The sequence below is a fragment of the Streptomyces sp. FIT100 genome (assembly GCF_024584805.1).
Taxonomy (GTDB): domain Bacteria; phylum Actinomycetota; class Actinomycetes; order Streptomycetales; family Streptomycetaceae; genus Streptomyces.
Map to the genome: position 1 here is coordinate 1,435,945 of NZ_CP075715.1, position 461,373 is coordinate 1,897,317.

Sequence of the window (461,373 nt, forward strand, 5' to 3'; positions counted from 1 at the left end):
CTCGCCGGGCGGGCGAGGCCGAGGTGCTCGCGGAGCGTGCCGCCCGGGTGGAAGGTGCGGAAGAGGCTGCGGTGCTGGAGCAGGGCGACCGTGCCGTTGACGATCCGCTCCAGGTCCCGGTGGGGGGCGATCGGGGCGAGCCGGAAGCCGTCCACGGCACCGCACGAGTGCCACTCGGCGATCAGCTGGGCGAGCTCCACCGGGCCGCCGCTGAAGTGGGGGCCGCCACCCGCCAGGGGCGGTCCGGCGGCCAGTCCGGGTTCCGGCGCCGCCTCGCCCACGCCGAGGTCGACGGCGAGGGCGACGAGGACCCGTAGCGTGTCGGGGTCCCGGCCGTGCGCCGCGGCCCTGCGGCGTATGTCCTCGCGCAGGGCCGCGGCCTGCTCCGGCGCCCCTGCCCGCACGAGGACGACGTCGGCGTACCGGGCGGCGGGCTCGCGGCAGACCCCGGCCGTGCCGTCGACCACGACGACGGGCCTGCCCTGCGGCGGCCTCGGGACGGTCGACGGCCCGCGCACGCTGAACGTGCCGCCCCGGAAGTCGACATGGTGCAGCTTGCCGCGGTCGATGAAGCGCCCTGTCGATGTGTCGCGGATCTCGGCGTCGTCCTCCCAGCTGTCCCACAGCCGGGCGACGACATCGGCGACTTCGCCCGCCTCCCGCCACAGCGCGTCCGCGGGCGCGGCCGGCCGCCGCCCGAAGAGCGATGCCTCGGCCTCGGTGGTGGAGATCCCGATCGCCCAGCCGGCCCGGCCGCGGCTCACCCAGTCGAGCGTGGCCACGGCGGTGGACACATGGAACGGCTCGGTGTGGGTGGTGGTGACGGTCGGCACGAGGCCGATCCGCTCGGTGGCCGGCGCGACCCTCGCCAGCACGGCGAGGGCGTCGAGCCCGGGCCGGGCGAAGCAGTCGCCGAGGGTGACGAAATCGAGGGCGCCCCGTTCGGCGAGGCGGGCGAGTGCGACGTAGTACGCCGGGTCGTACTGCGCCGGGCCGTCGAGGGCGACGGCCAGGTGCAGCGGACGGGTGGCAGGCATGGAACCTCTCCGAGGTGGTCAGGGTCGGGCGGGCCCTTACGGAACGGGTGGACGGGTGGACGGTCGGGGTCGGGCGCCGAAGCCGGTCGGTCGGGCGGGCGGTCGGTCGGTCGGTCGAGGTCGGGATCGGGCGCCGAAGCCGGTCGGTCGGTCGGGCGGGCGGTCGGTCGGTCGGTCGGTCGGTCGAGGTCGGGATCGGGCGCCGAAGCCGGTCGGTCGGGGTCAAGCCCCGAAGCGGTCAGGCACTGGGGCGGTCAGGCTCCGAGGCAGTCAGGCACTGAGGCGGTCCCGGCAGGAGGGCTCGCGGAGGAAACCGAGTACGGCACGTGCGACGGCGTCGTTCTGCGCGAAGGCGGGCCCGCCCGTGCCCGGGCGGGTGAAGGCGCCACCGGCCCGTGCCGTCGTGTGCGGGCCGAGCGCGAAGCGCCGTGGATGTGGCCGCCCGTCGCGCTCCAGGACCCGGCCGTCCGCCGGGTCGACGCGGAGCAGGCCGCCCGGGGTGGCGCCGGCACCGTCCGCGTGCAGCGCCCTCAGCAGCGGGCTGCGGGTGCGGACCAGCGTCGGATCGGGCAGCCGCGCCTCGACGAGGGCGCGGGCCTCGGTCCACTCCCCCGGTACGGCGGCGCCGGCGGCCCGGAAGAGCCCGCGCCGCTCGTCGGCCTCGACGGTGATGCCCGGGCCGAGGAAGCGCACGACGCCCGCGCGGGAGAGCGCGAGCAGTTGGCGCAGCCGCGGCCCCGGCGGGCCGGAGGCCAGATAGGAGAAGAAGCCGTGCCAGCGACCGCCGTCGCCGAGGTCTCCGAGCCGGACGAGCTGCCCGTAGACGGAGAGGAGCGCGAGGAAGACCGCGAGGTCCTGGCTCCGTGCCGGGTCGTGGCGGCGGGTGAGATCGGCGGTGATGTAGCCGCGCAGGCCGTCCTGGAGGGCGTCGGCCGTCGGATGGCGCACCCCGGCGAGGGGGCGGTCGAGCGCGTGGAGGTCGAGCCGGTCGGCGGGGTCGGGCACGGCCGCGGCCACGAGCGCGGCGAGTTCGGCGCTGCCGGGTGCGGCGGCGGCGTACGCCTTCTCGAAGGCGGGCCATGCGGCGGCCGTCCGCTCGCGGTGGGCGGTGAAGAGGCGGTGGTAGTGGGCGTGGCCGAGTTCTTTGTCGATGAGTGGCCAAATGTCCTGCCGGAAGTCGAGCGGTCCCGGCCGGACCAGCAGTTCGTCGGTCTGCGCGGGCCTGAAGAAGCGGGGCAGCGGGGGCCGTTCGCCCTGCCAGACGTAACCGATCTTGGAGTGGTACGGGACTCCCCGCCGCGAGCCGACGTACAGGACGGGCTCCCTGCCGGACGGACGATAGGTGTCGCCGTCGTACCGCCCGCCGCGGCCCTCGGTCAGCAGCACCATCAGGTCGATGAAGGCGAGCCCGAAGCCGCGGACGATGACGGGCTCCCCGGCGGGGAGCGCGGACAGATCGCTGTCGGCCGTGAAGTCGGGCGGCAGGTGGACGAGTCCGTGACGCGCCGCGGATCGGCTCAACCCACGCTGCTCGGCGTCCGGTTCGGCATCGAGGTGGCCGAGGGTGAGGACGACGAGATCGGCGAGGAGGGGCTGTTCCCGTCCTTCGAGCCGGACGCGCTGGCGGCCTTCGCGCGGGCCGCTGATCCGCAGGGCCCGCGTCCGGTGCTCATGGACCCTGACCCCCAGCGGCAGGGCCGCCACGGCCTGTTCGTACACCCAGCGCAGATAGGTGCCCTGTTGGCGGCGGCTGGGGAAGTTCCGGCCGTCGATGCCTGCCCATTCGGCCAGGGTCGGCCCTGCGCGCACGGGACCCGCCAGCCGCACCGAGTCGTCGGTGAACATGGTGACGTCCTCGGCCGTGGAGTTCATCCAGAGCAGCGGCGACTGCTCCTGCCGCCAGATCCGCCCGCCGCCCGCCGGGAACGGGTCCACGAGATGGACGTCGATTTCCGGATCCTGGTACAGGGCGGGGATGTTGGCGGCCAGCCGCTCCAGAAAGCCGGTGCCGCGGGGGCCTGCGCCGACGATGACGACGGACGGTCTCGGGGTGCGGGACATACGAAGGCGCTCCGTGGATACAGGGATCGAACACGGGAAACGCCTTCACACGAACGGGCCGGTCCGAGCCCCTCAGCACGGGCGGCCCTTTGAGGCTAGGGGTTCCTGACGGGCCGTTGTCAAGCTTGTCCGAACTGTGAGCCGTGCGTCTCACGCCAGTTGACGCGGAACCGGATGCCTGTTCCACTTGGCCGATGCATTCGCAGCAGTGGCTGGTCAAGCGCTCCCACATCGACTTCGGTCGTGTGTGGTCGTCGTCCTGTTGAGCCGACCTCCTGCCCCCTGCTTCCGCCTTCCCCCTGCGCGCGGTCAGCCCTGTTCCGCACCGTGCGCGCCGCCTTCACACACACGGTCGAAGCCCCTCTCCCCTCCCCTAGCCCCTCAGACCGCTCCCCCGGCCCGGGGGCCCGGGCGGCGAGCCCTTCAGCTGGTCAACAGCCGTCGCAGGGGCAGCAGCAATCCGGACAGTCGCAGTTGCAGTCGCACTTGTGGCAGCAGCCCTCGCGCTTCTTGCGGGACCACGGGCCCTCGTACTCGCTCGCGCAGCAGATCTTGCAGGTGCAGAAGAGGCCGGTGAAGACGGCACAGCCCGCCCAGAAGCCGCGCGGTTTGGGGCGCTGCGGGCTGCCGTCGCCGAACTGCGGGGGCAGCCCGCCAGGACCACCGGGACCTCCGGGACCACCGCCGGACGGACCACCGCCGCCGTACGGATCGCCGCCGCCCCCGTACGGATTGCCGCCGGCAGAGGAGCCGTACGGGCCGGGCGCGCCGCCGTTCCGGCCTCCGTACGGGGTGCCCTGCGGCGGCTGTGCGCCGTGTCCCTGGTGGCCGCAGGTCGTCGTGGAGAAGGCACGGTTCACCGACTGCCGCAGCTCGTGGACGAGCAGCACGTGCAGCAGTCCGTCGTCCACGAACTCCGCGTCGCGCAGCGCGAGCCTGATGCCGTGCACCGCGTCGTCCGCGAGCCGCCGCGCCTCCTCCAGGGAGGTGCCGGTCGCGGTCAGCGGGTTCCACGCGCCCGCCGCGGTGTCGGCTTCCCTGTCCTCCACGGCGTCCAGCAGATGGGCGAGGCGCCCGAAGAGGCGGCCGGCCTCGGTGAGCGGGGCCGCGTTCCCGGGACGCCCGGCCAGCACGGCGGTGTGGGCGAAGGCGGCCGCGGTCGCCGTCTCCGTCGGCTCGGTCACCGCCAGCAGCGGAGTGCCCCGGTCGGCCAGCGCCTCGACGCCGGGCTGCCGGTCGACGGCGTCGACGAGCACCGCCGTGTCGAAGCCCAGTTCTCGTCCGGTCCGCGCACCCGCCCGGTCCCAGCTCAGCGCGACCCTGCGGGCCGCTGCCGCCACCGGCCTGCGCGCCAGCAGCCCGTCCCGGTCGGCCACATGGTCCCGCACCTTCGCCGACGCCAGCACCAGCGAGACGACGGCGGCCAGCCGGGCGCCTTCGCCGCGCGCGACGGGGGCGGTGCGCATGGCGCGCAGGGGGCAGGGACCCGCCGTGCGCCGCCCGTCGGACGTTCGCTCGGTCTGAGCCTCCGTCAGAACCGAGACGATGAGCCCGTCGTAGTTGGTCACGACCCTGGCGAACTGCCCGTGGTCCGAGCGCAGCGCCAGACACAGTCCGCAGAGATGGGCCATCCACTCCGCCTTGAGGCCGTCCGTGAGCCGATGCGTGCAGGGCCTGACGATTCCGAACACGGCATTCCCCCCGAGTTTCGCTCTCCCGCGCGGGCGGCATCGTACCGGCCGGTGCGTTCACCCGTACGCCACCACCGTCACCCGTCCGGCCCGACCTTCATATTTTGAGTTGATATGCACCTTCTGAGTACCCCTCAGGTGCGCTACGCAGGAAGAACCTTGACGAATCGCCACATCTTCTGCACCAGTACCGTCACGAATCCTCTGCGCGGCGGCTATCTACTTGGCGTGCGATCCGCATCATGGACGACCATAGGGATGCGGAACCACAAGTGACCGCGGTGAAAGGAGGCGTCCATGGCATCGGTGCGCAAGGCGAGTGCATGGCTGGGACTCGTCGAGGACAGCGACGAGCGGTACTACGACGACGAGTACACCGAGGGTGCGGGGTCGGCCGAGCAGTGGGTGACCGACCCACGGGTCCGAGTGGCCTCCGAGTCCGCCCAGGAGCAGGGTCGCCGGATCGCCACGATCTCGCCGGACGGGTTCCGTGACGCCCGGGGCATCGGGGAGCTCTTCCGCGAGGGCGTTCCGGTCATCGTCAACCTCACGGCCATGGAGCCGGCGGACGCCAAGCGCGTGGTGGACTTCGCGGCCGGACTGACCTTCGGTCTGCGCGGCTCGATCGAGCGCGTGGCGACGCGGGTCTTCCTGCTGACCCCCGCCGACACGGAGATCGTCAGCGGGGAGTCCTCGGGCCGGACCGCAGGCGGCTTCTACAACCAGAGCTGAGCAGGGCGCTCGCCGGCCGGGCCGGGAGGTCGGGGACCAGAGCCGGGGCCAGGAGTCCGGGGACCAGGACCGGGGCCAGGAGTCCGGAGACTGGGGCCGGGGCCAAGAGTCCGGGGACCAGAGCCGGGGCCAGGAGTCCGGGGACCAGGAGGTCCGGCCTACCTGAAGGCATCCAGACCGGTGAGCGCCTTGCCCAGCACGAGCTGGTGCATCTCGACGGTGCCCTCGTAGGTGAGCACCGACTCGAGGTTGGTCACATGCCGCATCACGGGGTACTCCAGCGAAATCCCGTTCGCACCGAGGATCGTGCGCGAGGTGCGGCAGATCTCGATCGCTTCCCGTACGTTGTTGAGCTTCCCGAAGCTGACCTGCTCCGGACGGAGCGTCCCGGCGTCCATCCGCCGCCCGAGGTGGTGGGCGAGCAGGATCCCCTTGTGCAGTTCGAGCGCCATGTCGGCGAGCTTGGCCTGGGTGAGCTGGAAACCACCGATGGGCTTTCCGAACTGCTCGCGCGTCCGCGCGTAGTCGAGCGCCGACTCGAAGCTGGCGCGTGCCGCGCCCATCGCGCCCCAGACGATTCCGTACCGCGCGTGGCTCAGACAGCTGAGCGGTCCGCGGAGTCCGGTCCCCCCGGGGAGCACGGCGTCGGCGGGCAGACGCACCTCGTCGAGGACGAGCTCGCTCGTGACCGAAGCCCGCAGGGACCACTTGTGCTTGATCTCGGGCGCCGAGAAGCCGGGCGCGTCCGCCGGCACGACGAAGCCGCGGATGCCGTCGTCGGTCTGCGCCCAGACGACGGCGACCCCGGCGACCGAGCCGTTGGTGATCCACATCTTGCGGCCGGTCAGCACCCAGTCGGTGCCGTCTCGCTTGGCGTACGTACGCATCCCGGCCGGGTCCGAGCCGTGGTCCGGCTCGGTGAGGCCGAAGCAGCCGATGGTCGAGCCCTCGGCCATGGACGGCAGCCAGCGCTGCTTCTGCGCCTCGGAGCCGAACTTCCAGATCGCGTACATGGCGAGCGAGCCCTGGACGGAGACGAGGGAGCGGATGCCGGAGTCGGCGGCCTCCAGCTCCAGACAGGCGAGCCCGTACTGGACGGCGGTGGCGCCGGCGCAGCCGTAGCCGGTCAGGGACATGCCGAGCGCACCGATCGAGCCGAGTTCGCGGGCGAGTTCGCGGATGCCGGGGAGTTCGCCGCGCTCGTACCAGTCGGCGATGTGCGGCAGGACGCGGTCGGCGGCCCAGGAGCGGACCGTGTCGCGGATCGCGAGGTCCTCGGGGTCCAGGAGGGCGTCGATGCCGAGGGGGTCGGCGGGGTCGAAGGGCGGCAGCTTCGAGGGTGCGGACATGAGGGTGCCTCCGGCGGCTCGCACGGCTCTGTGAAAACCTAACAGCGTTAGTTAATACTCGGCGCTGACGTTACGGCTCAGTGTGCCGTGCGTCCAGGGCCGGCTGCGCCCGCCGCCGCGGGCCGTACGTGCCTCCGCGGCTCGGGCGCGGACGCGGTCTCCTGGTGCGGTCCGTGCGGTCCGTGCGGCTCGTGCGCGCTCTGCCCGGGCAGTCGCGGTACCGCGGACGTCCGGTCGGCCGGCAGCTCCGCGGACACGTCCGGGCACGCGTCGGCGGACGGCACCTGGCACTCCATCGCCTTCGGCAGCCGCAGCGCCGCCAGCGCCCCGGCCAGCAGCAGCCCCGCGCTGACGAAGAGCGTGACGTGCAGGCCGTGCACGAACGAGGTACGCGCGGCGATCCGCAGCGCGTCCCCTGCCGGTCCGCCCAGCGCGTCCGCCACCTGGTACGCCTCGCCCAGCGAATGGGTCGCGGCGGCGCGGGCGGCGCCGGGGACGCCGGACGCACCGTTCAGCCCGGGGGCGTACGCGGCGTTCATGACGCTGCCGAGGAGCGCGATGCCCATGCCGGCGCCCAGCTGGTACGAGGTCTCGCCGATCGCGGCCGCCCCGCCCGCCTGAGCGGCGGGGGCCTCGCTGAGCATCGACTCGTACGCGGCGAAGAGCGTGGTCTGGAGACCGAAGCCGAGCAGCACGAAGCCGGCGGTGAGCAGCAGCGGCCGGTCGTGGTGGCCCATGGACGTGAGCAGCAGGACGGCGGCGGCGGTCGCGACGAAGCCCCAGCCGACCATCCGGCGCGGGCCGACGCGGCGCAGGGTGTACGAACCGGTCGCGCCCGCGGCCATCGCGGCGAAGGTGAGCGGCAGCAGCCGCAGACCGGTCTCCAGCGGGCTCAGCCCGAGCACGAGCTGGAGGTACTGGACGGCGATCAGCTCCAGGCCGACCAGGGCCAGCATGGCGAGCACGATGCAGCCGACCGAGGTGGAGAAGGTCGCCCTGGAGAACATCCGCATGTCGATGAGGGGATGCTCACGGCGTCGCTGACGGCGTACGAAGAGGGTGAGGAGCAGGGCTCCGGCGAACAGCGGTCCGATGGTGCGCGGCTCCAGCAGCCCGTGGCCGACGCCGAGCCGCTTCACACCGAGGACCACGGTGAGGACACCGGCCGCGGCCATCAGCGCGCCGACGACGTCCCAGGGCCCGTCGCCGCTGCCCCGGGACTCGGGCAGCAGCCAGCGGCCTATGGGCAGGATCAGGACCATCAGCGGGATGTTGACGAGGAAGACCGAGCCCCACCAGAAGTGCTGGACCAGGAAGCCGCCGAGCACCGGTCCGGTGGCGGCTCCGACAGCGGCGACCGCGGTCCAGATGCCGATGGCGGTGGCCCGCTCGCGCCGGTCGGGGAAGACCGCGCGGAGGATCGAGAGCGTCGCGGGCATGATCATCGCGCCGCCGACGCCGAGCAGGGCGCGGGCCGCGATGAGCACCTCGGGTTCGGAGGCGAACGCCGCGACCGCGGAGGCCACGCCGAAGAGGGCGTAGCCGAGCAGCAGCACGCGGCGGCGGCCGACGCGGTCGCCGAGCGTGCCGAAGAGGATCAGCAGCGCCGCGCAGACCAGGGGGTACGCGTCGACGATCCAGAGGAGCTCGACGCCGCTGGGGCGCAGGTCCTCGGTGACGGCGGGGACGGCGACGTGGAGCACGGTCGCGTCGAGCGCGACCAGCAGCAGGCTGACGCAGAGGACGAGGAGGACGACCCAGCGGTTGGCACCGCCGCCGACGGCACGCAGGCGTGCTGCGGCCATGGCCGTCCCGGTCATACACGTACCTCCCAGTACCGCGAACCTCGCGCTCGGTGGGCCGGCCGGGGGCGGGCCCGGCGGGGAGCGGCCCGGCATCGACGGGCGAGTGATCAGTCAGCGTACGCGAGTCCCGACAGCCGGCGCGTGGCGCACCTCTCACCTCGACGTGCCCGCAGGTGTGGCGTGTGCCACGCCCGGCCGGACACCGGGATCGTGCCCTGCGCGCGCCGAACGGCCCTCGAATTCCGGGCGCCAATCGCGTGAACTGCTTTCCTCGCGTACAAACACACTTACGCGGAAGGGTCGTTCCGCAATAGGGCACAAGGTCACTTCCATTTACGGAAGACACCCACGAAAGAATGTGCGGCTGAGACCCACCCCACATCACATCGTCATCACGAAGAGCCTGGATCGGCCTGGGCCGACACTCACTCGCTGTAACGTCGATTGGGTGCGTACCGACATCTTTGCCCGTCTGGACCGGGAGCCGGAGCCGCCGAAGATAGAGATCCCGCGGATGAGCCGCACCCGTCTCGCCCTCTTCGGCGGGACTTTGGCGTTCTACGCGGCCATCGTCGTCGCCGTGCTCATCTCGTCCTGGCTGGTGCTCCTCGACTGGAAGGTCATGCTCTTCCGGCCGTATCAGCAGTGGCCGGACCTGCACGCGTTCCTCGACTACTACGTGGTGCTCGGCCAGCGCGGCCCCACGGCCGTGATGGTGGCGGCGTGGCTTGGCTGGCGCTCTTGGCGGCAGCACACGCTGCGGCCGCTGCTCGCGCTCGGCGCCGCGCTGCTGCTGCTGAACGCGACGGTGGGCTCCGTCAAGCTCGGCCTCGGGCGGCTCGGGCCGCACTACGCGACGCAGATCGGCTCGCCCGAGCTCTTCGCCGGCGGCGATATATTTCCTTCCGGCCACACCGCCAACGCCGTCGTGACCTGGGGAATTCTGGCCTATCTGGCCACCACCCCGCGGGCCAGGCGCTATCTGTCGGCGCTCTCGGCCGTGGTCGCCCTCGGGGTGGGGCTGACCACCGTCTACATCGGAACGCACTGGCTGAGCGATGTGCTGCTCGGCTGGGCGGCGGGACTGCTGGTCCTGCTGGCGCTGCCGTGGTGCGAGCCGCTGATCGGACGCACCGAGGCGTTCATCCTGTCGCTGCGCGACCAGCTGCGGGCACGCAGTCTTCCGGTGCCGTCGCTGCCGGTCGCCTCGGGCGGGCCGCGGCCTGCCGTATACCCGCAGCGGGTGCGCTCGGAGGAGGACGAGCCGGTGCGCAGACCGCTGGGCGCGAGTGCCGGCGCGGGCGCGGGCGGGGCCACGGCCACGGCGACCGCGCAGCTCACACAGGCGCGCCCGCACGCGGTGACGCGCTCGGGGCACGGGTCGCACGGCGCGCACGCTACCCACGGCGCGCACTCCACCCCCTCCCCCGTCGCCCCTCCGGGAAGCCGCCGCCCGCCGCGTTCGCGGCCGGCGTCGGGAAGCTGACGGCTTCCACTTCGTACGGCTACGGCGAAGGCCCCGGCCCCGCGGTTCACCACCGCGGGGCCGGGGCCTTCGCCTTGTCCAGGTCTCCGAGAGACGCGGCCGTCAGCCTTTCCAGCAGCGGACGACCGAGCCGTGGTCGACCTCGAAGTTCAGCCGGCCTTCCAGATACTCCATGGTGATGATCGCGCCGGGCGGCAGCGCTCTGACGGTGGTCCAGCCCCGGCTGCGGGCCAGGCGCTCCGCGTCACCGGCGTCGAGGCCGAGGTACGCGTCGGGGGCGTCGTCGGGCTGGGCGGAAGGGGTCGGTATCGGTGCCATGAGTCCTCACCGTAAGCGGCTGCGGACGGTGATGGAAGTCCCGGAAGTCCCCGGTGCACCTCGGCGGTCACACTTGTGTCACAGGATCACGACACACGTTTGATGCCGATACGCTCATTCGTACGGAAAAGCGGTACGGCGCGCACAGGAAATTCACGGAACTCCCCGAACCCCACCGCACCGCACCCACCTTGCCCCGGGAATTTCCCTGCCCGAAGCCTTTTGGTCGGCCCGCGCGGAACCTGGAATTCAACATTGCACCCTGGGCCCTTATGCAATCCCTACTTGAGGATGAATCAGGCATCACCCGTACGCGTATCGCACCGTGTCCGGATCCGTGTCCGCGCCCTGTCGCACGGCGCCGGGTGCCTAGCATCATGGCTCCGGCCCGAGACCGAACCGGTTGCCGAACCGGTTGCCGAACCGGTCACCGGGCCCGCAGCGTGGACCGCGAGGGGGCAGCGATGGGGACGGACACCGCAGGGGCGACCGCCACCGGGACGCCCCCGCGGAAGCGGGGCAGGATCGTCGTGGACTGGCTCACGACCACCGATCACAAGAAGATCGGGCACCTCTACCTGATCACCTCGTTCGGCTTCTTCCTGGCGGCCGGGCTGCTGGCGATGCTGATGCGGGCCGAGCTGGCCCGCCCCGGGCTCCAGCTGATGTCGAACCAGGAGTTCAACCAGGCGTTCACGCTGCACGGCACGATCATGCTGCTGCTCTTCGCGACGCCGACCTTCGCCGGCTTCGCCAACGAGATCGTGCCGCTCCAGATCGGCGCGCCGGACGTCGCCTTCCCGCGGCTCAACATGTTCTCGTACTGGCTGTTCCTCTTCGGCGGGCTGATGGTGCTGGGCTCGCTCCTGGTGCCGACGGGCCCCGCCGCCTTCGGCTGGACCGCATACGCCCCGCTCAACAGCCTGGAACGGTCACCCGGCGTCGGCGTCGACCTATGGATCATGGGGCTCGCCTTCTCGGGCTTCGGCACGATCCTCACGTCCGTCAACTTCCTGGCGACGATCATCGGGATGCGGGCCCCGGGGATGACGATGTTCCGGATGCCGATCTTCACCTGGAACGTCCTCTTCACCACGATCCTGGTGCTCGTGGCGTTCCCGGTGCTGGCGGCGGCGCTGCTGGTGCTGGAGTCCGACCGCAGATTCGGCTCGGTGGTCTTCCAGGCCGAGAACGGCGGTGCGCTGCTGTGGCAGCACCTCTTCTGGTTCTTCGGCCATCCGGAGGTCTACATCATCGCGCTGCCGTTCTTCGGCATCATCACGGAGATCATCCCGGTCTTCTCGCGGAAGCCGATCTTCGGTTACGTCACGCTCGTGGGCGCCACGATGGCCATCACCGGGCTCTCGGTGGTCGTGTGGGCGCACCACATGTTCGCCACGGGCGCGGTCCTGCTGCCCTTCTTCTCGCTGCTGTCGTTCCTGATCGCCGTGCCCACCGGGGTGAAGTTCTTCAACTGGAGCGGGACGATGCTCCGCGGGTCGCTGTCGTTCGAGACGCCGATGCTGTGGGCGGTCGGCTTCCTGGTGTCGTTCCTGCTCGGCGGGTTGACCGGAGTGATCATCGCCTCGCCGCCGATGGACTTCCCTGTGACCGACTCGTACTTCATCGTCGCCCACTTCCACTACACGGTCTTCGGAACGGTCGTCTTCGCGATGTTCGCGGGCTTCTACTTCTGGTGGCCCAAGTTCACCGGCAAGATGCTCGACGAGCGGCTCGGGAAGATCCACTTCTGGTCGCTCTTCATCGGTTTCCAGACCACCTTCCTGGTGCAGCACTGGCTGGGGGCGGAGGGCATGCCCCGGCGGTACGCGGACTACCTGGCGGCCGACGGCTTCACGGCGCTCAACACGGTCTCCACCATCGGCGCGTTCCTGCTCGGCATCTCCACGCTGCCGTTCCTCCACAACATCTGGAAGACCGCGAAGTACGGGAAGAAGGTGGCGGTCGACGACCCGTGGGGGTTCGGCAGATCGCTGGAGTGGGCGACCTCCTGCCCGCCGCCCCGGCACAACTTCACCGCCATTCCACGGATCCGCTCGGAGTCCCCCGCCTTCGATCTGCACCACCCCGGATTCGCGGCGGGCGAGCTCACTGCGCCGGGGCGGCGGGGCGTTCCCCGAGCGCCCGGGACAGCCGGTCCCGGAGCGTCCTGATGTGCCCGGCCAGCTCCGCCGGCTCGACCACCTCGAAGTCGACGCCGAGCAGCATCACGTGAATGGCCATCACGTCGAGGTTCCGCGCGCCCGTCCGCAGCAGACAGCTGTCGGGGCCCTCGGGCTCCAGGACGCCCGCCGTCGGTGACACGGCCTCGGCCGCCCGCTCGGCGGGCACGTGCAGCCTGATCACCGCTTCGGCGGCGTACACGGCCCTCGACACGCCCCTGGACACATAGGCGGCGAGATCCTCGGCGGGCGGGGTCCGCGGGGCGAAGCGCGGGCCGTGCGGCGGCTTCGGCGTGATCCGGTCGCCCCGGAACGTACGCCAGTCGGCACGGTCCAGGTCCCAGGCGACGAGGTACCAGCGGCGCTCGGTGCAGACGAGGCGGTGCGGTTCCACGGTGCGCCGCGTCGCCGAGCCGTTGTGGTCCTCGTAGGCGAAGCGCAGCCGTTCGCTGTCCCGGCAGGCGTTCGCCAGCTCGGTCAGCACCGCCGGATCGACCAGGCTCCGCGGTGCGTCGCGCAGCATCGGGACGGTGAAGGCGTTCAGCGCGCCCACCCGGCGGCGCAGCCGGTTCGGCAGCACCTGCTCCAGCTTCGCCAGGGCGCGTACGGAGGACTCGCCGATGCCCTCGATGCCGTTGCCCGCGGCGGTGCGCAGGCCGGCCGCGACGGCGACGGCCTCCTCGTCGTCGAGCAGCAGCGGCGGCAGCTCGGCCCCCGCCCCGAGCTGATAACCGCCGCCCGTGCCCGGGCTGGCGTGCACCGGGTACCCGAGCTCGCGCAGCCGGTCCACGTCACGCCGTACGGTGCGCGGGGTGACGCCGAGCCGCTCGGCAAGCTCGGCACCGGACCATTCGCGGTGGGCCTGCAGCAGCGAGAGCAGGCGCAGCAGTCGTGCGGAGGTGTCCAGCATGGTGGCGAGTCTGCCAGGACTTGCGGACAGGCCTCGTCCGCAAGCACGGCCGTCCGGCGGGGCGGCGTCCGGGACTCGTTCGCCGGGCGACGGCCAAGGGGCGGCGTCCGAGGAACCACGTCCAGGCGGCGCGGCCGGGGGACGGCGTCCGACGGACAACCTCCACGTGGCGACGGCCAGGGGCGGCCAGGGGCGGCAAACGTCCGAGAGGCGGCGGCCGAGGGGCTCAGGCCGGTGTCAGACGCACGCAGAGGTCGTTGGCTGCGGTGTAGCAGGGGGTCGCCCGGTACTCCTCCGTCTCGTGGACCGGGTAGACGAAGACGCTGCTCCGATCCCAGACGTCGTCGAGGATGCGCGAGACCCGCACCGGGTCCGCCGCCTCGGCGGGACGCACCCACAGGGTCCACAGCCGCGGCTGCCCGGCCGGGGCATCGCCGGACGCCTCGGCGAGCTCCGCATAGGCGACGGTGAAGGCGAAACCGGCGCCGTCCGCCGTCAGCGGCATCCGGTGGACCGTGTTCCCGAACCGGGCCTCCGCCACCGCGCCCTCGCCGGGCCGCGCCCCGTACAGCACGCCCTCGACCGTGCAGGAGCCCTGCTCGAAGCCGAGGTCGCCCGCCTCCGCGTGCGGCTCGCGCAGCCAGCAGCGCACGGCGAGGTGTCCGTCCGCCGTCGGGTAGGGCACGCGTACGGCGACCCGTCCGACCGAGGGGACCCGGTCGATGAGCGCCCGCAGATCGCGGATGCCGGGCTCGACGGCGACGCCGTCGTCGGTGTAGGCGTCCCAGTGCCCCTCGGCCAGCACGACCGTGCTGGGCAGCGCGGCCCGCGAGTGGTCCCCTCCGGCCGGGGTGAGCGGCAGCCGTACGGTGCCGGCGTCCTCCGCGTCGCCCGCGCCACCGCCACCGCCACCGCCACCGGCATCACCGCTGGCGCCGGGACCGGCACCGGCATCACCGCTGGCACCGGCGTCCTCCGCGTCGCCCGCACCACCGCCACCGCCACCGCCACCGCCACCGCCACCGGCATCACCGGTGGCACCGGGACCGCCACCGGCATCACCGGCTCCGCCTCCGGCGCCCTCGCGCCTGCGCAGCACGAGCACCGCGTCCGGCGCCGCCACCCCGGCTATGTCGAAGGTGACGCCGCCCGCGGCGTCGGCGATGCAGTCGGCACGCGGCGTCCGCCGCTCGGTCGGCACGATCATGGAGTTCTGCCCTTCAGGAACACATCGGCAGCCTTGTAGCGCAGCGCGTACGCCCCGTCCAGCGCCGCGCTGCGCGAGCGGTGGACCGCGTCCCGCCAGAGGCTGCGGGAGCGGCGACCGGCCCCATGGGCGGCCACCAGCTCGGTGAACAGCGCCTCGTGGCGTTCGGCGATCCGCACGGGGTCGAAGCGCTCGGCGGCCCGGCGGGCGGCCTCGCCGGTGCGCCGCCGCAGCTCGTCGTCGTTGATGAGGGCGAGGAGCGCGTCGGCGACCGCGTCCTCGTCGCCGACCGGCACCAGCCGTCCGTCGACCCCGTCCTCGATGATCTCGCCGGGCCCGTGCGGGCAGTCCGTGGAGACCACCGGCAGCCCGCAGCGCATCGCCTCGACGATCGTCATCCCGAACGACTCGAGGTTCGAAGTGACGGCGGCCAGCGAGCCCTTGACCCACTCCGGCTCCAGCGGGTGCGCGGCGCCCATGAGGTAGACGTGGTTGTGCAGCCCGCCCTGTTCGATCAGGGTGAGCAGCGCACCGCGCTCGTTGCCGGTCGCGTCACCGGTGCCGTAGATCCGCAGCCGCCAGTCGGGGCGGGCGGCGACGACCTTCGAGAACGCCTTGATCAGCAGGTCGTACCGCTTGACCTTGGTGAGCCGGCCGGCGGCGATCACCCACTTGCTGCCGGGGTCGGCGGACGGGACGGTCGGCGCGGGCACGCTGTTCGGCACGGACTCGATCCGGACGCCGGGCAGCCTGAAGCGCGCCCGGTAGGACTCGGCGTCCGCCTCGGTGACGGTCGTGACCGCGTCCAGCAGCGTGTACCGGTAGCCGATCTCACGGCGCAGCCGGTAGCCGTGGCTGTCCAGGGTGAGGTGCTCCTGGCCGACGCGGACCGGGCCGCGGGGCGCCTGGCGGGCGATGTGGACGTTCAGCCCCGGCCGGGTGCCGACGACGACATCGGCCTCAAGGGATCTCAGGTGCGCGGCGATCCGGGCGTCGGTGAGGCGGCTGTACTGCTTCCAGCGGCCGTCGCCGCGCGGGAACACCTTCGCGGGCCGCCGGTAGTCGGGGTCCGCGGTGTCGTTGGTGCGGCTGCCCTTGCGCAGGTCGACGAGATGGCGCAGGTCGACGCCCGCGGGGGCACCCATCATGGGCTCCTCACGGTGCCGGAAGACGGACACGATCTCGACGTCGTGCCGCTCGGCCAGGGCCTGGGCGAGGTTGAACGACGTACGGATCGTCCCACCGATTCCGTATGCATTGTGAAGCAGGAAAGAAATACGCATGCGCTTCCGCATCCCCCGGTTTTTTCATGGTCGTCAGGTTTGGACTGTACTTGCCCGCTAGCTGCGGTATGCGAGTTCGGGAACGGTGCGGCGGTTCTGCGTGCTCTGTCGGTCACGGAGACCCGGGCCGGCACCGGCCCCGCCATGCACTGCCAACAGGGCGTTACCTGAAGGGCTTTGGGCCCGGACGGGACGGATCCGGGCGAACGGGCGGGCTTTTCCGGGGCGTCCGGCAGGAGCACCTCGCGGGCGATGCGCCGCGGTGTCCGGTTGACGCGGCGTCGACGGGGCGGGACGGGTGGTGAACACCGCCTGGCACATCGATCTGTCGACTTGGCGATCTGTCGCCTGCATTGCGCCTCCCGCGTGACCCCTGCCGCGGATTGCCCGTTGTGCTCGGTATGAGCCGGGAGCCCCCGGCACACGCCCCCATAGCACCGAGTCCCGAGGAGCCACCCGTGCCGCGCATGCTCGACGTCAGCGAGGACGTACGCGCCGAGATCGGCGACGAAGAAGCCGACCGGCTGCTCGCCGGCGAGAACGCACCGGGCAGCTACGACTGCACCTCCTGCCGCACGCCGGGCGACTCCGAGCAGGAGCGCACGAGCACCGTGCTGTTCGTCGGCGAGGAGACCGCCGTCCTCGCGTTCGCCCACGCCAGCTGCATCCCGTCCCAGGTGGTCCAGGTCGCCGAGGAGCAGCTCAGGGGCGCGGTCCGGTCGATCACCGGTGAGAGCCAGGTCCCGCCCCCCGCCCACCCCCAGGCGCAGGCCCCGATGCACGGCTCGGCGCACGGCTCGGTGCCGGATACGGCGCATGCCTACGCGGGCCAGCCGGCCCCCGCCCCGGCTCCTGCCGCCGAGCACACGGCGACCGCTCCCCGCAGCCAGGCGGTGCTCGGCGTCACCAGCGGCCTCGTCCTGATCGAGGACGAGCTCCATCCCGCCCTCGTCGTCGAGCCCACGGCACCGATCGCCCGCCCCGGCTCGTTCGGCGGCGGCGACGACTTCCTGCCGCTCCTGATCGAGCAGGGCTTCCTGCCGGTCTCCGCGATCAACGAGGTGCCCCGGTCGCTGCCCGGCTGGTCCGTACTGCTCGCCATGGGCCAGCTGCACGCCGTGCTCCAGCCGGGCACGGGCGGCGGCAGCCCGGTCGCCTGGTGGCAGGCCCACCAGCCGCTCCAGGTCACCGACGGCTGGCGCACGGCCGCCAACAGGTCCCACACCGTGCTGGTCTTCGCCGCCCCGGTCGGCTCCATCGGCCAGCAGCCGCGCGAGGACCTGCTGCGCGACGCGCTGGACAAGGCGGCGGCGAACGGACGGCTGGTGGCCGCGGCGATGCCGCTGGCGGGCACCTGACCCGCCCGCGGGCCCGGTCCGCCAGCGGGCCGTGCGCCGCCCTCGTACCCCCGCCGAACTGCGTTTTCCCCGGACAGGCCCGCATCCCACGGGCATGAAGGTCGTTGGCTCATACGTGCACACATACGACCCCAGCCGCCAGCCGTACCCGAGCCGGATCCCCTCGGCCACGCCCATCTACGACGCCCTCTGCTCCGAGTACCGCAGGGCGTTCCGGGCGCTGCCCGGGGACCGGAGCGGCGAGGAGGATCTGGGCTTCAAGGGCTTCGGAGCCCTCCTGCTGAGCGCCGGCGGGCGCTCCGGCCCCAGCAGGCATCTCTTCCCCGTGGCACTTCCGCCCGCACCCCGCAGGGGCCTCTGAAAGGACGAGGCAGCGACATGACGAAGTGGCCGGGGCGTTCGCCGCCCCGGCCACTTCGTCATGTACGCACGCCGCCCGCTGTGCCGCGGACCGGCGGACTACTTCTTCCTGCCGCGCTTCTCGCGCACCCGCACCGAGATGTGGATCGGCGTCCCCTCGAAGCCGAACTCCTCGCGCAGCCGGCGCTCGACGAACCGCCGGTAGCCGTGCTCCAGGAAGCCGGACGCGAAGAGCACGAAGCGCGGGGGCTTGGTGCCCGCCTGCGTACCGAACAGGATGCGCGGCTGCTTGCCGCCGCGGATCGGGTGCGGGTGGGCGGCGACCAGCTCGCCGAGGAAGGCGTTGAGCCGGCCGGTCGGCACCCGGGTCTCCCAGCCCGCCAGCGCCGTCTCGATCGCCGGGACGAGCTTCTCCATGTGCCGACCGGTCGTCGCCGAGACGTTGACCCGGGGCGCCCAGGAGACCTGCTGCATCTCGGTCTCGATCTCGCGCTCCAGGTAGTAGCGGCGCTCCTCGTCGAGGGTGTCCCACTTGTTGTACGCGATGACGAGCGCGCGGCCCGCCTCGACGGCCATCGTGATGATCCGCTGGTCCTGGACCGAGATGGACTCGCTGGTGTCGATCAGTACGACGGCGACCTCGGCCTTCTCGACGGCGGCCGCGGTGCGCAGCGAGGCGTAGTAGTCCGCGCCCTCCTGGAGGTGGACCTTCTTGCGGATACCCGCGGTGTCCACGAACTTCCAGGTGGTGCCGCCGAGTTGGATGAGCTCGTCGACGGGGTCGCGGGTGGTGCCGGCCATCTCGTTGACGACGACCCGCTCCTCGCCCGCCACCTTGTTCAGCAGGGACGACTTGCCGACGTTCGGACGGCCGATCAGGGCGATGCGGCGCGGGCCGCCGACGGCGGAGCCGAAGGTCTGGGCGGGGGCGTCGGGCAGCGCCTTGAGGACCTCGTCGAGCAGGTCGCCGGTGCCGCGGCCGTGCAGCGCGGAGACCGGGAACGGCTCGCCGAGCCCGAGCGACCAGAGCATGGCGGCGTCGGCCTCGGCGGAGGGGCCGTCGACCTTGTTGGCGGCGAGGACGACGGGCTTTCCGGCGCGGCGGAGCAGCTTGACGACGGCCTCGTCGGTGTCGGTGGCGCCCACGGTGGCGTCCACGACGAAGACGACCGCGTCGGCGGCCTCGATGGCGAACTCGGCCTGGGCGGCGACGGAGGCGTCGATGCCGAGGACGTCCTGCTCCCAGCCGCCGGTGTCGACGACCTTGAAGCGGCGGCCGGCCCACTCGGCCTCGTACGTGACGCGGTCGCGGGTGACGCCGGGCTTGTCCTCGACGACGGCCTCGCGGCGGCCGATGAAGCGGTTCACCAGGGTCGACTTGCCGACGTTCGGGCGGCCGACGACGGCGAGGACGGGCAGGGGACCGTGACCGGCCTCCTCGATCGCGCCCTCGACCTCTTCGAGGTCGAAGCCCTCCCCCGCGGCGAGCTCCATGAACTCCGCGTACTCGGTGTCGCCGAGTGCCCCGTGGTCGTGCTGGTCGTTCATGAAGTCCGTTCCTCGTTCATTGGTGGTCGGTGAGCCGGGTCGGACCCGCGGGCCCGGGGCTCACTACTGAAGTCTCGCTCAGCGCCCGGTGAGGCGCCTGGCGTTTCCCAGGTGGGCGGTGAGCCGCCCCTGGATGCGTTCGGTCGCCTCGTCGAGCGCCTTGCGCGTGCGCCGGCCGCTGCCGTCGCCCGCCGTGAAGGGATCGCCGAAGACGACGTCGACACGGCTGCGCAGCGGAGGCAGCGCCCGCACCAGCCGTCCGCCCCTGTCGCTGCTCCCCAGCACCGCGACCGGGACGATCGGGGCGCCCGAGCGGACGGCGAAGTAGGCGAGGCCGGCGCGGATCGAGGCGAAGTCGCCCTCGCCGCGGGTGCCCTCGGGGAAGATACCGAGGACGCCGCCGTCGCGGAGCACCTGGAGGGCGTTGGTGACGGCGGTGCGGTCGGGGTTCGCCCGGTCCACCTTGAGCTGCCCGATCCCGGTCAGGAACGGGTCCAGCGGCCCGGTGAACGCCTCCTTCTTGATCAGGAAGTGCACCGGCCTGGGGGAGGTCCCCATCAGCATCGGTCCGTCGATGTTGTGCGCGTGGTTGACGGCGAGGATGACCGGGCCGCCGGCGGGGACCCGCCAGGCGCCCAGCACGCGCGGCTTCCACAGCGCGCGCATGATGCCGATCCCCAGCCGCCGGCCGACGGCGGCGCCCTTCGCGGACGGTGCGGTCACTTCGCTGCCCGCTTCTCCTCAACGAGCGTGACGACGCACTCGATGACCTGGGCCAGCGTGAGGTCGGTGGTGTCGACCTCGACGGCGTCGTCCGCCTTGGCGAGCGGGGAGGTCTTCCGGCTGGAGTCGGCGGCGTCCCGCTTGACCAGCGCCTCGCGGGTGGTGGCGAGGTCGGCCGCCTCCGTGCCCTTCAGCTCGCCGCTGCGGCGGGCGGCGCGGGCCTCCGGGGAGGCGGTGAGGAAGATCTTCAGGTCGGCGTCGGGCAGGACGGTGGTGCCGATGTCCCGGCCCTCGACGACGATGCCCTTCTCGGCGGCCGTGGCGATGGAACGCTGGAGCTCGGTGATCCGGGCGCGCACCTCGGGCACCGCGCTGACGGCGCTGACCTTGGCGGTGACCTCCTGCGTACGGATCGGGCCGGACGCGTCCGCCCCGTCGACGGTGATCGTCGGCGCGGCGGGGTCCGTTCCTGACTCGATGGAGGGCTTCCCGGAGGCGCTCGCGATCGCCGCGGCATCCGTGGTGTCGATGCCGTTGCTGATCATCCACCAGGTGATCGCCCGGTACTGCGCGCCGGTGTCCAGATAGCTCAGACCCAGCTCTGCGGCGACCGCCTTTGAGGTGCTCGACTTGCCCGTGCCGGAGGGGCCGTCAATGGCGACGATCACGGATTCCACGGTGTCGGAGACCTTCCTGATACGTGTCTACGGGCAGGCCGGAATGCCAAGGTGCCCTGCACAAGGTTACCGAGTGCCGCACCCTGCCCGTGCACGCGTTCGCCGGGCCCGACGCGGGGGCAGCGCCGGGTCCGCCGCAGTCGCGTCGGCGGGCCCCCCGGCGCGGGCCCTTCGCCGCTACTGCCGCAGCGCCCAGCCGCGCTCGCGCAGGGACGCGCTCAGGCCGGGCGCCGCGGAGGGCTCGACCATGAGCTGGACCAGGCCCGCCTGCTGGCCGGTGGCGTGCTCGATGCGGACGTCCTCGATGTTGACGCCCGCGCGGCCCGCGTCCGCGAAGATGCGGGCCAGCTCGCCGGGACGGTCGCTGATGAGGACCGCGACGGTTTCGTACACCGCCGGGGCCGCGCCGTGCTTGCCGGGGACGCGCTCGCGGCCCGCGTTGCCGCGGCGCAGGACGTCCTCGACGCCGCTCACGCCCTCGCGGCGCTTGTCGTCGTCGGACGACTGGAGCGCCCGCAGGGCGCGCACGGTCTCGTCCAGGTCCGCCGCGACGCCCGCCAGCACGTCGGCGACGGGACCGGGGTTCGCGGAGAGGATGTCGACCCACATCCGCGGGTCGGAGGCCGCGATGCGCGTGACGTCCCGGATGCCCTGCCCGCACAGCCGTACCGCCGTCTCGTCCGCGTCCGCCAGCCGCGCCGCGACCATCGACGAGATCAGCTGCGGGGTGTGCGAGACGAGCGCGACGGCCCGGTCGTGCGCGTCGGCGTCCATGACGACGGGCACGGCGCGGCACAGCGCGACGAGCTCCAGCGCCAGGTTCAGCACCTCGGTGTCGGTGTCCCGGGTCGGCGTGAGCACCCACGGCCGGCCCTCGAAGAGGTCCGCGGTCGCGGCCAGCGGGCCCGAGCGCTCCTTGCCGGACATGGGGTGCGTACCGATGTACGCGGTCATGTCCACGCCGAGCGCCTCCAGCTCGCGCCGCGGCCCTCCCTTCACGCTCGCCACGTCGAGGTAGCCGCGCGCGGTCCCGGCGCGCATCGCCTCCGCGAGCGCGGCGGGCACGAGCGCCGGCGGCACGGCGATGATCGCCAGGTCGACCGGGCCCTCGGGCACCTCGTCCGTACCGGCGCCGAGCGCGGCAGCCGTCCTGGCCTGCGCCGGGTCGTGGTCCCGGAGGTGGACCGTGACGCCCCGCCCGGCCAGCGCCAGCGCCGCCGACGTGCCGATCAGTCCGGTCCCGATGACGACGGCGGTTCTCACTGGGCGATGTCCTTGCGCAGGGAGGCCGCGGCCCCCAGGTAGACATGGGCGATCTCGGCCTTCGGCAGGTCGGACTCGATGTGCGCGAGGATGCGCACGACCCGCGGCATCGCGCCCGCGATGTCCAGCTCCTGCGCGCAGATCAGCGGTACGTCGACGATGCCGAGCCCCCGCGCCGCCGCGGCCGGGAAGTCGCTGTGCAGATCGGGCGTGGCCGTGAACCAGACGCTGATCAGATCGTCCGCGGTGAGTCCGTTCCGCTCCAGGATGGCGGTGAGCAGTCCGCCGACCTGCTCGTCCATGTGCCCGGCCTCGTCCCGTTCCAGCTGGACGGCTCCCCGGACGGCTCGTACCGCCACGACGTACTCCCTACGTTCCGCAACTGCGTGCATGCTCCGGTCAGCCTAGTCAGCCGCCCGGACGCACCGCCGCGGCGACCGTCCTCCGAGACAACGGGGGACGGCCGCCGCGGTTCGGGGGCGGGCGGTCCGGGGTCAGGCGGACTGCTGCCGGATGATGTCCGCCAGCGAGCCGCCCTGCGGGAGCTGCCCGTTCGGGGTGAGCTTGTCGACGGCCTTCGGCAGGGACTGCGCGATCTCGTCCGCTGCCTGCTGCGGCGTGACACCGCTCTGCTGCGCGACCTTGTCCAGCGTCTCGGTCGGCAGCGCTTCCTTGACCTGTTCGCCGCTGACCGGCTGGTTGTCACCGGTGCCGATCCACGACTGGACCTGGTCGACCAGGCCGGACTTGTCGAGCATGTCCATCAGCCCGCTGAGGGGGCTGGCCTGGGCACCGGCCTGAGCACCGGCCTGTGCCCCGCCGCTCTGGCCGCCGCCGGTGAAGGCGTCGAAGAGCGCACCGAGGATGTTGCCCGCGCCGCCCTGACCGCCGCCCTGAGCGCCGCCCTGACCGCCGCCGAGCAGACCGCCCAGAAGACTTCCGAGATCGCTTCCCGCCATGATCCTGCCTCTCGTGTGTAGGTGGGGGATTACGCCAAATGTCACCCACGCCCGACCCTGCCGCCACTCGGACCACTACGGATCGTCGACCATCGAACACGTGCCGTAGCGTCGGGGGCATGGAGGCTCCCACTCCCCGCCGTCTCCGCGGGAGGCGCCGATGAAGCGCTCAGGACCGCTGATCACGTTGGCCGCCGGGCTGGTGCTCGGCCTGTTCATGCTGGCGCTCAACTCGATGACCGGGAAGCCGGTGCCCACGTCGGCCGACAGGACCCCGAGCCCGAGCCCCAGTCCCCGCACCCCCGCTCCCCCGCCGCCCCCTGCCGCCAGCCCGTCGCCGACCGCACCGCCGAACGCGGCGGCGCAGACCGAGTTCGCGGGCCGCACGACCGACAACACCGCGTCCGTCGCCATCTCGCTCCGCGGCGACAAGGCCATCGCGTACTTCTGCGACGGGCGCACCCGGGAGGCGTGGATGCGCGGACCGGTGGAGGACGACGGCGACATGCACCTGACCAGCAGCGAGAGCGGCGCGAAACTGGACGCCGTCCTGACCGGGGGCAAGGCGACGGGGACGGTCGAGATCGGTGACCGAAACTGGCCCTTCAGCGCCGACAAGGCGGTCAAGCCGTCCGGCCTCTACCGGGCCACCGCCCAGGTGCGCGGCGCCGAGCTCAGGGGCGGCTGGATCGTCCTCCAGGACGGGAGCCAGGTCGGGATCGTCAGCCGCGACGGGAAGCCCGCCGCCGCTCCCCCGATCGACACCGCCACCGGCGCCGTCGTCGTGGACGGCACCCCGATGACCGCCCGCCCCGTCGTCCCCTGAGCCGCCCCGAGGTGCGTCATGAGCGAGGACCCGCGTACGCAGAACCAGTCCTTCCCGCCTCCGCCGCCACCGCCGCCACCGCCCCTCGCGTCGTCGGAGGCCGGCCCCGGCGCGGTCCGCCTGCTCGTGCCCGCCCTCGTCGGGGCGGCCGTCGCGGTCGCCCTCGGGGTGTACGGGAAGGTGCACGACCCGGCCGCCACCGCCTTCAACCTGGCCGGCTTCAGCAGCCCCAAGGCGGTGAAGTCCTGGCTGACCTCGGTGGCCTTCGCCTTCGGCCTCGTCCAGCTCTTCTCCGCGCTCACGATGTACGGGCAGATGCCGGGCGTACGGGCCGGGTCCTGGACTCCGGTGCTGCACCGCTGGTCGGGCCGGGCGGCGTTCCTGGTGGCCGTGCCGGTGGCCGTGCACTGCCTGTACGCCCTGGGCTTCCAGACGTACGACACACGGGTGACGCTGCATTCGTTCTTCGGCTGCTTCTTCTTCGGGGCGTTCAGCGCAAAGATGTTGCTGTTGCGTATGGAGCGGCTACCGGGGTGGCTGCTGCCGATCGCCGGAGGGCTCGTCTTCGCCGCGCTGATGATGCTCTGGCTGACCTCGGTTCTCTGGTTCTTCCGCGTGTTCGGAGTGACGACATGAGTGACCACACGGGCAGGGCGGGCGCCACGCGCCGCAGCGTCCTGCTGACAGGTGCGGCCGTCGTGGTGGCGGGCTGCACCGAGTACAAGGAGGAGACCGAAGGCGGCGAGTCGTTCGTCCCGGAGGCGCCCTCCTCGCCCACCGCCCAGGAACAGACCGGCAGCCCGCCCCCGCCCGGGGGCGAGGTGCTGGGCACGACCGCCGAGATCCCGGAGGGCGGCGGGAAGGTCTTCGCGGCGCAGAAGGTGGTGGTGACCCAGCCCGCGGCGGGTGACTTCAAGGCGTTCACGGCGATCTGCACCCATCAGGGCTGCACGGTCGACAAGGTCGAGGACGGCACCATCGACTGCCCCTGCCACGGCAGCAGGTTCCGCATCGAGGACGGCTCGGTCGAGAGGGGCCCGGCGCAGCGGCCGCTGGAGGCGAAGCGGATCACCGTCTCCGGGGACGAGATCCGCCTCGCGTAGCCGCGGACGGGCACCCGTAGCCTGTCCGCCATGACTCCCGAGGCGCTCGTCCGTGACCACACGGTCTACTCCTGTGTGATGGGCTCCCGGGCCTTCGGCCTGGCGACGGACGACAGCGACACGGACCGCCGCGGGGTCCTCCTGGCACCCACCGCGCTGTACTGGCGTTTCTAACCGCTCTCCTGTTCCTCGATCGAGACGTCGTGACCGACATCGGCAAACCACGACGGCGTCGCACCGTGACCCTGCCCCCGTGACGGGACGCAGTACGGCCGGGGCCGCCCCGCCCGCCGGTCTCACGTTCAAGGGGCCCAGAGGCGCCTTGTGGGCTTCCCGCTCCGGTGGCAGTGGGGGTAGTGACGAAGTGCACGAGCGCGGGTGACGAAAAGCAGCACGCGTGAGGGCGGCCGTTGACCCGGCCAGTCGGACCGAGCGCCACCACCGCCTCAAGGGCGAACTCGCCCGGGGAACCGGCTCAAGATCGAGTGGGGATCCGGGGCTGAGGACCTGGCGCCTTCCCGCCAAAGAAGCGATGCCAGATACTTCCACCTTCCCAGCGAATCACCTCCATCTGCCTTGAATTGACAGGAAAGTTACGAACGATCCCTTTGAATCGAAGAGGATGTCTGAGTGGCGTGAAGTAGCTCAGCTCCCTGTGAACCCCTGGTTCCCGTTGATAGAGATGGGCGACGACCACCGAAGAACTGGAAGGTGCTGTAGATGCTGTCATCGTCCACCCAGCCCGTCACCCGCGGCCTGCCGCCTCCCTCGTGGGAGGTACGGGCCCTTGCGGCTGACCGCTGGCCGTCCTTCTACGCTGCGGTGCTTGGCGCGTTCCGCGAAACCGAACCTCAAGAGGCCACCGACCTGTGGCGGTCCCTAGCCGAGCCGCACCGCTGCGTGGTCGTCGAAGACTGCGGCGCCATCGCCGGCACGGCAGGTGTCTTCTCCTTCCGGATGACCGTCCCCGGCGGGCGGCTCGTGGACACCGCCGGCGTAAGCATGGTCAGCGTCCAGCCTGACTGCCGCCGACGCGGTGTCCTCAGCACTCTGATGCGCCATCAGCTGGAATCGCTCCAGCGCCTGGGCGAGCCGCTCGCCGTGCTCACAGCCTCCGAGGCACCCATCTACGGGCGGTTCGGCTACGGGGTCGCGGCCCGTCAGCTCTCCCTGGACATCGCCTCGCGCCGGGTCCGGCTCACCGCCCCGCCCAGCGGCGAGACTGAGGTGGAGCTGACCGTGGAGGACCCGCACAAGGCCCTCGCCGCCTGCGAGGAGTTCTACGCACGCCAGGTCCCACTGCGCCCCGCAATGCTGGCCCGCTCCGACGGCTGGGAACTGCTGCCGCTGCTCGACCCGCCCGCCTGGCGACAGGGCGCCTCCCCACTCGAATGCGTCGTCGCCCGGATGGCCGGCGAGGTGGTCGGCTACGCCCGGTATACGGTTGCCGTCGACTGGTCCCGGACCAATACGGCCGAAGGCACCGTCCGGGTCCGCGACATCGAGGCCCGGGACCCGCGCGCCTACGCCGCACTGTGGCGCTTCCTGCTGGAGACCGACCTCACCTCGCGGGTGATCGCTGTGAACCGGCCGGTGGACGATCCGTTCCTGCATCTGGTGTCGGACGTACGCCACTGCACGCCCACCGTGCTGGACAGCTTGTACGTACGCGTCGTGGACGCCCCCGTCGCGCTGAGCGCACGCACCTACGCGACCGGACTCGACCTGGTCGTGGAAATCGAGGACGCCCTGGCCTCCTGGAACCAGGGCCGCTGGCGCCTGAGCGCAGACGGCACCGGGGCGGTGTGCACCCGTACCCAACGCGCCCCTGACCTCTCCTTGGACGCCACCGCACTCGGTTCGGCCTACCTGGGCGGGACCACCCTCACCGAACTGGCCGGAGCCGGCCGTGTCCGTGAGCACCGGCCCGGCGCGCTCACCGCCGCGACCGCAGCCTTCGCCTCGCCCATGGCCCCCTGGCTGCCGCACGCCTTCTGCCGCTCACTGCTGCCCCGCTTGTGACCCCCCTCAGGCGGCCATGAGCACTCGCCACTCTCTGCCCTCGGGCCCGACTCCTCCCAACAGGGGCCGGGCCCGGGGCAGAGATGTGCTCAGCGCCGCAGCAAGTGCCCTGACCGGCACGGTCGGGCGATCCAGGGCCGGCCGGCATGACCTGCGCGGAGACGCGCAAGAGAGCGCGGCGAACTCTGGCTGTACCTGCGCGTGGAGGACCTTGAGCAGTGCAAGGCGCACTGATGACCAGGACGCCACCGCTCGATAAGCGGGGGCTGGGCTGGGGAGGATCTGCCCCGAACCGACTCGGGCGGTGGCGTCCTGGTGGTCACGCAGGATCGACGGTGATCGCGTCGTCCGGGTCAGTGGTGTTGTGCACCGCGTACCGCGCAGTGATGGTGGCGGTGGTGACGGATGTGGGGCAGAAGAACGAGCCCTCGATCTTCACAGGGATTTGGGCACGCTCCATGGTGAGCGCGGAGCCGCTGCCCTCTTCCCAGTGGCCTTGCGCGGTGGCAACCGCGTCTGGTGCGGCAGTGGCTGTGCAGGAGAGGAGCCCGCTGGTCTTCAAAACGAAGCCGCCTGCAGGGATGGACAGACGGGCAGTGCTCGGCTTGCCATATTGCAGGGAGATCTGCCAGGGGCCGTTGTTCTCGTTGGTCTCTACGGCTACCCGCAGCCCTGGTACATCCGTGCTGCAGTCCTTGAAGACCGGAGCCTTGATACGGACGGCGACCGGCCCCTGGGGGTTGGCGTTGCCGGGCGCTGGGGGAATCGTGTTGTACGCCACGGCGCCAGTCTGTGCGCGTGACTCGGAGACCACGCAGGTGACGGTGATTGGTCCGGCTTCGAAGACGATGGGCCCCGAGGCGACCGCGTCGAAGCGATGACCGGCGGGGGACATGGATGTGCCAGCCGGCGCCGCCGGGGCGGCATGTGCGTCTGCCGGTGGGAGAACAGCTGCACCAGCGAGAGCCAGGCAGACGCCTGAAGAGCGCAACCTGGACTGTAACCGGTATGTATTCGTCAAGATCATGAACTCATGATGAGACGTGTCGATCATGACCAATAGGGTCGAACGACCCTTTTGCGCCTGTGGATTGGCGCTGCACGGGAGCGGCAGTGCTGCCATACCCCGGCCGCACTTCACGCGGCACCCTGCTCAGGGATGTGCCGCCCTCCTTTTGACTCAGGACAGAAGGGCACCGGACACGGCCACCCAGGCTGTGAGGATCGGCGAGACGCCCGCACCAGCGACGTCTCCACGTCACACCGCTACCGCCCGCCATGTAGCCACCGCACTCTCCCTCCTGCGCACACACCCACGCGTCAGCACCGTCGCCACCGAAGGGAGCCGAGAGGCCGCCCGCTTCCTGGTTTCAGCCGATTGGTGACCACGACGACCAGGGCCATCGCGGTCACCAATCTCTGCTGCCGGTGTCGGAGCGGTGCCCCAGAGTTCCGCTCTTGGGAGCCCGGTCAGGCAGTGCGGTTCAGGGCGTGGGGTCGGTGGGTTCGATGGTCCATTTCTGCCAGGTGTGTCCAGCGGGGTTGTTGGGCTGGAAGGTGAGGGCTGCGCCGTCCTGTGTGTGATTGTCGTTGCCGATAACGAGGCCGCTTGTCACTTCTGTGAGCGTGAAGGCATCGCTCTTGTCATCGAGTTCAATCCGCCACCGCTGGGGCCGCCCGTCGCTGCGATCCCACTGTTCTACGGCCATCCCGGCACCGGGCGCGTTCCCGGCGTCGAGTACCTTTCCGGTGGCCACACTGGTGATCACGTAGGTTCCGTCACCGGCTGCGGCCAGTGTCCATTCCTGCCAGGGACGCCCGTTCGGTTCCCACTGGACCACGCGCTCGCCGTCTGCCCGCACGTCGCGTCCGTCTATTACCTTGCCGCTCGCCTTGTTGGTAAGCAGCAGAGGTACTCCGGTAAGCCGGTTGAACGGGTCGGTCATGCGCAGCCGCCAGGTCTGGGTCCCGGACGCGGACACCGGCCGCTGGATCACGGCCGCGCCTTCGTCGTCGCCGGTGAGGTCGAGTGCCATGCCGGTGGCCGCGTTCACCAGGCGGAAGAGGTCATCGTCGGCGGGCTGGAGGAGCCAGCGCTGCCACGGCTGGTTGTCGCGTTCCCACTGCACCACCGCCTCGCCGTCCTTGGTGCTGTTCTTGCCGTCCAGGACTTTCCCACTGGCGAGGTTCACCACCAGGTAGGTGTCGTGCTCCGCTCGTTCCAGCCGCCACTGCTGCCACGTGCCGCGATGCGCGTCCCACATCGTGATCCCCGCCCCGTTGGCCGCAGCGTCCTCGTTCTCCGCGACCCGTCCGCTCGCGGCATTCACCAGTTGCAGTGCCGTGCCGTTGCCGGTGAACCACCGGTCGGGCACATGGCCGGCCTGTTTGACGGAGTGCCAGAAAGCCAGCCCCTCATCGTACGGGCGGTGTACCGGTGCGCACTGCTCAGCCGGTGCATCCGCCGTGCGTTCGATGCGTGCATGGGAGGTGGCCGAGTTGCAGGAGGCGTACTGCCGCCACGGCTCTTGGGACCAGGCCGCGTGCCCGGACGGGAACCCAGCCAACTGCGGCTGCCCCCCGCTCGCACGCAGGCCACGGTAGCGGTCCGCGTCGTAGGCAGCGTTGCTCTCACCGGGCTGGGACTGCCCGAAAGAGATCTCCTCCCAGTCGATGATCTGGTCAAACCGGAAACCGCCCATGGCCGCATACTCGTGCTCGGAAGCCCGGTTGTAGAAGCCTCGCAAGGAGCCCGCCACGTCCACGAAGTTCGGCGTCGCACGCACCCGGTACAGGAAGCCGTTACCACCGAACCGCTCGGTGATCCGACGCAGCGCGTAGTCCCGGTCGGTCGTCGTGCCCACATAGCCGGAGTCGTACCGGCTCGCCCCCGAAAGCGTGCCCTGAACATGCAGATAGAGGCTCAGGTTCGGCGGCGGCTGATCCGGCCGCGTCCCATCCAACCCCTTCGGGAAAACAGCCCCGTCTTTCTCAATCTCACCTGGGGCCAGCGAAGACGCATGCCACACCCACTGAGGAGGATCCCCCGGACCATCATCCGCGACCGCACGCGCCCCACCACCCGCGGTAGTACTGACGACAGTGACAAGCACACCCAGCGCACCCAGAAAGCGCCACAACCACACCCCCCGACCAACAGCAGCACCAAGCCAACGATCTTTATCTCTCGGTGTATGTGACATGGCATCAGGATCCAGCGGAGCACGGTCTGAACCCAGAGAAGAAGGTCGCAAGGGCTCGGGGCCGAAAGTCCCCACCCCCGGACCTGACCAGAACGGCGAAAGATGCGGTCGGTCAGCGGCTGGCCCCCGTAATGCACACGCACCTCCTTCCGGACCTCGAGCGCGTTACCCAGGGCTGTCCCTTCGGGAGTTTGAGGTCATCCGCGTCTGGGGGGAGGTTTAAGCTTGATTCCGGCCTGCGCCGGTATGGAGTGCGTGGGAGATGCCCCGTCCCCGGTAAAGCGGGACGCAGTACGGCCGGGGCCGTCTCACCTCGGCAGCCCACTGGAAGCCGTACTGAGCACCTTCGGCTTGGTGCGCCTGATTGGTGGCGCCTCCATTTGAGCCTGACGCCATCCACGTCAGGTCACCTCGGCAGCTCAGTCGGCGGTGATGTTCCGGTGTACGCCTCTCGCCATCGCTGTCGCGGCAGAACACGACGAGGGACCCCGGACTCCGTTGTAGTTGTTGGAGAGCGGGTAGCAGTACGTGCCGGTCACCAGTACGGCGACGATATCTCCGACGATGGGGCTCCGCAGGGCGATGCCGCGGGCGCGCCGAGGCCGGCATGGACCGATGCCGTCGGCAGACTGAGCCAAGGCTCGGTCAGACCGTGCCCGACACTCCGCCTGAGAGCGAGCGACTGAAGCGGCCCAGGCGACTCAAGTCCTGGATCATCGGGGCCGATGGGCACCGTGGTCCAGCGAAGGGGCAGCCGGGTCGCTTCAGTCGCTGTTGCCGTCAGTCTTCTCCACGGCTGCCGCGTCGTCGTCTGCTCCGAGAGCAAACCAGGCGACGGGTTCGACGGTGCCCGCATCAAACTCCTCACCGGCGGCGGCTGATTCAAGGCCTGCCGCATTCGCCAGGGCTTCTTCAGCATCGACCCCACCCACGAGCTCTGGCTGCTCGGCAACCACCGCCCCGAAGTAGGAACCGGCGGCTTCGCCTTCTGGCACCGCATGCGCCTGATTCCCTTCGAACGCGTCGTTCCCGACGACCGTAAGATCGACAACCTCGCCGACGTCCTCGTCGCCGAGGAAGGCCTCGGCATCCTCAACCGGCTCGTCGACGGAGCCCACCGCTACCTCGCAGGCGACGAATACCTCGCCGGTCCCGCCCGCGTCCGCATCGCTACCACTGCCTACGCCGAAACCGAGGATCACACCGGCCGGTTCCTCGACGAACGATGCGCCCCTGAACCCCGACCACCGGGCCGAGCAGACCAGCCTCTACGCCGCCTACAAGCTGGACGCCGCCCCAAGCGAACCAGCGAGGCCTGGCTATGCCGATGGTTGGGAAAGATCGAGTTCGCCCTTGAGCTCGAGGACGATGATGTTGGGTGTGGCGGGTGGCTCGATGTGGATGACGTGGGGGATGCCCCAGGCGGGCAGGCCGTTGGTCACCTGGTAGGAGAGGGCCGCGCCGGTGCTGAGTATGTATGCGCGTCGGACGGTGTTGCGGAGCCCTCGTACGGTGATCGGGCCGGGGGGTGTGCGGGTGCAGATGAGGAAGAGGGTGCGGCGGTCTTGGGAGAGGGTGGAGGGGCCGTCGTAGTGCCCGTAAGGCAGGCTCGGGGTGGTCGTGTGGAAGGCGTCGTAGTTGCGGCGGATCCAATTCCCCAGGGCTGTGAGTTGCATGAAGTGGCCTGGTGGGATGGTACCGTCTTCGTGTGGGCTGGTTTTGAGGAGTAGGTTGCCGCCGGCGGAGATGGTGTCGGCGAAGACGCCTATGAGCTCGTTGAGAGCCAGCTGGTGAGTGCCCGTCCATTGGCTGGCGTTGGTGGTATCGAGGGGGTAACACAGTTGCCAGGCCCCGTCGGCGGGGACGATCGAAGTGGCCACAGTGGGAGTGTCGTGATCGCCATGGTCCTCAAGCTGCTCGGTGATGGTGGTCTGCGCATTCAGGGCCGCGAACGTGTCAGGTAGTTCAGTTGGCCATGAGCGACCCTGGCCATCGGTCGGTGAGCTGTTGAGCCACAGCAGGTCGGGCCTGTAATTTTCGACAAGCTCGTGAGCCTGTCGGCGAGCGGCAACGCTCGCCGACAGGCCACTATCGTGCGGGGGATCGGCCGGTTCGCTCTCACGCACCGGGATACTGGGGTGCGAGGGGCGACTCGTCGTAAGGGCGTGATCGCTCCAGTCGCTAGGTGATAAATAGAACCCGACGCGAAGCCCGTGCCGACGCATTGATTGGACGAACGGACGGACCAGGTCGGTGCGCGCTGCGGTGGCCGTGACAACGGACCGTTTCGTGGTCGTGGTGTCCCACAGGGCGATTCCGTCGCGGTCTTTCACGGTCAGCACTGCATACCTGGCGCCAGCACGTGCAAACAGTTCGGCCCAGGTGTCGGGGTTGTAGCGAGCAGCGGTGAATCCGTGCAGCTGTTCCATGTACTCCTGGTACGAGATCCGGCCAGGCTCATAAGCCCGAGGCGGGGCAATGCCCCGGACCGCCGATATCCCCCAGTGGACAAAAATGCCGAGCTTGGCCTCGGCGAACCAGGACTGCGTAGACACGTCCGTGTGCTCCATATAGTGAAAAGCCAGTGCGGAAGAACGCTTGGGATGCCAGACAAACGTCTGGGCAGATGAGAAGGCGGCGCCGGGTCGTGTGAGTCAGGGAGGGGCACTTTCTGCGGTACGGGGCGCGCGTGTACCTTGCCACACGGTCCTTTCCTGCCGCGGTCCAAGTGGAAGCTGGTGAGCGTTGTCACGGGGACGCCGCCTCCGGACAGTCCCAGTACATCCGGGTGGTGTGCTGCCCCTGTATCGAGTTCGACTGCCGGCGACCGTTCACGAACAGCTCGTCGAAGTCGAGCCCCCTGCCGATCCCGGCGACCAGGACACCGCGCTCGTACGGCCGCCACTCCGGAGCGAGCACCCGGCCGCCGCTCTGCACGACCCTCGCGCCGGACGCGGCCTCGTACAAGACCGGGGCCTGCAATGTGCCGGAGTCCTCGGGGCCGAAGGTGAGGGTCCTTGTCAGGTGGTAGGTGCCCTCGTGCACCACGACCCTGACCGGCCCGGCCTCGGCGCGGGCGGCGCGGGCCCTGCGCTGCGCGGCCTCCAGGGTCAGCAGCGGCCGTGCGGCCGTGCCCGAAGCGTCGTCGTCGCCCTGGGGCGATACGTGGATGGCCATGGAACTCCTCGAACGACACTCGCTAGACATGGGATCTATCAACGCACCATACCCGCAAGAACGGCCTCTTTGAGGGAAATGAAAAGCAATACCTCCGATGAATCCACCTGGCTGAACCGTGATGGGCCGGGCCGCGACGTACGTGAAGCCCTCAGTCCCCGCGCGGGCCTGCGGGCTTCGGACCGGTGCGCTACTGGACGACGACCGCCCATCGGGTGTCGCTCAGCCCGGTGCGGATGTGCAGCAGGGCGGTGCTCGCGTCATAGCTCGACGCCACGGTCATCGGCAGCTCGGTCGACCAGCTCGCGCCCGGTGCCAGCGACGGGACGTTCCAGTACTTCCAGCTGCCGGAGAAGCCCGCCGTGCCGCTGAAGCTCTGCATCTGGGTGGCGGGCGTGGTCGAGCCGGAGGTGTTGGTGATGGTGACCGGGACCGTTGTGGTGGCGGAATTGGTCCGACGCGGTCTATGAGCAGCCCGCTGACCGGCAGTCGCCGTCGGCTCTACGACTCACGCACGGCTGGCGTTGTTGCGTGGAGCCGACACCGATCAGCTGCTGGTTGATTGGCGTGCCGGCTCGACTTCCGCACCGACTGGTGAGTGTGGACTCGCTGACGGGTAGGGCTTTCCGGCGCGGCTGGTGCTCCGAGGCCCAGGCCCCGGAGCACCGCGTTGTAGAGGTGGTCGGCACGCTCCGGTGACAGTCAGTTTGCCGAGTCGAAGCGGTTCGGGGCTGTGGCCCTGCGGCGCCGTCGCCTCATCCGGAGCGGACTGCCATTCCGGCCGGCGGTCTTCATGTCTGACCGGCGGGTGTGAGTGTGAGGGTTTGCTCGGTGGTGGTGCGGCCGTTGCCGATGGGGTTGCCGGTGGTGTCGGTCCAGGCGCGGGTGGGTGTGGTTTCGGCCAGTCGGTGCGTGTGGCCTGACATGCCGATTACGAGTCCGCTGTAGCGGTTGACGATGCGGAATGTGCCGGTGGATGTGCCGTTGGTGTTCTTGCCGGGGATGATGAACCACTGCTGGCCGACGGCCGGGCCGCCCGCCGGGGCTTTGGCCATGGTCGGCTTGGCGGCCCAGGCGCGGCCGCTGTTGCGGTGGGAGTCGACACCGAGGAGTTCCCCGCCGGCGGTGTTGGCTATGCGGTACGAGCCGTCGCCGTTGGAGGTGAAGGTCCACTTGCTGCGGCTGGAGCCGCTTCCCGCGGGGAGCGAGGTGGTGGCCCGGCCGCTTTCGGCCTGTGCGAGGACGCGGCCGTTGCCGCTGCTGATGGTGTAGGCCGTTTGGGAGCGGACGGGGGCGGCGGGGTGGCTGGTTGCGATGGTGGTGTTGTAGTACTCGCCGGAGGTCCTGTCGGAGCATTCCCAGGAGCAGTAGCTGCGGAAGTTCTTGCCGAGGATGGTGGAGCCGGTCTTGTTGACCGAGTCGAGCATCCAGCGGTACCAGGAGCCTGACAGGTAGTCGCCGGAGTCGCCGATGAGCTTCCATTTCTGGGTGGCGAGGTTGTCGGTGGCGTAGAAGCGCTGCGGTTGGGTGGCGTCCTGCGTGATGGCTTCGGGCTGGCCTATGTACAGCCCGAGGTGGGCGTTGTAGGCGATGTTCATGGTCAGCAGGTCCGACTTGGCGGGCAGTTCCCCTGCGGCCTGCTGTTCGGCGACGGTGCCGGGGTTGGCCGGGTCGTAGTCGTTCTCGACGGGGGTGTAGCCGGTCTGGTTGTCGGCGTCGACCGGCTCCATGTTGCTCTCCAGCCCGCCGATGCCGGGCTGGGACCAGGAGCCGTCGTACCACTTCTTCCAGGAGCCGGCCGCCATCTTGGCGGACATCGGCGCGCGGGCGACGTGCCCCCTGCTGCCGTCCGTCCATCCGCCGGGGACGCCGCCCTTGGGGATGGCGCGGGAGTTGTAATAGACGTAGAAGTAGCCGGAGGCGGTGTCCACGAACAGTCGGGGGTCGCCGTTGCCGTAGTGGTACAGGTCGTTGGGGAACGCTTCGTTGTCGCCGCGCTCGGTGCTGTAGTGCGAGGTGAGGACGTGGTCCTTGATGTCCCAGGTCCTGCCCTGGTCACGGGAGACGGCGTAGTCGATCGCGTCGTAGTGGAGGCCGTCGCCGAACGGGTCCGGGGTGAACTCGTTGTGGACGAGGCCGTACCAGTCGCCGGTGTCCGGGTCCACCCACACGCCCATCAGGTCGCAGTAGTTGCGCTGCGAGTAGTGCGAGGTGCCCGGGGCGTACGTGGACTCACGGCCGGTGGGGCTGTTGTTGCAGCGCCAGGTGGTGTCGTCGTTGCGGTCCAGCGCGTTGGCGGGGTTCACCGCGTCGCTCAGGGCGGCGTCGCGCTGGGCGGTGTCGAAGTCCTTGCCGCGGTGGAACGTCCACTTGCGGGGGGCGTCCTCCTCGTACAGGGCGTGGGCGGACTGGTAGTAGAAGGCGCCGTTCTTGTCGATGTAGGTACCGGCGGGAGTGTCGTCGGGATTGGTCCACGGGCCCTTGGCGCCGATGGTGACGCTGTACGTGGGCGAATCAGCGGGCGCGGCCGCGGACTCGCCCGCGGTTCCGGATACGGACGCGGATGCGGCCACCGGTGCCGCCGACAGCGTGCCGGCCAGCGCCGCGGCCACCGTGACGAGCGCGACAGGGACCGTCGTTCTCCAACGAGCTGACACAGAGAGCTCTCCTTCTCCAACTGAGGCCTTGTTTGCGAGAGTTGCCGAAGCCCTGATGGATAGTTTGACTAGAGTCCGAATCAATGAACGCGTTGTCAATGATTCGTAACGCTCGGTGCCGGAGACCTGTCATGATGCGCATCTGCATCTCCCCGACCAGAGACCGAGGAACGAGTGAAGACTGACCTGCGAACGGCGGTGACGGTGGACAATTCCCTCTCCGGGCCCTTCCGGCCGCGCGACCGACCGTCCATCCGGCGCACCAACCTCGGTGTGGTAATGCGCATCCTGCGCGATGCCGGACCTCGTTCGCGTGCCCAGCTCGCCCAAGACACGGGGCTGCCGAAGCCGACCATCACCAACCTGGTGGCCGAACTCATCTCCCTCCGCCTGGTCCGCGAGGGACCAGTGCAACGCGATGGAGCCGTAGGCCGTCCCGGCACGCTCGTCCAACTCGACGGCCGGGACATCTGCGGCATCGGCGTCGAGATCAGTACCCACTACGTGCACGTTCTCGCACTCGCCCTCACCGGCGACACCGCCTACGAGCACCGCAGCACGATCGCCGCCGCCCGCGCCGGAACCGACGCCCTCCTCGACCACACGGCGCAATCCGTCCAGGACTGCATGTCCGCCCTGCAACAGGACGGCAAGCGCCCCATCGGCCTCACCCTCGCCGTGCCCGGCGTCATCAACCAAACCCCGGGCACGCTCCAGTACGCCCCCGCCCTCGGCTGGCGCAACGTCCCCGTGACCCGCGAACTGCGCACCCGCCTCGCGCCATCCCCGCCCCGACTCACCCTCGAGAACGACGCCAAAGCCAGCGCCATCGCCGAATACGTACACGTGCAGGACACGGACATGCACGACATGATCTGCATCACCGGCGAACGCGGCATCGGCGCCGGCATCATCAGCGACGGACGCCTGTTGCGCGGCCGCACCGGCTTCGCCGGCGAGGTGGGCCACATGCCGCTCAGCCCGGAGCGCCGCGCCTGCGTGTGCGGACGCTTCGGCTGCTGGGAAACGATGGTCGGCCTCGACACCATGTTCCGCCTCGCGGCCGACGAGGACGACGCCATCCACGACCCAGCCGTCGAACTGGAGACCCGCCTCGCGGAACTCCGCCGCCGCGCGGAGGCCGGCGACTCCCGCACCCTTGCCGCGCTCGACCGCGTTGCGGACGACCTCGCAATCGGGATCGCCCTGCTCGCCGACGTCTTCAACCCCGGTGCTGTGGTACTCGGCGGGTACTTCACCCACATCGGCTGCCTGATGCTCGACCGCGTCCAGCACGTGGTCCGGGACCGGGTCATGGCCCCGAACGCCGGAGGCTGCCAAGTCCAGCTCTCCACACTGGGCTTCACCGCCGCCGCCCGCGGGGGCGCCTACCTGGCCCTCGACGCGGTGTACCAGGACCCCAGCGGACACCACGAGCGCCGTGACCTGCCCCAGCCATGCCGCCAGTCAGAGGTCTATTGACTCGAACGGCAATGCACCCGGTCGAGCGGGGGATCCAAAGGCAAGGATCTCGTTGGCAACGGCCATGATGGGCAGAGGCCCCGCTCAGCACGCACCCGATGGCAGCGGCCGGCAGCTTCTGTGGCCCGCCACCGGCATCCAAGGCACGCGAGCCTACCTCCAGTCTGAGCTGCAGTAGCGATCCGTGAGGCCCGACTGTCCGCAGCGGCCACGCGTGTGCCGTGGCAAGCGCCACGTACCGGACACCGTACAGCCGCAGGAAAAGCTGAACGCTATCCCACAGGCGATGAGCATGACTGCCCTATCGGGGCGGACTGCGCCTCGGTGCCAACTGGCTGCGTTGGAACCCAGACCACCGCCGACTCTGTCGCATGCGCCCCCGAGCGTTGCTGTCTTCCGAATCCCGACTGTCTGCTGCAGCCCGACGGTCAGCTGCTCTGCTCTGCATACACTGCACCCCCTTGTACGCACCAATGGCCAGACGGCCCAACCGGAGGATTCAATCACAAGACTTGAACGGACTTTAAGCGACTGCGTTCAATCACGCAGTGGGCCTACTCGTGATCGAAAAAATTCGATCATTGAATTTACCAAATCCACCGTCAGGTATTCGGTTGAATGTCCTGGTTGACTCTTGTTTTTCAGGAATCCACATGTCTTCATGCGTAGTGTCCGGATGATGAAAGACAGTGGGTTGCGCCGTGCAAGAGAGTGTAGAAGAACGTCACGAGCGGATTCTTCAGATCGTGCAGGAGAGGGAAGTCGTACGAGTAACCGAGTTGGCCGCGGAACTCGGTGTCTCGACGGCAACCATGCGGCGAGACCTAGCGGCGCTGGACCAGCTGGGCCAGGTCCGATGGCTCCATGGCTCCGTTGCCCGGCAGACGGCTTCTCTCAACGCACACGACACGCAGCCGGATCGCCACAGTCAATCAGGCCGTTCTCAACATCAAGCGCTGGGCATGGTGGTCCCCACCCTGGAACGTCACTTCCGACCCATTGTCCGCGGGGCCCAGACGGCCGCTTCCGCATCCGGGATTCGCTTGATCGTCGCCGTCTCCGGGTACAGCTTCGCTTGTGAAATCATTCAGATGCGGGAAATGGCGCAAGCTGGCGTGAAAGGTCTACTACTGTCCCCCAGTTGGGATGTCAATGGCCCTGCTGCGGCGGAAGCGGAACGGATTCTGACACCAGGAATCCCGACCGTGCTGGTCGAGCGCAGACTTCCCGCGGACCTGCACAATGAGGGAATAGACCATGTTTGTGCTGCTCATGCCGAGGGCGCCGGTCTTGCTGTGCGACATCTCGCGCGGCTTGGACACCAGCGGATCGCGCTGCTGTCCAAGAACACCCACACTCGGCCGTTCATTCGCTGCGGATATCTGACAGCTACCAGAGCACTGGGGATCGCCGACGATTACCTGTCGGCGGAGGAACGTCCAAGCTTCGGGGACTCTGACACGTTCGAGCGTGATGTTGATCAATTGCTCGGGCTCAGAGAATCCGACGGCGTGCGAGCAGCGATCGTGCACACAGACCAGGACGCCATCAACCTGTTCCAGCGACTAGCTCTGCGCAACATCCGCGTTCCGGAAGACTTCGCCATCGTGTCCTACGGCGATGAGCACGCATGCCTTCCTGACGTACCCCTCAGCGCCGTCGCCACCCCCGGCGAAGCCATCGGCGAAGCCGCCATGCAACTGCTGCTACGCCGTCTAGGCAATCCGAACACGCAGCGATGGGGCCTGGAGCTCATGCCCGCACTTCAAGTACGAGCGTCGTGCGGAAGCCAGCACGCGCGGCACCACACATCCCCTCACGATGCAACCGCAGCCGATTGCCGATGAGGGACCCGATGTGTCAATTCCCGCATGATGAATGGTCAGACCACTGGGCAATGCTACGCAACTCTGCCTGCCGGGAACACTCTTCGGCCCAACCACGGCCGTAGGCGCCGGTGGGCCTCAACCGGCCCTCGCCCCTGCCGAGGCCGTCACCCGACACACTGCAGCACGTACGCTGTGCCCGACCTGTGGTCTCCTCACCGTCGCCAGAGGCTTCTGAGGCATCATCTGATCACTGCTCTGAGCGAGACTCTGAGCACCAGCGGGAACAGATCTACCGTTGCCGCCCGACTACGAGAGTTGCAGCCGGCGCGATCACCAGCGAGAGGCATTGGACGATTGCGTTCAGGCACCGCTCCGGCGCACCCGGACGGCCGTGCCCGCGGGCACGGTTCCTGCAGCGGCTCCTGCCTGCGCAAGTGCGAGGTGGCCATACCAGGGAGAAGACCTCCGCCGCTCTGCTAGCCAGAGGAGCGGGGCGTATCCCCACGATAGAGCGCTCTGTCCGCGTTGGAGTGGCGGTTAGTAGGCCGAGCATTGCCGGAGCTCGACTCCTTTGGGTCACCCTCCAATACCAACCCGCCGCGACCCGTACCGTCATACCTCCGTCTGGGGCATGCCCGGGCATACCCCAACGTATCTGACGACAGCGACGACCCGATGTGTGCACGAAAAGGGGCATGTTGACGATTTTCGTACATCATGTCACTCTTCATGTCGAGGCTCGCATCTTGTGCGTGTGGGTCAGGGGTTTCGGCCACACTCTTGATCTTCAGACAGTTGCACCCCTCGTGTGTGGAACTCCTCCTTGGTCCTCAGGGGCGAGGCGCAGAGTGCGGAAGCCTCGGTGCCAGCCAGCTTGTGACGACGCAACAGGTCCGGGACCGAGGCGAGCGCGTTTTCGCCCGCTTGAAGATCTACAAGTTCCTTACGGTTGCAGTCCGAGGGCGACGAGTCCCGCACGCGCCGCCTTCGCATCGCGCACCCGCACGACTTGGCCACCACTATCAATTCGACCCCGATCACACACGTCTGCGAACGCCCGGCGAACGGGCTTTCGCCCGGCAGAAATCAACTGCTCGTCATTACCCCGGGCCCCGCAGAGATTTCTTTGTAAAATTCCATGCTCGCACGATTCCTTCGCCTGCATGCGCCGCCGTTCCAGTGCACACGATTTTAAAGATCAACCTGTCTCTGAAAGGAGTCGAGCATGCCGTACCGTCGGACATGCGGAATCGTGACGGATTACGGAACATCCAATCCAGGTTTTGAAGCCGATGTCATCATGACCGCCGCGGTCCTGGGGCTCGCGGTCTCGTATATCAAGAATCTGGTCCCGATCCGGTTCGATATGGACCCTCGGGACAAGGACAAGGAATGGGAGTTATTCACGGAGGTCGTCCAACGCCTCAACTCCGCCGCCGTCGGCTACCTTAGCCGGAACAATCAGCTGCCGTCCGGCACAGTCGAAGCGGGTTTTGCCCCACTACATACCAAGGGTGCGGTCGTCGTCGGCGTTTACCACCTCGCCGGTCAGAAAACACCTGACTCGGTCAACGAGCCTGAGCTGTCACCGAAGGGCAAGGTGCTGTACGAGAAGATCCGGAACGAGCAACTTCCACAGTACGTAGGTCGTGGCGCCTACACCGGCTTCGTCGACAACTGGAATACCGTTGGCGACACGGACCCGGTCGGACCGATGTCCACGATCCGCTTCCTGGCTCCGAAGCCGGACGTCCCGCACGAGACGCCGATGCCGCACCCGCGGTGGCTGCCACCTACCTCAAGCGAGCTGTGGCGTCTGCGCCTGCGGCGGAACACACAGGACTTGTATGTTCCCTGGGGCATGATCGGGGGCGACAAGGCGCAGAACTCACCGAATACATGGATGTCGAATCCGACGAACGCGCTGAACGAATCCGACCAGATCACGGGCCTGATGAAGACACAAGGAATGGTTTTCGAGGGCGAACCGACCCTGTCGGACATCGCGGGCTACACACATGGCATGATCCAGGCGATATACAAGGCATATGGTCTTGGCCCTAGCGCCACTCCGTACGAAATCACGGTGGGGACTGAGACGACCAAGCTGGCCTCGTGTGTGCCGTGCAGCCTGTTCATGATCGCACTTGGATACCCGCCGACCTCGATCCACCTGGGCAGAGGAGAGTCGTGGGTGCCCTTGCCGGAGCCGTACACCCCCGGACGAAGCAGTGAGTCAGTCGAGCGAGCCGTGATCAGAGACCTCAACAACTCCTGGCAGGATGAGTGCGCCGAGTGGCTTACTCTCGGACTGAAAGTGCTGGATCAGGCGGCGGTAACCGACGATCACCAGGCATCGGTTACCGCAGTGCGGCAGTACCTCGATACCAACTCACGGGACAAGTCAGTAGCCTCGGTACTCATCCTCGACGCGGTAAGCATCCATGACAGCGAGATGAGCCGGATTTCCCGCACACTGAACCCTGCCGACTCAGTGGAAGATGACTTCGCGATGTGCGAGCTTCTTCCGAATGGCTGATTGCGAGTTTGTCCCTCACGACTAACCGGGCCTAGCGGCATATATGGAGCGTGTACTGGGTACCGGTTCGTGCCGAGAAGGGAGGATGAATAGGAAGATCAGGCAGGCATCATGGCTGATCACTATACGCCTGTAGAGGTGCCGATGAATAATTGCGCACAGATCCTCGGTGTGAAAACAGGCGCTACGCATTTCTGCTCATCTGTCGCACAGAGGGTACAAGGATGATCCGTGCGCCTCCAGGGGGCGATACCAGCCAGTCTGCGTGATGGCTAGCCCGCGCCGGCCACCGCTCGCGAGCGCCTGGGGTGCAACTGCTGCCGAGATCAGATTGGTCGGCAGCCGTTCCGGCACATTTTCAGCAATCACTGGACGCGGCCCGCCTGATGGTGGTGGAGAAAAATGACCCAACTCGCACTTACCCCAACTCGTGCCTGTACCAAGGACCATGACACACGATCATGGCGCAAGGCCACGAGACTCACAATATGTCACGCTTCTAGTAAGCGTTTAGCATGGAGTAAAAAATGACAGAAGATGCGAATAAGAAACTGGCCGACTGGGAACAAAAACAAGTCAAATTGTATCATGACACTACAAAAGCCGCCTTCGGGATTGGGAAGAAGGGCTTGAATGTCAAATGGGATGATCCTTATCAGGTCATCGATTTCAGCTCCTCGGTTGTATCCGCGATTGTCGGAATGATCCCCGTATTTGGCCCTGCGTGTTCTAGCATACTCGACTTCTTTTCCGCGGTTTTTACGATGACGGATCGGAAGAACACGGACGTCTGGCCTAAGATCGCCGAAAGGGTGAAAGCGCTAGTCAAAGGCGAATTAGACAAATACCATCTCGAATCAATTGAGGCTGGCCGAAATGGTGTTCTGACTGCGCTAACGAACTTTCAGACGGCAGTGGACGCGAGGAATTCTGATCAGATCAAAATCTATTTGCCGCTCGCGGACCAGCAACTCGTGAACCTTATAAACAAGACTACGCAGGGCACGGCAGCTGTTCAGGCCCTCCCTGCTTTTGCCGCATTGGCTGATGTTCGCCTAGCGCTTCTGGTTTCTGCGATCAAGAACGAAAGCGAGTGGGGGATCGGAGGTCCTATTGCAGATAACTGCAGGCGCGCATATGACCGTGCTACCAAAGTTGGGACTTCCGTCGCTCGCGGCTCGCAAGATGACGATGCTTTGCGGCAAGCAGTCATCGATGAACTCCAGGGTATCGTCGAAAATGGCGATGTGTCGCGGAGTGCGCTTGAGGCGGCGGTGAATTTTATTTCCGATCTCCAGAATCCGAAACCGCAACCTGACGATGTCGATGGTCATGGCGAGTATTCCTATGTCGAGTATGCAAGGAAGGTGTATTGGAAGGGTTATATAGATACGCTTGAAAATGGAACTCCTAAAAATGGACCCGATCAATACGGTTGGTGGCGTGAGCCATCAGGGTCGGGCGGCAAGGAATGGGAAATGGATTATTACGGATTCCAGTGTACCATGATTTCGCAATATGAATCTCTCATGAGGGTTGCTGTCGTTCAAAAGGCGCTCATGTGGCCGTATATGCTGAGTGGCAAGATTCCCTCCGATGTACGGGCGGAGCTCAATCGGCCTCTCCGTTACCACTTCGGACGGATGCGGAAAGAGGATACGACTTTTCAACTTGAACGCCCTACGCCTGCGCAAATAGCCTCCGAGTGGACTTTAGCCTACCGATGGCCACGGCCTGCCCCCATTGCGTGGCTCATGGTCTGGTGGACTGGAGAGGTCAATGGATTGGTTTACTGGCGCACTCAGGGAAGTAGATGGGAAGGGGGAGGGAGGGACGATGAGTACACCGCGAGGGAGTCGGTACTATCTGCGATAGACGAAAGTGACTATTTTACGTCTGTAGGAGTCGTCCGCAACGCCTCTTATCCAAAACTCGGAAGCATTTGTTTCCAGAGGGCATCGGACGAGTTAAAGAATCTTGAGAGTGACGGGAATCCGGACTCGGCCGGGTGGGCCAAGGATAATGATGGCAGGGACTCGTTCGGGACCAATACATACCAAGGGCAATGGTCCTATGTGAAGCTGGGGACTGGGTGGCAGCTTTCCGATATCACGGTTCCTGTCGTGAGCGGCCACCTACCGAAGGGCGCGGAAGGGATCACATTGTGGTTCCAGCCGGTTATCAATTATGAGAAGGATCCGGATTAGTTGGCACACTCGGATACAGGGGCCCTCCTGGGCTTGCCATTTGAGTTCCGTTGTGGATAGCCTCCGAATGTGTTCGGTGTTTCCCGAGTTCACCGAACGTCCGGGGAGCCGCCATCGATCCTGTGATCAGCCATGACCCGGCTGATGATAAATCGGGCGAGGAGTGGTGGGTAGAACAGGCGGAGCCCCAGGACTGTTGAGCGAGGCGTATAGCTCCGGCTCTTCGGCACTGGGGCTCCGTGTGGATGGGGCTCGGCCCTGACCGCGCTCCACCAACCTGCCTCCCGAGCAGCTGCCCCGACTGCGGACCCGGCGCGCCGACTTGCGAGAATTGCCAGGCAGGCCGGGTTCCTGTCAGCCTCTCACCCGGCATGGAGTGGCCTTCTTCCCGGGCGCGAACGACCAGCTGGCGGTGGGCTGCGGACGCATTGCGCTTGCCAGCACGCCAGCAGTACTCGCGCCTCGGCATCGACTTCGAACCGGTCCCCCCGACCTGGCAGCCGAGCCGGTTGCCGCGCTGGTGTCTGCTTCGGCTTGTGAGAGTCTCCGCCACACCGTCCGCTCCGATACCCCAGGCGATGACCGCGAAAGCCCGGAATACTCGGGGAGGATCGGCAATCAGGCCATAGACGCTCGCGGTGAACACTCCATGTACCGCACTCGTACCAACGACGCAGTCTAAGGTATCGACGCAATGCGGCAAATTGCAGAATACTGATAAGTGAGACATTTCCCGCCTGAGGCGGGATGCTAATACCAGCACGTCCTATCCGATGGACTGGAAGCTGCGAGCATTTTAGCAGAAATGGAGATCGAAATGTCGAAGAGCGAGAAGCAGAATCCTGCCTTTCCAGGCCTTCCTGTAATTACGGGTCGGTACGGGGTAGGTATCGAAATATATGATGCCAATACTGGGAAATTGATCTGGAATTGGACTGGCCAGGATGCATCCGATGCACTGCAGGGGGAGCTGTATGTACAGCTTCGCAATGCAATTTTAGACAAGAATGGGAACATCAAGGGAGAAGTCACGGATGCAAAATTTGCAGACGGAGGCAGCAAGATTGTGGCGATCATCGCCGATGCGGCCGTGGTCATCAACTGTAAGGATAAATCTATTCATTTTGGAATCTATAGGGAATGGGCAAAGGGGTCACTTCTTGGAGCGATGCATTCGCTTGAAATGCTGCCCGACAACAATTTGGCCATAGCGACTGACCTCAAAGAGTGGGACGATTCGAGGAAGAGTGAACCGAGGAAGCCTGGTGTCGCTGTTTATGACATGGGCCCCGCGGTTCTGCCGGATTCAGCACCGAGGAGAATGGAAGGCTATAATCTCTCGTCGTGCCATGCCCTCGTATGGGACGAGTCACAACAGATCCTTTGGGCCGCTGGAACGAGTAAATGGCCAGCAAACCCTTCGGACAAGGTCTATACGCGCTTGGTGGGTTACCATTATTCTCGGGATGCGCTCACCCAGACAGATACTGACGTGCATGAGTTTCCCAGTGCGAGCCTTGGAAAGAGTGATCCCGCGTATTCGAATTGGGTGGAAGGCGGGCACGATCTCGTCCCTGTTCCAAATGAAAGAAGGCTGATCGTAACCACTGATATCGATCTATACGAGTATGACCTGGAAGCAGGGAGTTTCTATAAATTTGAAGATTTCACGGCGAGCGTGAAGGCTTACTTCAGCAATTATGAGTGTCCGGTGGAGGCGCGAAAGATTAGCGGTTTTCCTAGATCTGCCATGAAAAGCCTACGCCTCTCGAAAAATGGGCTAGGTGTGCATACTCAGTCAAACTGGAGAGGTACAGACAGCTATCTGGATGAAGGAGACCATACTCAGCAAGTTTATTTCTTCGGTGTAGATGCTCCGGACAATTTGGACTTTCGCAAATTTGGGGCTAATGGATGGATTTACAAGGCGCGATGGTTTGATGAAGTACCCGGATGGCTATCTGCTGGCATGAAGGAGTAACGGGTCGGTTTCGTTGCCGTTCTCTTCTTCCTTTCGCTGGCGCAAAGAGGGTGCGGCGCATGACCGCCGGGGCCCGCGACACGTCTCCAGCGGTCAGAAGTGATAGTTTTAGGGTTACGGAATTTTTCCTCGCCCATTTTTCATCCGGAGCCAGACTCTGGATTCTTTCCTGGGAAAGCTCACGCCGAGGTGCGATGCTCTCCCCTCCAGGCCCCGCTCGACGAGCGGGGCCTTTCTTTCGTCTGCCCGCTTCTCATGAAAGGTAGTGTTCCCTTATGCCCGAGTTCAGCAACGACCCCGAAGGAGCCGCCATCTACGGCTATTTGCGGTCTGGGGTGCCGTCCCGGTCCCACATCCGGGACCGGGTCTCCTCGGGCTCACGGAGCCCCAGGAACTCCTCGACGGGCAGTACGTGGGCCCCCGCAGGTCCACATCGGAGTCCCGGGAGGGGAGGCCGTACAGATGCGCGCCCGAGACCGTGGCGAACACCAGAGGGTGGGGCTGCTCGGCGACGACAGGGGTGAGGTCCGTGCTCAGCGCGTCCAGCATGGCCTCAGTGTCCCAGAGCGATCACGCGTCCCAGAGCGCCCCCAGCGTCAGCAGCTCGCTGCGGTACTCGACGCGCTCCGCCCATTCCTTCGGCCAGGCCGCCGCCCCCAGGTGCGCCCCCGCGAACGCGCCCGCCAGGCAGGCGATCGAGTCCGAGTCGCCGCGGGTGCACGCCGCCCGCCGCAGTGCGAGCAAGGGCTCCTCCGGGAAGAGCAGGAAGCAGAGCAGACCGGTGGCCAGGGCCTCCTCGGCGATCCAGCCGTCGCCCGTGGCGAGGCACGGGTCGGTCTCCGGGTTCGCGTCGCGCCCCACCGCGGAGGCGAGCCGTTCCAGGACGGCGAGGCACTCGTCCCAGCCGCGCTCGATGAACGCCTCGGGCGTCGCGTCGTGCGCGTACGTCCACAGGTCGCCGAGCCAGCGGTGGTGGTAGCGGGAGCGGTTCTCGTACGCGTACGAGCGCAGCCGGCCGACGAGGCCGAGCGGCTCCGTGCCCCGGGCGAGCAGGAAGACGGCGCGGGCCGTGAGGTCGGAGGCCGCGAGGGCCGTCGGGTGGCCGTGGGTGAGCGCGGCCTGGAGCTGGGCCGCGCCCGCGCGCTGGCCCTCGCTGAGACCGGGCACGAGTCCGACCGGCGCGACGCGCATATTGGCACCGCAGCCCTTGGAGGCGATCTGACTGGCCTCCTGCCAGGGCATGTCGCTGTCGAGCTTGCGGCAGGCGACCAGGCAGGTGCGTCCGGGCGCGCGGTTGTTCTCCGGGGAGTGGTACCAGTCCACGAACTCGTGCCGCACCGGCCGCGCGAGCCGCATCGGGGTGAGGAGTCCGCGGCCCATCGCGGTCCGTATCCCGCGGGCGAGGGCGAGCGTCATCTGGGTGTCGTCGGTGACGATCGCGGGCTTGGGCAAGGCCATCTCGCGCCAGGGGCCGAACGTCGCAAGGATGGACGGCACATCGTTGAACTCGGTCGGGAAGCCCAGCGCGTCACCGAGCGCCAGTCCGATCAGGGTGCCGGTGGCGGCCTGCTTGGTGACGGTCCTGGTGGGGGTCATGTCGGACGCGGTCATGGTGTGTGTCGTCCTTCCGGTCGCAGCAGTGGAGGATGCAGGGCGTTCGCCGGCCCCGCCCGGTAGAGCGCGGCCGGTTTCCCCCGGCCGCCGGTCAGGCGCGCGCCCCCTTCCACGGCCTCGACGAAGCCGGGTGTGGTGAGGACCTTGCGCCGGAAGTTGGGGCGGTCGAGCTCGACACCCCAGACGGTCTCGTACACCTGCCGCAGCTCGCCGAGGGTGAACTCGGCGGGACAGAAGGCGGTGGCGAGGCATGTGTACTCGAGCTTGGCGCCGATGCGCTCGTGCGCGTCGGCGAGGATGCGGTCGTGGTCGAAGGCGAGCGAAGCGCGATGGGGGTCCCCCCGGCCGAGGGCTGGGGGAGGGCCGTGGTCGGCGTACGGCACCCACTGGGCGTGCGCGGCGTCGCCGCCGCCGCGCGGCTCCGGCACGTCCGGTACGAGCGCGGTGTACGCGACGGACACGACCCGCATCCGGGGATCGCGGTCCGGGTCGCTGTACGTGCGCAGCTGCTCCAGGTGGAGCGCGGCGGTGGTGCGCGGTGAGAGCCCGGTCTCCTCGGCGAGTTCACGGCGGGCGGCGCGGCCCGCGGACTCGTCGGGCAGCACGAAGCCGCCGGGCAGCGCCCGGGCGCCCTTGTACGGCTCCTGGCCGCGCTCGATGACCAGCACCTGCAACGCGCCGTCGCGGACCGTGAAGACGGCGAGGTCGACGGTGACGGCGAAGGGCGGGAAGGACCTCGGGTCGTAACCGCTCACGCCGTCCGCGCCGTTCACGTCGCTCGGGTCGCTCGGGTCCATGGTCACCGCCTCTCCGGCAGGGGGTCGGCGAAGGCCCAGCCCTCGGCGAGCAGCGCGTCGACGGCGCCCAAGGCCGCGGCGAGGCGCCCCTCGTGCGGGCCGGTCAGCGTGAGGAACCTGCGCCCGGTGCGAGCGAGCTGTGCGGCGAAACGCGCGGTCATCCAAGGCCGCAACTGCTCGCCGTCGCGCAGCCCGTCGTCCTCGAACGGCACGTCCCGGTGGTCGGTGAGCAGCCACAGGTCGCCGCGGCCGCGCGCCGCGATCTCGGCGACCTCCGCGCTGGACCGCCCGGCCATGTACCGCTCGTGCCAGATCGTCGTCGCGAAGGCGTCGGTGTCGCAGATCAGCACGGGCGAGCCGATACGGGCGGCGGCGTCCTCGTGCTCGGCCTGCCGCCGGGCGATCAGTGGGAAGTCGTCGGAGTCGAAGGTGACGTCGGACCAGGTCGCACCGGGCCGCTCGGCGCGCAGCGCGTCGAGCTTCCGCTCGCTGAACTCCCTGCCGTACTCGGGTACGCAGCCGGTGCGCGCCCAGACCCCGCCGCGCGCCCGGTAGTGCGCGGCGAGCGCAGTGGCCAGGGTGGTGGTGCCGGTGGACTCGGCGCCGAGCACGACGACGCGGCGCGCGAGTGCGGCGCGCACCGGCGGCTCAAGGAAGTCCCAGCAGCCGACGGGGTCCTTGCGGACGGCCGTGCCGGAGACGGGGAAGACCGTGCGGTCGGGGTCGACGCAGACGGAGTCGGCGCCTCCGAAGCGGCGGGCGAGCTCGTCGCCGTACGACTCCGAGGTGAAGACGGCGTCGACCCGCCCGGGGACGGCGGCGCGGAACACCGCCATGTGCGCGTCCCAGACCGCCGGGTCGGTGACGTCGACGGGGATGTCGTCGACGGCGCCCACGACGCGTACGTCCGGGTGCACTTCGCGCATCCAGGCGACGCGTTCCGCCAGCGGTATCGACTCGACGGAGGCGGCGCAGACGAGGACGGTCAGGCGCTCGCAGCGGTCGCGTGCGGTGCGGACGAGATGGTGGTGACCGGCGTGCGGCGGATAGAACTTGCCGAGGACGAGCCCGTGCCGGTAGCGCTTCATGCCGCCACCTCCGCGGCCTCGTCCGCCGACTGCCGCTGCCGGGCGTGCAGTACGGCCAGGTCTCGGGTCCAGTTGCGCAGGCCGTGCACGCACAGGGCCATGAAGCCCACATACAGCAGCGCCGTGAGATAGAGCCCCTTGTACGCGTACAGGGGCACGTAGACGAGGTCGGCGGCGATCCACAGCCACCAGGACTCCCGCCGCTTGCGGCACTGCCCGTAGGTCGCCATGAGGGAGAGCGCGGTGGTCAGCGCGTCCCAGAAGGGGACGGTGGAGTCGGTGGCGCGGTGCAGGAGCAGCGTCAGCGCGAGGGTCCCCACCGCCCCCGCCGCGAGCAGCCACGCCCACTCGGTGCGCGTCGTGCGGCGCACCGGGAGGGCGTCGGAATCTGGTCCACCCCCGTGGGTCCAGGTCCACCAGCCGTACGCGGCAAGGGCGATGAAGACGACCTGCAGCCCCGCGTCGGCGTACAGGCCGGCCTGGGTGAACAGCAGGATGAAGAGGACGTTGTTGGCGATGCCGAGGGGCCAGTTGGCGAGGTGCTGGCGGGCGACGAGCCAGACGCAGAGCGCTCCGCTGCCGAAGCCGAGGACCTCGGTCCAGCTGACCGGGGTGTCGAGCAGGGTGAACAGCGGTTGCTGCAGTGGTGCGACCACGGGTCCGAGTACGTCAGCGAGGCTCACACCCGCCCCCTTCTTTAAGAGTCACTCTGACTATAAAGCGGGGAAGGGTGGCCCGACAAGCACGAAAAAACCCGCGGCCGTCGTGACGACGGCCGCGGGCTCTTCCAGAGGGTCCGGTCCGAGGGGCTCGCCTAAGGAGTGTCTTCAAAGTGGCGAAGTCCGCCCGAAGGGCGGGCCCGACGGCGTCTCATGCGTGCGATCGCAAGGCGGAGGACGGAGCCCCTGCGGTGGGGGCACCTCCCGAGCGTGCCGGGCGCCGCCGGGCAGACGGGACCTTGCAGGACCTTGAGGACACGGCCTAGAGGCCGACTTCCTTCATCAGCATGCCGACCTCGGTGTTGGTCAGACGGCGCAGCCAGCCCGACTTCTGGTCGCCGAGCGCGATCGGCCCGAAGGCCGTGCGGACCAGCTTGTCGACCGGGAAGCCCGCCTCGGCGAGCATGCGGCGCACGATGTGCTTGCGGCCCTCGTGGAGGGTGACCTCGACCAGGTAGTTCTTGCCGGTCTGCTCGACGACGCGGAAGTGGTCGGCGCGTGCGTACCCGTCCTCCAGCTGGATGCCGTCCTTGAGGCGCTTGCCGACCTCGCGCGGGAGGGGGCCCTGGATGGCGGCCACATAGGTCTTCTTGACGCCGTACTTGGGGTGGGTGAGGCGGTGGGCCAGCTCGCCGTGGTTGGTGAGCAGGATGATGCCCTCGGTCTCGGTGTCGAGCCGGCCGACGTGGAAGAGACGGGTCTCACGGTTGGTGACGTAGTCGCCGAGGCACTGGCGGCCGTCGGGGTCCTCCATGGTGGAGACGACACCGGCGGGCTTGTTCAGCGCGAAGAACAGGTACGACTGGGTGGCGACGGTAAGGCCGTCGACCTTGATCTCGTCCCTCTCCGGGTCGACGCGCACGCCCTGCTCGATCACGATCTCACCGTTGACCTCGACGCGGCCCGCGTCGATCAGCTCCTCGCAGGAGCGGCGCGAGCCCATGCCGGCGCGGGCGAGCACCTTCTGCAGCCGCTCGCCCTCCTCCTCGCCGAAGGTCTTCGGGGTCTTGATCTCGGGCTTGTTGGCGTAGCGCTCCCGGTTGCGCTCCTCGGCGCGGGCCTCGTACTCACGGGAGCGGGCCGGGGCGGTGCGGCCCCCGCCGCGCTGCGGGGACTGCTTCGGACCGCCCTTGGCGCCGCCGCGGGCGGCCGCGCCGCGCCCCTTCTTCGGCTCTTCGGACGTGCCACCGACGTCGTAGCGGCGCTCCTCGGGACGGGGCTTGCGCGCGCGCTTCTGCTGGTCGTCGCGCTGCCCCCCGGTCTTCGACCGGGAGGTGCCCCCATCCGGCCCCCGGTAGTTACCGCGTCCGCTGCTGTTCCTGCCGCTGCTTCGCATCAAAGTTCCGTCGTCGTCGTGGCGTCATCGTCTGTGTCCGGAGCGTCCGGATCGAACGACGGAACGCCTTCCTGGGTCTCGGCCTCGATCGCGTCCGCCTCCGGGAGGAAGGGCGCGAGCTCCGGGAGCTCGTCCAGGCCGCGCAGGCCCATCCGCTCCAGGAAGTAGTTCGTCGTCCTGTACAGGATCGCACCTGTTTCGGGTTCCGTGCCCGCCTCGTCGACGAGACCGCGCTGGAGGAGGGTGCGCATGACGCCGTCGCAGTTCACTCCGCGCACGGCGGAGACGCGGGAACGGCTGACCGGCTGGCGGTACGCGACCACCGCCAGGGTCTCCAGCGCCGCCTGGGTGAGCCGGGCCTGCTGGCCGTCGAGAACGAAGCGCTCGACGGCGGCTGCGTGCTCGGGGCGGGTGTAGAAGCGCCAGCCGCCGGCGACGAGCCGCAGCTCGAAGCCGCGGCCCTGGACGGTGTACTCGTCGGCGAGCTCGCGCAGGGCGTCGGCGACCGCGCGGCGGGGCTGTTCGAGCACCTTGGCGAGGTGCTCCTCGGTGGCCGGCTCGTCGACGACCATGAGGACGGCTTCGAGGGCGGGCTTGAGCGCAGGCTTGAGGTCGTCGCTCACGCCTTCTCCTCCGTGCTTTCGGGGGTGCGATCGAATTCGTCGGTGACGTGCGCGTCGGCCTCGCCGGCGGCCCAGGTGACCACGAGCTCCCCCAGGGCGTCCTCCTGGTCCAGGACGACGGCCTTCTCACGATAGAGCTCGAGCAGGGCGAGGAACCGGGCGACGACGGTGAGGGTGTCCTCGACGCCGTCGACGAGGTCGCGGAAGGTGACCCTTCCGCGCTCGCGCAGCATGCCCACCACCACCTCGGCCTGCTCGCGCACGCTGACCAGGGGCGCGTGGATGTGGTCCACGTACACCTGGGGCTTCGGCTTGGGCTGCATGGCCTTGACGGCGAGTCTGGCGAAGCCCTCGGGGCCGATGCTGATGACGACCTCGGGGAGCAGCTCGGCGTGGTGGTCCTCAAGGCCGACGGTGCGCGGGTGGCGCCGGGCCTCCTCGTCGAGCCTGTTGCTGAAGATCTCCGCGATCTGCTTGTACGCGCGGTACTGGAGCAGCCGCGCGAAGAGCAGGTCCCGCGCCTCCAGCAGCGCGAGGTCCGCCTCGTCCTCCACCTCGGCGGCGGGCAGCAGCCGGGCGGCCTTCAGGTCGAGCAGGGTCGCGGCGACGACGAGGAACTCGGTGGTCTGGTCGAGATCCCAGTCGGGTCCCATGGCCCGGATGTGCGCCATGAACTCGTCGGTCACCTTGGAGAGGGCGACTTCGGTCACATCGAGCTTGTGCTTCGAGATGAGCTGCAACAGCAGGTCAAAGGGGCCTTCGAAGTTCGCCAGCCGCACGGTGAACCGCGACTCGTCCGCGACGGCCGCACCGAGTGCGCATTCGGTGCTCTCGACGTTCTCCGTGGCGTCCTGGGCGGCAGGAATGGGGACGGGGGTGGAAGCGGGGGCGTCCTCAGTCCTGTCCTCGACGGCAGCCCCGTCCAGCAGGTTCTCGACGGCAGCGCTGTCCGGTGCCTGCGCGGGGTCCGCGTTCTCGCGCGGCGTGGTGTCCAGGGCCTCGGGCTCGCCCACGGGGGCGTCCGGCTCGGGCGAGGTGTCCGGTACCGACGGCGTGTGGTCCGCGGGGCCGGGTGAGGGGGCCGCAGGGGCGGACGTGGTGCCCGGGCCGCGGCCCAGGGCGCGGCGGGGCGCGCGCGAGGTCGGGGTGGGGGCGTCGTCGGTCGGGGGCATCGTGGTCCAGGGTGCGAAATGAGGGGGCGCGCGCAGGCTACCCCGTCAGCGGCCGCGCAGCCGTCGCACCAGGATGCTCGCGTCGCCCCGGGACTCCAGGTCCGCAAGAACGACGGCGACCGCCTCGCGCACGATGCGCCCGCGGTCGACGGCGAGGCCGTGCTCGCCGCGGAGCACCAGGCGGGCGTGCTCCAGGTCCATCAGTTCCTCGGCGGAGACATAGACCGTGATCTTCTCGTCGTGGCGCTCGCGTCCGCTCGGGCGCCGGTTCGCCGCACGCCCCCGGCGCCGCGGCGCCGCCCCCGCCTCGGGGGCGGCGGCTGCGGATGGCGCCGAGGACCCGGCCGCCGGCCGCCCCTTCTCGGGGGCCGGGGCGGCAGTGGACGCCGCCTCCCCTTCAGCGGCCGCCGTCCGGCTCCGGGGCTCGGCCGGCTCGGCCTCCTCCTTCGCCGGGGAGTGCTCCTCCGGCGCGGGCTCGTCCGCCTGCGCGGGCACCCGGGCCTCGCCGTTGGCGGAGGCCACGGCACCGTTCGCCGCCCGCCTCGGGGACGACGACGTGAGTCCCGTGCCCCCGGTCGTACGGAACAGCTCGTCGGCCCCGGGCAGACTCACTCGGCGTGACACCGGGCGAGCACCTCCCTGGCGAGCTGGCGATAGGCGGCTGCGCCGACCGAGTTGGACGCGTACGTCGTGATCGGCTCACCCGCGACCGTGGTCTCCGGGAAGCGCACCGTGCGCCCGATGACCGTGTGGTAGACGTGGTCGTCGAACGCCTCGACCACCCGCGCCAGGACCTCACGGCTGTGCACCGTGCGCGAGTCGTACATCGTGGCGAGGATGCCGTCGAGCTCCAGCTCGGGGTTGAGCCGCTCCTGCACCTTCTCGATCGTCTCCGTCAGCAGCGCGACACCGCGCAGCGCGAAGAACTCGCACTCCAGCGGAACGATCACCTTGTGCGCCGCCGTGAGCGCGTTCACCGTCAGCAGACCGAGCGACGGCTGGCAGTCGATCACGATGTAGTCGTAGTCCTGCATCAGCGGCTTCAGCGCCCGCTGCAGCGTCGACTCGCGGGCGACCTCGCTCACCAGCTGCACTTCCGCAGCGGACAGGTCGATATTGCTCGGCAGCAGGTCCATGTTGGGCACGGCGGTCTTCAGGAGGACCTCGTCCGCGGACATGCCCCGCTCCATGAGCAGGTTGTAGACCGTGAGGTCGAGCTCCATCGGGTTGACGCCCAGGCCCACCGACAGCGCCCCCTGCGGGTCGAAGTCGACGAGCAGGACACGGCGTCCGTACTCCGCGAGCGCCGCACCCAGGTTGATGGTGGACGTCGTCTTGCCGACGCCGCCCTTCTGGTTGCACATCGCGATGATCTTCGCGGGGCCGTGGTCGGTCAGCGGGCCCGGGATCGGGAAGTACGGCAGCGGCCGTCCGGTGGGGCCGATCCGCTCACGGCGCTGACGGGCCGCGTCGGGCGCGAGCGTGGCCGCGTACTCCGGGTCGGGCTCGTACTCGGCGTCTGGGTCGTAGAAGTGCCCCTCGGGCACCTCGTCGTAGTCGGCGAAGTGGGTGGACTCTCGGCCACTCTCGTTGCCGGCCATGGCGTTCACGTGTTGGCCGTCCATCATCTTCATCGTGTGGGCTGTCGTCGGCAGGTGCGGGCTGGGCGCGAAGGTACGGACAGCGACGGAGCCGACAGCTTCGAGCGCGGACGCAGGACCCTGGCCCCGCGCCGGGGGCACCTCCCTCACGCCGCCAAGGCGTAGAGGGGGAATTCCCGCATGACCACCCCCGGGAGAAAATGTCGACTCATTCACAAGTCGTCTTACCTCCTTGGACGTGACCAGGAAACTTATCGATAGGTCAGCGTGGCACCATGCCGACGGTTGGCGACTCTATGGCGTGTCACCGGTCCGCAGCAACACAATCCGCCGGACCCGGCCTGATGTGTCGGCAACCGAACACCCCTCTGTCAAGGGTGCACAGGGGTCGGTCGGCGTATTTCACGGGTGTGCGAAACGGTTAAAGGGTTACGTTCGAGGCGAGTTGAACGGGCACCATACCGCGCCCGGACACGCGACCGGCCGGACCTTGCTCCACAAGGTCCGGCCGGTTGCGTGAGGTTGACGTCCCGTATTGACAGCGGGGCCGCCGGGGTCCCGGGTCAGCCGAGGAGCGAGCTCAGCTCGACGGAGTCGAGGCCGTGCGCCTCGGCGACCTCCTTGTAGACGACCTTGCCGTCATGGGTGTTGAGGCCCTTGGCCAGGGCGGGGTCACGGCGCAGCGCATCGACCCAGCCGTTGTTGGCCAGCGACACGATGTACGGCAGCGTGGCGTTGGTCAGCGCGTACGTGGAGGTGTTGGGCACCGCGCCGGGCATGTTGGCGACGCAGTAGAAGACCGAGTCGTGCACCGTGAAGGTCGGCTCGGCGTGGGTGGTCGCGTGCGAGTCCTCGAAGCAGCCGCCCTGGTCGATCGCAATGTCGACAAGGACACTTCCGGGCTTCATCTTGGCGACGAGCTCGTTGGTGACCAGTTTCGGGGCCTTGGCGCCCGGGATGAGGACGGCACCGACGACGAGGTCGGCCTGGACGACGGCCTTCTCCAGCTCGAAGGCGTTGGAGACGACGGTCTTGACCTTGGAGCCGAAGATCTTGTCGGCCTCGCGCAGCTTGTTGATGTCACGGTCGAGCAGGGTCACGTGGAAGCCCAGGCCGACGGCGATCTGCGTGGCGTTCCAGCCGGAGACGCCACCGCCGATGACGACGCACTCACCGGCGGCGGTGCCGGGGACACCGCCCGGCAGCACGCCACGGCCGCCGGCGGAGGCCATCAGGTGGTACGCGCCGACCTGCGGGGCGAGCCGGCCCGCGACCTCGGACATCGGGGCCAGCAGCGGCAGGGCGCGGTTCGGCAGCTCGACCGTCTCGTAGGCGATGGCGGTGGTGCCGGACTCCAGGAGGGCGTCCGTGCACTCGCGGGAGGCGGCAAGGTGCAGATACGTGAAGAGGGTCTGGTCCTTGCGGAGGCGGTGGTACTCCTCCGCGATGGGCTCCTTGACCTTCAGCAGCAGGTCGGCGGTGGCCCAGACCTCATCGGCCGTGGGCAGGATCTGCGCACCGGCGGCGACGTACTCCGCGTCCGTGATCGAGGAGCCGACACCGGCGTTGGCCTCGATGAAGACCTGGTGGCCGTTGCGCACGAGCTCGTGCACTCCGGCAGGGGTGATCGCCACCCGGAACTCGTTGTTCTTGACCTCGCGGGGGATGCCGACCTTCACGTCGATCACGGTCCTTGACTCAGGGGGATTTCTGGTGCAATTCCATAGTTACCCGGATACGCAGGGCGCAACGGGAGGGACCGGGGCGACACCCGGCAGAGCCAGTCTAATGAAGGACTTCGCGCTGTCTAGCCTTGCAAAGCAAAATCTCTCGCCGGAACCACTACGGATTTCGCAGGCCGGAACGATCAGTTCCCAGTAGTTGCTCAGCCGCGGCCCGATGCAGTCGGGCCGCCGCCGGGTCGCCGAGGCGCTCCAGCGTGTCGGCGAGCCTGAGCTGCAGCGCGGCGTGCAGCCGCACGTCCCCGGCCTTGCGCGCCCAGGCCACCGCCTCCTCGCAGGTGCGCAGCGACTCCTGCGGCCGGCCCGCGTACTCCTGCACCCGGGCCGCCTCGCTCAACGCACGTGCGTGACCGGGCAGATCATCGAGCCTGCGGTAGCCGGCCGCGGCCGCCCGCCAGTTGCGCAGCGCCTCGCCGTAGCGGCCCGCATAGCTGTGCACGGCGCCGAGGCGGCCGTACAGCCGCGCCTCGTCCGCGCGCTCCCCGCGGGCGAGGCGCTGTGAGAGCGCGCGTCCGTACCAGTCGGCGGCGCGCTGCCAGTCGCCGAGCTCCTGATAGGCACCGCCTACGGATTCCATCGCACGACCGGTCGCGTACGGATCATTTGCTCTGCGCCCTGCGTCCAGAGCCTCCCGGTATCGCACCAATGCGTCCTCGGTACGGCCGGTGGACGCGTCCAGATCGGCGAGGTTGAGGAGCGCCGCGGCCCGCTCCCGGTGGAGCTCGCGGCGCTCGGCGACATCGAGGACGAGCCGGTGCAGCCCGTACAGATCGGGCGCGGCGGCCTCGGTGCCGCGATGGGCGACCAGGGCCCGTACGAGCGCGGCGATCAGTCGGCGGGCGAGGGTGTCCAGCTCGCCGTCCGCGACGGCGAGCCTCGTCGAGGCGAGCAGCGCCGGGCGACGGGCCTCCAGCCAGGCCCCGGCCGCCGCCGGGGTCGGGAACCGCAGCGCCCGCGGCAGCCCCGCCAGCTTGCGGCGGGGCGCGGAGCCGTCGGGCTCGGTGACGGCCCAGCAGGACTGGAGCAGCCGTACGGTCCGCTCCAGCATCCGGGCGCGGGCGAGCTGGACCTCCGCGGGCCGGTCCTCCGTCGTCATCAGCTCGTGCAGGAACGGGGCGAGGCAGCCGGGCACCTCGTACGCCTCGGGGTCGCCGCCCGGCCGCAGCAGCCCGAGCGCGGCGAAGTCCTCCAGCACCGGCCGGACGCCCGAGATCGACGTACCGGCCAGCGCGGACGCCGTGTGCACATCGACGAGCCCGGCGGGCGCGAGGGTGAGCAGCCGCAGGGTCCTGGCGGCGGGCTGCGGCAGGGACGCGTACACGAGTCGGAAGGCGCGGGCCAGCGGGCGGGCCCCGGCGGGCTGCTCGGGATCGTCGGGCAGCGCGCGCAGCTGCTTGGCGGCGTCGGCGACCGAGGCGTTGGGCCGGGCCGCGAGCCAGCCGCCGACCAGCACCATCGCGGCGGGCTGCCCGCCGCACTGCTCGACGAGGGCCTCCGCGGCCTGCGGGTCGACGGTGATCCGCACCTCGCCGGCGAACCGGCCGAGCAGCTCGATCGCGGACTTCGGGTCCATGCCGCCGACGGTGCAGGGGCGCACGTCGGGGATTCCGGTGAGCGGCCCCTGGGCGACGGCGACCACGAGGCAGTCGGGGTTGTCGGGGACGAGCGGGTCGACCTGCTCGGTTTCCGCGGCGTCGTCGAGGAGCAGCAGACAGCGGCGGTCCGCGAGCGCCTCGCGGACCAGGCCGGTGAGCTCGTCCTCGTCCGCGCCGGGCGGGGCGTCGGTGCCGAGGGCGTCGAGCAGTTCGCGGGCGGTGCGGTCGGTGGGGACGGGGGCGCCGCCCGGGTCGGTGAGCCGGGCCCGCAGCACGCCGTCGGGGTATGTGCCGGCGAGCCGCCGCGCCAGTTCCCCGGCGAGCGCGCTCCGCCCGGATCCGGGGCGGCCCGCGACGAGCAGCACCCTGGCGCTGGGCGCCTTGCGCCCCGAGAGCGTGTCGAGACCGGCCCGGTCGATGTCGGACCGCAGCGACTTCAACTCGCGCTGGCGCCCGATGAATTGCCCACCCACATCGCTTACGGTGCCATGGCCGGGGGGTGGGGGGATGTCCGGGGACGGGTCTCCCTGGGACGAGGGGCCGTTTCCGTCCACCGCCTGCTCCCTCACGGGCCACGCTCCCAGTCCGCCGCCGCACGAGCCGAACCCGTCGGGGGTTCCCGGGCGGGCGCTCAGAGCGTAATTCAGGCATCACGCAGGATCGCCCGGAGCGCGACCGGGCGTGCCGCGGCTTCCCTCGATCGGATCAACCGATGTTCGCACCGCGGCTGCCTGCGGCCGGGGTTTTTGTCCTCAAGCGCCGGACGGGCTGGGTGTGTCGGGGTCACCCGGCGGCGGGTGGTTGCCGTCCGGGTGGCGCTGCGGGGCTCGTGTTCGGGACGGCATGCTGTGCTTTTCCGGGGGACACCCCCGGACCCCCGTACGGCACGCCGCCCGGGGTTGTGTTCGTGCCGTGCGTGTTGCGTGCCACAAATCACGCTTGAGTGTCCCGACCACGACCCCTCCGCGCCCCCCGGGTCAGGTCACCGGCCGTGGCCGACCCCGGCGGTCGGGTTGTGCCCACCCGTCCCGCCCCAGCGGGACGACTGCCCACAAACCGTGAGGTGGCCACCTGGTTTGTGGGCAGGCGTTCCGCTGGGGGTCCCCCCAGGACGAAGTCCTAGGGGGAGGGACAGGTGGCCACAAACCACCCACCGGCCCGCACCCGGCGGACGACCCGCGGGCGCGACAACCACCCACCCACCCGCGCCCGGCGGACGACCCCGGGGGCGGGGCCGTGCAGGGGCGGCAGCCCCGGACGGGCTACGCCCCGAACGGCCGGGCGGGCCAGGGCGCCTCTGCCGGGCGCAGCGCGGCGATGCCGTCGCCCGAGAGCGCGGCGGTCAGCGCGAGCACGCCCACCACCAGGCAGTTGTTGTGCAGCTCACCCGCCAGCGCGCCCCGCACGAGATCCTTCAGGGGCACCCGTGCCAGCTCCATGTCGGCCTCCTCCTCGGAGACCTGGAAGCGCTCGCCCTCCGCCTCGGACAGATCGCGGGCGAGGAAGATCCGTACGGCCTCGTCGCAGCCGCCCGGCGTCGTGTAGACGTCCGTCAGCACGCGCCAGTCGACGGCCTTGACGTGCGCCTCCTCGTACAGCTCGCGCTGGGCCGCCGTCAGGGGGTTCTCGCCGGGGATGTCGAGCAGGCCCGCCGGGATCTCCCAGAGCTTCTGGCGCACGGGGTGGCGGTACTGGCGCAGTACGAGGACGCGGTCGTCCTCGTCGAGCGCGAGCACCGCCACCGAGCCGGGGTGGACCTGGTAGTCGCGGCGCGCGACCGTGCCGTCGGGCATGACCACGTCGTCGGTGCGGACACTCGTCTTGTTTCCCCTGAAGGGGGTCGAGGTCGCCGTGACCTGCCACTCCTCAGGGGTGTCCTTGATGGTCATGAACGCTGTCCTCCCGCAGTCCGTACCCCGGTCCACCGTAGTGCCTGTGCGTCAGTTGCCCGACTTGCGCTCCACCGCGGCCTTGATCAGGCCCGCGAAGAGCGGGTGCGGGCGGGTCGGGCGGGAGCGCAGCTCCGGGTGGGCCTGGGTGGCGACCAGGTACGGGTGCACCTCGCGCGGGTACTCGACGTACTCGACGAGCTTGTTGTCCGGGGACGTGCCCGAGAAGACGATGCCGGCCTTCTTCTCCAGCTCCGCGCGGTAGGCGTTGTTCACCTCGTAGCGGTGGCGGTGGCGCTCCTCGACGTACGGCTCGTTGGCGTAGACCTCGCGGACGATCGAGCCCTCGGCGAGCTTCGCAGGGTAGAGCCCGAGGCGCATCGTTCCGCCGAGGTCGCCCGCACCCTCCACGTACGCCAGCTGCTCCTCCATGGTGGAGATGACGGGGTGGACGGTGGCGGAGTCGAACTCGGTCGAGTTGGCCTCGGGGATCTCGGCCAGATTGCGCGCGGCCTCGATCACGATGCACTGGAGGCCCAGGCACAGGCCCAGCAGCGGCACCTTGTTCTCGCGGGCGAACTGGATCGCGCCGACCTTGCCGCTGACGCCGCGGTCGCCGAAGCCGCCGGGGATGCAGATCGCGTCCACGTCGCCGAGCTGCCTGGCCGCGTCCGCCGGGGTCTTGCAGTCGTCCGAGGTGACCCACTTGATCTTGACCCGGGCGCGGTTGGCGAAGCCGCCGGCGCGCAGGGCCTCCGTCACCGAGAGGTAGGCGTCGGGCAGGTCGATGTACTTGCCGACGAGCGCGACACTGACCTCGTGGTCGGGGTTGTGGACGCGGTCCAGCAGATCGTCCCAGGTCGTCCAGTCGACGTCGCGGAACGGCAGGTCCAGCTTGCGCACGACGTACGCGTCCAGGCCCTCGGTGTGCAGCACCTTCGGGATGTCGTAGATCGACTTGGCGTCGATCGCGGCGACCACGGCGGCCTCGTCGACGTCGCACATCAGCGAGATCTTGCGCTTGATCGCGGTCGGTACGTCACGGTCGGCGCGCAGCACGATCGCGTCCGGCTGGATACCGATGCTGCGCAGCGCGGCGACCGAGTGCTGCGTCGGCTTGGTCTTCAGCTCGCCCGAGGGGCCGATGTACGGCAGCAGCGAGATGTGCACCACAAAGACGTTGTCCCGGCCGACCTCGTGGCGGACCTGGCGGACGGTCTCCAGGAACGGCTGGGACTCGATGTCGCCGACCGTGCCGCCGACCTCGGTGATCACGACGTCCACGTCGTCCGTGGCCATACGCCGGATGCGGTGCTTGATCTCGTTGGTGATGTGCGGGATGACCTGCACCGTGTCGCCGAGGTACTCGCCGCGCCGCTCCTTGGCGATGACGGTCGAGTAGACCTGGCCGGTGGTGACGTTGGCCGAGCCGTCGAGGTCGACGTCGAGGAAGCGCTCGTAGTGGCCGATGTCCAGGTCGGTCTCGGCTCCGTCGTTGGTGACGAACACCTCGCCGTGCTGGAACGGGTTCATGGTGCCGGGGTCGACGTTCAGGTACGGGTCGAGCTTCTGCATCGTGACCCGCAGACCCCGCGCCTTGAGCAGCGCACCCAGGCTCGAGGCGGTCAGGCCCTTGCCGAGGGAGGAGGCGACACCCCCGGTGACGAAGATGTGCTTGGTCGTCGTGGCTGTGCTGTTTCGAAAAGCAGCGGGCGGCATGGCCAAGAGGGGGCTCCCGTGGTCGCGAGGTGGTCGTGCGTACCGGCGACCCCGCCGATGGAGATCTCTGGTGAAGATTCCGGAGACTTCCCGGGGGTGCCGTCGCTGCGGTTCGGGGGTCTGCGCCCACCGGTCCACGGGCTACCAGGGTATCAGCGCCGCAGGGCGACTGCTTCCGGCCACACGGGGCATCATGGCCTGCACGGGCTTGTCCGGGTTCACCCGCCGCCCACCCGTTCGGCGGCGCCGCATTGCCAGGGGCGGCGCGCTTCTCCGCCGGGTGCGTCGTATCCTGCTCGGACACTTGATTCGGAAGCTCGCTGCCGAGGCAGGCCGGCGACAGGCATCACCCCCGCCCTCAAACCGGAACAAGAGCTCGTCAATGACCGATTGACCGATTGACACCCTTGACCGCAGTAAGTGCCACGCAGGGCGGCGTGGCCGTTCGACTGGAGATCCACGTGGCCGGGCGCATCGAGGACTACGCACTCATCGGAGACATGCAGACCGCAGCCCTGGTCTGCCGGGACGGCACGGTCGACTGGCTGTGCCTGCCCCGCTTCGACTCACATGCGATCTTCGCCGGACTGCTCGGCACCGAGGAACACGGTTTCTGGCGGCTGGGGCCCGCCTTCCCGGGCCATGCCGAGCCCCCCACCGCCAGCCGCCGCCGCTACCGGGGCGACTCGCTGATCCTGGAGTCCGAGTGGGACACCCCGCGGGGCACGGTCAGAGTGACCGATTTCATGCCGCCGCGTGACGGGGCTCCGCAGCTGATCCGGATCGTGGAGGGCGTCAGCGGCCGGGTGCCGATGCGGTCCGCGCTGCGGATGCGCTTCTCCTACGGCCGGGTCGTGCCGTGGGTGCACAAGATCGACAACCGGACGGTCGCGGTCGCCGGCCCCGACTCCGTGTGGCTGGACACGCCGACGGACACGTACGGCAAGGACCTCACGACGTACTCGGACTTCACCGTCTCCCCCGGCGACCGGCTCGCGTTCACGATCAGCTGGCAGCCCTCCCACCACCAGCCGCCCGCGCTGCCCGACCCCGAGGGGTCGCTGGAGGCGACGGAGGACTTCTGGCGCGAGTGGGTCGAGCACTGCACGTACCACGGCCCGTACCGCGAGTCGGTCGTCCGCTCGCTGATCACGCTCAAGGCCCTGACGTACGCACCGACCGGCGGGATCGTCGCGGCGCCGACGACCTCGCTGCCGGAGGAGATCGGCGGCGTACGGAACTGGGACTACCGCTACACCTGGCTGCGGGACGCGGCGATCACCCTCTCCTCGCTGCTGCGCACCGGCTACCGGGAAGAGGCCCGGGCCTGGCGCGAGTGGCTGCTGCGCGCCGTCGCGGGCGACCCGGAGAACCTGCAGATCATGTACGGCATCGCGGGCGAGCGCGAGCTCGGCGAGGCGGAGCTGGACTGGCTGCCCGGGTACGAGGGCTCCGCCCCGGTCCGGGTCGGCAACGGCGCGGCCAACCAGCTCCAGCTCGATGTGTACGGCGAGGTCACCGAGGCCCTGCACCTCGCGCACATGACCGGGCTCTCCCGCAACGACTACGCGTCCGTCCTCCAGTTGAAGCTGATCCGCTACCTGGAGGACCACTGGGACCAGCCCGACGAGGGCATCTGGGAGGTCCGCGGGCCGCGCCGGCACTTCGTGCACTCCAAGGTCATGGCCTGGGTCGCCGTCGACCGCACGATCAAGCTGATCGAGTCGGGCGACGCGGACGGCCCGCTGGAGCGCTGGCGCGAGCTGCGCGACGACATCCACCGTGATGTCTGCGAGAAGGGCTACGACAAGGAGCGGAACACCTTCACGCAGTCCTACGGCTCCAAGGAGCTGGACGCGTCTCTGCTGCTGATCCCGCAGATGGGCTTCCTGCCGCCGGACGACAAGCGCGTCATCGGCACGATCGAGGCGATCCAGCGGGAGCTCTCCACGCCCGACGGCTTCGTCCTGCGCTACCCGACGGCGGGCGACGAGGCCGGCGTCGACGGCCTCGAAGGCGACGAGGGCGCGTTCCTGGCGTGCTCGTTCTGGCTCGCGGACGACCTGGCGATGATCGGCCGCGTGGACGAGGCCCGCCGGCTCTTCGAGAAGCTGCTCTCGCTGCGGAACGATCTCGGTCTGCTCGCCGAGGAGTGGGACCCGCGCCTCCAGCGCCAGGTGGGCAACTTCCCCCAGGCGTTCAGCCACGTCCCGCTGATCGACACGGCCCTGCGGCTGACCGCCTCCGGCGCGTACGGGGGCTGAGCGGCGCGTACAAGGCTTCCCCCCGGGGCTTCCCCCCGGGGGTCGGCTCCCGGGGCGCGCGGGGGCAGGGGCGTTCCTAGGATGGGAGTGTCCCCTGTAGCGCCCTCGGAAGGGGGCATCATGGCGCCCCAAGGCATATCGGGACCGGCCCTGGACGGGCTCCGCGAAGCCCTGGCCGGCGAGGCCGTCACCCCGGCCGACGCGGGCTACGACGAAGCCCGCACCGTGTTCAACGGGATGATCGACCGGCGGCCCTCGGTGATCGTCCAGTGCGAGTCGGCCGCCGACGTGGCGACCGCCATCCGCTTCGGCCGGGAGCACGGGCTGGAGCTGGCCGTCCGCGGCGGCGGCCACAGCGTCGCCGGCCTGGCGGCCACCGACGGCGGGCTCGTCGTCGATCTGCGCCGGATGCACGCGGTCACCGTCGACCCGCAGGCCCGCACGGCGCGGGTCGGGGGCGGCGCGACGATGAGCCATCTGGACCGCGCCACCCAGCCGTTCGCGCTGGCGACCACCGGCGGCCGCGCCTCGACGACCGGTGTCGGCGGCTTCACCCTTGGCGGCGGATCGGGCTGGCTGGAGCGGAAGTTCGGGCTGGCCTGCGACAATCTGATCGCCGTCGATCTGGTGACGGCCGACGGGGCCGAGGTCCGCGCGAGCGAGGACGAGAACCCGGAGCTGTTCTGGGCGCTGCACGGCGGCGGCGGCAACTTCGGCGTGGCGACGTCGATCACGCTGAAGCTGCATCCGCTGCCCGCGATGTCCGTCGCCTTCCTGTTCTTCCCGGCCGCGCGGGGCGGCGACGTACTCCCCGTCTACCGCGAGGTGCTGGAGTCCGCGCCGGACGAGCTCGGCGGCGGGTTCATCTATCTGACCGGCCCGCCCGAGGAGTTCATGCCCGAGGACCTGATGGGGCGGGCCGTGTGCCTGGTGCTGGTCACGTACGCGGGAACCGAGCCCGCGCTGCGGAAGGCGGCCGCGCCGCTGCTCGGCCTCGGCCACGCGGCCGAGGTCGTCACGGAGCTGCCGTACGCCGAGCTCCAGTGCATGATCGACGACCCGCCGGGCCTGCGGAACTACTGGTCCGCGGAGTATCTGCGGGCGCTTCCCGACGACGCCGTGGACGCCTTCTGCGCCCGCGCGGACAGCATGATCGTGCCGTCGAACTCGCAGCACATCCTGTTCCCGATGGGCGGCGCGCTGGCCCGCGGGGACTCCCGCTACCCGGTGCCCTGGCGGACCGCCGAATGGGTCTCGCACCCGTTCGCGATCTGGGACCGCGCCGACGACGACGAACGCGGCAGGCAGTGGGTCCGTGACGCACGGCAGGACGTCAGACCGTGGTCGATCGGCCTGGTCTACCTGAACTTCATCGGCAACGAGGGCGCCGAGCGGGTCGTGGCCGGTTTCGGCGCCGAGAACTACCGGCGGCTCGCCTCGGTGAAGACGCAGTACGACCCCGGCAATGTGTTCAGGCTGAACCACAACATCAAGCCGGGCTGACAGTTGTCCTTCGAAGATTCGCCCAGGTAGCGTCCCGGCAATGGAAACACAGGGCGGGATCACCGTGCAGCGGGCGCTGGAGCTGCCAGGGCTCCGCGGCGGGCTCCCGGAGGTCGTCGCCGGTGCCGACGGGCTGAACCGGACCGTGCGCTGGGTGCACGCCGGTGAGGTGCCGAACATCGCCTCGCTGCTCAAGGGCGGCGAACTCCTGCTCACCACCGGCCTCGGCCTCGGCACCCGGCCCGCCGAACAGCGCGCCTTCGTACGGCGGCTCGCGGACCGCGGCATCGCGGCCCTGGTCGTCGAGCTCGGCCCGCGCTTCACCCGGCTGCCCGCCAGCATCGTCGACGCGGCGCGCGCCGCGGGCCTGCCGCTGATCCAGCTGCACCGCGAGGTGCCGTTCGTCTCGGTGACGGAAGAGGTCCACACCGAGATCGTCAACCACCACTACGCGCTGCTCCAGCGCGCCGAGGAGGTGCACCGGCGGTGCACCGAGGCGCTCCTCGGCGGCGGCGGGATCCCCCAGGTGCTGCGGATCCTCGCGGACTTCACGGCCAACCCGGTGTTCCTGGAGACCGCGGACGGGCAGCTGCTGTACGCCGCGGGCAGCGAGTCCGGCCCGGCCGCCGCCGATCCGCTCCAGGTGTGGGAGGGCCTGCGCGGCCAGCGGGCAGCGCGCGAGGCCGGCCCGCCGGCCGGCGCCGTACTGGTCGATGTGCCCGGCGGCGGGCACGGGACCGCCGCGGTGCGCGCCCGTCTGGTCCTCCTCGCCGTCTCGGGGCCGCTCCAGCCGGTGCACCGCATGGCGGCGGAGCGTACGGCCGGTGTGCTCGCCGTGGTGCTCATGCAGGCCCGCCAGGAGGAGGAGCTGGCGGCGCGCGGGCGCGGCGACTTCCTCACCGACCTCGCCGAGGGCCGCATCTCGGCGGAGGACGCGCCGGAACAGGCCAGGGTGCTCGGCTTCAAGCCGGGCGGAGGGCCGCTGCTGCCGGTGGTGATGCGACTGGCCCCTGAGCCCGTGCCCTCGGGGAGCTGGTCGCTGCTCGCCCGCGCGGTACTCGAAGAGCTGTCGTCCGTCGGCGTCCCGGTCCTGCTGGGCGTACGTCCCGTCGAGGGCCGGGTGCCGCTGCTGCTCGGCCTGCGCTCCGAGCCGGAGCGCACGGCGGTGGCGGACCGGGTCGCCGCGGCCCTGCGCGCCGGTCTCGAACGCGCGGGCATGGAGCGGGCCGGCGCCCGTCCGCCGGTCGTCGTGGTGGGCGTCGCGGGCGGCTGGGCGGCGGCGTCCGCGGGCCTGCGGCACGCCGCCGAGACGGCCACGGCGGCCCAGGGCCTCGCCGACCGGCCCTGGTACGACGCGCGCCGCCTCGACATCGACCTGCTGCTGTGGCGGCTGCGGGACCAACCGGACCTGGCGGCCTTCGTGGACCGTGCGATCGGCCCTCTGCGGGACCACGACCGCACGTCGCGCCCGCCGCTGCTGCCCACCCTGGAGACGTATCTGGCGCACACGGGCCGCAAGGCGGAGACGGCCCGCGAACTCCACCTCAACCGCCAGACCCTCTACAACCGGCTGGCCCGCATCTCGGAGCTGCTGGGCACGGACCTGGACGATCCGCAGACGGTGCTTGCACTGTCCCTGGCCCTGCGGGCCCGGCGACACACGTCGTAGCCCCCGTCTGCAGGGCGCCCGCCGGGCTGGTGTGATCCGGGCAGGTCCTGGGCCGTGCCCGGCGCCATGTCCGGCACCCACGTAGGGGGCACATGCCGGTCCGCAGGGCCCAGGGGGAGCAGCAGATGCGTGGGCCGGGGCACGTGAGCCCGACAGGATCCGAACGACATGGCCTAGGGCGTGTTGCGAAAGTAGCGTCGTCCGCCCGTAGGGCGGGCGCGGCGGCGTCTGGTGCGTGCGATCGCAAGGCGGAGGAAGGAGAGCGCAGCGGGCTGCGCCGACGACCGACAACGCCGCGAGCGTGCGTGCCAGACGCCGCCGCGCAGACGGGACTTTCGCAACACGCCCTAGGCCACCGTGCCGGGCCGGGTGAGTTCGTCGTAGATGCTCAGCACCTGCGCGATCGTCTCGTCCTCCGTCGGCCATGTGGCCGCCTGCGCGAGGCCCGCCGCCGCCAGGCGCCCGCGGCGGTCCGGGTCGGCGAGGAGGCCGGTGACCGCCCCGGCGAGTGCGGCGGAGTCTCCGTACGGGACCAGTTCCGCGGCGTCGCCGACGAGTTCGGGGACGCCGCCGACGCGGGTCGCGACCAGGGGCACGCCGAGGCTCAGCGCCTCCTGGGCGAGGAGGGAGCGGGCCTCCCAGCGGCTGGGGAGCAGCGCCAGGTCGGCCGCCGCCAGCAGCTCGCTGACGTCGTCGCGGCGGCCGATGAGCCGCACGGGCAGTCCTTCGGCGTCGATACGCCTCTGGAGCGGGCCCCGTTCGTGCCCCTCCCCCGCGATGACGACCAGCGGCACCGGATCGAGCCGGAGCCAGTCGCGGGCCGCGTCGAGGAGCGTCTCGTACCCCCGGCCCGGTTCCAGCCGGCCGACGGCCATCAGCAAGGGCCTGTCGACGGCGCCGAGTTCGGCGCGAGCCTTGCTCTCGTACGCCCCGTACGACTCGTACGAGCCCGCAGGACGTCGGAGTCCCGGCACCGACACCGGTGAGAGCCGGGCGTCCCGCGCGCCCCGGTCGCGTGCCCGGTCGACGAGCTCGGACGAGGTGCCGAGCACCACCGCGGCCGCGCGCACGGCCCTGCGCTCCAGCAGCCCCAGCAGCCGACCCCGCGCTCCCGCGGCGTGCGCGCGGGTGTGCCAGGTGACGACCAGCGGCACCCTGCGCTGCCCGGCGAGCGCGAGCCCCACGCGCAAGGCGGCGTGCAGCCCGTGCGCGTGTACGACATCGGCGCCGCTGCACACGGCACGCAGGGCGCCGACCGCCGCGGGGTCGCTGCGCCGCGGCACGGGCGCGAAGTGCGCCCCCGCGCCGAGAAAGTCGTAGTCGTGCTCCACATGCGCGGGGGCGCACACGGTCACCCGCACACCCCGCGCCACCAGCCCCGCGGCCAGTGACCTGACATGAGCGCTGCTGCCCGCACTGCCGCCGCCCAGCACCTGGACCGTACGCAGCTGTGTCACGCGCCAAGGATGCCAGTCCGTACGCACGTTCCGGCACCGCCGGGACGTCCTGGCCGTGTCCGGCGCCTCAACTGCACGGTTCGGATCACTCACATGGGTGAGCGCGCGAACTCCGTGGTCCGGCCGGACCGGTGCCCAGGGGGCGGGCGTCGGCCCCCTCAGACCTCCGCCCGGGCCGTCGCCAGGAGCTCCTCCGCGTGGGCCCGGGCCGTCTGGGAGTCCTCCTGACCGGCCAGCATGCGTGACAGCTCCCGCACACGGTCCTCGCCCTCCAGGACGGTGACGCCGGAGCGGGTGACGGAGCCGTCGTCGGTCTTCTCGACGAGCAGTTGGCGATCGGCGAAGGCCGCCACCTGGGGCAGGTGAGTGACGACGACGACCTGCGCGGACTTCGCGAGCTTCGCCAGCCGCCGGCCGATCTCGACCGCCGCCTTGCCGCCGACGCCCGCGTCGACCTCGTCGAAGAGGTAGGTCGGCACGGGGTCGGTCCCCGCGAAGACGACCTCCACCGCGAGCATGACGCGCGACAGCTCACCGCCGGATGCGCCCTTGGCGATCGGGCGGGGCTGGGCGCCGGGGTGCGGGGCGAGGAGCAGTTCGACCTCGTCGGCGCCGGACGACGCGTACGCGACGGTGCGGCCGTTGACCTCGATCCCGTCGGGGTCGTCGGACTGCCGGATGTCGATGGTCACCCGCGCGTGCGGCATCGCGAGATGCGCCAGCTCCGCCGTGACCGCCTCCGCGAACCGCGCCGCCGCCTCCGTACGGGCGTCGGTCAACGCCTGGGCCAGCCCGGACAGTTCGGCTCGCAGCGCGTCGCGCTCCGCGGTCAGCTCGTCGATCCGGTCGTCGTCGCCCTCAAGCTCGGTGAGGCGCCCGGCGCCTTCCTCGGCCCAGGCGAGCACGGCGTTGATGTCCTCGCCGTACTTGCGGGTGAGTCCGGTGAGCGCGGCCCGCCGCTCCTCCACGGCCGCCAGCCGCAGCGGGTCGGCGTCGAGGTCGTCGGCGTATCCGGCGAGCTCCCCCGCCACATCGGCGAGCAGGATGGAGATCTCGCCCATCCGGTCGGCGAGCGCAGCGAGCGCCGGGTCGTGGGAGCGTACGGAGTCCAGGGCGCGCCCGGCGCCCGCGACGAGGGTCGTGGCGTCGACGCCCTCGGGGTCCTCGGGATTGCCGACGAGCGCGCCGTGGGCGAGCGACGCGGCGGAGGCGAGGGCCTCGGCGTGGCCCAGCCGCTCGGCCTCGGCGGCCAGCTCCAGGTCCTCCCCGGCGCGCGGTTCGACACCGGCGACCTCGTTCAGCCCGAACCGCAGCAGATCGGCTTCCTGAGCGCGCTCACGGGCGCGCGTGGTCAGCTCGGCCAGCTCAGTGGAGACGGCCTTGAGCCGACGGTACGCCGCCAGGTACTTGGCGTGCGGCCCGGCGACCGCGTCGCCCGCGTACCGGTCCAGGGCCCCCCGCTGCCGGGCCGGCTTGAGCAGGCCCTGCTGGTCGGTCTGCCCGTGGACGGCGACGAGCTCGTCGGCCAGCTCGGTGAGCATGCCGACGGGCACGGAACGCCCGCCGATATGGGCGCGGGAGCGCCCCTCGGCCGAGACGGTCCGGCTGATCAGCAGAGCGCCGTCGTCCAGCTCGGCCCCGGCCTCCTCGGCCCGTACGGCCGCGGGCGCGTCCGGGGGCATGGTGACCCGCCCCTCCACGACCGCCGACTTGGCGCCGATCCGCACGAGCGCAGGGTCGGCTCGCCCGCCGAGCAGCAGCCCCAGGCTGGTGACGACCATGGTCTTGCCCGCGCCGGTCTCACCGGTCACCGCGGTGAATCCGGGGGACAGCTCGACGACTGCGTCGTCGATGACCCCGAGCGACCGTATCCGCATCTCCTCCAACACGAGGAAGACCTTACGAGGTCGGGACCCGGCTGTGCGACGACCCCCGGGCATTCCGCCCTCAGGGGGCACCCCTCACCTCGGTGCGGCTCACCTCGGTGCGGCTCACCTCGGTGCGGCTCACCTCAGTGCGGCGCGCCGCGCCACCCCGACACCGGCAGCGCGAATTTCGCGACCAGCCGGTTCGTGAAGGACGCGTGGTGCAGCCGCGCCAGCCGCACCGGCACCGCGCCCCGCCGGACCTCCACACGCGCCGCCGGCGGCAGCTCCACCATGCGGCGGCCGTCGCACCACAGCACCCCGTGCGGCGTCCCCGGCTGGACCTCGACCGCGAGGACGGACGTCACCGACGTCACCAGCGGCTTCGCGAAGAGGGCGTGCGCGCTGATCGGCACCATCAGCAGCGCCTCGACCTCCGGCCACACCACGGGCCCGCCGGCCGAGAAGGCGTACGCGGTCGACCCGGTGGGAGTCGCGCAGACGATGCCGTCGCAGCCGAAGCCGGTCACCGGCCGGCCGTCGATCTCCAGGACGACCTCCAGCATCCGCTCGGCCGAGACCTTCTGCACGGCTGCCTCGTTCAGCGCCCAGTCCCGGTGCACGACGTCACCGTTGGTGCGGACGACGACGTCGATGGTCATCCGCTCCTCGACCTCGTACGACCGCGTCACCACCCGGTCGACGACCTTGTCGAGGTCGTCCCGCTCCGCCTCCGCCAGGAAGCCGACCCGACCCAGGTTGACGCCGAGCATCGGCACACCGGAGGCCCGGGCGAACTCCGCGCCCCGCAGCAGCGTCCCGTCGCCGCCGAGCACGATCAGCAGTTCGCAGCCGTCGAGCACCTCGGGCGTGGCCTCGGGCACCGTCTCCACGTCCGGGGGCAGCGGCAGGTCGGCCGCCTCGAAGGCGAGCACCCGCACCCCGAGGCCCGCCCGCAGCAGGCCCTGCACGACCAGCTCGGCACTGCGGATCGCCGCAGGCCGTCCCGTGTGCGCCAGCAGGAAGACGGTCCGTGTCCCGCCCGTCCCCCCGCCCGTCCTCGTACCGCTCGTATCGGTCACCGCGGCCCCTCCGCCACTGCACGATCGACATCCGCCGGGTCCAGCTCGGGCGCCCCGGCCCGGAGCCACAGAAAGTACTCGACATTGCCGGAGGGTCCGGGCAGCGGGCTGGCGGTCACGCCCTGCACTCCGAGGCCGAGCCCCGCGGCCTGCCGCGCCACGGTCCGCACCGCCTCCGCGCGCAGCTCGGGGCTGCGCACCACTCCGCCGCTGCCGAGCCGCTCCTTGCCCACCTCGAACTGCGGCTTGACCATCAGGACGAGATCCGCGCCGGGCGCCGTGCACCGTACGAGCGCGGGCAGCACGAGGCCGAGCGGGATGAAGGACAGGTCCCCCACGATCAGGTCCACCGCCTCCCCGTCGATCGCCTCCAGGGTCAACTCACGCACATTCGTACGGTCCTTGACGGTGACGCGTTCATCGCTCTGGAGGGACCAGGCGAGCTGGCCGTACCCGACGTCCACGGCGACGACCTGCGCCGCACCCGCTCTGAGCAGCACGTCCGTGAAGCCGCCGGTGGACGCGCCCGCGTCCAGCGCCCGCCGTCCCTCGACCTTCAGCCCCTGGGGTACGAAGGCGGCGAGGGCGCCCGCGAGCTTGTGGCCGCCGCGCGAGACGTACTCGGGGTCGCCGTCGTCCTGGGCGACGACGATGGCGGCGGCCGTCTCGACCTGGGTGGCGGACTTCGTCGCGGTGTTGCCGCCGACGGTCACCCGCCCCGCCGCGATCAGCTGGCTCGCGTGCTCGCGCGAGCGGGCGAGCTTGCGGCGTACCAGCTCGGCGTCGAGACGGCGGCGTGCCACTCCTGCCACGTTCGGTTCAGCTCCTGTCGTTGTACGGGGGTGCGGAAGGCGAGGGCTGGGGGCGCGCGTCGAGCGCGGTCAGCGTGTCGCGCAACCCCCTGTGTACATCCTCGTACACCTCCAGGTGTCCGTCCGCCGGGAGGTGGTCGGCATCGGCCAGCCGCTCCAGCCGGGCGTCGACGTCGGCGTTGCCGGTGGGGGTGCGCTCGACGCCGAGGGGGGCGGGCGCGGCGGGGTCGTACGCCTCGGCCGCCGGCGCGGCCTCCTCGGAGGCTTCCGTGGCGGGGCCCGTCATCGAGTCGCTCATGCCAAGACGCTATCGCGAAGCCCTGGGGTACCGTCGATCACGATGGCGACGACGGAGGAGTGCCGCAGCGCACTCGACAGACTTTCGGACAACCTGGCGAAGGCGAACGGCGAGGTGCGCAGCGCGGCCGTGCTCGACCGTTCCCTGAGCTGCCACATCAAGGACCTGGACATCACGTTCACCGGGCGCCTCGCGGCGGGCCGGATCGAGGTGATGGACACCCACGACGGCCCGCCGGGGCAGAAGGCGGAGATCCGGCTGGCGATGACCGGTGACGATCTGGTGTCGATGGTCGACGGAGAACTGAACTTCGCCCGGGCCTGGGCCTCGGGCCGGGTCAGGCTCGAAGCCGGCCTCCGCGATCTGCTGCGCCTCAGGGCGCTGCTGTAGTCGCCCCCGTGGCCGCCGTCGCCGTCCTTGCGGGGGCGGCCCCCTCAGATGGCTTCGCCTCGGCGTCAGCGTGGGCTTCGGCGTCAGCGTGCGGTGCGGCGTCAGCGTGGGCTTTGGCATTGGCGTTACGGCGCCGGGCCAGCGGCACCACCAGCGGCGTGCCCGTCTCCGGGTCGTCGATGACCTGCGCGCGCACCCCGAAGACCTGCTCGACCAGCTCGGCGGTGACCACGTCGCCCGGCGCGCCCTCGGCCTCGATCCGCCCGCCGCGCATCGCGATCAGGTGCGTGGCGTAGCGGGCGGCCTGGTTGAGGTCGTGCAGGACGGCCACCAGGGTGCGGCCCTGGTTCTCGTGCAGCTCGGCGCAGAGGTCGAGCACCTCCAGCTGGTGCTGGATGTCGAGGAAGGTCGTCGGCTCGTCGAGGAGCAGCAGCGGGGTCTGCTGGGCGAGGGCCATCGCGATCCAGACGCGCTGGCGCTGGCCGCCGGAGAGCTCGTCGACGTACCGGTCGGCCAGCTCGGCAACGCCCGTCGCGGCCATCGACTCCTGGACGACGCGCTCGTCCTCCGTGGACCACTGGCGCAGCAGGCCCTGGTGCGGGTAGCGGCCGCGGGCGACGAGATCGCCGACGGTGATGCCGTCGGGGGCGATCGACGACTGGGGCAGCAGGCCGAGGGTCCTCGCGACCTTCTTCGCCGGCATCGAGTGGATCGTCTGCCCGTCGAGCAGCACCCGGCCCCCGCTGGGCTTCAGCATCCGTGACAGGGCGCGCAGCAGGGTGGACTTTCCGCAGGCGTTGGGGCCGACGATCACGGTGAAGGAGTTGTCGGGTATCTCGACCGAGAGGTCCTCGGCGATGACCCACTGGTCGTAGGCGAGGGTGACCGACTCCGCGGTGAGGCGCTGCATGGACGTACTCCTGGGGTTCTTCTCGGTCGGACGCGGGTCGGTCGGTTGCGGGTCGGTCGGACGCGGGTCGGTCGGTTGCGCGCCGGTCGGTTGCGGGCCAGGCAACTGCGAGCCGGGCGGCTGCGGGACAGCCGGACGCGGGACGGCGTTCACACGCGCCCCGCCTTGCGCTCGGTGACGAGCAGCCAGAGCAGGTAGACACCGCCGAGCACACCCGTGACGACACCGACCGGCAGCTCCCGGTCGCCGAACGCCGAGGTGGCGACCCAGTCGGCGCTCACCAGCAGGGCGGCGCCCATCACGGCGGACGCGGCGATGTTCGGGCCGGGCGAGCGGGTGAGCCGGCGCGCCAGCTGCGGCGCGCTCAGCGCCACGAAGGCGACGGGACCGGCCGCGGCCGTCGCGACGGCGGTGAGCAGCACGGCGGAAGCGATGAGGACGGCCCGGGTCCACTCGACGCGGACCCCGAGCGCGTACGCCGCGTCGTCGCCCATCTCCAGCATCCGCAGCGGCCGTCCGAAGGCGAGGCACAGCGGGACCAGCACCGCGCAGACGGCGAGCAGCGGCCAGAACTGCGTCCAGTCGCGGCCGTCGAGCGAGCCGGTCATCCACAGCACGGCACGGGTCGCGTCGACCAGGTTGGCCTTGGTGAGGAGGTAGTGGATGACGCCGGTGAGCATCGCCGCGACGCCGATACCGACCAGCACCAGCCGGTAGCCGTGCACGCCCCGCCGCCACGCGAGCAGATAGACGCCGGCCCCCGTGACCAGACCGCCGACGACCGCACCGCCCGCGACGGCGAACGCGTCGCCCTGGAACAGGACGATCACGGTCAGCGCGCCCACCACCGAGCCATGGCTGAAACCGAGCACGTCCGGGCTGCCCAGCGGGTTGCGCGACAGCGACTGGAAGACGGCGCCGCCCACCGCGAGCGCCGCGCCGACCAGCAGCCCGACCAGGACCCGCGGCAGCCGCACGTCCCGCACGATGAACTCCTGCGCGGGCGTGCCGTCGCCGAGCAGTGTGGCGACGACGTCGCCGGGCGCCATCGGGAAGTCGCCGCTGCCGACGAGCACGACCGCCGTGGCCAGGGCCGCGGCGACGAGCAGCACGACGACGGCCGAGGCCCTCCGGTCCACACGGACGGAGAACCCGCCGGGGGTGCGTATCGCTTTCACGGCTCTCACAGCTGCGCCATCCTCTTGCGGCGTACGAGGTAGATGAAGACCGGACCGCCGATGACCGCGGTGACGATGCCGACCTGGAGTTCGGAGGGGCGGGCGACGACCCGGCCGATGACGTCGGAGCCGAGCAGCAGCACGGGCGACAGCACGGCCGCGTACGGCAGGATCCACCGCATGTCGGGACCGGTGATGGCCCGGACCAGGTGCGGCACCATCAGGCCGATGAAGACGATGGGCCCGCAGGCGGCGGTCGCGGCACCGCAGAGCAGGGTGATGGCGACCATGGCCAGGACGCGGGTACGCGTCAGATGCGCGCCCAGCGCCCGCGCCGTGTCGTCACCCATCTCCATCGCGTTCAGCGGACGGGCGATCAGCAGCGCAAGGACCACGCCCACGCCGATGAAGGGCGCCACCTTGGTGATCGTCCCGGGGTCGGCCGAGGCGAGCGATCCGACGGACCAGAAGCGGAGCCGGTCCAGCGCCGCGGAGTCGAGCAGCTGTACGGCGTTGACGTACCCGAAGAGCACGTACGTGGCGGCGGTGCCGGCGAGCGCGAGCCGCACGGGCGTGGCGCCGCGGGTGCCGCCGAGGACGTACACGACCACCGAGACGGCCCCGGCGCCCAGGAAGGCGAACCACACGTAGCCGGAGAGGGTGGTGACACCGAGGAAGCTGATGGCCGATACGACAGCGGCCGCGGCGCCCGCGTTGACCCCGAGGATCCCGGGCTCGGCGAGCGGATTGCGGGTGAGCGCCTGCATCACCGCGCCCGCGAGGCCGAGCGCCACACCCACGAGCAGCCCGAGCACGGTCCGCGGCACCCGCACGTCGTGCACGATCACGTCGTTGCCGGTACCGGAGTTGTGGAAGAGGCCGTGCCACACATCGCCGACCGGGATCGACTTGGCGCCGATCGCGATGCTCGCGACACAGACCAGCAGCAGAACGCCGACGGCGAGCAGCAGCCCGGCAGCGCGCAGCGCATGGCGCCTGCGCGGCTCGGACTCCGTCTCGGGCGCTGCGGACGTCGGCTCAGCGCTCTGTTCGGGAAGACTGTCGACCAACACGCGGTTAGGTTAGCCTACCCTGCAGTTTCCCCCGGATGGGGGAAACATCCCGAGGCCTCGCCACGCCCCGCCGGGCCTCGCCACGCCCCGCCGGGGCGCCCACCGCTCACAGAGCCGACGCGGCGCCCGCCGCGCGGTCGCTCAGGGACCGAGCCGGCTCACAGACCGAGCCGCGCCAGCACCTTCCCCGCCTCCAGCGTGCCCGCCCCGTCCTCGGCATGCGTCCACGCCGCGGCACACAACGCCCGCAGCCCGTCCATCGCTTCGCCGTCCCCCTCCAGGACGAGGGCGTCACCACGCACGGCCGTCGTCCAGCCCCCGCAGGCGAACGCGTCCGCGGTGCCCGTCACCTCCGGCTGCCCGGTCAGCAGCCCGCGCAGATCCGCGTCCACGTATGTCGGCCGGTACTTCGGCTCCGCGGCCAGCAGCTGCGCCGCGTCCGTCACCCCGGTCAGGACGAGCAGCGAGTCCACACCCCCGTTGAACGCACCCTCGATGTCCGTGTCCAGCCGGTCCCCGACCACCAGCGGCCGCTCGGCGCCCGTCCGCAGAATCGTCTCCCTGTGCATCGGAGGCAGCGGCTTCCCCGCCACCTGCGGCGTGCCGCCCGTCGCGATCCGGACCACCTCGACCGCGGCCCCGTTGCCCGGCGCGATGCCCCGCGCGCTGGGAATCGTCAGATCCGTGTTCGACGCGAACCACGGCACCCCTCGCGCGACCGCGTAGCACGCTTCTGCGAACCGCCCCCACGCCAGCTCGGGACCGCCGTACCCCTGCACCACGGCGGCCGGATCGTCGTCCGCGGAGTCCACCGGCTCCAGGCCGCGTTCACGCAGCGCGACCCGCAGCCCCTCGCCACCCACGACCAACACCCGCGCACCCGCGGGAACCTGCTCGGCGATCAGCCTCGCCACGGCCTGCGCCGAGGTGATGACGTCGGCCGGAGCGGCCGGCACACCCAGCTCGGTCAGATGGCGCGCCACCGCGTCCGGCGTCCGCAGCGCGTTGTTCGTGACGTACGCGAGATGCATCCCGCCGCCGCGCGCCGCCCCGAGCGCCTCGACGGCGTACGCGATCGCCTCCCCGCCCGCGTACACGACCCCGTCCAGGTCGAGCAGGGCCGTGTCATACGCCTGGCTCAGCGCCTGCGCACTACCGCTCGGCCTGGTCCTGCCCCGCTCGTCCATGCTGGTCCGCTCCTCGCTCACACACCTGCGATCCGCCCCGTGGCTTTGCGCCATCGGCACTCCCCCGATCATCGCTCATCCCGTCGGCCACTTACGATGCATCAATGAACACGAGAGGTCATGCGGCCAACGGCGGCCTGCACATGGTCCCGTTCCGCGGACTGCGCTACGTCCCCGAGCGGATCGGCAGCCTCGCCGCCGTGACCTCGCCCCCGTACGACGTCGTCGTGCGCCCCGACGGACTGCACCACCTGGAGTCCGCCGACCCCCACAACATCGTCCGGCTGATCCTCCCCCAGGCCGATACCCCCGCCGCCCGCCACCAGCAGGCCGCCGAAACCCTGGACCGCTGGGTCGCCGAAGGCATCCTCGCCCTCGACCCCGAGCCCGCGCTGTACGTCTACGAGCAGCGCAAGGACGACATCCTGCAACGCGGCATCATCGGCGCGCTCGCCCTGTCCACGCCCGACGAGGGCATCGTGCTCCCGCACGAGGACGTCATGCCGCACGTGGTGGCCGACCGTGCGGCCCTGATGCGCACCACGTCGGCCAATCTGGAGCCGCTGCTGCTGACGTACCGCAGCGACGGCACCGCGACCGGGGCCACCGCCGTCATGGAGCGGATCGTCCTCGGCAGCCCGCTGCTGTCGACGACCACGGAGGACGGCTTCAGCCACCGTCTGTGGGCGGTCACCGACCCGGACGACCTGACCCGGATCTCCGCCGACCTCGCCCGCCACCAGGCACTGATCGCCGACGGCCACCACCGCTGGGCCACCTACCTGCGGCTCCGCGACGAACGGCCCGTCCCCGGCGCGTGGAACTACGGTCTGGTGCTGCTGATCGACACGGCCCGCTATCCGCTCCGCGTACGCGCCATCCACCGCCTGCTCAACCGGCTCCCGGTCAGCGACGCCCTGACCGCCGTCAAGGGCCACTTCCGCGTCCAGGACGTCGAGGGGCCGCTCCCCCGCGCCCTGGAGTCACTGGCCGCGGCGGCGGGCGAGGGCAACGCCTTCCTGCTCGCGGGCGACGGCCGCTTCCATCTCCTGGACCGCCCGGACCCGGCCCTGCTGTCCCGCACGGTCCCGGCCGGACGCCCGGACGCATGGCGGCAGCTCGACGCGACCGTCCTGCACTCCGCGCTCCTGGAGCACGTCTGGCGGATCCCGGACACGCCCGAGGACATCACGTACATCCACGACACCGAGGCCGCCGTGGTGCAGGCCGAACGGCGCGGCGGCACGGCCGTACTGATGCATCCGGTACGGGAGGACGTCGTCCGGGAGCTCGCACGGCAGGGCGTCACCATGCCGAGGAAGTCCACGTCGTTCGGGCCCAAGCCCGCGACGGGACTGGTGCTGCGCAGCCTGCACCTCGGCTGAAGACAGCGAAGGGCCGGCACCCGTGGCGGGTGCCGGCCCTTCTTTGTGCGCGGGGACCCTTCCGGGCCGCCGGGTCAGCTGTTGTCGTCCCGGTCCTGACCGTGGTCGTCGTCCTGGTCCTGGCCCTGGCCCTGGTCGTGCTGCTCGTCCTCGTGCCGCTCCGGGGAGGCAGCTGAGTCGCCGGTGGTCCGGTCAGCGACGGGCTCGGCACCCTCGGAGTCGTCGGTGAGCGCGTCGACGAACTCCACTCCGTCCATCTCGGCGAGCCGGTCGGACGCGTCCGTGGACCCGTCCTTGTCGGCCTCGACGGCCTTGGCGAACCACTCGCGCGCCTCGTCCTCGCGTCCGGCGGCCAGCAGCGCGTCGGCGTAGGCGTACCGCAGGCGCGCGGTCCACGGCTGCACGGAGTTCGACGCCAGCTCCGGGCTCTGCAGCGTGACGATGGCGGCCTCCAACTGATCCATGTCACGCCGCGCACCGGCGGCGACCAGCCGCATCTCGACCTGCCCGGCCTTGTCGAGCTTCTGCACCTCCGGCTCACCGGCCATCGCCAGCGCCCGCTCGGGCCGGCCGAGTCCACGCTCGCAGTCGGCCATCACAGGCCAGAGCTCGACGCTTCCGGTCATCCGGCGAGCAGCCCGGAACTCGGCAAGCGCCTCCGAGTACTTCTGCGTCGCGTACGCGGCGAAGCCCGCGGCCTCGCGGACGGCGGCGACGCGCGAGGCGAGCCGCAGCGCTACCCGCGAGTACCCGTACGCCTGCTCCGGCTCCTCGTCGATCAGCCGCGCGACCATCACGAGGTTCTTGGCGACGTCCTCGGCGAGTCCCTTGGGCAGGCTCTGAAGCTCCTGCCGTACGTCCTTGTCGATCTCCTCGCCCGTGACGTCCTCGGGGATCGGCAGCCGCTTGATGGGCTCACGGTCCCGATCGCGCCCACGGTCGCCGCGGTCCCGGTCGTCGCGGCGCCCGTACCCGCCGCCACGGTCGTCCCGCCCGCGGTAACCGCCCTGGTCCCGATCGTCCCGACGCGGCCCACGCGGCCGGTCGTCCCGACGGGGCCCGCGATCGTCACGACGGAACCCACCACGGTCATCGTCCCGACGGGGCCCACGGTCGTCACGGCGGTAACCACCACGATCGTCATCCCGACGCGGACCACGGTCATCACGACGGTCATCGCGACGGAAGCCACCGCCACGGTTGTCGTCCCTACGGTCGTCACGGCGGAACCCGCCACGATCGTCATCACGGCGAGGCGCGCGGTCGTCACGGCGGAACCCACCACGGTCATCGTCCCGACGCGGACCACGGTCGTCACGGCGGAACCCACCACGGTCATCGTCCCGACGCGGACCACGGTCGTCACGGCGGAACCCACCACGATCGTCGTCCCGACGGGGCCCGCGGTCATCACGACGGAACCCACCACGATCGTCGTCCCGACGCGGACCACGGTCATCACGACGGAACCCACCACGGTCATCGTCCCGACGCGGACCACGGTCATCACGCGGGAAACGGCCACCGCGACTGTCATCGCGCCGGTCGTCACGGCGGCCATAACCACGGTCGTCCCGGGGGAAGGAGCCGGAGCCACCGCGGTCATCACGACGGTCATCGTGACGGAAGCCACCGCCACGGTTGTCGTCCCTACGGTCATCACGGCGATCGTCCCTGCGATCGTCACGACGCCCGTATCCACCACGGCTGTCGTCCCGGCGCGGCCCGCCTCGGTAACCGCTCCGGTCGCCGCCACCGTCCCGGCGGCGCGGCTCGCGCTCCGGACGGTCGTCGGAGGAGTTGGTGGGCATGGGCATTGCTCCTGTCTTCGGGTACCGCAGTCATTCTCGCGCAGCCGGCCATCCGACGCGCTTCGGGAAAATCAAGCAAAACAAAAAGGACCCGTGGTCCCAGCTGAACGCTGGGACCACGGGTCCTGAAAGATTGTTCGGCGGCGTCCTACTCTCCCACAGGGTCCCCCCTGCAGTACCATCGGCGCTGAAAGGCTTAGCTTCCGGGTTCGAAATGTAACCGGGCGTTTCCCTAACGCTATGACCACCGAAACCCTATCGGGTTCGAGCGAACAAGCACACTCTTCAGTTAAGTAAGTGAATCTGGTTCGACCGGTGCGACTGTTCGCAACCCGGGAACCACACAGTGGACGCGAGCAACTGAGGACAAGCCCTCGGCCTATTAGTACCGGTCAACTCCACCAGTTACCTGGCTTCCATATCCGGCCTATCAACCCAGTCGTCTACTGGGAGCCTTACCCTCTCTAGGAGGTGGGAGTCCTCATCTCGAAGCAGGCTTCCCGCTTAGATGCTTTCAGCGGTTATCCCTCCCGAACGTAGCCAACCAGCCATGCCCTTGGCAGAACAACTGGCACACCAGAGGTTCGTCCGTCCCGGTCCTCTCGTACTAGGGACAGCCCTTCTCAAGACTCCTACGCGCACAGCGGATAGGGACCGAACTGTCTCACGACGTTCTAAACCCAGCTCGCGTACCGCTTTAATGGGCGAACAGCCCAACCCTTGGGACCGACTCCAGCCCCAGGATGCGACGAGCCGACATCGAGGTGCCAAACCATCCCGTCGATATGGACTCTTGGGGAAGATCAGCCTGTTATCCCCGGGGTACCTTTTATCCGTTGAGCGACGGCGCTTCCACAAGCCACCGCCGGATCACTAGTCCCGACTTTCGTCCCTGCTCGACCCGTCGGTCTCACAGTCAAGCTCCCTTGTGCACTTACACTCAACACCTGATTGCCAACCAGGCTGAGGGAACCTTTGGGCGCCTCCGTTACTCTTTAGGAGGCAACCGCCCCAGTTAAACTACCCATCAGACACTGTCCCTGATCCGGATCACGGACCCAGGTTAGACATCCAGCACGACCAGAGTGGTATTTCAACGACGACTCCACAACCACTGGCGTGGCCGCTTCACAGTCTCCCACCTATCCTACACAAGCCGAACCGAACACCAATATCAAACTGTAGTAAAGGTCCCGGGGTCTTTCCGTCCTGCTGCGCGAAACGAGCATCTTTACTCGTAGTGCAATTTCACCGGGCCTATGGTTGAGACAGTCGAGAAGTCGTTACGCCATTCGTGCAGGTCGGAACTTACCCGACAAGGAATTTCGCTACCTTAGGATGGTTATAGTTACCACCGCCGTTTACTGGCGCTTAAGTTCTCAGCTTCGCCTGGACGAATCCAAGCTAACCGGTCCCCTTAACGTTCCAGCACCGGGCAGGCGTCAGTCCGTATACATCGCCTTACGGCTTCGCACGGACCTGTGTTTTTAGTAAACAGTCGCTTCTCGCTGGTCTCTGCGGCCACCCCCAGCTCAGGAAGTAAATTCCCTCACCAGACGTGGCCCCCCTTCTCCCGAAGTTACGGGGGCATTTTGCCGAGTTCCTTAACCATAGTTCACCCGAACGCCTCGGTATTCTCTACCTGACCACCTGAGTCGGTTTAGGGTACGGGCCGCCATGAAACTCGCTAGAGGCTTTTCTCGACAGCATAGGATCATCCACTTCACCACAATCGGCTCGGCATCAGGTCTCAGCCTCAATGTGTGACGGATTTACCTACCACACGGCCTACACCCTTACCCCGGGACAACCACCGCCCGGGCTGGACTACCTTCCTGCGTCACCCCATCACTTACCTACTACCACCTTGGACCGGCGGCTCCACCACTCCGAGATTGTCCGAAGACGCACCCGACGGCTTCACGGCCTTAGCATTAATGGGCTCGATATTGGGCGTTTCAAAGCGGGTACCGGAATATCAACCGGTTGTCCATCGACTACGCCTGTCGGCCTCGCCTTAGGTCCCGACTTACCCTGGGCAGATCAGCTTGACCCAGGAACCCTTAGTCAATCGGCGCACACGTTTCCCACGTGTGTATCGCTACTCATGCCTGCATTCTCACTCGTGAACCGTCCACAACTCGCTTCCACGGCTGCTTCACCCGGCACACGACGCTCCCCTACCCATCACAGTCCCCGTTGGGGGTATGTACTGCAATGACACGACTTCGGCGGTACGCTTGAGCCCCGCTACATTGTCGGCGCGGAATCACTTGACCAGTGAGCTATTACGCACTCTTTCAAGGGTGGCTGCTTCTAAGCCAACCTCCTGGTTGTCTCTGCGACTCCACATCCTTTCCCACTTAGCGTACGCTTAGGGGCCTTAGTCGATGCTCTGGGCTGTTTCCCTCTCGACCATGGAGCTTATCCCCCACAGTCTCACTGCCGCGCTCTCACTTACCGGCATTCGGAGTTTGGCTAAGGTCAGTAACCCGGTAGGGCCCATCGCCTATCCAGTGCTCTACCTCCGGCAAGAAACACACGACGCTGCACCTAAATGCATTTCGGGGAGAACCAGCTATCACGGAGTTTGATTGGCCTTTCACCCCTAACCACAGGTCATCCCCCAGGTTTTCAACCCTGGTGGGTTCGGTCCTCCACGAAGTCTTACCTCCGCTTCAACCTGCCCATGGCTAGATCACTCCGCTTCGGGTCTTGAGCGCGCTACTAAACCGCCCTATTCGGACTCGCTTTCGCTACGGCTTCCCCACACGGGTTAACCTCGCAACACACCGCAAACTCGCAGGCTCATTCTTCAAAAGGCACGCAGTCACGAGGATCCAAAAGATCCCGACGCTCCCACGGCTTGTAGGCACACGGTTTCAGGTACTATTTCACTCCGCTCCCGCGGTACTTTTCACCATTCCCTCACGGTACTATCCGCTATCGGTCACCAGGGAATATTTAGGCTTAGCGGGTGGTCCCGCCAGATTCACACGGGATTTCTCGGGCCCCGTGCTACTTGGGAAATACGCAAGAGAGCCGCTGATATTTCGTCTACGGGGGTCTTACCCTCTACGCCGGACCTTTCGCATGTCCTTCGACTACACCAACGGTTTCTGACTCTCCGACCAGCCGGCAGACCGATCAAACACACTCCCACAACCCCCTGCACGCAACCCCTGCCGGGTCTCACACGTACAAGGTTTAGCCTCATCCAGTTTCGCTCGCCACTACTCCCGGAATCACGGTTGTTTTCTCTTCCTGAGGGTACTGAGATGTTTCACTTCCCCTCGTTCCCTCCACACTGCCTATGTGTTCAGCAGCGGGTGACAGCCCATGACGACTGCCGGGTTTCCCCATTCGGAAACCCCCGGATCAAAGCCTGGTTGACGACTCCCCGGGGACTATCGTGGCCTCCCACGTCCTTCATCGGTTCCTGGTGCCAAGGCATCCACCGTGCGCCCTTAAAAACTTGGCCACAGATGCTCGCGTCCACTGTGCAGTTCTCAAGCAACGACCAGCCACCCACCACCCCACCCCTACAAGGGCGAGTTCACCGGGGCCGGCATCGCGAAGGTTCAGACCATAGTCCGTACCCTCAGACACCCAACAGCGCGCCCAGCACGTTCAGTTGAGACTCTGCGTTCCACGCCGAAGCAGTACTAGCAGTCCTCATCCTGACCGTGCCGAATAATCAACGTTCCACCCATGAGCAAACCACCGTCGGACACTCGCCGACGTAGTGGCTCTGGACCCCCGGGCAAGCCCGGCGGCCTAGAAGCTCCTTAGAAAGGAGGTGATCCAGCCGCACCTTCCGGTACGGCTACCTTGTTACGACTTCGTCCCAATCGCCAGTCCCACCTTCGACAGCTCCCTCCCACAAGGGGTTGGGCCACCGGCTTCGGGTGTTACCGACTTTCGTGACGTGACGGGCGGTGTGTACAAGGCCCGGGAACGTATTCACCGCAGCAATGCTGATCTGCGATTACTAGCAACTCCGACTTCATGGGGTCGAGTTGCAGACCCCAATCCGAACTGAGACCGGCTTTTTGAGATTCGCTCCGCCTCACGGCATCGCAGCTCATTGTACCGGCCATTGTAGCACGTGTGCAGCCCAAGACATAAGGGGCATGATGACTTGACGTCGTCCCCACCTTCCTCCGAGTTGACCCCGGCGGTCTCCTGTGAGTCCCCATCACCCCGAAGGGCATGCTGGCAACACAGGACAAGGGTTGCGCTCGTTGCGGGACTTAACCCAACATCTCACGACACGAGCTGACGACAGCCATGCACCACCTGTATACCGACCACAAGGGGGCGACCATCTCTGGCCGTTTCCGGTATATGTCAAGCCTTGGTAAGGTTCTTCGCGTTGCGTCGAATTAAGCCACATGCTCCGCTGCTTGTGCGGGCCCCCGTCAATTCCTTTGAGTTTTAGCCTTGCGGCCGTACTCCCCAGGCGGGGAACTTAATGCGTTAGCTGCGGCACCGACGACGTGGAATGTCGCCAACACCTAGTTCCCAACGTTTACGGCGTGGACTACCAGGGTATCTAATCCTGTTCGCTCCCCACGCTTTCGCTCCTCAGCGTCAGTAATGGCCCAGAGATCCGCCTTCGCCACCGGTGTTCCTCCTGATATCTGCGCATTTCACCGCTACACCAGGAATTCCGATCTCCCCTACCACACTCTAGCCTGCCCGTATCGAATGCAGACCCGGGGTTAAGCCCCGGGCTTTCACATCCGACGCGACAAGCCGCCTACGAGCTCTTTACGCCCAATAATTCCGGACAACGCTTGCGCCCTACGTATTACCGCGGCTGCTGGCACGTAGTTAGCCGGCGCTTCTTCTGCAGGTACCGTCACTTTCGCTTCTTCCCTGCTGAAAGAGGTTTACAACCCGAAGGCCGTCATCCCTCACGCGGCGTCGCTGCATCAGGCTTTCGCCCATTGTGCAATATTCCCCACTGCTGCCTCCCGTAGGAGTCTGGGCCGTGTCTCAGTCCCAGTGTGGCCGGTCGCCCTCTCAGGCCGGCTACCCGTCGTCGCCTTGGTGGGCCATCACCCCACCAACAAGCTGATAGGCCGCGGGCTCATCCTTCACCGCCGGAGCTTTCAACCACAGACCATGCAGTCCGCAGTATTATCCGGTATTAGACCCCGTTTCCAGGGCTTGTCCCAGAGTGAAGGGCAGATTGCCCACGTGTTACTCACCCGTTCGCCACTAATCCACCCCGAAAGGCTTCATCGTTCGACTTGCATGTGTTAAGCACGCCGCCAGCGTTCGTCCTGAGCCAGGATCAAACTCTCCGTGAATGTTTACCGGTCATCCGGTCGACACACACGAGAGCGGTGCAACCAGGAGGAATAATCCCGATCACACACAGCGTCCTCGCTGTGTATACGCCTACCCGCCACACAGGCCGGTAGGACTTCAAAGGAACCACGACCATCCGAAGATGGACGGGGCATCAACTAATCTGGCGTTGATTTTTGGCACGCTGTTGAGTTCTCAAGGAACGGACGCTTCCTTCGTACTCACCCTCTCGGGCTTTCCTCCAGGCGCTTCCCTTCGGTGTTTCCAACCTTACCAGATTCATTTTCCGTTCCGTTCCCGGTTCGGATTCTGTTTCCAGTGGCCGTTGGAGAGCCTTTTGCCTTTCGGCGTGTTCACTACGTTAGCGGATTTCCCCGGTGACTCATAATCGAGCCGATCGGGATGAATTTCGGCATGCCGAAATCGCACCCGGTTTGGGTTTGTCGCAGGTAGTGGGTGGCCGCTTCGGGGGCAGTAGAACAGCAGTCCCTGTTCAAGCGGCTCGGGCTACGTTAGGCGGCGCGATACGCCGAGTCAAGTTGACCGACGGCGTGGCGCGTGGGCCCGATACGGGCTCACTGTGGGGTCGCCGTTGATCCAGTAGCGCCAGGGGTGTGTCGCCCCGTCGCCGCCCACTCCCGTGCGAGGGCCGTTGCGTACCTGGTCAGATGGCACCGGGGTGCCCGTGAGCAGGTGCAGCGGGGCATCGGGGCCGGCGCAGACATCGGTGCCGTCGAGGGTGCGGTCGATGTCGAGGGCCGTGGCCAGGCGGGCCGGACCTTTGGCCAGTTCCTTGTCATTTTGGGCTGAGATTCGACGTTTACGCGCGAGCTCGGCGCCCACATGGATCTCGCCCGCGCGCAGCAGGACGGCGCTCGCCATGCCCTCGGGGCCGCACACCAGGTTGAGGCAGTGCCACATGGCGTAGGTAACGCACCAAGCACGTATGTCGTTGGTCCGGCGGCATCATCGGCAAGGCGACGATAAGCAGGAGACAGGCAGTGCGAGCGATCATCTACGCCAGGCTCAGCCCCACCCCGAGGGACGAGGAGTCCAAAGGCGGGAACCTGGCACAACAGGTCGAGTTAAGTCAGGCGCTGTGCGACCGAAAAGGCTGGTCAGTTGTAGCCGTGATCGTCGAGAAGGACACATCAGCTTCGACCAAGCGGGGAGCCAAGCGCAGCGACGAGTGGGAGCGCGTCAAGGCTCTGGTGGAGGACGGCGAGGCGGACGCCATCGTGTCTCGCCACTTCGACCGCATGTATCGCACCCCCTGGGATCTTGAGGACCTAGTGGACCTGGCCGAGTCGACCGGTGTCACGCTGGCCGCCGCACAAGCTCAGGGAGTACTCGATCTGTCGACTCCGTCCGGCCGCCTCGCTGCTCGCATCGGTGCTGTGGTGGCTCGCAATGAGACCGAGCTACGAGTAGAGCGTCAGGTGCTCGGGCACCAGCGCCGTAGGGAGTCGGGTAGGCCGTTCTGGAGCACTCGCCCCTTCGGCTTCGAGCGGGACGGCAGGCATCGCGAGGCAGAGGCGGAGGCCCTGCGGCACGCGTACCGGGATGTCCTGGCCGGTGTCTCCCTCTGGTCCATCGCGAAAGACTGGAACAGTCGTGGTCTGCTCTCGCCGCACGGCAAGGAGTGGCGCAGCTCGAACCTTCGGGACGTTCTACTGAAGCCGAGGAACGCGGGAATCCAGACGTACTCGCAGTGGATCGAGAAGCCGGACGGGAAGCGCGTGCGGCTGACCGAGGAGACAGGTTCGGGCAACTGGAAGGCGATCCTCTCCGAGGGCATGTTCCGGGCCCTGGTCCGCTACCTGAGCGACCCCGAGCGCAACACGGGCGGCGGCGGCAGGCGCAAGGCTCTGCTGTCCGGTGTGGTCCGCTGCTCGAAGTGCCAAGGCGTCGTCACTCAAGGGTGGAGCAAGAAGAACGCGGCGGGCGAGCGGTACCGCATCTACACCTGTTCAGACGGCCGGTGCATCACCTGCCCGGCGGACCCCCTTGACTCCTTCGTGGTTCGGAAGGTCATCGACAGGGCTGAGGAGTGGAACGCGGCACCGGCCACGGACAACGCAGACGAGGAGCGAGAGGCCGGACTGCTGGCCGAGGAGACTGCCGCATCCGAGAGGCGCACCGCCCTGGCGGAGATGTTCGCCATAGGAGACATCGACGCGTCGACCCTACGGACGGGCGTCGGCAGGTGTGACGCCGACCTGACCAAGATCCGGGCCGAGCTGGCAGACCTGGCAGCGAAGCGGGTGCGCGTCGACTTGGGCGAAATCGAGTATCTGTGGGAGGAATTGGACTACGAGGACCCGGACCGCATCGACTACGTACGGACCATCGTCATGCAGGTCTGCGAGCGAGTCGAGCTGATGCCGCGCGGTCGAGGGGTCCGAAGCTTCAACGCCGGGCACTGCCGGATTACGTTCCGGACCCCCTGAGATCCGATCACGGAGAGCCGGGCCGGCCGTCACCGCTCAGCAGGTGAGGGGTGAACCCTGGTCGCCCTGCTGGGTGGCCCACCGTCACACAGGGAGCGAGAACAGCCGTACTGGCTCTGAGGGCCAGCGGGCGTCGTCGCACAGGGGCCAGGTCAGATCGTGTCCCTTGCCGAGTCGGACAACGAGCCCCTTCTTAGGACGCGGTGAGCTCGACTTTCGCCTGGTGATCTTCGAGGGTGCAGTCGGCCCACCCGGATCCCGCCAGCGTCCAGGTGATGCGCATGACGGATGTCACGGCTGCTCCCCGGTGAGAAAGTTCCGGACGTCGGCCGCCAGGGCAGTCATCTGCTCGCCGGCCTCCAGCCAGGTGATCACCGAGGCGCCCCAGCCGCCAGCGGCCTGTGGCCACGGCCGCAAGGCCCAGGTCAGCCCGACGTAGCCGCCAGATCGGAAGACGGCCGACACCGTCAGGTCTCGGTCGTTGGTCTGCCAGCTCCGTTCGCCGTCCCATCCCCGGTAGTCGGCAGCGAGCCCTTCCAGGAACGTGGTGAGATCGCTGTCCCAGATCCAGGCTACGACCTCGTTGACGCGAGCGATCAGGCCCGGGGCCTGTAGCTCGACGGCGTAGTGCACGGAGTCCGCGTCGAAGCTGAACCGGTCGCAGAACGTCACGCCCACGGAGGGGGTGTCCCGGCAGCGGATGGTCACGCTGGGCTTGTCGTCGAAGTGGCCGTCTGGGGATGTCATGCGCGGAACGCTAGGTCAGGGCTGTCTTGATCGTCATCTGGATTCGGCGCTGACCAGGCTGAGCGACCGTAGGTGGCCGGACGCAGCGGTGGTTCAGGTAGACCGAGACTGGGCGACCTGCAGTGAGGGGCTGCATCACCCGTCCGGCCCGAGTCGGCGCACGTCGGCCGTCACTCGACCGGCAAGAAACACGTCACCCGCCACGCTCGCGAGCGATCCCCCGTCTTCCGGCCCAAGTCCGCGCCGACTCGCCGGCGAGCCGTGAGCAAGGCGCGCAGCGCCTCAGGCTCCGGCGGACGGCTTGGCTCTCGGGCTCAGTCGGTACGCCGAGACCGTTGGATCACCGGCGAGGTAGAACCGGTGCTGCCAGTCGTGGGCCTTGCTCACGCCTACCCGTGGACCAACCTGGATGAGCGCGGTGGGTACCGGCTCACCCTCGGACAGCATGACCGAGGTGCCTGTCAGGAGGTCCGCGCCGTTGTGCTCTGCCGTGATGCCGAGTGCCTGGCAGAAGTTGCCCGGACCTCGGGCAAGACGTGGGGTCTCGACCCTGTCCCCTCTCCGCTTCCGCGCCAGGGCTTCCCCTTCGATGACCCTGCCTCCCCGGATGAGGACAGCTGAGGCGATGCCATCCGTCCCCGTGACGATGTTCGCGCACCAGTGGAGACCGTGGGACCGGTAGACGTAAAGGTGTCCTGCGGGTCCGAACATGACGGTGTTACGGGGTGTCCGGCCTCGGTAGGCATGGGAGGCTGGGTCGGCCGTACCGGAGTACGCCTCGGTCTCCGTGATGGCGATGCTCACGGTTCCCTCGGGGGTCTTGCAGGTGAGGACGCTTCCGAGCAGCTTGGGGGCGACCTCTTCAGCAGGATGGGAGAGGAGATCAACGTTCATGCTGACCGCCTTGACCTGGGTCGACCTCGCCCGCGTATGCCTCTACTTCCGTGAGCCGGAGCTCGATGGTTCCGTCGGCCGCGCTGCGGACCAGGGTGCGGCCGAGGAGGTCGCGGGCGACGTCGAGGACGGGGCGGTCGAAGAAGTCCCGGGGCAGCGGCGTACGGTCGGGGCTCTCGATCATGGCGTACGAGCGTACTCGTACGGGCCGGGGAACCGGCTACGGTCGTGGCGCGTAGATACGCCTGTACAGGGGTCGGCTTTCAAGAAGGAGTGAAGATGGGCTTCAAGCGGCTGCTCGCGAGCTTGGGTGCCGGCGGGGCATCGGTCGAGACGGAGCTGACGGAGGCGAACGTCGTCCCGGGCGGTGTCGTCCAGGGTGAGGTGCGGATCCAGGGCGGTTCGGTCGATCAGCGGATCGAGGGGCTGTCCGTCGGTCTCCAGGCGCGCGTCGAGGTGGAGGGCGGTGACCAGGAGGTCAAGCAGGACATCGAGTTCGCCAGGCAGCGTCTCGGGGGTGCCTTCGAGGTGAAGGCCGGTGCGGTGCACGTGGTGCCGTTCGGTCTGGACATTCCGTGGGAGACCCCGATCACCAGCATCGCGGGTCAGCGTCTGCACGGGATGAACATCGGTGTGACGACCGAGCTGGAGATCGCGCGGGCCGTGGACTCCGGCGACCTGGACCCGATCGACGTGCACCCGCTCCCCGCGCAGCAGGCGATCCTCGACGCGTTCGTGCAGCTGGGCTTCCGCTTCAAGAGCGCGGACATGGAGCGCGGGCACATCCGGGGGAGCCGGCAGAAGCTGCCGTTCTACCAGGAGATCGAGTTCCTGCCGCCGCAGCAGTACCGGGGCCTGAACCAGGTCGAGCTCACGTTCGTCGCCGACGACCGGGAGATGGACGTCGTGCTGGAGATGGACAAGAAGCCGGGGCTGTTCAGCGAGGGCAGTGACTCGTACCGGGCGTTCCAGGTGGATCTGCACCACTTCCAGGGAACTGACTACGTCGCCTACCTCAACCAGTGGCTTGCGGACGTCGGCGGGCGTCGTAACTGGTTCTAGGCCTCTAGGCTCGGTGCCGTAAGCGCGCGAGCGCAATCGCAGGACTCCCGAATTCGGAGGTTCAGACGTGACCGAGGCGAAGAGGGCTCCGCTGCCTCATGACTTCCATCCGCCGGTGCCGTCGTTCACGGTGACGAGCGCCGACATCGAGCCCGGTGGTGTCCTGAAGGACGCTCAGGTGCACTCGGCGGGCAACACGTCGCCGCAGCTGAGCTGGGAGGGCTTCCCGGCGGGGACGAAGAGCTTCGCTGTGACGTGCTTCGACCCGGACGCGCCGACGGGCAGCGGGTTCTGGCACTGGGTGCTGTTCGACATCCCGGCGTCGGTGACGGAGCTGCCTGCGGGTGCGGGCAGTGGGAAGTTCGAGGGGCTGCCCGAGGGCGCCGTTCAGGTCCGCAACGACTACGGGTCGAAGGACTTCGGTGGCGCGGCGCCGCCGCCGGGTGACGGTCCGCACCGCTATGTCTTCACCGTGTACGCGGTGGACAAGGAGAAGCTGGGGCCGGATGACGAGGTGTCGCCGGCGGTCGTGGGCTTCAATCTGAGGTTCCACGCGCTGGCGCGCGCCCAGCTCATCGGCGAGTACGAGAACCGCGGGTAGCTTTCCCAGGGTTCGTCTGTTGTTTGCCCGCTCCTGGTCTTGGAGAGATCAGGAGCGGGCATCTTTCGTTGTGCGCGGATATTGCGTTGTCCATCGCGGCGTGCCCGGCCAGAGTTGATCCAAGCCCAGAGCCCGCCACAAGGGCCGGGCCGGCACACGGGAGGTGGGGCACAATGCGGGACACGCTGGTACTGAACGCGAGCTTCGAGCCGCTGTCGACGGTGACACTGAACCGTGCAGTGGTGCTCGTGCTGCAGGACAAGGCCGTCGTCGAGCAGGCCCATCCCGAGCTGCGTGTGCGTGGTGCCGAGGTGGATCTTCCGGTGCCGAGGGTGATCAGGCTCTGCAGATACGTACGGGTGCCGTTCCGAAGACAGGCACCGTGGTCGAGGCGGGGTGTCCTGGTCCGGGACCAGCACCGGTGCGCGTACTGCGGGAGGCGGGCGACGACCGTGGACCATGTGGTGCCGCGGTCGCAGGGTGGTGCGGACAGCTGGCTGAACACGGTCGCGTCCTGCGCCGAGGACAACCACCGCAAGGCGGACCGGACGCCGGAGCAGGCGGGGATGCCGCTGCTGCACGATCCCTTCGTGCCGACTCCTGCGGACGCGATGCTGCTGGCGTTGCGGGCGGGTGAGCGGTCCGCGCTGCCGGACTGGCTGGCGCAGCACTCGACGCAGCCGGTGGCGCAGTCGGCCGCGTAGGCGGTGGCGTGAGCGGCGGCCGCAGGGCAGGACTGATGCGGGGAGCCCGCCTTCGTACGAGGTGTTCGTACGGAGGCGGGCTTCTGCGCGTCGGCGGCTGTGGTGTCAGCGCAGTGTGAGCTGGACGATGGCGACCGTACCCACGATGACGATCACGGTGCGCAGCACGACGGGTGAGAGCTTGCGGCCGACCTTGGCGCCGATCTGGCCGCCGATGGCGGAGCCGACGGCGATCAGCAGGACGGCGGTCCAGTCGAACTCGGCCACGAAGAGGAAGAACAGGGCCGCGGTGGCGTTGACGATCGCGGCGAGGACGTTCTTGGTGGCGTTGAGGCGCTGAAGGGAGTCGTTGAGCAGCATGCCCATGAGGGAGAGGTAGATGATCCCCTGGGCCGCGGTGAAGTAGCCGCCGTAGACGCTGGCGAGCATCACGGTGGTGAGGAGCAGCGGTCCGCCGTCGGGGTGGGGGTCGGTCGCGCCCTTGCGTTCGCGGCGGCGCTGGACCGCCTTGGAGATCCGGGGCTGGAGGATCACGAGGACGAGGGCGAGGGCCACCAGGACGGGGACGACGGTCTCGAAGGCCGTCGAGGGCAGCAGGAGCAGCAGCATCGCGCCGCTGAGGCCGCCGATGAGGGCGGCGAGGCCGAGGCGGAGGATGCGGCGGCGCTGGCCGGTGAGTTCGTCGCGGTAGCCGATGGCGCCGCTGATCGATCCCGGTATGAGGCCGAGGGCGTTCGAGACGGTCGCGGTGACGGGTGGCAGGCCGGTGGCCAGCAGGACCGGGAAGGTGATGAGGGTCCCCGAGCCGACGATGGTGTTGATCGTGCCGGCCGCCGTGCCTGCCGCGAAGACCGCGAGCGCTTCCCAGATGGACAACGCCATCTCCTCACATGATCAGTGGGTCGCCTCCCCGCCGTGGAGCCATGTGGGTCGAGGGGCCGTACTGATCATGCACGAGTCGTGCCGGGGTCAGTCGATGGGGGGCTGCTCGCGTCGCTCGGTGCCGCCGCCCTGCTGGGGAACGTTTCCGGAGTTTCCGTGGCTGCCGCTGTTGCCGCCGCCCGCGCCGGAGAGCGGGCCGCCGAAGCTGCCGATGGCGCCGGAGAGGCCCTTGAGCGCGTCGCCGATCTCGCTGGGCACGATCCAGAGCTTGTTGGCGTCGCCTTCGGCGATCTTCGGGAGCATCTGGAGGTACTGGTACGAGAGCAGCTTCTGGTCCGGGTCGCCGGCGTGGATGGCCTCGAAGACCGTACGGACGGCCTGCGCCTCGCCCTCGGCGCGCAGGGCGGCGGCCTTGGCCTCGCCCTCGGCGCGCAGGATGGCGGACTGCTTCTCGCCCTCGGCGGTGAGGATCTGCGACTGGCGGATGCCCTCGGCGGTGAGGATGGCGGCGCGCTTGTCGCGGTCGGCTCGCATCTGCTTCTCCATCGAGTCCTGGATGGAGGTGGGGGGCTCGATGGCCTTGAGCTCGACGCGGTTGACGCGGATGCCCCACTTGCCGGTGGCTTCGTCGAGGACGCCGCGCAGGGCGGCGTTGATCTCCTCGCGGGAGGTGAGGGTCCGCTCCAGGTCCATGCCGCCGATGATGTTGCGCAGGGTGGTGACGGTGAGCTGCTCGATGGCCTGGATGTAGCTGGCGACCTCGTATGTCGCGGCGCGGGCGTCGGTGACCTGGTAGTAGATGACGGTGTCGATGTTGACGACGAGGTTGTCCTGGGTGATCACCGGCTGGGGCGGGAACGGAACGACCTGCTCCCGCAGGTCGATCCGGTTGCGGATCGAGTCGATGAACGGCACGACGATGTTGAGCCCCGCGTTGAGTGTGCGGGTGTACCGGCCGAAGCGTTCGACGATGGCGGCGCTGGCCTGCGGGATGACCTGGATCGTCTTGATCAGGGCGATGAAGACAAGCACCACCAGAATGACCAGGACGATGATGATCGATGGCATCGTGCTTCCCGTGCCCTTCGCTGCCGGATGGATCTGATGATCGAGTTTCCCAGACCGGGGACGGTCATGGGTGCGATTCGGTCACATGGTCATGACGACGTGTCAGCTGACGTGTCACATCACCACGGCGGTCGCTCCGTCGATCTCGACCACGTCGACCTGCTCGCCGGGTTCGAATGCCCGACCGGTGTCGAGTGCGCGTGCCGACCAGATCTCCCCCGCGAGCTTGATGCGGCCGCCGCTGCCGTCGACCCGTTCCAGCACGACGGCTTGACGGCCTCTCAGCGCGTCGACTCCCGTTGCCAGTTGGGGCCGCTGGGCGCTGTGCCGGGCCGCGATGGGCCGTACGACCGCGATGAGCGCGACCGAGACCGCGGCGAAGACGACCACTTGGGCCACGATGCCGAAGCCGAGGCCGGCGGTGACGGCTCCGGCGACCGCTCCTGCGGCGAGCATCCCGAATTCGGGCATGGCGGTGAGGACGAGGGGGATACCGAGCCCCACTGCCGCGATCAGCCACCACACCCATGCGTCGATGTCCACACGGGCATGGTAGGACCGGGGAGGCCGCCCCGACAGGGCGCGATCAGGAGAGCCTGGCGCGATCAGGACAGCGGGAGGCCCTGGGCGGTCCAGCGCTCGCCGTTGCGCTCGACGACGAGCGGGAGGCCGAAGCAGAGCGAGAGGTTACGGGACGTCAGCTCGGTCTCCATGGGGCCCGCGGCGAGCACCTTGCCCTGGCGGATCATGAGGACGTGCGTGAAGCCCGGGGCGATCTCCTCGACATGGTGGGTCACCATGATCATGGAGGGGGCGAACGGGTCGCGGGCGAGCCGGCCGAGGCGGCGGACCAGGTCCTCGCGGCCGCCGAGGTCGAGTCCGGCGGCGGGCTCGTCGAGGAGGAGCAGCTCGGGGTCGGTCATCATCGCGCGGGCGATGAGGGTGCGCTTGCGCTCGCCCTCGGAGAGGGTGCCGAACTTGCGGTCCAGGTAGTCGGACATGCCGAGGCGGTCGAGGAAGGCGCGGGCGCGCTCCTCGTCGACGGCGTCGTAGTCCTCGTGCCAGGTGGCGGTCATGCCGTAGGCGGCGGTCAGGACGGTCTGCAGGACGGTCTGGCGCTTGGGCAGCTTCTCGGCCATGGCGATGCCGGCGACGCCGATGCGGGGGCGGAGGTCGAAGACGTCGATGCTGCCGAGCCGGTCGCCGAGGATGGTGGCGGTGCCGGTGGTGGGGAAGAGGTAGCTGGAGGCGATGTTGAGGAGGGTGGTCTTGCCGGCTCCGTTCGGGCCGAGGATCACCCAGCGCTCGCCTTCCTTGACCGACCAGGAGACGTCGTCCACCAGAGCCCGTCCGTCGCGGACCACGGATACGTCCACCAGCTCCAGTACATCGCTCATGAGCGCGTTGTCTCCCCATGCAATCGTCGAGAGGTCTTCGGAGTCCGGTGCGCCTGTGGCGTGGGCCTGTGGGCGTGGCTCCCAGGGAAAACCTACGCCACCGGGCGGGTGGGCCGGTGGGCCGGTCCGGTACCTAGGCTGTGTCCATGCTCTCGGAACCACGCTCAGGACGACTGGCCGCTTGGGGAAATGCCCTGTTGGCCGGATTTGTATCACCCGATGACGCGGTGGTCGCGATTGTCGGGGAGGACGCGGTGCACCGCGTGGAGGGCCTGCCGGGCGAGGCAGGGCCGGTCGGACTCACGCTGGCGCTGGGGCGGCTGCGCGGGCTGGGGGTGAGCGGCTTCCGGGTCGCGCTGCCCGCGCCGGGGCATCCGCTGGGGCTCAGCGGGCCGCCGGAGTTCAACACGCGGGCGCTGGACGCGGAGGAGGCCGTCGTCGGCCACGGGGCCGCGTACGGGCTGGTGCCCGAGGTGTACGAGGCGGGTCCGGCCGGCGATGTGCATGTGGAGGTCGTCTGGCACTGCCTGCCGGTACGGGAGGCCCCGCCGGCCGACGTGCCCTCGCTCGGGGAGGCCGAGCGGGAGCTGGCGGAGGCGCTGCGGGAGGCGACGGCGGTGCTGTCGCGGCTCGACGTGGCGGCGTCCGGCCCGGTGGCGGAGGCCGCGGTGGACGCGTACCGGGCGCGGGCGGAGGCGGGTGCGGGCCGTGAGGTGCTGGCGCCGGGCTATCCGCCGCGCGCGGCACGTGTGCTGGAGCTGGCCCAGCGGATCGGGCTGCTCATCTCGCTGGCGTACGAGAACGGGCACGGCGGCGCGATGAGCGCATCGGAAATGGCGGCTCGGGGGGCGGCGCTGCGGCCGGTGGAGCGGGTGGCGCGTCGGGCCCAGGTGGCGGCGTACAACGCGTACGTGGAAGAGCTGGAACGCCGACAACCCTGACGGCCCTGACGGCCCTGACGCCCCTGACGCCCCTGACGACCCCGATGGCCCGCCCATGCCCAGCGGCCCACCCGCGCCGGGCAGACGACCGGCCCCGGGCGGGTGCCCGGGGCCGGGGGTCCGTGCCGTGCAGGCGGGTGCGCCCGCGGCGGCAGGGTCAGAGGTTGACGGCCTCGTTGCCGAAGACCGGGTTGAGCAGACCGATGACGTTCACGGTGTTGCCGGCCACGTTGACCGGGACGTGGACCGGAGCCTGAACCAGGTTGCCGGATCCGATGCCCGGGGAGTTGAAGGCCGTGCCCTCGGCGTGCGCGGAGGTGGCGGACGCGACACCGGCACCGGCCGCGACGATGCCACCGGCGATCACGGAGACGGCCACGGCCTTCTTCAGGTTCTTCACTTCAGGGTCCTCCTGGTCATCGCTGCGGCGTGTTCGCCGCAGTACGCCATGAAGAACGCGGGCGGGCCGCCCGGGATACGCCATGTGGGCTATATACACACGACGGTATGAATCTCACACCGGAGGACGACGGTCCGCTCGGTCGCCCGCTGACCTGCCGAAACGTTCTGATCAGCCGGTGAGTCCGTGACGCACCGCCCACAGCGCCGCCTGCGTACGGTCCGCGAGGTCGAGCTTCATCAGGATGTTCGACACATGGGTCTTCACCGTCTTCTCGGAGAGGACCAGCGCCCGCGCGATCTCCCGGTTGGAGCGGCCGTCGGCGATCAGGCCGAGCACCTCGCGCTCCCGCTCGGTCAGCGAGCCGCCCCTCCCCTGCCCGGCCGCGGGGTCGTCCTGGGCGAGCAGGGCGCCGGCCACCTCGGGCTGGAGCAGCACATGGCCCGCGTGCACCGAGCGGATCGCACCGGCCAGCGCGTCCGGGTCCACGTCCTTGTACACATATCCGGAGGCGCCCGCGCGCAGCGCCGGGATCACCGTGCGCTGCTCGGTGAAGCTCGTGACGACGAGCACCTTCGCGGGATTGTCGAGGGCGCGCAGCTTGCGCAGGGCCTCGATGCCGTCGGTCCCGGGCATCTTGACGTCCATCAGCACGACGTCCGGCCGGAGCTCCTCGGCGCGGGCCACGCCCTCGTCGCCGTCACCCGCCTCGCCCACGACCTCGATGTCGTCCTGCACCTCGAGGAACGTACGCAGGCCGCGGCGGACGACCTGATGGTCGTCCACCAGCAGCACGCGGATCGCCCGCCCCTCCCCCGCCACGGCCCTTGCGCCGGGGCGCTGCGCGCCACCCCGCTCTTCGTCAGCCACCGGGGACCTCCATCTCGACCGTCGTGCCCTTTCCGGGCGCCGATTCCACCGTGAGGGTGCCGCCGACGCCGCTCGCCCGGTCGCGCATCGAGACGAGGCCGAGGTGGCGGCCGGCGCTGCGGACCGCGTGGGGCTCGAAGCCCTTGCCGTCGTCCGTGACGCTGAGGACCGCGCCCTGGCCGCGACGGGCCAGGCCGACCGCGACCAGCTGCGCGCCCGAGTGCCGCAGCGCGTTGTGCAGGGCCTCCTGGGCCACCCGGAGCAGCGCCTCCTCCTGGGCGGCGGGCAGCGCGCGGACGCCGTGGCTGTCGAAGGTGACGCGTGCGGTGTGGGCACGGTCGAGGACCTGTATCTGCGTCCGCAGGGTGTTGACCAGGCCGTCCTCGTCCAGCGCCGCGGGGCGCAGCTCGACGACGGCGGCCCGCAGCTCGTCGGCGGCCTCGGCGGCGAGTGAGGCGACCTGCTGGAGCTCGCCCTTGGCGCGGACCGGGTCGCGGTCCACGAGCCTGGCGGCGGCCTGGGCGGTGAGCCGGAGCGAGAAGAGCTTCTGGCTGACGGCGTCGTGGAGCTCGTGGGCGAGGCGGGAGCGCTCCTCGGCGATGGTGAGCTCGCGGCTGCGCTCGTACAGCCGGGCGTTGGTGAGGGCGATCGCGGCGTGCTGGGCGAGGACCGAGAGGAGCTCCTCGTCCTCCTCGGTGAAGCCGCAGCCGCCGGCCGGGCGGGGGCAGCGCTTGTTGGCGAGGAAGAGGGCGCCGATCGTCTCGTCGCCGTCCTTGATGGGCAGACCCAGGAAGTCCGACATGTCGGGGTGGGCGGAGGGCCAGCCCTCGAAGCGGGGGTCCTCCCGCACGTCCGCGAGCCGCTCGGGCCTGGCGTCCCTGAGCATCGAGGCGAGGATGCCGTGCTGGCGCGGGAGCGGGCCGATCGCCCGCCACTGCTCGTCGCTGACGCCGTCGACGACGAACTGGGCGAAGCCGCCGTGGTCGTCGGGCACGCCCAGCGCCGCGTACTCCGCGTCGAGCAGCTCACGGGCCGAGGCGACGATCGTCTTGAGGACGTCGCGCACCTCGAGATGCCTGCTCATGGCGAGGAGAGCGGTGCTCACGGCGGCCAGCCCCGAGCTCGGTCGATGGCTCATGGCATCACCGTACCGGCGAGCGTGACCGTGTGTATCGGCCTGTGGACGGCCGCGGCTCACGACCAGCGGACTAGGCCGAAGTGCCCTGGCCGGTACGGGCCCGCGGAGGAGGTGCGGGCCGGGGGCGCGGATCCACGCTGAGGGGCATCGGCAACAGACGGGGACAGAGGGGATGGATGTCATGCCTGTCGCGATCATCACGGGTGCGTCGAAAGGGCTGGGGCGCGCGCTGGGGGCGGCGCTCGCGCGGCGCGGCTGGGATCTGGTGCTGGACGCGCGGACGGCGTACGTGCTGGAGGAGGCCGCCGTCGAGCTGAGGCGGTACGGGACCCGGGTGGTGGCGCTGCCGGGGGATGTCACGGACGCCGGGCACCGCGGGGAGCTGGTCGCGGCGGCCCGTGCCCTCGGCTCGCTCGATCTGCTGGTGAGCAACGCGAGCGCGCTGGGCGCCGAGCCGCTGGTACGGCTCGCGGAGCTGCCGCCCGAGGGGCTGCGGGCGGCTCTGGAGACCAATGTGGTGGCGGCCCTGGGGCTGGTGCAGGAGGCGCTGCCCCTGCTGCGCACCGCACCGTCGGGTGCGGTGATCGCCGTCTCGTCGGACGCGGCGGCGGAGGCGTACGGGACCTGGGGCGGCTACGGGGCGTCGAAGGCGGCGCTCGACCAGCTGGCCGCGGTCCTGGCGGTGGAGGAGCCAGGACTGCGGGTGTGGGCGGTCGACCCGGGCGACATGCGCACGGATCTGTACGCGGCCGCCGTGCCGGGCGACGACGAGCCGAGGCCGGCCCCGGAGTCGGTGGTTCCGGGGTTTCTGCGGCTACTGGACGAGCGGTCGGCGAGTGGGCGGTACACGGCATCGGCGCTGGTGGAGGCGCGATGACGGGTATGGGGGCACAGGGCCCGCTCGGGACGCAGGGGGCGCTGGGGACCCCAGGGACCCCGGGGGCGCTGGGGGCGCTGGGGGCGCTGGGGGCGCTGCGGGTGCCCGACGAGTTGCCGGCGCGGGTTCCGGCGGAGCAGCGCGGGAACGGGCGTGACGACGTACGGCTGCTGATGTCGCGCGGTACGGCGGTGTCGCACCACGCCTTCGGGGAGCTGCCGGGGCTGCTGCGCACCGGTGACGTGCTGGTGGTGAACACCTCGGCGACGCTGCCCGCGGCCGTGAACGCGCGGCTGTGCGGTGAGCGGCTGGTCGTCCACTTCTCCACGCGGGGAGAGGACGGCCGGTGGGCGGTGGAGCTGCGCAGCCCGGACGGGTCGGGCAGCACGCTGCCGCGACCGGGCGGCCCCGTGGGGGCGCAGATCCGGCTGCCCGGGGGCGGGCTGCTCGTGCCGCAGGAGCCCCTGGTGACGGGCGCGGACCGGTTGTGGTGGGCCACGGTGTCCGTCGGTGTGCCGGAGCTGATGCGGCGCTACGGCAGGCCGATCCGGTACCGCTACACGGAGCGGGACCAGCCGCTGTCCGCGTACCAGACGGTGTTCGCCCTTCCGGCGCAGGACGGGGCGGGTTCGGCGGAGATGCCGAGCGCGGGCAGGCCGTTCACGGAGCGGGTGGTCACGGAGCTGGTGCGCCGGGGTGTGCAGTTCGCCCCGGTCACGCTGCACACGGGGGTGGCTTCGGCGGAGGCGCACGAGCCGCCGTACCCGGAGCGCTTCGAGGTCCCCGCGACGACGGCGCGGCTGGTGAACGTGGCGCGGGCCGGTCGTCGTGCCGCGGCGCGGAGCGCCTCGCCGGCGGACGGCGGCCGGGCGGCGGGTGGGCGGATCGTCGCGGTGGGGACGACGGCGGTACGGGCGCTGGAGTCGGCCGCCGACCGCGACGGCGTCGTACGGGCGGCGTCCGGGTGGACCGATCTGGTCGTGACGCCCGGGCGCGGGGTACGGGCGGTCGACGGCCTGCTGACCGGGCTGCACGAACCGGCGGCCTCGCATCTGCTGATGCTGGAGGCGATCGCCGGACGGGAGGCGCTGGGCGCCGGTTATACCGAGGCGCTGCGCCGTCTCTATCTGTGGCACGAGTTCGGCGACCTGCATCTCATCCTGCCGGATGACAACCTTCACACTTTGCTATGAGTAATCCACACTGAGTGAGCCCGCCCCCTGCCGGATGTGAGCCCGCGCATAGGACGTGCATCACGTACGAACGGACTTAGTGGAACCAAAAGGGACGTATAAGCATCACGTGAGCGGGCAGTAGGGGCGATTTGCGCGACTTGCGACAGACCCGTGATCCACTATCGGGGATAGTACGTCACACCTTTGCCACAGGTTTTTGCTGCCGCTAAGAATTGCGTTCGTCGCCGCCGAGAAGGCGCTGAGCCTCCCGGCCGTCGCGACTCCCGCTATTCGAAGAGGTACGTCTCGCATGTTCGCGTCCCGCACTTCCGCCGCCCGTCTGTCCAAGACCCACAAGTTCTCGATCGCTGGTGTGGCCGCCGTCGGCGCCACCGCCCTCGCGTTCTCGCTCGTGCCGGGCAACGCCGCTGCCGAGTCCGAGACGCAGGCTGTCGCCTCCGCCAATGTCGCCTGGACCTCCAGCGTGAACACGGCCAAGGCCGCCGCCCTGCAGGCGAGCATCGCCAACCAGTCCGCCTTCCTCGACGCCAAGGCCCAGCTCGACGCCGCCGCGAAGGCGAAGGCCACCGCCGCGACGAAGGCCAAGGCCGACGCCGCTGCCGCCGTCAAGGCGCAGTCCGCCGCCAAGGTCGAGGCCGCCGCCAAGGCCAAGGCCGAGGCCGCCGCGAAGCAGCGCGCCACGGCTCAGGCCACCGCCAGCCGGACCGCGGTCCGTAAGCCCGTCTACACCAACAACCTGGACGGCTGGATCCGCGAGGCCCTGGACATCATGAAGAAGCACAAGATCCCGGGCACCTACCACGGCATCCACAAGAACGTCATGCGCGAGTCCTCCGGTAACCCGCGTGCGATCAACAACTGGGACATCAACGCCATCAACGGCGTTCCGTCGAAGGGCCTGCTGCAGGTCATCAAGCCGACCTTCGACGCGTACCACATCCCCGGCACCGCCTGGGACCAGTACGACCCGGTCGCCAACATCGTCGCCGCCTGCAACTACGCGGCCGACCGCTACGGCACGATCGACAACGTCAACAGCGCCTACTGACGAGCGCTGTCGTACGCCGAAGGGCGGCACCCCATGCGGGGTGCCGCCCTTCGGCGTCGTACGGCCGGGTCCGCGTGACCGCTCCGCGCGGACTCCGGCCTCTGCCTGTCTCTGACTGTCTCTGACTGCGGTGACTACTTGCGCATGACCTCGGGCTCATGGCGCCGCAGCAGCCGGGCCACCGCGATGCCGCAGACGACGCCGATGAACAGCAGGATGGTGATGTTCATGCCCCACTGGCCGGCCGTGTGCTCCCACAGCGGGTCCAGGTCGTCGGGGTTCTTCGGGTCCCACGGCGGCATCAGATGGGCCAGGTCGAGGGTGGCTCCCGCGGCCGCGATGGCCCAGCGGGACGGCATCAGCCAGGCGAACTGCTCCAGGCCGGGCGAGCCGTACACCTGGAACAGGATGCCGGTGAAGACGACCTGGACGATCGCGAACATGACCAGCAGCGGCATCGTCTTCTCGGCGGTCTTCACCAGCGAGGAGATGACCAGGCCGAACATCATCGACGTGAAGCCGAGCGCGGTGATCGTGACGCAGAGCTCGACGGCCGGCGGCATGATCAGGCCCTCTTCGGGCAGCTCCCGGGTGGCGAAGCCGATGGCGCAGATGATGACGCCCTGCAGGGCCGTGATCATGCCGAGGACGATCACCTTGGACATCAGGTACGCCGAACGGGACAGACCGGTGGCCCGCTCCCGTTCGTAGATCACCCGCTCCTTGATCAGCTCTCGTACGGAGTTGGCCGCGCCGGAGAAGCACATGCCGACCGCGAGGATCAGCATGATCGTGCCGGCGTCGCCGTTGAACCGGGAGGGCGGCGTCGGCGGCGCGAGACCGAAGTCCGCCGGAATGACCACGCTGACGACGCCGAGGACGGCGGGCAGCACGACCATCAGGCCCAGGAAGCCCTTGTCGGAGGCGATGACCGAGACGTAGCGGCGGATGAGGGTCCACAGCTGGGAGCCCCAGCCCTGCGGCTTGGGCGGCTTGGCCATCGCCTGCGCCGGCATCTGCACCGACTGGGCGGCCACGGCGTCGATGTCCGCGGCGTACATCTGGTAGTGCTGCGAGCCCTTCCAGCGGCCCGCCCAGTCGTAGTCGCGGTAGTTCTCGAAGGCGGAGAAGACATCGGCCCAGGTGTCGTAGCCGAAGAAGTTGAGCGCCTCCTCCGGCGGGCCGAAGTACGCCACCGCACCGCCCGGCGCCATCACCAGCAGCTTGTCGCAGAGGGCGAGCTCGGCCACGGAGTGCGTGACGACGAGGACCGTCCGGCCGTCGTCGGCGAGGCCGCGCAGCAGCTGCATGACGTCGCGGTCCATGCCCGGGTCGAGGCCGGAGGTCGGCTCGTCGAGGAAGATCAGCGACGGCTTGGTCAGCAGCTCCAGGGCGACCGAGACGCGCTTGCGCTGGCCGCCGGAGAGGGAGGTGACCTTCTTCTCCTTGTGGATGTCCAGCTTGAGCTCGCGCAGCACCTCGTCGATACGGGCCTCGCGCTCGGCCTCGGCGGTGTCGCCGGGGAAGCGCAGCTTGGCGGCGTATCTGAGCGCCTTCTGGACGGTGAGCTCCTTGTGCAGAATGTCGTCCTGCGGGACCAGACCGATGCGCTGGCGCAGCTCGGCGAACTGCTTGTAGAGGCTGCGGTTGTCGTAGAGGACATCGCCCTGGTCGGCGGGGCGGTAGCCGGTGAGCGCCTTGAGCAGCGTCGACTTCCCGGAGCCGGACGGGCCGATGACGCCGATCAGCGACTTCTCGGGGACGCCGAAGGAGACGTCCTTGAGGATCTGCTTGCCGCCCTCGACCGTCACCGTCAGGTGGCGGGCCGAGAAGGACACCTCACCGGTGTCGACGAACTCCTCGAGCCGGCCGCCGACGATGCGGAAGGTCGAATGGCCGACGCCGACGATGTCGTTGGGGCCGAGAAGCGCCGTGCCGCCCTTGGGCATCGGCTGGCCGTTGACGTACGTGCCGTTGTGGGAGCCGAGGTCGCGGATCTCGAAACGGCCGTCGGGCGTGGCGTGGAACTCGGCGTGGTGGCGGGATACCTGCAGGTCGGAGACGACGAGCTCGTTCTCCAGCGCACGGCCGATGCGCATGACACGGCCGAGCGAGAACTGGTGGAACGTGGTCGGGCTGCGGTCGCCGTACACCGGCGGGGCCCCCGCGGCACCGCCCGCACCTGGCGTGCTCTGGTGGGGGATGTGGGCCTGGTGGGCCCCCTGGTGTCCCTGCTGCGGGGCCTGGTCCTGCTGCTGCCACTGCTGCTGCTGAGGGACCTGGCCCTGCGGTGTCTGCTGCCACGCCTGCTGCGGCGCCGACTGCTGCTGGAGCGGGGCCTGGGGGGCCGCGGCTCCGTGTGCCTGCTGCGCGGCGGCGCCTTGCGCGCTGTAGGCGCCGGCCGCCGCACCGGAGAGATCCAGCCGCGGGCCGTCGGTGGCGTTGCCGAGGTGCACCGCGGCGCCGGGACCGATCTCCACCTGGTGGATCCGCCGGCCCTCCACATAGGTGCCGTTGGTGCTGCCGTGGTCCTCGATGACCCAACTCCGGCCGCCCCAGCTGATCGTGGCGTGCCGCCACGAGACCCTGGCGTCGTCGACGACCAGGTCGCCCTGCGGATCACGTCCGAGGGTGTATGTCCTGGACGGATCGAGCGTCCAGGTCCTTCCGTTCAATTCCAGTACGAGTTCCGGCACTCCATGCCCCACTAGTTGTCCCCCGAGGTACCCCCGTCACAGGGAGTCTAGGGATGGCGAACATCGTGAGGAACTATTTCAGGCGCGGTCCCGTATCCGGAAGTCGGGCCTCGCACGGACGGCGTCGGGCCTTGTGCGGAGGTGGCGTTGACGGCGGCGAAAGCGGCCCGGAGAGTGGTAAGCGCCCATGAGTGCGCATGGATCGGCCACATCGCGCGTGAAGGGGACAAGTCCGTACGGATCGGGGGGGTCCTGATGGCGGCGAGCGAAGGCGGGGACCCGGCGCGCGGGACATCGTGGGGCGATGTGGTGATCTCCTCGGTCGCCGCGGTGAGTTGGGCGGTGGCCGGGATGGCGGGAACGGCCGCGCTCGGGCTGCATCTGCTGGGCGCCGACGCGCACGGTTCGCTCGGGCCGATGACGGCGGCGGTGACGGTGCTCGCGGTGGGCGGATCCCTCACGCCGTCGGGCGAGGTGTCCGCGTTCGGTCTGGAGGGTGCGCAGGCGTCGACTGCCGTCGACTTCACGCCGCTCGGGGTGGGACTGGTCGGGGCGCTGCTGCTGTCGTACGTCTTCCTGCGGTCGCTGCGCGCGGCAGGCGCCCGGCTGCCGGGTACGGAACTGGCCGCGCGGGCCGGAATGTCGGCCGCGCTGTTGGTGGCGGTGGTGGGCGGGCTCGCGTGGGTGGGGCACGACGTCATCACGTTCGACGGGGGTGCGCTGCGGCTGGGGGAACTCCCAGGGGCGGGCGACCAGGTGGAGGTACCGGGGCTCGGGGGCATCGGGGACATCGGCGATATCGGTGGCATCGGTGGTATCGAGGGCCTGTTGCCGGACCGGCTCGGGGACCTGGTGGAGGCGGAGGCTTCGGTCGGCTTCACCGTGAACACCGCGGACTCGCTGGTGGGCGCACTGGTCTGGGTGCTCGGCGTCCTGCTCGTCGCCCTGCTCGCCGGGCGCCCGGTGCCGCTGCCGCACGCCTGGGAGGCGGTGCGGCGGGTGGTACGGCCTGCCGTGTCGGCGCTGGTGGCGGTGGTGCTGGGCGCGGTGGGCGCGGGGCTCGGTGCGGCCGCGTACGCGGCGGCCGGTGACGAGCACCCGGGCAGGATCGCCGGCGCGGCGCTGCTCGGCGCGCCGAACGGGGTGTGGCTCGGTGTCCCGCTGGGGCTCTTCGTGCCGTGGGAGGGGAAGACGACCGGCGAGTCGGTGCAGGTCCTGCCCGATCCGCTGGACGAGCTGCTGCGGATGCCGGCGGACGCGCCGGTGACGGTGGGGCGGCTGGCGGAGCTCGACGGGCGGATGTGGCTGCTGGCGGTGGCGTGCGCGCTGATGATGCTGTCGGCCGGGGTGCTTGCGGCGGTGCGCACACCGCGGCAGGAAGGGGTGGGAGCGGCGGGGTTCGCCGTGCGGTGCGCGGTGCCGCTGGGGGTGGCGACGGCGGTGGCGCTGCCCGTGCTGGTCGTCCTGACGGAGGTGTCGGCAGATGCGTCGCTTGCGGTGCTGGGGGTCGACGCGTTCGGCGCGGGGCTGGAGCTGCACGGGGACGTGGGTATGGCGGCGCTGCTGGGGGCGGCGTGGGGCGCGGCGGCAGGGGCGGTCGGGGCGCTGCTGGTGTACGGGACGGGCGCTGGTACGCGAGTGAGGGCTGGTACGCGAGTGGGCGCCCCTGCCCGGGTGACTCCCGGGGCGGGGGAGCCACCGGCCGCTCCGGTGGCCCCGCCGGTGGGGCCGCCGGTGGGGCCGTACCGGCCGTCGGTGCCGTATCGCCCGCCGAACGCGGATACGAACCCGTATCTGCGCTTGCCTCCCGGCGAGCCACCGCCTCCGGGGATGCCGCCGGAGGCCCGTTGAGCCGCCGCCTCCGGGGATGCCGCCGGAGCCTCGTTGAGTCTCCGTGTCACCGTCGGCGCCTGCCGGCCGGTGCGCACAACCAGGCACAACCAGGGGGACAGCCGCGCGACACCACAGCGCCACCTCCACGACAGGCGGTCGCAAACCGGACGTACCGCCCTCTGTCCAGGTGGCGGGACGGGCGGGCGCGTGGCACTGGGTGCCCGATACGGTGGTAGCACCATGAGCGCATCGCCGTCCTCGCAGACCTCTGACGTCCCCACCCTCCTGGTCAAGATCTTCGGGAAGGACCGTCCCGGGATCACCGCCGGGCTCTTCGACACCCTCGCCGCCTTCTCCGTCGACGTGGTCGACATCGAGCAGGTCGTCACACGTGGCCGCATCACCCTGTGCGTGCTGGTCACGGAGCCGTCCGCCGGGACCGAGGGCGAGCTGCGGGCCACCGTGCACGGCTGGGCCGAGTCACTGAAGCTCCAGGCCGAGATCATCTCCGGCACCGGAGACAACCGGCCCCGTGGCAGTGGCCGTTCCCATGTCACCGTGCTCGGGCACCCGCTGACCGCGGAGTCCACGGCGGCCATAGCTGCCAGGATCACCGGGACCGGCGGCAACATCGACCGCATCTTCCGGCTGGCGAAGTACCCGGTGACCGCCGTGGAGTTCGCGGTGTCCGGCTGCGAGACCGAGCCGCTGCGCACGGCGCTCGCCACCGAGGCCGCGGAGATCGGCGTGGACGTCGCCGTCGTGTCGGCGGGGCTGCACCGCAGGGCGCAGCGCCTCGTGGTGATGGACGTCGACTCCACGCTGATCACCGACGAGGTGATCGAGCTGTTCGCGGCGCACGCCGGCTGCGAGGACAAGGTCGCCGAGGTCACCGCCCAGGCGATGCGCGGTGAGCTGGACTTCGAGCAGTCGCTGCACGCGCGCGTGGCGCTGCTGGCGGGCCTCGACGCGTCGGTGGTGGAAAAGGTGCGTGCCGAGGTGCGGCTCACGCCGGGCGCCCGCACGCTGGTGCGTACGCTCAAGCGGCTCGGTTACCAAGTGGGCGTCGTCTCCGGTGGGTTCACCCAGGTCACGGACGATCTCAGGGAGCGGCTCGGGCTGGACTTCGCCTCCGCCAACACGCTGGAGATCGTGGACGGAAAGCTGACCGGCCGGGTCGTGGGCGAGATCGTGGACCGCGCGGGCAAGGCGCGGTTGCTGCGCCGGTTCGCCGCGGAGGCGGGCGTGCCGCTGGCCCAGACGGTCGCCATCGGTGACGGCGCCAACGACCTGGACATGCTCAACGCGGCGGGCCTCGGCGTCGCCTTCAACGCCAAGCCGGTGGTGCGCAAGGCCGCCGACACGGCGGTGAACGTCCCGTTCCTCGACGCGGTGCTCTATCTGCTCGGGATCACCCGGGAAGAGGTCGAGGCGGCGGACTTCCACGAGTCGTGACGGCGGACGGCAGGAGGCGGCCCCGGTACCCGAAATGGCGTACCGGGGCCGATCCGTCCGTACCCGCCGCGCAAGGCCGTGGCGCAGGCGGCTACTTGTGCGAGGGCGGCTACTTGTGCGGGGCCCAGTAGTCGAGGAGCGTGCCGACGCCGTGCTCGACGGTCTTCCAGGAACCCGTGAACCCGATGACGGCGAAGGCGGCGGTCGGGAAGCCGCCGCGGTTCATCGTGGCCAGGGCATCGCCCTCGGCCCGGCCCGCGAGAGCGTCCGCGAGGGCGTGCATCCCGGGGTTGTGGCCGATGAGGAGTACGTCGTCGACGTCCTCCGGAGTCTCGTTCAGGAGCGCGAGCAGATCACCGAGCGACGCCTCGTACAACCGCTCCTCGTACACCGTCCGCGGGCGCTGCGGCAGCTCCTGCACGGCCAGCTTCCACGTCTCGCGGGTCCTCACCGCGGTCGAGCACAGGGCGAGGTCGAAGGCGATGCCGGTCTCGGCCAGTCTGCGTCCGGCGGCGGGAGCCTCCGTGCGTCCCCGGTCGGCGAGCGGCCGCTCATGGTCGGACACCTGGGGCCAGTCGGCCTTCGCATGGCGGAGGAGGACGATCCTTCGGGGGTCGGGGTGTCCGGGGGCTGCTCCCCCGGAAAGCTCAGCGGTGCTCATGGTCCCCAGCTTCGCATGAAACCGGCCATCAGGCGCAGGGTGTTGGGAGGCAGCACCGGGAAGGACGAAGGACCGCGGGACGGTGCGTGGCCGACAGGTCAGGAGCCCGTCAGGGTCTGTATCCGGTCCAGGAGGAAACCGACCGAGGGGTCGCCGGTGGCGGCCTGCGCGTCACCGGCCGTGCTCATGAGGACGAGCAGCAGGGCGAAGCCGAGCACCGGCAGCACGAGGGCCCACCACGGCAGCCGTATGTCCACGCCGCCCGCGGCCGGGGCGTGGGACCGGGTGTGCGTACGGGCCGACATGGCCGCCTCCGTGGGGTCTGAGGATGCGCGGCTGAGCTGGTCCGCCGAGCTGCTTCAAACCTACGGATCATGGGCCCGGTCGCCCATCCGGTGACCCACCCACTTCACCCTGACCCTGACCCCCTAGGGGACGGTGGTGCCAGCCCCCGTGCCTCTTTCTGCGGCTCGGTTCGCCTCCGGGGCGCTGAAGCGTCCGCCGACGGTCGACCGTGCTCGGTCCCTCGTTCCTCGGAACCTCCGCCCACGCGGCGATAGCCGCAAATCGACCGCGGCCTCCCCATCGGCATCCGCGCGCCCCTTCGGCTCACTCGCCGGGCTCAGGGCTCCGCGGGGCTCACTGGGTCGGCGAGGCGATCGAGGCGATGATGCCGATGACCACTCCAATGGCGATCATCGCGCCGAAGATGAGCAGGAGCTTCTTCTGGCCGTTCGGGGGGTTCGGGTCGAGCACAGGCATGGGGTCAGTGTCGCATCCCCGCCTCGTCCTCGATCGTCCGGTCCCGGCCCGCGAGGCTGCCGACGGCGATCTGCGGCAGCATGAGCCCGGCCATGAGCGCGAGCGGCAGCTCCCAGCCGCCGCTGTGCTGGTAGAGCACGCCGACGAGGAGCGGTCCGGGGATGGAGAGCAGATAGCCGGTGCTCTGCGCGAAGGCGGACAGCCGCACGACGCCCGCGCCGGTCCGGGCGCGCATGCCGATCATGGTGAGGGCGAGCGGGAACGCGCAGTTGGAGATGCCCAGCAGCAGCGCCCACGCCCAGGCGCCCGCGGCGGGCGCGAGATAGAGGCCCGTGTAACCGGTCAGTCCGCACAGGCCGAGGGCGGCGACGATCGGGCCCTGGTGGGTGAAGCGGGTGGCCAGGCGCGGGATGACGAAGGCGAGCGGGACGCCCATGACCATCGTCACCGCGAGCAGGACACCGGCCGTGCCCGCCGGGACACCCGCGTCGCGGAAGATCTGGGGCAGCCAGCCCATGGCGACGTAGGCGCCGGTGGCCTGGAGGCCGAAGAAGCAGGCGAGAGCCCAGGCGGTACGGCTGCGGGTGATGCGCAGCGCGGGCGCCGACCGGTCGCCGCGGGGCCGGGCGGCCGGGGTGTCCGCGGTGTCCGTGGTCCCCGTCCCCTCGCGCTCGCGCAGCAGCAGGAGCCACGGCCCGACGGCGACCGCCGCGACCCCGGCCCAGACCGCGAGGCCGGCCTGCCAACTGCCGCCCAGGGCCTCGGTCATGGGCACCGTCGCCGCCGCGGCGAGCGCGGTGCCGAGGGAGAGCGCCATGGAGTAGAGCCCCGTGACGCTGCCGATGCGCTCGGGGAAGTACCGCTTGACGATCACCGGCATCAGGATGTTGCTGACCGCGATGCCCATGAGGGCGAGTGCGCTCGCGGCAAGGAAGCCGGGGGTGCTGCCGGCGAAGGGCCGTATGAGCAGACCCGTGGCGATGGCGGCCATGCCGGCGCAGACGATCGCCGCGGCGCCGAAGCGGCGGGCGAGCCGTGGCGCAGCCAGGCCGAACACGGCGAAGCAGAGCGGCGGCACGGAGGTGACCACTCCGGCCACGCTGCCGCTCATGTGCAGACCGTTCTGGACCTCTTCGAGGAGCGCGCCGAGGCTGGTGATGGCGGGGCGGAGGTTGAGCGCGGCGAGCACGAGGCCGACGAGGACCAGCCGCAGGAGCCACACCGTGGCTTTCGGGGCGGGAGAATCGGGGTGTGTACGGGCTGCCGCGGCGACGGCGGGGCTGAGGGTCTGGGTCTCGTCCGGCATGAAAGCCATCATAGAATCATGGGATGATTGGTTGTCCAATCCCGAACGTCCCGAACGGAACTCGCGGGCGCATCGCGCCTCACCGCCACGGCGCACCCCGCGGACAAGGAGCACCATGGCGCTGACCTCTCCCCGGCGCTCCGCACTCTCGGACCAGGTGATCGCCGAGCTGCGGAACCAGATCACCTCGGGCGAGTGGCCGGTGGGCTCACGCATCCCGACCGAGCCCGAGCTGGTCGAGCAGCTCGGCGTGGCCCGGAACACCGTCCGCGAGGCCGTCCGCGCGCTCGCGCACAACGGGCTGCTCGACATCCGCCAGGGCTCGGGCACCTATGTGGTGGCGACCAGCGAGCTGGCCGGTGTGATGCACCGCAGGTTCGCCGACGCCGATCCGCGCCATGTCGCCGAGGTGCGCTCCACGCTGGAGTCCTCGGCGGCGCGGCTGGCCGCCGAGCGCCGCACCCGGCGGGACCTCAAGCAGCTCGACGCGCTGCTCGCGCGCCGCGAGGAGGCGTGGGCGACGGGCGATGCCGAGCGCTTCGTCGCCGCCGACACGACGTTCCATCTGGCGGTCGTCGCCGCGTCCCACAACGAGGTGCTGACCGGGCTCTACGCGGACCTGGGCGATGTGCTGCGGGACTGGCTGCGCGAGGACCTGGGCCACGACCTGCGTCCCGAGTACCACATGGACCATGCGCGGCTGGTCGAGGCGATCCGCGCGGGCGACGGGGACACGGCGGCGGCCGAGGCGGCGAGCTACCCGTTCATGTGCCTGCGGCCCCCGGCAAAGACGTAGAACCCGCGCCAACGCCCGGGGCGGCAGGGCGGCGGGGCGGCAGGGCGGCGGGGCGGCAGGGCGGCAGGGCGGCAGGGCGGCAGGGCGGCAGGGCGGCAGGGCGGCAGGGCGGCGGGAGCAGGTCTACGGGACGCGTACGTGGCTCACCCAGGCGGCCTGTATCTCCTTCCAGCACCGCTCGGTGAGCGTGGCGTACGCGGTCGCCGAGACGTCGACGGGACTGCTGTCCGCGTCGACGTCCCACCACCGCGCGCACTCGACGTGCAGCTGGACCCGGTCGGTGTCGAGGTAGGAGTTGCGGCAGTACGCCGTGGCGCGGGAGCCCTCGACGACGACGTCGCAGTCCGCCCCGAAGGGCCGGGGGGCGGGATCGTCACGCGGCAGGGCGGCCGCGGCACCGGCCGGCGGCAGGAACAGGGCCGCCAGCCCGCCCAGCACCGTCACACAGCGCCAGAACGTACGCACACCACGCACAGGGGACCTCCTCGGCCGTACGGCGGCGGATGCCGCTGCTGCACCACAAGGAAGGGGTTGCCACCACTCCAGAGTCCCTCCTCCGGGGACACCGGCGCCCGTTCCGTTACTCCGAACGGGCGACGCCCCGGCCTCCCGCACACAGCGGGTGACCGGGGCACCGTGAAAAGACGCGGCAGGCGTGAAGGCCGGTGACGCTACGCGCCCATCATGTGCACGCCGCCGTCGACGTGGACGATCTCACCGGTGGTCTTCGGGAACCAGTCGGAGAGGAGGGCGACGACACCGCGGCCCGTGGGCTCCGGGTCGGCCATGTCCCACTCGAGCGGGGAGCGGTGGTTCCAGACGTCCGCGAGGTCGCTGAAGCCCGGGATGGACTTGGCGGCCATGGAGCCGAGCGGACCCGCCGAGATCAGGTTGCAGCGCACGTTCTGCTTGCCCAGGTCGCGCGCGAGGTAGCGGGAGGTGGCCTCCAGTGCGGCCTTCGCCGGGCCCATCCAGTCGTACTGCGGCCAGGCGAACTGCGCGTCGAAGGTCAGGCCGACGACCGAGGCGCCCTCGTGCGGGAAGAGCGGCAGGCAGGCCATGGTCAGCGACTTCAGCGAGAACGCCGAGACGTGCATCGCGGTCGAGACCGACTCGAACGGCGTGTTCAGGAAGTTGCCGCCGAGCGCGTCCTGCGGCGCGAAGCCGATGGAGTGCACGACGCCGTCCAGGCCGCCGAGCTCCTCGCGGACCAGGTCGGCGAGGCGGCCGAGGTGCTCGTCGTTGGTGACGTCGAGCTCGAGGACCTTGGTGGGCGCGGGGAGCTTCTTGGCGATCCGCTCGGTCAGGGTGGGCCGCGGGAAGGCCGTCAGGATGATCTCCGCACCCTGCTCCTGGGCCAGCTTCGCGGTGTGGAAGGCGATGGAGGACTCCATCAGCACACCGGTGATGAGGATGCGCTTGCCGGCGAGGATTCCACTCATGTGATCAGTGACCCATGCCCAATCCGCCGTCAACGGGGATGACGGCTCCAGTGATGTACGAGGCGTCGTCGGAGGCGAGGAACTTCACCGTGGCGGCGATCTCCTCCGGCTTCGCGTAACGGCCGAGCGGCACCTGCGAGACGATGCCCGCGCGCTGCTCGTCCGTGAGCACCTTGGTCATGTCGGTGTCGACGAAACCGGGTGCGACGACGTTGAACGTGATGTTCCGCGAGCCGAGCTCGCGGGCGAGGGAACGGGCGAAGCCGACCAGGCCGGCCTTGGAGGCGGCGTAGTTGGCCTGACCCGCGGAGCCGAGCAGGGCGACCACCGAGGAGACGAGCACGACGCGGCCCTTCTTGGCGCGCAGCATGCCGCGGTTGGCGCGCTTCACGATGCGGAACGCGCCCGTCAGGTTGGTGTCGAGCACGGAGACGAAGTCCTCTTCGGACATCCGCATCAGCAGCTGGTCCTTGGTGACGCCGGCGTTGGCCACCAGCACCTCCACGGGACCGTGCTTGTCCTCGATCTCCTTGTAGGCCTGCTCCACCTGCTCCGCGTCGGTGATGTCGCAGCGGACGGGCAGGCAGCCCAGCTTCGTCAGCTCCTCCGGCGGCTCACCCGACCGGTAGGTGATCGCGACCTTGTCGCCGGCCTCGGCGAACGCGCGGGCGATGGCGAGGCCGATGCCCCGGTTTCCTCCGGTGACGAGAACCGAGCGGCTCAACGGATCACCCTTTCGATAGCGATCTGCATACGGATTGCATATGGCTTGTACTGCGAAAACCTATCGCTACCGGCCTGGGTCGGGAGAATCGGCGCCCGACAGTGGCGCCCGGTGTCTGCTGTGGGGACCCTACAGTCGGCGTCCGTCGTCGCCCGCGTCGGCGACGACTGTGGAAACTCCCTCGGAACTGTCCTGGCCACGTGCTTGACTTCGGCGTAGTGATCCCAAGCACGTCGAAGTGATCCGAAGTCCGAAGGAGAGGCCACCTGTGCCCCATGACATCGATCAGACGTTCCTCGCGCTGCCGCTGCGTGCGCTCGCGGACGCGGCGCTGGCCCGGGCCCGTGCGCTGGGTGCCGAGCACGCCGACTTCCGGCTGGAGCGGGTCCGCAGCGCCGCATGGCGGCTGCGGGACGCGAAGCCGGCGGGTTCCTCCGACACGACCGACCTCGGGTATGCGGTGCGGGTGGTGCACGGCGGGGCGTGGGGTTTCGCGTCCGGGGTCGATCTGACCATGGACGCCGCCGCGAAGGTGGCGTCGCAGGCGGTGGCGATGGCGAAGCTGTCGGCCCGGGTGATCGCGGCGTCGGGTCCGACTGGGGGTCCCCCCATCGAAGGTAGGGGGAGGGTGGAGCTGGCAGAGGAGCCGGTGCACACGGAGCGGACGTGGGTGTCGTCGTACGAGATCGATCCGTTCGCGGTCGCCGACGAGGAGAAGTCCGCGCTGCTGGCGGACTGGAGCTCCCGGCTGCTGGGCGCGGAGGGCGTGGCGCATGTGGACGCCTCCCTGCTGACCGTGCACGAGAACAAGTTCTACGCGGACACCGCGGGCACCGTCACCACCCAGCAGCGGGTGCGGCTGCACCCCCAGCTCACCGCCGTCGCCGTCGACGAGACGACCGGCGAGTTCGACTCCATGCGGACGGTCGCGCCGCCGGTGGGCCGCGGCTGGGAGTACCTGACCGGCACGGGCTGGGACTGGGATTCCGAGCTGGAGCAGATCCCGGAGCTGCTCGCCGAGAAGATGCGCGCGCCGAGCGTCGAGGCGGGACGGTACGACCTGGTCGTGGACCCGTCCAATCTGTGGCTGACGATCCACGAGTCGATCGGCCACGCCACCGAGCTCGACCGTGCGCTCGGCTACGAGGCGGCGTACGCGGGGACGTCATTCGCCACCTTCGACCAGCTGGGCACGTTGCGCTACGGCTCGCCGGTGATGAACGTGACCGGCGACCGGACGGCGGAGCACGGCCTCGCAACGGTCGGCTACGACGACGAGGGCGTCGAGGCGCAGAGCTGGGACCTGGTGAAGGACGGCACGCTCGTCGGGTACCAGCTGGACCGGCGCATCGCCCGGCTGACGGGCCTCGGCCGGTCCAACGGCTGCGCCTTCGCGGACTCCCCCGGGCATGTGCCGGTGCAGCGCATGGCGAACGTGTCGCTCCAGCCGGATCCGGGCGGGCTGTCGACGGAGGATCTGGTCGGGGGCGTGGAGCGCGGGATCTATGTGGTCGGCGACCGGTCGTGGTCGATCGACATGCAGCGGTACAACTTCCAGTTCACGGGCCAGCGCTTCTTCCGGATCGAGGGCGGCAGGCTGGCAGGGCAGCTGCGCGACGTGGCGTACCAGGCGACGACGACGGACTTCTGGGGCTCGATGGAGAAGGTCGGCGGCCCGCAGACGTACGTCCTGGGCGGCGCCTTCAACTGCGGCAAGGCCCAGCCGGGCCAGGTGGCGGCGGTCTCCCACGGCTGCCCGTCCGCCCTGTTCCGCGGCGTCAACATCTTGAACACCACGCAGGAGGCGGGGCGATGAGCACGCCGTACACGTTCGCCCGCGCAACGCACCGTCCCCACCCGACGCAGGAGGCCCGTCGATGAGCGCCGTCAGCAAGCCGCACGAGATCGTCGAGCGTGCCCTCGACCTGTCCACCGCCGACGGCTGCGTGGTCATCGCCGACGAGGAGTCGTCGGCCAATCTGCGCTGGGCGGGCAATGCCCTGACCACCAACGGGGTGACCCGTGGCCGCACGCTCACCGTGATCGCGACCGTGGACGGCAAGGAGGGCACGGCTTCGGGTGTGGTGTCCCGCTCGGCCGTGACCGCCGAGGACCTGGAGCCGCTGGTGCGGGCCGCCGAGGCGGCCGCACGGGCGGCCGGGCCCGCGGAGGACGCGCAGCCGCTGGTCACCGGGGTGCCGGTGGCCGGGGACTTCACGGACGCGCCGGCCGAGACGTCGTCCGCCGTCTTCACGGACTTCGCACCCGCGCTCGGCGAGGCGTTCGCCAGGGCCCGCTCCGGCGGCCGTGAGCTGTACGGCTTCGCCCACCACCGGCTGACCTCGACGTATCTCGGTACGTCCACGGGTGTGCGGCTCCGCCACGACCAGCCCACCGGCACGCTGGAGGTCAACGCCAAGTCGCCGGACCGCACGCGCTCCGCCTGGGCGGGCCGCTCGACCCGGGACTTCAAGGACGTGGACCCGGCCGCGCTCGACGCGGAGCTGGCGACGCGGCTGGGCTGGGCCGAGCGGCGCATCGAGCTGCCCGCCGGGCGGTACGAGACGCTGCTGCCGCCCACCGCCGTCGCGGATCTGCTGATCTACCAGCTGTGGTCGGCGGCGGGCCGGGACGCCGCGGAGGGGCGCACGGTCTTCTCGAAGCCCGGTGGCGGCACCCGGGTCGGCGAGACGCTGTCCGAGCTGCCGCTCACACTGCGCAGCGATCCGCACGAGCCGGGTCTGGAGTCCGCGCCGTTCGTCATCGCCCACGCCTCCGGTGACGACGCCTCCGTCTTCGACAACGGTCTGCCGCTCGCCCCGACCGCGTGGGTGCGGGACGGGAAGCTGGACCGGCTGGTCACCACGCGGCACAGCGCGGGCCTGACCGGTCTGCCGGTCGCCCCCGCCATCGGCAACGTCATCCTGGAGGGCGGCGACGAGGAGCGCTCGCTGGAGGAGATGGTCGCGGGCACGGAGCGTGGGCTGCTGCTCACCTGTCTCTGGTACATCCGGGAGGTCGACCCGGCGACGCTGCTGCTGACCGGGCTGACCCGTGACGGGGTCTATCTCGTCGAGAACGGCGAGGTGGCCGGCGAGGTGAACAACTTCCGGTTCAACGAGTCGCCGGTGGACCTGCTGTCCCGGGCGGCCGAGGCGGGCCGGACGGAGAAGACGCTGCCGCGCGAGTGGAGCGACTGGTTCACCAGGGCCGCGATGCCCGCGCTGCGGATCCCGGACTTCAACATGAGCTCGGTCAGCCAGGGTGTATGAGCCCATAGACTGCCCTGGGCAGGTTCTCCGGACAGAATCCCATCCATTCCCCTTGTTCGAGGAGTAAAAGAACCGTGACGGACATCGTCGACGAGCTGAAGTGGCGCGGGCTTTTCGCCCTGTCCACTGACGAGGACGCTTTGCGCAAGGCGCTCGCGGACGGTCCCGTCACGTTCTATTGCGGCTTCGACCCGACCGCGCCCAGCCTGCACGTGGGCCACCTCGTGCAGGCGCTCACCATGCGCCGGCTCCAGCAGGCGGGCCACCGCCCGCTGGCGCTGGTGGGCGGGGCGACCGGGCAGATCGGCGACCCGAAGCCGACCGCCGAGCGCACGCTGAACGATCCGGAGACCGTCGCGGCCTGGGTGGAGCGCGTGCGCGCCCAGATCGAGCCGTTCCTGTCCTTCGAGGGCGAGAACGCGGCGGTCATGGTCAACAACCTGGACTGGACGGCGGGGATGTCCGCCATCGAGTTCCTGCGGGACATCGGCAAGCACTTCCGCGTCAACAAGATGCTGACGAAGGACTCGGTCGCCCGCCGGCTGGAGTCCGACCAGGGGATCAGCTACACCGAGTTCAGCTACCAGCTGCTCCAGGGCATGGACTTCCTGGAGCTGTACCGGCGCTTCGGCTGCACCTTGCAGCAGGGCGGCAGCGACCAGTGGGGCAATCTGACGGCCGGTCTCGACCTGATCCACCGTCTGGAGCCGCACGCCACGGCGCACGCGCTGGCCACGCCGCTGATGACGAAGGCGGACGGCACGAAGTTCGGCAAGACGGAGGGCGGCGCCGTCTGGCTGGACCCGGAGATGACGACGCCGTACGCGTTCTACCAGTTCTGGCTGAACGTGGACGACCGCGATGTCTCGGGCTACATGAGGATCCTCAGCTTCAAGAGCCGTGAGGAACTGGAGGAGCTGGAGAAGCTCACCGAGGAGCGTCCGCAGGCGCGAGCCGCGCAGCGTGCACTCGCCGAGGAGCTGACGACGCTGGTGCACGGCGCCGACCAGTGCGCGGCGGTCATCGCCGCGTCGAAGGCGCTCTTCGGCCAGGGTGAGCTCGCCGAGCTGGACGGGGCGACACTGGCCGCGGCGCTCTCGGAGCTGCCGCACGCACGGGTGACCGAGCTCGGCCCCGTCGCCGATCTCTTCGCGGAGGTCGGTCTCGTGGCGAGCAAGTCGGCTGCCCGCCGCACGATCAAGGAGGGCGGTGCCTACGTGAACAACGCGAAGGTGACCGCCGAGGACGCCGTGGCCTCGCCCGGGGACCTGCTGCACGGCCGGTGGCTGGTGCTGCGCCGCGGCAAGAGGAACCTGGCCGCGGTCGAGGTCGCCGCGGGCTGACCCCGATAGGCCCGGACCGGGCACACGGCATACGCAACGGCGGCGGCCGGGCGGGGCATGATGCCCGCCCGGCCGCTGCCGTGTGTCGTGCTGCCGTGTGTGCGCCGTGCTGCCGTGTGGCGTGCTGCCGTGTGTGCGCCGTGCTGCCGTGTGGCGTGCTGCCGGCGTAAGTACGTCAGGCTCTCTGCTTCTTCTCGCCGCGTACGGCCATGTAGAGCATCTCGCCCAGGCCGACCACGATCAGGGCGGCGACGATCTGGAGGGCGTGCCGGCCCCAGTCGATGCCCCGGGTCTCCGCGATTCCGAGCGCTTCCGCGATCACGTTGCCGAGGATCGCGCCGATCATGCCGAAGATCGTGAGGAGCCACAGGGGGCTGTGCTGCTTGCCCGGCAGGATGGCCTTGGCCAGCAATCCCAGCACGAACCCGACGATGATCGCCCACAACCAGTGCATGTCTGCCTCCCGGTCTGCATCGACGTGAGCATTAGGGACAGTCTCGGTGCATCAGCCGTACGGCGCATGTCGGACGGGGCCGTACGCGGTACGGGGACGGGCGTTCGCCCTGGTGAGCGCGGACCCGGTCTCGTAAGCGGCGGAGCCGAGGCGTACGGTGGACACAGGTCCGGGCCGGGGAGAGCCCGGCGTGGCGCCCTGGCGGTGGACAGTGATGCGGAAGCGGAGTGAGGGCGAGGTCTTCCGGATCACCGGGGCCCGGCAGGGGCTCGCGGACGACGTCCGCGGCCGGCAGCGCCGCTATGTGATCTCGATGTCCGTGCGGACCGTGGCCGTGATCCTGGCCGCCGTGCTCTGGAACGTCGAACGGCATGTGGCGATCGTGGCGCTGGTGCTGGGCGCGCTGCTGCCGTACGTCGCCGTGGTCATCGCCAACGCCGGTCGGGAGAACGCCCCGTCGCTGCCGTCGACCTTCATCCCGCCGCCGGTGCGGCCGATGCTGGACCCGGGCGGATCCCCGGCGCAGGACGACGGTGAGGAACCGGAACGGGCGGGGTCCGCGAACCTCAGGAATAGCTCAGATCAATCGTGAAGTTCCGGTGCACCGCGAGGTGTTCCGCGTGACATACTTCCTGTGCGCTCCGCATCCCCCGTCGGAGCGACGGACCGACGCCGGGCAGCTCCCCCCGTGGCTGCTCGGCGTCGCTTTGTTCTGCTCGCGTCGGGGACAATGACCCGGTGAGTGACGAGACCCCGATCTGTTCCGCCAAGGGCTGCCGTACCGCCGCCGTCTGGGTGCTGGCCTGGAACAACCCGAAGCTGCACACGCCGGAGCGGCGCAAGACCTGGCTCGCGTGCGAGGAGCATCGCGAGCATCTCTCCCAGTTCCTCGGTGTGCGGGGTTTCCTCAAGGACGTCGTGACGCTCGACGCGTGGGAGCGCGAGCGGCGCGACTCAGCCGCCGATGGCTGACATGGGGCGCGTGGGCTGAAGGAAGGTCGGGTCGTCCAGCCCGGATCCGGCCTTCTTCCCCCACATCGCGAGCCGCCAGATCCGGGCGATCTCCTCGTCCGGGGCGCCGGAGCGCAGCGCGCCGCGCAGGTCCGTCTCCTCCTGGGCGAAGAGACAGGTGCGGACCTGTCCGTCGGCGGTGAGGCGGGTGCGGTCGCAGGCGGCGCAGAAGGGGCGGGTGACCGAGGCGATGACGCCGACCCGGTGGGGTCCGCCGTCCACGATCCAGCGCTCGGCGGGCGCGGAGCCCCTGGCCTCGTCGCCCTCGGGGGTGAGGGTGAAGCGCGTACGCAGCGACTGCAGGATGTCACCGGCGGTGATCATGCCCTCCCGCTTCCAGCCGTGCTGGGCGTCGAGCGGCATCTGCTCGATGAAACGCAGCTCGTACTCGTGCTCGACGGCCCAGGCGAGCAGCTCGGGGGCCTCGTCGTCGTTCAGCCCCGGCATCAGGACCGTGTTGACCTTGACGGGGGTCAGTCCGGCGTCGCGGGCGGCCTGGAGTCCCTCCAGCACATCGTGGTGGCGGTCGCGGCGGGTGAGGGTCTTGAAGACGTCGGGGCGCAGGGTGTCGAGGGAGACGTTGACCCGGTCGAGGCCGGCGGCCTCAAGGGCGGTGGCGGTGCGCTTCAGACCTATCCCGTTGGTGGTCAGGGACATCCTGGGGCGCGGCTCCAGGGCGGCGCAGCGCTCGACGATGCCGACGAGACCGGGCCGCAGGAGCGGCTCCCCGCCGGTGAAGCGGACCTCGGTGATCCCCAGGTCGGTGACGGCGATACGGATCAGCCGGACGATCTCGTCGTCGGTGAGCAGCGTGGACTTGGTCAGCCACTGCAGGCCCTCTTCGGGCATGCAGTAGGCACAGCGCAGATTGCACCGGTCCGTGAGCGAGACCCTCAGGTCAGTGGCCACACGGCCGTACGTGTCGATGAGCACTGCAGGCCCCCTCCCCGGTCTCCGGAAGTCGTACGGGAACTCGTGTATCGCGTGTATACAGTCGAGCCTACGCGACACCTGTGACATCGACAGGTGCCGAAACCACGACGTGCGACGCGGCCGCGTCGTAGGACTCTACGACGCGGCCGCGCACCTGCGGATGACGAAGTGCTCCTCAGTGGGCGCCGACGCCCGTGAGGGACTTGACCTCCAGCTCGGCGTACTTGCCCTTGTCCGGCTCCTCCTTGGACAGGAGGGAGCCGAGCCAGCCGAGCAGGAAGCCCAGCGGGATGGAGACGAGGCCCGGGTTCTCCAGCGGGAACCAGGCGAAGTCCGCGGACGGGAACATCGACGTGGGCTTGCCGGAGACGACCGGGGAGAAGAGGACGAGCACCACCGAGGAGACCAGGCCACCGTAGATCGACCAGAGGGCTCCCTGGGTGGTGAACCGCTTCCAGAAGAGGCTGTAGAGGATCGTCGGCAGATTGGCGGACGCGGCGACCGCGAAGGCGAGCGCGACCAGTCCCGCCACGTTCAGGTCGCGGGCCATCGCACCCAGCGCGATGGAGACGATGCCGATGAAGACGGTCGCCCAGCGCGCCGCGCGGACCTCTTCCTTCTCGGTCGCCTGCCCCTTGCGGATGACGTTGGCGTAGATGTCGTGCGCGAACGACGAGGACGAGGCGAGGGTGAGGCCGGCGACGACGGCGAGGATGGTGGCGAAGGCGACCGCGGAGATGACGGCCAGCAGGATCGCGCCGCCCGCCGAGTCCGCTCCGCCGATGTGCAGGGCGAGCAGCGGCGCCGCCGTGTTGCCGGCCTTGTTCGACGCGGTGATCTCCTCGGGTCCGACGAGCGCGGCCGCGCCGAAGCCGAGCGCGATCGTCATCAGGTAGAAGGCGCCGATGATGCCGATGGCCCAGATGACGGACTTACGGGCGGCCTTGGCGGTCGGCACCGTGTAGAAGCGGATGAGGATGTGCGGCAGTCCCGCCGTGCCGAGCACGAGCGCGATGCCGAGCGAGATGAAGTCCAGCTTGGAGGTGCCGGTGGCACCGTACTTGAGGCCGGGCTCCAGGAACGCCGCGCCCTTGCCGCTCTGTTCGGCGGCCGTGCCGAGCAGGTCGGAGATGTTGAAGTCGAACTTCAGCAGCACCAGGAAGGTGATGAGCAGGGTGCCCGCGATGAGCAGGACGGCCTTGACCATCTGCACCCAGGTGGTGCCCTTCATGCCGCCGATCGTGACGTAAAGGATCATCAGAATGCCGACGAGACCGACGATCGCGATCTTCCCGGCGTCGCTGGTGATGCCGAGCAGCAGTGAGACGAGCACACCCGCACCCGCCATCTGCGCAAGCAGATAGAAGATCGAGACGACGATGGTGGAGGTGCCGGCAGCCGTGCGGACCGGGCGCTGGCGCATGCGGTACGCCAGGACGTCGCCCATGGTGTAGCGGCCGGAGTTGCGCAGCGGCTCGGCGACGAGCAGCAGGGCGACCAGCCAGGCGACGAGGAACCCGATGGAGTACAGGAAGCCGTCGTACCCGAAGAGGGCGATGGCGCCGGCGATGCCGAGGAACGAAGCGGCGGACATGTAGTCGCCGGAGATGGCGAGGCCGTTCTGGAAGCCGGTGAACTGGCGGCCGCCCGCGTAGAAGTCGGCGGCGTCCTTGGTCTGCCGGCCGGCCCAGACGGTGATGAACAGCGTCGCGACGACGAAGGCGGCGAAGAGCGTGATGATCAGCGGCCGGTGCTCGCTGGTCGAGTTCGCCGCGCTCGACGCGGCGAGCTGGACGCTCTGGAGGGTGGTGATGCTGCTCATGCGTCGGCCTCCGTTGCCTCCGTGCGCTCCATACGGGACTTGATCGCTTCCGCCTTGGGGTCGAGCTTGTCGGCCGCGTGCCGCGCATAGAACCAGGCGATGAGGAAGGTCGTGGCGAACTGGGCGAGCCCGAAGACGAAGGCCACGTTGATGTTGCCGAAGAGCTTGGTGCCCATGAAGCCGCCGGCGTAGTTGGACAGCAGCACGTAGAGCAGGTACCAGGCGATGAAGGCGACGGTCAGGGGGAAGGCGAAGGAGCGGTACGAGCGGCGCAGTTCGCCGAATTCCGCACTCTCCTGCTCTTCGACGAACTCCTCCGTCGTGGGCTGGGCAGGGCTGGTGTCCCTACCGCCCTCGGGCGGCGGTGCATCGATAGCCACGGAATCTCCTCGCGACGCGGGTGCGGTGGACATGGATATGAACATGAACAACGGGGAAAAAGGGCGCAACTGGGGCAATAGGCGCCCCCGTACGGGGTCTGACGGTGCTTCTCCCCTGACAACGGCACGGAAGGCGCGGCGAAGCGGTTCACTTCCGGCCCTTTCTCGTCGGGGTTTTCCATCGGAAGTCGTTGATGTACCCCGATGATCGGGATAACTTCACTCGTCATGTACCCGCCCATTCGCACCGGGTGTCTGGGCGGCTTTCACGAGTGATGTGGAGAACCCATGGCTCATCCGCGATCCAGACGAACGCGTGCGATAGCCCTGCCCGCAGGTCTGGCGCTCACGGCCTCGCTCGGATTCCTGCCCGCGGGCGCGGCGTCGGCGCTCCCCGCCGACGACGCCGCCACTGCCGCGACGGCGACGGCGACGGCCGACGGGCCGAAGCTGTCGTACGTGGTCAACACGTACGGCGGTCACTACACCGCCGCGTCGGTGAAGCGGGCGATCGAGAAGGCCGGCGGCACGGTGGTGATCGCCTACGACCAGATAGGCGTCATCGTCGTCCACTCGCAGAACCCCGACTTCGCGGAGCAGATACGCAAGGTCAGGGGAGTCTCCTCGGCCGGCGCCACCCGCACCAACCCGATAGCCCCGCAGGCCGACACGGCCATCGACCTGGAGCAGCCGCTCGGTTCGGCCGAGGCGACCAGGGCCGCGGCGCAGGCGACGGACGAGCAGGACCCGTTCGAGCCCCTCCAGTGGGACCTGCCCGCCATCAAAGCGGACAAGGCCCACCAGAAGACGCTCGGCAGCAAGAAGGTCACCGTCGCGGTCATCGACACGGGTGTCGACGACACCCACCCCGATCTCGCGCCGAGCTTCGATGTCGCGGCCTCCGCCAACTGCGTCAGCGGCAAGCCGGACACCACGCCCGGCTCCTGGCGTCCCGCCGCGGGCGAGAGCGACCACGGCACCCATGTGGCGGGCACCATCGCCGCCGCGAAGAACGGTGTGGGCGTCACCGGTGTCGCGCCCGGCGTGAAGGTCTCCGGCATCAAGGTGGCCAACCCGGACGGCTTCTTCTACACCGAGTCGGTCGTCTGCGGCTTCATCTGGGCCGCCGAGCACGGTGTCGACGTCACCAACAACAGCTACTACACGGACCCGTGGCTGTTCGCGTGCAAGAACGACGCGGACCAGAAGGCCCTTCTGGAGTCGGTCACCCGGGCGACCCGGTACGCGGAGCGCAAGGGCGCGGTGAACGTCGCCGCGGCCGGCAACTCCCGGATGGACCTGGCGGCGGACGAGCTGACCGACACGACCAGCCCCAACGACACGACGCCGGTGACGCGCCAGATCAACCCGCGCGAGTGCCTCGACTACCCGACCATGCTGCCGGGTGTCGTCACGGTCTCCGCGACCGGTGCCAAGGGCCTGAAGTCGTCGTACTCGAACTACGGCCACGGCAACATCGACATCGCGGCCCCGGGCGGGGACTCGACGGCCTACCAGGCGCCGGACGCCCCGGCGACCAGCGGGCTGATCCTGTCCACGGTGATGAACGGCGGATACGGCTACAAGGCCGGTACGTCGATGGCCTCCCCGCACGTCGCGGGCGTCGCCGCGCTCATCAAGTCGGCGCACCCGCGCGCCTCGGCGGCCGAGGTCAAGGCGCTGCTGTACGCGCAGGCCGACGACACCGCGTGCGGTGCGCCGTACGACATCAACGGTGACGGCACGATCGACGCGGTCTGCGAGGGCGGCAAGAGCAACAACGGGTTCTACGGGACCGGTATGACGGACGCGCTGGACGCGGTGCGCCGCTAGGCCGCATCTGACGAATCCCGCCTGGCGCGCGACGCCCGGCACGCACCGGACGCCGCGCGCCCCGCCCCGCGGGCGGACGGCGCTGTTCGTCGGACACGGCCCAGGCGGGCCGCCGCTGAGCGAGCCGCCGCTCGGTGATGTGACGCCGGGTGGGGCCACGGAGGGCCCGGACGCGAGGGGATGCGTCCGGGCCCTTCGCGCGCGGTGCGATAGTGCCGGCATGACCACTTCTGCGACCGAGTTGCTGTGGGCGGCCCTCGACGGCGACTCCGGGCTGACCGGCCGAGTCTCGTACGGCGGCCCGTCGGGGCTGCTCGCGGCCCGGCTGCCCGTCATGGAACTGGCCAGGGCCACGGTCGCGGTGTGCGCCCTCGCGGCGGCCGAGTACGCGGCGGCGGCCGGCGGGTGCGGTCCGATCCCCGCGGTACGGGTCGACGACGGGGCCGTCGCGACCGCGTTCGTCAGCGAGCGCCGGCTGCTGGTGGACGGGCGGGCTCCGGTGGCGTTCGCCCCGCTGTCCCGGTTCTGGCGCACCTCCGACGGCTGGGTGCGCACCCACGCCAACTACCCGCACCACCGGGCCGCGTTGCTGGCCGCGCTGGGCACGGACGAGGCGGGGGTGGAGTCCGCGCTGGCGGAGCGCCGGGCGCTCGACGTCGAGGAGGCCGTGTACGCGGCCGGGGGCCTGGCGATCGCCCTGCGCACCCCCGAGGAGTGGGCGGCGCATCCGCAGGGCGCGGCGGTGGCGGATGGACCTCCGCTGACCCGGGAGCGGCTGGACGACGCGCCGCCTCGGCGGCGCGGCTCGGGCCCGCTGAGGGTCCTCGACCTGACCCGTGTCATCGCGGGGCCGGTCGCGACGCGCACGCTCGCACTGCTCGGCGCGGACGTGCTGCGCATCGACCCGCCCCGGCTGCCCGAACTCCCGGACCAGCACGCCGACACCGGCTTCGGCAAGCGGTCCGCCACGCTGGACCTGGACCACCCCGCGGACCGGCGGACGTTCGACGAACTCCTCGACCGGGCGGACGTCCTCGTCACCGGCTACCGCCCGGGCGCGCTGGACCGCTTCGGTCCGGCCACCCGGCCGGGGCTGGTGGTCGCGCGGCTCTCGGCATGGGGTGACGACGGGCCCTGGAGCGGACGGCGCGGCTTCGACAGCCTCGTCCAGGCGGCGACGGGGATCGCGCTGCTGGAGGGCTCCCCTGAGCGTCCCGGAGCGCTGCCCGCGCAGGCGCTCGACCACGGCACGGGGTATCTCCTCGCCGCGGCGGTGCTCCGCTCGCTGACCGAGCAGCGGTCCGACGGCGGCACGCGTCTGGTCCGGCCCGCCCTGGCCCGTACGGCCCGCTTCCTGACCCATGTCCTGCCACGGCCCGCGCCACCGGCCGCGGACGCGGTCCCGTACGCCCCCGGGCCCTGGCTCTCCGAGTCGGCCGGCCCTCTCGGCCGTCTGCGCCACGCCCGCTCTCCCGTGTCGTACGACGGCGGACCTGAGGACTGGGCCCGGCCGCCGGGGGTGTGGGGCGGGGACGCGGCGGCCTGGACATAGTCCGGGGCGGCCTACGGTTTGACCAGGACCTTCAGCGCCGTCCGGTTGTCCATCGCGCGGTAGCCGTCCGGGACGCCGTCCAGCCCGACCGTCACGTCGAAGACCGGCGACGGGTCGACCGTGCCGTCCAGGACGTCCGGCAGCAGCTCGGGGATGTACGCACGGACCGGCGCCACCCCGCCCCGCAGCGCGATGTTCCGGTCGAACATGACCCCGAGGTCGAGACCGGTGCCGCTGCCGTGCGGCACACCCACGTAGCCGATGGCGCCGCCGTCCCGGGTGATCCCGACGGCCGTCCGCATCGACTGCTCGGTGCCGACGGCCTCGATGACGGCGTGCGCGCCCTGCCCGCCGGTCAGGTCCCGCACCGCGGCCACGGCCTCCTCGCCGCGCACCGCGACGACGTCCGTGGCACCGAAGGTCCGCGCCAGATCCGTACGGACCTGGTGGCGGCCGAGCGCGATGATCCGCTCCGCGCCGAGCCGCTTCGCGGCGATCACCCCGCACAGGCCGACCGCGCCGTCGCCGACGACCGCGACGGTGGAGCCCTTGGTGACGCCCGCGCCGAGGGCGGCGTGGTGGCCGGTGCCGAGGACGTCGGAGAGCGCGAGGAGCGCGGTCAGCAGCCGGTCGTCGAAGGCCGCGTCGGCGGGGAGCTTGACGAGGGTGGCGTCGGCGAAGGGCACGCGCACGGCCTCGCCCTGGCCGCCGTCGGAGCCGGGCGAGCCCCAGAAACCGCCCTGCGGGCAGGAGGTCTGGAGCCCTTCCGCGCAGTACTCGCAGGCGCCGTCGGCCCAGACGAACGGCGCGACGACCAGGTCACCGGGCACGAAGCCGGTCACCCGCGCACCGGCCTCCACCACCGTGCCCAGGAACTCATGGCCGATCCGCTGCCCGGGCTGCCGCTGCGACTCGCCGCGGTACGCCCACAGGTCGCTGCCGCAGATACAGGCCCGCAGCACGCGCACGACGACGTCGGTCGGCTCCCGGACCGCCGGATCCGGCACCTCCTCCACGCGCATGTCGAACGGGCCGTGGATGGTGGTGGCACGCATGGCGGACGGGTCCTCGCTCCTCAGACGGCAGTACGCGACTCACGGTACGCCCGGCCCTCGGCGGCCGCGCGGCCCTGTGCGTCCAGGGCGCCCGTCGTCAGCAGGTACTGCGCCGCCACGTACGTGAGCATGATCCAGAAGTCCGGCAGGGCCGGCTGCCGCCACTCGGCGAGTCCGGTCGCGAGGAGCATGTCGGAGAGCAGGAACAACGCCCCGCCCGCGCCCGCCGTGCGCCCGAGCACGCTGGAGCGGTAGGCCACGGCCGTGAGCAGCAGCGAGTATCCGGCGACGGGGATCCGCAGCCCCGCGGGCAGATCGGCCCAGAGCAGCGCGAGCGACGCGGCGAGGACGGTGGCGTAGGCGATGCCGAGCGCCCGGCCCGGGCGCCGGCGGCCGAAGAGCACGAGATAGCAGACGTGCCCGGCGGCGAAGGCCCCCATCCCGGCGAGGAACGCCCAGTCGGCGCCCGTCATCAGGAGCACGTCCCCGGCCCAGCCGCAGAGCAGGGCCGCGATCAGCGGGCGGGGCGCGCCGCGTGTGACCGCGTACGCCGCGAGCAGGGGCATCAGCAGCGGCTTGGCGACCATATGCCCGGTACGCCAGCCGGCGAGCAGGGCGCCGAGGTCGAGGAGTACGGCGGCCGCGAACAGCACGAGGAGGAGCCGTGCGGGACCTCTTGCCGCGCTCATCCGGCCGGCTCCGCCGCGGGCTCCGCCGCCGTACCGCCCGCCGCGCCCTGTGCGGTCCCCGGCGGCTGCCACCCGGGCCCGCGGAACAGCCGCCCGGCCCGCTCGTGCCAGCCGCTCGCCGCGCGCAGGTCGCGGGCGATGGAGACGTACTCGTGCGTGGCGACGCGCAGCGGGTTGTACGTCGCGATGTTCTTGGTGAGCCCGTACACGGGCCGCTCGGTCTCGGCCGCGAACGACCGGAAGAGCCGGTCCCAGACGATGAGGATCCCGCCGTAGTTCCGGTCCAGGTAGCTGCCCTGCGAGGCGTGGTGGACCCGGTGGTGGGAGGGCGTGTTGAACAGGAACTCGACGGGCCGGGGCAGCTTGTCGATCCGCTCGGTGTGGATCCAGAACTGGTAGACGAGATTGACGGACGAGCAGAACGCGAGCGCGGCCGGGTGGACGCCGCAGGCGATGAGGGGCAGGTAGAACGGCCAGCTGGTGAACCCGGTCCACGGCTGCCGCAGCGCGGTGCTGAAGTTGAACTTCCGGCTGGAGTGGTGGACGACGTGGCAGGCCCACAGGATCCGGATGACGTGGTGGCCGCGGTGGGACCAGTAGTAGAAGAAGTCCTGCGCCAGCAGCATCAGCGGGACGGTCCACCACAGGACGGGGACCCGGAGCGGGGTGAGCTCGTACACGGCGGTGTAGACGGCGACGACCGGGATCTTCCACAGGACGTCGAAGAAGAGGCTGCCGAGTCCCATGGAGATGCTCGTGGCGGCGTCCTTCGCCTCGTAGCCGGCGGAGTCCTCGTCCGGATGGAGGCGGTAGCTCACCATCTCCAGGACGGTGAGCAGGATGAAGGCGGGTATGGACCACAGCACGACATCGGGCAGGTTGGGCGGCATGCGGGCACCGTAGAGGGGGGTGTGCTGACCGGGCTAGATGCCGGTACCGACAAGCCTGCGAGACAAAGTGTCAGCTGGTTTTGGTGACTTCCGCCAATGGCGGGATCCGAACGAGGGGCCCTAACGAGGGTCCCTACACCCCCGCCGCCCCCAGCAGCGACCCCGCCGCGTACGTCACGCCCATCGCCAGCGCTCCGCCGCCCACGTTGCGCACCATGGCCCGTCCCGCCGGTGCGGTGCCCAGCCGGGCGCTCCACCAGCCGGTGAAGGTCAGCGCGAGGAGCACCGACACCACCGTGACCCACAGCCGGGCCGAGGGGGGCGGCAGGACGATGGCGAGCAGGGGCAGCAGTGCGCCCGCGGTGAAGGCGAGGAAGCTCGCGCCCGCCGCCTGCCAGGGGTTCGTGAGCTCGTCCGGGTTGATGCCGAGCTCCACCCGGGCGTGGGCGCGCAGGGCGTCGCGTGCGGTGAGCTGGACCGCGGCCTCGCGGGCGACGTCGCGGGAGAGGCCGCGGTCGGCCAGCAGGTCGGTCAGCTCGTCGAGTTCGGCCTCCGGCTGTTCGCGCAGCTCGCGCTTCTCGACGGCCAGGGCCGCCTTCTCCGAGTCGCGCTGGGTGGAGACGGAGACGTACTCGCCGGCGGCCATGGACATGGAGCCGGCGAGCAGTCCGGCGAGGCCGGCGGTGAGCAGCGCCCCGCGGGCGCTGGTGGCGCCCGCGACGCCGACGACGATGCCGGCGGTGGAGACGATGCCGTCGTTGGCGCCGAGTACCGCGGCGCGCAGCCAGTTGAGGCGGATGCCCAGGGAGTCCCCGTGCGGCTCGTGGTGTGTCGGTGCGGTCACGCGGGGAGGGTCTCACCGCCGCCGTCACCAGACGCGCACCGACCCGCCCGGCGCGAAGGCGGGGCTGGTGGCGCCGGCCGGGACCTCCTTCAGCGGTTCGGCGATCTCCTCGACGGACGGACCGTGGACGGCGGCGAGCCCGTCGAGGAGGGCGAGGTCGAAGCCGTAGACCCGGGCCGCGTTGCCGCCCACCATCGCCGCGACCTCCTCGCGCGGCAGCCCCGCGTAGGCGATGCGGAGCCCTTCGCGCGAGTACGGTGCCGTGCCCTCGTCGTGCGGGTAGTCGCTGCCCCACATGATCTTGTCGAGGCCGATCCGGTCGCGCAGCGGCACCTCGTGGGGGCGCATGAAGCTGGCGCCGACGAAGCAGTTGTCGCGCCAGACCTCGCTGGGGCCCTTGCCCATGGCGGCGGCGAGCCCGGCGCCGAACTTGGACTCGGCGGTCGCGGAGCGCGTGGCCGCGGCGACGAGCCTGCCGTGGTAGTAGTCGAGCATCTCGACGACCGCCGGGATCCATCCCGACCCCTGTTCGGTGAGGACCAGTCGCAGCCCCGGGTGGCGGCGGAAGGCTCCGCCGAAGATGAGGTGCCACAGCGCCCGGTGCGAGAACCATGTCGTCTCCACCATGAACACGGCCCGTGCGGCGGGTTCGTCGCCCAGCGGCGGGGAGGCGGAGCCGCCGTGGTGGTTGACGGGGACGCCGAGCTCTTCGCAGACCGCCCACAGCGGGTCGTAGGCGGCCGAGTAGAGCTCCGGGACGCCGGAGCCGGGCGGGGCGCCGGGCAGCAGGATGCCGCCCGTGAGGCCCGCCTCCTTGCTGCGGCGGACCTCCGCGACCGCCTCGTCGACGTCGTTGAGCAAGATCTGCGCGACGCCCGCGCGCCGCCCCGGGGCGAGGGAGCAGAAGTCGGCGAGCCAGCGGTTGTGGGCGCGCAGCCCGGCCCAGCGCTGCTCGTACTCCTCGCGGCCCGGTGCCGGGGCCATCAGGGACGCGGACGGGAAGAAGGGCGGGATGGTGTTGGGGTAGACGACCTCGGCGACGATCCCGTCCGCCTCCAGCTCGGCGAGCCTGCGGTCGGAGTTCCAGTTGCGGTCGGCGGTGTCGGCGACGAGGTCCTCGTACGGGTTGACGTACGTGGCCGCCCACGCGTCGAAGTCGTCGTGGTGGCGCTTCTCCAGGTACGGCTTGTAGTCGAGGAGGTCGGCGCCGGCGTGGCAGTCGGCGGAGACGACCGTGTAGCGCTCCGTCATTCAGCTCGCCCCCAGGGAGGGGAAGTCGTGGTCGGTCAGCCAGTGCCGGCCCACCTCGCGCGACCTGGCCCAGGACGCCTCGACGGCCGCCTGGTCGTCGGGCTGCCCCAGCTCGGCCGGGGTCGGGCCGATGCGGCGGGCGACCGGGGCGAGCTTCGCGGTGTCGAAGCCGAAGACCTCGGCGGCGGCGAGGCCGAGGATGCGGCGGGTCTCGGCGACCGGGATGTCGTGGAAGGTGTTCCTCAGCCAGGCGCGGGTGTTGGGCCAGGTGCCCTCGGGGTGGGGGAAGTCGCTGCCCCAGAGGATGTTGTCGACGCCGATCTCGTAGCGCTGGGCGAGTTCGCGCCGTTTGGTGTTGGTGGCGCAGATGAAGACCTGCCGGTCCAGGTACTGGCTGGGCGGCCGCTTCAGCTCGGCGAAGGGGGAGAGCTTCTTGCCGCCGTGGGCGCCGAGGTAGAGCCGGTCCATGAACCACAGCAGGTTCGGCAGCCACCAGCAGCCGGACTCGGCGACGCCGAACTTCAGGCCCGGATGGCGTTCGAAGACCCCGGACCAGAGCAGGAACCAGAGCGGCCGGGCGGGCCACCAGGTCACCTCGGAGACGTAGATGCCGAGGTGGTCGCCGTACTCGTGGCGGGGGGCCGCGCCGGAGTGGGTGACCAGCGGCATCGCGGTCTCCGCGGCGGCCGCCCAGACCGGGTCGTACCGGCGGTCGTGGTACGGGGCCTTGTCGACCCACATGGAGGGGATCATGAGCGCGCCGAGACCGGACTCCCTGGCCCGGTGGATCTCGGCCACGACCCGGTCCACGTCGCCGGTGACGGGCAGCAGGGCGACCCCGCAGTGCCGTTCGGGATGTTCGGAGACGAACTCGGCGAGCCAGCGGTTGTGCGCCTGCGCGCCCGCCATGCCGAGCTCCGGGTCCTGGTCGCCGGAGAGGCCGAGCCCGACGCCGAAGGGTGCGGCGGTCCGGCTGTCGACGGCGTCCGCGTCGGGGAAGACGACCTCGCCGGCCACCCCGTCGCCGTCGAGCTCCTTGAGCCGCTGCGCGGTGTCCCAGCCGCCGCGCAGCCCTTCCTCGTTGTCGTGGAACCACTTGTCGGCGAACGCCTCGTTGCGTACGCCGAGGCGGGTCATCTCCTCACGGCGGCGGTCGCGTCCGTCGAGAAACTCGTCGAAGTCACGGGGTCCAGGTAGGGCCGGTACTCCTCGGTGGGCAGCCCGGCGTGGCAGTCGGAGGAGATGATCAGGTACGGCTCGTTCGGCTTCGGCTCCGTCATCGCAGGTCTCAGTCCCTCGGTCGCTCAGTCCAGGATGAAGCTCTCGAGATACGACGGGTCGGCGCGGTCGAGCATCGACCGCGCGCGTGCCCGGATCTGGCGGTCGCTGTGCTCGCTCGCCGGGAGCAGCCAGAACCGGCCGGCCCGTATGCCCTCGACGACGTGCTCGGCGACCTCCTCGACCGGTGTGAACGCCACCTCGTGGCCCGCGGCCCGCATCGCCGCCTCCCACTGGTCGAGGCTGCGGTACGGGCTCCGGCGCGGCCGCTCCTTGGCGTACCGCTCGGGCCTGTTGCGGTGCGACTCCCACAGGCCGGTGCGGAGCATGTGCGGGCCGGGGAAGAGCACGGACGCGCCCACGTCCGCGCCCTCGGCCTTCAGATGCGCGTACAGCGACTCGGTCATCGTCACGACGGCCGCCTTGGTGACGGCGTACACGGACGCGGTGGGCAGCGGCGCGATCCCGCCGTCACCGGAGGAGGTGTTGACGACGTGGCCGGGCTCACCGCCCGCGATCATGCGCGGGACGAACGCCTGGACGCCGTGGAAGACGCCCCACACATTGACGGCGAACGCCCATTCCCAGTCGTTGGGTTCGTGCTCCCACATCCGGCCCTCGGCGCCCGAGCCGACGCCGGCGTTGTTGCACAGCACGTGCACGGCGCCGTAGGTCGCGTACGCGGCGTCGGCGAGCCGCCGTACGGAGTCCCGGTCCGACACGTCGACGACGTGTCCGAGGACGTCCGCGCCGTCCGCGGTGAGTTCGTCCGCGGCCTTGCGCAGCGCGGCCTCCTCGACGTCCGCGAGGACGACCTTCAGGCCCTCGGCGGCGAACCGCCGCGCCATCGCGCGTCCGATGCCGCTCGCCGCGCCGGTGACGACGGCGACCTGGCCCCCGGCCAGCCTCACCGGACGCTCCCCTGCGGGGGTCCGTCGAGGATCTGCTGCGGGTCGTCGTAGCGCTGGTGCAGATAGGGCAGCAGGGCCTGCGCGGCGACCCGTTCGACGACCCTGCCCCTCTGGTCCGTCGTCTTCTCGCCGATGGTGAGCTCCACGAGCGCCCGTACGGGCAGGTCGGCGACCGGGTCGTACATCGACTCGCGCAGGACGACGTCGCCGGTGAGCCGTTCGAGCCTGCGGACCTTCTCGTTGCGTACGCAGTGGACGAGGACCGGCTCGGTGTCGAAGCCGGAACCGTCCACGGCCGGGAGGCACTTGAAGTAGAAGTCCACCTTCTCGGCGGGGTCCGGGAGCGGCAGCGGTCCGCTCACCGCGGCCCGGACCTCGACGAACGCGATGCCGTGCCGGGCGAGCGCCGCCCGCACGACGAGGCCGTCGCGTTCGACCGTCACCTCGCCCAGCTTCTTCGGCTCGCCGAAGACCTCACGGCCGCCGATCAGGGCCCGCTCGTGGGTCATGGGCATCACGAGCGGGTACCAGCCCTGCTGGTCGCCGTGGGCGGCGGCGACCGCGACCGAGCCCGCACCGAGCGGATAGCCGGGCAGTTCGACCTTGCTGATGTTCGCCCGTACGAGAGGCAGCTCGGCGGGTTTGAGCGGCGGCGGCAGCACGGCCGCGACCACGTCCGGGTCGGTCTCCCACACTGCGACGACGCCCGTGGACCAGATGTCGGGGAGCCGGGCACCGGCCGCGCGTGCCGCGGTGATCTCGGCCTCGGTGCGGGCGCCGTATCGTACGCGTGCCATGTCGTACCGCCCTTCGCCGTACGTCGGGGGTCGAGTCCTGTAACACAGTTACACCAGGGCCCCTGAAGGGTAAAGGGCCATGCGGACGCGAGAGTCGAGGAGCCGATGCCACGTACCGCGCTGACCCGCGACGAGGTGCTCGACGCCGCCGCGGACCTCGTGAGGCAGCACGGCCCGGACGCCCTCACCATGCGCAAGCTCGCCGCCGGGCTGGGGACGGCCGTCACCTCGATCTACTGGCATGTCGGCAATCGCGAGTCGCTCCTGGACGCGCTGGTCGAGCGCACCGTCCAGGAGATGGGGGCGATCCGGCCCAGGGGGCGCACACCGGCGGCACGCATCGTCTCCGTCGCCCGCCGGCTCCGCCGCGAGCTGCGCTCACGGCCGCATCTCATCGCGATGGTCCACGAACGCGGCCTGACCGAGCGGATGTTCCTGCCCGCCCAACGGGCGCTGGTCCACGAGGTGCACGCCGCCGGACTGCGAGGGGCGCGCGCCGCCGACGCCGTACGGGCGGTGCAGTTCCAGATCGTCGGCTTTGTCCTGGTCGAACGCAATCGTGAACGCGCACCGGTGCAGTCACCGGGCGAGCAGGAGCTGTGGGGTGGGCGCACGGCGGGCGGTCCCGCGGAGGAGGACGCGGCACTCGCCCGCGCGCTGGCACGCCCCGCCGACCCGGAGAAGCTCTTCACCCTCTCCGTGGAGGCCCTCGTGAAGTCGCTGCTCGCCGACCGGGGTTGAACGGGCGGCAGACGACGGGGACCCGCTCGCCGGCGCACAGGCTCCCGCGCTCCGGCCCGGGCCGGAGCGGGAGTGTCAGTGGCGGCCCGTATTCTCTGTGACCATGCTCGACGACCGTACGACCGCAGCAGCGTGGCCGACCGCATACCCGCAGGGGTACGCGGTCGTCGACGTGGAGACCACCGGACTCGCCCGCGACGACCGGATAGTCTCTGCTGCCGTCTACCGGCTGGACGCGCAGGGGAACGTGGAGGACCACTGGTACACACTGGTGAATCCGGAGCGGGATCCGGGACCGGTGTGGATCCACGGGCTGACGAGCGACCTGCTGGAGAGCGCGCCGCTCTTCCCGGACATCGCCCATGAGTTCGCACACCGGCTCGACGGCCGGGTGCTCGTCGCGCACAACGCGATCTTCGACTGGTCCATGATCGCGAGGGAGTACGCCCGGGCGGAGCGCGTCGCTCCGGTGCGGCAGCGGCTGTGCACGATCGCGCTCTCGAAGGAGCTGGCGCTGCCGCTGCCCAACCACAAGCTGGAGTCGCTCGCCGCGCACTTCGGCGTCGTCCAGCGCCGCGCCCACAACGCCCTGGACGATGCGCGGGTCCTGGCGGAGGCGTTCCGGCCGAGTCTGCACACGGCCGCCGAGCGGGGTGTGCGGCTGCCGCTGCTGGAGTGCCGGGCGCTGACCGAGTGGTCCCCGGGCCCGGCCGCTCCCCGTATCGGCCGCCAGGCGTCGGCCTCGTCGTACCGGCCGGGCTGGGGCGGGTGGCGGCCGTCCCGCAAGCGGCCCCCGTGTCCGTACCCCAACCCGGGGCGCTACGAGCCGGACAAACCGCTCAAGCAGGGCATGAGGGTGGCCTTCTCGGGTGACACGTCCGTCGAGCGGGAGCTGCTGGAGGACCGCGCGGTCGAGGCGGGGCTGCATGTGGCGACGAGCGTCTCCCGGCTGACGAGCCTGCTCGTCACCAACGACCCGGAGGCGCCGACCTCGAAGACCCTCAAGGCGAGGTCGTACGGGACACCGGTCGTGGACGAGGCCGCCTTCACCCAGTTGCTGAGGGACGTGGCTCCGGCGGAGGGAAGCGTCCAGGACGTGGCCGCGCCGGCGGAGTGACGGACCCGCCACGGATCCCCGCACCGGACCTCCGCGGCGCCGGACCCCCGCAACGACAGGGCCTGGGCCCCGTCGCCCGACTCGGGCCGACAGTGACGTCAGCGGCTACCGCCGCGCGGCGAGCGGGGTGTCCGCCGGGTCTCGCCGTCCACGTCCACCGGCGGTGCCTGTGTCGGACCTCTGCCCTCCGCGGCGCCGGACCCCGCACCGGACCCCCGCGCCGGACCGGTACGCCTCCGCAGCCGGTCGGCGTGCCGCTGCGCCGGTCGGGTGCAGCCGCGCCGACCCGCCAGCCGGGATCTTGCTCCGGTCGCCCGCGCTCCGGAGCATGCGGCGCATGGCACGTTGCGAGGTCTGCGGAAACGACTACGGCATGTCGTTCGAGGTGCACGCGCAGGGCGCGGTGCATGTCTTCGACTGCTTCTCCTGCGCCATCCACCGGATGGCGCCCGTATGTGAACACTGCCGGGTCCAGATCATCGGCCAGGGCGTCGAGGCCGACGGCCACTGGTACTGCGGCGCCCACTGCGCACGCTCCGAGGGAAAGGCGGGCATCGTCGACCACGTCTGACCCGGACCACCCCCCCGGCGGTCCGGCCCCCCTCCTTCCGAGCACCCCATGGCCGAGTTGTACGGTCATGGGGTGTACCGCTTCCTGTTGTCCCGGCAGTGGGTGATCCTCACCCTCGTCAGCCTCGCCCTCATCCCCACGATGGTCGAACTGGGCTTCTGGCAGCTGCACCGGCACCAGCACCGGGTCGCGCAGAACAAGCTGATCTCGGACAACCTCACCGCCCGGCCCGTCCCGGTCACCGAGCTCACCTCCCCCGGTCACACCGTCCCCCGCGCCGACTACTGGCGGCGGGTCACCGCCACCGGGACGTACGACACCGCCCACGAGGTCGCCGTCCGGCGCCGCACCAACGCCGACGACCGCGTCGGCTTCCATGTGCTCACCCCGCTGGTCCTCGCCGACGGCCGCGCGGTCCTCGTCAACCGCGGCTGGGTGCCCGCCGCCGCCGACCAGGCGGCGTTCCCCGAGGTACCGCCCGCGCCCAAGGGCACGGTGACCGTCACCGGACGGCTCATGGCCGACCAGACGACGAGCGCCAGCGGCATCAGGGACCTGAAGGGCCTGCCGCCCCGTCAGATCATGCTGATCGACAGCGGACAGCAGGCGAAGGCCATCGGACGCGCCGTGCTCGGCGGTTATCTGGAGCAGACCGCGCCCGAGCCCGCCGGCAACTCCCCCGAGCTGATCCCCGATCCGGACCACGACTCGATCGGAGCCCACATGGCGTATGCCGTGCAGTGGTGGCTGTTCGCGGCCGGGGTCCCCGTCGGCTGGGTGATCCTCGTACGCCGCGAGAAGCGGGACCGTGCGGCGGCGGCAGCTGCCGGGACGCAGGAGGCCGAGACCCGGCCGGCCGCGGCCGGCTGAGCGGACGCCACAGGCCGGGTGGTGGTGCCTGCCGCATAGGGACACGGCGCGGCGGGAACACGCGAGAGCGTGACGCTACGCATCGAGGACTATGCGCTCATCGGCGATCTGCAGACCGCCGCCCTGGTGGGCAGGGACGGTTCCGTCGACTGGCTGTGTCTGCCGCGCTTCGACTCGGGCGCCTGCTTCGCCGCACTGCTCGGCGACGAGGACAACGGCCACTGGCGGATCGCCCCCAAGGACGCGGGGCCGGCGGGGCACTGCACACGGCGCGCGTACGTACCCGGCACGCTCGTCCTCGAATCCGTATGGGAGACCAGGACCGGCACGGTCAAGGTCGTCGACCTGATGCCGCAGCGCGACAGGGCACCCGATGTCGTACGCGTCGTGGAGGGTCTCAGCGGCCGGGTCGAGATGTCCGCCGTCCTCCGGCTGCGCTGCGACTACGGCTCGGTGGTGCCGTGGATGCGGCGCTCCCGGGGCCACCGGGTCGCGGTCGCGGGACCCGACTCGTTATGGCTGCGCATCGAGCACGCGGAGTCCGTTCCGGTCAAGACCTGGGGACAGGAGTTCAGCACCCGTACGTCGTTCACGGTCGGCCCGGGCGAGCGGGTGGCGTTCGTCCTCACCTGGCACCCCTCGCACGAGCCGCGTCCGCGGCTCGTCGATCCGTTCGAGGCGCTGGAGCAGAGCGTGGCCGACTGGACGCAGTGGTCCGCCCGGTGCCGGTACGAGGGTCCGTACCGCGATGCCGTACTGCGCTCGCTGATCACCCTCAAGGCGCTCACCTACGCCCCGACGGGCGGGATAGTCGCCGCGCCCACGACCTCCCTGCCGGAGGACCCCGGCGGTGTACGGAACTGGGACTACCGCTACTGCTGGCTGCGCGACTCCACGCTCACGCTCAACGCGCTCCTGAGGACCGGCTACACCGAGGAGGCGGCGGCGTGGCGCGACTGGCTGCTGCGCGCGGTCGCCGGCGACCCGGCGGATCTGCAGATCATGTACGGGCCCGCCGGTGAGCGGCGGCTGACCGAGACGGAGCTGCCGTGGCTGCGCGGCTACGAGGGCTCGGCGCCGGTGCGGATCGGCAACGCCGCCGTCGACCAGCTCCAGCTCGATGTGTACGGCGAGGTCATGGACGTGCTGGAGGCGGCCCGGGAGTCGGGGCTGCCGGACCATCCGCACGCCTGGAACATCGCGCTCAGCCTGCTCGGCTTCCTGGAGTCGAAGTGGCGCGAGCCGGACGAGAGCCTGTGGGAGGTGCGAGGGCCCCGGCGGCACTTCGTCTACTCCAAGGTGATGGCCTGGGTCGCGGCCGACCGCGCCGTACGCGCGCTGGAGAACGACCCGTCGCTGCGCGGCGACGCACGGCGGTGGCGGGCGATGCGGGACGAGGTGCACGAGGAGGTCTGCGAGAAGGGCTTCGACTCCGACCGGAACACCTTCACGCAGTCGTACGGCTCGCGGGAGCTGGACGCGGCGACGCTGCTGATCCCGCGCGTGGGCTTCCTGCCGCCGGACGATCCCCGGGTGATCGGGACGGTCGACGCGGTACGGGCGGAGCTGAGCCACGACGGGCTGATCCGCCGCTACAGCGCGCGCGGCGCCGCCGCCGTGGACGGGCTGCCGGGCCGTGAAGGAACGTTCCTGGCCTGCTCGTTCTGGATGGTGGACGCGCTGCGGATGACGGGACGTGTGAGGGAGGCGACCGAACTCTTCGAACGGCTGCTCGCGCTCCGCAGCGATCTGGGGCTGCTGGCCGAGGAGTACGACCCGGCGGCGGGCCGGCAGCTGGGCAACTTCCCGCAGGCGTTCAGCCATCTCGGCCTGGTGGGCTCCGCCCTCGCCCTGGCCGCACACGAGACGGCAGGATAGGGCCATGGATCTTGGACTGAAGGACCGTGTGTACGTCGTCACCGGAGCGACGCGAGGACTGGGGAACGCGTCGGCGCGCGCGCTGGCCGCGGAGGGCGCGAGGCTCGTCATCACCGGGCGGGAGGAGAAGGCGGTCGCGGCGGTCGCCGCGGAGCTCGGCCCCGACGGACAGGTGATCGGCGTCGCGGCGGACAACGCCGACCCGGCGGCCGCCGAGCGGCTGATCACGGCGGCACGTGAGCACTTCGGCCGCCTCGACGGCGTCCTCGTCAGCGTCGGCGGCCCCGCGCCCGGCTTCGTCGCGGACAACAGCGACGAGCAGTGGCGGGCGGCGTTCGACTCGGTCTTCATGGGGGCGGTACGGCTGGCCCGGAGCGCGGCGGAGGCGCTGGGCGACGGCGGCGTCATCGGCTTCGTCCTGTCCGGCTCGGTCCACGAGCCGATCCCCGGACTGACGATCTCCAACGGCCTGCGTCCCGGTCTCGCGGGCTTCGCCAAGTCACTCGCCGACGAACTGGGTCCGCGCGGCATCCGCGTCGTGGGCCTGCTCCCGGCCCGTATCGACACGGACCGCGTGCGCGAGCTCGACGCCCTCTCGGGCGACGCCGAGGCGGCCCGCGCGGCCAACGAGTCCCGCATCCCGCTGCGCCGCTACGGCACACCGGAGGAGTTCGGCCGTGCGGCGGCGTTCCTGCTGTCACCCGCGGCCTCGTATCTGACGGGCATCATGCTGCCGGTGGACGGCGGGGCACGGCACGGCTTCTGACCTCCGGGGCGACGTGGCTCCTGGGCGTTCCGGCCGCTGTGGCTCCTGGGCGTTCCCCTCCCGAGGGCCGGGCGTTCCGGCCGCTGTGGCTCCTGAGCGTTCCCCTCCCGGAGGCCGGGCGTTCCGGCCCCGATGGCTCCTGGGCGTTCCGGCCCGTCCCGGTGGGTCCCGGCGCACAAGTCGGCCGGTGGCTGCCCGCGTCTGGTTGCCGCGGGCAGCCACCGGCCGCCGTCGAGTGCCGTAGGGCGAGTGCCGCGAGGGCTACTCCTGGGGGAATATGTCCCCCGCCCCCATGGCGCTCTCCTGCTCGCTCTGCTCCTGCAGCCTACGGGCCTTGTCCTGGAGCCGCTGCCGCTCCTCCGGGTCGCCGGCCCGTTCCGCAGCCTGCCTCAATTCCTCTGCCTTCTGACGCATCTGCCGGACGCGCCCACCGGATTCACCTGCAACGCTCATGGTCACTCCTCGGACGTCGGGATGAGCGGGCACTTTCAGCCAACCAGTGCGTCCGCAACGCCGCATCCGGAGCGGTCGCCCAGCGCGATCCCCGCAGGTCGCGCCCGGCCCGCCGCTACGTCACGCGCCTCGCGCGGTGCCGTTCGGCACGAAGGCGGACCTCCGACGGCAGCGCGGCCAGCCCGGCCGAGTCGCGGGCGTGGGTCAGGGCCTCCGTCGAGAGCCGGTGGAGCGTCGCACCCGGCGAGGCGTACGGCTCCAGGAGGAGGCGCACCCGGGCCGAGGGCGCGGTACGGCGGCCGTGCAGCGCGACCCGCGCATGGGCCACGCCCTCCAGGCTCTCCGCCTCGGCCGCCAGCACGGACTCCAGCGCGCGCCCCCGCAGCAGCGCGCCCTCCCCGTCCCCGCTCTCCACGAGGACTTCGGCCAGGCGGGAGCGGCGCAGCTGCGCCAGCAGCCACCACACCGCCAGCAGCAAGAGCACCGCGAGGGCCGCGATGACCGCCGGCCACCACCAGCCCGCGTCCCGCCACCGCTCCCGCGCGCCCTCGCGGAGCAGCACGTCACCGGGCCCGGCCCAGGGCCACCAGGACGGCACGGCCACGCCCAGCCCGGTGACCAGCACCGCTCCCCCGACGGCCAGCAGGACCAGCCCGGCGAGAGCGAGCAGCACGCGATTGACGACCCGGAGCATCCCCGTCATCCCTTCTTCGCCGGGCGGCGCACCCGCACGGACAGCACGGGTGGGCGCGACAGCGCCAGCTCGCGGATCCCCGCGCCGAGCACCGCGTCCAAGTCGGCCCGCACATCGTCGAGTTCGCGGAAGTGGGACACCGCCCGCACACCCACCCGGGCCCGTCCGACGCGGACCCGCACGGACTGCACCCCGGACACCTCCATCGCCCGGTCGCGCAGCACCAGTGCCGCCGCGGCCCGGTCGATACCCGCCCGTACGTCCGTGTCGGCCGGGTCCCGGCGCATCGGCAGCAGACTCCGCAGCCCCGGCGTCACCGCGAGCACGATCAGCCACACACCGAGCGCCGCCGCCACGCCCGCGCCCACCAGCACCCAGGTGTCGTCCAGCGGCCGCCGCTCCAGCTCGTCCGCGAGCGAGCGGCGCCATGCCATGCCGGCCCGACCGGTCCGTACCGCCGCGACGTCGTACAGCAGCAGCGCCGCACCGGCGGTGAGCGCCGCCGCGAGCAGCCCGGCCGGGATACGCCGAGTGGACCAGAACCGGCCGCTCCGGCCGTCCTCGCCGGCCGCCGCCGACGGCCGGTACGCGGCGGCGGACGCGGACTGGTCCAGCTCCGTCACCGGCCCGGCCGTCCGCACCGGTCCGCTCTCCTTCACGGGCCCTGCCCCCGGCACGGATCCGCCGTCCTTCACCGGTCCGCCGTCCTTCACCGGTCCGGTCATCGGAGCCTCCCCTGAGCCGCCCGGCGCGTATGGACGGAGTGCAGCCGCTCCACCTCCACGGCGACCTCGCGCACCACCATCCCCGCCAACGCCTCTACCCGCTCAGCCACGTGGCGACGCACCGCACCGCACTGCGCGCCGATGTCGCAGGGGTAGCCGAGTTCGAGGCTGATCCGGACGCGGGCGTGGTCCTGGTGGACCGTGACCGTGGCGTGCGGGGCCGAACCCCCCTCGGGGGCGCGCCCGACGGCCTCACGCGCCGCCCGCGCCGCGATCTTGGCCACGACCCGGTCCGCGATCACCGTCGATCCGCGCTCGGCCGGCCCGGGCGCGGTCCCCTCCGTCGGCACCGGCGGATCCGTCGGCACGGCTGGATCCGTCGCCACGGGTGGAGTGGAGTCCGCGGCCACGCCGTGTCACCTCCGCCGGTCGCCGTGCTCGCGGCCCCGGAAGAATTCGCCCGGTTCGAGGTCGCCGTCCAGGAAGCGGCCCGCCACGAACCCGACCGCGCCGAGCGCGGCCACCAGAAGAAAGGCCGCGAAGCCACCGAAGTACCCGGCGAAGCCGAGCGCCATGCCGGCCAGCAGGCCGACCGCAGCCATGCTCATCGTGCGCTCCTCTCGTGAGCCCGGTAGCCCGCCGGCTCCGTGCTCCGTAACCCGGGGTCCCGTCACTGGAGGCGCGGCTCCGGTTCTTCCTCTTCCTCATCCGGCAGTTTGACGTCACTGACCGCGATATTGACCTCGACGACCTCAAGACCGGTCATGCGTTCCACAGCGGAGACGACGTTCTCACGGACGGCCCGGGCCACGTCCGAGATCGACACCCCGTAGTCGACGACGATCTCGAGGTCGAGGGCCGTCTGGACCTCGCCGACCTCGGCCTTCACGCCGCGGGAGACACTGGCCCGCGCACCGCCGGGCACGCCGACCCGGTCGCGTACCGCGCCGAACGTGCGCGAGATGCCGCTGCCCATGGCGTGCACGCCGACGACGTCCCGCGCCGCGAGTCCGGCGATCTTCTCCACGACGCCGTCGGCGATGGTCGTACGGCCCCGTGTGCCCGGATCGCCGCCGCCCCGCCTGACGGCCCCCGTGCCTGTGCCCGCCGGTTCCTTCTTCACATTCAGTTCGGTGTCGGTCATCGCCATGCGTCCCTTTCCGGGCGGTGGTGGACTCCTGACCCCGGTGACCACACTATGTGCGCTTGCCCCGTCCCGCGCCGGGGATGCGGCAGGCTGGAGCAATGACGACGGCGGACGGATGGGCCGGGACGGTACGGGCCCGGCTTGGTCTGGGCAGGATCCTCCCGCTCGGTACGGCAGCGGACGGGGCCTGGCTCACGGAGCGTGCGGCGCAGTCCGTGCTGCACGCGGCGGCGGCCGGGGAGGTGCGCGGCGCGGTGGTGGGGCGGCTGCGGATCGGGCTCGCCGACCCGGGACTCGCGGCGGAACCCGTGGTCCCGCCCCCGCCCGGGGCCCTGCCACCGGGCCTCCTGCGTATCGAGGCGGAGTTCGCGGCAGCCCCCGACGAGCCGATCCCCGTCCTCGCGGAGCGGCTCCGCGCGGCGCTCCACACCGCGGCCGTGGAGCGCCTGGACCTGGCCGTGACGGAGATCGATCTGCGGGTGACGGCGCTGCTCGACGCAGCACCGGGACCGGAATCAGGAGCGGGACCCGACCCGGATTCCGGGAAGTCGCCGGCCAAGGTGTCGGCGGCACCGGCGCAGGGCGAGCTGGGCAGGGCGGCCGCCGCGGCGCCGGGGGTCGCCCACCTCACGGACGCGCTGGGCGTACCGGTCCGTGTCGCGGATTCGTCCGTCCGGGTCGAATGCGCGACGTCGCGTGGTCACCGTCCGCTGGCCGTGGCCCTGGCCGTCCGGAAGGCGGTCGCTCCGCTGCTTCCGGAGCCCGTCCCGGTGACGGTGCTGATCACGGACGTACCGGCCTGAGCAGCGCACCCCAGGGCGCGGACGACCGGTGCGCCGTGCCGACGGTGCGCGGTGTCGGTAGTGCGCGGTGCCGGCTGATGCGGCGCCCCAGGGGGTGATGTGCGGGCCTCAGTCGGCCAGGCCCGCGAGGTCGCGCAGGCGCCGGGCCTGGGCGACCCGCTCGGCCGTCCGCTGCTCCTCGTACGTACGCCCCTGGGCACCGCGCAGCAGCGCCTTGGTCTCGATCACGGCGTCGCGGGGCGCGGCGAGCAGCGCGGCCGCCAAGTCGCGCACGGACGCGCCGAGTTCCCCGGCGGGCACGACGAGATTGGCGAGGCCGATGCGCTCGGCCTCCTCCGCCTGGACGAAGCGCCCGGTCGCGCAGATCTCCAGCGCGCGGGCGTAGCCGACGAGCGAGACGAGCGGGTGGGTCCCCGTGAGGTCCGGGACCAGCCCGAGGCTGGTCTCGCGCATGGCGAACTGCACGTCCTGCGCGGCGATCCGCAGATCGCAGGCGAGGGCGAGCTGGAACCCGGCACCGATCGCATGGCCCTGGACCGCCGCGATCGACACGATGTCGTTGCGGCGCCACCAGGTGAACGCCTCCTGGTACTCGGCGATGACCGCGTCCAGCTCCGCGTCCGAACCGCGGGCGAGGTCGAGGAACGACGGCTCACCGTCGAAGCCTTCGGGCGTGAACGCCTGACGGTCGAGCCCCGCGGAGAAGGACTTGCCCTCGCCGCGCAGCACAACGACCCGCACGGTGCCCGGCAGCGACCGTCCGGCCTCCGCCAACGCCCGCCAGAGAGCGGGAGACTGGGCATTGCGCTTGGCCGGATTGCTGAGGGTCACCGTGGCCACCGCGTCCTCGACGCTGAGCCGTACGCCGTCCTTGTCGAGCACAGGGTCCAGCGAGTCGAGCGAAGTCATGAGGTGCCTCCGGTTCCGGTAACGGTGGGGTGCGATCGGTGCAGCGACAACGAAGTGACTGCACAGTAACCACCCGGTCGACCTCAGGATCGACCGGGTGGCCGACACCACCGGAACCGGCTTGCCGGCCTCGGACGCCGCTCGGAGCAGCTGCCGCCGTCGGCCGTCAGGCCGATGCGGCCTTCTTGCCCCGCGTCGCCCCGCCGCGTCCCCGCAGCGTGACTCCGGACTCGCTGAGCATCCGGTGTACGAACCCGTAGGAGCGGCCGGTCTCTTCGGCCAGCGCCCGGATGCTCGCACCGGAGTCGTACTTCTTCTTCAGGTCTGCCGCGAGCTTGTCGCGCGCGGCGCCGGTCACCCGGCTGCCCTTCTTCAGAGTCTCGGCCACCCGTGCCTCCTCATGGGAAGTGCGCTCTGGACTCTCATGATCACCCCTCCGGGGCTTCATGGCCACCCATTCGACAAGGTCCGTGCGAAAGGCTTTGACGGCCACGAAAGCGGCGCCGCCATCGGAATCTCGAATTCCGGTGGCGGCTGCCGAGACGTTTCGGCGTCTCACAGGATGAAATTCCAGGTCAGGGCGCCAGGGCCCGGACGGAGCGGTTCCGTGCGGTGGCGGACCGTTTCAGCGCGCCGCCACGCCGGGGTACGAGACGTACTCACTCAGATGAAGGATCATCCATGAGCCGAATGATCCATACGGAGTGGATCAGTGCGGAGGGATCACCCGCAGCCCGTCCCGCGGAGGCCCCTCAGGCGAGCGCGACGAGATCCGCGTAGTCCGCGCCCCACAGGTCCTCGATGCCGTCCGGCAGCAGGATGATCCGCTCCGGGCTCAGCGCCTCGACCGCGCCCTCGTCGTGGGTGACGAGCACGACCGCGCCCTTGTACGTGCGCAGCGCGCCGAGGATCTCCTCGCGGCTGGCCGGGTCCAGGTTGTTGGTCGGCTCGTCGAGGAGCAGCACGTTCGCCGACGAGACCACCAGCGTGGCCAGGGCGAGCCGGGTCTTCTCACCGCCGGAGAGCACTCCGGCCGGCTTGTCGACGTCGTCACCGGAGAACAGGAAGGAGCCCAGCACCTTGCGCACCTCGACCAGGTCCAGGTCGGGCGCGGCGGAGCGCATGTTCTCCAGGACGGTGCGGTCCGGGTCGAGGGTCTCGTGCTCCTGCGCGTAGTAGCCGAGCTTCAGGCCGTGGCCCTCGACGACCTGGCCGGTGTCGGGCTTCTCCACGCCGCCGAGGAGGCGCAGCAGCGTGGTCTTGCCGGCGCCGTTGAGGCCGAGGATGACGACGCGGGAGCCCTTGTCGATGGCGAGGTCCACGTCGGTGAAGATCTCGAGCGAGCCGTACGACTTGGACAGGCCCTCGGCCATCAGCGGGGTCCTGCCGCAGGGCGCCGGCTCGGGGAAGCGCAGCTTGGCGACCTTGTCGGAGACCCGGACCGCGTCCAGGCCGGCGAGCAGCCGCTCGGCGCGGCGCGCCATGTTCTGCGCGGCGACGGTCTTGGTGGCCTTGGCGCGCATCTTGTCGGCCTGGGCGTTGAGCGCGGCGGCCTTCTTCTCGGCGTTCTGGCGCTCGCGCTTGCGGCGCTTCTCGTCGGCCTCGCGCTGCTGCTGGTAGAGCTTCCAGCCCATGTTGTAGATGTCGATCGTGGAGCGGTTGGCGTCGAGGTAGAAGACCTTGTTGACCACGGTCTCCACGAGGTCGACATCGTGGGAGATGACGATGAAACCGCCCCGGTACGTCTTCAGGTAGTCGCGCAGCCAGACGATCGAGTCGGCGTCGAGGTGGTTGGTCGGCTCGTCGAGGAGCAGGGTGTCGGCGTCCGAGAACAGGATCCGGGCGAGCTCGACACGGCGGCGCTGACCGCCGGAGAGGGTGTGCAGCGGCTGGCCCAGCACCCGGTCGGGCAGGTTGAGCGCGGCGGCGATGGTGGCCGCCTCGGCCTCGGCGGCGTACCCGCCCTTCGTCAGGAACTCGGTCTCCTGGCGCTCGTACTGCTTCATGGCCTTGTCGCGCGTCGTGCCCTTGCCGGTGGCGATGCGGTGCTCGTTCTCGCGCATCTTGCGGATCAGCACGTCGAGGCCGCGGGCGGAGAGGACGCGGTCGCGGGCGAGGATGTCGAGGTCGCCCGTGCGCGGGTCCTGCGGGAGATAGCCGACCTCGCCCGAGCGGGCGATCTGGCCGGCGGCGGGGACGCCCTCGCCGGCGAGGCACTTGGTGAGGGTGGTCTTGCCCGCTCCGTTGCGGCCGACGAGGCCGATGCGGTCGCCCTTGGCGATACGGAAGGTGGCGGACTCGAGGAGGACGCGGGCGCCGGCACGCAGCTCGATGCCGGAAGCGGTGATCACGGAAAGACTCCAGAACGGACGGACGGCGGAAGGACGACGGGGCGTGCGGAAGCTTCGACGCCGTCTAATCCATGAGGAGAATTGCCATACGGGCCAGTCTACCGGGCGGATGCAACCGCTTTTCTGTGGTTCTCCCCACGGTCGCCGGGCCGTGGGGAGAACCTGCTGCGGACGTGCCGCGGGGCACTGGCACGGGGCGGTGAGCGGGGTGCGAGCGGGGTGGAGGGCGAGGCGGCGGGCAAGGCAGCGACAGGCGGACAAAAGGGGCGAGTCGTACGGCACTGTTCGATACTCGGGACATGCAGTTCGACGAAAACGCCGATCTGGACACCTCGGAGGTCCAGGATGTGCGCGGCAGCCGCATTCCGGGTGGCAAGGCCACCGTCGGCGGCGGCATCGTCGGCTTCATCGCGCTGGTCCTCGGCCTGCTGTTCGGGGTGGGGCCGGACCAGCTGGGGCTCACCGAGGGCAGTCAGGAGCCGCGCGACAGCGCGTCGTCCGCCGCGCAGGTCGCGCAGGCCTGCCGCAAGGGCGCGGACGCGAACATCCGGGAGGACTGCCGGGTCGTCGCCGTGGTCAACAGCGTGCAGGACTTCTGGCGCGCGGAGTACGCACGGCGCGGCGGGCGCTACGCGGACGCGCCTACGGTGATGTTCACGGGCCGGGTCGGCACCGCCTGCGGCTCGGCGAGCGCGGCGGTCGGGCCGTTCTACTGCCCCGGGGACGGCAAGGTCTATCTGGACGTCGACTTCTTCAACGACCTGCGGACCAAGTTCGGAGCGAGCGGCGGCCCCTTCGCGCAGGCGTACGTCGTCGCGCACGAGTACGGCCATCACATCCAGGACCTGATGGGCACGCTGGGCCGTGCGCAGGACCGGCGGGTGGGTCCGGGCAGCAACGCGGTCCGCGTGGAGTTGCAGGCCGACTGCTACGCGGGAGTGTGGGCGCACCACGCGACGACCACCCCTGACGAGCGGACCGGCAGGCCCCTGCTGACACGGCTGACGGACGAGGACATCAGGGACGGCCTGAACGCGGCCGCGGCGGTGGGCGACGACCGGATCCAGGAGGCGATCCAGGGCCGGGTCACTCCGGAGTCCTGGACCCACGGCTCGGCGGCGCAGCGCCAGCAGTGGTTCTACCAGGGCTACCGCACCGGCGACATGGCCGCGTGCAACACCTTCCGCTGACCGGGCGAGCCGGGCCGACCGGGCCGACCGGGCCGACCGGGCCGACCGGGAGGTTTTCCACAGGTGCCGGGCGTTGTCGGCGCCCCCTGCCAGACTGAGACCCAGCTCACAGTCCTGTGGTCGAGCGAGCGAGTCCAGCAGAAATAGAGGGGTGATCGGCATGGCGGAGGCACCGGACATCTGTCCGACGCTGGTGTACGCGGACGCGAAGGCGGCGATCAAGCAGCTCACCGAGGCATTCGGCTTCACGGAGCACGCCGTGTACGAGGGCGAGGACGGCAGGGTCGTCCACGCCGAGCTGTCGTACGGGAACGGGATGGTGATGCTGGGCAGCAAGGGGACCGGGAGCCCGTTCGACAAGCTGATGGAGGCCGGCGGTCCGGCGGGCGTCTTCATCCATGTCGACGACGTCGACGCACACCATGCCAGGGCGGTGGAGCACGGCGTGGAGGTCGTGACGCCGCCCACCGACCAGGACTACGGCTCGCGGGACTACATGACGCGCGACCTGGAGGGCAACGTCTGGAGCTTCGGGACGTACAGACCGGGGGCGGAGGGCTGATCTCCCGGGCCCCGCGCCCCGGGGCGCTGTGCGGCCGCGGTTCCGCCGGTACCGGTAGGGCCTAGGCGCCCCCGGTGTGGACCTGGAAGGCCGCCCGGCGGACGGCCTTGGCGAGGGCGGGGTCGGGGTGGGCGGCCGCGAGGGCGACCAGGACCTGCACGGTGCGCGGGTGGCCGACCGCCCTGATCTCGTCCAGCAGCGCGGGGACGGTGCCCTGGACCGCCGAGTCGAGGTGGCGGACCAGGAGCGCGGTCTCGCCGTGGTCGGCGACGGCCGCCGCGGTGTCCACCCAGAGCCAGGTGGCCTCCTCGCGGGTGAGGACCTCGGCGGTGTCCTCGGGGTCCGCCCCCTCGTACTCGGCGAGCCAGAGCAGCGCGTACGGACGCAGGGACGGCTCTTCGGCGGCGGCGCGCACCCCGGCCTCGGCGGGCCCGCCGACGACCCGGAGCGCCTCGAAGGCGAGGCCGCGGAGCAGGGCGTCCTCGCCACGGGCGGCGGCGAGGAGTTCGGCGACGGCGCTGGAGACGGTGCGGGCGGCGAGCCAGGCCCGGTATTCGTCGCGGGCGGGACCGGGGCTGAGCCGGGCGCAGCCGCGGAGCATGTCCTCGGCGGACTGCTCGATATGGCCTGCGGGGCTCTGGGCGGCGACGCAGATCTGTTCGAGCTTGACCCAGACCGCCCAGTTGCCGAGCGGGGTGAGGGTGGCCTGGTCCGGGCCGAGGGTGAGCGCACCGACCGCGGCGAGGCCCTCCAGGGCCCAGTCGAGCAGGGCCGAGAGGGGGACGTCGGACTCGGCGGTCGCGGCCGGATCGGGCTGGGGGCCGTAGGGCACCTCGCAGCGCTCCTCGCGGAGTTCCGCGACGCGCTGCTGGAGCAGGTCGAGCAGGGCGGGCACGAGCACGGGGCCCGCGGAGAGCTGGAGGAGGGAGAGCACCTGGGGGACGGCTTCGACGACCTCCGCGACGGCCGCGGGGGCGACATCGGCGGGGGCGGGGTGGACCAGGGACCAGGCGTCGAAGAGGGCGACCCAGCCGCGCAGCACGGCGGTGTCGTCGCGGTCCCAGACGTTCAGCCGCCAGCCGGGGCGTGCGATGTCGCCGTGGAGCTCGACGAGCCCGGCGAGGCGGGCGCGGTCCCAGCCCGCGCTCACCTGGTCCGGTGTCAGCTCCAGCGCGGCGGCCGCCCGTTCCCGCGCGGCGGGGCCGGCCGCCGTGTCGCGGGCGGCGGCGGCCCAGCGGGCGACGCGGACCGCGTCGGCGAGCAGCTCACGCGCCTGGCGGGCCAGCTCCGAGGGGGGCGGAGTGCCCTCGGGCGGGCGCGGTGCGGGGCGCGTACGCCGGTTCGACACGGCGCGGCGGGCCGTGACCGTGGGGCGAGGGCGGACGAGACGGAGTCTGGAGTCGCGCAGGTTACGGGACGTCACGGGGAGCAGTCTTCCCGCTGACCGCCCGAAAGCCCAAACGGAATCCGCGATCTCGTGGAAGGGGGGTGCCGCAAAGAGGCGGCGGAGGGGCGACAGGGGCAGGTCGAGGCGGCTTCGAAGCGGCCCGGCGGGGCCCCGGACAGGACCTGGGCGGGCCCCGGCGGAACCGGGGCGGCCAGGGAGTCTCTAGATCAGGGGGGTGAGGAAACGGCGGAGTGCTTCCTCGTAGCGGGCGGGGTCGGCGTTCCACATGGCCGCGTGGGGGGCGTCCGGCACGGTCTGGAGGGTGACCAGGTCCGGGCGGCGGGCGGCGAGCTCGCGGGAAGGCGCCCAGGGGGCGAGCCGGTCGTCGGGGCCGTGGAAGATCAGCGTGGGGACGCGCAGCGCGTCCGGGTCGGCGGCCTCCTGGAGCCGGTTGCCGTGCAGCCCGGTGCGGCCCTGGGCGGCGCGTACGGCGAGGGGCAGCAGGACGGACGGGGTGCGGCGGGCGGTCGCCAGAGCGCGCAGGGTCGCCTCCCAGTCCAGCATCGGGGAGTCCAGGACGAGCCCGGCGATCCGGTCCCGGTGCACGGAGTTGGCGGCGGCGTGCAGCGCCATGGAGGCGCCGGTGGACCAGCCGTGCAGGATGACGCGTTCGGCGCCGGCGCCGACGGCGTACCGGACGGCCGCGTCCAGGTCGCGCCATTCGGCGTCGCCGAGATGGCCCAGGCCGTCCGGCGAGCTGGGCGCGCCCGGGTCGCCCCGGTAGGCGAGGGAAAGGACGGGCAGCTGCCGGCCGGCCAGGAACGGCAGCAGGTTCAGGGTGTGCTCGCGGGTGCCGCCCAGGCCGTGCACGGCGATGATCCAGGTGCCGCGCGGGCCGGGGACGAACCAGGCGGGCAGGGTACCGAGTTCGCCAGGGATCTCCACGTCCTGGTGGTCGATCCCGAGGGCGCTGCTCGGCGTGCCGGTGTGCAGCTGCGGGGTGAGCCGCACCTTGGTGCCGATGTCGAGGCTGCCGTGCGCCACGCTCTCCAGCCGCCGCACGACGGTGTCCGCGGCGTGCGGCACGTCCTCCAGGACGGGCCCGACGACCGCGTGCACTCCGGTGCCGGTGAGGCCGTAGATACCGGGTCGGACGGCGACGAGGCTGCGGGTCAGGGTGATGCGGCCCGGTCCCGTCGCGTGCACGGTGAGCCGGGGCTCGCCTGGCAGCGGCCGGCCGGCGGGTGCCTTCAGCGCGGCGTCGCTGGCATAACGGCCGGCCGCGAACGTGGCCGCACCGAGACCGATGAGGGTGGTGACGGCCGCTGCCGTCGCTGTAGCCGGGCGCACTGCTCCAGTGTCAGCACGTCACGGCCGGGCTGCCAGTGGGCGCGGGCGGGGCGGGTGACGCCGTTGGGGACCGGCTGCGGTTCAGCGGCCCGGGTGCTGGCCGTAGCCGCGGAGCTTGTCGCCGACCTCGTCGAGCTGGGCGCGGGAGAGCAGGGACGGCTCCCGCCCTGGCACGGAGCTCGCCGCGAGCCAGAGCCGGCACATCCACTCCAGCTGCGCGGTGCGGTCGTACGCCTGGTCGAGTGAGTCTCCGTAAGCGACGGTCCCGTGGTTCTGGAGCAGACAGCCCGTGCGGTCCGCAAGGGCGCCGAGCATGTTCTCGGCCAACTCTTCGCTGCCGTAGAGGGCGTAGGGGGCGACGCGGACGGGTCCGCCGAGGGCCGCGGCCATGTAGTGGACCAGCGGGAGCTCCGTGACCAGGGTGGAGACGGCGGTGGCGTGCACGGCATGGGTGTGCACGACGGCGGCCGCGTCGGTGGCGCGGTAGATCTCCAGGTGCAGCGGCAGCTCGCTGGTGGGCGTGAGCTCGCCCAGTCGCCGGCGCCCGTCGAGGCCGACGCCGACGGCGTCCCCGGGGCCGAGCCGGTCGTAGGGCACACCGCTGGGCGTGGCGAGGACGAGGTCGCCGTCCTCGGTGGCGACCCGTACGGAGACGTTGCCCGAGGTGCCGACGACGAGCCCGTCCGCCGCGGTCCTGCGGGCCGTGGCCACGAGCTCCGCCCACGCCCGTCCGATCACGTCCTGCCCGTGCCGGCCGTCCTGCCCGTGCGCTGCGCCCTGCCCAAGCCGGCCGTCCTGCTCGGCGCCCCCGTGCCCGGTGCCCTGCCCCTCGCTGCCCTGCCACTCGCTGCCCTGCCGCTCGCTGCTCTGCCGACTGGTCATGCGGTGATCCTTCCAGGTCCGCTCCGCAGGGTGACCAGAATCTCTTCGAGGGGCCGACGGCACGCGCGACGGGGTCCGGCGCGCGAGGGCAAGGGGTGCTCCGGAGCGCCTCGGGACCCCCGTGAAGCCCGCGCTGAAGCCTTTCCGCCGTGCGTCCGGCCTGTCGCACCAGTTGCGCTCCACCGCACCAGTGGAATGGCCATAACCCGTTGCCAGCACCTCAAAGCCCCACTCAGTTCATCTTCTGTTCATCCAGATTGCCTACGTTCGGCGCGCCACTGACATCCAAAAGAAGCCTGGGTAAATGGAAAACATCACGCTTCTCCTCGGGATCGTGATCATCACCGCTCTCGTGTTCGACTTCACGAACGGTTTCCACGACACAGCCAACGCGATGGCGACGACCATCTCGACCGGTGCACTCAGACCGAAGACGGCGGTGGCCATGTCCGCCGTGCTCAACCTCGTCGGCGCCTTCCTCTCCATCGAAGTCGCCAAGACGATCTCCGGCGGCATCATCAACGAAGCGGGCATCCGCACAGAAGTGATCTTCGCGGCCCTCGTCGGCGCGATTCTGTGGAATCTGCTCACCTGGCTGCTGGGCCTGCCGTCCAGTTCCTCGCACGCGCTCTTCGGCGGCCTCATCGGCGCCGCCGTGATGTCCGCGGGCTTCTCCGCGGTCAACGGCGGCACCATCGTCACCAAGGTGCTGATCCCGGCCGTCGCCGCGCCGGTCGTCGCCGGCCTCGCCGCGTTCCTCGCGACCCGGCTGACCTACCGGATCGGCAGCAGGACCGACGACAAGGCCACGTCCAAGGGCTACCGGGCCGGCCAGATCGCCTCCGCCGGCCTCGTCTCCCTCGCGCACGGCACCAACGACGCGCAGAAGACGATGGGTGTCATCACCCTGGCCCTGGTCACCGGCGGGGTCCTCGCCCCGGGCTCGAACCCGCCGATGTGGGTCATCGTCTCCGCGGGTCTCGCGATCGCCCTCGGTACGTACCTGGGCGGCTGGCGCATCATCCGCACCATGGGCAAGGGCCTGACCGACCTCCAGCCGCAGCAGGGCTTCGCCGCCCAGACCAGCGCCGCGACCGTCATCCTGGCCTCCTCGCACCTGGGCTTCTCGCTCTCCACCACCCAGTCCTGCTCCGGCGCCGTGATGGGCGCGGGGCTCGGCCGCAAGGGCGGCGTCGTCCGCTGGTCCACCGCGACCCGGATGTTCGTCGCGTGGGGCCTGACCCTGCCGGCCGCCGCACTCGTCGGTGCCGCCGCCGAGTTCCTCACCGGCCAGGGCACCTGGGGCATCGCCGCCGTGGCGCTGCTGCTGCTCGCAGGCTCGGGCACGATCTGGTCGCTCTCGCGCCGCAAGCCGGTCGACCACACCAACGTCACGGACGACGAGGCCGCCGCGACCGGTGCCCGTGGCGGGTCCGGTGCCGGGTCCGAAACCGGGACCGGGACCGACGGGGCGACGGACGGCCTCAAGGTCACCATCCCCGCCCCGGCCGCGCCCGCGGCCACAGGTGAGCACGCACCCGCACCCGCCGCCACGGTGTAAGGAGAGAAGACCATGAAGATCGACTGGGCAGCTCTCGGCTCCGTCTTCGGCGTGAGCCTCGCCGTCACCGTCGCCCTGGTGGGCCTGTTCACCCTGGGCATCGTGGGCCTCTCCAAGCAGGAAGCCGCCTCCGCACAGGGGGGTTCGGGCGGTTCCGCCGTCCTCGCCCGCACGGGCGCGTACGCCTGCTTCGCGCTGTGCGCGGCGGCCGTGGCGTACGGGATCCATCTGATCGTCGCCTGACACCGGCGCGTCCCCGTCACGGGGGCCCAGGGGCCGGGCACACCTCCGGGTGTGTCCGGCCCCTGGCGCGTACGGCCGCGTGTGGGCCTCGGCACACTCTCCCGTCGCAGGTCAAGGGCGAGTTGACGGGTGTTCGCGGCCCGTGGTGGACTTCCGGAGCCATTTACGGCGGCAGAGAGGAAGCCGGTGCGAATCCGGCGCGGTCCCGCCACTGTCACAGGAGCGCTCCCCTTCGACGGAGCGCTCCCGGAGCCAGGAACTCTCTCCCGCCGGTCAGTCACGTCGAGCCGGGGCGCGGACCCTGAGTGAGGACGCACATGCGTGCCGAGCAGGTGTTTGCCTGCGGCGCCGCTGCCGGACTTGCCGGCGACCTGGTCTTCGGCGATCCGCGCCGCGGGCATCCGGTCGCCGCTTTCGGCCGGGCCGCCACTGTCGTCGAGCGGGCCCTTTGGCGCGACCACCGGGGGTGGGGCGCCCTGCACACCGTTGTATGCGCCGGGGGCGCATGGGCCGCGGGTGCGCTGGCCACCGCTTCCGTGCGCCGCTCCCGCGCCGCGTCCGTCGCCCTGACCGCGGCCGCCACCTGGGCCGTCGTGGGCGGTACGTCACTGGGCCGCGAGGCCCGCGCGATCGGCGGGGCGCTGGCGGCCGGGGACATCGACGCCGCCCGCGAGCGGCTGCCGCATCTGTGCGGGCGCGACCCGCAGTCCCTGGACGGCGCCGGCATCGCCCGCGCGGTCGTCGAGTCCGTCGCCGAGAACACCTCGGACGCGGTCGTCGGCGCGCTCGTCTGGGGCGCGGTCGGCGGGGTGCCGGGCCTCGTCGCCTTCCGTGCCGTCAACACCCTCGACGCGATGGTCGGCCACAAGTCGGCCCGCTACCGGCGGTTCGGCTGGGCCTCGGCGCGGCTCGACGATACGGCCGGCTGGCCGGGCGCCCGTCTGACGGCGGCACTGGCCGCGGTCGCCGGCGGCGATCCGCGCGGTGCGGTACGGGCCTGGCGCGCCGACGCCGCGAAGCACCCGAGCCCCAACGCGGGCCCGGTGGAGGCGTCGTTCGCGGGGGCGCTCGGCGTGCGGCTCGGCGGGACGCTCGCGTACGCGGGACGGGTCGAGCACCGGCCCGTGCTGAACGGGGACCACGGCCGTGACGTCGAGGTCGCCGACATCGAACGGGCGGTGCGGCTGTCGCGCCGCGTCACCGCCCTGACGCTGGCTGCCTGCGTGGGTGCGCGGCTGGTGGCCGGGCGGCTGGGGCGGGCCCTGGAGGGGAGGCGGACATGAGCGGCGGACTGCTGGTCGCCGGGACCACATCGGACGCGGGCAAGAGCGTCGTCACGGCCGGGATCTGCCGGTGGCTGGTGCGCCGGGGGGTGAAGGTCGCGCCGTTCAAGGGGCAGAACATGTCCCTCAATTCCTTTGTGACCCGCGACGGCGCGGAGATCGGCCGGGCGCAGGCCATGCAGGCGCAGGCGGCCCGCGTGGAGCCCTCGGCGCTCATGAACCCCGTGCTGCTCAAGCCCGGAAGCGACCGCTCCAGCCAGGTCGTGCTGATGGGGAAGCCGGTGGGCGAGCTGAGCGCGCGCGGGTACTTCGGGGGGCCTGGGGGGTCGTCCCCCGGGGAAATGCAGCACGGGGCGCGGCAGCAGATGCTGTTCGAACCGGTCGTCGCGTGCCTGGAAGAGCTGCGCGCCACGTACGACGTCGTCGTCTGCGAGGGCGCCGGCAGCCCGGCCGAGATCAATCTGCGCCGCACCGACATCGTCAACATGGGCATCGCGCGGGCGGCGCGCTTCCCGGTGCTTGTGGTCGGGGACATCGACAGGGGTGGGGTCTTCGCCCAGTTCTTCGGTACGACCGCACTGCTCGCCCCGGAGGACCAGGAGCTGGTCGCGGGCTACCTCGTGAACAAGTTCCGCGGCGATGTGACGCTGCTGGAGCCCGGGTTGGACATGCTGCGCGGGCTGACCGGGCGGCGGACCTACGGCGTCCTGCCGTTCGCGCACGGCCTCGGCATCGACGAGGAGGACGGGCTCCGGGTGTCCCTGCGGGGCGCGGTCAGGGAGTCCGTCGTCGCGCCGCCGGTCGGCGAGGACGTGCTGCGGGTGGCGGTCTGCGCCGTACCGCTGATGTCCAACTTCACCGACGTGGACGCGCTGGCGGCCGAACCCGGCGTAGTGGTGCGGTTCGTCGACCGGCCCGAGGAACTGGCCGACGCGGACCTGGTGGTGGTGCCCGGCACGCGCGGGACCGTGCGCGCCCTGGACTGGCTCCGTGCGCGGGGGCTCGCGGACGCGCTCGTACGGCGCGCGGCGGACGGCCGCCCCGTGCTGGGCATCTGCGGCGGCTTCCAACTGCTCGGCGAGCACATCGACGACGAGGTCGAATCACGGGCCGGGACCGTGGCGGGGCTCGGACTGCTGCCCGTACGGGTGCGGTTCGCGCGCGAGAAGACACTGGCGCGGCCGGTCGGCGAGGCGCTCGGCGAGCCGGTCGAGGGCTACGAGATCCACCATGGTGTCGCCGAAGTCCTCGGCGGGGAGAGCTTCCTGGCAGGCTGCCGGGTGGGGGCGGTGTGGGGGACGCACTGGCACGGCGCGCTGGAGAGCGACGGCTTCCGGCGGGCGTTCCTGCGGGTGGTCGCGGCGGCGGCCGGACGGCGGTTCGTGCCGGCGCCGGACACCTCGTTCGGGGCGCTGCGGGAGGAGCAGCTGGACCGGCTCGGCGATCTGATCGAGGAGCACGCGGACACGGACGCGCTGCTGCGGCTGATCGAGCACGGACCGCCCACGGGCCTGCCGTTCGTGGCACCGGGCGCGCCGTGAGGCGGGGTGCGGACGGGGTGGGGCAACGGCGATCGCCCTGCCCCCGGCAGGGCACGGGCGAGCCGCGCAACCGGCGCGGGACCAGCGAAGGAGCGAGCAGACGATGAGCACCCCCTACCCTTTCACCGCCGTCGTCGGGATGGCCGACCTGCGGCTCGCGCTGCTGCTCAACGCGGTCAGCCCGGCGGTCGGTGGTGTGCTCGTGCGCGGGGAGAAGGGCACCGCCAAGTCGACCGCCGTACGGGCCCTCGCGGCGCTGATGCCGGCGGTGGACGTCGTGGCCGGCTGCCGGTTCTCGTGTGCGCCGGGGGCGCCGGATCCGGCGTGCCCTGACGGGCCGCACGAGGCGGGGCCCGGGGTGGCGCGGCCTGCGCGCATGGTCGAGCTGCCCGTCGGGGCGTCGGAGGATCGGCTGGTGGGGGCGCTCGACATCGAGCGGGCGCTCGCGGAGGGCGTGAAGGCCTTCGAGCCAGGGCTGCTCGCGGACGCGCACCGAGGGGTGCTGTACGTCGACGAGGTCAACCTGCTCCACGACCACCTCGTGGATCTGCTGCTGGACGCGGCCGCGATGGGCGCGTCGTACGTCGAGCGCGAAGGCGTCTCCGTACGGCACGCTGCACGGTTCCTGCTCGTCGGGACGATGAACCCGGAAGAGGGCGAACTGCGGCCGCAGTTGCTGGACCGCTTCGGGCTGACGGTCGAGGTGGCCGCCTCGCGGGAGCCCGAGCAGCGGGTGGAGGTCGTACGGCGGCGGCTCGCGTACGACGACGACCCGGCCGCCTTCGCCGCCCGCTGGGCGGGCGACGAGGCGGCGCTGCGCGAGCGGATCGTCGCCGCGCGGGCCCTGCTGCCCGAGGTGGTGCTGGGTGACGCGGCGCTGCGTCAGATCGCCGCGACCTGCGCGGCGTTCGAGGTGGACGGCATGCGCGCCGACATCGTGATGGCGCGGACGGCGACGGCGCTGGCGGCGTGGGCGGGGCGTACGGACGTCACCGCGGACGACGTGCGCCAGGCGGCGCTGCTCGCGCTCCCCCACCGGCGGCGGCGGAACCCGTTCGACGCGCCGGGGCTCGACGAGGACAAGCTGGACGAGACGCTGGAGCGGTTCGGCGGGGACGACGAGCCGGATCGCGACCCGGACCCGGACCCGGAGCCCGACGGCCCGGACAGCGGCCCCGGCGGCGGCCCGGGCGGCGGGATTCCGCCCCAGCCGCAGGGCCCCCAGCCGCAGGGCCCGCAGGCGCAGGAGCACCAGCCGCAGGAGCACCAGCCGCAGGAGCACCGGCCGCAGGGAGACCAGCCGCAGGGCCCCGGCACCGCACCGGCCGCCGACCGGCCGGACGCGGTCCCCGGTGCGAGCGCCGGCGAGCAGGCAGCCGTACGGGCCGCCGAGCCGTTCCGTACGAAGATGCTGAGCGTGCCCGGACTCGGCGAGGGCGCGGCCGGGCGCCGTTCCCGGGCCCGTACCGAGCGCGGCAGGACGACCGGCGCCCGGCGGCCCCAGGGGGCGCTCACCAAGCTGCACCTGGCGGCCACCGTGCACGCCGCCGCACCCCATCAGCGGGCCCGCGGCCGCTCGGGCCCCGGTCTCGTCGTCCGGCGCGACGATCTGCGCCAGGCGACGCGCGAGGGCCGCGAGGGCAACCTCGTGCTCTTCGCCGTCGACGCGTCCGGTTCGATGGCGGCCCGGCAGCGGATGGGGGCCGTCAAGGGCGCGGTCCTGTCCCTGCTGCTCGACGCGTACCAGCGGCGCGACAAGGTCGGCCTCGTCACCTTCCGCGGCACCACGGCCGAGGTGGCGCTGCCGCCGACGTCCTCCGTGGACGCGGCCGCCGCCCGGCTGGAGCGGCTGCCGACCGGCGGGCGGACCCCGCTGGCCGCCGGTCTGCTCAAGGCGCACGACGTGCTGCGCGTGGAGCGGCTGCGCGATCCGTCGCGCCGCCCGCTGCTGGTGGTCGTGACGGACGGCCGGGCGACCGGCGGCGGCCCGGACCCGGTGGCGCTCGCCGGACGGGCGGCACGGCTCCACGCGGCCGACGGCACCGCGTCCGTGGTCGTCGACTGCGAGACCGGACCCGTCCGGCTCGGCCTCGCCGGGGCGCTCGCCGCCGAACTGGGCGGCACCGCCATCTCCCTGGACGAGCTGCGTCCGGACAGCATCGCCGGGCTCGTGAGGAACATCCGCACCATGGGCAGCGATTCGAGGAGGGCCGCGTAGTGCCGCAGGGACAGCCGAGCGTCGTACCGGACGACGGACTCACCACCCGTCAGCGCCGCAACCGCCCGCTGGTGATGGTGCACACGGGCGTCGGCAAGGGGAAGTCGACCGCCGCCTTCGGGATGGCGCTGCGCGCCTGGAACCAGGGCTGGCCGGTCGGGGTGTTCCAGTTCGTCAAGTCGGCGAAGTGGAAGGTCGGCGAGGAGAACGCGCTGAGGGTGCTCGGCGCGAGCGGCGAGGGCGGCGCCGTCGACTGGCACAAGATGGGCGAGGGCTGGTCCTGGATCCAGCGGGCCCCCCAGGACGGGGAGCTGTCCAACGAGGAGAAGGCGCGCGAGGGCTGGGAGCAGGTCAAGCGCGATCTGGCCGCCGAGACGTACAGGTTCTATGTGCTCGACGAGTTCGCGTACCCGCTTCACTGGGGGTGGGTGGACACGGGCGAGGTGCTCGACGTGCTGCGCGAGCGGCCCGGCACCCAGCACGTGGTGATCACCGGCCGCAACGCCCCGCAGGCGCTCCTCGACGTCGCCGATCTCGTCACCGACATGTCGAAGGTCAAACACCCGATGGACGCGGGCCAGAAGGGCCAGCGGGGTATCGAGTGGTAGGCGGCATCGAGTGGTAGCACGCATCGTCATCGCCGCGCCGGCCTCCGGCAGCGGCAAGACCACCGTCGCGACCGGCCTCATGGCGGCCTTCGCGGCCGGCGGCCTGGCCGTCTCCCCGCACAAGGTGGGCCCGGACTACATCGATCCCGGTTACCACGCGCTCGCGACCGGCCGTCCGGGCCGCAACCTCGACGCGTACATGTGCGGTACGGAGCTGATCGCGCCGCTCTTCGCGCACGGCGCGCGCGGCTGCGATCTGGCCGTGGTCGAGGGGGTGATGGGGCTGTTCGACGGTGCGGCCGGACAGGGCGAGCTCGCCTCGACGGCCCAGGTCGCCAAGGTGCTGCGAGCACCGGTCGTGCTCGTCGTGGACGCGTCGTCGCAGTCCCGGTCGGTGGCGGCGCTGGTGCACGGCTTCGCCGCCTGGGACCCGGAGGTGCGGCTCGGCGGCGTCATCCTCAACAAGGTGGCGACCGACCGCCACGAGACGCTGCTGCGGGAGGCGCTGGAGGAGTCCGGGGTGCCGGTGCTGGGCGTGCTGCGGCGCGCGCCGGCCGTGGCGACGCCGTCGCGGCATCTGGGTCTGGTGCCGGTCGCGGAGCGGCACGCGGAGGCGCTGGACGCGGTGGCGGCGCAGGCGGAGCAGGTGCGGCTGGGCTGCGACCTTGAGGGCCTGCTGGCGCTGGCCCGCAGCGCGCCCGAGCTGCGCGCCGATGCGTGGGACCCCGGGGCCGCCCTGCGGCCGCACGCCGGCGGGGCGGTCGTGTCCGGCCTCCCCCGGAGCGGCTCCGCCGGTGCCGGTACCGGAACCGGCGCCTGGGGGTGCCCCCCGGAGGCGCCCCGAGCCGCGGCGGATCCGCGACCGGCCGTCGCCGTCGCCGGCGGGGCCGCGTTCACGTTCTCGTACGCCGAGCACGCCGAGCTGCTGCGTGCCGCCGGCGCGGACGCCGTGCCGTTCGACCCGCTGCGTGACGAGGAACTCCCGGAAGGGACCAGCGGCATCGTCATCGGCGGCGGGTTCCCCGAGGTGTACGCGCCCGAGCTGTCCGCCAACTCGCGCCTCCGCAAGGCGGTTGCCGGACTGGCCGAGGCGGGTGCGCCCGTCGCCGCCGAGTGCGCGGGGCTGCTGTACCTCGCGCGTTCGCTGGACGGGAAGCCGATGTGCGGCGTGCTGGACGCCGACGCCCGCATGTCCGAGCGGCTCACGCTCGGCTACCGGGAGGCGGTGGCCGTGACCGACAGCGCCCTTGCCGCGGCGGGGACCCGGATGCGGGGGCACGAGTTCCACCGCACCGTCATCGAGCCGGGCGCGGGACCGCAGGCGGCCTGGGGGCTGCGGCAGCCCGAGCCGCGGGTCGAGGGCTTCGTACGGCAGGGTGTGCACGCGAGTTACGTCCACACGCACTGGGCGGCCGCGCCGGAGACCGCGCTCCGCTTCGTACGTCACTGCGCGGAATGGACGGAATCGGCGGAACAGTCCGGGCGGTCCGGGCGGGCGTGAGGCACCGCTCGCACGGCCGCCGCGGATCATTCCGCGATGCCCGTCACCAGCCAGACGAACGCCACCCCCGTCACCGTGCACAGCAGCGTCGAGCCGGCCGGGTGCCGGTGGTGCGCCTCGGGCAGGATCTCCGCGGCGGCGAGGTAGAGCAACGCGCCGCCGAAGAAACCGAGGTAGCCGCCGAGCAGCTCCCGCGGCATGGTGAACAGCAGCGTGGAGGCCGCGCCCACCACAGGGGCGAGCGCGGCGGCGAGGAGCATGGCGAGGGCCCTGCGGCGCTCGTTCCCGTAGAGGCTGGTGACCGTGTACGTGTTGAACCCGTCGGCGAAGTCATGGCTGATCACGGCGAGCGCCACGGTGACGCCCATGCCGCCGCCCGCCTGGAACGCGGCGCCGATGGCGATGCCGTCCATGAGGCTGTGCCCGATCATGGCCGCGGCCGCGGCCATGCCGATCTGCGGGGCGTGATGCCGGTGCCCTCCGCCGTCGTAGGCGCCGTGTGCCGCGTGACGGGCCGCCAGCAGCCGCTCCACGAGATGGGCGAGGAGGAAACCGCCCACGAACAGCAGCAGGGCCTGCGGCACGCCCAGCACCTCCTGACCCGCCGCCTCCATCGCCTCCGGGAGCAGATCGAGTCCGGCCACGCCGAGCATCAGCCCGCCCGCGAGGCCCAGCACGAGGTGGCGCCGGTCGGTGACGCGCTGCGCCGTCCACCCGCCGAACAGCGTCATCAGGAACGCGCCGAGCGCGACGATCACCGCCATGCGTTCTTGCTAGCGGATGTGCCCCCGCCGGCGCCGGGTGCCACGCCATGAGCGCCCTCGTCGTCGGAGTGGGCGCCCGCCCCGGTGCGCCCGCCGAGGAGGTGCTCGGGCTGATCCGGGACGTCCTGCGCGAGGCCGGGGCGGCGCCGGAGGCGGTCGTCGCCCTGGCGACGCTGGAGGCCAGGGCCGCCGAGCCGGGGATCGTGGCGGCCGCGGCCGCGCTCGGGGTGCCTCTGCACGGATTCCCCGCGGGCGAGTTGGCCCGGGTGCCGGTGCCGCATCCGTCCGGGGCGGCGGAGGAGGCGGTGGGGACCCCGTCGGTGGCGGAGGCCGCGGCACTCATGGGCGCAGCGCTCATGGGTGCAGCGCTCATGGGCACGGCACTCATGGGCTCGGCGCGGATCGGCCGGGAACTCGCGGGCGGGGCGCCTGTGCAGGGGGAACCCCTGGGTGGGGCGTCCCTGCCGGGGAGCGAGCTGCTCGTGCCGAAGCGGACGTCGGGGTCGCAGGGGCGACCTGGCAGGGTGACCTGTGCGATCGTACGCCTTCCGGATCCTGGCGTTCCGGAACCCGTTGTCCACGGGACGGCGGACTCAGGAAGGATGGCGGAGCCGGAGCACGACCCCGCGCGGAGTGGAGCCGGCCGCGTTGGACATGATCACTACCGGCAGCACCACCGACACGACGGCACCGACAACCCCGCCTCCAAGGAGAACGCGTGACTTCCCCGCCCGCTCTGCTCATCGCCGCCCCCGGCGCCCGGCACGATGCCGCCGCCGCGGCGTTCCAGGACTTCGTGGCGCTGCTGGGCAGCCGCCACCCCGAGGTTCCCGTCGCCGGCGGGCTCATCGGGGCGGAGCGGTGGCCGGTCACCGACGCCGTCGACGAGCTCGTCGCGGCGGGTGCCGCGCGGCTCACCGCGGTCTCGCTGGCGCTGGTGCCCGAAGCGCGCGCCGAGAACGTCATGGCGGAGGCGCTGACGGCCGCCCGCGAGGAGCACCCCGAGCTGTCCGTCGCACAGGGCCGGCCGCTCGGCCCCGACCCGGCGCTGCTCGCCGTGCTGGAGCAGCGTCTCGACGAGGCGATCGGCGCGGACAAGGCGGGCCGTACGCCGCGGGACCGGGCCGAGGTGACCGTACTGCTCGTCGCGCCCGGCTCGACCGAACCGGACGCCAACGCCGAGGTGCACCGGGCGGCGCGGCTGCTCTGGGAGGGCCGCGGGTACGCAGGGGTCGAGACGGCGTTCGTGTCCTCGGCCGCGCCCGATGTGCCGACCGGGCTCGACCGCTGCGTACGGCTCGGGGCACAGCGGATCATCGTGCTGCCGTACGTCCTCTTCGACGGCGGCCCGGTCGAGCGGGCACGGCTGCACGCGGAGGGCTGGGCAGAGGCCCACCCGGAGACGAACGTCCGCTTCGCCGAGACGATCGGCCCCGTCGAGGAGTTGGCCGACCTGGTCGTCGAGCGGTTCCGGGAGGCCGTCGCCGCACCCGTGCCGGCGCAGCCCGAGCACCGGCGGGACGACCATGCACGCGCACACTGACAAGCACGATCTGCGGCACCACGGCGACGCGGAGGTCCGCGACTGCTGGGGGGTGACCGACCTCGCGGTCAACGTCCGCGCCGGGACTCCCCCGGCGTGGCTGCGCGAGCGGATCGCCGAGTCGCTTCTGTCGCTCGCCGCGTACCCCGACGGGCGGGCGGCGCGGGCCGCGGTCGCGGCACGGCACGGGCTGCCGACGGAGCGGGTGCTGCTGACGGCCGGGGCGGCCGAGGCGTTCGTCCTGCTCGCGCGGGCCCTGCCGGCGCTGCGGGGGCGCCGGCCCGTGGTCGTGCACCCGCAGTTCACCGAGCCGGAGGCGGCACTGCGGGACGCGGGGCACACGGTGACGCGGGTCGTGCTGCGGGCGGAGGACGGCTTCCGCCTGGACCCTGCGGCCGTGCCCGAGTCGGCCGACCTCGTCGTGATCGGCAACCCGACGAACCCGACGTCCGTGCTCCACCCGGCCTCCGTGATCGCCGGGCTGGCGCGGCCGGGGCGGATCCTGGTGGTCGACGAGGCGTTCATGGACGCGGTGCCCGGCGAGCCGGAGGCGCTGGCGTCGCGGACCGACGTTCCGGGACTCGTCGTCCTGCGCAGCCTCACCAAGACCTGGGGGCTCGCGGGGTTGCGGATCGGTTACGCGCTGGCCGCGCCGGAGACGATCGCGCAGCTGGAGCGGGCGCAGCCGCTGTGGCCGGTGTCGACACCGGCGCTGGCGGCGGCGGCGGCGTGTGTGTCGCCGCGTGCGCTGGCGGAGGCGGCGACGGCGGCGGAACGCGTCGCCAAGGACCGGGCCCATCTCGTGGCCGGGCTCGCGGAGTTCGACGAGGTGCGGACGGTGGAGGGGGCGGCGGGGCCGTTCGTACTGATCCGCGTGGAGCGCGCGGACGCGGTGCGCGAGCGGCTGCGGGCGCTGGGGTTCGTGGTGCGCCGCGGGGACACGTTTCCGGGGCTGGACCGCGACTGGCTCCGCCTGGCGGTGCGGGACCGCGCGACGACGGGCCGCGTCCTGCAGGCGCTGGACCAGGCGTTGACGTTCACCCACGGGGGCTGACGCGGTGTTGCCGCGTGTTGGGTTGGTGCCCGGAGTTTTTGTCCTCAAGCGCCGGACGGGCTGGGTGTGTTGGGGTTGCCCGGTGGCGGGTGGTTGCCGTCCGGGTGGCGCTGCGGGGCTCGTGTCCGGGACAGCATGCTGTGCTTTTCCGGGGGACACCCCCGGACCCCCGTACGGGACGCCGCCCGGGGTTGTGTAGGTGCCGTGCGTGTTGCGTGCCACAAATCACGCTTGAGTGTCCCGAACCCGACCCCTCCGCGCCCCCCGGGCCAGGTCACCGGCCGTGGCCGACCCCGGCGGTCAGGTTTGTGGGCAGTCGTCCCGCTGAGGGTCCCCCCAGGACGAAGTCCTAGGGGGCGGGACGGGTGGGCACAAACCACCCACCGGCCCGCAGACGAACAACAACCCGCGGGCGCGACAACCACCCACCGGCCCGCACCCGGCGGACGACCCCCGGGGCGGGGCCGTGCAGGGTCGGCCCCGCAGGAGGTGGCGGCAGGCACCGGGTTCCCAACGCGGCAGAGCAGAGCGCCGCCGCCTCCGAGGAGTCGAGCCCGGAGGGGCCCCGGACCGGACCACCCACCGGGCGCACCCCAAGCCCGTCCGGCGTTTGAGGACAAGAACCCCGGGTGCCGACCCGCCACCGGGCAACACCGCCCACCCCCAGCCCGTCCGGCGCTTGAGGACAAGGACCCCGGGTGCCCACCCGGCAAAGGGCAACACCGCACCCCCGAACGCGGCGAACGCCCCCGCCTCAGTCCCGCGCGCGCCTGCGGGCAAGCGCCACGCCCGCCGTGCCCGCGGCCAGGAGGGCGAAGGCGCCCGCCGCGACGTACGGCGTGGCCGAACTGCCGCCCGTCTCCGCGAGGTTCTCCTTCGGGACGGTCTGCGGCTCCACCTCCGGCGGCGCTGAGGGCGTGGCGGAGGGCGTCGCGGCCGGCGGCACCGCGGACGCCGGCTTCGGCGCCTCGCAGGTCGCCGCCGCCAGCGTCACCGACCCCTGCACCTCCGCCACGTTCAGCTTCAACGGGTTGACGGACACCGCCAGTTCGAGCGCCGTGGCCGCCGCCGTCCGCGAGGTCGTCTCCCTACGGGACACGTCGAGCCGGACCTCGCCGACGCCCGGCACCTCGACCCGGGTCGTGCCGCCCGCCGTGAGCGTGACCTTCTTGCCGAGCACCCTGACCGTACCGAGCAGGTTGGACTCGGCCACGGGCTTCTCGCCGGCCGCGCAGACCGCCCGGGAGGTGACTTCCTCGACCTCGATGAGCGAGAGCAGCGGCAGCCCCGGCACGTGCACCTTCGCGTGGGCGAGGGTCACGGATCCCTCGGCCTTCTCACGGTCGGCGGTGGCTTTCGCGCTCGCGACCTCCGCGCGCAGCACGTTCAGCGGCCGCCCCTGGTCGACGCCTTCCACCTGGACGGTGAGCGCGGTCTTCTCGGCGCTCGCGGGTGCCTGGACCTCGTTGAGGGATGCCTTGAGCGGCACGTTGAGGGTCTTGTTGAGCAGGGAGACGTCGAGGCCGGTCCGGAGCACGACCGCGCTCGCCCGCCCGTCTCCGCCGCCCGTGGCCTGGGCGGGCGCGGCGAACGCCACGGGACCGCCGACCGCCAGCGCGGCGGCGGCCGCGGCGGCTGCGGAACGGCGTACGGGCATGCGGAAGGTGTTGCTGTTCAAGGTGGTGGAACCCCCACAAGAGACATGGCGTCGCCGGGCCGCCCGCCACGGGGACTCGTGGGCGGCGGCGGCGACGGAGAACACCCGAATACTTACGCACCGAGAGTGAACCGGCAGACACCTGGGGTGAGTTCACTCGAAAGGTGGGTTTCCGCGCTCGCGTTCGATTGCATGAGGACGAACGTTCCCTCAGGTCCGCCCACACGGCGGACATTCGGGGCGTGCGCCGGTCGACCCGGGCGTGGTGCGCATGAGGAACGGGAACGAGCCGGGCCCGCCCCGCGTCACGCTCCGTCAACCGATGACGCGCCCCCGCAGGACCACCCTCGTCGGCGCTGCCAGCACCCGTACGTCGGCCCGGGGGTCAGCCTCGTACACGACGAGGTCCGCGGGCGCGCCCTCGTCGAGGCCCGGCCGGCCGAGCCAGCTCCTGGCGCCCCAGGCGGTGGCCGAGAGGGCCTCCGTCGCCGGGATGCCCGCCGTGACGAGCTCGGCGACCTCGGCGGCGACGAGCCCGTGCGGCAGGGAGCCGCCCGCGTCGGTGCCGACGTAGACGGGGATGCCCGCGTCGTACGCCGAGCGGACCGTGTCGTAGCGGCGCTCGTGCAGCCGTCGCATATGCGCGGACCAGCGCGGGAACTTCGCCTCGCCGCCGTCGGCGAGCTGCGGGAAGGTGGCGATGTTGACGAGCGTGGGGACGATGGCGACACCGCGTTCGGCGAAGAGCGGGATGGTCTCGTCGGTGAGTCCGGTCGCGTGCTCGATGCAGTCGATGCCCGCCTCGACGAGATCCCGCAGCGAGTCCTCGGCGAAGCAGTGGGCGGTGACGCGTGCGCCCAGCCGGTGCGCCTCGGCGATGGCCGCCTCGACGGCGTCGCGCGGCCAGCAGGCCCCGAGGTCGCCCGCCTCGCGGTCGAGCCAGTCGCCGACGAGCTTGACCCAGCCGTCGCCGCGCCGGGCCTCCTGGGCGACGTAGGCGACGAGGTCGGCGGGTTCGATCTCGTGGGCGTAGTTGCGGATGTAGCGGCGGGTGCGGGCGATGTGCCGGCCGGCCCGGATGATCCTCGGCAGGTCCTCGCGGGCGTCGATCCAGCGGGTGTCGGAGGGTGAGCCGGCGTCCCGCAGGAGCAGGGTGCCCGCGTCCCGGTCGGTGAGCGCCTGCTTCTCGCTGGTCGCCTCGTCGACCGCGCCGTGCCGGTCGAGCCCCACGTGGCAGTGGGCGTCGACGAGGCCCGGCAGGGCCCAGCCCCGGACGGTCCGTACGTCGGCGGCGGACACGGGCCGGTCATAGGTGATCCGGCCGTCGACCACCCACAGCTCGTCCCGGACCTCCTCCGGCCCGACGAGCACCCGCCCCTTCACATGCAGCACCACGTGATCGCTCATGACCAGCACTCTACGAGCCCTGCTCTACCCTCGACGAGGACAGTCGACGACCTCCGTTTCGAAGAGAGCAACGCCGTGACACACCCGTTTCTGGACCTGACACCCCTGACGGCCTCGCATTTCGCTGCGATCGAGCGACGGGTGGCCGCACTGCTCTCCACGGAGCAGGACGTGGTGGTCACCCAGGGCGAGGCGCTGCTGCCGCTGGAGGGCTGCATCCGAAGCGGCGCCCGGCCGGGTTCCACGGCGCTGAACGTCGTGACGGGCCCCTACGGCCAGACCTTCGGGAACTGGCTGCGCGACTGCGGGGCGTCCGTCGTGGACCTGGCGGTGCCCTTCCACACCGCCGTGACGGCCGCGCAGATCGCGCGGGCGCTGGAGGAGCGTCCGGAGATCGACTTCGTCTCGCTGGTGCACGCCGAGGCGGCGACCGGCAACACCAATCCGGTCGCGGAGATCGGTGAGGTGGTCCGGGTCCACGGAGCGCTGTTCATGCTGGACGCGGTCGCGTCGGTGGGCGCCGAGCCGCTGCTGCCGGACGCCTGGGGCGTGGACCTGTGCGTGATCGGCGCGCAGAAGGCGATGGGCGGTCCGGCGGGCGTCTCGGCCGTGTCGGTGAGCGAGCGGGCCTGGGAGCGGTTCGCGGCGAACCCGGCCGCGCCCCGGCGCTCGTACCTCTCGCTCCTCGACTGGAAGGAGCGCTGGATCGACGGCGGCCGCAGGGCGCTGCTGCACGCGCCCGCGCAACTGGAGATGCTGGCGCTCGACGCCTGCCTGGAGCGGATCGAGGCCGAGGGCCTGGAGGCGCTGACGGCGCGGCATGCCTCGGCCGCGGCGGCGGCCCGTGCGGGTGCGCTCGCGCTGGGCGGCGGTCTGGCGCCGTACGTCCACGAGGCGAGGGACGCGGCGCCGGTGGCGACGACGCTCCGCGCGCCCGCCGGGATCGACGCCGCCGCGCTGGTGACCAAGGCGCTGGCCGAGGATCCGTCGCTGCCGCTGGTGGCGGGTGGTGGCGCACTGTCGGCCGAGATGATCCGCGTGAACCACTACGGCGCGGACGCGACGCCCGACGCCGTGCGCGCGTCCCTGGCCGCGCTGGGTGCGGCGCTCCGCGAGTACGGCCGAGAGACGGACGCGGAAGGCGCCCTGAGCGCCGTCGAAGCCGCCTGGCACGGGTAATGACCGGCCTTATGGCAAATAAATATCCCGTGAATTAAAGAATGCGGGGAGCTGCTTTACGGAAAGCAGCTCCCCGCATTCTTCTGCCCGGTTTCCCGGACCCTAAACGCCAAAGTTCCGACAAGATCGAAGACGGCTCGAGCCGCATTCCGGACGCGTTACGAGTTTGTGACCGACTCCACATCAGCACACCCTTTGGCCTGATAACTCCCGGTCAAAAAGGGAGAGTTCGCCGCCACCGTCCCGCCGACTCGCGCAGGTGCGCGCGCCCGCGCGATAACACAGAAGGGCGCTTCACCCAACCCCTCTCCTCGATGCAATTTGCGAATTCGCTGGGTAAATTAAATCCGCATGACCACCGCACTGAGCATCGACAGCCCACGCGTGGAGGACGGAGCCGCGATCTGGAGAATCGCCCGCGACTCCGAGGTACTGGATCTCAACTCCTCGTACAGCTATTTGCTGTGGTGCCGCGACTTCGCCGCGACCTCCGTGGTGGCCCGCGGCACGGACGGCGAGCCGATCGCGTTCGTCACCGGCTACATCCGGCCCGAGCGCCCCCAGACGCTGGTCGTCTGGCAGGTCGCCGTCGACGCGGAGCACCGCGGCCGGGGACTGGCCGGCACGCTCCTCGACGCGCTGACCCACCGGGTCGGCGGCGCGCGCGGAATCCAGTCGGTCGAGACCACCGTCACCCCCGACAACACCGCCTCCGACCGTCTCTTCACCGCCTACGCGGCCCGGCACGGCGCCGCCCTGGAGCGCGAGGTCCTCTTCGACGGCGGACTGTTCCCCGACGGGGCGCATCAGCCCGAAGTGCTGTACCGCATCGACCCGATCACGCACTGAGCTCTGTCCGACCCCCACACCAGGAGAGAACGCTGTGACCATCACCCCGCCTGCCCTGAGTGTCTTCGAGGCCCTGGAGTCGGAGGTGCGCAGCTACTGCCGCGGTTGGCCCGCCGTCTTCGACCGCGCGCAGGGCGCCCGCCTCACCGACGAGGACGGCCACACCTACCTCGATTTCTTCGCCGGTGCCGGCTCACTCAACTACGGCCACAACAACCCCGTACTCAAACGCGCGCTGCTCGACTACCTGGAGCGCGACGGCATCACGCACGGCCTGGACATGGCGACGACGGCGAAGCGCGCCTTCCTCGAGTCCTTCCAGAACATCGTGCTGCGCCCGCGCGACCTGCCGTACAAGGTGATGTTCCCCGGCCCGACCGGCACCAACGCGGTGGAGGCGGCGCTGAAGCTGGCACGCAAGGTGAAGGGCCGCGAGTCGATCGTGTCGTTCACCAACGCCTTCCACGGGATGTCGCTGGGCTCGCTCGCCGTCACGGGCAACGCGTTCAAGCGGGCCGGCGCCGGCATCCCGCTGGTGCACGGCACGCCGATGCCGTTCGACAACTACCTCGACGGCCAGGTCCAGGACTTCCTCTGGTTCGAGCGGCTGCTCGATGACCAGGGCTCGGGCCTCAACAAGCCCGCCGCGGTCATCGTCGAGACCGTGCAGGGCGAGGGCGGCATCAACGTGGCCCGCGGCGAGTGGCTGCGCGCGCTCGCCGACCTGTGCCACCGCCAGGACATGCTGCTGATCGTCGACGACATCCAGATGGGTTGCGGCCGCACCGGTGCCTTCTTCTCCTTCGAGGAGGCGGGCATCGCCCCGGACATCGTGACGCTGTCGAAGTCCATCAGCGGCTACGGACTGCCCATGTCCCTCTGCCTGTTCAACCCGGAGCTGGACGTCTGGGAGCCGGGCGAGCACAACGGCACGTTCCGCGGCAACAACCCGGCCTTCGTCACCGCGGCCGCCGCGCTGGACACCTACTGGTCCGACGGCCAGATGGAGAAGCAGACCCTCGCCCGCGGCGAGCAGGTCGAGCAGGCGCTGCTCGCGATCGCCGACGAGAACTCCGCCGACGGTGCCCACTTCCGGGGCCGCGGGCTGGTCTGGGGCCTGGAGTTCGCCGACAGGAGCCGGGCCGCCGCAGTCTGCGCGCGCGCCTTCGAACTGGGTCTGCTGCTGGAGACGTCGGGTCCGGAGAGCGAGGTCGTGAAGCTGCTGCCGCCGCTCACGGTGACGCCCGACGAGCTGGACGAGGGGCTGCGCACCGTCGCCCGCGCCGTCCGTGAGACCGCCTGACCCGGCACACCGAACAGAGAGAAAGGTTCTGAACCCACCGTGATCGTCCGATCGTTCAAGGACATCGAGAACACCGACCGGCACGTCAGGTCCAAGTCCGGCACCTGGGAGAGCAAGCGCATCGTGCTCGCGAAGGAGAAGGTCGGCTTCTCCCTCCACGAGACCGTGCTGTACACGGGTACGGAGACGTCGATGTGGTACGCGAACCACATCGAGGCCGTGCTCTGCGTGGAGGGCGAGGCCGAGCTGACCGACGACGAGACCGGCGAGACCCACTGGATCGAGCCGGGCACGATGTATCTGCTGGACGGTCACGAGCGCCACACGCTGCGCCCCAAGACCGACTTCCGCTGCGTGTGCGTCTTCAACCCGCCCGTCACCGGACGGGAGGACCACGACGAGAACGGCGTCTACCCCCTGATCACGGAGGAGGACTGACGGATGACCACTGCGATCACCGACCTCTACCCGACCCGCGGCGCCACCGAGACGGCCGTCCCCCGCCAGGACCCGGTGGTCTGGTCCTCGCCAGGGGCGCCGGGCCCGATCGCCCCGTCCGGGATGCAGGCGTACGAGCGCGACGGCTTCCTCGCGATCGAGGAGCTGATCACCCCGGACGAGGTCGCCGTCTACCGCGCCGAGCTGGAGCGGCTCGTCACCGACCCGGCCGTGCGGGCCGACGAGCGTTCGATCGTCGAGCCGAAGTCCCAGGACGTGCGGTCGGTGTTCGAGGTGCACCGGATCAGCGAGGTCTTCGCGGGTCTGGTGCGCGACGAGCGGGTCGTGGGCCGGGCGCGGCAGATCCTCGGCTCGGACGTGTACGTCCACCAGTCGCGGATCAACGTCAAGCCGGGCTTCGGGGCCTCGGGCTTCTACTGGCACTCGGACTTCGAGACCTGGCACGCGGAGGACGGGCTTCCGCGGATGCGGACCGTGTCGGTGTCGATCGCGCTCACCGAGAACTTCGCCACCAACGGCGGCCTGATGATCATGCCGGGCTCGCACCGGACGTTCCTCGGCTGCGCGGGCGAGACGCCGAAGGACAACTACAAGAAGTCGCTGCAGATGCAGGACGCGGGGACGCCGTCGGACGGCGCGCTCACCGCGTTCGCGGACCGGCACGGCATCCGGCTCTTCACCGGCGGCGCGGGGTCGGCGACCTGGTTCGACTGCAACGCGATGCACGGTTCCGGTGACAACATCACGCCGTATCCGCGCAGCAACGTCTTCATCGTGTTCAACAGCGTCGAGAACGCGGCGCAGGCCCCCTTCGCGGCGCCGGTGCCGCGCCCGTCGTTCATCGGCGCGCGGGACTTCACTCCGGTGAGGTGACCACCCCCGGGCCGGGGGTCCGGGGGTCGCCCCCGGAAGATGCAGCACTCCGGTGAGGTGACCACTCCCGGGCCGGGGGTCCGGGGGTCGCCCCCGGAAGATGCAGCACTCCGGTGAGGTGACGCCGGGGATACGTGCGGAGGGCCGGTCGCGGGTGCGCGGCCGGCCCTCCGTGCGTGTGCCCGCGTCAGGCGGTGAGCTCCGGGTAGTCGGTGTAGCCCTTGTCGCCGCCGCCGAAGAACGTGGCGGGGTCCGGGGTGTTGTACGGGCCTGCGGACCTCAGCCGTACCGGCAGGTCGGGGTTGGCCAGGAACAGCGCACCGAAGGCGACGATGTCCGCTGCGCCGTCCTCGATCAGGGCGAGCGCGGCGTGGTCGGTCGGTCCTTCGGTCGACGGGTTGAGGATGAGCGTGCCGCTGAACTGCTTGCGCAGTGCCAGTGTCAGCTCCCGGACCGGGGCGTTCTCGGTGATGTGCAGATAGCCGAGGCCCAGCGGCTCCAGGCCCTCGACCAGTGCGAGGTACGTCGCCTCGGTGTCGGTCTCGGCGATGCCGTTGTACACGTTTCCGGGCGAGAGGCGCAGACCGGTGCGCTCGGCGCCGATCGCCGCCGCCACGGCCTTGGCCGCCTCCACCGCGAAGCGGACGCGGTTCTCGACGGAGCCGCCCCACTCGTCGGTGCGCAGATTGCTGTTGGTGGAGAGGAACTGGTGGATGAGGTAGCCGTTGGCGCCGTGCAGTTCCACGCCGTCGAAGCCGGCCTCGATCGCGTTGCGCGCGGCGTCCGCGAACTCGCCCACGGTGGCGCGCACCTCGTCGCCCGACAGCTCGCGCGGCGGGAGGAAGTCCTTGGGTCCCTCGTGCGTGTAGAGCTGGCCGTCCGCCGCGACGGCGGACGGCCCCACGCTGAGCAGCTCCCGGTCCGGCCAGAGCACCGGGTGGCCGATGCGGCCCGCGTGCATGAGCTGGGCGAAGATCCGGCCGCCCGCGGCGTGCACGGCGTCGGTGACCCTGCGCCAGGCGGCGATCTGCTCGCCGGAGTGCAGGCCCGGGGTGTCGGGGTAGCCCTGGCCGATGACGGAGGGCTGGATGCCCTCGGTGATGATCAGGCCGGCCGATGCGCGCTGGGCGTAGTACTCGACGGTGGAGTCGGTGGGGGTGAGGCCCGGGCCGTAGGCGCGGCTGCGGGTCATCGGCGCCATGGCGATGCGGTTGGCGAGCCGTGTGCCGGAGAGGTCGATCGGGTCGAACGCGGTGGTCATGAGGGCTCCCGTAACAGACAAAATTGGTCGGCCAAGTAAATCGGCCGAGCCCCACTGTAGCGGATTAATTGGCCGACCAAGGTAATCTGGGGGCAGGAGTGTGTGGGAACGTCGGAAGCGCCCGTGGATCCCGGATCCCGCGCACCACGGACCCGCGCACACCATGCCAGAGGAGCCCTGAGGAGACCCGATGAACTCCGGAGCCGACCCCGCCTGTACCGCCGACGAACTGCTGCCCGCCGCCGCGCGCGGCGGCCCCGTCAGCCATGCCGTCTCCCGGGTCGCCAGGCTCCACCGCATCGCCGCCGGCAAGCTGCTCAGGCGGCTCGGGCTCTACCCCGGCCAGGAAATGGTGATGATGCACCTCTGGGAGACCGGGCCCGTGCGGCAGTCGGACCTGATCAAGGCGGTCGCGCTCGACCCGTCGACCGTCACCAAGATGCTCCAGCGGCTTGAGCAGTCCGGGCATGTACGGCGCCGGCCCGACCCCGCGGACCGGCGAGCGGTGCTCGTCGAGGCGACAGACGCGAGCTGCGCGCTCCACGCCGACGTGGCGCGGGCGTGGAGCGAGCTGGAGGACCACACGCTCGCCGGCCTCGACCCGGCCGAGCGGGCCGAGCTGATCCGGCTGCTGGCGAAGGTCGAGGCGAATCTCTGCGTGGAGGCGGCGGAGTGCCAGGGGCAGGATCCGGCGGGCGCCGCGCCGGCAGCGGAGCCGGCCGCGGCCCGTCCCGGGAGCACCTCGGCTCAGCCGGAGAGCACGTCCAGCGCCCTGTCGACGTCCGCGTCCGAGTTGTAGAGATGGAACGAGACCCGCAGATTGCCCGCGCGGGCCGAGACGACGACCCCGGCCCGGGCGAGCTCCGGCTGCCGGCCGCCTAGTCCCGGAACGGCGACGATGCCCGAGTCCCCGGGGACCGGTGCGTGGCCGAGCTCCGTCAGCCCGGCGCGGAAGCGGGCCGCGAGGGCGGTGTTGTGGGCGTGGACCGTCGCGATGCCGATCTGCTCCAGCAGGGCGAGGGACTGCTCGGCACCGTGGTAGGCCAGGAAGGACGGCGGCTCGTCGTAGCGCCGCGCCGAGGTGGCGAACCGCTGCACCGGACCGTAGGTGCTCCCCCAGCGGTCCTCGGCGCCGCACCAGCCGCCGTGCGCCGGGGCCAGTGATTCCTGGGCCTCCTCGGCGCCGCACCAGCCGCCGTGCGCCGGGGCCAGTGATTCCTGGGCCTCCTCGGTGACGGTGAGGAACGACGTGCCGCGCGGGCAGAGCAGGTACTTGAAGGCGCCGGTGACGGTGAAGTCGTACGCCCCCGCGTCCAGCGGGAGCCAGCCCGCGGACTGGCTGGCGTCGACGAGGACCCGCGCGCCGTGCGCGGTCGCGGCGGCCCGGACGGCCGCCAGATCCGCGACGCGGCCGTCGGCCGACTGCACGGCGGACAGCCCGACCAGTGCGGTCCCGGGGCGTACGGCGTCGGCGAGCGCGTCGAGCGGCGCGTACCGCACCTTCAGGTCGCCGCGGACCGTGAAAGGGGTGACGACGGAGCTGAACTCCCTTTCGGGGAAGAGCACTTCGGAGCCGGACGGCAGGGAGCCCGCGATCAGTGCGACATGCACGGCGACGGAACCGCCTGCCGCCACCCGCTCCTCGGCCACGCCGACGAGGCGGGCGAAGGAGGCGCGGGAGGCGTCGATGGTGGCGAAGTCCCCCGCGCCGCCCGGACGCCCGTCCCCGTTCTCCTCGACGAGTCTCCTGACCGCGTCGACCGTGCGGCGCGGCAGGACGCCGCAGCTGGAGGTGTTCAGATATGTCGACCTCGGCGCGAACTCGGCGCCTCCGAGAGAGTCCATGTGTCCAGATCTACCACCCGGGTCCCGCGATCAGGCCTGCGGAACGTCGCACGTACCGTCGGGGCCGCAGGCACCCGCATCCGCGCCGCCGTCCGCGTCCGCCCCCACCGGAACGATCGTCCTCCCCTGCCACGCCTGCTCCAGCGCCTGCGTGAACACCTCGGCGGACTGTCCGCCGGAGACCCCGTAGCGACGGTCGATGACGAAGAACGGCACGGCGTTCGCGCCCAGCTCGGCGGCCTCGCGCTCGTCCGCCCGTACGGCGTCGGCGTAGGCGTCCGGGTCGGTGAGGACCGCGCGGGCCTCCTCCGCGTCCAGGCCCGCCTCGACGGCGAGCTCGACCAGCACCTCGGGGTCGAAGACGGAGCGCTCCTCGGCGAAGTTGGCCCGGTAGGCGAGGCTCAGGAGCTCGTCCTGGCGGCCGTGGGAACGGGCGAGGTGGAGGAGGCGGTGGATGTCGAAGGTGTTGCCGTGGTCGCGGCCCTCGGTCCGGTAGCCGAGGCCCTCGGCGCGTGCGTTGGAGGCGACGTGCTCCTCCATGGCGCGGGCCTCCTCGATCGTGCGGCCGTACTTCCGCGCCAGCATGTCGATCACGGGCGCGGTGTCGCCCTTGGCGCGGCCCGGGTCGAGCTCGAAGGAGCGGTGCACCACCTCGACCTCGTCGCGGTGGGCGAAGGCCGCGAGGCCCTTCTCGAAGCGTGCCTTGCCGATGTAGCACCAGGGGCAGGCGATGTCGCTCCAGATCTCGACGCGCATGTCTCCGCTTTCTCCGCTTTCCGCTTCGTCTCCGGGCTCTCTGCCGGGGACCTCCGTCCAGGGGTGAACGCGCGCGTGGCCTTTGTTCATTCCCCCTGATCAGGAACCGTCCCGCAGCCCTTCAGGCCAGGCCGGCCGGTACTCGATGCGGTCGAAGCCGGCGACGCACCCCTCGCCGACCGGGGACTGCGTCATGAAGCCGACGAGCGCGGCCTCCGCCTGCTCCCGGCTGCCGAGGGCGAAGATGCGGACGAAGGTCCACCGCTCGCCGTCCGACGAGGCGTGGAAGGCGAAGGCGCCGCCCGTGCGGCTGATCCGCAGCCAGGCGCTGTCGCCGTCCACCACGAAGGAGTTGGCGTCGTCGGAGTGGCCCCGGGTGACGACCGTGCAGATCGTCGGCTTGTCCGGGGAGAGCTCCAGACAGAGCTTCGCCCACTCCCTCTCGGTGACGTGGAGATAGAGCACGCCCGCGTCGAAGGCCGCGCCGAAGCCCACCTTCACACGGGCGATCAGCTGGAAATCGCCCTCCGGCGCGCCGAGGAGACGCGGCGCGTCGGAGGCCGGTTCCTCGGCGTCGCCGGTGGGAGGGACGAAACGGTCCTGCCGTGCGCCCGCCCATCCGGTGAGCCTGCCGTTCTCGTAGGACCAGTCGGCGTCGGGGCCGTACGGGCGCAGCGGGAAGGGCAGTTCGGGCAGGGTGATCTCGTCGGTCACGCGGTCAGCCTTCCAGACCCTCCGGGCGGCCGTCGACCCGGCGTGGAAGGCCGAGCGGGTTGTCGTCGCGCAGCTCCGGGGGGAGGAGCGCGGGGGGTGCCGACTGGTAGGTGACGGGGCGCAGCCAGCGTTCGATCGCCGTCGCGCCGACCGAGGTGGAGGTGGAGGTGGTGGCCGGGTAGGGGCCGCCGTGGTGCTGGGCGGGGGCGACGGCGACGCCGGTGGGCCAGCCGTTGACGAGGATCCGGCCGGCGAGGGGGGTGAGGGCGGCGACGAGCCCGGCGGCCGCGGGGTCGTCGGCGGCGGCGGTGTGGAGCGTGGCGGTGAGATTGCCGGGGAGCCGGGACAGTACGGCCCCGATCTCGTCCGGGGTCTCGTAACGGGCGACGACGGTGACCGGCCCGAAGCACTCCTCCAGGAGCAGATCGTGCGGGCCGTCGGCGGCCAGCCGCCCCGCCGGCACGGTCAGGAAGCCCGCGCTCACGGTGTGCTCGCCGCCCGCGCCGGGGGTGACAGGGGCCTCGACGCCGTCGAGCGCGGCCCGCTCGCCGACGCCCGCGACGAAGGCATCGCGCATCCGGTGGTCGAGCATCACGCCGGGCTCGGTCTCGCTCACCGCGGCCGTCAGGGACTTCACCAGCCGGTCGCCGGCGTCGCCCGCCGGGGCGAGGACGAAGCCGGGCTTGGTGCAGAACTGGCCCTCGCCCAGGGTCATCGACCCGGCCAGGCCGGTGCCGATCGCCTCGGCCCGCTCGGCGGCGGCGCCCTCGGTGATCACGACCGGGTTGAGGGAGCCGAGCTCGCCGTGGAAGGGGATGGGGGTGGGCCGGGCGGCGGCGGCGTCGAAGAGGGCGCGCCCGCCGCGTACCGACCCGGTGAAGCCGGCGGCGGCGACCAGCGGGTGGCGTACGAGCTCGACTCCCGCGTCGAAGCCGTGCACCAGCACGACCACGTCCTCCGGGAGGCCCGTCTGCCGGGCGGCCCTGCGCAGCAGCGAGGCGCACAGCTCGGAGGTGGCCGGATGGTCCGGGTGGGCCTTCACGACGACGGGGCAGCCGGCGGCGAGTGCGCTGGCGGTGTCGCCGCCGGGCACGGAGAAGGCGAGCGGGAAGTTGCTCGCGGAGTAGACGGCGACGACGCCGAGGGGGATCTTCCAGCGGCGCAGGTCGGGCCACGGCGGGGTGCGGCCCGCGTCCTCGTGGTCGATGCGGATGTCGAGGAAGGCGCCCTCGTCGACGACGTCGGCGAAGGCCCGCAACTGGGCGGTGGTCCGGGCGAGTTCGCCGGTGAGCCGCACGGGGCCGAGGGCGGTCTCGGCATCGGCCGCCTCGATGACGTGGTCGCGCGCCTCGTCGAGGAGGTCCGCTGCCGTACGGAGGAGTGCGGCGCGGACCGTCCGGTCGGCGAGCGCGGGACGGGCGGCGTCGGCGGCCCGTACGACCCGGTCGACCTCGTCGGCCGTGGCCTCGACGGCAACCTGCTCGCGCGGCTTCCCGGTTCGGGGGTCCACACTCCAGACTGGTGCTGCTCCCACCGCGGCTTCCTTCCCGGAGTTGTTCGGTATTCTGAACGCAGTTCCCGATGCTGAATGCACAGGGATGTGGGGACTCTATTTCCGGGCGTTCTGCGCGGTCAAGAAGGGTGAGGGCCATGGCAGCTGTCGAGCAGGGTGGGGCACAGGTCAAGTCCGCGGTGCGGACGGTCGAATTGCTCGAGTACTTCGCAGGACGCCCCGGTATGCACTCGCTCGCGGCGGTCCAGGAAGCCGTGGGCTACCCCAAGTCCAGCCTCTACATGCTGCTGCGCACCCTCGTCGAGCTGGGCTGGGTGGAGACGGACGCGACGGGCACGCGGTACGGCATCGGCGTGCGGGCCCTGCTCGTCGGCACCTCGTACATCGACGGGGACGAGGTCGTCGCGGCGGCCCGGCCCACCCTCGACCGGCTCTCCGACGACACCACGGAGACCATCCACCTCGCGCGGCTCGACGGTACGAACGTGGTCTATCTGGCCACCCGGCAGTCGCAGCACTATCTGCGGCCCTTCACCCGCGTCGGCCGCCGGCTCCCGGCCCACTCCACCTCGCTCGGCAAGGCGCTGCTCGCCACCCACAGCGACGAGCAGGTGCGCAAGATGCTCCCGGAGACGCTGCCCTCGCTGACCGAGCACACCCTCACCGACCGGGAGCAGCTCATCGAGGAGCTGCACCAGATCCGCGAGCAGGGCTACGCCGTGGACCGCGAGGAGAACACGCTGGGGCTGCGCTGCTTCGGCGTCGCCATCCCCTACCGCACCCCGGCGCGCGACGCGATCAGCTGCTCGGTGCCGGTGGCCCGGCTGACCCCGGCCCATGAGCAGATGATCAAGGACGCGCTGTTCGACGCGCGGGACCGGCTGACGCTGGCGACGCGCCGCCTGTGACCGCCTGTGACCGCCGGCACGGCGACCGGATGAGGATTCCCTGAGAAACCCGGCAGAACGGAACGGACCACTCCGGGCCACTCGTCCCTCCCAGGGATGAACAAGACAATCAGGCGCGCCGCGGTCTTCAGCCTGCTCCTGGTACTCGCCCTGCTGCTGCGGGCCACCTGGGTGCAGGCGTACGAGGCCAAGGCCCTCGCGGACAACCAGCACAACCGGCGGAACACCATCGCACAGTACGCGCAGCCGCTCGGTGACATCGTCGTGGCCGGATCGCCGGTCACCGGCTCGAAGAGAACGAAGGGCAGCGACCTCGCGTACAAGCGCACCTACACCGACGGCGAGCTCTACGCGCCGGTCACCGGCTACAGCTCGCAGGCGTACGGCGCGACCCAGCTCGAAGGCATCTACAGCAAGGTGCTCGACGGCACCGACAACCGTCTGAAGAACCCGCTGGACGTGCTCACCGGCAAGCAGGCCCAGCCCGGTGGCGTGCTCACCACGATCGACCCCGCCGTGCAGCGCGCCGGCTTCAAGGCGCTCGGCGACAAGAAGGGCGCGGCGGTCGCGATCGACCCGGGGACCGGGCGGATCCTGGGCGTGGTCAGCACCCCTTCGTACGACCCGTCGAAGATCACCGGCACGACGGACGGCGCCGCCTGGAAGGCGCTCACCGGCGACAAGGACCAGCCGACGCTCAACAGGGCGCTGCGGCAGCCGCTGCCCCCGGCCTCGACGTTCAAGCTGGTCGTCGCGGCGGCGGCGCTGGAGGAGGGTCTGTACTCCTCGGTGGACGAGCGGACGGACAGCCCGTCCCCGTACACGCTCCCGAACACCCGCACCGTCCTGAAGAACGAGAACCCCTCCGCACCCTGCGAGAACGCGACGATCCGCACGGCGCTCCAGTACTCCTGCAACAACGTCTTCGGGAAGATGGCCGCGGACCTGGGCCAGGAGAAGCTCCGCGCCATGGCGGAGAAGTTCGGCTTCAACGACAAGGAGCGGGACGTGCCGGTGCGCGCCTGGACGAGCGTGTATCCGCACAACATGGACGCGGCGCAGACCGCGCTGACGGGTATCGGCCAGTTCGATGTGACGGCGACTCCGTTGCAGATGGCGATGGTGTCCGCCACCCTGGCCAACGATGGGCTCATGGCGTCCCCGCATATGGTCTCCGAAGTCGTCGACGCGGAGGGCGACACCCTGCAGAGCTACGACGATGCCGGCACCGAGCGGATCGTGTCCTCGTCGACGGCGAAGCAGCTGCGCAGTGCCATGGTCACGGTCGTCGAGGACGGCACGGGCGGCAACGCGCGGATCGACGGCGCCGAGGTGGGCGGCAAGACGGGCACGGCCCAGCACGGCGAGAACAACAGCAAGACGCCGTACGCCTGGTTCACGTCGTACGCGAAGGACACGAGCACCGGGAAGCAGGTGGCCGTCGCGGTGATCATCGAGGACTCGGGCGCGTCCCGCACGGAGGTCAGCGGCAACGGCCTGGCAGCGCCGGTCGCGCAGAAGATGATGAAGGCGGCGCTCGGCTAGGGAGTGTCTTCACAGTGGCGTCGTCCGCCCGGAGGGCGGGCCCGGCGGCGTCTGGTGCGTGCGATCGCAAGGCAGAGGAGGGAGTCCATGCGGTCAGGGCACCTCCCGTGCCCGAAGGCCACGGGGGTGGGGGCACCTCCCAGGCGCGAGCTCAGGGGGAGGAGCGTGCCAGGCGTCACCGGGCAGACGGGACTTTGAAGACACGACCTAGAAGTGTCCGGTGGATCGGGCGCGAGCCCAGCGTGATCCACCGGTCCCCCCTGGTGCTGTGACCGGCAGGTTGTCGGTGCTCGTTCATAGGATCACGCCATGCCTGATGCCTTCACCGTCCTGTGGACCCATGACACCTGCCGTGCCCTGCGCAAGGCGGGTCGCGTGGGCGAGCGGCCGCCGGTCGCCTTCAGCGGCGTTCACTCCTCGCTGCCCGCCTGGACGGGCGCCCGTGCCGGCGCCGAGGTGTTCGCGTTGCACGTCAACCGGCGCGTCGTGTCCGTGGTGAGCCGGATGCGGGTGCTCGACATCGAGCGGCGCGAGTGCTGCGGCACCGCCCCCGCGACGTGGCAGGACCCGGCGTTCCCCGGGCACGCCGACTGGTCGATGCTCGGCGCCGACGGCTGCGGCGCCATGGCGGTGCACGTGGACGCGACGCCCGTGCGCTTCGACGTGGCGATCCCCGGCGATCTTCTGGCGCGGCTCACCTGGCGCAACGCCCGCGGCCGGACCCGCGGTCTCAAGTACGTGGTGGACGGCCGCCTCGAACGTTCCATCAGCCTCCGGGGGTTCTACCGTCTGACCCCCGAGTCGGCCGACGAGCTGGCGGAGGTGGCCGCCGGCGCCCTGGCCTGATGCCGGCGGGCGTGCCCTTTCCGCTCGGAGGCCACCCCGGTGGCGGGCCGGGGCGGCGCGCACGATATGCAGGGGGCGTTCCCGCTTCCTGCATCCTCAACTCCCCCTGCATACGGAGGACTTCGTGCGCCCCCTGCCCCGTTCCCTGTCCGGCTGGACCATGGCGGTGTTCGGCGTCCTCGCCGCCGCCCTCGGTGTGGTGGGGTTGATCGCCCCCGACGCCCTCATCGGCCTCATGGGCTTCGAGCCCATATCCGGCGACGGACGCACGGAGGGCGACTACACCGTCGTTTTCATCACCGCTTCCTCGATGGCCGCGGTGAATATGGGCGTCTACTACATCCTGGCGTCCCTGTCCGACTGGAGAGCCTTCTTCCGCTGGACGGTCCCGTTCCGCCTGCTGACCTTCACGGTCTTCACCGTCGCGGTGATCGCCGGCCGGGCGCCGTCCGGCTTCCTGGGCGTGGCCCTCTGGGAGGCCGCGGGTGCGGTGGCCACGGCGGCGGCGCTGCGGTACGACTCCCGCCGGGCCGCCGTGTGAGCACCCTGGTCCCGGGGACCCCGGGGGGGGGACGTCCCCTGAGCCCGCCGGGATCCGCCGGGGGGACGTCGCACCGTGTTCAACTGGCGTTTATGCGTGGGCGAGAGCGTTGCCCCCGCAGACTCGCACCGCCAGACCTCCACGCACCACGCCACCCAGCAGCACTCAGGAGACCGCGATGCCGCTCAGCCGCAGGGAATTCACCAGACAGTCAGCGTTCACCGGCGCGGGCATCGCCCTCACCGGCAGCGTCGGCGCGCTCGCCACCGCGCCGGGCGCGCTCGCCGCCGAGGACTACACCGGGGAGACGGCGCCGGAGGCCGCCCACGACGGCCAGGGCCACGGGCACGGGCACGAGCCGGGATACGGCCCGCTCCTCCCCGACCCGGAGGGCATCCTCGCGCTTCCCGCCGGCTTCTCCTACCGCATCCTCACCCACGGCGGTGTCACCAAGCTGGAGTCGGGCGAGTTCACCCCCGCCAAGCACGACGGCACGGCCACCTTCGAGGGCCCCCGCGGCGTCACCCTCCTCGTCAACAACCACGAGCTCAAGGGTGCCCGCGCGGGCCACGAGTTCCCCGTCCCGCTCGCCGAGGGACTCGTGTACGACCCGGCCGCGGCCGGCGGCTGCACCGTCGTCGAGGTCCAGCGCGACGGCCGCACGGCCGAGTGGGTCGGCATCGCCGGCACCTCCCAGAACTGCGCGGGCGGCCGCACCCCGTGGGGCACCTGGCTGACCTGCGAGGAGACCGCCGACCGGGCCGGCGAGAACGGCATGACCAAGGACCACGGCTACGTCTTCGAGGTCGACCCCTACGACCGCCGTGCCAACCGCCGCCCCATGCCGATCAAGGCGTTCGGCCGGTACGAGCACGAGGCCGTCGTCATCGACACCAAGCGCGGCCACGCCTACCTCACCGAGGACTCCGCGGGCCCCAACGGCCTCTTCTACCGCTGGGTCCCGCCGGCCGGCTTCCAGCACGGTCGCGGCCGGCTGCGCCACATCCCCGAGAACGCCGGCCTGCTCCAGGCGCCCAAGTGCTACGACGCGGGCGGCCGCTTCGTGGACGACCTGTCCCGCGCCACGAAGACCGGCACGGTGTACGGCGTGGACTGGGTCGACGTCCCGGACCGCGACGCCAGGACCGTGCCGGTGCGCAAGCAGTTCGCCGACACCGAGGTCACCCGGGCCCGCAAGCTGGAGGGCATGTGGTGGGCGGACGGCGGTGCGTACATCGTCTCCTCGTACGCCCGTGACGAGAGCCCGGGCCTGCCGCACGACGGCCAGGTCTGGTTCTACGACCCGCGGCGCCGGACCCTCACGCTCAAGGTGCTGCTCGGCGTCAACGCGGACCCGTCGAAGGACGGCGCCTACGACGGCCCGGACAACATCACGGTCTCGCCGTACGGCGGCCTGATCATCGCCGAGGACGGTGAGGGCATCCAGCACCTCTTCGGTGCCACCGAGCGCGGGCGTACGTACCCCATCGCCCGCAACGAGCTGAACATGGGCACCGAGGAGGAGCCGGAGTACAGCGAATTCGCCGGTGTCGTCTTCTCGCCGGACGGGCGGACGCTGTACGCGAGCATCCAGACCCCGGGCATCATGCTCGCGATCACGGGCCCCTGGCGGCGTTCGCTGGGCTGACCGTCGGCCCCAAGGAGAACTGCCCTCGGGTGGGGGCTTGAATCGGTAGTGGCCCGAGGGCGCATACTTCAGGTAATGACAAAGTCAGCCGGTTCCCGGCGCCACCTGCCGTCCAGTCCCTTCCACCGCAACACCCCGGTCAGTCCCCCGATCGAGCAGTTCGAGGTCGGAGACCGGGTCTCGCATGATCAGTTCGGACTCGGAAGAGTCCTCGCGGTCGAGGGCGACAATGCCGTCCTCGTCGATTTCTCGGGGCGACAGGGAAGAATCCTGAGCCCATTCACCAAACTGGCCAAACTCTGACCGAGCCGGACCTGGGGCCGCCGCACCGCGACGACCCCAGGCTCCGGAACGTCAGAGCGCCTGCGCGGCCGGCTTCACCATGCCGCGGACCGTGCGGGACTTCACGAACTCACCCATCGCGGTCATTTCCCACTCGCCGGAGAACTGCCGGATGAGCTTGGCCATCATCACACCCGTCTGCGGCTCGGCACCGGTGAGGTCGAAGCGCACCAGCTCCTCGCCCGTCGCGGCGTCCATCAGCCGGCAGTACGCCTTCGCGACCTCGGTGAACTTCTGGCCGGAGAAGGAGTTGACCGTGAAGACGAGTCCCGTCGCCTCGGCCGGGAGCCGGCCCAGATCCACGACGATGACCTCGTCGTCGCCCGCGCCCTCGCCGGTCAGGTTGTCGCCCGAGTGCTTGATCGAGCCGCCGAGGATGGAGAGCTTGCCGAAGTAGCAGCTGTCCAGATGGTTGCGCTGAGGGCCGTACGCGATGACGGACGCGTCCAGGTCGATGTCCTTGCCGCGGAACGCGGGCTCCCAGCCGAGGCCCATCTTGACCTGGGAGAGCAGAGGGCGGCCGCCCTTGACGAGGGACACGGTCTGGTTCTTCTGGAGGCTGACCCGGCCCTTGTCGAGGTTGATTTTCCCGGCGCCGGGCGCGGGAGCCGCGGGCGCGGGGGCGGCGGCCGCCGGTGCCGCGGCGGGGGCCGCGGGTGCGGCCGGGGGCGCCGTCGGAGCGGCCGGGGGCGCCGTCGGAGCGGCCGGGGGCGCGATCGGGGCGGGCGTCGGCGCCGCCGCGGGGGCCGCGGCCGGCTCCTCCTCGACCGAGACGCCGAAGTCGGTGGCGATGCCCGCCAGCCCGTTCGCATAGCCCTGGCCGACGGCGCGGGCCTTCCACGCCCCGTTGCGCAGATAGATCTCCACGATCACCAGCGCGGTCTCCGCGCCGAGCTGGGGCGGGGTGAAGGACGCCAGCACCGCGCCGCCGTCGGCGTTGCGGATCGTGGCGGTGGGCTCGATGCCCTGGAAGGTCTGCCCCGCGGCGTCCGGGCTCGCCGTGACGACGATCTTCTCGATTCCGGCCGGCACGGCACCGGTGTCGACGATGATCGCGTCGGGGGCCGTGCCGCCGCCGGACCGGTGGGTCACGCCGGGACCGGCCGGCTGGTTGTAGAAGATGAAGTCGTCGTCCGAACGCACCTTGCCGTCGGCCGTGAGCAGCAGGCCCGATACGTCGAGCCGCACGGGCGCGGCGACGTCCACCGCGACACGGGTGGCGGCCAGGGGGATGTTCGAGCCGGGGGTCATAGCTGTCATGCCTGGGGTAACGAGCGAAGCGGCTTTGCCGTTCCCTTACCTTCGCCCGATCGGCCCGGGCGCCGCGCACCGCCGCCGGCACCCGGGGCGCCCCGTACCCCCCTGCCGGGACGCGAGGGCCTGTCAGCGTCCCGCGCGGTTCCTCGGGTGCTGCCGGGCGGTCCGCTCGTTCCCGAACCGGTACGCGCCGGTCCAGCGGGCCATCACCAGCTGGGCGTCCCCCGACTCCACCTCGGTGAGGAACTTCTCCGCGCGGGCACCGCGCAGGGTGCCCGCGGCGCGGCCGTGGTGGGTGAGGACGACGCTGCCGTCGCGCCGCTGCTCGTAGTGGAAGCCTGAAGGTCTGGGCATGGCCCGCATCATGCCGGTCGCGGCCGCGCGGGGCACCCCGATTACCGCCTCAGTGCGGCCAGCGCGGCGGGTCCGTCACGAAGTGCCCGCCCAGATGGGCATGGGCCGGGTTCTCCGGGTCCAGCTCGCCCTGTTCGGCGACGAGCTTCTCCGCGTACTGCTCCGAGTCGTCCTGCGGCTCGTAACCGAGCGCACGGGCCGTCGACAGGTCCCACCACAGGCGCGTGTTCGCCGACGAGCCGTAGACGACGGTGTGTCCGACGCCCTCCGCGGTGAGCGCGGCGTGGAAGAGGCGCGCGCCGTCGCCCGGGCTCAGCCAGACGGAGAGCATCCGCACGCTGTTCGGCTCCATGAAGCAGGAGCCGATCCTGACGGACACGGTTTCGACGCCGTGCTGGTCCCAGTAGAGCTGGGCGAGGTCCTCGCCGAAGCACTTGGACAGACCGTAGTAGGTGTCGGGGCGGTGGGGCGCGTCGACCGGGATGAGCGGGTCGCCCTCGCGGGGGCGCGGGGTGAAGCCGACGGCGTGGTTGCTGGAGGCGAGGACGATGCGGCCGACGCCCTCCTCGCGGGCGGCCTCGTACAGGTTGTACGTGCCCTCGATGTTGGCGCGGAGGATCTTCTCGAAGGAGGCTTCCAGCGAGATGCCGGCCAGGTGGATGATCGCGTCGGCGCCGCGTACGGCCTCGCGCAGCGCGTCCTTGTCCGCGAGGTCCGCCGTGATGGCCCCGGGCTGCCCGTCGATCGGGTTCATGTCGAGGAGGCGCAGTTCGTAGCCGTACGCGGGCAGCAGCCCCCGCATCAGGGTGCCGAGGCCGCCGGCGGCGCCGGTGAGCAGGACGGTGCGGGGTGCGGGCATGGTGGTGGGTTCCCCTCGACGCGATGGAGAGCTGTTCCTGATCCATAGACGTTTATGGACGCCATTCACAAGCGTGGACACGCTAAGGAGCCGCTCCGGGCGGAGTCAAGTGTCCTGCCGACCGGTCAACTCCGCCTCTGAGTTGCGGTTTTCCACTGCGCGCGGCGTCGTCGGCCGTCTTGACCCCCGCCCGGCGGCTGCCCTAGCGTGGTCATGTTCAGAAACATAGACGTGGATCAGAATGCTGCACGAGCCTGATCGCTCGGTGCACGGCCACAGGGAGCGTCCGTGACCTCAGCCCCGCTCGCCGCCCGGCTCACCAGTGCCCCCGGGCCGCTGTTCTTCCCCGTGACCGCGTACGGGCCGGACGGCGCCCTCGACCTCGATGCCTTCCGCGCCCATGTGCGCTCCGGTGTCGAGGCGGGCGCCGGCGCCGTCTTCGCCTGCTGCGGCACCGGCGAGTTCCATGCGCTGACGCCCGAGGAGTTCCGTGACTGCGTGGCAGCCGCCGTCGAGGAGACCGCGGGCCGCGTCCCGGTCCTCGCCGGCGCCGGATACGGCACGGCCCTCGCCGTCCGGTACGCCCGGCTCGCCGAGGAGGCGGGCGCCGACGGCATCCTCGCCATGCCGCCGTACCTCGTCGTCGCCGACCAGGCGGGACTGCTGCGCCACTACACCGCCCTGGCCTCCGCCACCGCGCTCGACGTCATCGTCTACCAGCGCGACAACGCCGTCTTCACCCCGCAGACCGTCGTCGAACTCGCCGCGACCGACGGCATCATCGGCCTCAAGGACGGCTACGGCGACCTCGACCTGATGCAGCGCATCGTCAGCGCCGTCCGCACCGGCGCTCCCGGCCGGGACTTCCTCTACTTCAACGGGCTGCCCACCGCCGAGCTCACCGGCCTCGCCTACCGCGGCATCGGCATCACCCTCTACTCGTCCGCCGTCTTCTGCTTCGCCCCCGAGATCGCCCTCGCCTTCCACCGTGCGCTGGCCGACGGCGACGACGCCACGGCCGAGCGCCTGCTGGACGGCTTCTACCGGCCGCTCGTCGAACTCCGCGCCAAGGGCCGCGGATACGCCGTCTCACTCGTCAAGGCGGCGGTACGGATGCGCGGACAGGACGTCGGCGAGGTACGGCCGCCGCTGAGCGAGCCGTCCGCGGCCCACGTCAAGGAGCTCGCCGACATCGTCGCGCGCGGCTACGCCCTCCTCGGGGACGGAGCGGCCGCGTGAGGGCCGGCGCCTTCCTCTACCCCTGGGACGTCAACGGCGACCCGGACGCCGCCGGCCGCGTCGCCGCGCTCGGCGTCCGCCAGGTCACCCTCGCCGCCGCCTACCACTCCACCCGCGCCCTGACCCCGCGCCACCCCCGCCACCGCATCGTCACCGCCGAGCACGCGTCGGTGCTCTACCCGCCGGGCGCGCAGCAGTGGGAGGGATGCACCCTCAGGCCGTACCCGGCCGGGTCCTGGGCGCCCGGGGACGCGTACGGACAGGCGGCCGAAGCCCTCGCCGACGCGGGGCTCCCCGTACACACCTGGGTCGTCCTCGCCCACAACTCCCGGCTCGGCGCCGAACACCCCGGCACCTCCGTGGTCAACGCCTTCGGCGACCGCTATCCCTGGGCGCCCTGCATCGCCCAGCCCGCCGTGCGCGCGTATCTGCAGGGCCTCGCGGTCGAGGCGGCGGTACGGCCGGGGGCGCGCGGCACCGAGCTGGAGTCCTGCGGCTGGTACGGGCTCGCGCATCTGCACGCCCATGACAAGATCGCGGGCGTCGCGCTCGGCGACGCCGCCCAGTACGCGATGTCGCTGTGCTTCTGCCCCGCGTGCCGCGACGGGTACGCGGCACTCGGCGTGGACCCCGGCGAGCTGGGCCCGGCCGTGCGCGCCGCGCTGGAGCCGGTGTGGCAGGGGAGCGTGCCCGCGGACACCCCCATCGAGAAGCTGCTCGGCGGCGAGCTGACCGCGCTCACGCTGGAGTTCCGTACGCGGACTGCACGGACCCTCCAGGAGGCCGTCGTCGCGGCCGTACGTGCGGCGGCGCCCGAGGGCTTCCAGGTGCTGCTGCACGCCGACCCGGTCGCGTACCGCTGCGGGGCGAACGCCGGGGTCGATCCGGCGCACATCCTGGGCGTCGCGGACGGGGTGGTCGTGCCGTGCACGGGCGGCGCGCAGTCGGTGCGGCCGTTCGCCCAGCACGCCTCGGCGGCCTCCGTCGTCGCCGCCAACCTCACGGTCGTCTCCGGCATGGGCGGCAGCCCGGGCACGCTCGCCACCGACGCGGCACGGGCCGCCTCGCTCGGGGCGACCGAACTGCGGCTGTACCACGCGGGCCTGGCCTCCGACGCCGATCTGGCGGCCGTCAGGGACGCACTGTCCCGGCTGGACTGAGGGCCGGCCGGTTCGGCAGGGCCATCGACGCCCCGCCGAACCGGACGGACAGCCCGTCGCGGCGAGCGGCGCGATCAACGGCGGTCGGTGCGATCAGCGGCGGCCGGTGCGATCAACGGCGGCCGGTCGACCGCGCCCGCGAGCAGGGCCGTCTCCGCCGCGTCATGGACCACACCCGGTCCGCCGAGTCGAGCAGCAGCAGTGTCGGCGGCAGCAACGCCATGGCGATGTCGACCGCGACGAGGAGCGGGCGTCCGCGGACCCGGTCGGCGACCGCCCCGTGCAGTGGTCGGCCGGCGTCGGCGCCCGCATCGCGAAGACCGTCAGCGCGGCCGGACTGTCCGAGCCGTCCGAGCCGGTGAGCGTCTTCACCCGGATGGCGGAGACCGGCCGCAACGCCGTCGTGCCGAAACCGGAGGCGACGATCCCGGTGAAATACAGCGCCGCGTTGCGGTTCCGGAGGACCATGACCTTGCTCATCCGGGCATGGTGGCAGCGGGAGCGGCCTGGCCGGATGGGGAAGTCGCCCTGCTTTCCGGCGTACGGGCGTACGGGCGTACGGGCGCCTTGTTCCGGCGGCTGCCCGCCTGCCGGCGGCGCAGACCGTGCAGCACACGCAGAAGCACCCCCAGAAGACGCAGCACACGCAGAACACCGGGAGAGCCCATGCCGCAACCGCGGGAACGGAACGCCGTCGACCGCTACTTCAGGATCAGCGAACGCGGATCGACCTTCGCACGTGAGGTACGAGGCGGCTTCGCCACGTTCTTCACGATGGCCTACATCCTCGTGCTCAACCCGATCATCCTCGGCGGTGCCGAGGACAAGTTCGGCACGCAGCTCTCCGGACCGCAGCTCGTCACGGCCACCGCGCTCGTCGCCGCCGTGATGACCGCGATCATGGGCCTCGGCGGCAACCTCCCGCTCGCGATCGCCGCCGGACTGGGCCTGAACGCCGTCGTCGCCTACCAGATCGCGCCGACGATGAGCTGGGCCGACGCCATGGGGCTCGTGGTCCTCGAAGGCATCGTCATCTGCGTGCTGGTCGTCACCGGGCTCCGCGAGGCCGTCATGCACGCCATCCCGCAGCAGCTCAAGCAGGCGATCAGCGTCGGCATCGGGCTCTTCATCGCGTTCATCGGCTTCGTCGACGCGGGCTTCGTGACCCGTATCCCCGGCGAGACCGGTTCCGTTCCGGTGCAGCTGGGCGCGAGCGGGCAGCTCTCCGGCTGGCCCGTGCTCGTCTTCTGCCTCGGCGTGCTGCTCACGATCTCCCTGATGGCCCGCAGGGTGCGCGGCGCGATCCTCATCTCCATCGTCACGACGACCGTCGTCGCGATCGTCGTGAACGAGCTCGCCACCATCGATCCGCTCGCCTGGGGCCTGACCGTGCCGTCCGTGCCCGCCGACGTCGTCGCCTGGCCCGACTTCGGGCTCTTCGGCTCCTTCAGCCTCTTCGGCTCCTTCGCCGAGGTCGGTGCCGTCACCGTCGTCCTGTTCGTCTTCACCCTCGTCCTGAGCGACTTCTTCGACACGATGGGCACGGTCGTCGGCGTCTCCAACGAGGCCGGACTGCTCGACGAGAAGGGCGATGTCCCGAACCTGGGCCGTGTCCTGCTCATCGACGGCGCCTCGGCGGTGGCGGGCGGTGTGGCCTCGTCCTCCTCCAACACCGCCTACATCGAGTCGGCGGCGGGAGTCGGCGAGGGCGCGCGCACCGGCTTCGCCTCGGTCGTCACGGGCGCGCTGTTCGGCCTCGCGCTCTTCCTGACGCCGCTGGCGACGGTGGTGCCGGCGCAGGCGGCGGCGCCGGCACTGATCGTGGTCGGCTTCCTGTTGATGACACAGGTGCGGCACATCGAGTGGGAGAAGTACGAGATCGGGATCCCGGCGTTCCTGACGGTCACGCTGATGCCGTTCACCTACTCGATCACGAACGGCATCGGGGCCGGGTTCATCGCGTACGTCGTCATCAAGACGGTGCTGGGGAAGGCCCGGGAGGTGCACTGGCTGCTGTGGACGACGGCGGCGCTGTTCGCGGTGTACTTCGCGATCGACCCGATCGAGCAGGTTCTGGGCGTGAAGTAGCCCGCCGGGCGGCGGTCCCCGGGCCCCGCTCCCAAGCGCCGGAGGATGTCCGGCGGCGCTTGGGGACGACACCCCGGATCGACGGGGCCCCGGGGCGACCGGGCCCCGGGTTCGGTCGTTGCGAAGCCACGGAGCCACGGGGCTGCGCGGCGCGGGCCTACGGAGTTACGCGGCGCGGACCTACGGGCGGCGGGAGCGGGCTTTGAAGGCGGCCTTGCGGGCCTCCTTGGCCGTTCGCTTGTCGCCGTGGAGGCGCCCCATCTCCTCCAGCACATCCGCCGTCGCGGGGTGGTCGACCCGCCAGGCCGCGTCGAAGAAGCCGCTGTGCCGGCCGACGAGGCCCTCGACGAGGCCCTGGAGCTCTTCCAGATCGCCCTCGGCGTCGAGCTGGGCCGCGATCGTGTCGACGGCGAGCCAGAAGATCATGGGCTCCGGGGGCGGCGGCACGTCCGTCGCGCCCCGCTCGGCGAGCCACACCCGTGCGAGCCCGCCCAGTTCCCGGTCGTCGAGGACGTCGCGCACCGCGGGCTCCGCGTCCGCACCGACGAGGGCGAGGGCCTGCTGGCAGTGGAGGCGGCGCAGCGGCGCGCCGCGGTCCGTGCCGCGGGCGGCGTCGAGCAGGTCGCCGGCAGCCGCCGCCGGGGCGCGCAGGTCCAGCCACTGGAGGGTCTCGGCACGGGCCGACTCCTCCGGGTAGTAGGCCACGCCGTCCAGCAGCGCGTCCGCGCCCTTGTCCGCGAGGTCGCCCACCGCCGGGGCCACGACGCCCGCCTCCAGCAGACGGGCCCGGACGCCGTACAGCCCGAGGGGTGTGAGCTTCACCAGCCCGTAGCGGGAGACGTCCTCGTCGTCCGCCGCGGAAGAGGCGCCCTCGGGTCCCCGGGTCTCGGCGTCCTCCTCGGCCATCAGCGCCTCGTCGACGGGCTGGTACTCCACGAGACCGATCGGTTCCAGCAGCCGGAACTGGTCGTCCAGCCGCATCATCGCCTCGGACACCTGCTCCAGGACGTCGTCGGTGGGCTCGCTCATGTCGTCGGGCACGATCACCGACGCGGCGAGCGCGGGGAGCGGCACCGGGCCCTCGCCGGCGCCGCCCTCGGAGGCCGTGAGCAGGTAGAGGTTGCCGAGCACACCCTCGAGGAACTCGCTCTCCGCCTCGGGGTCCCAGTCGAGCGCGTCGAAGTCGATCTCGCCGTCGGGCCCGAGGACGTCGGACAGCTCGTCGAGCAGGGGGGCGATCGCGTCGGAGACGACGGTCTCCAGGGCGTCCTGCCAGAGTGCGAGGACGTCCTGGGGGCTGCCCCCGGTGATCAGCGGGAGGTTGCCGCCGGCGGTGACGGCACCGCCCTCCTCCCGGTCCTCGTCCCCGGCCTCGCCGGCCTCGCCGTCCTCGCCGGCCTCCCCGTCTTCGCTGTCCTCGCCGGCCTCCTCGATCTCGACCAGCCCCGTGTCGACGGCGATCCGCCACGCCTCGCTCGCGTCGGCCGCCCCGTCCTCGTCGTCCGGGAGGTCCAGCGCCCGGGCCGCCGCCGGAAGTTGCTCCTCCACGAGCTCCCCGCCCGCGCCGACCCTGGTGTCCGGACCGGCCCAGCGCGCCAGGCGCACGGCCCGTGACAGCAGCGGCGTGGCGAGCGCGTCCCGCGCCAGCTCCGCGTCCGAGTGCAGCCGTACCGGCGGCAGGGCGGGTCGTCCGGAGGGGCGGGCTCCTGGCATCTGGCGGTTCTCCTCGGGTGTGCGCGGACCTGATCGGACGGCCCCAGCGTAGACGTATTTCACCCGATGCCAGCCGGTTCATTCACTCGTCAACCTCCGTACATCCGGCGGCTCTTGACAAGTGCAGTGCTCTACCAAGAGATTGACGCGCGTAGATCCACCGCAGAACGCTCCATCGTGCACAGCTCCACCGACCACCCCTCAACCCTCACACCGGAGTTCTCCGATGCCTTCGATACCGAGATCCGCCGCCGTCGCGACCGTCGTGGCCACCGCACTGGCCGCCGGTCTGCTCACCGGCTCCGCCTCGGCCGCCGCCGGCGCCGACACCGCGACGGGCGTCGCCACCGCGGCCGGCGTCCGCATCCACGACATCCAGGGCACCACCCGCACCTCGCCGCTGGTCGGGCAGCAGGTCACGGACGTCGAAGGCATCATCATCGGCGTCCGCACGTACGGCTCTTCGCGCGGCTTCTGGATCCAGGACCCGCAGACCGACGCGAACCCGGCCACCAGCGAGGGCCTCTTCGTCTTCACCAGCTCCACCCCGACCGTGGCCGTGGGCGACGCGGTCAAGGTCTCCGGCACCGTCGGCGAGTACGTCCCGGGCGGTCTGAGCTCGGGCAACCAGTCCCTCACGCAGATCTCCAGGCCGGCCGTCACCGTCGTCTCCTCCGGCAACGCACTTCCCGCGCCGGTGACCGTCTCCGCCTGGTCCGTCCCCTCCGCGTACGCGCCCGAGGGCGACCCGGCCGCCGCGAACAGCATCAACGCGCTGCCGCTGAAGCCCCGTTCGTACGCCCTCGACTACTACGAGTCGCTCGAAGGCAGCAACGTACGCGTCGGCACCTCGCGCGTCGTCGGCGCGACGGACCCGTACGCCGAGCTCTGGGTGACGGTCGAGCCGTGGGAGAACCCGACCTGGCGCGGCGGCACCCGCTACGGCTCCTACGACTCCCAGAACACCGGCCGGCTCCAGATCCAGTCGCTGGTCCCGCTCGCCCAGCAGCCGTTCCCCAAGGCGAACGTCGGCGCCGTGCTGTCCGGTTCGACCGAGGGCCCGCTGGACTTCAACCAGTTCGGCGGCTACACGATCACCGCCCGCACCCTCGGCACGGTCACCGACCGGGAGCTGGAGCGCGAGTCGACGCGTCCGCAGCACCGCGGCGAGCTGGCGGTCGCCACGTACAACGTGGAGAACCTGGACCCGTCCGACCCGCAGGAGAAGTTCGACGCGCTGGCGGAGGCCGTCGTCACCCACCTCGCCTCGCCCGACATCCTCGCCCTGGAGGAGATCCAGGACAACTCCGGCGCGAAGAACGACGGCGCGGTCGCCGCCGACCAGACGGTCAAGAAGTTCACGGACGCGATCGTGGCGGCCGGCGGCCCTGCGTACGAGTGGCGCTCGGTCGACCCGGAGAACCTCACGGACGGCGGCGAGCCCGGCGGCAACATCCGCCAGGTCTTCCTCTTCAACCCGCAGCGGGTCTCCTTCACCGACCGCGGCGCGGGCGACGCCACGACCGCCACCGGTGTCGTACGCGAGGGTGGCCGCGCCGCGCTCACCCACTCCCCCGGCCGGATCGACCCGGCGAACGCCGCCTGGACGGACAGCCGCAAGCCGCTCGCGGGCGAGTTCGTCTTCCGCGGCCGCACGGTCTTCGTGATCGCCAACCACTTCGGCTCGAGGGGGGGCGACGAGGGGCTGACCTCGCACCACCAGCCGCCGGTCCGCTCCTCCGAGGCCAAGCGTCTGGAGCAGGCGCAGTCCGTGAACACCTTCGTCAAGGACATCCTGAAGGCGCAGCGGAACGCCGACGTCCTGGTGCTGGGCGACATCAACGACTTCGAGTTCTCGGCGACGACGAAGGCGCTCACCGACGGCGGGGTGCTGTACCCGGCGATACAGTCGCTGCCGCGCGCCGAGCGCTACTCGTACGTCTACCAGGGCAACAGCCAGGTGCTCGACCAGATCCTGACCAGCCCGTCGGTCGGCGACTTCAGCTACGACAGCGTGCACATCAACGCGGAGTTCGCAGACCAGAACAGCGACCACGACCCGCAGGTGCTGCGCTTCCGGCCGTAAGCGCGACGCGCCCGCCCTGCCTGCACGGCCGACCTGACTAGACCGCCGACCTGGCTACACGGCCGACCTGGCTACACGGCCGACCTGGCTACACGGCCGACCTGGCTACACGCCCGCGCTCATGCTGAGCGCGGGCGTGTAGCGCGTCACGCGGCTGCCGGCGAGCCCCGGGTAGTGCTGTACGCGCTCCCACTGCTCCGTGTGGGAACCGACGCCGTCGCCCGGGGCTTCCAGCGCCGCCTGGTGGGCCTCGGCGCTCTCCCACTCCGCGTAGTTGAGCACGCGCGTGCCGTCCGTGCTCACGTGGAAGTGGGCCGCGATGCCGCCGGGGTGCGGGCGCGGATCGCCTTCGAGCGCGGCGAACACGGCGTCCACCCAGTCGCGCTGCCGCACCGGGTCGGCCCCGTCGAAGTCGACCTCCACGATGACGACGCAGCCCGGGGTCCTGATGGCGTCCGATGCGGGCTCTCCGCTGCGGTAGCGCTCGTACGTCCGCAGTCCGAGCCGCTCGATACCGGGCACGGCGGCGTCGATCTCGTCGTTGCGCTCGCTCCGGAAGGTGCGGAAGAACTCCTGGTAGGCATCCTCGCCCGTCCACTGCGAGTAGTGGAGCAGGGCCGTGCCGTCGTCGCTCGTGAGGACGCTGTACGAGAGCAGGCCCGCCTGGGGCCAGTCGCGGCGCCGCCAGGCCCGTGCGATCGCCTCGACCGCGGCCTGCTGCCGCTCGGGCGTACCGACGTGCCAGGTGCTGACCTTGACGGCGCCGACGCCTGGGCGGGTCAGGTCGGGACGGGTGGACAGCTGCACGGTCATGACGGTCCTCCTCGGCCGGCGCACCCGTGTGGTGCGCCGCTTCGCCGACCATCCTCGGACTTCAACCAAGGTTGAGGTCAATCGCTGCCGACCCCGTCAGCCGCTCGCGCCCACGTCGTTGTTCGGGGCCCCGTCGCCGACGGGCGGGAGGTCGCCGCGCTCGACGGGCGGCGCGTCGGGCACGGCCTCGGGAAGGATCGCGTCGAGTTCGCGGTCGTCCGCGCGGTGGGCGGCCTCCGCGGCGGTGCGCAGCGTGGCGCGGTCCACGGACTTGTCGGCGGCGATGCGGACGATGTGGCCGTCCTCGGCACGGGCGTACTCATGGCGGCCTCCGGCCGTGCGGTACCAGGTCGCGTCCCCCTCCTGTTCGCAGACCACCGCGGCGTCGCCCGCCGAATCCACCTGCACGGCGGGGCACGTGTCCGCGGAGAGCTCGCCGCGGTCGACGACGAGACGGACCTGGGCGCCGCCCGGGATCCGGACGTACGTGCTCTGGAAGCCGTCGTGTCCGGACGGCCCGAGGGACTGCTTCGCCGGCTCGAAGCCGGGCACGTCGGTGACGTAGATCAGCTCCGGGGCGGACTCCAGCGCCCTGACCCGGTCCTCCAGCGCGGCCCGGTCGGGGACGGGCCCCGCGGGGGCGCCGCCGGATTCGCCGGCGCGTTCCGTACCGCAGGCGGAGAGGGCGAGGAGCAGCGGAAGGGCGGCGGCGAGCCGCACGGCACGGATCATGGCCCTCATCCTGCCGCACGACGAACATCCGTACGACAACTCTTCATGAATGGTCGACCCTCACCCCAAGCAGAACTAAGTGGACCTTCACGGTGGAGGCGGCGGACACTGCGTTCCATGACACCGCACCGCCCCTTCGGACAAGCCCTCTGCGCGATGATCACACCGTTCGCCGCCGATGGCGCCCTGGACCTGGACGGCGCCGGGAAGCTCGCCGCGCACCTGGTGGCCGAGGGCTGCGACGGGCTTGTCCTGAACGGCACCACCGGAGAGTCCCCGACGACCACCGACGCCGAGAAGACCGCACTCGTCAGGGCCGTGCGCGAGACCGTCGGGGACGGGGTCGCCGTCGTCGCGGGCGTCGGCAGCGCGAGCACCCGGCACACGGTGGAACTCGCCCGCTCCGCGGAGGCGGCCGGCGCCGACGGGCTCCTCGTCGTCACCCCGTACTACAGCCGCCCGCCGCAGGCCGCCGTCGAGGCGCACTTCCGGCGGGTCGCGGACGCGGTCGGCATTCCGCTGATGCTGTACGACATCCCCGGCCGCACGGGCACCCGGATCGAGCCGGAGACGATGCTGCGACTCGCCGGCCATCCCCGGATCGCGGCCGTGAAGGACTGCGCGTACGACCTGCTCGGCAGCACCAAGGTGATCGCCCGGTCGTCACTCGCGTACTACTCCGGCTGCGAGGAGCTGAACCTGCCCCTGTACGCGGTGGGCGGCGCGGGCTTCGTCAGCACGGTCGCGAACGTCGTCCCGCGCCCGCTGCGAGCGGCGCTCGACGCCCACGACGCGGGCCGCACGGCCGAGGCCGCCGCGCTCAACCACCTCACACTGCCCCTCGCCGAACTGATGATGGCGTCCGGCCTGCCGGGCACGGTGACCACGAAAGCACTGCTCGGCGCGCTCGGCCTCCCCGCCGGCCCGGTCCGGGAACCGCTGCAGCCCGCCGACCGGGCGACGGTCGACGGGCTGCTTGCGGCGTACGAAGAGGTCATTCGGGCGGATCGCTAGGAGACGTGGCCTCGCCGAGGATCGTGGCGTGCTCCAGGACATCCTCCAGCGGATCGTCGACCTCCCCGGTCGAGATCAGCGACACGGTGGACGCGTTGTGCGAGCGCGAGTGGGTCTGCGTGTGCGGCGAGTGCGTGCCCGTCCCGTCGGCGAGCGCGGCACGGACGCCGGTCGGCTGCGCCAGGGCCATGAGGGTCAGCGTTCCGAGCGCGGCCAGCCTGCTGTTCATGGTGCGTCCCCGCCTTGTCCGTGTCCGACTCTGCGTCACATCTCTTCATCCGCTATCCGCTTGGCGGTGCCAGAAGTAACGCAGAGTCACGCGAACGCGTCAGTTGTGGGTGTGCAGCACTTCGTTCAGGCCGCCCCACACCGCGTTGTTCGGGCGGGCCTCGACGGCGCCCGTGACCGAGTTGCGGCGGAAGAGGATGTTCGAAGCGCCGGAGAGGTCGCGGGCCTTGACGACCTGGCCGTCGGGCATCGTGACGCGCGTGCCCGCGGTGACGTAGAGACCGGCCTCGACGACGCACTCGTCGCCGAGTGCGATGCCGACGCCCGCCTCGGCGCCGACCAGGCAGCGCTCGCCGATGGAGATAATGACGTTGCCGCCGCCGGAGAGGGTGCCCATGGTGGAGGCGCCGCCGCCGATGTCGGAGCCGTCACCGACGACGACGCCCGCGGAGATCCGGCCCTCGACCATGGAGGTGCCGAGCGTGCCGGCGTTGAAGTTGACGAAGCCCTCGTGCATCACCGTGGTGCCCTCGGCGAGGTGCGCGCCGAGCCGGACGCGGTCGGCGTCGGCGATCCGGACGCCCTTGGGGGCCACGTAGTCCGTCATCCGCGGGAACTTGTCGATCGAGGTCACCTGGAGGTGCAGGCCCTCGGCGCGGGCGTTGAGCCGCACCCTCTCGACGTTGTCGACGGCGATCGGGCCGAGCGAGGTCCAGGCGACGTTGGTGAGCAGCCCGAAGACACCGTCGAGGTTCTGGCCGTGCGGCCTGACCAGCCGGTGGGAGAGCAGGTGCAGACGCAGGTAGGCGTCGTGCGCGTCCAGCGGCTTGTCGTCGAGCGACGCGATGACCGTGCGGACGGCGACGACCTCGACCTCGCGGCGGGCGTCCACGCCGATGGCCTTGGCGGCGGCGTCGCCGAGGAGGCCGACGGCCTGGTCGGGGGTGAGCCGCTCGGTGCCGGCGGGACCGGGCTCGGCGACGAGCTCGGGGGCGGGGAACCAGGTGTCGAGGACGGAGCCGTCCCCGGCGATGGTGGCGAGGCCGGCGGCGACGGCGCCGGTGGTGCGAGGAGCGGTGGTGCTGTCGGGCGAGTCAGTCATAAGGAGAACCTAACCGCCCGGCCCCGCCGGGTGCGAACCGGTCTCAAGTGCCGGTCGAGGCCCCGCCCGGCCTGGCCCGGCGCGGCCGGGGTCGCGCAGCACCCGCCCCAGCATCTCGCGCGCGTACTCCTCGTCGTAGGGGGTGTCCGTCAGCAGCACCTGCAGGCAGATGCCGTCCATCAGGGCCACGAGCGCCCGCGCCGTGACCGGGTCGGTGCGGCGGGAGAGGATCTCGGCGACGCCGTCGGTCCACTCGGCGGCGACGGGGCGCAGGGCCGGCCGGCGCAGGGCGGCGAGGTAGAGCTCGTACTCCAGCTCCACTCCGGTGCGCTCGCCGCGGAGCCACTCCCCCGTCAGCCGGGCGAGTTCGTCGGGCAGGGGGGCGTCCGGGTCGGCGAGCGCTCCGCTCTCGCGCAGGGCCGCCCCGAAGCCCTCGTTGGCCTGGCGCAGCGCGGCGGTGAGCAGTTCGTCGAGCGAGCCGAAGTGGTACGTCGTCGAGCCGAGCGGCACATCGGCCTCGGCGGCGACGGTGCGGTGGCTCAGCCCGGCGATGCCGCTGCGGCCGACGACCCGGATCGCGGCGTCGATGATGCGCCGGCGCCGGTCGGGGTCGTAGCGGCGTTCGCGTGCCATCAGTGCGCGCCTCCGAGGTTGAGCACGACCACGCCGGCGACGACGAGGGCGAGGCCCAAGAGCTTGACGGGGCTCGTGGACTCGTTCATGAACAGCATCCCGATCGCGGCGACGGCGGCGGTGCCGACCCCGGCCCAGATCGCGTAGGCCGTGCCGACCGAGAGCGTCTTCAGCGTCTGTGCGAGCAGGGTGAAGGCGAGGACATAGCCCGCGACGGTGATCAGTGACGGCCAGAGCCTGGTGAAGCCCTCGCTGTACTTCATGGCCGTGGTGCCGGCCACCTCTGCCGCTATGGCCGCGGCCAGCATCCCGTATCCCATGTGTACGAGTGTACGCAATGATGCGTACAGGCGTACACAGAACCCGCGCTGCTCTTGGCATGTCCCGTGCCGCTACCGTGTCCCGGTCAGGTGGGGACGAGAACAGGACATGTGGGGGCGGGGATGTCGCACACCATGGGGCCCGGACCGGGGCCGGGGCCGTACGGCGGTCCGTACGGCGGAGCACCGGGCGCTCCGTACGGCGGGGCACCGGGCTGGGGCGGCTGGGCACCGCCTCCGCCGCCGAAGCCGGGCGTCATCCCGCTCCAGCCGCTCACCGTCGGCGACCTCCTCAACGGCGCCGTCTCGACCATCGGGCGCTACAAGAAGCCGGTCATCGGTCTGGCGACGGCCGTGTTCGGGACCTCCTCGGTCCTGGTGGTCCTCGCCCTGCTCATCGCCTTCTCCGCCGTCAGCGACACCGTCTACGACCTGATCGACCTGCCCGACGGCCGGGATCCGGAGTGGGCGCAGATCCAGCCGCTCCTCGTCGCCTTCGTGTGCGTCTGGGTCGTCGCCGTGGCGGTGTACCTCCTGTCCATGGCGATCGTGCAGGCGAGCATGCTCGCCGTGCTCCAGCAGGCCGTCCTCGGAGGGCCCGCGACCTTCGGCTCCGTGTGGCGGCAGGCGCTGCCCCGCGTGCCCGCCCTGATCGGCACCGGGCTGCTCAGCGGGCTGATCGCCATGGTCCCGGCCGTGCTGGCGCTGACCGGCTTCGCCGTCGCCCTCATCGGCACGACCCTGCTGGGCACCGGTGAGGAGGACTCGGGGACGGCCGGCGCGCTCATCGCCATCGGCTTCATCGGCGCCCTGGCGACCGTCGTGCCGGCCGTGTGGCTCTGGGTGAAGTTCAGCCTGGCCCCCGCGGCCGTGGTGTTCGAGAAGCAGGGGCCCATCGCGGCGATGCGCCGCTCCTGGGGGCTGGTGCGCGGACGGTGGTGGCCGGTCTTCGGCATCTCACTGCTGGCGTATCTGATCGCCGCGGTGATCGCCGGGGTGATCCAGCAGGTGCTGTCCATGATGGCGATGATCCCCACGATGGCGAGTGCGCCGGGCCTCGGCCCCGAGCCCGACCTGTCGGAGCTCCTGTCGGTCTTCGCCGTCTACATCGTGGTCGCTCTCGTGGCCCAGCTGATCGGGTACGTCATCCAGTCCACCTTCCCGCCCCTGGTGAACGGCCTGCTCTACGTCGACCAGCGCATCCGCAAGGAGAATCTGGCCCCGGTGCTGGCCGAGGCGGCGGGCATGGCCGCTCCCGCGCAGCCGCCCGTCCCGCCCGGTCCCCCGGGCCCGCCGGTTCCCCCGGGCCCGCCCGTCACTCCTTGAGCGTCGCCCTGCCCGGCTCGGGCCCGCCGGGCCCCGAGCCATGCGAACGGCCATGCCCGCCAGTCTTCCTGGCGGGCATGGCCGTTCGTTCACCACTGTTCGGCACTCCGCGGCCTCCGGGCGTCCAGGACGCCGGAGGCACGGGAGACCGGTGGGTCAGACGTTGAAGCCGAGCGCGCGCAGCTGCTCGCGGCCGTCGTCCGTGATCTTGTCCGGGCCCCACGGCGGCATCCAGACCCAGTTGATCTTCAGCTCGTTGACGATGCCGTCGGTCGCGGCCTTCGCCTGGTCCTCGATCACATCGGTCAGCGGACAGGCCGCCGACGTCAGGGTCATGTCCAGGGTCGCGATGTTGGAGTCGTCGACGTGGATGCCGTAGATGAGGCCGAGGTTGACGACGTCGATGCCCAGCTCGGGGTCGACGACGTCGTACAGCGCCTCGCGGATTTCTTCTTCGGAGGCCGGCTTCACGGTGGCCTCGGCGTTCTCGGTCATGCCGTCGTCCTTTCGGCGCTCTCGCCCAGTGCCTGGGCCGTCGCGTCCTTCCATGCCATCCAGCTCAGCAGGGCGCACTTCACCCGCGCCGGATACTTCGAGACACCGGCGAACGCGACCGCGTCCTCCAGCACCTCCTCCATCGCGTCGTCCGGCTCGACCTGGCCCTTGGACTGCATCAGCTCCAGGAACGCGGCCTGGATCTTCTGCGCCTCGGCCAGCTCCTTGCCGACCAGCAGTTCGTTCAGTACGGAGGCGGATGCCTGGCTGATGGAGCAGCCCTGGCCCTCGTACGAGACGTCCGCGATGAGCGTGCTGTCGTACTTCACCCGGAGTGTGATCTCGTCGCCGCAGGTCGGATTGACGTGGTGCACCTCGGCGTCACCGTCCCGCAAGCCCCGCCCGTGGGGGTGCTTGTAGTGGTCCAGGATGACGTCCTGGTACATCGAATCAAGCTTCACAGCGATTGACCTCGCGTCCTCATCCGAAGAAGTTGCGGACGTGCTCCAGGCCCTCGACCAGGGCGTCGACCTCGGCCGGGGTGGAGTACAGATAGAACGACGCCCGCGTGGTCGCAGGAATTCCGTAGCGCAGGCAGACCGGCCGGGCGCAGTGGTGGCCGACCCGGACCGCGATCCCCTGCTCGTCGAGCACCTGGCCCACGTCGTGCGGGTGGATGTCGCCGAGCACGAAGGAGATCGCCGCACCGCGGTCCTCGGCCGTGACAGGGCCGATGATCCGCAGGTCGGGGACTTCCTGGAGCCGCTTGACGGCGTACTCGGTGAGGGCGTGCTCATGCTGCGCGATCTTGTCCATGCCGATCGCGGTGAGGTAGTCCACGGCCGCGCCGAGGCCGACGGCCTGGGCGATCGGGGGCGTACCCGCCTCGAACTTGTGCGGCGCGGGAGCGTAGGTCGACGAGTGCATCGAGACGGTCTCGATCATCTCACCGCCGCCCAGGAACGGCGGGAGGTCCTCCAGCAGCTCCTGACGGCCCCAGAGCACGCCGATGCCGGTCGGGCCGCACATCTTGTGGCCGGTGAAGGCCACGAAGTCGGCGCCCAGGGCCTGCACGTCGAGCGGCATGTGCGGGGCGGCCTGCGAGGCGTCGACGAGGACGAGCGCGCCGACGTCCTGGGCCCGGCGGACGATCTGCTCGACCGGGTTGACCGTGCCCAGGATGTTGGAGACCAGCGTGAAGGAGACGATCTTCGTCTTCTCGGTGATGATCTCGTCGATGTTGGAGAGGTCGAGGCGGCCGTCGTCGGTGAGGCCGAACCACTTCAGCTTCGCGCCGGTGCGCTGCGACAGCAGCTGCCACGGGACGATGTTGGAGTGGTGCTCCATCTCCGTGATGACGATCTCGGTCTCGCGGTCCACGCGGTAGGGCTCGTCGGCCCAGCCGAGCATGTTCGCCACGAGGTTCAGCGACTCCGAGGCGTTCTTGGTGAATATCACCTCGTCGCGGCTCGGCGCGTTGATGAAGGAGGCGATCTTGTCACGGGCGCCTTCGTACAGCGCCGTGGCCTCCTCCGCGAGCACATGCACACCGCGGTGGACGTTGGCGTTGTAGCGCTCGTAGTACTCACTGAGTGCGTCCAGCACCTGGCGCGGCTTCTGCGAGGTCGCCGCATTGTCCAGGTACACGAGCTTCCTGCCGTCGTGGACCATGCGGTCCAGGATGGGGAAGTCCTTGCGGATCGCCTCGGTGTCGAGGAGGCCCGGCAGCTGTGTCACGCGGATACGCCACCCTTCACGTACGACTCGTAGCCCTCGGCCTCCAGCTTGTCGGCGAGCTCGGCGCCGCCGGACTCGGCGATGCGGCCGTTCGCGAACACGTGCACGAAGTCGGGCTTGATGTAGCGGAGGATCCGCGTGTAGTGCGTGATCAGCAGCGTGCCGACCTCGCCGGTCTCGCGGACCCGGTTCACACCCTCGGAGACGACGCGCAGCGCGTCGACGTCGAGGCCGGAGTCGGTCTCGTCGAGGATCGCGATCCTCGGCTTGAGGAGCTCCAGCTGGAGGATCTCGTGGCGCTTCTTCTCACCGCCGGAGAAGCCCTCGTTGACGTTGCGCTCGGCGAAGGAGGGGTCCATGTGGAGACGCTCCATGGCCTCCTTGACCTCCTTCACCCAGGTGCGCAGCTTGGGGGCCTCGCCGCGGATCGCGGTGGCGGAGGTGCGCAGGAAGTTGGAGACCGAGACGCCCGGGACCTCGACCGGGTACTGCATGGCGAGGAACACGCCGGCGCGGGCGCGCTCGTCGACGGACATCTCCAGGACGTCCTCGCCGTCCAGGGTCACGGTGCCACCGGTGATCGTGTACTTGGGGTGGCCCGCGAGGGAGTAGGCGAGGGTCGACTTGCCGGAGCCGTTGGGACCCATGATGGCGTGGGTCTCGCCCTGCTTCACGGTCAGGTCGACGCCCTTGAGGATCTCCTTGGTGGCGTTGTCGGCCTCGACGGAGACGCGCAGGTCGCGGATTTCAAGCGTTGCCATGGGGACTTCAGTTCTCCTGGGTGACGGAGACGAGCACATCGTCCCCTTCGATCTTTACGGGGTACACGGGGACGGGGCGCGTCGCGGGAAGGCCGGACGGCTTGCCGGTACGGAGGTCGAAGCTGGAGCCGTGCAGCCAGCACTCGATCTGGCAGTCCTCGACCTCGCCCTCGGAGAGGGAGACGTTCGCGTGCGAGCAGATGTCATGGATCGCGAACACCTCCCCCTCCGTGTGGACGATGGAGACCGGCGTGCCGTCGAGTTCCACCCGTTTCGGGGTGTCCTCCTCCAGCTCGCTCAGCCCACAGGCTCGGACAAAGGTCATGCGACCGACGCCTCCAGCTCTTCCTCGATCTTGGCGATGAGGCGCTCCTCGACGTCCGGGACGCCGATCTGCTGGACCAGCTCGGCGAAGAAGCCGCGCACGACGAGGCGGCGGGCCTCCTTCTCCGGGATGCCGCGGGCCATCAGGTAGAAGAGCTGCTCGTCGTCGAAGCGGCCGGTGGCGCTCGCGTGGCCGGCGCCGACGATCTCGCCGGTCTCGATCTCCAGGTTGGGCACCGAGTCGACGCGCGCACCGTCCGTGAGGACCAGGTTGCGGTTGAGCTCGTAGGTGTCCGTGCCCTCGGCAGCGGCCTCGATGAGGACGTCGCCGATCCAGACCGCGTGCGCCTCGTCGCCCTGGAGCGCGCCCTTGTAGGCGACGTTGGAGCGGCAGTGCGGGGTGTTGTGGTCGACCAGCAGGCGGTGCTCCTGGTGCTGGCCGGCGTCGGTGAAGTACAGGCCGAACAGCTCGGCCTCGCCGCCGGTGCCCGCGTACTCCACGCGAGGGTGGAGGCGCACGACGTCGCCGCCGAAGGTGACCACGATCGACTTGAAGGAGGCGTCCCGGCCGACCAGCGCGTTGTGCTGGGCGACGTGGACGGCCCTGTCGTCCCAGTCCTGGACGGAGACGACGGTCAGCTTGGCGCCGTCCCCGAGGACGTAGTCGACGTTGGCGGCGAGCACGGCGTCACCGGTGTGGTCGATGACGACGACGGCCTCGGCGAAGGCGCCCAGCTCGATCAGCTGGTGGCCGAAGGCGGTGCCGCCCTGGCCGTGCACGGAGATCCGGACGGGCTCGGTGAGCACGGACTCCTTGGGGACCGAGACGACCGAGGCCTTCTCGAACGACGAGTACGCCTGGGCGGCGATCCGGTCCACGGGCGTGCCGGCCCGGCCGAGCCGCGCGTCGTCCCGGCCGACGGTCTCGACGATGACGCCGTCGGGGGCGCTCACCTCGACGCGCACGCCTTCGCCGGTGGCGACGGCGGTGCCGTCGTGCAGCCCGCGAAGCCGCTCCAGCGGGGTGAACCGCCACTCCTCCTCGCGGCCGTGCGGGACCGGGAAGTCGGCCACGTCGAAGGACGGGGGCGCGCTCATCCGGGTGGCGACGGTGGACTCGGCGGCCACCGCGATCGACCCGGCAGTGGTGGAACCCGCCGGAATGTTCTGAGCCTCAGCCATGGCTGTCGTTGTGCTCTCTTCCTGATTTCCTGATTCAGAAACTCTGCTTGCCGCGTCGGAGGGGGGAGGGCATCAGCCCACCGCGCCCTCCATCTGCAGCTCGATCAGCCGGTTGAGCTCCAGCGCGTACTCCATGGGCAGCTCCTTGGCGATCGGCTCGACGAAGCCGCGCACGATCATCGCCATCGCCTCGTCCTCGGACATACCGCGCTGCATCAGGTAGAAGAGCTGGTCGTCGGAGACCTTGGAGACGGTCGCCTCGTGGCCCATCGTCACGTCGTCCTCGCGGACGTCGACGTAGGGGTAGGTGTCGGAGCGGGAGACCGTGTCCACCAGCAGGGCGTCGCAGAGCACGTTGGACTTGGATCCGGCCGCGCCCTCGCCGATCTCGATCAGACCGCGGTAGGAGGTACGGCCGCCGCCGCGCGCCACCGACTTGGAGGTGATGCTCGACGAGGTGTTCGGCGCCATGTGGACCATCTTGGCGCCGGCGTCCTGGTGCTGGCCCTCGCCGGCGAAGGCGATGGAGAGCGTCTCGCCCTTGGCGTGCTCGCCCATCAGGTAGACGGCCGGGTACTTCATCGTCACCTTGGAGCCGATGTTGCCGTCGACCCACTCCATGGTCGCGCCCTCGTAGGCCACGGCGCGCTTGGTGACCAGGTTGTAGACGTTGTTCGACCAGTTCTGGATGGTCGTGTAGCGGCAGCGGCCGCCCTTCTTGACGATGATCTCGACCACGGCGCTGTGCAGCGAGTCCGAGGAGTAGATCGGGGCGGTGCAGCCCTCGACGTAGTGGACGTAGGCGTCCTCGTCGACGATGATCAGCGTCCGCTCGAACTGGCCCATGTTCTCCGTGTTGATACGGAAGTAGGCCTGCAGCGGGATCTCGACGTGCACGCCCTTCGGCACGTAGATGAACGATCCGCCGGACCACACCGCGGTGTTCAGCGACGCGAACTTGTTGTCGCCGACCGGGATGACGGTGCCGAAGTACTCCTTGAAGAGCTCCGGGTGCTCCTTGAGCGCGGTGTCGGTGTCCAGGAAGATGACGCCCTGCTCCTCCAGGTCCTCACGGATCTGGTGGTAGACGACCTCGGACTCGTACTGGGCCGCGACACCGGCGACGAGGCGCTGCTTCTCCGCCTCGGGGATGCCGAGCTTGTCGTACGTGTTCTTGATGTCCTCGGGCAGGTCCTCCCAGGACTCGGCCTGCTTCTCGGTGGACCGCACGAAGTACTTGATGTTGTCGAAGTCGATGCCCGAGAGGTCGGAGCCCCAGGTCGGCATGGGCTTCTTATCGAAGAGCCGCAGGCCCTTCAGCCGCAGCTTCAGCATCCACTCCGGCTCGGACTTCTTCGCGGAGATGTCGCGGACGACCTCTTCCGACAGGCCGCGCTTGGCAGCGGCGCCTGCGGCGTCGGAGTCGGCCCAGCCGTATTCGTACGTACCCAGACCCTCGAGCTCAGGGTGGGCAGTCTCCGTGGGGAGAGTCATGCGGGGTTCCTCCCGGCCTTGCTGGCAGATGCTGATGTGTCGGTCTTGCTGGTCTTGTCGTCGGCCTGGTGGGCGGCCTTCGGGATGAAGGTCGTGCACACTCCGTCGCCGTGGGCGATGGTGGCCAGGCGCTGCACATGGGTCCCGAGGATTCGGGAGAAGATCTCCGTCTCCGCCTCGCACAGCTGCGGGTACCGCTCGGCGGCGTGGGCAACCGGGCAGTGGTGCTGGCACAGCTGTTCGCCGACCGGGGCGTTACGGGCCGTAGCAGCGTACCCGTCGGCGGTGAGGGCCTTGGCGAGGGCCTCGGTCCGCTCCTCGGGGTCGGCCGCCTCGACGGCCTTGCGGTACGCCTCGGCCTGGGCCTCGAGGCGGGCCCGGGCGAACGCGGCGACCGCGGCCTCTCCGGCCGGCCCTCCGCCCGCGGTCCGCTCGATCCAGCTCAGGGCGTCGACGGCGAGCTTGTCGTAGGACTGCTCGAAGGCGTCGCGGCCGCAGTCGGTCAGGGCGAACACCTTGGCGGGCCTGCCTCGCGTGCGCGCCCCGTACACGCGCTGCTCGCGGGCGGCGACGACGTCGTCGTGCACGAGCGCGTCGAGATGGCGGCGGACGGCGGCCTGGGTGAGGCCGAGCCGCTTGGCGAGGTCGGCGACGGTGGACGGGCCGTGGTCCAGGATGGAGCGCGCGACCCGGTTGCGTGTGGACCGCTCCCCGGTCGCGAGTTCCTCCTGCGGAGCCTCGCCAACGTTTTTCACAACGCCATTGTTGCGTAATTCCTCGGAGACTGACAAGCCGCGTCCCGCCGGGTGGACGGTGCCGTGCATCACTTAGGGAAACCTAACCTGACCTGCGGAAATGATCAGTCATGGGATCAATTGCAGGAGGTCGGAGGGGGTGCGGGGGCACGGCGGCTCAGCCCCTGCGCCCGGCCGCGAGGCGCGCCGTACGCCCCGTTTCCGCCACCGCACGGGTGAACGCGTCCGCGTCACGGACGGCTGCGCCGCCCGGGTCGTTGTTGAAGTACGCGAAGACGTCGGCCCGGTCCGGCCAGGCGTCGGCGATACGCCCGGCCCAGGTGGTGAGCGCCCGGCGCCCGTAGCGCGGCCACGGCTCGGCCCGGCCCGCGTGGAACCGTACGTAACCCCAGTCGGCCGTCCGCCACAGCGGGGTCACCGGCCGCGACCCGCGGTCCGCCCAGCACAGCGCGGCGCCGTGCCCGGTCAGGACGGACTCGATCCCGTCCGTCCACCACGAGTCGTGCCGGGGTTCGACGGCGACCCGCACCCGGGCGGGGAAGCAGGCCAGGACCGCGTCCAGGGCCCCGGGGTCGCAGCGCAGATTCGGCGGCAGCTGGAGCAGTACGGGCCCGAGCCGCTCCCCCAGCCCTTCCGCGTGGCTCATCAGCCGCCGGACGGGCTCTTCGGGGTCGCGCAGGCGTTTGATGTGGGTGAGGTAGCGGCTCGCCTTGACCGCCATGACGAAGCCGGGCGGGGTGCGTTCGCGCCAGTCCGTGAAGGTCCTGCGCTCGGGCAGCCGGTAGAAGGCGTTGTTGTTCTCGACGGTCGCGAAGTGGTCCGCGTATTCCTCCAGCCAGAGCCGCTGGGGCCGCTCCTCGGGGTAGAGCACGCCGCGCCAGTCCTTGTACTGCCACCCGGAGGTGCCGATGAGCACGGGCATGAAGTGCACCTTCCCCGTGTCCCCCGGCTCATCCGGCCATGGCCAGATCCGGACCCGGCAGCCGGGGTGACTTGCCCGGCTCCTTAGACTGCCCCGCATGAAGAACGAGTCCGCCGTCCGGGTACGGAGCCTGGTCAAGCGCTACGGAGCCAGGACCGCCGTGGACGGGCTCGACCTCGACGTCCACGCCGGCACGGTGGCGGCGGTCCTCGGCCCGAACGGGGCCGGCAAGACCACCACCGTCGAGACCTGCGAGGGATACCGCCGCGCCGATTCCGGTTCGGTCCGCGTCCTCGGCCTCGACCCGGTGGCCGACGCCGCCCGGCTGCGCCCCCGGATCGGGGTGATGCTCCAGTCCGGCGGCGTCTACTCGGGCGCCCGCGCCGGCGAGATGCTGCGCCACATGGCGAAGCTGCACGCCCGTCCGCTCGACGTGGACGCTCTCGTCGAGCGCCTCGGCCTCGACTCCTGCGGCCGGACGCCGTACCGGCGGCTCTCCGGCGGCCAGCAGCAGCGGCTCGCGCTCGCCATGGCCGTCGTCGGCCGCCCCGAGCTGGTCTTCCTCGACGAGCCGACGGCGGGGCTCGACCCGCAGGCCCGCCGCGCCACCTGGGATCTCCTGCGCGAGCTGCGGACGGACGGGGTGACCGTCGTCCTCACCACCCACTTCATGGACGAGGCCGAAGAGCTCGCGGACGACATCGCGATCATCGACGCGGGCCGGGTCGTCGCCCAGGGCAGCCCCGAGCAGCTCTGCCGCGGCGGCGCCGAGAACACCCTGCGCTTCACCGGCCGCCCCGGCCTCGACCTGGGCTCCCTGCTGAAGGCGCTGCCGGACGGCACGGCCGCGGCGGAGCTGACACCGGGCGCGTACCGGATCAGCGGTACGGTCGGCCCCCAGCTGCTCGCCACCGTGACGTCCTGGTGCGCGCAGCACGGCGTGATGCCGGACGGCATAGCGGTCGAGCGCCACACCCTGGAGGACGTGTTCCTGGAGCTCACGGGTCGGGAGTTGCGGTGATGATCCAGGGCGGGACCGGCCGCTGCCGGAGGTCCGGGGGCCCTCGGACCAGCACACCTTGGAGCCGATGCGGAAGGAGCTGCGGTCGTGACCGCTGAAGTGACCACGGACGCGGCCGCGCGAACGCCGGAGGGACCAGGGGTCTCCGGGGGCTCGGGGACGTACGTCCCTGCCCCGGGCGGCGCCCCCGTCGTACGGATGATCGCGGCGCAGGCGGCGCTCGAGACGAGAATGCTGCTGCGCAACGGCGAACAGCTGCTGCTGACGGTGATCATCCCGTCGCTGCTGCTCGTGCTCTTCTCGACGGTCGACATCGTCGCCGTGCCCGTTGCGACCGCGGACGGCGGCACCGGCAGGTCCGTGGACTTCCTGGCCCCCGGCGTCCTCGCGCTGGCCGTGCTGTCCACCGCCTTCACCGGCCAGGCCATCGCCACCGGTTTCGAGCGGCGCTACGGCGTGCTGAAGCGACTGGGCGCCTCGCCGCTGCCGCGCTGGGCGCTGATGACCGCCAAGACGCTGTCCGTCCTGGTCACCGAGGTGCTCCAGATCGTTCTGCTGACACTGATCGCCTTCGCCCTGGGGTGGGACCCGCAGGGGAGCCCCGCCTCGGTGGTGCTGCTGCTCGTTCTCGGTACGGCGGCGTTCTCCGGTCTCGGGCTGCTGATGGCGGGCACGCTGAAGGCCGAGGCGACGCTCGCCGCGGCGAATCTGGTGTTCCTGCTGCTGCTGGTGGGCGGCGGCGTGATCGTGCCGCTGGACAAGTTCCCGGACGCCGCGCAGTCGGTGCTGGGGCTGCTGCCGATCTCCGCGCTCTCGGACGGGCTGCGGGACGTCCTCCAGCACGGGGCCGGGCTGCCGTGGGGTGCGCTCGGGATCCTGGCGGCGTGGGCGGTGCTGGGCCTGGGCGCCGCGGCCAGGTTCTTCCGCTGGGAGTGAGCGGTCCGGTCACGGGCCGCCCCGTCGGTGCCGATCCGTCCCCCTCGTGAAAGCACGCACAAGCGGCCCTCTACGATGGTCGCCGTGCAAACCCCCCTCGCCTACATCGCCCAGCGCTGGACTCCGTCCCCCCGGACCCTGCGGCGCGCCGCGCTCTCCGCCGTCGTGATGAGCGTGGTGATCATCGTCACCGGCGGCGCGGTCCGGCTGACCGGCTCCGGCCTCGGCTGCGACACCTGGCCCAAGTGCACGGACGACAGCCTGTTCGCGACGCCGGAGCAGGGCATCCACGGCGCGATCGAGTTCGGCAACCGCATGCTGACGTACGTCCTGTCGGCGGCGGTCGGCTGGACGATCATCGCCGCGCGCTCCACCAAGCCGCTGCGGCGCGGGCTGACCAGGCTCGGCTGGGCCCAGTTCTGGGTCGTCATGAGCAACGCCGTCCTCGGCGGCATCACGGTGTGGGCGGGCCTCAACCCCTGGACGGTGGCCGGGCACTTCCTCGCCGCCAACGCGCTGCTGACCGTCGCCACCGTCACCTGGGTGCGGGCGGGCGAGGGCGACGGCGCCACGCGGCCGCGGGTGCCGCGGCCGGTGCGGAAGCTGTCCTGGGCGCTGCTGACGGTCTCCGCGGTGCTGATCGCGGCGGGAACGATCGTGACGGGCTCGGGCAAGCACGCGGGCGACAGCAGCGATGTGCCCCGGATGCCGTTCGACTGGGTGGACGCGGCGCATGTGCACGCCGCGCTGGCCTGGCTGGTGTGCGGGCTGGCCGTGGCGATGTGGCTGGTGCTGCGGGTGGTCGACGCCCCGGACGACACCCGGGCGCGCGCCCGCGACCTGCTGCTCGTGCTGCTCGCCCAGGGCGCCGTCGGCTATGTGCAGTTCTTCACCGATGTGCCCGAGCTGCTCGTCGGCGCCCATATGCTCGGCTCGTCGCTGATGTGGATCGCGGTGCTCCGGCTGGCGCTGAGCCTGCGGGAGCGGCCGCTCGGCACCACCGAGGCGCCGGCACAGCCGGACGCGGCACTGACCGCCGCCTGAGCCGACCGGCGGCCCGAGCCGGAGACGGCCCGAGGCAGGCATCGGCCCGAGTCGGAGGCGGTCCGAGGCAGGCATCGGCCCGAGTCGGAGGCGGTCCGAGGCAGGCATCGGCCCGAGGCCGAACCGTCAGCGGGCGAGCCCGTACACGCGCCGGGCGTTGCCCGCAGCGATCATCTCGGCCACCCGCTGGGCGTCGCTGCGGCTCCAGGCGCCGTCGACCACCCAGCCGCTGAGCACACGCGCCAGTGCCTCCCGGAAGATGCGCGCCCCGACGACGTGCAGCTCGGGCAGTCCGCGCGCACCGCTGGAGAAGAGCAGCTTCCCGAACGGCGCGAGCTCCAGGGTCTCGGCGAGCACGGACGCGGCGCCCGCCCCGGTGTGGGCGAGGGCCGGCCCCACATCGGCGTACACATGCGGGAAGACGCTCGCCAGATGCGCGGCGTGGCGGTGGTACGGATAGCCGGGCAGCAGTACGAGATCGGTGCCGAGGCCCGCCGTGGCCGCCGCGAAGTCGGTGAGCAGCAATGGGTCGTCGACCCCGACGTGGAGCTGCAGCGGGCGCCCCGAGGCGACGGCGCTCCAGCGGAGATGGCGCAGCAGCACCGGGTCGGTGAGCCGGCCGCCGACCTGCCGCGCCGCCAGCCAGCGCCCGGTCGCGCCCCGCACCTCGCCGGGGCCCGGCGGTTCGGGGGCGAGCGCCAGTCCGTGCCGTGCGCCCCCGACGGAGGTGAAGGCGACGGCCGATGCCGCAGCGCCGTGCACGGCCTCGGCGAGATTGGCGAGGAAGCCGTCGACGGTCCCCGAGGTGTCGGCGACCTGCTCGGCGAGCTGCTCCAGCCGGACGATCTCATGGGCGTCGGCGTCGCCCGTGGCGGCCATCTCCGGCAGCCCGGTCAGGTCCCCGGGCAGCCCGGTATCCACCAGGTATGTGGCGATTCCGGTGGCTCGCAGCAGCCGGCGGCCGGACTCCAGCACGCCGAGCTCCCTGCGGCGGGCGAGGTAGCGGGCCGGCGGGCAGTGCGGCTCCAGACCGAGCAGCGGCGGGCACCAGCGCCGTACGGCGAAGCCGGTCTGCGTGTCGAAGAAGGTGGTACCGGGCGCGGGCGGCCCCGCGGTCCTGCCGAGGTGCGCCTCGAAGGTGCCGAGGCCGAGCTCGGTGCGGAGGACGCCGTGGCAGTACTGATCCACCAAGGTCGGCGTATCGATCATCCGGGGCTCCCAGCCGTGGACGTGCTTCCACACGTCCTAACGGGTGAGCCCCGCGTGAGGTGTTGCCCCGGGGGCGGCGCCCCCGGGAAACGTCCGTCAGGTGTTCGAGGGGCCGCCGAGCTGGATGCCGGCCATGCGCGTCCACTCGTACCGGCCCGTGCGGACCTTCGCCGCGAAGTCGCCGTCGAAGGACTCGTGCATCGTGATGCCGGACTTCTCCGCCGCGCTCTGCGCGATGGCGTGCGTCGGCGCTACGAGGTCGCCCCAGCCGCCGTCCTCGCCGACGAGCACGATGCGTGTGCCCGCCTGCCCGATGTACGCGAGCTGGCCCTCGGCGCCGCCGTGCGCCTTGGCGAAGGCGCCGATCTGCTTGGCGAGCCTCGCCGCCTTGCGCTCGGCCTTCGCGGACTGCTTCGCCTGCTTCTCGTCAACCTGCGTGTCTGCCATGAGCAGCATGCTACTCGCGGGTAGCCCAATGGGGAACGGCAGGCGGCACGGACGGCGACGCGGACGGGCCCATCGCAGAAACGGGCCTAGCGCAGGAACGGGCCTAGCGCAGGAACGGGTCCACCGCGACCGCCACGAACAGCAGCGACACATAGGTGATCGACCAGTGGAAGAGCCGCATCTCCTTGAGCTTGCCGCCCGTCGCCCCGGCGTTCGCCCGGTTCTGCAGCGCGTGCGCCTCCCACAGCCACCAGCCGCCGGTGGCCAGTGCGACCACCGTGTAGAACCAGCCGGTGTAGCCGAGCGGCGTCAGCAGCAGCGAGACGGCGACCATGACCCAGCTGTAGAGGACGATCTGGCGGGCGACGACCTTGTTCGAGGCGACGACCGGGAGCATCGGGACGCCGACGCGCGCGTAGTCCTCCTTCACCTTCATCGACAGCGGCCAGTAGTGCGGCGGCGTCCAGAAGAAGATGACCAGGAAGAGGACGACCGCGGCCCACGACACCGAGTTCGTGACGGCGGACCAGCCGATGAGCACCGGCATGCAGCCGGCGATGCCGCCCCACACGATGTTCTGCGCGGTACGCCGCTTCAGCAGCATCGTGTAGACGACGACGTAGAAGAGGAGCGCGCCCAGCGCGAGCGCCGCCGAGAGCCAGTTGACGAGCAGTCCGAACCACAGCGTGGAGACCACCGCGAGGGTGAGGCCGAAGACCAGGCCCTCGCGCGGCGAGACCATCCCGGTGACCAGGGGACGCTGCGACGTACGGTCCATCAGCGCGTCGATGTCGCGGTCGATGTACATGTTGAGCGCGTTCGCGCCGCCCGCGGACAGGTATCCGCCGATGCAGGTCGCGATGGTGAGCCAGAGGTCCGGCACACCCTGCGCCGCCAGGAACATCACGGGGACCGTGGTGATCAGCAGCAGCTCGATGATCCGCGGCTTGGTGAGCGCCACGAATGCCCTGACGCGGGCCCCGAATGGCCGATGGCCCCCTGGACCGGTAGCCAAGACGGCCCCTGCGGGCCGGGACTCGACGGCCGTCACGCACACCCCTGACAGAGAATTCCCAGCAAGCTCCGGGCATTAACACCCGGTGAAGACTTGCGCGTACCGGGCCACTCTAGACGTTGGCCCCATGCCGATCTTCGCGGGGGTGGGGTCGTGTTGAGCCGTGCCGGGCCCGGCCGCGTATTCACGGTGGGATCGCCGCGAGGAGGCGGCGCCACGACACGGCGAGGGGCGGTGGGGCCGGCGACAAGAGGCGAAGTCGCGCCGCTGAGCGCACTCTGGCAAGTGCCGGCGGTGTCCGAGGGGAGAGACGTGCTCCGAGCAGGACGCCCGTTGCTGCAAGGGTAGGCTCGACAGCGCCCGGTAAACCCCTCAGGCACCGGGACCCGAACATGTGGAGAGGAGCCCTGACCCAGGGTGAGCACCAAGCCGACCACCACAGACCTCGAGTGGACCGCATTGGACCAGCGGGCCGTGGACACCGTCCGCGTCCTCGCCGCTGACGCCGTACAGAAGGTCGGCAACGGCCATCCGGGTACGGCCATGAGCCTGGCCCCCGCCGCATACGTCCTCTTCCAGAAACTGATGCGGCACGACCCCGCCGACGCGGACTGGACCGGCCGCGACCGGTTCGTGCTCTCGGCGGGCCACTCCAGCCTGACGCTCTACATCCAGCTCTACCTGGCCGGTTACGGCCTGGAGCTCGACGACCTCGAAGCCTTCCGCACCTGGGGTTCCAAGACCCCCGGCCACCCGGAGTACGGCCACACCGTCGGCGTCGAGACCACGACCGGCCCGCTCGGCCAGGGTGTCGCCAACTCCGTCGGCATGGCCATGGCCGCCCGCTACGAGCGCGGTCTGTTCGACCCGGACGCCGCGCCCGGCACCTCCCCGTTCGACCACACCATCTGGGCGATCGCCGGCGACGGCTGCCTCCAGGAGGGCATCTCGCACGAGGCGTCCGCGCTGGCCGGCCACCAGAAGCTCGGCAATCTGGTGCTGCTGTGGGACGACAACCACATCTCGATCGAGGGCGACACCGCGACCGCCGTCTCCGAGGACACGCTGGAGCGGTACGAGGCGTACGGCTGGCACGTCCAGCGCGTCCAGCAGCTGCCCAGCGGCGACCTGGACCCGGCCGGTCTCTACCGGGCGCTGAAGGCGGCCCAGGAGGAGACCGAGCGTCCCTCCTTCATCGCGGCCCGCTCGATCATCGCCTGGCCCGCCCCGCACGCGCAGAACACCGAGGCGGCGCACGGATCGGCGCTGGGCGACGAGGAGGTCGCGGCCACCAAGCGCGTCCTCGGCTTCGACCCGGAGAAGAGCTTCGACGTCTCCGACGAGGTCATCGCCCACACCCGTAAGGCCCTCGACCGCGGCCGTTCGGTCCGCGAGGAGTGGGAGAAGTCCTTCGCCGAGTGGCGGGGGGCCAACCCGGAGCGCGCCGCCGAGTTCGACCGGATCCGCTCGACCGAGCTGCCGGCCGGCTGGGAGGAGAAGCTCCCGTTCTTCGAGGCGGGCAGGTCCGTCGCCACCCGTGCCGCGTCCGGCAAGGTGCTCCAGGCGCTGGGTGCGGTCATCCCCGAGCTGTGGGGCGGCTCCGCCGACCTGGCCGGTTCGAACAACACGACGATCGACAAGACGTCGTCGTTCCTGCCGAAGGGCAACCCGCTGCCGGAGGCCGACCCGTACGGCCGCACGATCCACTTCGGCATCCGCGAGCACGCGATGGCCGCGGTGCTGAACGGCATCACGCTGCACGGCAACACCCGTGTCTACGGCGGCACCTTCCTGGTCTTCTCCGACTACATGCGCAACGCGGTGCGGCTGTCCGCGCTGATGCACCTGCCGGTGACGTACGTGTGGACGCACGACTCGATCGGTCTCGGCGAGGACGGCCCGACCCACCAGCCGGTGGAGCACCTGGCGTCGCTGCGCGCCATCCCGGGCCTGAACATCGTGCGCCCGGCCGACGCCAACGAGACCGCGATCGCATGGCGCGAGATCCTGCGGCGCTACACGAAGAAGTTCGGCGTGGGCGCCCCGCACGGTCTGGCACTGACCCGCCAGGGTGTGCCGACGTACGAGCCCAACGACGACGCGGCCAAGGGCGGTTACGTGCTCTTCGAGGCCGAAGGGCCCGAAGGACAGAGCGCGGACGCCCAGGTCGTGCTGATCGGCACGGGCTCGGAGGTGCACGTGGCCGTGGAGGCGCGTGAGCAGCTCCAGGCCGCGGGCGTCCCGACGCGGGTCGTCTCGATGCCGTCGGTGGAGTGGTTCGAGGAGCAGGACCAGGCGTACAAGGACAGCGTGCTGCCTCCGTCGCTGAAGGCGCGGGTGGCGATCGAGGCCGGTGTCGGGCTGACCTGGTACCGGTACGTCGGCGACGCCGGCCGGATCGTCTCGCTGGAGCACTTCGGCGCGTCGGCCGACGGCAAGGTGCTCTTCAGCGAGTTCGGGTTCACCCCGGAGAACCTGGCCGCCGTCGCCCGGGAATCGATTGCCGCCGCCGCGCGCTGACGCCGGTATACGACTAGTAGGAGATGCAACTCTCATGACAGACGCACTCAAGCGCCTCTCCGACGAAGGCGTCGCGATCTGGCTCGACGACCTGTCGCGCAAGCGGATCACATCCGGCAACCTGGCCGAACTGATCGACCAGCAGCATGTCGTGGGCGTCACCACCAACCCGTCGATCTTCCAGAAGGCCATCTCGTCCGGCGACGGCTACGAGCAGCAGCTCGCGGACCTCGCCGCCCGCAAGGTGACCGTCGAGGAAGCCCTGCGGATGATCACGACGGCGGACGTGCGGGACGCGGCGGACGTGCTGCGCCCGGTGTTCGACGCGACGGGCGGTCAGGACGGCCGCGTGTCGATCGAGGTCGACCCGCGCCTCGCGCACAACACGAAGGCGACGATCGCCGAGGCCAAGCAGCTGGCCTGGCTGGTGGACCGGCCGAACACGTTCATCAAGATCCCGGCCACCAAGGCGGGTCTGCCGGCGATCACCGAGGTCATCGGCCTCGGCATCAGCGTCAACGTGACGCTGATCTTCTCGCTGGAGCGCTACCGCGAGGTCATGGACGCCTACCTGGCCGGTCTGGAGAAGGCCAAGGCCGCGGGCCTCGACCTCTCGAAGATCCGTTCGGTGGCGTCGTTCTTCGTGTCCCGGGTGGACACCGAGATCGACAAGCGGCTGGACGCGCTGGGCACGGCGGAGGCCGAGGACGCGCGCGGCAAGGCCGCCGTGGCCAACGCCCGCCTCGCCTACGAGGCGTACGAGGAGGTCTTCTCCTCGGACCGCTGGCTCGCGCTGGACAAGGCGCAGGCCAACAAGCAGCGTCCGCTGTGGGCCTCGACGGGCGTCAAGGACCCGGCGTACAAGGACACGCTGTACGTGGACGATCTGGTCGCGCCTGGCACGGTCAACACCATGCCGGAGGCCACGCTGAACGCGGTCGCCGACCACGGGCAGATCACGGGCGACGCGGTGCGCGGTACGTACGAGCAGGCGCGCGCCGAGCTCGACGCCGTCGAGAAGCTCGGGATCTCGTACGACGACGTGGTGCAGCTGCTGGAGGACGAGGGCGTCGAGAAGTTCGAGGCGTCCTGGAACGATCTGCTCAAGTCGACGCAGGCGGAGCTCGAACGCCTCGCTCCCTCGGAGGGCTGAGACCCTTGACCACGCTTTCCGGCACCGGGGCGAATCCGCTCCGTGACGCCGCGGACCGACGGCTCCCGCGTATCGCGGGGCCGTCGGGCCTGGTCATCTTCGGCGTCACGGGCGATTTGTCCCGCAAGAAGTTGATGCCCGCCGTCTACGACCTCGCCAACCGCGGACTGCTGCCGCCCGGCTTCTCGCTCGTGGGCTTCGCCCGCCGCGAGTGGCACGACGAGGACTTCGCCCAGGTGGTCCACGACGCGGTGAAGCAGCACGCCCGCACCCCCTTCCGCGAGGAGGTCTGGCAGCAGCTGATCCAGGGGATGCGGTTCGTCCAGGGCGACTTCGACGACGACGAGGCGTTCGAGAACCTGAAGAAGACGATCGCGGAGCTCGACCAGGAGCAGGGCACGGGCGGCAACTTCGCCTTCTACCTCTCCGTGCCGCCGAAGTTCTTCCCCAAGGTCGTCAAGCAGCTCAAGAAGCACGGGCTCGCCGACCAGAAGGACGGCTCGTGGCGGCGCGCCGTCATCGAGAAGCCCTTCGGCCACGACCTGGCGTCGGCCACCGAGCTCAACCAGGTGGTCCACGAGGTCTTCCCGGCCGACGCGGTCTTCCGCATCGACCACTACCTCGGCAAGGAGACCGTCCAGAACATCCTGGCGCTCCGCTTCGCCAACACCCTCTTCGAGCCGATCTGGAACCGGTCGTACGTCGACCATGTCCAGATCACCATGGCCGAGGACATCGGCATCGGCGGCCGTGCCGGCTACTACGACGGCATCGGCGCCGCCCGCGACGTCATCCAGAACCACCTGCTCCAGTTGCTCGCGCTGACCGCGATGGAGGAGCCCGCCTCCTTCGACGCGGACGCGCTGGCGGCGGAGAAGACCAAGGTGCTGGGTGCGGTCAAGCTCCCGAAGGACCTGGCCAAGAGCACCGTGCGCGCGCAGTACACGGGCGCCTGGCAGGGCGGCGAGAAGGTCATCGGCTACCTCCAGGAAGACGGCATCGACCCCAAGTCGAAGACCGACACCTACGCGGCGGTCAAGCTGTCGATCGACAACCGCCGCTGGGCGGGCGTGCCGTTCTACCTGCGGACGGGCAAGCGGCTCGGCCGCCGGGTCACCGAGATCGCCGTCGTCTTCCAGCGCGCCCCGCACTCGCCCTTCGACCGCACGGCCACCGAGGAGCTGGGGCAGAACGCCCTGGTGATCCGGGTCCAGCCGGACGAGGGCGTGACGATGCGGTTCGGCTCCAAGGTGCCCGGCACGTCGATGGAGGTGCGGGACGTCTCCATGGACTTCGCGTACGGCGAGTCCTTCACGGAGTCCAGCCCCGAGGCGTACGAGCGGCTGATCCTGGACGTCCTGCTCGGTGACTCCAACCTCTTCCCGAGGCTGGCGGAGGTCGAGCTGTCCTGGAAGATCCTCGACCCGATCGAGGAGTTCTGGGACCGGCACGGCAAGCCCGCACAGTATGCGGCCGGGACCTGGGGTCCGGCCGAGGCGGACGAAATGCTCGCACGAGACGGACGGAGCTGGCGTCGGCCATGAAGATCGACCTTACGGACACCACCTCCAGCAAGATCAACAAGGCGCTGGTGCAGGGCCGGCGGGCGATCGGCACACCGGCCGTCGGCATGGTCCTCACGCTCGTCATCGTCACGGACGAGGAGAACGCCTACGACGCGCTGAAGGCGGCCAACGACGCGTCGCGCGAGCACCCCTCGCGCACGCTCGTCGTCATCAAGCGTGTCTCGCGCTCGCCGCGGGACCGGGCGAAGGCCCGCCTCGACGCGGAGGTGCGGGTCGGCGCGGACGCCGTCACGGGCGAGACCGTCGTGCTCCGGCTGTACGGCGAGGTCATCGACCACGCCCAGTCCGTGGTCCTGCCGCTGCTGCTGCCCGACGCGCCGGTCGTGGCGTGGTGGCCGGTGAACGCCCCGACCGACCCGGCGTCCGACCCGCTGGGCGCGCTGGCCCAGCGCCGGGTGACCGACACCTACGCCTGCGAGCAGCCGATCGCGGAGCTGACCGGGCGTGCCGACGCGTACACCCCGGGCGACACGGATCTGGCCTGGACGCGGATCACCCCCTGGCGTTCGATGCTGGCGGCCGCGCTGGACCAGGCGCCGGTCGAGGCCACCGGGGCGGAGGTCACGGGCGAGGAGTTCAACCCGAGCTGCGAGCTGCTCGCGATGTGGCTCGCGGACCGGCTGAAGGTACCGGTCAAGCGCTCGGTGTCGCCCGGCCCAGGACTCACGGCCGTACGGCTGGAGACGAAGGGCGGCCCGATCGTCCTGGGCCGGGCGGACGGCTCGGTGGCGACGCTCTCCATCCAGGGCCAGCCCGACCGCGCGGTGGCGCTGAAGCGCCGGGACACGGCCGAGCTGATCGCTGAGGAGCTGCGGCGCCTCGACCCCGACGACACGTATGCCATGGCGCTGCGGTACGGGGTGGACCGGCTGAACGACGAGTCGGCAGAGGCCGCCGCCGGGGCGGCTGCGGGCTCCGCGCCCGCCGCGGCGAAGCCGCCGGCCAAGAAGGCCCCCGCCAAGAAGGCGGCGGCGAAGTGAGCGCTCCCCAACTCGTCGTCCACCGCGACAAGGAGCTGATGGCGCAGGCCGCGGCGGCCCGGTTGATCACGAAGATCGTGGACTCCCAGGCCGCGCGCGGCTTCGCATCGGTGGTCCTCACCGGTGGGCGCAACGGGAACGGCCTGCTGGCCGCGCTGGCCGCGGCGCCCGCGCGGGACGCGATCGACTGGTCACGGCTCGATGTGTGGTGGGGCGACGAGCGGTTCCAGCCCGAGGGCGACCCGGAGCGCAATGTCACCCAGGCCCGGGCGGCGCTGCTGGACTCGGTCCCGCTGGACCCGTCCCGGGTGCATGCGATGCCGGCGTCCGACGGTCCGAACGGCAACGACGCGGATGCCGCTGCCGCCGCCTATGCGGCGGAACTGGCCGCGGCTGCGGGCCCCGAGGACCATGGCGACGTGCCCACCTTCGACGTCCTGATGCTCGGCGTCGGCCCGGACACGCATGTCGCCTCGCTCTTTCCCGAGCTCCCGGGCGTCCGCGAGACCGAGCGCACGGTCGTCGGGGTGCACGGCGCGCCGAAGCCCCCGCCGACCCGGATCTCGCTGACGTTGCCGGCGATCCGCGCGGCCCGCGAGGTCTGGCTCCTCGCTGCGGGCGAGGACAAGGCGAACGCCGCGGCGATCGCGCTCTCGGGCGCGGGCGAGATCCAGGCGCCGGCGGCCGGGGCGTACGGCCGCTCGCGCACGCTGTGGCTCCTCGACGCGGCGGCGGCGTCCCAGCTCCCCCGGAGCCTCTACCCTCCGGCGTCGCCCTGAGCCCTTCGCCCCGAGCCCTCGGGCTCATCTGCCCGTCATCGGCCCGACGGCCCGGTGCCCCACCACGGCGGCACCGGGCCGTCACCGTTCGGGGTGGGGCGGAGCCACGGCGGCGGCCGTCACCGTTCGGAGTGGGGCGGGGAGCGGTCCAGGAACGGCTCCAGCAGGCCCGGGACCGCACGGGAAGCGAAGTCCAGCACTTCGTGCCGGTCCGCGTCGGGGACCGAGTAGGCGCCATCCCCCGCCGCCGTCGTCGCGGTCAGTGTGAGTACGCCCGCCCGGCGCTGGAACCAGGACTGCTTGAGCGTCCAGCCGATCACCCCGCCGCGCTGGAGCGCGACCGTCCGGCGCCGCACCGTCCCGGACCGGGCGAGCAGGTAGTCGCCGGAGATCGCATGCCCCAGGCTCCGGTACGCGTCGAGCGCGAGGAGCACGGCGAGCGGGAGGAACACCACGACGCACGCCGCCGCGACGTACAGCAGGGACTCGGAGAGCAGGAGCCCCGGCATGGCGAGGGCCGCCGACGGCAGGAGCACCGCGGACACCGCCCAGCGCAACCGGCGTGAGCGGGCGGCGCGCGGGTGCGGGGTGAGCGGGGCGCTTGTCGGGGCGCCGGCCTCGCGGAGCACGAGCGCGGCGACCTCGTCGGCGACGTCCCGTGGCGCGGGCGGCAGCAGTGTCTTGAGGTCGGCGCGGCGTTCGTCCTCGTTCCGCGCCAGGCCGGTCGCGACCGCGTCCACCCGGGCGGCGCCGAACAGCCGTACCCCGAGCGGCTCGACGAGCTCGACCCCGCGCAGGCGCCGCTCCTCGATGGATATCGAGCGGGAGGTGAGGAGCCCGCGGCGGACCCTCAGGGTGCCGCCGGGCTCGCGCTCCATCCGGTAGCCGAACCACATCTCGACCCAGAGGCCCAGCGCGCCGACGACCCCCGCCACCAGGGTGGCGGCGGCCAGGACGACGACGGTCCACACGACCGGGGTGTCCCGGAAGACGCCGGCCACCCAGTCGATGACCTTTCCCTGCACCCCGAACCACTGGCTGACCTGCATCACGGCACCTGCCGCGGCGCCGCCCAGCAGCGGGGCGACGAACGACACCGGCGCGTAGCGGATCCAGCCGGTGTCGAGGACGGCCAGCGCGCCGTCCCGCCGAAGGCCCGGGGCCGGTCCTTCGGCGACCCGGGAGAGCAGCTCGCGACGCAAGCGCTCGCCCTCCGCCGTGCTCACCGGGTCGAGCTCCAGGGACGACTCGCCGCCGGTGTGCTCGCCGGTGCCGATCCGCACCTTGACGAGGCCCAGTATCCGCAGCAGCGGGTTGGCGGTGAGATCGACGGTGCGGATGCGCTCGCGCGCCAGGGAGCGGCGTTTGACCAGCAACAGCCCGGTGTGGAGCTCGACGCGCTCCGGCCCGATCCGGTAGTGCGTGCGCCGCCAGCGGACGTAGTCGGCGCCCGCGCCCGCCGCGATGAGCACGGCGCAGCCCGCGGCGACCCAGACGAGCGCCTGCCACCAGGGCATGCCGCCGGCCAGTCCGAGCAGGGCCGGCAGGGCGGCGCCGCCCGCGACCCCGGTCATGACGGCGGCCGTGACGAGGACCGTGCGCCGGTCGAGCCTCAGCCAGCCGTCGCTCATGCGGCGTCCCCGCTCATGTGGCGTCCCCGGGTGTCGCCTGGGTGATCCGGGTCAGCTGCCCGGCCAGCTCCGCCGCCAGCTCGTGGTCCAGGCCCTCGATCCGGATGGCGCCCTTGGACGAGGCCGTGGTGACGGTGACGGTGGCGAGCCGGAACGCCTGCTCCAGGGGGCCGCGCACGGTGTCCACGGTCTGGATCCGGGACATCGGGGCGATGCGCCACTCCTGCCAGAACGCGCCGGTGCGGACGTACACCGCTTCGTCCGTGACCTCCCAGCGGTGCACCCGGTACCACCAGGAGGGAAGGAAGACCGTGCAGGCCAGGCCGGCGACGGCGACGATGCCCGCGGCGCCCAGGAGCCAGGCCCTGGCAGGCCCGATGAGCGCGCCGAGGACGCCGAGCACCAGCACCGGCACCGCGGTCGTCACCAGCCACTGGGCGCGCCACCAGCCGACGGCCCGCTCGTTGACCCTGTTGTTCGGCGGTCTCAGCCGCACGGTCCCCTCCCCCGTCATCGGATCAGCGGCCGCGCAGTGTCCGGTACGCGTCCACGAGCGCGGCGGTCGAACTGTCGAGCTCCTCGCCTCCGCCCGCCGCGTCAGCGGCTGATGTCACGGTCTCGGTCAGTACGGGCTCGATCCGCTTGGCCAGGACCTTGCCCAGCTCGACGCCCCACTGGTCGAAGGAGTCGATGTTCCACACGGCGCCCTGGACGAACACCTTGTGCTCGTAGAGCGCGATCAGCTGCCCCAGCACGGAGGGGGTCAGCTCCCTGGCGAGGATCGTGGTCGTCGGGTGGTTGCCCACGAACGTCTTGTGCGGGACGAGCTCCTCCGCGACGCCCTCCGCCCGCACCTCGTCGGGGGTCTTGCCGAAGGCCAGCGCCTGGGTCTGGGCGAAGAAGTTGGCCATCAGCAGATCGTGCTGGGCGACCAGTGCGGGCCGCAGGTCGGGGACGGGCTGGGCGAAGCCGATGAAGTCGGCCGGGATGATCTTCGTGCCCTGGTGGATCAACTGGTAGTACGCGTGCTGCCCGTTGGTCCCGGGCGTGCCCCAGACGACCGGCCCGGTCTGCCAGTCGACTCGGTTGCCGTCGCGGTCCACGGACTTGCCGTTGGACTCCATGTCGAGCTGCTGGAGATAGGCCGTGAACTTGCTCAGGTAGTGCGAGTACGGCAGCACCGCGTGCGACTGGGCGTCGAAGAAGCCGCCGTACCAGACGCCGAGGAGGCCCAGCAGCAGCGGAGCGTTCTCCTCCGGCGAAGCGGTGCGGAAGTGCTCGTCGACGAGGTGGAAGCCGTCGAGCATCTCGCGGAAGCGGTCCGGGCCGATGGCGATCATCAGCGAGAGCCCGATGGCCGAGTCGTACGAGTACCGCCCGCCGACCCAGTCCCAGAACTCGAACATGTTGGCGGTGTCGATGCCGAACTCGTCGACCTTCTCGGCATTGGTCGACAGCGCCACGAAGTGCTTGGCGACGGCCTCCTGGCCGGCCTTCAGCTCGTCGAGCAGCCAGGTGCGGGCGGAGGTCGCGTTGGTGATGGTCTCGATGGTGGTGAAGGTCTTGGACGCGATGATGAACAGCGTCTCGGCCGCGTCGAGGTCGCGGACCGCCTCGTGCAGATCCGCCCCGTCCACGTTCGACACGAAACGAAACGTCAGATCCCGTGCGGTGTACGAGCGCAGCGCCTCGTAGGCCATGGCGGGGCCGAGGTCGGAGCCGCCGATGCCGATGTTGACGACGTTCTTGATGGGCTTTCCGGTGTGGCCGGTCCAGCTGCCCGAACGGATCTGCTCCGAGAACGCGCCCATCTTGTCGAGCACGGCGTGCACGGCGGGGACCACGTTCTCGCCGTCGACCTCGATGACGGCATCGCGAGGGGCGCGCAGCGCGGTGTGCAGTACGGCCCGCTTCTCGGTGATGTTGATCTTCTCGCCGCGGAACATGGCGTCCCGCAGCCCGGCGACGTCGGCGGCCGCTGCGAGCTCGCGCAGCAGCGCCAGCGTCTCGTCGGTCACCAGGTGCTTGGAGTAGTCGAGGTGGAGGTCACCGACCTGGAGGGTGAACCGGCTGCCGCGGTCGGCATCGGCGGCGAACAGCTCCCGCAGATGTGCGTCGGCCAGCTGCTCGCGGTGTTTGCCGAGAGCGGCCCATTCGGGCATCCGATTGAGCCGGGTACGTCCCACCCGTCGCCCACCAACACCCTTGTTCGGAGCGCTTCGCGCACGCCCTTCGCTTGCGTTCATTCCGGACATCAGCCCACTTCTTCTCGTACCTGCCTGCGTGCCCCGCTGCTCCACCAACCTAATTGATCTGAGGGGTCAGTGACGCGACGGCGAGCGTGAACAGTGCCGCCGCCACCAGCGCGGGTGTGTTCAGCCCCCAGGCGGCCGCGGCCCCGCCGCCCAGCAGCGCCCCGAGCGGGGCCCCGGCGACCGCGAGCGTGCGGAAGGCCGAGCCGATGCGGCCCAGCATCCCGTCGGGGCTGCGCTCCTGCATCAGCGTCACCTGATTGGCGTTCCACACCAGCCCCATGAAGCCGAACAGCGCCATCGCCGCGACGGTCGCCCACAGCTCGCGGACCGTCCCCATGGCGAGGAGGCAGCCGGTCTGCACACACCCGGCGAGGAACACGCTGCGTATCCGGCCCGTCCGCTCGGCCAGCCGCCGGGCGAGGATGCCTCCGGCGACGGCGCCCGCGCCGTACGCCGTCACGGCCGCGGCATAGCCGCCGTTGCCCGCGTCCAGCCAGCCGGTGACATGCAGGACGAGGGTGGCGATGAGGGCGCCCATGCCGATGTTGCAAAGGGTGGTCGCCGTGCACAGCGACCGCAGCGTCCGGTCGCGCCACAGGGCCCGGACGCCCTCGGCGATCTCCGCCCGCAGGGTGGACCCGGTCTTGCGGCGCTGCCGCTCGGGGCCCGCCGCCGGCAGCGACGCCACCAGCAGCGCCGCCAGCACATAGGTCGCCGCGTCCGCCGCGTACGGCACGGCGGCGCCCGCGACGAGCAGCACGGGCACGAGGGGGCCCGCCAGGAAGGTGCCGGCCAGCTGCTGTCCGGTCTGGAGCCGGGCGTTGGCACTGCCGAGCGACCCGGCGGGCACCAGGGACGGCAGGAGAGCCGTCGCGGCGTTGTCGAAGAGGGTCTGGAGCGTGGTGAGCGCGAAGGCCACGGCCATCAGAAGGGCGACCGAGGCGTGGCCGAGCGCGACGGCGAGCGCGAACGCGGCCATCAGCGCGCCCCGCACCAGGTCGACGGCCCACATCGCCCGCCGCTGGTCGACGCGGTCGGCCACCGCCCCGCCCAGCAGCCCGAAGAGCAGCCAGGGCAGATGGCCGCAGGCGGTCACCGAGGCGATGAGCAGCGGATCATCGGTGAGCGACGCGGCGAGCAGCGGCATGGCGGCCGTGCGCAGCGAGTCGCCGAGCTTCGACACGACCGCCGCCGCCCACAGCCGCCCGAATCCGCCCCGCCAGGCGGGTGTTGCCGATGCGGTGCCCACTGCCTCCGCTGCTGCCACGGCGCCCCCTCGGATCGTCGATCGTCCACCGCTCACGACCGTAGGGGGCACCACTGACAACGGCGCGGGGCACGGGGCCTGATCCGGGCGGCAGGCCCTGGCCGGGATCAGTGTCCGCCGCGGTGCAGCCGCCCCTCGTAGCGGGCTTCGAGCACGGCGTTCCGGTCGTATCCGCCGGGCACGTTGGCGGAGATGTACACGGGGGGTTCGTGGCCCTCGGCGATGAGCAGGGCGACGGCCTCGGCGACGGTCATCTGGACGAGGAGCGAGGAGGTGAGCGTGGAGACCCCGCACAGGCCGCCGCCGTGGGGCAGCGGGAGGAGCGCGTCGCCGGTGGGCGCGCAGTTGTCGAGCACGGCGTCGGCGAGGTCGGCGAGCCGCTTGCCGCTGCTGTGCAGCGCGGGCACGGAGTTGGTGTGTTCCAGGGAGGTGAGGGCGATCAGCCGGTGGCCGGCGCTCTTCACATGGAGCGCCATGTCGACGATCGAGTTGTTGACGCCCGAGTTGGAGATGATCACGAACACGTCCTGGGGCCGCGGGGTGGCCAGGGCGTAGAGCCGTGCCGCAAGCCCCGGCGAGCGCTCCAGCAGCGGGTCGTCGAGGACCGAGCGGTCCTCTCCGCCGCGGAGCACGAGGTCGGCGAGGGACATCCGGCTGGTGGGCACGAGCCCGCCGGCCCGGCCCGCGATCTCCAGTGCGGCGGCCTGCGAGTGACCGGTGCCGAAGGCGTGGACGACGCCGTCCGCGGCGACGCAGTCCGCGACGAACCGGGCAGCCGCCGCGACGGAGTCCTTGTTGGCGGCGACCGCCCGCTCGAAGGCCAGGCGTCCTTGCTCGACGAAGAGGTCGGCGCCGAGCTGCGCGTGCGGGCTGTGCTGCGACTGAGGCATGGAGGAGCTCCCAAGGGTCACCGACGACGGGCCGACTGCTCACGTGAATTGATGATTCGCATCAGATCTCAACTCGCGGCTCAATGAATCAGCCCCAGCCACTCACGTCAAGAGCCGGGCGAGCTCCACCGCCCCGGCCGTGCCGTCCGGCACCGGCTCGGGCCGCAGCCCCGACTCCCCGGTGCGCGCCGCCAGTCGCTCCAGCAGCGGCCCGTGCGGTCCGAGCAGTCCACCGGTGGTGACCAGCGGCTCTCCGGGGCGGGGGGCCAACGCGCGCACCGTGGCGGCCAGTTCGTCGGCGGCGCGGTCCAGCAGGGCGCCGGCCACCCGGTCCCCCGCCGCGCCGGCCGCCGTCACGAAGGGGCTGAGCGCCGCGAGCCGCACCGGGGAGCCCGTGAAGGCGTGTCCGATGAGGCGCTCCCGGAGCGCCCTGCGACCGGCCCAGGACTCCGGCGTCCCCTCCTCGTACCCCAGGCAGTGTGCGAGCAGCGACTCCACCAGCGCGGTCCCCGGCCCGCGCCCGTCGAGCGCCCTCAGCACCGCGGTCAGCGCCTCGCGGCCCAGCCAGAACCCGCTGCCCGCGTCACCCAGCAGCCAGCCGTCCCCGTCGGCCGTGCGCACCGCCCGGCGGCCCGCCACGCGCGCGGCGACCGCACCGGTCCCGGCGATCACGACGAGCCCGTCGGCGGGAGCCCCCCGTCCCGAGGCGAAGGCGACGTCCACGTCTCCGTACACCTCCAGCGCCGCCGGCGACGCACCCACCGCGCCGAGCGCGTCGCCGAGGCAGCGGACGGCGAGTTCGAGCCCCCTGCCGGAACCTCCGTCGACCGCTCCGCCGGCGAAGCCGCCCACGACGGCCGCGACCGATCCGCCGAGCCCGGGCGGCACGGCAGCGGCGAGAGCGGTGGTGAGATGGCGGGTGAGGGCATCGCGCTCGACGCTGAGCGCGTTGCCGGGACCGCCCGTGCCCTCACCGACGACGGCACCGCTGTGCGCCTCCGCCGCGCGTGCCCGGACCCGGGTGCCGCCCGCGTCGACGCCGATGACCAGGACCTGGCTGAGAGAATCCGTCATGAGGTCGCATCGTGGTTGATAGATTCACCGAGGACAAGCCCCCTCCGGGGCCGGCACCCCGAACGCCGAGCACGGCAGAGACGAGCCGCCATGATCACCGCGCTGATCCGCTCCGAGCTGCCGCGGATGACGGGCTCCCTGCGCAGGGTCGGCGAGCACGTCCTGGCCGACCCCCCGGGGGTCACCTCCGTCTCCGCCGCCGAGCTCGGCCGCAGGACCGGCACGTCCCAGGCGTCCGTGACCCGCTTCTGCCGGGCGCTCGGCCTGGACTCGTACCAGCACCTGCTGCTGGAGCTCGCCAAGGAGCAGGGCGGCCGGGCCTCCGACGAGCGCCCGCTCGGTCCCGGAATCGGCCCGGACGACCCCCTGGACCACGTCGTGGCGGTCGTCGCCCAGGCCGATCTCCAGGCCCTGAGGCAGACCGCGGAGAGCCTCGACCGGGACGCCCTGGAACGTGCCGCGCGGGCCGTCGCCCGCGCCCGCCGCGTCGATGTCTACGGAGTGGGCGCCTCCGGCATCGTGGCGCGCGAGACGGAGGCCCGGCTGTTCGGTATCGGATGCGCCGCCCGGAGCTGGACCGAGGTGCATGCGGCGGAGACCTCCGCGGCCCTTCTGACGCCCGCCGACACGGTCGTGGCCCTGTCCCATTCCGGGACCACCCGCGAGGTCCTCAGCCCGCTCCAGCTCGCCGCCGAGCGGGGCGCCACGACCGTGGCCGTCACGGGCGATCCGCGCTCGCCCATCGCCGCCGCCGCGTCGGTCCATCTCACCTCGACGTCGGCGGAGACCAGCTTCCGGCGCGGTGGCTTCGGCACCCGGCACTCGGTCCTGCTGATCCTCGACTGCCTCTTCGCACGGGTGGCCCAGCTGACCTACCAACGGGCCACCGCCTCGCTCGCGTTGACCGCCCACATCGGCGAGGCGCACGCCGTACGCACACGGCGCCGCTGAAGCCGCTGAAGCCGCCGGAGCGGGGCCGTTGGGCGCCGGAACACGTCGGGCCCGGTTCGGGCGGGGAACCAGTCGATCCCCGCCCGAACCGGGCCCGTTGCTCAAACGCTCAGATCTCGCCCCGGAGCTTGGCGAGCGCCTCGGCGAGGATCGCCTCCCCGTCCGCGTCGCTGCGCCGCTCCCGCACATAGGCCAGGTGCGTCTTGTACGGCTCGGTGCGCGGCGGGTCCGGCGGGTTGTCCCGGTCCTGGCCGGCCGGGAACCCGCAGCGCGGGCAGTCCCAGCTGTCGGGAACCTGTGCGTCACTGGCGAAGCTCGGCTGCGTCTCGTGCCCGTTCGAGCACCAGAAGGAGATGCGGAGACGCGGTGCGGACTCGCCCCGCTCGGCCTCCCCCATCGGCCCCGCTCCGACCCGGCTTCCCCGGATCGCGTTGCCACTTGCCACGGTCGTAACTCCCTGCGTGATGGTGCTCGAAGATGCCCCAGTCTACGTAAGGCCCAACGCGCGTCCAGTGATTGGAGTTACACCCCCGCCCCCGGGACGCCCGCGGTGGGTCAGATGTCCAGCTTCATGAGCAGACCAAGTACGACAATGCACGCAAACCACATCAGGCCGAGCACGACGGTGATGCGGTCGAGGTTGCGCTCGGCGACCGAGGAGCCGCCGACGGAGGACTGCATGCCACCACCGAACATGTCGGAGAGGCCGCCGCCCTTCCCCTTGTGCATCAGCACCAGCAGCATCAGCAGCAGGCTGAAGACGATCAGGGCGATCGAGAACCCCATAATCACGGCTGGACCAACTTCCTCGGACGGGACAGGACTGGACTGGACAACGGAACATTATGATCAAGAAATCGGGGGCCGGGCCCGAAAGCCCCGGCCCCCGCAAGGGTACGACGGATCCGCCCTACGGCCTACTGCGGCCTGCTCTCACTGGTCGCGGAAGCGGACGATCTTGACGAACTCGTCGGCGTCCAGCGCCGCCCCGCCGACCAGAGCGCCGTCCACGTCGGGCTGCGCCATGATCGCGGCGACGTTGCCGGCCTTCACCGAGCCGCCGTACTGGATCCGCACCTTGTCGGCCAGCTCCTGGCTGTAGAGCTCGGCCAGCCGGCCGCGGATCGCCCCGCAGACCTCCTGGGCGTCCTCGGGGGTGGCCACCTCGCCGGTGCCGATGGCCCAGACGGGCTCGTACGCGATCACGATGGTCTCGGCCTGCTCGGCCGGGACGTCCTTCAGACCGCCGTCGACCTGGTTCAGCGTGTACTGCACCTGCTGGCCGGCCTTACGGATGTCCAGGCCCTCGCCGACGCAGAGGATCGGGGTCATGCCGTGCTTGAAAGCGGCCTTCACCTTGGCGTTGCAGAGCTCGTCCGACTCGGCGTGGTACTGGCGTCGCTCGGAGTGACCGACCGCCACGTAGGTGCACTTCAGCTTGGACAGCATCAGGCCCGAGATCTCGCCGGTGTAGGCACCGGAGTCGTGCGCCGAGATGTCCTGGGCACCGTACTTGATCTTGAGCTTGTCGCCGTCGACCAGGGTCTGCACCGAGCGCAGGTCGGTGAAGGGCGGCAGGACCGCGACCTCGACGGCGTCGTAGTCCTTGTCGGCGAGGGCGAAGGCGAGCTTCTGGACGTGGGCGATGGCCTCGAGGTGGTTGAGGTTCATCTTCCAGTTGCCCGCCATCAGCGGGGTGCGGCCAGAAGGGGTGGATGCAGTCATGGGTAGGTCAGTCCTCCAGTGCGGCGAGGCCGGGAAGCGTCTTGCCCTCGAGGTACTCGAGGCTCGCGCCGCCACCGGTCGAGATGTGGCCGAATGCGTTCTCGTCGAAGCCCAGCGTGCGGACGGCGGCGGCCGAGTCGCCACCGCCGACGACCGTGAACGCCTTGCTCTCCACGAGCGCCTGGGCGATTTCGCGGGTGCCGCCCGCGTAGTCGGGGTGCTCGAAGACGCCCAGCGGGCCGTTCCAGAACACCGTCTCGGCGTCGGCGACCTTCGACGCGTACAGCTCGCGCGTCTTCGGGCCGATGTCGAGGCCCTCCTGATCGGAGGGGATCTTGTCGGCGTCGACCGTGATGTACTCGGCCGGCGCCTTGGTCTTCAGATCGGGGAAGTCCGTCGAGGCGAGGACGTCGACCGGCAGCACCAGCTCGACGCCGGTCTTCTCGGCGCGCTCCATGTACTCGGTCACGACCGGGATCTGGTCCTCCTGGAGGAGCGAGATGCCGACCTCGTACCCCTTGGCCTTGAGGAAGGTGTAGGCCATACCGCCGCCGATCAGCAGGCGGTCGGCCTTGCCGAGCAGCTCGTCGATGACGGCGAGCTTGTCGGAGACCTTGGCACCGCCGAGGACGACCACGTACGGCCGCTTGACGTCCTCGGTGAGCTTCTTCAGGACGCCGACCTCGGTGGTGATCAGATAGCCGGCGGCGTGCGGCAGCCGGGCCGGGAGGTCGTACACCGAGGCGTGCTTGCGGTGGACGGCACCGAAGCCGTCGCCGACGTACACATCGGCGAGGGCGGCGAGCTGGTCGGCGAAAGCGCCGCGCTCCGCGTCGTCCTTGGCCGTCTCACCGGCGTTGAAGCGGAGGTTCTCGAGGACGGCGACGCCGCCGTCGGCGAGCCCGTCCACGGTCGCACGGGCCGAGTCGCCGACCGTGTCGGTCGCGAACGCCACTTCACCGGAAGGGCCTTCGAGCAGTTCACCGAGGCGCGCGGCGGCCGGGGCGAGCGAGAAGGCCGGGTCCGGGGCGCCCTTGGGACGGCCCAGGTGCGAGGCGACGATGACCCGGGCGCCCGCGTCGGCGAGGGCCTTCACGGTCGGCAGCACGGCGCGGATACGGCCGTCGTCGGTGATCGTCGTGCCGTCGAGCGGCACGTTGAGGTCGGCGCGGACGAAGACCCGCTTGCCGGCGACGCCTTCGGCGAGAAGTTCGTCGATCGTCTTCATGGGTGAGGTCTCCTAGGGAGGTCGTCGGGGACAAGCGTCAGGGCCCGGACGGCGCGTCCTCGCGCCGCCCGAGCCCCGCTGCTCACATCGAGGTGCCTACCGGCCGGAGATCAGAGCTTGCCGCCGACGAAGACGGTCAGGTCGACGAGGCGGTTGGAGTAGCCCCACTCGTTGTCGTACCAGCCGACGACCTTGACCTGCTTGCCCTGGACCATGGTCAGCTTCGAGTCGAAGGTGCAGGAAGCCGGCCAGTTGACGATGTCCGAGGAGACGATCGGGTCCTCGGTGTACTCCAGGATGCCCTTCAGCTGGCCCTCGGCGGCCTTCTGGAAGGCGGAGTTGATCTCGTCCTTGGTGACCTCGCGGTCGAGCTCCAGGACCAGGTCGGTCACGGAGCCGGTCGGGACCGGGACGCGCATGGCGATGCCGTCCAGCTTGCCCTTGAGCTGCGGAAGGACCAGCGCGGTGGCCTTCGCGGCACCGGTGGAGGTCGGGATGATGTTCTCCGCGGCGGCGCGGGCGCGGCGCAGGTCCTTGTGCGGGAAGTCCAGGATGCGCTGGTCGTTCGTGTACGCGTGGACGGTGGTCATCATGCCCTTGACGATGCCGAAGCTCTCGTCGAGGACCTTGGCCATCGGCGCCACACAGTTGGTGGTGCAGGAGGCGTTGGAGATGACGTGGTGCTTGGCCGCGTCGTACTTGTCCTGGTTGACGCCCATGACGATGGTGATGTCCTCGTCGGTGGCCGGAGCCGAGATGAGGACCTTCTTCGCGCCACCGGCGATGTGCTTCTCGGCGTCGGCCTTCTTCGTGAAGATGCCGGTCGACTCGATGACGATGTCGACGCCCAGCTCGCCCCAGGGGATGTCGGCCGGGTTGCGCTCGGAGAGCACCTTGATGGTGTGGCCGTCGACCGTGATGGTGTCGGCTGTGTGGCTGACCTCGGCCTTGAGGCGGCCGAGGATGGTGTCGTACTTCAGCAGATGAGCAGTGGTCGCGGTGTCACCCAGGTCGTTGACAGCCACGATCTCGATGTCAGCACCCTGCTCCAGCAGCGCGCGGAAGTAGTTACGACCGATGCGGCCAAAGCCGTTGATGCCTACGCGGATCGTCACGAACCGATCTCCTCGTTAGGTACGCCGGTTTCGACGCCGGCGAGTTTTATAGGGATGTCCCCGACCGCCTACGACCCTACCTCCCCAGGGTGCCCGAAGTGACATCGAACGGCCCAGGACGCGGCGGGGCGACCCGTACCCCCCAGTAGGAGTACGAGCCGCCCCGCGCTCACCTGATCAGGCCAGGTGATCAGCGGTGCAGGGCGGCGAGCGCCCTGCCCATCACCTGCTTGCGTTCGGCCGCGCTCGCCACGTGTTCCAGGCCGAAGCCGAGGAGCACGGTGTCGCGCGTGGTGACGGCCGCGTACGAGTGGAACAGGGCGGGTGAGCGGCCCCAGGCCGCGCCGTTCCCCGGGCTGCCGGGAGGCGGTCCGGTCACGCTCCAGGGGCCGAGGGAGGTCTCGAAGCCCTCGTCGTCCTGCGGGGTGCCGTCGATGACGAGGCTCATGTCGTCGGCGAAGACACCGAGGCCGCCGGTGCCCGGGTCGGAGATGTAGGAGAGGGACAGTTCGACCTGCTTGCCCGCGTAGGCGCTGAGGTCGACGGCGACCGGCCGCCAGCCGTTGGAGCTGCCGGTGAAGCGGTTCCAGGCGCCGGTGGTACCGGTGGGCGCGCAGCTGTCGCCCTGGATGGTGAGGTAGTGCGCGAGGAACGGGTGCCCGTTGATGTAGAAGCCCTCCTCGCACTGGGCGGGCGTCCCTGTGGTGGTGCCGCCGTTGGCGTCGGGGAGCGTCGTCCAGTCGTCCTGGCCCGCGGTGCGGGCCTCGACGACCACGTTGTCGTAGTCCCCCTCGGTGTCGTAGCTGAGCTGGAACCGGAGGGTGGGCCGCGCCGCGGCCGCCGTGCCGGTGAGGTCGACGGTCCGGCTCAGGCGCGTCCAGGAGTCGTCGGCGTGCAGGGCCGCGGCGAAGCTCGTGCCCTCGTACGGCTCGAAGGGGGTCCGTACGCCCGGGTAGTCGCCTGCGGCGCTGCTGCGGAACTGCGGGAACTCGTCCGGCTTCAGGGTGTCGGAGGTGACGGTGTACGCGCCCGCCGCGTCCAGCGAATTGCCCGCGGCGTCCCCGAGGACGGCCTTCGTGCCGGCGAAGGGCCCGGTGCCGGCGAAGCCGGGCGGGGAGGTGAGTCCGGCGCGGCGGTACGCCCCGAGGTAGTACTGGGCGAAGTCGTCGGAGTCGGCGCGGCCGATGTCGACGGCGCCGCCGTTCTCCTCACCGGCGTTGATCAGCTTGCCGCCCTCGTTGACGAAGTCGCGGACGGCGAGCATCACGGGTCCCGACGGCTTTCCCGCGCCGGTGTACCAGACGACGGTGTCGAAGTGGGACAGGACGCCGAGCGCGTGCGGCGTGCCCTGGGTGGCGACGTCCCAGACGGCGGCGCGGTGACCGTTGGCGGCGAGCGCCTGGGTGTAGGCGGCCGGATGCCGGGCGGCGGCGGTGCCTCCCTCCTCGGCGACGACGAGGGTGTCGGCGCGGGGCCGTTCGGCGACGGTGTACGTGAACGGGGTGCTGGAGACCCGCTTGCCGTCCCGGGTGCGGCCGGTGAACCAGACCTCGACCGTGTCGCCGGGCCCCGCGTCCTCGACGTCGGCGCGGTACTGGTCGAAGCGCAGGTTGTCCTCACCGCCGAAGATCTCGCCGCCCTTCCAGGCGCTGAGGTCCTCGTCGTGCGTGCGGCCCCCGTTGATGCGGTAGTTGAGCTCCTTGTCGCGCAGGGACCTGCGGGCCGTGACGGAGACCTCCTGGTCGCCGCGTGCGTACGAGACCGCGAACGCGTCCGGGGTGAAGTCCGGGGCCTCGATGCCGACCGGCGAGGACGGCCGGTCGGGATGGGCGGCGCTCTCGGCGACGGCGAGCGCGAAGGGGATGTTCTTGGCGAACTCCTGCTGGATCAGCTTCTCGTCGTCGGGGAAGGTGAAGACGGAGGCGCAGTCGCCCGGTTCCCAGGGGTCGTCGGGGTCCACCCGGGAGGCGGTGGCGCAGGTCGACATCTCCGGGGTGAACATCATCGTGCCGTTGACGTTGGCGGCATGGCCGTCCGCCTCGCCGTTGGTGGTGTACAGCTCGGAGGAGAGCTGCGGGCGGTAGCCCGGGACGGCGGACTTCTCCGGTGTACCGGCGAGGGACTTGTAGAGGACGTCGTCCGGGGTCGGGGACGCGACCTGCCAGCCGACGCCGTAGAGCAGCAGTTGGGCGGCGGAATGGTAGTTGATGCCGTACTCGAAGCCGATGCGCTTCTGGAAGGCGTCGAGCGCCTTGGTCTCGGGCTCCGAGCCCGGACCCGTACCGCGATAGGTCTCGTCGGCGGGGTCGGGGGACGAACCCTCGTTGTCGTAGCCCCACTTGTAGGCGAAGTTGCGGTTGAGGTCGACGCCGTCGCCCGGGGTGGTCTTCCCGTCGCCGTTGTTGTCGCGGAGGTTCTTGCGCCACTGGCGGTCGCCGTCGGGCGCGTGCGTGTAGTCGTAGCCGTCGGGGTTGGCGGAGAGCACGAACCACAGCTCGCTGCTGTCCACGATGCCGGTGACGCGCGGGTCCTTGCCGTAGTTCGCGAGGTAGTGGTGGAGCAGCCGCCGGGTCATCTCCGGGGTGATCCACTCACGGGCGTGCTGGTTGGAGAGGTAGAGGGTGGCCGGCTTGGCGCCGTCGCGGTACTGCTTGGCGCCCTTGGTGAGCTTGAGGGCGAGGATGTCCTGGCCCTTCAGGCTCTTGCCGATGCTCACGACCTTGGTGAGGGAGGGGTTGGCGCGGGCGGTTTCGAGGATCTCCTCGCGGAGGCCGCCCTTGCCGCTGTACGGGCGGAAGACTCCGTCCCCGGCAGCGGCGACGCGCTGCCGCGCCGCGGCGGGGACGGTGTGCTCGGCCACCGCCACGCCTTGTTCACGCAGGTCACCGGCCTGGTCGTCGGTGAGGTACAGCTCGATGGTGGCGGTGCCCTTGTCGGGTACCTGCTCGGTCAGTTCATGGCTGTCGGCACCGGCCGCGAGGAGAAGTGGCACCTGCGCCTTGGTGACCTTCGCATGCCATACGGAGAGGTCGGCGTCGTCCCCGCCCGCGGGGCCAGGGTCGGCCTGGGCGAGAGGTGCGGATGCGAGTGCGGCGATGAGGAGTGAGGTGGCGGCGAGGATCGATCTCGCGGTGCGTCTCATTGGCCCCCCTTGCTGTCGTCTGTCGCGAAAGAAAACAGATGCCAGGCTCGTCACACCTCATGATCATGTCAATAGCGCCACACCCATGTCGCCGCCTCCGACGCCCACTTGGGGGAACGCCTGCCGCCCCGCTTCCGGGGGGCGCGCCCCCGGACCCCCCGCGTCTCACACTCCGGCGAGACCGGAGACGCGGCCCGCAGCCGGCGACGCATCCCGGGGCAGGTCGGCCCGCAGAGGGTGGCGACGGGACGGCAGAGACAAGGCGCCTCCTCCGAGGAGCCGAACCGGAGGGGCCCCGCCCCACCGCCCACCGGCGGCAGCCGCAGGCGCCCGCGCCGGCCCGGGGCAACCGGGACGACCGACGCGACCGGGGCGGCCAAGGCGACCGGGACAGCCGGGACGATCAAGGCGACCGGGACCCACGGGGCCCAGCCCCGCAGCCCGCGCACCCCGGCGGGTCAGCTCACCAGGCCCTCGGCCATTTCCTCCGTCAGGCTGGACTCCGTGCCCGGGATACCCAGGTCCTGCGCCCGCTTGTCCGCCATCGCCAGCAGCCGCCGGATCCGGCCCGCCACCGCGTCCTTCGTCAGCGGCGGGTCCGCGAGCGCCCCCAGCTCCTCAAGCGACGCCTGCTTGTGCTCCATGCGCAGCCGGCCCGCAGCCGCGAGGTGCTCGGGGACCTCCTCGCCGAGGATCTCCAGCGCACGCTGCACCCGCGCCCCCGCGGCCACCGCCGCACGCGCCGAGCGGCGCAGGTTCGCGTCGTCGAAGTTGGCCAGGCGGTTCGCCGTGGCGCGGACCTCGCGGCGCATTCGGCGCTCCTCCCAGGCCAGCACCGACTCGTGCGCCCCGAGCCGGGTCAGCAGCGCCCCGATCGCGTCGCCGTCGCGGACCACGACGCGGTCGACGCCGCGCACCTCACGGGCCTTCGCGGCGATCGAGAGCCGCCGTGCCGCGCCGACGAGCGCGAGCGCGGCCTCCGGGCCCGGGCAGGTGACCTCCAGCGAGGACGAGCGGCCGGGCTCGGTCAGCGAGCCGTGCGCCAGGAAGGCCCCGCGCCACGCCGCCTCGGCATCGCACGTGGCGCCGGAGACGACCTGCGGGGGCAGCCCGCGGATCGGCCGGCCCCGGCCGTCGACGAGTCCGGTCTGCCGGGCCAGCTGGTCGCCGCCCGCCACGACCCGTACGACGTACCGCGAGCCGCGCCGCAGCCCGCCGGGCGCCATCACCACCAGGTCCGACGAGTGCCCGAAGATCTCCAGGATGTCCTTGCGGAGCCGGCGCGCCGCGATACCCGTGTCCAGCTCCGCCTCGATCACAATGCGGCCGCTGACCAGGTGCAGCCCGCCCGCGAACCGAAGGATCGCCGAGACCTCCGCCTTTCTGCAGCAGGTCCGGGTGACGGGGAGCCGGGAGATTTCGTCCTTCACCGCTGCCGTCATCGCCATGGGCCGATCCTTCCATGCATCCGAAAAATACGGTCGTACGCGGCGGCCAACAGCTCCGGGTCATGCCGCGGAGCCCCGTCGGGCCTGGCCACCGGCGCCAGCTCGACCGCGGCTCCGAGCCGCTTCGCGGCGTCGGCGAGGGACTCGCGGTCGGGCACGGCGGCCTCGTCGGCCAGCACCACGTCCAGGGCGAGTTTAGGGGCGTGTCGTCCCAAAACCTCCAAATGACGCTGCGGAGAGAAGCCTTCCGTTTCTCCGGGCTGCGGCGCGAGGTTGAGCGAGAGAACGCGGCGGGCCTTCGTCTCCACCAGCGCGTCCAGCAGCTCGGGCACGAGCAGATGCGGAATCACCGAGGAGAACCAGGAGCCCGGACCCAGCACCACCCAGTCCGCGTCGAGCACGGCCGCGACGGCCTCCGGGACGGCCGGGGGGTCGTTCGGCACGAGGTGGACGGACTGCACCTCGCCCGGGGTGAGGGCGACGGTCGCCTGTCCCCGGACCGTCTCGATCCGGTCCGGCCACTGCAGATCATGGCCCTTGACCAGCGCCTGGAGCTCCAGCGGCACGGCGGACATCGGCAGCACCCGTCCGTGCGCGCCCAGCAGCCTGCCGACCAGGTCCAGCGCCTGCACATGGTCGCCGAGCTGCTCCCACAGGGCGACGATCAGCAGATTGCCGACCGCGTGCTCGTGCAGGTCGCCCTTCGACTGGAAGCGGTGCTGGATGACCCTGGCCCAGGTCTGGCCCCAGTCGTCGTCACCGCAGAGCGCCGCGAGCGCCTTGCGCAGATCGCCGGGCGGCAGCACGCCGAGCTCCTCCCGGAGCCGGCCGCTGGAACCGCCGTCGTCGGCGACGGTGACGACGGCGGTGAGATCGCCGGTGATACGGCGCAGGGCCGCGAGCGACGCCGAGAGCCCCATTCCGCCGCCGAGTGCGACGACCTTGGGCTGGGCGCCGCGTCTGCGACCGGCGCGGAGGCTGTCGCTGCCCCGGAGCCGGCGCAGACGGAGATTGCGTCCGGTCACTCGCGCCCCATGTCCCGGTGGACGACGACGGTCTCGATCCCCTCGGAACCGAGACGGGCAGCGAGCTTCTCGGACATGGCGACGGAGCGGTGCTTGCCGCCGGTGCAGCCGACGGCGATGGTCACGTACCGCTTGCCCTCACGGCGGTAGCCCGCCGCGATCAGCTGGAGCAGCTCGGTGTACTGGTTGAGGAACTCCTTGGCGCCCGGCTGATCGAAGACGTAGGCCGACACCTCCTCGTTCAGGCCGGTGAAGGGGCGCAGCTCCGGGACCCAGTGCGGGTTCGGCAGGAAGCGGCAGTCCACCACCAGGTCGGCGTCGACCGGCAGGCCGTACTTGTAGCCGAACGACATGACGGTGGCCCGCAGCTCGGGCTCCTCGTCGCCCGCGAACTGGGCATCCATCTTGGCCCGCAGCTCGTGGACGTTGAGGCTGGAGGTGTCGATCACCAGATCGGCGTCGCCGCGCAGCTCCCGCAGCAGGTCCCGCTCGGCGGCGATGCCGTCGACGATCCGGCCGTCACCCTGCAGCGGGTGCGGACGGCGTACGGACTCGAAGCGGCGGACCAGGGCGTCGTCGGAGGACTCCAGGAACACGATCCGCCGCCGGACCTGCTTGGCGTCGAGGTCCGCCAGGGACTGGCGGAGGTTGTCGAAGAACCGCCGGCCGCGGACGTCCACGACGACGGCGATCCTGGCCACGTTGCCCTGGGACCGGGCGCCGAGCTCCACCATGGTGGGGATCAGCGCGGGCGGCAGGTTGTCCACGACGAACCAGCCGAGGTCCTCCAGGCACTTCGCCGCGGTGCTGCGGCCGGCTCCCGACATTCCGGAGATGATCACCAGCTCGGGGATGGCCGCGTCGGCGGCCTGCCCGGACTCGGTCGTCGTACCCGTACTCACGTCTCCTGCTCCGTGTTCTGATCGGTCCGATCGGTCCGATCGGTCCGATCGGTCCGTGCGCTCGTGCTGCCCGGCGCCTTCCTGCCCGGCGCTTTCCTGCCCGGCGCCTTCCTGCCCGGCGCCAGACGGCCCGGCCCCGGCCTGTGCGGCCGCGGCCCGGTCGGCGCCGCCCTGCTCAGCACTCTCGTGCCGACCGCTGCCGCCGCCCTGCCCGCTTCTGTCCTGGCTGGTCATTCCGTGCTTCCCCCGTCCTCGCTGATGTCTGCCGCCGGTGCCCGGCCGTCCGCGTCGTCTTCAATGATCTCTCCTGTCGCCGTGTTCACGGCGGGCGCGGCCGGGGCCGCCCGGGCCAGGGCCACGGCGACGGACTCCGCCGTCTTCCGTCCCATCCCCGGCACCTCGCAGATCTGCTCGATTGTCGCCTGCCGCAGCCGCTTCACCGAGCCGAAGTGCTTGATCAGAGCCTGCTTGCGGGTCTCGCCCAGACCGGGCACGGCGTCGAGCGGGCTGGTCCGCAGCCGTTTGGTGCGCTTGGAGCGCTGGTAGCGGATCGCGAAGTCGTGTGCCGTGTCGCGGACGCGCTGTATCAGGTACAGCCCCTCGCTGGAGCGGGGCAGCACGACCGGGTCGTCCTCGCCCGGCAGCCAGACCTCCTCCATCCGCTTGGCGATCCCGCACACCGCGACATCGTCGATGCCCAGCTCGTCCAGGGCCCGCTGGGCGGCGGCGACCTGCGGCTGCCCGCCGTCGACGAGCACGAGCTGCGGCGGGTACGCGAACCGCTTCGGCCTGCCGTTCTCCTCCGCGGCCGTGGTCGGTGCCACCTCGCCGTTCCCGCCGGGCCCGGCGCTCAGGCCGTCCTCGGCGGTCCACTCCCCCGTCTTCTCCTTCTCGGCGAGATAGCGCTTGAAGCGGCGGCTGATCACCTCGTGCATCGACCGGACGTCGTCCTGGCCCTCGAAGCCCCTGATCTGGAAGCGCCGGTACTCGCTCTTTCGCGGCAGCCCGTCCTCGAAGACGACCATGGAGGCCACCACGTCCTCGCCCTGGAGATGCGAGATGTCGAAGCACTCGATCCGCAGCGGCGCCGAGTCCAGCTCCAGGGCCTCCGCGATCTCCTCCAGGGCCCGGGAGCGGGTGGTGAGGTCGCTGGCGCGCTTCGTCTTGTGCAGGACGAGGGCCTGCTGCGCATTGCGCCCGACCGTCTCCATCAGGTCCTTCTTGTCGCCGCGCTGCGGGATGCGCAGCGAGACGGCCGATCCGCGCCGGTCGCCGAGCCACTGGGTGACCGCGGCGAGATCGTCGGGGAGGGCCGGGACGAGGACCTCCTTGGGGACCGCGTCACCGGTCTCGTCCCCGTACAGCTGCTGAAGGGCGTGCTCGACCAGGCCGGCGGTGTCGACCGCCTCGACCTTGTCGGTGACCCAGCCGCGCTGGCCGCGCACCCGCCCGCCCCGCACGTGGAAGATCTGGACGGCGGCCTCCAGCTCGTCCTCGGCGACGGCGATGAGATCCGCGTCGGTGGCGTCGGCCAGCACCACCGCGTTCTTCTCCATGGCCCGCCTGAGGGCCTCTATGTCGTCGCGGAGCCGGGCCGCCCGCTCGTACTCCATCTCCTCGGCCGCCGTCAGCATGTCCTTCTCCAGGCGGCGGATGTAGGTGCCGGTGCGGCCGGCCATGAAGTCGCAGAAGTCCTCGGCCAGTTCGCGGTGGACCTGCGGGGTCACCCGCGCCACGCAGGGGGCCGAGCACTTGCCGATGTAGCCGAGCAGACAGGGCCGGCCGGTCCGCGCGGCGTTCTTGAACACCCCGGCGGAGCAGGTCCGTACGGGAAAGACCCGGAGCATCAGGTCGACGGTCTCGCGGATCGCCCACGCGTGCCCGTAGGGGCCGAAATAGCGCACGCCCTTCTTCTTGGCGCCGCGCATCACCTGGACCCGCGGGAACTCCTCGTTCATCGTCACCGCGAGATACGGATAGCTCTTGTCGTCCCGGTACTTGACGTTGAAGCGGGGGTCGTACTCCTTGATCCAGGAGTACTCCAGCTGAAGCGCCTCCACCTCGGTGGCGACGACCGTCCACTCCACGGAGGCCGCGGTCGTGACCATCGTGCGCGTGCGCGGGTGCAGACTCGCCAGGTCCTGGAAGTAGTTGGCGAGCCGCTGCCGCAGGCTCTTCGCCTTGCCGACGTAGATCACGCGGCGGTGCTCGTCGCGGAACCTGTAGACCCCTGGCGAGTCGGGGATCTGTCCCGGCTTGGGACGGTAGCTGGAGGGGTCTGCCATGCCGCCCACCCTACTGGCGGACACCGACAGAGCGGGCCCGCCCGGAGTCCTGCCCAGGCGCTGGGGACGGCGGTTACGCCTGGGGGCCCGCGACGAGCTTTCCGCCCTCGACGGTGACCGGGACCTCGGGGAGCGGCACGGTCGCCGGGCCGCGCACGGCCTCCCCGGTGGTGACGTCGAAGCGGCTGCCGTGGCAGGGACAGTTGCCCTCGGTGCCCTCCACCTTGTCCAGGACGCAGCCCGCGTGGGTGCACTGGGCGCTGAACGCCCGGTACTCGCCCTCCGCGGGGCGGTGCACGACGAGGCGCTGCTCGCGGTAGAGCCGGGTGCCGCCGACCGGGACGGCGTCCGCGGCACCGAGGTCGACCGGCGCGGTCGGCGTCGGGACCTGGGCGTGGCCGAGCTTGGACTCGGTGGAGCAGGCGGCGGCGCCCAGCCCGGCGGCCCCGGCGAGGGCGACGCCTTTCAGCACGGTGCGGCGGGCGGCGGGCTGGCCGGACATGGGGTCTCCACTGGTCGGGGGGGGGTGGCGGGTGGGGGTGGCGGGTGGGGGTGGCGGGTGGGGGTGGCGGGTGGGGGTGGCGGGTGGGGGTGGCGGGTGGGGATGGCGGGTGGTGCTGGTCCCGATGGCGGACCCGCCGGTGCAGACCCGACGATACCGGCGCAGATCGAGGCGCCCGGGGCCGGGGTGCAGTGGCCGGGGCAACGGGGCGGTGGCCGGGGCCGGGGCCTGGCGGTGGCGAGGGGCGGGGTGGTGGCCGGATGCGTACTGCCGCCGAGCGGAATGATGAGTTACGTTTTTCGCCGTGATCGTCGTCGCCGGTGAGTCCCTGATCGATCTGGTCCCGCAGCGGGCCGCGTCCGGCGGCCGGCCACGGGACGAACCGCTGCCCGCGCTGCTGCCGCGCCTCGGCGGCGGCCCGTACAACACGGCCGTCGCCCTCGGGCGGCTCGGCGCACCCGTCACCTTCTGCTCCCGGGTCTCGACGGACGGTTTCGGCGAGGCGCTGCTGGACGGGCTGCGCGCGGCGGGCATCGGGACGGCGCTGGTGCAGCGCGGACCTGAGCCGACGACGCTCGCGGTCGCCGCGATCGGGGCGGACGGCTCGGCGGGGTTCGGCTTCTACGCGGCCGGCAGCGCGGACCGGCTCTTCGAGCTGCCGCCCCCGCTGCCGGCCGAAGTGCGCGCGCTGGCCCTCGGGACCTGTTCGCTGGTGCTGGAGCCGGGAGCGACCGCGTACGAGGCCCTGCTGCGGCGTGAGGCGGCGCGGGGGGTCTTCACACTGCTCGACCCGAACATCCGGCCGGGGCTGATCCCGGACCCCGACGCGTATCGGGCACGGTTCGCGGGCTGGCTGCCGTCGGTGTCGCTGCTGAAGCTCTCCGAGGAGGACGCGAAGTGGCTCGGCGGCGGCCCGGAGCGGTGGCTCACGGGCGCGGGCCCGGAGGCGGTGGTGCTGACCCGCGGCGAGCGGGGGCTCACGGTCTTCACACGAGAGGGGCCGGAGGTCTCCGTTCCGGCGACCCCGGTACGCGTCGCCGACACCATCGGCGCGGGTGACACGGTCAACGCGGCGCTCCTGCACGACCTGTCGCGCCGTGGCGCCCTCTCATCGGGCGCCCTGACCGTCCTGCCGGCCCCCGCCTGGGCCGAGGTCCTCACCTTCGCGGCCCGTGCCGCCGCCACGACCTGCTCCCGAACCGGCGCGGAGCCGCCGTTCGCCGCGGAGCTGGAGTAGCCGCGACGGCTGCTGCGCCGCGCGCGGGCGCCGGGGCCGGGGCCAGGGCCGCGGAAGAGCAACGGCCCCCCGTCTCGGCCGACGGCCGTGACGGGGGGCCTGAACCTGCGGCCGGGGCCGGTGGCCGCAGGGCTCGGGGCGCCGGGCTCAGGCTTTGCGGCCGGCCCGCGCCTTGCTCGTGGAGGTGGTGGCCGTCGCCCCCTTCTTCGTGGCCGTGGAGTTCGCCGCCACCACCGTCTTGCGCCGCGGGGCCGACTTGCGGGTCTGCGGCGGCACCGCGTCGCTGATGCGCTCGGCACCGAGGATGTCCCGCAGGAACTTGCCCGTGTGGCTGGCGGGGACGCCCGCGACCAGCTCCGGCGTGCCCTCGGCGATCACGAGGCCACCACCGCTGCCGCCCTCGGGGCCCATGTCGACGACCCAGTCCGCGGTCTTGATGACGTCGAGGTTGTGCTCGATGACGATCACCGTGTTGCCCTTGTCGACCAGGTTGGACAGCACCGTGATCAGCTTGGAGATGTCCTCAAAGTGCAGACCGGTCGTCGGCTCGTCCAGCACATAGACCGTGCGGCCCGTGGACCGCTTCTGGAGCTCGCTGGCCAGCTTCACGCGCTGCGCCTCACCGCCCGACAGCGTCGGCGCGGGCTGCCCGAGCCTGACGTACCCCAGGCCGACCTCGGTCAGGGTCTTGAGGTGGCGGGCGATCGTCGGCACGGCCTCGAAGAAGCCGAGTGCCTCCTCGATCGGCATGTCCAGCACCTCGGCGATGGACTTGCCCTTGTAGTGGACCTCCAGGGTCTCCCGGTTGTACCGCGCACCGTGGCAGACCTCGCACGGGACGTACACGTCCGGCAGGAAGTTCATCTCGATCTTGATCGTGCCGTCGCCGGAGCAGTTCTCGCACCGGCCGCCCTTGACGTTGAAGGAGAAGCGGCCCTGCAGATAGCCGCGCACCTTCGCCTCCATCGTCTCGGCGAAGAGCTTGCGGACGTGGTCGAAGACGCCGGTGTACGTCGCCGGGTTGGACCGGGGCGTACGCCCGATGGGCGACTGGTCGACGTGCACGACCTTGTCGACGAGGTCGTCGCCGTCGACGCGGGTGTGCCGTCCCGGCACCGACTTGGCGCCGTTGAGCTCGCGCGCCAGATGCGTGTACAGGATGTCGTTGACCAGCGTGGACTTTCCGGATCCGGAGACTCCGGTGACGGCCGTGAAGACGCCGAGCGGGAACGACACGTCGATGTCCCGCAGGTTGTTCTCCCGCGCGCCGTGCACCGTCAGCCGGCGGGCCGGGTCCACGGACCGCCGGATGTCCGGCGTCGGGATGGACCGCTTGCCGGAGAGGTAGAGCCCGGTCATCGACTCCTTGTTGCCGAGGAGCTGCTTCAGCGGGCCGGAGTGGACGACCTTGCCACCGTGCTCGCCCGCGCCCGGGCCGATGTCGACGACCCAGTCGGCGTGCTTGATGGTGTCCTCGTCGTGCTCGACGACGATCAGCGTGTTGCCCATGTCGCGCAGGCGGACGAGCGTCTCGATGAGCCGGTGGTTGTCGCGCTGGTGCAGTCCGATGGACGGCTCGTCCAGCACGTACAGCACACCGACCAGACCGGAGCCGATCTGGGTGGCGAGCCGGATGCGCTGGGCCTCGCCGCCCGAGAGGGTGCCCGCGGCGCGGTTCAACGACAGGTAGTCGAGGCCGACGTCGACGAGGAACCGCAGCCGCTCGTTGACCTCCTTCAGAACCCGCTCGGCGATCTTCTTGTCCCGGGCGTCCAGCTTCAGCTGCGCGAGGAAGTCGGCGCAGTCGCTGATCGACATCGCGGAGACCTCGGCGATGGACTTCTCCATCACCGTGACCGCGAGGACGATCGGCTTGAGGCGGGTGCCCTCGCACGTCGGGCAGGGCACCTCGCGCATATAGCCCTCGAAACGCTCGCGGCTGGCGTCGCTCTCGGCCTCGCTGTGGCGCCGCTTCACGAAGGAGACCGCGCCCTCGAACGCCGGGGTGGTGTACGCCCGCTCCCTGCCGTACCGGTTCCGGTAGCGCACCTCGACCTGGGTCTTGTGCCCATACAGCAGGGCCTTCTTGGCGCGCTGCGGCAGTCCGGCCCACGGCATGTCGGTGCTGAAGCCGAGCGCGTCGGCGAGCCCTCCGATCAACCGCCCGAAGTACTCCTTGGTGTGGCCGTGGGACCACGGGTGGATCGCGCCCTCGTCGAGCGACCGCTCCTCGTCGGGGACGATCAGCTCGGGGTCGACCTCCATGCGCGTACCGATGCCGGTGCAGTCGGGGCAGGCGCCGAACGGCGAGTTGAAGGAGAAGGAGCGGGGCTCCAGCTCCTCGAAGGACAGGTCGTCGTACGGGCAGTACAGATGCTCCGAGTACATCCGCTCGCGCTCGGGGTCGTCCTCGGGGAGGTCCACGAAGTCGAGCACGACCATGCCGCCGGAGAGGCCGAGGGCCGTCTCCACGGAGTCCGTGAGCCGGCGCTTGGCGCTGTCCTTGACGGTGAGGCGGTCGACGACCACCTCGATGGTGTGCTTCTCCTGCTTCTTCAGCTTGGGCGGGTCGGTGAGCTGGACGGTCTGCCCGTCGACCCTGGCGCGCGCGTACCCCTTGGTCTGGAGGTCGGAGAAGAGGTCGACGAACTCCCCCTTGCGCTCGCGCACGAGCGGCGAGAGGACCTGGAAGCGGCTGCCCTCGGGGAGCTCCAGCACCCTGTCGACGATGGCCTGCGGCGACTGGCGCGAGATGGGCCGGCTGCACTCGGGGCAGTGCGGCTTGCCGATCCTGGCGAAGAGCAGCCGGAGGTAGTCGTAGACCTCGGTGATCGTGCCGACGGTGGAGCGCGGGTTGCGCGAGGTGGACTTCTGGTCGATCGAGACGGCCGGGGAGAGGCCCTCGATGAAGTCGACGTCGGGCTTGTCCATCTGGCCCAGGAACTGACGGGCGTAGGAGGACAGCGACTCGACGTACCGGCGCTGTCCCTCGGCGAAGATCGTGTCGAACGCGAGCGACGACTTGCCCGACCCCGAGAGCCCGGTGAAGACGATGAGTGAGTCACGCGGGAGGTCGAGCGAGACGTTCTTGAGATTGTGCTCGCGAGCGCCACGGACGATGAGACGGTCGGCCACGCCGGGTCCGCACCTTTCTTGAGGCTTGAGAGAGGTCGTGAGAAGCGGGGGCACGCCCCGGTCCCGGACCGCTCCAGGCTAGGGGGCCACGGGATCGATGACTGCCTGACGAATCGAATGCCTGACTACCAAGGATGCCTCCACCGAGCCTATAGCACGCGCATTCGATTTTCGGAGGTGGTCGGCCGGCTTCACCCGAACGTGTGGCGGAGCTATGGTCGGCCGCATGATCGATCCTGTGCGCGACCTGGCCTCCGTGCGTGAGGCGACCGAACGGCTCCTTGGCGCAGCCGCCGGACTGGACAACGCGGCGGCCGCCGAGCCGTCACGGCTCCCCGGCTGGAGCCGCGGACATGTGCTGGCCCACATCGCCCGCAACGCGGACGCCCTCGTGAACGTCTTCGAAGGCCGCCCCATGTACGAGAGCGCCGCGGCCCGCGACGAGGACATCGAGCGGGACGCGCCGCGCACGCTCGCCGTCCAGCTCGACGACGTACGCGCCTCCGGCGAGCGCTTCCGCTCCGCAGCCGAGGCGGACGCCGACTGGTCGCGCGTCGTGGAGCTCCGCAACGGCGTGAAGGACGCGGCCGCCAGGGTCCCGTTCCGGCGTCTGATCGAGGTCGAGCTGCACCACGTCGACCTCGGCATCGGGTACGAGCTGGAGGATCTGCCCGAGGAATTCACCTATCGGGAGATCGACTTCCTCGCCGAGCGGTTCGCCGGGCACCCGAACGTCCGGTCCACGGTCCTCGTCACGGACACCGGGCAGATCTGGACCCCTGGCAGCGGCCTCCACGCCGGGAACTGGACGACGGGCGGCGGCGCGCAGGGCGCTCCGGTCGCGGTCCGGGGAACCGCCGCCGAGCTGCTCGGCTGGCTGTGCGGGCGCCGGGACGGCTCGGCGCTGGAGGTCACGGGCGGGCCGCTCCCGGTGCTGCCGCCGCTGTAGTCGGCTGAGTACGCTGGGCCCATGACATACAGCGGAGCAGTGAAGGTCGGCGGTCCTGCGGATGTGCACGAGCTCAAGGACCTGATGATCTCCAAGGTCGCGGTCGGGCCGATGGACAACAACGCGTATCTGCTGCGCTGCCGGACGACCGGCGAGCAGCTGCTGATCGACGCGGCCAACGAGCCCGAGACCCTGCTCCGCATGATCGGTGACGACGGTATCGCGGCCGTCGTCACCACCCACCGGCACGCCGACCACTGGCAGGCGCTGGCTGAGGTGGTCGGGGCCACGGGGGCACGCACGTACGCCGGGCGGTACGACGCCGAGGGCATCCCGGTTCCGACCGACGTGCCGGTCGAGGACGGCGACACGATCCGGGTCGGCCGGGTCCAGCTCACGGCCCGCCGGCTGGTCGGCCACACCCCCGGGTCCATCGCGCTGGTCTACGACGACCCGCACGGCCACCCGCACGTCTTCACCGGTGACTGCCTCTTCCCCGGTGGGGTCGGCAACACCCACAAGAACGCGGACGCCTTCGCCAGCCTGATCCACGACGTGGAGACGAAGCTCTTCGACGCGCTCGCGGACGAGACCTGGGTCTACCCGGGGCATGGCAACGACACGACGCTGGGCGCCGAGCGGCCGCATCTGCCGGAGTGGCGGGCGCGCGGCTGGTGATCCGGGGGCGGGTGCCGTTCCGCCCGTCGCTCCCGGCGCCCCCTTGACGCCGACGCATGCCTCCTGGCGCTCCGGACACTCCCGTACGCCCCGTAACCAGGGACGATCACGGGTAGTTGGCGCGGCATGCCGAAAAATCACCCTCCGTCCATGGTCCGGCTTGCCGCGGCCTCGCTCGCCGGGACGGCCGTGGAGTTCTACGACTTCTTCGTCTACGGCACGGCGGCCGCGCTGGTACTCGGACCGCTGTTCTTCCCGACCTTCTCCCCGCTCGCCGGGACGCTGGCCGCTTTCGGCACCTTCGCGGTCGGTTTCCTGTCCCGTCCACTCGGTTCCGTGCTCTTCGGGCACATCGGCGACCGGTACGGGCGGCGGCCGGTGATGTTCGCGTCGCTGCTGCTGACCGGTGTGGCCACGGTCCTCGTCGGCTGTGTGCCGTCGTACGCGACGCTCGGCGTGGCCGCTCCGGTCCTGCTGCTGACGCTGCGCTTTCTGCAGGGGCTCGGGCTCGGCGGGGAGTGGGGCGGGGCGGTGCTGCTGACCGCCGAGCACGCGCCTGCCGCGCGCCGGGGGCTGTGGGCGAGCTTTCCGCAGATCGGGCCCGCCGTCGGATTCCTGCTGGCCAACGGCGTGGTGCTGGCGCTCTCGGCGGGGCTGAGCGACGCCGCCTTCCGCGACTGGGGCTGGCGGGTGCCGTTCTGGGCGGCGGGGCTGCTCGCGGCGGGCGGGCTGCTGCTGCGCGGCTCGCTGGCGGAGACCCCGCAGTTCCGGCGGATCACCGAACCGGCCCGGCTGCCCGTGGCCGAGGTGGTGCGCGGGCACTGGCGGCTGGTGCTGCTGACCGCCGGGGCGCTCGCCGTCGGTTACGCCGTCTTCTACGCCGTCTCCACATGGGCGCTGGCGTACGGCACCGAGCAGCTCGGCGTCGGCCGCACGGCCATGCTCGGGTGCATCATGGCCGCCGTGGCCGTCAAGGGCGCCGCCACTCCGTTCGCGGCCATGCTCGGCGACCGCTACGGCCGGCGGCCGCTCTGCCTCGCCGGCTGCACCGCGACCGCGCTGTGGATGTTCCCGATGGTGGCGCTGCTGGAGACGGCCGAGCCGCTGCTGATGTTCGCCGGGTTCCTGGGCGCACTGCTGGCGTTCATCACCATGTTCGCGGTCGTCGCGGCGTATCTGCCGGAGCTGTACGAGCCGAGGGTGCGGTGCACGGGTGCGGCCGTCGGCTACAACCTGGCGGGGGTGCTGGGCGGTGCGCTGACACCGGTCGTGGCCACGGCGGTCGCCGACGGGAGCGGTCCGCCCTGGGGCGTCGCCGCGTATCTGACCGGGATCGCCCTGCTGAGTCTGGGCTGCTTCGCGCTGCTTCCGGAGACCCTGCCGGCGCGGACGGCGGTGGCGGAACCGGCGGAGGAAGGCGTCGCGCCGGCCTAGGCCGAGTCCTCGGAGTCCCGTCCGGCCGACGACGCACGGCATACGGCATACGGCATACGGCATACGGAAACGCATGACAGCGGCCGGGCTCCCGGAGAGCCCGGCCGCTGTCATGCGTCCGTGTGCGGGACCGTCAGGCCCCGATGCTGTCCTTCTCGGCGCTGTCCTTACCGGCGCTGTCGGTCTCGGCCGCCGCCGCGGACTGCTCCGCCTCGCGCCGTTCCTGCTTCTTCGAGGCGATGAGGCTGGTGATCGTGGTGATGATCAGGACGCCGCAGATGACCGCCAGCGAGAACGGGATGGAGATCTCGGGAACGTGCACCCCGGACTCGTGCAGCGCGTGCAGCACCAGTTTGACGCCGATGAAGCCGAGGATCACCGACAGGCCGTAGCTGAGGTGGACCAGCTTCCTGAGGAGTCCGCCGATCAGGAAGTACAGCTGGCGCAGACCCATCAGGGCGAAGGCGTTGGCCGTGAAGACGATGTACGGGTCCTGGGTCAGGCCGAAGATCGCGGGGATGGAGTCCAGCGCGAACAGCACGTCGGTGGTGCCGATGGCGAGCATGACCACCATCAGCGGGGTCAGGACGCGCTTGCCGTTGACACGGATGAAGAGCTTCGTGCCGTGGTACTTGTCCGCGACGCCGAACTTCTTCTCGATGGACTTGAGGAGACGGTTCTCCTCGAACTCGTCCTCCTCCTCGTCGGAGCGCGCCTCCTGGATGAGCTTCCAGGCGGTGTAGATCAGGAACGCACCGAAGATGTAGAACACCCACGAGAAGCTGGCGATGATCGCGGCGCCCGCGGCGATGAAGATCGCCCGCAGGACCAGGGCGATCAGCACGCCCACGAGCAGTACCCGCTGCTGGAGGTGGGACGGCACCGAGAACTTCGCCATGATCAGGACGAAGACGAAGAGGTTGTCGACGCTGAGCGACTTCTCGGTGATGAAGCCCGCGAAGAACTCGCCGGACGCCTGGCTCTCGCCCGCCACCAGCAGGCCCACGCCGAACAGCACGGCGAGGACGATCCAGACGACCGTCCAGATTCCGGCTTCCTTGATCGACACATCGTGCGGCTTGCGCCCGATGAAGAAGTCGACCGCGATCAGGGCGACCAGACCAAGAATGGTCAGCACCCACAGGGTCAATGAAACGTCCACTGCGCCTCCGGCGTCGTACGGCTACTGATCAGCGTCGTCGCTGCCGGAGGTCTCTTCCACCCGGGCGGCATACTGCTGCCGCACCACGGGCCGGCGCCCCGGGACTGGTCTGTGTCTGCCGTCCGTATTGACGGGCACGCCGCACGTGGGAGTACTCCCCTCCGCGCAAAGAACAGTACAGGAAAGACCAAGGAAAGGTAAAGGCGAGGGTAATGTAAGCGTCAAATAAGCAGGTCGGAGCCGGTTCGCCGGAGGGCTTCCCCGATCAGCGCCGCCAAGTGCGGCGGGCCTCGGCGACCTGGGCCAGCACCTGCTGGAGCACCTGGCTGCCCGGCGGTACGCGCGGCGGCTCGTACGTCCACGTGTGCTGCACCCAGGGGTCGGCGAGGTGGTCGTCCGGGACCGGCGTGACGCGCAGCAGCGAGCGCCAGAGCGGGTCGAGCACCGGCCCGTACGCGCTCGCGTCCTCGCGGTCCGCGACCAGCATCAGATGGACGCCGACCGCCGGGCCCTCGTCGGCGAGGTAGCGCAGCTGGGTCACGGCCCGGTCGTCGAAGCCGTGCGGGAAGTCGTTGACGATCAGCAGCTGCTCGGCGGTGTCCAGGTCGGGCGGCAGCGCGTCGGAGGCGCCGCCGCGGACCGCCATCTGCACGAGGTCGACCCGCTGGGTGAGCTTCGCGAGCACGGTGGAGACGCCCTGGGCGCCGGAGGCGGGCGGCTCGTCGAGGACGCCGGAGTGCACGAGCGGGGCAAGGGAGGCGGCGGCGGAGCCGGCCGGGTCGATGACGTGGACGGTGAACTCACCGGCGGGGTAGACCGCGAGCAGCCGGGCCGCGTGGGTGACCGCGGTGTCCATGGCGAGCCTGCGGAGCTGCCCCTCGTCCATCATCGAGGCGGCCTCGGACGCGGCCCGGCCGCTGTCGACCCACAGACCGCGCTCCAGCGGCAGCCGGATCAGCATGGGGATGCGCAGCTCGGGGCTCTCGGGGAGGTGCAGATCGCCGAGGCGCAGGGCCATCGGGATCTCCATCGGGACCCGGTAGGCGTGCCAGACGGGGTTGTCCCAGCGGGCGAAGGCGGGCGGCAGAGCCGGCTCGACGACGTCGGACTCGGCGGCGAGCTGGGCGAGGTCGCGGTCGAGGACCTCCCTGGCCTGCTCGGTGAGCCGGTCGTGCTTGGCGCGGGCCGCCTCGCGGGCGGCGTCGCCGGAGCCCCCGATGCGGTTGCGCGGGTCGGAGAGGGCGCGGTCGAGCTCCTGGTCGAGCCGGGACTCGGCGAAGTCGACAGCGCTGCGGTACGCGGCCGTCGTGCGGGCCAGGTCCTCGAACATGCCCCAGACCTGGTTGTAGAGGCGCTCCTCCAGGGACCAGCCGGTGGCGTCTCCGGCCACCGGGACGGGCGGCCGGCCCGGCTCGGCGGGCGGGGCCGCCGGGGGCGGCGGCGGGGGCGCGGCCGACTGCCTGCCGGGGTGCGTGTAGTTGATCGGGCCGTCGTGGGTCTGCGCCGGCGGCGGGGGCGTCGTGGGGAGCGGCTCCGGGGCCGCTCCCGGGCCGGGGCCGGGGCCGACGGCGGGTCCTGGGCCGGGACCCGGACCTGCGTCGCCGCCCGGTGTGCCGTTCGATGCCGCCGCCGCGCCCCGCCGTACCTCGGTCGTGCGCGGCGGGGGCGTACCGACCGTACGCGCGAGGCCGGGCGCCACGGCTTCCTGGATGGCGGCCGCCAGCTCCCCGGCGCGGTCGATGCCCTGGTCGCCGAGGAGTGCGGCGAGGCCGCCCGCGTACCCCTGGCCGACGGCGCGGACTTTCCAGGCGTCCTGGCGGCGGTAGAACTCCAGGGCGACGACGGCGGACTCGGAGTCCAGGTCGGTGACGGTGTAGCTGACGATCTCGGTGCCGTCGGGGGCGGCGACGGCGACGAACGGGGCCGCGACCGCGCCGAAGCGGACCGGGGCCGCCGGTCCGATGGGCAGCGCGAGGAGCACCGTCACCCGGTGCACGGCCGCGGGCACCGAGTCCAGGTCCACCGTGAGCCGGTGGTCGGCGGTGGCCTGCCGGGAGACCTCGATGCCGGGCAGCCCGGAGCGGCCGGGATGGGCGACCCATTCGGCGCCCGGAACCCGGCCTTCCTCATCGCCCAGGGTCACGCCGGCCACGACCGGTTTACCGGCCGACACCCGGATCTCGAGTCGGGCGTGGGGCAGCGGATGATTCTGCCCCCGTACCAGCTCGGCCGTCATCGGCTCAGTCCCCTCGGTGCCTCGGTGGTATGCGGTGCAGCTCCCGGTGGTCGGCTGCCTCCGGGAGCTGCGCGGTCAGGGCGGACGCGGCCGTGTCTACAGGTGCGGCAGCATCGCGGGCATCAGGTCCTGGAACGTACGCCCGTTGGCCGGGTTGCCGAGGGCCGTCATCTGCCAGCCGGAGCCGGCGCGGTGGACCTTCGCCATGATCTGCGCGGTGTACTGCCCGCCGCCGTCCAGCGTGTACCGGGCGAGCTCCTGGCCGTTGGTCTCGTCGACGATGCGGCAGAACGCATTCTGCACTTCCTGGAAGGTCTGGCCGGTGAACGAGTTCACCGTGAAGACGATCTGGTCGATGTGGACCGGCACGCGCTGAAGGTCGACGAGGATCGCCTCGTCGTCGCCGCCCTGGCCCGCACCGCCGACCAGGTTGTCGCCGGTGTGGCGGACCGAGCCGTCATCGCTGACGAGGTGGCGGAAGAAGACCACGTCGACGGGCTGCTTGTCGGCGAAGAGCACCGCCGACGCGTCCAGGTCGATCTCCCGCGTCCGCGAGCCGAACAGCCCGCGCCGCGGCGCCGCCTGCCAGCCGAGTCCCATCCGCACCGCGGTGAGGGTGCCCCCGCCCTTCTTCTCCAGGCTGATGGCCTGTCCCTTGGTCAGATTGACGCCAGGACCCCCGGGCGTGCCGCCCTTGGATACGTCCACCACGCGCTGTCCCCTCTCCCTGTTTCCCCCGCAACCGTCCGTGTGTGCGGTTGCCCCGTACCCTACGCATGCGTGCCGACGGAGCAGCAGACTTGGGCTGGTTTTGTGTCGGTCTTGAAACACACCTGCCGGTGCGTCAGGCCAGCCCTGCCTCCTTCATCTGCCGGAGCTCCTTCTTCAGCTCGCCGACCTCGTCGCGCAGCCGTGCCGCGATCTCGAACTGGAGCTCTGCCGCCGCGGCCCGCATCCGGTCGGTCATCTCCTCGATGATTCCGGCGAGTTCGGCCGCCGGGCGGTCGCTCGTGATCTCGCCCTTGCTGCCGGCCGCCGCCTTGCCGCCCTTGGCGGCCTTGGCACCCTTGGCCGCGCCCTTGACGGCGTGCGCGCCGAGCGACGGCACCGGGGCCTTCGCGCCCTTGCCGTCCTTCCCCTGCCGGTAGCCGGTGCCGAGCAGTTGCTCGGTGTCGACCTCCTCGCGGGCGATGGTGGCCACGATGTCGTTGATCTTCTTGCGGAGCGGCTGCGGGTCGATGCCGTTCGCCTTGTTGTACGCGACCTGCTTCTCGCGGCGGCGGTTGGTCTCCTCGATCGCCTTCTCCATCGCCGGGGTGATCTTGTCGGCGTACATGTGGACCTGTCCGGAGACGTTGCGCGCCGCGCGGCCGATGGTCTGGATCAGGGAGGTGCCGGAGCGGAGGAAGCCCTCCTTGTCGGCGTCGAGGATCGCCACCAGCGACACCTCGGGGAGGTCGAGGCCCTCACGGAGCAGGTTGATGCCGACCAGGACGTCGTACTCGCCGGCGCGCAGCTCGCGCAGCAGCTCGACACGGCGGAGCGTGTCGACGTCGCTGTGCAGATAGCGGACCCGGATGCCGAGCTCCAGGAAGTAGTCGGTGAGGTCCTCGGCCATCTTCTTGGTGAGCGTGGTGACGAGGACGCGCTCGTCCTTCTCGGTGCGCTTGCGGATCTCGTGCACCAGGTCGTCGATCTGGCCCTCGGTCGGCTTGACGACGACCTCCGGGTCGACGAGGCCGGTGGGGCGGATGATCTGCTCGACGAAGCCGTCGGAGCGGGAGAGCTCGTACGGGCCGGGGGTGGCGGACAGATAGACGGCCTGGCCGATCCGCTGCTGGAACTCCTCCCACTTCAGCGGCCTGTTGTCGAGCGCGGAGGGCAGCCGGAAGCCGTGCTCGACGAGGGTGCGCTTGCGGGACGCGTCGCCCTCGTACATCGCGCCGATCTGCGGGACGGTCACATGGGACTCGTCGATGACGAGGAGGAAGTCCTCCGGGAAGTAGTCCAGCAGGGTGTTGGGCGCGCTGCCGGGGGACCGGTCGTCGAAGTGCATCGAGTAGTTCTCGACGCCGGAGCAGGTGCCGATCTGGCGGAGCATCTCGATGTCGTACGACGTGCGCATGCGCAGCCGCTGGGACTCCAGCAGCTTGCCCTGCTTCTCCAGCTCGGCCAGACGCTCCTCCAGCTCGCGCTCGATTCCGCTGATCGCCTTCTCCATGCGCTCCGGGCCGGCCACGTAGTGGCTGGCGGGGAAGACGTACAGCTCGTGGTCGTCGCTGATGACCTCGCCGGTGATCGGGTGGAGCGTGGAGAGCGCCTCGATCTCGTCGCCGAACATCTCGATCCGGACGGCCAGCTCCTCGTAGACCGGGAAGATCTCGATGGTGTCGCCGCGGACCCGGAAGGTGCCGCGGGTGAACGCCAGGTCGTTGCGCGTGTACTGGATGTCGACGAAGCGGCGCAGCAGCTGATCGCGGTCGGTCTCCTCGCCGACCTTCAGCGGCACCATGCGGTCCACGTACTCCTGCGGGGTGCCCAGGCCGTAGATGCAGGAGACCGAGGCGACGACGACCACGTCCCGGCGGGTCAGCAGCGAGTTCGTCGCGGAGTGGCGCAGCCGCTCGACCTCCTCGTTGATCGAGGAGTCCTTCTCGATGTAGGTGTCCGACTGCGGGACGTACGCCTCGGGCTGGTAGTAGTCGTAGTACGAGACGAAGTACTCCACCGCGTTGTTCGGCAGGAGCTCGCGGAACTCGTTGGCCAGCTGGGCGGCGAGCGTCTTGTTCGGTGCCATGACGAGGGTCGGGCGCTGGAGCTTCTCGATCATCCAGGCCGTGGTCGCCGACTTGCCGGTGCCGGTCGCACCGAGCAGGACGACATCCTTCTCACCTGCGCGGATGCGCTTTTCGAGCTCGGCGATGGCCGCAGGCTGGTCACCGCTGGGCCGGTAGGGGCTGACGACCTCGAAGGGCGCCATCGTGCGTTCGATCTGGGAAACGGGCCGCATGGAACCACCGTACGACCCACCACTGACAGCCGTGCCCGGTCCGGGATCCGGCCGGGATTCCGGGGCGGGACCGGGCCGGGACTCCGGTGGCCGGGTGGGCGGTGGCCCGCGGACTGCGGACGGCGGACGGCGGACGGCGGTCAGCGCTGGCGGGAGCGCTGGGCGGCGCGGCGGGCCGAGCGGGAGGGGGCCGACCAGTTCGCGGGCTCGCCGTAGGACGGCAGCCGGCGCTGCGCGGGGACGCCCGCCCGGGCCTTCCCGGCCGCCGGCGTGCGCTCGTCCGGCTGCCGCTGCCCCTGCGACCCGCCCGTCACGAGCAGCGGATCGAACATGACGACCGCGCCCGCCAGGGCCAGGAAGACCGCGGGGCCGATCAGCAGCGGGGCGATGAGGGTCGCGGGCGAGTCCCCGACGGCGCCAGGGGGGACGCTGCCGTGGAGGTGGACGCTGACGGCCGCCATGCCGGTGTAGTGCATTCCGCTCACCGCGACGCCCATGACCAGGCTGGCTCCGAGGCTCGGCAGGAACCCGTGGATGGACACGGCCGCCCAGAGGGCGGAGGTGGCCGCGACGACGGCGATCACGACGGAGAGGGCGACGGTGAGGGTGTCGTACTCGAGCCGCCCCTGGAGTCTCATCCCGGCCATGCCCAGATAGTGCATGGAAGCGATACCGAGACCGGTGATGGTGCCGCCGGTGACCAGGGCCATCGCGGTCGCGCCGCGGTAGCCGACGATGAAGATGCCGATCCCGGTCATGACGACGGCGATGCCGAGGCTGGCGAAGGTCGTCGGCCGGTCGTAGCTGATCGGCGCCTCGGCGACGGTGAAGCCCATCATCGCGATGAAGTGCATGGTCCAGATGCCGGAGCCGATGGAGATGGCGCCGAGCGCCAGCCAGCCGGGCTTGAACGACTCGCCGTTGCGTACGGATCTGCTGGTGCAGCGCAGCCCCAGCGCGCCACCCAGGCAGGCCATGACATACGCGGCCACAGGTGTGACGAGGCCGTAACTGAAACCGTCGACAGTGCCCTGCATACCTCTATGCCCTTCGCCCCTTGTGCCGCTCGCACCCTCGGCCGCTCGTGCCCCGGTGCCGCTCGTGTCCTTGTGTCCCCCCGTCGAGCAAGCCTTGTACCACCGGGCGAGAGTAGGACGAGCGGGAACGAGAACAAACACCGGGGGCGGTTTCCCCACGACTACTGCACAGAACCCTCCCTTCGCTGGATTTCCCGGTGTTTTCGCTGGTCAGGAAGATTGTCAGTGGCCGGTCGTACGGTGTCCGCATGAACAGCTTCGAGTGGACCGTCGTGGGCTCGGACATCGGGCCGCTGCTGCTCGCCGCCACGGGGGAAGGGCTGGTGAGCGTCGTCTTCCACGCCGACGCGCCGGTGCGGGACAGGGCGCTCGGGCAGCTGGCGGCGCGGCTGGGCGGAGATCCGGCCGAGTCCGCGTCGGGCCGCCTCTCCGAGCCGATACGCCGGCTCGATGAGTACTTCGCGGGCACACGCCGGGACTTCGGGCTGCCGCTGGACTGGTCGCTGACGTCCGGATTCAACCGCCAGGTGCTGCGCGAGCTCGCGTCCGGTGTGCCGTACGGGACGGTCGTCGGGTACGGCGAGCTGGCCGAGCGGGTGGGGCAGCCGGGGGCGGCCCAGGCGGTGGGCGCGGCGATGGGGTCGAATCCGCTGCCGCTGGTGGTCCCGTGCCATCGGGTGGTGGAGAGCGACGGCGGCCTGGGCGGTTTCGGGGGCGGTCTGGAGACCAAGCGGCGGCTGCTGGCGCTGGAGGGCGTGCTGCCCGAGCCGCTGTTCTGAGACCGACTGTTTCGTACAGGCGTGCGTGACTGGCACACTGCGGCGGTGCCCACTGCCTCTGCCGACCCTGCCGACCCCGCCGACGCGACAGCTCCCGGCGCGCCCGTGATGCCGGTCCCCCGGACCGTGCTCCCGGGCCCGGGGCCGGTCGCCCGATGAGCGCCGGGGAGAAGTCCGCTCCCGCGCCGGTCGAGGCGGCTGTGACGGATGCCGCCGCTCTGCCCGCCCTGCGGCGGCGGATCACGGCCGTCCTCATCGCGAGCCAGATCCTCGGCGGGCTCGGTGTGGCGACGGGCATCGCCCTGGCCGCGGTGCTCGCCCAGGAGGTGAGCGGGACCGAGGCGCTGTCCGGGCTCGCCCCGACGGCCACCGTCGCCGGGACGGCGCTGCTGTCCGTGCCGCTCGCGGCGCTGACGGCCGCTCGCGGGCGACGCCCCGGCCTGGTCGTGGCGTATCTGATCGGGGCCGTCGGCGCGGGCGTCGTCGTGCTGGCGGCGGCTGTCGGGAGCTTTCCGCTGCTTCTGCTGGGGATGGCGGGGTTCGGCGCGGCGTCGTCGGCGAATCTGCAGGCGCGGTTCGCCGCCGCGGACCTGGCGGAGCCCGACCGGCGGGCCCGGGCCATCTCCACGGTGGTGTGGGCGACCACGATCGGGGCGGTGCTCGGGCCGAACATCGCCGCTCCCGCCGGGCACAGCGTGTCCGGGCTCGGGATTCCGCAGTCGGCCGGCCCGTTCCTCTGGGCGGCCGGCGTGTTCCTGGTCTCGGCGGTGGTCGTCGCCGTACTGCTGCGCCCGGACCCGCTGCTGACGGCGCGGGCGCTGGCGCCCGCCGGGGAGGACTCGCGCGAGGGACGTTCGCTGCGGGCGGGTGTACGAGCGGTGCGGGAGTCCCCGCGCGCCCGGCTCGCGCTGCTCACCGTCACGGTCGCGCACACCGCGATGGTGTCGATCATGTCGATGACCCCGGTGGCGCTGAGCCACCACGGCGCCGGGATCGAGCTTATCGGCCTGGTCATCAGCGGCCATATCGCGGGGATGTACGCGTTCTCACCGGTGATGGGGCGGCTGTCCGACCGCTTCGGCCGGCTCACCGTGATCGGGCTGGCCGTGGGACTGCTCTCCTGTGCGGCGCTACTGGCCGGCACTGCGGGCGCGAGCCACGGGCGTACGGCTGCGGGCCTGTTCCTGCTCGGCCTCGGCTGGTCCGCGGGGCTGGTGTCGGGCTCCGCGCTGCTCACGGACTCGGTCCCGGGCCCCGCCCGCGCCGCGGTCCAGGGACTGTCCGACCTGACGATGAACGCGGCGGCGGGCGTCGGCGGCGTGGCGGCCGGCCTCATCGTGTCGCAGGCGAGCTACGGCTGGCTCAACGCGATCGGGGCGGGACTGCTGCTCCCTCTTGCCGCCCTGGCGGTCCTCCGCGCGGTGCGACCGCGTCCGGTGCCTCCACGTGCGGTGCCTCCGCATCCGGTGCGCCCGGGAGACTGACGCCGTACACCGTCGGCAGCGTCCCGGCGGGCTCCTTCACCCCGCCCCAAGGCGGGGCCGGGGGTCGCATGTCCGCATCTGTCGAAGCGTTTGGGCGGGGCGCCCGCGTGCCAGGGATGGGACATGCCGGAGACCACGCTGCTGCTGTCAGAAGAGGTACGGGAGGCGCTGGACACGCGCCGGCCCGTCGTCGCCCTGGAGTCCACGATCATCGCGCACGGGCTGCCCCGTCCGCGCAATCTGGCGGTGGCGGAGGAGCTGGAGTCGCTGGTCAGAAGCGGCGGTGCGGTGCCCGCGACGATCGCCGTCCTGGACGGCAGGGCCCATGTCGGTCTGGACAAGGGCCAGTTGGAGCGGGTCGCGACCGATCCGGACGTGCGCAAGCTCGGCCACCGCGATCTCGCGCCCGCGCTCGCCGCGGGGGCGAGCGGGGCGACGACGGTGTCCGCGACCGCGTTCCTCGCCGCCCGCGCCGGGATCCGCGTCTTCGCGACGGGCGGGCTCGGCGGCGTCCACCGCGAGTGGACCACGACCCAGGACGAGTCGGCGGACCTGCGGCTCCTCGCACGGACGAGGATCGCCGTCGTCTGCGCCGGGGTGAAGTCGATCCTCGACGTCCCGGCGACCCTCCAGCGCCTGGAGACACTCGGTGTGGGCATCCTCGGCTACGGGACCGACCGGTTCCCCGGCTTCTACCTGACCTCCTCCGGGGAGCCGGTCGACTGGACGGTCCGTACGCCCGAGGAGGTCGCGGAGGTGGTACGCGCCCAGGACGCGCTCGGCGGCCCCGACGCGGCGCTGATCGTCGCCCGGCCCGTGCCCGAGGACGAGCAGCTCGATCCGCAGTTGCACGACCGGGTGCTGGCGGAGGCGCTGGAGGCGTGCCAGGAGCGCGGCATCACGGGCCAGGCGGTCACACCCTTCCTCCTCGACCATCTGGTGCGGCACACGAAGGGCGCCTCGCTGGAGGCGAATCTGGCGGCCGTACGCGGCAATGTCCGGCTGGCGGCGCAGATCGCGGCGGCGCTGTGACCGACCCGGGCGCGTACGCGGACGGTCCGCCGGGCCCCGGCCCGCACGGCAGCGGAGCGGGCGGCCGGGGCGAAGCGGGCAGCGGAGGCGGAGCGGGCAGCGGAGGCGGAGCGGGCAGCGGCGCGCTGCTCGTCATCGGCGACGTGGCCACCGATGTGGTGGCGCGACATGGCGGAGCGCTCTCGCACGGTACCGACACGGCCGCCGAGATACGCACCCTCCCGGGCGGTGCGGGCGCCAACGCCGCCTGCTGGGCCGCGTACTCGGGCTGCGCGGACGTACGGCTCCTCGGCCGGGTCGGCGGCGAGAGTGCGTCGTGGCACGACCGGCATCTGCGCCGTTCGGGGGTGCGGCCGCTGCTGGTGTCCGATCCCGAGGCGCGGACCGCCACGGTCGTCGCGCTCGTCGACGCCCGCGCCGAGCGCACCTTCCTCACCGACAGCGGGGCGGCCCTGCGGATCTCCCCCGCCGACTGGTCGCCCGCCCTGCTCGACGGGGTCGGCCGACTCCATCTCTCCGGCTATCTCTTCTTCGCGGCCCCCAGCCGGGAACTGGCCGTCCGCGCCCTGGCGGACGCCCGCGAGCGGGGCATCCCGGTGAGCGTGGACCCGGCTTCCGCGGGCTTCCTCACCGCGGTCGGCGTGGACCGCTTCCTCGCCGCGTCGGAGGGCGCCGACGTGCTCCTGCCCAACGCCGACGAGGCCCGGCTGCTCACCGGCGTCCCGGACGTGGCCGAGGCCGCCGCCGAGCTGAGCCGTCGGGCGCCGCTGGCCGTCGTCACGCTCGGCGCCGAGGGGGCGCTGGTGGCCGAGTCGGGTGCGGTGACGGGCCGTGTCCCGCCGGTCCGTGCTGCGGCGGTCGACTCGACGGGTGCGGGCGACGCCTTCACCGGCGCGTTCCTCGCCGCGTTCCTGGCGGGCGCGGATCCGGCGGCCGCGGCCGGGGAGGGCTGCCGCGCGGGCGCGCGGGCGGTCACCCTGTACGGCGGCCGGCCGCCGGACCCCGACGGCAGCGGACCGCAGCCGCCACGACGGTGATCCCTCCAGGGAGGGTCTTCACAGTGGCGTCGTCCGCCCGGAGGGCGGGCCCGGCGGCGTCTGGTGCGTGCGATCGCAAGGCGGGGGACGGAGTCCATGCGGTGGGGACACCTCCCGTACCCGAAGGGCCACGGGGGCGGGGACACCTCCCAGGCGCGAACTCTGGGGGGGAAGCGTGCCAGACGTCGCCGGGCAGACGGGACTGTGAACAATGCGACCTAGGCGCTCCCCCACGGGGCGTTCCACGCCGGGTGGCGCGGATCGTCGGCGCGGACGACGAGTTCGGCGGCCTTCACCGGGTCCACCTCGCGCTCGTACCGTTCGAACGCGGGCAGCGTCCACCGCTGCGCCTCGTCGGTGCGGCGGTGCAGTGCGCCCGCCGAGAGCCGCAGGTGCAGTGTCAGATCGAAGGGGAACCAGTGGCCGAACAGCAGCGGTCCGTGCAGCACCAGCACACCGCCGGGCGGCAGTTCGCGGTGCGGACTGCGGGTCGCGCGGTCGGTGACCGGGTCCCACAGATCCGGCAGCACCCGTCCCGAGCCGCCCGGCTCCAGCGGTCCGAACACCTCGCGCCACAGGGCGCCCGTGTCGAACCAGCCCACGTAGTACGTATCGGGGTCCTCACGCCCGTGCTCGTACCGCAGGGACGCGGGCCGCAGAAATCCGTCCGCGCCGACCACCAGCACCGAACGGCCGCGCAGCCGCAGTGCGTCGGCGAGGGCTCCGGCCGCGGCACCGGTCCCGGCGGCGGGGGCGCCGTCGACGGCGACGCGAAGCCAGGGGCCGCCGTCGGCCGCCTCGGTCTCCAGGAGCCGGTCGGCAACGGCTTCGGTCAGCCGTTCCCAGGTGATCGGTTCGAGTCGCACCGGCCCATCATGCCCGCTGCCGGCAGGGGGCGGCGGGTGGGGCCGAGGGCGTAGCCTGCCTCCGAATCGGCAGCAGGTGGAGGGGACGGGGGCCGATGGATCCGCTGGTGGTGGTCGAGCCGCTGAAACAGCGCCACTGTGCCGAGTGCCGACGCGGTCCGCTGGAGCGGATGGTCCTGGAGTGCGAGGCTCCGCGCTGTCTGGACTGCGCCGACCTCGGGCATCTGGTCTTCCTGCCCCGCGGGAACGCGGCGCTGACCCGCCGCGCACGGGAGGCGAGTTCCCTCTGGGCCGTCGTCGTACGGCACAACAAGCGCCGTACGCGTGACGAGCGCCAGGGCCTGCTCGTCGAGGAGGCCGCGCTGGCACGGGCGGAGGCGGCGTGCCTGGCCGACGCCGACGTCCGTGCCCGTCGCCGGGAGCGTGACGCGGCTCGGCGGGCGGCGGAGGACGTGCGCTTCACCGGCACCCTCACCGCGGAGATCCTGCGGCTCTTCCCGTCCTGTCCGCTCGACCGGGCGCTGGACATCGCGGCGCACACCTCGGTGCGCGGCAGCGGACGCGTGGGCCGCACCGCTGCCGGCCGCGCCCTGGACGAGGGCGCGGTCACGGCGGCGGTGCGTGCGTCCGTACGCCATCTGGACACGCCGTACGACGCGCTGCTCATGCAGGGGGTGCCCCGGCATGAGGCCCGTGCGCGTCTGGCGCCGGCGATCGAGGCGGTCCTTGCGGCTTGGCGCGTGGAACCGGCGTAGGCCGTGGCGCCGCCGGCGGCTCAGGCCGTGGCCCGGAAGCGGCGGTAGAGCACCGCACCGCCGAGGATCAGGGCGGCGCCGGCGGGCACGGCCAGGCCGATGCCTTCGGGCGTGCCGGTCTCGGCGAGCCGCACCGGGCCCTGCTGGGGCTCGTGCTGGACGGGCGTCACGGGCCGTGCCGTCGGCGGCTGCGACGGCCTCGGTCTGGCCGGCGGCCTGGACGAGTTGGACGACGAGTTGCCGACGGACGGGTTAGCGACGCCGACGACGTTGACGGAGTTGCCGGTGACATTCACGGGCACGTCGACCGGCGCCTGGATCCCGTTGCCGGAGAGGATCCCGGGGGAATCCTTCGGGCGCCCCTCGGCGACGGCTCCGCCGCCGCTGCTTCCCTTGTTCTCGCAGCTGTTGCCGGCCGTCGGGTTCAGCAGGCCGATCACATTGACCGTGTTGCCGCACACATTGACCGGGACATGCACCGGGAGCTGCACGGAGTTCCCGGAGAGCAGGCCCGGTGACCCGGTCGCGTCCCCCCGCGCGGACGAATCGGCATGTGCGGCCCCGGCAGCGGCGAGGGCGCCACCCGTGACCATTGCTGCGACCAGACCTGTTCGGCGCATCAGCCTCATTGGTTCCTGCCTTCCGGAGAATGAACACGGGCACGCACCCGCACCGGAAATAACGCAATGGAACCAATAGGGTTATGATCGACAATCGTTTCACCCTATCGAGTGGGGTGTTTGTCGAACTCCGCTGCGTCGCCCGGATGTTCACCTTCCGGCGTCGTATTCCTGAATACGACGGCCATGACCCCGGTCGATCAGATCGGGCAGTCGCGCGCCGAGTTCACCCGCGATGGCCTCGACGTCGAGCGTCAGCAGCCTCCGGTCGCGCATCAGGACCCGGCCGTCCACGATCGTGGTCAGCACGTCCGCCGACCGGGCGCTGAAGACGAGCGCCGCCGCGACGTCGTGCAGCGGGCGCACATGGGGGCCGGTGAGGTCGACCAGGATCAGATCGGCGCGCCGGCCCGGAGCGAGCGCACCCACCTGCTCCCCCAGCCCGGTGACGCGTGCGCTCTGGGCGGTCGCGTGGTCGAGCGCCTGCCGGGCGGTGAGCCAACGGGGGTCGCGCTCCGCCGACTTCTGGACCAGCGCGGTGAGCGTCATGCTCTCCCACACGTCGAGCGTGTTGTTCGACGCGGCGCCGTCCGTGGCGAGGCCGACGGGGATGCCGATGGCGTGCAGCGCCCTGATGGGGGTCGTGTCCCAGCCGAACTTCAGGTACCCCTTGGGCGCGGTCGCGATCCCGATGCGGCCGCCGCCCTGCTGGAGCAGGGGAAGGTCCTGCTCGACGATGCCGGTGCCGTGCGCGATGAGGATGTCCACGTCCAGCAGACCGGCGCGATGCAGGGCCCCGACGGGCGTGCGGCCGTACCGTTCGAGGCTGCTGTCGGTCTGCGCCCTGTTCTCGGCCGCGTGGACATGGACGGGCAGCGCGTGCTCGCGGGCCAGCTCGGCGGTGGCTTCGAGGTCGGCGTCGTCGACGGTGTACGGAGCATGGGGCGCCAGGGAGGTGGTGATGCGGCCGTCGGCGTCGCCGGCCCGGCGCAGGGCGAAGTCGAGGGAGCGCTCGCGCCCTTCGGGGCCCTGGCTGGAGAAGTACGCCCAGCCCAGGTTGGCCCGCAGCCCGCTGTGTACGACCGCGTCGGCGACCCGGTCCATGGCGAAGTAGTGGTCGGCGAAGGCGGTGACTCCGGCGCTGATCATCTCGGCGCAGGCGAGCAGCGCGCCGAGCTCGACGATGTCGTCGGTGAGGTTGCTCTCGATGGGCCAGATCCAGTCGTTGAACCACTCCTCCACCGGCACGTCCTCCGCGATACCGCGCAGGGCCGCCATCGGGGCGTGCGTATGGCAGTTGATCAGCCCGGGCATGGCCAGCCGGCCGCGTGCGTCGATACGTTCACGTGCGGGGCGCTCGGCAGCCTCGCGGGCGGAGGTGACCGCCTCGATGACCCTGTCCCTCACGACGACGGCGCTGTCCTCCTCGAACCGGATCCCGCCGCCCTGATCGTGCACCAGCACGGTGCATCCCTCGACGACGAGATCGGCGGGGCCGCTCGCGTGCTCACCCGTCATTCTGGCTCCTGGTCTGTTGCCCGTGATCAGCGGCCGAGCAGTGCGGCCAGTGCGCCCACGGGGTCGGCGTCCGGGGTGCCGCGGGGCCACCAGTCGTCACGGCCCGGGTCGGACTCATAGCCGTACCACAAGCCGTCGCGGCCCAGGCGCAGTTGGAGCGACGCGGTCGACAGGCGGTTGCGCCGGGGGCGGAAGCCCGGGAACTCGGCGGCGGCGAGGGCGGGCCGGGCCCGGTCGAAGGGGCCGGCGGGCGGGTCCCACTCCTCCTCCAGGACGGCCAGCCCCGCGAGCCCGCCCTGGCGCCAGGCCGCGACGGCGCGGGCGAGGTCCGTCGGGGTGCGGCCGGAGGCGCGAGCCAGCACCGTGTACAGCGCCCGGGTCGAGGCGGTGAGTCCGGAGCCGGGGTGGGCGGCGGCCAGCCGGACCGCGTCCTGCCAGGGGGTGAGGCCGGCGATCGGGTCCCGGCCGGTCGTCAGGGTGGTGTGGGCGCGGGCCGCGGCCTCGGTGGCGAGGAGGTCGAGGGCGAGCGGATCGGGGGCGCCGGGCGCCTGGGGGTAGACGGGTGGCCGGCCGGGGTGCTGTGGGACGGGCAGGGGCGGCGGGAGCGGCGGCAGGGTGCGCGGCGCGAGGGCTTCGCGGGCGGGGACGGCCGCGAGCGCGGGCGGCGCACCAACCGTACCCAGTGCCTCTGCACCGGATGCCGTGCGTCCTGACCTGGCGGCCGCGGCCCGTTCCGCCGCCGAGCGCGTCGCGTTGCGCCGGGCGAGCTCGGCGAGGATCTCCTGCTCGCCGCGGCCGCGCATGAGGAACAGCACGAGCGGGTCCTCGTCGAGGATCCGGGCCGTCTGGTAGCAGAGTGCGGCCGTGTGCTTGCAGGGGAATCCGTCGTCGGGGCAGGAGCAGTCGGGGATCAGGTCACCGGGTGCGGGCAGCAGGTCCGCGGCGTTCGCGAGCGCATGCGGAACGTCCTTGTCGAGCAGGGCCGCGATGTGGTCGGGCCGTGCCGCAGCGGCGTCGAGCAGCCGGTCCCAGTCCTCGTCGCCGAGCGTGCGGAGCCTGATGTCCGCACGGTACGGGCGCGGGCGGGAGCCGTGGACGTACGCCGTGACACGGCCGGGCGTGACGGTGATCGCGTCGACCTGGCCGCGACCGGCGTAGGCACGGCCGCGGGCGAGGCGGGCGGGGTCCAGGGCGGTGTCCTCCAGCGCGTCCACCCAGGCGTTGCCCCACCAGGACGCGGCGAAGGACTCGTCGCCGGACCGCGGGGCGAGCTGCGGGAACGTCCGCCGCCGGTCGTCGGGTCGGTGCCGGCTGTCCCACCGCGGGGCCCCGGGCCGGCGGCCGGTCACCAGAGCCCCCTCATGCCGGTCGTACCGGCCCTGCCAACGCTGCCGGTCATGCCGACACGGCCGACGCTGCCAGTCATGCCGGCCTCCTCAGCGAGACGAGGTCGGCGAGCTCCCGGTCGGTGAGCTCGGTCAGCGCCGCCTCTCCCGAGCCGAGCACCGCGTCGGCCAGCGCCCGCTTGGAGAGCAGCAGTTCGGCGATCCGGTCCTCCACCGTGCCCTCGGCGATGAGCCGGTGGACCTGCACGGGCTGGGTCTGGCCGATGCGGTACGCCCGGTCGGTGGCCTGGTCCTCAACCGCCGGGTTCCACCACCGGTCGTAGTGGACGACATGACCCGCCCGGGTCAGGTTCAGTCCGGTGCCCGCGGCCTTGAGGGAGAGGATGAAGACGGGGATCTCGCCGGACTGGAAGCGGTCCACCATCCGCTCCCGCTCCGGCACCGGCGTGGAGCCGTGGAGCAGCTGCGCCGGGATCGCCCGTGCCGCGAGGTGTCCGGCGATGAGGCGCGCCATCGCGACGTACTGCGTGAAGACGAGCACCGCGCCGTCCTCGGCCAGGATGGTGTCCAGCAGCTCGTCGAGGAGGGCGAGCTTGCCGGAGCGGGCGGCGAGCCGGGAGGCGTCCTCCTTCAGATACTGGGCCGGGTGGTTGCAGATCTGCTTGAGCGAGGTCAGCAGCTTCATGACGAGGCCGCGCCGCGCCATGCCCTCCGCGCTCTCGATCTGCGCCATCGTCTCGCGCACCACCGCCTCGTACAGCGACGCCTGCTCCCGGGTGAGCGGGACGGGATGGTCGGACTCCGTCTTGGGCGGCAGCTCGGGCACGATGCCGGGGTCGGACTTCTTGCGGCGCAGCAGGAACGGCCGTACGAGGCGGGCGAGCCGCTCCACCGCCTCCCCGTTCTCGACGTGCTCGTTGTTCTCGACGGCGCGGGCGTGGCGGGCCCGGAAGGACTTCAGCGGGCCGAGGAGCCCCGGCGTGGTCCAGTCGAGCAGGGACCAGAGCTCGGAGAGGTTGTTCTCGACGGGCGTGCCGGTGAGGGCGACCCGTGCGGGGGCGGGGATGGTGCGCAGTGCCCTGGCGGTCGCGGAGAAGGGGTTCTTGACGTGCTGCGCCTCGTCGGCGACGACCATGCCCCACTGCCGCTCGGCCAGGTCGGCGGCGCTCGTGCGCATGGTCCCGTAGGTGGTGAGGACGAAACCGGGCGGACCGTCGCCGGTTTCGTGGACGCCGTCGAGAGTGCGCTCGGCGCCGTGGAAGCGCCGCACCGGAACGCCCGGCGCGAAACGGGCGATCTCCCGCTGCCAGTTGCCGAGCAGCGAGGCGGGGCACACGACGAGGGTAGGCGCCCGGTGAGGGCGGCGCCCGGTGCCGGAGGGCCGGGCGCGGTGGAGATGGAGGGCGATGACCGTGACCGTCTTGCCGAGGCCCATGTCGTCGGCGAGGCAGCCGCCGAGGCCGAGCGAGGTCATCAGGTCCAGCCACGCGAGCCCGCGCAGCTGGTAGTCGCGCAGCGTGGCGTCCAGGCCCGGCGGCTGGGCGAGCGCGGCGGGGCCGTCGGTGAGCCGGTCGCGCAGCGTGGCCAGCGCGCCCTCGGGGACGGCCTCGACCGTCTCACCGTCCACCTCGGCGGTGCCGGTGAGCGCGACGGCCAGGGCGTCGACCGGCTCCAGGAGCCCCAACTCCCGTTTGCGCGCCTTCCGTACGAGAGCGGGGTCGATGACGACCCACTGGTCGCGCAGCCGCACGATCGGGCGGTGGGACTCGGCGAGTGCGTCCATCTCGGGCTCGGTCAGCGGGTCCCCGTCCAGGGCGAGCCGCCAGTCGAACCTGAGGAGCTGCTCGCTGTCGAAGAACGGCGTGCCGTCGGTGGCGGAGCCGGGCGCGGGCGAGCGGACGACGGCGGTCGCACTGAGTGTCCGGGCGAGCTCCTTGGGCCAGTGCACGGCCACCCCGGCCGCGTCGAGCCGTGCGGCGGCCTCGCCGAGCAGTTCGTACAGCTCGTCCTCGGTGAGCGGCAGGACGTCGGGGACGTCGCGCTCCATGAGGCGTCCCAGCGGGGCCCACACCCGGGCGGCCCGGCGCAGCGCGAGCGCGGCGTCGACGCGGGCCCGGGGTCCGAAGTACTCGTCTCCCTCGCCGGCCCAGAGCCGGGCGGCGTCCAGGACGAGCGCGGGATCGGCGAGGCTGTGCACCTGGACGAGCGCGGCGCCCGCCTGCCGCTCGGCCCCGCCGTCCTCCGCGATGTCGAACAGCTCGTACGCCGACAGGTCGAGACGGAGCGAGATCCGGACCCCCGCGTCCATGCCGGCCGCCGCCTCGGCCGCCCAGGTGCGGGCTCCGGGCAGATGCTGCGGTGTCGTGGCGGCGAACGGCCGCCCCGCCGCGTGCTCGGCGGCGGGCGTACGCGGCAGGGTGTCGGCGACGGCGTCGAGGAAGGCTCTGACCAGCGCCTCGGGCTCGGGCACGCGCAGGGGACGGGCGCCGGCCAGAGCAGTGGCGTGCGCCTCGTAGGGCATGGCGGCGGCGATGGCGCGCAGATGCGCGATGTCCTCGGCGTCCAGCGGACCGGCCCGCCAGGCGTCGTGGTCGTCGGGGGTGAGACCGGGCAGGAGTCTGCCGCGAGCGACCAGGTGCAGGGCGTGCAGGGCGGCAGCGCCCCAGCAGGCGGTGGCGGGGTGGGCCGCCGCGTCGTGCCGGGCGCGCACGAGCAGCGGAAGCGCCTCGGCGACCGGAAGTATGACGGCGGGGACGGAGCGGCTGCGGACGCCGGTGCCGTGCGGGCGGACGACCGTCAGCTCGGCGGACTCCGCGGCCGGGCCGGGCTCGCCCGGCGGCGCGCCCGGCACGCCGCCGTCCGGGCTCCAGAAGGCGACCCGCCCTTCCCGCGGCAGCGCGGCCGGCACGAACACCGCGGCAGAGCTGTGCAGCATGCGCGCGGGCACCTCCCCTCCCACTGGTCGAGCCATGGCGTGCACGGCGTGCACGGCATCCACGGCGTCCATGGCGTCCTGGGCACCGTCGCTGTCCGCGGCACCCTTGGACCCACGACCATACGGGCGAGGTCTGACAACGCCCCTCCACCGCCCCCTGACCTGCACTGTCAGGGTGTCAGGGCCTGCATCGTCACGTCAGGCCAGGTCTCACCTGGGTTCCTCGACGGCCCGGTGGCCGTCCACCTCACGCTCCAACGACGTGCCGGGCGTCTCCGCCGCCCCCGCCCCGTCCGGGGCGTTCGCGGACCTCTCGGTACTCGTGAGACTCGGGGCGTCGGGGGCGTCGGGGGCGTCGGGGGCGTCGGGGGCGTCGGGGAGCGGCAGGTCCAGGGCGGTCAGCCCCGCGGGCCCTTCGACGGCCGCTTCATCGCCCGAGGTACCGGTCCCCGGAGCGACGGCCTCCGGAGCGGTCCGCGCCTCGGCACCCGGTGTCGTCCCCGGGGCAGGCTGCCCGCCGCGCTCCAGGAAGCGCAGCAGCTCCACCGGGATGGGCAGCACCAGCGTCGAGTTCTTCTCGGCGGCCACGGCCATCACCGTCTGGAGCAGCCGCAGCTGCAGCGCGGACGGTGCGTCGGCCATCTGATGCGCCGCCTCGGCCAGCTTCTTCGACGCCTGGAGTTCCGCGTCGGCGTTGATGACCCGGGCCCGGCGCTCCCGGTCCGCCTCCGCCTGCCGTGCCATCGAGCGCTTCATGGTCTCCGGCAGCGACACGTCCTTGATCTCGACCCGGTCGACGCTCACTCCCCATCCGAGCGCGGGGCTGTCGATCATCAGCTCCAGACCCTGGTTGAGCTTCTCGCGGTTGGACAGCAGATCGTCGAGCTCGCTCTTGCCGATGATCGAGCGCAGCGAGGTCTGCGCCATCTGCGAGACGGCGAAGCGGTAGTCCTCGACGCTGACGATGGCATCGGCCGCGTCCACGACCTTGAAGTAGACGACGGCGTCCACGCGGACCGTGACGTTGTCCCGTGTGATGCCCTCCTGGGCCGGCACGGGCATCGTCACGATCTGCATGTTCACCTTGTGCATCCGGTCCACGACCGGAACGATCATGGTGAAGCCGGGCTCACGGACACGGTCCCGCAGCCGGCCGAGGCGGAAGACCACGCCCCGCTCGTACTGCTTGATGACTCTGGCCCCGGCCATGACGTAGACCACGCAGGCAGATCCTGCTGCCAGACCCGCCGCCACCAGTTCCTCGACCATCGCGGCACCCCCTGATGTCAAGCGCCCGGAGGTTCGTCCGTAGGTGATTCAACGGTATTCCTGTGGTGTACCCCCGGTCGAGCGTCCGTATCCCCTGCGCGGCGGCGCCCGGCGTGCCGCTTCCGCGGAAGTCCGGCAGGGTGGCGATCGGATGGCAGACGACAGACGAGGAGCAGCCATGACCGGTCTTCGGCGTCCCGGCATCGCGGCGGGGGCGGTGCTCCTGGCTCTCGCCGCCGCCGGCTGTTCCGGCCTCGGCCGGACCGCGGTCGGCACCGTCAACTACGAGACCGAGGGCGCACGCGTCATCACTGTGTCGAACCCGCTGGTGACGGGGTGCCACCGGATGGCGCCGACCGGTGCCCACCGGGTCGAGAACGCCACGCTCATCGACATGCTTCTGTACACGACACCGAACTGCACGGGGCCGGGGAGCAACGCGTACACGGGGACGACGCTCTTCAACAACATCGCCCCCGGCACCGCGCCCTGGCGCAGCTACAGCTTCGTCCACTGAACTGAGCTAGGACCTCGCCCGCCCGGTGACGAGGGCGAGAAGCCGGGCCGTACGGTCCCGGCGGACCCGGGCGATGACCGCGAGCGGGATCGCCACCAGGAGCGGGGTGAACCAGTACTCCCCGCCGAAGACGGTCACCTGGGTGACGAAGGCGCCGATCATCAGGCCGATCAGCGCGAGCGCCGAGACCCCGGACAGGACGGGGATCACAAGCGCCACGGCCCCGGCCAGTTCCAGCGCCCCGACCAGGTACATGAACCAATCGCCGAAGCCGATCTCGTCGAACCCCGCCGCGGCCGACTCGTGCCCGATGAGCTTCGGGACCGCGCTCGGGACGGCGAGGAAGAGTGCGATCAGGATCTGCAGCGAGAGCACGGCGAGGTGGGTGCGGCGGCTCGTGGGCGCGCCGTACGAGGTGATCGTGGCGCCCGAGGCGTTCGTGCCGGCGTCGGCACCCGTGGTGGCGGCGGTCGAGCGGTGAGTGGACATCGAGGTTCCTCCGTCGGGGCGGGGTGGGTGGCGGAGCGCGCAGGACTTGCGGTGCGTTGCCCTGCGCTTCCACGGAGTCAGACCGGCGACGGATCCGGAACTCATCGCCTCCGCGGCGGCTCGTCCGGCGGAAACGGGGTAGACCCTGGTCGGGGGACATCCTGGTGGGAAAGAGGCGATGGCCATGCGCACCGGGAACGAGCCGACGACCGCGCGCAGCCCCCTTCGCCTGCGGTTCTGGCTGAGTGTGTGGGGGCTGCTCTGGGCCGTCGCGGGCACGGCCTTGTTCGCGCTCGCCGAGCGGCCGGGCTGGGCGATCACCTGCGCGGTGCTGTGCCTGATCATCGCGGCCGATCTGATGGTGGTGGTGCACCGGCTCCACCAGGGGCCGCACTATCAGCCGGGCCCCGGCATCCCGCCGTACGAACCCGATCACGGCGACAACGGGCCGTACCGCCGTCCCACCCCCGGGCCGCCGCCCTCCCGGGACCACGCCCCGGACCACTGAGAGCGCACGGTCCTCACCCCACGGGGCCGGAGTTCAGTTCTCGAAGCGAGCCGCTTCCAGGTACTCCGGCTTGGGGTCGAGCGCCGCGGCCAGCCGGAAATGCCGGATGGCCTGCTCCGGGCGGCCGGAGCGCTGGAAGGTGCGCGCGAGCGCGAAGTGCGCGAAGGCATTGTCCGGCTCGTGGTCCACGATGTGCTGGAACTCGCGCTCGGCGGCCCTCAATTGCGCCGCCGCGAAGTAGGCGCGGGCTCGCAGCAGGCGCGCCGCTCTGCTCTCCGGGTGGGCGGCGATCACCGAGTCGAGCAGCTTGATGGCGCCGCGTGGGTCCCTCGCCGCGAGCAGGTGCTCTGCCGCGCGGAAATCGATGACGTGAGTCGCCGGGTTCGTCTCGGACACGCTCGCATCCTTCCCCTCGCCGCGGCGATTCAACATCCCCCGGGGCACCCCTATTCCGGTCATCGGACCGCGACCGTCCGGACGATCAGAACGCGAGGACCGCCAGCGTCAGCCCGATGAACACCGCCATCACCCCCACGAGCACGAAAGCGCGGTCGACACGTCCGCGCTCATGGCCGAGCAGGACGACATCGCGCGGGTCGTCGGTGTCGTACGAGATCCGGACAGTGGAGCCGGGGGTGAGGGGCCGCCCGCGGCCCGGCGGGGCGGGTGCGGGGACCTCCACGACCCGGCCGTCCCCGGTCTCGTACTGGAGCAGCGGCCGGTCGGCGCCGGGGGCGGCGGGCTTGACGAGCGCGACGGCGGTGCCGCCCCGTGCCGTGATCCGCCGGGTGCGGTGCAGGCCGTACGCACCGGCGAGCAGCGCCACGACCCCGCCGAGGAGGGTGAAACCCGCGAAGACGATCAGCGCCGTGTCCATACCGTCAGTCATGGTGGCGCACCTCCCCGGACGGGGTGTCCTTTTCGGGCTACGTATACGGCGCCCTGACGGCGGACGGTGCTACGAAGGGCGGGCGCGCTCCTCCAGGATCGCCCACACCTCACGGACCTGCGGTTCCAGCAACTCCAGCGGCCCGTCGTTGTCGATGACGAGGTCCGCGACGGCGCGCCGCTCCTCGCGCGTCACCTGCGCCGCCATCCGGGCCCGCGCATCGGACTCGCTCATTCCGCGCAGTCGGACGAGCCGGTCGAGCTGGGTCTCCGGGGACGCGTCCACGACCACGACCAGGTCGTAGAGCGCCGCCAGCCCGTTCTCGGCGAGCAGCGGCACATCGTGGACGACGACCGCGTCAGGCCGGGCGGCGGCCTCCAGCTCGGCCGAGCGTGCCCCGACGAGCGGATGCACGATGGCGTTGAGCTCGGCCCTGCGGGCCTCGTCCGCGAAGACGATCGAGCCGAGTTTCGGCCGGTCCAGGGTGCCGTCGGCGGCGAGGATCTCGGACCCGAACGCCTCGACGACGGCCGCGAGGCCGGGCGTGCCGGGCTCGACGACCTCCCGGGCGATCCTGTCGGCGTCGATCAGCACCGCCCCGTACGACACGAACAGTCGCGACACTTCGCTCTTGCCGGCGCCGATTCCACCGGTCAGGCCCACCTTCAGCATGGGCGGAAGCTTAAGGGCCGCTCTCCGCGCCCGTCCCTGCACCCCTGGAGTTCGCCCTCCTAGGGTTTGTCCTCCTCTAGGGTTTGTCTTCCTCGCGCTCGGCGAGGAAGCGCTCGAACTCCCGGCCGATCTCGTCGGCGGAGGGCAGGTCGACGGGCTCGGCCACGAGACTGCCGCGTGTCTCCGCGCCCGCCATCGCGTCGTACTGGTGCTCGAGCCCCTGGACCAGGCTCACCAGCTCCTCGTCGCCCTCGCCGATCTGGCGGTCGATCTCTGTCTGGGTCCGCTGGGCCTGGACGCGCAGGGCGTGTGCGACGTCCGGCAGCACCAGTCCCGTCGCGGCCGTGATCGCTTCGAGCGCGGTGAGCGCCGCGTCGGGGTAGGACGAGCGGGCGACGTAGTGCGGTACGTGCGCGGCGACGCCGAGGACGTCGTGTCCGGACTGCATCAGCCGGTACTCGACGAGCGCCTCCGCGCTGCCCGGCACCTGGGCCTCGTCGAAGGGGCTGCGATGGCCGGGCATGAGGTCGGTGCGGTTGCCGTGCGGGGTGATGCCGACGGGGCGGGTGTGCGGGACGCCCATGGGGATGCCGTGGAAGTTCACGGACAGGCGCACGCCGAGCCGCTCGACGATCTGCCGTACGGCGGCGGCGAAGCGCTCCCACTCGACATCCGGCTCGGGCCCCGAGAGCAGCAGGAAGGGCGCGCCCGTGGCGTCCTGGACCAGCCGGACCTCGATGACGGGGGTCTCGTACGCCGTCCAGCGGTCACGCCGGAAGGTCAGCAGCGGCCTGCGCGCACGGTAGTCGACGAGCCGGTCGTGGTCGAACCGCGCGACCACCTGGTGCGGAAGCGAGTCCAGCAGCGACTCGACGATCTGCTCACCGGTCTCCCCCGCGTCGATGTATCCGTCGAAGTGGTAGAGCATGACCAGTCCGGCCGACTCCTGCGCGAGCGCCATGTCGACGACGGCCAGGCCCTTGGGCTCCCACTCGTACAAACCCTGCGGATCAACCACGGTTACCGCTCCTCCTCGTGTCCGTACGGAAGAACGCCCTGCACCCGGGCGGGAATTCCCTGCCCGTGAGCCGTTCTCGACGGCGTGTGACCGGCTCGATCGGAGACGAAGGCGTGAGGAGGGGACGGCGTGAGGAGGGGACGGCACGTGGAGCGGACGGCACGTGGAGCGGACGCGGCGCGCGGGGGCCGAAAGCGCACCGCCCGAAAGCGCGCGAACGCGAACGAGGCCCGCCCCCGAAGGGAACGGGCCTCGTCGTCAGCCGGTGATCAGCTGGGGGTCAGAGCCTCAGCTCTGGCCGCCGGCCAGCTTCTCGCGGAGCGCGGCCAGGGCCTCGTCCGACGCCAGGGCGCCGGAGTTGTCGTCCGACTCCGAGGAGTACGAACCACCCTGCGGCGCGGCGGCCGGAGCGGCGGCGCCGCCCTCGGCAGCGGCGGCCTCGTCGGCCTCGCGGCTCTTGATGACCTGGGCCTGGTGCTGCTCGAAGCGCTGCTGCGCCTCGGCGTACTGGCCCTCCCACGCCTCGCGCTGGGTCTCGAAGCCCTCGAGCCAGTCGTTGGTCTCCGGGTCGAAGCCCTCGGGGTAGATGTAGTTCCCCTGGTCGTCGTACGACGCGGCCATGCCGTACAGCGTCGGGTCGAACTCGACCGAGGCCGGGTCGGCACCGAAGGACTCGTTGGCCTGCTTCAGGGACAGCGAGATCCGGCGACGCTCGAGGTCGATGTCGATGACCTTGACGAAGATCTCGTCGTTGACCTGGACGACCTGCTCCGGGATCTCCACGTGGCGCTCGGCCAGCTCGGAGATGTGGACCAGACCCTCGATGCCCTCGTCCACGCGGACGAACGCACCGAACGGAACGAGCTTGGTGACCTTACCCGGGACGACCTGGCCGATCTGGTGCGTACGGGCGAACTGCTGCCACGGGTCCTCCTGCGTCGCCTTCAGCGACAGGGAGACACGCTCGCGGTCCATGTCCACGTCGAGAACCTCGACGGTGACCTCCTGGCCGACCTCGACGACCTCGGACGGGTGGTCGATGTGCTTCCAGGACAGCTCGGAGACGTGCACCAGGCCGTCGACGCCACCCAGGTCCACGAAGGCACCGAAGTTGACGATCGAGGAGACCACACCGGAGCGGACCTGACCCTTCTGCAGGGTCGTGAGGAACGTCTGGCGGACTTCGGACTGGGTCTGCTCCAGCCAGGCGCGGCGGGACAGGACCACGTTGTTGCGGTTCTTGTCCAGCTCGATGATCTTGGCCTCGAGCTCCTTGCCGACGTACGGCTGGAGGTCGCGGACGCGGCGCATCTCGACCAGGGAGGCCGGGAGGAAGCCACGGAGGCCGATGTCGAGGATGAGACCACCCTTGACGACCTCGATGACGGTACCGGTGACGATGCCGTCCTCTTCCTTGATCTTCTCGATGGTGCCCCAGGCACGCTCGTACTGGGCGCGCTTCTTCGAGAGGATCAGGCGGCCTTCCTTGTCCTCCTTCTGGAGGACAAGGGCCTCGATCTCGTCGCCGACGGCCACGACCTCGTTGGGGTCGACGTCGTGCTTGATCGAGAGCTCGCGGCTCGGGATGACACCTTCGGTCTTGTAACCGATGTCGAGCAGGACCTCGTCCCGGTCGACCTTCACGATGACGCCGTCGACGATGTCGCCGTCGTTGAAGTACTTGATCGTCTCGTCGATCGCGGCGAGGAAGGCTTCCTCGTTACCGATGTCGTTGACCGCAACCTGCGGGGTGGTGGCGGTGGTCTCGGTGCTGCTCGTCATGTGGGAAAGGGCTCCGGTACGGACATTGAGTCGTAGGTACTGCTACGCCGAGAGCCCGTATCGCAGCTGATGAAGCCGGACAGCCAAGGAAGCGCCAACCCGAGAGGAATGGCGCCTCGAGAACCGAGGGGACATACAACAGATGCGAGCGCGGCCTGCTCCGTCTGAGGCGCACAAGCCCGCAGCGCAACCTTTAGCATAAGGGGGCGGCAGGGCACGGTCAATGCGCGAAGCCCCCACCGGGGGCGGAACGGCCCATACCCGGCGCAACTCGCTGTCCGACAGGGCCGCATACTGGTGCGCGACGCGTACGGCGACACTCGGTGCATCGACACTCGGACGCCTACGGCAGCACCCACCGGGCGCGGCTTCAGCAACGTACAACGACGGGCGAGATGATCCAAGGGTACGAACCGGACGACCAGCCGGGGCCGGAACCGGAGTACGAACCGGAGGCCACCCGGCGTGCCGCAGGCGACGCGGAGAGCAGCCGGGCCAGCCGCGGCTGGTGGGACCGCAACGCGGACGAGTACCAGCACGAGCACGGGACGTTCCTCGGCGACGACCGCTTCGTCTGGGGGCCGGAAGGGCTCGACGAGGCGGAGGCGCGGCTGCTCGGGCCCGCGGAGTCGCTGAAAGGCAAGGACGTCCTGGAGATCGGGGCCGGTGCGGCGCAGTGCTCGCGCTGGCTGGCCGCACAGGGCGCGCGCCCGGTGGCGCTCGACCTCTCGCACCGCCAGTTGCAGCACGCCCTGCGCATCGGCGGCGGCTTCCCGCTCGTCGAGGCGGACGCCGGGGCGCTGCCCTTCGCCGACGGCTCCTTCGACCTGGCCTGCGCCGCCTATGGGGCGGTGCCGTTCGTGTCCGACCCGGTGGCGGTCTTCCGCGAGGTGGGGCGGGTCCTGCGACCGGGCGGCCGGTGGGTCTTCTCGGTGACGCATCCGATCCGCTGGGCGTTCCCCGACGAGCCGGGGCCCGAGGGCCTGAGCGTGGCGGCCTCGTACTTCGACCGCACGCCCTACGTCGAGCAGGACGAGCGAGGGCGTGCCGTCTATGTGGAGCACCATCGGACGATCGGCGACCGGGTGCGGGACGTGGTGGCCGGGGGCTTCCGGCTGCTGGACCTGGTCGAGCCGGAGTGGCCCGCGTGGAACCACCAGGAGTGGGGCGGCTGGTCGCCGCTGCGCGGGAATCTGATCCCGGGGACGGCGATCTTCGTCTGCGAGCGGGACTGAGCGCCCTCCTCGCCGCCGAGGACGCGTCGCAAGGATCCGCCAGTCACAGGATCTCCAGTCGCAGGGATTTGTCATACGAACTACGGGCTCTGTGGATGACGCACACGACCGCCGGCGACGGGCATACGACACTGACGGCATGATCCGAACCGACGCACTCGACGCGCTTCCCGTACGCACCGCCCTGCCCGCGCTGGAGCGGGCCCTGGCGGAACACGGGACGGCGGTGCTGTGCGCGCCGCCCGGCACGGGGAAGACGACGCTCGTGCCGCTCGCGCTGGCCGAGCGGGGTGCACGGGTCGTGGTCGCCGAGCCGCGCCGGATCGCCGCGCGGGCGGCGGCGCGGCGCATGGCGTGGCTGCTGGGCGAGCAGACCGGCGGGCGGGTCGGCTTCACCGTGCGCGGGGAGCGAGCCGTGTCCCGGGAGACGGTCGTCGAGGTCGTCACCACGGGTGTGCTGCTCCAGCGTCTCCAGCGGGACCAGGAGCTGCCCGGCGCCGATGTCGTGATCCTCGACGAGTGCCATGAGCGGCATCTGGACGCGGACACGGTGGCGGCGTTCCTGCTCGACGTCCGCGAGACGCTGCGGCCGGAGCTGCGGCTGGTGGCGGCATCGGCCACGACGGACGCCGCCGGGTGGGCGCGGCTGCTGGGCGGTGCTCCGGTGGTCGAGGCCGAGGGGGTCGCGCATCCGGTGGAGGTGGTCTGGGCGCCCCCGGCCCGGCCGGTGCGTCCGCCGCACGGGATGCGGGTGGATCCGGCGCAGCTGGCGCATGTGGCGTCGGTGGTGCGGCGGGGGCTGGCCGAGCGCACGGGTGACGTGCTGTGTTTTCTGCCCGGTGCCGGGGAGATCGCCCGGGTCGCCGGGCTGCTCGCGGATGCGGACGCCGACGTGCTTCAGGTGCACGGCCGGGCGCCGGCGGCGGTGCAGGACGCGGTGCTCGCCGGTTCCGGCGACGGCCGCCGCCGGGTCGTGCTGGCGACGTCGGTCGCGGAGTCGTCGCTGACCGTCCCGGGTGTGCGGGTCGTCGTCGACTCGGGCCTCGCACGTGAGCCGCGCACCGATCACGCCCGGGGCATCGGCTCGCTGACGACCGTACGGGCGTCGCAGGCGGCGGCGCGGCAGCGCGCCGGCCGGGCGGGGCGCGAGGCACCGGGCACGGTCTACCGCTGCTGGTCGGAGGCGGAGTACGGGCGGCTGCCGCGCTTCCCGGCGCCGGAGATCCGGATCGCGGACCTGACGGCGTTCGCACTCCAGGCGGCCTGCTGGGGCGATCCGGACGCCTCGGGTCTCGCCCTGCTGGACCCCCCTCCCGGTGGCGCGATGGCCGCGGCCCGCTCGGTGCTCTCCGCGATCGGCGCGGTCGACGCGTCGGGCCGTGCCACGGAGCGCGGCGCACGGATGTCCCGCATGGGCCTGCACCCCCGGCTCGCCCGCGCCCTGGTCGACGGCGGGCCCGAGGTGGGCGTCCGGCGCGCCGCCGAGGTGGTGGCGCTGCTGAGCGAGGAGCCGCCGCGGGAGTACGGCGACGACCTCGCCGCCGCCTGGCGAGCGGCCCGCCGAGGCGGCGACGCGTACGGTGCGCTCTGGCGCGCGGAGGCGAGGCGGCTGGAGAACGCGGCCGCCTCCGAGGCCGGGCGGCGGACGGGACAGCTCTCCGATGACACCGTCGCCGGGTTCGTCGCCGCGCTCGCCTTCCCCGAGCGGGTCGCCCGCGGCCGGGGCGAGGGCGCCTATCTGATGGTCTCCGGGACGGGCGCCGAGCTCGGTGAGGGCTCGCGGCTGCGCAGTGCGCCGTGGCTCGCCGTGGCCGTCGCGGACCGGCCCGCGCACGCCGCATCGGCGCGGGTGCGGCTCGCGGCCGTCGTGGACGAGGAGACGGCGCGTACGGCCGCCTCGCATCTGCGGAGCAGCGGCGAGGAGGTGCACTGGGAGGACGGCGACGTCGTCGCCCGGCAGGTCGAGCGACTGGGCGCGGTGGAGCTGGCCGTGCGCCCGCTGAAGGAGCCAGGCCCCGGCCTCGTGCGCCACGCCCTGCTGGAGGGGCTGCGCCGCGAAGGGCTCGGGCTGCTGTCCTGGTCCCGGGATGCGGGTGCGCTGCGGCAGCGGCTGGCGTTCGTGCACCGGGTGCTCGGCGCCCCCTGGCCTGACGTGTCGGACGGCGCCCTGCTGGAGCGCGCCGCAGAGTGGCTGGAGCCTGAGCTGTCCCGGGCGCGCCGCCGGGCGGACCTGGCCCGTATCGACGTCGGTCAGGCGCTCCAGCGGCTGCTCCCCTGGGCGAGCGGCGAGGCGGCCCGGCTCGACGAGCTCGCGCCGGAGCGGATCGAGGTGCCGAGCGGCTCGCGGATACGGGTCGACTACGGCGGTGAGCAGCCCGTGCTGGCGGTGAAGCTCCAGGAGGTCTTCGGGCTCCAGGAGACGCCGCGCCTCGCCGGAGTCCCCGTACTCGTCCATCTTCTCTCCCCCGCCGGGCGGCCCGCCGCCGTCACCGCGGACCTGGCCTCGTTCTGGCGGGAGGGATACCGGGCGGTGCGGGCGGAGCTGCGCGGGCGCTATCCGAAGCACCCGTGGCCGGAGGACCCGACGACGGCGGAGCCGACGCGCAGGACCAACCGGGGCGCCGCACGGGACGTCGGACGCTGATCGGACGTCGGAGGGTGACCGGGCGCCGGAGGGTGACCGGACGCCGGAGGGTGACCGGATGTCGGACGCCGGCGAGATGTCAGACGCTGACCGGCTCCGGGGTGCGCTCCTCCACGGCGGGTCCTTCCGGCCGCCTGGAGCGCGCCTCCAGCCAGAGCGAGAGCACGAGCAGGCCCGCGCCGAGGGTCAGGAAGCTCCACGGCAGATAAGAGACGAGCAGCAGCACCAGCGTGCGGTTCGAGGACACGAGCTCGACGGTGTAGTCGATGTAGTCCTCGCGCATCTTCACATGGCCGGAGAAGGCCGTGACCTTGTCCCGGCCGCCCAGCAGGGAGCCGCCGCGCAGCTCCTCGCTGTGGATCTCCTCGCCGTTGACGGGGGCGCCGGTGAGGGGCTCGACCCAGAACATCCGCTTCGTCGTGTACCAGCGGGTGGTACCGGTCTGCTTCTCCAGGGTCGTCGCGTCGATGCCGGGCAGCGGCATCACCTTCGGGTACGGGACCTTGGTCCACGGGATCGTCTGCTCGAAGTAGTAGACCTCCAGGCCCCGGAAGGTCCTCGTCCCCTTGTAGTGGATGGGGGCGGAGGTGCGGGTCTGGGCGTCGAAGTACTCGTAGTCCCGCTTCTCGGTCAGGAAGGGCCATTTGAACTCGATGCCCTCGCGCCGGACCGCGTCACCGTCGACCATCTCGCCGGTCGCGTGCACGGGCGCCTGGGTGTGGGCGTCGAAGATGTAGCGCTCGGGGATCTGGGAGACCATCTTGCCGTCGGGGCCCTCGACGTACGACAGCGAGTCCCACACGACGACGTCCCGTCCGGCGTCCCGCTCGATCTTCGCCGACTCCTCGACGTTCCCCTTGAGGGTCTGGACGATGGTGACCTTCTCGACTTCCTTCGCCTCCATCGTGTCGTACTGGAGCAGGGTCGCGGGCTTCGCCTCCAGCACCATCTCCTGGTACTGGCTGGGCGGGATCTTCGCGAGCCGCGGGAAGGCGTACCAGCGCAGTACCGGCGCGAGGGCGGCGAAGAAGACGGCGAAGGCGAGGAGGACGAGGCTGGCTCGGCGGTGCATGGCGGCGGGTCCTCCCACTACTTCTTGAGGCCGGGGACGGTGGTGTACAGCGGCTGGGGCGAGGTCTCCCCGGGGGGTACGTCCATCACGGCGATGAGCAGCATGACGAGGAGCACCGGGGCCAGCCCGATGGCGGCGGCGGCAAGGGCGCGCATGGTCGGCCTCCCGGGGCACGGATCTGATACAGCGTCAGACGCGAGGGCGGGGGCACCGTAGCAACGTGGCGGCGAGATGAGAACACGTCTCACCGCATCCGGCGACGGCACCGCCCCTTCACCGGGTGCGGTGAAGGGGCGGCGATGTGCGCGACGGCGGGGTCCGGGGAGACAGCGCCTAGGGGGTCGGGGTGGCGGGGGCGCTCGGCTCGGCCGGCGGCGCGGCGACCTGGAGCTCGATGGTGAGCGTCGCGCCGCCAGGTGCGGTGAGGCGGAGCAGGAACGTGCCCGTCTGGTCGTCGGCGTAGATCTTCGGCAGGACGAGGGCACCGTCGGCGCCGGTCCTCAGCTCGGTCAGGGTCCGGACCGGGTTGCCCTCGGCGTCCTTGAAGTACGGCCCCTTGGTGTTCTCGGCCGGGTCGTCGGCCGCGGTGATCATGGTGGCGGTGACCGACACACCCGCGGCGGCGGCACCGTCGAACGCGGCCCTGACCTCGACCGCGTCGGCGAACTCGGCGCCCGGCGCCGCGGTCAGCTCCTTGTCGCCGGCCCTGGTGAGCTCGTCGGCCTGGCGCTGGGTGACGGTCGCCGTCCGGTCCAGGCGGGGGGCCACCCGGCCGGCGACGGTGACGCGCACGGTGAAGTCACCGGTCCGCTCTCCCGCGAGGAGCGCGGGCGCCACGGCAACACCGTCCGCCCCGGTGCGTACGACGACGGAGCGGCGGTCCCCGCTGAAGCGGGCGTCCGTGTCACCGACGACCTCGACGACCAGACTGGCGCCGGGAACGGCGAGCCCTCGGGCGTTCTTCGCGCGGGCCTTGACGGGCTGCGCGAACTCCTGGCCCGCGACGGCGGTGAGCTGCCCTCCGGCCGCGTCCTCGACCACGGTGACGGTCTCGGTCGGCGACGGGGCGGGCGGCGTGGTGGCACCGCCGCCCGGCTTCGTCGGCGGCGGCGTCATGGGCGGGGTCGTCGTGGGCGGCGGCGTCGGGCTGGGGGTACCGACAGGCTGCGAGGGGCCGGCGCTGGGGCCAGGGGTGACGGGTGCGGTCGGCGAGGGGCTCGCACCGGAGGAACTGTCGCTGCGGCCGACGGGCAGCACGCCCGTGCCGTCCGGGACCTGGTGGGTGCCGCGCTTGTAGTACTCGAACCAGGACAGCACCGTCCGCAGGTACTCCTGCGAGTGGTTGTAGCTCAGGATCGCCCGGTCCAGATCGGACGGCACGGACAGATCACGGCCGCCGGCGCAGAGGTACTTGCCGGCCGCGAGGGCTGCGTCGTAGATGTTGTTCGGGTCCTTGCGGCCGTCACCGTTGCCGTCCTGGCCCCAGCCGGCCCAGGTGGACGGGATGAACTGCATCGGCCCGACAGCCCGGTCGTGGGTGCGGTCACCGTCGTACGCGCCGTCGTCGGTGTCCGAAATGTTCGCAAAGCCCACGCCGTTGAGGACCGGGCCGAGGATCGCGGAGGTCGTCGTGCCGTTGGCGTCGACACGACCGCCGCGCGCCTGGCCCGACTCGACCTTGCCGATCGCCGCGAGCAGTTGCCAGGGCAGCCGGCAGGCGGGGTCGGAGGCCGCCAGGGCTGCCTCCGCCTGCTTGTAGGCGCCCAGCACGGTGGCCGGTATGCCCGCTTCGGCCGGACCTGTCGCGACCGGCAGATTGATGGAAGCGCCCGGCTTGTTCGGGGTGTTGAGCGGGGGCAGGTCCGTGTAGTACGGGGAGTTGCCGGTGGCCGAGGTCTCCGGGGGCGTGGCCGACTCGGACGCACTGCCCTCTCCTCCGGTCGTGGTGGGCGTGACACCCGGCGCCTGTGACGCGGAGAGCGCCGCCACGGCGGCCGCGGCCACTGCGGTGGTGGTTGCTCCCTTGCGCAGCCGGCGGCCGAATAGCGCTGCCATACGCCTGTTCCCTCCCCAAAGACGACTGTCCGCGCTCCCCGCGCATTGACTCAGGTGACACTACGGCAACTGAGGACGCGGTAACACCGTGCCCCCGGCCGCACTTGTCTGCTTTTCACCCGGTGGTCACCCATACTGGGCGGCATTGCTCGACGTCGGACGCACAGGGAGAGCACGTCATGCCGTTCACGCTCAGCCACGCCGCGGCAGTGCTGCCGGTGATCCGGAGGAACGGCACGGCTCGCGGTCCGCTGATCGCGTCGGCCCTCGTCGCGGGGTCACTGTCGCCGGACGCGACCTATTTCACGGCAAGCGCACTTCCGGGTGCCATGGAGTTCGGGGCGGTGACGCACGGGCTGCCCGGGGTGCTGACGGTGGATCCGCTCATCACGGCGGTGCTCGTGGGGCTCTGGCTGCTGATCCGCGACCCGCTGGTGGCGCTGCTGCCGCCCGGCCGGCAGGGGCGGGTGCACACGCTGCTGCGGGGCCGGCCGCGGCTCGACCGGTCGCCGGCGGCCGTGGGGTTCTGGTTCTACGTGTCCGCGGTGCTCGGGGCGGCGACGCACGTGGTGTGGGACGCGTTCACCCACTTCGACCGCTGGGGCATGCGGATGCTGCCGGTGCTCGGTGAGGTGGTGGCGGGCTTCCCCCTCTATACGTACACGCAGTACGGCAGTTCGGCGCTGGCGCTGATCGGCATCGCCTGGTTCACGGGCTCGGCGCTGCGGCGGGTTCCGGTGACGCCGCGGCCGGCGTCGGTTCCGCTGCTCGGGCGCGGCGAGCGGCGGGCGGCGGCAGTGCTGATCGGGGTGTGCCTGCTGCTGGGCGTCGTGCACCGGTGCGTGCGCTGGTACCTGTACTGGGGCCGTATCGAGACACCGCTCGACCTCGTCCCGACGGCGTGCTTCGGCGCGGGGGCGGGGCTCGCGGCAGGAACGGTGCTGTACGGCGCCGCCGTCCACCTCCGCGCCCGCCGCCGCGCCACTTCTCCCGCACCGGCGCCGGCCCAGCCCGCCGACCCCGACCGGGCGGGCGTCTCCTGACCCACGCGTCTCCGGCCACGGGCCGGCGGGTGGCACGACCACCACGCTCAACGCCCTGGCAACGGCCTCCCCCGAGCAGACGATCCGCACCGGAGGGACGACCGGTACCGACCACGCCCGGCCCGGCAAGGGGCCGTGCCGCCGGCCCCGCAGGGGACGGCGGCAAACACCGGGCACCCAATTCGGGCGGGCCTTGTACGCCGCCGACCCCGAGGAGCCGAGCCCGGAGGGGCCCCGGGACCCGCACCCACCACACCGGACACGCCCGCACACCCCGCACCCCCGACACCGGATGTCCCGTCCACACGCACCCGGGCCAGGCGGGCCCCCGCCCCGGGGGCCGACGGGGCCACCGCCCCCGTCGCAAGTGAGGTCAGTGCGCCGCGGATTCCCAGTCCGGGCCCACGCCCACCGAGACGTCCAGCGGGGCCCTCAGGTCCACCGCCGTGGACATCTCGTGGCGGACGATCTCCTCGACCCGGTCCCGCTCGCCCGGAGCGAGCTCCAGGACGATTTCGTCGTGGACCTGGAGCAGCATCCGGGACTCCAGCCCCGCCGCCCGCAGCGCGGCGTCCACGCGGACCATCGCGAGCTTGACGATGTCCGCGGCGGTGCCCTGGATCGGCGCGTTCAGCGCCATCCGCTCGGCCGCCTCGCGACGCTGTCGGTTGTCGCTGTTGAGGTCCGGCAGATAGCGCCGCCGGCCCAGCATCGTCGCCGTGTACCCCGTCGCCCGGGCCTCGTCCACGGCACGCCGCAGATAGTCCCGGACCCCGCCGAAGCGCTCGAAGTACGTGTCCATCAGCGCCCGCGCCTCGGCCGCCTCGATGTTGAGCTGCTGGCTGAGGCCGAACGCCGAGAGGCCGTACGCCAGCCCGTACGACATCGCCTTGATCTTGCGCCGCATCTCCGCGTCGACGGCGGACCGCTCGACGCCGAACACCTGGGACGCCACGGTCGTGTGCAGGTCCTCGCCGGAGGTGAACGCCTCGATGAGGCCCTCGTCCTCGGACAGATGGGCCATGACCCGCAGCTCGATCTGGCTGTAGTCCGCGGTCATCAGGGCGTCGAAGCCCTCGCCCACCACGAAGCCGCGCCGGATCGCCCGGCCCTCGTCCGTGCGCACCGGCACATTCTGCAGGTTGGGGTCGGTCGACGAGAGCCGTCCCGTCGCCGCGACCGTCTGGCTGAAGGTGGTGTGGATCCGCCCGTCCGCCGCGATGGTCTTGATCAGGCCCTCGACGGTGGAGCGCAGCCGCGCCTGCTCGCGGTGGCGCAGCATGATCACCGGGAGCTCGTGGTCGGTCTGGCCGGCCAGCCAGGCCAGCGCGTCCGCGTCCGTCGTGTAACCGGTCTTGGTCTTCTTCGTCTTGGGCAGGTTCAGCTCGCCGAAGAAGACTTCCTGGAGCTGCTTGGGCGAGCCCAGGTTGAACTCGTGGCCCACCGAGGCGTGCGCCTCCTTCACGGCCTGCTGCACGGCGCCCGCGAACTGGAGCTCCATCCCCTCCAGATGTGCGCGGTCGGCGGCGATGCCGTGCCGCTCCATCCGGGCGAGCAGCAGAGAGGTGGGCAGCTCCACGTCGTGCAGCAGTCCGACCGCGCCGACCTCTTCGAGACGGGAGCGGAACGCCTCGCCCAGGTCGAGGACCGCGCGGGCCTGCGCCATCAGCGCGTCCGCCTCGGCCTGCTCGTCCTCGGTGCCGAAGGCGAGCTGCCCGTCGGCCGCGGCCGGGGCCAGCTCACGGTGCAGGTACTCCACGGACAGGGCGTCCAGTGCGAAGGAGCGGCGGCCCGGCTTGACCAGGTACGCGGCGAGGGCGGTGTCCATCGCGACGCCCGCGATCCCCCAGCCGTGCTCGGGGAAGACCCGCAGCGCGTCCTTGGCGTTGTGCATGACCTTGGGGCGGTCCGGGTCGGAGACCCAGGCGGCGAAGGCCCGCTCGTCGGCCTCGTCGAGCTGGGTCGAATCGAACCAGGCGGCCTTGCCGTCGGCCGCCGCCAGCGCGATCTCGCTGACGTTGCCCACGCCCAGCGCCCAGGAGGCGACGGTGGCGACGCCGAGCGGCTGCGCACCGTGCCGCTCCAGCCACGGGGCCAGCTCACCGGCGCCCAGCACGCTGCCGTCGAGCTCGATTCCGGCGGCCGGGGCCGGTGGCTCGTCCTCGGCCGCGCCCGGGTCGACGGCGAGCAGCCGCTCGCGCAGGCTGGGGTTGCGGATCTCCAGGATCTCCAGGAAGCCCTTCAGCGCCGTGCGGTCGTACGGCGCGCGCTCGAGCTCCTCGACCGGCTTCGGCAGTGCGACGTCGCGCACCAGCTCCGTCAGGTGCCGGTTGAGCTTGACGGCCTCCAGGTGGTCACGCAGCGCCTGCCCGACCTTGCCCTTGACCTCGTCGGCCCGCTCCACCAGCTCCGCGAACGAACCGAACTGGTTGATCCACTTCGTGGCGGTCTTCTCGCCGACGCCGGGGATGCCCGGCAGATTGTCGGACGGGTCGCCGCGCAGGGCGGCGAAGTCCGGGTACTGCTGCGGGGTCAGCCCGTACTTCTCCTGGACCTTCTCCGGGGTGAAGCGGGTCAGCTCGGAGACGCCCTTCGTCGGGTAGAGCACGGTCACATGGTCGGAGACCAGCTGGAAGGAGTCCCGGTCGCCGGTGACGATCAGCACCTCGAAGCCCGCGGCCTCCGCCTGGGTGGCGAGGGTGGCGATGATGTCGTCGGCCTCGAAGCCGTCCACCGCGAACCGCACCGCGTTCATCGTGTCCAGCAGCTCGCCGATCAGCTCGACCTGGCCCTTGAACTCATCAGGGGTCGAGGACCGGTTCGCCTTGTACTCGGGGAAGTCCTGGGAGCGCCAGGTCTTGCGGGACACGTCGAAGGCCACCGCGAAGTGCGTGGGCGCTTCGTCGCGCAGCGTGTTCGCCAGCATCGACGCGAAGCCGTAGATGGCGTTGGTCGTCTGGCCGCTCGCGGTCGTGAAGTTCTCCGCGGGCAGCGCGAAGAACGCCCGGTACGCCAGGGAGTGCCCGTCCATGAGGAGCAGGCGCGGACGGGTTTCGTCTGGGGTCTTCTTCGATGCTGTCTCAGCCACGCACACGATCCTGCCACGGACCGCTGACAAAGCCGCCCACGGCGACGGACGGGCGCCCGCCGGCAGGTACCCGCCGGCAGGTGCCCGGCGACCGGCAGGACCGGCTGTCACCGGGGCGTGACACCATCTCCCGAGAACAAGCGCACAGCATCCGTCCCCGCGCTCGAAGAGGAGCACGATGGCCACCAAGCCGCCCGAAGGTGACCCGGTCCAGGACGCCCCGCAGGTCGAGGCGGTCCAGCGCGCCGCGGCAGGGCTGCCCGCGATCGGGCACACCCTGCGGATCGCGCAGCGGCAGATGGGGATGCGGCGCACCGCGCAGACCCTGCTCAAGGTGAACCAGAAGGACGGGTTCGACTGTCCCGGCTGCGCCTGGCCCGAGGGTGACAAGCGGCACGTGGCGGAGTTCTGCGAGAACGGCGCGAAGGCCGTCGCCGAGGAGGCGACGCTGCGCCGCGTCACTCCCGCGTTCTTCGCGGCGCACCCGCTCGCGGACCTCGCCTCCCGCAGCGGGTACTGGCTGGGCCAGCAGGGCCGTATCACCGAGCCGATGCTTCTGGAAAGAGGGGCCCTGGCCGAGGGCGCCGACCGGTACGAGGCGGTGACGTGGGAGCGGGCGTTCGCGATCATCGCCGAGGAGCTCCGGGCGCTCGCGTCCCCGGACGAGGCTCTTTTCTACACATCGGGCCGCACGAGCAACGAGGCGGCCTTCCTGCTCCAGCTCTTCGCCCGAGAGTTCGGCACGAACAACCTCCCCGACTGTTCGAACATGTGCCACGAGTCCTCGGGCTCGGCCCTCACCGAGACCCTCGGCGTCGGCAAGGGCAGTGTCTCCCTGGAGGATCTGCACCGGGCGGACCTGATCATCGTGGCCGGGCAGAACCCGGGCACGAACCATCCACGGATGCTGTCCGCGCTGGAGAAGGCCAAGCGCTCCGGCGCCCGGATCATCTCGGTGAATCCGCTGCCCGAGGCGGGCCTGGAGAAGTTCAGGAACCCGCAGACCCCGCAGGGACTCCTCAAGGGCACCTCGCTCACCGACCTCTTCCTCCAGATCCGCATCGGCGGCGACCAGGCCCTCTTCCGCCTCCTCAACAGGCTGGTCCTGGAGACGCCCGGAGCCGTCGACGAGGACTTCGTGCGGGAACACACGCACGGGTACGAGGAGTTCGCGGCCGCCGCCCGCGCCGCCGACTGGGACGAGACGCTCGCCGCGACCGGACTGGACCGGGCGGAGATCGAGCGGGCCCTGGCCATGGTCCTCGCGTCGGAGCGCACGATCGTCTGCTGGGCGATGGGGCTGACCCAGCACAAGCACGCGGTCCCCACCATCAGGGAAGTGGTCAACTTCCTGCTCCTGCGCGGCAACATCGGGCGGCCGGGCGCCGGGGTCTGCCCGGTGCGCGGCCACTCCAATGTGCAGGGCGACCGGACGATGGGCATCTTCGAGCGGCCCGCGCCCGCCTTCCTCGACGCCCTGGAGAGGGAGTTCGGTTTCGCACCGCCGCGCCACCACGGCCTGGACGTGGTCCGGTCCATCCGGGCGCTGCGCGACGGCGAGGCGAAGGTGTTCTTCGCCATGGGCGGCAACTTCGTCGGTGCGACCCCGGACACGGAGGTCACGGAGGCCGCGATGCGCCGGGCCCGGCTGACCGTGCACGTGTCGACGAAGCTGAACCGCTCGCACGCGGTCACGGGCGCCCGCGCGCTCATCCTCCCCACGCTGGGCCGCACCGACCGGGACGAGCAGAAGAGCGGCAGGCAGTTCGTGACCGTCGAGGACTCCATGGGCATGGTGCACGCCTCGCGCGGCAATCTGCCGCCCGCGAGCCCGCATCTGCTCTCCGAGCCGGCGATCGTGGCGCGGATGGCGCGCGCCGTGCTCGGCCCCGGATCGGCGACGCCGTGGGAGGAGTTCGAGAAGGACTACGCGACGGTCCGCGACCGGATCGCCCGGGTCGTCCCCGGCTTCGAGGACTTCAACGCACGCATCGCGCACCCGGGGGGCTTCACGCTGCCGCACGCCCCGCGCGACGAGCGCCGCTTCCCCACCGCCACCGGCAAGGCCAACTTCACCGCGGCCCCCGTCGAACACCCCGAGCTGCCGGAAGGCAGGCTGCTGCTGCAGACCCTGCGCTCCCACGACCAGTACAACACCACGATCTACGGGCTCGACGACCGCTACCGCGGGATCAGGGGCGGCCGCCGTGTCGTCCTCGTCCACCCGGCGGACGCCGGGGAGCTGGGTCTGGCCGACGGTTCGTACACGGATCTGGTCAGCGAGTGGACGGACGGCGTGGAGCGCCGGGCGCGCGGCTTCCGGGTCGTGCACTACCCGACCGCCCGCGGCTGCGCCGCCGCGTACTACCCGGAGACCAATGTGCTGGTGCCCCTGGATGCCACCGCGGACACCAGCAACACCCCCGCCAGCAAGTCCGTGGTGGTGCGTCTGGAACAATCACCGGCCGACTGAGCGTTTGCTCAGTCACGTGCAGGAGCGCACGAGCAGACGAACGGACGGAGCCTGGCCCATGGGCGAGCACACCAGCGTGAAGTTCCCGCAAGAGGTCATCGACGAGTACGCCTCGCTCGGCGTCGACCTGCCCGCCCTGTTCTCGGCCGGGCACCTCGGCAACCGGATGGGCGTGCAGATCGTCGAGGCCTCCGCGGACCGGGTCGTCGGCACGATGCCCGTCGAGGGCAACACCCAGCCGTACGGGCTGCTCCACGGCGGCGCCTCGGCCGTGCTCGCGGAGACGCTCGGCTCGGTCGGCTCGATGCTGCACGGCGGTGTCTCCAAGATCGCCGTGGGTGTGGACCTGAACTGCACGCACCACCGGGGTGTCCGCTCCGGTCTGGTCACCGGAGTGGCCACCCCGGTGCACCGGGGCCGCTCGACGGCCACGTACGAGATCGTGATCAGCGACGAGCAGGACAGGCGGGTCTGCACGGCCCGCCTGACCTGCATGCTGCGGGACGTCCGCCCCCAGGACGCGGACAACGTCCCGGGGGCGACGGCCTAGGGCGTGTTGCGAAAGTAGCGTCGTCCGCCCGTAGGGCGGGGCGCGGCGGCGTCTGGTGCGTGCGATCGCAAGGCGGAGGAAGGAGAGCGCAGCGGGCTGCGCCGACGACCGACAACGCCGCGAGCGTGCGTGCCAGACGCCGCCGCGCAGACGGGACTTTCGCAACACGCCCTAGCGGACCGCGACGGCCTAGCGGGCGACGGGCAGGGTGACGCTGCTGAGGCCCGCCCGGACGGCGAGTTCCGTGCCGGCCGGGTGGCGCAGCGTGTAGTCGTGGTCGGTGGAGATCAGCACCACGCCCAGCCGGTGCCCCTTCTTGAAGACGTAGTCCTGCGGCTGCATCCCCCACTCCAGGCGGTACTCCCGGCCTTCGACGACGGGGGTCTGCCACTCGGCGGAGTGCCGGTTGCGGATGTCCACCCAGCCCCGCGACACGATCTTGAAGTCGGTGGTCTCGGTCCGGTGCCGGGTCCGGTAGGCGCAGCCGGTGTCGCCGGGGATGCCCTCGCCGTAGCAGATCTGCTGGGTGGTGTCCGTGACCGTGCCGGCGACGGCGCGGGTGTCGGGGCCGTAGTCGACCAGCAGCGCGGTCACATACGGTGATGAACCGGCGAGCGAGGCCCGTACCGACACTTCCGGGACACCGTTGACCCGCAGATCGGCGGGGAGCGGTCCCGTCGTGTGGGCGAGCCGGTCGGTGCGCGTCGCGTCGGGCCCGGTGACCAGCAGTTCGGCGGGGACGGTCCGGCCCGTGTCGGTCATCGTCTGCCGCACCGGCTTCCCGGGCAGCGGCGAGAGCCGCCCGCCCTCGTTCAGCCGCAGCGTGAGGTCACGGGTTCCGGGCGCGGGCCACTCCCGCTGCTGCCGCCAGCTGAAGTCCGCCTGCTCGACGTCGACACGGGGCGCGGCCAGGGCACCGTTGTCCAGCCCGTAGAGGAAGTGGTCGAACCACTGGTGCAGCTGGTCAAGCCACTCCTCCATGCGCAGCGGCATCGGGTTGACGTGTCCGGCCTGGTGCAGCCACAGCTTGCGCGGGACGTGGTGCTTCTTGAGGGCTTCCCACAACTGGCCGAAGTGCTGGGTCTTCACGTTCCAGTCGTTGCCGCCGTGCACGACGAAGACGCCCGCCTTGATCTTCCGTGCGTCCTTCAGATAGTCCCGCTCCTGCCAGAAGCGGGTGAAGTCGCCGGTCACCCGGTCCTGTCCGGCGGTGAGCCGGTCGAGGACGGGCTTGCAGATCTCCTGGTCGGCGCGGGTGTAGACGTACTTGGCGAGGACGTCGGCGTCCTCGCCCTGGAAGCCGCCGGGGGCCACGACCCCGCCGCCCGCCCGGTAGTAGTCGTACCAGGAGGAGATCCCGGAGATCGGCACGATCGCCTTGAGGCCCTCGACACCGGTGGTGGCGACGGCGGTCGGCAGGGTGCCGTTGTAGGAGATGCCCATCATCGCCGCGTCCCCGGTCGACCATGCCGCCCCGACGGGCCGGCCGTCCGGGTCCCAGCCTCTCGCCCGCCCGTTGAGCCAGTCGACGGCGGCCTTGGCGCCGAGGGTCTCGTTGCGGCCGCCGGAGGTCGGGCAGCCGGTGGAGCCGCCGCTGCCGAGGCTGTCGAGCTGGGCGACCGCGTAACCGCGTGGCAGGAAGTAGTTGTCCGTGTAGCCGGACCAGACGACGGACGGCCCGCTCCGGGCGAGCGCAGCCGGTGGCGCGTACGGGTCCACGAGCCCGGGGGTCCGCTCCCCGAGCGCGAGCCGCCTGCCCGCCGGAAGCCCGTCCTCGTCCAGGTCGACATTGTGGTTCTGCACGTCGTTGCCGCCGGCCCAGTAGGGGCTCGCCTCGATGATCGTGGCGACGTCGAGCCCCGCGTCCGTCTCCTTCGGCCGCAGGATCCGCATCCGTACGGTGTCGCGACGGCCGTCGCCGTCGCTGTCCACCTCGGTCTCGATGTCGACCTGTTGATATATCGCGTCGGCCCGGGAGAAGACGGGCTGGGTCTCTTCGCCCGCGATGCTCAGGGCGGGGGTGGCGTCCGCCTGCGCGGCGGGGGCGGGAAGGGCCGCGAGGAGGGACACGGCCAGCACCGCCGCCCCCCAGGTCCGGACGGCCCGCGGACGGCGGGGAGTTGAGAGCGTGCGTGTGCGTGCGGGTCTCGCCATGTGCCTGCCTCCACGGCCGGGGTTGGTGACGATCACGCGGGAAGCGCGGACACATTCCACCGCCTGTGCATCAGCGGCACCAGACCGCGTCCGGCCGCCCCCGTCAACACCGCTGATTCCGTGTGCTGTTGCTCGCGGCGAGCCACGACGGGTGATCCGGTCACCCCGACCTCACCCGTTGCCGGGACGGGCGTGCGGAGCTAGCGTCGGTCCATGAGCCGTGGCGCGCCGCCCCCCGCACGGTGCACCGTTCTGCACCTGGCGGCGACCGTCTCCGCGACGATGGTCCTGCTGACCGGTTGCGCGGAGCCGGAGCGCGGCGTCTCCGGGCAGCCCGGCCCGTCGCCGCGTACGACGTCCTCCGAGACCCTGTGCACACGCGTTGTCGCCTACTGGGGGCACAGGCTCCTTGCCGCGGCCGGCAGCGGCTACGGCGACTACCAGTCGATGGGCCTGTCGAACGCCCAGTACGACATCCTCCGCGCGGCCCTCGACACCGCGCGCGCCGAGCAGGACCGCAACGGCCCTGATTCCGCCCATGAGCTGATGGACCGGCAGATACGGCAGCACTGCACCGACCGCCACCGCAGCGGGACCCCGACCGGCAACCCGTGGCAATGACCGGCATCGGCCCTGTGGAGCCCGGCGAGTCCACCTACCCGGTACCGGACCACGAGGAACTGTACCGCTCCCGGCGGTCCACACCATGGGGGACACGGGCGGAACTCCCCCCGCACCGACGTGCGTTGGCAGCCGCCCTGCTGCTGCTCGCCACCGCCGTCGGCTCCGGACGTCTCCACGCCACCCGACCGCACCCCGATCCGTCCCCCTGGCCTGCGCAAACCGTCTCCGTGACGTACGCAGGCCCCGTCACGGACGTCGACGGAGCGGACGGCGACGGAGCGGACGGCGACGGAGCGGACGGCGACGGAGCGGACGGCGCGCTTCGCTTCTCCGTACGGATCGAGGCCGCCGCGGGCACCCCTGTCACCGTCGAGTCCATCCGGCAGCCCTCCGCCGCCCTGCGCCTCAGCGCCTCCCCGAACCCTCCCTTTACGGTGAAAGCCGGTTCCAGCCGCCGCGTGGAAATCGTGATCAAAGTGGGCGACTGCGGAAAAGCTCCACGGAATGCCGGGCTCCCTTTCCTTGACGTAACCCTGCGTAATGTGCGTGCAAAACAGGATCAGAGTTTCATCCTCGGCGACCGCTACACAGGCGACCTGGCCAGGGCCGTGAACGACCACTGCGAGCGGGCACCACGGATGTCATGACCAAAAACAGGTAACAGTCATGCACTCCAGGCCGCAAATCCGTTCGGGATAACAAGAGCGTCACAGCATGCGCCAGACCCGTGCTGAATTCCCATTTACCCGCTTAGAGTCACGGCCAGTCACCGCGCCACCGGATTCCTTGCCAGTAAGGCTCCAGCGCTCGACTCGGCGCTCCAACGGGAGACGCCGTGCCAGGTGAAAGGACCCAGATCGTGCGTCAACGTTCGCTCATAGCCATCACCGCTGCACTCGCAGCCGGGGCACTCACCCTCACCGCCTGTGGCTCGCGCGACGACAATGGTGGAGACGCCGCGGCCGGTGGCGACACCACCGTGGTCATCGGTGTCGACGCGCCCCTGACCGGCGACCTCTCCGCGCTGGGCCTCGGCATCAAGAACTCGGTGGACCTCGCCGTCAAGCAGGCCAACGAGAAGAAGTACGTCAAGGGCGTCACCTTCAAGATCGAAGCCCTCGACGACCAGGCGCAGCCGTCCTCCGGCCAGCAGAACGCCACCAAGTTCGTCGCCGACAAGAACGTCCTCGGCGTCGTCGGCCCGCTCAACTCCTCGGTCGCCGAGTCGATGCAGAAGGTCTTCGACGACGCGAAGCTCGTCCAGGTCTCCCCCGCCAACACCAACCCGGCGCTGACCCAGGGGCAGAACTGGAACGGCGGCACCAAGGCCCGCCCGTACAAGTCGTACTTCCGCACCGCGACCACGGACGCCATCCAGGGCCCGTTCGCCGCGCAGTACCTCTTCAACGAGGCCAAGAAGGCGAAGGTCTTCGTGGTCGACGACAAGAAGACCTACGGCGCCGGCCTGGCGGCCACCTTCAAGGCCGAGTTCACCAAGCTGGGCGGCAAGGTCGCCGGCGAGGACCACGTGGACCCGGAGACCAAGGACTTCTCCTCGGTCGTCACCAAGATCAAGGCGTCCGGCGCGGACGTCGTCTACTACGGTGGCGAGTACCCGGCGGCCGGCCCGCTGAGCAAGCAGATCAAGAAGTCCGGCGCCAAGATCCCGCTGGTCGGCGGTGACGGCATCTACAGCGCCGACTTCATCAAGCTCTCCGGCGCCGAGGGCGCCGGTGACTTCGCCACCTCGGTCGGTGCGCCGGTCGAGACCCTCCCGTCCGCCAAGGAGTTCGTGGCGAACTACAAGGAGGCCGGTTACAAGGAGGCCTACGAGGCCTACGGCGGCTACTCCTACGACTCCGCCTGGTCGATCATCGAGGCCGTGAAGAAGGTCGCCGACGGCAACGGCGGCAAGCTGCCCGAGGACGCCCGCGCCAAGATCGTCGAGGCGATGAGCGGCGTCAGCTTCGACGGAGTCACCGGCAAGGTCTCCTTCGACGAGTTCGGCGACGCGACCAACAAGCAGCTGACCGTCTACACGGTCAAGGGCGGCGCCTGGTCTGCCGTCAAGTCCGGTACGTTCACCGGCTGATCTCCACTCCGCATCACTTCCACGGCCGCGCGGGGCGCTGCACCAAAGCGTCCCGCGCGGTGTCATATCCGGCGAAAGACTTCGGAGGACCTGCGGTGAACGAACTGCCGCAACAGCTGGTCAACGGCCTGCTACTCGGATCGATGTACGGGCTGGTCGCCATTGGCTACACGATGGTCTACGGCATCGTCCAGCTCATCAACTTCGCCCACGGCGAGATCTTCATGACCGGCGGCTTCGGTGCCCTCACGGTCTGGCTGATACTCCCCGGCGGCACGACCATGTGGGTGGCGCTGCCGCTCATGATCATCGGCGCGATCATCGTCGCCACCACCATCGCCGTCGGGGCGGAACGCTTCGCCTACCGGCCACTGCGCGGCGGACCACGCCTCGCACCGCTCATCACCGCCATCGGGCTCTCCCTCGCCCTCCAGCAGGCGGTCTGGGCCTGGTACCCGGGAGCGAAGTCCTCCCGCACCTTCCCGGAGATCCCCGGCGGTCCGTTCCACCTCGGGTCCATCACGATCCAGACCGGCGACATCTTCCTGCTGATCGCGGCACCGCTCTCCATGGCCTTCCTCGGCTACTTCGTCATGAAGACCCGCACGGGCCGCGGTATGCAGGCCACCGCGCAGGACCCGGACACCGCGAAGCTCATGGGCATCAACACCGACCGCATCATCGTGGTCGCCTTCGCCCTGGGTGCCGCCTTCGCCGCCATCGGTGCCGTCGCATACGGCCTGAAGTACGGCGAAGTCCAGTTCCGCATGGGCTTCCTCCTCGGCCTCAAGGCCTTCACCGCGGCCGTCCTCGGCGGCATCGGCAACATCTACGGCGCCATGATCGGCGGACTCGTCCTCGGTGTCGCCGAGACCATGGCCGCCGCGTACGTCAGCGAAGTCCCCGGTATGGAACAGCTCGGCGGCCAGTCCTGGGCCAACGCCTGGGCCTTCGTACTCCTCATCCTCGTGCTCCTCTTCCGGCCCCAGGGCCTCCTGGGTGAGCGCGTCGCGGACAGGGCGTGACCACCATGACCACACAGACCAGCGCCACGGACACCCCCCAGGTCTCCAAGGCCGACGCCCCCCGCGGTCTCATCGCCCTGCCGCCGAGTACCGCACGGGCCACCGCCACCGCGGGCGGCGTGCTCACCGCCATCTCCGCCTTCACGGCGTGGACCTGGACCGCCGCGTTCCCCGGCAACCTCACGGTCTACGGCTACCCGGGCGGCCTCCAGTGGCTCGTCCTCGTCGGCGGCGCCCTCACCGCGCTCTTCGGTCTCGCCTCGTACGGGGTCAAGGGGCTGCGCTGGCTCACACCGGCCGGCGGTGACGCGGCCATCAAGCTGGCCGCCTACGGTACGTACCTCACGACCTGGTACACGCTGACCGCGATCAGCGTCCAGCTCGGCGGACTCGTCAACCTCGAACCGGGCGGCTACGTCGCGGCCGTCGCGAGCCTCGTCGGTCTCGTCGGTGCACGGGCCCTCCCGTACGAGCGCCCGGCGCTGGAGCCGGCCGACGCCGACGACAACGCCTGGCAGCGGTCCCAGCACCTGTTCAGGAACCGCTGGACGACCTTCAAGGCGTCCATCGCCTCCGGCACGCCCACCCCGGCGCCCAAGCTCCCCTCGTACGCCGAAATCCTCATCATCACCGGCATCCTGGCGCTCGGGCTGTTCGTCTTCACCTACGGCATCACCACGGAGTACGACGAGCTGTTCGTCGGCTTCATGATCACGGCGGGCTTCGGCTTCGGCGCCCTCGCCAAGGCCGGACTCATCAACCGGGCATCGGCGCTCACCGCGCGCCACCGCAACGTGACCATGGCGGGTGCGTTCGCCGCCGCCGCCGCGTTCCCGCTCACGCAGTCCGACGACCAGTACGCGACGATCGGCGTCAACATCCTGATCTTCGCCACCGTCGCCCTGGGGCTGAACATCGTCGTCGGCCTCGCCGGCCTCCTCGACCTCGGATACGTCGCCTTCCTCGGCGTCGGCGCCTACGCCGCAGCCATGGTCTCCGGCTCGCCGTCATCGCCGTTCGGCGTCCACCTGCCCTTCTGGGCCGCGATCCTCGTCGGCGCCGGCGCATCCATGGTCTTCGGCGTCCTCATCGGCGCCCCGACCCTGCGCCTGCGCGGCGACTACCTCGCCATCGTCACGCTCGGCTTCGGTGAGATCTTCCGCATCACCGTGCTGAACCTCGACGGCACGTCGGGCCCCGACATCACCAACGGCTCCAACGGCATCTCGTCGATTCCGAACCTCAACATGTTCGGCTTCGACTTCGGCGCCGTGCACAGCTTCGGTGGGTTCGAGATCGGCCGCTTCGCGAACTACTTCTACCTGATGCTGCTCGTCACGCTGGTCGTCGTCGTGGTCTTCCGGCGCAGCGCCGAGTCCCGTATCGGCCGTGCGTGGATCGCCATCCGCGAGGACGAGACCGCCGCCGAGGCCATGGGTGTCAACGGCTTCCGCGTGAAGCTCGTCGCCTTCGCCCTCGGCGCCGCGCTCGCCGGTCTCGCCGGTGCCGTCCAGGCACACGTCACCTACACAGTGACCCCGGAGCAGTACCAGTTCGCCCATGTGGTGCCGCCCAACTCGGCGTTCCTGCTCGCCGCCGTCGTCCTCGGCGGCATGGGCACCATCAGCGGCCCGCTCGTCGGCGGCGCACTGCTCTTCCTCATCCCGGCGAAGCTGCAGTTCCTCAGCGACTACCAGCTCTTCGCCTTCGGCCTCGCGCTGGTACTGCTGATGCGGTTCCGGCCCGAGGGCCTCATCCCCAACCGACGCCGCCAGCTCGAGTTCCACGAGAACGAGGAAGCGCCCGCCACCCTCACCAAGGCAGGTGCATGATCATGACGACCACCACCACGGCCACCGGAGAGACGGTTCTCGACGCCCGCGGTGTCACGATGCGCTTCGGCGGTCTGACCGCCGTACGCAACGTCGACCTCACGGTCAACAGCGGCGAGATCGTCGGGCTCATCGGCCCCAACGGCGCCGGCAAGACCACCTTCTTCAACTGCCTCACCGGCCTCTACATACCCACCGAGGGCGAGGTCCGGTACAAGGGCACCGTCCTGCCGCCGAAGTCCTACAAGGTGACGGCCGCGGGTATCGCCCGTACGTTCCAGAACATCCGGCTCTTCAGCAACATGACGGTGCTGGAGAACGTCCTGGTCGGCCGGCACACCCGGACGAAGGAGGGCCTCTGGTCCGCGCTGCTGCGCGGCCCCGGCTTCCACAAGGCCGAAGCCTCCTCACGCGAACGGGCCCTGGAGCTCCTGGAGTTCGTCGGCCTCGCCGCCAAGGCCGAGCACCTCGCCCGCAACCTCCCCTACGGTGAGCAGCGCAAGCTGGAGATCGCCCGCGCACTCGCGAGCGAACCGGGACTGCTCCTGCTCGACGAGCCCACCGCGGGCATGAACCCGCAGGAGACCCGGGCGACCGAGGAGCTCGTCTTCGCCATCCGCGACATGGGCATCGCCGTCCTCGTCATCGAGCACGACATGCGCTTCATCTTCAACCTCTGCGACCGGGTCGCCGTACTCGTCCAGGGCCAGAAGCTCGTCGAGGGCGACAGCGAGACCGTGCAGAGCGACGAGCGGGTCATCGCGGCGTACCTGGGCGAGCCGTTCGAGGGCGCACCCGGCGCGGAGGAGGCGGCCGAGGTCGCGGAGGCGGAGGCACACGCGGCCGAGGCCGCCGCCGAGGCCACCGAGGGTACTGAGGCCGCCGAGACCGCCGAGACCGCGGAGTCCACTGCGGCCGCCGAGTCCGACGAGCCGTCCGTGGCCGACGAGCCCGACGACGAGTCCGCCGAGGGCGACGAGCCCGCGGAGGACGAAGGCGCCGACGACGGTGAAGGCACAAGCGACACCGGCACCGACACCGCCAAGGCCTCCGGCGGCACCGGCAAGGAGAACGACTGATGACCGCACTGCTCGAAGTCGAGGACCTGCGCGTCGCCTACGGCAAGATCGAGGCCGTCAAGGGCATCTCGTTCAAGGTCGAGGCCGGCGAGGTGGTCACCCTCATCGGCACCAACGGCGCCGGCAAGACCACCACACTGCGCACCCTCTCCGGGCTCCTCAAGCCCGTCGGCGGCCAGATCAAGTTCAACGGCAAGTCGCTGAAGAAGATCCCCGCCCACCAGATCGTCTCGCTCGGACTCGCCCACTCCCCCGAGGGACGGCACATCTTCCCGCGCATGACGATCGAGGACAATCTGCTCCTCGGCGCCTTCCTGCGCAGCGACAAGGAAGGCATCGCCAAGGACGTCCAGCGCGCCTACGACCTCTTCCCCATCCTCGGGGAACGGCGGAAGCAGGCCGCGGGCACCCTCTCGGGCGGTGAGCAGCAGATGCTCGCCATGGGCCGGGCCCTCATGTCCCAGCCCAAGCTGCTGATGCTGGACGAGCCGTCGATGGGCCTCTCGCCGATCATGATGCAGAAGATCATGGCGACCATCGCAGAGCTCAAGACCCAGGGCACCACGATCCTGCTCGTCGAGCAGAACGCCCAGGCCGCGCTCTCCCTGGCCGACCACGGTCACGTCATGGAGATCGGCAAGGTCGTCCTCTCCGGCACCGGGCAGGACCTGCTCCACGACGAGTCCGTCCGCAAGGCCTACCTCGGCGAGGACTGAGCGTCACCCCATACGAGGAGGCCCGCACCCCCGGCCGGGGGTGCGGGCCTCCTCGTATCTCCAGGTCTCCGCCACTGCGGGAGTGCGCGTCTACGCGACTGCGCGTCTACGCGGACGGCCGGGGCTACTGCCCCTTCGCGGCCTTCTTCTCCGCCGCGTCCTCGATGACCGCCTCCGCGACCTGCTGCATCGACAGCCGACGGTCCATCGACGTCTTCTGGATCCACCGGAACGCGGCCGGCTCGGTCAGCCCGTACTGCGTCTGCAGAATGCTCTTCGCACGGTCGACGAGCTTGCGCGTCTCCAGCCGCTGGGCAAGGTCCGCGACCTCCGTCTCCAGCGCCTTCAGCTCCGCGAACCGCGACACCGCCATCTCGATCGCCGGCACCACATCGCTCTTGCTGAACGGCTTCACGAGGTACGCCATCGCCCCCGCGTCCCGGGCCCGCTCGACGAGATCCCGCTGCGAGAAGGCGGTCAGCATCAGCACCGGGGCGATCGACTCCTCGGCGATCTTCTCCGCCGCCGAGATCCCGTCCAGAACAGGCATCTTCACATCGAGGATGACCAGGTCCGGCCGCTGCTCCCGGGCGATGTCGACGGCCGTCTGCCCGTCACCGGCCTCGCCGACGACGGTGTAGCCCTCCTCCTCAAGCATCTCTTTGAGGTCGAGCCGGATCAGCGCCTCGTCCTCGGCGATGACGACGCGGGTCGTCGTCGGCGGGACGTGCGACGCGTCGCGGTCGTCGGCGACGGGCTGGGGCGACTCGGGCTCGGGGGCGGTCACGGTACTCCTCGTTGCGGGGCAGGTGCTGCTACCTGAGCCTACCTAGCAGCGAGCAGCTGCGGGCACAGGGTACGCTTTCGGCGGTGCCACCAGCCCGGTTGGAGGAACTGGTCAGACTCGCGGTGCTCAAACCACCGTGCCTTCGGGCATGTGGGTTCGAATCCCACACCGGGCACTCTTCACAGGAAGCGGATGTTCACGTTCTCGTGAACATCCGCTTCTTGCTACTCTGCGCCACGACCAGTCACCCAAAGTGATCGCATGAGCTTCCAGACCACAGATGTGCGGCAGAAGGCAATCTCACTGCGGGACGGTGCAGTGCCCACGTGGCGATGGGCGGGAACTCGACGGTGCTGCGTACGCCTATCTCCTCGGTCTGTACCTAGGGGACGGCTGCATCAGCACGCTCAAGAAGGGGGTCTACTTACTCCGCGTCGCCTGCGCTGACGCCTGGCCCGGCCTCATTGACGCCTGCGAAGCCGCGATCCGCTCCGTACATCCCAGCAACAGCGAGTGTCGCGTCCAGCGGCAGGGATGCCAGTACGTCACCGCCTCCAGCAAGCATTGGCCCTGCCTATTCCCGCGGCGGTGGCCGGTGGCCCGCGGACGGTGGGCGCGGTCAGCGCTGGCGCGAGCACTGGGCGGCGCGGCGGGCCGAGGAAGCAGCCCAATGCCGCCAACATCTCCGTCGCCCGGCGGGCGTCCGTCGCCCTCATGGACGCCCACGTCGGGCCGAAGTACTGACTACCTCACCGCGTCCCCGATGTGATGCACCCGCACCAGGTTCGTCGAGCCGGCGACGCCGGGCGGGGAGCCGGCCGTGATGACCACGGTGTCGCCCTTCTGGCAGCGGCCGATCCGCAGGAGCTGCTCGTCGACCTGGGCGACCATCGCGTCGGTGGAGCCGACGTGCGGGCCGAGGAAGGTCTCCACGCCCCAGGTGAGGTTGAGCTGGGAGCGGGTGGCCGGGTCGGGGGTGAAGGCCAGGAGGGGGATCGGCGAGCGGTAGCGGGAGAGGCGGCGGACCGTGTCGCCGGACTGTGTGAAGGCGACGAGGAACTTCGCGCCGAGGAAGTCGCCCATCTCGGCGGCGGCGCGAGCGACGGCTCCGCCCTGGGTGCGGGGCTTGTTGCGTTCGGTGAGCGGGGGCAGGCCCTTGGCGAGGATGTCCTCCTCGGCCGCCTCGACGATGCGGCTCATCGTGCGGACCGTCTCGATCGGGTATTTGCCGACGCTGGTCTCGCCGGAGAGCATGACCGCGTCGGTGCCGTCGATGACGGCGTTGGCCACGTCGGATGCCTCGGCGCGGGTGGGCCGGGAGTTGTCGATCATCGAGTCGAGCATCTGGGTGGCGACGATGACCGGCTTGGCGTTGCGCTTGGCGAGTTTGACGGCGCGCTTCTGGACGATCGGGACCTGCTCCAGGGGCATTTCGACGCCGAGGTCGCCGCGGGCGACCATGATGCCGTCGAAGGCGGCGACGATGTCCTCGATGTTGTCGACGGCCTGGGGCTTCTCGACCTTCGCGATGACGGGGAGGCGGCGGCCCTCCTCGTCCATGACGCGGTGGACGTCGTCGATGTCGCGTCCGCTGCGGACGAAGGAGAGGGCGATGACGTCGGCGCCGATCCTGATCGCCCAGCGCAGGTCCTCGATGTCCTTCTCGGAGAGCGCCGGGACGGACACGGCGACGCCGGGGAGGTTGAGTCCCTTGTGGTCGGAGACGAAGCCGCCCTCGACGACGGTGGTGCGGATGCGGGGTCCGTCGACGGCGGTGACTTCGAGGGCGACGCGGCCGTCGTCGACGAGGATGCGCTCCCCGGTGGTCACGTCGCCGGCCAGGCCGGAGTAGGTGGTTCCGCAGGTGTGGCGGTCACCTTCCACGGGCTCGACGGTGATGGTGAACTCGTCTCCGCGTTCAAGCAGTACGGGACCTTCGGCGAAGCGTCCGAGTCGAATCTTCGGACCTTGAAGGTCGGCGAGGACGCCGACGCTGCGGCCGATCTCGTCGGAAGCCTTGCGGACGTGGCGGTAGCGCTCCTCGTGCTCGACGTAGGTGCCGTGGCTGAGGTTGAAGCGGGCGACGTCCATTCCGGCTTCGACCAGTGCCTTGATCTGGTCGTACGACTCGGTGGCGGGCCCCAGTGTGCAGACGATCTTTGCTCGGCGCATGGTTCGAGCCTAGAGCTTACCCGCCGGTAGAGAATTGGTTGCGCATGACTACTCAACAACCTTTGCATGAAGGCTTATTGACAAGTATTGAATTGTGCATGGGGGTGCTCTTTTGAGCATTCGGGCGTCCGGGGCGGCGGTGGCGGGGGCCGCTCGGGCCCCTGTGGTCACAGCTCGGGCGGCGTCATCGTGAAGCGCGCGTTGACCTGCGCGTAGACGGTCTGGCGCTCGGGTTCCAGGTCGAGCTCCGGGGCGGCCTCGGTGCCGGCGCCGGCGAAGGCGGCGGAGCGCAGGCCGCCGGGCACGGGGGGCGGGCCGTAGGGCGTGGGGGCCTCCGCGCCCAGGTCGGCCAGCTCGACGAGGGCGGCGAGGCGGGCGCCGAGCGCCTCGGCGTACTCGCGGGCGCGCTGGACCGCTTCGTGGACGGCCTGGCGGCGGGCCTCGCCGTGCGCCGGGGAGTCGGGGCGCAGTGACCACCAGGGGCCGTCGACGCGGGTGAGCTCCAGGTCGGCGAGGCGGGTGGTGAGCTCTCCGAGTGCGGTGAAGTCGGCCAGTACGGCGGTGATGTGGACGCGGCCGTGGTAGGCGCGGACGCGTTCGCCGCGGCCGTGCTGGGTGAGCTCCGGGCTGATGGAGAACGCGCCGGTCTCCAGCTTCTCGACCGCGTCCCCGTACGACTTGATCAGGTCGAGCACCTGGCCGTTGCGGCGGGTCAGGTCCTCCAGGGCGGTCCTGCGGTCCTTGCCGCGGGCACTGACGGTGACGCCGATCCTGGCGATCTCGGGGTCGACCTCGATGCGTGCCTCGCCGCGGACGGCGACCCTGGGCGTCTCCGGAGTTCCGTACGGTGCGGCGTTCCCGGCCATGGTGAGCTCCCTCGCTGGTGTCCTCGGACACTTTCGCACGCGGTCGCCCGTACGCCAGAATCTACGCGCGTTGTGCCACTGAACGAGGGAGATCCACATGCCGCTCAACCGCAGGACGTTCCTTGGCCGTTCGGCCGCCGCAGGGGCCGGTGTCGCCGTCGCCGGGAGCGTCGCCGTCCCTGCCGAGGCCCATGGCCGCAGAGGACGCAGGAGGCGGTACGCGTTCACCGTGATGGGCACGACCGACCTGCACGGGAACGTCTTCAACTGGGACTACTTCACGGACAGGGAGTTCGACGACAAGAGCCACAACGACGTCGGCCTGGCCAAGATCTCCACCCTGGTGAACCAGGTCAGGGAGGAGAAGGGGCGGGGCAACACGCTGCTGATCGACGCGGGCGACACCATCCAGGGCACCCAGCTGTCGTACTACTACGCCAGGATCGACCCGATCACCACCCGCCGCGGCCCGGTGCACCCGATGGCGCAGGCCATGAACGCCATCGGCTACGACGCCGCCGCGCTCGGCAACCACGAGTTCAACTACGGCATCCCGGTGCTGCGGAAGTTCGAGGAGCAGTGCGACTTCCCGCTCCTCGGCGCCAACGCGCTCGATGCGAAGACGCTGCGCCCGGCGTTCCCGCCGTACAGCATGCACCGGCTGCGTACTCCGTACGGCCGCGATGTGCGGGTCGCGGTCCTCGGGCTCACCAATCCGGGCATCGCGATCTGGGACAGGGCGAACGTCAGCGGGAAGATGGTGTTCCCCGGTCTGGAGGAGCAGGCGGCGAAGTGGGTGCCGAAGCTGCGTTCGATGGGTGCGGACGTCGTCGTCGTGTCGGCGCACTCCGGCTCCAGCGGCACGTCCTCCTACGGTGACCAGCTGCCCCACATCGAGAACGCGGCGGCGCTCGTGGCCGAGCAGGTGCCGGGCATCGACGCGATCCTCGTCGGGCACGCGCACACGGAGATAGCCGAGTACGTCGTCGTGAACAAGGAGACCGGCCGGCCGGTGGTGCTGTCCGAGCCGCTGAAGTGGGGGCAGCGGCTGACTCTCTTCGACATCGAGGTGGTGTGGGAGCGGGGTCGCTGGAGCGTGGCGAGGGTGGGCGCGAAGGTGCTCAACTCCAACACCGTCGCCGAGGACCCGAAGGTCACCGGGCTCCTCACCGACGAGCACCGGAAGGTCGTCGCGTACGTCAACCGGACGATCGGCACCTGCACCGCCGCGATGGCCACGGCCGACGCGCCGTGGAAGGACGAGCCGATCATCGATCTGATCAACCACGTCCAGACGGAGACGGTGAAGGCGGCGCTTGCGGGCGGGCAGTGGGCCGCGCTGCCGGTGCTGTCCCAGGCGTCCTGCTTCTCGCGTACGGCGGTGATCCCGGCCGGGCAGGTGACGATCAAGGACGCGGCGGGGCTGTATCCGTTCGAGAACACGCTGGAGGCACGGCTGCTGACGGGTGCGCAGCTCAAGGACTATCTGGAGTTCTCGGCGCGGTACTACGTGCAGACGCCGGCCGGGGCTCCGGTGGACACGGCGAAGCTGACGAACGCCGACGGCATCCCGGACTACAACTACGACGCCGTCTCGGGCCTGACGTACGAGATCGACATCGCGAGGCCGGCGGGTTCGCGGATCGTGGGCCTGGCCTTCGAGGGCAGGCCGGTCGACCCTGCGGGGCGGTTCGTGCTCGCGGTGAACAACTACCGGGCGAGCGGTGGCGGCGCGTTCCCGCATGTCGCGGACGCGCAGCAGCTGTGGGCGAATTCGGACGAGATCCGGAACACGATCATTCAGTGGGTGCAGGCGCAGGGGACGGTGGACCCGGCGGCCTTCGCGTCCGTGGGCTGGAAGCTGACCCGTGAGGGCGCTCCGGTGTTCTAGAGCCGGCGTTCTAGAGCGGGTGTTCCAGAGCCGGTGTTCCAGAGCGGGTGTTCTCCAGCCGGTGTTCTAGCGCCGGTCGTCGAGCCGGCTTTCGAGCCGGTCCTGGAGCGGAGTGAGCGGGGGCGCCTGGCCGGGGATGCCGGGCGCCTCCCGCCGTTCCAGCCCGAAGCTGGTGAAGGCGGTACGGCGCGGCAGCGGGTAGGGCTCCTTGCCGGTGAGGGAGTTGAGGATGGTCGCGCTGCGCCAGGCGGCGAGGCCGAGGTCGGGGGCGCCGACCCCGTGCGTGTGGCGCTCGGCGTTCTGCACGTACACCGAGCCGGTGACGCAGGGGTCGAGGACGAGCCGGAACTGCTCGTCGATGCGGGGCCGCTCGGCGGAGTCGCGGCGCATGTACGGGTCGAGGCCGGCGAGGATCCGGTCGAGGGGGCGTTCGCGGTAGCCGGTGGCGAGGACGACGGCGTCGGTGGTGAGGCGGGAGCGGGTGCCCTGCTGGAGGTGCTCCAGATGGAGCTCTACCTTGCTGGTGGCGACGCGTCCCGCGGTGCGGACGTGGACGCCGGGGGTGAGGACGGCATCGGGCCAGCCGCCGTCCAGGGTGCGTCGGTAGAGCTCGTCGTGGATGGCGGCGATGGTGTCGGCGTCGATGCCCTTGTGGAGCTGCCACTGCTGGGGGACGAGTCCGTTGCGTACGGATTCGGGCAGGGCGTGGAAGTAGCGGGTGTAGTCCGGGGTGAAGTGTTCGAGGCCGAGCTTGGAGTACTCCATGGGGGCGAACGCCTCGGTGCGGGCCAGCCAGTGGAGTCTCTCGGTCCCGGTGGGGCGGGCGCGCAGCAGGTCGAGGAAGACCTCGGCGCCGGACTGGCCGGAGCCGATGACGGTGATGTGCCCGGCGGTGAGGAGCCGCTCGCGGTGTTCCAGGTAGTCGGCGGAGTGCAGGACGGGGACGCCCGGGGCTTCGGCGAGGGGTTTGAGGGGGTCCGGGACGTACGGTTCGGTGCCGATGCCGAGGGCGATGTGGCGGGCGTAGGCGCGGCCGAGCGACTCCGCTCCCCCGTGGGTGCCGAGCTGGGTGAAGTCGACTTCGAACAGGGCGCGTTCGGGGTTCCAGCGGACGGCGTCGACCTGGTGGCCGAAGTGGAGTCCGGGGAGCCGGCTGCTGACCCAGCGGCAGTAGGCGTCGTACTCGGCGCGCTGGATGTGGAACTTCTCGGCGAAGTAGAAGGGGAAGAGCCGGTCGCGGGCCTTGAGGTAGTTGAGGAACGACCAGGGGCTGGCCGGGTCGGCGAGGGTCACCAGGTCGGCGAGGAAGGGGACCTGGAGGGTGGTGCCGTCGATGAGCAGGCCGGGGTGCCAGTGGAAGGCGGGGCGCTGCTCGAAGAAGGTGGCGGCGAGACCGCCGCCCTCCCCGTACTGGAGCCCGTGGGCGAGGGCGGCGAGGGAGAGGTTGAACGGTCCGATGCCGATGCCCACCAGGTCGTGGGGCCGGTCGAGGTCCTGAGCCTGTGCCTGTGCCTGTGTGCCGGGGGCGGTGGTGCCGGTCATCGGGTGCTGCTGCCTTCCACGAGTGCGATGAGGGTTTCGAGGTCGCCGGGGGCGGTGTGCGGGTTGAGCAGGGTGGCCTTGAACCAGAGGCGGCCGTCGGCTCTGGCGCGGCCGAGGACGGCGCTGCCGGCGTGCAGGAGGGAGCGCCGGATACGGGCGACGGTGGCGTCGTCGGCGCCGCGGGGGCGGAAGAGGACGGTGGACAGGACGGGGCGGGCGTGGAGCTCCAGGGCGGGGGTCTTCTCGATGAGGTCGGCGAGGTCGTGGGCGGCGGTGAGCGTGCGGTCGGCGAGCTCGGCGAGTCCGTCGCGGCCGAGGGCGCGGAGGGTGACGGCGATCTTGAGGATGTCGGGGCGGCGGGTGGTGCGCAGCGAGCGGCCGAGGAGGTCGGGGAGCCCGGCCTCGGTGTCGTCGTCGGCGTTCAGGTAGTCGGCGGTGTGGGCGAGCGGGGCGAGCAGGGCGCTGTCGGGGACGGCGAGCAGTCCCGCGGCGACCGGCTGCCAGCCCATCTTGTGCAGGTCGAGGGCGGTGGAGCGGGCCCGGTCGAGTCCGCGCAGCAGGTCCCGGTGGCGGGGGCTGAACAGCAGCGTGCCGCCGTAGGCGGCGTCGACGTGGAGCTCGGCGCCGTATCGCTCGCAGAGGCCGGCGATGGCGGGGAGCGGGTCGATGCGGCCGGTGTCGGTGGTGCCGGCGGTGGCGGTGACGAGGACGGGGCGGCCGCGGAGCCGGGCGAGGGTGTCGTCGAGGGCGGTGACGTCGGTGGTGCCGGCGGGCGCGGGGACGGTGACGGGCTCGGGCAGTCCGAGGAGCCAGGCGGCGCGGCGTACCGAGTGGTGGGTGTGGGTGCCGCAGACGACGGTGAGCGCGGCTCCGTGGCGCTCGCGGGCGAGGAGCAGCGCGAGCTGGTTGCCCTCGGTGCCACCGGTGGTGACGAGGGCGTCGGGGCGGGTGGCGCCGGGGTACACCTCGGCGGCGAGCGCCCTGGTCGTCTCGGCCTCCAGGGCGGAGGCGGCGGGTGCCTGGTCCCAGGAGTCGAGGGACGGGTTGAGCGCGGAGGCGGCGAGGTCGGCGGCGACGGCGAGCGCGAGGGGCGGGGCGTGCAGATGGGCGGCGCACCGGGGGTCGGCGGGGTCGGCGGCGCCGTAGGCGACGGCCTCGACGAGGGTTCGCAGCGACTCCTCGGCGCCGCGGCCCTCGGCGGGGATGACGGGGGTGGCGGTCTCCCGCACGGCCCTGCCCAGCTGCTCCGGCCCGCCCGGGGGGAACGGCCCGCCGCGTGCCACCGCGCCGCTGCGGAGTGCGTCGAGCACGACGTCGAGCAGCGGCCGCAGGGCGTCGGGTCCTGCGGTCCCTCCGGCGAGGGGCGGCGGCGTACTCATGCGGGGTCCTTCGGGAGCGCTGGGCTTCACGCCTGGGTGTGTCACGCCAGGGTGGACGGGGTTCCGTCGGGAATGCCCGCAGTGCTCAACGATCTCAACCGAAAGTGGTACTGCCGTGTGCTGCGGCCCGGTGCGCCCTTCGCCGCCTGCTATGGGCCCGGGGCCGCCGGGCCGGGCCGCCTGAGCGTCCGGCACCGGCCCGGTGGCCCGGGGGGGGCTGCGGCCTCAGGTGGCGGGCGGCGCCGCGGGGAGGCTCGCGGCGCGGACCGACAGTGCGCGGCGGAGGTCGTCGAGCTGGTCGGCCAGCTTGCGGCGGAGGGCGGGGATCATTTCGGTGTCGCGCAGGCAGTCCTCGCCCAGGCGCAGGGCTTCCGGGTCGACGGCGTGGACGGGGAAGGCGTTGCGGCCGGCGGCTTCGGCGATGGCCGGGCCGCGGCGGTCCGCGAGGGCGACGGCCGCGGGGTAGAAGCGGGGCACGTACTCGCGTACGAGGTCGGCCTGTTCGGGCTGCCAGAAGCCTTGCGCGGTGGCGGCGAACAGGTAGTTGGACAGGTCGTCGGTGTCGAAGAGCCGCGACCAGGCGGCGGCCTTGGCCTCCGCCGTGGGGAGCGCGGCGCGGCAGCGGGCGGCGCCCTCCTGGCCGGTGGCGCTGGGGTCGCGGTCGAGTTCGGCCGCGATGGCTGCCTCGTCCGTGGCACCGAGCGCGGCGAGCCTGGCGAGGATGCGCCAGCGCAGTTCGGGGTCGAGGCCGGGTCCGCCGGGGACGCTGTCGCCGTCGAGCCAGTCGAGGAGGGTGGCCGGCCGGGTGGCGGCGTCGATGAGGTGGCGTACGGCGGTGAGCCGCAGTCCGGGCGCGCTGCCGTCCTCGGTGCGGCGGATCAGGTCGCGGGTGAGGTCGGTGAGGAGGGCGAGCGCGGCGGGGCGGGCCTCGGCGGTCAGGTAGCGGTCGGCGACGTGGGTGGCGGCGAAGCCGAGGACGCCCTGGACGACGGCGAGGTCGCTCTCGTGCGGGAGGTGGGTGCGGGCCGCGTCGAGGTAGGCGGTGGGGGCGAGTTCGCCGTCGCGGACCATGTCGCGGGCCGCGTTCCACACGACGGTGCGGGTGAGCGGGTCGGGGAGGCCGGAGAGCGAGCGCAGGGCGGTGTCCCAGGAGGCGGGGTCGAGCCGGACCTTGGCGTAGGTGAGGTCGCCGTCGTTGAGGACGACGAGGTCCGGGCGGCGGCCGGGCACGAGGGTCGGGGCCGTCTGCGGCACGTCGGTCTCGATGCGTTCGCGCAGCACGAGGCGGCCGGGTTCGGCCGGGTCGTTGTCGTACACGCCGACGGCGACGCGGTGCGGACGGCTGCCGTCCCGGGCGATGTCGAGGCGCCGGCCGCCGTCGGTCTCCACGAGGGCGGGGGTGAGGGTGTCGACGCCGGTGGTGCGCAGCCAGGCTTCGGCCCAGCTGTGCACGTCGCGGTCGGTGGCCTCGGCGAGCGAGTCGATGAAGTCGGCGAGGGTGGCGTTGCCGAAGCGGTGCCGGGTGAAGTGGATGTTGATGCCGGCGAGGAAGTCCTTCTCGCCGAGCCAGGTGACGAGCTGGCGGAGGGCGGAGGCGCCCTTGGCGTAGGAGATGCCGTCGAAGTTGAGCATGGCCGACGCCGTGTCGGGGACGGCCTCGGGGGCGACGGGGTGGGTGGAGGGGCGCTGGTCGGCGTCGTAGCCCCAGGACTTGCGGACGATGCCGAAGTCGGTCCAGGTGCCGGTGAACCGGGTGGCCTCGGCAGTGGTCTGGTAGCCCATGTACTCGGCGAAGGACTCGTTCAGCCAGATGTCGTCCCACCAGCGCAGGGTGACCAGGTCGCCGAACCACATGTGGGCCATCTCGTGCGCGATGACCATGGCGCGGGTCTGGCGCTCGGTGTCGGTGACGGCGGAGCGGTACACGTACTCGTCGCGGAAGGTGACCAGTCCGGGGTTCTCCATGGCGCCCGCGTTGAACTCGGGCACGAAGGCCTGGTCGTAGGAGTCGAAGGGGTACGGCTCCTCGAACTTCTCGTGGTAGCGGTCGAAGCACTGCCGGGTGACGTCGAGGATCTCGTCGGCGTCGGTGTCGAGGTGGGGGGCGAGGGAGCGGCGGCAGTGGATGCCGAAGGGCATCCCGGCGTGCTCGGTGCGTACGGAGTGCCAGGGGCCCGCGGCGACGGCGACGAGGTAGGTGGAGATCAGAGGGGTGGGCTCGGCGGTCCAGCGGCCGTCGTCCTGCCGGGTGGTGATGCCGTTGGCCAGGACGGTCCAGCCCTCGGGGGCGGTGACGGTGAGCTCGAAGACCGCCTTGAGGTCGGGCTGGTCGAAGGCGGCGAAGACGCGCTGCACGTCCTCCATGAAGAGCTGGGTGTAGGTGTAGGTCTCGCCGTCGGCGGGGTCGGTGAAGCGGTGCATGCCCTCGCAGGTGCGGGAGTAGTGCATGGCGGCGTCTATGAGCAGCTCGTGCTCGCCGGCGGTGAGTCCCTTCAGCGCCAGCCGGTTCCCGTCGAGGGTCTCGGGGTCGAGGTGCTGTCCGTCGAGGGTGACGGAGCGCAGGGTGGCGGGCTTGAGCTCGACGAAGGTGTCTCCGGCAGCGCGGGCCGTGAACCGGATCGCGGTCCGTGAGTCGAAGGTGTCGTCCCCGGTGGTGAGATCGAGTGCGATCGAGTACCGGTGGACGTCGAGGAGCTGGGCTCGGATCTGCGCTTCGTCGCGCGTGAGTACGGACATGGGGCCATGCTGCCCGATGGGTGGGCTGTGCATACAGAGCCGGAGTTGCGCTGAGAGCGCACGCCCCCGGGCGTCGTCGGGGGCGCGCGGCACACGCACACGCGGGCGCGGGCGCTCGGCTCACGCCCGCGCCCGCGCTCGCGGTCAGGCGTTGCTGCCGTTGCTGCCGTTGCTGCCGTTGCTGCCGTTGCTGCCCGCGATGGTCTCGTGGTGGCGGATGACCTCGGCGATGATGAAGTTGAGCAGCTTCTCGGCGAACGCGGGGTCGAGCTTCGCGCTCTCCGCGAGCCCGCGGAGGCGGGTGATCTGGCGGGCCTCACGGTCGAGGTCGGCGGGCGGCAGCTTGTGTACGGCCTTGAGGCGGCCGACCTGCTGGGTGCACTTGAACCGTTCGGCGAGCATGTGGACGACGGCCGCGTCGATGTTGTCGATGCTCTCGCGCAGCCGGGTGAGCTCTGCCAGGACGGAGTCGTCGATGCCGTGGGTCTCGCTGGAGGTCATGAGCAGCGAGCTTACGTCGGGCGGGCCGTGATCATCGGCGGGTGATCAGGATCTGGGATGCGGTTGCTCCAGCCACCCGGGACCGTGCGGCCCTGCTGATCGCGGAAGCGGATCGGCGGGGTGCCGACGCGGCGGGTGAACAGGCGCGAGAAGTAGGCCGGGTCGTCGTAGCCGACGCGGCGGGCGACGGCCGCGACGGGGAGGTCGGTGGCGGCGAGGAGTTCCTTGGCCCGGCCGAGGCGGATGCCGAGGAGGTAGTCCTTGGGGCTGCATCCGGCGCCGCGGCGGACGGCGGTGCGCAGCTCGGCCGGGGTCATGCCGTGGCGGGCGGCGTGTTCGGCGACGGTCAGCGGCTGGAAGGCGTCGCGTGCGAGGGCCTGGAGGACGGGGTCGCCGTCGGGGCTGGTGTCGGCGCGTGCGCGGCGCAGGGCGACGAGGAGTTCGTGGACGGCGGCGGCGGTCTCGACCTCCAGGAACGGGTTGCCGCGGCGGGCGGCGCGGGCGATGCGCCCGACGGCCGCGCGGGCGGGGGCCGCGTCGGAGAGGGCGACGACGGGGCGGTCCGGCTCGATGTAGCCGAGTTCGGTGTACGTGGCGGTGGCCGGGCCTGCGAAGTCGACGAAGCTCTCGTCCCAGCCGGTGACCGGGTCGGGGGCGTAGTGGTGCGGGACCCCGGGGGTGAGCCAGAGGACGGCGGGGGCGGTGACGGTGGTGCGCCGCCCGTCGGCGGAGCGGTACCAGCCGCCGCCGGCGCTGATCAGCACGGCCACATGGTGGTCGAGGGTGCGGGGGCCGACGGTGGGCAGGGTGCCGTGCTGGAGGCCGACGCCGAGGCAGACGAGGCCGAGGCGGTGGTGGACGGGGCTGGGCGTGAAGTAACGCATCCAGGTGTGGTACATCCGTCTGCCTCCGGGCCGGTCGTGCGTGGTGCGTCGTGGTGCGTAGTGGTGCATCGTGTTGCGTCCAAACAGTGCCGATCTTTGTCCATGGACCGGCGGACCGCCAGAGGGTGATGGTGGGCGGGCATGTTCGTCGCCGGGTGTGCCGGCCCAGCGAGTGAGCCGAAGGGCGCGCCGGTGCCGAGAGGGACGAGATCAAGCGAGCGAGGGACGAGCGAGTGCAGCGTCGAGGAGTGTCGGCACCGCCCGCGGCCGGGGGCCGCTCGAGGGACACAGCGAGCGCCGGGAGGCGAACCGAGCGCATGAAGGGGGACCGGCTCGTGGCCGACTTCGTGGTGGGTGAGGAGCATTTTCTGCTGGACGGGCGGCCGGTGCGGCTGCTGTCCGGGGCGCTGCACTACTTCCGGGTCCACGAGGCCCAGTGGGGGCACCGGCTGCGGATGCTGCGCGCGATGGGCCTGAACTGCGTGGAGACGTACGTCCCGTGGAATCTGCACGAGCCCGCGCCGGGCGCGTTCCGCGATGTCGAGGCGCTGGGCCGGTTCCTGGACGCGGCGTCGGAGGCCGGGCTGCTGGCGATCGTCCGCCCGGGCCCGTACATCTGCGCCGAGTGGGAGAACGGCGGGCTGCCGCACTGGGTGACGGGGCCGCTGGGGTCGCGGGTGCGCACCCGGGACGCGGAGTACACGGGGCATGTGGACCGCTGGTTCCGTGCGCTGATGCCGCAGGTCGTGGAGCGGCAGATCGACCGCGGCGGCCCGGTGATCATGGTGCAGGTCGAGAACGAGTACGGGTCGTACGGCTCCGACCAGGTCTATCTGCGCCGCCTCGCCGACCTGCTGGTGGAGCTCGGGGTGAGCGTGCCGCTGTTCACCTCCGACGGGCCCGAGGACCACATGCTGACCGGCGGCTCGGTGCCGGGCGTGCTCGCCACCGCGAACTTCGGCTCGGGTGCCCGTGAGGGCTTCGAGGTGCTGCGCCGCCATCAGCCGAAGGGCCCGCTGATGTGCATGGAGTTCTGGTGCGGCTGGTTCAGCCACTGGGGCGACGAGGCGGTCGTGCGGGATGCGGACAGCGCCACGGCCGCGCTGCGCGAGATCCTGGAGTGCGGCGCGTCGGTCAACATCTACATGGCGCACGGCGGGACGAACTTCGCGGGCTGGGCGGGTGCGAACCGTGGCGGGCAGCAGCACGAAGGGGCGCTCGAACCCGACATCACCTCCTACGACTACGACGCGCCCATCGACGAGTACGGGCGGCCGACGAAGAAGTTCTGGGCGTTCCGCGAGCTCCTCGCGCCGTACGCGGACGGACCGCTGCCCGAGCCGCCCGCGCAGCCGGCGGCCCTCGCCGCGCCCATCGTGGTGCGGCCGGCGGAGTGGGTGCCGCTGGGTGAGGTCATGGACGCGCTCGGGGGCGCGGAGTCGGAGCACCCGGTGCCGCCGTCCTTCGAGGAGCTGGGCGTGGACCGGGGTCTGGTGCGCTACCGGGTGGAGGTGCCGGGGCCGCGCCGGGCCTACCCGCTGACGGCGGCCGGGCTGCGGGACCGGGCCGTGGTGTACGTGGACGGGGTACGGGCCGGTGTGCTCACCGAGGGGGACGGGACGCTGGCGGAGCCGGTGGCGGGGCCCGCGTCGGTGGAGCTGTGGGTGGAGTCGCTGGGCCGGGTCAACTACGGTCCGCGGGTCGGCGAGGCCAAGGGCGTCACGGGCGGGGTGATGCACGAGCGGCAGTATCTGCACGGGGTGCGGGCGCGGGCGCTGCGGCTCGACGCGTTCGACGGGGCGGGGGCGGTGGGGGGGCTGCCGTTCCGGTCGCCGGTCGAGGGTGCCACGGGGCTGTACCGGGGCGCGTTCGAGGTGCGCGGCGCGGGGGACGCGGCGCTCGAACTGCCCGGCTGGACCCGTGGGTTCGTGTGGGTGAACGGGTTCAACCTGGGCCGCTACTGGTCGGTCGGACCCCAGGACTCGCTGTTCGTGCCGGGCCCGGTGCTGCGGGAGGGCGCGAACGAGGTGTGGGTCCTGGAACTGGAGCAGGGCGGGGAGGATGTGCGTCTGGGGTGACGCCGGGGTGGCCTCCCCGCCCCCTCGGAGGGCTCGGGTCAGAGCCTCACGTGTGCCGGTGCCGGTGCCGGTACTCGTGCCGGTGCCGGTGCCCGGCTACAGCGTCGCGGCCGCGTTCTTGATCGCGGTGGCGAAGGTGGACACCTCGGTGTAGACGCCCGGGAAGCCGGCCCGGGCGCAGCCGTAGCCCCAGCTCACGATGCCGACCTGGATCCAGGCGCCGGCGTCGTCCCTGCGGAACATGGGGCCGCCGGAGTCGCCCTGGCAGGTGTCGACGCCGCCCTCGTTGTAGCCGGCGCAGATCTCCTCGCCGGGCACGAGCTCGGGGTAGGAGGACTGGCAGGACGCGTCGGAGACGAAGGGGACGGTCGCCTTGAGCAGGTAGCGCTGCTGCGGGCCGCCCTCGCGGGCCGAGCCCCAGCCGGCGACGGTGAAGGTGCCGTTGTTGTACGCGGTCGTCTCGGCGATCTTCAGCGTCGGCAGGTTGATCGGCTGGGCCAGCTTGATCAGGGCCCAGTCCTTGCCGGTGCCGTTGTAGCCCGGGGCCTGGAGGACCTTGGTCGACTTGACCTTGATGGCGCTGGAGCTCTGGAGGTCCACGACTCCGGCGGTGGCGGTGATGCTCGTGTTGTTGCCGGAGCCGCTGACACAGTGCGCGGCGGTGAGGACGATCTGCTGGGTGTAGAGCGCGCCGCCGCAGCCCATGGAGAGGCGCACCATGAAGGGGAACTCGCCCTGGGCGGCGCGGGTTCCGCCGACGACGGGCGGTGCGGCGGCGCTGGCGGAGGCGGGCTGGAGGCTGACGGTGGCGAGGAGGACGGCACCGGCGGCGGCGCATCTCTTGAGGGCACGTACCAGCTTGTTGTTCAAGGCATGCCTTCTTCCGTGGGGGGGTTGCTGTGGCGCGCGTCGACGGGCCCACCGCAGTGACATGGGCCCGTCAACGCGTGGTCCGGATTATGGGGAGGCCGCGAGGGCGGCCACAAGAAGCACATTTCGGCCAGGTCAGGGGGTGCGGGGGCGCCCGCGGCACCGGTCGGCGCGGGCGGCGGACGCCGTAGAGTTGAGAGCGGCCAGCCGTCCTTCAGGGCGGCGTTCAGGGCGACTTCGTACGGCACGTACAGGGGGTACGGGCGTGACGAACGGCAGCGAGGTGGTGCACGGCTACCCGCACCTCGACACCGCGCGGGCGGCCATCACCGCACTGCACAAACGGCTGTCGTACGACGGCGTACGCGCGTACGGGACCAGCGTGGCGCCGGCCGACGTCGCCTTCGCCGACCACGACGATCTGCACCTGGGGACGCAGCGGGTGGCCCGTGCGCTGGTACGTCAGCTGCGGCTGCCCGAGGCGCGGATGATCGTGAGCTTCCGGGAGATGGAGCACGCGGCGAGCGTCGAACTCGCCGCGGGGCCCGAGTACTTCATCGAGCTGAACGACCGCTTCCGCAAGCACCGCAGGGACATCGGGGCGGCGCTCGCCCACGAGATCACCCATGTCCTGCTGCACCGGCTGGGTCTTTCGTTCCCCGGGACGCGGGACAACGAGATCCTCACGGACACGGTGACGACCTACCTGGGCGCGGGCTGGCTGCTGCTCGACGCGTTCCGGGAGGACGCGGTTTCCAGCCAGAAACTGGGTTATCTGACCCCTGAGGAGTTCGGTTACGTCCTCGCAAAACGCGCGATGGTCTTCGGCGAGGACCCCTCGGTCTGGTTCACCAGCCCGCAGGGCTACACGGCGTACACGAAGGGCCGGGCGGAGGCACTGCGCGACGGTCAGCAGCCGCCGCTGTCCGCGGCGGGGTGGAACGGACGGCGGCGCTACGCGAAGGACCGGCGGTACGCGCAGGACCATCCGGCCGGACCCGGGCGGCCGGGACCCGGGCCGGACCCGGCGTACGCGTTCGAGCGCGTGGCCGGCGGCGGACTGCGGGTGTCGTTCCCCTGCCCCACCTGCCGGCAGCGGATCCGGGTGCCGGTGCGGGGGCGGGTGCGGGCGCGCTGCTCCCTGTGCCGGACGATTCTCGAATGCGACACGTAATGCGATACATGAGGGCACCCCTCGGGGCCCCGCTCCGAAAGACAGGCCCCGCAACCCTTCCGTAGGGTTTTGTCATGAGGACCGAGGACTCCGAGGACGTGGGCCTCGACACGGACCCGGCCGGCCGGCTCTTCGAGGCCCTGTACGGGGACGACGACGACGCGGTCGTGCGGGCGCTGCGGGCGGGGGCGCCCGCGGAGGCGACGGACGAGGACGGGCAGACCGCGCTCTACACGGCCGCGGCCCGGGACCGTCCCGGAATGGTGCGCCTGCTGCTGGCGGCGGGCGCCGACCCGGACCGGGCGAGCGGCGCCGAGGGGGCGGAGCTGCCGCTGTGCGGGACCGCGGTCTGGGGGCACACGGAGGCGATGCGGGCCCTGCTCGCGGCGGGTGCGCAGGTCGATCTGGCCGAGGAACCCGGGGTCCGAGCGCTGATCTGGGCGTGCCGTGAAGGGCGCGCCGAGGTGGTGGAGCTGCTGCTTGCGGCGGGCGCGGACCCGGATCTGCCGGGGCCCGACGGGCAGCCGCCCCTGGTGACGGCAACCCGGCGCGGCTCCCCCTCGTGCGTACGGGCCCTGCTGCGGTGCGGTGCCTCCGCCGCGGCGGAGGCACTCGCGGAGGCCCGGCGCTGGGCGGGGACGGACGTGGCGGCCGAGCTGCGGCGGGGGCTGGCCGAGGTGTACGAGGTCGCGGAGAGCCAGGTGGAGACCCGGCGGGTCGAGGAGGACGGCGGCGAGACCGTGATCGCGGAGGTGGTCCGGGACGGCCGGCACATCGCCGGGAACGAGCAGCAGACCGGGCACACGGCCATCGCCACGCTGCTGGAGGACGCGCTCGGGATGCGCACGCCCGCCGAGGAGCTCGCCGGGCGGGCGCTGCGCCGCGGGGACCCGGACCTGGACGACTGGACCGAGGCCGTCGCCGTGCTCCAGCGGCGCGGTGACGAGGAGACGTTCCGGGCGGCGGCGGGGTGGGCGGGCACCGGGGACGCCCTGCGGCAGACCTTCGCGGCGGACGTCCTGGCGGGGCTGGGCCATACGGACGGGGACGGCGTCGGGGCCGGGGCGGGCGTCGGCCAGGGGGTCGCGGCCCGCGTGGTGCCACTGCTGCGGGAGCTGGCGCGGGAGTCCGAGGAGCCCGAGGTGATCCGGGCGGCGGTGACGGGACTCGGCCGGCAGGGCGACCCGGCGGGCGTCACGGAGATCCTGCGGCACGCCGGACACCCGGACCCCGAGGTGCGCTTCGGGGTGGCGGTGGCGCTGCACGGGCTGGTGCCGGGGGACCACACGGGCGCGGTCGAGGCGGTGCTCGGGCTCACGCGGGACGGCGACGACGGGGTCAGGGACTGGGCGACGGCGGTGCTCGCGGACGTGGAGGCGGACGGCCCCGAGATCCGCGACGCGCTCGCGGCGCGCCTTGCGGACCCGGTGCCGGACATCGAGGCGGAGGCCGCGCGGGGGCTGGCGATGCGTCAGGACGGGCGTGCGGTGGAGGCGTTGGCCCGGATTCTGGCGGACGAGGACCCGGAGGGGTACGCGTACTCGATGGCGGAGCAGGCGGTGGAGTACGTGACGGACGAGCGGGTCAGGCTCCGCCTGGAGGCGACCCTCCCCCGCTCCCGCTGACCCCGGCCGCCCCCGCCACCCCCGGACCGCCCGGTAATCGCATGGCGGGCGACGCTTCGCGTTCACCGACGGGACATCCCCGGCCCCCGTAATGACGGAGTTGTATGGACAACAGTTGTCCATACAGCTTTGGCCCCGCCTCGCATCCCTCCGCATTCCCTCATGGAGTACGCGTGACCAGCCCCACCCGCGCCGTCGCCCTCATCGGCGCTCTTGGACTCACCGCCCTGACGCTCACCGCCTGCGGTGCCGCGCCCACCGACAGCACCACCACCCCCGACGGAAAGAACATCGCGACCGCGGCCTCCGCAGCCGACGCGGGCGGGATGGACGCCCTGGTCGCCGCCGCGAAGAAGGAGGGCACGCTCAACGCGATCGCCATCCCCCGCGACTGGGCCAACTACGGCGCGATCATCGACGGGTTCACCGCCAAGTACGGCATCAAGGTGAACGTCGAGAACCCCGACGGCTCCAGCCAGGACGAGATCAACGCGGTGAAGTCCCGCAAGGGCCAGGACCGCGCGCCCGACGTGCTCGACCTCGGAGCCTCGTTCGCGCAGGCCGCCGCCGCAGAGGGGCTGACCGCGCCCTACAAGGTCGCCTCGTTCGACAAGATCCCCGAGACGCAGCGCGACGCGCAGGGACGCTGGTTCAACGACTACGGCGGCTACGTCTCCATCGGCTGCGACGCCAAGCGCGTCAAGGTCTGCCCGGCGACCTTCGCCGACCTGCTCAAGCCCGAGTACAAGGGCAAGGTCGCCCTCAACGGCAACCCCACCAAGTCCGGCTCCGCCTTCGGCGGCGTCTACGCCGCGGCCCTCGCGGGCGGCGGCTCCTTCGACGACATCCAGCCCGGCATCGACTTCTTCGGGAAGCTGAAGAAGAACGGCAACTACAACCCCGTCGAGTCCACCCCGGCCACGGTCGAGAAGGGCGAGACCCCGATCAGCATCGACTGGGACTACCTCAACGCCGGCTACGCCGAGCAGTTCAAGGCCAAGGGCATCGACTGGAAGGTCGCCGTCCCGACCGACGGCGTCTACGCCCAGTACTACTCGCAGGCGATCAACAAGGACGCCCCGCACCCCGCAGCCGCCCGGCTGTGGCAGGAGTACCTGTACAGCGCCGAGGGCCAGAACCTGTGGCTCAAGGGCCACGCCCGGCCCGTGCTGATGCCGGCCATGACCGCCGACGGCACCATCGACAAGGCCGCCGCCGCCGCGCTGCCCGCCGTCGAAGGCACCCCGAAGTTCCCGAGCGAGCAGCAGTCCGCCAAGGCCAAGGAGACCCTGGCACAGGGCTGGGCCGCGGCCGTCTCCGGGTGACACGCCCGATGACCCTGCTCTCCTCCCGCGCCCGCGCCACGGCCGGTACCGCACCGGCCGCCGGCGCGGGCGGGAGCCCCAAGCCGGGCCGTGGCCGCCGGCGCTCCTGGGCGTGGACGGCCGCCGCACCGCTCTTCCTGGTCGTCGGGCTCGCCTTCGGGCTGCCCGCGCTCGCCATGGCCGACGGGGCGTTCACCGTCGGTGACACGTACGGCCTCGGCAACGTGACCCGCTCGGTCGAGGGCGCCTACCGCACCGCCCTGCTCGGCAGTGTCGAACTGTCCGCGCTGACCGCCGCCGCGGGCACCCTCTTCGGACTGCTGCTCGCCCAGGCCGTCGTCACCTCGCGCAGCCGCGCGCTGCGCGAAGCCGTGCTCACGGCCTCCGGTGTGCTCGCCAACTTCGGCGGCGTGCCACTGGCCTTCGCGTTCGTCGCCACCCTCGGCAACGCGGGCGTCCTCACCACCCGCCTCGGCCTCGACGCCCACGGCTGGTCGCTCTACGGCTTCTGGGGGCTGGCCCTGACGTACCTGTACTTCCTCGTCCCGCTGATGGTGCTGACCGTCGCCCCCGCGCTCGACGGACTGCGCGTCCAGTGGCGCGAGGCGGCCCGCGACTGCGGCGCGTCGACCTGGCAGTACTGGCGGCACATCGGCGTCCCGGTACTGCTGCCCACCCTGCTCGGCGGGTTCGTGCTGCTCTTCGGCAGCGCGTTCGCGGCGTACGCCACCGCGGCCGCGATGGTGGGCAGTTCGGTGCCGCTCGTCACGCTCCAGATCGCCGACGCGCTCTCCGGCAACGTCCTGGTCGGCCAGGAGAACGTGGCGCTCGCGCTCAGCCTCGACATGGTGGTGGTCGCCGCGCTGGTGATGGCCGTCCATCTGCCGCTTCAGCGAAGGAGCACCCGATGGCTCGCCTGAACTCCTCCTCCAGGGCTCGGTTCGCCTCCGGGGCGCCCCAGCGTCCGCCGACGGTCGACCGTACTCGGCCACTCGTACCTCGCGGCCTCCGTCCACGCGGCGGTAGCCGCAAATCGACCGCAGCCTCCCTTTCGGCAGCCGCGCGCCCCTTCGGCTCACTCGCCGGGGGCTACGGGCGGATCGCGGTGCTGCTCGTCGCCGGGGTGTACTTCCTCGTCCCGCTGCTGGCCTCCGCCGTGTTCACGCTGGACATCCCCGGGCAGGGGCTGACCCTGTCCTCGTACACGCGGATCTTCGCCGCGCCCGGCTTCACGGCCAGCCTGCTGCTGTCGCTCGCGCTCGCCGCGGCCACCGTCGCCCTCGTGCTGCTGATCAGCATCCCCGCGGCGGTCGCGGCGCGGCTCGCCGTCCCGGGGCTGCGGCCGGTGCTCGAAGTGGTCTGCACGCTGCCGCTGGTGGTGCCGCCGGTGGCGCTGACCGCCGGGCTCGGGACGGTGCTGCGCTGGGGGCCCGAGAAGCTCTCCACGACGCCGCTGTACCAGACGTTCGTCGCCGTGCAGAACCCGGACTTCCCCTTCGTCCTGGTCCTCGCGTACGCCGTGATGGCGCTGCCGTTCGTGTACCGGGCGCTGGACGCGGGGCTGCGCGCCGTCGACGTACGCACCCTCGTCGAGGCGGCCCGCGACTGCGGGGCGTCCTGGCCGCGGGCGCTCGTCTCCGCCGTGCTGCCCAATCTGCGCGGGGCCCTGCTGAACGCGTCGTTCCTCACGCTCGCCCTGGTGCTGGGCGAGTTCACCGTCGCCTCGCTGCTCGGCTTCCAGCCGTTCGCGGTCTGGATCGTGCAGGCGTCCGGCTCGGACGCGCGCCTCTCGGTCGCCGTGTCGCTGCTGAGCCTGCTGCTGACCTGGGTGCTGCTGCTGGCGCTCACCACGCTCGGCGGCCGCCGTTCCCGTTCGTTCGAAGGAAAGACCTCCCGATGACCCTCCTCGACGCACCCGCCCGCACCGGCGCGTCCCTGCGACTGCTCGGGCTGCGCCGCACGTTCGGCGCCACCGTCGCGCTCGACGGCCTCGATCTGGACGTCGCCCCGGGCGAACTCCTCGCCCTGCTGGGCCCCTCCGGCTGCGGCAAGACCACCGCGCTGCGGGTGCTGGCCGGCTTCGAGCAGCCCGACGAGGGACAGGCGCTGCTGGACGGCGAGGACCTCGTTCCGGTGCCGGCCAACCGCCGCGACACGGCGATGGTGTTCCAGTCGTACAGCCTCTTCCCGCATCTCACCGCGGCCGACAACGTGGCCTTCGGGCTGCGGATGCGCAAGGTCGGCGGCGCGGAGCGGCGGGCGCGCGCGGCGGAACTGCTGGAGCTGGTCGGGCTGCCCGGCCACGGCGGACGCTTCCCGCACCAGCTGTCCGGCGGACAGCAGCAGCGGGTCGCGCTGGCCAGGGCGCTGGCGCTGCGGCCCCGGCTGCTGCTGCTCGACGAGCCGCTGTCCGCGCTCGACGCGCAGGTGCGGGTGGCGCTGCGGGAGGAGATCCGCAGGCTCCAGCTGGAGCTGGGCATCACCACCGTGTTCGTCACCCACGACCAGGAGGAGGCCCTGTCGATGGCCGACCGGGTCGCCGTGATGAACCAGGGCCGGCTCGAACAGTGCGCCACGCCCACCGAGTTGTACGCCCGTCCGGCGACGGACTTCGTCGCCGAGTTCATCGGCACCATGAACCGGGTGCCCGGCCGGGCGGTCGAAGGCGGTCTGGTGGAGGTGCTGGGGGTGCGGCTGCCGGCCGAGGAGCCCGCCGGCTCCGGGCCCGTACAGGTGCTGATCAGGCCCGAGGCGCTGGAGGTGACGGCGGACGCGTCCGGGACGGCCCGGGTGACCGGCAGCGCCTTCCACGGGCCCACCACGCGCGTACGGATCGCGCTCGCCGACGGCACGGCGCTCAAGGCCGACGTCCCGACGCACGCCGCCGGCGCGCTGACGCCGGGCACCGCCGTCACCGTACGCCCGCAGCAGCGGCCCGTGCTCATCGCGGCGCAGGGCGGGGCGGAGTGACGCGCTTGCGTGCGGTGCTGTTCGACATGGACGGAACACTCGTCGACACCGAGGGGGTCTGGCTCGACGTCGTCGAGGCGGCGGCGCTGCGGCGCGGACGCGCCCTGGACGCCGGGCGGCGCACGGCCGTGACGGGCCGCTCGGTCGAGGACGCGGCGGCGCTGCTGCACCCGTACCTGGGCGCGCCGGAGGAGGAACTCGCCGCCGAGCTGGGCGCGGACTTCGCGGCCCGGCTCACGGCGGCCGTCGTACCCAGGCCGGGCGCGCTGCGGCTGCTTGCCGCGCTGCGCGCCCGGGAGGTGCCGACGGCGCTGGTGTCCGCGTCGCCGCGGGCGGTGGTCGAGCAGGTCGCGGGAACGCTGGACGGGCACCGTTTCGACGCGCTGTTCGGCGCCGAGGACACCGCACGGACCAAGCCGCAGCCGGATCCGTATCTGGCCGCTGCGGCGGCGCTCGGCGCGGAACCGGCCCAGTGCGTCGCCGTCGAGGACAGCCCGGCGGGCGTCGCGTCGGCGGTCGCCGCGGGCTGCCGGGTGCTGGCGGTGCCGTCGACCGAACCGCTGGCGGAGACCGACGGGGTGACGGTCGCGGAGTCGCTGGCGGACGTGGACCCCGAGCTGCTGAGCTCGCTGGTCCGTGACCCGATGGCCCGATGACACAACGACATGACAGGGTGTGCACGTGAGCGAAGGTCGGGGCAGGACACCCCTGTATCTGAAGGTCGCCGCCGATCTGCGTACCGCCATCACGGCGGGCGAGTACGGCTCCGGGGCGAAGCTGCCGGCCGAGGACGAACTGGCCCGGCGGTACGGCGTGTCCAGAGGCACGGTCCGCCAGGCGCTCGCCGCGCTGCGCACCGACGGGCTGATCACCTCCCGCCGCGGCACCCGCCGCGTGGTGCTGGGCGGCCCGCGCCTGCACAGTTTCGGTGAACTGCGCTCGTTCACCCGCTGGGCGCGGTCCCTGGGCGAGGAGCCCGGGTCCCGGGTCGTCGCGATCGACCGCGTCACCGCGGACGAGGAGGAGGCGGAGAAGCTCCGCCTCGACGAGGACGCGATCGTGTACCGGGTGCGGCGGCTGCGTACGCTCTCGGGCGCGCCGGTGATGGTGGAGCGGACGACCTACCCGGAGCGGATCGGCGAACTGGTGGCGGCGATGCCGCTGGACACCGTCTCCCACTCGGTCCAGCTGGAGCTCCACGGCGTCCTCTTCGCCGACGCCCGCCACACCATCGACCTGGTCCCCGCGGACGACGACGACGCGGCGCTCCTGGGCTGCCGCGCGGGCGAGTCCCTCCTGCGCGAACGCCGCCACTCGACGGACCCGACGGGCACACCGGTGGAGTGGTCCCAGGACCGCTACCTCCCGGGCACGGTGGCCTTCACGATGCAGAGCTCCACGGCCACGAGCGCCCTGGGCCGGCGGCTCAGCCACTGAGCCGCCGGACCGTCGAGCCGCCGGGCCCTTGTGCGGGCCTACAGGTCGAGGACCATCACGTCGTGGAGGTCCGCTCCCTCCCAGGGGCGGGCCTCGCCGGCCTTGCGGTATCCCCACGCCCGGTATGCCGCCGATGCCGCGGTGCTGTCCGGGTGGACGTGGAGCAGCACCCGCTCGGCGGGGACGCCGTCGAGCAGCGCCTCGTGCAGCCGGCGTGCGACGCCTCTCCGGCGCCACGGTCCGCGCACGGCGAGCTCCATGAGCCCGAAGGTGCGGTGTCCCTCCTCGCCGCCCGCGTCCGGCCCGAGCGGGCGGCCGTACGCCATGCCGACCGGTTCGCCGTCCGCGGTGCGGGCCAGGGCGGCCCGGAAGCCGCTCTGGCCGGTCCGGGAGGGGAAGCGCCGGAAGGCGGCCTCGATGCCGTCCGCGGTCTCGTCGTACGGCGGTCCCGCGAACGCCTCGGCGTAGACGGTCCGGAACGCTTCCTCGGCCTGGGCCGCGGCCGGTCCGTCCAGCCGCTCGACGGTGATGGTGGCTTGCTGCGTCACCTGCTGCGTCACCTGCTGCTCCCTCGGGGTGTCGTACTCCGAGGGAGCAGGGTCTCAGCTCAGCAACCCGGCTTGAGGAGCCCTTCCAGCAGCGGGCGGAAGTGGGCGAAGTCCGGGGTCGGGGCCTCGGGGTCCTTCGCCTCGTCGTCCCAGCGGCGGACCGCGACGGCGTCGCGGGCGCCCGGGTGGGCGGCGAAGGTGCGGGCCTGCTCCTGCGTCATCGGGCCGCCCTGGACCTGGAGGGTGTGGACGGACGCCTCCGAGAGCAGGGCGAAGTAGCCGGGCTCGACGGCGCAGAGGTAGCGCTTGGCGGCGACATGGAGGCGTACGGGCTCGGTGACCTCGGGGCCGAACCACTGGTCGAGCCAGTCCGCGCCGCTGTGGCTGTGGCGGTTGTCGGTGCCGTGCTCCATCAGGTCGCGGCCGGTGACAGCGCCCTGGAAGTGGCCGACGTCGTGCAGCAGCGCGGCGGCGACCAGGTGCGGCGGGGCGTCGGCGGCCTCGGCGAGGGCGCCGGCCTGGAGCATGTGCTGGGCCTGGGTGACGGCCTCGCCGAAGTACTCGGCGCCGCCTTCGCCCTCGAAGAGCTCGGCCAGCACGTCGAGGGGGTTCACAGCGGTGTCGGCGGTGGTCATGCGGGGGTGTCCTTCCTGCGGAGCACGGCCAGGGTGGAGGCGAGGCCGTCGATGTCGGCGTACGCGCCCTGGAGGTGGCGGTCGCCGGATTCGGCGAAGGCCGTACGGGCGTGCAGCAGCCGGGTGTTGTCGAAGACGAGGCAGTCGCCGGGGGTGAGCCGGAAGTCGAGCTGGAGCCCCGGGCGGAGCAGCAGTTCACCGAAGCGGCGGTAGGCGGCGTAGAAGGCGTCCAGTACGCCGGCCGGCTGGTGGAGCGTGCCGATGGAGCGGTTGTTGAAGCGGATCTCGCGGATCCGGCCGGCCGGGTCGGTGGCGATCAGCGGCCGGTGGGCGCGCAGTTCGGTGCGGGCGTCGGCGAAGGCGAACGGCACGGGGACGCGGGTGAGGACCTCGTACGCCTCGGGGTCCTCGGCGCGCAGCAGGGAGGCCGCGTGGAAGCCGTCGACGAGGCCGGAGTCGCCGCCCCGGGCCGCGTTGGTGAGGCAGTGCAGCAGCTGGAGGGTGGGGACCGGGTCGCGGTACGGGTTGTCCGTGTGCGGGGTGATCCGGGCGCCGGTGAAGGCGAGGTTGTTGGGGTCGGCTTCGACGCGCACCTCGAAGAGCTCGCCGTAGTTCGTCTCCCGTACATAGCCGAACGTGCGCGCCACGTCGAGGACCTGGCGGTCGCGGACGGGCACGCCGCGCAGCAGGACGAAGCCGAGGCGCAGCACGCTGTCGAGGGCGGCGGCCCTGGCGGCGGGGTCGGTGACGTAGTCGGCCCAGTCGGCCTCGGGCAGCCGGCCCGCGAGGGCGGCCGCGTCCCAGAGCTCCTTGTCGTCCTCGCCGCGGCCGTCTCCGCCGTCCGCCGCGGCGCCGGGGAGATGGGCGCCGAGCCAGCTCTCGGGGTAGACGGAGCGGTGTCCGTCGGGGGCCCAGACGACCTCGTGGGCGGGGGCGCCGTCCGGGGTCGCGGCGGGCCGGACGGAACCGACGGCGAGCCCGGCGGGAAGCTCGGTGATCTGGAAGAGCTTCTGGCCGTTCCGGGGGTCCCGGCAGCCGGTGCACGGGCAGTTGTCGCGCAGCCAGAACGGTGGCGCGGACGCGAGGGAGAGCATGAATCGGGCTCCGAGTTGTACAGACAACTACTGGTCGACGAGGAGCCTGACAGGAGCGGATGACTCCGTGGTTACGGCGGGGTGGACTCCGGGATGCGCGAAAGGGCCGTGCCGCCGGCCTGGTGGGGGAAGGGCCGGCGGCACGGGTGGGGAGGGGAGGGTGGCTGGTGGCGGACCGGCCGGAGTCAGCAGCCGTAGTCGACGAGGTCGAACGACGCGTAGTGGTCGGCGGTGTAGTAGTCCTCCTGCGACGCCTGGCCGGTGACGATACGGCGGGCACCGCGCGTCGTGGAGCCGGGCGTCTTGACCGTGTACTCGTGGTAGTAGCCGGTCGAGTGGGCCGGGAGGAGACCTTCCCGGTTCTGGAAGACGGTCCCGTCCTGCGGGTACGGGAACGGGCCGCCGTTCTCGATGAGTTCGAGCGTGTCGTGGGCCTGGGACGGCAGGTCGGTGGAGCAGATGTCACCGACCGCGGTGGCCGCCGCGGTCGCCGGGCCCGCAACGGGGCCACCGACGAGGAGGGCGGAGAGAAGGGCGGCCGCGCCGCCGAGCATCGTGATCCGTGGGGGGATTCGCATGAGCCATGATGACGCGCGTAGAAGTTGACGTGTCAACGTCAACTTCAAGGTGTTTTCGCGGTATTCACCTCCTCCACCGGGCCGTCACAGCGCCGCTGCGCAGTCGCCGCCGCCCGTTCAGCCGCGGGTACGCGCCAGCGTGGATTCGCGCACGACCAGCTCCGGCTGGAGCACGATCCGCCGGTGCTCGTGGTCCCCCGCGGCGCCCTCGTCCGTCTCCTCGATCAGCAGCTCCGCGGCCGTACGTCCCATACGGAACGCGGGCTGGCGCACCGAGGTCAGCGGCACCGCGGCCGCCGCGGCGAACTCGATGTCGTCGTAGCCGACCAGGGCCATGTCCTGCGGGATGCGCACGCCCGCGCCGTAGAGGGACTGGAGCACACCGAGCGCCAGCAGGTCGTTGGCGCAGAAGACCGCCGTCGGCCGCGGCGACATCCCCAGCAGCCGCGCCCCCGCGTCCCGCCCGGCGGACACATCGAGCCGCTCGGTCTCCACATGGACCAGCCGGTCCTCCGGCAGGCCCGCCTCCGCCAGCGCCCGCAGCGCTCCGGTGCGGCGGTCCTGGCACTGGGCGAGATGCATCGGCCCGCTGATGTAGGCGACACCGGTGTGGCCGCACTCGATCAGATGGCGGACGGCGAGGGTGCCGCCGGTGATGTCGTCGACCGACACCGAACACGCCTCGGACCGCGGCATGTCGTGGTCGACGTAGACGTGCGGGATGCCGAGCCGCCCGAAGTTCGCCAGATTCCTGCCGGTGGGGTCGGCGGGGGTGACGAGCACGCCGCGCACCCGCTGCTCGGCGAAGAGCGAGAGGTAGTCGGCCTCCTCGTCCGGGTTCTGCGCGCTGTTGCACAGCATCACGCCGAGCCCGGTCTCACGCGCCGCGCGCTCGGCCCCGGTCGCGACCTCCACGAAGAACGGGTTGGCCATGTCCAGGACCAGCATCGCGATGATCCGGCTGCGGCCGGCCCGCAACTGCCGCGCCGTCTCGCTGCGGACGTAGCCGAGCCGGTCGATCACGGCCAGCACCCGCTCGCGGGTCTCCTCGGCGACCATGTCCGGCCGGTTGATGACGTTCGACACCGTGCCGACGGACACGTTCGCCTGCCGCGCCACGTCCTTGATGCCCACCATGCGTGCCACGAGCTCCGACCGTCCGCCTTCCCACGGCACCCCCGGGGCCGCGACCTCATGCTACGCATGAGTAGTCCCGGAGGGGAGCAGTCCGCTACGGGAATCGGCGGGCGGCGAGGGCCTGTCGGCCGGATCAGGCCGGATCAGGGAGCGGCCCGCAGCGGAGCGGCTGATGTCACAGCGGTCCGTGCGGCTGCACGGGCGGAGGAGGGAGCCACTGCGGTGGAGGCACCTCCCGGGGCCGCGGGGCCCGAAGGGCTACGGCAGGTGCGTGCCAGGGCGGGCGAGCCCGGCAAGGTCCGAACGACGGGCCCTGGGGGACGTCACGCCGGGGCGCGCCCCCGCGAGCGGCTGAGGCTCGATTCCCTGACGACGAGTTCCGGCTGGAGCACGATGCGCCGGTGGTCGTGGTCTCCCGCGGCGCTCTCGTCCGTCTCCTCGATCAGCAGCTCCGCGGCCGTACGCCCCATGCGGAACGCGGGCTGGCGCACGGAGGTGAGGGGCACGGCGGCCGCCGAGGCGAACTCGATGTCGTCGTAGCCGACCAGGGCGATCTCGTCGGGCACGCCGACCCCGGCCCCGTACAGCGCCTGGAGGACGCCGAGCGCGAGCAGGTCGTTGGCGCAGAAGACCGCCGTCGGCCGCGGCGACATGCCCAGCAGCCGCGCCCCCGCGTCCCGCCCGGCGGACACATCGAGCCGCTCCGCCTCGACCTGCCGCAGCCGGTCCTCCGGCAGGCCGGCCTCCGCCAGCGCCCGCAGCGCTCCCGTGCGGCGGTCCTGGCACTGGGCGAGATGCATCGGCCCGCTGATGTACGTGATGTCCTCGTGACCCTGGTCGAGGAGATGGCGCACGGCGAGCGCCCCGCCGGTGATGTCGTCGACCGACACCGAGCAGCCCTCGGCGCTCGGCAGGACCCGGTCGACGAAGACGAACGGGATGCCGTGCCGGCGGAAGCCCTCCAGATTGGCCCCGGTGGTGTCGGCGGGGGTGACCAGCACGCCCCGTACCCGCTGCTCGGTGAACAGGCCCAGGTACTCCGCCTCTTCGCTGGGGCTCTGCGCGCTGTTGCACAGCATCACCCCGAGGCCCGCCTCGCGGGCCGCCCGCTCGGCGCCCGATGCCACGTCCACGAAGAACGGGTTGGCCATGTCGAGCACGAGCAGCGCGATGATCCGGCTGCGGCCCGCCCGCAACTGCCGGGCCGATTCGCTGCGTACGTAGCCGAGCCGCTCGATGGTGGAGCGGACGCGCTCCCGGGTCTCCGCCGAGACCGAGTCGGGGCGGTTGATCACGTTCGAGACCGTGCCGACGGAGACCCCGGCCGCCCGGGCCACGTCCTTGATGCCGACGGGCTGGCCGGCCGGACTGCCCGCGGCGGGGCCGAGGAGTGCGGTCATGCGCGATCCATTCTTCTCCGGGTGGCGGTGTCAGTCGAGGTGGAACACTTCGGTCAGCGGCTTCATCGCCTCGTCCGGCCTGGCGCCGTCCAGGGCCTCGAAGAAGCCGCCCATCTCGGCCTGCCAGCGGGCGTTGACGTCCGTGGCGGCCATCGCGGCCTGCGCGGCCGCGAAGTCCTCGGTCTCCAGATAGCCGACGAGCAGGCCGTCCTCCCGCAGGAAGAGCGAGTAGTTGTGCCAGCCGGCGGCGGAGAGCGCCGCGAGCATCCCGGGCCATACGGCCGCGTGACGCTCGCGGTACTCCTCCAGCCGCTCCTGCCGCACCTTCAGCAGAAAGCAGACGCGTTGCACCGGGGACTCCGGCGGCCTCAGAAGTCGAAGTCGTCGATGTTGTTCTTGTCGAAGACGGTCGGCGGGCCGAGGATGATCTCGCCGTCCTTGCCGATGGTGTACTCACCGAGGTCGCCGGCCGTGAACTTCTCGCCCTCCGCGCCGGTGATCTGGCCCGAGGCGAGCGCGGCGGCCACGTACGCGCCGAGGCGGCCGAGCTTCTTCGGGTCCCACAGCGCGAACTGCTCGACGGTGCCGTCCTTGACGTACTCGCGCATCTGGTTCGGCGTGCCGAGGCCGTTGATGACGACCTTGCCCTTGTAGCTGGAGCCGCTGATGTAGCGGGAGGCGGCGGCGATGCCGACGGTGGTGGGCGAGATGATGCCCTTCAGGTTCGGGTACGCCTTCAGCAGGCCCTGGGTCTCCTGGAAGGACTTCTGGTCGTCGTCGTCACCGTAGGCGACCTTGACCAGCTTCATGTCCTTGTACTCGGGCTTCTTCAGCTCGTCCTTCATGAACTCGATCCAGGTGTTCTGGTTCGTCGCGTTCTGGGTGGCCGAGAGGACCGCGATCTCGCCCTTGTGGCCGAGCTGCTCGGCGATGTTCTGGATCTGGCTGCGGCCGATCTCCTCGGAGCTGGCCTGGTTGATGAAGGCGTCGCGGCACTCGGGGGCGGTGTCCGAGTCGTAGGTGACGACCTTGATGTCCTGGGCGAGCGCCTGCTTCAGGGAGCCGCAGACCGAGTTCGGGTCGTTGGCCGCGATCAGGATCGCGTCCTGGCGCTGCTGGACCAGGGTGTTGATGTACGAGACCTGGGACGAGGCCTTGGCGTCGGAGGAGCCGACCTCCTTGGCGGTGGACCCGAGCTCCTTGACGGTGTCGATGCCGGAGCCGTCGAGGATGGTGAAGTACGGGTTGTTGATCTGCTTGGGCAGGAAGGCGATCTTCAGGTTCTTCTTCAGCGGGGCGTCGGGGTCGGCCGTGGCGTTCGCGGCCTTCTCCTTCGTCTCGTTCGCCGCGTCGCTCTTGGTGGTGCCCGAGCAGCCGGCCAGCGTGACGGCCAGGGCACAGGCCGCCGCGGTGGCGGTGAGGGTGGCACGGCGGCGCGTGCGGGAGTACGCAGACATGGTGGCGTCCCTTTCGGAGGGCGGGAGTTGAGGGTGGGGCGGGGAGAACCGAGGGGTGTTACGCGGAGGCGGTCGCGGCGCGCCGCTGCCGGCGCTCGGAGACGGTGGCGACGATCCGCGGGGTGAGGACGGAGGCCACGAGAAGCAGACCGGTGACGATCACCTGGATCTCGTTGGACACGTCGTTGAGGGTGAGGAGGTTGCCCAGCAGGCCGATCAGCAGCACACCGGCGATCGCGCCGCCGAGCGTGCCCCGGCCGCCGTCGAAGTCGATGCCGCCGAGCAGGACGGAGGCGATGACGACCAGTTCGAGGCCGATGCCGTTGTCGGCGCGGGCGCTGCCGTACCGCAGGGTGTAGACGATCCCGGCGAACGAGGCGACGAAGCCGGCGAGGACGAAGAGCACCAGCTTGATGCGCTTGACCCGGATGCCCGCGAACCAGGCCGCGTCCTCCTGGGCGCCGATCGCGTACAGCGACCGTCCGAAGGCGGTGCAGTGCAGCACCACCGCGGTGATCACGGCCAGGACGCCGAACAGGGCGACGGGGTACGGGATGAAGGTCCCCGGCACCGTCTCGGTGTACGTCGCCCACTGGGAGTACGCCTCGGGGAAGTCGGCGACCGCCTTGTCCCCGAGGACGACCGAGGCGAGGCCCCGGTAGAGGGTGAGCGTGCCGATGGTGACGGCGAGCGAGGGCAGACCGACACGGGTGACGAGCCAGCCGTTGAGGAGGCCGCCGAGCGCGCCGACGAGCAGGCACAGGGGCACGATCATCTCGAAGGCCCAGCCGGCCTCCCACAGCGCGCCGGCGAGCGCGCTGGACAGTCCCAGCATGGAGGCCACGGACAGGTCGACCTGTCCGGCGACGACCAGCAGGGTCATCGGCAGGGCGATGAGCGCGATCTCGGCGGTGTCGTTGAGGGCGGCGGAGAGGTTGGCGGTGTCCGCGAACCCCTCCGTCGTGCCGGTGCCGGCGAGGAAGACGGCCACCAGGAGCACACCGACGACGGTGTCCCAGCGCAGGTACTTGGCGAAGGCGGTCATCGCCGGCTCCTCTTCCTCAGCGCGCTGGTGGTGCGCAGGTTCACGATGCGGTCGGTGGTGATCGCCGCGAGCAGCAGCACACCGGTGATGGCCTGCTGCCAGAAGGAGTCCACCTTCAGGACGACGAGGGCGCTGCCGATCGTCGTGAGCAGCAGCGCGCCGAGCGCCGCGCCCCAGACCGTGCCGACGCCGCCGGTGATGGCGACGCCGCCGACGACGACCGCGCTGACGACGTTCAGCTCCCAGCCGTTGGCCGCGTCGGCGACGACGGTGCCGAAGCGGGCGAGCCACAGGGTCCCGGCGAAGCCGGCGATCGCGCCGGAGAAGGCGTACGCGGCGAGCACGCGGCGGCGGATGGGGATGCCGGCGAGCCGGGCCGCCTCGGGGCTGGACCCGATCGCGTACAGCTCCCTGCCGCTGCGGTAGCTGCGCAGGTAGTACGCGGTGCCGGCGAGGACGGCGGCCGAGATCAGCGGCAGGTACGGGATGCCGAGGACGCTGCCGCTGCCGAGGGCGAGCACGCCGTCGGGGACGTCGGCGGCGTTGATCTGCTCGCCGTGTGCCCAGGCGTGGTCGATGCCCTGGATGACGTAGAGCATGCCGAGGGTGACGACCAGCGCGGGCACCCGGCCGAAGCTGACCAGCAGCCCGCTGACCAGACCGCACAGGACACCGAGCCCGATGCCGAGCAGGACGACGGTGAGCGCGCTGTGGTCGGTGCCCGAGACGAAGGTGCCGCAGGCGAAGGCGGAGAGTCCGACGACGGAACCGACGGACAGGTCGATGTTTCGGGTGATGACGACGACGGACTGGCCGGCGACGAGCAGCACCAGGATCGAGGAGTTGAGCAGCAGGTCCTTGATGCCCTGGTCGTCCAGGAAGGAGGGGTTGGCCGCCCAGGTGGCCAGGATCAGCGCCACGAGTGCGCCGCCGATGCTCAGCTCGCGGGCGCGGAAGACCAGGTCCATGAGCGAACGAGCCGAGCGGTCCGTCTCCGGCGCGGCAGGCGGGGTTTCCAGGGTGGCCGTCACGCCGCTGTCCTTTCGTGTGAGCCGCCGCGGGGGCGGGTGCGGGGTCCGGCGAGGAGGTCGCCCGCGGCCGGGCGGGCGGGCGAGGGGCCGCGGAGGCCGGGCGCGCCCGTCATGCCGCCCTCCCGGCACCGCCGCGGCCGGTCGCCGCGGCCATGACCGTCTCCTCGGTGGCCTCCTCGCGCGGGATCTCCGCGACGAGCCGGCCCTCGTGCATCACCAGCACCCGGTCGGCCATGCCGAGGACCTCGGGCAGGTCGGAGGAGACCATCAGCACGGCGAGTCCCTCGGCGGCGAGCGAGGAGAGCAGCCGGTGCACCTCGGCCTTGGTGCCGACGTCGATGCCGCGTGTGGGCTCGTCGACGATGAGCACCGTCGGGTCGGTGGCCAGCCACTTGGCGAGGACGACCTTCTGCTGGTTGCCGCCGGAGAGCACGCCGACCGCGTCGCCGAGCTTGTTGTACTTGAGCTGGAGCTTCACGGCCCAGTCGGTGGCCCGCGCCCGCTCCAGGGTGCGGCGGACCAGTCCGCCGCTGCCGAGGCTGCCGAGCCCGGTGAGTCCGATGTTGCGCTCGATGGACGCGTCCATCACGAGCCCGCGCTGGCGCCGGTCCTCCGGGACGAGGGCGACTCCGGCGGCCATCGCGGCGGTGGGTGAACCGGCGCGCAGGGCCGTGCCGTTCACGTGCACCTCGCCCGCGTCGGCCCGGTCCACGCCGAAGACGGCCTGGACGACCTCGGAGCGGCCGGCGCCGACGAGTCCGGCGAGGGCGACGATCTCGCCGCGGCGGACCTCGAAGGACACGTCCCGGAAGACGCCTTCGCGGGTGAGCCGGCGTACCGAAAGCGCGGTCTCGCCCACGGTGGTGGCCTGCTTGGGGTAGAGCTCGTCCAGGTCGCGGCCGACCATGCGGCGCACGAGGTCGTCCTCGGTGAGGCCGTCGAGCGGTTCGGTGGCGACCCAGCGCCCGTCGCGCAGTGTCGTGACCCGCTGGCAGAGTTCGAAGATCTCCTCCAGCCGGTGCGAGATGAACAGGACGGCGGCGCCGGCGGCGCGCAGCGTCGTGACGACCGAGAACAGCCGCGCGGTCTCGCTGCCGGTGAGCGCCGCGGTGGGCTCGTCCATGATCAGGACGCGGGCGTCGAAGGAGAGCGCCTTGGCGATCTCGACGATCTGCTGGTCGGCGATGGACAGCCCGCGGGCGAGCCGGCCGGGGTCGAGGTCGACGCCGAGCCGGGCCATCAGGGCGGCGGTCGCGTCGTGGACGGACTTGCGGTCGATCCGGCCGAGGGAGAGCCGCGGCTGACGGCCCATGAAGATGTTCTCGGCGATCGACAGGTCGGGGAAGAGCGTGGGCTCCTGGTAGATGACCGCGATGCCGGCGTCGCGGGCGTCGGCCGGGCCGTGGAAGACGACCGGCCTGCCGTCGAGCAGCACCTGGCCGGTGTCGGGGCGGTGCACCCCGGCCAGGGTCTTGATGAGGGTCGACTTGCCCGCGCCGTTCTCGCCCGCGAGCGCGTGGACCTCGCCCGGGAGCAGTTGCAGGGAGACGTCCTGCAGGGCCCGTACGGCACCGAAGGACTTGGACACGTCCGTCAGGGCCAGAACGGGGGCCGGGCCCGTGTCGGGCTGGTTCATGGATGCTCCGTGGAAGGTGCGCCGTGGAGGCGCCGTGAAAGGTTTCAATCAAGTTTCACGGAAGCTAGACGCGTAACACCCGTGGCGTCAATGGGTCAGTTCATGAAACTTTCTCGGCCTACTCGATCTCTTGACAGTCCAGTTGAGCGGCCATAGCTTCACGTCGATGAAACGATTCACACGTCCGCTCGGCCCCCAGGAGCGCTGATCCCATGCCCGGTGTATCCGCCGTGTCCGCCGCGAAGGCGGCCCTCAAGACCCAGGCCATCGAGACTCCGTCGTGGGCGTACGGCAATTCCGGTACGCGCTTCAAGGTGTTCGCGCAGCCCGGAGTGCCGCGAACCCCGCGCGAGAAGCTCGACGACGCCGCGCGCGTCCACGAGCACACCGGCGTGGCCCCGACCGTCGCCCTGCACATCCCGTGGGACACGGTCGACGACTATGCGGCCCTGGCGAAGTACGCCGAGGAGCGCGGCCTCAGGCTCGGTGCGATCAACTCCAACGTCTTCCAGGACGACGACTACAAGCTCGGCTCGGTCACCCACCCCGACCCGGCCGTGCGCCGCAAGGCCCTCGGACATCTGCTGGAGTGCGTCGACATCATGGACGCGACCGGCTCGCGCGATCTGAAGCTGTGGTTCTCCGACGGCACCAACTACCCGGGCCAGGACGACATCCGCAGCCGCCAGGACCGGCTCGCCGAGGCGCTGGCCGCGGTGTACGAGCGGCTGGGCGAGAACCAGCGGATGCTGCTGGAGTACAAGTTCTTCGAGCCGGCCTTCTACGCCACCGACGTCCCGGACTGGGGCACGGCCTACGCGCACTGCCTCAAGCTCGGCCCCAAGGCCCAGGTCGTCGTGGACACCGGCCACCACGCGCCCGGCACCAACATCGAGTTCATCGTCGCGCTGCTGCTGCGCGAGGGGAAGCTCGGCGCGTTCGACTTCAACTCCCGCTTCTACGCGGACGACGACCTGATGGTCGGCGCGGCGGACCCCTTCCAGCTGTTCCGCATCATGTACGAGGTGATCAGGGGCGGCGGCTTCACTTCCGACATCGCCTTCATGCTCGACCAGTGCCACAACATCGAGGCGAAGATCCCGGCGATCATCCGCTCGGTGATGAACGTCCAGGAGGCGACGGCGAAGGCCCTCCTCGTCGACGGCGACGCGCTCGCCGCCGCCCAGCGCTCCGGGGACGTCCTCGCGGCCAACGCGGTGCTGATGGACGCCTACAACACGGACGTACGCCCGCTGCTCGCCGAGGTCCGCCAGGAAATCGGCATCGCCCCCGACCCGATCGCCGCGTACGCCCGCTCCGGCTGGGCCCAGAAGATCGTCGACGAGCGCGTCGGCGGCACCCAGGCGGGCTGGGGGGCGTAGGCCGCCTCCGGCGCGGGGCGTGGCCGGGCCGTCCGGTCCGGCCCCTGGCTCACCCGCTGCCGGCGCGGCACGCGCCGGCCGGCGGCCGGCGAGCAAACAGGACGGCGGGGGGGGCGGCCGGGCCGGACCCGGCGCACACGACGACGCACGAACCAGCGACGACTCACGAACCAGCTCGGACTCGAAGGAAGCAGGCAATGACGGACGACAGGACTCACCAGCGCGTGGCCGAGCTGCTCGCTCGCTCGCACCGCCTGGGGGCCGATCCCCGCAACACCAACTACGCCGGCGGCAACACCTCCGCCAAGGGCACCGCGGTCGACCCCGTGACCGGCGGCGACATCGAGCTGGTCTGGGTCAAGGGCTCGGGCGGCGACCTGGGCACACTCAAGGCCGAGGGCCTCGCCGCGCTCCGGCTCGACCGACTGCGCGCCCTCACCGGGGTGTACCCGGGCGTGGACCGCGAGGACGAGATGGTCGCGGCCTTCGACTACTGCCTGCACGGCAAGGGCGGCGCAGCACCGTCGATCGACACCGCGATGCACGGCCTCGTCGAGGCCGCGCACGTCGACCACCTCCACCCCGACTCGGGCATCGCGCTCGCCTGCGCCGCCGACGGTGAGGCGCTGACCAAGGAGTGCTTCGGCAACCGGGTCGTGTGGGTGCCGTGGCGCCGCCCCGGCTTCCAGCTCGGACTCGACATCGCCGCGGTCAAGGCGGCCAGCCCCGAGGCGATCGGCTGCGTCCTCGGCGGACACGGCATCACCGCCTGGGGCGACACCTCCGAGGAGTGCGAGCGCAACTCGCTGCACATCATCCGCACCGCCGAGGCGTTCCTCACCGACCGCGGCAAGGCCGAGCCGTTCGGGCCCGTGCTCGACGGGTACGGGCCGCTGCCGGAGGCCGAGCGCAGGGCCCGCGCCGCCGCGCTCGCCCCCGTAGTGCGGGGCCTCGCCTCCACCGACCGCCCGCAGGTGGGCCACTTCACCGACGCGGACGTCGTCCTCGACTTCCTGGCGCGCGCCGAGCACCCGCGGCTCGCCGCGCTCGGCACCTCCTGCCCCGACCACTTCCTCCGTACGAAGGTCCGGCCGCTCGTTCTCGACCTGCCGGCCGGTGCCCCGCTGGAGGAGGCGGTCGCCCGCCTGAAGGAGCTGCACGCCGCCTACCGCGAGGACTACCGCGCCTACTACGAGCGCCACGCCGACGCGGACTCCCCCGCCATGCGCGGCGCGGACCCGGCGATCGTCCTCGTGCCGGGCGTCGGGATGTTCAGCTTCGGCAAGGACAAGCAGACCGCGCGCGTCGCGGGCGAGTTCTACGTCAACGCGATCAACGTGATGCGCGGTGCCGAGGCCGTCTCCTCGTACGCGCCCATCGAGGAGGCGGAGAAGTTCCGCATCGAGTACTGGGAGCTGGAGGAGGCCAAGCTCCGCCGCATGCCCGCGCCGAAGCCGCTCGCGACCCGCGTCGCGCTGGTGACGGGTGCCGGCTCCGGGATCGGCAAGGCCATCGCGCACCGGCTGGTCGCGGAGGGCGCGTGCGTCGTCGTCGCCGACATCGACGCGGACGGCGCGGCGGCGGTGGCCGAGGAGTTGGGCGGCCCGGACAAGGCGGTCGCGGTGACGGTGGACGTCACCTCCGAGGAGCAGATCGCCGACGCCTTCGCGGCGGCCGCGCTCGCCTTCGGCGGCGTCGACCTGGTCGTCAACAACGCCGGGATCTCCGTCTCCAAGCCGCTCCTGGAGACCACGGCGAAGGACTGGGACCTCCAGCACGACATCATGGCCCGTGGCTCCTTCCTGGTCTCGCGTGAGGCGGCCCGGGTGATGACCGCGCAGGGCTTCGGCGGCGACATCGTCTACATCGCCTCCAAGAACGGTGTCTTCGCGGGCCCGAACAACATCGCCTACGGCGCGACCAAGGCCGACCAGGCGCACCAGGTCAGGCTGCTCGCCGCCGAACTGGGCGAGCACGGCATCCGCGTCAACGGCGTCAACCCGGACGGGGTGGTGCGCGGCTCGGGCATCTTCGCCGGCGGCTGGGGCGCGAAGCGGGCGGCGGTGTACGGCGTGGAGGAGGAGAAGCTGGGCGAGTTCTACGCCCAGCGGACCCTGCTCAAGCGGGAGGTCCTGCCGGAGCATGTCGCGGCCGCGGTCTTCGTGCTGACGGGCGGCGACCTGAGCCACACGACGGGCCTCCACGTCCCGGTGGACGCGGGCGTCGCGGCGGCGTTCCTGCGCTAGCGCCGCGCTGGCGTGCCCTCCGGGCCCCGCTTCTCCGGGCGACGCCCGGACCCGCTCGGCCCGCGCCACGCGCCCGTGGGGCACGCCGACCGGCGCTTGCCTGCTGCGCGGGCGGTGCCCGGGCGGGCCCGGGGGCACGCCGGCCTGCGGGGCGGGACACGTCGCGGGCAGTCCCCCCCTCCCCCCACGTTGTGGGCATTCGTTCCGCATGGGGTCCCCCCAGGACGAAGTCCTAGGGGGAGGAACTGGTGGGCACAACGCGACCACCGGGCCGTTCCTGCGTACGAAACGGCCGCGGCCGGCGACCGGTTGCGCACCGCCACCGGCTGCGGTCCGGGCGTCGGGGCACCGTGCCCCGAGGCACGAGCGGCGCCCAACGCTCTCGGTTGCGCTCCCGTTCCGCCCCCACGCGGAGCGAACGGCCCACAACCAGACGGGACGTCGGCTGCCCAACCCCCTGTAAGGAATGACATCGTGTCAACGAAAACCCCGCTCACCTTCGCCGCCGTCGACCTCGGCGCCTCCAGCGGACGCGTCATGGTCGGGCACGTCGGGCCCGGGACGCTTCGCCTCACCGAGGTGCACCGGTTCCCCAACACGCCCGTACGCGTCGGCGGCACGCTGCACTGGGACATCCTCGCCCTGTACCGCGGGGTGCTCGACGGGCTGCGGGCCGCGGGCCGGGCCACCGGGGGGCGGCTCGCGAGCGTGGGCGTCGACTCGTGGGCCGTGGACTACGGCCTCCTCGACGCCGGCGGCGCCCTCATCGGCAACCCCGTGCACTACCGGGACACCCGTACCGAGGCCGTCACCGCGAAGGTCGCCGGGGCGCTGGCCCCCTCCGAGCTCTACGCGGCGACGGGGCTCCAGTACCTCCCCTTCAACACCGTCTACCAGCTGGTCGCGGCGCAGGGCACCCCCGCGCTCGCCGCCGCCCGGGGCCTCCTCCTCATCCCGGATCTGATCGCGTACTGGCTGACCGGTGAGGCCGGTACCGAGCTCACCAACGCCTCCACGACCCAGCTCGTCGACCCGCGCACCCGCGACTGGGCCCGGCCCGTCGCCGAGGCGCTCGGTATCGATCTCTCGCTCTTCCCGCCGCTGCGCCGGCCCGGCGACCCGGCCGGGGAGCTGCTGCCCGAGGTCCTCACCGAGACCGGCCTGACCGGGCCGGTGCCCGTGACCGCCGTGGGGTCGCACGACACCGCTTCGGCAGTGGCGGGCGTGCCCGCATGCGGGGAGCGGTTCGCGTACATCGCCACCGGCACCTGGTCGCTGGCCGGGCTCGAACTGGACGCTCCCGTCCTCACCGAGGACAGCCGCCGCGCCAACTTCACCAATGAGCTCGGTGTGAACGGCACCGTCCGCTACCTCCGCAACATCATGGGCCTGTGGCTGCTCCAGGAGTGCCTGCGCGACTGGGAGGCCCAGGGCCAGGCGCCCGACCTCGGCGAACTGCTGCGCAAGGCGGCCGCGTGCACCCCCCTGCGCTCGGTCGTGGACGCGGGCGACCCGGCGTTCATCGCCCCGGGCCGGATGCCGGAGCGGATCGCCGACGCCTGCCGCCGCACCGGCCAGCCCGTGCCGCGCGACGCGGCCGAGACGACCCGCTGTGTGCTGGACTCGCTGGCCCTGGCCCACCGGCGCGCCGTCGCGGACGCCCAGCGGCTCTCCGGCCGGGCGGTCGACACCGTGCACATCGTCGGCGGCGGCGCCCGCAACGAGCTGCTGTGCCGGCTGACGGCCGACGCCTGCGGACTGCCCGTGGTGGCGGGTCCCGCCGAGGCCGCCGCGCTGGGCAACATCCTTGTCCAGGCCCGCTCTGCAGGCGTAATCATCGGAGGTCTGCGTGAATCGCGACAGCTCCTGTGCGAGACTCAGGGCCTACGGCACTACGAACCCACGGGAGACGTCCGAGCATGGGAGCGGGCCGAGGCACGTCTCGCCAAGGAGGAACAGCCATGCGGGTAGCGCTCTTCGTCACCTGCGTCAACGACACGCTCTTCCCCCGCACCGGGCAGGCGGTCGTCACCCTGCTGGAGCGCCTCGGCGTCGAGGTGGACTTCCCGCCGGCGCAGACCTGTTGCGGGCAGCCGCAGTTCAACACCGGTTACCGGCACGAGACCGAGCCCCTGGTGCGCCGCTACGCCGCCGCCTTCGACGCCTACGACTACGTCGTCACCCCGTCCGGCTCCTGCGCGGCGATGGTCCGCGACAACTACCCCCGCATCGGTGCGAAGGCGGCCGCCGAGGGACGCGGCCAGGAGCTCGCCGAGGCGGCGGCGCGCGCGGTCCCGAAGACGTACGAGCTCACGGAGTTCCTGGTCGACGTGTTGAAGGTGGTGGACGTCGGGGCGTACTACCCGCACGCCGTCACCTACCACCCGACCTGCCACGGGCTGCGGATGCTCGGCCTCGGCGACCGGCCGCGCAGGCTCCTTGAGCATGTCAAGGGGCTCGAACTGCGGGAGCTGCCGGGCGCCGAGGAGTGCTGCGGCTTCGGTGGCACGTTCGCCGTCAAGAACGCCGCCGTCTCCGCGGCGATGGGCGCGGACAAGGCCCGCAACATCACCTCCACCGGCGCCGAGGCCGTGTGCACGGTCGACAACTCCTGCCAGCTGCACATCGGCGGGACGCTCACCCGGCTCGGCTCGACGGTCCGCCCGGTGCACATCGCCGAGATCCTCGCGAGCACGGAAGGGGACGCCCGATGAGCGGCACGTACCTCGGCATGCCGGCCTTCCCGAAGGCGGCGGCCGACTCCACCCGGAACACCACCCTCCGCGGCAATCTGCGCCATGCCACCCACACCATCCGCGACAAGCGCGCCAAGGCCGTCGCCGAACTCGACGACTGGGGGCGGCTGCGCGCCGCCGGGGCCGCGATCAAGAACCGTACGCTGCGCCATCTCGACCACTACCTGGAGCAGGTGGAGGCCGCGGTCACGGCGGCGGGCGGCACCGTGCACTGGGCGGCGGACGCCGCCGAGGCCAACCGGATCGTCACCGACCTCGTCCGGGCCACCGGCGAGACCGAGGTGGTCAAGGTCAAGTCCATGGCCACCCAGGAGATCGGTCTCAACGAGGCGCTGGCGAAGGCCGGGATCACCGCCTGCGAGACCGATCTCGCCGAGCTGATCGTGCAGTTGGGCGACGACCTGCCCTCGCACATCCTCGTCCCCGCGATCCACCGCAACCGCTCCGAGATCCGCGACATCTTCCGCGACAAGATGGCGGACTGGGGCCGTCCGGCCCCGGACGGGCTCACCGACCGGCCCGCCGAGCTGGCCGAGGCCGCCCGGCTGCATCTGCGCGAGAAGTTCCTGCGCGCGAAGGTCGCCGTCTCGGGCGCCAACTTCATCGTCGCCGACACCGGCACCCTCGTCGTGGTCGAGTCCGAGGGCAACGGCCGGATGTGCCTGACCCTGCCCGAGACGCTGATCTCCGTCGTCGGCATCGAAAAGGTGGTGCCGACCTGGCAGGACCTGGAGGTCTTCCTCCAGCTCCTCCCCCGCTCCTCGACGGCCGAGCGCATGAACCCGTATACGAGCACATGGACGGGGACGACCGACGGCGACGGCCCGCGCACCTTCCACCTGGTCCTGCTCGACAACGGCCGCACCGACACCCTCGCCGACACGGTGGGGCGGCAGGCGCTGCGCTGCATCCGCTGCTCCGCCTGCCTCAACGTCTGCCCGGTCTACGAGCGGGCCGGCGGCCACGCGTACGGCTCCGCCTACCCGGGCCCGATCGGCGCGATCCTCACACCCCAACTGCGCGGCACCACCAGCGAGGTGGACGCCTCGCTGCCGTATGCGTCCTCGCTGTGCGGCGCCTGCTACGAGGTGTGCCCGGTCGCCATCGACATCCCCGAGGTCCTTGTCCACCTGCGGGAGCGCGTCGTCGAGGGAGGCGAGGTGACCCGCAACGGTACGAAGGTCACGCTCCGCCCCGCGAAGGGGCACGCGGCCGAGCGGGCCGCGATGCGCGCCGCCCGCTGGACGCTGGACCACCCCGGCGCACTGCGCACGGCGCAGCGCCTCGCCTCCCGCACCCGCCGGCTGCATCCGCGGCGGCTGCCGGGGCCCGGCCGGGCCTGGACGGACACCCGGGCGGTGCCGGAGGTGCCGGCCGAGTCGTTCCGGGACTGGTGGCAGCGCACACGAGGGGAGCACACGAAGTGAGCAGCAGGGACATCGTCCTCGGCCGGGTGCGCCGCGCCCTGGCGGACGTGCCGCGCGACGAGCGCCCGCAGGACGTGCCGGTCGCCCGCGACTACCTGCGGGTGCACGGCGGCAGGACCCCGGCCGAGACGGCGGACCTGCTCGCGGAGAACCTCGCGGACTACCGGGCCCTGGTGCACCGTTCGGACGCCGCCGGACTGCCGCCGCTCATCGCCCGGTTGCTGGCAGAGCACGGCTCCGAGTCGGTACTCGTCCCGGCCGGACTACCGCCGGAATGGCTGGCGGCCGCGGACCCCGTCCGGTTCCCCGACCGGGCGGAGAGCACCCCGCACGAACTCGACGCGATCGACAGCGTGGTCACCGGCTGCGCGGTGGCCATCGCCGAGACCGGCACCCTCGTCCTGGACGGCGGCGCCGCCCAGGGCCGCCGCCGGATCACGCTCGTGCCCGACCACCACATCTGCGTCGTACACGTTCCGGACCAGGTCGTCGACTCGGTACCGCAGGGCCTGGAACGCCTGGACCCGGCGCGCCCGCTGACCTGGATCAGCGGGCCGTCGGCGACGAGCGACATCGAGCTGGACCGCGTGGAGGGGGTCCACGGGCCCCGGACGCTCGAAGTGATCCTGGTCGAGGGCTGAGAAACGGCGAAGCCCCCGGCCGGACCCGCGGGTCCGGCCGGGGGCTTCGTGGTGTCAGCTCGCGTCCGGTGCGAACGTCGAGGTGAACGTCCAGCTCCCGGAGCCGACTTCGTACACGGCCACGCCGTCCTCCGTCCGTACGAGACGCGCGTCCCGTGACGCGTGGACGGTGCCGGTGGTGACCGGTACGCGGATCTCGGCCGTCGTTCCCGCCGGGACGGAGGCGTCCAGCCGGTAGGCGGTGCCCTCGCGCTTCCAGTTCGTGCGGACCGTGCCGTACGGCGTGGTGTACGAGCCCGAGGCCGAGGTCAGATCGCCCACGACCGCCGGGGCGATGAGCAGTTCGCGGTAGCCGGCCGATCCGGGTCGCTGCTGGATGCCGGCGAGGCGGGCGGTGAACCAGGCGTCGATCGCGCCGAGCATGAAGTGGTTCTGCGACTGGCCGGGGCCGCCGTCCCAGGTCTCGCCGAGGGTGGTGTTGCCGGCCAGGACCTGGTAGCCGTAGCTCGGGCTGGTGGTCTGTGTGGCGATCTTGTAGACGATGTCGTCGCGGCCCGACTCGGACAGCACGCGCAGGGCGGCGGGCAGGGAGATCTCGCCCAGCACGAGGTGGTGGTCGGCGGCGACGACCGCGTTCGTGAAGTGGGCGAGCAGACGCTCGCGTTCACCGGCCGGGACGGCTCCCATGTCGAGGGCGAGCGCCTCCGCGCCCTGGCCTCCGCCGCCGAAGGTGCCGGTGGCCGGGTCGTAGTACTTCGCGGCGAGAGCGTGCGCGCTGGTGTCCGCCTTCTCCTGGTACAGGGCGGCGTCGGCGTCCTGGCCGAGGACCTTCGCGATGCGGCTGAGGCCGTCGACGACGCGCCAGTAGCCGTAGGTGCCCGCGACGGCGCGCGGGAAGGTGCGGTCGGGGGTGATCCAGTCGCCGAGGCCGTAGTCGAGGATGCCGCCGGAGACCTTCTGCTCCAGGAAGGTCACGTACTGCTTCATCTGCGGGTAGTACGTGCGCAGCGTCTCCTCGTCGCCGTAGGTCGTGTAGAGCTGCCACGGCACGAGGACGAACGCGCCGCCCCAGTTGGCGTCGTTGCGGTAGCCGCCGGAGAGTTCGACGTAGTCGGGGACGGTGCTGGGGATCAGGCCCTCGGGGGTCTGGGCGTCCGACATGTCCCGCACGATCTTGCGGAGGTAGGACTGCATGTCGTAGTTGGCGGCCAGGGTGGGGAAGACGAGCTGGTTCTGCTCCAGCCAGCCGAGCTTCTCCCGGCTGGGGCAGTCGGTGAGGACGCTCATCATGTTGCCCTCGACGGCGCGGCGGATGAGTCCGTGGATGCCGTTGACGAGCTGGTTGGAGCTGGTGAAGCTCCCGGCGGAGGTGTTGTCGGCGTGCAGGACCTTGCCTCGTACGGAGACGGTGGCGCCGGCCGGCAGGCCCTTCAGCTCCAGGTAGCGGAAGCCGTGGTAGCTGAAGGTGGGGTGCCAGGTCTCGGCGCGGCCGCCGCCCTTGGCCGTGTAGCTGTCCCACAGGGGTGCGCCGACGTTGCTGATGGACTGGAAGGCGTGACCGTCCTTCAGGCTCTCGGCCGGGTGGATGCGCACGGTCGTTCCGGCGGGGGCGGTGACGGTGATCTCGGGCCAGCCGGCGATATTGCGGCCGAGGTCGAAGACGCGGCTGCCCTCGGCCCCCGCCACCTCGGTCCCCTGCAGCGTCTCGATGACGCGGACGGGTTCGGTCTCGCGGGCGCTCGGTTCGGCCGGTTCCTCCGCGCCGCCGGGCCGGCCGAGCGTGACGGCCGCGGGCCAGGAGGAGCGGTCGCGGTCGCGGCCCGGCTCGTCCCAGCCGGGTATCTCGCGGCGGGCGTCGTAGTCCTCGCCGCCGTACCAGTTGGACGAGGTGGTCGGGCCGAGGGTGGTGTGCCAGTCGGAGCCGCTGGTGACGCGGCGCACGCTGCCGTCGTCCAGGGCGATCTCCAGCTGGGCGACGAGCTTGGGGTCGCTGAAGTTGCCGTACCACTTGCGGTAGCGGTCGGCGGTGCTGACCACGTTGGAGGCGCCGTTGCCGAGCGCGACGGCGAGGGTGTTGCCGCCGCGCCGCAGCCGGTCGGTGACGTCGTAGGTGGCGTACTGGACCCGGTCGGCGAAGTCGGTGTTGGCGGGCTCAAGCACGGCGTCGCCGACCGGCTTCCCGTTGATGCGGGCGTCGTGGATGCCGAGGCCCGCCAGGTAGAGGCGGGCGCTGCGGGCGCCCTTGGGGAGGGCGAAGTCCTTGGCGAACAGCGGCAGTGCGGCGGGGAGGTAGGCCCCGGGGGTCTTCTGGCCGATGGCCTCGGCAGCCTTCGTCCACGGTCCTTCGGGCGTCTCGGCCGTGGAGACGCTGTAGTCGACGGGGAAGTGGGGCACCTGCCCGTCGGCGGTGAGGACGTCGGCGCGCGGGTAGAGCAGCACCTGGTCGAAGGTCTTGGCCGCCTTCATGTCGAGCGTGAGCGTGACCGGGGAGTCGGCACTGTCGTGCGGCTGGCTCGAGTAGCCGGCCTCGCGCAGCAGCGCACTGTTGGTGTGCCCGTCCACGACGAGCTTCGGCTCCCAGACCTTGCGCACCTCGCCGCTCTCGGACGCCGTGACCGTCGCGCCCTGTGCGTGGTTGACGTCCGCAGCGGTGGAGTCGCGCACCTCGATCTCGCCGAGCTGGAGGCGCCACTCCCCCTCAAGCGGCAGCCCGAGCTCGGTGACGTCGAGCCGGACGTAGCGGGCCGTGGTCCGCGGCAGCGTGACGACGACGGGCTCGTTCTCGTGCCGGCTCAGCCGCCATGCGTCGTGGGTGATCCACTGGGCGGTCCAGTCCTCGGCGCGGGTCAGGCCCGTCTCGAAGACCGCGGTGTCGCTCCACTCGGAGGCACGGCCGCCGGACCACAGCTGGACGCGCCAGTGGACGCGGTCGCGCGAGCCGAGCGCCTTGCCCGCGTAGACGGCGCGCGGCTCGGCGGAGCCGACCTTGCCCGAGTCCCAGAGGTCGGGGCGGCCGTGCTCCAGCCTCTCGCGGCTGGTGGCGGCCTGGATGCGGTAGGCGCTCTGGACGACGCCCCGGCCGTGCCCGGACAGCTGCCAGGTCAGGTCGGGGGTGGTGTCGTCGATGCCGAGGGCGCTGCGCAGGTGCTGGGTCTGGAGCCTGGTGGCCTCGGCGCCGGCGCCGCCCCATGCGGCGGCGGGGAGCGCGGAGGGTACGACGGTGACGAGCGCGGTCAGCCCGGTGGCGAGGACGAGCGCGGGTCTGGCGAGTGAACTCATGCCGGTCTCCCTGGGGATCAGTGCAGGTCGGTGGTGAGCGGGCGGCGCGGGCGCAGGACCACCGGGCCCAGGAGCCCGGACGGCAGCGGCTTGTTGCGCTCGTTGGAGAGGGTGTTGGAGACGCGGACGGCGATGTGGTTGGCACCGGGGCGCAGCGCTTCGGTGACGTCCACGACGTACGGGGTCCACAGGGCCGGCGGCAGGGTGGTGCCGTTGACCGTGACCTCGGCGACCTCGCGCACGGTGCCGAGGTCCAGGTGGAGCCGGCGTCCGGCGAGTCGGTCCGGGGAGAGCTCGACGTCCTTGGTGTAGGTGGCGCTGCCGGAGAAGAGCCGGGCGATGTCGCTCCAGCTGCCGAGCGGCCGTACGACGGGCTGGGCGCCCGCCTGGTGGAGGGTCAGGGTCCAGTCCCCGTCGAGCGGTATCGGCTCCAGGGGGTCGGTGACACGGGCGGTGCCGCGGTAGGTGCGGCGGCCGTCGGTGCCGGTCAGGGGCCAGCTGCCGGGGGCCTCGGCGAGGGCCTGCACGCGCAGCCCTTCGCGGCGGGCGGTGACGGCGGTGACCGGCAGCGCCCCGGCGTCGGTCAGGTGGGGTACGGGGTGGGCCGCGTGGCGCAGGACGACCCCCACCGTCCGGTACGGGCCGAGCTTCAGCGGTACGCGTACGCCGCCGCGCTCCGTGCGGTGCACCGGCGCGGGCACGGCCGTGCCGTCCTCCGGGTCCCACCACTCGGGGGTGCCGCGGGCCGGCAGCGTCGCCCAGGTGTCGACGGGCGTCGCGCTCTCGTTGTTGAACAGGAACGCGAGGTCGCCGCCGCGGGTGGTGCGCAGGACGCGGACGGCGGGTGCGGCAGGTTCGAGGCTGGCCGCAGCGAACTCCCGTGAGACCGCGCCGAGTTCGGTGACGGCGGAGACGCGGAGGGCGCGGCGGTGCTCGAAGAGGTCGTCCAGGGCGCGCCGCAGGGCGTCGTCGCGGCCGTTCGCCTCGTGCTGCGGCAGCGCGCCGACGGCCACGACCGTGCCTCCGGCGCGGGCGAACCGGGCCAGCGTGCCGACCGCCTCGGCCTCAAGGACCGGGGTCTCGGGCAGCACCACCAGGTCGTAGCGCGCCCGGCCGACGGAGAGCCGGCCGTCGTGGACGCGGGCGGGGAGCAGCAGCTCGCGGTCGTCGGCGAGCGCGCCCTCGTGGACGAGGTCGAAGTCGACCTGGGCGCTCTCCAGCGCGTAGGCCGCGTCGGCGAACAAGCCGTCGACCTCGCCCTGCCGCTCGGTGCCGGTGAGCTGCTCGGCGGCGCGCTGCGGCTGGAGGAGTGCGGTGCGGGCGGCCGAGGTGCCGCGGGCCAGTTCCATGGTGCGGCCGATCCAGTCGGCGATCGGGCGCATCGCCCACCACCAGGGCGCGCGGGGACCGAACGGCGGCGGGAAGTACACCTTCGCCTCGTTGGTCCACAGCGCGTGCAGCACGGTGAGGTTGGTGCCGCGCGTCGCGAACGCGCCGATGAGCGCGTGCACGAACTCGGGCGCCACCTGCCAGCCCATGTTGCCGAACGCCTCGGTCAGCGCCCGCTCGCGGCCGGTCTGGTGGGCCACCGACGCGGCGTTGCGCGGGTCCATGGTGGGCTCGCCCGCCACGTACTCGCCGGTGATGACGTCGCCGCCGGGCACCTGCGCCCACTGGTTGGCCTTGTGCAGATCACCGGTGGAGAGGATGCGCTTGGAGGGGCCGGTCTCGTCGTAGAGCGGGTTGGTGACGAGGCGGACGCGCCGGTCGGCGTACCAGTGCGCCTGCTTCTCGAAGTACTTGGAGAAGCGGTTGGACACGGCCCGCCAGTAGCGGCCGCGCAGGATCCGGCCGGCCTCGCCGAGGTCGTCGAAGGTGCTGGCGTACGCCTTGCCTGGCTCGGCGCCGACCTCGCGCAGGGCGGCGGCGAGCGTGGGCGACCAGGGCAGGCGCTTGAAGGGGTGCGGTCCCGCGGAGGCGATGAACGGCTCGTCGTCCCAGAAGCCGGGCACGACGGTGCCGAAGTAGCGGCCGAAGCGGCGGTGGTACTCGCCGGGCACCATGTCGAGCAGCAGCTCGACCGGCTCGTCGTCGAGGAGGTCGAGGTAGGAGCGGGTGTAGCCCTGGGTGTCGTCGGAGAGGATCGCCCCGCCGAAGAGGTCGATCTGCCAGCGGCCTTCGGGGACCTGCCAGGAGCGCCCGGCCGCCAGGTCGCCGGTGAGCTCGACCAGTTCCGCGGCGTCGGCGCGGCCGGCGGGGCGGGCGGTCGCGGCGATGGGCGCGGCGGCGGCTCCGGGGACGGGCCGGGTGCGGAAGTCGCCGGCGGATGCCGGGTCGTCGTAGGCGGCGGCGTACAGGGCGCTGCCGTCGGCGGCGGTGACGGTCAGGTCCTCCCACAGGGACCGCTGGACGCCGACGGCGCGGACGCCGACGCCGCCGCGGGGATGGGCGTCGTCGGTGACGGTGCCCTTGTCCTTGCCGTCGAGGGTGACCGAGAGCGTGGCACCGCGCACGGTGACGGCGAAGGTGTGGAACTTGGTGCGGTTGAAGCCGTCGGTGCGGCTGCTCCTGGCCAGCTCCTGCGTGCTGCCGCCGGTCAGCCGGGAGACGGTGACGACGCCGGTCTGGTCGAACTCCACGGCGTAGCCGTCGGCGCCCGATGCGGAGGCGCGGACGACGAGCCCGACGGAGCCGGTCTCGGTCTTGGCGTTGGCGATGACGTCGTAGTCCGCCCAGTCGTCTCCTTCGCGCAGCACGGCGGCTCCGGCGAGCACGGCCGCGTCGGCGACGAGCCGGCCGGCAGAGACCCCGGTGCCGGTGGTGTCCCGCAGGTCGACGCGGGCGGGGCCCTCGACGACGGCCGTGGAGCGCCACAGGCCCTTCAGCCGGAGTTCGGGGCGGGGGGTGTAGGTGCGGGTCCCGACGGTGCCGCCCTCGGCGACGAGGTAGGCGGCGCGTCCGCTGGGGAAGTGGTTGTCGTTGAAGATCCACACCCGCATGCCGGTGCGCTCGGCCTCCTCCAGTACATGGCCGACGACGTCGAACCACTCCTCGGAGAAGAAGACCGGCTTCATGTCCTCGTTGTCGTACGGGAAGAGGACGACCTCGTACATCCCCTTGTCGCGCAGGTCCGCCAGCTGGGTGTCGATCAACTGGGGGGTGACGGGGCCGTTCCAGTACCAGTAGACGGTGGGGCGGCTGTCGCGGCGCGGGTCGGCGAAGGCGGCGGGGCTGAAGCCGGCGCCGTGCGCGGGGGAACCCGCGAACGCGGTACCGGCCGGGAGCACCCCGCCGATCGCGGCGGCGGCCACTCCCGCGGCGGCGACGAAGCCGCGTCTGGACAGGTCGGACTCGGGCACGGGCATGGGCATGGGCGGGGGCACGGGCAAGGACATGGGAGGGCTCGCTCCTCAGCGGCAGGTGAAGGGGAAGGGGGCTCAGGCGCGCGCCAGCGCGCCGATCTCCGCCGGGGACAGCGCACGGTTGAACACGCGGAAGTCGTCGACCGCGCCGTGCAGGTACGGGTGCGTGGCGTTCTGCGAACGCCCCAGGTAGTTGCGGGTGGTGGCGCCGAGCAGCAGCGGGCTCATCACCAGCGCGTCGTTGCGGCCGGCCTCGGCCCCGTCGACGTACAGCACCCCGGTGCCGCCGCCCGTACGGTCGCCGGGACCGCCCGCGAGCGTCAGCGCGACATGGGTCCAGCGGCCCTGCGGCAGGGGTCCCGGGGCGTCGATGACGTCCTCGCCGTCCATGCCGGAGATCTTCAGGGCGGCACGGGCCCTGCCCGAGCCGGTGCGCGGGGTCAGGAAGACGTATGTGCTCTTGTGGAAGCCGAGGTCGAAGACGCGGGCCGAGTTGGTGAGCGTGTCCACCCGCACCCAGGCGCCGAGGGTCAGCTCGGTCAGTCCGGTGATCAGACCGGGCGGCAGCGCCACGTGCCCGTCCACGCCGTCGAGTTCGACGCCGTCCGACGCCCATCGTGCGCCCCCGGCCAGGGTCGCGGCGGGGAACGTCCCGGTGGCGTCGGCGCCGCTGCCGCCGTCGAGCGTGAACCGGGCGGTCTCGCGGGCCGGGCGTGGGCGCGGCGGCACGGCGAAGTAGACGTTGTAGCGCTGGTGGTGCACGCGGTGGAACGGCAGCAGCGGCACCTGGACGCCCTCGGCCACGGCCGTGAACTCCACCTGCTCGCCCGGCGCCCGGCGCAGCGACGCCGGGTCGAGGGCGGGGATCGTGGGCGACTCGACGTCGCCGTACGCCCCGGCCAGTACCACGGGCCCGTAGGTCACCGCCTGGACCTGGGGGTTGTCGGGCGCGGGGCGGCGGATCAGCTCCATGGGGAGGGTGAGCTCGACGGTGTCGCCGGTGCGCCAGTGGCGTTCGAGGGTCAGATAGCGGCCGGGCCGGGTGTCCGCGTGTGCCGAGCGGCCGTTCACGCGGACGGCGGCCCGCCCTTCGAGCCAGCCGGGGACGCGCACCTTCAGGGCGAAGCGGCCGTCGCCCGCCGTGACGGTGAGGCGGATCCGCTCCTCGTCGGGGTAGCGGGTCTCCTGGCGGAGCGTCACGCCGTTCCAGCGGACCTCGGACGGGACGAAGAGGTTGACGTACAGCGCGTCGCGCGTGTGGGCGTAGACGGTGTCCGCGAACTTCGTCTGGGTCTCCAGCGCCGTACCGTGGTCGCAGGAGAAGTTGTCGTAGTCGCCGCTGTAGCTGCCGGGCGCGGCACCGAGGCCGCCCTTGGGCTGCCGCCGCGAGCCGGCCCACAGGCCGGTGTAGTACGTGACGTGGCCGTGGGCCGAGTCGGGGTCCTGCTCGCCCAGCATCTGGTTGAGCAGGGTCCACTCGTAGTGGTCCATGTACGCGGTCGTGCCCGGGTCGTGCAGGAAGAGCTGCCGGCCGAGCTTGAGCATGTTGTAGCTGTTGCAGTTCTCGCAGGTGTCCTCGGAGAGCCGGCTCACGATCTCGCCGGGCGGGCCGAAGAACTCCTGGTTGGAGTTGCCGCCGATGACGTACGAGTGGTCGCGTACGACCGTGTGCCAGAAGTGCTCGGCGAGACGCAGATAGCGCTCCTCGCCGGTGGCCTCGTACTCGTGGACCGCACCGACGATCTTGGGGATCTCGGTGTTGGCGTGCCGCCCGGCGAGCTCGTCGCGGCCGTCGGCCAGCGGCCCGAGGACCTCCTCGTGGTCGAAGCGGCGGGCGGTGCGCAGCGGTACGGGGTCGCCGGTGGCCAGGTGCAGGCGGGTGAGCACGTCGTTCATGCCGCCGAACTCGACCTTGAGCACCGACTGCATCGTCTCGTACGGCAGCGCCGCGGTGCGCCGCTCGGCCCAGCCGGCCATCCCGCGCAGCACGTCCAGGGCCTGGGCGCTGCCGACGAGCTGATGGCAGTCGAGCAGCCCGGCCATGATCTTGTGGAGCGTGTAGTACGGCGCCCAGGGCTTGCCGCCCGCCTCCAACTGGTCGAAGACCTGCTCGGGGAAGGCCGAGAGATAGCCGGGCGCGAAACCGGCGGTCGGCGAGGCCGCCTGGCACTCGGCGAGGGCGGCGACGATCCGGCGGGCCTTGGCCGCGTACGCCTCGTCGCCGGTGTTGGCGTGGGCGAGGGCCAGGCCGGAGAGCAGATGGCCGGTGGTGTGGCCGCGCAGCAGCAGCGTCGGTGACTCCCAGCCGCCGCAGGGTTCGGCGGTGGAGGGGAGGCCGACGTTGGTGCGGAAGGTGTGCAGCAGCCGGTCGGTGTCGACGAACAGCATGTAGGCGCAGGTCCGGCGCATGTTGGCGCGGAACGGGCTGTCGTGGAGCGTGACCGAGCTGAGCGGGAACGGGTGCAGCGCCGGGCGGCGGTGCGTCTTCACGGCAGGGGCCGCGGCGGCTGCGTCAGCCGCGGCGGCAGGTGCGGCGGCAGGTGCGGCGGCAGGTGCGGCGGCGGCGGCCGTGCCACCGGGACCCAGGGCCAGAGCCGTGGTGACCGCACCTGTGCCCACCATGAAGTGACGCCGCGTCAGCGGGTTTCGGGGCATCGGGATGGAGCTCCTTCGGGCAACGTGATTGAAACGTTTCGGAGAGCTGACGGCCACTCTGGGGCCACACGGTGAGCGCGGTCAAGATGCCTGCCTGAAGGGAAAATCCACGGCAAGGCGTTCAACCCCTTGCTCTGGCCTCTCCGCGCCCGTATGTTTCCGCCAGATTTCTTGAATCGTTCAAACCATCAGTGCACCTGACACACCACAGCAAGGGGGCGGGCATGAGCCTGCGGCGAAGAGCGCTGCTGAAGATGGGGGCCGCGGCCGGCGCGGCCGCGGCCCTGCCCTGGGGCACCGCCACGGGGGCGGCGGCCGCGGCGCCGACGTCCGGGCACGGCACGGGCGCGGGAGGCGGCTTCCCTCGCGCCTTCGCCGACCCGCGCCCCGAGGTCCGCCCCCGGTTCCGCTGGTGGTGGCCCGACGCCCTCGTCGACACCGACGAGATCGAGCGTGAGATCGACCAGATCGCCGCCGCAGGCTTCGGTGGTGTCGAGATCGCCGCCGTCACGCACAGCATGCGCGGCGGCGAGACGATCGACCCGGTCCGCTACGGCTGGGGCACCCCCGCCTGGGTCCGGGCCGTCGAGGCGGCGCTGCGCCAGGCGAAGAAGCGGGACGTCACCGTCGACCTGACCCTCGGCCCCGCGTGGCCGAACTCCGTCCCCTCCATCACACCCGACAGCCCGGCCGCCGTGAAGGAACTCGCCCACGGCACCGTCACGCTCGCCGGGGGCCAGAGCCACACCGGCGCGCCCCCGGCCCCCGGCACCGAGCCCGCCGAAGGCGTCACCGAGCAGGAGCTGAAGCTCGTCCAGGCGATCCGGATCACCGACGCCGCCGCCGAGCCCGTACTGCTGGACCACACCACCGTCACCGACATCACGGGCGCCGTGTCCGGCGGTGAGCTCGACTGGACGGCGCCCGACGACGGCGGCGCCTGGCTCGTCATCGCCTACTGGGAGCGCGGCTCCGGCCAGCGCCCCGAAGGCCCGCACCACACCGACCCGCTCTCCTACGTCATCGACCACTTCAGCGCCGAGGGCACCCGCGCCGCCATCGCGTTCTGGGAGCGCCACCTCCTCCCGCCGAGCACCCGCAAGCTGCTCCGTGAGACGGGCGGCGCCCTGTTCGAGGACTCCATCGAGCTCGAGACCGACGAGACGATGTGGACGCCCGCGCTCCCGGCCGAGTTCGAGAAGCGCATGGGGTACTCGCTGCTGCCGTACCTCGCGACCGTCGTCGAGCGCGACGAGGACCCGGTCCACGCCTTCGGCCCGGAGATCGACAAGGCCGTCCGCCGCGATGTCGTCGAGGTCCTCACCGAGTTGTACGTCGAGCACCATCTGAAGCCGTTCCAGGACTGGGCGCACCGGCTCGGACTCCAGCTGCGCGTCCAGCCGTACGGCCCGGGCACCGACTCCATCTGGTCGGCCGCCGTGCTCGACGTCTCCGAGGGCGAGTCGCTCGGCTTCAAGAACCCCGACGACTTCCGCTGCCTGGCCGGCGGACGCGACATGGGCGGCAAGCTCGTCCTCTCCAACGAGGCCGGCGCGACGGCCGGCGGCGCCTACACCACGGCGTGGGACGCGACGCTGAAGAAGCTCGTCACCCAGTACGCGGCCGGCGTCAACCAGGCGTACTTCCACGGCTTCGCCTACGCCGAGGCGCCCGGCGCGGCCTGGCCCGGCTTCGCCGCCTTCTCCCCGTACAACGGCGGCGGCGGGTACGGCGAGGCGTGGGGGCCGCGGCAGCCCACCTGGGGCCATGTCCCCGACATCGCACGGTACTTGAGCCGCACCCAGCAGATCCTCCAGACCGGAGTCAACCGGGCGGACATCGGCATCCTGCGGCAGAAGGGCCCCGCCGGCACCGGCCTCGGCGCGCCCTGGTTCACCGCGGAGGGTGTGCCCGTCGGCTGGACCCACCTCTTCCTGAGTCCGCGGCTGCTCGACCTGCCGTCCGCGAAGGTGAGGGGCGGGCGGCTCGCCCCGGAGGGCCCCGCGTTCAAGGCGCTCGTCGTCGAGGGCGACGTACTGAGCGGCAAGGACCGCACTATGCAGCTCGACGTCGCCGAGAAGCTCATCGGCTACGCGAAGGCCGGGCTGCGGATCGTCGTCATCGGCGACTGGTCCGACGCACGCGTGCCGGGTCTGCCCGGACCCGGCGACAACGAGCGGCTGCGCGCACTGCTCGCCGAACTGCTCGCCCTGCCGACGGTGGCCGACGTTCCGGACCGGCCCTTCGTGCCGGACGCCATCGCGGCGCTCGGCCTGCGGCGCGACGTCGAGTACGCCCAGCGTTCGTGGCTGGTCCACGCCCATCGGGCCGACGAGGACGCCGACTACTTCTTCTTCGCCGTCGACGCGGTGACCAAGGGGGCGGCCAACACCCGGGTCGACCACGACGTCACCCTCGCGGCGCGCTGGGACGACGCCGTCCCGTACCGCCTCGACGCGTGGACCGGATCGGTGGAGCCGTTGCCGCTGTACTCCCGCACCGAGGACGGGCGGGTGCGGCTGCGGATCACCCTGGAGCCGGGCGCGACCACGATCATCGCCCTGGCCAGGCCGGGCCGGTGGGCGGACCGGCCGCGGGCCTCCGCCACCCGCAGCGAGGCCGCGGAGGTGCGGCGGGGAGCTGGCGGCCGCCTGGAGATCCGGGACACACGGCCCGGCACCTACCGCACCACCCTCCAGGACGGCCGGACCGTCGGCACGGTCCTGGGCGGCCTGCCCGAGCCGGTGCCGCTCACCCGCTGGGACCTGACGGTCGAGGACTGGCAGCCGGGCGACCGCCCTTCCCGGACGCTGAAGCCCCGCCGCGAGCTCACGCTGGACGCGCTGGCACCGTGGCCCCTCGTCCCGGGCCTGGAAGACGTCTCCGGAATCGGCCGCTACCGCACCACGGTCCACCTCGGCGCGCCCTGGACCGGCGGTTACGGCGCCTACCTCGAACTCGGCGAGGTCTTCGACACCTTCCGCGTCACGGTCAACGGCCACCCTCTGCCCCCGGCGGACCAGTTGACCCCCCGGGCCGACGCCGGCCCGTACCTGCGGCGCGGTGCCAACGTGATCGAGGTGGAGGTCGCCACGACCCTGCTGAACCGCCTGCGTGTGGCGAACGCGCCGGTCTTCGGCGGTGGCAAGCGCCAGAACTACGGCCTGGTGGGCCCGGTCCGCCTGGTCCCGTACGGCCGCGCACCGCTGACCTGACGGCGGCCCGCGGTCCCGGCGAGCGGCCCGGGGCGTCCGGCCCCGCCGTGTCCGTCCTCCCTGCGGGGCGGGCCCGGCGGTGCTCCCGGCGCCGGGCCGCTCGCCGCCCGCCCCGGTGCGACAGCACGGCGCGACAGTCCGACGCGACAGCCCGGCCGCGGCTACGCGCCCAGATAGGTGCCCGGTGAGAGCCACGGCGGACGGGGCAGGCCGAAGTGCTCCTCAAGCACCAGCTCGGCCTGGGAGAGGGCGCCGTAGACCCAGCCCTGCCCGGTGGACCAGGCGTCTGTGCAGACGTACAGGTTGGCGTCGGGGAGCGGGTGGCGCATCCGCGGCATGACCTCCCAGCTCTTCGCCCCCACCTGCCAGAAGTGGTAGGCGGCCCCGTACGGGTCCTGCACCCAGTCCTGGAAGTAGGCCGACGTCGGCTCGGGGATACGGGCGTCCGGGCCGTGCAGCTCGCGCAGTTGGCGCTGTGCCTCGTCGACCAGCGCTCCCGACGCCGAGGCGTCCATCGGGCGCGGCGGCCGGGTCACGGCCACCGGGGCGAGCCGGTGCGGCCGCGTCAGCAGCTCGTTCCAGAACTCCACGTCACGCAGGTCGTTGTAGGAGGCCAGCAGCAGGGCGTTGCGGTTGGCGGGGTCGGCCCCGGCCTGCTCGCCCTCCACACCCCAGTAGTACGTCTGGCGCAGCGGCAGGTCCGTCACCGAACGGCCGGCGTTCAGGCCGATGTCCTCCCACCACGGCCGGTCGTAGCCGAGGAAGAGCTTGGAGGCCGGCCTCGGGACGACGGCGCCGAGGTCGGACAGGAACCGGTCGCTGGTGAAGAGGAAGGAGTCCGGGTCCAGCAGCTCGATCGAGCGCTGGGGCATCGCCAGGACGACATGGTGAGCCCGGACCCGGAGCGGCCGGCCCTCGGGCCAGACGACGAGGTCGAGGACCAGCACGTCCTCGCCGTCGGCGCGGTCCCGGTCGATCCGGCGCACCTGGTGGTGGAGACGGACCGTCCCGCCCTCCGCCTCGAACTGCCGGGCGAGTTCCTCGGGCACCGTCTGGTAGCCGTCGAGCAGGTACCGGTACTGCGGCGGAGGGGAGCCGACGAAGTCGGCCACCGACGCCTCCATGGCCTCGATGCCGTTGACGTTGGACACCACCGAGCCGTAGCCGAAGCCGTCGTGGAGGAACGCCCACCCCTCCTGCCCGACCGCCTCCTGCAGCAGGTTCCAGAACCCGGTGTCGTAGAGGTACCGGCCGTCGGCCGACGCCGTCGGCTTGATCTTGTCCCACGCCTGGTGGTCCATGGTGGAGGCGCCGGGGACGAAGGTCTCGATGACCGAACTGAGCGCGTCGTCCGGTGACTTGCCCCGGATCGAGGCCGGCAGGTCGTACGGCACGGCCTGCGGGTCGCCCCACTGGCCCTGGGTGAAGCGGTGCCCGCGCAGATAGACCAGGTTCTGCGGCTCGTCGACCGGGAAGAGGTCCGTCCGCAGCCCGAGATGGTCCACGAGGTCGGCCACGACGGGCTGGTTGTCCAGGTAGCGCATCCCGCCGAGCTCGGCGTGCAGATGCGGCATACCGGGCGGCGTCACCGAGAAGAGGCGGCCGCCGATGCGTTCGCTGCCCTCGAACAAGCGCACATCGAGAGGACCGCGGCGACGCCGTCGAAGCCTGCTCAGGATGCGGCTGTCCTCGGCTTCGGGCCCGAGCAGCCGCCAGGCGGCGTACGCCCCGGACACCCCGGCACCGATGACGGCGACGTCGACGACGTCGTCGCGGTCGTCCCGGTCGGCGTGGTCGTCCCGGTCGGCGCGCGGGAGCGCCCGCGCCGGCGTCCCGAGCGCGCCGACGACGACGGCGGCGGCGCCGAGAGCCCCGGTCCCCTTGAGCAGATCACGGCGCGTTGGTTTGCCCATCTCCGGCGTCCTTCCAGCCTGGATGTCCCTGGTGTGCCACCTGTTGCGGCCACCAGCCCACGAAACCTACCAATTCGGATATTTGACGCAGTGTTGGGGGGGGGCGGCGGTGGGCGAGTCGCGGAGGCTTTGCGCTCTCGGCGGCTACACCGCGCCGTCCTGCCGTGTTCCCACGACCGCGGGCCCCGGCGAGGAGGACTCCGGCCGAAGGCCCTTCCTCGTGCGGGCGCGGTCGCGGGTCCACGCAGCCGCGCCCACCAGCACGGCCGCCCCCGCCGCGTACACGGGCAGCCACTCGGTCGTGGTGGTGGCGAGGCAGTCGGCAACGGCCTTGCCGCTCTGGGCCTTTTGCGCGTACTCCAAGGCGGCGCCGTCGCGACCGGCCAGGTCCGCCAGTGCGGCCCTCGACCGGACGGCCTCGTACCTGCCCAGCTCGTGGCAGCCGCTGCGCGTGCCCGGCATCGGGAACAGCCAGGCCGAGCGTTGCAGCACGGGGGCGAGCGCGATCGCCGCGCACAAGCCGACGACCAGCGAGTACGCGACCAGGGCACGCATGTATGCCGACCGGACGCCGGGTGTCCACGCCGGCCGCCGGTAGAAGGCGAGGATCACCGCGAACAGCGTCGCCCCGATGTAGGTGGCGAACCACTGCCAGGAACCCTGCGCGAGGGCGAACGTCAGCACGGCGGCGAGCCCGATGCCGATGACCCCCGCCTGCCCGGAAGCGCCGTCGCCCGCGCCACCGGCGGATGCCGGCCTCCGGGCCCCTTGGGGGGTGGGGTCGTTCACGGGGCTCTCCTGCCGGGTCGGAGGCCTCATCATCCGCGGCACGGCGGCGCGGGCCCCGGCGCCATGCCGGACGGGTCCGGCGCCCCGCCCGGATGGAGGGGGTGCCGCAAACCGGCCGGGCCGTGTCCGGCGCATGGCGCCGTTGCGCCCGCAGGGCGGAGCGCGCGGCGTCCGGTGCGTGCCATCGCACGGCGGAGGATCACCCTCGTACTGGACGCACATGGATGACTCCGGCAACCCAGCGAAGGGACCTACCGGACGTCGCGCGAGGGGCGGGATGCGGACGGACGGCATGCGGACAGGCGGGATGCGGACAGGCGCGATACGGACGGACGGCATGCGGACAGGCGCGATACGGACGGACGGCATGCGGACAGGCGCGATACGGACAGGCGCGATACGGACGGACGGCATGCGGACAGGCGCGATACGGACAGGCGCGATACGGACGGACGGCATGCGGACAGGCGCGATACGGACGGACGGGACGTGGACGGACGGCACGCGGACGGGCGGGATGTGTCGGGCACGGGCTACGCCCCGTGCACCCGCCCCGGCGGTTCGGACGCGGCCAGGAGTTTCAGGGTCGCCTCGCCCGCCTCCGCGGGTGTCCAGCGCGCGCCCTTGTCCGCCGAGGGGCCCGTGCGCCAGCCCTCCATCACCGCGATGCGGCCCGCCTCCGCCTCGAAGACACGGCCCGTCACGCCCTCCGGCGCCGCCGAGCCCAGCCAGACGACCAGCGGGGAGACGTTCCCGGGGGCCATCGCGTCGAAGGCCCCGGCCGACGAGGGCGCCGCCATCGTGTCCGCGAAGGTCCGTTCGGTCATACGGGTCCGCGCCGCCGGGGCGACCGCGTTGACCTGGACGCCGTAGCGGGCCAGTTCGGCCGCCGCGACCAGTGTCAGGCCCACGACGCCCGCCTTCGCCGCGCTGTAGTTGCCCTGGCCGACCGAGCCGAGCAGGCCCGCGCCCGACGAGGTGTTGACGACCCGCGCGACCGGAGCGCGGCCCGCCTTCGCCTCGGCCCGCCAGTGTGCCGCCGCGTGTTTCAACGGCAGGAAGTGGCCCTTGAGATGCACGCGCATCACCGCGTCCCAGGCGTCCTCGTCGAGGTTGACCAGCATCCGGTCGCGCAGGAACCCCGCGTTGTTGACGAGGGTGTCGAGCCGCCCGTAGGCGTCGAGCGCGGCCGCGACCAGTGAGGCCGCGCCCTCGCCGGACGCCACGTCCCCGCCGTGTGCCACCGCCTCGCCGCCGAGCGCACGGATCTCGTCGACGACGGCCTGTGCGGGCCCCGCCGATCCGCCGCCGCCCCCGTCCAGGCCCACGCCGAGGTCGTTGACGACCACCCTCGCGCCCTCGGCGGCGAAGGCGAGGGCGTGCGCCCTGCCCAGTCCCCGCCCGGCGCCTGTCACGATCACGACGCGGCCGTCGGCGATCCCGGTCATCTCGTCTCTCCTCGACTCGCTGGAACATCTGCCGACAAGCTCCCGGCCCCGGCCGGTCCGGACCGGGGACGGCACGGCCCGCCGCCGGCCGGGACCGTCACCGTTCCACCCGCGCGGCGGCCAGGAACGCCGGCCGCTCCCCGCCTCCGTGCACCAGCAGCGACGCCCCGCTCACATATCCCGCCCGCTCCGACGCCAGGAACACCGCGGCGGCCCCGACCTCGTCCGGCTCGGCGAGCCGGCCGAGCGGCACCGTGCCCCCGACCGCCGCGAGCCCGTCCTCGTCGCCGTAGTGCAGATGCGACAGCTCCGTGCGCACCATCCCGAGCACGAGCGTGTTCACCCGCACCTCCGGCGCCCACTCGACCGCCATCGACCGCGCCAGGTTCTCCAGCCCCGCCTTCGCCGCCCCGTAGGCGGCCGTTCCCGGCGAGGGACGCGTGCCGCTCACGCTGCCGATCATCACGACCGAGCCGCGCGCCGCGCGCAGCAGCCCGTACGCGGCGAGGGACGCGGTCATCGGCGCGACGAGGTTGAGCTCCACCACCCGCGCGTGCCGCTCGGCCGCGCACTCCCCCAGCGGCCGGTACGGCGTTCCGCCCGCGTTGTTGACGAGCGTGTCAAGGCGCCCGTAGCGGCGCCCGACCTCGGCGAAGAGGTCCGTGACGGCCGCCGCGTCGCGCAGGTCGACGGGGACGTACGCGGCGGCCCGCCCGCCGGAGACGAGCGTCGCGTCCGGCGGCCGGCGGGCGCAGACGACGACCTCCGCCCCGGCGGCGAGGAACGCCCGCGCGATCCCCGCGCCGACGCCGCGCGTTCCGCCGGTGACGACGGCGACCCTCCCGTCCAGCTCCATCGGCTGCTACCTTCCTCAACGGACCGTCACCTAACAAATGTTTGGTGGAAAGGTAGCTGATCCGCTCATGGGTGTCTCCACCTCCGGCCCGGAGAAGGGCATTTCCGTCGTCGCCGTCGACTTCCCGCCCGTCAACGCCCTGCCCGTGCAGGGCTGGTACGACCTCGCGGACGCCGTCCGCGCCGCCGGCCGCGACCGGGAGATCCGCTGTGTCGTCCTGACCGCCGTCGGCCGGGGCTTCAACGCGGGTGTCGACATCAAGGAGTTGCAGCGCGACCCGGGTCACGAGGCGCTGATCGGCGCCAACCGCGGCTGCCAGGAGGCGTTCGCCGCGGTGTACGAGTGCGAGGTCCCGGTCGTCGCGGCGGTGCAGGGCCACTGCCTGGGCGGCGGGATCGGTCTGGTCGGGAACGCGGACGTGATCGTCGCGTCCGACGACGCCACCTTCGGGCTGCCGGAGCTGGACCGCGGCGCGCTCGGCGCCGCCACGCACCTCGCCCGGCTCGTGCCGCAGCATCTGATGCGCGCCCTCTACTACACCTCGCGCACGGTCACGGCCGCCGAACTCCACGCCCACGGCTCGGTCTGGAAGGTCGTCCCGCGCGCCCGGCTCGACGCGGCGGCCCTGGAGCTGGCCCGTGAGATCGCCCGCAAGGACGGGCATCTCGTCCGGCTGGCCAAGGCGGCCATCAACGGCATCGACCCCGTCGACGTACGCCGCAGCTACCGCTTCGAGCAGGGCTTCACCTTCGAGGCGGCCCTCAGCGGGACGGCCGACCGCGTCCGCGACACTTTCGGCAGTCAGGGCAAGGACAGGCAGGGCAAGGACAGCCCGGGCAAGGACAGGCAGGGCAGGGACAGCCAGGGCAAGGACAGGCAGGGCAGGGACAGCCAGGGCAAGGAGGAGACGAGTGGCTGACAAGACCATGTCCGTCGACGACGCCGTCGGACGGCTGCGCAGCGGCATGACCCTCGGCATCGGCGGCTGGGGCTCGCGCCGCAAGCCGATGGCCCTGGTCAGGGCGATCCTCCGGACGGGCCTGACGGATCTGACCGTCGTCTCGTACGGCGGCCCGGACGTCGGGCTGCTCGCCGCCGCGGGCCGTGTCCGCAGGCTCGTCGCGCCGTTCGCGACGCTCGACTCGATCCCCCTGGAGCCGCACTTCCGCGCCGCACGTGAGCGCGCCGCCTTCGCGATGACCGAGCTCGACGAGGCCATGTTCATGTGGGGGCTGCACGCCGCCGCGAACCGGCTGCCGTTCCTGCCGGTGCGGGCCGGGCTCGGCTCGGACGTCATGCGGGTCAACCCGGAGCTGCGGACGGTGCGGTCCCCGTACGAGGACGGCGAGGAGTTCGTCGCCGTGCCGGCCCTGCGGATGGACGCCGCGCTCGTCCACATGAACCGCGCCGACCGGCTCGGCAACGGCCAGTACCTGGGCCCCGACCCGTACTTCGACGACCTCTTCTGCGAGGCGGCCGACGAGGCGTACGTCTCGTGCGAGCAGCTCGTCGGGACGGCCGAGCTGACGAAGGACGCCGCCCCGCAGACCCTGCTGATCAGCCGGCACAGCGTGACGGGCGTCGTCGAGACGCCGAACGGCGCGCACTTCACCTCCTGCGTGCCCGACTACGGCAGGGACGAGGCGTTCCAGAAGCTGTACGCGACCACGCCGTGGGAGGAGTTCGCCGGGCGGTTCCTGTCCGGCGCGAGCGAGCGCGCCTACCAGTCCGCCGTCCAGACCTGGCACGAGGAGCAGCGGTGATCAGTCGCGCGGAGTACTGCGTCGTCGCCTGCGCCGAGGCGTGGCGCGACAACGGCGAGGTGCTGGCCAGCCCGATGGGGCTGATCCCCTCCATCGGCGCACGTCTCGCCAGGCGGACCTTCTCGCCCGACCTGCTGCTGACGGACGGCGAGGCGATGCTCGTCGGGCTCGACGGCACGGTCGAGGGCTGGCTGCCGTACCGCCGCCATCTGACGATGGTGACCGGCGGCCGGCGCCACGTCATGATGGGCGCGAGCCAGATCGACCGGCACGGCAACCAGAACATCTCCTGCATCGGCGACTGGGCCCGGCCGGCGCGGCAGCTCCTCGGGGTGCGCGGCGCCCCGGTCAACACCCTCAACAATCCGGTGAGTTACTGGATCCCCCGGCACTCCCGGCGGGTCTTCGTCGAGAAGGTCGACATGGTCAGCGGCGTCGGCCACGACCGTGCGGCGGGGGCGCGCTTCCACCGGATCCCACGGGTCGTCAGCGACCTCGGGGTCTTCGACTTCGCGACTCCGGACCGGTCCATGCGGCTGGCGTCGGTGCATCCGGGGGTGACGGTCGAGCAGGTGCGGGAGGCGACCGGCTTCGCGCTGGTCATCGATGACGACGTCCCGTGCACACGGGAGCCGAGCGCCGCGGAGCTGCGGCTGATCCGCGAGGTCCTCGACCCGGACGGGCTGCGCGAGCGCGAGGTCAGGGCCTGATGGAGAAGGCGCTGATCGGGACGGCGCTGACCGGGCTCGTCGGGGTCAGGCACCCCCTCGTCCAGACCGGCATGGGCTGGGTCGCGGGTCCCCGTCTGGTCTCCGCGACGGCCGACGCGGGCGCGCTCGGGATCCTCGCCTCCGCGACGATGACCCCCGGGCAGCTCCGGGAGGCCGTGCGCGAGGTCAGGTCCCGTACGGACGAGCCCTTCGGGGTCAATCTGCGCGCGGACGCCGGGGACGCGCGGGAGCGGGTGCGGATCATCGTCGAGGAGGGCGTACGGGTCGCCTCCTTCGCTCTCGCACCGTCGCGCGAGCTGATCGCGGAGCTCAAGGACGCGGGCGTCGTCGTCATCCCCTCCGTCGGGGCACGGCGGCACGCCGAGAAGGTCGCGGCGTGGGGCGCGGACGCGGTGATCGTGCAGGGCGGCGAGGGCGGCGGGCACACCGGGGACACCGCCACGACCGTGCTGCTGCCGCAGGTCGTGGACGCGGTGGACATCCCGGTGGTCGCGGCGGGCGGCTTCCACGACGGGCGGGGCCTGGTGGCGGCGCTCGCGTACGGGGCGGCGGGGATCGCGATGGGGACCCGCTTCCTGCTCACGTCGGACTCGACGGTGCCGGACGCCGTCAAGGCCCGCTATCTCGCCGCGTCCGTCAGGGACGTCACGGTGACGACGGCCGTCGACGGGCTCCCGCACCGCATGCTCCGCACGGACCTCGTCGAGGCGCTCGAACGTTCCGGCCGCGTCCGGGCCCTGCTGCACGCGCTGCGCCGTGCGGCCGGTTTCCGGAGGCTCTCGGGCCAGTCGTGGGCGGCGATGGTCCGCGACGGGCTCGCGATGAAGCACGGCAAGGACCTGTCCTGGAGCCAGGTGCTGCTCGCCGCGAACACCCCCGTGCTGTTGAAGGCGGCCATGGTCGACGGCCGCACCGACCTCGGCGTGATGGCGTCCGGGCAGGTGGCGGGGGTGATCGAGGACCTGCCCAGCTGCGCGGAGCTCGTCGGGCGGGTGATGGCGGAGGCGGAGCAGGTGCTGCGGGCCCTGCCGGCCACGGGATGCCCGGGGCACGGCACGGGGTGATCGAAGGACGGGCGGCCGGGCCCGGCGGTCGGTCGCCGGGCCCGGCCGCCCCGCTGGTGGGGCGGACCGGCTACTGGGCGGTGGCCCTGAGGCCCCCGGCCCCGCCCTTGGCGCCGCCGGACGCGCGCCCGCGCGAGCGCCCGCGGCCCGCCTGGGTGCGTCCGGCCTGGGAACGTCCGGCGTCCGCGCGGCCGCCCTCGGTACGTCCGCCCTCCGTACGTCCGCTCTCCGTACGTCCGCTCTCCGTACGTCCGCTCTCGGTGCGCCTGCCCTCGGCCCGGCGGCCCTCGGTGCGACGGCCCTCGGTGCGGCGGCCGGACCCGGACCCGGCACCACCGCTCCGGGCGCGCTGGCGCTTCGGGCGCGACTGCCCCGAGGGCTGCTGCGGCGGCTGCGGCACCTCGATGGTGACGGCCACACCGGACGGCTCGCGCGCCCCGGTCAGCCGGGCCAGTTCGTCGTCGCTGGACTTGATCCTGGCCGTCTGCGGGCTGATGCCGGCGTCCGACATGAGCCGGGTCATCTCCCGCTTCTGCTCGGGCAGTACGAGGGTGACGACACTGCCCGACTCGCCGGCCCGCGCGGTGCGCCCGCCCCGGTGCAGATAGTCCTTGTGGTCCATCGGCGGATCGACGTTAACGACGAGGTCCAGGTCGTCGATGTGGATGCCGCGCGCCGCCACATTGGTCGCCACCAACGCGGTGACCTGCCCGTTCTTGAACTGGTCGAGGGTGCGGTTGCGCTGCGGCTGCGTACGGCCGCCGTGCAGGCCCCCGGCTCGTACGCCGCTGGCGAGCAGCCGCTTGACCAGCCGGTCCACGGACCGCTTGGTGTCCAGGAAGAGGATCACCCGGCCGTCGCGGGCCGCTATACGGGTGGTGACCGCCTTCTTGTCCGTCTCGTCGGCGATGTACAGGACGTGGTGGTCCATCGTGGTCACGGCGCCCGCGGAGGGGTCGACCGAGTGCACGACGGGGTCGGCCAGGAAGCCCCGGACGAGCCGGTCGACGTTCCGGTCCAGGGTCGCCGAGAACAGCATCCGCTGCCCGTCCGGCTCAACCTGCTTCAGCAACGCCGTGACCTGCGGCAGGAAGCCCATGTCGGCCATCTGGTCGGCCTCGTCCAGAACCGTGATCGCCACCTGGTCCAGCCGGCAGTCACCGCGCTCGATGAGGTCCTTGAGCCGTCCGGGCGTCGCCACCAGGACCTCGGCGCCGCGCCTCAGCGCGGCCGCCTGCCTGGTGATCGACATTCCGCCGACGACCGTGGCCAGCCGCAGGTTCACGGCGGTCGCGTAGGGGGTGAGGGCGTCGGTGACCTGCTGTGCGAGCTCACGGGTGGGCACGAGCACCAGGGCGAGCGGCACACCGGGCTCGGCACGCCGCCCGGCGGTGCGGGCGAGCAGCGCGAGGCCGAAGGAGAGGGTCTTGCCGGAGCCGGTCCGCCCGCGGCCGAGGACGTCGCGTCCCGCGAGGGAGTTCGGCAGGGTGGCCGCCTGGATCGGGAAGGGCTCGGTCACGCCCTGGGCGGTGAGGGTCTTCAGCAGGGCCGCGGGCAGCTCCAGCTCACCGAACGACGCCACGGCGGGCAGGGCGGGCGTGCTGGATTCCGGCAGGGTGAACTCCTGCGGACGCGTGACAGGGCGCCCACCGCCGGAGCCCTTCGCCGGCCGCTTCGCGGGCGGGGTCGCGGCCTGGTTCGCGGTGCGCTGCGCCGGTCGCCTGCGCGCGGGACGTGCGGGACGTTCGGAGTGGGAGCGAGTCATTCGGGATTGATTGCCTTCCTGGGCCTGAGGACAGCACAAGCCGGGGCCCGCTCCTCGAGGATGCGGGCCCCGGCTGCGTGGTACGCGTCCGGGTGTCAGGCCGGGACGATGTTCTCCGCCTGCGGGCCCTTCTGGCCCTGCGTGACGTCGAAGGTGACCTTCTGGCCCTCCTGGAGCTCACGGAAGCCCTGGGTGGCGATGTTCGAGTAGTGGGCGAAGACGTCGGCGCCGCCGCCGTCCTGCTGGATGAAGCCGAAGCCCTTTTCGGCGTTGAACCACTTCACGGTTCCGGTGGCCATGTCGTTCTCCTGACAGGTAGCTGGTCCCATCCGGAGATGCCGGAAACAAATCATGCGCCTGTCGGATCATTTCCCGTCAGGCGCACACAAAGTTCATGGGTACCAAAACTGCAACGTGGGCAAATGTAGCACGCCGGACTCAGAGCCGCTCGATGATCGTCACGTTGGCCTGTCCGCCGCCCTCGCACATCGTCTGCAGGCCGAGCCGCCCGCCGGTGCGCTCCAGCTCGTGCAGCAGCGTCGTCATCAGCCGCACCCCCGTCGCACCCAGCGGATGCCCGAGGGCGATGGCGCCGCCGTTGACGTTGACGCGGGCGGGGTCGGCGCCGGTCTCCTTCAGCCAGGCGAGGACGACCGGGGCGAACGCCTCGTTGATCTCGACGAGGTCGATGTCGTCGATGGTGAGGCCGGTCTTCTTCAGCGCGTAGGCGGTCGCGGGGATGGGGGCCGACAGCATGCGGATGGGGTCCTCGCCGCGGACCGAGAGGTGGTGGACGCGGGCGCGCGGGATGAGCCCGTGCTCCCGTACCGCCCGTTCGGATGCCAGGAGCATCGCTGCCGCGCCGTCCGAGACCTGGGAGGAGCAGGCCGCGGTGATGGTGCCGCCTTCGGCCACGGGGTCGAGCGCCGCCATCTTCTCCAGACTCGTGTCGCGGCGCGGGCCCTCGTCGACGGCCATGTCGCCGTACGCGACCGTCTCACGCTCGAAGCGGCCCTCGTCGATCGCGCGGATCGCCCGCCGGTGGGAGCGCAGGGCGAACTCCTCCATGGCGGACCGGGAGATGCCCCACTTCCTCGCGATGAGTTCGGCGCCGTGGAACTGGTTGACGGGTGCGTCGCCGTACCGCGCGCGCCAGCCCTCGCTGCCCGCGAACGGGCCCTCGGTCAGCCCGAGCGGTTCGGCCGCCTGCCGGGAGGCGAAGGCGATGGGGATCTGGGACATGTTCTGCACGCCGCCCGCGACGACGAGGTCCTGGGTGCCGGACATGACGCCCTGGGCGGCGAAGTGCACCGCCTGCTGGGACGATCCGCACTGGCGGTCGACGGTGACGCCGGGCACCTCCTCGGGCAGCCCGGCCGCCAGCCAGCAGGTGCGGGCGATGTCACCCGCCTGCGGTCCCACCGTGTCCAGGCAGCCGAGGACGACGTCCTCCACGGCCGCCGGGTCGATCCCGGACCGTTCGACCAGGACCTTGAGGACGTGCGCGCCCAGATCGGCCGGGTGGACGGCCGCGAGGCCGCCCCTGCGCCGGCCGACCGGGGTGCGGACCGCTTCGACTATGTAGGCCTCGCCCATGACTGCTCCTTGAGGGTCAGTGACGTACGGAAATGCCGTCCAGCACCATCGACAGGTACTGGCGGGCGATCTCGTCGGGGCTGTGCTGTCCGCCCGGCCGGTACCAGGACGCGGCCACCCACACGGTGTCGCGGACGAACCGGTAGGTGAGCCGGATGTCCAGGTCGTCGCGGAAGGCGCGGGCGGCGACCCCGCGCTCCAGCGTCCCGAGCCACGCCTTCTCGAACTTCTTCTGCGAGTCGGCGAGATAGTGGAAGCGCGGCTGGACGGCGAGGTGCCGGGCCTCCCTCTGGTAGATCGCGACGGCGGCGCGGTGCCGGTCGATCTCCCGGAACGACTCGGTGACGAGCGCCTCGATCGTCTCGCGCGGCCCCAGCCCGGCGGCGAGGACGGTGTCGTACCCCTCCCACAGCTCGTCGAGGAAGGTGGAGAGGATCTCGTCGACCATCGATTCCTTGGAATCGAAGTGGTAGTAGAGGCTGCCCGCGAGCATCCCCGCGGCGTCCGCGATCTTGCGGACGGTGGTGGCGCTGTAGCCCTGGGCGGCGAACACCTCGGCCGCGGCGTCGAGCAGTTCGCGGCGCCGCTCGGGCACGGCGGTCATGTGGGGCTTCTTGTCGGTCGTCGGCACGCGTCCATTGTCGTCCTAGGCGCGCTGGGAGCTGACGGACACCGTCTCGCCCGTCATGTAGGAGGAGTAGCCGCTGGCGAGGAAGACGATCACATTGGCGACCTCCCAGGGCTCGGCGTACCGGCCGAGGGCTTCGCGGGCGGTGAGCTCCTCGAGCAGCTCGGCGGAGGTGACCTTCACCAGGTGCGGGTGCATGGCGAGGCTCGGCGACACCGCGTTGACCCGCACTCCGTACGCCGCCGCCTCGACGGCCGCGCACCGGGTGAGCGCCATGACGCCCGCCTTCGCGGCCGCGTAGTGGGCCTGTCCGGCCTGGGCGCGCCAGCCGACGACGGAGGCGTTGTTGACGACGACTCCGCCACCTCCACCGCCCCCGTCGCGGAACGCGCGCAGCGCGGCGCGGGTGCAGCGGAAGGTGCCGTTCAAGGTGGTGTCCAGGACGCGGGACCACTGCTCGTCGGTCATGTCGACGAGTGCGGCCGTGCCGCCGAGGCCCGCGTTGTTGACGACGATGTCGAGGCCGCCGTGCAGGCGCCCGGCCGTGTCGAAGAGGGCCTGCACCTGGGTCTCGTCGGTGACGTCGCACGCCTGCGCGGCCACGGCGTCGGGGCCGAACTCCGCGGCGAGCGCCTCCTCGGTCTCCTTGAGGCGGCGCGCGTGGGCATCGCTGATCAGGACCCGGGCGCCCTCCTCCAGGAAGCGCCGGGCGGTGGCTCCGCCGATGCCGGCGCCGGCGGCCGCGGTGATGACGGCGGTGCGGCCGTCCAGCAGCGCGTGCCCCGCCACGTACTGAGCCTTGTTGTCCGTCACACCGGCACGTTAACCTACCAAACACTTGTTAGGGAAGCTGGGGTGCGCTGATGGACCTGACGCATACGGCGGACGAGGACGCCTTCCGTGCGGAGGCCCGCGCCTGGCTGCGCGAGCGGGTCCCGGCGCGGCCGCTGCCCTCGCTGGAGACCGGCGAGGGCTTCGCCGCGCACCGGGAGTGGGAGGCGGAGCTGCATACCGGCGGCTGGTCGGTGGTGTCCTGGCCGGAGCGTTACGGGGGCCGGGGCGTCGACATCTTCCACTGGCTGGTCTTCGAGGAGGAGTACTACGCGGCGGGCGCGCCCGGCCGGGTCTCCCAGAACGGCATCAACCTGCTCGCCCCGACCCTCCTCGACCACGGGACGGAGGAGCAGCGGGCCCGGATCCTGCCCGCCATGGCGAGCGGTGAGGTGGTCTGGGCGCAGGCGTGGTCGGAGCCGGAGGCGGGCTCGGACCTCGCGTCGCTGAGGTCACGGGCGGTACGCACGGACGGCGGCTGGCTGCTGGAGGGGCAGAAGACCTGGTCGTCACGGGCGGCGTTCGCGGACCGGGCGTTCGGCATCTTCCGTACGGACCCGGATGCGGACCGGCCGCACCGGGGGCTGACGTATCTGATGTTCGACCTGCGGGCGCCGGGCGTCACGGTCCGGCCCGTCGGACGGCTCGACGGCAAGCCGGCCTTCGCCGAGCTGTTCCTCGACGAGGTGTTCGTGCCGGACGAGGACGTGATCGGCGAGCCGGGGCAGGGCTGGCGTATCGCCATGTCGACAACGGGCAACGAGCGGGGGCTCATGCTGCGCTCCCCCGGCCGCTTCCTGGCCGCGGCCGACCGGCTGGTGGAGCTGTGGCGCGCGGCGGCCGACCCCTCCGACACGGCACTGCGCGACCGGGTCGCGGACGCGGTGATCGGCGCACGGGCGTACCAGCTCTTCACGTACGCCAACGCCACGCGGTTCGCGGCCGGTTCGGCCATCGGCGCCGAGTCGAGCCTCAACAAGGTCTTCTGGTCCGAGTACGACATCGCCCTGCACGAGACCGCGCTCGATCTGCTGGGTGCGGACGCCGAGCTGGCGGACGGCCCGGGCCAGTGGGCGGAGGGGTACGTCTTTGCGCTGGCCGGGCCGATCTACGCGGGCACGAACGAGATCCAGCGGGACATCATCGCGGAGCGCCTGCTCGGCCTGCCGAAGGGCCGCCGCTGATGGGGCGCCCCGACTCGGGGCTCCGCCCCGGAACCGGCGCGGCGAGCACGGCGAGCACGCGCCACGGACGGATCGGAAGGATCGCACGGCACGAACGGCACGGACGGATCGGTCCGCAGTCACGAGGAGACGCCCTGTGAAGTTCCTGCCGACCGACGAGCAGCAGGCGTTCGTCCGCTCGCTGGGCGCCATGCTGTCGGCCGCGGACACGCCCGCGGCGGCCCGCGCCTGGGCGGCGGGCGACCCCGCGCCCGGCCGCGCCCTGTGGTCCCGCCTGGCCGCCGCGGGGGTCTTCGCGCTGGCCGTGCCCGAGGCGTACGAGGGCGTCGGCCCGCTCCCCGTCGAACTGGCCCTCGCCTTCGTGGAGCTGGGCCGGCATGCGGTGCCGGGCCCGGTCGTCGAGACGGCCGCCGCGGCGGTCCTCGTCGCGGAGCTGGGCGATCCCGTGCTCGCCAAGCGGCTGCTCCCGGCCATCGCGGCGGGCGACCTCCTCGTCTCCCTGTGCCTGCCGGCGGCGGGCCCGTACGCGCTGGACGCGGACGCGGCGGACTGCGTCCTGGTGGCGGACCGGCACCTGCGGATCGCGCCCGGGCACGGGCCGGTGCGGGCGTCCGCCGATCCGGCGCGGCGGCTCGCCGTACCGGACGACGGAGGCGAGGTGCCGGCCACCGGACCCCGCGTGGCGGCCGCCGCCGCACGCGCCGCCGACTGGGCGCGGCTCGCCAGCGCGGCCCAGGCGGTCGGCGTCGGCCTCGCGCTCCTGGAGCGGACCGTCGCGTACGCCGCGCAGCGCGCCCAGTTCGGCGCCCCGATCGGCTCCTTCCAGGCGGTCAAGCACCGGCTTGCGGACACCCTGATCGCCCTGGAGTTCGCCCGGCCGCTGCTCCACGGTGCCGCGCTGTCCATGGCCCCCGCCGACATCGCCGCGGCGAAGGCGGCGGCGGGCGAGACCGCGTACACCGCCGCCCGAGCCGCCCTCCAACTCCACGGCGCCGTGGGCTACACCGAGGAGCTCGACCTCGCCCTCTGGCTCCGCAAGGCCCGCCCGCTGCGGGACGCCTGGGGGACGCCTTCGCAGTGCCGGGCGGCGGTGCTGGCACTCTGATTCACGCGCACGCGGCGTCGGTGCGCGGCGGGCCCGGACGCCGCGCGCAGGCCACGCCGCCCACCCGTTCCCTGCAGGGAACGGCGGAATCAGCGGCGCCCGCAAGACTCGCAGCGGGCGCTCACGGGCGAGGTCATGAGGGGTCCGTGCGCGGCGGACCGTCGTCGTTGCCGCGCCGGATCGTCCGTAGCGCCCGGCCCGGCCGCCAGGTCCGTACGACGAGTTCGTCCCCCTCGACCCCGACGCGTACGACCTCGGTCAGCTCGACCCGGAACAGATGGAACGGCTGGGGTGCCTCGGTCGCCTCCTGGAACCGGGCCATCGCCTCCGGGTCGGTCACCTCGACCGCCCGTCCGCCGATCCGCACGTCCCCGTCGTCCATGGACGCGTCGGCCCCGGGATTCGCGTGGACCGCGAACCGCGGGTCCCGCTGAAGGTCCTGCGCCTTGCGCGAGTTCGGCATCATCCCGAGCCACAGCTCCCCGAACCGGAAGGTGACCTCAAGCCCGGTCACCCGCGGAGAGCCGTCCTTGCGGATCGTCGCGAGGACGTGGTGCGTGTACTTCTCGAAGCGCTGCCGCGTGGTCGCGGCGAAGTCGGGCTCCGCCGCCTGGAAGTCTGCCCAGCTGTTGTTCATGGTTCCAGGAAACCTGGAATACCCGACATCTCCTGTCGGGTATTCATCCCCTGCCGCGTTTGCTGCTTGCACCGGTCCCATCCGGCGCCGGCCTCCGCAGACCGCGCCGGTCCCGCGCCGGCGCAGGGCCGGACAGCCCCATCCGGCGGGGGGACAGCCCCGCCGGTACCGCCGAAGACCGTCATCGCACCCTCTCGGCTTCCTCTGCCAGGTGCAGGGCCGCGAGCACCGATGCGTCGACAATCGTGCCCGGGGTGTAGAGCTCCTTGGCGTGCCACAGTGGACGGTGGGGTACGTCCTCGGTGGCCCGCAGGAAGCCGGCGCCCCGGCGTGAGGCGGCACTCGCCGGGTGTCCCGTGGCAAGCAGGATCCGGACGGCGTACGAGGTTTCCTCGGGCGTTGACCCCCATATTCCCCAGCCCCCGTCCGATCGCTGGGCGTTGGTCACCCAAGCCCTGGCACGCCGGACCGCGGCCTGGGCCTGTGGACCGCCGTACCGGTGCAGGGCGAGCGTGCAGCACACCGTGGCGTAGTAGGGGGAGGCGTGCCACTTGTCCTCCCAATAGCCGCCTGCGCGTTGCTGCCCGGTCAGCCAGGTGGTGACCTTTCCCGCGGCGCTTTCACGCCATCCGGCGTTCACGGATGAACTGCCCAGCGCCTCCAGCGCATGGGCGTTGACCGTGGCCGAGGGCGTCCTCTCCCCGGGATAACAGGCGAAGTGGGTGGGCGTCGCGAACCTCCGGAGGGCATCGAGAGCCTGGGGCCGCTCAACGAGGGCAAGCGCATGCAGGATGGCCGGGGTGACGTCCCCGTCCGGAGGCAGGTCCTCGCCCGCCGATGTGCTGGCCGGGTCCAGCGCGTCTTCCAGCGCCTGTACGACGACATCTGTAGGTGACACGCGCACGCCCGCTCCCAGGAGCCAGGCCAGCACCCAGGAACGTTCGAACACGGAGAGGGACGCCGCAATGGGCACGGGCCCGGCTGCGGCGAGCGTTTCGAGCCGACTGCGCATGACGGGGTCGTGCCGCACACGAAGCCATGCCGCCATCGCGGAGGGAGCGGCGCACATGCTGCGGTCCGCCGGGGCAAGGGAGTCGACAGCCGACGCCGCGGCCTCGCCCAGCACCTCCAGTGAGAACAAAAGGGCACGAGGCGGGGAGGCACCGGCGGCTAGCCGCCGCCGGACCCGGTCGAACGCCAAGGCGTCCACGTTCGAGGGCAGTTCCACTGGCGCCAACCCGTCGAGAGGTTCCGTCCGCAGCGCCCGCATATGGCCTTCGATGTCCTCGGTCAGTCCGGGGACGATCATTTCAACCGCGGCGGTGTCCGGCAGCGTGGCCACGGGGTGGCGCCTGAGCAGTCCCGCCACCGCACGCAGCCCGCGCGCGGCAGCGCCGACCACTGACGCCGTGCCAGCGGCTCGGTCCCTCCGTACGACTGTCAGCAAAGCCTCCACCGCGCTGAGCGACGGCACGAGGGCGTACCCACCAGGACCGCCCCACAGGCCGTCCGGCCGCTGCTCCTTCAGCACGTACCGAAGCCGTGCAGCATGGCCCGGCAGCCAGGACGCGAGCGAGAGCAGTCGGGCCGTTTCGTAGAGGGACGGCGAAGAGCGCCCGCGCGGCTCGGCTGCCATCCGCTTGAACAGCTCCTCGGCTGTGTCCACCAGTCTCTCCTCACATGCTGCGGTGGAGCAGATAGTCCGCGAGTCCGGCCAGGTCGTCGGCAGGGCCTGGCCGAGGTGTGGCCGATCCAAGGGCGCACAAGGCGCGTTCGTAGTGCGTGCGGGCATGTTCCCCGGCATGACGGCGGCCACCGGCCAGTTCGATGAGGCTGGTGGCAGTGCGCAGATCCGCGCTGGTGAGGCGGCGCGGCAAGAGCCGGGCGAGGCGGGTCGAAGCCGCGTCGCCGCACGCGAGAGCCTCAAGCACGGGGAGGGTCTTCTTGCCGCGGACAAGGTCGCAGCCAACTGGTTTGCCCGTGCGGTGGGGGTCCCCCCAGATGCCGAGGATGTCGTCGACGATCTGGAAGGCCAGGCCGAGCTCGCTGCCGTACAGGCGATAGGCCGCGACCGCGTCGGGATCTGCCCCGGCGATGGCGGCGCCCATCCCGGCGGCACATCCGAGCAGGGCGCCGGTCTTGTCCCGGGCCATGGCCAGGTACTCGTCCACGGTGACCGCCGCGGGGCCGGTGAAGGGGCGGGATTCAAAGGCGATGTCTTCGGCCTGGCCGCGCGCCATGGCGTCGAGGGCGTGCACCAGTTCGTCGTACGACGCCTCCACGCCTGTGCGGGCGACAGCCTTCAGGGCCAGCACCATCATCGCGTCCCCGGCGAGCACGGCGGGCCCGGAGCCGAACTTCTTCCGCAGGGTCGGGCGACCCCGGCGTATCTCGTCGCCGTCCATGATGTCGTCGTGTACCAGCGAGAAGCCATGCACCAGCTCAACGGCGACTGCGGCGGGTATCGCATCCCGCGCGGTGCCGCCGGCTGCCTGCGCAGCGAGCAGCGCGAGTGCGGAGCGGACGGCCTTGCCGCCGGGTGCGGGGGCGGGTGATCCGTCGGCGGCGCACCACCCGAAGGCGTATCCGCTCATCCGGGCGAGTGTGGGGTGCAGCCCCGCCACGGCCTCCTTGAGGGCGGGCTCCACCAGGGGCTTGGCACGGGCGAGCAGATCGAGACCGAGCACGGTCGCATGGGACATGCGAACCAGTGCAGCCGTTCTGCCCCGTGCGCGGGAACCGTCTTGGGACACGAGCGTGTTGAAGGAGTTGATCTCAACAGGTTCAACACAGCCGGTGGCGATCACTGTTCCCGCGGCCTCCCCGGTGAGCTGCACTGGAAGGATGATCGACCAGGCGCTGTCGCAACTTCCGGAGCGCGCCGCCATGGCGGTGGCACGAGCACGCGTCGCCATGCTGGCGGCGCAGTCCGCCGACGGTTACTGGCACTACGGAGTCGAGAACAAGGTCACCGTGGGCGCGCACGACCTGCTGGCGCGAGAGTTCCTCGGCGTACGTACTGCCCGTGAGACGACGCGCACGGCGGCATGGATCCGCTCCATCCAGAGCGGGGACGGCGGGTGGCCCGGCTTCCACGGCGGGCCGGACGACATCTCCGCCACGGTCATCGCCTACGCCGCGCTGCGGCTCGCGGGCGATGCCCCGAGCCGGCCGCACATGCGGGCCGCCGCCGACGGTATCGCCCGTCTCGGCGGCCTGGAGCGGTGCCGCAACTCGGCTCGTCTGTGGCTGGCTCTGGCCGGGCTGTGGCCGTGGGAGAAGGTTCGCACCCTTCCGCCCGAGCTCTTCCTCCTGCCCCGCCGCACCCGTGCCAGCCTCTACGAAGTCGCCTCCTGGGCCCGCCAGGTGATCGTCGCAGTCTCCATCCTGGGGGCACTGCGTCCGGTGTGGCCTGTCGGCTTCGACCTGGCCGAGCTGCCGGGCTGGCGCGCCCCGGCCACCCGAACGGGCAGGCGGCGTCCGCCATACGCCCCGTTACGGTGCCGCGCCCTGAGGGCGATGCAGGCGTGGATGAGGCAACGGCAGGACGTCGACGGCTGCTGGGGAGGGGTACACGCGACCACCGTGCACACGCTCCTGGCCCTCCACGTGCTGGGAGAGTCTGCCGTCGGCCCGCTGATGCGGTCCGCGCTCGCCGGTCTCGATACTTTCGCCGACGACGACGGCCCGATGCGGCGCGTTCGCTTCTCCCATTCACCAGTGTGGGACACCGCGCACGTCATCCTGGCACTCCGCGCCGCCGGGGTGCCGGCGGGCGATCCGTCGCTGGCCCGCGCCGCGGCCTGGCTGCTCGGCCGGCAGTGCGAGGGGACCGGCGACTGGGCGGTGCACCGGCCCGGGCTCCCACCCGGTGGCTGGTCCTTCCAGTTCGCCAACGCCCACTACCCGGACTGTGACGACACGGCACTGGTCGTGCGGGCCCTGCGTGCGGTGGCATCGTCCACCGCACCGGACGGGGCCGTGTCCCGCGGACTGCGCTGGCTGTCCGGGATGGTGTGCGGCGACGGCGGCTGGGCCGCGTTCGACGCCGACACCGCGGTGACGCCGCTGCGACGGCTGCGCATCACCGACACCCCCGCGCTCTTGTTCGACGAGACCACCGCGGACGTCACAGCTCACGCCGTGGAGGCCCTGGCCGCCGAGGGTCCGCAGTACGCCCACGTCGTGCACGCGGGAGCGAACTGGCTTCTGCGTGCACAGGAGTACGACGGCTCGTGGTACGGACGCTGGGGCTGCAACCACGTCTACGGCACGAGCGCCGGGCTCGCCGCGCTCCGCGCCTCCGGGCTGCACCGCGATCACCCGGCCATCCGCCGCGGAGCCGTCTGGCTGCTGAGCCACCAGAACCCCGACGGGGGGTGGGGCGAAGACCATCGCTCCTACCTGGATGCCGCGTGGCGCGGCCGGGGAGAGTCCAGCGCCTCGCAGACCGCCTGGGCGCTGCAGGGGCTGCTCTCTGCCGGAGCGGCGGACGGACCGGCCGTCCGCCGCGGAGTGGACTGGCTTGTGCGGCGCCAGCTGTCCGACGGCACGTGGCAGGAGCCCCAGTACACCGGAACGGGTATGCCCTGGCGGTCGCCCATCCGCTACCGCTGCTATCCCGTCGTCTTCCCCACGCTCGCGCTCACCCAGTATCTGAAGGAGCACAAGCATGCGACATAACCATGCCGGGAGAGTGTGCCTGGTCACCGGTGGCGCGCAAGGCATCGGCTGGGCCATCGCCACAGCGCTCGCCGATCGCGGCGCGATCGTGCATGCCTGCGACATCTCCGGCGAGCACCTGGAGCGGGCGACCTCCCTGGCCGCTCTCCGGCCCCCCGGGGGAGCGATCCATCTCTCGCGCTGCGACGCCGCGGTGCGAGAGCAGAGCCAGGAATGGATAGCCGGCGTGCACCGTCGCGAGGGCCGCGTCGATGTCCTGGTGAACAACTGCGCCTACGTGCGCTGGACCGACCTTGAGTCGATGTCATGGGACGAGATCGAACAGACCGTTCAGGTGGGTCTGCTCGCGACGGTCTACGCCACGAAAGCGGTCGTGCCGCTGATGCGGGCCGGAGGGTACGGGCACATCATCGCCATGGGCTCGGCCATCAGCCGCGTTCCGATTCCTCCGTCCTCCGCCGCTTACGCCGCGGTGAAAGCGGGAGTCGAGGCGTTCATCCGCGTGCTGCAGGCAGAGCTGACCGGCACGCCGGTGCATACCACTCTGATCCGCCCCGTGACCGTCGGTGGGACCGACTTCTTCCGCCGACACGTGCCCTCCCGCGTCATGCCGCGCATCACCGACTTCCTACCGACTCTGACACCGTCTCAGGTCGCCGGCTCGGTCATCCGGGTTCTGGAGCGCCCGCGTCCGGTCGTCGACATCCCCGCGTATCTGCCGCTTCTGTACGGCCTGTACGGGTGCGCCCCCACGGTCTTCCGCCGGCTCACCGCCGTGGGCGGTGCGGCCCGAAAGGACTTCGGTGCCGTGCCGTGGCACCAGGGTGAGAGGAAGCCTCGATGACGCATGTGGATCTGCCCCCTGAAGTCCCCTATCCACCGCCGCCGTGGCACGTCACAGGACAGTTGTGGATGGCCGCCGCCGAGTGCTCTCATGAGATCGCCGTCCCCTCCGACCTGAACGCCGTGGGCAGGGCGCGCCGTCTGGTCATCGGGCTCGTCCGGTACGGGACCGGGACACTGCGCTACGACGAACTGGCCGTGGGCTCCCTCGTGCGCCGCGGGCACAGGATCGGCATGCTCGCCCAGCACGTCTGGGTCGACGAGCCCGCGTCGCTGTGGGGCGGGCGCCGTCTGTGGGGCATCCCCAAACAACTGGCGAGCTTCGAGTGGGACGGCCCTGCAGTGTGCATCCGCTCGGGTGCCTCTCCGCTCGCCGAGCTCATGGTCCGCCCTGCCGCGAACTGGATTCTGCGACCCCTGCCCCTGCCCCTGCCGGCCACTGGCTTCGGTCAGGTCGGCGACCAGCGCGTCTTCCTCCCGGGTCGCATGCGGGCCCGGCTCGCCCCGGCGACGATCGAAATCCGCCGCTGGTCCGCGCCCTTGCCTCCCATCACAGGCACGCACCTGGGCGCACTCGGGTCGGTGCGCTGCCGATTCACCTTCCCCACCGGACGGGCGCTCGGCCCCGTCGACGCCACCGGACAACCGTCAAGGACGTGACCATGACCCATGACCAAGCCGACCGGCCGCTCGACCCGGCGGCCTGCGCCTCCGTGTGCGCCCACGCCGTCGACCTCATCTCTGACCTGCGCTCATGGAACCAACGGCACGGCAGCATCGTGTCCGATGTCCGGCAGAACGTGATCAGTGTGTTCACCCCCTTCATCGCGCCCTGGCTCGGTCCCGAAGAGCTCGCGCCCACCGCACGGGTTGTTGCCTGGTGCTGCGCCCTCGACGACTACGCGGACAACAAGGAGACCTCCCCGGAGGAGGTGGCCACGCTCATCGACGTATGCCGCCGCGTGCTCACCGGCGAACCCCCTGACACCGCGGATCCCATCGTCGGTGCCCTCGCGGCGGTCCGGGCCGGTGTCGCCGGACCACGACTTCCCGCTGCCCACGCACGCGCCTGGAACCGCTCCCTGGACCGTGTGCTGTCCGCCACCCTCTTCGAGTGCGAGGCCCGGCATCACATCGCCAGCGGTCTGCCCGCTCCGTCGGTCGAGGACTATCTGGCCCGAAGCACCGGATCGATCCTGGTCGAGGTGTTCGCGCTCAACCTGTGCATCGCCGAAGGACGGAAGGACGCCGTCTCCCAACTCACGGCGCTGGCCGAGGCTTTGTCGCATGCGGAGTACGCCGTCCGGCTTGCCAATGACCTCGCGTCGCATCGGCGCGAACGGGCCGCCGGAGACATCAACGCCATCATGCTCGGGATGGCGCAGGACGAAGCCCGGCGGCGCGTCGCCGCCCATACCGGGCGCTGCCGGGAAGTGCTGCGCCCCTTTCTCGGCGCGGATCCCCACGGCTGCGCGGTCATGCTCGACCGGGCGGTCGGCCTCTTCGTCGGTATTCCGCCGTCCCTCGATACAGCGGTCTGACAGTGACGCCGCGCGGAATCACGGGCGCACGATGCCCAGCGCCCGCGCGGTCGCCAGCCATACCGGGAACTCGGCCACGAGCCGGTCGTACAACTCGTCGTCCCGGACCTTTCGCGGGTCCTGGCCGGCGTGGAAGAAGCCCGCGTTGTCGACGGGACGCTTCGCCGGAACGGCCAGCTCGTCCAGCTTCCGCAGGAACTCGAACTGCCGGCTGCCGGGGTCGCCGAAGCCGATGAACTGCCAGAAGATCGGCAGCCTGGCCGCCTTGCACACGTACCGCTCCGCGGCGAGCTTGTTGATCGGCCCGCCGTCCGTCTGGAAGACGACGAGAGCGGGGGCCGTGGCGCCGCTGTCGAGGTAGTGGTCGATGACCGCGTCCATGCGAGGTGATAGCTGGTCCTGCCCATGTGCCCGAGCCCGGCGACGATCCGGTCGATCCGGCCCTCGTGGTCGGCGAGCGCGATGTCCGTCTCCGCGTCGATGTCCGTGGAGAAGAACACGACCGGCACCCGCCCGTCGTCGTCGAGATGGGCCGAGAGCCCCAGCACCCGGTCGGCGAGAGCCTGAACGCTGCCGTCCTTGTAGTACGGCTTCATGGAGCCGGAATGGTCGACGACCAGGTAGACGGCCGCGCGCTGACCGTTCAGCCCGTGCTTCTGCAGCGAGATGCCCGCGCTCTTGTAGAGGCTGACGAGGGCCGGGGCGGTCTCCTCCATCCTGCGGAGGCCGATCGCCGCCATGCCGCGTCTCCGTTCGCCGAGGGGCCGGGCCATCGGCCCCGATGAAGCATACGCAGCGGCGCCTGCCCTTCGTCCGGTCGGGGACAGGGGCAGGCGCCGCATCAGTTCCGTACGCCGTTGTACGGGACGAATGTGAGGGCGGGTCAGACCGTCAGCGCACGGTCCGTCGGGCGGATGGGGGCGGGCAGCTCGCTCGCACCCGTCAGGAAGCGGTCCACACCGCGGGCGGCCGAGCGGCCCTCGGCGATGGCCCAGACGATGAGCGACTGGCCGCGGCCGGCGTCACCGGCGACGAAGACGCCGTCGACGTTGGTCGCGAAGTCCGCGTCGCGCGCGACGTTGCCGCGCTCGTCGAGCTCCAGGCCGAACTGGGAGACCAGGCCGTTCTGGACGTCCGTGCCGGTGAAGCCCATGGCGAGGGTGACCAGCTGGGCCGGGATGACCCGCTCCGTGCCCGGCTTCTGCGTCAGCTTGCCGTCGACGAACTCGACCTCGATGAGGTGCAGGGACTGGACGTTGCCGTCCTCATCGCCCTCGAAGTGGGTGGTGGAGACGGAGTACACCCGCTCGCCGCCCTCCTCGTGCGCGGACGTCACCTTGTAGAGCATCGGGAACGTCGGCCAGGGCTGGTGGCCCGGGCGGTCGTCCGACGGCCGGGGCATGATCTCCAGCTGGGTGACGGACGCCGCGCCCTGGCGGTGGGCCGTGCCGACGCAGTCCGCGCCGGTGTCGCCGCCGCCGATGACGACGACGTGCTTGCCCTCGGCGGTGATCGGCGGGGACACGAAGTCGCCCTCGACGACCTTGTTGGAGAGCGGCAGGTACTCCATCGCCTGGTGGATGCCGTTCAGCTCACGGCCCGGGACCGGGAGGTCGCGGGCGGTCGTGGCGCCGGCGGCGATGACGACGGCGTCGTACCGGCGGCGCAGCTTCGCCGCGTCGATGTCGCGGCCGACCTCCACGCCCGTGCGGAACTTGGTGCCCTCCGCGCGCATCTGCTCGATACGCCGGTTGATGTGCCGCTTCTCCATCTTGAACTCGGGGATGCCGTAGCGCAGCAGTCCGCCGACTCGGTCGGCGCGCTCGTACACGGCGACCGTGTGGCCGGCCCGGGTCAGCTGCTGGGCGGCGGCGAGACCCGCCGGGCCGGAGCCGATGACCGCGACGGTCTTGCCGGAGAGCCGCTCCGGCGGCTGCGGCCTGACGTCGCCCGTGTCCCACGCCTTGTCGATGATGGAGACTTCGACGTTCTTGATGGTGACGGCCGGCTGGTTGATGCCGAGGACGCACGCCGCCTCGCACGGGGCGGGGCAGAGCCGGCCCGTGAACTCCGGGAAGTTGTTGGTGGCGTGCAGCCGCTCGCTCGCGGCCCCCCAGTCCTCCCGGTAGGCGTAGTCGTTCCACTCGGGGATGAGGTTCCCGAGCGGGCAGCCGTTGTGGCAGAAGGGGATGCCGCAGTCCATGCAGCGCCCGGCCTGCTTGCTGATGATCGGCAGCAGGGAGCCGGGAACGTAGACCTCGTTCCAGTCCCTCACCCGCTCGCCCACCGGACGGGTCCTGGCGACCTCGCGCCCGGTGGTCAGGAAGCCCTTGGGGTCAGCCATTCGTCGCCGCCTCCATCATCTTCTCGGTGGTCTCACGCTCGGAGAGACCGGCGAGCTCAGCGGCGTCCTTGGCGGCGAGCACTGCCTTGTACGTGGTCGGGATGATCCTGCTGAAGCGGTCCACGGACGCGGACCAGTCGGCAAGCAGCTTCTCTGCGACGGTGGAGCCCGTCTCCTCGTGGTGGCGGCGCACGACGTCGTGCAGCCACTGCTTGTCGTTGTCGTCCAGCGCCTCGACGGCGCCCGCGTTGCCGGCGTTGACGTTGTCCTTGTCGAGGTCGATGACGTACGCGATGCCGCCGGACATGCCGGCCGCGAAGTTGCGTCCCGTCTCGCCGAGTACGACGGCGTGGCCGCCGGTCATGTACTCGCAGCCGTGGTCGCCCACGCCCTCGGAGACCACCAGCGCGCCGGAGTTGCGGACGCAGAAGCGCTCGCCGACCCGGCCGCGCAGGAACATCTCGCCGCCGGTGGCGCCGTAGGCGAGGGTGTTGCCCGCGATGGTCGAGTACTCGGCCAGGTGGTCGGCACCGCGGTCCGGGCGGACGACGACGCGGCCGCCGGAGAGGCCCTTGCCGACGTAGTCGTTGGCGTCGCCCTCCAGGCGCAGCGTCACGCCGCGCGGCACGAAGGCGCCGAAGGACTGGCCGGCCGAGCCGGTGAAGGTGATGTCGATGGTGTCGTCGGGAAGGCCCGCACCGCCGAACTTCTTGGTCACCTCATGGCCGAGCATGGTGCCGACGGTCCGGTTGATGTTCCGGATCGCGACCTGGGCGCGCACGGGCTGGGCGCCCTCGGCGGTGGCCGCGGCCAGCGCGTCGGCGGACAGCTTGATCAGCTCGTTGTCCAGCGCCTTCTCCAGGCCGTGGTCCTGCTCGACCAGCTGGTGGCGGACGGCGCCTTCGGGCAGCTCGGGCACGTAGAAGAGCGGCTCCAGGTCGAGGCCCTGCGCCTTCCAGTGGTCCACGGCGCGGGTGGTGTCGAGCACCTCGGCGTGGCCGACGGCCTCCTCCAGGGTGCGGAAGCCCAGCTCGGCGAGGAGCTCGCGGACCTCCTCCGCGATGAACCGGAAGAAGTTGACGACGTACTCGGCCTTGCCGTTGAACCGCTCCCGCAGCACCGGGTTCTGCGTGGCGATGCCGACCGGGCAGGTGTCCAGGTGGCAGACGCGCATCATGACGCAGCCGGAGACGACGAGCGGCGCGGTCGCGAAACCGAACTCCTCGGCGCCGAGCAGCGCGGCGATGACGACGTCGCGGCCGGTCTTCAGCTGGCCGTCGGTCTGCACGACGATACGGTCGCGCAGGCCGTTGAGCAGCAGCGTCTGCTGGGTCTCGGCGAGGCCGAGCTCCCAGGGGCCGCCCGCGTGCTTCAGCGAGGTGAGCGGGGACGCGCCCGTGCCGCCGTCGTGGCCGGAGATCAGGACGACGTCCGCGTGGGCCTTGGAGACACCCGCGGCCACGGTCCCGACGCCGACCTCGGACACCAGCTTCACATGGATGCGGGCGGCCGGGTTGGCGTTCTTGAGGTCGTGGATCAGCTGTGCGAGGTCCTCGATGGAGTAGATGTCGTGGTGCGGCGGCGGGGAGATCAGACCGACGCCGGCCGTGCTGTGCCGGGTCTTCGCGATCCACGGGTAGACCTTGTGGCCGGGCAGCTGGCCGCCCTCGCCGGGCTTGGCGCCCTGGGCCATCTTGATCTGGATGTCGTCCGCGTTGACCAGGTACTCGGAGGTGACGCCGAAGCGGCCTGAGGCGACCTGCTTGATCGACGAACGCCGCGCCGGGTCGTACAGGCGCTCCGGGTCCTCGCCGCCCTCACCGGTGTTGGACTTGCCGCCCAGCTGGTTCATGGCGATGGCGAGGGTCTCGTGCGCCTCCTGGGAGATGGAGCCGTACGACATGGCGCCGGTGGAGAAGCGCTTGACGATCTCGGACACCGGCTCGACCTCGTCGACGGAGATCGGCTCGCGGCCCGACTTGAAGCCGAACAGGCCGCGCAGCGTCATGAGCCGCTCGGACTGCTCGTTCACACGGTCCGTGTACCTCTTGAAGATGTCGAACCGCTTGGTGCGCGTGGCGTGCTGCAGGCGGAAGACGGTCTCCGGGTCGAAGAGATGCGGCTCGCCCTCGCGGCGCCACTGGTACTCGCCGCCGATCTCCAGCGCGCGGTGCGCCGGGGCGATGCCACTGGCCGGGTACGCCTTGGCGTGCCGGGCGGCGACCTCCTTGGCGATGACGTCGAGGCCCGCGCCGCCGATCTTGGTGGCCGTGCCGTTGAAGTACCGGTCGACGAAGGACTCGTCGAGACCGACGGCCTCGAAGACCTGTGCGCCTCGGTAGGAGGCGACGGTCGAGATGCCCATCTTGGACATGACCTTGAGAACGCCCTTGCCCAGGGCGTGGATCAGGTTGCGGATGGCCTTCTCGGGCTCGACGCCCTCGATGAACGTACCGGCGCGCAGCAGGTCCTCGACCGACTCCATCGCCAGGTACGGGTTGACGGCGGCCGCGCCGTAGCCGATCAGCAGCGCGACGTGGTGCACCTCGCGGACGTCACCGGCCTCGACGAGCAGCCCCACCTGGGTGCGCTGCTTGGTGCGGATGAGGTGGTGGTGCACGGCGGCGGTGAGCAGCAGCGACGGGATCGGGGCGTGCTCGGCGTCGGAGTGCCGGTCGGAGAGCACGATCAGCCGGGCGCCGCCCTCGATGGCGGCGTCGGCCTCGGCGCAGATCTCCTCGATACGGGCGGCGAGGGCGTCGCCGCCGCCGGAGACGCGGTGAAGGCCGGAGAGGGTGGCGGCCTTCATGCCGGGCATGTCGCCGTCGGCGTTGATGTGGATGAGCTTGGCCAGCTCGTCGTTGTCGATCACCGGGAAGGGCAGCGTGACCGAGCGGCAGGAGGCCGCGGTCGGCTCCAGGAGGTTGCCCTGCGGGCCGAGGGACGAGCGCAGCGAGGTGACGAGCTCCTCGCGGATGGCGTCCAGCGGCGGGTTGGTGACCTGCGCGAAGAGCTGGGTGAAGTAGTCGAAGAGCAGCCGGGGGCGCTCGGAGAGCGCGGCGATCGGCGAGTCGGTGCCCATGGAGCCGATCGGCTCGGCGCCGGTGCGGGCCATCGGGGCGAGGAGGACGCGCAGCTCCTCCTCGGTGTAGCCGAAGGTCTGCTGGCGGCGGGTGACCGAGGCGTGGGTGTGGACGATGTGCTCGCGCTCGGGAAGGTCCTCGAGCTCGATCTCGCCGGTCTCCAGCCAGTCCTGGTACGGGTGCTCGGCGGCGAGGGCGGCCTTGATCTCGTCGTCCTCGATGATGCGGTGCTCGGCGGTGTCGACGAGGAACATGCGGCCGGGCTGGAGGCGGCCCTTGCGGACGACCTTGGCCGGATCGATGTCGAGGACGCCGACCTCGGAGGAGAGGACGACGAGGCCGTCGTCGGTGACCCAGTAGCGGCCGGGGCGCAGACCGTTGCGGTCGAGGACCGCGCCGACCTGGGTGCCGTCGGTGAAGGTGACACAGGCCGGGCCGTCCCAGGGCTCCATCATCGTGGAGTGGTACTGGTAGAAGCCGCGCCGGGCCGGATCCATCGAGTCGTGGTTCTCCCACGCCTCGGGGACCATCATCAGGACGCTGTGCGGCAGCGAGCGGCCGCCGAGGTGGAGCAGCTCCAGGACCTCGTCGAAGGAGGCGGAGTCGGAGGCGTCCGGCGTGCAGACCGGGAAGATCCGCTCCAGCTTGTCGCTGCCGAAGAGGTCCGAGGCGAGCTGGGACTCACGGGCGCGCATCCAGTTGCGGTTGCCCTTGACCGTGTTGATCTCGCCGTTGTGGGCGACGAAGCGGTAGGGGTGCGCGAGCGGCCAGCTCGGGAACGTGTTCGTGGAGAAGCGCGAGTGGACGAGCGCCACCGCGGTGGCGAAGCGCCGGTCTGACAGGTCCGGGAAGAAGGGCTCCAGCTGGCCGGTGGTCAGCATGCCCTTGTAGACGATGGTGCGGGCGGAGAGCGACGGGAAGTACACGCCGGCCTCGCGCTCGGCGCGCTTGCGCAGCACGAACGCCTTGCGGTCGAGGGCGATGCCCGTGCTCTCCCCGTCCGCGACGAAGAGCTGGCGGAAGGCCGGCATCGTCGAACGGGCGGTGGCGCCGAGCAGCTCGGGGGCGACGGGGACCTCGCGCCAGCCGAGGACGGCGAGGCCCTCGTCGGCGGCGATCGTCTCGATCTGTGAGACGGTGTCGCTCTCGGTGTCGCCGGTGGGGACGAAGGCGATCCCGACGGCGTACGAACCGGCCTCGGGGAGCTCGAAGTCCGTGACCTCGCGCAGGAACGCGTCCGGGACCTGGAGCAGGATGCCGGCGCCGTCGCCCGAGTCGGGCTCGGACCCGGTGGCTCCGCGGTGCTCAAGGTTGCGCAGAACGGTCAGCGCCTGCTCGACCAGCTCATGACTGGCCACACCGGTGAGGGTGGCCACGAACCCGACACCACAGGCGTCGTGCTCGTTACGGGGGTCGTACATCCCCTGCGGGGCGGGGCGACCGTCCATGGGCGACCAGGCGTCGGAACGCATCGGCTCTCCCGTCGTCGTCGTGGCATATGGCGGTGCCGAGGGACGACGTTGGCCCTCCGCTGAAATTTCGTGCAGGTTACATGATGGGATGGTTCCCGGGAAGCGGATAGCCCATTCCAACATGCGGACACCGCCGTATGGGGGTCTGGTAACGGCGCAGGTGGGGGCGGGCGTGGACAGATGCGTCGTCCACGTACCCGGATGCAAGCAGGCTTCATTGCCCGCGGCGCTTACGGCTCATGCCCGGTGGTCACGGATTCGAAACCGGTGCGTAACAGCGGCTGGTGTGCCGCCATGGCCAGTGTCGCACCAGCGGGCCGGATCGGGCACCGGGACCTTTGTCACAGCCTGGCGAACAGCCGTACGCCCGGGACGAACGGCCAGGTCAAGGGCGTACGGCCAGGTCAAAGGCGTACGGCCAGGTCAGACAGGTCAGACAGCCGCCCCGACCAGGGACCCGATCGCGTACGTCACGGCGGCCGCGGCACCACCGAGGGCGAGCTGCCGCAGCCCGCTGAACCACCAGCCGCGCGCGGTGACCTTCGCGACGAGCGCACCGCAGGCGAAGAGCCCGAGCAGCGCGAGGAGCACGGCGGGCCACAGGGTGGTGGCACCCAGGAGGTACGGCAGTACGGGCACGAGGGCGCCGAGCGCGAACGCACCGAACGACGAGACCGCGGCGACGGTCGGCGACGGCAGGTCGTCGGGGTCGATGCCGAGCTCCTCGCGCGCGTGGATCTCCAGCGCCTGTTCGGGATCCTTGGAGAGCTGCATGGCGACCTCGCGGGCGAGCGCGGGCTCGACCCCGCGGGCCACGTACAGCGCCGCCAGCTCCTCCATCTCGTCGACCGGGTGCTTGCGCAATTCGCGGCGCTCGACGTCCAGTTCCGCCTGGACGAGCTCGCGCTGCGAGGCGACGGACGTGTACTCGCCGGCGGCCATGGAGAAGGCTCCGGCCGCGAGGCCCGCGAGCCCCGTGATGACGATGGTCTGCTGGGAGACGGCCCCGCCCGCGACACCGGTCATCAGGGCGAGGTTGGAGACGAGTCCGTCCATCGCGCCGAACACCGCGGGACGCAGCCAGCCGCCGTTCACATCGCGGTGCGTGTGATTGTCGCGGTGCGCCTCGTGAAGCGTCGCCTCGGTCTCGATGATGGACACAGCTCTCCCCTTGCCCCTTCCGGTGTGCACCGGTCGCCCCCAGGACGGTTCGTACGGACACCCCGTACGCCGCCGTCTTCCGACTCCTCGAAAATACGCGCGATGTAAGGGGCGCGCCAGCAAGGCAGGCTTTACTTACCTGCGGTCAGCCGAGTGACACGGTGCCCTCCGACGGCACGCGGCGCGCCCGGCGTGGCACAGATCCAGAACAGGCTCGGTGCCGCACGAAGGGGTGACGCGTTGGAGTGGATTGCATGCGATCGGGCCCGCGGCGCACTGCTCGGGCTGGCGGTCGGCGATGCGCTCGGGGCGCCGGCGGAGAACATGCGGCCCTCCGAGATCCGGCGCCGCTGGGGCCGCATCGAGGGCTTCGTGACGGCCAGCCCCGCGGGCACGGACGACACGGAGTACGCGATCTTCTCCGGGCTGCTGCTCGCCAGGCACGGTTCCGCGCTGACCGTCTCACATGTCGAGACCGCCTGGCACCACTGGATCGCGGACCTCGACGAGGGGCCGTTCCGTGGCGCGGGCTTCAGCGAGCGCGGAACGCTGGAGAACCTCCGCCGCGGGCTCGCCGCGCCCATCACCGCCCAGCACCGGCACGCCTGGAGCGACGGCCTGGCGATGCGGGCCGCGCCCTTCGGCGTCTTCGCGGCGGGCGACCCCGCCGAAGCCGCGCGGCTGGTCGCGATCGACGGCTGCGTCAGCCACGACGGCGAGGGCATCTACGGCGGCCAGGCGGTGGCGGCGGGCGTCGCGGCCGCGATGGCGGGCGAGGGGCCGGCCGGGATCATCGGCGCGGCGCTGTCCGTCGTACCGATGGACTCCTGGACCGCCCGCTCCATGCGGCGGGCGGTCGTCGCGGCGGAACGGGCCGAGCCCGACCCCCTGCTGCGCGAGCGCACGGTCCGCTCCGCGGTCGTCATCGGCGGCTACCCCTGGACGGACCTCGCCCCCGAGGCCGTCGGCCTCGCCTTCGGCGCGTTCGCGGCGGCGCGCGGCGACTTCCGCGCGTCGGTCCTGACCGCGGTCAACATGGGCCGCGACGCGGACACCACAGCGGCGGTCGCCGGCGCGCTGGCCGGGGCGATGTCCGGCGCCTCGGCCATCCCCTCGGAGTGGTCGGCCGCCATCGGCCCGGTACGGGGCAGCTGCCTGCCCTCCATGCGCGGCTACCACGTCCTGGACATCGCCGACCTCCTCACCCCCGACGACGACACCGAGGCCTTCCCATGCCCCCCGGCCCGCTAGACGACCCGACCCCCCGCCCCACCACGGACCCTCCGGACACCGCCCCGGACCTCACCGCGGACGCCCTCCCGGACGACCCGGCCGACCCACCCACGCCCGCGCCGCCGACGGCCCTGACGGAACCCGTGGCGCCGCCGCACACTCCCGGCAGCCCGCCCGGGGTGCCGAGGCAGGACGGCCTCGGCACCCCGGTCACCACCCGCCCGTACCAAGAGCCGGACGGACCGACCAACCCAAGGACACCGCCCCACACCCCCGGCAACCCACCCGAAGCACCGGACCCCGGGACGCCACAACCAGTCGCACCGGGGCCCGGGGTGCCGGGGCAGGACAGCCTCGACCCGGCCACCACCCACCCGCACGAAGAGCCGAACGGACCGACCAACCCAAGGACACCGCCCCACACCCCCGGCAACCCACCCGAAGCACCGGATTCCGGGGCGCCACAACCGGTCGCACCAGGGCCCGGGGTGCCGGCCGGCACGGCGCCCCGACCGCCGGAAGCGCTCAACCCGGCTCCGGGACCGGGCCGACCGGCCGGTTATCCGAGGATCCGTCCGGGGACGGACGAGGCGGTCGGCCCGGACCGGGCGGCCGAAGCGCTGCCCCCTACATGGCGGAGCCCCACCTCCGCACGGCCGGGAAGGGCCGGTCCGGGGGATGGGTCCGCCCCGGCCCACCCGGCCACGGCCGCGCTCATCGCCCACGCCGTCGAGGTCGCGCAGCCGCTCACCGCGCAGCTGCACCGGAGCCGTATCGAGGGGCTCCTCCTCGGGCTCGCCGCGGGCGACGCCGCCGGGTGGCCGGCGGCGCGCCACCGCGCCGCCCGGATGCCCGAGTGGACCCGTCGGCTCACCCGTGAGCTGGACTCCTTCGCCGAGCAGAACGCCACGACGACCCTCCCCGTCCCCATCGCCCTCAACCAGCCCCCCGAGCCGCTGCGCCTCGGCCCGTCGGACGACGCCGAGTGGGCGGCCTTCGCCGCCGAGACCGTGCTCACCGCGGCGGGCGCCGGCGCCGGTGAGCACTTCGACGGCCTCGATCTGACGCGCCGTATGCGCGCCGCCGTCGACCTCGCCTGGAACTCCCTCGCCGGCAAGGTCGCCGCGGCCGCCGCCCGCGCCCCCGAGGTCGAGTCCGCCGTTCTGCCGCTGCGCGCCCGGATCTCCGTACGCGCCGGTCTCGGCAACCTGGCCACCGGTCTGCGCCCGCCCGCCACCGGCCACGACAACCCGCACTACTTCGACGACGCCGCCTGTGCGCGCGCCGCAGTCCTCGCCGTCGTGCACCCCGGCAACCCGCAAGCCGCCGCCGATCTCGCCGAGTTCGACGCCCGCTACACCCAGGACGGCGACGGCGTCCACGGCGCCCGCGCGATGGCCGCCGCCGTCGCCGCGGCGCTCGGCGGGGCGCGCGTCGACGCCGCCGTGGACGCCGGCCTCGCCCAGCTGCCCGACGCGACCGAGATCGGCCGCAACGCCCGGCACGCCGTCGAGCTCGCCCGCGGCGCCGACGACGCGTTCTCCCTCGTCCCGCTCCTGGAGCACCAGATCGTCGACCACGTCTACAGCTACGGCATCGCCGCGGCCGAGACCGTCCCCGTCGCCCTCGCCCTCGCCACCGCGGCCCGGGGCGACGCCGTCGGCGCGATCCCCGCCGCCGCCTGCCTCTCCCGCGTCGCCGACTCCGCGCCCGCCCTTGCCGGGGCGCTGACCGGCGCGCTCGGCGGCGGCGCGGCCGTACCCGCCGCCTGGCGCGACGCCTGCCGCACCCTCGCCGGCTGCGCCCTCCCCCGCCTCGCCGGCACCGACCTCGTGGAGCTCGCCGGGCTCCTCGCGCACACGCTGCGCCCGTAGGGTCTGCCGTTCGGATCCTGCCGGGCTCGCGCGCCCTGCCCTGGCACGCACGCTCGCTGATCCCGCCTGATCCGAACGAAGACCCTGACTCGCCCCTCCCGATGACGAATCCCCGATGCGGCTTCCCCGCCCGCGACCACCCCCCGGGTGGACAATTCCGGCATGGCACTCACACCACTCGATGACCGGATCACGGGCTCCCTCGTCGGCGCGGCGGTCGGCGACGCCCTCGGCGGCCCGGTCGAGGGCTACACCCCCGAGCAGATCGTGGAACGCCACGGCGGCCGCGTCAGCGGCATCGTCGGCCCCTGGCACGGTGACGACTGGCGCACGGCCCGCCCCATCGCGCCGTACCACAAGGGCGACGGGCACGTCACCGACGACACCCTGATGACGCACGCTCTCGTCCGCGTCTACGCGACCGTACGCGACCACCTCGACGCCTACGCCGTCGCCGACCACCTCGTTCCGGACCTCATCGCCAACCCGCGGTGGATCCCGGAGCTGGAGGCGGAGGCGCTCCCCCTCCAGCGGATCTTCCTCGCCGAGAAGTGGCTCGCGGCCCGGCTGCACTACGGTCACGTCGACCCGCGCGAGGCGGGCACCGGCAACATCGTCAACTGCGGTGCCGCGATGTACATGGCGCCCGTCGGCCTGGTCAACGCCGCCGACCCGGCGGCCGCGTACGCCGAGGCGCTGGACGTCGCGGGCGCCCACCAGTCCTCGTACGGCCGCGAGGCCGCGGGGGTCTTCGCGGCGGCGGTCGCGGCGGCCTGCGCTCCGGACGCGACCCCTGGCGGCGTCGTCGAGGCGTGCCTCGCGCTGGCCAAGGACGGCACCCGCTCGGCGATCGAGGCGGTGGCCGAGGCGGCCGCCCGCCACAGCGACTTCGAGTCGGCGCTGGGTCCGCTGCGCGAGGCCGTCGCGCCCTTCGACACCGTCGGCCCCGACTACCGGGCGCCGTCGCTCGCCGCCCGCCGCCCCTCGCGGCTGCACTCCGTCGAGGAACTGCCCGTCGCCCTGGGCATGCTGCTCGTCGGCGACGGCGACTACCGCCGCACAGTGCTCGGCTCCGTCAACTACGGCCGCGACTGCGACTCGATCGCCACCATGTCCGGCGCGATCGCGGGCGCCCTGTACGGCGAGGAGCCGATCCCGCCCGGCTGGGCGAAGACCGTGGCCGAGGCCAGCCGACTCGACCTGCACGCACCGGCGCGGGCCCTGACGGAGGTCGCGTACGAGGTCTTCGCCCGCGACACCGAACGCCGCCGCGCCCATGAGGCGGCCTTCGCCCGCCTGACGAACGCCGACGCCAGGTGAGCCCGGCAAACCCGGTGAGCCCGGCGAACCTGACGGCCGGCCCGGCGGACCCGGCGGACCCGGTCGATCTGGCGGACCCGGCGGACCCGGTAGACCGGGCGAAGAGCCCGGCGGACCCGCGGGACCCGGCAGGCCCGGTAGACCGGGCGATGAGCCCAGCCGACCCGGCAGCCCAACCAGCGCACGCAGTGGGCCCGGCGGCCGACCCGGCCAGCCCGGCGATGAGCCCAGCCGACCCGGTGGACCCGGCGGCCGATGCGGCGAGCCCGCTGAACCCGGCGGACCCGGCGGACCCGGCGAGTCGGATGGACCCTGGTGTGCGTCTCACCTGGGTCCAGCCCGAGGACCTCATCGGCCACGAGCTCCGCCAAGCCGCCGAGGACGGCCGCGACGCCACATCCCTCGCCGCCCGCTGGCACACGGCGGGCGGCTCCCCCGCCCCACCGTCGGCGGGCGCCTCGCCCACCGCGGCGTCCCCGCACCTCCGTGCTCTGGCGCTCCGGCTCCTCGACGAACTGGCCGGACTCCCCAGCCCCCTGGCCGAGCTGGAGCCGACCCCGCTCGACGAGATCCGCGCAAGCTGCCCCGACTGGTCGCAGCCCGCAGCGCCGCTCGCGGTGAGCCGCCCGGGAGCACCCGTACCCGCCCACGAGCGGCGGCGACCCGAGCCGACGCCCACTGCCCCGCGGGCCCGGACACCGGGCGAGCCGGACACATCGTTGAGCGTCGTCTCGCGCGAAACGCCGACGCCGACGCCGTCGGCCGCCGGGACCGGGTCCTCGCGCGGCGAAGCCGGCGCGCCGGAGCGACCGGGGCCGGGGGCGCCGGGGGCAGGGCCCCCGGAGCGGGAAGGGGCGGGGGCAGGGCACGGCACCGACCCGCTCCAGGACCGCCTGCACGCCGCCTGGCTCGGCCGTGCCGTCGGCTGCCTCCTCGGCAAGCCCGTCGAGAAGCTCCCCCTGCCCGCCATCCGCGCCCTCGCCCGCGCCGCGGGCAACTGGCCGCTCACCACCTGGTTCACCGAGAAGGGCGTGCCCGCCGAACTGCTCGCCGCCCACCCCTGGAACCGCCGTTCCGCCGCCACCTCGCTCGCCGAGAACATCGACGGCATGCCCGAGGACGACGACCTCAACTACCCCCTCCTCAACCTGCTCCTCCTCCAGCGGTACGGACACGGCTTCCGCACGGCCGACGTCGCCCGGCTCTGGCTGGACGAGCTGCCCGCCGGCCGCACCTTCACCGCCGAGCGCGTCGCGTACCGCAATCTCCTCGACGGGCTCGAACCGCCGCTCACCGCCGCCCGCCGCAACCCGTTCCGCGAGTGGATCGGCGCGGCCATCCGCGCGGACGTGCACGGGTGGACGCACCCGGGCGACCCGGCGGCGGCCGCCGAGCAGGCGCACCGGGACGCGTCGCTCACGCACACCGCCAACGGCGTGTACGGCGCGATGTTCATCGCGGCGGCGCTCGCCGACGCGGCGGCCGGCGCCGCGGACGTGCACCAGTGCCTGCGCACCGGCCTCCGGTTCGTGCCGCCCCGCTCCCGCCTCGCCGAGGCCGTCCGCCACGGCATCGGGACCGCCGCCGCGCACGCCGACTTCGACGACGTCGTGGACCGCCTGCACGCCGCCCACGGCAGGTACCACTGGGTGCATGCCGTCCCCAACGCCGCCCTCCTCGCCGCCGCGCTCACCCACGCCGACGGCGACTTCACGGGCTCCGTCTGCCGCGCCGTGTCCGGTGGCTGGGACACGGACTCCAACGGCGCCACCGCCGGATCCCTCGCCGGGCTGCTCGCCGGCCACCCCGGCCGGCTGCCCGAGCGCTGGACCGCTCCGCTCAGGAACCGGCTCGCCACCGGCGTCGCCGGCTTCGACGGCACCGGCTTCGACACCCTCGCCCACCTGACCTTCCAGGAGGTTCTCCGCCCATGACCGGCATCGTGGTGCTCGGCAGCACCAACATGGACCTCGTCGCCTACGTCGCGAAGGCCCCCCAGCGCGGGGAGACCGTCACGGGACGCGAGTTCCGTACGGTCCCCGGCGGCAAGGGCGCCAACCAGGCCGTCGCCGCCGCCCGCGCCGGCGGCGACGTGTCGATGATCGGGGCCGTCGGCACCGACGAGTTCGGCGTGCGCCTGCGGGCCGCGCTCGACGCCTCGGGCGTCGACACGGATCTCCTGCGCACCGCAGAGGGCCCCTCAGGCACCGCCCATATCGTCGTGGACGACGAGGGCGGCAACGCGATCGTCGTCGTGCCGGGCGCCAACGGCACCGTCGACCACCTCGCCCCCGGGGACGAGGCCGTCATCGCCTCCGCCGACGCCCTCCTCCTCCAGCTCGAACTCCCGCTCGCCGGTGTGATCGCCGGTGCCGAGGCGGCCCGCCGCCACGGGGTACGGACCGTCCTGACGCCGGCGCCCGCCCAGCCCCTGCCGCCCGAACTGCTCGCCGCCACCACCCTGTTGGTGCCGAACGAGCACGAGGCCGCCGTCCTGGCCGGCACCACCGACCCGGCCGCCGCCGCCGAGGCCCTGCTCCGCCAGGTGCCCGAGGTGGTGATCACCCTCGGCGCGGCGGGCAGCCTGTACGCCGCCCGCGGAGCGGAACCCGTCACCGTCCCCGCCCCGCGCGTACGCGCCGTCGACACGACCGCCGCGGGCGACACCTTCGTCGGCGCCCTCGCCGTGGCGATCGTCGAGGGCAGGCCGATGCCCGCCGCGTTGGCCTGGGCCTCGGCGGCCGCGGCGCTCTCCGTCCAGCGCCCGGGCGCCTCGTCCTCGATGCCGTACCGGCCGGAGATCGACGAGGCGGCGGACGCCGGCCACAGTCCGGTCAACCACTGAGCAACCGCCCTGCCGGAGCCTCGCAAGGAGCTTGGAGCCCCCATGCACGACCCCGACGCCGACGGTGTCGCCGCCCCTCATCCCGCGGGAAGCGCCGGTGACTCCGGACCCGGTCCGCTCGCCGGGCTGCGCGTCCTCGATCTCGCGACCCTCTTCGCCGGGCCGCTGGCCGCCACGATGCTCGGCGACTTCGGCGCCGACGTCATCAAGGTCGAACACCCCCGCAGACCCGACCCGTCACGCGGGCACGGGCCGGCCAGGGACGGCGTCGGCCTGTGGTGGAAGCTGCTCGGCCGCAACAAGCGCACCATCACGCTCGACCTGTCCACGCCCGGCGGCCGCGAGACCCTTCTCCGGCTCGCCGCCACCGCCGATGTCCTGATCGAGAACTTCCGCCCCGGCACCCTGGAGAAGTGGCGGCTCGGCTGGGACGAGCTGAGCGCCGCCAACCCCCGTCTCGTGCTGGCCCGGGTCACCGGCTTCGGCCAGTTCGGCCCGTACTCCCATCGCCCCGGCTTCGGCACGCTCGCCGAGGCGATGAGCGGCTTCGCCGCCATCACCGGCGAACCCGACGGTCCGCCCACGCTCCCTCCCTTCGGCCTCGCCGACTCGATCGCCGCGCTCGCCACCTCCTACGCCGTCATGACCGCGCTCAGCGCCCGCGCGTCCACCGGGCGCGGCCAGGTCGTCGACATGGCCATCATCGAACCGATCCTCACCGTCCTCGGCCCGCAGCCGCTCTGGTACGACCAGCTCGGCTACGTCCAGCCGCGCTGCGGCAACCGCTCCCGCAACAACGCCCCCCGCAACACCTACCGGGCCGCCGACGGCACCTGGCTCGCCGTCTCCACCTCCGCCCAGTCCGTCGCCGAACGCGTCATGCGGCTGGTCGGCCGCCCGGAGCTGACGGCCGAGCCCTGGTTCGCCACGGGCAGCGGGCGGGCCGAGCACACCGAGGTGCTCGACGAGGCGGTGGGCGCGTGGATCGCCCGGCACACACGCGACGAGGTCCTCGACGCGTTCGAGAAGGCGGAGGCCGCGGTCGCGCCCGTCTACGACATCCGCGATGTGATGGACGATCCCCAGTACCGCGCGCTGGACAGCGTCACCGAGGTGCCCGACCCCGAGCTCGGGCCGATCCGTATGCAGAACATCCTCTTCCGCCTTTCCGAGACTCCTGGTGGCATCCGCTGGGCCGGCCGGCCGCACGGCGCGGACACGGACGCGGTCCTCGGCGAGCTGGGGCACAGCCCTGCCCGTATCGCCGCGCTGCGCGACGAAGGCGCGCTATGACGGCCCACGCCCACCACCCCCCTGGCGCCGAATACTTCGGCATCACCCCCGAAGCCACCCCGCTCACCTGGCTGTACGCCCCCGGGGACCATCCCGATGTCGTCCGCAAGGCGCTCTCCTGCGGCGCCGACATCGTGATCGTCGACCTGGAGGACGCGGTCCCGCCCGACCGCAAGCGGTACGCCCTCGAAGCGACCGCCGAACTGCTGGCCTCCCCCCAGCCGGTGCCCGTGCATGTCCGGATCCACGCAGAGCAGGACATCGCGGTGCTGGCCGGACTACCCGGCCTGTCCGCCCTGCGTATCCCCAAGGTCACACACGCCACTGACATCCGGCGTCCGGCGGCGCTCGCACCGGGGACGGGGCTCTACGCGCTGCTGGAGTCCGCGTCCGGCGTCGAGCACGCGTACGCGATCGCGACCGCCGACCCCGCGGTGCGGGGCATCGCGCTCGGCGAGGCGGACCTCCGGGCCGATCTGGGCGTACGGGACGACCGGGGCCTGGACTGGCCGCGCAGCCGCATCGTGGTGGCGGCCCGCGCGGCCGGGCTGGCCCCGCCGACGCAGTCGGTCTACCCCGACATCCGCGACCTGGACGGCCTGGCGGAGTCCTGCGCCCATGGCCGCGCCGTCGGCTTCCTGGGCCGGGCGGCGATCCACCCCCGCCAGCTGCCCGTCATCGAGCGCGCCTATCTGCCGAGCCAGGAGGAGGTGGAGGAGGCGGAGGAGATCGTCCAGGCGGCGGAGACGGACGCGGGGGCGCTGGCGCTGCCCGACGGCCGCTTCGTCGACGCGGCGGTGGTGGCGACGGCCCACCGCACCCTCTGTCTGGCCCGCCGCGGCGCGTGACCGGCGCGGAGCGGATGCCGGTGCCCGCCCCCGGGCACGGCGAAGGCCGCCCCGGCCATGGCGGGGGCGGCCCTCGGGGAGCGAGCGGGGAGCGTCAGCTCCTGGGGGCGGATTCGGAGTCCGCCGGGTCGGCGTCGTGGCCCTTGTCGAGCGGGTCGGCGTCGTGGCCCTTGTCCAGCCGGTCGGCCTCGGACGCGGAGCGCTCCGCCGGGGCGTCGTCCGCAGCTGCCTCCGTGGGCTTCGGGGGCTCCACGACCTCCTCGCGGCCCGGACGCAGCCGCGCCGAGATCACGATGTAGGCCACGGCGAGCAGGAAGACGGCGATCGCGGTCCAGACGTTCAGTCGCAGGCCCAGGATGTGGTGCGCCTCGTCCACGCGCATGTACTCGATCCAGCCGCGGCCCGCGCAGTACGCGGCGACGTACAGGGCGAAGGCCCGCCCGTGCCCGAGCCGGAAGCGGCGGTCCGCCCAGATGACCAGCAGGGCGACACCGACGCACCACAGCGACTCGTAGAGGAACGTCGGATGGTAGAGGGTCGCGCCCTCGATCGTGCCGGGCTTGTCCGGGGCGATCTCCACCGCCCACGGCAGATCGGTGGGGCGGCCGAACAGCTCCTGGTTGAACCAGTTGCCCCAGCGCCCGATCGCCTGCGCGAAGGCGATGGCGGGCGCGATCGCGTCCGCGTACGCCGGCAGCGGGATGCCCCGCCGACGGCAGCCGATCCAGGCGCCGACCGCGCCGAGGGCGATCGCGCCCCAGATGCCGAGGCCGCCCTCCCAGATCTTGAACGCGTCGACCCAGTTCTCACCCTCGCTGAAGTACAGCTGGTAGTCGGTGATCACGTGGTACAGACGGCCGCCGATCAGGCCGAAGGGCACCGCCCAGACGGCGATGTCGGCCACCGTGCCGGCTTTGCCGCCGCGGGCGATCCAGCGCTTGTTGCCGTACCAGACGGCGACGAAGACACCGATGATGATGCAGAAGGCATAGCCGCGCAGCGGAACCGGTCCGAGGTTGATCACACCGGTCGACGGGCTGGGAATGTAGGCAAGGTCCATGGCAGGTCCGACGCTACCTTGCCGGGTGGGAGGCGAAGCAACCCACCCGGCAACGTCTGCATAACGAGCCGCCGGACGGCAGCGCCGTCGAGCGGCCGGGGGAAGGTCCCGGGCGAAGGTGGGGATGGTGCCGGGCGAGGGTCAGGAGGCCGCGGGGGCGGGCGGCTGCGCCGTCCCCGGCTTCTTGCCCTCGTTCGCCTCGGTGACCCACTTCTTCAGGTTCTCCGGGCTGATCTGCTCGCTGCCCTTCTGGGGGAAGACCGGCTCCCCGTTGAGCAGCACCGTCGGCGTGCCGGTGAAGTCCCCGTTGCGGAAGACCTCCGCCGACTTGTTCACCCAGCTGTCGTGCTTGCCCTGCTCCACACAGCTGCGGAAGGCGGGCGTGTCGAGCCCTTCGACCTTGCCCGCCAGCTCGATCAGCCTGGCGTTGTTCCCGAAGGCGTCGTCCGTCTCCGGCGGCTGGTTCTGGTACAGCACGTCGTGGTACGGCACGAACTTCCCGGCGTCCTGCGCGCACGCCGCCGCGTTCGCCGCGCGCAGGGAGCCACTCCCGCCGAAGCGCCCGTCGATGAGCGCGGCGAGCCGGTACTCGACCCGGAGCTGCCCGGAGTCCGTGAGCTCGTGGATCGTGTCCCGGAACCCGTTCTCGAACACGGCGCAGGCCGGGCAGCGGAAGTCCTCCCAGATCGTGAGCGTGGACGGCGCGTCGCTCGCGCCGGCCGGGAGGGCGAGCTGCTCCTCGCCCTCGGCGCCGCTGGGCGCGATGACCGGCCCGGCCTTGGACGCGTCGTCCTTGCCGCCGGTGCCGGCCGCGATCACGCCGACGACGGCGGCCAGGCCGAGCACGCCGACCACGGCCGCCGACACGATCAGCAGGCGCCTTCGCTTCTCGCGCGCCTTGTCCAGCTCACGTTCCTGCAGCAGCCGCTCTCGCGCGGCCCGTTTTCCGTCACGGTTGTTCTCGCTCACGATCACAGCAACGAACCGGGGAGGCGCGCATGCGCCTCCCCGGTCCGAGGTCCACCCGTACGGGTGAGCAGTGCGTTCTACGGCGTCAGCGCTTGCGGACGCCCTCGGCCAGCTCGCCCGCCAGGGTCCGCACCGCCGCGATCCCCGCAGCGAGGTCGTCCGCGTCGAGGAGCCGCTTGACGAAGGCCGAGCCGACGATGACGCCGTCGGCGAAGCCGGCGACCTCGGCGGCCTGGACGGCGTTGGAGACGCCGAGGCCGACGCAGACGGGGAGCCCACGGCGGGCGGCGGGGGTGGCCCGGGTGCGCCGGACCAGGTCCTGGGCCTGGGCGCCGACCGACTCGCGGGTGCCGGTGACGCCCATCAGCGAGGCGGCGTACACAAAGCCCGAACCCGCCTCGGTGATCTTGGCGAGCCGCTCGTCCTTGCTGCTGGGCGCGACGACGAAGACCGTGGCCAGCCCGTGCTTCTCGGCGTGCTCGCGCCATCCGGCGGACTCCTGGACCGGCAGGTCGGGCAGGATGCAGCCGGCGCCGCCCGCTTCGGCGAGTTCGGCGGTGAAGCGCTCGACGCCGTACCGGTCGATCGGGTTCCAGTACGTCATCACCAGCACCGGCTTGCCCGTGGCCCGGTGGGCCTCGCGGACCGTGCGCATGACGTCCGCGATCTTCAGGCCGCCGCGCAGGGCGATGTCGTCGGCGGTCTGGATGACCGGGCCGTCGAGGACCGGGTCGCTGTGCGGCAGTCCGACCTCGACGATGTCCGCACCGCCGTCGAGGACGGCCTTGATCGCCTCGATGCCGCCGTCGACGGTCGGGAATCCGGCGGGCAGGTACGCGATGAGCGCGGCGCGGTTCTCGGACCTGGCGGTGGCGAGGGTGTCGCTCAGCAGACGGATGTTCCCGCTCACTTGGCGTCCCCCTCGATCTCGGCGACCTCACCGGTCGCGTCCGCCTCGACGGTCGAGGAGGCGGTCTCGTCGTACAGCCCGAAGTAGCGGGCGGCCGTGTCCATGTCCTTGTCGCCGCGGCCGGAGAGGTTGACGACGATCAGTCCGTCCTTGCCGAGCTCCCTGCCGAGCTCCAGCGCCCCGGCGAGCGCGTGCGCGGACTCGATCGCCGGGATGATGCCCTCGGTACGCGACAGCAGCAGCAGCGCCTGCATCGCGGCGTCGTCGGTGACGGCCCGGTACTCGGCGCGCCCGCTGTCCTTGAGGTAGGCGTGCTCGGGACCGATGCCCGGGTAGTCAAGCCCCGCCGAGATCGAGTACGGCTCGGTGATCTGGCCCTCCTCGTCCTGGAGGACGTACGAGCGCGAGCCGTGCAGGATGCCGGGCTCGCCCGCGGTCAGCGTGGCCGCGTGCTCGCCGGTCTCGACGCCGTGGCCCGCGGGCTCGCAGCCCACCAGGCGCACCCCCTCGTCCGGGATGAAGGCGTGGAAGAGGCCGATGGCGTTGGAACCGCCGCCGACACAGGCCACGGCGGCGTCCGGGAGGCGGCCGGTGCGCTCCAGGATCTGGCGGCGGGCCTCGACGCCGATGACCCGGTGGAAGTCGCGGACCATCGCCGGGAAGGGGTGCGGGCCCGCGACCGTGCCGAAGAGGTAGTGGGTGTGGTCCACGTTGGCGACCCAGTCGCGGAACGCCTCGTTGATGGCGTCCTTCAGGGTGCGGCTGCCGGACTTCACGGGGACGACCTCGGCGCCGAGCATGCGCATCCGGGCGACGTTCAGCGCCTGGCGCTGCGTGTCGATCTCGCCCATGTAGATGGTGCAGTCGAGGCCGAAGAGCGCACAGGCGGTGGCGGTGGCGACGCCGTGCTGGCCGGCGCCGGTCTCGGCGATGACGCGGGTCTTGCCCATGCGCTTGGTGAGCAGGGCCTGCCCCAGCACGTTGTTGATCTTGTGCGAGCCGGTGTGGTTGAGGTCCTCGCGCTTGAGGAAGACCCGGGCGCCGCCGGCGTGCTCGGCGAAGCGGGGCACCTCGGTCAGGGCACTGGGGCGGCCGGTGTAGTGGACGAGCAGCTCGTCGAGCTCGGCGGCGAAGGCGGGGTCGGCCTTGGCCTTGTCGTACTCGACGGCCACCTCGTCGACCGCGGCGACGAGTGCCTCGGGGATGAACGTGCCGCCGAAGGCGCCGAAGTAGCCCTCGGCGTTGGGCACCAGGCCCTCGGGGTCGGGAATGAAGTAATCGCTGGGCATGCGGGAACTCCTCAAGAGCGATCAGCTGAAGAGAGATGAGGGTGATGACGTGCGTGACGCTGAGCGCATCGCGCTCAGCGGCGGCGCCATCGCATGCCGTTGACCTGTCCGGGCTCGTCCCCGATGACGTACCGGACACGGCGTCCGTGCACCCGGCGCGCGGGCGCGCGGCAACCGCGCGGACGGCAGCCGCGCGCGAGCGGGGCGTGCGGTACGCGCGCGGGCGCCGCCGCACCGGCCCGGCGGTGCAGGCTCGGGCGGAGCGGGGCCGACGGTACGCGGCGGACGGCGGTGGTCATGGCGGGAGGTCAGTCCCTCCCGTGACGCAGCGCAGGGTGGGCGCCGGCGGCGACGAGATCGGCCACGGCGGCCTTCGGGTCCCGGCCGGTGACCAGGGACTCGCCGACGAGGACCGCGTCGGCGCCGGCGTTGGCGTACGCGATCAGGTCGTGCGGGCCGCGGACGCCGGACTCGGCGATCTTGACGATGCCCGCGGGGATCTCGGGGGCGACGCGGTCGAAGGTGGACCGGTCGACCTTGAGGGTCCTCAGGTCACGTGCGTTGACCCCGATGATCCTGGCGCCGGCGTCCACGGCCCGCTCGACCTCGTCCTCGTCATGGACCTCGACGAGGGGGGTGAGACCGATCGACTCGGCCCGCTCGATGAGCGAGACCAGGGCCTCCTGGTCGAGGGCGGCGACGATCAGCAGGACCAGGTCGGCGCCGTACGCACGGGCCTCCCACAGTTGGTATGACGTGACGATGAAGTCCTTGCGGAGCACCGGGACGTCCACCCGGGCGCGCACGGCCTCCAGATCGGCGAGCGAGCCGCCGAAGCGGCGCTGCTCGGTGAGGACGGAGATGACGGCCGCGCCGCCCGCCTCGTAGTCGGCGGCGAGCGCGGCAGGGTCGGCGATGGCGGCGAGCGCGCCCTTGGAAGGGCTGGAGCGCTTCACCTCGCAGATGACCTGGACGCCTTCGCCGCGCAGCGCGGCGACGCCGTCCTTCGCCTGGGGCGCCTTGGCGGCACGCTCCTTGAGCTCGTCGAGGCTGACCCGCGCCTGCCGCTCTGCGAGGTCGGCGCGCACGCCTTCGATGATCTCGTCGAGCACACTCACGCGAGCGGCCCCCTTCCGGGAGGTTGATGATGGATCACTGTCTGCAATGTCGATGGTATCCGCACGAGGGCGAAGGCCCTGCATCCGGTTGACGGCCGTCCCAGTACCTGGGACCTCGTCCGGCCGGTCATGGCGCGAGCACCGCCCCGAACGGCAGGTTCCGCAGGACGGTGAAGGCGAGCAGAAGGCCGCCGATGCCCCACCACCAGCCGGTCCCGAGCTCGAACCGCACGGGCCTGGCGCGGATCGCGCGGACCAGCCAGAGAGCCCAGACGACGGCGAAGATCCCGTAACCGACGGTGGCGACGGCGTTGGACCCGAGGGCCGCGGCGAGATCACCGTGGACGAAGGCGTGTGCGCTGCGCAGCCCGCCGCAGCCGGGGCAGTAGATCCCCGTGAGCCGCAGCAGCGGACAGACGGGGTAGTGACCCGGCTCGTTGGGGTCGACTGCCCCGACGTACGCGAACGCCGCCACGACCGCCCCCATGACACCGAGGGGCGCGGCGACCCGCCGTACGAGAGGGGCTTGCGCCCGCGACGCGGGGCCGGAGGGTGTGCCGGGGCCGGGGGGCGTGCCGGGACCGGGCGACGTGCCGGGGGCGGGGGCAGGGGAGGCATCCACCTCGTGATTGTCTCCCGGGTATGCGACGAGGCGCAGCCCGGGCTCGCCGGGCTGCGCCTCGTCGGGTCGCTCCAGGGGCGTCAGGAGGCCGCCGTGGCCTCCGCGGGGGCCGGCTTGACCGAGGTCGTGGCCGGGGCCTGCGCGCGGATGACCTTGGGCTCCGGCATGCCGAGGCCGGCGGCCTTCATGGCGAGGCCCACAACACCGCCGAGCAGCGTCACGCCCATGCCGGCCCAGAAGCCGAGCGGGTTCGCCGCCACCATGAAGACTCCCGCGATGCAGAAGCCGATGAAGCTGATGGTGACGCCGGTCCAGGCGGCCGGGGTGTGTCCGTGGCTGCTGCCCGCCATGAGTTGCTCCTCGTTGGTGTTGCCCTGTGGGGTGCTGTGGTGTCCCGTCCCATTGTCCCGTACGCCAGGGGGTGCCGGGACGTGGGGGTCGTCACTGATCGCGCGTCGGGTCCTCGCCGCGGTCGAGCGCCTTCCACAGGTCCTCGGGCCGGTCCGGGTCGGCCGCCGGGACGGCCCTGCGGGCGCCGCCGCCCTGCCCCGCCTCGCGCTCGTAGCGCCCGGACATCGCCGGCCAGGAGGCGCCGTAGCGCAGCGCAAGCAGTCCGGCCAGCAGGATGAGCAGTCCGGCGGCGGCCGTGACGTACGGCCAGGCCGTGTGGGTGAGTCCGCCGACCGTGGCGGCGGCGTCACCGGTGGTGCGCCGGGCCTGCTCGGTCAGGGCGGAGCCGCCGGAGGCGCCGAGGAAGGCGGCGACCGCCGCGCCGGCGCCGCTGAGCGCGAGCAGGACGGAGACCAGCAGCCGGCCCGCGCGGCGGACGGCGAAGACGGCGACGAGAGCGGCGAGGCCCACGACGGCGAGGGCGGCCGGGGCCCCGGTCACATCGCGCCCGTCGGCCTCCAGCGGCACCCGGCCGCCGAGGGCGTCGGCCGTGCCCTCGGCCCAGATCTGCCCGGAGGCGAGCAGCACCATGGCGGCGCCCACGGCGCCGAGCAGCAGGGCGGCGGCGAGACTGCGCCGGCTGCGGGCGGCGGCGGCCGCTGCGTCGGTGCGCTCGGAACGGGGCTGGGGTACGGATGCAGCGCTCACGTACCCCACTATCCCCTACGCGTTCAGTGGCCGTTCAGCCGGTTGGCCGTATGCACGGCGCGCAGCACCGCGGCCGCTTTGTTGCGGCACTCCAGGTCCTCGGCGACCGGGTCCGAGTCGGCCACGATCCCGGCCCCTGCCTGCACATACGCGGTGCCGTCGCGGAGCAGGGCGGTGCGGATCGCGATGGCCGTGTCGGAGTCGCCGGCGAAGTCGAGATAGCCGACGCAGCCGCCGTAGAGTCCGCGCCGGGAGGGCTCCAGCTCCTCGATGATCTGCATCGCGCGGGGCTTCGGCGCCCCGGAGAGCGTGCCCGCGGGGAAGCAGGCGGTCAGCACGTCGAAGGCGGTGCGCCCCTCGGCGACCTTGCCGGTCACGGTCGAGACGATGTGCATGACGTGCGAGTACCGCTCGATGGACATGAAGTCGACGACCTCGACCGAGCCCGGCTCGCAGACCCGGCCCAGGTCGTTGCGGCCCAGGTCGACCAGCATCAGGTGCTCGGCTCGCTCCTTCGGGTCCGCGAGCAGCTCCTCGCCGAGCTCGTGGTCCTCCTGCGGGGTCGCGCCGCGCGGGCGGGTGCCGGCGATGGGGTGCACCATGGCCCGGCCGTCCTCGACCTTGACCAGCGCCTCCGGGCTGGAGCCGACGACATCGAACCCGTCGAATCGGAGCAGATACATGTACGGGCTCGGGTTCGTGGCCCGCAGCACCCGGTAGACGTCCAGGGCGCTCGCCGTGCACGGGGTCTCGAACCGCTGGGAGGGCACGACCTGGAATGCCTCGCCGGCCCGGATGCGCTCCTTGACGTCCTCGACGGCCGCCTTGAACTGCTCGCCGCTCCACATCGGCGCGGTGTACGGGGGCAGCTCGGACGGCGGCAGGGCCTGCGGCCGGGGGTCGACGGGCCGCGCCAGGTCGGCCTCCATGGCGTCGAGGCGGGCCACGGCGTCCGCATACGCCTCGTCGACGCCGGTGTCGAGGTCGTTGTGGTTGATCGCGTTGGCGATCAGCAGGACCGAGCCGTCCCAGTGGTCGAGGACGGCGAGGTCGGAGGTGAGGAGCATGGTCAGCTCGGGGAGGCCCAGGTCGTCGGTGCCGTGCTCGCCGATCTTCTCCAGCCTGCGCACGATGTCGTAGCCGAGGTAGCCGATCATGCCGCCGGTGAAGGGGGGCTTACCGGAGGCCAGGTCGTGCGGGGTGTGGAGGGCCTCGACGGTGGCGCGCAGCGCGTCGAGCGGGTCGCCGTCGACGGGGACGCCGACCGGCGGGGTGCCGAGCCAGTGGGCCTGGCCGTCGCGGACGGTGAGCGTCGCGGCGGACCGTACGCCGATGAAGGAGTAGCGGGACCAGGAGCGCCCGTTCTCCGCGGATTCGAGGAGGAAGGTGCCCGGCCGCTCCGCCGCGAGCCTGCGGTAGAGGCCGACCGGTGTGTCGCCGTCCACGAGGAGGCGGCGGCTGACGGGGATGACGCGGCGGTCGGCCGCCAGCTTGCGGAAGGTCTCGAGATCCATGGCGTACGACCCTACTGGCCCAGGGCCTGGTCCGGGTTCCGGGCCGGCCCAGGGCCCAGCGGCAGCACGTCGGCGTCGAAGCAGGTGCGGGCGCCGGTGTGGCAGGCGGCGCCGGTCTGGTCGACCTTGACGAGGACGGTGTCGGCGTCGCAGTCGAGGGCGACGGCCTTGACGTGCTGGACGTGGCCGGAGGTGTCGCCCTTGACCCAGTACTCCCGGCGGCTGCGGGACCAGTAGGTGGCGCGGCCGGTGGTGAGGGTGCGGTGCAGCGCCTCGTCGTCCATCCAGCCGAGCATGAGCACCTCACCGGTGTCGTACTGCTGGGCGATGGCCGGGACCAGACCGTCGGCGCTGCGCTTGAGGCGCGCGGCGAGGGCGGGGTCGAGTGCGCTGGAGGCGCCGGGTCCGCTGGAGGCGCCGGATCCGCTGGAGGCGCCGGATCCGCTGGTGGCGCTGGACGTGCTGCTCATGGGGTCATTGTGCCGCGCCGGCGGGGTCATTCCGGTGGAGCGTCCACTGGGCGGACGCGGCGCTGCGGCCGTAGGCTGGCGCCATGTCGACCCATGCCAAGCGTGAACGGCTCCTGCTCGCCGATCTGTTGGAGGCGGCAGGGCCCGATGCACCGACCCTGTGCGAGGGGTGGAACACCCGGGATCTGGCGGCGCACGTGGTGGTGCGCGAGCGCCGGCCCGAGGCCGCCGGGATCCTGGTGGGTGCGCTGAAGAGCCGGCTGGAGCGGGTGCAGGCCGAGTTCGCGGCGAAGCCGTACGAGGAGCTCATCCAGCTGATCCGGACCGGCCCGCCGAAGATGTCGCCGTTCGCGATCAAGCAGGTGGACGAGGGGGCGAACACGGTCGAGTTCTATGTGCACGCGGAGGACGTACGGCGTGCGCAGCCCGACTGGGCGCCGCGGGAGCTGGATCCCGTCTTCGCGGACGCGCTGTGGTCGCGGCTGGAGCGATCGGCGCGGCTGCTGGGCCGCAAGGCCCCGGTCGGGCTGGTGCTGCGCCGCCCGAACGGCCAGACGGTGGTCGCGCACCGGGGCGCCCCGGTGGTGACGGTGACCGGTGAGCCGGGTGAGCTGACTCTGTACGGCTTCGGGCGGCAGGACGCGGCGAAGGTGGAGATCGACGGCGACAAGGACGCGGTCGACAGGGTCGGCAGGACGCAGCTGGGCATGGGTTAGCGGCGGTGTGGCGGGCGCCGGAGCCTGGGAGTGGGACCGCTCCCAGGGTCAGCCGGCCAGGGGCTGGAGCCGGATCATCGGGATACCGGGGCGCACCTTGCCGATCGAGCCGAAATCGTCGTCGACGTGCAGAACGGTGAGGCGGTGCTGCTGTGCCGTAAGCGCGATGAGGATATCGATCGGCGACGGTCCCCGGTGATGGCCGATCGACGCCAGGTCCCGCTGAACCGCGATGATCTTCGGCCACGGGTCGTCGAGCGCCGGAACCCATCCGAAGGTCTGGCCGAGCATCGTGAAGAAGGGTTCGTAGTCCCGGTCCGCACGCAGGCCGGGCATCAGCTCGGACTCGACGGGCGGGCAGATGGCGACCAGTCCCTGGGCGACATGCCGAGGCCACGGATCGCCGATCTGACCGCGCAGCAACCGCCAGATGGCGGACGTGTCCGCGAGGTAGCTCATAGACCGGCCTGCTCACGGTCGGCGAGCACCTGGAAGTCCAGGAAGTCGTCCGCGTTCTCCTGAAGCCAGCGCAGCGCGCGGGCCCGGTCGTCCGCACTGATCGCCGCCGCTATCGTCAGCGCGCGATTGATGGTGTCCCGCTTCGTCGTCGTACCGAGCTGCTGCTGGGCGAAGGCCAGCATCTGGTCGTCCACATCGATGACGGTCCTGGACATGGCAACCTCCCAGATCGATATACGCTAGGGCATCAATATATCGACCTGGATGTCGCATGTCGACAGGGTCATCTGACCGCGTGGCCCGCCTCGCGGAGCGTCTCCTTCACCTGGCCGATGCGCAGGTCGCCGAAGTGGAAGACGGACGCCGCCAGCACGGCGTCCGCGCCCGCGGCGATCGCCGGCGGGAAGTCGGCGAGGCTGCCGGCGCCGCCGGAGGCGATGACCGGCACCGTGACGTGGCGGCGCACGGCCGCGATCATCTCGGTGTCGTAGCCGTCCTTGGTGCCATCGGCGTCCATCGAGTTGAGCAGGATCTCACCGGCGCCGAGCTCGGCCGCGCGGTGGGCCCATTCGACGGCGTCGATGCCGGTGCCGCGGCGGCCGCCGTGGGTGGTGACCTCGAAGGATCCGGACGGTGTGCGGCGTGCGTCCACCGACAGGACCAGCACCTGGCGGCCGAAGCGTTCGGCGATCTCGCGGATCAGCTCGGGCCGGGCGATGGCGGCCGTGTTGACGCCGACCTTGTCGGCGCCGGCGCGCAGCAGCTTGTCGACGTCGTCGGCCGAGCGGACGCCGCCGCCGACCGTGAGCGGGATGAAGACCTGCTCGGCGGTGCGGCGCACCACGTCGTACGTGGTGTCCCGGTTTCCGGACGAGGCGGTGATGTCGAGGAAGGTCAGCTCGTCGGCGCCCTCGGCGTCGTACACCTTGGCCATCTCGACCGGGTCGCCCGCGTCCCGCAGGTTCTGGAAGTTGACGCCCTTGACCACCCGGCCGTTGTCGACGTCCAGGCAGGGGATGACTCGGACGGCGAGGCTCATGCCGCTCCTCCTCGGTACGCCTCCACCTCGACCTGCACCACGAGGCGCGGGTCGACGAGGCCGGAGACGATGACCGTCGACGCGGCCGGGCGGACGGCGTCGAACAGCTGCTTGTGGGCGCGGACGGCCTCGTCGACGTCCCGCGCGTGTGTGAGGTACGTCCGGGTGCGGACGACGTGCTCGGCGCCGAGCCCGAGCTCCTTCAGCGCGGCGAGCGCCGCGTTGAAAGCGTTGACGGTCTGGTCGTAGGGACCGCCGTCGGCGAGCACGCCGTCCACGGTCGACGTGCAGCCGGAGACCAGCACCAGGCCGTTCGGCAGCTCGACCGCGCGGGAGGTGCCGGCGGCCTTCTCCCACGGGTCGTCCGAGCCGAGGCGCCGGATGCCGTCGCTCACCGGGCCACCGCCGAGACCGCCGCGAGCGCCTCTTCCAGGGTGAACGCCTCGGCGTACAGCGCCTTGCCGACGATCGCGCCTTCGACGCCCTCGGGGACCAGTCCGGCCAGGGCCCGCAGGTCGTCGAGGGAGGAGACGCCGCCGGAGGCGACGACGGGCTTGTCGGTGGCGGCGCAGACGCCCAGCAGGAGCTCCAGGTTGGGGCCCTGGAGCGTGCCGTCCTTGGCGATGTCGGTGACGACGTAGCGGGCGCAGCCCTCGGAGTCGAGGCGGGCCAGCGTCTCGTAGAGGTCGCCGCCGTCGCGGGTCCAGCCGCGGCCGCGCAGGGTGGTGCCGCGGACGTCGAGGCCGACGGCGATCCTGTCGCCGTGCTCGGCGATGACCTTGGCGACCCACTCGGGGGTCTCCAGGGCGGCGGTGCCGAGGTTGACCCGGGTGCAGCCGGTGGCGAGGGCGGCGGCGAGGGTGTCGTCGTCGCGGATGCCGCCGGACAGCTCGACCTTGATGTCCATGGCCCCGGCCACCTCGGCGATCAGCTCCCGGTTGTCGCCGGTGCCGAACGCGGCGTCCAGGTCGACCAGGTGGAGCCATTCGGCGCCCGCGCGCTGCCAGGTGAGCGCGGCCTCCAGCGGGGAGCCGTACGACGTCTCCGTACCGGACTCGCCGTGCACGAGGCGGACGGCCTGGCCGTCGCGGACGTCGACGGCGGGGAGGAGTTCAAGCTTCTGAGCCATGATCAGAGGGTCTCGATCCAGTTGGTGAGGAGCTGGGCACCGGCGTCGCCGGACTTCTCGGGGTGGAACTGGGTGGCCCACAGGGCGCCGTTCTCGACGGCCGCGACGAACGGCTCGCCGTGGGTCGCCCAGGTGACCTTGGGGGCGCGCATCGCGGGGTTGGTGATCTCCAGTGACCACTCGTGGACGGCGTACGAGTGCACGAAGTAGAAGCGGGCGTCGGCGTCGAGGCCGGCGAACAGCTCGCTGTCGGCGGGGGCCTTGACGGTGTTCCAGCCCATGTGGGGCACGACCGGGGCCTTCAGCGGGGCGACGGTGCCGGGCCACTCGTCCAGGCCGTCGGTCTCGACCCCGTGCTCGATGCCGCGCTCGAAGAGGATCTGCATGCCGACGCAGATGCCCATGACGGGGCGGCCGCCGGAGAGCCTGCGGTCGACGATCCAGTGCCCGCGGGCCTCCCGCAGGCCCGTCATGCAGGCGGAGAAGGCACCGACGCCGGGGACGAGCAGCCCGTCGGCGTTCATGGCCGCGTCGAAGTCGCGGGTGATCTCGACGTCCGCGCCGACGCGGGCGACGGCCCGCTCGGCGGAACGGACGTTGCCGAAGCCGTAGTCGAAGACGACGACCTTCTTGCCTGCGCTCATGACCACACGTCCAGTCGCAGCACGCCGGCGGCGAGGCAGAGCGCCGAGGCGATCGACAGCAGCACGATCAGGCCCTTGGGCATCTGCTGCTTGGCGAACGAGTACACACCGCCGAGCAGGAAGAGCCCGACGACGATGAGGATGGCGGAGAGTCCGGTCACGGTTAGAGGGCGCCCTTCGTGGACGGCAGGATTCCGGCGGCGCGCGGGTCGCGCTCGGAGGCGTAGCGCAGGGCCCGGGCGAGCGCCTTGAACTGGCACTCCACGATGTGGTGGGCGTTGCGCCCGTACGGGACGTGGACGTGCAGTGCGATCTGCGCCTGGGCGACGAAGGACTCCAGGATGTGCCGGGTCATCGTCGTGTCGTAGGCGCCGATCATCGGCGCCATGTTCTCCGGCTCGGTGTGCACGAGGTACGGCCGGCCGGAGAGGTCGACGGTCACCTGGGCGAGCGACTCGTCCAGCGGCACGGTGCAGTTGCCGAAGCGGTAGATGCCGACCTTGTCGCCGAGGGCCTGCTTGAAGGCGGCGCCGAGCGCGAGGGCGGTGTCCTCGATGGTGTGGTGGCTGTCGATGTGCAGATCGCCGTCGGTCTTGACGGTGAGGTCGAACAGACCGTGGCGGCCGAGCTGGTCGAGCATGTGGTCGTAGAAGCCGACCCCGGTCGCGACATCGACCTTTCCGGTGCCGTCGAGGTCGATCTCGACGACGACGGACGTCTCCTTGGTGGTGCGCTCGACCCGTCCTACCCGGCTCATGAGCTCTGCTCCTTCTTGAGTGCGCGAACCGCGTCGAGGAACGCGTCGTTCTCTTCGGGGGTGCCGGCGGTGACCCGCAGCCACCCCGGCACGCCGTTGTCACGGACGAGGACGCCCCGGTCGAGGATCTTCCGCCACACGGCGTGGGAATCCTCGAACCGTCCGAACTGGACGAAGTTGGCGTCGGATTCGGTCACTTCGTAGCCGATGGCCCGCAGCTCGGCGACGAGGCGGTCCCGCTCCTGCTTGAGCTGCTCGACGTATCCGAGCAGCGTGTCGGTGTGCTCCAGGGCGGCGAGCGCCGTGGCCTGGGTGACGGCGGAGAGGTGGTACGGCAGCCGCACCAGCTGGACGGCGTCGACGACGGCCCGGTGCGCGGCGAGATAGCCGAGGCGCAGTCCGGCGGCGCCGAACGCCTTGGACATGGTGCGGGAGACCACCATGTTCGGCCGGCCTTCGAGCAGCGGCAGCAGCGAGGGGCGGTGGCTGAACTCGACGTACGCCTCGTCGACGACCACCAGCGCCCCGGCGGTCGCGGCCTTCGCGGTCTGGGCGGCCTCGTAGAGGGCGAGGACCGTGTCGGCGGCGACCGCGGTGCCGGTGGGGTTGTTGGGCGAGGTGATGAAGACGGCGTCGGGGCGGTGCTCGGCGATCGCCTGCACGGCGGCGCCGGTGTCGATGGTGAAGTCGTCGCTGCGCGGCCCGGAGATCCAGCCGGTGCCGGTGCCGCGGGCGATCAGCCCGTGCATCGAGTACGAGGGCTCGAAGCCGATCGCGGTGCGGCCGGGGCCGCCGAAGGTCTGGAGCAGCTGCTGGATGACCTCGTTGGAGCCGTTGGCGGCCCAGACGTTCTCGACGGCGACGGGGTGCTTCCCGGTGCGTGTGAGGTACCTGGCGAGCTCGGTGCGGAGCTCGACGGCGTCCCGGTCGGGGTAGCGGTTGAGACCGCGGGCCGCTTCCCGTACCCGCTCGGCGATACGCTCGACGAGCGGCTCGGGCAGCGGATAGGGGTTCTCGTTGGTGTTCAGCTGTACGGGCACGTCGAGCTGGGGCGCGCCGTACGGGGACTTGCCGCGCAGCTCGTCACGGATGGGCAGATCGTCGATACCGGTCACTTGCTGTCGGGCACCTTCCAACCGAACCTTGCCTTCAGGGCGGCGCCGTGCGCCGGGAGGTCCTCCGCCTCGGCGAGGGTCACCACGTGGTGGGTGACGTCGGCGAGCGCCTCGCGTGTGTAGTCCACGATGTGGATGCCGCGCAGGAAGGACTGGACGGACAGGCCGGAGGAGTGGCAGGCGCAGCCGCCGGTGGGCAGCACGTGGTTGGAGCCGGCGCAGTAGTCGCCGAGGGAGACCGGGGCCCAGGGGCCGACGAAGATCGCGCCCGCGTTGCGGACCCGCTCGGCGACGGCGGCGGCGTCGGCGGTCTGGATCTCCAGGTGCTCGGCGCCGTACGCGTCGACGACACGCAGGCCGTCGTCGATGCCGTCGACGAGGACGATCGCGGACTGCCGGCCGGTCAGGGCCGGGACGATACGGTCCTCGACGTGCTTGGTCGCGGCGATCTGCGGCTCCAGCTCCCGCTCGACCGCGTCGGCCAGCTCCGGCGAGTCGGTGACCAGCACGGCCGCGGCCAGCGGGTCGTGCTCGGCCTGGCTGATCAGGTCGGCGGCGACGTGCGCCGGGTCGGCGGTGGCGTCGGCGAGGACCGCGATCTCGGTCGGACCGGCCTCGGCGTCGATGCCGATCCGGCCGGTGAAGTAGCGCTTGGCGGCCGCGACCCAGATGTTGCCGGGGCCGGTGACCATGTTGGCGGGCGCACAGGACTCGGTGCCGTACGCGAACATCGCGACGGCCGTCGCGCCGCCCGCGGCGTACACCTCGTCGACGCCGAGCAGCGCGCAGGCGGCCAGGATCGTGGGGTGCGGCAGCCCGTCAAACTCGGCCTGGGCCGGGGAGGCGAGAGCGATGGACCCGACGCCGGCCTCCTGCGCAGGGACGACGTTCATGATCACCGAGGACGGGTAGACGGACCGGCCGCCGGGCGCGTACAGCCCGACACGCTCGACCGGCACCCACTTTTCGGTCACCGTGCCGCCGGGCACGACCTGGGTGGTGTGCGTCTCGCGGCGCTGCTCGCGGTGGACGATCCGGGCGCGCCTGATCGACTCCTCCAGTGCCGCCCTGACCTCGGGGTCGAGCCGCTCCAGCGCCTCGGCGAGGGCCTTCTCGGGCACCCGGACCCGCTCCAGCGCCACGCCGTCGAACCGCTCCGCGTACTCGATCAGCGCCGCGTCGCCCCGATGATGGACGTCCTCGCAGATGGACCGCACCTTCTCCAGGGCGGCTTCCACGTCGAACTCGGCACGGGGCAGCAGGTCGCGCAGGGCGCCACCCTCGGGGAGGGCGTCGCCACGCAGGTCGATTCGAGCGAGGGAAATAGATTGCAGCACGGGTCAATTCTCGCAGACGCGCCCACCGGACCTGCCGTCCGTATCACTGACTGATACGCGTCACATCGACTGATACTCGCCTGGCCGATTTCGCGTCGTCTCCTGTCACATCGCGCCACAGAAGTCGTTCATGACCACTAGCGTTCAGCCCGTTACTCAGCGGGAAGAACGGCTGTACGAAACCCGGGAAGCAGACCGGGGGAAGTGAGGGGGCGGCCTTGACCGAGCCGCAGGGCACGGACATGCCCGACGATCTGACCACGGCCGAGCGGGCCGTGTGGACGGCGTTCGAAAACGGGAGGACGTGCGACCTGCGCGACGGTGATCCCTTCGGCGACGATCCCTTCGCCGGCCCCGTCTGGGGGCCGGAGCGCAGCGTACGGGCCGACGTGGTCGCCCATCTGCTGCTGCACGGACCGCCCCCTCGGCCCGGCCGGGTCTGCGCGCTCAAGCTGCGCGGTGCGTACATCACGGGGAGGCTCGCCCTCGCGGGCGGCACGGTCGCACCGTACGTGGAGCTGGCCGGCTGCCGCTTCGAGAACGAGATCAAGCTGCCGGAGGCGCACTTCACCACGGTGCGCATGGTCGACTGCGTCATACCCCGGCTGGAGGCGGCACGGCTGCACACCGAGGGAGACCTGCATCTCCCGCGCTGCCGCGTGGAGCACGGGATACGCCTCACGGACGCGCAGATCGGCACGGATCTGCTGATCAACCAGATCCGGGTGGGGCCCGACCGGCGTGGCCGGGCGATCGCCGCGGACGGGCTGTGCGTCGCGCAGGACCTCCAGGCGGAGCTGATCGAGACGCGGGGTGAGGTCAGTCTGCGGGGCGCGAAGGTCGGCGTGTCGCTGAGCCTGCGCGGCAGCCGGCTGCGGGCGGTGGAGGGGCGCCGCGCGCTCAACGCCCCGCAGCTGACCGTGGAGCGCACGCTGTACATGACGCGGGCGTGGGTGAACGTGGCGGGCGATCAGGGCGCGACGCCGCCGTTCGGCGTCGTGGCCGGGGCGGCCGGGGGCGCCGACGGCGCCGGCGCGGCTGCGGTGGCCTCCGATGGGCGGGCGCCCGGCGCGCGGGAGCAGCGCTTCGAGTGCCATGGCGGAGTGCGGCTCGACGACGGGCGGTTCGGCGACGCGATCGACTTCCACCAGGCGCGGTTCGTGCTGTCGGACGCCCGGCGCGAGGAGCTGTCGCTGCGCCGGATCGCCACCCCCGAGCTGCGTTTCAACGGGGAGCGGCCGGAGGAGGGGCGTGTCGTGCTCAACGGCGCGAAGGTCGTCACACTGATCGACCTGTCGACGAGCTGGCCGGGGCCGGGCGGGCTCGCGATGGGCGGCTTCGTCTACGAGAACCTCGTCCCGTACAGCCGCTTCCCGCTGGCGCGGCGGCTGGAGTGGGTGGCCGCGGCCACTCCTGAGTACGCGCCCGAGCCGTACGAACGGCTGGCGGCGGTGCTCCGCAACAGCGGCGAGGACGCGGACGCGCGCGAGGTGCTCCTCGCCAAGCAGCGGCGACGGCGCGAGACGCTGCCGCTCGCGGCGAAGCTGTGGGGGTACCTCCAGGACTGGACCGTGGCGTACGGCTACCGGCCGGGGCGGGCGGCGCTGTGGATGGCGGTGCTCTGGGCGGCGGGCGCGGTGGCGTTCTCGCGGTACCACCCCGCGGCGATCAAGCCGGACGAACACCCGGAGTGGAATCCGTCCCTGTTCGCACTGGACCTGCTGATCCCGGTGATCAACCTCGGCCAGGACGGCTACTGGAGGCTGCAGGGCAACTGGCAGTGGGCGGCGGCGGCGCTGATACTGCTGGGCTGGATCCTGGCGACGACGGTGGCGGCGGGCGCGTCTCGACTGCTGCGCCGCAGCTGAGCACGGCGAGGGCAGAGCACGGGCGGGGCGAGGGCAGGGCGCGTCACGGTGCGGTCCACGCCCGGAGGCTTTGCGTTTTCTTGACCTTCAGGAGGACAACCATTCCACCTCCTACCAAAACTTCACAGATGCCCCCTGGCGCCGCCCCCACCTGCAGTTTTCAATGGTCCGCACCATGTCTCTCATCCGTGCCCTGATCAGCACCGCCCGCATGGTCCGGCACACCCCGCGGCTCGCCGACGGGCTGTCCCCGGACGACTCGGTGCTGCTCGACGCGCCCGACGAGTGGCTCGGACCCGCACTCGTCGCCGCCGCGCTCGGCGACCACAAGCCCGCCGCCAAACTGCTGGCCACCACGCGCGACGCGGCCGAGTGGGAGAACCGCGACCGCTACGTGACCCGCCTCGCGGCGTTCGCCCACAACCGGGGCGACTGGCTGAGCGGCTGGCTCGCCGCCACACCCCGCGACCCCGACGCGCTGCTCGTGAAGGCCGAGCTCGCGGTGCGCCGGGCCTGGGAGTCCCCGGCGCGCGCCGAGCGGCTGCGCGAGGTCGGGCCGCTGATCGACGCCGCGGCCGGGGCCGCCCCGCGCGACCCGGTGCCCTGGCGGCTCGCGCTGGACCACGCGCGCGGCACGCATGCGACGCACACCGCGTTCGAGGCGTTGTGGGAGCAGGCCGTGCGCCGCTCCTCGCACCACTACGGCTGTCATGTCGCCGCGCTCCAGTACCTCTCCGCCGTCTGGTACGGCTCGCACCGCGAGTGCTTCGACTTCGCCGAGCGGGCGGCCGAGGACGCGCTCCCCGGCTCCCTGGTGCAGGCCCTGCCCGTGCGGGCCGCGTTCGCGCTGCTGCTCAACGGCGACCCGAGCGCCGTCCAGCAGGACCGGATCGACGCGGCCGCGGATCTGGCGATCGCGCTGTCCGCCGAGTACGCGGCAGGCGATCCGTGGCCCGCGGAGGTCCGGAACCTGCTGGCGTACGTGCTGATCGCGCGGCGCCGCTGGGCCGAGGCGCTGGAGCAGTTCCGGCTGATCGGCCCGAACGCGACCTCGTTCCCGTGGAACTGCCTGACGGACGATCCGCTCGGGCAGTTCCTTGAGGCGAGGGACGGCGTACGGATCGAGGTGGCGTCGACGATGCCGCTCCGGCGGACGACGTCGGCACCGGCACCGGCATCGGCATCGGCAGGGCGGTCCGGAGCACGAAGCGCGCTGGGCGCGGGGGGTACGGGTACGGGCGCGGGTGCGGGTACGGGGGGTGCGCCGGACCGGCCGCCGGGGCCGTTCCGCGGACGGGCCGGACAGAGCCCGTCCGGCGGCCATTACGCTTGACCGCTGTGACCACCGCTCGCCTGCCCCTCTTCCCGCTCAACGCGGTACTTTTCCCGGGCCTCGTCCTGCCGCTGAACGTCTTCGAGGAGCGTTATCGCGCCATGATGCGCGAACTGCTGAAGACGGACGAGTCCGAACCCCGCCGGTTCGCCGTGGTCGCCATCCGCGACGGCCGCGAAGTCGCGCCCACCTCACCGGGGATGCCGGACCCGACCGCGGTGCCCGAGAAAGGCCCCGCGGCGGGGTTCGGCTCCGACCCGATCCAGGCCTTCCACCGAGTGGGCTGCATCGCCGACGCCGCGACGATCCGCGAGCGGGAGAACGGCAGCTTCGAAGTGCTCGCCACCGGCACGACCCGGGTCAAGCTGCTCTCCGTCGACGCCAGTGGCCCCTTCCTGACCGCCGAACTGGAGGAGATCCCGGAGGAGTCGGGAGACGGGGCCGGGGCGCTCGCCGAAGGAGTGCTGCGGGCGTTCCGCAGCTACCAGAAGCGGCTGGCCGGCGCGCGGGAGCGTTCGCTGTCGACGGGCGCCGACCTGCCTGACGAGCCGTCGGTCGTGTCGTACCTGGTGGCCGCCGCGGCCGTGCTGGACACCCCGGCGAAGCAGCGGCTGCTGCAGGCGCCGGACACGGCGACACGGCTTCGCGAGGAGCTGACGCTGCTGCGGTCCGAGACCGCGGTGATACGGCACCTCCCCTCGCTGCCTGCGGTCGAGCTGACCCGGGCGCCGACGAGCCCGAACTGAGACGAGGGGCCAGGACCTTGGCGAAGAAGGCGAAGAAACAGCAGGGCGGCGGCACCCCGGCGACGGTGGCGCTGACCGGCGCGGGCACGGACTTCACGGTCCACGCGTACGAGCACGACCCGGCGTCCGCCTCGTACGGCGAGGAGGCGGCCGACGCGCTCGGCGTCTCCCCCGAGCGCGTCTTCAAGACACTGGTCGCGGACGTGGACGGCGAGCTGACAGTCGCCGTCGTCCCGGTCGCGGGCCAGCTCGACCTGAAGGCGCTCGCCACGGCGGTGGGCGGCAAGCGCGCGACGATGGCCGATCCGGCGGCCGCGGAGCGCACGACCGGCTACGTACGGGGCGGAATCTCGCCGCTGGGCCAGCGCAAGCGGCTGCGCACGGTGCTGGACGCCTCGGCCTCCGCGCACCCGACGATCTGCGTCTCCGCCGGCCGCCGCGGCCTGGAGGTCGAGCTCGCGCCGTCCGACCTCGCGGCACTCACGGACGCGGTACTGGCGCCGATCGGCCGCGTGTAGGCCCTGTCGTTCGTATCAGGCCGGGCTCGCGTGTTGTCGTCGGTCGCCGACTCCCCCGTAGTCCTTCGGGCACGGGAGGTGCCCCCACCGCGTCGACTCCTTCCTCCGCCTCGCAGCTGCACGCACCGTTGTGACATCAGCCGCTCCGCGCCGGGCCGCCCGCTGATCCCGCCTGATCCGAACGACAGGGCCTGCTCTTCGCCGGGGTCTGCCCGCCCCACACCCCGGGTTCGGGCAACGGCCCACCACCGGGCCGTACCCGGCAACGATGGCTCGGGGTGGGGCCGTGGAGGGTCGGCCCCGCAGGGGGTGGCGGCGAACACCGGGTCGGGACCTCGCGAGCCTGTACGCCGCCACCCCCGAGGAGTCGAGCCCGGAGGGGTCACGCCCCACCACGCACCGGCGGATGCCGTACCCCCGCGGCAGGACAGCCGGTGGGCAAGCCCCACTCCCCGCCGGCGTACGCCGCACCCCATTTCGTGCCGAGCGCTGTCGCTCGTCCCACCTGGTCCCCGGCAGCCGCCGACACCCGCACGGGTGGTGCGGATGGGGACCCCCCGGCCCGAGCGCAGGCCGGGCGCATCGCCCACCGGGCCGCTGCGGCCGACGGCGGGCAGCCACCGCAGCGCCCGCATGGCGGCTTGGCGGCTTGGCGGCGGGGGGGCCGAGGGCTCAGGCCCCGTCAGGCCCCAGCGGGGCCGGCCAGTCGGGCTCGGGGTCCCGCGGGGCGAAGAGCGCGGTGAGGGCGAGGTGGACCACCATCGACGCCACCGGCCACGCCAGCAGCGCCGCGCGGGCTCGCAGCTGGAGCGGGGCGTCGAAGACGACGCCCTCGCCGACCGCCCGCGCGTGGGCGACCACATCCTGCTCGGGGCCGAACCAGTAGCCGATGAGCCAGCCGAGCCCCGACGCCAGCAGCCCGCCCAGCGCCAGTGCGACGACCAGCGGGATGCCGCCGCGCCGGCGGAGCAGGAAGACCGCCGCCGCGCACAGCACCCCGAAGCCGAGCGCCAGCAGCACGAACGTGCCGTCCGCGCCCGCCGCCTCCTCGCCCTCGGTGTCCACGACGAAGACCGCCTTGTCCGTGGAGATCAGCGCGACCCGGGGGGCCAGCCAGAGCCACAGCAGGCCGAGCGCGACACCCCCGACGAGCGCCACGACCGGCAGGACGATCGCGGCCAGGCGCAGCTCCCTCTTCATCTCCTGCCCTTCTCCGCCCTCGGGCGGGACGGGGTACGGCGGGTTCCAGGGCGCGTGGTGCGGCGCGGGCCGGTGCGGCGGCGTCAGAGGTGCGGTCACCCTGACATCGTGCCAAACGTGCCGGTGGTGCGCCTCATCGCGGTCGGGGCCTCGTCGGCGCGATAGGGGCCTCGTCGGCGCTCACCGCACCGCGGCCCGCCGGTACGCCCACGTCGCCACGGCCAGCGACACCACGCCGACGACCGCGCAGACCGCGAGGTCCAGCGCCACGGACGGCCAGTGCGGATGCGGGTCGAAGGTGCGGGCCAGGGCCTCGACCCCGTAGGTGGACGGCAGCAGGTCGCGTGCGTACGCGACCGGCTCCGGCAGCCGGCCGGCGGGCAGCACGCCCAGCAGCAGCGCCGCGGACATGCCCAACTGGCCCAGCAGGGTCGCGAGTTCCTGCCGGGGCGCCAGGAGCCCGAGGGCGGCGCCGAGGCCGGCGAGGGCGGCCCCCGCGAGCGGGATCACCGCCATCAGCACCCACAGGTGTGTGAGGGGCAGCCCGAAGAGCACCGACCCGATCACCGCGGTCACGATCGTCCCGGGCACGGTGAAGGAGGCGTACGCCCCCGCCGCGCCGAGCACCACCGCCGCGGGCGGCACCGGCAACGTCGCATAGTGGTCCAGACCACCGGAAGCGCGCAGCCGGCCGAAGTACTGGGCGAGCAGATTGAGTGCGACGAACGCCACGACCAGCACCGACGACCCGGCGACGACGGCGCGCGCCTCGGCACCGCCGTCGACGACGCCCCGCATGAGCACCATGATCCCGACGGACTGGAAGGTCGCCACGAAGAGCAGCGGTATCCGGGCGACCCGTGCCCGGGAGAGCTGGGCGCGGTACACCGCGGCGAGCGCGGGCAGCAGCCGGGCCCGGGGCGCGAGGGGGTGCCGGACGGGGTCCGGGCGTACCTCGAGCGCCTCCTGCACTGTCGCGGACACGGCCTCCGCAGGCACGATGCTCACCTGGCGCTGCTCCTGTTCGGTACGTGCGACGGCCTGCGGCTCATGCCTTCACCAGGCCCTTCGTCGCATGGCCGCCGAGCGCGAGGTACACGTCCTCCAGGCTCGGCGTCGCCAGGGTGAAGTCGTCCAGCGCCGCGAACGCCTCGCCGCCGGTCACCGCCGCGACGGCGGCCCGCGCCTCGTCCGGGCTCAGCCGCAGCACCCAGCGGCGCCCCGACTCCTGCGCGGAACCCCGCAGCGCGGCGACCTCGGGCACGTCGAGCGGCGCCCGCTCGCGCCACACCAGTTCGAGCCGGACGTCCCCGGCGACGCGCTCCTTGAGGCCCGTGGGCGTGTCGCAGGCGATGACCCGGCCCCGTTCCAGGACGGCGACGCGGTCGAGGACGGTCTCGGCCTCGATGACGTTGTGGGTGACGAGCAGCACGGTCGCACCGTGCTCGGCCCGGCGGCGGTCGACCGCGGCCCAGACGGCGCGCCGGGCGACCGGGTCCATTCCGGTCGTGGGCTCGTCCAGGACGAGGACCGGCCGCGCGCCGACGAGGGCGGCGGCGAAGCAGGCGAGCCGGCGCTGTCCGCCGGACAGCTTCCTCAGGGGGCGTCCGGCCAGCGCGGTCAGCCCGAGCTCGTCGAGTACGGTGTCGCGCTCGGCCCGTGCCTCGTGGACACCGAGCCCTCGCAGCCGCCCCGTCGTCTCGGCGGCGAGCGCCACGGTGAGCTCGTCCAGGGCCGTGGACTCCTGGCCGAGGTAGCCGATGAGCCGGGAGGCCCGTTCGGGGTGGCGCACGAGATCGTGGCCGAGCACCTCGACGGCGCCCGAGTCGGGGCGCATCAGACCGGTGAGCTGGCGGACCAGGGTGGACTTGCCGGCGCCGTTGGGGCCGAGCAGCCCGAAGATCTCGCCGGCGCGGACGGCCAGCGAGACGCCGTCGTTGGCACGCACCTCGGGGGTCGCGGGGGTCCCTCGCCGGGCGCGCGCGGCGGGATACGTCTTGACCAGATCCCGCACCACGCACACCGTACTCACGAGGGACGAGCCTACGGGGTCCGCGGCGCTACTCCCCCGCGGGGGCGCGTTCGGCGGCCGCGCGGACGTCGATCTCACGCCAGAATCCGGCCCGGATGGCATAGCGGTCGTGCTCGTCGATCTGGTCGTCCTTGTGGGCGAGGAGCCCGAACCTGGCAGCGTAGCGGAGCAGTTCGCCGTCGATACGGTGCGGAATGCGCGGGTACATGGTGGACAGCTTCTGCACGTGCGCGGGGTCCGGGAGGCGTTCCATCCAGCGGCGGGCGAAGACCTGGCCGACCTCGTAGGGGTCGCCGCCGACGGTGGTGATGTCCTCCTCGCGGTCGGCCCAGCGCTGCTCGGCGCTGGTGAGCTGGGCGAGGGTGGGCAGGGAGGCGGTCTCCGGCGGTTCGCCGAGCGCCCCGTTGCCGGGGCGCTCGACCCAGCCCTTGTCGGAGGACCAGCGCAGGGTGGCACCCGCCGGATGCCGCTCTGCGGTGGCGGCGGGGCCGCGCAGTCCCGCGAGGTCCTTGGGGGTGGGGACGCCCTTCGCGCCGGTGGCGACGGAGCCGACGGAGCCCGCGGGGCCGGCCGTGGCCGGGGCGCCGTCGTCGACGGCCGGAGCCGTCGATCCGTTCCGTGCCGCCGCGGCCTGGGCGCGGGCCTCGTCGCCGCGCTCCGCCGAAGCGGCGAGCGCCGCCTCGGGCAGCGGGGCGGAGAGGATCGCGGCGATCTCGGGGCGGGGCACGGGCGGCGGGGTGCAGATGCCGCCGAGGTCCTTGGCCCGCACGGCCTGGGTGATCCAGGCGCGGTCGAGCACGCGGCGCTCGTCGGCCTCGGCGACGAGGTCCTCGGACTGGTTGTAGTCGCCGTCGGCGGCCTGGACGGCCCAGAGGTGGACGGCCACCCCGTGTTCCTTGGCTGACATCAGCCCGGGCAGCAGATCCCCGTCCCCGGTCACGAGGACCACATCGGAGCAGGCGCGATTTCTGGCCAGTTCGGTGAGCTCCGCGTGCATGGCCGCGTCGACGCCCTTCTGGGCCCAGCGGCCGTCGCTGCGGGTCAGCGCGCCGAGCCGGACGGTGACCCGGGGCATGACCCGCAGCCTGCGGTGCTCGGGCTGGGGCACGCGGTCGGGCGCGCCGTCGAACCAGTAGATGCGCAGCAGCGGGCGTTCCGTATCGGCCTCGGCGCGGTCGCGCAGGGCCTGGATGAGGGCCGCGTGGTCGACGGTGATACGGGAGCGGGCCGGTTCTCCGGCGAGAAGACTCGCGGCGGCGCCCAGCAGATAGCCGGCGTCCACCAGGACGACGCAGCGGTCCACGTGTTCCACCCTCTTTCGGGAACCTCGGGATCGGAGTTGCTTCGGGTTTCCTTCGAGTCTGCCCGAACGCCGGGTGGTTGACGGCCGGAACTCGATCATCGGCGTGGCGGATCGTGAAGCCGCAGAACACCCCCGGTTCGTTACACACCGCAATGATCCGAAATGCGCTGGATATCCGCTTATGTGAGGCTGATGGCGGCCCTGCCCCAGGCCCTGGCCGACGCCGGGGCCTTCATCCCCCAGGAGGCATCACCATGGCCAAGAACAAGAACCGGGACCGCAAGATACAGACGGGCTCGACCGCCGAGCGCAGCGCCCAGGACGCCCGTACGTCCTCGATGGAGGCCCAGGGCGAACAGCGCGACACGCGCGTCAACCCGGGCGGTACGTCCCACAAGGGCCGTTCGAAGCGCTTCGGCCACAACTGACACGTCGCCTTGCCGCATGCCTGAGGGGGCGCACCCGGTGACCGGGTGCGCCCCCTCAGGCGATTCGGCTCAGCCGGCCAGGCAGGACGGGCCGAGCAGCACCTTCAGATCGCCGAAGAGGGCCGGATCGGGCTGGACCCGGTGCCGGTCGAGGCGGAGCACCGTGGTCTTGCGGGCGCCCTGGAGCTTGATCCGCACCTCGGTGTTGCCCTTGTGGTGGCCGAGGATCTCGCCGAGACGGCTGATCATGGGCGGGGTGACCTTCACCGTCGGGATGGTGATGACCACCGGGGCGTTGGTCCCGGCCGACGACAGGTCGGGGACCATCAGCTCCATCGCGACGAGCCGCGGCACGTCCTCGCGCTTGTCGAGCCGTCCCTTGACGAAGACCACGGTGTCCTCGACGAGTTGGGTGGACACCAGCTGGTAGGTGGCCGGGAAGAACATGCACTCGATGGAGCCCGCCAGGTCCTCGACGGTGGCGATCGCCCACGCGTTGCCCTGCTTGGTCATCTTCCGCTGGAGTCCGGAGATGATGCCGCCGATGGTGACGACCGCTCCGTCCGCGTGCTCACCGCCGGTGAGTTGGGCGATCGCCGCGTCGCTCTTGTCGCTGAGCACATGCTCGATACCGAAGAGCGGGTGGTCGGAGACGTACAGACCGAGCATCTCGCGCTCCTGCGCGAGCAGGTACGACTTCTCCCACTCGACGTCCGAGAACTCGACGTCGAGGCCGAAGCCCGGCTCGGAGGAGCCGTCGTCCGAGTCGCCCATCCCGCCGAAGAGGTCGAACTGCCCCTCGGCCTCCTTGCGCTTGACCGCCACCACATTGTCGATCATCGGCTCGTGCTGGGCGACGAGGCCCTTGCGGGTGTGGCCCATCTCGTCGAAGGCGCCCGCCTTGATGAGCGACTCGACGGTCCGCTTGTTGCAGACGACGGCCTCGACCTTGTCGAGGAAGTCGGGGAAGGAGCTGTACTTCCCCTTGGACTTGCGGCACTTGATGATCGACTCGACGACGTTCGTACCGACGTTGCGGACGGCCGTGAGACCGAAGAGGATCACGTCGTCGCCCTGGGCCGCGAAGTTCGACTCGGACTCGTTCACATTGGGCGGCAGCACCTTGATGCCCATGCGGCGGCACTCGTTCAGATAGACCGCGGACTTGTCCTTGTCGTCCTTGACCGAGGTGAGCAGGGCCGCCATGTACTCGGCCGGGTAGTTGGCCTTGAGATAGGCCGTCCAGTAGGAGACCAGGCCGTACGCCGCGGAGTGGGCCTTGTTGAAGGCGTAGCCGGCGAAGGGGACCAGGACGTCCCACAGGGCCTGGATGGCCTCGTCGCTGTAGTCGTTCTTCCGGGCGCCGGCCTGGAAGATGGTGAAGTTCTTCGCCAGCTCCTCGGGCTTCTTCTTGCCCATGACGCGGCGGAGGATGTCGGCCTCGCCGAGCGAGTACCCGGCGATGATCTGGGCGGCCTTCTGCACCTGCTCCTGGTAGACGATCAGGCCGTAGGTGACCGCGAGGACCTCTTCGAGCGGCGCCGCCAGCTCCTTGTGGATCGGCGTGATCTCCTGGCGGCCGTTCTTGCGCTCCGCGTAGTTGATGTGCGAGTTCATGCCCATCGGGCCCGGCCGGTACAGGGCCGAGACGGCGGAGATGTCCTCGAAGTTGTCGGGCTGCATCTGGCGGAGCAGCGAGCGCATCGGGCCGCCGTCGAACTGGAAGACGCCGAGGGTGTCGCCGCGGCAGAGCAGTTCGAAGGTCTTGGGGTCGTCCAGCGGCAGGGCGAGCATCTCCAGGTCGATGCCCTTGTTGGCCTTCACCATCTTGATGGCGTCGTCCATGATCGTGAGGTTGCGCAGGCCCAGGAAGTCCATCTTCAGCAGGCCGAGCGACTCGCACTGGGGGTAGTCCCACTGTGTGATGGTCACGCCGTCGGTGTGCCGCACCCAGATCGGGGCGTGGTCGACGATGGGCTCGCTGGACATGATCACGCCGGCGGCGTGCACGCCCATCTGCCGGACCAGGCCCTCGACGCCCTTGGCGGTGTCGATGACCTTCTTCACGTCCGGTTCGTTCTCGTACATCGACCGGATCTCGCCCGCCTCGCTGTAACGCGGGTGGGAGGGGTCGGTGATGCCGTTGAGGTCGATGCCCTTGCCGAGGACGTCGGCCGGCATCGCCTTGGTGAGCCGGTCGCCCATCGCGTACGGATAGCCCAGCACGCGCGCGGAGTCCTTGATGGCGTTCTTCGCCTTGATCTTGCCGTAGGTGCCGATCATGGCGACCTTGTCCGCGCCGTACTTCTCGGTCACGTACCTGATCACCTCGACGCGCCTGCGCTCGTCGAAGTCGATGTCGACATCGGGCATGGAGACGCGCTCGGGGTTGAGGAACCGCTCGAAGATCAGTCCGTGCGGGATCGGGTCGAGGTCGGTGATCCCCATCGCGTACGCGACGATCGATCCGGCTGCGGACCCACGGCCGGGGCCGACCGCGATGCCGTTCTTCTTGGCCCACATGATGAAGTCGGCGACGACCAGGAAGTACCCCGGGAACCCCATCTGGATGATGACGTCCATCTCGTACTCGACCTGCTTCTGCCGGTCCTCGGGGACGCCGCCGGGGAAGCGGCGGTCCATGCCCTGGCGGACCTCCTCCTTGAACCAGGTGACCTCGGTGAAGCCCTCGGGGATGTCGAACTTCGGCATGAGGTTCTTCGCCTCGAACATGCCCTCGGTGTTGATCTGCTCCGCGACCAGCAGCGTGTTGCGGCAGCCCTCCTGCCAGGCGTCGGAGGAGTCGATGGCGTACATCTCGTCGGTCGACTTCAGGTAGTAGCCGGTGCCGTCGAACTTGAAGCGGTCGGGGTCCGAGAGGTTCTTGCCGGTCTGGATGCACAGCAGCGCGTCATGGGCGGTCGCCTCGTGCGCGTACGTGTAGTGCGAGTCGTTGGTGACCAGCGGGGGGATGCCGAGCTTCTTGCCGATCTCCAGGAGTCCGTCGCGGACCCGGCGCTCGATCTCGATGCCGTGGTCCATCAGCTCCAGGAAGTACCGGTCCTTGCCGAAGATCTCCTGGTACTCGGCGGCCGACTTCAGGGCCTCGTCGTACTGGCCGAGACGCAGCCGGGTCTGGAGCTCGCCGGAGGGGCAGCCGGTGGAGGCGATCAGGCCCTCGGACCACTGCGAGATGGTCTCCTTGTCCATACGGGGCCACTTCTGGAGCCAGCCCTCGGCGTACGCGTCCGAGGAGAGGCGGAAGAGGTTGTGCAGACCCGTCTTGTTCGCCGCCCAGATCGTCTTGTGGGTGTAACCACCCGAACCGGAGACGTCGTCCCGCTTCTGGTGCGGCTGGCCCCACTGGATCTTGCGCTTGTTGCGCCGCGACTCGGGCGCGACATACGCCTCGATGCCGATGATCGGGGTGACCCCGGCCTTCTGCGCGGAGTGGAAGAAGTCGTACGCCCCGTGGAGGTTGCCGTGATCGCTCATGGCGATGTGCGTCATGCCCATCTCGTTGCAGGCATTGAACATGTCCTTGAGCCGCGCCGCACCGTCCAGCAGCGAGTACTGGGTGTGAACGTGCAGGTGCGTAAAAGGCGGCTTGGTCACGGCGGAGGGCCTCCGGCAAACGAGCGATGACGGACTGGGTGGACAGCGTGGAAGTCTACGACCCTGCACTGACACTCGCGGGGCACTCCGCACTACCTTCGTGCGTTGAGCGGGACGGAACACCTGTCCCTTTTGTCATGTACCGCTTGTAACCGGGAGGCACCCAGCGATGTCGGTCCACCAGCCCACGGCTGACGAGCGCGGCGGGGAGATCCTCGCCGTCTTCGGCACGGCCTTCGGCGAGCTCCTGGCCGCCGACCCGGCCGCGTTCCGGGTGAAGTTCCGCAAGATGGCGGCCTCCGCCTTCGCGTTCTACCGGGGCACGGCGTGCCTCTTCTACCACGACCTGGCGCGCGGGCAGCACGCCGGACCGTACCTGGACGAGCGCACCAGCCGGGTGTGGATCCACGGCGACCTCCACGCCGAGAACTTCGGCACGTACATGGACTCCACGGGCCGCCTGATCTTCAACGTCAACGACTTCGACGAGGCGTACGTCGGCCCGTTCACCTGGGACGTCAAGCGGCTCTCCGCCTCGCTGGCGCTGATCGGCTACACGAAGGCGCTCAGCGACGAGCAGATCACCGAGCTGGTCCGGATCTACGCCGCGGCCTACCGCGAGCGCGTCCACGCCCTCGCGACCGGCGCGAAGAACGACGAGGTGCCGCCCTTCACGCTGGACACGGCCGAGGGCCCGCTGCTGGGAGCCCTGCGCAGCGCCCGGGCGCTGACCCGCTTCGGGCTGCTCGACTCGATGACGGAGATCCGGGAGTACGAGCGGCGCTTCGCCGAGGGCGGCGGCTCGATCGAGCTGGACGCCGCGACGCGGTACAAGGTCCTGGCGGCCTTCGACGGCTACCTGGAGACGCTGCCCGAGTCGAGCCTGACGCGCCCGGACTCGTACCGGGTCAAGGACGTCGTCGGCCGGCGCGGCATCGGCATCGGCTCCGCCGGTCTGCCCTCGTACAACATCCTGCTGGAGGGCAACAGCGACGCGCTGGAGAACGACGTCGTGATCTACATGAAGCAGGCGCAGACCCCGGCGGTCTCCCGGCACATCACCGACGAGCGGGTGCGGGGCTACTTCCAGCACGAGGGCCACCGCACGGTGATCTCGCAGCGCGCGCTCCAGGACCACGCCGACCCGTGGCTGGGCTGGACGGAGATCGAAGAGGGAGGGGGCCGGTCGGGACAGCTCGTCGCGGAGGTCTCCCCGTACGCGGTCGACCTGGACTGGTCGGACATCGACGACCCGGCGGAGATCGCGGCGACCGTGGCGGACCTGGGCCGGGCCACGGCGACGATGCACGCCGCGGCGGACGACGAGAGCGGCCACTCGCTGGTGCCGTTCTGCACGGAGCGGGCCATCGACGCGGCGATCGCGGCGGACGAGGACGGCTTCGGGGACCTGCTGGTGGACTTCGCGCACAGCTACGGCGCGCAGGCGCGTGCCGACCACCAGATCTTCGTGGACCTCTTCCGGAACGGAAGGATCCCCGGACTGAGCTGACCCGGGCCTGCACTGACCCGGCCTGCACTGACCCGGACCGCGCCGCCCCCGACCGCGCCGTCCCGGGACGGCGCCGGCCCGGGACGGCGCCGAGGCCAGGGCTGCGCCGAGGCCGGTTCCTTTAGGGACCGCTTACAGGCCCACATGGCACACTCCTCCCTTGATGGACATTTCAGGGGCGCGGCTCAGGGGGCTGCGGGCAGCGATCTTCACGGCGCTCGTCGTGACGCTGTCCGTGGCCTCCCATGTGCTGCTCTCCCGGGTGCCGCTGCCCCTGCTCACGGTGGGTGCCGTCGCCGCAGGGATCTTCCTGGTCGCGTACGCGCTGGCGGGACGCGAGCGCGGATACGGTCCGATCGCGGCCGTGCTGGTCCCGCTGGAGCTGGCCGCGGACACGGTCTTCACCACCGGCCAGCACGTCTGCTACGGCGCCGCGGGCGGCCCCGTCGCCGGTTCGCTGCGTGCGGTCGGCGTCGACGTGCTGTGCGGCGGCCGGGTCGGCGCCCCGCTGCCCGGCGTGGCCACGTCCGCGGGGCGCGGCGCCGGGCTGCTCGACTCCCCCGACCCCTCGGTGCCCTGGCTGCTGCTGGCCGCGCACATCTCGGTCGGGCTGCTCGCCGCGGCCTGGCTGCGCCACGGCGAGTCGGCGCTCGCGGCGCTGCTGCGGGCGGCGGGCGCCTGCGCGTTCCGGCCGCTGCTGGTCGCCGTGGCCGCGGTCCGCGACCGCCGCAGGCCCGCACGTTCCGGGGCACGCGTCCCGGACCGCACCCGGCCCGCCCTCACCCGCCACATCGTGCACTCCGTACGGCGGAGGGGACCGCCGCGGGCTCTCGCTCTCGCCTGAGCCTTCCGGCACACCCCCCTCACCCCATCTGTCGTACGGAGAAGACCATCATGAGTGCACGCAACAGCCAGGCCAACAAGGCTGCCGCCCGCGAGCGGCTGCGCGCGGAGCGCGAGCGCCAGGCCAAGAAGGACAAGGTCAAGCGGCAGCTCGTCGTCGTCGCCTCGACCGTCGCCGTCCTGGCGGCGGCCGGCGGCGTCGGCTACGCCGTCATGCAGGCCAACAAGCCCACCGCGTGGGAGGCCGCCAAGTCCGCGAAGGTCATCGCGCCCAAGAACACCGAGGGCGAGAACGGCACGACGGTCGTCATCGGCAAGCCGGCCGCGCAGAAGACCCTTGAGCTGTACGAGGACTCGCGCTGCCCGGTCTGCGCGACCTTCGAGCAGGCGGTCGGCGAGACGGTCAAGAAGGACGTCGACGCCGGGAAGTACAAGGTCAAGTACATCGGTGCGACCTTCATCGACAACGCCACCAACGGCGAGGGCTCGAAGAACGCCCTGTCCGCGCTCGGCGCCGCGCTCGACGTGAGCCCCGAGGCGTTCATGGAGTACAAGGCCGCTCTCTACTCCACGAAGTTCCACCCGGAGGAGAACAACGACAAGTTCGCCAAGGACGCCTACCTCATCGAGGTGGCCGACTCGGTGCCCGCCCTCAAGAAGAACGCGGCCTTCGAGAAGGCGGTGAAGGACGGCACCTACGACGCGTGGGCGCTGAAGATGTCCGCGACGTTCGACTCCAGCGGCGTCCAGGGCACTCCGACGCTGAAGATGGACGGCAAGAAGGTCACCGTCGAAGGCAGCGACAACGTGCCCATGACGGTGGCCGAGTTCAACGCCGCCGTCGACAAGGCCCTCAAGGGGTAACACCGCACGGCGCTTTCCGAACGGGCAGACGAACTTTCCCCAATTCGTCTGCCCGTTGGCCCTACTGGTCAGTAGTCTGATCGCCCGTGACCAGTAGACTCTCGACAACTCCGAGCCGCCGCACGGTCGTCAAGGCCGCTGCCGCCACCGCTGTCGCCGCCCCCGTGCTGGGCGGCGCCGTCGTCTCCACCGCCTCCGCCGCCGAGCAGGCCGCCCCCGTGTTCCTCCACGGTGTCGCCTCGGGCGACCCCCTCCCCGACGGTGTGCTGCTGTGGACCCGGGTCACGCCGGTCCCGGACGCCGTGCCCGGCTCCGGCAAGGGCCCCGACACCGAGGTCAGCTGGGAGGTCGCGGAGGACAAGGGCTTCACCTCCGTCGTCGCGAGCGGCCGGACCACCGCCACCGCCGCCTCCGACCACACGGTCAAGGCCGACGTCAGGGGCCTGCGCCCGGCCACCGCCTACCACTTCCGCTTCACCGCCGGCACCGCGGTCTCGCCCGCCGGCCGCACCCGCACCGCCCCGGCCGCCGACGCCGCCGCCCCCGGTGTCCGCTTCGGTGTCGTCTCCTGCGCCAACTGGGAGGCCGGCTACTTCTCCGCCTACCGCCACCTCGCGGCCCGCACCGACCTGGACGCGGTCCTCCATCTCGGCGACTACATCTACGAGTACGGCTCCGGCGGCTACCCTGCCGAGGAGAACGTCATCCGGCAGCACGAGCCCCGGCACGAGATCACCACCCTGGCCGACTACCGGCTCCGGCACGCGACGTACAAGACCGACGCCGACCTCCAGGCGCTGCACGCCGCGCACCCCGTCGTCGCCATCTGGGACGACCACGAGATAGCCAACGACGCCTGGTCGGGCGGGGCCGAGAACCACACCCCGGGCGCCGAGGGCGACTACGCGGCCCGTGCCGCGGTCGCCAAGCAGGCGTACTTCGAGTGGATGCCCGTGCGCGCCTCGACCGAGGGCACGGTCTACCGCAGGCTGCGCTTCGGCAAGCTGGCCGATCTGCATCTGCTGGATCTGCGCTCGTTCCGCTCGCAGCAGGCGTCGGTGGGCAGCGGCACGGTCGACGACCCGGAGCGCACGATCACCGGCCGGGCCCAGCTCGACTGGCTCAAGTCGGGCCTCGCCTCGTCCGACGCGGCGTGGAAGCTGGTCGGCACCTCGGTGATGATCTCGCCGGTCGCCTTCGGTTCCGTTCCCGCCCATCTGCTGGAGCCCATCGCCGAACTGCTCGGGCTGCCCGCCGAAGGCATCGCGGTCAACGTGGACCAGTGGGACGGCTACACGGACGACCGCAGGGAACTGCTCAAGCACCTGACGGACCGCGGGATCAGGAACACTGTCTTCCTCACCGGCGACATCCACATGGCGTGGGCCAACGACGTACCGGTGACGGCGGCGACGTACCCGCTGTCGCGGTCGGCCGCGACCGAGTTCGTGGTGACCTCGGTGACCTCCGACAACCTGGACGACATCCTGCACGTCGCCCCGGGCACGGTGTCGCTGGTCGCGTCCACCGCCGTCAAGGCCGCCAACCGCCATGTGAAGTGGCTCGACATGGACAGCCATGGGTACGGCGTCCTCGATGTCACCGCCGAGCGCTCGCAGATGGACTACTACAAGGTCTCCGACCGGACGAAGGCGGACGCGACGGCCGCCTGGATCCGCTCGTACCGGACGCTCGACGGAACCCAGAAGGTCGAGCGGGTGGACCAGCCGGTGCGCTGAGCACCACCCGATCCACTTCCTCTAACCTGGCGCCATGCATGCGCCGGGGGAATTGATCGACGGACGGTTCGAGCTGCTCGAGCGGCTCGGCAGTGGGGGCATGGGCACGGTGTGGCGGGCCCGCGACACCGTGCTCCATCGTGAAGTCGCCCTGAAGGCCGTCAGATCCGACGCGGCCGCCTCCGACGCCGTGCGCGAGCGCGTGCTGCGCGAGGCCCGGGCGCTCGCCCGGCTCAGCCACCCGCATGTGGTGACGGTCCATCACATCGTCGACGCACAGCCGCATCCGTGGATCGTGATGGAGCTGGTGCCCGGCTCCTCACTCCAGGACCGCCTCACCGCCCAGGGCCCGCTGCCCGCGGCGGAGGCGGTGCGCATCGGCCGCCAGGTCCTCTCCGCGCTGGGCGCCGCCCACGCCGTCGGCATCCAGCACCGGGACGTCAAACCCGCCAATGTCCTGCTGCGGCCCGACGGCAGCGCCGTGCTCACCGACTTCGGTATCGCGGCGCTCCAGGGGTCCGCCTCGCTGACGGTCCCCGGCGAGCTGATCGGCTCGCCCGAGTACATCGCCCCGGAGCGCCTCCGCGGCCACGGCGACTCCGAGGCGGTCCCGTTCGGCGCCTCCGACCTGTGGTCGCTCGGTCTCCTCATGTACGTGTCCACGGAGGGCGTCAGCCCGCTGCGCCGGGAGACGACGTTCGCCACGCTGGCGGCCGTGCTCGACGACCCGGTGCCGCCGCCGGTACGGTCCGGTCCGCTCGCTCCGGTGCTGGAGGCCCTGCTCGTACGGGATCCGGCGGCGCGGCCCGACGCGGCGCGGCTGGAGACGATGCTGGCGCAGGCGGAGTCGGGGAAGGCCCCGTACTGGGCGCAGCCGACGACGACCACGCCGGCGCAGCCGGAGCCGGTACCGCCGGTGCCGGTGCCGCCGGTGCCGGTGCCGCCGGTGCCGGTGCCGACCCAGCTGGACAGCCCGCGGCCGACGGCCCCGCAACCGGCCGGTGCGCCGGAGCGGCAGCGCAACCGTACGGCCGTCGTGGTGGCGGTCGCCGCCGTGGCCGTGGCGGTCACGGCCACCGTGGCGCTCGCCCTCTCGCTGGGCGATCACGGCAGGAGCACCGCGGGCGGCTCCGGCGGAGGCGCCGGGGGCGGAGCCGGCAGTACGTCCCCGGCGACGTCCACGCCGACCGCCACCCCCACCCCCACACCGACGCCGACACCGACGCCGACACCGGCGCCCACGGTGACCGTCACCGCGTCGGTCACGGCGAGCGTCGCCCTACCGCCGTCCTCCGGCCGGTGGATCGCCCAGCTCTTCTCCGAGCCGGTCGGCTCCGGCGCCGCCACCCGCGACCAGCGGCTGGCCAAGGTCCGCGAGACCGTGCCCGAGGCCGAGTACCTCCGCAGCGACGAGCACGCCTCGCTGCGCCCGGGCTACTGGGTGATCTACGCACCGGGCCCGTTCGACGACGGCCGCGCGGCGCTCGCCTTCTGCGCCGACCGCGGCATGACCACGGCGAACGACTGCTTCGGGCGCTATGTGAGCGCGGATCCGGACGACTTCGCGCTCCAGTGCCGCCCGCCGGCGAGCAGCCCGTCGGGCCGCTACACGCGCTCCTAGGTCGTGTCTCCAAAGCCCCGTCTGCCCGGTGACGCCTGGCACGCTCCCCAGAGCTCGCGCCTGGGAGGTGCCCCACCCCCGTAGCCCTTCGGGCACGGGAGGTGCCCCCACGCCGCGTTGTCGTCGGTCGCCTATGTCCCCCGTGGCCCTTCGGGCACGGGAGGTGCCCTGACCGCATGACTCCCTCCTCCGCCTTGCGATCGCACGCACCAGACACCGCCGAGCCCGCCCTCCGGGCGCACGACGCCACGGTGAAGACACTCCCTAGGGCCTGGGCTCCGGTCCGTTCACAGGGTTTCGAGGAACGCGAGCCCGACCCGCCATGTCTCGTCGGCGGCCTTCTCGTCGTAGTCGGGCAGCTCCGGGTCCGTGTAGAGATGCCCGGCTCCCGGGTAACGGTAGACCTCGACATCGGCCCCGGCCCGGCCCATCCGCAGATACCAGGCGGTCAGCCAGTCGTGCGGCTCGAACGGATCGGGGTCGGCGACGTGCAGTTGCACCGGCAGCCCGTCGACCGACGCGTTGTCCGCGATGTCGGACGTGCCGTGCAGCAGCAGAAGGCCACGGGCCTTCTCGTCGCCCAGCGCCAGGTTCTGCGCGACGGCCGCGCCCAACGAGAAGCCCGCGTAGACGAGTCCGCGCTCGGAGAGCGGTGCCGCGGCCGTGATGGCACGCTTCAGCAGCTCCTCCATCCCGAGGTCGCTCTTGAAGGCCATGGCCTCCTCGACGGACTCGAAGGTCCTGCCCTCGAAGAGGTCGGGCGTCCACACCTCGTGCCCGGCGGCCCTGAGCCGGTCCGCCGCCGCCCCCACGGCGGTGCGGAGACCGTACGTCGAATGGAAAAGCATGATGTCCATGCGGTCAGGTTACGTTCGAGGACATGGAGAACGTGCTGCGTCCGTTGATCGTCGTCGGCGGGTCGGTCGTGCTCACCCTGCTCGTGGGGTGGCTCGCCGACGTGCTGCTGCGCCGGGCCGACTCCCGGCACACCGAGACCCCGCTGTGGGGGCTGCTGCGCCGCTGCCGCGTCCCGCTCCAGTTCACGCTCTGCGCGGCGCTGCTGAGAGGGACCTTCGCGCAGGCGAGGATCGAGACCCTGGAGGACCACGAGGCGGGCATCGGCCAGGTGCTGACGCTCGTGCTCATCGCGTCGTCGGCGTGGCTCGTCGTCAGGATCGCGACGGCCGTCGTCGAGTCCTCGTACAGCCGCTACGCCGCGGCCACCCGCGATCCCGCACGGGTGCGCCGGGTGCGTACCCAGGTGACGCTGATCCAGCGGGTCGTCACCGCCGTGGTGGCGGTCGTCGCCGTCGCGGCCATGCTGCTGACCTTCCCCGCGATGCGCACGGTCGGCGCCTCGGTGCTGGCGTCCGCCGGGGTCCTCGGCATCGTCGCCGGTATCGCCGCCCAGTCGACGCTGGGCAATCTCTTCGCGGGGCTCCAGATCGCGTTCGGCGACATGGTGCGCATCGGCGACACGGTCGTCGTGGACGGCGAGTGGGGAACGGTCGAGGAGATCACGCTCACCTTCCTGACCGTACGGACCTGGGACGAGCGCCGGATCACGATGCCCGTCTCGTACTTCACGGCCAAGCCGTTCGAGAACTGGTCGCGCGGCGGGGTGCAGATGACCGGCACGGTCTTCTTCCACCTGGACCACTCGGCGCCCATGCCCGAGCTGCGCAAACGGCTCCACGACATCCTGCGCGGATGCCCGGAGTGGGACGGCCGCGACTGGTCGCTCGCCGTCACGGACACCACCGCGACAACGGTCGTCGTACGGGCCGTCGTCACGGCGAAGGACGCGGACGACGTGTGGACGGTGCGGTGCGTGGTCCGCGAGCAGTTGATCGCCTGGCTGCGCGACCACCACCCGTACGCGCTCCCGCACATCGCGACGGCACAGGCACCGTCGGTGGACGGGGAGGCCCTGGGGACGCCCCGCTCGCCGCGCGACGGCAGCAGCTGATGTCGCTGTCGGCCCGAGTCGGGCGACGGGGCCCAGGCCCTGTCGTTCGCGTTCTGATGGCACAGCGGTGCGTACAGCTGCAAGGCGGACGAAGAAGTCGACGCGATGGGGGCACCTCCCGTACCCGAAGGGCCACGGGGGCGACCGACGACAACGCGGCAGATGTGCGTGCCAGGACAGTGAGCCCGGCAGCAGCCGAACGACAGGGCCTAGTGGCCGCGCTCCGCGCCGCCGTTGACCTGGATGACCTGGGCCGTGATGTGTCCGGCCGCGGGCGAGGCGAGCCAGTGCAGGGTCTGGGCGACGTCGCCGGGATGTCCCACCCGTCCGGTCGCGGTCTGTGCGATGAGCTCCTTGCGCCGCTCCTCGGGGAAGTCGCCGGTGAAGAAGTCGGTCTCCTCGACGAGTCCGGGCGCGACGAGGTTCACGGTGATCCCGCGCGGCCCGAGTTCCCGCGCGAGCCGGAAGGCGTACGGGTGGAGCGCCGCCTTGCAGCCGGCGTACGCGCCGGACCCGGAGCCGCGGTACGCGGCGATCGAGCTGAGGAACAGCACCCGCCCGCCGGGCGTGGCGAGATGGTCCTGGAGCGCCTCGGTGAGCAGTACGGCGGTGAGGATGTTGAGCCGGACGTTGACACCCCAGTCGTGCGCCACGGCATCGAGCGGATCGGCGAAGTCCGCCCGCTCCTCCTTCCGCCCGTTGCCGCCCGCGCTGTGCACCAGCACATCGACGGTGCCGAACTCCTTCGCCGCGAACTCCGCGGCCCGGCGGGCGCCTTGGGGCTCGCTGAGGTCGACCGCGAGGTAGCGGGCGGCGGGGATCCGCGCGGCGGCCCGCGCGAGCACCGGCTCGCGCCGCCCGAGCAGCACCACCTGCTCCCCGTCCGCGGCGAACGCCTCCGCCGCCGCGAACCCGATCCCGGTCCCCCCGCCACTGATCACCACGGTGCGCGCCATGTCCCGATCCTACGGCGGGCGGTACGGCCGGGGCGGTCAGCGCAGGCTGCGTACGTCCAGGTGGCGCAGGATCCGGTCCACCACCTCGGGATCGGCGCCCGGTTCGCTGCGGGCGGCGAGCACCTCGTGGCGGGCGGCGGAGAGCATCTCCCGCTGGACGCGCTGGAGGATGCCGAGCCGCTCCGCGCGCCGGGCGAACCACTCGCGGCGCTCCTCCTCGACGATGTCCGGGCTGATCCGGGCCCCGACGTCGTACGCGGCCCGGTGGAGCCGGTCGGAGATGTCCTCCGGCAACTCCTCGACCTCCTCGATCTCCTTCAGCCTGCGCTTGGCCGCGCGGGCGGCGCGCAGCGCGAGGTCGCGTTCCAGGGCCTCTTCGGCGTCCGCGTCGGCGCGCACGCCCAGTCTCCTGACCAGCCAGGGGAGGGTGAGGCCCTGCGCGACCAGGGTGGTCATGATCACGCCGAAGGCGATGAAGACGATCTCGTCCCGGGCCGGGAACGGAGCGCCGTCGTCGGTGCGCAGCGGAATCGCCAGAGCCAGCGCGACCGAGGCGACGCCCCGCATCCCCGACCACCACATGACGACGGTCTCGCGCCAGCCGACCGGGATGTCCTCGTCGTAGTCGCGCCGCTTGTGCAGCCGTTTGGTGAGCCAGGTCGCGGGGAGCAGGTACAGCAGCCGTACGCCGACGACGACGGCGACGACCAGCGCGGACCAGCCGAGCAGCTGCCCGAGCCGGTGGTCGGCGGTGCCGAGGACGTGGTGGAGTTCGAGACCGATGAGCCCGAAGGCGACCCCGGTGACGAGGGTGTCGACGATCTGCCAGAACGTGGCGCCCACGAGGCGCGAGACGACGGCGTCCGCGTCGGCGGCCTGCTCGGCGAGGTAGAGCGCCGTGACGAGCACGGCGAGCACTCCGGAGCCCAGCAGGACCTCCGCCAGGACGTAGCTGACGTACGGCACGAGCAGGCTGAGCCCGATCTGCAGGGTCGCGTCGCCGAGCAGTCCCATGAGCCGGTTGGCGAGCCAGCCGAGCGCGAGCCCGACGGCGAGGGCCACGACTGCGGAGAGCACCAACTCCCCGGCCGCCTCCGGCCAGGAGAAGGTGCCGCTGACGGCCGCGGCGATCGCGACGTGGTACAGCACGATCGCGGTGACGTCGTTGAAGAGCCCCTCGCCCTCCAGGATCGACACCAGCCGGCGGGGCAGTCCGAGCGAGCCCGCGACGGCGGTCGCGGCGACGGGGTCGGGCGGGGCGACGAGCGCGCCGAGAGCGACGGCGGCGGCGAGCGGGAGTCCGGGGACGGCGGCGTGCGCGACGGCCGCGACCGCCGCGGTGGTGATGAGGACCAGGGCGACGGCGAGGAGCAGGATGGGCCGGATGTTGGCGGCGAACTGCCGCCAGGAGGTGCGCTGCACGGCCGCGTAGAGCAGTGGCGGGAGCAGCAGCGGAAGGATGTAGTCCGGCGGCAGGGCGACGTTCGGTACGAACGGCATCAGGGCGAGGACCGCGCCGACGAGGGTCATCAGCACGGGCGCGGGCAGCCCGAGCCGGTCGCCGAGCGGCACGATGACGATGGCCCCGAGCAACAGGACGAACAGCAGGGCCAGTTGGTCCACGGATGCGTCGGCCTTCCGATGGGGCGGGGGCGCGGCGAGTGCGCGGCCTCAAGCGTGCCATGCGCTTTGCCCGATTCAGCCTTATTGACGCCCTGGCCGGCCGGGCCGGCCGAGTCCCCGGCACTCCAGCCCGCCCGGCGTCCGAGGACCGGGGGCGGTGGTCGGGGATCGGGGGCCGGGGATCGGGGGCCGAGGACCGAGGATCGGGGGCCGAGGACCCGGGGCCGGTGGTCGAAGGCCGGGGATCGGGGGGGGGCCGCGGACCGAGGGCCGGACATCGGGAGCCGGGGGCCGAGGGACCGGGGCCGGCGGTCGGGGGCCGAGGGCCGGGGATCGGTGGCCGAGGACCCGGGGCCAGCGGTCGAAGGCCGCGGACCGAGGATCGGGGGCCGGGGGCCGGGGGACGAGGACCCGGGGCCAGCGGTCGAGGGCCGGGGACCCGGGTCGGTGGTCGAGGGCCGAGGACCCGGGGTCGCCGTGCACGTCGTCCCGGCCAGTGGTCAAGAACCCGGGGCCGGTGGCCGAAGGCCGGGGACCCAGGGCCGGTGGCCGAGGACCGAGGACCCGGGGTCGCCGTGCACGTCGTCCCGGCCAGTGGTCAAGAACCCGGGGCCGGTGGCCGAAGGCCGGGGACCCAGGGCCGGTGGCCGAGGACCGAGGGCCGGGGATCGGTGGCCGAGGACCCGGGGCCAGCGGTCGAAGGCCGAGCACCCGGGGCCGGTGGTCGGGGACAGCGCCCCCGCATTCGGGGATCGGGGACAGCACCCCCGCATCCGGGGATCGGGGACAGCACCCCCGCATCCGGGGTCCGGGGACGCGCCCCCGCATCCGGGATCCGGGGCGGACCCCGGTGACGGGCGTGGGGGCTGTGGGGGCGAAGTCCCCTACAGTGCGCGCCGCATCGCGCGGTGCGGGATACCCGCGTCCGGGAACTCCGGTCCGTACGCCGCGTATCCGAGCCGCTCGTAGAACCCGAGCGCATGGGTCTGCGCATGCAGGTCGACCGCGGTCAGCCCGCGCCCGCGCGCCGTGTCCTCGATCGCCCGCACCAGCGCCGCCCCCACCCCGAGACCGCGGGCCGCCCGCGTCACGGCGAGGCGGCCCAGGGAGCCGGTCGACGGGGCGTCGGGGACCGTGCCGCTCAGCAGCCGGCCGGTGCCCAGCGGGCGCCCGTCCGCGGCAACCGCGAGGACATGGACCGCGTCCGCGTCGTGGGCGTCGTATTCGATGTCCTCGGGCACACTCTGCTCGACGACGAAGACCTCCTTGCGCACCGCGAAGCACGCCTCGCGGTCGGCGGGATCGACCGCCTCCCGCACCACGAAACCGCCGCTCACGGCGTCCACGGCGTCCACGCCGTCCGCTCCGCTCACGCCGTCCGCTCCCCTCGCACCGCCGGCGCCGCCTGCCGCGCTCACGCGCTCTCCGCCGCGATGGTCTCCAGCGCCGACTGGAGGTCGTCGGGGTACCGGCTCTCGAACTCGACCCAGCGGCCGTCCGACGGATGCTGGAACCCGAGCCTCACCGCGTGCAGCCACTGCCGGGTCAGCCCGAGTCGGCGTGCCATCGTCGGGTCGGCGCCGTAGGTGAGATCGCCCACACACGGATGCCGGTGAGCGGACATGTGCACCCGGATCTGGTGCGTACGGCCCGTCTCCAGCTTGATGTCGAGCAGCGACGCGGCCCGGAACGCCTCGAGCAGGTCGTAGTGCGTCACGGACGGCTTGCCGTCCGCCGTCACGGCCCACTTGTAGTCGTGCTGGGGGTGGCGCCCGATGGGGGCGTCGATCGTGCCGCTCAGCGGGTCCGGGTGGCCCTGCACCAGCGCGTGGTAGCGCTTGTCGACCGTGCGCTCCCGGAACTGCTGCTTCAGCGAGGTGTACGCCCGCTCCGACTTCGCCACCACCATCAGCCCGGACGTGCCGACGTCCAGCCGGTGCACGATGCCCTGCCGCTCCGCCGCACCCGAGGTCGAGATCCGGTAACCCGCCGCCGCGAGCCCGCCGATCACCGTCGTGCCGGTCCAGCCCGGGCTCGGGTGCGCGGCCACACCCACCGGCTTCATGATCACGACGATGTCGTCGTCGTCGTGGACGATCTCCATGCCCTCGACCGGCTCGGCCACGATCTGCACGGGCGCCGGCGCCTGCGGCATCTCGACCTCGAGCCACGCCCCGCCGTGCACCCGCTCGGACTTTCCCACGACCGTGCCGTCGACCAGCACCTTGCCTCCGGCGGCGAGCTCGGCCGCCTTCGTCCGGGAGAACCCGAACATACGGGCGATGGCGGCGTCGACGCGCTCGCCCTCGAGACCGTCGGGTACGGGCAGGGTGCGGGTTTCGGGAAGGGTGCTCACCCGTCGAGTATGCCTTGTCCGTACCGGGCGACGGTCCGTGGTCTCAGTCCTTGTGGACGGTCCCGTCGGGGTCGAGCCCCCGGAAGGAAAGGATCACGATGAGGAAGCCGCCGCACACGATCGCGGAGTCCGCGAGGTTGAAGACGGCGAAGTGCGCGGGCGCGATGAAGTCGACGACCGCGCCTTGGAAGACGCCCGGCGCCCGGAAGATCCGGTCGGTGAGATTGCCCAGCGCACCGCCCAGCAGCAGCCCGAGCGCGATGGCCCACGGCAGGCTGTACAGCTTGCGGGCGAGGCGCGCGATCACGACGACCACCGCCGCCGCGATGATCGTGAAGATGATGGTGAAGGCCCCGCCGAAGCCGAAGGCCGCACCGGGGTTCCGCACCGCCTCGAACTTCAGCAGATCGCCGATGACCCTGATCGGCTCCTGGTGCTCCAGCCTGGCCACCACGATCATCTTGCTGCTGAGATCCAGCACGTAGGCCACGGCGGCCACGGCGAACAGCACCCAGACCCGGCGCCTGCCCCTGGGCTGCTCGGCAGGAGCCGCAGCCTCGTCGTCAACATCCGGCGTACCGATGATGCGCTCCGCCTCTGCCACGTGAGTCCCTCAACCTAGGTGCCTGACTGGTCACGAGAGTACGGCACACAACTGCGGCCCCGGCCCCCGGTCCGGACCCGCCGCTCCCACCGCCGGGGCCGGACTCACCTCCACCGCCAGGGCCGGGAACTCACCACCGCCGAGGCCGGACTCACCGCTCCCGCCTCAGCTCCGGCGCTCCTGCTTCTGCTTGTCCTCCACGCAGAGGGTCGCCCTCGGGAACGCCTGCATGCGCGCCTTGCCGATCGGCTTCCCGCAGACCTCGCAGAGGCCGTACGTCCCCGCGTCGAGGCGCTGAAGCGCGTGCCCGGCCTGTTCGAGCATCTCGCGGGCGTTGGCGGCGAGGGCCATCTCGTGCTCGCGCGTGATGTTCTTGGCGCCGGTGTCGGCCTGGTCGTCGCCCGCTCCGTCCCCGGACTCCCGCATCAGCCCGGTCAGCGACTCCTCGGAGTGGCTGATCTCGGCCTGCAGCCGGGCCGTCTCGCTCTCCAGCTCCGCGCGCGCCTCGGCGACCTCCTCCGGCGTCCACGGGTCCTCCCCCGGGCGCACCGCCAGCTCCCCAGGGGCCACCGCGGCGATGCGGGCCGGCGGCACCGCCGTCGCAGTGCTCTCCCCGCCGGCTGTGGCACCGGCCACGGTCTTCTTCGCTCCCACCGTTCTGGCTCCCGTCTGCCGGGCGGCCTCGGCCGCCTCCTTGGCCGCGCTGGCGGCCTTCCTGGCGCCGGCACCCGTCGTTTTCGCGGCCGCCGCCTTCTTGGTCCTGCTCTTCGCCGGCGCCTTCGGGGCCGCCGCTTCCTTCTTGCCCGCGGTCCTCTTCGCCGAGGTCGCGGTCTTCGAGGTCTTCGCGCCCTTCGGGGCCTTCGCGGCCTTGGACGCCTTGGCGTCCTTGCCCGCCTTGGCGTCCGTCGCGGGTTCCGGGGCCTCGGCCGGCCTCCCGGCGCTCGCCGCCCCCGCGGGGGGCCTCTTCGCGGCCGTGGCCTTCTTCGCGGCCTTCACCGCCTTCTTCGGCGGTACCGCTGCCTTCACCTCCGTGGCGTCGTGCGCGTTCGCACCCGACGCGTCGGCCTTCGCCACCCGCCTGGTGCCGGGGTTCCTCCTCCCGACCGTGCTCTTCTTGCCGTTCGTGTCCTTGGCCGCCGCCCCCGCAGCGGCGGTCGGCCTCTCGGACGCCGTCCTCTTCACGGCGGTCTTTTTCGCCACCATGGCCGCGGCCCCTTCACATATTGTGATCTTGCTCGCGAATCGTGCTGGGACGATAAATCGACCCCAGCCCCGCGGCAACGGGGCACGCCGCCGCTCGGGACGGCCCCGGGCCTGCCCCAATACGAGCCTGCATCCGTTGTGCCCAGCTCCCCGCCCCGTAATCCGCCCGGCTGCCGCCTCCCGAGACCGCCCGGCTCCGTATGGCCATTCGGGTCACCGTGGAAATCCGGTCGGCCACGCTGCGCCCCGGCCCGTACACTGGGCTGAGCGAAAGGCGTGGATGGGGACGAGTAGCGTCGTACGCAGCCATGAGCGACCCGGGGACGGTGCGAGCCCGGGGGCCAGCGCGGCGTGAAACATCACCCCGGAGCCGCCGGAAGAAAGCCCGCGGAGGACCGCGGGCCGGTAGAACCGGCATCGCGACCCCAATGAGGGGGCCCGGGGCGTGCGCGTCCGGGGCCAAGGAGGGTGGTACCGCGGGAGCGCAGCACATCGCTCTCGTCCCTCCGACGGAAGAGACACAGTCCGTTGGAGGAGCCCGAAGCATGACGCCGCCGCCTCAGCCCCAGTACCGCCAGGTACCCGCCCAGGTCGACCTGCCCGCCCTCGAGCACGCCGTGCTCGACTTCTGGCGGGACAACAAGGTCTTCGCGAAGAGCCTCGAGCAGTCCGAGGGCCGCCCGGAGTGGGTGTTCTACGAGGGCCCGCCCACCGCCAACGGCATGCCCGGTGCCCACCACATCGAGGCCCGTGTCTTCAAGGACGTCTTCCCGCGCTTCCGGACCATGCGGGGCTACCACGTGGCCCGCAAGGCCGGCTGGGACTGCCACGGCCTGCCCGTCGAGCTCGCCGTCGAGAAGGAGCTCGGCTTCAACGGCAAGAAGGACATCGAGGCGTACGGCATCGCGGAGTTCAACGCGAAGTGCCGGGAGTCCGTCAGCCGCCACACGGACGCGTTCTCCGAGCTCACGACCCGCATGGGCTACTGGGTCGACCTCGACGAGGCGTACTGGACCATGGACCCCGAGTACATCGAGTCGGTCTGGTGGTCGCTGAAGGAGATCTTCACCAAGGGCCTGCTGGTCCAGGACCACCGGGTCGCCCCCTGGTGCCCCCGCTGCGGCACCGGCCTCTCCGACCACGAGCTGGCGCAGGGCTACGAGACGGTCGTCGACCCCTCGGTCTTCGTCCGCTTCCCGCTGACCTCCGGCCCGCTCGCGGGCGAGGCCGCGCTGCTCGTGTGGACGACGACCCCGTGGACGCTGGTGTCGAACACGGCGGTGGCCGCGCACCCGTCCGTCACCTACGTCGTGGCCGCGAACGGCGAGGAGAAGCTCGTCGTCGCCGAGCCGCTGCTGGAGAAGGCCCTCGGTGAGGGCTGGGAGGCGACCGGGCAGACCTTCACGGGCGCCGAGATGGAGCGCTGGACGTACGACCGCCCGTTCCGGCTCGTCCCCTTCGACGAGCCCGCCCACTACGTCGTCAACGCGGAGTACGTGACGACCGAGGACGGTACGGGCCTGGTCCACCAGTCCCCGGCCTTCGGTGAGGACGACCTCAAGGTCTGCCGCGCCTACGGGCTCCCGGTCGTCAACCCGGTCCGCCCCGACGGCACCTTCGAGGAGGACGTGCCGCTGGTCGGCGGCGTCTTCTTCAAGAAGGCCGACGAGGCGCTCACCAAGGACCTCGACGAGCGCGGGCTGCTGTTCAAGCACATCCCGTACGAGCACAGCTATCCGCACTGCTGGCGCTGCCACACGGCGCTGCTCTACTACGCGCAGCCGTCCTGGTACATCCGCACGACCGCGATCAAGGACCGTCTCCTCGCGGAGAACGAGAACACGAACTGGTTCCCGGACTCGGTCAAGACCGGCCGGTACGGCGACTGGCTCAACAACAACATCGACTGGGCGCTCTCCCGCAACCGCTACTGGGGCACGCCGCTGCCGATCTGGCGCTGCGCGGAGGACCATCTGACGTGCGTCGGCTCGCGCGCCGAGCTGACCGAGCTGACCGGCGCGGACCAGTCGGGGCTCGACCCGCACCGGCCGTTCATCGACGACGTCACGTTCCCGTGCCCGCAGTGCTCCGGCACGGCGACCCGTGTCCCCGAGGTCATCGACGCCTGGTACGACTCGGGCTCGATGCCGTTCGCGCAGTGGGGCTACCCGTACAAGAACAAGGAGACCTTCGAGAAGCGCTACCCGGCGCAGTTCATCTCGGAGGCGATCGACCAGACCCGCGGCTGGTTCTACACGCTGATGGCGGTCGGCACGCTGGTCTTCGACAAGTCCTCGTACGAGAACGTCGTGTGCCTCGGCCACATCCTGGCCGAGGACGGCCGCAAGATGTCCAAGCACCTGGGCAACATCCTCCAGCCGATCCCGCTCATGGACCAGCACGGCGCGGACGCGGTGCGCTGGTTCATGGCGGCCGGCGGTTCGCCGTGGTCCGCACGGCGGGTCGGTCACGGGACGATCCAGGAGGTCGTCCGCAAGACGCTGCTGACGTACTGGAACACGGTGGCGTTCCAGGCGCTGTACGCCCGCACGTCGGGCTGGGCGCCGTCGGACACGGACCCGGCCCCGGCCGACCGCTCGGTCCTCGACCGCTGGCTGCTCTCCGAGCTGCACGCGCTGGTGGATCAGGTGACGCAGGCGCTGGAGGCGTACGACACCCAGCGCGCCGGCAAGTTGATCTCCGCGTTCGTCGACGACCTGTCGAACTGGTACGTGCGCCGCTCGCGCCGCCGCTTCTGGCAGGGCGACGCGGCCGCGCTTCGCACGCTGCACGAGGTGATCGAGACGGTCACGCGGCTCATGGCGCCGCTGACCCCGTTCATCACCGAGCGGGTGTGGCAGGACCTGGTGGTCCCGGTGACGCCGGAGGCCCCCGAGTCGGTGCACCTGTCCAGCTGGCCCGAGGCCGATCTGTCGGCGATCGACCCGACGCTGTCGCAGCAGATGGTGCTGGTGCGGCGGCTGGTCGAGCTGGGCCGGGCCACACGTGCGGAGTCGGGCGTGAAGACCCGGCAGCCGCTGTCGCGCGCGCTGGTGGCGGCGACGGGCTTCGAGACGCTCTCGACGGAGCTGCACGCGCAGATCACGGAGGAGCTCAACGTCTCCTCGCTGGCCTCCCTGTCCGAGGTCGGGGGCTCGCTCGTCGACACGACGGCGAAGGCGAACTTCCGGGCGCTGGGCAAGCGTTTCGGCAAGGGCGTGCAGGACGTCGCCAAGGCGGTCGCGGCGGCGGACGCGGCGGCGCTGTCGCTGGCGCTGCGGTCCGGCTCGGCCGTGATCACGGTGAACGGCGAGGAGGTGGCCCTCTCCCCCGAGGAGGTCATCATCACGGAGACGCCCCGCGAGGGCTGGTCGGTCGCCTCGGACCAGGGCGCGACCGTCGCCCTCGACCTGGAGATCACGCCGGAGCTGAGGCTCGCGGGCCTCGCCCGTGACGCGATCCGCCTCATCCAGGAGGCCCGCAAGAACAGCGGTCTGGACGTCGCGGACCGCATCGCGCTGCGGTGGACGTCGACGGATCCGGAGGTCGTCACGGCCCTCACGGACCATGCGTCGCTGATCGCGGACGAGGTGCTGGCGACGGACTTCGCGTCGGGCGACGCCGACGCGACGTACGGTGACCCCTTCACCGACGAGGGCCTGTCCCTCACGTTCCGCCTCCGCAAGGCGTAGCCCCACGGCGAACGGGCCCGGCCACGTGTGTGGCCGGGCCCGTTGTCGTCCAAAGGAGCCCCTCCGGCGATTGAGGAGCGGGGGTTCGGGGGCAGCGCCCCCGTTACGGGAAGGGGCGGCGTCGAGCGGGCGCACAACAGGGCCGGGCCCGGGACAAGAGTCCCGGGCCCGGCCCTGTGCCTGCCGACGGCTACGCGCGCATCGCGCCGCAACCGGCCGTCAGTTGTCGTCCTCGTCGATCAGGAAGCCCCGCATCGGCGACGGAGCCTGCTGCATCGGCTGACCCTGCGGCCGCACCGGTGCCATCGGCTGGGTCATCGCCGGGGACATCTGCTGCTGGCCGCCGTAGGACGGGCCCGCGGGCGAAGGCCCGTGACCGCCCATGCCCTGGTTGCCACCGTAGGACGGGGCGCTCGCGCCCGCCGGAGCCATGGAAGGCGCCGGGGACGGCGGCAGCGACGCCGTCGCGGGGGTCCGCGGCGGGGCCAGCGAGTCGTCCGCCTGGGTCTCCAGCTGACGCAGCTGGCTCTCCAGGTACGACTTCAGCCGCGTGCGGTACTCGCGCTCGAAGCCGCGCAGGTCCTCGACCTTGCGCTCCAGCGTGGCGCGGGCCGACTCCAGCGAGCCCATCGCGACGCGGTGCTTCTCCTGCGCGTCCCGCTCCAGCGCGTCGGCCTTGGCGCGGGCGTCCCGCTCCAAGCCCTCGGCGCGGCTGCGTGCCTCGCCGACGATCTTGTTGGCCTCGGAACGGGCCTCCGCGATCGCCTGGTCGGCGGTCTGCTGCGCGAGCGAGAGCACACGGGCAGCGCTGTCGCCGCCCGGGCCCTGGCCCGGCATCTGCGGACCGTGACCGCCCATGGGGCCGCCCATCGGGCCACCCATGGGACCGCCCTGCATCGGGCCGGGGCCCATCGGACCACCCTGCGGGTGCCCCTGCGGACCGTGACCGCCAGGACCGTGACCACCAGGGCCGTGACCGGGACCGGCGGGCAGCTGCGGAGCACCACCGGGCAGCTGGGGCGGACCCATCTGCGGGGGCTGCTGCTGGACCGGCGGTCCGGATATGGCGGCGGGCACCGGCGCACCGGGACCACGGCCGTCCTGCGGCTCCGGCGGCTTGCGCATGCCCTGCTGCTGGTTCTGCGCGGCCGCACGAGTCGCCGCCGCCAGCTTGGCGCGCAGGTCCTCGTTCTCGCGGAGCAGACGCGTCAGCTCGGCTTCGACCTCGTCGAGAAAGGCATCGACCTCGTCCTCGTCATAGCCTTCTCGGAGGCGGACGGTCGTGAACTGCTTGTTCCGCACGTCCTCGGGGGTCAACGGCATCTCTTCTTCACCTCTACGTAGTCGTCGGCAGTCGGCAAGACCGTATCGTTCACACGCCACTCCCCACGCTGCGCACGATGGAGATCAGGATGTAGACGATGATCATCAGAACGAAGAAGGACAGGTCGAGTGCCACGCCCCCGAGACGCAGCGGCGGGATGAACCGCCGCAGAAGCTTGAGCGGTGGATCGGTGACAGTGTAGGTGGCCTCCAGGACGACCACCATCGCCTTGCCGGGTTGCCACGCGCGGGCGAACTGGAAGACGTAGTCCATGACCAGCCGGAAAATCAGCACGACAAGGAAGCACACAAGCGCGATGTAGATCACATCCACTGCGACGCCCATTTCTGCGCTTCCCTCTCCCCTGGTTGCTCGTATCCGGCCTCGCGGCCGGGTCGTTCCCGGTGTCGGTTCTCAGCTCTGGTTGAAGAACCCGCCCTCTGCGATGCGGGCCTTGTCCTCCGCCGTGACATCGACGTTAGCAGGAGACAACAGGAACACCTTCTGCGTCACTCGCTCGATACTGCCATGCAGACCGAAGACGAGTCCCGCGGCGAAGTCGACAAGTCGCTTCGCATCGGTGTCATCCATCTCGGTGAGATTCATGATCACCGGGGTGCCCTCACGGAAGTGTTCCCCGATGGTACGGGCCTCGTTGTAGGTCCGCGGGTGCAGAGTCGTGATGCGGTAGGGCTCCCGCTCGGACACAACTTTGGGCATGATCACCGGTGCGTTCTTCTCCAGACTCGGACGTTCAGGTGTGATGGATGCCACGGGGGCGATTCGCGCCGGACGTCCGGATTCCGCGGCCAGCGAAGCGGAATGGGGCACGGGCTCGCGCGGCGCGGGCGGCTGGACCACACGGACCGGCTCCTCCCGCTCCACCCGTTCCACCCGCTCGACACGGTCCACCTGATGCGGGGGCTGGTGCCGGCGCCGGTCCCGCTCGGGCTCCGGCTCCATCTCGGGTTCGAAGTCGTCGTCGGGGTCGAATCCCCGGCCGTCGTACCCATCGTCCTCCACGAGGCCGAGGTAGACCGCCATCTTGCGCATCGCGCCGGCCATTCTCTGAGTCCTCCGCTCTGTGGTGGATCGGCTTCGTTCGGCTACGTCACCAAGTGCCCGCGATCCACTCGGCCTGTCCGCCTTTCGACGGAAATGACCATATTTTCTGCTGTGGTCCGACTTGCTTCGCGACGTTACCCGAGCCGGGGACGGACTCCGAGTACCGCCGTACCGACGCGCACGTGTGTCGCTCCGGCCGCGACGGCCTCTTCGAGGTCCGCACTCATCCCTGCTGACACCATGTTCGCAGCCGGACGGTCCGCGCGCAGGCTTGATGAGAATTCCACCAGCCGCTCGAACGCAGCCTGTTGACGCCCCGCGTACGGCCCTTCGAGGGGTGCGACGGTCATCAGTCCGTCAAGTCTGAGCCCCGGCGCCTCGTCGACGGCCGCGGCCAACTCCCCGATGGCGTCAGGCGCGACACCGCCGCGGTCGCCCTGCTGCCCGCTCTCCGCGTCCAGCGCGACCTGGATCAGGCACCCCAGTTCGCGCCCGGCGCGCACCGCCGCCGTGGAGAGCGCGCGGACGAGCTTCAACCGGTCGACCGACTGCACGACGTCGGCGTAACCCGCAACGGAACGGACCTTGTTCGTCTGAAGCTGACCGACGAAGTGCCAGGTGAGATCGAGATCGGCACAGGCCGCGGCCTTCGGGGCCGCCTCCTGGTCCTTGTTCTCGGCGACGTGCCGCACGCCGAGCTCGTGCAGCAGCCGTACGTCGCTCGCCGGGTAGGTCTTCGTGACCACGATGAGGGTCACTTCCTCCCGCTTGCGCCCGGCCGCCGCACACGCGGCGGCGATACGTTCCTCCACCCTCGCCAGATTCCCGGCGAGTTCGGTTCTGCGGTCGGTCATGATTCTTCTCTTCCGAGCTCCAGCCAGACATATCCGGCAAGGCGCCCCGTCGTGCGGTCGCGGCGGTACGAGTAGTGGTCCGCCGATTCCAGTGTGCAGACCGGCGAGCCCTTGAGGTCGCGTACGCCGAGCGCTTCGAGCTGGGCGTGGACCCCTGCCGTGACGTCGACGGCCGGGGTGCCCCAGCTCGTCTCGGAGCGGGCCGCGGGCTCCACCGCGGCGACATCGGCGCGCATCGCCGCCGGCACCTCGTAGCAGCGTCCGCAGACGGCGGGTCCGGTACGGGCGGTGATCCTGGCCGGATCGGCGCCGAGCCCGGCCATCGCCTCGACGACGGCCGGCACGACCCCGGCGACCATTCCCGGGCGTCCGGCGTGGGCCGCGCCGACCACGCCCGCGACGGGGTCGGCCAGCAGCACCGGGGTGCAGTCGGCGGTGAGGACGGCGAGCGCGAGTCCGCGCCGGGCGGTCACGACCGCGTCCACGGCGGGGGTCTGCTGGACCCCCTCGGCGTCAGTGGGCCACGGTCCTTCGACGACGGCGACGTCGCGTCCGTGCACCTGGTTCATCCAGACGACGCGTCCCGGGTCGAGTCCGAGCGCCCCGGCGGCGAGTTCACGGTTCGCGCGAACGGCGGCGGGGTCGTCGCCGACCGCGCCGCCGAGGTTGAGCTGTTCGTACGGAGCGGCGCTCACCCCGCCCCACCTGTCGGTGAAGGCGAAGTGCGCGCCGCCCGCGCTGTCGTGCTCCCGTATCACGTCAAGGTCACTTCAGGAAGTCCGGGACATCCAGCTCTTCCGCCGAGCTGTCGTACGGCCTGGCCGTCGGGACCTGCGGCGAGGAGGTGCCCGAGTGCGAGGAGTCGCCCGCCACCGGCGCCGGTTCGGCGGGGACCGTGGACTCCTCGCGCGGCGGGACCGTGCCGAGGCCGCCGATGGAGCGGGGCTCCGGGCGGGCCGGGGGCGCGGGCTCCTCGCGCTTGGCGGAGGAGGAGCCGATCACGGTCTCCCGGCGGGTCGGGGGCTGGCCCCCGTCGAAGCCGGCCGCGATGACGGTGACGCGCACCTCGTCGCCCAGGGCGTCGTCGATGACGGCGCCGAAGATGATGTTGGCCTCGGGGTGGGCGGCCTCGCTGACCAGTTGGGCGGCCTCGTTGATCTCGAAGAGGCCGAGGTCCGAGCCGCCGGAGATGGAGAGCAGCACACCGCGGGCGCCGTCGATGGACGCCTCCAGGAGCGGCGAGGAGATGGCCATCTCCGCGGCGGCCACCGCCCGGTCGTCGCCGCGGGCCGAACCGATGCCCATGAGCGCGGATCCCGCCTCGGACATGACCGACTTGACGTCGGCGAAGTCGAGGTTGATGAGGCCGGGGGTGGTGATGAGGTCGGTGATGCCCTGAACGCCGGAGAGCAGCACCTGGTCCGCGGACTTGAACGCGTCCAGCACGCTGACCTGGCGGTCCGAGATGGACAGCAGCCGGTCGTTCGGGATGACGATGAGGGTGTCGACCTCCTCGCGGAGCTCGGCGATGCCGTCCTCCGCCTGGTTGGCGCGGCGGCGGCCCTCGAAGGTGAAGGGCCGGGTGACCACTCCGATGGTCAGGGCGCCGAGCGAGCGCGCGATGTTGGCCACGACGGGTGCGCCGCCGGTGCCGGTGCCGCCACCTTCGCCGGCGGTGACGAAGACCATGTCGGCCCCCTTGAGGACCTCCTCGATCTCCTCTCGGTGGTCCTCTGCCGCCTTGCGACCGACTGCCGGGTTGGCTCCGGCCCCGAGGCCGCGGGTGAGTTCCCGGCCGACGTCGAGCTTGACGTCGGCGTCGCTCATCAACAGGGCTTGCGCGTCAGTGTTGATCGCGATGAACTCGACGCCCTTGAGACCGACCTCGATCATTCGGTTGATGGCATTGACACCACCGCCGCCGACACCGATGACCTTGATGACTGCGAGGTAGTTCTGCGGTGCTGCCACGTCGAAGGCCTCTCGCCTCGAGTTACGTGTCGCCGCCTCGCGGTGGTACCGCGGAGCGACGACGGATGCCGATGGGACGGTCCGAAACGCCGACCCAAACCCTAACGTTGAAGTTTAGGGTTACCAGTGTCTCTGCTTCTTGGACTCTCTCGAACGAGACACTAAGTCGACAAGCGGCGCACGTTCAACGAACACGCCGAACCTCCCGTTTTTCTTTTCACCCTATGTGATCAGCCATCGCAGTGCCCAACCAGGGTGCTGGCCTGCGCATATGTGCGTCAACTCGCTGATGCGACAGGGGCGGTGGGGGCACTCACGTCGAAGTGACCGGCGTCGGGAGCCGCTTTCATCAGCGCGGTGAGCGCGCGCGCCTTCGCCTCGCCCCGCTCCGAACTTCCCCACAGAACGGTCCGGCCGTGCGCCAGCTTCAGGGTGATGGAGTCGTAGGAGCGCACTTCGACGGCCCGGAGGTCCTTCGCCGCCCGCTCGGGGAGTTCGGTGGTGACCCGCACCGCCTCGGTCATCAGCCGCCGCTCGTCGAAGCGCCGGAGGCTCGGTGACCCGTCGGCCGTCAATTCCAGCACGGGCACGTCCTTGGGGGCCTTGTCCACGGTGGCGAAACGGACGCCTTTCGCGTCCACTTCGATGAACTTCGTGCCCGTTTCCATGATGAGGGCGGGCTCGCGCTCGGTCACCTTCAGGACGATTCCGTCCGGCCAGGAGCGTACGGCTTCGACGGAGTCGATACGGCGGAGTTTCGCGCCCAGCCGCGCCTCGATCGCGTCCGTATCGACCGAGATCAGCGGCGATCCGATCGGTACGGCGGCCGCGGCCTCGACCTCACGGGGTGTCAGAACCTTTGTCCCGGAGGTCCTGACCCGTTCGGCGCGCAGCCACGGGGAGCCGTGGAGCAGCCAGATCGCGGCGGCGCCGGACACGACGAGGACGGCGAGCGCCAGCAGCGTCCGCCGGCGGCCGGACAGCCGGAGCCGGCGAACTCCGGGCCCCCCGCGGGAAGGAGGGCCGGGGTGGCCGGCCGACGACGGGCCCTTCGGCTGCCGTGTGCCGCGTTCGGCGGTCGTCGGTCCGGCCATGCTCCGCACCCTGCCCTTCGCTGTGCCTATCGGTGTGCTCGTGCGGAAATCGCCTCGTACACCATTCCGACAAGCAGATCGTCTGCGTCCCGGCGCCCGAACTCGGCGGCGGCGCGGGACATCTCGTACAACCGGTGCGGATCGGCGAGCACCGGCAGCACATTGCCGTGGACCCACTCGGGGGTCAGCTCGGCGTCGTCGACCAGCAGTCCGCCGCCGGCCTTCACCACCGGCTGGGCGTTGAGCCGCTGTTCGCCGTTGCCGATCGGCAGCGGTACGTACGCGGCGGGGAGCCCGACGGCGGAGAGTTCGGCGACGGTCATGGCGCCCGCACGGCACAGCATCATGTCGGCCGCGGCGTACGCGAGATCCATCCGGTCCACGTACGGTACCGGGATGTAGGGCGGCATTCCTGGCATGTTGTCCACGCGCGGCAGTTCGTTCTTCGGGCCGACCGCGTGCAGGATCTGGATGCCGGAGCGCTGGAGCAGCGGTGCGACCTGCTGGACCACCTCGTTGAGACGGCGGGCGCCCTGCGAGCCGCCGGAGACCAGCAGCGTGGGCAGATTGGGGTCGAGCCCGAACGCGGCGCGCGCCTCGGGCCGCACCCTGGCCCTGTCGAGGGTGGCGATGGAGCGGCGCAGCGGGATGCCGATGTAGCGGGCGCCGCGCAGCTTGCTGTCCGGGGTGGAGACGGCCACGGCCGCGGCGTACCGCGAGCCGATCTTGTTGGCCAGGCCCGGGCGGGCGTTGGCCTCGTGGATGACGATGGGCACACCGAGGCGCTTGGCGGCGAGATAGCCGGGCAGCGCGACATAGCCGCCGAAGCCGACGACGCAGTCCGCCTTGGTGCGCTCCAGGATCTGCTCGGCGGCCTTGATCGTGCCGCGCAGCCGCCCGGGCACGGTCATCAGCTCGGGGGTGGGCTTGCGCGGCAGCGGTACGGCGGGGATCAGGGCGAGCTCGTAGCCCCGCTCGGGCACGAGCCGGGTCTCCAGACCGCGCTCCGTGCCGAGCGCTGTGATGCCCATGGTCGGATCCTGCCTGCGCAGGGCGTCCGCGAGGGCGAGCGCGGGCTCGATGTGGCCGGCGGTCCCCCCGCCGGCGAGTACGACATGCACCGAAATTCACCGCTCTCCGGACGGACGTTCCTTGACGCTCCGCCTCATCGACTTCCATCTCACCCCAGCCCGCTTCTTACCGAACACAGGCTGCCGTACGGCCAGGGCCGCCTTCGCGGCGGGATCCTCTCGCGCGAACGCGATCAGCAGTCCCACGGCGAACATGGTCGGCAGCAGGGCGGAGCCTCCGTAGGAGAACAGCGGGAGAGGGACGCCGGCGATCGGCAGCAGACCGAGCACCGCACCGATGTTGATCACGGCCTGGGCCGTGATCCAGGTGGTCACGCCTCCCGCGGCATACCTCACGAAGGGGTCCTCCGTGCGTCCGGCCACGCGGATACCCGCATAGCCTAGAGCCGCGAAGAGAGTGAGCACCGACAGCGTCCCCGCCAGCCCCAGTTCCTCCCCGGTGATGGCGAAGATGAAGTCGGTGTGCGCTTCCGGGAGTTGACCCCATTTCTCCACACTCGCGCCGATACCGGAACCGAACCATCCGCCGGAGGCGAGCGCGTAGATCCCGTGCACGGCCTGCCAGCAGATGTCATTGGGTCCGAGATCACTGGCCCCGACGCACTGGAATCGGTCCATCCGGTTCGGATTGGTCTTGATCAGGACGGCGCCGATCAGGCCCGCGACACCCAGCACTCCGGCGAAGAGCCTGGTGGGGGCACCCGCGAGCCAGAGCAGCCCGAAGAGGATCGCGGCCAGGATGATGGCCGTGCCCATGTCACCGCCGAGCATGATCAGCCCGAGCAGCATGAAGGCGACAGGCACCAGCGGCACGAGCAGGTGCTTCCACTGCGTGAGCAGGCGTTTCTCCTGTTTGCGGGCGAGCAGGTCGGCGCCCCAGAGGATCAGGGCGAGCTTGCCGAACTCACTGGGCTGGAGCTGGAAGGGGCCGCCGAGCGAGATCCAGTTCTGGTTGCCGTTGACCGACTGCCCTATCCCCGGGACCTGCACCAGCACCATCAGGAAGGCGCTGCCGACAAGGAGGGGGTATGCGAGCGCCCGGTGGAGCTTGACGGGCATCCGGGAGGCGAGGAACAGCAGCCCGGTGCCGATGACGGCGGCGAGGAACTGCTTGCGGAAGAAGTACGAGGACGGGAGGGAGTACGTCAGCGCCGTGATCATCGACGCGGAGTAGACCATGACGAGGCCGAGAGCGGTGATCAGCAGTCCGGCGCCGAGGATCACGTAGTACGCCGTGAGCGGGCGGTCCCAGGCCCGGCGCGCCTGCTCGTACGCCCGCCGGACCGCGCCTCCGCCGGGCGGGCGGGGCGGACCGCCGTCCGCCCCGCCGCGCCCGGCAGGCACCCGCCGTCCCGCCCCGGCCCGCCCGGTGGTGCCGCTGCGCAGAGCGACACCGGGGGCGCCGGCGAGGGCGGGTACGGGTGCGGGTGCGAGGGCTGCGACGAGTCTTGCCCCCACCCCGCCCCTTCCCGAACTGGGGCTCCGCCCCAGACCTCGCGCCTCAAACGCCGGCGAGGCTGGATTTCGGGGCGCAGCCCCGAATTTCCAGCCCGTCCGGCTGAGGACACGGCCGAAGGCCGTACGGGGGTCCGGGGCGGAGCCCTCCACGCGGCGGAGCCGCCAGGCTGCCGGGCCCGGCCGGGACGCGGCCGGGGGGCCGGGCTCCCCGGCCCCGGCTGCGAGGCGTCGCGGGGCCTGCGGGGGCAAGGCCCCCAGCGGGTTGGGCGGCATGGCGGTGTCCCCTCCAGGTCTGGCCGCGGCGGCGGGGACCGGGCCGGTCAGGCGCGCTCGGCGGCCAGGCCGCGGACCGCGTCCGCGAACGCCTCGCCCCGCTTGTTGTAGTTGGCGAACATGTCCATCGACGCACACGCCGGGGCCAGCAGCACCGTGTCCCCCGGCCTCGCGAGCCCGGCCGCTTCGCGGACCGCCGTCGGCATCGCCCCAGTGTCGGTCCGGTCGAGGTCGACCACCGGGACCTCGGGCGCGTGTCGCGCGAGCGCTTCCCGGATCAGCGCCCGGTCCGCTCCGATGAGCACGACGCCCCGCAGCCGCTTCGCGGACCTCTCGACGAGCTCGTCGAAGGTCGCACCCTTCGCCAGCCCGCCCGCGATCCAGACGATCGGGTCGTACGCCGCCAAGGACGCTTCCGTGGCATGCGTGTTGGTGGCCTTGGAGTCGTCGACGTACGCGACGCCGTCGACCTCCGCGACGAACTCGATGCGGTGCGCGTCGGGTCGGAAGGCCCGCAGCCCGTCCCGTACGGCGGCGGGCTCGACACCGTACGCCCGTGCCAGCGCGGCCGCGGCGAGCGCGTTCGCGATGTTGTGCGGGGCGGGCGGGTTGACGTCGGAGACCTCGGCCAACTCCTGCGCCTGCTTCTGCCTGTTGGGCACGAAGGCGCGGTCCACCAGGATCCCCTCGACCACACCGAGCTGGGAGGGCCCGGGGGGCCCGAGGGTGAAGCCGATCGCCCGGCAGCCCTCCTCGACGTCCGCCTCGCGCACCAGGTCCTCGGTGGCGGGGTCGGCGGCGTTGTAGACGCAGGCGACCGTATTGCCTTCGTAGATACGGCCCTTGTCGGCGGCGTACGCCTCCATGGAGCCGTGCCAGTCCAGATGGTCCGGCGCCAGGTTGAGCACGGCGGCGGAGTGGGCGCGCAGCGAGGGTGCCCAGTGCAGCTGGTAGCTGGAGAGCTCGACGGCGAGTACGTCGTACTTCTCGTCGCCGAGGACGGCGTCGAGGAGCGAGACGCCGATGTTGCCGACGGCCGCCGTCTTCAGCCCGGCCGCCTCCAGGATCGAGGCGAGCATCCGCACGGTCGTGGTCTTGCCGTTGGTGCCGGTGACCGCGAGCCAGGGAGCCGCTGCTCTTCCCGCCGTGACCTCGCGCAAGCGCCAGGCGAGTTCGACGTCGCCCCAGACCTCGACGCCCGCCTCGGCGGCGGCCGCGAAGAGCGGCTTGTCGGGCTTCCAGCCGGGCGCCGTGACGATCAGCTCGGTGCCCTCCGGCAACGAGGCACCATCGCCGAGGCGGACGGTGATTCCCTCCGCCTCCAGCTCGGCGGCCTGCGCCTGCGCGCGCTCGTCGGCGCCGTCGTTGACGACCGTGACGACCGCGCCGAGACCGTGCAGGACGCGCGCGGCGGGGATGCCGCTCACGCCCAGCCCGGCGACGGTGACGCGCTTGCCCTGCCAGTCCAGCTCACTCACGTGTCGGCCCTCACTCGTCGGCCCTCACTTGTCGGCCGCCCAGCCCGCGTAGAAGATGCCCAGACCCACAATGACGCACATGCCCTGAATGATCCAGAATCGGACCACGACGAGCACTTCGGACCAGCCCTTGAGTTCGAAGTGGTGCTGTAGCGGCGCCATCCGGAAGACACGCTTCCCGGTGAGCCGGAACGAACCGACCTGTATCACCACGGACATCGTGATGAGCACGAACAGACCGCCGAGGAGCGCGAGCAGCAGCTCCGTGCGGGAGCAGATCGCGAGTCCCGCGAGCGCGCCGCCGAGGGCGAGCGAACCGGTGTCACCCATGAAGATCTTGGCCGGCGAGGTGTTCCACCACAGGAAGCCGAAGCAGGCGCCCATCAGCGCGGAGGCGACGACCGCGAGGTCGAGCGGGTCGCGGACCTCGAAGCAGGCGTTGGGGTTGGTCAGCGTGGTCGCGTTGGCGCAGGACTCCTGGAACTGCCAGAGCCCGATGAAGGTGTACGCGCCGAAGACCATCACGGAGGCGCCGGTGGCCAGGCCGTCCAGACCGTCGGTGAGGTTCACGCCGTTCGACATGGCGAGGATCATGAAGAGTGCCCAGACCACGAACAGCACCGGGCCGATCGTCCAGCCGAAGTCGGTGACGAACGACAGCTTGGTGGAGGCCGGGGTGTTGCCGCGGATGTCGGCGAACTGCAGCGCCAGCACCGCGAAGGCGATACCGACGATCAGCTGTCCGGCCATCTTCGCCTTGGCCCGCAGGCCCAGCGACCGCTGCTTGACGATCTTGATGTAGTCGTCGAGGAAGCCGACCAGTCCCATGCCCGCCATCAGGAACAGCACCAGCACGCCCGAGAACGTCGGGTCCTCACCGGTGATGACCTTGGCGAGGGCGTACGCGATCAGCGTGGCAAGGATGAAGGCGATGCCGCCCATGGTGGGCGTGCCCTTCTTGCTGCCGTGGCTGCGCGGGCCGTCGTCACGGATGAACTGACCGTAGCCCTTGCGTGCCAGCAGCTTGATCAGCAGCGGCGTGCCGATGAGCGTCAGGAAGAGCCCGATGGCTCCCGCGAAGAGGATCTGCCTCATCGGCCGGCACCCTCACCCTCGGTGGTGTTCTCGAGCAGCGCCTGGGCGATCCGCTCGAGCCCGGCCGACCTGGAAGCCTTCACCAGTACGACGTCTCCCGGGCGCAACTCACTGCGCAACAGGTCGACCGCCGCCTGCGCGTCGGACACGTGCACCGACTCCTCACCCCACGAACCCTCGTTATATGCGCCCAGTTGCAGCCAGGACGCTTCCCTGCCCCCGACTGCGACGAGCTTGCTGACGTTGAGCCGGACGGCGAGCCGCCCGACCGCGTCGTGCTCGGCGAGCGACTCGTCCCCGAGCTCGGCCATCGGGCCGAGCACCGCCCACGTGCGGCCCCCTGCGGCCTGGGCGGCCGTGCCCATGGCCGCGAGCGCGCGCAGTGCGGCTCGCATGGACTCGGGGTTCGCGTTGTAGGCGTCGTTGACGACCGTCACGCCGTCCGGACGCTCGGTGACCTCCATACGCCAGCGGGAGAGGGTGCCGGCCTCCGAGAGCGCCGTGGCGATCTCGTCGACGGACATGCCCAGCTCATGGGCGACGGCGGCCGCGGCGAGCGCGTTCGACACGTGGTGCTCACCGTACAGCCGCAAGGTCACGTCGCTGCACCCGGAGGGTGTGCGAAGCCGGAATGCGGGCTGTCCGTTCGGCAGGAGCCGGACATTCTCGGCTCGTACGTCCGCTTCGTCCGCCTCACCGAAGAGCACGACGCGCGCCTTCGTACGGGAGGCCATCGCGCGGACGAGGGGGTCGTCGGCGTTGAGCACGGCGATCCCGTCCCCGGGCAGGGACTCCACGAGCTCGCCCTTGGCCTCGGCGATCTGCTCGCGGCCACCGAACTCGCCGATATGGGCGGTGCCGACGTTGAGCACGAGCCCGATACGGGGCGGCGTGAGTCCGGTGAGGTAGCGGATGTGGCCGATGCCGCGGGCGCCCATCTCCAGCACGAGGTGGCGGGTTTCCGCCGTCGCGCGGAGCGCGGTGAGCGGCAGGCCGATCTCGTTGTTGAGGGATCCGGGCGTCCAGACGGTCGGCGCGTGGCGCTGGAGCAGCTGGGCGATGAGGTCCTTGGTGGAGGTCTTGCCCGCGGAGCCGGTGAGGGCGACCACCTCGGTGCCGAGCTTCCTTACGACGGCGCGTGCCAGCGCGCCGAGAGCGGCCCGGACGTCCTCGACGACGATGGCGGGGACGCCGACGGGCCGCGTGGCCAGCACGGCCACCGCACCCTCCGCGACGGCGCGCTTCGCGTAGTCGTGGCCGTCGACGTGGTCACCGGCGAAGGCGGCGAAGAGGCTGCCGGCCTCGACCTGGCGGGAGTCGATGACGACGGGCCCGGTGACCTGGACGGCCGGATCCGGTATGTCGTACGAGTGCCCGCCGACGATTTCGGCGATCTCGGCGAGGGAGAGGGCGATCACTGCTTCATCCCTGACTGTTCTCGTGGCGGTGTGCGTCCTGTCGGCCGACGATCGCCTCGCGCAGGACCTGGCGGTCGTCGAAGGGACGGACCACTCCGGCGATGTCCTGGCCCTGCTCGTGTCCCTTGCCGGCGACGAGCACGGTGTCGCCCGGTTCGGCGCGGGCGACGGCCGCGGCGATGGCGGCGGCCCGGTCCTCGAAGACCTGGACCTCCCCGCGTTCGTGCACGGGCACCTCGGCGGCGCCCGCGAGCATCGCGGCGAGGATCGCGAGGGGGTCCTCGGAGCGGGGGTTGTCGGAGGTCAGCACGGCGGTGTCGGCGAGCCGGGCGGCCGCGGCGCCCATGGGGCCCCGCTTGGTCCGGTCGCGGTCGCCGCCGCAGCCCAGCACGATGTGCAGTCTGCCCTTGGTGACCTTGCGCAGGGAGCGCAGGACCGATTCGACGGCGTCGGTCTTGTGGGCGTAGTCGACGACCGCCAGGTACGGCTGGCCCTCGTCGACGCGCTCCAGGCGGCCCGGCACCCCGGGGACGGCGGCGACGCCGTCGGCGGCCGTCTGCGGGTCGGCCCCGGCGACCGCGAGCGTGACGATCGCGGCGAGCGTGTTGGCGACGTTGAACGGGCCGGGCAGCGGCGCCCTGGCGGCGATCCGCTCGCCCTGGGGACCGACGGCGGTGAACGTGGAGCCGACCGCGCCGAGTTCGACGCCCTCGGCGCGCCAGTCGGCGTCCGGGTGGCCCTCGGCGGAGAACGTGGTGACCGGAATTGCCGACTCCGTGGTCAGCCGCCGCCCGTACTCGTCGTCGAGGTTGACGACACCGAGCCGGGCACGGGCCGGGGTGAACAGCTGGGCCTTGGCCTGGAAGTAGTCCTCCATGCCGGAGTGGAACTCCATGTGCTCCGGGCTGAGGTTGTTGAAGACGGCGACGTCGAAGACGCAGCCGTCGACCCGGCCGAGCACCAGGGCGTGGCTGGAGACCTCCATGGCGACCGATCCGACGCCGCGCTCGCGCATCACCGCGAACAGTGCCTGGAGATCGGTGGCTTCGGGGGTGGTGCGCTCCGACTTGATCCGGTCGTCCCCGACGCGCATCTCGACCGTGCCGATCAGACCGGTGCGGTGACCGGCTCCGCGCAGGCCGCCCTCGACGAGATAGGCCGTGGTCGTCTTGCCGGAGGTGCCGGTGATGCCGATCTGGAGCAGGTCCTCGCCGGGGTGTCCGTAGATGGCGGCGGCGAGCTCGCCCATCCGTCCCCGCGGGTTCTCGACGGCCAGGACGGGCAGTCCGGTCGCGGCGGCCCGGTCGGCGCCCGTCGGGTCGGTCAGGATCGCGGCCGCGCCGAGCTCCTTGGCCTGGGCGACGTAGTCGGCGCCGTGCAGGCGGGCGCCGGGCAGTGCGGCGTACACGTCCCCGGGGCGTACCGCCCGCGAGTCGTGGGTGATGCCCGTGACCGCGCCGGAGCCCGGAGGCTCGGTCCCGAGCCGGCCGGCCAGCTCTGCGAGGGGGACGGGGCGGACCTCGGCCGGGCGGGGCGGGGCGGTTCGGTACTGATCAGCGTGGGGCACGGCGGTGAGCGTACCGGGCGCACCGGGACGGGTGCTAAACCAGGTCCGCTCGGCGGGGTGCCCTGGCGGGCGGTTCCCGGGGCCGGGAGTGATCGTTGTCACTGGTGGTACCTCCGGGGTCACTCGCCCGGTGAGAAGGTGACCGGCAGGCGAGCGGGCGCCTTGCCGGTGGGTGCTACCTGAAGGGTCTTGAGGGCGAACTGCATGACCTTCTTGTAGATGGGGCCGCAGATCTGGCCGCCGAAGTAGCTGCCCTTGGTCGGGTTCTGGATCGCACAGTAGACGGTGATCTGCGGGTCGTCGGAGGG

General features: G+C 71.6%; 392 protein-coding genes, 1 tRNA gene, 3 rRNA genes, 9 pseudogenes and 1 riboswitch (2 of these 406 cut by a window edge). Of the genes and pseudogenes, 156 read left to right on the forward strand and 249 right to left on the reverse strand.

Going from position 1 to position 461,373, the window contains the following annotated elements; genetic code table 11:
- The 3 genes from KK483_RS06185 to KK483_RS06195 all read right to left on the reverse strand — a co-directional run.
- Window positions 1-1,037, reverse strand: the 5' portion of a protein-coding gene (locus tag KK483_RS06185) for an LLM class flavin-dependent oxidoreductase (protein WP_262004201.1). Its footprint begins 58 nt before the window's first position; 1,037 of the gene's 1,095 nt are visible here — the first part of the coding sequence; the start codon lies at window positions 1,035-1,037; its stop codon lies beyond the left edge, outside the window.
- Between the two features lie 270 nt (window positions 1,038-1,307).
- Complete coding sequence (locus KK483_RS06190) at window positions 1,308-3,098, reverse strand: FAD/NAD(P)-binding domain-containing protein (RefSeq protein WP_262004202.1); 1,791 nt, start codon at window positions 3,096-3,098, stop codon at window positions 1,308-1,310.
- 431 nt (window positions 3,099-3,529) lie between these two features.
- Entirely contained in the window at window positions 3,530-4,789 is a 1,260-nt protein-coding gene (locus tag KK483_RS06195; RefSeq protein WP_262004203.1) for a DUF5685 family protein, read from the reverse strand.
- A 297-nt stretch (window positions 4,790-5,086) separates the two neighbouring features.
- Between KK483_RS06195 and KK483_RS06200 the strand changes: the two genes are divergently transcribed.
- On the forward strand, window positions 5,087-5,521 hold the full coding sequence (locus tag KK483_RS06200; protein WP_262004204.1) for a cell division protein SepF: 435 nt from the start codon (window positions 5,087-5,089) through the stop codon (window positions 5,519-5,521).
- Window positions 5,522-5,679: 158 nt separating this feature from the next.
- Here KK483_RS06200 and KK483_RS06205 read toward each other — a convergent pair whose 3' ends face one another.
- On the reverse strand, window positions 5,680-6,870 hold the full coding sequence (locus tag KK483_RS06205) for an acyl-CoA dehydrogenase family protein (RefSeq protein ID WP_262004205.1): 1,191 nt from the start codon (window positions 6,868-6,870) through the stop codon (window positions 5,680-5,682).
- A gap of 77 nt (window positions 6,871-6,947) precedes the next feature.
- A complete protein-coding gene (locus tag KK483_RS06210; RefSeq protein WP_262004206.1) occupies window positions 6,948-8,690 on the reverse strand; it encodes an MFS transporter in 1,743 nt (580 codons plus the stop codon).
- Window positions 8,691-9,123: 433 nt separating this feature from the next.
- Between KK483_RS06210 and KK483_RS06215 the strand changes: the two genes are divergently transcribed.
- On the forward strand, window positions 9,124-10,161 hold the full coding sequence (locus tag KK483_RS06215; RefSeq protein WP_262004207.1) for a phosphatase PAP2 family protein: 1,038 nt from the start codon (window positions 9,124-9,126) through the stop codon (window positions 10,159-10,161).
- A 102-nt stretch (window positions 10,162-10,263) separates the two neighbouring features.
- Here KK483_RS06215 and KK483_RS06220 read toward each other — a convergent pair whose 3' ends face one another.
- Entirely contained in the window at window positions 10,264-10,479 is a 216-nt protein-coding gene (locus KK483_RS06220; RefSeq protein WP_262004208.1) for an I78 family peptidase inhibitor, read from the reverse strand.
- A gap of 464 nt (window positions 10,480-10,943) precedes the next feature.
- Here KK483_RS06220 and ctaD point away from each other — a divergent pair, with 464 nt between their 5' ends.
- Window positions 10,944-12,653, forward strand: a complete 1,710-nt coding sequence (gene ctaD, locus KK483_RS06225; RefSeq protein WP_262004209.1) for a cytochrome c oxidase subunit I — start codon at window positions 10,944-10,946, stop codon at window positions 12,651-12,653.
- On the opposite strand, the gene KK483_RS06230 is transcribed toward ctaD, so the two are convergent.
- The 3 genes from KK483_RS06230 to KK483_RS06240 all read right to left on the reverse strand — a co-directional run bounded on the left by KK483_RS06230 (window position 12,589) and on the right by KK483_RS06240 (window position 16,062).
- Window positions 12,589-13,572 (reverse strand): YafY family protein, encoded by a 984-nt coding sequence (locus tag KK483_RS06230; protein ID WP_262004210.1) that lies wholly within the window; start codon window positions 13,570-13,572, stop codon window positions 12,589-12,591. The genes ctaD and KK483_RS06230 overlap by 65 nt on opposite strands.
- Before the next feature lie 226 nt (window positions 13,573-13,798).
- Window positions 13,799-14,779: a hypothetical protein gene (locus KK483_RS06235; protein WP_262004211.1), complete on the reverse strand. Its 981-nt coding sequence runs from the start codon at window positions 14,777-14,779 to the stop codon at window positions 13,799-13,801.
- On the reverse strand, window positions 14,776-16,062 hold the full coding sequence (locus KK483_RS06240; protein ID WP_262004212.1) for a glycosyltransferase family 4 protein: 1,287 nt from the start codon (window positions 16,060-16,062) through the stop codon (window positions 14,776-14,778). The genes KK483_RS06235 and KK483_RS06240 overlap by 4 nt, the downstream gene beginning before the upstream one ends.
- A gap of 458 nt (window positions 16,063-16,520) precedes the next feature.
- On the opposite strand from KK483_RS06240, the gene KK483_RS06245 reads away from it, so the two are divergent.
- Both KK483_RS06245 and KK483_RS06250 read left to right on the forward strand, forming a co-directional pair.
- Complete coding sequence (locus KK483_RS06245; protein ID WP_262004213.1) at window positions 16,521-17,420, forward strand: hypothetical protein; 900 nt, start codon at window positions 16,521-16,523, stop codon at window positions 17,418-17,420.
- A 115-nt stretch (window positions 17,421-17,535) separates the two neighbouring features.
- Complete coding sequence (locus KK483_RS06250; RefSeq protein WP_262009363.1) at window positions 17,536-17,781, forward strand: hypothetical protein; 246 nt, start codon at window positions 17,536-17,538, stop codon at window positions 17,779-17,781.
- A gap of 98 nt (window positions 17,782-17,879) precedes the next feature.
- Here the strand turns inward: KK483_RS06250 and der are convergent, their stop codons facing one another.
- From der to KK483_RS06280, 6 genes are all read right to left on the reverse strand, one after another.
- Complete coding sequence (der, locus tag KK483_RS06255) at window positions 17,880-19,328, reverse strand: ribosome biogenesis GTPase Der (RefSeq protein ID WP_262004214.1); 1,449 nt, start codon at window positions 19,326-19,328, stop codon at window positions 17,880-17,882.
- Between the two features lie 78 nt (window positions 19,329-19,406).
- Entirely contained in the window at window positions 19,407-19,994 is a 588-nt protein-coding gene (locus tag KK483_RS06260) for a 1-acyl-sn-glycerol-3-phosphate acyltransferase (RefSeq protein WP_262009364.1), read from the reverse strand.
- Window positions 19,995-20,047: 53 nt separating this feature from the next.
- Window positions 20,048-20,728: a (d)CMP kinase gene (gene cmk / locus KK483_RS06265; RefSeq protein WP_262004215.1), complete on the reverse strand. Its 681-nt coding sequence runs from the start codon at window positions 20,726-20,728 to the stop codon at window positions 20,048-20,050.
- A 177-nt stretch (window positions 20,729-20,905) separates the two neighbouring features.
- Window positions 20,906-21,991, reverse strand: coding sequence for a prephenate dehydrogenase (locus KK483_RS06270; protein WP_262004216.1), 1,086 nt, complete (start codon window positions 21,989-21,991; stop codon window positions 20,906-20,908).
- Window positions 21,988-22,350: a chorismate mutase gene (gene aroH / locus KK483_RS06275; RefSeq protein WP_262004217.1), complete on the reverse strand. Its 363-nt coding sequence runs from the start codon at window positions 22,348-22,350 to the stop codon at window positions 21,988-21,990. Before aroH ends, KK483_RS06270 begins: the two co-directional genes overlap by 4 nt.
- A gap of 135 nt (window positions 22,351-22,485) precedes the next feature.
- Entirely contained in the window at window positions 22,486-22,950 is a 465-nt protein-coding gene (locus KK483_RS06280; protein WP_262004218.1) for a YidB family protein, read from the reverse strand.
- Window positions 22,951-23,110: 160 nt separating this feature from the next.
- Between KK483_RS06280 and KK483_RS06285 the strand changes: the two genes are divergently transcribed.
- The 5 genes and pseudogenes from KK483_RS06285 to KK483_RS06305 all read left to right on the forward strand — a co-directional run bounded on the left by KK483_RS06285 (window position 23,111) and on the right by KK483_RS06305 (window position 26,901).
- The gene (locus tag KK483_RS06285; protein ID WP_262004219.1) at window positions 23,111-23,776 is read left to right on the forward strand and encodes a hypothetical protein; all 666 of its coding nucleotides are present in this window, start codon (window positions 23,111-23,113) and stop codon (window positions 23,774-23,776) included.
- A gap of 18 nt (window positions 23,777-23,794) precedes the next feature.
- Window positions 23,795-24,412: a DUF6529 family protein gene (locus KK483_RS06290; RefSeq protein WP_262004220.1), complete on the forward strand. Its 618-nt coding sequence runs from the start codon at window positions 23,795-23,797 to the stop codon at window positions 24,410-24,412.
- Complete coding sequence (locus KK483_RS06295) at window positions 24,409-24,879, forward strand: Rieske (2Fe-2S) protein (RefSeq protein ID WP_262004221.1); 471 nt, start codon at window positions 24,409-24,411, stop codon at window positions 24,877-24,879. Before KK483_RS06290 ends, KK483_RS06295 begins: the two co-directional genes overlap by 4 nt.
- Window positions 24,880-24,909: 30 nt before the next feature.
- Window positions 24,910-25,050 (forward strand): annotated as a pseudogene (locus KK483_RS06300) (DNA polymerase beta superfamily protein); the annotation flags it as partial.
- 549 nt (window positions 25,051-25,599) lie between these two features.
- Window positions 25,600-26,901, forward strand: coding sequence for a GNAT family N-acetyltransferase (locus KK483_RS06305; protein WP_262004222.1), 1,302 nt, complete (start codon window positions 25,600-25,602; stop codon window positions 26,899-26,901).
- Between the two features lie 319 nt (window positions 26,902-27,220).
- Here KK483_RS06305 and KK483_RS06310 read toward each other — a convergent pair whose 3' ends face one another.
- Both KK483_RS06310 and KK483_RS06315 read right to left on the reverse strand, forming a co-directional pair.
- On the reverse strand, window positions 27,221-27,682 hold the full coding sequence (locus KK483_RS06310; protein ID WP_262004223.1) for a hypothetical protein: 462 nt from the start codon (window positions 27,680-27,682) through the stop codon (window positions 27,221-27,223).
- A 703-nt stretch (window positions 27,683-28,385) separates the two neighbouring features.
- Entirely contained in the window at window positions 28,386-29,930 is a 1,545-nt protein-coding gene (locus KK483_RS06315; protein WP_262004224.1) for an RICIN domain-containing protein, read from the reverse strand.
- A gap of 962 nt (window positions 29,931-30,892) precedes the next feature.
- Here KK483_RS06315 and KK483_RS06320 point away from each other — a divergent pair.
- Window positions 30,893-31,388 (forward strand): annotated as a pseudogene (locus KK483_RS06320) (phage/plasmid primase, P4 family); the annotation flags it as partial.
- Window positions 31,389-31,423: 35 nt separating this feature from the next.
- On the opposite strand, the gene KK483_RS06325 reads toward KK483_RS06320, so the two are convergent.
- The 4 genes from KK483_RS06325 to KK483_RS06340 form a co-directional block, all read right to left on the reverse strand.
- A complete protein-coding gene (locus tag KK483_RS06325; RefSeq protein ID WP_262004225.1) occupies window positions 31,424-32,659 on the reverse strand; it encodes an alpha-L-fucosidase in 1,236 nt (411 codons plus the stop codon).
- Window positions 32,660-32,852: 193 nt separating this feature from the next.
- Window positions 32,853-33,281, reverse strand: a complete 429-nt coding sequence (locus KK483_RS06330; protein ID WP_262004226.1) for a hypothetical protein — start codon at window positions 33,279-33,281, stop codon at window positions 32,853-32,855.
- 190 nt (window positions 33,282-33,471) lie between these two features.
- On the reverse strand, window positions 33,472-33,663 hold the full coding sequence (locus KK483_RS06335; protein ID WP_262004227.1) for a hypothetical protein: 192 nt from the start codon (window positions 33,661-33,663) through the stop codon (window positions 33,472-33,474).
- 409 nt (window positions 33,664-34,072) lie between these two features.
- A complete protein-coding gene (locus tag KK483_RS06340; RefSeq protein WP_262004228.1) occupies window positions 34,073-35,938 on the reverse strand; it encodes an RICIN domain-containing protein in 1,866 nt (621 codons plus the stop codon).
- 174 nt (window positions 35,939-36,112) lie between these two features.
- On the opposite strand from KK483_RS06340, the gene KK483_RS06345 reads away from it, so the two are divergent.
- The 5 genes from KK483_RS06345 (at window position 36,113) to KK483_RS06365 (ending at window position 45,976) form a co-directional block, all read left to right on the forward strand.
- Complete coding sequence (locus KK483_RS06345) at window positions 36,113-37,420, forward strand: ROK family transcriptional regulator (protein ID WP_262004229.1); 1,308 nt, start codon at window positions 36,113-36,115, stop codon at window positions 37,418-37,420.
- Window positions 37,421-38,121: 701 nt separating this feature from the next.
- A complete protein-coding gene (locus tag KK483_RS06350) occupies window positions 38,122-39,267 on the forward strand; it encodes a LacI family DNA-binding transcriptional regulator (RefSeq protein WP_262004230.1) in 1,146 nt (381 codons plus the stop codon).
- A 1,207-nt stretch (window positions 39,268-40,474) separates the two neighbouring features.
- Window positions 40,475-41,788 (forward strand): hypothetical protein, encoded by a 1,314-nt coding sequence (locus tag KK483_RS06355; RefSeq protein WP_262004231.1) that lies wholly within the window; start codon window positions 40,475-40,477, stop codon window positions 41,786-41,788.
- Window positions 41,789-42,315: 527 nt separating this feature from the next.
- Window positions 42,316-43,995, forward strand: a complete 1,680-nt coding sequence (locus KK483_RS06360) for an insecticidal delta-endotoxin Cry8Ea1 family protein (protein ID WP_262004232.1) — start codon at window positions 42,316-42,318, stop codon at window positions 43,993-43,995.
- 805 nt (window positions 43,996-44,800) lie between these two features.
- Window positions 44,801-45,976: a hypothetical protein gene (locus tag KK483_RS06365; protein WP_262004233.1), complete on the forward strand. Its 1,176-nt coding sequence runs from the start codon at window positions 44,801-44,803 to the stop codon at window positions 45,974-45,976.
- A 337-nt stretch (window positions 45,977-46,313) separates the two neighbouring features.
- On the opposite strand, the pseudogene KK483_RS06370 reads toward KK483_RS06365, so the two are convergent.
- The 14 genes and pseudogenes from KK483_RS06370 to KK483_RS06435 form a co-directional block, all read right to left on the reverse strand.
- Window positions 46,314-46,525: pseudogene (locus KK483_RS06370) on the reverse strand (DNA polymerase beta superfamily protein); the annotation flags it as partial.
- Between the two features lie 21 nt (window positions 46,526-46,546).
- Window positions 46,547-47,572 (reverse strand): ADP-ribosylglycohydrolase family protein, encoded by a 1,026-nt coding sequence (locus KK483_RS06375; protein ID WP_262009365.1) that lies wholly within the window; start codon window positions 47,570-47,572, stop codon window positions 46,547-46,549.
- An 11-nt stretch (window positions 47,573-47,583) separates the two neighbouring features.
- The gene (locus KK483_RS06380) at window positions 47,584-48,387 is read right to left on the reverse strand and encodes an NUDIX hydrolase (RefSeq protein WP_262004234.1); all 804 of its coding nucleotides are present in this window, start codon (window positions 48,385-48,387) and stop codon (window positions 47,584-47,586) included.
- 2 nt (window positions 48,388-48,389) lie between these two features.
- Window positions 48,390-49,475 (reverse strand): AAA family ATPase, encoded by a 1,086-nt coding sequence (locus tag KK483_RS06385; RefSeq protein WP_262004235.1) that lies wholly within the window; start codon window positions 49,473-49,475, stop codon window positions 48,390-48,392.
- On the reverse strand, window positions 49,472-50,158 hold the full coding sequence (gene pnuC, locus KK483_RS06390) for a nicotinamide riboside transporter PnuC (RefSeq protein ID WP_262004236.1): 687 nt from the start codon (window positions 50,156-50,158) through the stop codon (window positions 49,472-49,474). The genes KK483_RS06385 and pnuC overlap by 4 nt, the downstream gene beginning before the upstream one ends.
- Window positions 50,159-50,456: 298 nt before the next feature.
- On the reverse strand, window positions 50,457-51,530 hold the full coding sequence (locus tag KK483_RS06395; RefSeq protein WP_262004237.1) for a pseudouridine synthase: 1,074 nt from the start codon (window positions 51,528-51,530) through the stop codon (window positions 50,457-50,459).
- Window positions 51,530-52,153, reverse strand: a complete 624-nt coding sequence (gene scpB, locus KK483_RS06400) for an SMC-Scp complex subunit ScpB (protein ID WP_399013488.1) — start codon at window positions 52,151-52,153, stop codon at window positions 51,530-51,532. The genes KK483_RS06395 and scpB overlap by 1 nt, the downstream gene beginning before the upstream one ends.
- Window positions 52,150-53,325, reverse strand: coding sequence for a ScpA family protein (locus KK483_RS06405; RefSeq protein ID WP_262004238.1), 1,176 nt, complete (start codon window positions 53,323-53,325; stop codon window positions 52,150-52,152). The genes scpB and KK483_RS06405 overlap by 4 nt, the downstream gene beginning before the upstream one ends.
- A 45-nt stretch (window positions 53,326-53,370) precedes the next feature.
- Entirely contained in the window at window positions 53,371-53,949 is a 579-nt protein-coding gene (locus tag KK483_RS06410; RefSeq protein ID WP_262004239.1) for a hypothetical protein, read from the reverse strand.
- A complete protein-coding gene (locus tag KK483_RS06415; RefSeq protein WP_262009367.1) occupies window positions 53,934-55,067 on the reverse strand; it encodes a ParA family protein in 1,134 nt (377 codons plus the stop codon). The genes KK483_RS06410 and KK483_RS06415 overlap by 16 nt, the downstream gene beginning before the upstream one ends.
- 422 nt (window positions 55,068-55,489) lie before the next feature.
- Entirely contained in the window at window positions 55,490-56,605 is a 1,116-nt protein-coding gene (gene ald, locus KK483_RS06420; RefSeq protein WP_262009368.1) for an alanine dehydrogenase, read from the reverse strand.
- A gap of 150 nt (window positions 56,606-56,755) precedes the next feature.
- A pseudogene (locus KK483_RS06425) lies at window positions 56,756-58,772 on the reverse strand (tetratricopeptide repeat protein); the annotation flags it as partial.
- A 753-nt stretch (window positions 58,773-59,525) separates the two neighbouring features.
- A complete protein-coding gene (locus KK483_RS06430) occupies window positions 59,526-60,152 on the reverse strand; it encodes an NUDIX hydrolase (protein WP_262004240.1) in 627 nt (208 codons plus the stop codon).
- 51 nt (window positions 60,153-60,203) lie between these two features.
- On the reverse strand, window positions 60,204-61,871 hold the full coding sequence (locus KK483_RS06435) for a CTP synthase (RefSeq protein ID WP_262009369.1): 1,668 nt from the start codon (window positions 61,869-61,871) through the stop codon (window positions 60,204-60,206).
- A gap of 461 nt (window positions 61,872-62,332) precedes the next feature.
- Between KK483_RS06435 and KK483_RS06440 the strand changes: the two genes are divergently transcribed.
- The 3 genes from KK483_RS06440 (at window position 62,333) to KK483_RS06450 (ending at window position 67,307) form a co-directional block, all read left to right on the forward strand.
- Window positions 62,333-64,135: a glycoside hydrolase family 15 protein gene (locus KK483_RS06440; protein ID WP_262009370.1), complete on the forward strand. Its 1,803-nt coding sequence runs from the start codon at window positions 62,333-62,335 to the stop codon at window positions 64,133-64,135.
- 120 nt (window positions 64,136-64,255) lie between these two features.
- Entirely contained in the window at window positions 64,256-65,638 is a 1,383-nt protein-coding gene (locus tag KK483_RS06445) for an FAD-binding oxidoreductase (RefSeq protein WP_262004241.1), read from the forward strand.
- A gap of 40 nt (window positions 65,639-65,678) precedes the next feature.
- A complete protein-coding gene (locus KK483_RS06450) occupies window positions 65,679-67,307 on the forward strand; it encodes a PucR family transcriptional regulator (RefSeq protein WP_262004242.1) in 1,629 nt (542 codons plus the stop codon).
- A 347-nt stretch (window positions 67,308-67,654) separates the two neighbouring features.
- Here KK483_RS06450 and KK483_RS06455 read toward each other — a convergent pair whose 3' ends face one another.
- The 5 genes from KK483_RS06455 to KK483_RS06475 form a co-directional block, all read right to left on the reverse strand.
- Window positions 67,655-68,764 carry a glycosyltransferase family 4 protein gene (locus KK483_RS06455; RefSeq protein ID WP_262004243.1) on the reverse strand — a complete coding sequence of 370 codons (1,110 nt, stop codon included), beginning with the start codon at window positions 68,762-68,764 and terminating at the stop codon, window positions 67,655-67,657.
- Window positions 68,765-68,922: 158 nt separating this feature from the next.
- A complete protein-coding gene (recN, locus tag KK483_RS06460) occupies window positions 68,923-70,641 on the reverse strand; it encodes a DNA repair protein RecN (RefSeq protein ID WP_262009371.1) in 1,719 nt (572 codons plus the stop codon).
- 134 nt (window positions 70,642-70,775) lie between these two features.
- Window positions 70,776-71,711, reverse strand: coding sequence for an NAD kinase (locus tag KK483_RS06465; protein ID WP_262004244.1), 936 nt, complete (start codon window positions 71,709-71,711; stop codon window positions 70,776-70,778).
- The gene (locus tag KK483_RS06470; RefSeq protein WP_262004245.1) at window positions 71,708-72,523 is read right to left on the reverse strand and encodes a TlyA family RNA methyltransferase; all 816 of its coding nucleotides are present in this window, start codon (window positions 72,521-72,523) and stop codon (window positions 71,708-71,710) included. The genes KK483_RS06465 and KK483_RS06470 overlap by 4 nt, the downstream gene beginning before the upstream one ends.
- A gap of 7 nt (window positions 72,524-72,530) precedes the next feature.
- Window positions 72,531-72,821: a hypothetical protein gene (locus KK483_RS06475; RefSeq protein ID WP_262004246.1), complete on the reverse strand. Its 291-nt coding sequence runs from the start codon at window positions 72,819-72,821 to the stop codon at window positions 72,531-72,533.
- 42 nt (window positions 72,822-72,863) lie between these two features.
- On the opposite strand from KK483_RS06475, the gene KK483_RS06480 reads away from it, so the two are divergent.
- Window positions 72,864-73,211, forward strand: a complete 348-nt coding sequence (locus KK483_RS06480) for an SCP2 sterol-binding domain-containing protein (RefSeq protein WP_262004247.1) — start codon at window positions 72,864-72,866, stop codon at window positions 73,209-73,211.
- Here KK483_RS06480 and KK483_RS06485 read toward each other — a convergent pair.
- The 4 genes from KK483_RS06485 to KK483_RS06500 all read right to left on the reverse strand — a co-directional run bounded on the left by KK483_RS06485 (window position 73,195) and on the right by KK483_RS06500 (window position 77,559).
- A complete protein-coding gene (locus KK483_RS06485; RefSeq protein ID WP_262004248.1) occupies window positions 73,195-74,121 on the reverse strand; it encodes an ABC transporter ATP-binding protein in 927 nt (308 codons plus the stop codon). The genes KK483_RS06480 and KK483_RS06485 overlap by 17 nt on opposite strands.
- Window positions 74,122-74,270: 149 nt before the next feature.
- Entirely contained in the window at window positions 74,271-75,308 is a 1,038-nt protein-coding gene (locus KK483_RS06490) for an iron chelate uptake ABC transporter family permease subunit (RefSeq protein ID WP_262004249.1), read from the reverse strand.
- Window positions 75,305-76,372 (reverse strand): iron ABC transporter permease, encoded by a 1,068-nt coding sequence (locus tag KK483_RS06495; protein ID WP_262004250.1) that lies wholly within the window; start codon window positions 76,370-76,372, stop codon window positions 75,305-75,307. The genes KK483_RS06490 and KK483_RS06495 overlap by 4 nt, the downstream gene beginning before the upstream one ends.
- 158 nt (window positions 76,373-76,530) lie before the next feature.
- Complete coding sequence (locus KK483_RS06500) at window positions 76,531-77,559, reverse strand: HAD-IIA family hydrolase (RefSeq protein ID WP_262004251.1); 1,029 nt, start codon at window positions 77,557-77,559, stop codon at window positions 76,531-76,533.
- 104 nt (window positions 77,560-77,663) lie between these two features.
- Here KK483_RS06500 and KK483_RS06505 point away from each other — a divergent pair, with 104 nt between their 5' ends.
- Window positions 77,664-78,944: a DUF1015 domain-containing protein gene (locus tag KK483_RS06505; RefSeq protein WP_262004252.1), complete on the forward strand. Its 1,281-nt coding sequence runs from the start codon at window positions 77,664-77,666 to the stop codon at window positions 78,942-78,944.
- Window positions 78,945-79,018: 74 nt separating this feature from the next.
- On the opposite strand, the gene KK483_RS06510 is transcribed toward KK483_RS06505, so the two are convergent.
- The 6 genes and pseudogenes from KK483_RS06510 to KK483_RS06535 form a co-directional block, all read right to left on the reverse strand.
- Window positions 79,019-79,846 (reverse strand): tetratricopeptide repeat protein, encoded by an 828-nt coding sequence (locus KK483_RS06510; RefSeq protein ID WP_262009372.1) that lies wholly within the window; start codon window positions 79,844-79,846, stop codon window positions 79,019-79,021.
- On the reverse strand, window positions 79,738-80,631 hold the full coding sequence (locus tag KK483_RS06515) for a hypothetical protein (RefSeq protein ID WP_262009373.1): 894 nt from the start codon (window positions 80,629-80,631) through the stop codon (window positions 79,738-79,740). Before KK483_RS06515 ends, KK483_RS06510 begins: the two co-directional genes overlap by 109 nt.
- 259 nt (window positions 80,632-80,890) lie before the next feature.
- A 5S ribosomal RNA gene (rrf, locus tag KK483_RS06520) occupies window positions 80,891-81,007 on the reverse strand.
- A 110-nt stretch (window positions 81,008-81,117) separates the two neighbouring features.
- A 23S ribosomal RNA gene (locus KK483_RS06525) occupies window positions 81,118-84,236 on the reverse strand.
- Between the two features lie 311 nt (window positions 84,237-84,547).
- Window positions 84,548-86,073, reverse strand: a 16S ribosomal RNA gene (locus tag KK483_RS06530).
- Together the 16S, 23S and 5S rRNA genes form the textbook arrangement of a ribosomal RNA operon.
- A 535-nt stretch (window positions 86,074-86,608) precedes the next feature.
- Window positions 86,609-87,004, reverse strand: a pseudogene (locus KK483_RS06535) (DNA-3-methyladenine glycosylase); the annotation flags it as partial.
- A 71-nt stretch (window positions 87,005-87,075) separates the two neighbouring features.
- Between KK483_RS06535 and KK483_RS06540 the strand changes: the two are divergent.
- Window positions 87,076-88,524, forward strand: a complete 1,449-nt coding sequence (locus tag KK483_RS06540; protein ID WP_262004253.1) for a recombinase family protein — start codon at window positions 87,076-87,078, stop codon at window positions 88,522-88,524.
- Between the two features lie 291 nt (window positions 88,525-88,815).
- Here the strand turns inward: KK483_RS06540 and KK483_RS06545 are convergent, their stop codons facing one another.
- The 3 genes and pseudogenes from KK483_RS06545 to KK483_RS06555 all read right to left on the reverse strand — a co-directional run.
- On the reverse strand, window positions 88,816-89,271 hold the full coding sequence (locus KK483_RS06545) for a DUF6228 family protein (RefSeq protein WP_262004254.1): 456 nt from the start codon (window positions 89,269-89,271) through the stop codon (window positions 88,816-88,818).
- Between the two features lie 282 nt (window positions 89,272-89,553).
- A complete protein-coding gene (locus KK483_RS06550) occupies window positions 89,554-90,165 on the reverse strand; it encodes a DNA-3-methyladenine glycosylase (protein ID WP_262004255.1) in 612 nt (203 codons plus the stop codon).
- Window positions 90,166-90,178: 13 nt separating this feature from the next.
- Window positions 90,179-90,349, reverse strand: a pseudogene (locus KK483_RS06555) (DNA-3-methyladenine glycosylase); the annotation flags it as partial.
- Between the two features lie 95 nt (window positions 90,350-90,444).
- Here KK483_RS06555 and KK483_RS06560 point away from each other — a divergent pair.
- The 3 genes from KK483_RS06560 (at window position 90,445) to KK483_RS06570 (ending at window position 92,532) form a co-directional block, all read left to right on the forward strand.
- Window positions 90,445-91,227 (forward strand): sporulation protein, encoded by a 783-nt coding sequence (locus KK483_RS06560; RefSeq protein ID WP_262004256.1) that lies wholly within the window; start codon window positions 90,445-90,447, stop codon window positions 91,225-91,227.
- Window positions 91,228-91,294: 67 nt separating this feature from the next.
- Complete coding sequence (locus KK483_RS06565) at window positions 91,295-91,828, forward strand: YbhB/YbcL family Raf kinase inhibitor-like protein (RefSeq protein WP_262004257.1); 534 nt, start codon at window positions 91,295-91,297, stop codon at window positions 91,826-91,828.
- 173 nt (window positions 91,829-92,001) lie between these two features.
- Complete coding sequence (locus KK483_RS06570) at window positions 92,002-92,532, forward strand: HNH endonuclease (protein ID WP_262004258.1); 531 nt, start codon at window positions 92,002-92,004, stop codon at window positions 92,530-92,532.
- Window positions 92,533-92,637: 105 nt separating this feature from the next.
- On the opposite strand, the gene KK483_RS06575 is transcribed toward KK483_RS06570, so the two are convergent.
- From KK483_RS06575 to KK483_RS06590, 4 genes are all read right to left on the reverse strand, one after another.
- Window positions 92,638-93,408, reverse strand: a complete 771-nt coding sequence (locus KK483_RS06575) for a sulfite exporter TauE/SafE family protein (RefSeq protein ID WP_262004259.1) — start codon at window positions 93,406-93,408, stop codon at window positions 92,638-92,640.
- 93 nt (window positions 93,409-93,501) lie between these two features.
- The gene (locus KK483_RS06580; protein WP_262004260.1) at window positions 93,502-94,482 is read right to left on the reverse strand and encodes an SPFH domain-containing protein; all 981 of its coding nucleotides are present in this window, start codon (window positions 94,480-94,482) and stop codon (window positions 93,502-93,504) included.
- 114 nt (window positions 94,483-94,596) lie between these two features.
- Entirely contained in the window at window positions 94,597-95,025 is a 429-nt protein-coding gene (locus KK483_RS06585) for an NfeD family protein (protein ID WP_262004261.1), read from the reverse strand.
- A gap of 62 nt (window positions 95,026-95,087) precedes the next feature.
- Window positions 95,088-95,879, reverse strand: a complete 792-nt coding sequence (locus KK483_RS06590; RefSeq protein ID WP_262004262.1) for an ABC transporter ATP-binding protein — start codon at window positions 95,877-95,879, stop codon at window positions 95,088-95,090.
- A gap of 146 nt (window positions 95,880-96,025) precedes the next feature.
- Here KK483_RS06590 and KK483_RS06595 point away from each other — a divergent pair, with 146 nt between their 5' ends.
- Window positions 96,026-96,820, forward strand: a complete 795-nt coding sequence (locus tag KK483_RS06595; protein ID WP_262004263.1) for a hypothetical protein — start codon at window positions 96,026-96,028, stop codon at window positions 96,818-96,820.
- Window positions 96,821-96,977: 157 nt separating this feature from the next.
- Here KK483_RS06595 and KK483_RS06600 read toward each other — a convergent pair whose 3' ends face one another.
- The 3 genes from KK483_RS06600 to KK483_RS06610 form a co-directional block, all read right to left on the reverse strand.
- Window positions 96,978-97,220, reverse strand: a complete 243-nt coding sequence (locus tag KK483_RS06600; protein WP_262004264.1) for a chaplin — start codon at window positions 97,218-97,220, stop codon at window positions 96,978-96,980.
- Between the two features lie 171 nt (window positions 97,221-97,391).
- Entirely contained in the window at window positions 97,392-98,042 is a 651-nt protein-coding gene (locus tag KK483_RS06605) for a response regulator transcription factor (protein WP_313879508.1), read from the reverse strand.
- 40 nt (window positions 98,043-98,082) lie between these two features.
- Window positions 98,083-99,228 (reverse strand): GAF domain-containing sensor histidine kinase, encoded by a 1,146-nt coding sequence (locus KK483_RS06610; protein WP_262004265.1) that lies wholly within the window; start codon window positions 99,226-99,228, stop codon window positions 98,083-98,085.
- Between the two features lie 181 nt (window positions 99,229-99,409).
- On the opposite strand from KK483_RS06610, the gene KK483_RS06615 reads away from it, so the two are divergent.
- From KK483_RS06615 to KK483_RS06625, 3 genes are all read left to right on the forward strand, one after another.
- Entirely contained in the window at window positions 99,410-100,105 is a 696-nt protein-coding gene (locus KK483_RS06615; RefSeq protein WP_262004266.1) for an SDR family oxidoreductase, read from the forward strand.
- Window positions 100,102-101,298 carry an S-adenosylmethionine:tRNA ribosyltransferase-isomerase gene (locus tag KK483_RS06620; protein WP_399013507.1) on the forward strand — a complete coding sequence of 399 codons (1,197 nt, stop codon included), beginning with the start codon at window positions 100,102-100,104 and terminating at the stop codon, window positions 101,296-101,298. The genes KK483_RS06615 and KK483_RS06620 overlap by 4 nt, the downstream gene beginning before the upstream one ends.
- A gap of 292 nt (window positions 101,299-101,590) precedes the next feature.
- Window positions 101,591-102,349, forward strand: a complete 759-nt coding sequence (locus tag KK483_RS06625; protein WP_262004267.1) for a transglycosylase SLT domain-containing protein — start codon at window positions 101,591-101,593, stop codon at window positions 102,347-102,349.
- Window positions 102,350-102,483: 134 nt separating this feature from the next.
- On the opposite strand, the gene KK483_RS06630 is transcribed toward KK483_RS06625, so the two are convergent.
- Complete coding sequence (locus KK483_RS06630) at window positions 102,484-105,057, reverse strand: FHA domain-containing protein (protein ID WP_262004268.1); 2,574 nt, start codon at window positions 105,055-105,057, stop codon at window positions 102,484-102,486.
- Window positions 105,058-105,300: 243 nt separating this feature from the next.
- Between KK483_RS06630 and KK483_RS06635 the strand changes: the two genes are divergently transcribed.
- Together KK483_RS06635 and serB are read left to right on the forward strand one after the other, a co-directional pair.
- Complete coding sequence (locus tag KK483_RS06635) at window positions 105,301-106,896, forward strand: streptophobe family protein (protein WP_313878366.1); 1,596 nt, start codon at window positions 105,301-105,303, stop codon at window positions 106,894-106,896.
- A 222-nt stretch (window positions 106,897-107,118) separates the two neighbouring features.
- Window positions 107,119-108,333: a phosphoserine phosphatase SerB gene (gene serB, locus KK483_RS06640; RefSeq protein WP_262004269.1), complete on the forward strand. Its 1,215-nt coding sequence runs from the start codon at window positions 107,119-107,121 to the stop codon at window positions 108,331-108,333.
- A 109-nt stretch (window positions 108,334-108,442) separates the two neighbouring features.
- Here serB and KK483_RS06645 read toward each other — a convergent pair whose 3' ends face one another.
- The 4 genes from KK483_RS06645 to KK483_RS06660 form a co-directional block, all read right to left on the reverse strand.
- Complete coding sequence (locus tag KK483_RS06645) at window positions 108,443-108,994, reverse strand: histidine phosphatase family protein (RefSeq protein WP_262004270.1); 552 nt, start codon at window positions 108,992-108,994, stop codon at window positions 108,443-108,445.
- A 98-nt stretch (window positions 108,995-109,092) separates the two neighbouring features.
- Window positions 109,093-109,299, reverse strand: coding sequence for a hypothetical protein (locus tag KK483_RS06650; protein WP_262004271.1), 207 nt, complete (start codon window positions 109,297-109,299; stop codon window positions 109,093-109,095).
- Window positions 109,300-109,633: 334 nt separating this feature from the next.
- Window positions 109,634-109,756 (reverse strand): SGM_5486 family transporter-associated protein, encoded by a 123-nt coding sequence (locus KK483_RS06655; RefSeq protein ID WP_262004272.1) that lies wholly within the window; start codon window positions 109,754-109,756, stop codon window positions 109,634-109,636.
- A gap of 4 nt (window positions 109,757-109,760) precedes the next feature.
- Window positions 109,761-111,062: an MFS transporter gene (locus tag KK483_RS06660; protein WP_262004273.1), complete on the reverse strand. Its 1,302-nt coding sequence runs from the start codon at window positions 111,060-111,062 to the stop codon at window positions 109,761-109,763.
- Window positions 111,063-111,177: 115 nt separating this feature from the next.
- Between KK483_RS06660 and KK483_RS06665 the strand changes: the two genes are divergently transcribed.
- On the forward strand, window positions 111,178-111,858 hold the full coding sequence (locus tag KK483_RS06665; protein WP_262004274.1) for a FadR/GntR family transcriptional regulator: 681 nt from the start codon (window positions 111,178-111,180) through the stop codon (window positions 111,856-111,858).
- Window positions 111,859-111,981: 123 nt separating this feature from the next.
- On the opposite strand, the gene KK483_RS06670 is transcribed toward KK483_RS06665, so the two are convergent.
- From KK483_RS06670 to fabG, 3 genes are all read right to left on the reverse strand, one after another.
- Window positions 111,982-112,332 carry a hypothetical protein gene (locus KK483_RS06670; protein WP_262004275.1) on the reverse strand — a complete coding sequence of 117 codons (351 nt, stop codon included), beginning with the start codon at window positions 112,330-112,332 and terminating at the stop codon, window positions 111,982-111,984.
- 197 nt (window positions 112,333-112,529) lie between these two features.
- Window positions 112,530-113,300 carry an enoyl-ACP reductase FabI gene (gene fabI / locus KK483_RS06675; RefSeq protein ID WP_262004276.1) on the reverse strand — a complete coding sequence of 257 codons (771 nt, stop codon included), beginning with the start codon at window positions 113,298-113,300 and terminating at the stop codon, window positions 112,530-112,532.
- 4 nt (window positions 113,301-113,304) lie between these two features.
- Window positions 113,305-114,024, reverse strand: a complete 720-nt coding sequence (gene fabG / locus KK483_RS06680) for a 3-oxoacyl-[acyl-carrier-protein] reductase (RefSeq protein ID WP_262004277.1) — start codon at window positions 114,022-114,024, stop codon at window positions 113,305-113,307.
- Window positions 114,025-114,292: 268 nt separating this feature from the next.
- Between fabG and KK483_RS06685 the strand changes: the two genes are divergently transcribed.
- The 3 genes from KK483_RS06685 (at window position 114,293) to tyrS (ending at window position 118,639) form a co-directional block, all read left to right on the forward strand.
- A complete protein-coding gene (locus KK483_RS06685; protein WP_262004278.1) occupies window positions 114,293-115,840 on the forward strand; it encodes a TldD/PmbA family protein in 1,548 nt (515 codons plus the stop codon).
- A gap of 61 nt (window positions 115,841-115,901) precedes the next feature.
- A complete protein-coding gene (locus KK483_RS06690; RefSeq protein ID WP_262004279.1) occupies window positions 115,902-117,296 on the forward strand; it encodes a metallopeptidase TldD-related protein in 1,395 nt (464 codons plus the stop codon).
- A gap of 74 nt (window positions 117,297-117,370) precedes the next feature.
- Window positions 117,371-118,639: a tyrosine--tRNA ligase gene (gene tyrS, locus KK483_RS06695; RefSeq protein ID WP_262004280.1), complete on the forward strand. Its 1,269-nt coding sequence runs from the start codon at window positions 117,371-117,373 to the stop codon at window positions 118,637-118,639.
- A 175-nt stretch (window positions 118,640-118,814) separates the two neighbouring features.
- On the opposite strand, the gene KK483_RS06700 is transcribed toward tyrS, so the two are convergent.
- Window positions 118,815-119,093 carry a GlsB/YeaQ/YmgE family stress response membrane protein gene (locus KK483_RS06700; RefSeq protein WP_262004281.1) on the reverse strand — a complete coding sequence of 93 codons (279 nt, stop codon included), beginning with the start codon at window positions 119,091-119,093 and terminating at the stop codon, window positions 118,815-118,817.
- Between the two features lie 214 nt (window positions 119,094-119,307).
- Between KK483_RS06700 and KK483_RS06705 the strand changes: the two genes are divergently transcribed.
- Window positions 119,308-119,685 (forward strand): DUF3099 domain-containing protein, encoded by a 378-nt coding sequence (locus KK483_RS06705; RefSeq protein ID WP_262004282.1) that lies wholly within the window; start codon window positions 119,308-119,310, stop codon window positions 119,683-119,685.
- Between the two features lie 146 nt (window positions 119,686-119,831).
- Complete coding sequence (locus KK483_RS06710; protein ID WP_262004283.1) at window positions 119,832-120,065, forward strand: hypothetical protein; 234 nt, start codon at window positions 119,832-119,834, stop codon at window positions 120,063-120,065.
- Here the strand turns inward: KK483_RS06710 and moaA are convergent.
- From moaA to KK483_RS06725, 3 genes are all read right to left on the reverse strand, one after another.
- Window positions 120,048-121,037 (reverse strand): GTP 3',8-cyclase MoaA, encoded by a 990-nt coding sequence (gene moaA / locus KK483_RS06715; protein WP_262004284.1) that lies wholly within the window; start codon window positions 121,035-121,037, stop codon window positions 120,048-120,050. The genes KK483_RS06710 and moaA overlap by 18 nt on opposite strands.
- A gap of 175 nt (window positions 121,038-121,212) precedes the next feature.
- Window positions 121,213-122,859 carry a cation acetate symporter gene (locus KK483_RS06720; RefSeq protein WP_262004285.1) on the reverse strand — a complete coding sequence of 549 codons (1,647 nt, stop codon included), beginning with the start codon at window positions 122,857-122,859 and terminating at the stop codon, window positions 121,213-121,215.
- Entirely contained in the window at window positions 122,856-123,239 is a 384-nt protein-coding gene (locus KK483_RS06725) for a DUF485 domain-containing protein (RefSeq protein WP_262004286.1), read from the reverse strand. Before KK483_RS06725 ends, KK483_RS06720 begins: the two co-directional genes overlap by 4 nt.
- Window positions 123,240-123,527: 288 nt before the next feature.
- Between KK483_RS06725 and KK483_RS06730 the strand changes: the two genes are divergently transcribed.
- Together KK483_RS06730 and KK483_RS06735 are read left to right on the forward strand one after the other, a co-directional pair.
- Window positions 123,528-125,072 (forward strand): S8 family serine peptidase, encoded by a 1,545-nt coding sequence (locus KK483_RS06730; protein ID WP_262004287.1) that lies wholly within the window; start codon window positions 123,528-123,530, stop codon window positions 125,070-125,072.
- 220 nt (window positions 125,073-125,292) lie between these two features.
- Window positions 125,293-126,624 carry a CoA transferase gene (locus tag KK483_RS06735; RefSeq protein ID WP_262004288.1) on the forward strand — a complete coding sequence of 444 codons (1,332 nt, stop codon included), beginning with the start codon at window positions 125,293-125,295 and terminating at the stop codon, window positions 126,622-126,624.
- An 11-nt stretch (window positions 126,625-126,635) separates the two neighbouring features.
- On the opposite strand, the gene KK483_RS06740 is transcribed toward KK483_RS06735, so the two are convergent.
- From KK483_RS06740 to KK483_RS06775, 8 genes and pseudogenes are all read right to left on the reverse strand, one after another.
- Window positions 126,636-127,679: a zinc-dependent alcohol dehydrogenase family protein gene (locus KK483_RS06740; protein WP_262004289.1), complete on the reverse strand. Its 1,044-nt coding sequence runs from the start codon at window positions 127,677-127,679 to the stop codon at window positions 126,636-126,638.
- Between the two features lie 20 nt (window positions 127,680-127,699).
- Window positions 127,700-128,368 (reverse strand): lysoplasmalogenase, encoded by a 669-nt coding sequence (locus KK483_RS06745; protein ID WP_262004290.1) that lies wholly within the window; start codon window positions 128,366-128,368, stop codon window positions 127,700-127,702.
- Window positions 128,365-129,258 (reverse strand): sterol desaturase family protein, encoded by an 894-nt coding sequence (locus KK483_RS06750; RefSeq protein ID WP_262004291.1) that lies wholly within the window; start codon window positions 129,256-129,258, stop codon window positions 128,365-128,367. The genes KK483_RS06745 and KK483_RS06750 overlap by 4 nt, the downstream gene beginning before the upstream one ends.
- A 133-nt stretch (window positions 129,259-129,391) precedes the next feature.
- Window positions 129,392-130,102, reverse strand: coding sequence for a VIT family protein (locus KK483_RS06755; RefSeq protein ID WP_262004292.1), 711 nt, complete (start codon window positions 130,100-130,102; stop codon window positions 129,392-129,394).
- 24 nt (window positions 130,103-130,126) lie between these two features.
- Window positions 130,127-131,353 (reverse strand): amidohydrolase family protein, encoded by a 1,227-nt coding sequence (locus KK483_RS06760; RefSeq protein ID WP_262004293.1) that lies wholly within the window; start codon window positions 131,351-131,353, stop codon window positions 130,127-130,129.
- A pseudogene (locus KK483_RS06765) lies at window positions 131,354-132,633 on the reverse strand (amidohydrolase family protein).
- 24 nt (window positions 132,634-132,657) lie between these two features.
- Window positions 132,658-133,542 carry an SDR family NAD(P)-dependent oxidoreductase gene (locus tag KK483_RS06770; protein WP_262004294.1) on the reverse strand — a complete coding sequence of 295 codons (885 nt, stop codon included), beginning with the start codon at window positions 133,540-133,542 and terminating at the stop codon, window positions 132,658-132,660.
- Entirely contained in the window at window positions 133,539-134,339 is an 801-nt protein-coding gene (locus KK483_RS06775) for an acetoacetate decarboxylase family protein (RefSeq protein ID WP_262004295.1), read from the reverse strand. The genes KK483_RS06770 and KK483_RS06775 overlap by 4 nt, the downstream gene beginning before the upstream one ends.
- A 105-nt stretch (window positions 134,340-134,444) precedes the next feature.
- On the opposite strand from KK483_RS06775, the gene KK483_RS06780 reads away from it, so the two are divergent.
- From KK483_RS06780 to KK483_RS06805, 6 genes are all read left to right on the forward strand, one after another.
- Window positions 134,445-135,080 (forward strand): TetR/AcrR family transcriptional regulator, encoded by a 636-nt coding sequence (locus KK483_RS06780; RefSeq protein WP_262004296.1) that lies wholly within the window; start codon window positions 134,445-134,447, stop codon window positions 135,078-135,080.
- A gap of 103 nt (window positions 135,081-135,183) precedes the next feature.
- Entirely contained in the window at window positions 135,184-136,197 is a 1,014-nt protein-coding gene (locus tag KK483_RS06785) for a DEDDh family exonuclease (protein WP_262004297.1), read from the forward strand.
- A gap of 337 nt (window positions 136,198-136,534) precedes the next feature.
- A complete protein-coding gene (locus KK483_RS06790; protein WP_262004298.1) occupies window positions 136,535-136,768 on the forward strand; it encodes a hypothetical protein in 234 nt (77 codons plus the stop codon).
- Window positions 136,769-136,840: 72 nt separating this feature from the next.
- Window positions 136,841-137,638: an SURF1 family protein gene (locus KK483_RS06795; protein WP_262009376.1), complete on the forward strand. Its 798-nt coding sequence runs from the start codon at window positions 136,841-136,843 to the stop codon at window positions 137,636-137,638.
- 69 nt (window positions 137,639-137,707) lie between these two features.
- The gene (locus KK483_RS06800; protein WP_262004299.1) at window positions 137,708-139,516 is read left to right on the forward strand and encodes a glycoside hydrolase family 15 protein; all 1,809 of its coding nucleotides are present in this window, start codon (window positions 137,708-137,710) and stop codon (window positions 139,514-139,516) included.
- Window positions 139,517-139,520: 4 nt separating this feature from the next.
- Complete coding sequence (locus KK483_RS06805) at window positions 139,521-140,282, forward strand: SDR family oxidoreductase (RefSeq protein WP_262004300.1); 762 nt, start codon at window positions 139,521-139,523, stop codon at window positions 140,280-140,282.
- Between the two features lie 261 nt (window positions 140,283-140,543).
- On the opposite strand, the gene KK483_RS06810 is transcribed toward KK483_RS06805, so the two are convergent.
- The 6 genes from KK483_RS06810 to KK483_RS06835 all read right to left on the reverse strand — a co-directional run bounded on the left by KK483_RS06810 (window position 140,544) and on the right by KK483_RS06835 (window position 143,298).
- Entirely contained in the window at window positions 140,544-140,735 is a 192-nt protein-coding gene (locus tag KK483_RS06810) for a DUF6381 family protein (RefSeq protein WP_262004301.1), read from the reverse strand.
- Window positions 140,736-140,850: 115 nt separating this feature from the next.
- A complete protein-coding gene (amaP, locus tag KK483_RS06815) occupies window positions 140,851-141,438 on the reverse strand; it encodes an alkaline shock response membrane anchor protein AmaP (protein ID WP_262004302.1) in 588 nt (195 codons plus the stop codon).
- Entirely contained in the window at window positions 141,435-142,154 is a 720-nt protein-coding gene (locus tag KK483_RS06820; protein WP_262004303.1) for a DUF6286 domain-containing protein, read from the reverse strand. Before KK483_RS06820 ends, amaP begins: the two co-directional genes overlap by 4 nt.
- Complete coding sequence (locus KK483_RS06825) at window positions 142,151-142,504, reverse strand: Asp23/Gls24 family envelope stress response protein (protein ID WP_262009377.1); 354 nt, start codon at window positions 142,502-142,504, stop codon at window positions 142,151-142,153. Before KK483_RS06825 ends, KK483_RS06820 begins: the two co-directional genes overlap by 4 nt.
- Window positions 142,505-142,570: 66 nt before the next feature.
- On the reverse strand, window positions 142,571-142,762 hold the full coding sequence (locus KK483_RS06830) for a hypothetical protein (protein WP_262004304.1): 192 nt from the start codon (window positions 142,760-142,762) through the stop codon (window positions 142,571-142,573).
- A 62-nt stretch (window positions 142,763-142,824) separates the two neighbouring features.
- On the reverse strand, window positions 142,825-143,298 hold the full coding sequence (locus KK483_RS06835) for an Asp23/Gls24 family envelope stress response protein (protein ID WP_262004305.1): 474 nt from the start codon (window positions 143,296-143,298) through the stop codon (window positions 142,825-142,827).
- Window positions 143,299-143,399: 101 nt separating this feature from the next.
- Between KK483_RS06835 and KK483_RS06840 the strand changes: the two genes are divergently transcribed.
- Complete coding sequence (locus KK483_RS06840) at window positions 143,400-144,104, forward strand: hypothetical protein (protein WP_262004306.1); 705 nt, start codon at window positions 143,400-143,402, stop codon at window positions 144,102-144,104.
- Between the two features lie 108 nt (window positions 144,105-144,212).
- On the opposite strand, the gene KK483_RS06845 is transcribed toward KK483_RS06840, so the two are convergent.
- The 3 genes from KK483_RS06845 to KK483_RS06855 form a co-directional block, all read right to left on the reverse strand.
- The gene (locus tag KK483_RS06845) at window positions 144,213-145,013 is read right to left on the reverse strand and encodes an enoyl-CoA hydratase/isomerase family protein (RefSeq protein ID WP_262004307.1); all 801 of its coding nucleotides are present in this window, start codon (window positions 145,011-145,013) and stop codon (window positions 144,213-144,215) included.
- A gap of 166 nt (window positions 145,014-145,179) precedes the next feature.
- Window positions 145,180-145,401 (reverse strand): helix-turn-helix domain-containing protein, encoded by a 222-nt coding sequence (locus KK483_RS06850; RefSeq protein ID WP_006123601.1) that lies wholly within the window; start codon window positions 145,399-145,401, stop codon window positions 145,180-145,182.
- Window positions 145,402-145,765: 364 nt separating this feature from the next.
- Window positions 145,766-147,364, reverse strand: coding sequence for an ABC-F family ATP-binding cassette domain-containing protein (locus tag KK483_RS06855; RefSeq protein ID WP_262004308.1), 1,599 nt, complete (start codon window positions 147,362-147,364; stop codon window positions 145,766-145,768).
- Between the two features lie 299 nt (window positions 147,365-147,663).
- On the opposite strand from KK483_RS06855, the gene KK483_RS06860 reads away from it, so the two are divergent.
- Both KK483_RS06860 and KK483_RS06865 read left to right on the forward strand, forming a co-directional pair.
- Entirely contained in the window at window positions 147,664-148,554 is an 891-nt protein-coding gene (locus tag KK483_RS06860; RefSeq protein ID WP_262004309.1) for a neutral zinc metallopeptidase, read from the forward strand.
- A gap of 160 nt (window positions 148,555-148,714) precedes the next feature.
- Window positions 148,715-149,116, forward strand: coding sequence for a VOC family protein (locus tag KK483_RS06865; protein WP_262004310.1), 402 nt, complete (start codon window positions 148,715-148,717; stop codon window positions 149,114-149,116).
- Window positions 149,117-149,177: 61 nt separating this feature from the next.
- Here KK483_RS06865 and KK483_RS06870 read toward each other — a convergent pair whose 3' ends face one another.
- The 3 genes from KK483_RS06870 to KK483_RS06880 all read right to left on the reverse strand — a co-directional run bounded on the left by KK483_RS06870 (window position 149,178) and on the right by KK483_RS06880 (window position 152,735).
- The gene (locus tag KK483_RS06870) at window positions 149,178-150,539 is read right to left on the reverse strand and encodes a hypothetical protein (RefSeq protein WP_262004311.1); all 1,362 of its coding nucleotides are present in this window, start codon (window positions 150,537-150,539) and stop codon (window positions 149,178-149,180) included.
- A 186-nt stretch (window positions 150,540-150,725) separates the two neighbouring features.
- On the reverse strand, window positions 150,726-151,853 hold the full coding sequence (locus KK483_RS06875; protein WP_262004312.1) for an alpha/beta hydrolase: 1,128 nt from the start codon (window positions 151,851-151,853) through the stop codon (window positions 150,726-150,728).
- A gap of 81 nt (window positions 151,854-151,934) precedes the next feature.
- Complete coding sequence (locus KK483_RS06880; RefSeq protein ID WP_262004313.1) at window positions 151,935-152,735, reverse strand: class II aldolase/adducin family protein; 801 nt, start codon at window positions 152,733-152,735, stop codon at window positions 151,935-151,937.
- Window positions 152,736-153,039: 304 nt separating this feature from the next.
- Between KK483_RS06880 and KK483_RS06885 the strand changes: the two genes are divergently transcribed.
- From KK483_RS06885 to KK483_RS06915, 7 genes are all read left to right on the forward strand, one after another.
- Window positions 153,040-154,296, forward strand: a complete 1,257-nt coding sequence (locus KK483_RS06885) for an inorganic phosphate transporter (protein WP_262004314.1) — start codon at window positions 153,040-153,042, stop codon at window positions 154,294-154,296.
- 12 nt (window positions 154,297-154,308) lie between these two features.
- Window positions 154,309-154,539 carry a hypothetical protein gene (locus KK483_RS06890; protein ID WP_262004315.1) on the forward strand — a complete coding sequence of 77 codons (231 nt, stop codon included), beginning with the start codon at window positions 154,309-154,311 and terminating at the stop codon, window positions 154,537-154,539.
- 129 nt (window positions 154,540-154,668) lie between these two features.
- Window positions 154,669-154,822, forward strand: a riboswitch (cobalamin riboswitch).
- A 34-nt stretch (window positions 154,823-154,856) separates the two neighbouring features.
- Window positions 154,857-155,822, forward strand: coding sequence for a cobalamin biosynthesis protein (locus KK483_RS06895; protein ID WP_262004316.1), 966 nt, complete (start codon window positions 154,857-154,859; stop codon window positions 155,820-155,822).
- Window positions 155,819-157,363, forward strand: coding sequence for a cobyric acid synthase (locus KK483_RS06900; protein ID WP_262004317.1), 1,545 nt, complete (start codon window positions 155,819-155,821; stop codon window positions 157,361-157,363). Before KK483_RS06895 ends, KK483_RS06900 begins: the two co-directional genes overlap by 4 nt.
- A 103-nt stretch (window positions 157,364-157,466) precedes the next feature.
- Window positions 157,467-159,581 (forward strand): putative cobaltochelatase, encoded by a 2,115-nt coding sequence (locus tag KK483_RS06905; RefSeq protein ID WP_262004318.1) that lies wholly within the window; start codon window positions 157,467-157,469, stop codon window positions 159,579-159,581.
- The gene (cobO, locus tag KK483_RS06910; protein ID WP_262004319.1) at window positions 159,581-160,189 is read left to right on the forward strand and encodes a cob(I)yrinic acid a,c-diamide adenosyltransferase; all 609 of its coding nucleotides are present in this window, start codon (window positions 159,581-159,583) and stop codon (window positions 160,187-160,189) included. Before KK483_RS06905 ends, cobO begins: the two co-directional genes overlap by 1 nt.
- A 10-nt stretch (window positions 160,190-160,199) precedes the next feature.
- Window positions 160,200-161,690 (forward strand): cobyrinate a,c-diamide synthase, encoded by a 1,491-nt coding sequence (locus KK483_RS06915; RefSeq protein ID WP_262004320.1) that lies wholly within the window; start codon window positions 160,200-160,202, stop codon window positions 161,688-161,690.
- A 26-nt stretch (window positions 161,691-161,716) separates the two neighbouring features.
- On the opposite strand, the gene KK483_RS06920 is transcribed toward KK483_RS06915, so the two are convergent.
- A complete protein-coding gene (locus KK483_RS06920; RefSeq protein WP_262004321.1) occupies window positions 161,717-162,454 on the reverse strand; it encodes a ZIP family metal transporter in 738 nt (245 codons plus the stop codon).
- 53 nt (window positions 162,455-162,507) lie between these two features.
- Between KK483_RS06920 and KK483_RS06925 the strand changes: the two are divergent.
- The 3 genes and pseudogenes from KK483_RS06925 to cobC form a co-directional block, all read left to right on the forward strand.
- Window positions 162,508-163,176, forward strand: a pseudogene (locus KK483_RS06925) (cobalamin biosynthesis protein); the annotation flags it as partial.
- Window positions 163,173-163,997: a sirohydrochlorin chelatase gene (locus tag KK483_RS06930; RefSeq protein WP_262004322.1), complete on the forward strand. Its 825-nt coding sequence runs from the start codon at window positions 163,173-163,175 to the stop codon at window positions 163,995-163,997. The pseudogene KK483_RS06925 and the gene KK483_RS06930, both read left to right, overlap by 4 nt.
- A complete protein-coding gene (gene cobC / locus KK483_RS06935; RefSeq protein ID WP_262004323.1) occupies window positions 163,981-165,051 on the forward strand; it encodes an Rv2231c family pyridoxal phosphate-dependent protein CobC in 1,071 nt (356 codons plus the stop codon). The genes KK483_RS06930 and cobC overlap by 17 nt, the downstream gene beginning before the upstream one ends.
- 754 nt (window positions 165,052-165,805) lie before the next feature.
- Here cobC and KK483_RS06940 read toward each other — a convergent pair.
- The gene (locus KK483_RS06940) at window positions 165,806-166,729 is read right to left on the reverse strand and encodes an SCO1860 family LAETG-anchored protein (protein ID WP_262004324.1); all 924 of its coding nucleotides are present in this window, start codon (window positions 166,727-166,729) and stop codon (window positions 165,806-165,808) included.
- Window positions 166,730-167,023: 294 nt separating this feature from the next.
- A complete protein-coding gene (locus tag KK483_RS06945) occupies window positions 167,024-168,115 on the reverse strand; it encodes an amidohydrolase family protein (RefSeq protein ID WP_262004325.1) in 1,092 nt (363 codons plus the stop codon).
- A gap of 75 nt (window positions 168,116-168,190) precedes the next feature.
- Between KK483_RS06945 and KK483_RS06950 the strand changes: the two genes are divergently transcribed.
- The 5 genes from KK483_RS06950 to thpD all read left to right on the forward strand — a co-directional run bounded on the left by KK483_RS06950 (window position 168,191) and on the right by thpD (window position 172,778).
- On the forward strand, window positions 168,191-169,294 hold the full coding sequence (locus tag KK483_RS06950) for an alanine--glyoxylate aminotransferase family protein (protein WP_262004326.1): 1,104 nt from the start codon (window positions 168,191-168,193) through the stop codon (window positions 169,292-169,294).
- A gap of 351 nt (window positions 169,295-169,645) precedes the next feature.
- Window positions 169,646-170,143 (forward strand): diaminobutyrate acetyltransferase, encoded by a 498-nt coding sequence (gene ectA, locus KK483_RS06955; protein WP_262004327.1) that lies wholly within the window; start codon window positions 169,646-169,648, stop codon window positions 170,141-170,143.
- 34 nt (window positions 170,144-170,177) lie between these two features.
- Window positions 170,178-171,446: a diaminobutyrate--2-oxoglutarate transaminase gene (ectB, locus tag KK483_RS06960; RefSeq protein WP_262004328.1), complete on the forward strand. Its 1,269-nt coding sequence runs from the start codon at window positions 170,178-170,180 to the stop codon at window positions 171,444-171,446.
- 39 nt (window positions 171,447-171,485) lie between these two features.
- Window positions 171,486-171,884 carry an ectoine synthase gene (locus KK483_RS06965; RefSeq protein ID WP_262004329.1) on the forward strand — a complete coding sequence of 133 codons (399 nt, stop codon included), beginning with the start codon at window positions 171,486-171,488 and terminating at the stop codon, window positions 171,882-171,884.
- A 3-nt stretch (window positions 171,885-171,887) separates the two neighbouring features.
- A complete protein-coding gene (gene thpD, locus KK483_RS06970) occupies window positions 171,888-172,778 on the forward strand; it encodes an ectoine hydroxylase (RefSeq protein WP_262004330.1) in 891 nt (296 codons plus the stop codon).
- A 187-nt stretch (window positions 172,779-172,965) separates the two neighbouring features.
- Here thpD and KK483_RS06975 read toward each other — a convergent pair whose 3' ends face one another.
- Entirely contained in the window at window positions 172,966-174,039 is a 1,074-nt protein-coding gene (locus KK483_RS06975; RefSeq protein WP_262004331.1) for an alkene reductase, read from the reverse strand.
- A 190-nt stretch (window positions 174,040-174,229) separates the two neighbouring features.
- On the opposite strand from KK483_RS06975, the gene KK483_RS06980 reads away from it, so the two are divergent.
- Entirely contained in the window at window positions 174,230-174,838 is a 609-nt protein-coding gene (locus tag KK483_RS06980; protein WP_262004332.1) for a MarR family winged helix-turn-helix transcriptional regulator, read from the forward strand.
- On the opposite strand, the gene KK483_RS06985 is transcribed toward KK483_RS06980, so the two are convergent.
- The 4 genes from KK483_RS06985 to KK483_RS07000 form a co-directional block, all read right to left on the reverse strand.
- On the reverse strand, window positions 174,787-175,884 hold the full coding sequence (locus KK483_RS06985) for an aminotransferase class V-fold PLP-dependent enzyme (protein WP_262004333.1): 1,098 nt from the start codon (window positions 175,882-175,884) through the stop codon (window positions 174,787-174,789). The genes KK483_RS06980 and KK483_RS06985 overlap by 52 nt on opposite strands.
- A gap of 30 nt (window positions 175,885-175,914) precedes the next feature.
- Window positions 175,915-176,640: a DsbA family oxidoreductase gene (locus tag KK483_RS06990; RefSeq protein WP_262004334.1), complete on the reverse strand. Its 726-nt coding sequence runs from the start codon at window positions 176,638-176,640 to the stop codon at window positions 175,915-175,917.
- 99 nt (window positions 176,641-176,739) lie between these two features.
- Complete coding sequence (locus KK483_RS06995) at window positions 176,740-177,354, reverse strand: DUF1349 domain-containing protein (protein ID WP_262004335.1); 615 nt, start codon at window positions 177,352-177,354, stop codon at window positions 176,740-176,742.
- A gap of 4 nt (window positions 177,355-177,358) precedes the next feature.
- The gene (locus KK483_RS07000; RefSeq protein ID WP_262004336.1) at window positions 177,359-178,888 is read right to left on the reverse strand and encodes an aldehyde dehydrogenase (NADP(+)); all 1,530 of its coding nucleotides are present in this window, start codon (window positions 178,886-178,888) and stop codon (window positions 177,359-177,361) included.
- Between the two features lie 116 nt (window positions 178,889-179,004).
- On the opposite strand from KK483_RS07000, the gene KK483_RS07005 reads away from it, so the two are divergent.
- The 6 genes from KK483_RS07005 (at window position 179,005) to KK483_RS07030 (ending at window position 184,658) form a co-directional block, all read left to right on the forward strand.
- Window positions 179,005-179,775 (forward strand): IclR family transcriptional regulator, encoded by a 771-nt coding sequence (locus tag KK483_RS07005; RefSeq protein WP_262004337.1) that lies wholly within the window; start codon window positions 179,005-179,007, stop codon window positions 179,773-179,775.
- A 96-nt stretch (window positions 179,776-179,871) separates the two neighbouring features.
- Window positions 179,872-181,320, forward strand: coding sequence for a penicillin-binding protein 2 (locus KK483_RS07010; protein WP_262004338.1), 1,449 nt, complete (start codon window positions 179,872-179,874; stop codon window positions 181,318-181,320).
- Between the two features lie 309 nt (window positions 181,321-181,629).
- Window positions 181,630-182,166 (forward strand): hypothetical protein, encoded by a 537-nt coding sequence (locus KK483_RS07015; protein ID WP_262004339.1) that lies wholly within the window; start codon window positions 181,630-181,632, stop codon window positions 182,164-182,166.
- A gap of 124 nt (window positions 182,167-182,290) precedes the next feature.
- Window positions 182,291-182,707: a hypothetical protein gene (locus KK483_RS07020; RefSeq protein WP_399013543.1), complete on the forward strand. Its 417-nt coding sequence runs from the start codon at window positions 182,291-182,293 to the stop codon at window positions 182,705-182,707.
- Between the two features lie 178 nt (window positions 182,708-182,885).
- The gene (locus KK483_RS07025; RefSeq protein WP_262004340.1) at window positions 182,886-184,355 is read left to right on the forward strand and encodes a PhoX family protein; all 1,470 of its coding nucleotides are present in this window, start codon (window positions 182,886-182,888) and stop codon (window positions 184,353-184,355) included.
- 75 nt (window positions 184,356-184,430) lie between these two features.
- Window positions 184,431-184,658: a hypothetical protein gene (locus KK483_RS07030; protein WP_262004341.1), complete on the forward strand. Its 228-nt coding sequence runs from the start codon at window positions 184,431-184,433 to the stop codon at window positions 184,656-184,658.
- Window positions 184,659-184,709: 51 nt separating this feature from the next.
- Here the strand turns inward: KK483_RS07030 and KK483_RS07035 are convergent, their stop codons facing one another.
- From KK483_RS07035 to KK483_RS07045, 3 genes are all read right to left on the reverse strand, one after another.
- Window positions 184,710-185,948, reverse strand: coding sequence for a TerD family protein (locus KK483_RS07035; protein WP_262009379.1), 1,239 nt, complete (start codon window positions 185,946-185,948; stop codon window positions 184,710-184,712).
- Between the two features lie 132 nt (window positions 185,949-186,080).
- The gene (locus KK483_RS07040) at window positions 186,081-186,308 is read right to left on the reverse strand and encodes a hypothetical protein (protein ID WP_262004342.1); all 228 of its coding nucleotides are present in this window, start codon (window positions 186,306-186,308) and stop codon (window positions 186,081-186,083) included.
- Between the two features lie 49 nt (window positions 186,309-186,357).
- On the reverse strand, window positions 186,358-187,167 hold the full coding sequence (locus KK483_RS07045) for an NAD(P)-dependent oxidoreductase (RefSeq protein WP_262004343.1): 810 nt from the start codon (window positions 187,165-187,167) through the stop codon (window positions 186,358-186,360).
- A 288-nt stretch (window positions 187,168-187,455) separates the two neighbouring features.
- Between KK483_RS07045 and KK483_RS07050 the strand changes: the two genes are divergently transcribed.
- Together KK483_RS07050 and KK483_RS07055 are read left to right on the forward strand one after the other, a co-directional pair.
- Window positions 187,456-188,406: a 5-dehydro-4-deoxyglucarate dehydratase gene (locus KK483_RS07050; protein WP_262004344.1), complete on the forward strand. Its 951-nt coding sequence runs from the start codon at window positions 187,456-187,458 to the stop codon at window positions 188,404-188,406.
- Window positions 188,403-189,566 (forward strand): hypothetical protein, encoded by a 1,164-nt coding sequence (locus KK483_RS07055; protein WP_262004345.1) that lies wholly within the window; start codon window positions 188,403-188,405, stop codon window positions 189,564-189,566. Before KK483_RS07050 ends, KK483_RS07055 begins: the two co-directional genes overlap by 4 nt.
- Window positions 189,567-189,728: 162 nt before the next feature.
- On the opposite strand, the gene KK483_RS07060 is transcribed toward KK483_RS07055, so the two are convergent.
- On the reverse strand, window positions 189,729-190,046 hold the full coding sequence (locus KK483_RS07060; RefSeq protein WP_262004346.1) for a hypothetical protein: 318 nt from the start codon (window positions 190,044-190,046) through the stop codon (window positions 189,729-189,731).
- Between the two features lie 186 nt (window positions 190,047-190,232).
- Between KK483_RS07060 and KK483_RS07065 the strand changes: the two genes are divergently transcribed.
- Window positions 190,233-191,654: an NCS2 family permease gene (locus tag KK483_RS07065; RefSeq protein ID WP_262004347.1), complete on the forward strand. Its 1,422-nt coding sequence runs from the start codon at window positions 190,233-190,235 to the stop codon at window positions 191,652-191,654.
- 180 nt (window positions 191,655-191,834) lie between these two features.
- Here the strand turns inward: KK483_RS07065 and KK483_RS07070 are convergent, their stop codons facing one another.
- Window positions 191,835-193,367 (reverse strand): hypothetical protein, encoded by a 1,533-nt coding sequence (locus KK483_RS07070; RefSeq protein WP_262004348.1) that lies wholly within the window; start codon window positions 193,365-193,367, stop codon window positions 191,835-191,837.
- A gap of 226 nt (window positions 193,368-193,593) precedes the next feature.
- Between KK483_RS07070 and KK483_RS07075 the strand changes: the two genes are divergently transcribed.
- The gene (locus KK483_RS07075; protein WP_262004349.1) at window positions 193,594-195,453 is read left to right on the forward strand and encodes an endonuclease/exonuclease/phosphatase family protein; all 1,860 of its coding nucleotides are present in this window, start codon (window positions 193,594-193,596) and stop codon (window positions 195,451-195,453) included.
- 105 nt (window positions 195,454-195,558) lie between these two features.
- Here KK483_RS07075 and KK483_RS07080 read toward each other — a convergent pair whose 3' ends face one another.
- Complete coding sequence (locus KK483_RS07080) at window positions 195,559-196,266, reverse strand: antibiotic biosynthesis monooxygenase (RefSeq protein WP_262004350.1); 708 nt, start codon at window positions 196,264-196,266, stop codon at window positions 195,559-195,561.
- Between the two features lie 96 nt (window positions 196,267-196,362).
- Window positions 196,363-196,998 (reverse strand): hypothetical protein, encoded by a 636-nt coding sequence (locus tag KK483_RS07085; RefSeq protein ID WP_262004351.1) that lies wholly within the window; start codon window positions 196,996-196,998, stop codon window positions 196,363-196,365.
- A 117-nt stretch (window positions 196,999-197,115) separates the two neighbouring features.
- On the opposite strand from KK483_RS07085, the gene dapA reads away from it, so the two are divergent.
- The gene (gene dapA / locus KK483_RS07090; RefSeq protein WP_262004352.1) at window positions 197,116-198,012 is read left to right on the forward strand and encodes a 4-hydroxy-tetrahydrodipicolinate synthase; all 897 of its coding nucleotides are present in this window, start codon (window positions 197,116-197,118) and stop codon (window positions 198,010-198,012) included.
- Here the strand turns inward: dapA and KK483_RS07095 are convergent.
- From KK483_RS07095 to KK483_RS07110, 4 genes are all read right to left on the reverse strand, one after another.
- Window positions 197,993-198,241, reverse strand: a complete 249-nt coding sequence (locus KK483_RS07095) for a hypothetical protein (protein ID WP_262004353.1) — start codon at window positions 198,239-198,241, stop codon at window positions 197,993-197,995. The two genes, dapA and KK483_RS07095, sit on opposite strands and share 20 nt — an antisense overlap.
- A gap of 99 nt (window positions 198,242-198,340) precedes the next feature.
- A complete protein-coding gene (dapD, locus tag KK483_RS07100; protein WP_262004354.1) occupies window positions 198,341-199,342 on the reverse strand; it encodes a 2,3,4,5-tetrahydropyridine-2,6-dicarboxylate N-succinyltransferase in 1,002 nt (333 codons plus the stop codon).
- Window positions 199,343-199,351: 9 nt separating this feature from the next.
- Window positions 199,352-199,975 carry a TetR/AcrR family transcriptional regulator gene (locus KK483_RS07105; RefSeq protein WP_262004355.1) on the reverse strand — a complete coding sequence of 208 codons (624 nt, stop codon included), beginning with the start codon at window positions 199,973-199,975 and terminating at the stop codon, window positions 199,352-199,354.
- Window positions 199,975-200,295, reverse strand: a complete 321-nt coding sequence (locus KK483_RS07110; protein ID WP_262004356.1) for a multidrug efflux SMR transporter — start codon at window positions 200,293-200,295, stop codon at window positions 199,975-199,977. Before KK483_RS07110 ends, KK483_RS07105 begins: the two co-directional genes overlap by 1 nt.
- Window positions 200,296-200,430: 135 nt before the next feature.
- On the opposite strand from KK483_RS07110, the gene KK483_RS07115 reads away from it, so the two are divergent.
- Entirely contained in the window at window positions 200,431-201,621 is a 1,191-nt protein-coding gene (locus KK483_RS07115; protein ID WP_262004357.1) for a hypothetical protein, read from the forward strand.
- A gap of 156 nt (window positions 201,622-201,777) precedes the next feature.
- Here KK483_RS07115 and KK483_RS07120 read toward each other — a convergent pair whose 3' ends face one another.
- The 9 genes from KK483_RS07120 to KK483_RS07160 all read right to left on the reverse strand — a co-directional run bounded on the left by KK483_RS07120 (window position 201,778) and on the right by KK483_RS07160 (window position 209,291).
- On the reverse strand, window positions 201,778-202,116 hold the full coding sequence (locus KK483_RS07120; protein WP_262004358.1) for a metal-sulfur cluster assembly factor: 339 nt from the start codon (window positions 202,114-202,116) through the stop codon (window positions 201,778-201,780).
- Window positions 202,113-202,577 carry a Fe-S cluster assembly sulfur transfer protein SufU gene (gene sufU, locus KK483_RS07125; protein ID WP_262004359.1) on the reverse strand — a complete coding sequence of 155 codons (465 nt, stop codon included), beginning with the start codon at window positions 202,575-202,577 and terminating at the stop codon, window positions 202,113-202,115. The genes KK483_RS07120 and sufU overlap by 4 nt, the downstream gene beginning before the upstream one ends.
- Before the next feature lie 19 nt (window positions 202,578-202,596).
- On the reverse strand, window positions 202,597-203,853 hold the full coding sequence (locus KK483_RS07130; protein WP_262004360.1) for a cysteine desulfurase: 1,257 nt from the start codon (window positions 203,851-203,853) through the stop codon (window positions 202,597-202,599).
- Entirely contained in the window at window positions 203,850-204,614 is a 765-nt protein-coding gene (sufC, locus tag KK483_RS07135; RefSeq protein WP_242333906.1) for a Fe-S cluster assembly ATPase SufC, read from the reverse strand. Before sufC ends, KK483_RS07130 begins: the two co-directional genes overlap by 4 nt.
- A gap of 7 nt (window positions 204,615-204,621) precedes the next feature.
- Window positions 204,622-204,939 carry a bifunctional 3-phenylpropionate/cinnamic acid dioxygenase ferredoxin subunit gene (locus KK483_RS07140; protein ID WP_242333909.1) on the reverse strand — a complete coding sequence of 106 codons (318 nt, stop codon included), beginning with the start codon at window positions 204,937-204,939 and terminating at the stop codon, window positions 204,622-204,624.
- Window positions 204,936-206,120, reverse strand: a complete 1,185-nt coding sequence (gene sufD, locus KK483_RS07145) for a Fe-S cluster assembly protein SufD (protein WP_262004361.1) — start codon at window positions 206,118-206,120, stop codon at window positions 204,936-204,938. The genes KK483_RS07140 and sufD overlap by 4 nt, the downstream gene beginning before the upstream one ends.
- A 72-nt stretch (window positions 206,121-206,192) precedes the next feature.
- The gene (gene sufB / locus KK483_RS07150; protein WP_262004362.1) at window positions 206,193-207,614 is read right to left on the reverse strand and encodes a Fe-S cluster assembly protein SufB; all 1,422 of its coding nucleotides are present in this window, start codon (window positions 207,612-207,614) and stop codon (window positions 206,193-206,195) included.
- On the reverse strand, window positions 207,611-208,369 hold the full coding sequence (locus KK483_RS07155; RefSeq protein WP_262004363.1) for a metalloregulator ArsR/SmtB family transcription factor: 759 nt from the start codon (window positions 208,367-208,369) through the stop codon (window positions 207,611-207,613). The genes sufB and KK483_RS07155 overlap by 4 nt, the downstream gene beginning before the upstream one ends.
- A 157-nt stretch (window positions 208,370-208,526) precedes the next feature.
- Window positions 208,527-209,291, reverse strand: coding sequence for a DUF72 domain-containing protein (locus tag KK483_RS07160; RefSeq protein ID WP_262004365.1), 765 nt, complete (start codon window positions 209,289-209,291; stop codon window positions 208,527-208,529).
- A gap of 97 nt (window positions 209,292-209,388) precedes the next feature.
- Here KK483_RS07160 and KK483_RS07165 point away from each other — a divergent pair, with 97 nt between their 5' ends.
- The 3 genes from KK483_RS07165 (at window position 209,389) to KK483_RS07175 (ending at window position 212,292) form a co-directional block, all read left to right on the forward strand.
- Window positions 209,389-210,312 carry an ABC transporter ATP-binding protein gene (locus KK483_RS07165; protein ID WP_262004366.1) on the forward strand — a complete coding sequence of 308 codons (924 nt, stop codon included), beginning with the start codon at window positions 209,389-209,391 and terminating at the stop codon, window positions 210,310-210,312.
- A gap of 198 nt (window positions 210,313-210,510) precedes the next feature.
- On the forward strand, window positions 210,511-211,248 hold the full coding sequence (locus KK483_RS07170) for an ABC transporter permease (RefSeq protein WP_262009380.1): 738 nt from the start codon (window positions 210,511-210,513) through the stop codon (window positions 211,246-211,248).
- Window positions 211,249-211,323: 75 nt separating this feature from the next.
- Complete coding sequence (locus tag KK483_RS07175; RefSeq protein ID WP_262004367.1) at window positions 211,324-212,292, forward strand: heme A synthase; 969 nt, start codon at window positions 211,324-211,326, stop codon at window positions 212,290-212,292.
- A 126-nt stretch (window positions 212,293-212,418) separates the two neighbouring features.
- On the opposite strand, the gene KK483_RS07180 is transcribed toward KK483_RS07175, so the two are convergent.
- The 3 genes from KK483_RS07180 to KK483_RS07190 all read right to left on the reverse strand — a co-directional run bounded on the left by KK483_RS07180 (window position 212,419) and on the right by KK483_RS07190 (window position 214,999).
- The gene (locus KK483_RS07180; protein ID WP_262004368.1) at window positions 212,419-213,501 is read right to left on the reverse strand and encodes an amidohydrolase; all 1,083 of its coding nucleotides are present in this window, start codon (window positions 213,499-213,501) and stop codon (window positions 212,419-212,421) included.
- 96 nt (window positions 213,502-213,597) lie between these two features.
- A complete protein-coding gene (locus KK483_RS07185; RefSeq protein ID WP_262004369.1) occupies window positions 213,598-213,948 on the reverse strand; it encodes a hypothetical protein in 351 nt (116 codons plus the stop codon).
- A gap of 103 nt (window positions 213,949-214,051) precedes the next feature.
- Window positions 214,052-214,999 (reverse strand): heme o synthase, encoded by a 948-nt coding sequence (locus tag KK483_RS07190; protein WP_262004370.1) that lies wholly within the window; start codon window positions 214,997-214,999, stop codon window positions 214,052-214,054.
- Window positions 215,000-215,380: 381 nt separating this feature from the next.
- Here KK483_RS07190 and tkt point away from each other — a divergent pair, with 381 nt between their 5' ends.
- From tkt to pgl, 5 genes are read left to right on the forward strand one after another with little or no spacing between them, the layout of a single operon-like run.
- Window positions 215,381-217,483, forward strand: coding sequence for a transketolase (gene tkt, locus KK483_RS07195; protein ID WP_262004371.1), 2,103 nt, complete (start codon window positions 215,381-215,383; stop codon window positions 217,481-217,483).
- Between the two features lie 34 nt (window positions 217,484-217,517).
- A complete protein-coding gene (gene tal / locus KK483_RS07200; RefSeq protein ID WP_262004373.1) occupies window positions 217,518-218,636 on the forward strand; it encodes a transaldolase in 1,119 nt (372 codons plus the stop codon).
- Window positions 218,637-218,641: 5 nt separating this feature from the next.
- Complete coding sequence (zwf, locus tag KK483_RS07205; protein WP_262004374.1) at window positions 218,642-220,180, forward strand: glucose-6-phosphate dehydrogenase; 1,539 nt, start codon at window positions 218,642-218,644, stop codon at window positions 220,178-220,180.
- Window positions 220,177-221,202, forward strand: a complete 1,026-nt coding sequence (opcA, locus tag KK483_RS07210; RefSeq protein WP_262004375.1) for a glucose-6-phosphate dehydrogenase assembly protein OpcA — start codon at window positions 220,177-220,179, stop codon at window positions 221,200-221,202. The genes zwf and opcA overlap by 4 nt, the downstream gene beginning before the upstream one ends.
- Complete coding sequence (gene pgl / locus KK483_RS07215; protein WP_262004376.1) at window positions 221,199-221,981, forward strand: 6-phosphogluconolactonase; 783 nt, start codon at window positions 221,199-221,201, stop codon at window positions 221,979-221,981. The genes opcA and pgl overlap by 4 nt, the downstream gene beginning before the upstream one ends.
- Before the next feature lie 119 nt (window positions 221,982-222,100).
- On the opposite strand, the gene KK483_RS07220 is transcribed toward pgl, so the two are convergent.
- The 6 genes from KK483_RS07220 to KK483_RS07245 all read right to left on the reverse strand — a co-directional run bounded on the left by KK483_RS07220 (window position 222,101) and on the right by KK483_RS07245 (window position 229,098).
- The gene (locus KK483_RS07220; protein ID WP_262004377.1) at window positions 222,101-223,612 is read right to left on the reverse strand and encodes a PH domain-containing protein; all 1,512 of its coding nucleotides are present in this window, start codon (window positions 223,610-223,612) and stop codon (window positions 222,101-222,103) included.
- A gap of 13 nt (window positions 223,613-223,625) precedes the next feature.
- Entirely contained in the window at window positions 223,626-224,126 is a 501-nt protein-coding gene (locus tag KK483_RS07225) for a PH domain-containing protein (RefSeq protein ID WP_262004378.1), read from the reverse strand.
- A gap of 4 nt (window positions 224,127-224,130) precedes the next feature.
- Window positions 224,131-225,867 (reverse strand): glucose-6-phosphate isomerase, encoded by a 1,737-nt coding sequence (gene pgi, locus KK483_RS07230; RefSeq protein WP_399013562.1) that lies wholly within the window; start codon window positions 225,865-225,867, stop codon window positions 224,131-224,133.
- A gap of 49 nt (window positions 225,868-225,916) precedes the next feature.
- Window positions 225,917-227,134, reverse strand: coding sequence for an MFS transporter (locus tag KK483_RS07235; protein ID WP_262004380.1), 1,218 nt, complete (start codon window positions 227,132-227,134; stop codon window positions 225,917-225,919).
- A gap of 107 nt (window positions 227,135-227,241) precedes the next feature.
- Window positions 227,242-228,024 carry an SIS domain-containing protein gene (locus KK483_RS07240; RefSeq protein WP_262004381.1) on the reverse strand — a complete coding sequence of 261 codons (783 nt, stop codon included), beginning with the start codon at window positions 228,022-228,024 and terminating at the stop codon, window positions 227,242-227,244.
- A gap of 102 nt (window positions 228,025-228,126) precedes the next feature.
- On the reverse strand, window positions 228,127-229,098 hold the full coding sequence (locus KK483_RS07245) for an N-acetylglucosamine kinase (protein ID WP_262004382.1): 972 nt from the start codon (window positions 229,096-229,098) through the stop codon (window positions 228,127-228,129).
- 90 nt (window positions 229,099-229,188) lie between these two features.
- Between KK483_RS07245 and KK483_RS07250 the strand changes: the two genes are divergently transcribed.
- Complete coding sequence (locus KK483_RS07250) at window positions 229,189-230,049, forward strand: MurR/RpiR family transcriptional regulator (protein WP_262004383.1); 861 nt, start codon at window positions 229,189-229,191, stop codon at window positions 230,047-230,049.
- 109 nt (window positions 230,050-230,158) lie between these two features.
- Here KK483_RS07250 and KK483_RS07255 read toward each other — a convergent pair whose 3' ends face one another.
- From KK483_RS07255 to KK483_RS07305, 11 genes are all read right to left on the reverse strand, one after another.
- Window positions 230,159-230,494 (reverse strand): RNA polymerase-binding protein RbpA, encoded by a 336-nt coding sequence (locus tag KK483_RS07255; protein WP_078503510.1) that lies wholly within the window; start codon window positions 230,492-230,494, stop codon window positions 230,159-230,161.
- Window positions 230,495-230,604: 110 nt separating this feature from the next.
- Window positions 230,605-230,835: a preprotein translocase subunit SecG gene (secG, locus tag KK483_RS07260; RefSeq protein WP_262009381.1), complete on the reverse strand. Its 231-nt coding sequence runs from the start codon at window positions 230,833-230,835 to the stop codon at window positions 230,605-230,607.
- 147 nt (window positions 230,836-230,982) lie between these two features.
- Window positions 230,983-231,774 carry a triose-phosphate isomerase gene (gene tpiA, locus KK483_RS07265; RefSeq protein ID WP_262004384.1) on the reverse strand — a complete coding sequence of 264 codons (792 nt, stop codon included), beginning with the start codon at window positions 231,772-231,774 and terminating at the stop codon, window positions 230,983-230,985.
- Between the two features lie 7 nt (window positions 231,775-231,781).
- Window positions 231,782-233,002: a phosphoglycerate kinase gene (locus tag KK483_RS07270; RefSeq protein WP_262004385.1), complete on the reverse strand. Its 1,221-nt coding sequence runs from the start codon at window positions 233,000-233,002 to the stop codon at window positions 231,782-231,784.
- Between the two features lie 110 nt (window positions 233,003-233,112).
- Window positions 233,113-234,117 carry a type I glyceraldehyde-3-phosphate dehydrogenase gene (gap, locus tag KK483_RS07275; RefSeq protein ID WP_262004386.1) on the reverse strand — a complete coding sequence of 335 codons (1,005 nt, stop codon included), beginning with the start codon at window positions 234,115-234,117 and terminating at the stop codon, window positions 233,113-233,115.
- 190 nt (window positions 234,118-234,307) lie between these two features.
- A complete protein-coding gene (locus KK483_RS07280; RefSeq protein WP_262004387.1) occupies window positions 234,308-237,259 on the reverse strand; it encodes a M14 family metallopeptidase in 2,952 nt (983 codons plus the stop codon).
- A gap of 458 nt (window positions 237,260-237,717) precedes the next feature.
- Complete coding sequence (gene whiA / locus KK483_RS07285) at window positions 237,718-238,707, reverse strand: DNA-binding protein WhiA (protein ID WP_262004388.1); 990 nt, start codon at window positions 238,705-238,707, stop codon at window positions 237,718-237,720.
- A complete protein-coding gene (gene yvcK, locus KK483_RS07290; RefSeq protein WP_262004389.1) occupies window positions 238,698-239,732 on the reverse strand; it encodes a uridine diphosphate-N-acetylglucosamine-binding protein YvcK in 1,035 nt (344 codons plus the stop codon). The genes whiA and yvcK overlap by 10 nt, the downstream gene beginning before the upstream one ends.
- A complete protein-coding gene (rapZ, locus tag KK483_RS07295) occupies window positions 239,729-240,634 on the reverse strand; it encodes an RNase adapter RapZ (protein WP_262004390.1) in 906 nt (301 codons plus the stop codon). Before rapZ ends, yvcK begins: the two co-directional genes overlap by 4 nt.
- 230 nt (window positions 240,635-240,864) lie before the next feature.
- Window positions 240,865-242,919 (reverse strand): excinuclease ABC subunit UvrC, encoded by a 2,055-nt coding sequence (gene uvrC, locus KK483_RS07300; RefSeq protein WP_262004391.1) that lies wholly within the window; start codon window positions 242,917-242,919, stop codon window positions 240,865-240,867.
- Between the two features lie 73 nt (window positions 242,920-242,992).
- Window positions 242,993-243,421, reverse strand: coding sequence for a Rieske (2Fe-2S) protein (locus KK483_RS07305; RefSeq protein ID WP_262004392.1), 429 nt, complete (start codon window positions 243,419-243,421; stop codon window positions 242,993-242,995).
- A gap of 304 nt (window positions 243,422-243,725) precedes the next feature.
- Here KK483_RS07305 and KK483_RS07310 point away from each other — a divergent pair, with 304 nt between their 5' ends.
- Window positions 243,726-244,658, forward strand: a complete 933-nt coding sequence (locus tag KK483_RS07310; RefSeq protein WP_262004393.1) for a carbohydrate kinase — start codon at window positions 243,726-243,728, stop codon at window positions 244,656-244,658.
- A 147-nt stretch (window positions 244,659-244,805) separates the two neighbouring features.
- On the opposite strand, the gene uvrA is transcribed toward KK483_RS07310, so the two are convergent.
- On the reverse strand, window positions 244,806-247,793 hold the full coding sequence (uvrA, locus tag KK483_RS07315; RefSeq protein WP_262004394.1) for an excinuclease ABC subunit UvrA: 2,988 nt from the start codon (window positions 247,791-247,793) through the stop codon (window positions 244,806-244,808).
- A 226-nt stretch (window positions 247,794-248,019) separates the two neighbouring features.
- On the opposite strand from uvrA, the gene KK483_RS07320 reads away from it, so the two are divergent.
- The 3 genes from KK483_RS07320 (at window position 248,020) to KK483_RS07330 (ending at window position 250,854) form a co-directional block, all read left to right on the forward strand.
- Entirely contained in the window at window positions 248,020-248,742 is a 723-nt protein-coding gene (locus tag KK483_RS07320; RefSeq protein WP_262004395.1) for a maleylpyruvate isomerase family mycothiol-dependent enzyme, read from the forward strand.
- 21 nt (window positions 248,743-248,763) lie between these two features.
- Entirely contained in the window at window positions 248,764-249,420 is a 657-nt protein-coding gene (locus KK483_RS07325; protein WP_262004397.1) for an MBL fold metallo-hydrolase, read from the forward strand.
- A gap of 150 nt (window positions 249,421-249,570) precedes the next feature.
- The gene (locus KK483_RS07330) at window positions 249,571-250,854 is read left to right on the forward strand and encodes an MFS transporter (RefSeq protein ID WP_262004398.1); all 1,284 of its coding nucleotides are present in this window, start codon (window positions 249,571-249,573) and stop codon (window positions 250,852-250,854) included.
- A 133-nt stretch (window positions 250,855-250,987) separates the two neighbouring features.
- Here KK483_RS07330 and KK483_RS07335 read toward each other — a convergent pair whose 3' ends face one another.
- The 5 genes from KK483_RS07335 to KK483_RS07355 form a co-directional block, all read right to left on the reverse strand.
- Complete coding sequence (locus KK483_RS07335; protein WP_262004399.1) at window positions 250,988-252,016, reverse strand: TerC family protein; 1,029 nt, start codon at window positions 252,014-252,016, stop codon at window positions 250,988-250,990.
- Between the two features lie 265 nt (window positions 252,017-252,281).
- The gene (locus KK483_RS07340; RefSeq protein ID WP_262004400.1) at window positions 252,282-254,252 is read right to left on the reverse strand and encodes a TerD family protein; all 1,971 of its coding nucleotides are present in this window, start codon (window positions 254,250-254,252) and stop codon (window positions 252,282-252,284) included.
- A 96-nt stretch (window positions 254,253-254,348) separates the two neighbouring features.
- Window positions 254,349-254,915: a TerD family protein gene (locus KK483_RS07345; protein WP_242339547.1), complete on the reverse strand. Its 567-nt coding sequence runs from the start codon at window positions 254,913-254,915 to the stop codon at window positions 254,349-254,351.
- A gap of 181 nt (window positions 254,916-255,096) precedes the next feature.
- A complete protein-coding gene (gene uvrB, locus KK483_RS07350; RefSeq protein WP_262004401.1) occupies window positions 255,097-257,262 on the reverse strand; it encodes an excinuclease ABC subunit UvrB in 2,166 nt (721 codons plus the stop codon).
- 140 nt (window positions 257,263-257,402) lie between these two features.
- Window positions 257,403-258,299 (reverse strand): MHYT domain-containing protein, encoded by an 897-nt coding sequence (locus tag KK483_RS07355; protein WP_262004402.1) that lies wholly within the window; start codon window positions 258,297-258,299, stop codon window positions 257,403-257,405.
- Between the two features lie 248 nt (window positions 258,300-258,547).
- Between KK483_RS07355 and KK483_RS07360 the strand changes: the two genes are divergently transcribed.
- The 4 genes from KK483_RS07360 to KK483_RS07375 all read left to right on the forward strand — a co-directional run bounded on the left by KK483_RS07360 (window position 258,548) and on the right by KK483_RS07375 (window position 262,631).
- Window positions 258,548-259,078, forward strand: a complete 531-nt coding sequence (locus tag KK483_RS07360; protein ID WP_262004403.1) for a methylated-DNA--[protein]-cysteine S-methyltransferase — start codon at window positions 258,548-258,550, stop codon at window positions 259,076-259,078.
- A 155-nt stretch (window positions 259,079-259,233) separates the two neighbouring features.
- Window positions 259,234-260,562: an MFS transporter gene (locus tag KK483_RS07365; RefSeq protein WP_262004404.1), complete on the forward strand. Its 1,329-nt coding sequence runs from the start codon at window positions 259,234-259,236 to the stop codon at window positions 260,560-260,562.
- Window positions 260,563-260,685: 123 nt separating this feature from the next.
- Entirely contained in the window at window positions 260,686-261,594 is a 909-nt protein-coding gene (locus tag KK483_RS07370; RefSeq protein WP_262004405.1) for a pseudouridine-5'-phosphate glycosidase, read from the forward strand.
- Window positions 261,591-262,631, forward strand: coding sequence for a carbohydrate kinase family protein (locus tag KK483_RS07375; protein ID WP_399013581.1), 1,041 nt, complete (start codon window positions 261,591-261,593; stop codon window positions 262,629-262,631). The genes KK483_RS07370 and KK483_RS07375 overlap by 4 nt, the downstream gene beginning before the upstream one ends.
- A 218-nt stretch (window positions 262,632-262,849) precedes the next feature.
- On the opposite strand, the gene KK483_RS07380 is transcribed toward KK483_RS07375, so the two are convergent.
- A complete protein-coding gene (locus KK483_RS07380) occupies window positions 262,850-263,497 on the reverse strand; it encodes a uridine kinase (protein ID WP_262004406.1) in 648 nt (215 codons plus the stop codon).
- Window positions 263,498-263,592: 95 nt separating this feature from the next.
- Between KK483_RS07380 and KK483_RS07385 the strand changes: the two genes are divergently transcribed.
- Window positions 263,593-264,252: a DUF2293 domain-containing protein gene (locus KK483_RS07385; protein WP_262004407.1), complete on the forward strand. Its 660-nt coding sequence runs from the start codon at window positions 263,593-263,595 to the stop codon at window positions 264,250-264,252.
- Between the two features lie 20 nt (window positions 264,253-264,272).
- Here the strand turns inward: KK483_RS07385 and KK483_RS35285 are convergent, their stop codons facing one another.
- The 5 genes from KK483_RS35285 to KK483_RS07415 form a co-directional block, all read right to left on the reverse strand.
- On the reverse strand, window positions 264,273-264,881 hold the full coding sequence (locus KK483_RS35285; RefSeq protein ID WP_313878434.1) for a chaplin: 609 nt from the start codon (window positions 264,879-264,881) through the stop codon (window positions 264,273-264,275).
- A 141-nt stretch (window positions 264,882-265,022) separates the two neighbouring features.
- On the reverse strand, window positions 265,023-266,390 hold the full coding sequence (locus KK483_RS07400) for an amidohydrolase (RefSeq protein ID WP_262004408.1): 1,368 nt from the start codon (window positions 266,388-266,390) through the stop codon (window positions 265,023-265,025).
- 26 nt (window positions 266,391-266,416) lie between these two features.
- Window positions 266,417-267,739: an SWIM zinc finger family protein gene (locus KK483_RS07405; RefSeq protein WP_262004409.1), complete on the reverse strand. Its 1,323-nt coding sequence runs from the start codon at window positions 267,737-267,739 to the stop codon at window positions 266,417-266,419.
- A 73-nt stretch (window positions 267,740-267,812) separates the two neighbouring features.
- On the reverse strand, window positions 267,813-270,671 hold the full coding sequence (locus tag KK483_RS07410) for a DEAD/DEAH box helicase (RefSeq protein WP_262004410.1): 2,859 nt from the start codon (window positions 270,669-270,671) through the stop codon (window positions 267,813-267,815).
- Window positions 270,672-270,881: 210 nt separating this feature from the next.
- Window positions 270,882-271,940 carry a slipin family protein gene (locus KK483_RS07415; protein WP_262004411.1) on the reverse strand — a complete coding sequence of 353 codons (1,059 nt, stop codon included), beginning with the start codon at window positions 271,938-271,940 and terminating at the stop codon, window positions 270,882-270,884.
- A 178-nt stretch (window positions 271,941-272,118) separates the two neighbouring features.
- On the opposite strand from KK483_RS07415, the gene KK483_RS07420 reads away from it, so the two are divergent.
- Window positions 272,119-272,457 (forward strand): hypothetical protein, encoded by a 339-nt coding sequence (locus tag KK483_RS07420; RefSeq protein WP_262004412.1) that lies wholly within the window; start codon window positions 272,119-272,121, stop codon window positions 272,455-272,457.
- Between the two features lie 6 nt (window positions 272,458-272,463).
- Here the strand turns inward: KK483_RS07420 and KK483_RS07425 are convergent, their stop codons facing one another.
- Window positions 272,464-272,946, reverse strand: a complete 483-nt coding sequence (locus tag KK483_RS07425) for a DoxX family protein (RefSeq protein ID WP_262004413.1) — start codon at window positions 272,944-272,946, stop codon at window positions 272,464-272,466.
- Between the two features lie 184 nt (window positions 272,947-273,130).
- On the opposite strand from KK483_RS07425, the gene KK483_RS07430 reads away from it, so the two are divergent.
- Window positions 273,131-273,454 (forward strand): DUF6343 family protein, encoded by a 324-nt coding sequence (locus KK483_RS07430; RefSeq protein ID WP_262009383.1) that lies wholly within the window; start codon window positions 273,131-273,133, stop codon window positions 273,452-273,454.
- A 33-nt stretch (window positions 273,455-273,487) separates the two neighbouring features.
- Here the strand turns inward: KK483_RS07430 and KK483_RS07435 are convergent, their stop codons facing one another.
- The 5 genes from KK483_RS07435 to rpsA all read right to left on the reverse strand — a co-directional run bounded on the left by KK483_RS07435 (window position 273,488) and on the right by rpsA (window position 277,815).
- Window positions 273,488-273,850, reverse strand: a complete 363-nt coding sequence (locus KK483_RS07435) for a tetratricopeptide repeat protein (protein WP_242334051.1) — start codon at window positions 273,848-273,850, stop codon at window positions 273,488-273,490.
- Window positions 273,851-273,935: 85 nt separating this feature from the next.
- On the reverse strand, window positions 273,936-274,343 hold the full coding sequence (locus KK483_RS07440; RefSeq protein WP_262004414.1) for a DUF3592 domain-containing protein: 408 nt from the start codon (window positions 274,341-274,343) through the stop codon (window positions 273,936-273,938).
- 69 nt (window positions 274,344-274,412) lie between these two features.
- Window positions 274,413-275,015, reverse strand: coding sequence for a dephospho-CoA kinase (gene coaE, locus KK483_RS07445; protein WP_262004415.1), 603 nt, complete (start codon window positions 275,013-275,015; stop codon window positions 274,413-274,415).
- Window positions 275,016-275,091: 76 nt separating this feature from the next.
- The gene (locus KK483_RS07450; protein WP_262004416.1) at window positions 275,092-276,033 is read right to left on the reverse strand and encodes a PAC2 family protein; all 942 of its coding nucleotides are present in this window, start codon (window positions 276,031-276,033) and stop codon (window positions 275,092-275,094) included.
- 288 nt (window positions 276,034-276,321) lie between these two features.
- Window positions 276,322-277,815: a 30S ribosomal protein S1 gene (rpsA, locus tag KK483_RS07455; RefSeq protein WP_262004417.1), complete on the reverse strand. Its 1,494-nt coding sequence runs from the start codon at window positions 277,813-277,815 to the stop codon at window positions 276,322-276,324.
- A gap of 395 nt (window positions 277,816-278,210) precedes the next feature.
- Here rpsA and KK483_RS07460 point away from each other — a divergent pair, with 395 nt between their 5' ends.
- Window positions 278,211-279,050, forward strand: a complete 840-nt coding sequence (locus KK483_RS07460; protein WP_262004418.1) for a class I SAM-dependent methyltransferase — start codon at window positions 278,211-278,213, stop codon at window positions 279,048-279,050.
- Window positions 279,051-279,189: 139 nt separating this feature from the next.
- Window positions 279,190-281,694, forward strand: a complete 2,505-nt coding sequence (gene hrpB, locus KK483_RS07465; RefSeq protein WP_262004419.1) for an ATP-dependent helicase HrpB — start codon at window positions 279,190-279,192, stop codon at window positions 281,692-281,694.
- 79 nt (window positions 281,695-281,773) lie between these two features.
- Here the strand turns inward: hrpB and KK483_RS07470 are convergent, their stop codons facing one another.
- From KK483_RS07470 to KK483_RS07480, 3 genes are all read right to left on the reverse strand, one after another.
- Window positions 281,774-282,766 (reverse strand): DUF3068 domain-containing protein, encoded by a 993-nt coding sequence (locus KK483_RS07470; RefSeq protein WP_262004420.1) that lies wholly within the window; start codon window positions 282,764-282,766, stop codon window positions 281,774-281,776.
- Window positions 282,767-282,783: 17 nt separating this feature from the next.
- Window positions 282,784-282,921 carry an SPW_0924 family protein gene (locus tag KK483_RS07475; protein WP_262004421.1) on the reverse strand — a complete coding sequence of 46 codons (138 nt, stop codon included), beginning with the start codon at window positions 282,919-282,921 and terminating at the stop codon, window positions 282,784-282,786.
- A gap of 178 nt (window positions 282,922-283,099) precedes the next feature.
- Complete coding sequence (locus KK483_RS07480; protein WP_262004422.1) at window positions 283,100-284,821, reverse strand: lytic transglycosylase domain-containing protein; 1,722 nt, start codon at window positions 284,819-284,821, stop codon at window positions 283,100-283,102.
- Window positions 284,822-285,000: 179 nt separating this feature from the next.
- Here KK483_RS07480 and KK483_RS07485 point away from each other — a divergent pair, with 179 nt between their 5' ends.
- Entirely contained in the window at window positions 285,001-285,864 is an 864-nt protein-coding gene (locus KK483_RS07485) for a DUF4184 family protein (protein ID WP_262004423.1), read from the forward strand.
- A 373-nt stretch (window positions 285,865-286,237) separates the two neighbouring features.
- On the opposite strand, the gene polA is transcribed toward KK483_RS07485, so the two are convergent.
- Window positions 286,238-288,895: a DNA polymerase I gene (gene polA / locus KK483_RS07490; protein WP_262009384.1), complete on the reverse strand. Its 2,658-nt coding sequence runs from the start codon at window positions 288,893-288,895 to the stop codon at window positions 286,238-286,240.
- Between the two features lie 235 nt (window positions 288,896-289,130).
- Between polA and KK483_RS07495 the strand changes: the two genes are divergently transcribed.
- Window positions 289,131-291,425, forward strand: coding sequence for an FdhF/YdeP family oxidoreductase (locus tag KK483_RS07495; RefSeq protein WP_262004424.1), 2,295 nt, complete (start codon window positions 289,131-289,133; stop codon window positions 291,423-291,425).
- Window positions 291,426-291,483: 58 nt separating this feature from the next.
- Window positions 291,484-291,975 carry a PaaI family thioesterase gene (locus KK483_RS07500; RefSeq protein ID WP_262004425.1) on the forward strand — a complete coding sequence of 164 codons (492 nt, stop codon included), beginning with the start codon at window positions 291,484-291,486 and terminating at the stop codon, window positions 291,973-291,975.
- Window positions 291,976-292,164: 189 nt separating this feature from the next.
- Here the strand turns inward: KK483_RS07500 and KK483_RS07505 are convergent, their stop codons facing one another.
- Window positions 292,165-294,129: a Xaa-Pro dipeptidyl-peptidase gene (locus tag KK483_RS07505; RefSeq protein ID WP_262004426.1), complete on the reverse strand. Its 1,965-nt coding sequence runs from the start codon at window positions 294,127-294,129 to the stop codon at window positions 292,165-292,167.
- A 213-nt stretch (window positions 294,130-294,342) separates the two neighbouring features.
- On the opposite strand from KK483_RS07505, the gene KK483_RS07510 reads away from it, so the two are divergent.
- The 7 genes from KK483_RS07510 (at window position 294,343) to KK483_RS07540 (ending at window position 301,497) form a co-directional block, all read left to right on the forward strand.
- Complete coding sequence (locus tag KK483_RS07510; protein WP_262004427.1) at window positions 294,343-294,750, forward strand: hypothetical protein; 408 nt, start codon at window positions 294,343-294,345, stop codon at window positions 294,748-294,750.
- 230 nt (window positions 294,751-294,980) lie between these two features.
- Window positions 294,981-295,400 carry a hypothetical protein gene (locus KK483_RS07515; RefSeq protein WP_262004428.1) on the forward strand — a complete coding sequence of 140 codons (420 nt, stop codon included), beginning with the start codon at window positions 294,981-294,983 and terminating at the stop codon, window positions 295,398-295,400.
- Between the two features lie 212 nt (window positions 295,401-295,612).
- Complete coding sequence (locus KK483_RS07520; RefSeq protein ID WP_262004429.1) at window positions 295,613-296,845, forward strand: branched-chain amino acid ABC transporter substrate-binding protein; 1,233 nt, start codon at window positions 295,613-295,615, stop codon at window positions 296,843-296,845.
- 95 nt (window positions 296,846-296,940) lie between these two features.
- Window positions 296,941-297,870 carry a branched-chain amino acid ABC transporter permease gene (locus tag KK483_RS07525; RefSeq protein WP_262004430.1) on the forward strand — a complete coding sequence of 310 codons (930 nt, stop codon included), beginning with the start codon at window positions 296,941-296,943 and terminating at the stop codon, window positions 297,868-297,870.
- On the forward strand, window positions 297,867-299,702 hold the full coding sequence (locus KK483_RS07530; RefSeq protein WP_399013591.1) for a branched-chain amino acid ABC transporter permease: 1,836 nt from the start codon (window positions 297,867-297,869) through the stop codon (window positions 299,700-299,702). Before KK483_RS07525 ends, KK483_RS07530 begins: the two co-directional genes overlap by 4 nt.
- Complete coding sequence (locus KK483_RS07535) at window positions 299,699-300,781, forward strand: ABC transporter ATP-binding protein (protein WP_262004432.1); 1,083 nt, start codon at window positions 299,699-299,701, stop codon at window positions 300,779-300,781. The genes KK483_RS07530 and KK483_RS07535 overlap by 4 nt, the downstream gene beginning before the upstream one ends.
- Entirely contained in the window at window positions 300,781-301,497 is a 717-nt protein-coding gene (locus KK483_RS07540; RefSeq protein ID WP_262004433.1) for an ABC transporter ATP-binding protein, read from the forward strand. Before KK483_RS07535 ends, KK483_RS07540 begins: the two co-directional genes overlap by 1 nt.
- Before the next feature lie 124 nt (window positions 301,498-301,621).
- Here the strand turns inward: KK483_RS07540 and KK483_RS07545 are convergent, their stop codons facing one another.
- Window positions 301,622-302,284, reverse strand: a complete 663-nt coding sequence (locus tag KK483_RS07545; RefSeq protein WP_262004434.1) for an ANTAR domain-containing response regulator — start codon at window positions 302,282-302,284, stop codon at window positions 301,622-301,624.
- A gap of 92 nt (window positions 302,285-302,376) precedes the next feature.
- Here KK483_RS07545 and KK483_RS07550 point away from each other — a divergent pair.
- A tRNA-Leu gene (locus tag KK483_RS07550) sits at window positions 302,377-302,459 on the forward strand.
- Window positions 302,460-303,028: 569 nt separating this feature from the next.
- Here KK483_RS07550 and pyk read toward each other — a convergent pair.
- Both pyk and KK483_RS07565 read right to left on the reverse strand, forming a co-directional pair.
- Entirely contained in the window at window positions 303,029-304,456 is a 1,428-nt protein-coding gene (pyk, locus tag KK483_RS07560) for a pyruvate kinase (RefSeq protein WP_262004435.1), read from the reverse strand.
- Window positions 304,457-304,623: 167 nt separating this feature from the next.
- Complete coding sequence (locus tag KK483_RS07565) at window positions 304,624-305,322, reverse strand: SIMPL domain-containing protein (RefSeq protein ID WP_262004436.1); 699 nt, start codon at window positions 305,320-305,322, stop codon at window positions 304,624-304,626.
- A gap of 97 nt (window positions 305,323-305,419) precedes the next feature.
- Between KK483_RS07565 and KK483_RS07570 the strand changes: the two genes are divergently transcribed.
- The gene (locus tag KK483_RS07570; RefSeq protein WP_262004437.1) at window positions 305,420-307,213 is read left to right on the forward strand and encodes a bifunctional UDP-sugar hydrolase/5'-nucleotidase; all 1,794 of its coding nucleotides are present in this window, start codon (window positions 305,420-305,422) and stop codon (window positions 307,211-307,213) included.
- Between the two features lie 66 nt (window positions 307,214-307,279).
- Here the strand turns inward: KK483_RS07570 and KK483_RS07575 are convergent, their stop codons facing one another.
- From KK483_RS07575 to KK483_RS07595, 5 genes are all read right to left on the reverse strand, one after another.
- Window positions 307,280-308,755, reverse strand: coding sequence for a lysine N(6)-hydroxylase/L-ornithine N(5)-oxygenase family protein (locus KK483_RS07575; protein ID WP_262004438.1), 1,476 nt, complete (start codon window positions 308,753-308,755; stop codon window positions 307,280-307,282).
- On the reverse strand, window positions 308,752-310,134 hold the full coding sequence (locus KK483_RS07580) for an aminotransferase class V-fold PLP-dependent enzyme (RefSeq protein ID WP_262004439.1): 1,383 nt from the start codon (window positions 310,132-310,134) through the stop codon (window positions 308,752-308,754). Before KK483_RS07580 ends, KK483_RS07575 begins: the two co-directional genes overlap by 4 nt.
- A gap of 225 nt (window positions 310,135-310,359) precedes the next feature.
- Window positions 310,360-312,870, reverse strand: coding sequence for an aminopeptidase N (gene pepN / locus KK483_RS07585; protein ID WP_262004440.1), 2,511 nt, complete (start codon window positions 312,868-312,870; stop codon window positions 310,360-310,362).
- 144 nt (window positions 312,871-313,014) lie between these two features.
- Window positions 313,015-313,371 (reverse strand): chorismate mutase, encoded by a 357-nt coding sequence (locus KK483_RS07590; protein WP_262004441.1) that lies wholly within the window; start codon window positions 313,369-313,371, stop codon window positions 313,015-313,017.
- An 11-nt stretch (window positions 313,372-313,382) separates the two neighbouring features.
- Window positions 313,383-314,270 (reverse strand): AraC family transcriptional regulator, encoded by an 888-nt coding sequence (locus KK483_RS07595; RefSeq protein WP_262004442.1) that lies wholly within the window; start codon window positions 314,268-314,270, stop codon window positions 313,383-313,385.
- 320 nt (window positions 314,271-314,590) lie between these two features.
- Between KK483_RS07595 and KK483_RS07600 the strand changes: the two genes are divergently transcribed.
- On the forward strand, window positions 314,591-316,333 hold the full coding sequence (locus KK483_RS07600; RefSeq protein ID WP_262009385.1) for a beta-galactosidase family protein: 1,743 nt from the start codon (window positions 314,591-314,593) through the stop codon (window positions 316,331-316,333).
- 96 nt (window positions 316,334-316,429) lie between these two features.
- Here KK483_RS07600 and KK483_RS07605 read toward each other — a convergent pair whose 3' ends face one another.
- On the reverse strand, window positions 316,430-317,203 hold the full coding sequence (locus tag KK483_RS07605; protein ID WP_262004443.1) for a trypsin-like serine protease: 774 nt from the start codon (window positions 317,201-317,203) through the stop codon (window positions 316,430-316,432).
- Between the two features lie 265 nt (window positions 317,204-317,468).
- Here KK483_RS07605 and KK483_RS07610 point away from each other — a divergent pair, with 265 nt between their 5' ends.
- From KK483_RS07610 to KK483_RS07645, 8 genes are all read left to right on the forward strand, one after another.
- Window positions 317,469-318,377, forward strand: coding sequence for a hypothetical protein (locus KK483_RS07610; protein ID WP_262004444.1), 909 nt, complete (start codon window positions 317,469-317,471; stop codon window positions 318,375-318,377).
- Between the two features lie 74 nt (window positions 318,378-318,451).
- Window positions 318,452-320,002 carry an ankyrin repeat domain-containing protein gene (locus KK483_RS07615; RefSeq protein WP_262004445.1) on the forward strand — a complete coding sequence of 517 codons (1,551 nt, stop codon included), beginning with the start codon at window positions 318,452-318,454 and terminating at the stop codon, window positions 320,000-320,002.
- A gap of 173 nt (window positions 320,003-320,175) precedes the next feature.
- Window positions 320,176-321,327 (forward strand): ABC transporter substrate-binding protein, encoded by a 1,152-nt coding sequence (locus KK483_RS07620; RefSeq protein WP_262004446.1) that lies wholly within the window; start codon window positions 320,176-320,178, stop codon window positions 321,325-321,327.
- A gap of 8 nt (window positions 321,328-321,335) precedes the next feature.
- Window positions 321,336-322,247 carry an ABC transporter permease subunit gene (locus KK483_RS07625; RefSeq protein ID WP_262004447.1) on the forward strand — a complete coding sequence of 304 codons (912 nt, stop codon included), beginning with the start codon at window positions 321,336-321,338 and terminating at the stop codon, window positions 322,245-322,247.
- Window positions 322,235-323,227, forward strand: a complete 993-nt coding sequence (locus tag KK483_RS07630) for an ABC transporter permease (protein WP_262004448.1) — start codon at window positions 322,235-322,237, stop codon at window positions 323,225-323,227. Before KK483_RS07625 ends, KK483_RS07630 begins: the two co-directional genes overlap by 13 nt.
- Window positions 323,224-324,297 (forward strand): ABC transporter ATP-binding protein, encoded by a 1,074-nt coding sequence (locus tag KK483_RS07635; protein WP_262004449.1) that lies wholly within the window; start codon window positions 323,224-323,226, stop codon window positions 324,295-324,297. Before KK483_RS07630 ends, KK483_RS07635 begins: the two co-directional genes overlap by 4 nt.
- Window positions 324,294-324,953, forward strand: a complete 660-nt coding sequence (locus tag KK483_RS07640) for an HAD family phosphatase (protein ID WP_262004450.1) — start codon at window positions 324,294-324,296, stop codon at window positions 324,951-324,953. Before KK483_RS07635 ends, KK483_RS07640 begins: the two co-directional genes overlap by 4 nt.
- A 25-nt stretch (window positions 324,954-324,978) precedes the next feature.
- Entirely contained in the window at window positions 324,979-325,734 is a 756-nt protein-coding gene (locus KK483_RS07645) for a GntR family transcriptional regulator (RefSeq protein WP_262004451.1), read from the forward strand.
- Between the two features lie 38 nt (window positions 325,735-325,772).
- On the opposite strand, the gene KK483_RS07650 is transcribed toward KK483_RS07645, so the two are convergent.
- The 11 genes from KK483_RS07650 to KK483_RS07700 all read right to left on the reverse strand — a co-directional run bounded on the left by KK483_RS07650 (window position 325,773) and on the right by KK483_RS07700 (window position 336,295).
- Window positions 325,773-326,282, reverse strand: a complete 510-nt coding sequence (locus KK483_RS07650; protein WP_262009386.1) for an N-acetyltransferase — start codon at window positions 326,280-326,282, stop codon at window positions 325,773-325,775.
- A gap of 59 nt (window positions 326,283-326,341) precedes the next feature.
- Window positions 326,342-326,917, reverse strand: a complete 576-nt coding sequence (locus KK483_RS07655; protein WP_262004452.1) for a phosphonate degradation HD-domain oxygenase — start codon at window positions 326,915-326,917, stop codon at window positions 326,342-326,344.
- Window positions 326,914-328,011: a TauD/TfdA family dioxygenase gene (locus KK483_RS07660; protein WP_262004453.1), complete on the reverse strand. Its 1,098-nt coding sequence runs from the start codon at window positions 328,009-328,011 to the stop codon at window positions 326,914-326,916. The genes KK483_RS07655 and KK483_RS07660 overlap by 4 nt, the downstream gene beginning before the upstream one ends.
- Window positions 328,012-328,196: 185 nt before the next feature.
- Window positions 328,197-328,589, reverse strand: coding sequence for a ribonuclease domain-containing protein (locus KK483_RS07665; RefSeq protein WP_262004454.1), 393 nt, complete (start codon window positions 328,587-328,589; stop codon window positions 328,197-328,199).
- Window positions 328,590-328,706: 117 nt separating this feature from the next.
- Complete coding sequence (locus tag KK483_RS07670; RefSeq protein WP_262004455.1) at window positions 328,707-329,735, reverse strand: LacI family DNA-binding transcriptional regulator; 1,029 nt, start codon at window positions 329,733-329,735, stop codon at window positions 328,707-328,709.
- 314 nt (window positions 329,736-330,049) lie between these two features.
- On the reverse strand, window positions 330,050-331,126 hold the full coding sequence (locus KK483_RS07675; protein WP_262004456.1) for a LacI family DNA-binding transcriptional regulator: 1,077 nt from the start codon (window positions 331,124-331,126) through the stop codon (window positions 330,050-330,052).
- 30 nt (window positions 331,127-331,156) lie between these two features.
- The gene (locus KK483_RS07680) at window positions 331,157-331,477 is read right to left on the reverse strand and encodes an L-rhamnose mutarotase (RefSeq protein ID WP_262004457.1); all 321 of its coding nucleotides are present in this window, start codon (window positions 331,475-331,477) and stop codon (window positions 331,157-331,159) included.
- A 17-nt stretch (window positions 331,478-331,494) separates the two neighbouring features.
- Entirely contained in the window at window positions 331,495-332,583 is a 1,089-nt protein-coding gene (gene rhaS, locus KK483_RS07685) for a rhamnose ABC transporter substrate-binding protein (RefSeq protein ID WP_262004458.1), read from the reverse strand.
- A gap of 58 nt (window positions 332,584-332,641) precedes the next feature.
- Window positions 332,642-333,628, reverse strand: coding sequence for an ABC transporter permease (locus tag KK483_RS07690; protein ID WP_262004459.1), 987 nt, complete (start codon window positions 333,626-333,628; stop codon window positions 332,642-332,644).
- On the reverse strand, window positions 333,625-334,596 hold the full coding sequence (locus tag KK483_RS07695; RefSeq protein ID WP_399015989.1) for an ABC transporter permease: 972 nt from the start codon (window positions 334,594-334,596) through the stop codon (window positions 333,625-333,627). Before KK483_RS07695 ends, KK483_RS07690 begins: the two co-directional genes overlap by 4 nt.
- A gap of 172 nt (window positions 334,597-334,768) precedes the next feature.
- Complete coding sequence (locus KK483_RS07700) at window positions 334,769-336,295, reverse strand: sugar ABC transporter ATP-binding protein (RefSeq protein WP_262004461.1); 1,527 nt, start codon at window positions 336,293-336,295, stop codon at window positions 334,769-334,771.
- Window positions 336,296-336,507: 212 nt separating this feature from the next.
- On the opposite strand from KK483_RS07700, the gene rhaI reads away from it, so the two are divergent.
- The 6 genes from rhaI to KK483_RS07730 all read left to right on the forward strand — a co-directional run bounded on the left by rhaI (window position 336,508) and on the right by KK483_RS07730 (window position 344,747).
- Window positions 336,508-337,677 carry an L-rhamnose isomerase gene (gene rhaI / locus KK483_RS07705; protein WP_262004462.1) on the forward strand — a complete coding sequence of 390 codons (1,170 nt, stop codon included), beginning with the start codon at window positions 336,508-336,510 and terminating at the stop codon, window positions 337,675-337,677.
- A gap of 197 nt (window positions 337,678-337,874) precedes the next feature.
- Window positions 337,875-339,923, forward strand: a complete 2,049-nt coding sequence (locus KK483_RS07710; RefSeq protein ID WP_262004463.1) for a bifunctional aldolase/short-chain dehydrogenase — start codon at window positions 337,875-337,877, stop codon at window positions 339,921-339,923.
- A 474-nt stretch (window positions 339,924-340,397) separates the two neighbouring features.
- The gene (locus tag KK483_RS07715; protein ID WP_262004464.1) at window positions 340,398-341,894 is read left to right on the forward strand and encodes a rhamnulokinase family protein; all 1,497 of its coding nucleotides are present in this window, start codon (window positions 340,398-340,400) and stop codon (window positions 341,892-341,894) included.
- Window positions 341,885-342,637 (forward strand): (Fe-S)-binding protein, encoded by a 753-nt coding sequence (locus tag KK483_RS07720; RefSeq protein WP_262004465.1) that lies wholly within the window; start codon window positions 341,885-341,887, stop codon window positions 342,635-342,637. Before KK483_RS07715 ends, KK483_RS07720 begins: the two co-directional genes overlap by 10 nt.
- Complete coding sequence (locus tag KK483_RS07725; protein ID WP_262004466.1) at window positions 342,634-344,106, forward strand: lactate utilization protein B; 1,473 nt, start codon at window positions 342,634-342,636, stop codon at window positions 344,104-344,106. Before KK483_RS07720 ends, KK483_RS07725 begins: the two co-directional genes overlap by 4 nt.
- Window positions 344,103-344,747 carry a lactate utilization protein C gene (locus KK483_RS07730; protein ID WP_262004467.1) on the forward strand — a complete coding sequence of 215 codons (645 nt, stop codon included), beginning with the start codon at window positions 344,103-344,105 and terminating at the stop codon, window positions 344,745-344,747. Before KK483_RS07725 ends, KK483_RS07730 begins: the two co-directional genes overlap by 4 nt.
- A 54-nt stretch (window positions 344,748-344,801) precedes the next feature.
- Here KK483_RS07730 and KK483_RS07735 read toward each other — a convergent pair whose 3' ends face one another.
- From KK483_RS07735 to KK483_RS07745, 3 genes are read right to left on the reverse strand one after another with little or no spacing between them, the layout of a single operon-like run.
- The gene (locus KK483_RS07735; protein ID WP_262004468.1) at window positions 344,802-348,026 is read right to left on the reverse strand and encodes a glycoside hydrolase family 78 protein; all 3,225 of its coding nucleotides are present in this window, start codon (window positions 348,024-348,026) and stop codon (window positions 344,802-344,804) included.
- Window positions 348,027-348,043: 17 nt separating this feature from the next.
- Window positions 348,044-351,421, reverse strand: a complete 3,378-nt coding sequence (locus tag KK483_RS07740) for a glycosylhydrolase-like jelly roll fold domain-containing protein (protein ID WP_262004469.1) — start codon at window positions 351,419-351,421, stop codon at window positions 348,044-348,046.
- A gap of 42 nt (window positions 351,422-351,463) precedes the next feature.
- Window positions 351,464-354,043, reverse strand: a complete 2,580-nt coding sequence (locus tag KK483_RS07745; RefSeq protein ID WP_399013607.1) for a beta-L-arabinofuranosidase domain-containing protein — start codon at window positions 354,041-354,043, stop codon at window positions 351,464-351,466.
- A 224-nt stretch (window positions 354,044-354,267) separates the two neighbouring features.
- Between KK483_RS07745 and KK483_RS07750 the strand changes: the two genes are divergently transcribed.
- Entirely contained in the window at window positions 354,268-357,258 is a 2,991-nt protein-coding gene (locus KK483_RS07750) for a glycosyl hydrolase (protein WP_262004470.1), read from the forward strand.
- 161 nt (window positions 357,259-357,419) lie between these two features.
- Here the strand turns inward: KK483_RS07750 and KK483_RS07755 are convergent, their stop codons facing one another.
- The 4 genes from KK483_RS07755 to KK483_RS07770 all read right to left on the reverse strand — a co-directional run bounded on the left by KK483_RS07755 (window position 357,420) and on the right by KK483_RS07770 (window position 362,264).
- Complete coding sequence (locus KK483_RS07755; protein ID WP_262004471.1) at window positions 357,420-359,171, reverse strand: FAD-dependent oxidoreductase; 1,752 nt, start codon at window positions 359,169-359,171, stop codon at window positions 357,420-357,422.
- A 144-nt stretch (window positions 359,172-359,315) separates the two neighbouring features.
- Window positions 359,316-359,960 (reverse strand): hypothetical protein, encoded by a 645-nt coding sequence (locus KK483_RS07760; protein WP_262004472.1) that lies wholly within the window; start codon window positions 359,958-359,960, stop codon window positions 359,316-359,318.
- A 533-nt stretch (window positions 359,961-360,493) separates the two neighbouring features.
- Window positions 360,494-361,408 carry an SDR family oxidoreductase gene (locus tag KK483_RS07765; RefSeq protein WP_262004473.1) on the reverse strand — a complete coding sequence of 305 codons (915 nt, stop codon included), beginning with the start codon at window positions 361,406-361,408 and terminating at the stop codon, window positions 360,494-360,496.
- Window positions 361,409-361,505: 97 nt separating this feature from the next.
- On the reverse strand, window positions 361,506-362,264 hold the full coding sequence (locus KK483_RS07770; protein WP_262004474.1) for an SDR family oxidoreductase: 759 nt from the start codon (window positions 362,262-362,264) through the stop codon (window positions 361,506-361,508).
- A 67-nt stretch (window positions 362,265-362,331) separates the two neighbouring features.
- Between KK483_RS07770 and KK483_RS07775 the strand changes: the two genes are divergently transcribed.
- The 4 genes from KK483_RS07775 to KK483_RS07790 are packed head-to-tail and all read left to right on the forward strand — an operon-like array spanning window position 362,332 to window position 365,822.
- Entirely contained in the window at window positions 362,332-363,183 is an 852-nt protein-coding gene (locus KK483_RS07775; RefSeq protein ID WP_262004475.1) for an enoyl-CoA hydratase family protein, read from the forward strand.
- The gene (locus KK483_RS07780) at window positions 363,176-364,027 is read left to right on the forward strand and encodes a CoA transferase subunit A (RefSeq protein WP_262004476.1); all 852 of its coding nucleotides are present in this window, start codon (window positions 363,176-363,178) and stop codon (window positions 364,025-364,027) included. Before KK483_RS07775 ends, KK483_RS07780 begins: the two co-directional genes overlap by 8 nt.
- Entirely contained in the window at window positions 364,024-364,737 is a 714-nt protein-coding gene (locus KK483_RS07785; RefSeq protein WP_262004477.1) for a CoA-transferase subunit beta, read from the forward strand. The genes KK483_RS07780 and KK483_RS07785 overlap by 4 nt, the downstream gene beginning before the upstream one ends.
- A 14-nt stretch (window positions 364,738-364,751) precedes the next feature.
- On the forward strand, window positions 364,752-365,822 hold the full coding sequence (locus KK483_RS07790; RefSeq protein ID WP_262009388.1) for a nitronate monooxygenase family protein: 1,071 nt from the start codon (window positions 364,752-364,754) through the stop codon (window positions 365,820-365,822).
- A 70-nt stretch (window positions 365,823-365,892) separates the two neighbouring features.
- Here the strand turns inward: KK483_RS07790 and KK483_RS07795 are convergent, their stop codons facing one another.
- From KK483_RS07795 to KK483_RS07815, 5 genes are all read right to left on the reverse strand, one after another.
- On the reverse strand, window positions 365,893-367,587 hold the full coding sequence (locus KK483_RS07795) for a DEAD/DEAH box helicase (RefSeq protein WP_262004478.1): 1,695 nt from the start codon (window positions 367,585-367,587) through the stop codon (window positions 365,893-365,895).
- A 95-nt stretch (window positions 367,588-367,682) separates the two neighbouring features.
- Window positions 367,683-367,886, reverse strand: a complete 204-nt coding sequence (locus KK483_RS07800) for a cold-shock protein (RefSeq protein WP_242334262.1) — start codon at window positions 367,884-367,886, stop codon at window positions 367,683-367,685.
- 139 nt (window positions 367,887-368,025) lie between these two features.
- Window positions 368,026-369,183 (reverse strand): acetyl-CoA C-acetyltransferase, encoded by a 1,158-nt coding sequence (locus KK483_RS07805; RefSeq protein ID WP_262004479.1) that lies wholly within the window; start codon window positions 369,181-369,183, stop codon window positions 368,026-368,028.
- A gap of 16 nt (window positions 369,184-369,199) precedes the next feature.
- On the reverse strand, window positions 369,200-369,787 hold the full coding sequence (locus KK483_RS07810; RefSeq protein ID WP_262009390.1) for a TetR/AcrR family transcriptional regulator: 588 nt from the start codon (window positions 369,785-369,787) through the stop codon (window positions 369,200-369,202).
- Between the two features lie 42 nt (window positions 369,788-369,829).
- Window positions 369,830-370,624: an SDR family oxidoreductase gene (locus KK483_RS07815; RefSeq protein ID WP_262004480.1), complete on the reverse strand. Its 795-nt coding sequence runs from the start codon at window positions 370,622-370,624 to the stop codon at window positions 369,830-369,832.
- A gap of 50 nt (window positions 370,625-370,674) precedes the next feature.
- On the opposite strand from KK483_RS07815, the gene KK483_RS07820 reads away from it, so the two are divergent.
- Window positions 370,675-371,826 (forward strand): acyl-CoA dehydrogenase family protein, encoded by a 1,152-nt coding sequence (locus tag KK483_RS07820; protein ID WP_262004481.1) that lies wholly within the window; start codon window positions 370,675-370,677, stop codon window positions 371,824-371,826.
- A 136-nt stretch (window positions 371,827-371,962) separates the two neighbouring features.
- Complete coding sequence (locus KK483_RS07825) at window positions 371,963-372,931, forward strand: acyl-CoA dehydrogenase family protein (protein WP_262004482.1); 969 nt, start codon at window positions 371,963-371,965, stop codon at window positions 372,929-372,931.
- 133 nt (window positions 372,932-373,064) lie between these two features.
- Here the strand turns inward: KK483_RS07825 and KK483_RS07830 are convergent, their stop codons facing one another.
- The 3 genes from KK483_RS07830 to KK483_RS07840 form a co-directional block, all read right to left on the reverse strand.
- Window positions 373,065-373,568, reverse strand: coding sequence for a pyridoxamine 5'-phosphate oxidase family protein (locus tag KK483_RS07830; RefSeq protein WP_262004483.1), 504 nt, complete (start codon window positions 373,566-373,568; stop codon window positions 373,065-373,067).
- A 181-nt stretch (window positions 373,569-373,749) separates the two neighbouring features.
- The gene (locus KK483_RS07835) at window positions 373,750-375,234 is read right to left on the reverse strand and encodes a hypothetical protein (protein ID WP_262004484.1); all 1,485 of its coding nucleotides are present in this window, start codon (window positions 375,232-375,234) and stop codon (window positions 373,750-373,752) included.
- 10 nt (window positions 375,235-375,244) lie between these two features.
- Window positions 375,245-376,270 (reverse strand): polyprenyl synthetase family protein, encoded by a 1,026-nt coding sequence (locus tag KK483_RS07840; protein ID WP_262004485.1) that lies wholly within the window; start codon window positions 376,268-376,270, stop codon window positions 375,245-375,247.
- Between the two features lie 142 nt (window positions 376,271-376,412).
- Between KK483_RS07840 and KK483_RS07845 the strand changes: the two genes are divergently transcribed.
- From KK483_RS07845 to KK483_RS07860, 4 genes are read left to right on the forward strand one after another with little or no spacing between them, the layout of a single operon-like run.
- A complete protein-coding gene (locus KK483_RS07845) occupies window positions 376,413-378,251 on the forward strand; it encodes a prenyltransferase/squalene oxidase repeat-containing protein (protein WP_262004486.1) in 1,839 nt (612 codons plus the stop codon).
- Between the two features lie 13 nt (window positions 378,252-378,264).
- Window positions 378,265-379,095 (forward strand): SDR family oxidoreductase, encoded by an 831-nt coding sequence (locus KK483_RS07850; protein WP_262004487.1) that lies wholly within the window; start codon window positions 378,265-378,267, stop codon window positions 379,093-379,095.
- A complete protein-coding gene (locus KK483_RS07855) occupies window positions 379,092-379,754 on the forward strand; it encodes an acetoacetate decarboxylase family protein (RefSeq protein WP_262004488.1) in 663 nt (220 codons plus the stop codon). The genes KK483_RS07850 and KK483_RS07855 overlap by 4 nt, the downstream gene beginning before the upstream one ends.
- A 2-nt stretch (window positions 379,755-379,756) precedes the next feature.
- The gene (locus KK483_RS07860) at window positions 379,757-380,635 is read left to right on the forward strand and encodes a terpene synthase family protein (protein ID WP_262004489.1); all 879 of its coding nucleotides are present in this window, start codon (window positions 379,757-379,759) and stop codon (window positions 380,633-380,635) included.
- Between the two features lie 18 nt (window positions 380,636-380,653).
- Here KK483_RS07860 and KK483_RS07865 read toward each other — a convergent pair.
- The 4 genes and pseudogenes from KK483_RS07865 to KK483_RS07880 form a co-directional block, all read right to left on the reverse strand.
- Window positions 380,654-381,375: pseudogene (locus KK483_RS07865) on the reverse strand (VWA domain-containing protein).
- Between the two features lie 143 nt (window positions 381,376-381,518).
- Window positions 381,519-382,979 carry a glutamate synthase subunit beta gene (locus KK483_RS07870; RefSeq protein ID WP_262004490.1) on the reverse strand — a complete coding sequence of 487 codons (1,461 nt, stop codon included), beginning with the start codon at window positions 382,977-382,979 and terminating at the stop codon, window positions 381,519-381,521.
- Window positions 382,972-387,534 carry a glutamate synthase large subunit gene (gltB, locus tag KK483_RS07875; protein ID WP_262004491.1) on the reverse strand — a complete coding sequence of 1,521 codons (4,563 nt, stop codon included), beginning with the start codon at window positions 387,532-387,534 and terminating at the stop codon, window positions 382,972-382,974. The genes KK483_RS07870 and gltB overlap by 8 nt, the downstream gene beginning before the upstream one ends.
- A gap of 432 nt (window positions 387,535-387,966) precedes the next feature.
- Entirely contained in the window at window positions 387,967-388,695 is a 729-nt protein-coding gene (locus KK483_RS07880; protein WP_262004492.1) for a VIT1/CCC1 transporter family protein, read from the reverse strand.
- Window positions 388,696-388,935: 240 nt separating this feature from the next.
- On the opposite strand from KK483_RS07880, the gene KK483_RS07885 reads away from it, so the two are divergent.
- From KK483_RS07885 to KK483_RS07915, 7 genes are all read left to right on the forward strand, one after another.
- Window positions 388,936-389,946, forward strand: a complete 1,011-nt coding sequence (locus KK483_RS07885; RefSeq protein WP_262004493.1) for an ADP-ribosylglycohydrolase family protein — start codon at window positions 388,936-388,938, stop codon at window positions 389,944-389,946.
- Window positions 389,947-390,416: 470 nt separating this feature from the next.
- A complete protein-coding gene (locus tag KK483_RS07890) occupies window positions 390,417-391,802 on the forward strand; it encodes an ADP-ribosylglycohydrolase family protein (protein ID WP_399013621.1) in 1,386 nt (461 codons plus the stop codon).
- A 162-nt stretch (window positions 391,803-391,964) separates the two neighbouring features.
- Complete coding sequence (locus KK483_RS07895; RefSeq protein WP_262004494.1) at window positions 391,965-393,122, forward strand: ADP-ribosylglycohydrolase family protein; 1,158 nt, start codon at window positions 391,965-391,967, stop codon at window positions 393,120-393,122.
- Between the two features lie 221 nt (window positions 393,123-393,343).
- On the forward strand, window positions 393,344-395,056 hold the full coding sequence (locus KK483_RS07900; RefSeq protein ID WP_399013624.1) for an ADP-ribosylglycohydrolase family protein: 1,713 nt from the start codon (window positions 393,344-393,346) through the stop codon (window positions 395,054-395,056).
- The gene (rbsK, locus tag KK483_RS07905) at window positions 395,053-395,967 is read left to right on the forward strand and encodes a ribokinase (RefSeq protein ID WP_262004495.1); all 915 of its coding nucleotides are present in this window, start codon (window positions 395,053-395,055) and stop codon (window positions 395,965-395,967) included. Before KK483_RS07900 ends, rbsK begins: the two co-directional genes overlap by 4 nt.
- A 42-nt stretch (window positions 395,968-396,009) precedes the next feature.
- Window positions 396,010-397,260 (forward strand): CaiB/BaiF CoA-transferase family protein, encoded by a 1,251-nt coding sequence (locus tag KK483_RS07910; RefSeq protein ID WP_262004496.1) that lies wholly within the window; start codon window positions 396,010-396,012, stop codon window positions 397,258-397,260.
- Window positions 397,257-398,108 carry a CoA ester lyase gene (locus tag KK483_RS07915; protein WP_262004497.1) on the forward strand — a complete coding sequence of 284 codons (852 nt, stop codon included), beginning with the start codon at window positions 397,257-397,259 and terminating at the stop codon, window positions 398,106-398,108. Before KK483_RS07910 ends, KK483_RS07915 begins: the two co-directional genes overlap by 4 nt.
- Before the next feature lie 94 nt (window positions 398,109-398,202).
- Here the strand turns inward: KK483_RS07915 and lgt are convergent, their stop codons facing one another.
- The 11 genes from lgt to hisI all read right to left on the reverse strand — a co-directional run bounded on the left by lgt (window position 398,203) and on the right by hisI (window position 407,158).
- On the reverse strand, window positions 398,203-399,168 hold the full coding sequence (gene lgt / locus KK483_RS07920; RefSeq protein ID WP_262004498.1) for a prolipoprotein diacylglyceryl transferase: 966 nt from the start codon (window positions 399,166-399,168) through the stop codon (window positions 398,203-398,205).
- 141 nt (window positions 399,169-399,309) lie between these two features.
- On the reverse strand, window positions 399,310-400,143 hold the full coding sequence (locus tag KK483_RS07925) for a DsbA family protein (protein ID WP_399013629.1): 834 nt from the start codon (window positions 400,141-400,143) through the stop codon (window positions 399,310-399,312).
- Between the two features lie 79 nt (window positions 400,144-400,222).
- The gene (gene trpA, locus KK483_RS07930; protein ID WP_262004500.1) at window positions 400,223-401,047 is read right to left on the reverse strand and encodes a tryptophan synthase subunit alpha; all 825 of its coding nucleotides are present in this window, start codon (window positions 401,045-401,047) and stop codon (window positions 400,223-400,225) included.
- Complete coding sequence (gene trpB, locus KK483_RS07935; protein ID WP_262004501.1) at window positions 401,044-402,336, reverse strand: tryptophan synthase subunit beta; 1,293 nt, start codon at window positions 402,334-402,336, stop codon at window positions 401,044-401,046. Before trpB ends, trpA begins: the two co-directional genes overlap by 4 nt.
- 74 nt (window positions 402,337-402,410) lie before the next feature.
- The gene (gene trpM / locus KK483_RS07940; RefSeq protein ID WP_262004502.1) at window positions 402,411-402,635 is read right to left on the reverse strand and encodes a tryptophan biosynthesis modulator TrpM; all 225 of its coding nucleotides are present in this window, start codon (window positions 402,633-402,635) and stop codon (window positions 402,411-402,413) included.
- Between the two features lie 9 nt (window positions 402,636-402,644).
- On the reverse strand, window positions 402,645-403,454 hold the full coding sequence (gene trpC / locus KK483_RS07945) for an indole-3-glycerol phosphate synthase TrpC (RefSeq protein ID WP_262004503.1): 810 nt from the start codon (window positions 403,452-403,454) through the stop codon (window positions 402,645-402,647).
- 127 nt (window positions 403,455-403,581) lie between these two features.
- Window positions 403,582-404,076, reverse strand: a complete 495-nt coding sequence (locus KK483_RS07950; protein ID WP_262004504.1) for a DUF2752 domain-containing protein — start codon at window positions 404,074-404,076, stop codon at window positions 403,582-403,584.
- Between the two features lie 80 nt (window positions 404,077-404,156).
- Window positions 404,157-404,426 carry an HGxxPAAW family protein gene (locus KK483_RS07955; protein WP_262004505.1) on the reverse strand — a complete coding sequence of 90 codons (270 nt, stop codon included), beginning with the start codon at window positions 404,424-404,426 and terminating at the stop codon, window positions 404,157-404,159.
- Between the two features lie 91 nt (window positions 404,427-404,517).
- Window positions 404,518-405,183, reverse strand: a complete 666-nt coding sequence (locus tag KK483_RS07960; RefSeq protein ID WP_262004506.1) for a TIGR02234 family membrane protein — start codon at window positions 405,181-405,183, stop codon at window positions 404,518-404,520.
- A 14-nt stretch (window positions 405,184-405,197) separates the two neighbouring features.
- Window positions 405,198-406,688 carry an anthranilate synthase component I gene (locus tag KK483_RS07965; protein ID WP_262004507.1) on the reverse strand — a complete coding sequence of 497 codons (1,491 nt, stop codon included), beginning with the start codon at window positions 406,686-406,688 and terminating at the stop codon, window positions 405,198-405,200.
- 11 nt (window positions 406,689-406,699) lie between these two features.
- The gene (gene hisI / locus KK483_RS07970) at window positions 406,700-407,158 is read right to left on the reverse strand and encodes a phosphoribosyl-AMP cyclohydrolase (protein ID WP_262004508.1); all 459 of its coding nucleotides are present in this window, start codon (window positions 407,156-407,158) and stop codon (window positions 406,700-406,702) included.
- Window positions 407,159-407,241: 83 nt separating this feature from the next.
- On the opposite strand from hisI, the gene KK483_RS07975 reads away from it, so the two are divergent.
- Complete coding sequence (locus KK483_RS07975) at window positions 407,242-407,874, forward strand: TIGR03085 family metal-binding protein (protein ID WP_262004509.1); 633 nt, start codon at window positions 407,242-407,244, stop codon at window positions 407,872-407,874.
- 48 nt (window positions 407,875-407,922) lie between these two features.
- Here KK483_RS07975 and KK483_RS07980 read toward each other — a convergent pair whose 3' ends face one another.
- From KK483_RS07980 to hisD, 10 genes are all read right to left on the reverse strand, one after another.
- Window positions 407,923-408,333 (reverse strand): PIN domain-containing protein, encoded by a 411-nt coding sequence (locus KK483_RS07980; RefSeq protein WP_262004510.1) that lies wholly within the window; start codon window positions 408,331-408,333, stop codon window positions 407,923-407,925.
- The gene (locus KK483_RS07985) at window positions 408,330-408,548 is read right to left on the reverse strand and encodes a type II toxin-antitoxin system VapB family antitoxin (RefSeq protein ID WP_262004511.1); all 219 of its coding nucleotides are present in this window, start codon (window positions 408,546-408,548) and stop codon (window positions 408,330-408,332) included. Before KK483_RS07985 ends, KK483_RS07980 begins: the two co-directional genes overlap by 4 nt.
- A 68-nt stretch (window positions 408,549-408,616) precedes the next feature.
- The gene (hisF, locus tag KK483_RS07990) at window positions 408,617-409,372 is read right to left on the reverse strand and encodes an imidazole glycerol phosphate synthase subunit HisF (protein ID WP_262004512.1); all 756 of its coding nucleotides are present in this window, start codon (window positions 409,370-409,372) and stop codon (window positions 408,617-408,619) included.
- Window positions 409,369-409,767 carry a Rid family hydrolase gene (locus KK483_RS07995; protein WP_262004513.1) on the reverse strand — a complete coding sequence of 133 codons (399 nt, stop codon included), beginning with the start codon at window positions 409,765-409,767 and terminating at the stop codon, window positions 409,369-409,371. Before KK483_RS07995 ends, hisF begins: the two co-directional genes overlap by 4 nt.
- Window positions 409,764-410,501 carry a bifunctional 1-(5-phosphoribosyl)-5-((5-phosphoribosylamino)methylideneamino)imidazole-4-carboxamide isomerase/phosphoribosylanthranilate isomerase PriA gene (gene priA, locus KK483_RS08000; RefSeq protein ID WP_262004514.1) on the reverse strand — a complete coding sequence of 246 codons (738 nt, stop codon included), beginning with the start codon at window positions 410,499-410,501 and terminating at the stop codon, window positions 409,764-409,766. The genes KK483_RS07995 and priA overlap by 4 nt, the downstream gene beginning before the upstream one ends.
- 2 nt (window positions 410,502-410,503) lie before the next feature.
- Window positions 410,504-411,145, reverse strand: a complete 642-nt coding sequence (gene hisH / locus KK483_RS08005; RefSeq protein ID WP_399013638.1) for an imidazole glycerol phosphate synthase subunit HisH — start codon at window positions 411,143-411,145, stop codon at window positions 410,504-410,506.
- Window positions 411,142-411,306 (reverse strand): hypothetical protein, encoded by a 165-nt coding sequence (locus KK483_RS08010; RefSeq protein WP_242334379.1) that lies wholly within the window; start codon window positions 411,304-411,306, stop codon window positions 411,142-411,144. Before KK483_RS08010 ends, hisH begins: the two co-directional genes overlap by 4 nt.
- Window positions 411,307-411,308: 2 nt before the next feature.
- Window positions 411,309-411,902, reverse strand: a complete 594-nt coding sequence (gene hisB / locus KK483_RS08015; RefSeq protein ID WP_138055870.1) for an imidazoleglycerol-phosphate dehydratase HisB — start codon at window positions 411,900-411,902, stop codon at window positions 411,309-411,311.
- Window positions 411,899-413,017, reverse strand: a complete 1,119-nt coding sequence (locus KK483_RS08020; RefSeq protein ID WP_262004516.1) for a histidinol-phosphate transaminase — start codon at window positions 413,015-413,017, stop codon at window positions 411,899-411,901. Before KK483_RS08020 ends, hisB begins: the two co-directional genes overlap by 4 nt.
- Complete coding sequence (gene hisD, locus KK483_RS08025) at window positions 413,014-414,351, reverse strand: histidinol dehydrogenase (RefSeq protein WP_262009393.1); 1,338 nt, start codon at window positions 414,349-414,351, stop codon at window positions 413,014-413,016. Before hisD ends, KK483_RS08020 begins: the two co-directional genes overlap by 4 nt.
- 221 nt (window positions 414,352-414,572) lie before the next feature.
- Between hisD and KK483_RS08030 the strand changes: the two genes are divergently transcribed.
- From KK483_RS08030 to ybaK, 4 genes are all read left to right on the forward strand, one after another.
- Window positions 414,573-416,222 (forward strand): oxidoreductase, encoded by a 1,650-nt coding sequence (locus tag KK483_RS08030; protein WP_262004517.1) that lies wholly within the window; start codon window positions 414,573-414,575, stop codon window positions 416,220-416,222.
- 163 nt (window positions 416,223-416,385) lie between these two features.
- The gene (locus KK483_RS08035; protein WP_262004518.1) at window positions 416,386-417,555 is read left to right on the forward strand and encodes a hypothetical protein; all 1,170 of its coding nucleotides are present in this window, start codon (window positions 416,386-416,388) and stop codon (window positions 417,553-417,555) included.
- Window positions 417,556-417,560: 5 nt separating this feature from the next.
- Window positions 417,561-418,301 carry an LON peptidase substrate-binding domain-containing protein gene (locus tag KK483_RS08040; protein ID WP_262004519.1) on the forward strand — a complete coding sequence of 247 codons (741 nt, stop codon included), beginning with the start codon at window positions 417,561-417,563 and terminating at the stop codon, window positions 418,299-418,301.
- A gap of 17 nt (window positions 418,302-418,318) precedes the next feature.
- A complete protein-coding gene (gene ybaK / locus KK483_RS08045; protein ID WP_262004520.1) occupies window positions 418,319-418,819 on the forward strand; it encodes a Cys-tRNA(Pro) deacylase in 501 nt (166 codons plus the stop codon).
- 672 nt (window positions 418,820-419,491) lie between these two features.
- Here ybaK and KK483_RS08050 read toward each other — a convergent pair.
- The 4 genes from KK483_RS08050 to KK483_RS08065 all read right to left on the reverse strand — a co-directional run bounded on the left by KK483_RS08050 (window position 419,492) and on the right by KK483_RS08065 (window position 423,363).
- Window positions 419,492-420,118, reverse strand: coding sequence for a DUF2567 domain-containing protein (locus tag KK483_RS08050; RefSeq protein WP_262004521.1), 627 nt, complete (start codon window positions 420,116-420,118; stop codon window positions 419,492-419,494).
- Window positions 420,119-420,199: 81 nt separating this feature from the next.
- On the reverse strand, window positions 420,200-421,027 hold the full coding sequence (locus KK483_RS08055) for an ABC transporter permease (protein ID WP_399013645.1): 828 nt from the start codon (window positions 421,025-421,027) through the stop codon (window positions 420,200-420,202).
- A 40-nt stretch (window positions 421,028-421,067) separates the two neighbouring features.
- Window positions 421,068-422,042, reverse strand: coding sequence for an ABC transporter ATP-binding protein (locus KK483_RS08060; RefSeq protein ID WP_262009395.1), 975 nt, complete (start codon window positions 422,040-422,042; stop codon window positions 421,068-421,070).
- Window positions 422,043-422,079: 37 nt separating this feature from the next.
- A complete protein-coding gene (locus KK483_RS08065; protein ID WP_262004522.1) occupies window positions 422,080-423,363 on the reverse strand; it encodes an NYN domain-containing protein in 1,284 nt (427 codons plus the stop codon).
- A gap of 245 nt (window positions 423,364-423,608) precedes the next feature.
- On the opposite strand from KK483_RS08065, the gene KK483_RS08070 reads away from it, so the two are divergent.
- On the forward strand, window positions 423,609-423,782 hold the full coding sequence (locus KK483_RS08070) for a hypothetical protein (RefSeq protein WP_262004523.1): 174 nt from the start codon (window positions 423,609-423,611) through the stop codon (window positions 423,780-423,782).
- A 69-nt stretch (window positions 423,783-423,851) separates the two neighbouring features.
- Here the strand turns inward: KK483_RS08070 and dnaE are convergent, their stop codons facing one another.
- Window positions 423,852-427,397 carry a DNA polymerase III subunit alpha gene (dnaE, locus tag KK483_RS08075; protein WP_262004524.1) on the reverse strand — a complete coding sequence of 1,182 codons (3,546 nt, stop codon included), beginning with the start codon at window positions 427,395-427,397 and terminating at the stop codon, window positions 423,852-423,854.
- A gap of 169 nt (window positions 427,398-427,566) precedes the next feature.
- Here dnaE and KK483_RS08080 point away from each other — a divergent pair, with 169 nt between their 5' ends.
- The 5 genes from KK483_RS08080 (at window position 427,567) to KK483_RS08100 (ending at window position 433,974) form a co-directional block, all read left to right on the forward strand.
- Window positions 427,567-428,907, forward strand: coding sequence for a DUF2252 domain-containing protein (locus KK483_RS08080; RefSeq protein WP_262004525.1), 1,341 nt, complete (start codon window positions 427,567-427,569; stop codon window positions 428,905-428,907).
- Between the two features lie 163 nt (window positions 428,908-429,070).
- A complete protein-coding gene (locus KK483_RS08085) occupies window positions 429,071-429,751 on the forward strand; it encodes a hypothetical protein (protein ID WP_262004526.1) in 681 nt (226 codons plus the stop codon).
- Window positions 429,752-429,801: 50 nt separating this feature from the next.
- A complete protein-coding gene (locus KK483_RS08090; protein WP_262004527.1) occupies window positions 429,802-430,614 on the forward strand; it encodes a DsbA family protein in 813 nt (270 codons plus the stop codon).
- 86 nt (window positions 430,615-430,700) lie between these two features.
- Window positions 430,701-432,353, forward strand: a complete 1,653-nt coding sequence (locus KK483_RS08095; RefSeq protein WP_262004528.1) for an alkaline phosphatase — start codon at window positions 430,701-430,703, stop codon at window positions 432,351-432,353.
- Between the two features lie 34 nt (window positions 432,354-432,387).
- Entirely contained in the window at window positions 432,388-433,974 is a 1,587-nt protein-coding gene (locus tag KK483_RS08100) for a serine/threonine-protein kinase (protein ID WP_262004529.1), read from the forward strand.
- 287 nt (window positions 433,975-434,261) lie between these two features.
- Here the strand turns inward: KK483_RS08100 and KK483_RS08105 are convergent, their stop codons facing one another.
- The gene (locus KK483_RS08105; RefSeq protein ID WP_262004530.1) at window positions 434,262-434,831 is read right to left on the reverse strand and encodes a dienelactone hydrolase family protein; all 570 of its coding nucleotides are present in this window, start codon (window positions 434,829-434,831) and stop codon (window positions 434,262-434,264) included.
- Between the two features lie 23 nt (window positions 434,832-434,854).
- On the opposite strand from KK483_RS08105, the gene KK483_RS08110 reads away from it, so the two are divergent.
- Window positions 434,855-435,943 carry a mechanosensitive ion channel family protein gene (locus tag KK483_RS08110; protein ID WP_262004531.1) on the forward strand — a complete coding sequence of 363 codons (1,089 nt, stop codon included), beginning with the start codon at window positions 434,855-434,857 and terminating at the stop codon, window positions 435,941-435,943.
- Between the two features lie 209 nt (window positions 435,944-436,152).
- Here KK483_RS08110 and KK483_RS08115 read toward each other — a convergent pair whose 3' ends face one another.
- From KK483_RS08115 to KK483_RS08140, 6 genes are all read right to left on the reverse strand, one after another.
- Window positions 436,153-436,899 carry an SDR family NAD(P)-dependent oxidoreductase gene (locus KK483_RS08115; protein WP_262004532.1) on the reverse strand — a complete coding sequence of 249 codons (747 nt, stop codon included), beginning with the start codon at window positions 436,897-436,899 and terminating at the stop codon, window positions 436,153-436,155.
- A gap of 36 nt (window positions 436,900-436,935) precedes the next feature.
- Window positions 436,936-438,522 (reverse strand): Na+/H+ antiporter, encoded by a 1,587-nt coding sequence (locus tag KK483_RS08120; protein WP_262004533.1) that lies wholly within the window; start codon window positions 438,520-438,522, stop codon window positions 436,936-436,938.
- Window positions 438,523-439,406: 884 nt separating this feature from the next.
- Entirely contained in the window at window positions 439,407-439,859 is a 453-nt protein-coding gene (locus tag KK483_RS08125; protein WP_262009396.1) for a GNAT family N-acetyltransferase, read from the reverse strand.
- A gap of 77 nt (window positions 439,860-439,936) precedes the next feature.
- Complete coding sequence (locus tag KK483_RS08130; protein ID WP_262004534.1) at window positions 439,937-440,878, reverse strand: RluA family pseudouridine synthase; 942 nt, start codon at window positions 440,876-440,878, stop codon at window positions 439,937-439,939.
- Between the two features lie 43 nt (window positions 440,879-440,921).
- Complete coding sequence (gene lspA, locus KK483_RS08135; protein ID WP_242334474.1) at window positions 440,922-441,482, reverse strand: signal peptidase II; 561 nt, start codon at window positions 441,480-441,482, stop codon at window positions 440,922-440,924.
- A gap of 165 nt (window positions 441,483-441,647) precedes the next feature.
- Complete coding sequence (locus KK483_RS08140; RefSeq protein WP_262004535.1) at window positions 441,648-442,685, reverse strand: TraR/DksA family transcriptional regulator; 1,038 nt, start codon at window positions 442,683-442,685, stop codon at window positions 441,648-441,650.
- Between the two features lie 545 nt (window positions 442,686-443,230).
- Between KK483_RS08140 and ileS the strand changes: the two genes are divergently transcribed.
- Window positions 443,231-446,377, forward strand: a complete 3,147-nt coding sequence (gene ileS / locus KK483_RS08145; protein ID WP_262004536.1) for an isoleucine--tRNA ligase — start codon at window positions 443,231-443,233, stop codon at window positions 446,375-446,377.
- A gap of 219 nt (window positions 446,378-446,596) precedes the next feature.
- Here ileS and KK483_RS08150 read toward each other — a convergent pair whose 3' ends face one another.
- From KK483_RS08150 to KK483_RS08215, 14 genes are all read right to left on the reverse strand, one after another.
- Complete coding sequence (locus tag KK483_RS08150; RefSeq protein ID WP_262004537.1) at window positions 446,597-447,700, reverse strand: DivIVA domain-containing protein; 1,104 nt, start codon at window positions 447,698-447,700, stop codon at window positions 446,597-446,599.
- A gap of 49 nt (window positions 447,701-447,749) precedes the next feature.
- A complete protein-coding gene (locus KK483_RS08155) occupies window positions 447,750-448,046 on the reverse strand; it encodes a YggT family protein (protein ID WP_262004538.1) in 297 nt (98 codons plus the stop codon).
- A 69-nt stretch (window positions 448,047-448,115) separates the two neighbouring features.
- Window positions 448,116-448,766 carry a cell division protein SepF gene (locus KK483_RS08160; RefSeq protein ID WP_262004539.1) on the reverse strand — a complete coding sequence of 217 codons (651 nt, stop codon included), beginning with the start codon at window positions 448,764-448,766 and terminating at the stop codon, window positions 448,116-448,118.
- Between the two features lie 134 nt (window positions 448,767-448,900).
- A complete protein-coding gene (locus tag KK483_RS08165; RefSeq protein WP_262004540.1) occupies window positions 448,901-449,620 on the reverse strand; it encodes a YggS family pyridoxal phosphate-dependent enzyme in 720 nt (239 codons plus the stop codon).
- Window positions 449,617-450,378, reverse strand: a complete 762-nt coding sequence (pgeF, locus tag KK483_RS08170) for a peptidoglycan editing factor PgeF (RefSeq protein WP_262004541.1) — start codon at window positions 450,376-450,378, stop codon at window positions 449,617-449,619. The genes KK483_RS08165 and pgeF overlap by 4 nt, the downstream gene beginning before the upstream one ends.
- A 7-nt stretch (window positions 450,379-450,385) precedes the next feature.
- A complete protein-coding gene (gene ftsZ, locus KK483_RS08175; protein WP_262004542.1) occupies window positions 450,386-451,591 on the reverse strand; it encodes a cell division protein FtsZ in 1,206 nt (401 codons plus the stop codon).
- Window positions 451,592-451,869: 278 nt separating this feature from the next.
- Window positions 451,870-452,685, reverse strand: coding sequence for a cell division protein FtsQ/DivIB (locus tag KK483_RS08180; protein WP_262004543.1), 816 nt, complete (start codon window positions 452,683-452,685; stop codon window positions 451,870-451,872).
- A 26-nt stretch (window positions 452,686-452,711) separates the two neighbouring features.
- The gene (gene murG / locus KK483_RS08185; protein WP_262004544.1) at window positions 452,712-453,806 is read right to left on the reverse strand and encodes an undecaprenyldiphospho-muramoylpentapeptide beta-N-acetylglucosaminyltransferase; all 1,095 of its coding nucleotides are present in this window, start codon (window positions 453,804-453,806) and stop codon (window positions 452,712-452,714) included.
- Window positions 453,807-453,812: 6 nt separating this feature from the next.
- Entirely contained in the window at window positions 453,813-455,234 is a 1,422-nt protein-coding gene (ftsW, locus tag KK483_RS08190) for a putative lipid II flippase FtsW (protein WP_262004545.1), read from the reverse strand.
- Between the two features lie 320 nt (window positions 455,235-455,554).
- On the reverse strand, window positions 455,555-456,985 hold the full coding sequence (gene murD, locus KK483_RS08195) for a UDP-N-acetylmuramoyl-L-alanine--D-glutamate ligase (RefSeq protein ID WP_262004546.1): 1,431 nt from the start codon (window positions 456,983-456,985) through the stop codon (window positions 455,555-455,557).
- A gap of 24 nt (window positions 456,986-457,009) precedes the next feature.
- Complete coding sequence (mraY, locus tag KK483_RS08200) at window positions 457,010-458,080, reverse strand: phospho-N-acetylmuramoyl-pentapeptide-transferase (RefSeq protein ID WP_242334514.1); 1,071 nt, start codon at window positions 458,078-458,080, stop codon at window positions 457,010-457,012.
- Entirely contained in the window at window positions 458,077-459,498 is a 1,422-nt protein-coding gene (murF, locus tag KK483_RS08205) for a UDP-N-acetylmuramoyl-tripeptide--D-alanyl-D-alanine ligase (RefSeq protein ID WP_262004547.1), read from the reverse strand. The genes mraY and murF overlap by 4 nt, the downstream gene beginning before the upstream one ends.
- A gap of 4 nt (window positions 459,499-459,502) precedes the next feature.
- Window positions 459,503-461,167: a UDP-N-acetylmuramoyl-L-alanyl-D-glutamate--2,6-diaminopimelate ligase gene (locus KK483_RS08210; RefSeq protein WP_262004548.1), complete on the reverse strand. Its 1,665-nt coding sequence runs from the start codon at window positions 461,165-461,167 to the stop codon at window positions 459,503-459,505.
- A 17-nt stretch (window positions 461,168-461,184) separates the two neighbouring features.
- A protein-coding gene (locus KK483_RS08215) for a penicillin-binding protein 2 (protein ID WP_262004549.1) crosses the window boundary here: on the reverse strand, window positions 461,185-461,373 show its final stretch. It continues 1,791 nt past the right edge of the window; only the last 189 of its 1,980 coding nucleotides appear in the window; the start codon falls outside the window, past its right edge — the gene reads right to left on this strand; the stop codon is at window positions 461,185-461,187.

What these genes read in the sequence shown, in the direction of transcription:
- KK483_RS07575 (WP_262004438.1), bottom strand. Translation starts at nt 308,755, where the DNA reads ATGACCGGCACCACCGCCCCCGGCACACAGGCACAGGCACAGGCTCAG.
- KK483_RS07040 (WP_262004342.1), bottom strand. Translation starts at nt 186,308, where the DNA reads ATGCCCAGACCTTCAGGCTTCCACTACGAGCAGCGGCGCGACGGCAGC.
- KK483_RS06655 (WP_262004272.1), bottom strand. Translation starts at nt 109,756, where the DNA reads ATGCCTGTGCTCGACCCGAACCCCCCGAACGGCCAGAAGAAGCTCCTG.
- KK483_RS06620 (WP_399013507.1), top strand. Translation starts at nt 100,102, where the DNA reads ATGACGGGTATGGGGGCACAGGGCCCGCTCGGGACGCAGGGGGCGCTG.
- KK483_RS07495 (WP_262004424.1), top strand. Translation starts at nt 289,131, where the DNA reads ATGGCCACCAAGCCGCCCGAAGGTGACCCGGTCCAGGACGCCCCGCAG.
- KK483_RS08070 (WP_262004523.1), top strand. Translation starts at nt 423,609, where the DNA reads ATGGCCAAGAACAAGAACCGGGACCGCAAGATACAGACGGGCTCGACC.
- KK483_RS07580 (WP_262004439.1), bottom strand. Translation starts at nt 310,134, where the DNA reads ATGAGTACGCCGCCGCCCCTCGCCGGAGGGACCGCAGGACCCGACGCC.
- KK483_RS06920 (WP_262004321.1), bottom strand. Translation starts at nt 162,454, where the DNA reads ATGGCGGTGATCGTCGCGCTCGGCGCGTTCCTGATGACGCTGTTCGGC.
- KK483_RS07460 (WP_262004418.1), top strand. Translation starts at nt 278,211, where the DNA reads ATGATCCAAGGGTACGAACCGGACGACCAGCCGGGGCCGGAACCGGAG.
- KK483_RS06280 (WP_262004218.1), bottom strand. Translation starts at nt 22,950, where the DNA reads ATGGCGGGAAGCGATCTCGGAAGTCTTCTGGGCGGTCTGCTCGGCGGC.
- KK483_RS07770 (WP_262004474.1), bottom strand. Translation starts at nt 362,264, where the DNA reads ATGGAGCTGGACGGGAGGGTCGCCGTCGTCACCGGCGGAACGCGCGGC.
- hrpB (WP_262004419.1), top strand. Translation starts at nt 279,190, where the DNA reads ATGATCCGAACCGACGCACTCGACGCGCTTCCCGTACGCACCGCCCTG.
- KK483_RS07830 (WP_262004483.1), bottom strand. Translation starts at nt 373,568, where the DNA reads ATGAACAACAGCTGGGCAGACTTCCAGGCGGCGGAGCCCGACTTCGCC.
- KK483_RS07325 (WP_262004397.1), top strand. Translation starts at nt 248,764, where the DNA reads ATGACATACAGCGGAGCAGTGAAGGTCGGCGGTCCTGCGGATGTGCAC.
- sufB (WP_262004362.1), bottom strand. Translation starts at nt 207,614, where the DNA reads ATGACTCTCCCCACGGAGACTGCCCACCCTGAGCTCGAGGGTCTGGGT.
- KK483_RS06790 (WP_262004298.1), top strand. Translation starts at nt 136,535, where the DNA reads ATGGCACGTTGCGAGGTCTGCGGAAACGACTACGGCATGTCGTTCGAG.
- KK483_RS07080 (WP_262004350.1), bottom strand. Translation starts at nt 196,266, where the DNA reads ATGACCGTGCAGCTGTCCACCCGTCCCGACCTGACCCGCCCAGGCGTC.
- KK483_RS06785 (WP_262004297.1), top strand. Translation starts at nt 135,184, where the DNA reads ATGCTCGACGACCGTACGACCGCAGCAGCGTGGCCGACCGCATACCCG.
- KK483_RS07105 (WP_262004355.1), bottom strand. Translation starts at nt 199,975, where the DNA reads ATGGCACGCGAACGCCGCTACGACCCCGACCGGCGCCGGCGCATCATC.
- KK483_RS06360 (WP_262004232.1), top strand. Translation starts at nt 42,316, where the DNA reads ATGACAGAAGATGCGAATAAGAAACTGGCCGACTGGGAACAAAAACAA.
- KK483_RS06485 (WP_262004248.1), bottom strand. Translation starts at nt 74,121, where the DNA reads ATGCAGCGCCTCACCGCGGAGTCGGTCACCCTCGCCTACGACCAGTGG.
- KK483_RS07720 (WP_262004465.1), top strand. Translation starts at nt 341,885, where the DNA reads ATGCGGGTAGCGCTCTTCGTCACCTGCGTCAACGACACGCTCTTCCCC.
- ctaD (WP_262004209.1), top strand. Translation starts at nt 10,944, where the DNA reads ATGGGGACGGACACCGCAGGGGCGACCGCCACCGGGACGCCCCCGCGG.
- lgt (WP_262004498.1), bottom strand. Translation starts at nt 399,168, where the DNA reads ATGGACCTTGCCTACATTCCCAGCCCGTCGACCGGTGTGATCAACCTC.
- KK483_RS07250 (WP_262004383.1), top strand. Translation starts at nt 229,189, where the DNA reads ATGATCACCGCGCTGATCCGCTCCGAGCTGCCGCGGATGACGGGCTCC.
- KK483_RS06750 (WP_262004291.1), bottom strand. Translation starts at nt 129,258, where the DNA reads ATGCCGCCCAACCTGCCCGATGTCGTGCTGTGGTCCATACCCGCCTTC.
- KK483_RS07360 (WP_262004403.1), top strand. Translation starts at nt 258,548, where the DNA reads ATGAACAGCTTCGAGTGGACCGTCGTGGGCTCGGACATCGGGCCGCTG.
- KK483_RS07750 (WP_262004470.1), top strand. Translation starts at nt 354,268, where the DNA reads ATGAGCCTGCGGCGAAGAGCGCTGCTGAAGATGGGGGCCGCGGCCGGC.
- KK483_RS06545 (WP_262004254.1), bottom strand. Translation starts at nt 89,271, where the DNA reads ATGACATCCCCAGACGGCCACTTCGACGACAAGCCCAGCGTGACCATC.
- KK483_RS06835 (WP_262004305.1), bottom strand. Translation starts at nt 143,298, where the DNA reads ATGACCGACACCGAACTGAATGTGAAGAAGGAACCGGCGGGCACAGGC.
- KK483_RS07820 (WP_262004481.1), top strand. Translation starts at nt 370,675, where the DNA reads ATGGACCTGACGCATACGGCGGACGAGGACGCCTTCCGTGCGGAGGCC.
- KK483_RS07005 (WP_262004337.1), top strand. Translation starts at nt 179,005, where the DNA reads ATGGCAGCTGTCGAGCAGGGTGGGGCACAGGTCAAGTCCGCGGTGCGG.
- KK483_RS06905 (WP_262004318.1), top strand. Translation starts at nt 157,467, where the DNA reads ATGAGCACCCCCTACCCTTTCACCGCCGTCGTCGGGATGGCCGACCTG.
- KK483_RS07725 (WP_262004466.1), top strand. Translation starts at nt 342,634, where the DNA reads ATGAGCGGCACGTACCTCGGCATGCCGGCCTTCCCGAAGGCGGCGGCC.
- KK483_RS07370 (WP_262004405.1), top strand. Translation starts at nt 260,686, where the DNA reads ATGCCGGAGACCACGCTGCTGCTGTCAGAAGAGGTACGGGAGGCGCTG.
- KK483_RS06290 (WP_262004220.1), top strand. Translation starts at nt 23,795, where the DNA reads ATGAGCGAGGACCCGCGTACGCAGAACCAGTCCTTCCCGCCTCCGCCG.
- uvrC (WP_262004391.1), bottom strand. Translation starts at nt 242,919, where the DNA reads ATGGCAGACCCCTCCAGCTACCGTCCCAAGCCGGGACAGATCCCCGAC.
- KK483_RS08035 (WP_262004518.1), top strand. Translation starts at nt 416,386, where the DNA reads ATGGTCCGCACCATGTCTCTCATCCGTGCCCTGATCAGCACCGCCCGC.
- dapD (WP_262004354.1), bottom strand. Translation starts at nt 199,342, where the DNA reads ATGACTGACTCGCCCGACAGCACCACCGCTCCTCGCACCACCGGCGCC.
- KK483_RS07895 (WP_262004494.1), top strand. Translation starts at nt 391,965, where the DNA reads ATGGCACTCACACCACTCGATGACCGGATCACGGGCTCCCTCGTCGGC.
- KK483_RS06190 (WP_262004202.1), bottom strand. Translation starts at nt 3,098, where the DNA reads ATGTCCCGCACCCCGAGACCGTCCGTCGTCATCGTCGGCGCAGGCCCC.
- KK483_RS07745 (WP_399013607.1), bottom strand. Translation starts at nt 354,043, where the DNA reads ATGCCCCGAAACCCGCTGACGCGGCGTCACTTCATGGTGGGCACAGGT.
- trpM (WP_262004502.1), bottom strand. Translation starts at nt 402,635, where the DNA reads ATGACCACCGCCGTCCGCCGCGTACCGTCGGCCCCGCTCCGCCCGAGC.
- KK483_RS06380 (WP_262004234.1), bottom strand. Translation starts at nt 48,387, where the DNA reads ATGGACCCGAGCGACCCGAGCGACGTGAACGGCGCGGACGGCGTGAGC.
- KK483_RS06330 (WP_262004226.1), bottom strand. Translation starts at nt 33,281, where the DNA reads ATGGCCATCCACGTATCGCCCCAGGGCGACGACGACGCTTCGGGCACG.
- KK483_RS06430 (WP_262004240.1), bottom strand. Translation starts at nt 60,152, where the DNA reads ATGACCATCAAGGACACCCCTGAGGAGTGGCAGGTCACGGCGACCTCG.
- KK483_RS07010 (WP_262004338.1), top strand. Translation starts at nt 179,872, where the DNA reads ATGAACAAGACAATCAGGCGCGCCGCGGTCTTCAGCCTGCTCCTGGTA.
- KK483_RS07330 (WP_262004398.1), top strand. Translation starts at nt 249,571, where the DNA reads ATGGTCCGGCTTGCCGCGGCCTCGCTCGCCGGGACGGCCGTGGAGTTC.
- priA (WP_262004514.1), bottom strand. Translation starts at nt 410,501, where the DNA reads ATGGCTCAGAAGCTTGAACTCCTCCCCGCCGTCGACGTCCGCGACGGC.
- KK483_RS07065 (WP_262004347.1), top strand. Translation starts at nt 190,233, where the DNA reads ATGCCGCAACCGCGGGAACGGAACGCCGTCGACCGCTACTTCAGGATC.
- KK483_RS06505 (WP_262004252.1), top strand. Translation starts at nt 77,664, where the DNA reads ATGAACACGAGAGGTCATGCGGCCAACGGCGGCCTGCACATGGTCCCG.
- tpiA (WP_262004384.1), bottom strand. Translation starts at nt 231,774, where the DNA reads ATGACTGCATCCACCCCTTCTGGCCGCACCCCGCTGATGGCGGGCAAC.
- KK483_RS07985 (WP_262004511.1), bottom strand. Translation starts at nt 408,548, where the DNA reads ATGTCCAGGACCGTCATCGATGTGGACGACCAGATGCTGGCCTTCGCC.
- KK483_RS07480 (WP_262004422.1), bottom strand. Translation starts at nt 284,821, where the DNA reads ATGGCAGCGCTATTCGGCCGCCGGCTGCGCAAGGGAGCAACCACCACC.
- KK483_RS07280 (WP_262004387.1), bottom strand. Translation starts at nt 237,259, where the DNA reads ATGAGACGCACCGCGAGATCGATCCTCGCCGCCACCTCACTCCTCATC.
- hisI (WP_262004508.1), bottom strand. Translation starts at nt 407,158, where the DNA reads ATGAGCAGCACGTCCAGCGCCACCAGCGGATCCGGCGCCTCCAGCGGA.
- KK483_RS07425 (WP_262004413.1), bottom strand. Translation starts at nt 272,946, where the DNA reads ATGTCCACTCACCGCTCGACCGCCGCCACCACGGGTGCCGACGCCGGC.
- KK483_RS06775 (WP_262004295.1), bottom strand. Translation starts at nt 134,339, where the DNA reads ATGGCACGCGTACGATACGGCGCCCGCACCGAGGCCGAGATCACCGCG.
- der (WP_262004214.1), bottom strand. Translation starts at nt 19,328, where the DNA reads ATGAACGACCAGCACGACCACGGGGCACTCGGCGACACCGAGTACGCG.
- KK483_RS06625 (WP_262004267.1), top strand. Translation starts at nt 101,591, where the DNA reads ATGTTCGCGTCCCGCACTTCCGCCGCCCGTCTGTCCAAGACCCACAAG.
- KK483_RS06975 (WP_262004331.1), bottom strand. Translation starts at nt 174,039, where the DNA reads ATGACCACCGCGTTCGACCCGATCGACCTCTCCGGCACACGGCTCGCC.
- KK483_RS06865 (WP_262004310.1), top strand. Translation starts at nt 148,715, where the DNA reads ATGGCGGAGGCACCGGACATCTGTCCGACGCTGGTGTACGCGGACGCG.
- KK483_RS07120 (WP_262004358.1), bottom strand. Translation starts at nt 202,116, where the DNA reads ATGACCGAGAACGCCGAGGCCACCGTGAAGCCGGCCTCCGAAGAAGAA.
- KK483_RS06880 (WP_262004313.1), bottom strand. Translation starts at nt 152,735, where the DNA reads ATGACCAGTCGGCAGAGCAGCGAGCGGCAGGGCAGCGAGTGGCAGGGC.
- KK483_RS07085 (WP_262004351.1), bottom strand. Translation starts at nt 196,998, where the DNA reads ATGATCCGTGCCGTGCGGCTCGCCGCCGCCCTTCCGCTGCTCCTCGCC.
- KK483_RS06840 (WP_262004306.1), top strand. Translation starts at nt 143,400, where the DNA reads ATGACGACGGCGGACGGATGGGCCGGGACGGTACGGGCCCGGCTTGGT.
- KK483_RS06210 (WP_262004206.1), bottom strand. Translation starts at nt 8,690, where the DNA reads ATGACCGGGACGGCCATGGCCGCAGCACGCCTGCGTGCCGTCGGCGGC.
- KK483_RS06805 (WP_262004300.1), top strand. Translation starts at nt 139,521, where the DNA reads ATGGATCTTGGACTGAAGGACCGTGTGTACGTCGTCACCGGAGCGACG.
- rbsK (WP_262004495.1), top strand. Translation starts at nt 395,053, where the DNA reads ATGACCGGCATCGTGGTGCTCGGCAGCACCAACATGGACCTCGTCGCC.
- KK483_RS07540 (WP_262004433.1), top strand. Translation starts at nt 300,781, where the DNA reads ATGACCGCACTGCTCGAAGTCGAGGACCTGCGCGTCGCCTACGGCAAG.
- rhaI (WP_262004462.1), top strand. Translation starts at nt 336,508, where the DNA reads ATGCCCGGTGTATCCGCCGTGTCCGCCGCGAAGGCGGCCCTCAAGACC.
- KK483_RS06385 (WP_262004235.1), bottom strand. Translation starts at nt 49,475, where the DNA reads ATGAAGCGCTACCGGCACGGGCTCGTCCTCGGCAAGTTCTATCCGCCG.
- KK483_RS07220 (WP_262004377.1), bottom strand. Translation starts at nt 223,612, where the DNA reads ATGAGCGACGGCTGGCTGAGGCTCGACCGGCGCACGGTCCTCGTCACG.
- KK483_RS08150 (WP_262004537.1), bottom strand. Translation starts at nt 447,700, where the DNA reads ATGCCGTTGACCCCCGAGGACGTGCGGAACAAGCAGTTCACGACCGTC.
- KK483_RS07795 (WP_262004478.1), bottom strand. Translation starts at nt 367,587, where the DNA reads ATGACTCGCTCCCACTCCGAACGTCCCGCACGTCCCGCGCGCAGGCGA.
- pyk (WP_262004435.1), bottom strand. Translation starts at nt 304,456, where the DNA reads ATGCGCCGAGCAAAGATCGTCTGCACACTGGGGCCCGCCACCGAGTCG.
- KK483_RS07170 (WP_262009380.1), top strand. Translation starts at nt 210,511, where the DNA reads ATGATCGCGGCGCAGGCGGCGCTCGAGACGAGAATGCTGCTGCGCAAC.
- KK483_RS07980 (WP_262004510.1), bottom strand. Translation starts at nt 408,333, where the DNA reads ATGAGCTACCTCGCGGACACGTCCGCCATCTGGCGGTTGCTGCGCGGT.
- KK483_RS07665 (WP_262004454.1), bottom strand. Translation starts at nt 328,589, where the DNA reads ATGCGAATCCCCCCACGGATCACGATGCTCGGCGGCGCGGCCGCCCTT.
- KK483_RS07500 (WP_262004425.1), top strand. Translation starts at nt 291,484, where the DNA reads ATGGGCGAGCACACCAGCGTGAAGTTCCCGCAAGAGGTCATCGACGAG.
- cobC (WP_262004323.1), top strand. Translation starts at nt 163,981, where the DNA reads ATGCACGCGCACACTGACAAGCACGATCTGCGGCACCACGGCGACGCG.
- KK483_RS07015 (WP_262004339.1), top strand. Translation starts at nt 181,630, where the DNA reads ATGCCTGATGCCTTCACCGTCCTGTGGACCCATGACACCTGCCGTGCC.
- KK483_RS06780 (WP_262004296.1), top strand. Translation starts at nt 134,445, where the DNA reads ATGCCACGTACCGCGCTGACCCGCGACGAGGTGCTCGACGCCGCCGCG.
- KK483_RS07340 (WP_262004400.1), bottom strand. Translation starts at nt 254,252, where the DNA reads ATGACGGCCGAGCTGGTACGGGGGCAGAATCATCCGCTGCCCCACGCC.
- coaE (WP_262004415.1), bottom strand. Translation starts at nt 275,015, where the DNA reads ATGCTGAAGGTGGGCCTGACCGGTGGAATCGGCGCCGGCAAGAGCGAA.
- KK483_RS06595 (WP_262004263.1), top strand. Translation starts at nt 96,026, where the DNA reads ATGCTCTCGGAACCACGCTCAGGACGACTGGCCGCTTGGGGAAATGCC.
- KK483_RS06295 (WP_262004221.1), top strand. Translation starts at nt 24,409, where the DNA reads ATGAGTGACCACACGGGCAGGGCGGGCGCCACGCGCCGCAGCGTCCTG.
- KK483_RS07765 (WP_262004473.1), bottom strand. Translation starts at nt 361,408, where the DNA reads ATGACCGGGATCGCCGACGGCCGCGTCGTGATCGTGACAGGCGCCGGG.
- KK483_RS06740 (WP_262004289.1), bottom strand. Translation starts at nt 127,679, where the DNA reads ATGCGTGCCACCACCATCCACGGCCCGTTCGACATGCGCGTGGAGGAG.
- KK483_RS07775 (WP_262004475.1), top strand. Translation starts at nt 362,332, where the DNA reads ATGGGTGTCTCCACCTCCGGCCCGGAGAAGGGCATTTCCGTCGTCGCC.
- KK483_RS06705 (WP_262004282.1), top strand. Translation starts at nt 119,308, where the DNA reads ATGCGGAAGCGGAGTGAGGGCGAGGTCTTCCGGATCACCGGGGCCCGG.
- KK483_RS07860 (WP_262004489.1), top strand. Translation starts at nt 379,757, where the DNA reads ATGACCCATGACCAAGCCGACCGGCCGCTCGACCCGGCGGCCTGCGCC.
- KK483_RS07805 (WP_262004479.1), bottom strand. Translation starts at nt 369,183, where the DNA reads ATGGGCGAGGCCTACATAGTCGAAGCGGTCCGCACCCCGGTCGGCCGG.
- KK483_RS06660 (WP_262004273.1), bottom strand. Translation starts at nt 111,062, where the DNA reads ATGCCGGACGAGACCCAGACCCTCAGCCCCGCCGTCGCCGCGGCAGCC.
- pepN (WP_262004440.1), bottom strand. Translation starts at nt 312,870, where the DNA reads ATGTCCGTACTCACGCGCGACGAAGCGCAGATCCGAGCCCAGCTCCTC.
- ileS (WP_262004536.1), top strand. Translation starts at nt 443,231, where the DNA reads ATGACGCCGCCGCCTCAGCCCCAGTACCGCCAGGTACCCGCCCAGGTC.
- KK483_RS06230 (WP_262004210.1), bottom strand. Translation starts at nt 13,572, where the DNA reads ATGCTGGACACCTCCGCACGACTGCTGCGCCTGCTCTCGCTGCTGCAG.
- recN (WP_262009371.1), bottom strand. Translation starts at nt 70,641, where the DNA reads ATGCGGATACGGTCGCTCGGGGTCATCGACGACGCAGTCGTCGAGCTG.
- KK483_RS07900 (WP_399013624.1), top strand. Translation starts at nt 393,344, where the DNA reads ATGAGCCCAGCCGACCCGGTGGACCCGGCGGCCGATGCGGCGAGCCCG.
- KK483_RS07030 (WP_262004341.1), top strand. Translation starts at nt 184,431, where the DNA reads ATGACAAAGTCAGCCGGTTCCCGGCGCCACCTGCCGTCCAGTCCCTTC.
- KK483_RS06810 (WP_262004301.1), bottom strand. Translation starts at nt 140,735, where the DNA reads ATGAGCGTTGCAGGTGAATCCGGTGGGCGCGTCCGGCAGATGCGTCAG.
- KK483_RS07470 (WP_262004420.1), bottom strand. Translation starts at nt 282,766, where the DNA reads ATGCACCGCCGAGCCAGCCTCGTCCTCCTCGCCTTCGCCGTCTTCTTC.
- KK483_RS07965 (WP_262004507.1), bottom strand. Translation starts at nt 406,688, where the DNA reads ATGGATCTCGAGACCTTCCGCAAGCTGGCGGCCGACCGCCGCGTCATC.
- KK483_RS07615 (WP_262004445.1), top strand. Translation starts at nt 318,452, where the DNA reads ATGAGGACCGAGGACTCCGAGGACGTGGGCCTCGACACGGACCCGGCC.
- KK483_RS07595 (WP_262004442.1), bottom strand. Translation starts at nt 314,270, where the DNA reads ATGTACCACACCTGGATGCGTTACTTCACGCCCAGCCCCGTCCACCAC.
- KK483_RS07840 (WP_262004485.1), bottom strand. Translation starts at nt 376,270, where the DNA reads ATGTCCCATGCGACCGTGCTCGGTCTCGATCTGCTCGCCCGTGCCAAG.
- polA (WP_262009384.1), bottom strand. Translation starts at nt 288,895, where the DNA reads ATGGACGGGCACTCCCTGGCGTACCGGGCGTTCTTCGCGCTGCCCGCG.
- KK483_RS07320 (WP_262004395.1), top strand. Translation starts at nt 248,020, where the DNA reads ATGATCGATCCTGTGCGCGACCTGGCCTCCGTGCGTGAGGCGACCGAA.
- KK483_RS06560 (WP_262004256.1), top strand. Translation starts at nt 90,445, where the DNA reads ATGGGCTTCAAGCGGCTGCTCGCGAGCTTGGGTGCCGGCGGGGCATCG.
- KK483_RS06990 (WP_262004334.1), bottom strand. Translation starts at nt 176,640, where the DNA reads ATGCGCGTCGAGATCTGGAGCGACATCGCCTGCCCCTGGTGCTACATC.
- tal (WP_262004373.1), top strand. Translation starts at nt 217,518, where the DNA reads ATGACAGACGCACTCAAGCGCCTCTCCGACGAAGGCGTCGCGATCTGG.
- KK483_RS06405 (WP_262004238.1), bottom strand. Translation starts at nt 53,325, where the DNA reads ATGCCCCCGACCGACGACGCCCCCACCCCGACCTCGCGCGCGCCCCGC.
- KK483_RS06235 (WP_262004211.1), bottom strand. Translation starts at nt 14,779, where the DNA reads ATGATCGTGCCGACCGAGCGGCGGACGCCGCGTGCCGACTGCATCGCC.
- KK483_RS07565 (WP_262004436.1), bottom strand. Translation starts at nt 305,322, where the DNA reads ATGGCCGGGAACGCCGCACCGTACGGAACTCCGGAGACGCCCAGGGTC.
- KK483_RS06335 (WP_262004227.1), bottom strand. Translation starts at nt 33,663, where the DNA reads ATGCAGAGCTTCAGCGGCACGGCGGGCTTCTCCGGCAGCTGGAAGTAC.
- KK483_RS06945 (WP_262004325.1), bottom strand. Translation starts at nt 168,115, where the DNA reads ATGAGCGATCACGTGGTGCTGCATGTGAAGGGGCGGGTGCTCGTCGGG.
- dapA (WP_262004352.1), top strand. Translation starts at nt 197,116, where the DNA reads ATGACACCGCACCGCCCCTTCGGACAAGCCCTCTGCGCGATGATCACA.
- KK483_RS07270 (WP_262004385.1), bottom strand. Translation starts at nt 233,002, where the DNA reads ATGAAGACGATCGACGAACTTCTCGCCGAAGGCGTCGCCGGCAAGCGG.
- KK483_RS06615 (WP_262004266.1), top strand. Translation starts at nt 99,410, where the DNA reads ATGCCTGTCGCGATCATCACGGGTGCGTCGAAAGGGCTGGGGCGCGCG.
- KK483_RS06480 (WP_262004247.1), top strand. Translation starts at nt 72,864, where the DNA reads ATGGCGACGACGGAGGAGTGCCGCAGCGCACTCGACAGACTTTCGGAC.
- KK483_RS07035 (WP_262009379.1), bottom strand. Translation starts at nt 185,948, where the DNA reads ATGACCCCCGGCTCGAACATCCCCCTGGCCGCCACCCGTGTCGCGGTG.
- rpsA (WP_262004417.1), bottom strand. Translation starts at nt 277,815, where the DNA reads ATGACGAGCAGCACCGAGACCACCGCCACCACCCCGCAGGTTGCGGTC.
- whiA (WP_262004388.1), bottom strand. Translation starts at nt 238,707, where the DNA reads ATGGCGATGACGGCAGCGGTGAAGGACGAAATCTCCCGGCTCCCCGTC.
- KK483_RS06450 (WP_262004242.1), top strand. Translation starts at nt 65,679, where the DNA reads ATGGAAACACAGGGCGGGATCACCGTGCAGCGGGCGCTGGAGCTGCCA.
- serB (WP_262004269.1), top strand. Translation starts at nt 107,119, where the DNA reads ATGAGCGCATCGCCGTCCTCGCAGACCTCTGACGTCCCCACCCTCCTG.
- KK483_RS07955 (WP_262004505.1), bottom strand. Translation starts at nt 404,426, where the DNA reads ATGGCGGGCAGCAGCCACGGACACACCCCGGCCGCCTGGACCGGCGTC.
- KK483_RS07115 (WP_262004357.1), top strand. Translation starts at nt 200,431, where the DNA reads ATGGGGCCCGGACCGGGGCCGGGGCCGTACGGCGGTCCGTACGGCGGA.
- KK483_RS06645 (WP_262004270.1), bottom strand. Translation starts at nt 108,994, where the DNA reads ATGAGCACCGCTGAGCTTTCCGGGGGAGCAGCCCCCGGACACCCCGAC.
- KK483_RS06760 (WP_262004293.1), bottom strand. Translation starts at nt 131,353, where the DNA reads ATGACGGAGCGCTACACGGTCGTCTCCGCCGACTGCCACGCCGGCGCC.
- KK483_RS07165 (WP_262004366.1), top strand. Translation starts at nt 209,389, where the DNA reads ATGAAGAACGAGTCCGCCGTCCGGGTACGGAGCCTGGTCAAGCGCTAC.
- KK483_RS06590 (WP_262004262.1), bottom strand. Translation starts at nt 95,879, where the DNA reads ATGAGCGATGTACTGGAGCTGGTGGACGTATCCGTGGTCCGCGACGGA.
- KK483_RS06205 (WP_262004205.1), bottom strand. Translation starts at nt 6,870, where the DNA reads ATGTCCGCACCCTCGAAGCTGCCGCCCTTCGACCCCGCCGACCCCCTC.
- KK483_RS06730 (WP_262004287.1), top strand. Translation starts at nt 123,528, where the DNA reads ATGGCTCATCCGCGATCCAGACGAACGCGTGCGATAGCCCTGCCCGCA.
- KK483_RS08100 (WP_262004529.1), top strand. Translation starts at nt 432,388, where the DNA reads ATGCATGCGCCGGGGGAATTGATCGACGGACGGTTCGAGCTGCTCGAG.
- KK483_RS07630 (WP_262004448.1), top strand. Translation starts at nt 322,235, where the DNA reads ATGGCTCGCCTGAACTCCTCCTCCAGGGCTCGGTTCGCCTCCGGGGCG.
- KK483_RS06890 (WP_262004315.1), top strand. Translation starts at nt 154,309, where the DNA reads ATGAAGATCGACTGGGCAGCTCTCGGCTCCGTCTTCGGCGTGAGCCTC.
- KK483_RS07305 (WP_262004392.1), bottom strand. Translation starts at nt 243,421, where the DNA reads ATGTCCGGCCAGCCCGCCGCCCGCCGCACCGTGCTGAAAGGCGTCGCC.
- hisH (WP_399013638.1), bottom strand. Translation starts at nt 411,145, where the DNA reads ATGAGCGCAGGCAAGAAGGTCGTCGTCTTCGACTACGGCTTCGGCAAC.
- KK483_RS07625 (WP_262004447.1), top strand. Translation starts at nt 321,336, where the DNA reads ATGACCCTGCTCTCCTCCCGCGCCCGCGCCACGGCCGGTACCGCACCG.
- KK483_RS08090 (WP_262004527.1), top strand. Translation starts at nt 429,802, where the DNA reads ATGAGTGCACGCAACAGCCAGGCCAACAAGGCTGCCGCCCGCGAGCGG.
- KK483_RS07695 (WP_399015989.1), bottom strand. Translation starts at nt 334,596, where the DNA reads ATGGACCTGGTCTTCCGCGCCCGCGAGCTGAGCATCGGCGGCGCACTC.
- KK483_RS06700 (WP_262004281.1), bottom strand. Translation starts at nt 119,093, where the DNA reads ATGCACTGGTTGTGGGCGATCATCGTCGGGTTCGTGCTGGGATTGCTG.
- KK483_RS07175 (WP_262004367.1), top strand. Translation starts at nt 211,324, where the DNA reads ATGGTCGCCGTGCAAACCCCCCTCGCCTACATCGCCCAGCGCTGGACT.
- KK483_RS08140 (WP_262004535.1), bottom strand. Translation starts at nt 442,685, where the DNA reads ATGGTGGCGAAAAAGACCGCCGTGAAGAGGACGGCGTCCGAGAGGCCG.
- secG (WP_262009381.1), bottom strand. Translation starts at nt 230,835, where the DNA reads ATGGGGTTCTCGATCGCCCTGATCGTCTTCAGCCTGCTGCTGATGCTG.
- KK483_RS07590 (WP_262004441.1), bottom strand. Translation starts at nt 313,371, where the DNA reads ATGACCTCCAGCGAGACCCACGGCATCGACGACTCCGTCCTGGCAGAG.
- KK483_RS06240 (WP_262004212.1), bottom strand. Translation starts at nt 16,062, where the DNA reads ATGCGTATTTCTTTCCTGCTTCACAATGCATACGGAATCGGTGGGACG.
- KK483_RS07185 (WP_262004369.1), bottom strand. Translation starts at nt 213,948, where the DNA reads ATGGCAGACACGCAGGTTGACGAGAAGCAGGCGAAGCAGTCCGCGAAG.
- KK483_RS07870 (WP_262004490.1), bottom strand. Translation starts at nt 382,979, where the DNA reads ATGGCTGACCCCAAGGGCTTCCTGACCACCGGGCGCGAGGTCGCCAGG.
- KK483_RS06665 (WP_262004274.1), top strand. Translation starts at nt 111,178, where the DNA reads ATGGCGCTGACCTCTCCCCGGCGCTCCGCACTCTCGGACCAGGTGATC.
- hisF (WP_262004512.1), bottom strand. Translation starts at nt 409,372, where the DNA reads ATGAGCCTCGCCGTCCGAGTCATCCCCTGCCTGGACGTCGACAACGGC.
- KK483_RS06375 (WP_262009365.1), bottom strand. Translation starts at nt 47,572, where the DNA reads ATGACCCCCACCAGGACCGTCACCAAGCAGGCCGCCACCGGCACCCTG.
- KK483_RS07915 (WP_262004497.1), top strand. Translation starts at nt 397,257, where the DNA reads ATGACGGCCCACGCCCACCACCCCCCTGGCGCCGAATACTTCGGCATC.
- KK483_RS06550 (WP_262004255.1), bottom strand. Translation starts at nt 90,165, where the DNA reads ATGAACGTTGATCTCCTCTCCCATCCTGCTGAAGAGGTCGCCCCCAAG.
- KK483_RS06365 (WP_262004233.1), top strand. Translation starts at nt 44,801, where the DNA reads ATGGAGATCGAAATGTCGAAGAGCGAGAAGCAGAATCCTGCCTTTCCA.
- KK483_RS07400 (WP_262004408.1), bottom strand. Translation starts at nt 266,390, where the DNA reads ATGACGGGTGAGCACGCGAGCGGCCCCGCCGATCTCGTCGTCGAGGGA.
- KK483_RS07845 (WP_262004486.1), top strand. Translation starts at nt 376,413, where the DNA reads ATGATCGACCAGGCGCTGTCGCAACTTCCGGAGCGCGCCGCCATGGCG.
- KK483_RS07910 (WP_262004496.1), top strand. Translation starts at nt 396,010, where the DNA reads ATGCACGACCCCGACGCCGACGGTGTCGCCGCCCCTCATCCCGCGGGA.
- KK483_RS07180 (WP_262004368.1), bottom strand. Translation starts at nt 213,501, where the DNA reads ATGATCGATACGCCGACCTTGGTGGATCAGTACTGCCACGGCGTCCTC.
- KK483_RS07355 (WP_262004402.1), bottom strand. Translation starts at nt 258,299, where the DNA reads ATGCAGGGCACTGTCGACGGTTTCAGTTACGGCCTCGTCACACCTGTG.
- KK483_RS08115 (WP_262004532.1), bottom strand. Translation starts at nt 436,899, where the DNA reads ATGGCGCGCACCGTGGTGATCAGTGGCGGGGGGACCGGGATCGGGTTC.
- KK483_RS07735 (WP_262004468.1), bottom strand. Translation starts at nt 348,026, where the DNA reads ATGAGTTCACTCGCCAGACCCGCGCTCGTCCTCGCCACCGGGCTGACC.
- trpB (WP_262004501.1), bottom strand. Translation starts at nt 402,336, where the DNA reads ATGCCCAGCGATTACTTCATTCCCGACCCCGAGGGCCTGGTGCCCAAC.
- KK483_RS07110 (WP_262004356.1), bottom strand. Translation starts at nt 200,295, where the DNA reads ATGGGATACGGGATGCTGGCCGCGGCCATAGCGGCAGAGGTGGCCGGC.
- KK483_RS07365 (WP_262004404.1), top strand. Translation starts at nt 259,234, where the DNA reads ATGAGCGCCGGGGAGAAGTCCGCTCCCGCGCCGGTCGAGGCGGCTGTG.
- KK483_RS06690 (WP_262004279.1), top strand. Translation starts at nt 115,902, where the DNA reads ATGAGCGCCGTCAGCAAGCCGCACGAGATCGTCGAGCGTGCCCTCGAC.
- KK483_RS07410 (WP_262004410.1), bottom strand. Translation starts at nt 270,671, where the DNA reads ATGCTGCACAGCTCTGCCGCGGTGTTCGTGCCGGCCGCGCTGCCGCGG.
- KK483_RS06820 (WP_262004303.1), bottom strand. Translation starts at nt 142,154, where the DNA reads ATGACCGGACCGGTGAAGGACGGCGGACCGGTGAAGGACGGCGGATCC.
- KK483_RS07430 (WP_262009383.1), top strand. Translation starts at nt 273,131, where the DNA reads ATGCGCACCGGGAACGAGCCGACGACCGCGCGCAGCCCCCTTCGCCTG.
- KK483_RS07690 (WP_262004459.1), bottom strand. Translation starts at nt 333,628, where the DNA reads ATGACCGCCTTCGCCAAGTACCTGCGCTGGGACACCGTCGTCGGTGTG.
- KK483_RS07655 (WP_262004452.1), bottom strand. Translation starts at nt 326,917, where the DNA reads ATGACCACCGCCGACACCGCTGTGAACCCCCTCGACGTGCTGGCCGAG.
- KK483_RS07245 (WP_262004382.1), bottom strand. Translation starts at nt 229,098, where the DNA reads ATGACGGATTCTCTCAGCCAGGTCCTGGTCATCGGCGTCGACGCGGGC.
- KK483_RS08155 (WP_262004538.1), bottom strand. Translation starts at nt 448,046, where the DNA reads ATGGGCGTCGCAGTGGATGTGATCTACATCGCGCTTGTGTGCTTCCTT.
- KK483_RS06885 (WP_262004314.1), top strand. Translation starts at nt 153,040, where the DNA reads ATGGAAAACATCACGCTTCTCCTCGGGATCGTGATCATCACCGCTCTC.
- sufC (WP_242333906.1), bottom strand. Translation starts at nt 204,614, where the DNA reads ATGGCAACGCTTGAAATCCGCGACCTGCGCGTCTCCGTCGAGGCCGAC.
- KK483_RS08105 (WP_262004530.1), bottom strand. Translation starts at nt 434,831, where the DNA reads ATGGACATCATGCTTTTCCATTCGACGTACGGTCTCCGCACCGCCGTG.
- KK483_RS07740 (WP_262004469.1), bottom strand. Translation starts at nt 351,421, where the DNA reads ATGTCCTTGCCCGTGCCCCCGCCCATGCCCATGCCCGTGCCCGAGTCC.
- KK483_RS07570 (WP_262004437.1), top strand. Translation starts at nt 305,420, where the DNA reads ATGCCGCTCAACCGCAGGACGTTCCTTGGCCGTTCGGCCGCCGCAGGG.
- KK483_RS07070 (WP_262004348.1), bottom strand. Translation starts at nt 193,367, where the DNA reads ATGCCAGGAGCCCGCCCCTCCGGACGACCCGCCCTGCCGCCGGTACGG.
- gltB (WP_262004491.1), bottom strand. Translation starts at nt 387,534, where the DNA reads ATGCGTTCCGACGCCTGGTCGCCCATGGACGGTCGCCCCGCCCCGCAG.
- KK483_RS07810 (WP_262009390.1), bottom strand. Translation starts at nt 369,787, where the DNA reads ATGACCGCCGTGCCCGAGCGGCGCCGCGAACTGCTCGACGCCGCGGCC.
- KK483_RS06580 (WP_262004260.1), bottom strand. Translation starts at nt 94,482, where the DNA reads ATGCCATCGATCATCATCGTCCTGGTCATTCTGGTGGTGCTTGTCTTC.
- rhaS (WP_262004458.1), bottom strand. Translation starts at nt 332,583, where the DNA reads ATGTCTGCGTACTCCCGCACGCGCCGCCGTGCCACCCTCACCGCCACC.
- KK483_RS06285 (WP_262004219.1), top strand. Translation starts at nt 23,111, where the DNA reads ATGAAGCGCTCAGGACCGCTGATCACGTTGGCCGCCGGGCTGGTGCTC.
- KK483_RS07855 (WP_262004488.1), top strand. Translation starts at nt 379,092, where the DNA reads ATGACGCATGTGGATCTGCCCCCTGAAGTCCCCTATCCACCGCCGCCG.
- KK483_RS07415 (WP_262004411.1), bottom strand. Translation starts at nt 271,940, where the DNA reads ATGGTCGAGGAACTGGTGGCGGCGGGTCTGGCAGCAGGATCTGCCTGC.
- KK483_RS06900 (WP_262004317.1), top strand. Translation starts at nt 155,819, where the DNA reads ATGAGCGGCGGACTGCTGGTCGCCGGGACCACATCGGACGCGGGCAAG.
- KK483_RS06635 (WP_313878366.1), top strand. Translation starts at nt 105,301, where the DNA reads ATGGCGGCGAGCGAAGGCGGGGACCCGGCGCGCGGGACATCGTGGGGC.
- KK483_RS07660 (WP_262004453.1), bottom strand. Translation starts at nt 328,011, where the DNA reads ATGCTCTCCCTCGCGTCCGCGCCACCGTTCTGGCTGCGCGACAACTGC.
- KK483_RS07075 (WP_262004349.1), top strand. Translation starts at nt 193,594, where the DNA reads ATGCCTTCGATACCGAGATCCGCCGCCGTCGCGACCGTCGTGGCCACC.
- KK483_RS07060 (WP_262004346.1), bottom strand. Translation starts at nt 190,046, where the DNA reads ATGAGCAAGGTCATGGTCCTCCGGAACCGCAACGCGGCGCTGTATTTC.
- hisB (WP_138055870.1), bottom strand. Translation starts at nt 411,902, where the DNA reads ATGAGCCGGGTAGGACGGGTCGAGCGCACCACCAAGGAGACGTCCGTC.
- KK483_RS06435 (WP_262009369.1), bottom strand. Translation starts at nt 61,871, where the DNA reads ATGCCGCCCGCTGCTTTTCGAAACAGCACAGCCACGACGACCAAGCAC.
- thpD (WP_262004330.1), top strand. Translation starts at nt 171,888, where the DNA reads ATGACCACTGCGATCACCGACCTCTACCCGACCCGCGGCGCCACCGAG.
- fabI (WP_262004276.1), bottom strand. Translation starts at nt 113,300, where the DNA reads ATGAGTGGAATCCTCGCCGGCAAGCGCATCCTCATCACCGGTGTGCTG.
- KK483_RS06650 (WP_262004271.1), bottom strand. Translation starts at nt 109,299, where the DNA reads ATGTCGGCCCGTACGCACACCCGGTCCCACGCCCCGGCCGCGGGCGGC.
- KK483_RS08165 (WP_262004540.1), bottom strand. Translation starts at nt 449,620, where the DNA reads ATGACCGACCGCAGAACCGAACTCGCCGGGAATCTGGCGAGGGTGGAG.
- KK483_RS06220 (WP_262004208.1), bottom strand. Translation starts at nt 10,479, where the DNA reads ATGGCACCGATACCGACCCCTTCCGCCCAGCCCGACGACGCCCCCGAC.
- KK483_RS06200 (WP_262004204.1), top strand. Translation starts at nt 5,087, where the DNA reads ATGGCATCGGTGCGCAAGGCGAGTGCATGGCTGGGACTCGTCGAGGAC.
- uvrB (WP_262004401.1), bottom strand. Translation starts at nt 257,262, where the DNA reads ATGCGGCCCGTTTCCCAGATCGAACGCACGATGGCGCCCTTCGAGGTC.
- KK483_RS06260 (WP_262009364.1), bottom strand. Translation starts at nt 19,994, where the DNA reads ATGCGCGCGCTGTGGAAGCCGCGCGTGCTGGGCGCCTGGCGGGTCCCC.
- KK483_RS07755 (WP_262004471.1), bottom strand. Translation starts at nt 359,171, where the DNA reads ATGGGCAAACCAACGCGCCGTGATCTGCTCAAGGGGACCGGGGCTCTC.
- KK483_RS07675 (WP_262004456.1), bottom strand. Translation starts at nt 331,126, where the DNA reads ATGACCGCACTCCTCGGCCCCGCCGCGGGCAGTCCGGCCGGCCAGCCC.
- amaP (WP_262004302.1), bottom strand. Translation starts at nt 141,438, where the DNA reads ATGACGGGGATGCTCCGGGTCGTCAATCGCGTGCTGCTCGCTCTCGCC.
- KK483_RS06735 (WP_262004288.1), top strand. Translation starts at nt 125,293, where the DNA reads ATGACCACTTCTGCGACCGAGTTGCTGTGGGCGGCCCTCGACGGCGAC.
- opcA (WP_262004375.1), top strand. Translation starts at nt 220,177, where the DNA reads ATGAAGATCGACCTTACGGACACCACCTCCAGCAAGATCAACAAGGCG.
- KK483_RS07800 (WP_242334262.1), bottom strand. Translation starts at nt 367,886, where the DNA reads ATGGCCACCGGAACCGTGAAGTGGTTCAACGCCGAAAAGGGCTTCGGC.
- KK483_RS07485 (WP_262004423.1), top strand. Translation starts at nt 285,001, where the DNA reads ATGCCGTTCACGCTCAGCCACGCCGCGGCAGTGCTGCCGGTGATCCGG.
- KK483_RS08085 (WP_262004526.1), top strand. Translation starts at nt 429,071, where the DNA reads ATGGACATTTCAGGGGCGCGGCTCAGGGGGCTGCGGGCAGCGATCTTC.
- KK483_RS07240 (WP_262004381.1), bottom strand. Translation starts at nt 228,024, where the DNA reads ATGCCTCAGTCGCAGCACAGCCCGCACGCGCAGCTCGGCGCCGACCTC.
- KK483_RS06355 (WP_262004231.1), top strand. Translation starts at nt 40,475, where the DNA reads ATGCCGTACCGTCGGACATGCGGAATCGTGACGGATTACGGAACATCC.
- KK483_RS06830 (WP_262004304.1), bottom strand. Translation starts at nt 142,762, where the DNA reads ATGAGCATGGCTGCGGTCGGCCTGCTGGCCGGCATGGCGCTCGGCTTC.
- mraY (WP_242334514.1), bottom strand. Translation starts at nt 458,080, where the DNA reads ATGAGGCAGATCCTCTTCGCGGGAGCCATCGGGCTCTTCCTGACGCTC.
- KK483_RS06860 (WP_262004309.1), top strand. Translation starts at nt 147,664, where the DNA reads ATGCAGTTCGACGAAAACGCCGATCTGGACACCTCGGAGGTCCAGGAT.
- KK483_RS08160 (WP_262004539.1), bottom strand. Translation starts at nt 448,766, where the DNA reads ATGGCCGGCGCGATGCGCAAGATGGCGGTCTACCTCGGCCTCGTGGAG.
- KK483_RS08110 (WP_262004531.1), top strand. Translation starts at nt 434,855, where the DNA reads ATGGAGAACGTGCTGCGTCCGTTGATCGTCGTCGGCGGGTCGGTCGTG.
- KK483_RS07045 (WP_262004343.1), bottom strand. Translation starts at nt 187,167, where the DNA reads ATGCCCGCACCCCGCACCGTCCTGCTCACCGGCGCCGCCGGCGGCCTC.
- KK483_RS07535 (WP_262004432.1), top strand. Translation starts at nt 299,699, where the DNA reads ATGATCATGACGACCACCACCACGGCCACCGGAGAGACGGTTCTCGAC.
- KK483_RS07700 (WP_262004461.1), bottom strand. Translation starts at nt 336,295, where the DNA reads ATGAACCAGCCCGACACGGGCCCGGCCCCCGTTCTGGCCCTGACGGAC.
- KK483_RS07095 (WP_262004353.1), bottom strand. Translation starts at nt 198,241, where the DNA reads ATGAACAGCAGGCTGGCCGCGCTCGGAACGCTGACCCTCATGGCCCTG.
- KK483_RS06570 (WP_262004258.1), top strand. Translation starts at nt 92,002, where the DNA reads ATGCGGGACACGCTGGTACTGAACGCGAGCTTCGAGCCGCTGTCGACG.
- KK483_RS07440 (WP_262004414.1), bottom strand. Translation starts at nt 274,343, where the DNA reads ATGACTGACGGTATGGACACGGCGCTGATCGTCTTCGCGGGTTTCACC.
- KK483_RS08080 (WP_262004525.1), top strand. Translation starts at nt 427,567, where the DNA reads ATGTCGGTCCACCAGCCCACGGCTGACGAGCGCGGCGGGGAGATCCTC.
- KK483_RS06395 (WP_262004237.1), bottom strand. Translation starts at nt 51,530, where the DNA reads ATGCGAAGCAGCGGCAGGAACAGCAGCGGACGCGGTAACTACCGGGGG.
- KK483_RS07025 (WP_262004340.1), top strand. Translation starts at nt 182,886, where the DNA reads ATGCCGCTCAGCCGCAGGGAATTCACCAGACAGTCAGCGTTCACCGGC.
- KK483_RS07420 (WP_262004412.1), top strand. Translation starts at nt 272,119, where the DNA reads ATGACCGGTCTTCGGCGTCCCGGCATCGCGGCGGGGGCGGTGCTCCTG.
- KK483_RS07505 (WP_262004426.1), bottom strand. Translation starts at nt 294,129, where the DNA reads ATGGCGAGACCCGCACGCACACGCACGCTCTCAACTCCCCGCCGTCCG.
- KK483_RS06845 (WP_262004307.1), bottom strand. Translation starts at nt 145,013, where the DNA reads ATGACTTCGCTCGACTCGCTGGACCCTGTGCTCGACAAGGACGGCGTA.
- KK483_RS06475 (WP_262004246.1), bottom strand. Translation starts at nt 72,821, where the DNA reads ATGAGCGACTCGATGACGGGCCCCGCCACGGAAGCCTCCGAGGAGGCC.
- KK483_RS07160 (WP_262004365.1), bottom strand. Translation starts at nt 209,291, where the DNA reads ATGCCCGTGCTCATCGGCACCTCCGGGTGGCAGTACAAGGACTGGCGC.
- KK483_RS07635 (WP_262004449.1), top strand. Translation starts at nt 323,224, where the DNA reads ATGACCCTCCTCGACGCACCCGCCCGCACCGGCGCGTCCCTGCGACTG.
- KK483_RS06720 (WP_262004285.1), bottom strand. Translation starts at nt 122,859, where the DNA reads ATGAGCAGCATCACCACCCTCCAGAGCGTCCAGCTCGCCGCGTCGAGC.
- KK483_RS07710 (WP_262004463.1), top strand. Translation starts at nt 337,875, where the DNA reads ATGACGGACGACAGGACTCACCAGCGCGTGGCCGAGCTGCTCGCTCGC.
- KK483_RS06500 (WP_262004251.1), bottom strand. Translation starts at nt 77,559, where the DNA reads ATGGACGAGCGGGGCAGGACCAGGCCGAGCGGTAGTGCGCAGGCGCTG.
- KK483_RS06985 (WP_262004333.1), bottom strand. Translation starts at nt 175,884, where the DNA reads ATGGACTCTCTCGGAGGCGCCGAGTTCGCGCCGAGGTCGACATATCTG.
- KK483_RS06445 (WP_262004241.1), top strand. Translation starts at nt 64,256, where the DNA reads ATGGCGCCCCAAGGCATATCGGGACCGGCCCTGGACGGGCTCCGCGAA.
- KK483_RS06980 (WP_262004332.1), top strand. Translation starts at nt 174,230, where the DNA reads ATGAACTCCGGAGCCGACCCCGCCTGTACCGCCGACGAACTGCTGCCC.
- pgi (WP_399013562.1), bottom strand. Translation starts at nt 225,867, where the DNA reads ATGTCCGGAATGAACGCAAGCGAAGGGCGTGCGCGAAGCGCTCCGAAC.
- KK483_RS06745 (WP_262004290.1), bottom strand. Translation starts at nt 128,368, where the DNA reads ATGAGCGCGGCAAGAGGTCCCGCACGGCTCCTCCTCGTGCTGTTCGCG.
- KK483_RS07510 (WP_262004427.1), top strand. Translation starts at nt 294,343, where the DNA reads ATGAGCCGTGGCGCGCCGCCCCCCGCACGGTGCACCGTTCTGCACCTG.
- KK483_RS07225 (WP_262004378.1), bottom strand. Translation starts at nt 224,126, where the DNA reads ATGACGGGGGAGGGGACCGTGCGGCTGAGACCGCCGAACAACAGGGTC.
- KK483_RS07475 (WP_262004421.1), bottom strand. Translation starts at nt 282,921, where the DNA reads ATGCGCGCCCTTGCCGCCGCCGCCATCGGGCTGGCCCCGGTGCTCCTC.
- KK483_RS35285 (WP_313878434.1), bottom strand. Translation starts at nt 264,881, where the DNA reads ATGAGGCTGATGCGCCGAACAGGTCTGGTCGCAGCAATGGTCACGGGT.
- KK483_RS07385 (WP_262004407.1), top strand. Translation starts at nt 263,593, where the DNA reads ATGGATCCGCTGGTGGTGGTCGAGCCGCTGAAACAGCGCCACTGTGCC.
- KK483_RS06895 (WP_262004316.1), top strand. Translation starts at nt 154,857, where the DNA reads ATGCGTGCCGAGCAGGTGTTTGCCTGCGGCGCCGCTGCCGGACTTGCC.
- KK483_RS06305 (WP_262004222.1), top strand. Translation starts at nt 25,600, where the DNA reads ATGCTGTCATCGTCCACCCAGCCCGTCACCCGCGGCCTGCCGCCTCCC.
- KK483_RS06610 (WP_262004265.1), bottom strand. Translation starts at nt 99,228, where the DNA reads ATGAGCCATCGACCGAGCTCGGGGCTGGCCGCCGTGAGCACCGCTCTC.
- KK483_RS08180 (WP_262004543.1), bottom strand. Translation starts at nt 452,685, where the DNA reads ATGGCCGGACCGACGACCGCCGAACGCGGCACACGGCAGCCGAAGGGC.
- KK483_RS07975 (WP_262004509.1), top strand. Translation starts at nt 407,242, where the DNA reads ATGTCGACCCATGCCAAGCGTGAACGGCTCCTGCTCGCCGATCTGTTG.
- KK483_RS07140 (WP_242333909.1), bottom strand. Translation starts at nt 204,939, where the DNA reads ATGACCTTTGTCCGAGCCTGTGGGCTGAGCGAGCTGGAGGAGGACACC.
- ectA (WP_262004327.1), top strand. Translation starts at nt 169,646, where the DNA reads ATGACCACCGCACTGAGCATCGACAGCCCACGCGTGGAGGACGGAGCC.
- sufD (WP_262004361.1), bottom strand. Translation starts at nt 206,120, where the DNA reads ATGGCTGAGGCTCAGAACATTCCGGCGGGTTCCACCACTGCCGGGTCG.